We start from the raw sequence: 362,066 nt of genomic DNA, 5'->3' as shown, positions 1-362,066 counted from the left end.
CTGTGGGCGCTAAGGTCCATGGCCGAGAGGGAAATAACCCAGATTAACAGCTAAGGTCCCTAATCGTATGTTAAGTTGATCAAACGCAGTTCGAACCCTAAAACAGCCAGGATGTTGGCTTGGAAGCAGCCATTCATTTAAAGAGTGCGTAACAGCTCACTGGTCGAGGGTTCGGGCACGGAAAATAATCGGGCATCAAACATACAACCGAAGCTTTAGGATCTACTGCTATAGCAGATGATCGGTAGGGGAGCATTCTAAACTGCATCGAAGGTGTATCGCGAGATATGCTGGAGCGTTTAGAAAAGAAAATGTAGGCATAAGTAACGATAAATAAGATGAAAAATCTTATCGCCGTAAGACTAAGGGTTCCTGATCAACGCTAATCGGATCAGGGTTAGTCGGGTCCTTAGGCAAACCCGAAAGGGGTAGCTGATGGCAAACTGGTGAATATTCCAGTACCTGCTATAATTTCGATGGGGTAACGGAGGAGTGAAAGATCCGCGTAGTTACGGAATACTACGTTAAAGGGTGTAGTTATATTCCTGGTAGGCAAATCCGCCGGGGATGATGAACCTGATAGTACCACAAAGCTTCGGCCGCGTGGATAGTGATCCTAAACCGACTTCCAAGAAAAACCTCTAAGGTTAGGTTATAGCAGCCCGTACCGTAAACCGACACAGGTAGTCGAGGAGAATATCCTAAGGCGCTCGAGTGATCCATGGTAAAGGAACTAGGCAAATTGACGCTGTAACTTCGGGATAAGGCGTACCGCAGTGATGCGGTCTCAGTAAAATGGTCCAACCAACTGTTTAACAAAAACACAGGGCCCTGCAAAATCGTAAGATGACGTATAGAGCCTGATACCTGCCCGGTGCTGGAAGGTTAAGGAAGGATGTTCGGCGCAAGCCAAAGCTTCTGACTGAAGCCCCAGTAAACGGCGGCCGTAACTATAACGGTCCTAAGGTAGCGAAATTCCTTGTCGGGTAAGTTCCGACCTGCACGAATGGTCTAATGAGTTGGACACTGTCTCTACCATGAGCTCGGTGAAATTGTAGTATCGGTGAAGATGCCGGTTAATCGCAACGGGACGGAAAGACCCCGTGAACCTTCACTACAACTTAACATTGATTTTGAGTGCCAGATGTGTAGGATAGTTGGGAGACTATGAAGCAGCTTCGCTAGGAGTTGTGGAGTCATCGTTGAAATACCAACCTTCTGTTACTTAGAGTCTAATCCGGCAACGGAGACATTGTTTGGTGGGTAGTTTGACTGGGGTGGTCGCCTCCTAAAAAGTAACGGAGGCTCGCAAAGGTACCCTCAGTACGGTTGGTAATCGTACGCAGAGCGCATTAGTAAAAGGGTGCTTGACTGTGAGGCAAACAAGCCGAGCAGGAGCGAAAGCTGGCTAAAGTGATCCGGTGGTTCTGTATGGAAGGGCCATCGCTCAAAGGATAAAAGGTACTCCGGGGATAACAGGCTGATCTCCCCCAAGAGCTCATATCGACGGGGAGGTTTGGCACCTCGATGTCGGTTCGTCACATCCTGGGGCTGGAGAAGGTCCCAAGGGTTCGGCTGTTCGCCGATTAAAGTGGCACGTGAACTGGGTTCAGAACGTCGCAAGACAGTTCGGTCCCTATCTGTTGTGATCGTTAGTAAATTGCGAGGACATGACCTTAGTACGAGAGGACCGGGTCGTACGTACCGCTGGTGTATCAGTTGTGCCGCCAGGTGCAGTGCTGAGTAGCTATGTACGGACAGGATAAACGCTGAAAGCATCTAAGCGTGAAACCTACCTCAAGATGAGTTTACTTTTAAGGGCCGTCGCAGACTACGACGTTGATAGGCTATAGGTGTAAAGGTGGTAACATCAAAGCCAAGTAGTACTAATTGCCCGTAAGCTTTAATTTTATTTTATCTGAAAGTATACAACTTCCCAATATGTACCTTATTGCGCTGTGAGTCACGATGTCTGCAAAGCATCCAGCACTCCATACAAAACAGCAAAGATCTTATGGTGGTTTTGCCGAGGGTGTTCACCTCTTCCCATTCCGAACAGAGAAGTTAAGCCCCTCATGGCCGATGGTACTGCACCAAAATGCGGGAGAGTAGGTAGCCGCCGTAATTATTAAAAGCCTCGACTTTCAGTCGGGGCTTTTTCATTTTTACCCATACACAAAAAATACGGATCATCGCCCGCGCCGCCACCCCACCTCCTTATACCACTGCGCAATATTGATAGAAGCGCCCATCCCAAATGCCACCGGCTGAAAATACTCACTGATCTCATAACCACTATATTGCGCATCATTCAACAATAAAGAAAACTGCAGCTGCGCCTGGAACTTCACATACTTATATCCCACCCGCACCGTAAACGTCGGCTCAAAAAAAGGTACCAACTTATCCCCGATCTTTAAAAAATTAGCCCGCCGCTCACCACTATTTTCAAATGCCTTCCCGCCAGCATACAACTGATAAAACTGTACTAACGATACCCGGGAACTGAACGCCGTCTCCACCACAGGATGCACAAACCCTACACTGGGCTGAATAAAAAACTTGTTAAAACGACTTTTCAACAGATAATCATTACGATCCGCAGCACTCCCGCTATTATATCCCTTGGTAATAGTTTTAAAACTTCCATTACCATAACCGGCAAATACATCAAACATCATCCGCTTCTTCAGATCCATAGACGTAAAATAACCTACAGCTCCCTCTATCAACCCCCCACGGGTATTGTCATTCAGCAACAGATCATCCCCTTCGTTAGTAACACCGGGAGGATCAAAACGAAATACATACTGCCCGTTAGCCATCACAGCTACATGGTTCGATACCGCAAAAGCAGCCTGGTAATTAGTAGGAGAAAGACTTCCCTTAAACTCATGTCTCTCCTTTAATAAAGGTACATTCACCGTATTGGGAACATAAATATGCCGGTTACAGGACGCGGCACCCAGAAGAATAGATAATAACAGACAGGAAAATACTGGACGTTTCATAGAAGTTGTAGGTATGAATAGGTGCGTAAAAAGAGTGACAGCAAATTATCGCTGACACAATATACACATTCAGCCCTGGATTCCAGAACCGCCTGCCATCCCCCCCTATCTATAAAGAAATAGCTTTAAAGCGTGGAGTCCCGCTGGATCAACTCCACAGGGAAGACATAGTGTTGGGTCACTTTTACCGTCTCATCATGGTTGATCAGCTGTATTAACGTAGAAGCTGCCTTTTGACCCATATTGTAACCCGATTGTTCGATCGTCGTCAGAGAAGGACTGATAATACGCGAAGAAAGATCATTGGCATAACCAACTACCTTGATCTGCCCGGGTACGTCAATATGATTACGCCGCGCCTCTTGTATAAATGCCACAGCAGAAGTATCGTTGGCAGCAAAAAGGCCATCAGGCAATGGAGAGGACTGTAATAATTGCTGCGTGGCAGTAGTAGCAGCATCCGTCGTCAGGTTATGTACATACAACAACTGCTCGTCATATGGGATATCATACTTGGCAAGCGCCGCCTTATAGCCGGCAAGACGCTGCTGATAAAGGTTACAGGTCAGTATACCGGAAAAATGTGCAATACGTTTACAACCCTGTTGAATAAGATGTTCCGTTGCCAGGAAACCACCCCGGTAATCATCCCCCGTAATCGTATAACCAGGAAAGTCAACCGGTACCCGGTCATAAAAAACCAAAGGAATAGTATTACGGATAAAAGGACCGAAATGCTCATAGTTAGTGGTGAACATCGATGATACCGCCAGTAGCCCATCCACACGAAGCGAAAAGAAAGTATGCACCAGCTCCTTCTCCATCGCAACAGTCTCATCAGATTGACCGATCACAATACTGAATCCATACTTGTGCGCCTCATGCTGAATACCACTGATAGCCGTGCTCTGAAAATACATGGATGTACGCGGCACGATCAGCCCGATAATATTGGATCGCTTCTTCCGTAAGCTCGATGCGATCCAGTTGGGTACATACCCCATTTCTGTAGCCATCTGCTGCACCTTCTCCCGCGTATCTTCATTAATAAGGGGATTATTCTGCAACGCACGCGATACAGTAGAAGCAGACAGATCTAGTGCCTGCGCAATGTCATATATAGTAACCTTATTCGTTCGTTCTTTCACTTTTTGAGGCTTCGGTTAATGATAGAATTATAGAGCGATATTAAGCAATTTATAGAACTAATTATAATTTGTAATCTAAGCTGGTAGCGGCTATACAAAGTGTAACCGATACACATTATAGACGCCCCCGCTCAGCAGCCGGCTGAAAACAACAATGCCCACCTCATCAGCATAGAGCACTGGAGGCGGGCATTGCATATGAACAAACAAAGTGTAGATCGGCTGAGTGATCACACCATGTAGATCGATAAGTATTATTTAGGATCAAGCGCCTTGTTGATACGCTCGATCAGATCATTAAGGTGATAACGGCTCATATTATCGGATATACCGTTAACGGATACACGTATTTCATTTCTCAGGGTAGTTAGCTGTGCCCGTGCAAGACTGCTGATATCAGACTTGCTTGGGTCCGTAGTAGGACTGGAAGGACCACCTATTACAATCATAGCACCGCTGGCAGCTGGTGTATTATTGTTACCCAGTAGTTCAGCCAGCTGCGCTACATAAGCTTTCTGAAGATTCCTGCGGAAAATATCGATCGGCTTGCGCGTAGTCAACTCACTGCATATACCCTTGCGAAGATCGTTTAACAACTCAACAGCCTGATAACTTTTACCATTGGATATAGCTTCTGCATTCAACAGGTTGTTCAACGTACGTACACTGAGCAAACGCTCCAATACCGGTGCCTGCCGCTCCTGTATAATACCGGGAGCTTCCGCTCCGATCCTGGTAATGATCTCATTGTTCAATAACCATTTCGGTGTAGTGAACAGCTGCTGTTGTAAGAATTGAACAGCCTGTTGCTGTATGGATTTAGGAACAGGCTCATACACGGCGCCTGTCTGCTCCACATACTTGGGCGTTTCATAAATACCACCCACATTCTTGGCTACATGCCCCATGTATCGGCCAAACTGTCCCGTTACTTCCTTGTAGACCTCAGAAAGATTAGCATAGCCTTCATTGCTGGTGCGTGTCCAGGCAAGCAGGTTCGGAAGAATGAATTGCAGGTTCTTAATACCATAACGGCCTGCAGCCATCGCATCATCACCCAGGTCCTCATTCTGCGAGCGGGGATCATCTGCATTGTTCTCCCGGCCAAACCAGTACTTCTTCTCTTTCAGTTTCTCAATAGTCCATTTATTTAAAGTACCACTTTCTTCATCCGCATTGCTCACCCCGGGGATCATACGATACCCCCATTCAATCGCCCACTTATCATAATAGTTAATACGGGGATACAAGTCCGAACCGGTAATGCCGTCGCCCGGCTGTGCTACGTAATTGAAACGTGCATAGTCCATAATAGAAGCCGCAAACCCATGCGCTTTAGTCCATGCTTTATCCCGGAGCTTTTCCGTAGGATAAGTAGAACTGGAACCGAAGTTATGACGAAGCCCCAACGTATGTCCTACTTCATGCGAAGAAACAAAACGGATCAGTTCTCCCATTAACTCATCATCAAACTCTATCTTCCTCGCACGTGTATCATTAGGCGAAGCCTGCACGATATACCAGTTACGCAATAACTTCATCACGTTATGATACCAGTTGATATGACTCTCCAGGATCTCTCCTGAACGGGGATCATGTACGTGAGGCCCGCTGGCATTAGGAATATCAGAAGGTTTATAAACGATCGCAGAAAAACGGGCATCTTCCAGTGACCAGGTAGAATCCTCTGCGGCAGTAGGCGCCATCCGCGCTACAACAGCATTTTTGAAACCAGCTTGCTCAAAGGCTACCTGCCAGTCATTCACACCTTGTATCAGGTACTTCCGCCATTTTACAGGCGTCGCCGGATCAATATAGAAAACAATAGGTTTAATCGGTTCTACCAACTCCCCACGTTTATATTTTTCCAAATCAGCAGGTTTGGGCTCCAGTCGCCAGCGAGTGATCATTTGCAGCCGCTTTACTCCCTGCGGATCAATATCGAAATCCGTTACGGAAGTAGTAAAATAACCTATACGCGGATCATAATAACGAGGCTGCATAGGTCTGGCAGGCAATAATACCAGTGAACTATTTAATTCCAGTGTTGCATTACCGCCGCTGGTGGGTGGCATACCCGGCGCACCGCCGCCCGCACGGGAATAGGTCTTCACCGTTTTGATCTCCGTATTGATAGGATAGGATTTCACATCTACGATATAAGATTTATCCCCCTGTACCCCGCCCAGCTTAAGCATGGATTTCATACGGGCACTGAAGTTCAATACCTCGTTATCACTGTTGATGAATTCGGTCAGGTCAATGATGGAGCCTTTACCCTGCTCTGAATAAGCCTTCACATCGAATGCAGCCACTATCGGCTGTATGTTCGAATTCATCACGGCATTAAACATCGGCATAGTGGAATCCTTCGAGATCTCCGAATAAGATATGTTCTTCAGGAAGATGCGGTTGTTAGGCCCCTTCTCAAACCGTATCACATTTTCCCCAATCTGATCCCCGCCATAGCCATAGAATAAAGCACGTAATCCGGCCGCTGATTTGGATATACGGTTCACGACCAATATATCCCGTCCTAGTAAGGAATCCGGCAGTTCCAGGAAGATTTTGTCCTCCTGTTTGTAGATGTTAAATAGCCCCGAATCAGCTTTTGCCTTAGGCGTGATCAATTCGGCAAATTTCTTGACAGGAGCTTTAGGACCAGCCTGTAGATTACCCATAGGGGGTCTGGCAGTTGAGTCTTTAGGTACAGGTGAGGTCACCGGTGTGCTCTCTTTACGCTTTTTTTTCTGCGCAAAGGCCGGCATGTCTGACAATCCTAGACAGATAAGTGCTACGATGCATGTGACCCCCGTGCTCGGGAAATGCTTAATCATTTGTTAAAATTGAAGTTTGCCCCGCAATTAGGGTGGTGGTTTTTGGAAAGTAGGTTGCAAATAAACATATAATGCAGTAACTTATCAGGAAAATCCATAAGCGCCATAATTGCATTAGGAATGGATTAAAATAGCGATGAATTCGAAGCGAGGAGTCACACGATCTATTTAAAATTAGAACACCATGTATGAGTAAAATTGTTGACAGAAATCAACTTAAAGATTAGTTAATAATTACATTGATTGAGCGTGCTTATGTATGATAAACCGCTATCACAGCGGGTATGAAGGGTGTAAAGTCTGTGTTTCCAATATAGGCCTGCATCACCAAACTATGACAGTTGAAGATGTAAAGCTGATGCGGGTAGAGTCACTAAGGCAAGGGTAAAAATTCTGTTGGAACATTTAAAAATTTTCTTAAATTGTGCGTCCAACTTTGAAAAATATCAATAGATATTTAGCATTTAGGGACAGGGACATTTATACATAGGCAAGTCGTAACATAGGTTTTTTGGTAATTTAAGTGTATGCTCAATCAATAACAAGGGTGTTAAATGTCCTGTGGTAGGGCATTTGAGGGGGAGGTTAAATTTTGTGAGATTTTTTGAGCTGCACTTGTTTTTTTAAGTCAAGCGTATAACTTTGCGAATCACTGACTAGCATTAAATATTAACAAACAATAGTTTAATTTTTAACACTAAAATTCAATCAACATGGCTGAGACTAAAACAACTGTGACTGCAGCTACTGCCAAAACGGCTTCTCATCAACCTAAAAAGTCTTCCAACTTGTTTGCGGTACTGGCAGTTCCCATCTGTATCGCAATAGCCTATGTGTTCTACTACCAGGCACTGGGTAACCCAAGCAACTTCCAGGGAGGTATAGTTGGTGGTACGCCAGTAGAAGGCGGTATCGGCAAATGGTTCGCTACAGTTTATCATGGCGGTGTAATCGTACCCATTCTGATCTCTGTCCTGCTGATCTGTCTGACTTTTGTGATCGAGCGTTTCCTCTATCTGTCCAAAGCAAAAGGTAAATTCAGCGGCGCTGAGCTGGTGAGAAAAGTACAGTATCACCTGGCTAACAAGAATGTAGATGCAGCACTGGCTGAATGCGACAAACAAAAAGGTTCTGTAGGTAACGTACTGAAAGCTGGTCTGAAAAAGTACAAAGAAATGATCACCAATACCGAATTGGATACTGATCAAAAAATCCTCACTATCAGAAACGAAATCGAAGAAACTACTGCGCTCGAACTGCCTATGATGGAAAAGAACCTGGTGTTCCTCTCCACTATCGCTTCCGTAGCTACCCTGCTCGGTCTGTTCGGTACAGTATTAGGTATGATCAAAGCGTTCGCAGCAATGTCCTCTGGCGGTGCTCCGGATTCCGCTAAACTGGCATTAGGTATCTCTGAAGCATTGATCAACACTGCACTGGGTATCGGTACTTCCGCTGTTGCGATCATCATGTATAACTACTTTACCACCAACATCGATGGTATCACTTACGCTATCGATGAGTCTGGCTTTACTTTGACACAAAGCTTCGCTGCTAACCACAAATAATAGCTATTATTTGTATGGAAACCGCAAGGTTTTGAATCTCTATTAAAGTAAACCAAAAAAGGAGTAAAGATGCCTAAAGTTAAAATGCCCAGGAAGAGCACACTCGTAGACATGACGGCGATGTGTGATGTGGCCTTTCTGCTGTTAACTTTCTTCATGCTGGCTACCAAATTTAAACCGGACGAACCGGTGACCGTGGTAACTCCGTCCTCTATCAATACCCAATTGTTGCCCGATTCCGACGTGATACTTCTCACGATAGACAAAGGCGGCCGGGTGTTCTTCAGCATGGACGGTCAGAGTAAAAGAAAGAAAATGATCGAAGATCTCAACTCTCAGTTCAAACTCGGCCTCGATACCAAGGAAATGAACAACTTCATCCTCGGCGCCAGCGTAGGTACTGACCTGAAAGATCTGAAAAGCTATCTCTCTTTAAGCGCTGAAGCAAGGAAAAAATCAGGATTGGAGAAAGGTATCCCTACCGACTCTTCTAATAATGAACTGTCTTCCTGGATCGAATACGCAAGAGCTGCACAGGATAATAATCCTAAGCTGAAATACTGTATCAAAGCCGATAATGGTACACCATACCCTGTAATCAAACAGATCCTGGATACCTTTAAAGACAAAAAAATACAGAAACTGAACCTGGTTACCAACCTGGAAACACCACCTGTAGGCTCCGCCGCAGCGCTGGCACAAGAAGGTAAACCAGCTAAGTAAAAGGCAGGTACTTTTCACGAGAAAGTAGGTTGCTGATTATAAATCAAAAAAACTAAGCTACTATGGCAGAAATGGATACCAGTAGTAGTGGCGGGAAAGGCAAACACCAGGGTACGAAGTCGAAAAAACTTTCTACCCGCGTAGACATGACTCCGATGGTGGACCTTGGCTTTCTGTTGATTACCTTCTTCATGTTGACAACGACAATGTCCAAGCCCAAAACAATGGACCTGGTAATGCCGAAGGATACAGAAAGAGAAGAAGAACAGAATAAAGTAAAGGAAAGTACCGCTCTCACTATACTCTTAGGTAAAAAAGACCAGGTATATTATTACGAAGGTTTGGCCCAGGATCCTAACGCATCCGCCAATCCCGACTTCTTCAAAGCTACCAACTTCGCTAACAAAAACGGCATTCGTGACGTTATCATCAAAAAACGCGACGCAGTAGCCCAGATGAGAAATGCAAAAGGTGAACCAGAAGATGTTGTAGTAATTATAAAGGCAGATAATGATGCCACTTATAAGAACTTCGTAGACATCCTGGACGAAATGGCCATCAACCGGATCCAACGCTATGCTACCGTTGATATCAGCGATCAGGATAAGCAATGGATCAAACAAACGGAAACAGCCAACGGCGTTCAGTAATTTATGGAAAATCATTAATTTTTGCATCCATCTCTAAAACGTAAACAATGGATTCAGCTAAAATCTCAAAGTCCGATTTCCTTGATATCCTGTTCGATGGCAGGAACAAAGAATATGGGGCTTATGACCTGAGAAGGCAATATGACAAACGGGTGCGGAATGCCATCCTCGGCACCGCGTCTGTTGCTATATTGGTCCTCGGGGGCTATCTGATCAATAACTATATACGCGCTGAAGAGGCTAAAAATCCTAAAAAGCCGGTTATTGAACAGATTAAGATGGAGGATATCAAGCTTCCGGATGATCCGAAGACGCCGCCTCCACCGCCGCCTCCCCCGGCACCACCACCACCGGTAAAACCATCTGTGCAGTTCACACCTCCCGTAATCAAAAAAGATAACGAGGTACCACCAGATGAAGAACCACCAAAGATCGAAGAAATCAAAGATAAAGCGGTAAGTACCAAAACCGTAGAAGGTGATCCCAACGGTATCGACCCGGGATTATTGGAAGATAGTAAAGGTACTGGTGTGGTAGAAGCACCACCCCCGCCTCCTAAAGAAGAGATCTTTACCTTCGTAGAGCAACCTCCTACCTTCCCGGGTGGTGAAGACGCACTCGCCAAATACCTGAACAAAAACATCCGTTACCCACGGGTAGCTCAGGAAAATGGAATCTCCGGTACTGTATTCGTGCAGTTCATCGTAGACTCTGAAGGTAATATCAAAGATGTAAAGACTGTAGGCGCCGCTAAAGGTGGTGGCCTCGAGGAAGAAGCCGTACGCGTGGTGAGAACCATGCCGAAGTGGAAACCCGGTAAGCAGAACGGACGTCAGGTATCTGTACAGTTCAACCTGCCCATCCGCTTTACACTGCAAGAGTAGTACTATACTATTTGTCAATAGTAAATCCCCACCAGTACCCTGGTGGGGATTTTTTATGCCGAAAAGGTTAATATTGCTCTCTAAAATAATTTATATGCTGGGGAAATTGACAGGACATGACGATACAATAGCCGCAATAGCTACCGCACCTGGTATAGGAGCCATCGCAGTTATCAGATTAAGCGGTCCCAAAGCCATTGCCATCTGTAATAGCCTGTTCCCCTCTAAAGACCTCGAAATACAACCAGGCCATACCCTGCACTTCGGTAGCATCGTCAGTAATGGTCGTATCATCGATGAGGTCGTAGTCAGCCTCTATAAAGCCCCGAGATCTTACACCGGGGAAGAAGTAGTAGAAGTATCCTGCCATGGCTCCCCGTATATCCAACAACAATTGCTGGATGCCTTTGTGCTGGCTGGCGCCCGCCTCGCCCGCGCCGGCGAATTCACACAACGCGCATTCCTGAATGGCAAACTCGACCTCACACAGGCAGAGTCCGTAGCCGACCTCATCGCTAGCAACTCAGCAGCCAGCCATCAGACCGCTATGCAACAAATGAGAGGCGGCTTCTCCCGCGAACTGAAAACCCTCCGCGAACAACTGATCACCTTCTCCGCACTCATCGAACTCGAACTCGACTTCAGCCAGGAAGATGTAGAATTTGCCGATAGAACCCGCTTGTATGAGCTGGTCGATAACGCTACCGTCCTCGTACGTCATCTAGTGAATTCCTTCAGTATGGGTAATGTGATCAAAAATGGCGTTAACACCGCGATAGTAGGAAAACCTAATGCGGGTAAATCAACCCTCCTGAATACACTTTTAAACGAAAATAGGGCCATTGTAAGCGATATAGCAGGCACTACCCGCGATACCATCGAAGAGATACTGAATATCGATGGCATACTCTTCCGTTTGATAGACACCGCCGGTATCCGCGAAAGCACAGATACCATCGAAAGTATTGGTGTCCAAAAGACACTCGAAAAAATTCGTGAAGCCGGAGTAGTAGTATACCTCTTCGACGTAAATGAATTAACCGAAGATGAACTCCTCGGGCAGATCAATGCATTCAGCAGTCAGGGAGTGAATCACCTGCTGGTCGGCAACAAAACAGATATACAAGGAGAAGAGAACATCCGCAAAAAATTCGCAACCATTCCCGATATACTTTTTATCTCCGCTAAAAACCACGCACATATTGATCAGCTTAAACAACAACTCGTAGCCAAAGTAATAAGTGGTAGCATCCAGACAGAAGATACCATCATCACCAACGCACGACATCACAGTGCATTGCAGGAAGTATTACAATCCCTCTATGCAGTAAAAGGAGGAATGGAAAATCAATTACCGGGAGATTTACTCGCACTGGACATCCGCAGGAGTTTACACTATCTCGGCGAGATCACTGGTGAAGTGACGAATGAAGACAGACTGGATTTTATTTTCTCGAAGTTTTGTATTGGGAAGTAACCCCTTTCTTTTATTTATAGTTATTTTTCTTTGTTTACCTAACGTAATATTTATCAATATTGCATCTTGACAGGATGCTTGATTTTTCCTTTGTTTTATTTTGTTGTTGATCCATAAACGGCTAAATTAGTAATAAGATTTCCCCGCCAGGTAATACCGGCAATGTTACCATTGTATTGATTGGCGGAATAGCCAGCCACGGATATTGTAAGTATATTCCAGTATCTCCAGGTCATTGCCCAATGTTTTTTTATTCAGCTATCCCAGGGCATCATATTCATTGGTGGCAATTGTTTTTAACGGTTGATCGTTGATCAGCTTACGAATAGTAGTTAGTCTACCTGCATCATCGTAATCAAGTAAAGTGAGTATGCGCGTAGTGGTCGTTTGCGTGCTCTTGGCATTGTTGTGATGCTGATAGGTGCTCAACACTTACCGGTAAAGTCGTACAAGCTGGTAATTGCATCTTGGTTACCATTCACGTTGTCAGAGATCGCCTGTATCACCCTTTGTCATCATAATAGCTGGTAGTGGTCAGCCATTGGTCAGTGTTCAGCATCCGTACTTTGACGCCGGTTACCAGTCAACCTAATTCATAGAAGTAATACTAAGTATTGGATCAACATTATCCAAGCTCTGTTAAATGTAAATTTAAAGCCCCCAAACACAATCAGGTCATTATTGGCATAAATCAGAACTTCACAGGCCAAAACATCCTTACTGGAACTTTTTGTCCTTCACAGCTCCCTGCTTTCCACCTGGGCATAATTGATAACACACGTAATGCTTCCTTATCTAATAAAGTTAATTCCGTATTTGATTTCTTCAAAATGTGACCATCTTTTACTCTACCATTAGTATCAACGATGAACACTAAGTTGATCGAACCTTGAAAAAAATCTTGTTTTTCTGGGTACCGAAAATTAGCTTTAAAAAATCTCAAAAGGCCAATCTCTCCCTTGTCAAATTCAGGCATCCTACTTACATTGCTATATACCAGGTGCCGTAACGTAGAATCATACTCTTGACTACAATTCTGTATAGTCCCATCAACCCTATGTTGCGCATGGCAACTCCATAACATACCAAACTGAAAAACCGAAAGTATTATAAGCTTATTCATTTTTTTTCTTTTTAACATCTTCCCCAGGGGTATTAATCCAATAATTTAAATAACCCGAACTTCCTGGCGCACCAGCGCCATTAGTCTGCAGCTTAATTTCATTTAACAACATTTTAATTTGATCTTTAGTTAAATAAGATGGTGATTGCCCTGTACCCTTCCATAAATCGCCGGACTTCTTCCCATCTATATTGATCATTGGATAATTCATCACATTAAAAGGAATTTTGGAGTCTGTGGCGGGTGTGGTTGAATAATTGTTTCCTCCCTCGCTAACAAGTTTTGTATCTGCTCCTTGTGTCTTTTCAAATGGATGATCAAATCTTACCGTATGCAAAAGCTCGTGAACTGCGCTGTTAGCTACTATTTCAGGAGAACGTAAATTGCCGTTTTTATCAAAAACATTTACGCCAGAAGCTGAGAATGTAGTCATGCCACCTACTATGCTTGCCTCTCCAAAAAGACTCAAACTTGGGACAACAACCCCTAATGCATTAGGGTCGCCACCATTGTACGTTACCTCCTGTACGGCTCCAGCTATTGCCTGGTGCATAGGCTTTCATCACCCTGTTCAGCGGAGATGCTTCAAACTCGGTTTCGCCATAGTAAATCTGTTCACCTTGGTGATAGCCACCCATAAAGCCAGCTTGTTCCACAAAGGGATTCGTTTTAAACTTTCCATCACTACTTGGAGAAACGTAAGGTAGGTATTTGAATTGTTCCCGGCCGAATTGGTCATAAACCACCGGCGCTACGATGTCTTTACCATCCTTACCCATACCTTTACTGACGGTTTGCAGGGGACGGCCCAGCCCGTCGAAGTATTGGCTGTTCTGTCTTACCTGCCGGAGGTTATTGTTCGTACTTACTGCTGCCGGATCACTGATTGGGACAGACGGCTCGTAGGTGCGTATGTAATTAATGGTGGTATTGGTAAAAGGACCAGGTATGGGTTGTGCCGTAGCTCCTGGGCGCCCGCTGCCGTTCGGTTGTTGTGCGCTTACTGGTAATACACAAATTGTACAGAAAGCCGGAATAAGAAGAAATATAATTCGTTTCATAAGGTCAGATTGGAAATGGATGAAATTTATTGCTGTATAGGCGCCTGGTATTGATAATCTATTTGTTTCAGGACTTTACCATTCATATCACGAATTAATTTCAGCCGCATAAATACATCATACTCATAATAGATCGTTTTGCCAGTGGGATCTGTTTCACTAGTCAATCCAATAAGTGGGTTGAAAGTAAATGTTGTTACTAATGCTTTACCGCTTAGCCCTTCTCTGATTTTGGCAAGTTCTGTTCTTAATTCCCCTTCATTTGCTGGATTATCAAGTATCGCCTGATTGATGAATGAACGGGCTACTTGATAATTGCTACCTACTATCTTAGCAACCGGATACTGCCCTTTATATCCCCAGAGATAAACTTCGGAAGCATCTCCTGTTTTGCCCTGTTCTGTCAAATTTCCGCGATTATCGTAGTTGATATAATTAAACCTGGACTCTATAAGGCCACTGCCTTCTTGAATACTGACCTGCACAGGCTTAACAATACTCCCAGCTGTATTCAAATCGCTATAAGTTGTTAATATGCGTTTAGTTTGCTGACCGGATATGTTGTTAACAACATCTATCTGATCTGCAACCATATTCAGATCTTTCATACTAGCTATCGCCCGGTTTTCGGCGGACATTGAAGCTTTCGCATTAGCATAACATTGTTCATATTGCGTCCGGCATGACCCATATTGGTTAACCAGTGTCTGCAAAGACTGACGAAAAGATTCCTGGCAATTTTTAAAGTTCTGCTGGGCGACATCATAAGTCCTTGGTGTTACGCCGGAAAGCACAGGCTGCTCACATGCTTCTCTTTGAGTAACCAGTACAGACAAGCTGGAATTGAAGTTCCTGATACACGCCGACTCATCGCAATTGCTAGTGGTATAGTCCAATGGATATTTTGTTGTTACTACTTCAGTCCGTTTCCGGCTATCTATTTCCGATATACGTGTAGGATATACATGTTTATTACCAGCATACTCGTAATCTTTTTTCAATACAATAGGATTGCCACCATTCGTATCATAGGTGGTTGTTTGCGACGAAACAAGCAATGGCTTGACTGAATGATAGTAAAGGGGATAAATCCTCATTGTCTGATCCTTCCCAAACTCATTACATGCCAGGCAGTTCTGGAATGAGAAAAGGCCATTCGTTCCAGAACCGAAATTGCGCCCTATCTGAGTTTCACCAACAAACAATTTTACGCTATCCATACCACGAGTATCCGCATCAAAATCATTCAGATTGTTATACACGTTATTTGTTTCTTTCACCAGTACATCAACACCATTATCGTTTTTATAGACTTTTACATTTAGGAGTTGAGCTCTCAAAAACTCGCGGTCAAAACGCATATTGGGCAATGGATTAAAAACATAGTCGATAGCCTTTCTAAATGTATATACAGTTTTACCAAGGTTTCTCCCGTCTTTCGAGTATTGACTTTCTTCTACCTTCTCATAGGATACAGAATTATTAGATGCCCCACCTATAGATACAGATGGTGATTCTGAGAATATTTTTTGGCTTTTGACAAAAGGATAACTCAATGTCGGATTAATGCTTAACTCCTCTTCGATAGTTCTTGTTCCAGAACCTAGGTTAAATAAGAACCCCGTCTCCTGGGCCAACGAACTAACAATTCGATCGAACTTGCCATTGAATACATTGGAGTTATAATAGAATTCTGGATAGTTATATTTCTTTATGATCTGATTGCCAGTTCCGTCATCATGTGTAATCGTCTTTATTCTTAGCCCGCCTATTACACGCGAGATAGTATTCATAGTGGTAACCGTTTCATAATAAGATTCGTTTAAGGTAGCGTCTAGTCGGTACTTGGTAGCTTGTTCACTTTTGGTGAGCTCTCCCGGATAAGGAAAATATAATTCATAATTTACATCTTTAGACAACCCTGCCAACTGGTCCTGTGCCGTCTCAAACTCGTCATAAGTTGTACCTGTACCGGAGGTCAGACGACTAAGGGTCCAACCGTATCCAACATCACTTCTATCCGCTCGTTGCAACCTTACTTCAGGAGAGTTACTTACACATTCTCTAAGCGGCGAAGATTGTAAACAAGTGGCAGATCCTGTGAATTTTAGTCGTATATCTCCCATGACCGTGCGTGGATCTAATTTAAATATAATGCTTGTGCCTTTTTTCCCTTCTCCCGGATTCAGATACATGGTTGAAATATGATGTCCGAGTTCTCTTTTTACGGTTTTAGTCTCGGTTTCTTCGATTTGTGCTTTAGGGGCTTCAAATTCGAAGGCGGTAAAGCCGCCGGTCGGGTAGGTGATGCGTTTGAGGCTAGCTGTTTTCATCATCTCCTCATTGGCTTCCCTGTTTTCAAAAGCGTAATCAACACCATTCTCCTTGCTCTCTTGCCTGGATATCGCCGATTTTACGTATAATAAGTCACTGTTTAACTTTCCATTGTAGTATCCCCAGAAATCCTGGCTATTACTATCAAAAGTCGGCACATTATCCGTATAATAACTAAATGCATAAGGCTGCATCCTTTGTGCCTGTTGTTGTTGATCATACCCTATTTCTACAACGTTATCCAGTCTTAGCCCGTTAGGAGCTTTTATTGCATTACGAAAAAAGGATTGCCCAAATTCAAAACTTTTTACCTTTTTGTATTCGCTGGGACCAATTATAGCCAAAATGTCAATGGCCGCTAATTCACCAAAATTTTGTGCGGCATACTTGAATATGACTTTCCCATTGGCATTAACTATCTCACTAATTCGTATTTTTGTCTCTTTCCTATAAATTGATCCTTGCGACTTTTGTGGCAGACTATTACCCGAAAAAAAAGCTGTCAAGGAGGTTGTTATCCGCGAGTAGCTTTGTTCGCCAGCAGCCTCGTACTTAAAGTATACAGTATCTCCTTTATCGGCAGATATTATCCTTGTTAAATACCATGCAGAGCTGATATTACTTAAAGGAGTGTTGGTGTTACTATTTAAATTACTAGGGTTCATAATAGCGGCACCCGTCTTAGGATCATATCCTATCGGGAAGCCTCCGCCACCAGAACCTGTGCTTCCTGCATCATATTTCTCGGTTGAGTTGGCCGTCTTTCCGAATTCATATATATCACCTCTTTCATTAAGGAGCGTAAATGATTGAGGATTCACGTCATAGCGGATATTAACATTGCTAAATGGTAACAACATGATGCCCGGTTCTATGCCAGGAGCAATTTTATTCCTGAACATGAACTTTCCACTGACATCCGGAGTAGAATAGTAGAAAATATCGGGTTGTGCGTCATATTTGGGATATTGCGTAGAGTACCAATTTAACATGTAGTTGCCAAAACACTCTATGTTATAGGAACTGTTCGCACCATCATCCGGCATTAGGATGTTTTTGAAACCATAAGTATAATCATCTGGCAGATCCATCACTGTACGGCTTATCATACCGCCAGCGTTTAATGACCATCCGAGACCTACCGCCGAGGCTCTGTCTGCTACCTTAATACCTCCTGCATGGTAGCTTAGAGAAATGGGAACATTTATTTTTGACGACTTGAATTCATAAAGCGGAATATTAATATTAGGTATCCCACTGCTCAAAGAAACAGGATAGTCAATATACTTTGCCATTGCACTAGCTGTAGGCGCAGGGGGAGTAACATTAATCGCTTTCCCAGGGTTAATTTGGGCAAGCGAATAAAGGCTAAACATCAAAGAAATGCATATAGAGAAAAGTCTTCTGCTTATTATGCTGACAGAATATATCCTTCTCAGGAATTGAACATTGCTCATGAAAATTGATATTAGTATATTCAGTTGTTTCTTTTAAGAGTATAGGTCACGTAAACATACTTATGCGTTAACAGCCGCTTGTATAGTATAAGGATGCTTACATCTTGAGCATGGAAAATGGATTAAAGGCATTGACAGATATTGTACAGTCTATTCTCCTCATAGCACTATTGCTTTGAAGGATATAGGCTTTCAGAAACCAATATTGTTCCCTACCGCGTGGCACTTTGGAAAACTGATTTTCATAAGTTAATGTCGCATCCACAATCCAAGAAACAAAGGGTAAGGGAAGCTATTGTGTTACTCGCCAATAATGCGGATTATTTAAACGATTTACAAACAACAGCTCTTAGCAATCCAACAACGTACAGAAATTGGCATATACTTGACAAAGAAACCCTATTTCTGAGAAAACTACAAGAAATCTTTTCCACTAGATTTCTACGGTGTTGGTTAACTTATAATAAAATAAGATAATTTAAAAATGAATAATTTTGTGCCTTTTTAGCTATCAAATCTGCGGTGTCCAGTAATTCCCATGTATTAAAGCGGCATGGCCATGAGGCTGCAGCTATGACCTCTATTCAGTCTAGGAGAAGTTATAAGAGCGAAATGATAGTTGTTGTTGATTATCCCCATAAAGTGGAAAACTGGTATACAGCGTTTTAAATGTCTTATAGGACCGTGCTACTAGATATTATTTTAAAAACTTAGAATGTTGATAATCCATCGTGATTGCACCGGAGGAAACAGGGATGAGGGAAAAAGATGAAAAGTGAAACCATTTCTACAATATATTTCTTATCGAAGCTCGCTCCCAGTTGTGACTTAGCGGATACTTATTATATGAGAATCATGGTATTACCCTTTCTGTATTGGCAAATAAACTCGCAAGCGAGTGCAAGTACTTTAAAGTACAACAGTAACGAGCTGAAAGCCTTATTTTACCAGCTATTTATACCTGTAAATTAATACCAGTTAAACTTTCGGAGGCTTACCGTGCCACTGAGGTTGAGGTTAATGAGTAGGGGGCAGCTTTCGAGGTGTAGCTCTTTCAGCGCACGCAGCCCACGGATATGTAGCGATTTCAGGAACTCATTGTCCATCAGCCATATTTCCTCCAGCTTTTTAAAAGGGGTAAAATCCAGCGTGCTGAAGTAGTTGTTTGTGAGGTTAAGACGCCTCAGGTTAGGATGGTGGTCCAGCTTAAGTGTGTACATTTTGTTCCGCTGGAGTTCTAACACTTCGAGGTTGGGCACGTTGGAAAATGCCACATTGGAGATGGCATTATTATCGAGCCGGAGGTCTTTTAGCGCGGGCAAGCCATTTACGTCGGGCATGCGGATTTTGTTGAAGCTCAGGTAAATGTCCTGCAACTTTGTGCAGCCTTTCACATTAAACCGCTCAATCTCGTTGTTAAAGCCGTAGATGGATTTGAGATTGCTCATCCCGGAGAAATCGATGATGCGGAGCTTATTGTCATAGAACCCGAATTCCTCCAGGTTCGTGAAATTTTTGATACCGGTAAGGTCGGTAATATTGGCGTGGTCGATGTACAGCTTAGTGATTTTTTTAGCTTCTGCCATTTGGATCTCGCCGTCGCCGTTGGCATCTACACCGTTGGAAAGGAGAGCTTCCTTAAAGTTATTATCGGGGAAGCGGAGATTTTGTGCCTGAGCGCCGAGGCCGGCCAGCGTGAGTATGTAAAAGAGCATTTTTTTCATAGCTGGTTCTTATTTGCTGATCAAGATATTTACTACGTCGCTGTCTTGTTTTATTTCCACTACGCCGCCTACTTCTTCGTCTACCGAATAATGTTGCCAGAAGGAGGAATAGATAGGGGTGGTACCCCCAGGAGGGGGGGGGGGGGGGGGGGGGGGGGGGGTGCGGTGGGGGGGGGGGGGGGCGGGGGGGGGGGGGGGGGGGGGGAGGGGTGGGGGGCACACCACCCCCCCACACTATTGTGTGGGGGGTTGGGGAGGTTAAGGGGGAAAAAAAAATGGGAAAGATGTTTGTGGTGGGTTGAAGGAGAGAAAGAGAAGGGGATAGGAAGGAGAGGATTATGTGGGGTGGGGGGTGGGTTGTATTGAAAGGAGGTGGGAGAGGTAAGATTAGAAAAAGGGATTTTTGTGGGGAAGGAGTGAGTGGGTAATAGGATTTGGGGTAGTAAGGGGGGGAGAGTGGGGGAGGGGGTTGAGATTGTGGGAGTGGTGTGTAGTTTTATGTTATGATGATGGGAGAGGGAAAATAGGGGGGTAAATAAGGGGGTGGTTAGAAAGGAAGGTTGGAGGGGGGGGGGAAGGGAGAATGGGTGGAAAGAAAATAGATGATTGGGTTAGTTGATATATGGTTGGAGGATGTTGAGTTTTAGAGTGAAGTTAATGTGATTATTATTAGTGTGAAGGGGGATGTGGATGTATTGTGAGATTTGTTGTTATAGGTGATGATTTGTAAGGGGGGATGGGGTTGTGGTGATGTGTTATAATGAAAGGATGATGGGTAGGGTTTAGTTGGAGTGGGAGATGGTGGGTTAATAAGTGTGGGGGTATGGTGATTGGGGAATTGAAAAACAGGAGGGTTGTATTTTGTGAATAAGGTTTTGGTTGTGAGGAGGTTTTGTGTAGGAGGAGGGGAAGGTGGGTTTTAGTTAAGAAAGTGGGTAGTGAGGGTGAAAATGATGTGGGGGGAATGAAGTTTGGAGGGAAGAATGTATATGTGATGGGGTGTAAGATTTATATGGAGGAATAAAGAGATTAATAAGAAATTGTTGAGAAAAATATGTAATATAGTTTTTTTTAGAAGGGAGTGTGGATGAAGGTTGAAGTATTGTTTTTTTTGGGTGGGGGTGATGGGTGATGGATAGAGTGTTGGAAGGTTGGGGATGGGATTGAATGGTTGTATGGATAGGATTATAAATGAGTGAGAGTGGGTGATTTTGTTAGTAGGAGAGAGTTACCATTAAATGTGTAAAAACCGTAATCCCGTGGTCTTGTGGTGTAGCTGTGTGAGATATCACCGCCCATATTAACGCCGGCAGAGTCCAGTCCCTGGAGGTGATACATTACTTTCCCAGTAAGATATAAACGGGGATGTGGCTGATAACGGGCGATCCCTATATACTCCCTGAAGTTAGCACCGAGTGGATGTGCCAGCGGTTGCCGGTAATGGGTGAGGTTAGTGACACTGTCATAGTTGGTATAGGTATAAGGTCGTACAAAATTCGCTTCCAGTTGTAAGTCCAGGTTTTTTACCTGTAAGACATCGATATACTTCATGCCTATTTGTAAGGCTTGCTTATTGGCATAGTTCCCTCTGCTGTAATGCAGGACTTCCTTAGTTACGAATTCATTGATAAGTAATTGCCCGTAAAGTTGTACTGTCTTTGCAACATTGGCTTTAGCTTCAAACCCAACGTTAGCCTTACCAACAGAACCCAGTTGCTGTTCTATCGAACGGTAGAAGATAACAGGATTCAGATAACTCAGATGGAATCCATTTTTACCATTCTCCATAATGTTCTCATAAAAACCAAGGTTCAGCCATTTGGTGACCTGCAAGGAGAGATGGTGCATCATCATATAATTCTGCGGACGGATCTCCCGTTTCCCATCCATTCCGTAAGGAGGGAAGGGACCAATAGTCTGCGCCAAGATATTTTCATAGTCGAACTTCCAGATGCGGGTGCTGATACGCAGGTACAAATAGTTACTGCTGAAATCACTTAGAAATAGGCTGCGAAAGCCATTGCCGATGAATAATTTATCATAGGCAAACTGTATATCGAAATATTTAGCGGCATTAAATGAGATACCTCCCCGCGCATCAAAGTAATCATAGCCATTACGGTTGTAATACTTATAAAAGCCAGCGCCCGGGACTGCATCATTGCGTGCAACAAAATCCCTTACATAGCCCGGATCACGTTCCTGGTTATCCGTTAGGTAGGTATAGAAGCCCAGCTTGTTGCCGATAGTTCCTCTTAATACAACCCCTCTTGTATTTTGAAAGATGCTGCCGGTACCGTCATTAGCACTCCCATATTGCAGGTTCATAACCGGATTGATCACCAGTTTGAAGTCTGGCGTATTTACAGCATATAAAGCACCGGGATTTTTATAGAATACACCGAAGAGCGATTTTCTGGATGTGATCGGAGTATGCCCCGTCGCCCATTCCCAGTTATTAGACAATAATCGTTGAATATTGTATTTATCTGTTGAGGTTAGCACAAATGGCAATGAGCCTTTCGTAGCCATTGAATCGATCCATAATACCCGTTCCGTTATGTTTTTACGGTTGTATGGCTTCACAAAAGTGAAACCTAATATGGAATCGCCTTGTGTGCGAATATCCAATCGATCCAGTAGCTGGTACTGTTTGTTACCCAGATCAATGTAATCTGACTGGGCAGACGCAGTAGGCGTAAAAAAGAATATCAAAAACAGAAAAAATAACCAATAGGGGAAGTGTCGTTGCATATCCGATCGTTTATTGCGGGTAGCCAAAGGTAAATGATCGATCTATGGACGGAGATTATAATACGATTAGAATTATAGTCACTTTAACACGATTGCAATAAAATTTAAATGTGATAAATGGCAATGGGTGCTACAATCCGTATTATATTTTTTTTTAGTTTTGTGAATCGGTTAAATAATTGTTAAACACAGCGCTTTTCGTGTAATGTGTGCCTGTGCTACATGCAAATGAGAGTACTTATCCCTTGTAGCAACAATCTAAACTGAACCTTTTTTAATTCGTCCTTTGTAGCCCGGCCCTCGCTGGGCAACGTTGTTGGTGGTATTCCACCACACTTGCACCATTAATGGCCGGATGACTGTTCCCCTCATTATTATCGAGTATAAGTAAACAATGATATCTATGCGCGGAAATTACAGGAAACTGTTATGGCTATTCCCATGCCTGAGCTTTTCAGTACTAAGTCTTACCTCCTTTGATGCGACAGCCCAGTCTAAAGCCAAAAAACGTTGGCTATTTGGCAAAAAGGTCACCGTCGTAGTAAGCGATACGACAACCAAAAAGAAAGCTGATACCAAAGGCCTGAAACCATACAAAGACGTGATCACTGCCGATGCTGTAAGTACGGACGGCATGTTCAAAGTGCATCGCGTTAAGACAGACTATTTTTTTGAGATACCGCTTAAACTGTTAGGAAGACAATTACTGGTAGTTAATAAGATATCTAAGGTACCTGAACAGTTGAACGATGCAGGTGTCAATAAAGGAATGAACTTTGCCAACCTGGTCATATCAATAGAACAGGATACCCTGCTCAATAAACTATTCCTGCGCAAACAGAACCCCTTCCTGGATGTTCCTGCTAACAATGCTATCGCCCGGTCAGTGGCAGATAACTTTATCCCTTCCCTCATCGATCAGCTGAAGATAGAAGCATACAGTAAAGACAGCAGCGCCGTAGTAGTAAATGTATCAAAACTTTTTGATGGCTCTAATAACAGCATTAATAACGTTTTTGATGCATTGGGATTACCAGGTGCTCCTATCAGAGACCTTTCTCGCATCCGGGGTATTAAATCCTTCCAGGAAAATCTGGTCGCCAAATCAGAACTGACAGCAAAAATAACAGGTGTGGAAGTATCCCTGGAAACAACCACCAACCTGGTATTGCTGGATGAACAGCCCATGACACCACGTTTTGCTGACAGGAGAGTAGGCTTCTTTACCACCAAAAGGTGGTACTTCAATGATGCCCAACATAAACTGGAAGAAAGAGAGCTGGTGACCCGCTGGCGCCTGGAACCCAAACCGGAAGATAGACAACGCTATCTGCAGGGAGAACTGGTAGAACCTAAAAAACCAATCATATATTACATCGATGCCAGCACACCAGCACAATGGCGTCCATATATCAAAGCCGGTATCGAAGATTGGCAAAAAGCTTTTGAAGCTGCCGGATTCAAAAACGCTATTATCGCTAAAGATGCACCGGCCAACGATCCTGACTTTGATGCCGACGATGCACGATATTCTGTAGTAACCTATGCGGCCTCCGCTAAAGCCAATGCCATGGGCCCGTCTGTAATTGATCCCCGTTCCGGAGAAATACTGGAGGCCGACATCATCTGGTGGCACAACGTAATGAGTACACTGCATTCCTGGATACGTATCCAGACAGGCGCAATAGATCCCCGCGCCCGTGGCAACCTCTTCAGCGATTCACTGATGGGACATGCCATCCGCTTTGTATCCAGCCATGAAGTTGGCCATACACTGGGATTGCAACACAATATGGGTAGCTCCTTCGCTTTCGAGGTAGACTCTCTCCGCTCACCGGCATTTACCGCCAAAATGGGTGGCACCGCCCCTTCCATTATGGACTATGCCCGCTTTAATTACGTCGCACAGCCGGGAGATAACGTTAAACAGATCACACCAGCTATCGGCATCTACGATAAGTTCGCCATCGGTTGGGCATACCGGTATACCGGTAAATCACCGCATCAAGAACTGCCTGAACTGAACAAACAGCTAAGAGCACATGAAAACGACCCGCTGTATGCCTTCGGCGAACAGCAAGATGTAAGAGATGCCATCGACCCCAGAAGCCAGATCGAAGACCTGGGGAATGATGCTGTAAAGGCCAGCCGCTACGGCCTGCAAAACCTTAAAAGGATCGTACCACAGATATTGACCTGGACCAAAGAAGAAGGCAGTACCTACGATGAAGCTGGTAAACTGCTCAACAGCGCTATCGGCCAATGGAACCAATATGCCTATCATGTAATGGCCAACGTAGGAGGTATCTATGTCACCCCAACTGTCTTCGGTCAGCAACAGCCTACCTACCGGCACGTACCTAAAAAGAAACAACAGGAAGCAGTGAAATACCTCATAGAAGAAGTATTCAATACGCCCGCCTGGCTGTTTAAGAATGATATCTATACAAAAAGTTATCCTATCAAGGAAAGCCCCATCGGCAACATGGAATATGGCGCCTTGGTATACTCCAAAAGCCTGCAGTCCTATTTCTTCTACGACCTGCTGCGCGACGAACGCCTGTCACGCATGCTGGAAAATGAAGCAGCCAACGGCGCCGCAGCATATACCGTATCAGAACTGATGCGCGATATGCACCAGGGAATATTCGCTAAGACCATCAACGGACAAGCCCTGGACATCTTTGAAAGGAATAGCCAGAAAGGATTTATTGACGCTCTCATCGTCAGCATCGACAAATCAATCATACGCCCGGAAACAAAAAAGGTACAGCAGGAGATCGCTTTCACCGGCGTAGATGACTTCTGCAACTTTTCATTACAACCAACCTATAGCGCTGCCCGGGCATCCCGTAATCTGAACTATTTCTCCATTAACAGGGTCTCCGATGCCGTAAGTGCGAAGAGAGGAGAATTAAGTCGCTTACTGCAATTACTGAATACTCGTAAAAACATAGCAGATAGAGCCACCGCAGATCATTACACTGATCTGATCATTCGCATACAACAAGCCTTAAATATCAAATAATATCAATCAAAATTATCTCAAAACAGCATGAGAAAAAGTCAACTTTTAGTGAGGACCATAATACTGCTGATAGCAGTCTGTCTTTCTCCGTGGCGGCTGGAAGCACAATCCAGCCAGCGTATTGTAAAAGGGAAAGTAGTAGACGCTGTCTCCGGAAAAGCACTTCCAGGCGTATCTGTATACGCCAGCAGTAAAACCATCGGCACTACCACAAGTACCGAAAATATAATAGAAAATATCAGCATCGGCGCTATCACCGATGAAAAAGGAGAATTCTCCCTGAAACTCCCGGATTCCTTGTCCGTAAAACAACTGACAGTAGGCTTTATGGGCTATGAAACCCGCTTGCTGACACTTACCGCAAGCAATCATTACAAGATCGCCTTATCTGCTGCCGGAAAGAACCTGAACGAATTCGTATTCACCGGATACCAGACGATCAAAAGAAATAAATTAACAGGAGCTACTGATAAGGTAAGCATGGAGAAGATAGACGTAGGTGGTGTAATGAGCGTAGAACAAATGCTTCAGGGACAACTCTCCGGTGTCGCCGTTACGCCGCAGTCAGGAGCTCCCGGACAGGCCGCAAAGATCCGCATCCGTGGTACTTCCTCCCTGCAAGGTACACAAGACCCGCTCTGGGTAATCGATGGACTACCGGTAGAAGGTACCAACCTGCCCTCCCTCGACGATGCAAAAGCGATCGACCAGCTTTACACCACCTCCATCGCCGGCTACAATCCCTCAGATATTGAAAGTATCACCGTCCTCAAAGATGCAGCTGCTACCGCTATCTATGGCGCCCGCGCTGCAAATGGTGTGATAGTAATTACTACAAAATCTGGTAAAAGGAATGAAAAACTAACCGTTACTTATCGTAACAACTTTACCTTCACGCAAAAGCCCGATCTCGGTAAGCTGGACCTCATGAACAGCAACCAGAAGGTCAACCTGGAACTGGATCTTTTTACTTCCGACTTTAGCTTCGGCGCAAACAACGGAGAAGTATCCCGCATACTTCGGAAATACAACGTTTCTCCTCAGGATCTCTCTGGCGGATTTGGTAGCATTAACGCAAATGCCCGTAATGAGATCAACGCCCTCCGTAATATTAACACCAACTGGAATGACCTTATCTTCCGTAGCGCCTTTACACAAGAACATACTGTAAGCGTGTCCGGCGGCAGCGACAGGTCAACTTATTATTTCAGCGGTGGTTATTACGACGAAAAAGGAGCTACCATCGGGACTGCCGCTAATCGTTACAATATCACGCTGAAAACAGATTACGATCTCACTGATAAACTGAAGTTCTCTGCGGGCATTTTTGCTAACCAGCGTAACCAAAGCTCTTTCAATCCTAATCAGGGCGGCAACACCAGCCCGGTTAAATATTCCCGCCTGGCTAATCCCTACACACCAGTAGTGGACGCAAAAGGCAATTACGTATATGATAAGAATATCGGAGGAGATAAAAATATCATAGATTTCAACTTGCTGGAAGAACGTAACAATACCAGCAATACCCTGAAAACACAGTCTGTCAATACCAACTTCAAACTGGATTATGAAGTGATCCCCCGCTTGCATATTAGCTCGCAATTAGGCGTACAGTCAGACATCCTCACAGGCGAACAGATCGCCCTGGAGAATACTTACTACGTACGCCTGCTGGCCGATCAGAACATGCGTTTCGATCCCACATCAGGTACCCAGAAAACCATCATTCCCCGTGGTGGAGTGATTAATAATAACAGTCGGAATACCCAGCAGTACACGCTGAAAACCATGGCCGAATACAACTTTACCCTGAATAGAAAACATGATTTCAATGTCATGGTGGGTAATGAACTCAGAAGAGTAAAAGATAAATATATCACTACCACAGGATATGGATACGATCCTAAAACACTGACTACTATTCCAATCAAATTCCAGAACGATAATGATATCAAAGCACTCTATAAAGACCGTACTAACTACGCAGAGAATGCTTTCGTGTCATTTTTCGGAACAGGTAGCTATACCTTCGACAACCGCTATACACTCGGTGCTAGTATCCGCTTCGACGGATCTGACCTGTTTGGCGTAGATCCTAAATACAAATACCTGCCATTGTGGTCAGTAAGCGGATTGTGGCGCGTAATGGAAGAACCTTTCATGAAAAACATCCGCTTTATCAATACCCTGAATGTAAGAGCGTCCTACGGCCTACAGGGTAACATAGATAAAAATACCTCCCCCTTCGTAGTAGGTATCTACAATAATGTCAACATCCTCCCCGGTGATCCCGTACAGACCATCCGCGTAGATAACCCGCCCAACGCAAAACTGCGCTGGGAAAAAACGATCAGCAAAAACATCGGTGTCGACATCGGCGTGTTAAATAATAGGGTGAACATCACAGCTGATTATTACGATCGCCATGGTAAAGACCTCATTAACGTATACGCACTGCCACTGGAAACAGGATTTCAAAGCATGGCCATTAACTGGGCCGAAATGCGCAACCGTGGTGTGGAAGTTAGCTTAACTACCCGTAACATAGTAGGGAAAAACTTCCGCTGGACAACCGACTTCAACTTCGCCTATAACAAAAACACTGTACTACGGGAAACACTGCAGGATAATTCCTATTTCCCCTCGAGAGAAGGCCAGCCCGTAGGTACTATCTGGGGAATCGACTATGCCGGAATAGATAAAAACGGTATGATCATGGTGAACTACAATGGTAAAGTAGAAAGCCTCTCCGAACTACTGCAACTACAGGACGACTTCGCTGGCGATCCAGACCTGGGAGGACTCTTCCCTTACTCCAAACTGACAAACACCCAACAGCGCGATCTGCTTCGCAGTATGGGCTCCAGTGATCCATTATATACGGGCGGATTTAACAACAGCTTCTCTTACAAAAGATTCGACCTCTCAATTGGATTATTATTCAACCTGGGTCAGAAAGTACGCGTTGATCCCGCCTACAATCCCTTCTTCTATGATCGTGCCACCAACGCTCCCAAAGCGATCCTTGATCGTTGGACACCTTCAAATCCCAATGGTAAATACCCCGCCTTATTTGGCGATGGTCCTGGTACCAACGAAGAATTGAAATTGCTGGGACACTGGCTGCAGGATAAATACTACCAGTACACCTCTCTGAACCTGTGGATCAGAAATGGAGGATATATCAGGGTAAGAAATATCACCTTAGGCTATCGCTTATCAGAAGAAGTATGTAGCAGGATACGCCTGAAAGGACTCAGAATTACAGCCGAAGCACGTAACCCATTTGTATTCTCCCGCCACTACGATGGCTTCATGGATCCGGAAACAATGGGCAATATTTACGCACAGCCAATTCCTAAAACGTTCACCTTCGGTCTCAACGCCACCTTCTAAAAAATGTAATCATGCGTAAAATCATATATGCCGCAGGAATAATAGGTGCATTAACCTCCCTGGCTTCCTGCAAAAAATACCTGGATATAGTACCCGTAGGTAAAGTAGTACCTACTACTGTCGATGACTATCGTAAAGAACTGGCCACCGCATACGCAGCCAACGTATACGATAAAGGATTGGCTTCCTATCGCGGCGACGAAATCAAAATCGGGAATGATGCCCGTACAGGAGATGTAAACCTGTTACAACCCAATTATTTTTGGGAAGAGAACAACGGTACTAACATATATACCTACGATTGGCGGGCTAAATACCAGCAGATATTTTATGCTAACCATATCATCGCCGAAGTAGATAAAGCCGACGGTGGTACTACCGATGAGAAAAACCAATTACAGGGAGAAGGTTACCTGCTGCGCGCATACACCTATTTCAACCTGGTAAATCTCTATGGTAAACCCTATACGGAAGCAACGGCTGCAAGTGATAAGGCCGTACCGCTGATTACCAGTATCGACCTGGAAAAAGTATCTCCGCGCAACACCGTAAAAGAAGTGTATGATCGCCTGCGGACAGACATAGAAACGGGTTTGTCATTGGTAAATGTAGACCAGTTCGAAACAGCTTCTTCCTACCGGTTTACAAAAACAGCCGGATTGGCACTGGCGGCTCGTGTCTATTTGTATACACACGAATGGAGCAAATCCCTGGACGCTGCCAAAGCCGTATTGGAGAAAAAAGCTACACTGATAGATTTCAATAAATCACAGGACCAGCCGACACTATATAACTCCATAGAAACTATCCAGGCATTAGAACAGAACTATAATGCCATAGCGATACAGACAGCTATTGTATCAGACAAATTATATGCCTTATACAATCCCACAGAAGACCTGCGTCTGAAAGTGTTCTATAAAAAGGATAGCAAGAATAATAATATCGTAGCAAAAGTCTCAGCGGCAAATAGCTACAGGCAGTCGTTCCGCGTGGCAGAAATATACCTGATCGCAGCAGAAGCATCCGCGCAGCTGAATCAACCCGAACAGGCCAGAAACTATCTGAATCAGCTGAAGAAAAACAGGCTCACACCTGCTTACTACCAGGCTGAAGTAACACGCATCGCTGCGTTAGGTGCCAAAGAGCTGTTAAACGAGATCTATGACGAAAGATTCCGCGAACTATCCTTCGAAGGTCACCGCTGGTTTGATCTCAGAAGAACAACACAACCGCAGATCGTTCATACCATAAAAAGTAAAACGGTAACATTACAGGCCGCCGATCCCCGGTATACGATCCGGATCCCACTGGATGCCGTTGCCAATAATCCGCTATTAGCGCAATAATAATAGCTACTATAAAAAGACAATACAGCCACCGATATCCGTCGGTGGCTGTGTCCGTTTAAAAGAGTATCGCCCCCGGTCACAAAACCAGGAGCGATAAATGTATGATTGGTCGTGGTGGTTATATATGCCGTTATCAGGTATAACTGCCGGCTTCAAGTATAGCATCTGCAAATGCTTTCGGCGCTTCCTGTGGCAGATTATGCCCGATGCCGCCCGTAATAAGTTTGTGTGCATACTTACCGGAAAAGTATTTGGCATAGGAATTATCCGGTGGGTGCGGTGCGCCATTGGCATCTCCTTCCAGCGTAATACTGGGCACCGTAATGACAGGCGCCTTCGCCAGCCGGGCTTCATACTTATCATACTGCGTTTCCCCATCTGCCAATCCCAGTCTCCAACGATAATTATGTACTACTATACGCACATGATCAGGGTTCATAAACGATGCGGCACTGCGCTCAAATGTAGCATCGTCGAATTGCCATTTGGGAGATGCCAGCTGCCAGATCAACCTGGCAAAATCCGAACGGTATTGCTCATAACCAGCTCTCCCGCGCTCCGTAGCAAAATAATACTGGTACCACCATTGTAACTCTGCGGAAGGAGGCAACGGTGTGTTACCTGCTGCCCGGTTACCAATCAGGTAACCACTCACTGATACCATCGCTTTACAACGCTCCGGCCAGAGTGCAGCAAGGATATTCGCTGTTCTGGCTCCCCAGTCAAAACCACCGATAATAGCCTGATCTATCTTAAGAGCATCCATCAGATGAATGATATCAAGTGCCAGTGCCGACTGCTGACCATTACGTAACGTTTCATCAGAAAGAAATCGCGTCGTGCCATAACCTCTCAAATAAGGCACTATCACCCTGTAACCGGCAGCCGTTAGTATAGGAGCCACCTCATCAAAACTGTGAATGTCATATGGCCAGCCATGCAACAATAGTACTACCGGCCCCTTGGATGGCCCCACCTCCGCATAACCCACATTAAGTACGCCCGCCTGGACCTGCTTTAATGAATCTGATAAGGATATTGAACCCACTTGCTGGGATGTGGTGGCTGCCTCTGGCATATTTGATACGCTACCTAATGCATGCAACAGGTTAAACTGTGTGGCGGCAATGGTCATGGCAGCTATACGAAGGAAGTTGCGGCGATTTTGATTACTGGTATGCACTGTAAAGAGTTTTGTCATTTAAGATAAAAGAGACCGGGCTACTGATAACCCGGCCCCGGGCTTTGTCAGATCAGGTTGATCTCAACATCCACATTCCCTTGTATCGCTTTGGAATAAGGACAGGTCTGATGTGCCGTATCTACAAGCGTTCTGGCCACCGCCGGATCCAAACCTGGCAGACTGACATTCAAACGGGCCTGCAGGTAATAGGCGCCTTCATTAAAACACAGGTCCACTTCAGCGTCAATAGACCGGTCGCTGGGCAGACCTATCTGCAGTTGCTTTGCCGCTAATCCAATCGCTCCTTCAAAACAGGCAGACCAACCTGCAGCAAATAATTGCTCCGGATTCGTACCTGTACCCGTTGAACCAGGAGTAGATAATTTAATATCTAAACGACCGTCAGAACTTGTAGAGGCTCCCTCGCGACCACCACTGGTATGCGTTTTTGCGGTATACAATACTTTTCCTGCTATTGTCTTATTGTTTTCCATGATGATAGTTTTTTAAGTGCTTCCGACAATCGCCGGAAGTAGTAATGATAAATAAGTGGGTAAATGATTTAACGGAGTGTTTTAAAAGCAGCTCTCAATTCTTCTGCAAAGAGCTGTGGCTGTTCCCAGGCGGCAAAGTGTCCTCCTTTATCTACTTCATGGAAGTAAATAAGGTTATGATAACTACGTTCTGCCCAGGTACGGGGCGCCTGGTATATCTCACCGGGAAAAACAGTGATGGCTGCAGGCAGTGAGATATCCACCGCATTAAAGTTATTGGCATTGTTCTCCCAGTAAAGACGCGCCCCTGATGTAGCAGTTTTAGTGAGCCAGTAAAGGGTAATGTCATCCAGCATCTCATCCTGCGTTAATGCCTTTTCTGGCACTCCGCCACTATAGGTCCATTCCGCAAACTTGTCATAGAAAAACGCAGCCAACCCTGCAGGAGAGTCCTCCAGCCCATACCCCAATGTCTGAGGACGCGTCACCATCATAGCACCATAAGCCGTGTTCTTTTTGTAGAAATGATCCATTTTATGGAATGCTGCCTGCTCCTTGGGAGAAAGCCCGGCAGGTGCAGGATCGCCGTTATTAAGCGCTTTAGCCACGTCAGCAGGTATAGTAGCAGGCATATTAACGTGTATACCCAATAGTCCGGCAGGCTTTTGAATAGCCATCACATCCGCGACAACAGAACCCCAGTCTCCTCCCTGCGCAACATATTTTTTATAGCCTAACCGCTGCATCAACTCTGCCCATGCATGGCCTATATGGTCAGGATTCCATCCTGTCGCCTGCGGCTTATCAGAAAACCCATAACCTGGCATAGAAGGGATCACCACATCAAAGGCATCCTCCGCCTTACCGCCATACGCCGTCGGATCAGTAAGCGGCCCGATAACCTTTAATAACTCAAAGATAGAACCAGGCCAACCGTGAGTGATGATAATAGGAAGCGCATTCTTATGACGGGAACGTACATGAATGAAGTGAATATCCAACCCGTCTATAGTCGTTTTGAACTGAGGTAACGCATTCAGTTTCGCTTCCGCTTTACGCCAGTCATATCCACGTCCCCAATAACTGACAAGATTTTGTAGCTTGGATAACTGCACTCCTTGTGATTGATCCCCGACCGTCTCCCGGTCAGGCCAACGGGTAGACTGAATACGGTGTTTCAGATCTGCAAGCTCCGTGTTGGATACATGTACCTGAAACGGACGGATAGATGCATCAGATTGCTGTATCGTATACGGACCTTGCTGTGCATAACTGGCGGAGACCTGAATGGCTAACGTCGCCGTGATAAAAAAACTGGTGAGTATTGCTTTAGTGTTTTGCATTGTTAAAGGTTTAGTGATTGTCGTACTTGTTGAATACGGTGTAAAAGTAGACCGCATCAACAGCCTGTTCAATGACTAAACCGGGAGAGTGGACGAAGTAAACCCCGAAACGGACATTTCAAGGGGGGAGAAGGATAGGGTTACACTAAATAAGAGGGGTAAATTAGATTAATACCCCTGCCGGTATAGTCTCCGACAGGGGATGGGTTGCTACAGCCCGATTCTTCCTTCTTCTTCATTACGGACAGCCTGCTTAGCCTTATAAGTGGACTTACCAAAGTTATAACTAAGCGTTACCGCCAACCGACGGTTGCCAAACCAATGATTCAGCGTATTATCAATGATCTGCCTCTCTCGGAAAATATACCGCACCTTGTAGGTGTCAAAAATGTCGTAGTAGTTGATCTTCGTATTCAACTGACCCTTTAACCAGCTGCGTTGTAATCCTACATCTACGTTGCCGATCGGCATAGCCCTGTACAGACTATTGCCGCTTTGCGAACGATAACTATAGGTCAGATCAGCAGTAATATTATAAGGAAGCGTAAATATCTGGCTCCCGTTAATCGTAAGATCCGTAATAGGAATAGCATAGTTGGTCCCGTGATATGGATTAAGCTCCTTCTTATACAACCCCCTGATAGTATGTTGCAGTCGCCACCACCGACTAACAGTCAGGGGCAGGGTAAACTCAATAATCCCGAAATCATTGTAGGGTAAATTGGTTCCCAGATACTCCAATACATGTGTAACAGGGTCATACTCCGGATAACGGGCCATCGGATCATGCTCCCTGCCGGCAGAAACAGTAATGGAAAAAACAGGCTGGGTATAAGAAATACTCAACATCTCAGTGACGGAGGGCTGTAGGTACGGATTGCCAACCCAATAATTCAACGGACTGTTGTAAAAACGGAATGGGTTAAGCTGCGCAAAGGTCGGCCGGGTGATCCGGCGACTGTAAGATAATTGTAACTGACTCGACGGATGCAGCTCATAGTTAATATTGATAGCGGGCAACCAGGTTATATACGACCTGTTCGTACGTTGCTGAGTAGTGAGCGCATCCGCAATACTACGTGTATACTCAGCCCTTACACTGCCCGCGTATTCCCATCGCCGGTATTTCCCTTCATAAGATAAATAACCGGCACTGATATATTCATTATAGTGAAAGTTATTAGTACGCCCACTATCTAATGTAAAGAACAGGTCTTTATTCAACGTATCGTAACGCAACGCATTCCGGGTGTTACTGAATACAAATTTAGCTCCGGCCCCCAATTTTCCCGAACCCAACGGACGACTCATATCAGTCTGCAAAGTCCTGATCCGGACATCATTACGCAGATCCGTTTTCCAATAACTCAACGGTAGCCCTTTCATAACATCCTCGTTCTGAATATCCTCTTGTTGCTGATTGTTGACCTGCAGATACGTCCCTAGCACTTCCAGCTGATAGTTGCCCAAGAGCCCGCTGTAAAAAATATTACCTGCATAGTTGTCTTGTTGCGGATGGGAGAGCGTAGTAGCCGCCGAATAATAAAGCAACTCCTTGTCCGCAGCATTAGTAGTACGCAAAGTATTGAAAGCTCGTATATGCCTGTTTTGTTGATACCCGCGCAGACTGATCTCCAACCGCTGATCCTTATTGATGCGGTAATCTGCGCCTAGTTGATAGGTATAGTTCCGATGAGCCGTGATGGTGGGGGTATTGGTGCGCATAATATGGGTATTGGACAACCGCTGCAAGGCATGATAACGATACACCTTATCGCCCATAGCATATCCCAATCTGGCCGTATAGGTAATGGCGGCCGTCTTATAAGTCAGCAATAAGTTACTCTCAGTATAATGATGGGTATTTTGCTGGCTGTTTATATGCAGATTACCCTGCCAGCCCAGCGTCATGTCCCGCTTTAACTGGATGTCGATAATGCCTTTGTATTCCCCGTCATATCGGGAAGATGGATTATTGATCACCGCTATCGATGCAATCATATCCGGTGTCAGACTGGACAAATATGCCTGCTGCTCCTCCGGACTCATCGGCAAGGGCTTCCCGTCAATAAACACTGCAGGAGCAACACGTCCATTTATCTGGATCGTACCGTCTCCGGATACCTCCAAACCGGGTACCTTCCGCAGAATATCAAAAGTATTGGACGCAGCAGCGAATAATTTATTCCCCGCCACTTGCACTACCAACCGGTCTGCCATCCTCGTTAAAGTAGGGCGCTCTCCTTGTATGGTCACCCCATTCAGCAAACTGGCATCGGTTAGCAGGAAAAGAGGCCCTACATCCTGTACTCCCCGGGCACCAATCACTGCCTCTTGGTATAATGTCTTATAACCCAATGACATAACGCGAAGTAGATAATTGCCGGCAGGTATAGCAGATAGTTGGAAGGTACCCGTACTATCAGAGACCTGTCCCTTTAATAGACTGGAATCTCCCAGATGCAATAATCCGACACTGACATAACCAATTCCCTGTCGCGTTTGCTGGTCAATAACCCTCCCGCTAAGGCTGGTTTGACCATAAGAGAAAGAAAGACCTGTTGTCATAAGTAAGGCAAAAAGCAGCAAGGACCTCATCGGTATTTTTCGTTTTCAGCAAACCTAAAAACATACCGCATTGACAAGGTCCGGCTTCCCGAAAACCGGCGTACGGATTTATAAAACCGTACTCAGTAAAAATGTAAATAGTTGATTATTAGATGATTTTGGCTAAACCCTCCTTGTACAGAGAAGGGGTGGTATCCATCACTTTTTTGAAAGCAGTATAGAATGTAGACTTCGAATTATACCCTACCTCATACCCGATAGCTTCTATGGTCAGATGATCACTGCTCGTAATCAACCGGCAAGCTTCCCGGATACGATACTCATTAATGTAGGTAGAAAAACTTTTCCCAATATTATCATTCAATAGTTGAGATAACTGATGGGCAGAAATATTAATGTGTTGCGCCAGCTCATGCAACTTCAGGTTGGGGTCTTTATACAACGCCTTTTCCCCGATCACCTTCTCCAAACGGTCTATCCACAAAAGGGCATCATCCGTGGCGATCTTTTTCTTTTCCACTTTGCCTGCATTATTGTTATCAAGCCCCTTACCAAAAAACAACATCACGATATTTAAATACAGCAGGAAGGTAAGCGACACCGGCCCCATAATGTATATATCACGCATGAGAAAAATGATCGCCGCCAAATAAAAGGCAAAAATGATCGTATTCCCCGAATAGACCATTAACGCATATCGCGCTGCTCCCGTAAGCAGAGAACGGTCCGTAAAAAAGAGCTTAAGCGAAGGCCATACCGCATAACCACTAGCCACTACATAGGCAAACCATTGTACATAAATAACATATGCCATGACCTTCCATACCTTCAGATAGATCGAATAAGGCCAGATAACACCTATCAAAAAAATAAGACCTGCCTGAAGACCTAAACTCCATTTCCAAGATCTCGGCATCCGCTCCACCTTACCTAGCACAGACCTCACAAAATAATATAGCGAAGGCCCTATAAAAAAACAGGCCGTCAGCCCTATCTGTACCAGGATCTTATCAAGCTGCGGATTAAAATATATAAAAACAGATTTGATCACCCGCAGGCTAAGCGTCAGTAATAAGATACCTAGAAAAATAGTGGAAAGAGATCTTTTCTTTTTATTAAAGAAAAGATAAAGACTGAGGATAATGGCATTCACAGCTCCCAGCGCACTCAAAAGAAACAATATTTGCTGTCCAATATTCATATGTTATCCCATGATAAAGGGGTATATATTAGCAAGGGAAAAGAAAGATAAGCGAAATTTAAATACCATACAAAAAGGCCCCTATATAGATATACAAGGGCCATTTTCAGGTTTTTAGCTTGGCGAATGGTAAGCGTTAACTTTCCATCCTCCTTTTAACGTCATCGATACCTGTTTTCTTGTTCTTAGCAGCCTTTACATTTTTATTACCAAATCGGTAACTAAAGGCGATCTTGATAAATCTGGTCTCCGGCATACTGCGATTGTTAAAGTAAACCCCATAAGAGTTAACCGTATACCGGCGCTTATTCGTATGGAACAGATCTGTCACATGCAAACTCACCGTCGCTTTCTTTTGCAATACATTGGCAGAAACGCCTAATCCCATAGAAAATTGTGATTGGAAACGATAAGCACCAAAGATGATCGGACTATAGTAAAACAAATTCATTTCCGCCTGCCAGCGTGATGCAAGCTGGTATTGATTATTACTGCTTACAAATCCACCGAACGAAGCGCTGCCCAGTCCCGTGTTATCAGGTGCATTGTACTTTGCATATAGGCCGCCAATGGTGTTGCTGCTCATTAATTTATTCGACAGCAGGTATTTCGTATAGGTAAGATCGGTACTCAACTGGTTGGCACTGGCCACATTATCATATGTGCTGATAATCGTATTGTCGTCGTTACCCTTTCTGTATACTTCTGCCAGCACAGCAGTAAAATAACTATAACTAACAGCGGCCATCCACTCATTGCCATACGCCCATCCAGCCTCCAAATTATGAGAATAAGAGGGCTTGATCGCAGGATTGCCCTGATAATAAACATATTGGCTTTGGTACACCAGGAAAGGATTGACAATGTCAAATCCAAATCGCTCGATCTTTTTACGGTAAGACAAAGAAAATTGCTGCTTGTCATCTTTATTATAACCAATGCTAATGTTGGGAAATAAGTCCGTATAACGTTGTGAATCACGTTGCGCCAGCGTCAGTGAATGACCCAGGGCCGCAGTATGCTCCAACCGGATGCCTGCCTGAAGATCGATCTTTTTGATAGAAGTAGCAGCAGATGCATAAGCCGCATAAATATCCTCTTGATAAATAAAATGATTGGTTTTACCCTTATCTGGTTGCCACATCCCCTTATCTTGTATATCCCATTGTGCATTATTGTCAGTACGGGTGAATACCCCCTTGATACCCGTCTCATAACGGATCTTACCTGCTTTGAAAGTATAATCCCCAGAAAACGACTGTATACGGTTACTAGCGGGAGATTGATTTCTTAGATAATAATCAGGAGCCGTTGCCTGACCACTGGCATCACGATAGGTAGTTACAAAATCATCATTCCAACGTTTCTCATAACTGAAATAGTCCGCATTTAACGTTAACGCCGCACCTCTTCGACCGGTCAGCAACTTATAGTATAAGTTAACGGTAGGTGTCACATAAGCGGCCGAATTATCCGCGTTGACAAGAGAAATAGCATCCGGACCCCCTGCATGATAATGGGCCAGCGAATGGTTGCGGATGTCTTTATTACGCTCACTGACTACGCCTCTCACTAGTATGCCCGCACTGCTGTGTGCATTAAAAGTATAATCAAGCCCGGCTTTCAATGTATGCGCAGACGTACGGTCTACAATGTTTTGCTCATCGGTAACAGTATAGCCCTTATTGAAAAAGCGTTCAGCACTATTACGGGTAGCCGTCTGGTTATACAGATAATCATAACTACCGTATACATTGAGCTGCGCATTGCGATGATTGATGCTGACACCTCCATTATGTCGCAGGTAATTACCCAGGCCCCCACCTGCGGTCAACGTACCGTTGGTACCATAGCTTTTATTCTTGGCGAGTATGATATCGATCACGACACCGCCATTTGCTTCATATTTGGCAGAGGGCTGAGGGATCACATGTATCTGATCTACCGTATTAGCTGGCATAGAAGATAAGTATTGTTTTAACTCCTCTCCGCTGAGTCGTGTAGGCTTACCGTTGATATATACGGCCACCTGTTTGCCCCTGAACTGTAGCCCTTGCTGATCCGTCAGTGCAGGAGTGAGCAGGAGAGCTTCATAGACATTGCCGCCTGCGGTAGCAGTACGTTGAGATACATGCAGAATGATCCGGTCCGCCCGTTGAATGATGAAAGGTGCTGCTGCCGTAACAGTCACACCTTGCAGATTTTTGGCAGAGGCAGCTGTGGACGTATCCTTTGCCATAGTCGTATGGGATTGAGCAATAACAGGCATATAGGCAAGAAAAGAAAAGGCCAGGGAGTAGGTCAGTGTACGATGATGTCTCATGTCGATTGCTATGTTTTGATTGATACAGCAAAGGAACAACGATCGTCAGGAGACGGAAACCTGCTTTCTGCCAAATACCATATACAGGCTACGTAATCAACTGCCCTTGATTTTGTCGAAAGAAAATCCCATTTTGTCGAACAGCCAATAAGCGCACCGCATGTACGGTATTAGTTTTGTGTATGAGCAATCCAAGAAAACAACAATCCGGCAGCCAGATCATCTCCGTCTATGAAATACTGGTCTGGATAATATATGTCTGCCTGTATAAGTACAGCGAACTGGCAGGGGATTCCTGGCTCCCTCGCCTTCGTACCAATTTCCCTTTTCCCATACTCATCCCTTTCGCCATTGCCACCACCGCCTATGTCATCCCTTTTTACCGGCTCATAGGCCCCTGGCTCCTGAAAAAAAGACAGTATACTGCCCTCTTCTTTACCACCATAGCCTGGTTTGTATTCATACCCAAATGGGTCAACTGGTTCATGGCAGCCCTCTTCCGGTTCCTGAACCACAACCCGGTAATGACCGTGTTCTGGGAAAAACAGTTTGCCTGGTTCGACCATGCCCTGATGACCAGAGGTATGCAGGTCACCATTATCCTGACAGATATGCTGGCATTCTTCTCGGTCATGTTCATGCGGTATGCATTCTCCGCCGAAAAACAACGGCACGTCCTCGAAAAAGATAACCTGGTACTGCAACTGGAGACGCTAAAAGCACAACTGCACCCGCACTTCCTCTTCAACACCCTGAATAGTATATATGGCATGAGTATAACAGGTGCTAAAGAAACACCTGCCTTTATCTTGCGCCTATCCGATATGATGCGGTACATACTGTACGATTGCCAGCAAAACCAGGTGCCTGTCGAAAAAGATCTCGACTTCCTCGACAACTATCTCGAAATGGAGAAAAAACGCTACCCGATGGCTAATATCCATTTTCAAATAGATCGTAACAGCCTGCAAGACCTGTCAATAGCACCGCTCTTATTTATACCTTTCGTGGAAAACAGTTTTAAACATGGCGCACATCGCATCTCTGATAATGGCTTTGTAAAAGGAGCAATCACAGTAACACAAAACAGGGTTCATTTTATGATCTCCAACAGCAAAGTGCTGATCACACCCATGCAATCATCATACTATGGAGGCGTCGGATTAGAGAATGCAAAAAAGCGGCTGGCACTATACTATCCGGAACGTCATACCTTGGACATCACCACCGACAACCATACCTATACCGTACACCTTCATATACAATGTTAAGATCATGATCAAATGTTTGATAGTCGATGATGAGGTCATCGCTCACCAGATACTCGAACAATATATCCTGCAGACGGACGACCTTACACTGGCTGGCAATTGTCGCAATGCCATGGAAGCATTCGCCAAACTGGAACAACAAACGGTCGACCTCATCTTCCTGGATATCGAAATGCCATTGGTCAATGGTGTCACATTCCTCAAAACGTTACATCCAACAGCCAAAGTGGTATTTACTACCGCATACGCTGAGTACGCACTACAAGGATATGAACTGAATGTAGCAGATTACCTGCTCAAACCGTTCTCATACGAACGTTTTCTCCAGGCCATACAAAAAGTGAAAGCCCTGCTCGCCACCCCAACGGATCAACCGGCTTCCCCCTATCAGGGCCACCTGCTGGTAAAAGAAAAAGAAGGGCTGTTAAAGATCCCCTATACAGATATAATATATATCGAAGGCTCCCGGGACTATATGAAGATCGTCACAGACAACCGGACCTACCTGGTACATCTTACCATGAAAAAGCTGGAAGAAATGTTACCCCCGGATCGATTCGTACGTACACACAAATCATATATCGTATCCATCGCCAGGATTAAAGTGATAAAGCCCGGTGAAGTGACACTCACCGGGCTACAGGCAGTCCCCGTTAGTAGCAACTATAAAGACATAGTATTAAACAGCTTCAGCAAATAAACTACCTGGGCACGATAGCGATGTTATCCTGCTGGTTGCCGTCCGGGATATACGCATAAGGGTCAATAGCCACCATCGCTGGGGCCCGGTCCAATACAAGTGTCAGCATAGTGGACGCCTGATGAAAATAAGTACGTTCCAGGTAAATAGGAACAGCTGGCCGTATCCATACTTCACTTTCCTGGTCGAAAATAGCAAGAGGAATGATATCGTTAATGGCCAGCGGCTGCTCCGGCTGAGCATCCAATTGCCTGTTCTTTTGAATATCTACCCGCACCTGCAAATGATATTTGCTGCCAACCCGTTCGCAGGATAATACCTTTACTGCCAGATCGTATACGATCACTTGCCGTAGCTGCTCGTCGATCAATCGTCGCTGTGTAGTGTCAGCATACTGGTACAAGGCCTGTACCAGGTCCTCTGGTATCGCTCTCTTGAAAGGATAAACATGCGCATATACCAGCTGCCGCAGGGCCGCATTTACCTGCTTTTCACCGATGCTTTCCTTGATAGCATAAAATGCCATCGCGCCCTTCTGATAGCAAACGAAAGATTCATCTATCGTATTGACCAACGCAGGTTCATGAGCATAGCTGCCGCGTGTCATCATATACAGGGAATTATCTGCCTGCATATATTGCCGCAATCGCAGGGGGCCGACTTTCCGCTCCATCACCACCGCTTCCGTATACTTGGCCAGGGATTCCGTCAGCATCTTGTAACCGGGTCCCCCGGCAGGTACAAGGGTATGTGCCCACCACTGATGCGATACCTCGTGCAGCACAGTCGCATAAGCATAATCCAACTTGTTGGAGTCCCTGAAATCACTGAGGAAATTGTTCTGCTCCGCACTGAAGATCATCCCCGGATAGGCTGTCGCCGTACCCCTGTATTGTGGTATCTCCGCGATAGAAAGTGTCGTAAACGGATAGGGCATAAACTGCTCACTGCAATAGTCCAAGGCATCCTTCATACCCTGCATCATGCTCTCCAGGTTATGTGCATATCCTTCCTGGTAAAATATACTAAGCGATACCCCTTTGTATTGCTCCCTTTTTATAGCATATCGCGCAGAACTCAAAGCAAAGGCAAAGTTGATAGGAGCTTCCGTCTGGTAATGAAAATATCGCCTGCCGGCCTGCTGCCAGGAACGTTTTAATACCCCCGGCATACACACATACTGATCCCCCGCAGTAGAAACAGTAGCATCTATATCCACCAGATGATAGGTAGTGTCGTAGTCGTCCGTTACCTGCTCAGCCAGCCCGGCTGCCTTACGCACGATCGCATCTTCACATTGCAGACGCCCGTTGTAGCCGATAAAAGGTAAATACTTCGCAAGCTCTACATATGAACCGTTTGCCACAAGGGAATGCTCATTGTTAAAGGCAACGAATCCATTACGCACCACGTCCATCTGGAATTGTAAGGATAGCTCCTGCCCTGGCAACAATGGCGTCTTTAATAAATACCAATATTGCTCATAGAGCTTGTCGGCTTGTTGTAGGGTGGCGCCGGGCAACCACAGCTGCGCCTTCGTAACCGATGGCTCAATACCTACCCATATACGACGGATAGCGCTGTCAGTGTTGTTTTTCAACTGGTAGCTACCTTTGACGGTATACCGCCGCTCCGATGGATAAAGGTCTATCTTCGCTTTTAAGGCTGTGATATCCGGCTGTGATATCCGGGCTAATGGTGCATAAGCACGCTCATAACCGACTTGCCAGGCCTCCTGATCGGAAGGGGATTGGTATTTGCCAATGAGGTTTGTCTGATAGTAAACATAAGCACCAGCTGTCACCCAGGTCAGCAATCCTGCCAGTAACAGCATGTTACCTACCCTGCCTCGCTGCCGCCAGGCCGATTGGAAAGACGCGAGCGGTCCCCGCCTGCCACCGCCATTCCACAGGGCAATGCTGCCCAAAGCAAGTAAAAGCGCCAGCCCTCCCCAATAAAGCATATACCAGTTGAAGGCCGTAGCATAATGCCCGAAACCATTCATATAAGAATGCTCCAGTTTGGGCACACTGGCATAACGCAGCAGGTAATGGGTAATACCGATCCGCTTGCTGAATACGATCAACCCCGCTGCCATCACATTCAATAGCAAACCGGAATATTTGCTGCCGGCAAGTGTCTGTATAAACAACGCCAGTATGGCAAACAAGAACAATGGTAAGCCGCTGTAATAATACAGGCTACCATACAATGGTAATTCCAGCTGCCGGTAATTGTTACTTAGCTGTAACCCGATACCCGTACCAATATTAACAGTGATGAGGAGGAATACCAGTAAGGCAAGTGCACCACATTTGGCGCCCCACATGATCATATCCGGCACCGGTGTACTATAGAGCAACCCCTGGATATTGGCAGATCGCTCCCGCCCGCTTATCTCCGCTACATAGAAAATGATCAGCAGTAAGGCAAACTTTATATCCAGTAGCTGCGCCACGATAATACCGGTGAAAGGGTAGAAGCGCATACCATAGAACCCCATAGTCGCACTGTCTTTTAACGTTATCCACAGCAATACCGCCCATAATAATAGCATGACCCCAAAAGGAATATGTTTCAACAGTGCGCTCACCTCCAGTTTGAATTGCGAAAGAATGGCTCGCCGGTAATAACCATTGCCGTAAGGATGAACGTCAACAGGATGGTACGGCAACAATGACGTAGGCGTAGCTTGCCTGACAGGCAGACGTTTAGCCTGCATCTGCTGTTGCCGGAAAGGAAAGGTTTTATAAGTAAGCAGTAACAGGCTGCAGGATATCCCCGTCCATAACAACCGGTTAAATAGAAAGCCACCGCTTAGCGCAAATACTTGCTGGTTCTTTTGCAGGGTATTCCATAAACGGGTAACACCGAAAAACGTACTTAAACCGAAGGGGTCTACCAGCAGGGCTGACAAGGAGGGAAGCCCTGTCTTGGCAGCAGATCCGGCTATCAAAGGCGACTGACCCCATACCGATCCCGCCAGGTATAGTACGTAGATCAACACACCGCCTACATAGATCGCTTTGACATTACGGGTCAACAGGGAAATACTGAAAAGCAAACTATTTACAAATAACACATTAGGTAACCCAAACACGACTAAGGGATGTATATAGTAATACAGGTGAAATGGCCCGCTCTGATGCGCGGCAAAAACAACAGTACCTATCATAACACCCGTTACCATCAACAGTAACAATAAGAATACAGCAGTAAAGAAACCGGCAAAGCGGACAAAGAAATAATATGGCCGCGTGATCGCCGTCGTGAACAACAACGGTTCCGTCTTATAGCTGCTATCACGTATCAATACATTCCCGGCAAATATAATAGCGGGGAATAGGGTGTTCAGCGAAAGCAGGCTGGTCATCACCGCCGCCACATAAGGCGAGTTCTTGTAAATATCAGTCCCGCCAAAGTTCATCTGCACCGCCAGCATCCCCATCATAAAGAACAAAAAGGCCGCGATGAGAAAAGTCACCTGCCGGAAATGATAGGATAACTCAAATCGTAAAAGTGACCTCATCATAACCTCGCCTCCTTTCCGGAACGTTGCGTCCCAAATAATGCCGAAAAATAAACCTCCTCCAAACCTGGCGTAAAGGGCGTAAAACCTGCACCCGGACAATCAGCAGACAGCACATGCACCTGCAACTGACCGGCCTGCATACGGGTGGAGATCACATTGAGTGCTGCCTGGTAATCCGGCAGATCCGCTCTCAATATCGTCTTATGCCATACCAACCCTGTCAGCGCAGCAGTCAGCTCCGAGGGTCCACCTTGTAGTAACACCTTCCCCGAGGCCATCACCGCCATCCGCGGACAAAGATCCTTTACATCCTCTACAATGTGCGTCGACAACAAAACCACCACCTGCTCCCCGATCTCACAAAGCAGGTCGTGAAAGCGGTTCCGCTCCTGCGGATCAAGCCCCGCCGTCGGCTCGTCAGCAATCACCAGCTGAGGATTACCGAGTAATGCCTGCGCAATACCAAATCGCTGCCGCATACCGCCGGAAAAGGTACTGACTGCCTGCTTACGTACCTGGTAAAGATTCGTCTGGTGTAAAAGCGCCAATACCTGCTCCTTACGCTCCTGACGGTGAATAATACCTTTCAGCGTAGCAAAATGATCCAGCAGATCAAATGCAGAGATCTTCGGATATACACCAAAATCCTGTGGTAAATAACCCAGCTGCCGGCGTAAAAAAGAGGGTTGCAACGTAATGTCCTGCCCGTCAAACAATACCTGCCCGCTGTCAGGTGGCTGAAGCGTCGCCAACGTACGCATTAAAGTAGATTTACCAGCACCGTTAGGCCCCAGCAAACCAAACATACCATTAGGTATAGAGAGCGACACATTATCCAGCGCTTTCGTCCCGCGGACATAGCTTTTGCTAAGTTGATGGATGTGTAGTCTGTACATGAACTTCGATTTAATACCGCCAAATTATGGGCAGCCATCAGCGTGTTCAACTATACTTGAGGAAATACATCGCTTCCGTGATCAACGTACCATTTATGCCCGTAACCGGAAAGATTTACCTACATCATCAAATTCCACACTTTCATCATTAAAATTTGCTGGAAGCATAGAATCAATATTCCTTTACATCCTACAGCATGATGGAAAAATGGATATATAAACTGCATTATACCTGGATATACCTGGGCTTACTCATATGGTGCGCCATTGTTAACACCTGGGAACAGCAGGTAGATGTCTGGCATTACTACAGCACTGGCATCCTGACAATGGCCGTCGTACTAAGTCCCGTCCTGGTATTCTCCTGCTTCAGCGAACAGTGGAGAAACACCTGGCCAACATGGCGCTATGCCTTGTGCTGGCTGATTACATTCGGACTACTGTTGCCTCTTACGGCCACAATAGGTAATGGACTGGTTGGAGAAGGAGATAGCAAAGAAATGATCTTTGGAGGTGCCATATGGGCGTTCGTAATAGAAGTCGCCCTGCAACTCAGTCACTATATACGTGGCCGTGGCCGCCAACACCGGTGGCTGCAGTCATTCAACCTCGAAAAGGCAATCCTGCTCAGCATCGCCCTGATCAGTATTATATTGGGTATCTTCACTATATCCAGTATAGGCAAACCCCGATACTACAACAGCAGCGGTAACCTGTTAGTAGGAGGGGAGTTCGACCTCCACATGATCATTACCCACTTTGGCACCTTCCTGGGATTCGCCGCTCAGTATTTCCTGATGTACCTCTGTGGCTATTTTTTCTTCTACATTAACAGCCACCTGCTGGTAGCAAAAGTGCTGAAGAACAAAGGCATACTGGCATACATCCTGTGTACCCTTACCGTAATCGGCTGCTGTTATCCGCTGCTGGCCGCTTTGCTGAATGCATTGCCTATCACACAACTGCTGGGGCCCATATTCTCCGCCAACCCGTTCAAAGCAGAGAATGGATTCGCCGCCGCCACCATCGTCGCCATCAGCCTCCCCATCGTACTGGCCATACAACTCGGCAGGCAACACTCCCACATCGCATCGCTGGAAAAAGATAAAGCAGAAACAGAACTGGGACTACTAAAACAACAACTGAATCCACACTTCTTTTTTAATACCCTCAACAACCTCTACGCCCTTAGCTTGCATCAGTCCGGAAAAACACCAGAGAGCATCCTCCACCTGTCCGAACTGATGCGCTACGTTATTTACAAAGGACAGGAACCAGGTGTCTCCATACAGGAAGAAATAAAGTACATAGAAGACTATATGGAACTACAGCAGATAAGGTTGAGAAAGCCCCTGCAAGGGCAGTTTAAAAAGGATATCACCAACGTAGAACAGGTGATACCGCCCATGTTATTGATCGTACTGGTGGAAAATGCTTTTAAACATGGCATAGAACCGGCAGAAGATACAGCCACCCTCGAACTGATATTAAACTGTACCGCCACACAATTGTATTTTAGTTGCATCAACTCCTTTGAACAACCGAATGAAAAACCGCCGGGCATCGGGCTGACAAATCTGCAAAAACGCCTGTCACTCCTGTATCCGGGAAAACATACCCTGTACACCTCATCAGAAAATCATATTTTTAAAGCAACTTTGCAACTGGACCTCACATGAGTATGCGCTGCCTCATAGTAGATGATGAACCCCTCGCTCACGATATCATCCTGAAATATATCACGGATGTTCCCTTCTTGCAGGTAGTAGGACAGTGTTACAGGGCAACAGAGGCAATGGAGTTCCTCAGCAAACAACCCGTAGACCTGCTATTCCTCGACATCCGCATGCCTCGCCTCAATGGACTGGACTTCCTCAGAACATTACAACAAAAGCCATTGGTCATCATCACCTCCGCCTACCAGGAATATGCGTTGGAAAGTTTCGACCTCGACGTATGCGACTACCTGCTGAAACCCTTTCGCTTCGACCGTTTCCTCAAAGCAGCTAATCGCGCACTCGCAACTTACACCCTGAGACAACAGACCACATCGCCCGCCGCCGCACCGGCAGCTACATTACCGCCCCCAACAACACAAACAGCAGAATCCGCCCAGATATATATCAAAGCAGATAAGAAATTTATTCAACTCAAACTGGATCAGATATACTATCTCGAAAGCCTGGGTAACTATGTAAAAGTATGGGAAGAACAACGTTTCCTGCTGACAGCAAGAACACTAAGCAGCTTCGAAGAACAACTACCCGCAGATACTTTCGTACGCATCCACAAATCCTTTATTCTCAACAAACACTATGTGGACTATATAGAGGGAAATAACATATGCCTCAAAAATGGGAAAGAACTTCCCTTGGGTAAAAACTACAAACACATCATACGCGAGCTGCTATCTCCCGAACCATAAAACCTTACTGAAGCCCAGCCTCCAGGCTAAGTACAGTAGCCCCCAACTGCTCCTCAAATACCGGCTCTAACCGCTGTGGATGTACCGTGATCACAATCTCCACAGAGCCAGTCTCCACAGTCGCTCCTAACAATGGCCGCCAAAGGCCTGGAAGTTTCTATCCGTAACCATGCCGTGTGCATATAGGGATAAAATTAGCTGAAGGGATCTGCTCCTGATGGGCAAATCCCTCCAGCTGGGAAAATAGATCGGCACCCTGCAGCAATAACATTAAGTAGCCTGCTGCTGTCTTAATATACCGGCACTTCTCTTTCGATTGCCCGCACAAATACCCTGCACTGGCAATCAACAGAAATGATAATACAAGTAGTGTTCTCGCCGATAGCAGATGCACCATAGATAATGGTAGCTCTAGCGAAGTCTTGCCTAATTATCTGTATGCCATTTTTATACTAATTGATGTTGTTGTTGATGTTGTGCCGCTGCCTCACAACCGGCTTTTAAAAACACCTTCGCCAGATGCGCTTTGTAACGATCAATATCCTGACCGATCTGCGCATTTTTCTCGACGTCATGAAAATGAAGCGTGGGTAACGGTTGTAACCCCACAAAGGCGTTCATCCGGTGAAAACTAAACATCGGCCCGTCATCCACAGTGGTCTGTTTGAAAAACTCCCCTGGCAACGTGAACGCTTCCTTCGGCGCATTCCAGGACGTCGTCAGCATATATTGCCTGCCGTGCAGCATCCCCCCGGTACCATAATTCACCGTAGGGTCCTCTGCCTTACGCCCATCACTCATATAAATACCACGCGCATGACCTGCCGTAAATACCAGGTCAATATACTGCTTGAACCCGTGTGGCAACTGGAACCACCATACCGGCGTATGATAGATCACCACATCCGCCCACACAAACTTCGCTACCTCCACCTGCGGATCGTAAGGATCATTGATATTTGTCACCTGTACATTAAACCCAGCATGCTCCCGGAAAAATGCGAGCGTTATCCCCGTGATCGTCGCGTTAAAACGACCGCCTGAATGCCCGAAGACCTGCCCGCCATTGATCACAAATATGTTTTTCATGTTTGTATTTCGTTTTTGATAGCACAAAAGTACCCTAACTCAAAGTCTCATAATAATTATATAAGTAATACCTTTGCATCATAATTCTGATAGTTATGGTCAATCTGGAATGGTTCAGAACATTTAAAGCCATCTACGAAACAGGTACCCTCACCGGTGCCGCCGATACCTTATACGTATCCCAACCTGGCGTAAGCCTCCACCTCAATTCACTGGAAGCATACGTAGGATACAAACTGTTCGATCGCACCTCACGCAAAATGGTCGCTACAGAAAGAGGAAAAGTATTATACAACTATGTCGCAGAAGCATTGTTCAAACTGGAAGCCGCAGAACAGCACTTCCATAAAAGCGCAGAAAAAGATAAACCTACCATTAGCATCGGCATGTGCTTCGAAACATTCCAGTTCACCTTGGAATCATACCTGCCCAAACTGCCCTTTAACGTCATCATCAAATTCGGAGAATATCCAGAAATGCTGGCCGACCTCGACAGCGGCGTACTCGATCTCATCATCACCCCTCAGAAAGGAGAATACAAGAATATCGACTACCAGCCTTTCTCAAAAGAAATGATCGTACTGATCGCAGGCAAAAACACCGCGTCAAAACCCTTCGAGAAAATGATAAAAAATAACGACCTCGAAGCCGCCCTGGACTGGCTCAAACAACAAACCTGGTACGGTACCACCGGCGACATGGAACACCTCCGCCGATTCTGGCACCAGAACTTCGGTAAAAGACCGGATTTCAAACCCAACTTCATAGTGCCCAATATGAGCTCCATCATCCGCTGCCTCAGCGGGCAGACAGGTATCGCCATCATACCCGACTTCCTGTCCAAAAAAGAACTCGATAGCGGTAATATCAAACTACTCTGGACCGGCAACGATCCCATCGTCAATACACTCTATTTCGCCATGCGCAAAAAGACCATGTACACCGAAGAAATAAAGATCCTCCAGGATTTCTTCGTCAAAGAAATGGCCTAATGCCTACCTTGCCATAAATACCCAAAACAAATACAATGACCTCGTTAACGGATCAACCCACCAGCCAACCTGACCTGCAGGCCTATTTAGACAAAATAGGCTACAAAGGCCCACACACACCCACATTGGATACCCTGGACCAGATCCAGTACCTCCACGCCACCACCATCCCCTTCGAAAACCTCAACCCGCTCCTCGACATCCCAGTGAAACTCGATATCACTTCCCTGCACGAGAAGATGGTACAGCATAGGAGAGGGGGATACTGTTACGAACACAACCTCCTTTTCGTCAAGGCACTGGAACAAATAGGCTTCCCCGTCGTCCGCTTGGCAGCAAGAGTAGTCTGGAACCAACCGCCCGGAGCCATTACCTGGCGTACCCATATGGCCGTCCTCGTCACCATCAATGGGCAACGATACCTCGCTGATACCGGCTTCGGTGGCATGACACTCACCAAATCACTGCTCCTGCAGCCCGACCTGCACCAACAAACACCGCACGAAGCATTCCGCCTCCGGCTCGATGGAAATGTATATACCCAGGAAGTCAACATCAAAAACGAATGGAAGCCCGTCTACCATTTCACACTCGAACCACAGGAACTCGTCGATTACGAACTGTACAGCTGGTTTCTCTGTCACCATCCCAATTCACATTTTATCCGCGATCTCTTCATCGCCAAACCATTCAAAGAGGGCCGATACGGCTTGCGTAATAACGAGCTGTCCATTCATAGAAAAGAAGGCGCAACGGAAAAACATACCATCCGCTCCGCAAACGAACTGAGAACCATACTGACAGACACCTTCCAGATCGATCTTCCCGATCACCCGCGCCTGGAAGAACTATTGCAACGCATCGCCAACAAAGCATAAAACAACATAAATAACATTAAAAAAAGGCGGTACCAGCTATACTGATACCGCCCTTTTTGTCCCCATAGGAACTATCGTTTAATTGCTCTTGAACGAAACCTCCTCTACCACAACACCTAGCTTCTTCAACGCCGGGTGATCAGAACTGATCTTTTTATCCCCCGTTACCTGGTCATATAATTTCGGATCACCACTGTTCAACGCCCGGAAGATCACATGCACCCCCTTGCCATCAATCGCACCTTTCTCCCAACTGGTCACCTCTCCGCCCTTCGTCCACTCAAAAGCATTCATCCGGAAACCACGGGTGTTGATCTTAATGATCTTCTCCAAAGGATCACCCACCTTAATACCATAAGGCGACTTCCACTTGCTATGCTCATTTTTGAAGGTCAGCTGCGTACCATTATCACCGTCAAAGATCACCTGCATCTCATCATCCGTATCCGGATATACATAATATGCCTGGCCTAATTCATTGCCTTCCTTATCCGTAGCCTGACGCGCCACCACATGCTCCGCACCATAGATAGCACTCAACTGGGCCGGATCACGCAACTGGAACAATTTACGCACATCCCAGTCCAGCGTCTCCGCCGTAGCAACCACCGGCTGGGCAGCAATGCTCCCGGCTGCAGTCGCAGCCGTCGTGGCAGTAGTAGCCCTACCGTCTGCATTCGTCGTAGTAACAGTAGCCGTAGCACTGCTCGTGGTAGCACCAGCCGATGGCAACACCATCGGTGGCTTACGCTTGGTAGTGATCACAATGCTGGGCTTCTCCTCCAGCAAAGCCTTCGTATCTCCTTTATACTTGTTCACAGTATACGTCGTGATAGGATATACATTGCCAGACTGGATGTCCATCGAACGCAGGTTCGCAATCAACTTCTGACGGTTACAATCACTGAACTGGAACAGGAACTTCAACGATGCATCCAGCGCCGCAGGATCTTTTTGCAACTCCATCATCGTCTTGTCCACATCCAACCCGCCCGAACCCGTACGCGTCAGCTGCTCCGCAATGAACTCCGTAATAGGATCAGTAGGCAACTGAAAATGATGCGAAACCCTGGCCGAAAAATCCTCGATCTGCTGCTGCGTCAGTTTACTCTGGGCATGAAGCACCACCGGAATAACAAAAAGTACCAGGAATATCAACCTTTTCATATCGTTATATAGTTAATTGAACAGTCCGTAAATTATACAATATTTCCCGACCACCGACACATTTTATACCCCGCCGGCCAACCACAAAACCCGCCAATCTGCATAAGTCGCTGTTTCCTCCACAAACCACCGTAAATTGCAGCTGGCTAACAGCTTCAAACGATAGGCCAATAGCTTTTAGTATACCCGTCTAATAGAACCGTTTTGGAAAAATTTATAGAATCATTACAAATACTCCGGCAGGAAGAGGTAAAATTGATCACCCCCTTCCTCCATACCGTCCACCTCAAAAAGAACGAATATTGGATCAAGGAAGGCAAAGTAGCCTCCCAGATCGCCTTCATCCACACCGGCGTCATGCGCTCCCATTACAACCACGATGGCGAAGAAATGACCAGCTGCATCACCTTCGAAGGCGATATCATGTGCGCCTTCTCCAGCTTTATCTCACAACGCCCCACCGACGAAAACATCCAGGCCCTCACCGATACAACACTCCAGGTCGTCAGCAGAACAGACCTGCTATACCTCTATGATAAATACCCCAACTGGGGAAAACTCGGCCGCCAGGTAGCCGAAAATATGTACGTAGAAATGGAACAACGCATCGTCGCCTTCCAGAAATATTCCGCCAAAGAACGCTACGAACAGCTATTGCAAAAAGATAACCGATATATCCGGCACATCCCCCTCCAACACCTCGCATCCTTCCTCGGCATCAGCCGCGAAACGTTGAGCCGTATCCGCAGCATCAAATGATTATTTGACAAATGTCACATAAATTGATGGCCCATTCCGCCAACTTTACAGCGTGAAAAAGATACTCATCATCAACGGCCATCCCGATAAAGAAAGCTTCAACGCTGCCCTCGCAGCTGCTTACCTTCAGGGAGCTTCCGGCGCTGGCGCCGAAGTACAACAACTCATACTGGCAGACCTGCAGTTCAATCCTAACCTCCAATACGGCTACCGCAAACGGACCGAACTGGAACCAGACCTCCTCCGCGCGCAGGAACTCATCAAATGGGCCAACCACCTCGTATGGATACATCCCGTCTGGTGGGGGAGCCTCCCCGCATTACTCAAAGGATTCCTCGATCGCACATTCCTCCCGGGATACGCCTTCAAATACCGCGAAAACACGGTATGGTGGGACAAACTACTGACCGGCCGCTCCGCCAGGATCATCTATACCATCGACAGCCCCGACTGGTTCTATAAGCTATACTACCGCAAACCAGCCCTCCACCAACTTAAAAAAATGACATTGGAATTCTGTGGCATCACACCCGTGCGCACATTGGGATTAGGCCCCATAAGAGGCTCAAAGGAGAACAAACGCCAACAATGGCTGCAACAGGTCCGGAAATTAGGGACCACCGATGCCGCCAGTAAATAAAAAAAGAGCGGTCACCCTACAGGTACCGCTCCTTTATCACGCTTAAATGATGTTGCTCGTGACCAAGTATCATATACGCCAACGCACGCACACTCACCGCATGCCCACTCGCCTCTCCCTTATACAACAGCTGCTCCGGCTGCAAATGACGGAACAATGCAATACTGGACCGGCGAATAGCTGAATACTCCTCGAAGATCTCATCCAGCGTACGCTCGCTCGCATTCGACGCAGGCATATAATCATCCTGGTCAAACCCCGCCAACGGCTGCTCATCCTTTCGCGCAAAACGAAGGGCCCGGTAAGCAAAGATCCGCTCCGTATCCATCATATGCACCAGCAACTCCTTCATATTCCACTTACCGGGCGCATAACGGTAAGCCAGTTGCTCCTCCGGCAAGGACCGGAAAAAAACCTCCAACGCATCGTAATTAACCTGGAACTGCTCCAGCGGGAGCGGGTCCACCGGGATCTGGTCTACATAAGTGGATGCATAGGGCGCATATTCGCCTGCCTGTGGTCTGCTGATCGTTTGTATCATAACTAAAAAGGGGATCAAAAAACCGTAAAATAACGGAATTGATCCGCAGCACAAAAAACCATTGCAACAAGCCCCCCCCGTCCCCCTTTCCTATAGCTCTCCTGTATCATTCCTATAGCATTCGTATAGTCATTGTATAAGCTGGGCATATAGTTGCATATAGAATGCTTATACAACGCTTATACACCCTATATGCAACAAGTGTGCAATGATTTGATAATCAAAACAATAGGTGTTCAGCTGCCGCTTATCTAGTATAAGCCCTTAATGAATTGATAATCATGCTCTTCCTCCAGCCGCTTTGCCGATACCCCCGGCTCCTTCGATATTCGCAACAGCAAAAGACTGATATTCACCAGCTGCCGGATAACCGTCACAGCAAAAAATAACATGGGCACTACCAAGTAACTCATATGTTTATTGTTGAATGGATAAAATATACGCCACTACGTTCTCCAGCTCCGCTTCCTTCAGTACACCTTCAAAGGCCGGCATCTGCGGATAACCTGCCCGCTTTTTACCGGGATGTTTGATCCAACGCTTCAGACCGGGCATATCATCCCGGTAGATCGACACCATCTCCGTCATCGGCGGACCTACCAGCTTATTTTCCTTATGATGACAGGCGCCGCAATATTGCTGGAATAAGGCTTTCCCTTCCCCGCCAACAGGTTTGCCTGGTCCGCCCTCAGTGCTCCCTGCCGTCGCCGCCGTATCATTGCTCGCCGCCGCCGCCCGGGCCTCCGCAGATAACTGCTGGAAAACACGTGTCTTCGCCGCCACCTGCCGCTGGTGAAATGCCAGCGCATTAGCCCGGTACACATGCCGACCCGATCCCATAAACAAAACCGTGACACCCAAACACACCACCACCTTAAAATAACCCTTCCGGATCTCCGCCGGCGGCCCACTGATACGTTTCCACATCCACCACATCGCCGGAATAGACACCGCCGCCCCACAAATAATAATAACGATCAGGTTCATACCCACCCCCTTGGCAGGCAATGTCAGCAACACCACCGGCCCGATAATAAACTGCGCAGCAGAGGCCCCCAACGCCAGCGTATAACATTGCCGCTGCACATCATACCGCGTAAGATGCTTAAAATGAACAGCAAAAGGATACCGGCTGCGCCCCATATACCAGAACAGGAATAAACCGGTCACCGCCAGCGAAGACAACAGAAAATGCAGGTAACGCGGAAATACATTAGGCAGCGTAAGCGCACTGAGAAAACCCTTCACCACCCCCCACTTCTCCGGAAACAACATCAGGTTGATATTGGTCAGAAAAATAAAAGGAATGAACAAAAAGATCGCCAACGCCGCCCCTATAATGGAGATATGCAACGACTTATGCCCCATCATCTGCTGCCAGGTATATTTATGCAGATAAGTCAGCAGAAAAGCGATCGTCACCAGCGGCACAATAGCAATCCACATCAGCCCCGTCAACGCATTCGCCGAATAAAAATAGATCGTATACAGCGTATTGATACTAAGTAACGGCGCCACCCCCAGCACCACCGCCAGGCTCTTATTCACCGTGATCGTTTTCGCGATCTCATGCGCCAGCTCATCATATTCAGGTTCCTTCCGCCCCTTGAGCTCCGCCCACAACGTCAGGATCGTACCGCCCAGCATCAGGTTCACAAATACAATATGCGCCAGGAACGAAAGGACCAGGATAATAACCAATACCCATTCAGGCAACGGCAATGGCAATGGAATGTCATGCGGAATAGGCGTGGTCGTCGCCTGCAATAAAAAGTGTCGGAACATAAAGTCGTTTATGGATGTTGAGTGAGAGTAATAGTATCCTGCACAGGATTCACCACCACACCGGCAGTCTGCGCGCCGGGTAAGGTAGCGCCCGTCTCCTGCAAGCGCTTGATAAAGGCCGCCAGCGCCGCCAGCTCCTCCTTGTTGCCAGGAAATGGTGGCATATAGGGCCGGCCGAAATGCATGTTCGGAATATAACCGGCAATACTGGCTTCCTCAAATGGCTTACCCTCCCCATACAACCGCTCAAATACCGATACGATCGAATTCACCCCCTGCGTCGTATGACAACGGCTGCATGCCAGCATAAACACATCTTGCCCCGCTGCCAGCTTATGCTGCGGAGTGATAGTCGCCCCGCTGGCATAGGTGGCATGCCGCAATAGGCCGTCCCGCTGGTACAAAGGATAATCCTCCTCCCGCAACAGGTTGGAATACATGTACCCGCCTATCACATAGGGCTTACGCACGAACTCCCGCACCCGCTCGAAAATACCGAGGAACCCAAATGCCAGCAACATCGGTAATACCGCCATATACAACCGCACCGCCCGCGGACGCATCAACGTAAACACCGACAATACCACCGTCAGCGAGATCGCCCCGATAATGAAATATCGCAACAACGCATAGTATTGGACAAACTCCATCGTACCCACCGCCGTACTCATATTAGCCTTCATCGCCTCCGGCATCGCCTGGTAATAATAGATCGCACCCAATAAGGAAAACGGCGCCCACACCAGTATCCAGCGGGCCGCATAACGGATCGCACGCAGCCGCATCGCACTGCCGCGTTCCGTAAATAATAAAAGAAGGAAAAAAGCAAAACTACCGCCTACCACCATCGCCGTAGGCGTACGGAATACTAACTGAGGTAAATAAATAGGGTTCGTAAAACCATTCACCAAACTGTGATGCGCATTCCAGTTCCCGGGGTCCATCATAAACCCCAGGATAGAGACAATAATCGCCATCGTGATCCAGGAAAAAATACTCAGGTACCAACCAAAACGAATATGCCGCAGCTTGGAATGTAACGACCGGTTACTGCGCTTCCACGTAAGAAAATAAATCAGGATCAATACCACCTCCGTCACAAATACCGTCCACTCCGTAAACCATGCCCAGTAAAATACCCGGATCAGACTGCCTATAGAATTAGGACTGATCAGCGCCGCCGAAAACCAAATACCTACCCCCGTCATCGCCCCCGCCGTCGTCGTAATAATAAAGGCCACCCACATCAGCCGGTAAACCATATGGTCCCAGGCCATATCCGTCACCTGGTCCCCCGGACTGTTACGCACCCCACGCTGCTCCAGCCACGTTACAAAGGGCACAAATCCTACCGCCAATCCATGATTGATCAGCACATGAATAATGGCTATCATCGCTATCAAAAAACGATCATTCAGCCAGTCAAGATGAAACATCGGAAAATCCATAAGAACAAAATGCGTTGGTCAGCACACAAAGTTCTTACCCATAGTACGTTCTGCATAAAAATGACAAAGCAGGATGTTTTAAAAAACATGCCTGCTTTATACAACGAACATCGCAACGATCAGGAATTTTATCCCCGCCATTTGCTGTTTTCAATAACATAATGTCATTTTTCAATCCTGCTTCCGGAACAACTCCGGCGTAGTCAACGTCAGCTTCTTGAAAAATGTAATGAAATAACTCGGACTCTCAAATCCCAGCTTGTCAGCAATATCATTCACCGGCAACGTAGTATAATGCAACAACCGCTGCGCCTCTATCACCACCCGCTTCCGGATGATCTCGCCCGTAGTGAACCCACGCACCTCCTTACAAAGCTTGTTCAGATAGTTAGGACTCACACACAACATATCCGCATACGCCGATGGCATCTTCTGCGTCATAAAATGCTCATCTACCAGCTTCTCAAAATGTACCACCTTCTCCGCCTTGATACCTGCCTCCTGCTTCCAGCCGCCCGGATGATACAACCGCTCCATCTCAAACAACAAAATGTTCAGGTAAGAACGCAATACCTTAAAAGCCTCCTTCTTACTCTGCTGATACTCCTCGTGCATCAACCCACTCACCAACCCCGCACGCCGCTGCTGCGCATCATTATATCGCACATAAGGCGCCATCCCGTTTTTCAAGAAAGAAAACTGATGCAGCACATTATTATTATACCGCAACGAAAAGAAATCATCCGTAAAACAAATGATCTTCCCCGCCGCCTGCCGGTTAATGTCAATAGAACTGATACTGCCCGGCTTGATAATAATCGCTTTCGCCTCATCCAACCGGACCCGGACCTCATCGATCATCATCTCCCCCGACGCCTTTTCTATAAGTAATAAAGTGTAAAAATCTTGAGCATGTGGGTACTCCAGCGCAGGATATTCCTCCAGCAAACCCTTCAGGTCGCTCATCCAAAAATGCCTGATACCTTCACCAAACATGCCAATACCGCAAACTGATAATGCTACCGTTCGCATAATGGTCCTGATTTAACTGATGACAAGAAAAAAATAAGCGCAATCTTTAAGTATCAGGCGCCAACAGGAGGGTGGAATACATCCGGCAAATAAGCCGTAGCGGTACTGCCGCTATTATGAGCAGGAGGGTAATTCTCAGACGTAGTCGTCAATATCATCGGCTCCCAGTCCGCCAGCGTAGTGCAGAACAAAGAGATCTCTTTTTGCTTCAGATCCGGTAACTGCTCCTCCTTCTGTGCCTCCTTCGTCATCTGCTCGTCCAAAAAACAAATACCACGACACACCGGGATCAAATCAAAACGGTTCACACAGATATTCTCAGCAATATATTGCCGGTTCATATAAAATGCCGCCAGTATCCAGCAACGAGAAGTGCTCTGGAATAGTATGATAAGTAAGCATAATATGGCGGCCAGTCGTTTCAACATGCAATAACACAAAGTTAATTCAAAACTGCTCTTCCCGTAACCTCCGGATATCTTTTATTAATCTTTCCGTATCCCGCCGGTCCATCCCGTTATACACCCCCCGGATATGACGATGCCGGTCCACCAACAACAACCCTCCCCCGTGTATATAGCCACCGGGTGCCGTACTGTCAGCCCCCGCCGCAGAAAAATAACCCTTCTCCGCCAACCGGAAGATCGTATCCTGGTTCCCCGTCACAAAACGCCACTGCCGGCTTACCCCCAACTCCTTCGTATACGCCTTCAACCTACCCACCGTATCCCGCTTCGGATCAATCGTATGCGATAATAACATCACCGCCGTATCCCCGTCATATACCTGGTACACCTCCAGCATATTCGCCGTCATCTTCGGACAAATCGTCGGACAAGAAAGAAAAATAAAATCCGTTACATAAATACGATCCCGGAAAGTCGCATTATTCACCACTTGACTATCCTGGTCCACAAACGAAAATGCCGGCACCTCCGGATACAACGTATCCACCCTCACCGTACCGCCCGTACGCACCGTGTCGTACGAACGCTGTCCAAGTATCGGCAACTGCTTCGGCTGCCGCCCACATGCCAGCAACAATACCACACCACAACCAAGCATATAAATAAGACCAGGATGCTTCATCCGGCAAAACTAAAGCTTATTTTCAAACCACTATCCCCCATACTTGCCTTTAATCCCCCCCGCACTATCACTTATTGCTGGATTTTTCCTTATTTTGCAATGAGAACGAAGGATGCAAATTGATCCTATGAGTATCAAGCCCGGTAATGCCCCGGCCTCATATGCATCCCGCCAATTTCAATACATGGAACAGGTACAAAATGGTAAATGTGTATATATCCTGAGAACAGGAAAAAACCTCTACAAGATCGGCAGAACGCAGGACTTGCAGAAACGCCTGGCCTCTTATCATACCCACCTGCCCATCATCTTCCGCGTCATCCGCCAATACAGCGCCGAAAATATCAACGAACTCGAAGAAAGCCTGCACGTCGTTTTTCAACATAAACGCGTAAAAGGAGAATGGTTCGAACTCAGCAACGATGACCTCGTCATCTGCGATAACATCGCCCGCAACTTCGCACTCGCACCCCTCCAAAAACAAAAGAAAAATCCTCCCCTCCAGTTCACCGGCAACCCCCTCCTCCAAATCATGCAGGCCAACGAAAAATACCTGCACGACTACTCCCGCATCGCCGACGATATCCAACTGGGTCTCAACACCGACGAAATATTCGTTCTCCACGAAGGTACCGTCAGCAAAGCCGTCATCGAAACCGTACGCCGGCTCCTCAAACACAGAACACCCAACTCAGAATTCCTGAGCAAATGGGTCTACATCGTAAATGATCTGGAAACAGGAATGAGCGAAAATAGCATCGTCGCCCTCTACAAAGGACAAATCAGCCGCACCACCGTACACATGGTCAAACGAATACTCAGAAATCAACTATATTGACATTACCCGCCCATACACACAAAAGGCATGAACGGATAATGTAATGACAGCTATAGATCAGGCCAGCAATTGCCGGTCTATCGCACATTTTATCAACATCGCCGTATTGCGAACCTCCAGCTTCGCCAGCAGATTCTTACGATGACTATCCACCGTCGCCGCACTAATAAACAACTTCTCCGCAATCTCCGGGTTCGTATTCCCCTCCGATATCAATAACAATACCTCCTTCTCCCGCCGCGTCAGGTTAGGCAGATGCCCGTCACCTCCACGGCCTTCCCCCTTCAACGATTGCGCCGCCTCATGCGATAAATACGTCTTACCAGCATAAGCATCATGGATCGCTTGCACCAACTCCGCCTTATCAGCATTCTTCAACACATAACCACTCGCACCATTGTCCAGCATCCCACACACGTACTTACGGTCCTTCAGAAAACTTAAACCTAGTATCATAATACCAGGATACTTACTCTTAATGGCACCACAAAGATCTATCCCGCTGATATCAGGCAACGTAGTATCCATCAAAATGATATCAGTAGAATGTTGAGATAAAAACGCTAGACAGGACTCCCCATTCCGGGCCTGGCCTACCAGCTCAAGGTCTTTTTCAATACTTAACAGGGAACGCAACCCTTCCAATACTAAGGGGTGATCATCCAGGAAAAATACACGGATCATAGCTCTTTCAGGTTTACAAGAGACTGTTTGGCATAGTCTTTCGGGTCAAAGTGGACATTACAGGCTTTCGATCATACCATGTAATATAACGAAAAGAAGCATTTCAGACAAGGTCGATGTGAAGACCGGCAACGGCCCACCATCGCAGTATTCATGGGTTGAAATACAAACAAATATGCGTTATAACATAGGCTGTTACGCCCGCATTACCACAGGGATTTTTTTTAATGGTAGTGTGACAAGAGGTCGCTAAGATATCAATAAACTACGATCCCAGTCAGGCGCCTGCTGCGTATCCTGACTCGCAAGGATCGCCAGCCCTATACCGCTGATCCCCTCCAGTAAGTTGTAACTATTCTCATAAGAAGTAGCAGCAAAAAATTTATAGCCTGCCGCTCCATCCGTATGCGTATTCGCAATTAATGCCTCCTCCAGCCAACGCTCCGCAGCTGCCAGCATCACCGGGTCCTGCGTAAGCCGATATGCCCGGCGGAATATATGGGATACCCCCGCACTGCCATGACAAAGACATGCATCATTGATACCGCCATTCTCCGCATCCCGGTGGGCCGCAATATGCTGCAGGATACCAAGCCCCTCCGACTTATACAGATCATTATGCAGCCAATGACCAATATTCAATAACGTAATACCAATACCCAGATCTCCATAACACCATCCCAAACGACTCTCATTCGTCGCATATGCCTTCTTCTCAGGGTCTACGATCACCGGATACAAAGATTGATTCGCAGTCGCCTCCTGGTTACGCGTCGACAACAACCACCGCACCCCGCCTTCCAGCAAACGACGGGCCTCCTCCCGCGCAATACCCTTCACATATATCAACCCCAATACCATCAGTATCGCCGGCATCCCATGCGCCAACCCAAGATTATAACAAACCGCATCGCCAGACAATTGCATACTCGTCTTCGAAAACTGATCCTTCCAGCTGATGCCGTCCGCAAACTCCGTCGCCGACGCCGACAGCAATTGCACCGCCTCCGTCAGATAACGCGTAGACACCTCATCCACAGGCCGCTCCAGGAAATAAACCGCTGCCCCCAATCCCTGGTGCAGAAAATCACATTGCCCCTGCACCAACTCCTCCCGCATATAAGCTCCTAACATCTCATTCACATCCTCAAAAATATCCTCCATACCCTCCTGGTCCGCAAAACCCTGGTTGATAAAATGCTGTATCGTCCAGCAAATACCAGATATACCCGTGCAATGCGTCAGGATCATCGCATCCTCCGACATCGCCGTAATACTCCGCTCTAATAACTCAAAAGAAAAATCCTGGTACCGCTGCTCTCCCGTATACTGCGCATAATAAGCAAAAAATAAAGCCGCTCCGGTATAACCGCTGAGCAAGCCGGGCAACTCCTGTTGGTCGGTATAATGGGATACTAATACTTCGCTGATGGTTGATAATACCTGGTTCGCACTTGTCTTTGGGTCCATATTGGGTGATTCGTTCAATGAATAACGGGGATACTCCCACGGAACGTAAAATACCAAATATAAAATATAAAAGCCAATACCGCCATATTATGCCAATATGCAACTTCCACGTTTTTATATCCGTACTGCCGCCGGAAGCATCCCCGAATTGTAAATGGGAAATACTGATAAATTAGAAGTGACAAGAATCCTCACTGCATACAGGAGCCCCCTGACTGGCACAGGTAAGGAACACTGACACGCATTCCCTCGACGGACATACCACGCCGCTGATACCATTTGCCTCAAAACTGGGAACACTCAGATTCGCTATCGTGAGCTTGCTGATCACCAGCTTCTTCTGCGTCTTTTTCTTCATAACAAAACAATTTTAGATCGTAATAACCGCAGATTAGAAACGACAGGAATCCTCGCTGCATACAGGTGCTCCCTGGCTGATACAGGCGATCACAACAGACACACAGAACTTACCGCTGATACCCGCTTCATCAACAGATGACTGCGTCAACGTACCAATTTTAATCTTGCTGAGTGACAGCTTTTTTTCAATCTTCTTCTTCATAACAAATAGTTTAAAAAGTGAAAAAAATAAAAGGAATTACAGAGCGTCTCACTAATAAATTTACCGCATCTTGCAGCACCTGCCACTGCAGTAATAACAACACCCGCAAAAACAAAGGCCGGCCGCATCTCAACCGGCCGGCCCCTTTCCATCGCTGGTAATTAGCGGGTAGGAGGAGGACATTTCAGACTGCAACCAGTATAAGTAGGACGAACAGCTTCGCCCTGCTGATGGCTCAGATTGGATATCTTAACTTTACCCAGGTTCAGTTTCTTGGTTTCAATCTTTTTCATGTGGTCGATCTTTAAATGCGTGAATCAATAATGGATTAGCAACCTGCCAGGCTGATAGGAGGCGTACATTTCAGACTGCAGCCAGTATAAGTAGGACGAAAAGCTACTTCCTGGTTGGATTGACTCAGCTTAGCCACTTTGATCTTGCCCAGATTCAATTTTGATTCGGTTCTCTTTTTCATGGTTTACGATTTTAGATATTTGGAAAATGTAGAAACACAACGGTAACGGGGAAATACACATTGAAAGAATAGCATCCCCGCAATAACCACGCACACATCCATTCAGATGTGGAGGATAACAGATCGCCTTACAACTATGGAAATCTCACTTCGTAGCAACGGATAGTATTGTCTGTCTTTCGTCCCCACCCGGTTCGCTGGTCGGGAGGGCTTTTCTCATGGCAAATGGTTTATTCTTCAATTGTTCAAAGCGCTCCTAAAAGTAAGAGAAACCTCCATTCTAAAATTCATGTAAAAAGGGGATTTTTTATATTTAGACTTGGGAGGCCCGACAAGCAACTAAATATCCCCTGAAAAGGGGAGACCGCTCTTTGCGTAAAAGCCCCTATCTTCAGCAACGTTACCTTGCTAATATTGAGACTATTTAGATGAACCATGATCGCTTTTAAAGATTTTTACCTCATCCGTACACCCTATCTGCCACTCAACCTGGTCCAAAACATCAGTAACTGGCAACTGTCTGATCTCCCACAGCAGATCAACGAAATATTCAACACCCCCGACCTGCAGGAAGCCATCTATATCGCCTCCCCCGAACTCTACCAGCAATGGCAGAAATGGCAGGAAGGGCAACTCACAGACACCGCCGCCGTCAATAAACTGGCCCTGTCCCTCTTCCGGTACCTGCTCCGCATGATCAGCAGATGTACCCCCTATGGCCTCTTCGCCGGCTGCGCCACCGGGAAGCCCGCAGAGCATACCAGCATCGTACTCGCCCCCAGGGAAGAATATAAAAAACACTGCCGCCTCGATATGAACTATGTGGCCGAACTCACCAACATGATCATACGCGAACCTGCCATAAAAGAACAACTCACCTGGTTCCCCAACAACTCCATCTACAAAATGGCAGGGGCATACCGGTACGCAGCTTTCACCATTCAAAACAAATTCCGGCATTACGACCTCACCGCCGTCAATGCCTCCGAATACCTCGACGCCGTCCTCTCCAGGGCCGAAAATGGCGCTTCCATACCCGAACTGTGCGAAATACTCATCAACGACGAAATATCCCTGGAAGAAGCCCGCGAATTCATACTCGAACTGATAGATAGCCAGATACTGCTCAGCACCTTCGAACCTACCGTCACCGGAGAAGAATTCTTCCGCGTACTCCTCGGTAAATTGTCCGCCTTACAACACACCGACCCACTCCTGCATCCACTCACCCGCATCCATGAACTCCTGCAGAACCAGTCCGCCGGCGTCGACAAATACTTCGAAACACATGCACTCGTACGTGCCCTCTTACCCGAAACACAACGGAAAGACCTCGTACAAACAGACCTGTTCCTGGCTACCGATTCCAACACACTCAGCCAATCCCTCATCGCCGATATTCAACAACAAGTACAACAATTGTGGAAAATAGCCCGGCCCGCTAACAATAACGATCTCAAAAACTTCTGTAAAGCATTCGCCGAACGATACGAAGAGGGTGAAGTACCACTGGTAGCCGTACTCGATACCGATGCCGGCATCGGCTACGGCGACCATACCGGCACCGCCGCAGACCATACCCCCCTCGTAGACAAGATATTTACCGGCCAGCAGACAGAAACTACCTCCATTCCCTGGAGTAAGTTCCATACCTTCCAAACCCAGAAACTAAAGGCCTGTCTCCTCGCCGGACAACAAGAGATCGTTCTCTCCAACGACGATCTCAACGAACTACAGGATAAAAAAGAACCGGTAATACCCGACAGCCTCTATCTCATGGGTAGCATCCTCGGCGCCAGCGCTGAAGCCATCGATGCAGGCGAATACCGCTTCGAACTGGGCGTATGTACCGGCCCCTCCGCAGCTAACCTGCTGGGACGCTTCTGCCACGGCGATACCACCCTCACCGCAAAAGTGAAAGAATGCCTCCGCGAAGAAGAACAATACCGCCCCAATACCGTATTCGCCGAAGTCATCCACCTGCCCGAATCCAGAACCGGTAACATCCTCATGCGCCCCCAACTTCGCGACTATGAGATCGTATACCTCGGACAAGGCAGCGTACCAAACTCCCACCAAATACCACTGTCAGACCTCCTGGTAAGCGTACAACAGGATACCGTTATCCTGCGCTCCAAAAAACTCAACAAACAGGTCATACCCCGGCTCAGCACTGCCCACAACTTCCACGCAGGCAGCCTCCCGGCCTACAAATTCCTGTGCGACCTGCAAACACAACAACTCACACCCTTCCTGTCCTGGCAATGGAACCTGGCAGGAGAGGAGCCCTTCCTCCCTCGCGTACGCTACGGGAAGATCATCCTCAGCAGATGCACCTGGATACTCCATAAAAAAGACTTTCCTTCCCTCAATAACCTGCCTAAAAAAGGCAACCAGTCACCAGACATCGCCACCTTCAGTAAAGAACTGAAAGGCCGCCTTCAGCTACCTCGCTATGTAGTGCTGGCCGAAGGCGATAACGAACTGCTCCTCGATACCGGCAATGAATGCTGCTTACAAATACTATCCGCCACCTTGCTCAAAAAGGAAAAGGTCAACCTCCAGGAAGTCCTGAACACCGTCGACCAATGCTGGATAAAAAGTGCAGAAGGCGTATATACTAACGAAGTCATCTTCCCCTTGAAAAGTACCCGTCCGGTCCCCATCACTACAGCAGGCGCCACTGCGGATACTACAGTCATAACACCTCCGCAGCGCCGCTTCCTGCCAGGCAGCGAATGGCTCTATGTCAAAATATATGGTGGCACCGCCAGCGGCGAAAATATCCTGAAAAACATATTGCGGCCACTGGTACAGGAACTGATGGAAGAACAGATCATCGATAAATGGTTCTTCATCCGATATGCCGACCCTAACCCGCACATCCGGATCAGGTTCCATCAAACAGATGGCGGCAACTTCTGGCAACAGGTGCTCGAACGCCTGCACACCGCCATCAGCGATGCCGGCCAGGAACTCACCTATCGCATACAACTAGATACCTACGAAAGAGAAATAGAACGATATGGCTACCACACCATGGAATTCAGCGAAGACTTCTTCCACATCGATAGCGAAGCGGTCATCGAACTGCTCGACCTCCTCGATGGAGAAGAGGGAGAACAATTCCGTTGGCTACTGGCCGCCAGAGGCATAGATATGCTACTCGACGATTTCGGATACGACCTGGCAGCAAAAGCAGCCTTGCTCAAAAGAATGCAACAGGCCTTCCACACCGAATTTGGTGGCGCTAAATCCCTGCTGCAACAACTCAATGATAAATACCGCGACCATACCCCGCGCCTACATAGCCTCCTCGATCCCAACCAGGATGAAGCCAACGAAATAGAAGCCGCCATCGCCTTGTTCAACCGCCGCTCCGAACGCCTCAGAGCAGCCATCAGCGCCTTCGGCAACAACGATGGCGAACCGGCGCCGTTCATCGATAGGATGACCAGCTATATCCACATGTTCATCAACCGCATGATCCTGTCCAACCAACGCAAACACGAACTGGTCATCTATCACTACCTCGAACGCTACTACTCCTCCAGACTCGCCATTCACAAAAAACAAAGCGTATAGTGCCCCGCACTATACGCTTTGCCCGATCCCATACGCAGGACCGCCTATCTGTTCAGCGCCTGGTAAACCAGCACCTTGTATTTTAATGGCAACTCCCCGCGGGAAGTAGGCCATATATTGCGGTAAATAAGCCCGATTACGCGCTCTTTAGGGTCTGCCCAGTATGTAGTGGCAAACATGCCACCCCATTCAAATACGCCCTCCGGAAGGGGCGAAAAACTGCTGCCCTCCGGTGTCGTTACCTTGAATCCCAAACCAAACTTATTCCCCACCTCATCATAAGCCACATCCCCGATCTGATTCATCGTCATAATACGCACCGTATTACGCCCCAATATACGCTGCCCGTTATACTCCCCGCCATTCAGTAACATCTGCAGGAAAATAGCATAGTCATACATCGTAGAGGAAAGACCTCCGCCGCCGGAATAATAAGTGCCGGCCTCATTAGGATAGTCCCGCACAAAATTCCCGTTCAGGTCACGCATCGCAGGCATCAACTCCACCGTACCACTGTTCTTATCCTCCGAATACAACGATGCCAGCCGCGATTGCTTCTCCTTCGGCAGGTAGAAATAAGTGTCCTTCATCCCCAATGGCTCAAAAAGACGTTGCCGTAAGAACTGATCCAGGCTCATACCAGACAATACCTCCACCAGGTATCCCAGCACATCCGTATTCAACCCGTAGGTGAACTTCTCACCGGGTTCGTGGAATATAGGCAGTCCGCCCAGTATCTTCATTTTATCCGCCAGCAGGATCTTACCTACTCCAATGCCACCGATCACACCGGCTTTTGCATACATCGCATTCGCTTCCTTACTGCCGATCTGCGCATAGTCTATACCCGACGTATGTGTCAGCAAATGCCGGATCGTGATCTCCCGCTTCGCAGGCGCCGTCGTATACGTCGTATCCAACATATTGAACTGCGTGATCACCTTAGGATGCTTAAAGGCAGGAATATATTTGGAAATAGGATCATCCAGCAGGAACTTACCTTCTTCATACAACATCATCACTGCCACACTCGTGATCGCCTTCGTCTGCGACGCAATACGGAAGATCTCATCCGTCTTCATCGGCGTCTTCCGCGCTACATTGTCATATCCGAATGCCTTGTTGTAAACGATCTTACCGTCCTTGACGATCATCGCCGTCACACCGTTCACCCACCGCTTGTCCGCATACTCCTGCAATACTTTGTCAATACGTCCCAGTCGCTCCTCAGACATCCCCACACTGGCGGGTGATCCTGTCTGTAAAGTAATGGCTGTCTTCTGGGCAAAAACGGGAGCACTGGCTATAAGCAATAGGCCTGCGTGGAATAATAGCTTTTTCATAACAAATTTTGATACGCTGATCAAGATAGACATAATGCTTGGTAAATACCAGCACCATCTCTTCTGAAAAGCGCTTCCCCGAAAGCAAGGGGCTTTCTATTTCCGCAGTAATGCCGTAGCACACCATAATACCGGCGCCTGCCCGTGTAGATCCCCGGTAATACGTTTACGGTCCAGGTAATACTGCCGGTCATTTTTCTTATTCGTACCCTCACACACCTCCCGCACATCGTCATGAGCATCAATATAACCGATCAGCGCCAGCCAGCCCTTACGCGCAGCAGGACCATAGATTTTCGCATCCAGCCACCCGTTCTTCACACCGGTGATCATCGCAAAAGTGAACATACCCGTAGCAGAGGTCTCCGGCCACGATGCCGCATCGTCGATCAGCTGCCGCCACATACCGTCTTGCGCCTGGTATTGGAGAAGTGAGGCCATCATCTTTTTATAACCAGCCATTATACGCGCACGATGCGGATTGTCCTTCGGCAGAGATCGTAATAATTCGCTCATACCAGCCGCCATCCAACCGTCGCCACGTCCCCAGAAAAAGGGCACATCAGGAGCATGGTAAAACAACCCATTAGGCTGCTGTAAAGAATCGAGGTATACCACCATTTCCCGGGCCGCCCGGTCAATGTATTCCTTATTGCCGGTCGCCCGGTAAGCCTGCGACTGTACCATCGTGATCATGAACATGTCATCTATCCACATACGGGTCTGCCAGCTCAATCCACGGGCCTGATACCCCGCTGCCTCCGGCTTCACATGTGGCCCCTCCGGCGTTCCCCATTGCTTGTCAGCCATACGTTGCCCCAATTCCAGGAATCGTGCCTCCTTCGTCTGCTGGTACAACTCCAGCGGCACCGCTCCGAATACCGTATGATCCACGTGATCCGCCGGTGGCACCATCGACGCCTCCGTCGTGAACAATGGCTCAAAACGGGCCTTCAGGTCCGCCGCCAGCTGCCGGTCTTTACTCTCTTTCGCAAACACCAACGCCCCATACCAGGTACAGGTCTCCGGGTACGTCAGGATCTTCGGCGGCGTCGGCCGCCCGAAATTAGTATGCGGCGTCGCCACAAAATGAACCGCTATCCGCTTACCTACCTCCTCCGGAGTTGCCCCCTTCGGAAAATGTCGCAGATCCCCGCTCGCCTGCTGCGCAACAACAGGCAACACGCCAGCCGATAATAATAACATCGCCCCCATACGTACATGTTTGAATGAATATGTCCTCATAACGCGTGATATAAATCTTGGTCAGTAAAATGTGGAATGGTAGATAATATTTCAATGAAAAAATAATGGTTTTTATGGGGTATTCAAACGTTTGCACAAACAAATATTAACATAACCCAAAATCCTATTACTGTCGACCTGAACAATACGCAATACATACAACCAGGGGAATAACCGCTACACCATATTCCTCCAACCTCCGCTGGTACTGGGAATACCCGCACGGCATGGCTTTTGTGCCTCCTTCCCTGCGACCAGCAAAACCTTTATTACTGCACTTTTTCTTCACAAAAAAAAATACTATCGCTATGGCCGGAAAAAAAGACAAGAAGCCAACGCTTCGCAAATCCAATTCGGTAAATAAGCCAACCATCACCCAAAACGATAAGATCGATCAACTGCAATCACATACAGAAGATAGTGACGGGCAATTCCTGACCACCAATCAGGGCGTCCGTATCAACGATAATCAAAATACCCTCAAAGCAGGCGACAGAGGCCCGTCCCTGCTGGAAGACTTCATCTTCCGCGAAAAGATCACTCACTTCGACCATGAACGTATCCCCGAACGTATCGTTCATGCCCGCGGCACCGCCGCCCATGGATATTTTCAGGTATATAAATCCATGTCTGAATACACCCGGGCCGACTTCCTGCAGAACCCGGATATAAAAACACCGGTATTCGTCAGATTTTCTACCGTCGCTGGCTCCCGCGGCTCCACAGACCTCGCCAGAGATGTCCGCGGCTTCGCCGTCAAATTCTACACCCGCGAGGGCAACTTTGATCTCGTCGGCAACAATATCCCGGTATTCTTTATCCAGGATGCCATCAAATTCCCCGACCTGATCCACGCCGCAAAACCAGAGCCACATAACGAAATACCGCAGGCAGCAACAGCTCACAATACCTTCTGGGACTTCGTCTCCGTCATGCCCGAATCCATGCACATGATCATGTGGGCCATGTCAGACAGGGCCATCCCTCGCAGCTTGCGCATGATGGAAGGATTCGGCGTCCATACCTTCCGCTTCATCAACCATAAAGGGAAATCCACCTTCGTAAAGTTCCATTGGAAACCTCTCCTCGGCGTCCACTCCGTCGCCTGGGATGAAGCCACCAAAATATCTGGTAAAGATCCCGACTTCCATCGCCGCGACCTCTGGGAAGCCATAGAAAATGGTATATACCCCGAATGGGAATTCGGCGTCCAGCTCGTTCCCGAAGAAGATGAACACAAATTCGACTTCGACCTGCTCGACCCCACCAAGATCATCCCCGAAGAGATCATCCCCGTACAGCGTATCGGTAAGCTCACCCTCGATCGCAACCCGGACAACTTCTTCGCTGAAACAGAACAGGTAGCCTTCCACCCAGGACATATCGTACCAGGCATCGACTTCACCAACGATCCGCTACTCCAAGGCAGACTCTTCTCTTACACCGATACCCAACTCATCCGGTTAGGTGGCCCCAACTTCCACGAAATACCTATTAACAGACCCATCGCTCCCGTACACAATAACCAGCGCGATGGATACATGCGGCAGACCATCAACCGCGGAGAGACCAGCTACGAACCCAACTCCATCAGAGGGGGATGTCCCTTCCAGGCTAAATGGTCCCAGGGCGGATTCGCATCCCATACAGAAAAGATAGATGCACAGAAAATAAGAGGCCGCAGCCGCAGTTTCTTCGACCACTTCAGCCAGGCCGCCCTCTTCTTCCATAGCCAGTCCGAAGCAGAACAAACTCACATCGTCAATGCCCTGCGCTTCGAACTGGGCAAAGTGGAAATACCGGCCATCAGACAACGTGTAGTAGGACTACTCACCCAGGTCGATAAAAAACTGGCCGCCCGCGTCGCAGAAGGCCTGGGAATACCTGTACCCAAAGCCCCCGAACAACCCATCAACCGCAGCATCCCCGCCGATGGCGATCCTAAAGATTTTCAACCGCACTTCGTCCAGCAGGCCGTCGATCGCTCCGAAGCACTCAGCATGGCCAATACCATAAAAAATACCATCCGCTCCCGGCAAATAGCCATCCTCGTCGCCGACGGCGTAGACGAACAAGCACTGGAAATCGTAAAAAAAGCACTGACAGCTGGGCAAGCCCAAGTCAAACTGATTGCCCCGCATCAAGGCACCATTAAAGGCAATAAAGGGTCGGAAATACCGGTAGATCAAAGCCTGCTGATAGCAGCTTCCGTCCTGTTCGACGCCGTATACCTGCCGGGAGGAAAGAAAAGCACAGATATACTCAAAGCCTCGCCAGATGCCATTCACTTCGTGAATGAAGCATATCGGCATTGTAAAGCGATCGCGGCAGATGATGAAGGGATAAACATCCTCCTGGCATCCTATGTGGGAAATAAACTACCTGGTAACGGTTCCCCCAACGCCAGCGCAGGTCTCATCGTCAATAAAAAGAAACCGCAGCAGACAGCAAAAGAATTCCCGCAGGCCATCGCCAAACACCGGTTCTGGGAACGGGAACAAAACGATATAGTACCCGCCTGACAATACCATATCCACATACACATACATACGGTAGCCACCTCGGTGTGGCTGCCGTATGCGATTTAGAGCAATATCAATACTTGTCGTCGTTGATCTCGATCCAGTACCCGTCCGGGTCCTGCAGGTAGATCTGCTTCACCCCATCCACACGCAGGGTAGGAGCCTTCGCCGTACCCGCCCAGTTAGTATAGTCAAGCCGGTACCGATCCAGCCGCTTAATGAAAGCATCCATAGAAGGAATGCTGAAACACAGATGACTGCTCTTCTCATGAGCCGTAACAGCCGCCGCACCAGAAATAATATGCAACTGACTATGCTCCCCGATCTTAAACCACGTATGTTTCCCGTCATGAAAGGGCTCCGGAATAGTATCGATCTGCAATACATCCCGGTAAAAAGCAGTGCTCTTCTGCAAATCCACCACATATAAGGCAATATGGTTTAATACCGGGCTTTTCTTTTGTTGACTGCTGGCGCTCAAAGACAACAATATCATCGACAATGGCAGCACAAAACGGAATATCAGTCTTTTCATCTGAACAAGATACAAACTGGAACGTTGCTTGTCAATACATACTAAATTGGTAACGTAAATACAGATATCATGGCAAAAGAAATATCCTTGTATATAATGGCATTGCTCTACATCGCTGCTGGAGCCAACCATTTCATCAATCCCCGCTTCTATACCCCCATCATGCCGCCCTGGCTCCCCTGGCACCTCGAACTGATCTATATCAGCGGCATATGTGAAATAGCGTTCGGCGCCTTGCTCATCCCGCCAGGCACCCGTGTCATCGCCGCCTGGCTGATCATCGCCTTGCTCATCGCCATATTCCCGGCCAACATCCAAATGCTGCTCAACTTTCAGAAGGTACAACATAAATACCTTTGGGCCGCCTGGCTTCGGCTACCCCTGCAGGCAGTGCTCATATGGTGGGCCTGGATATTTACGCGCTAAATACAAGGGAGTGCTTATTTTTACGGTACATACTAAACCATAGCTTATGTCAGAAGAACTATTGCGCATTACAGTCGTCTCCGATTTTACCAATCTCCTGAGAGCTAAATGGCTGAATTTTATACGCCGTAGCTTTTGGCGATTGCTGTTTGCAGCCATATTTGCAACAGTAGGACTGCATATGGCCGAATATACCGCCACACCTCCTGTAAGATTGTTCATGCTCATCCTGTTAGGAGCCTTATTGCTGAGTATGATCACAATGTGGGTGTCCGCCGGCATACAAGCCCGGCAACGCGCGCAATACCCCATATACGTATCGCTATACCCCGGTTTCCTGATATGGCAGGATATGAGAACAAAAAAAGAATTGAAAGTAAAGAGAGAACAGATACAGTGGTACCGGGAATCCCCGTCAGGGGTCGTGTTCCATATCCAGTCCCGCCCCCTGTTGTCAGAATACATGATCGTAGACAAACAGAAGTTGCCGGAAAAAGAATATGATATTTTGCTGTATTGGCTGAAAACCCAGTAACCTATTCCGGTCACCCGATAGGAGGCCGCTGTATGTCATAAAGATCAAACCCCGGATGATGCCAGAACTCCTGTAACCCCATCGCCTGGTATACAGGGATCTCCTGCGAATAGATAGGGTATAGGGCCGCTATAGTGATAGGAAGCGCTTCGCCTGTATTGATAGCTGTATAATCCTCCCGCTCAAGAATACTGGGGGCAAATACTAAAAAAGCATCCATCTCTGAATCCGCTGCAATAGGCCCGCCAAACCGGATCGTCTCCCCGTAGGAGAATGCACACGCCCCTCTCAGCTCATTGGCAATATAAGCCAACGCCGTACCCCATTCCCGCTGATCCGATTTTACAGTGATCGTCAGCTCCGGACGCCCATGCTTCCAGCTGGGATGATCCACCAGCGACAAGCCATAAGTAAACGCAGTAATATACCCGGGCTCAGGCACATCCTGGTATATAATAGCAGATACCCCGGGTACCCCGGGTAACGTACTTTCATTTCGGAAAAAAGAAGGCTCCTGCTGGAAAATATTATCCAGATGCTGCATATACAGTTTTACAGGCGAAGACGGATGAGGGTCCTGCCCTCCTTGGTGGTTAGTCAGTTCCATGCATTACTTGATATATCAGGGCTCCGCAAGGCCACTTTGTTGTTATAATTGATCATACCTGGCTGCCATACGTTGCGCCAGTCGGGCAATGTCCTGCTGCCGGGCTAATTCGGCGATACATCCGGCAGGAATACTGCCATACCCATACAATAAAGCTGCCAGTCCTCCAGCTACCGCACCGGTAGTATCCGTATCACTACCCAGGTTCACCGCTTTCAATACAGCTCCCTGGTAATCATCAGTCGTCAGGATACTCCAGATCGCTGCCTCCAACGTATGCAATACATAGTCCGCTATCAGTCGCAGATCATAACGCTGCGTCAACGCCTCCGCTAGACAAAAAGTGAGAGAACTGTCATCAGACCACGTACCCGCCGGTTGTCCATGTGTACCAAAGCCGGTCATCGCCGACACCGGTTGCTGTAATAACTCAACGCGGTTGCGGAACTCTACAGGTACGCCAAGCGCATCTCCCGCCGCAACATCAAATAACACAGCTCGGATAGGAGCTATCATTGTCATATGCCAGATATGCTTATTCGCTAAGGTATAAATTGCCTCCAATCGGCAAAACAGATACTAGACGGTAGTATCCGATATTGCAATTTAAGCGTTAATGCAAATAAAATGCAATAATTCATATCATTGATAATCTTAGACTTAAGGTGATAAAAATTTTTGTAGCAGAGATCGCCAGCCCCGCTCTTACCAATTAACAACGTACCTTCGCCCCATAATCTACAGCACATTTATGATAAAGATCGGCGACTATAACTGGCTACGCGTTAAAAAACAGGCAGATTTCGGTGTATACCTCGAAGGAATTGATCAGGAAATATTACTGCCCAAACGTTTCGTACCTGCCAATACCAAAATAGGGGATGAACTGAAAGTGTTCCTTTATCATGACTCGGAAAACAGGCTCATCGCCACCACCCAAGAGCCAAAAGGTGTAGTAGGGGATATAGTCAACCTTCAGGCCGTTAGCGTCACCCCACAGGGCGCATTCCTCGACTGGGGCCTCATGAAAGACATCTTCGTCCCGCTCTCTCAACAACTCTCCCGCATGGTTCCCAAACAGGAATACCTCGTCAGGATCTATATCGACGAAATGACAGGAAGAGTAGCCGCCACCGAAAAAATAGAACAGTTCCTCAGCAACGATCCCCTCACCGTAAGCGAAAAAGAAATGGTCAACATCACCATCTATCGCCGCACAGAGATCGGATTCGTAGTCATCATCAATAACAAACATACCGGTATCCTCCACTTCGGCGACGTATTCCGTACCGTAGATATCGGCGACCAACTCCAGGGCTTCGTCAAAGCAATACGCGAAGACAATAAACTGGATGTCGTACTCGGACAACCTGGCTATAAAAAAGTAGAAGACGAAAGCGAAAAGATCATTCGCCTACTCAAAGAAAATAATAACTACCTCCCGTATCACGATAAATCCGATCCGGAAGAGATCTATGAATTCTTCGGCATGAGCAAAAAAACATTCAAAATGACAACCGGTGCCTTGTACAAACAACGCCGCATCGCCTTTACACAAACAGGCATCCAACTGATAGAAGAATAAAGCTAGCTTACCCATAAATTCATCGCGATGGAATATCACCTGCTGGGCAAATCCTCCCTCCGTATCAGCCGCGTCGGATTCGGCTGCATGTCATTAGGAAACGACGACAAAGAAAATGACCGCCTCATCGGTATCGCAGTTGATAAAGGCATCAACTTGTTTGATACCGCAGACCTATACGATCACGGACAAAACGAAATGTCCGTGGGTAAAGCCCTGAAACAAAAAAGGGGAGAGGTCGTACTGGCCACAAAGGTCGGTAACCAATGGAGACCCGATGGCAGCGGATGGGATTGGAATCCCTCCAGGGAATATATCCTCAAAGCAGTAGAAGATAGCTTACGCCGCCTGCAGACCGATTACATAGATCTCTATCAACTGCATGGTGGCACCATAGAAGATACGATCGATGATACCATCGCCGCCTTCGAAATATTGAAACAACAAGGGAAGATCAGGTATTATGGCATCTCCTCCATCCGGCCCAATGTCATCCGCGAATACGTACAACGGGCCGGCATCACCAGCGTCATGATGCAATACAGCTTGCTGGACAGACGCCCGGAAGAATCCTGCCTGCCACTCCTCCAGCAACACGAAATAGGCGTGCTGGCAAGAGGTAGCGTAGCCAAAGGCCTGCTCGCAGGTAAAGCCCCCGGCGCCTACCTCGACCACGACGCCACCGCCGTACATAGAGCAGCAGAAGCTATCAACAACCACTCCGGCAGCGAACGCCTGCCCGCACAAACCGCCATCCGCTACGCCCTCCATCACCCGGCTATTACCAGCGCCATCGTCGGCATTCGGACCCTCCAACAACTCGAAGAGGCGGCAGAACTAACTGCCACCCCTCCATTATCAGAAAAAGATATCGCTTATTTACAGGCCGCAGCACCGGCCCTCCAATACGATCAACATCGCTAACCCTTAACGGATACCTCCGCGCTGGCGATAATCGATCATACCGTTGAATGACCCGGATGGTAGAGCAGTAGACATCACCTTCCTGCTGTCCGGGTTGCTGATAACACGCTCCGTACTGGCATCCCGCTTGAAAGCGCCGGTATTGATATAACTGTATATCTGTTGCAGGTGCTCATCCTGTGCATCCCCCCAGGGCACATTCACAAAGTCAGTCGCTTGCTTGTTCACATCAATGCCAGTGAAATAACCGCCTTCCTGCCGCGCATTTTTAGTCTCAAAATTGATAGCATACAGATCTCCCATATACTTCTCCTGTCCGCTCTTATAGATCGATAAGGTGAAAGGAATGAAGCCTACCGGCTTGCCATAGGTCTTATCACCCACCAATATCACATTCATATATGGCTTCAGGTTCTGTAACGTCAGCTCACTGGCAGATGCTGTGCTGCCACTCGTAATAAAGAATACACGCGTCAGGTTCAGGCCACCCGTAGTACCGTCAAACTTTACTACCGATTCCAGTCCCGTCCTGCTCAGATTAGCCGTTAACTTGTTGTTGTAAATAAAATTATACATCACCTGCCCGCCCGCGCTGGCAGGAGCGATCGCATTGTCCAGGTATTCCGCAGTCACCACCGCACCCCCGCCATTATAACGTAGATCTACGATCAGGTCCTGTATACCAGCTGCCTTGAACTTGGCAAACAACTGATCCAACACCTGCTTCGTATTAGTCGGCGCATCATTGTCACCATAAATGCTGGAAAAAGTATAAAAAGAGAAATAACCTACCTGACGTCCACCTACATTACTGACATTGTCAAATAATATCGGGTTGATCTTAAAGCTCGTAGAAGTCAGTGGTATAGTCACAGTCGCTGTCGCCTTCGGCTTCCGAACCGTCAACGTCACCTGCTTCGAACTGTGAATAGCAGCATACACCTTCTGACTGATAGGCCCCCCGTTATCATAGGCAATATTGGCATCACCGTTAATCGCCGTGATCTCCGCACCCCTCTGTATATCTGCTGCCGATGCCGGCCCGTTCTTGTCCGTGTACAATACCATCAGGTGGCTCTTGTTACTCTGATCCAGCGCATACGTCACCTCCATACCATAACTGCCACCCTCTCCAGGTGCCGCATCCTGGCTGATGCCATTCTGCAACTTGTTCGCCAGCGATCCCGTCCTGTCCAGGAAACTATACCGGTCCGTAGGCGATACCTTGTTGATCATCGCACTTAACAGATCCTCCGCCTTCGCATAAGTCGCACTGAAAGGATCGATCGCAGGTACCTGCGTATACCAGTAGTAGGAGGGAAGGTCCGTAGTCGTACTCCGACCCCCACTCACATAAGACACCTGCATGGTCCTGTACATCAGGTACTTAAGAGAATCCTCATCCGATTTGGCAGTATTGTTCACCGGATCAGGATTGCCCGGCTGCGGATCTGACTTACTGTCCTTCTTACAGGCAGTGAATATCACCGCCGATAAAAAAAGTAGAGGGAAGATGGCAGCGCCGGAACTAGTTAGACGTTTGCGCATGAAAATAAATTTAAAGAAGTAGATCAAGAGAGATAGACCAATATTACGAAGCATTATAATGCCCACAGTTAAAAAAACGCTAAATCTGCTTTTTATGTCGCTCAAATGACAGAATTTAATAACGCCACCCCCACATTCTAAAGTATATCATCCCAATCCCACCCCTTTTTTATTGCTAAAAAAATACGGCCCTAAATGCTTGTTGCTAAAATGTTTTAGCCCCAGACAGGTACTATATTTCCTCAGTTTAGCATTTTTGCATTTTCCACTCATAAAATATTACGTTATCTTTCCATTGAACAAGTATTTTTACTGCTTTCCACGTATCAGGACCAGTGTCCCAACCAAAGATCGTAAGATAGACCTGTCATACTATCTGTAAGTCGCTTACCTGGTGGAATATAGTTGGAAACTATTGAGTTTATTTATAGCATCATGAGAAAATTATTGCTTGGTGCCCTGACACTGCTTTCCTTACAGTCGCAGGCACAGATCGTCACTTCCGTACAAGACCCGGCAGACTGGGTCAATCCCCTTATGGGAACAGCTTCCAAACATAGCCTCTCACAGGGTAACACCTATCCGGCTATCGCCCTCCCCTGGGGAATGAACTTCTGGATGCCGCAAACCGGCAAAATGGGAGATGGTTGGGCATATACCTACGACGCCGAAAAGATACGCGGCTTCAAACAAACCCACCAACCCAGCCCCTGGATCAACGATTACGGCCAGTTCGTTATCATGCCCGTAACCGGCAAACCCAAATTCCGCGAAAACGATCGCGCCAGCTGGTTCTCTCATAAATCAGAAACCGCCAGACCATACTACTACAGCGTATACCTCGCCGATCACGACGTAACCACCGAGATCACCCCCACCGAAAGAGCTGCCCGTTTCCGCTTTACCTACCCGAAAACCGACAGCGCATTCGTTATCATCGATGCCCTCGACAGAGGTTCTTTCGTAAAAGTGATCCCCGCAGAACGCAAGATCATTGGCTATACCACCCGCAACAGCGGCGGCGTACCAGCCAACTTTAAAAACTATTTCGTCATCTATTTCGATAAACCGTTCTCCTACCAGGCCACCTGGAAGGATAGCACCCTCTCTGCCGGTATCCTCGAATCCAAATCCAATCATAGTGGCGCCATCATAGGCTTCGCTACCGTAAAGGGCGAAAAAGTACAGGCCAAAGTAGCCTCCTCTTTCATCAGCCCCGAACAAGCAGAACTAAACCTCCTGCAGGAAATCGGCAACCGCAGCTTCGACGACATAAAAACACAGGCTAAAGCAACGTGGAATAAAGAACTGGGCCGCATCCTCGTAACAGGTGGCACCGTCGATCAAACACGTACTTTCTACTCCTGCCTCTATAGAGTACTCCTCTTCCCGCGCAAATTCTACGAAATGAACGAGAAGAAAGAAGTAGTACACTACAGCCCATACAACGGACAAGTACTGCCAGGGTACATGTTCACCGACAACGGCTTCTGGGATACCTTCCGCTCCGCATTCCCCTTCTTTAACCTCATGTATCCCGAAATGAACAGCCACATCATGCAGGGACTCGTGAACGCCTATAAAGAAAGTGGATGGCTTCCCGAATGGGCCAGCCCCGGACACCGCGATTGTATGATCGGCTCCAATTCCGCCTCCATCATCGCCGACGCCTACATCAAAGGCGTACGCAACTTCGATGTAAACACCGCCTTCGAAGCATTACAGAAAAATGCCGAAAATGAAGGCCCCCTCGAATCCGTAGGCCGCAGAGGCGTGAAATACTATAACGAACTGGGATACGTACCCTACGACGTGAAAATAAACGAAAACGCCGCACGTACCCTCGAATACGCCTACGATGACTTCACCATCTACCAGCTCGCAAAAGCAATCAAACGCCCGGCAGATGATATCTCAAAATATGAGAAACGTAGCCAGAACTTCCGTAACCTCTTCGATAAAGAAACCCGCCTCATGAGAGGCCGTAATAAAGATGGTAACTTCCAGTCTCCGTTCAACCCGTTCAAATGGGGAGATGCCTTCACCGAAGGAAATAGCTGGCACTACACCTGGTCCGTATTCCATGACGTAAAAGGCCTCGCCAACCTCATGGGCGGCAGGGAAATGTTCGTGAAAATGCTAGACTCCGTATTCGTAATGCCTCCCGTGTACGACGATAGCTATTATAACTTCACCATACACGAAATCCGGGAAATGCAGATCATGAACATGGGCCAGTACGCACATGGCAACCAACCCATTCAACACATGATCTACCTCTATAACTATGCAGGCGCACCCTGGAAAGCACAATACTGGCTCCGTGAAGTAATGGACCGCCTGTATACCCCCACTCCCGACGGCTATTGCGGTGACGAAGACAACGGACAAACCTCCGCATGGTACGTATTCTCTGCGTTAGGTTTCTACCCCGTTTGCCCGGGTACCACCCAATACGTAGTAGGTAGCCCCCTCTTCAAAAACGCTACCATCAAACTGGAAAATGGTAAAACACTGCAGATCAACGCGGCCGACAACGGCCCGGATAAAAGATACATACAGAAGATGGAATGGAATGGTAAAGCACTGTCGCAAAACTGGCTCGACCACTTCGAACTGATGAAAGGTGGACAACTGAACTTCCGTATGAGCGCACAACCCGAAAAGAACCGTGGTACAGCTGTCAAAGACGCACCATTCTCTTACTCAGATGCAAAATAATGTCGTGTTTTTTTTAAATGGTTGATAGAATGGTGATAACAAAAAGGCGGGTATTCACCCGCCTTTTTTCATTTGATACCGATTATGCTATTTTTGTAAATGTCCGCCAGGTATCGCATAATACCTGCACCTCCCAGAAATGGAGCAATAATTGCTATAGGTAGGACATCAAACTATCCAAAAATAGCTGGCTTATGAAACTGACTTCCTGGTATTACCCCCTCGCCGCAGCCCTCCTGCTGGTATATGGCTGCGCACGTAATCCATACGCAACCACCAATAAAGCATATCGCCAACAGACTAAAACATACGCAGCGACCATCCGCCAACAACCATTCCCCGTCCCCACAGACTCCGCCGCCCTCCCCCAATACTGGGTAGGTACCGTCAACTTTAACCTGCGCAAACCTAACTTCGTCATCATCCATCATACCGCACAAAACTCCTGCGAACAGACCCTTAAAACATTCACCAACACCGCCACCCAGGTAAGCGCTCACTATGTCATCTGCCGCAATGGTACCATTCACCATATGCTCAACGATTACCTCCGCGCCTGGCACGGCGGCGTCGCTCGCTGGGGCAGCGTCACCGATATCAACTCCTCCTCTATAGGCATTGAACTGGACAACAACGGCTTCGAACCTTTCGCCCCCGCACAGATACATAGCCTCGAAATACTGCTCGACACCCTCCGCCATAAATACAACATCCCCACCGCCAACTTCATCGGCCACGGAGATATCGCCCCGGGTAGAAAAGTAGACCCCAGCGCATGGTTCCCCTGGCAACAACTGGCTCAAAAAGGATTCGGCCTCTGGTTCAAAGATACCGCCACCATCACACTACCCCAGAACTTCAACCACCTACAGGCATTACGGATCGTCGGCTACGATATCAAAGATACCTCCGCCGCCATACTGGCCTTCAAACGCCACTTCACACCGGCCGATTCCACCTCCGGCACCCGCTTGGATACCGCCGCTGCCAAGATTATCTTTAGCCTCGCTCAACAGTCTCAATAATCATAAATCCCTGGTCATATGCACAAAAGAATGCTCACAACACTCAGCTGCCTGCTCCTATTGTCCACCTGGACACTCGCCCAGATCAAAGGAGAATGGTATACCTACACCACCGGCAATGGCCCCATCGCACAACTGACCATCAGCGAAAAAAATATATCCCTGAGCAACCAGGACATCGGATTCCGACCCTTGCGCAACTACAACGTCGCCGGCGCCCAACAGGGGAACGAAGAGAAAATCACCGTTATCAAAGACTTTAATACAAAAGGTAAAACCTACCTCGTACATGTCTCCTACGATTCCCTGTTCTTCTGCACCTCCTTCAAATACGATAAATCGAATAAAATACTGTGGATGTACTGCGCAGATGGCTCAGACAATGGCTACAAATCCCTCAACGAACTACAGGACGCTATAAAAAAAGATACCGGCTCCCACTTCGCCATCGCCCTCTATCGTAAAGATGACATGGAAAAACAACTGTCCCTCAAATCAATCAATACCATCAACAAAGAAATATTCAGCGCCGCCCTCCAATCATTCAATACCTCCATGGACCAGTTCTGGCAATACCGTGGATACGGCCGCTACGAACCCTACCACACCTGGATGAACCTCATCTTCGGCAACGCATGGGCCAACGCATTCCCCGACACCTTCAACAAACAATCCCTCACACCCAAAAACATAAATGCCCTGATCAAAAAATATGAGAAAGACCCCGACGTCCGCAAACTACTTATCGCCGCCGGTCTCCTGCAAGAATAATATTTATTAATACTAATACCCTACAGAATTTGTAGATTAATTATTATTGTGTACTTTTACGCCTGTCAACTAAACCAGGTATAATAATGCATTTTGTGTTCGTCCAATCAGCAACGGAATTTCCAACCATAGCTTTCTTACGTACTTCATGCAACGCATGGTCTGCCGTATGCGGCTGCTCCGCCGCGATATATTGTTGATCTGACATCATACACCACCTGTTATATACAAATTACTTACCGGCAGCATTGAACTGCCACCAGGCATTGCTTTGTGTATAATACACATCCGCTGTAGGTTAACTACCTGATTAAACTACAAAATTACTCATCAAACGTTTTCTCAACCATGAAATTTGCAAGACATGCCGCAGCCTTGCTCTTCGTCATCCTGTACACCCAGGCTGGCTTCGCGCAAAGTATAAAAATCGGAGGTGTGGTCACCGGTAAAACAGACGCACAGCCACTACCAGGCGTCATCATAGTCGTAAAAGGAACCAGCAATGGTACCCAATCCGATGCGGATGGAAAATACAGCATCAAAGCAAATTCCTCCGATACCCTCCGCTTCTCCTTCATCGGCTACAATACCATCGAAGTGCCGGTAGGTAAAAGCTCCCAACTCAACATTGCACTCGAATCAGCAGAAAGTAAATTGCAGGAAGTCGTAGTAACTGCCCTCGGTATCTCCCGTGAAAAAAAATCACTGGGATATGCCATGCAGGAACTGAAATCAAAAGATATTACCGAAGCCCGCGAAACCAACCTCGTCAATGCATTGTCGGGTAAGATCGCCGGCGTCAACATTACCAATAGCCAGGGTAACATGGGCTCCTCCCGTATCGTAATAAGAGGAGAGACTTCCATCTCAGGTAATAACCAACCCCTCTTCGTAGTAGATGGATTACCGGTAGATAACTCCCAGCTGGGCGTAGGCTCCGGCCGCGACTTCGCTAACGCTATCGCAGATATCAACCCTGGAGATATCGAATCCCTCAGCGTCCTCAAAGGCCCCAACGCTGCCGCATTATATGGCTCCCGTGCTGCCAATGGCGTGATCGTGATCAAAACAAAGTCCGGCCGCGGTAAACAAAAGGGCCTGGGCATCACCGTCTCCTCCAACGCCACCGTAGAAGACCTCCTCGTATTACCCTCCTTCCAGAACGTATACGGACAAGGCTCCGGAGGTCAGTTCTCCTACGTAGATGGTAAAGGGGGCGGTATCAACGATGGCGTCGACGAAAGCTGGGGACCCAAAATGGATGGCCGACTGATCAAACAGTTCTTCTCCAATGGCCAACCTGCTCCCTGGGTTCCACATCCCAATAACGTAAAAGACTTCTACGTAACAGGATATACCCTCAACAATGGCCTGTCAATCGCCGGCTCTAACGATAAACTCGATTACCGGTTCTCCTATAACAATACCAAACAAAAAGGCATCCTGCCCAATACCGGCATCAGCCGGAATAGCTTCTCCTTTAATACCACCTACCGCATCACGCCTAAACTGACGTTCAGCAGCAATGTCAATTATACCCGCAGCGTCGCAGATAACCTGCCAGGTGTCGATGGCCGCCGTGGTAACAGCGTTACCCTCCAGTTCATCTGGTTCGGCCGCCAGGTAGATGTAAACAGGCTGCGCGATTATAAAAATCCCGATGGCACCGACTATAACTGGAACCATAGCTACTACAGCAACCCCTACTGGATACAGTATGAAAATACCGTAGGACAACAACGTAACCGTATCTTCGGCAATACCCGATTGTCCTACCAGATACTCGACTGGCTGACCGCCAATGTCCGCATCGGCCTCGATTATTACAACGACCGCCGTAAATACAAAATAGCCTACGGTACCAACGGCACACCATTCGGCTCCTACACAGAAGATGCCTATGGCATCTCCGAAGTAAACACCGAGTTCACCTTGAACGCAGTGAAAAAACTAAGCCGCGACTTCAACCTCGATGTACTGGTGGGAGGTAACATCCGCAATAATCAAACAGAACAAAACTATCAACAGGCGCCCCGCCTCGCAGTGAAAGATGTATACACATTGAATAACTCACGCGACCCGGTAGTGTCCTCTAACATATTCGGTAAACGACGCATCTATAGCGGATTCGCCTCTGCACAACTGGGCTTCCGCGAATACGCATTCCTTAACCTCACCGCCCGTCGCGATCAATCCTCTACATTGCCACGAGCCAATAACGCCTACTTCTATCCATCCGCCAACGCCAGCCTCGTACTCAACGAAGCATTCCACATACAGAGCAAAGCACTCACCCTACTCAAACTGAGAGGAGGTTGGGCACAGGTAGGTAATGATACAGATCCTTATCAACTGATCAATACATACCCATTCAATCAACCATTCGGTGAATATCCGCTCCTCACCGTTTCTGACAACTTCCTGAAGAGCGACCTCAAACCTGAGATCACCTCCTCCGCAGAAATTGGCCTGGAAGCAGGGTTCTTCAATAACCGCGCCCGCATCGACGTGACCTACTATAACGCTAACAGCCGCAACCAGATACTACTGGCCGATGTTAGCGCCTCTACCGGCTACCTGAAAAAATTGCTCAACGCAGGGCAGATCAACAACAAAGGGATAGAAATATCATTAGGTGGCGCGCCCGTAAGTACCGCCTCCGGATTCCGCTGGGATGTAAACATCAACTACGCCCGCAACGTGAGCAAAGTAGTAGAACTGGACAAAGATGGTTTCCTCAACGATTACGTACTGGGTACCTCCGGCAACGTACAGGTGCTGGCCAGCAAAGGCAAACGATATGGTGCCATATATGGTAAAGCCTATCAGCGCGACGCCAGCGGACAGATACTGGTAAACCCCGATGGTACACCAGCGATCGCCAACGACAGAAAAGTATTGGGATACTATACCCCCAAATGGACCGGTAGCATCAACAACGCCTTCTCCTTCAAAGGGGTGACCCTCAGCTTCCTCATCGATACCAAACAGGGCGGATCCATCTGGTCCGGTACCAACTACACCGGCATATACACCGGCGTACTGGCAGCCAGCCTCCCTGGCCGCGATGCAGAAAATGGTGGAATCCCGTACTATTATGCAGGTAACAATACCAGCTCCACACCCGTACGCCTCCCCAACCATAACGCAGGCGCTCCCAATGGAGAAACCGTATACCATGATGGGATGATATTCGATGGCGTTACCAGCTCCGGCAAAAAGAACGACGTCATCCTGCCCGCCCAACGGTACTATAAATCAGTATATAATAGCAGCCTCAATGAAAGCAGCGTATACGACGCCTCCTTCATCAAACTGCGCGAAGTAAGAATAGGATATGCACTACCGAAAGAACTGGTAAAACGCTGGGGCTTCCAGGCCATAGATGTCACCCTCGTGGGCCGCAACCTATGGATCATCGACAAAAAAGCACCCAACATCGACCCGGAAACAGCATTCAATACCGGCAACGGACAAGGTCTGGAAACATTGCAGATCCCTACCACCCGCAGCTTCGGTCTTAACCTGAATGTATCCTTCTAATGTGTATGATTAAAGCGATAACCATGAAACGAGTAAATACCAGATATATATTGCCGGCACTGTTGATAGCAGTCACCTTGCTGGCCGCCTGCCAGAAACAGCTGGAAGACATCAACAAAAATCCTAACCAGTCAGAAAATGTACAACCGGACTACCTCCTCTCTAATGCAATCAAATCCGCAGTAGACATCTACTGGGGAGAGAACGCGACCATGGAAACATCCCTGCTGTACGTACAATACTGGGCCAAGATCCAATATACCGATCCGGATAAATACCAGCCGGCAGCCACCACCTCACAGAGCATATGGAACAATTTCTACGCGCAACCCGTGCAGGACTTTACCACCCTCATCCAGCTGGGGGATACCTTGCACAACCCGAACTACCGCGCCGTAGGCGTTATCATGCGTTCCTGGATATTCCAGAACCTTACCGACCTCTATGGCGATGTGCCCTATAGCCAGGCCGCCAACATAAAGGAATTCCTCACCCCCAGGTATGACGCGCAGAAAGATATATACACCGGCCTGCTCGCCGAACTGAAAGGTGCCGTAGCCGCCATCCAGGAAACCGCTAATCCCATCCAGGGCGACCCGGTATTCAAAGGCGATATGAAACGCTGGAAACAGTTCGCTAACTCCCTCCGCCTGCGCATCGCTATCAGGATATCCGACAGGGACGAAGCCACCGCCAAAGCAGTATTCGACGAAGTAAGTAACAATGCTGCCACAGTCCTCAGCAGCAACGCCGACAATGTAAAGCTCGACTACCTCGCTTCCCCTAACCAAAACCCCGTAGGCCGCAACCGCGAAACCAGGAACGACTACCGTATCAGCAAATCCGTAGTAGACAAACTACTCGCACTGAACGACCCGCGACTCTCCATATATGCCGCCAAACCCAAAGATGGTGGCCCCATCCTCGGCGTTACCAATGGCTTGCCCACAGACTCCGCCTCCGCATTAGGCTTTAATAAAACCTCTGATGTAGGTGCCGTCTTCACCGCCACCACCGCACCGGCTATATTGTTTAACTACGCAGAACTACTCTTCATCAAAGCAGAAGCAGCTGCCCGGGGCCTGATCTCCGCAGATGCAGAACAACTGTATAAAGATGCCATAAGAGCGTCCCTCGCCCAGTACAATATCGTCGATGCCACCGTAGTCAATAACTACCTCGCCCAACCGGCACTAGCCTACGATGTCACCAACTTCCGCCGCGCTATCGGCGAACAAAAATGGCTGGCCCTCTTCAGCGAAGGCATCGAAGGCTTCACAGAATGGAGAAGGCTGGACTATCCCCAGTTAAAGCCTGCATACCAGGGCGTGTTGCAGGGCAAAATGCCCTTGCGCCTTACCTATCCCTCCAGCGAGCAGGCATTGAATGGGATCAACTACAAAAAGGCCGTAGCCAACCAGGGACCGGATGCACTCATCACCCGCCTCTGGTTCGATGTGAGATAAAAGAAAGATAAACAGGTAGATAATAAAAAGGCTGTCGGAGCATTCCGACAGCCTTTTTCTATATAAACATAAAGTCTACTACAACTACATCACAGGGGTTTTACCACCATCTACCGCAGTACTCGTGCCGGTGATATAAGCCGCCGCCGGTGTCGCCAGGAAAGCTGCCATAGCAGCTATCTCCCCCGCCGTGCCAAACCGCCCCATCGGTATCTCCGCCAGCCGCTCCTGCGTCACCACTTCCTCCGTTACCTGCCGCTGTTTAGCCGTACTGCTGATCAACGACCGAAGCCGCGTAGTATCCGTATTACCAGGCAATACATTGTTGACCGTGATACCATAGGGCGCCAGCTCCCCAGCCAGCGTCTTAGCCCAGGAGGCTACCGCCCAACGCGTAGTATTCGATACACCCAACCCCGGAATAGGGGCCTTGACAGAAGTAGAGATAATATTGATAATACGCCCATAGCACGCCTCTCTCATCCCAGGTACCATCGCTCGTGTCAGCAAATGATTGCAGAGCAGGTGTTGCTGGAAAGCAGCGGCAAAAGCTTCCGTCGTAGCATCTTTAATAGCGCCGCCCGCAGGCCCTCCCGTATTGTTGATAAGGACATGTACCGTGCCTGTACCAGCGATCTCCTGGCTCACCCGCGCTACCTCCGCCTCCTTACTGAAGTCCGCTACATAATACCCGTGCTGCTGCCCCCGCGATATGTCCAGCTGTTGTATGGCCGCTTGCAATCGCTCCTCATTCCTCGCCAGCAATATACACGACGCACCCAGCAACGACAGCTCGATGGCTGTTGCCAACCCTATCCCTTGCGTACTGCCGCATACCAACGCTGTCCTGCCCTTTAATGAAAGCTCCATATGATCTGTTTTTAATGGTGAATGGCCCGCCTACACCCGCACATATATACGTTTTGCATCCAGCCATTTACCTACCACCCAGCATAACAACATGTACGTAAGCGCAAAAAGTAAAGAGCCTACCTTGCCGGGCGCCGGTGGCTGGAAAATATGCGTATTGATCCACTCATACCAGCTGACGGTACCAGTGCTAAAGGTATAGAGGAAAATAGCAAGTACCTCCGATAAAAGATATAAGAACAGAGGATTCTTGCCGAATACAGTGAAGAACCCCGTCCAGCCTTGAGAATGCTGGATGTCAATGATGTAAATTAACACCGACAGGATCAGCAGGTCTAGCCCCACTGTCAGCAATACATAAGAACTGGTCCATAGTTTTTTGTTGATGGGGAAAGAGAGATCCCAGGTATAAGCCAGCGCAACCAACACAATACCGGCGATCAGCATCGGATACAAACCGGATAAGGTCTTACCCCGCTGCTGTATATATAATCCAGCATAATAACCCGCGATCACATTCACAATGGCAGGGAAGGTACTGAGTATACCCTCCGGGTCAAAAGGAAATCCCTCACCCTTATACAGATGCGCATCCCCCATGATCAGTTTATCCAGGGCAAGACCCGCATTCCCCTGGATAGTATATTGCTCACCGGGGGTACCGAAAAACCATAGTACCGCCCAATAGCCGAGTAGTAACACCACAGCAGCACTGATCACTCCCTTCCGTGGAAGAAAATGGATCAGCAATGATGCCAACCCGTAACACAGCGCTATACGTTGCAATACACCCAGTATCCGGGTCTCCCCGATAGGGATCAGCTCCAACCCTCCACCTGCCGCCGGCCGGAAAAAGGGAAGCCAGTACATCAGGAATCCTAATAGGAAGATCAATGCCGTCCGCTTCAACACCTTTCCGACAACCGTCGCGTGCGGCAACGTCTCAAACTTACGCATGCTGAAACTCATCGCATTGCCGACAGCAAAAAGAAAAGATGGAAATACCAGGTCCGTAGGCGTAAACCCATGCCAGTGCGCATGCCGCAACGGCCCGAATACCTGGTCCGTACCAGGTGTATTAACGATGATCATAAAACAAACGGTCATACCACGGAACACATCCAGCGGTAGGAATCGAGCGGTATTTTGTGTCATTGATGTGGAGTATTTTGGTTGATGAGGACGTTAAATTAAGCATTACCGTTTATTTATTTGCCTTCCCCTTTTATGATATCTTTTATATTTTTAGTCTAAACAACGGTCTCCCTTGACAAAAAAAACCACAATAGCTGATCTGGCCCGCGAACTGAACCTCACCGGCGCTACTATCTCCCGGGCACTCAATAACCGCAAAGGTATCAGCGAAGAAACCCGCAAACTCGTACTCGATACCGCCGAAAGGCTCAACTACCAACGCGACAGGATCGCCTATTCCCTCCGCTCCGGCCGCACCAATATCATCGGTGTCCTCATCCCAAGCGCAGAGATCAACTTCTTCGGGTCCGTCGTACATGGCATCGAATCCATCGCCAACCAACATGGATACAGTGTCCTCATCTACCAATCCAACGAGCTGACCGAATTCGAAAAAAAAGGTATCGAAACCTTTAAAAGCACCCGCGTAGATGGCATCCTAGCCTCCATCGCCAAAGAAACATCCGACTTCGATCACTTCCTCTCCATCAAAGAAGAAGGAATACCACTCGTATTCTTCGATCGTGCCAACGATAACCTCAACATCCCGTCCGTCGTAGTAGACGACTTCAAAGGCGCCTTCACCGCCACCACCCACCTCATCGAACAGGGATACACCCGCATCGCCCACATCGCCGGACAACAACATCTTAAAATATTCAAAGACCGCCTCGAAGGGTATAAAGCCGCCCTCAAAGCCAACAACCTGCCCATCCGGGATGAACTGATCTATCATGGCAACGTATCCATCGAAGCAGGCCGTCAGGCAATCCGCCACCTCCTCAGCATCCCCAATCCCCCCGATGCCGTCTTCGCAGTAGAAGACTTCACCGCACTGGGAGCCATCAAAGAACTCAAGGAAAAAGATATCAACATCCCCGGCCAGTTCGGCGTAATGGGATTCGCCAACGAAGCCTTCGACGAACATATCACCCCCAGCTTGTCATCCGTCGACCAGCAAACCGTCCTCATGGGAAAAGAAGCCTTCAAACTCCTCTACCAACTGATCAACACCCAGGGCAAAACACCCGTACAGACCCGAACCCGCGTCGTCCTCGACGCCCTGCCCGTCTTCCGGCATTCCTCCGCCCGCCGCAAATAACCCCATCACCCGCCCATCCACGCCAAGCACAGGCCTTAACCGCATATTTGACCTCATTCGTCACTTATCTGGAACCAGGCTTTGATTATTTAAAGTAAACGATTACATTTACTACTGGATTGCATTTCAGCGATCTCATCATCCGCGTTGTGAGCACCCCTGAAAAGTTATTCCGTTTACCCGCACATTTAAAGCATATTACGTGGACTTAACAACATTTAATACGCTGAGCAAAGCATACTTTGATCGCTTACCCCTCACCGTAAAAGCTGCTGGCCGTATCAACCTGATCGGCGAACATACTGACTATAACAATGGATTCGTATTGCCTGCCGCCATCGACAAAGCAGTATACCTCTCCATCGTCCAAAGAGATGACAACCAGATCATCCTCCACGCCCTCGATCTCGACGACCACTACCAGGGGAATACCAACGATCTCACCCCCAGCGGCAAACACTGGCCCGACTACCTCCTGGGTGTCGTACAGCAACTGCAGAATCGCGGACATGCCATTACCGGCTTCGAATGTACCTTCGGTGGCAACATACCACAGGGCGCTGGCCTCTCATCCTCGGCCGCGCTCGAATGTGCCACCGCTTTCGCCCTCAACGAACTGCTCCAGCTGGATATTGATAAAATAGATCTCGTGAAATACGCCCAGGCCGCCGAAAACGAATTCGTAGGCGTACGCTGCGGCATCATGGACCAATTCGCCAGCATGTTCGGCAAGAAAAACCAATTGGTAAAACTGGACTGCGGCTCCCTCGAATATGAATACATCCCCTTCCGGTTCGACGATGTCAGCCTCGTTTTACTCGACACCCGCGTAAAGCACTCCCTGGCCTCCTCAGAATACAACACCCGCCGCGCAGAATGCGAACAGGGGGTCGCCTGGATACAACCCCACCACCCGGCAGTAAAAACCCTCCGCGACGCTTCCCTGGAAATGCTCGATACCTACGTTAAGCCTAACAGTCAGGTCGTTTACAACCGCTGCCGCTACGTAGTAGAAGAAATACAACGCCTCCGCGATGCCTGCGAAGACCTCCGCAACGATAACCTCGATGCCTTCGGCCAAAAAATGTTCGCCACCCACGAAGGCCTCGACAAACTATACAACGTAAGCTGCCCCGAACTCAACTGGCTCGTCGAACTCGTTAAAGACGACCCGGCAGTATACGGCGCCCGCATGATGGGCGGCGGATTCGGTGGCTGTACCATCAACATCGTCAAAAAAGAAGCCGTACCGGCCTTGCTCGAAAAAGCCAAAGAAGGCTACGCCAAACAATTCAATGTCGCCCTCGAAGCATATGTTACCAGCATCGAAAATGGCTGCAGCCTCGTTCAACAAGAAGCCCTCGTCGGATAGCTAAATACACACTAAAATACAAGAACCGGTGTAATGCCTTCATAATGAAGGTGATACACCGGTTCTTTCGTTTGCCTCCACAGGAGCGATTATGCTTTTTATTAAATAATTGTAACTGCTTAATTATGAATATCTCACATGCTCACGTCCACCTCTCCCTTAATTAGGGTATAGCGCTCCTATAACATTCCTATAACCGAAGCGATACCCCGGCATAATAATTCCGGTCAGGCGCCGGATTAAAATAACGCCCACCGATAGCATTCAGGTCATTACCCAAACTATAACGCTGGTTCAACAGGTTATCTACCCCGGCATAAAATGCCAGCCCGACCGCATGCCCCACAGCTGTCTCCCATCCGATCTTACCTTGCACCAGGTGATAAGCATTCGCATACACCGCATTGTCATCTACCAAGGGCAGCCGGTCCGTAAAGTTATGCTGCGCAAATACATAGAAACGTAACGGCAACTGCAACAGCAGGTTCGATACCACCGTATGGCGGGGCACTCCCGTCAGCTGCTTGCCGGAAAAGTTCTTGCCGGCACTGACATAATCGTCAAATTTGAAATCACTCAAAGTATAACTGCTGTGCATCTGTAAACCTCGTACCACCCCCTTTTGCTGCGGAGCCACCAGCCATAACATCCCTTGCAACTCCACCCCGGTCTGTTTGATGCCGCCGGCATTACGGAAAAACTCCGTCCCGTCAGCCCGCAGGTTCCGAACGATCGCATCCCGTAAACGGTAATGGAACACACTGGCATCCAACCAATACCGCTGCCGCCGGTCATTACGCCGTATACCTAACTCATAGTTCCAACCATTCTCCGCCTGCAGCGCCGTGTTGATGATATTATCAGAAGCCCGCACCTCCGCAATAGCAGGAGGGGAGTAGCCCCTGCTCACCGTCGCTCGGGCACTTAGCCCAGGTGTGATCAAATATGACAAGGCCACTCTTGGCATCAGCTGTGGCGTAAAACTACGACGCGTACGGGGCGTCTGCGCATTCCGGAAAGTATAACTAAAGTAATTCAGACTGGCAGCAGCTTCCCACACCCAACGGTCCTGCTGCAACGTAAATCGCGTAAAATAAAAATGCTGCTGGGCCACCAGCTTATCCGCCGCCTGCACCGTATCTCGCCGGCCACCTCGGTTACCGTAATTGATGATATCAGAAGAAGTACGCTGCCATTCCAGGCCGGCATACCAACTATATCGTAAAGATCCCTGGCCAATATAACGGTCATGCAACGCAAAATAAGTACGCACCGCCGCCGTATTCTCATCCCTCGCCTCATAATTGGTAATGAAAGGATTCTCAAAGTGAGTGTTAGTGCCGCTTACACTGATAACATGTTTGAGCGAAGATGTAATGTCCGCTTCATGCACCAGCCCCGCCTGGAAAGTCCGGTTGTAAATGCCGGCCTGCTGCTGTATAGCGCCGGGTAGGGTAGGAGTAGCAGGCCGCGCCGCCTTCGGATTGGCGGCCGCCTGCACCGCCGTCAGCCCGCCGGGTGTCAGGTAACCCAGGTCACTGTATAATGCCATCAGCTTAAGCCGCTGATGCGCGGCATATTGCCATTGCTGCACCGTCTGCAAATATGTACGGCGCATACGCGTATTTTGCCGGTATCCATCCGCCTGCTGATAAGCCTGCGACACCTGCAGCTGGTAAGGTCCCGAACCTTGCTGCCATTTCACCTGCTCCTGGAAAGCACCATAGGAACCTCCCTGCAATCCAAATTGTAACCGGCTGCTGTCACCCGCCATCGGATGCAGCAACACCACACCGCCCGAATTAGCGCCAAACAAACTGCCGTCAGGCCCCTTCAACACCTCTATCCCTTGCACACTACCCGCATCCAGCAGGTTCAGATAAGTATTACCACCGGCATCCGTAAGAGGCATCTCATCCATATACACCTTCACATTACGGATACCAAAAGGAGAACGTAATAAACTACCTCTGATGGATAAACGGTAACTGCCGGGAGAACGCTCTTCCATCCGCACGCCGGGAATAGTATTGAAAGCAGGTAATAAAGTAGCGACCGATTGTAACTTTATCTGGTTACTGTTCAGTACCGCTGCTGAAGAGGGCAATCTTAACAGCGTGTGATTGCCGGGATAAGCTTGTACGACGATCTCCTGCAATTGTCGCGTGCTATCTGGTCGTTGCTGTGCAGATATGGAAAGGGAATAGGTACATAGCAGTAACTGAAGTATGTAGAATTTATGCCTCATGATCTACAAAATAGGGATTATCACCACTATTTCCTAGGCCCCGCTATGGCTTGCTGGCAGATACCCGCCATATCGTATTGGCTGCATCATCCGCTACCAGCAAAGCACCGTCCCTGGCTACCGCCAGCCCTACCGGCCGGCCATATACCTCACTCTTACTACCTTCAGCCATAAATCCGGTCAGAAAATCCTCCGGCGCACCCGAGGGCCGGCCATTCGCAAAAGGCACGAATACCACCTTATAACCGCTCAACGCAGACCGGTTCCAGGAACCGTGCTGGCCTATAAAAGCGCCGTTCTGATATCGGGAAGGGAAAATGGTAGTGTTGTAAAATACCAGCCCCAAAGAGGCGGTATGAGATCCTAAAGGCACATCAGGTACCAATGTCTTGGCTACCAGGTCCGGTCGCTGCCCTTTCAACCGCGGGTCTTCATGCTGCCCGAAATATGCATAAGGCCACCCGTAAAAACCATTAGGCTTGACACCTGTCAGGTAATCTGGTACCAGCTCGTCACCTAACTCATCCCGCTCATTCACCACCGTCCACAATACATGGCTGCCGGGTGCCCAATCCATCCCCACCGGGTTACGTAGTCCGGAAGCATAAATGCGCTCCCCGCTGCCGTCAGGGCTGATCTCCAGTATATTCGCCCGCCTCAGCTCGTTCTCCATACCGTGCTCACCCACATTACTGCCCGAACCTACCGACACAAAGATCCGGCTACCGTCCTTATTACTAATGATATTACGCGTCCAGTGATTATTATAGCCGCCTGCCGGCAATGTCAGTATCTGTCGGCCTTTACCATCAATACGTGTCGCATTCACCTTATAAGGGAACACCAGTATACCGTCTGTATTGGCAACATAAAATTGGTCCTTTAACAACAACATCCCCAATGGCTGGTTAAGATTTTCCAAGAACACAGCCCGCACTTCCGGCTGCCCGTCGTTGTTCGCATCCCGCAATAGCGTAATACGGTCCGCACTCTCCCGCATATTACCGGATTGAGCCTTACCCGTTACTACTTCCTTGATCTTTTTGGGAAGATTACGTTTAGTGTTCGCTTCTGCTACCAGTACATCCCCGTTGGGCAACACATAGATCCATCTCGGATTCTGAAAACCATCTGCATATTTAGTGACCGTAAATCCCGCCGGTGCCTTCGGTGTCTTGCCATCAGACCATCCCAGCACCTTACTGAAGTTAGTGACAGATTTCGTCGCATAAGGAGCCGGTAACGAATCCGCCACACCATTATGCCCGCCGGCCGCTACAGTAGTACTATCCTCACCGGGATCCTTGTGGCCTTGGCTGTTACAAGCTACCCCGGCACACAGGGCCAGCAACACGAAAAAAGATGCATGTTTCATAAGGCTGTATGATTGATGATATCATCTCCTTATCAAATACGCTGCCATCCCATTACCTAAGCCTGTGTCGAAAAACCACGCCCCAACACCTCATGCACCTCATGGATCACCACAAAAGCATGCACATCCTCCTCCTGCACGATCTCCTTCAGCCGCATCAGCTCCTGCTTGTTGATGATCACATACAACACATGTTTAGGCGATCCCGTATACGCCCCATGCCCGTGCAGTACCGTAGCACCTCGCTGCATGTCCCAGGTGATACGCCTCGCTATCGCTTCCGTCTGCGTCGAAATGATCGTCACCGCACGTTTGGTATTGAACCCGTCCACGATATAGTCAACCACCCGCGCACCTATATATACCGCAATGAAAGTATACATCGTCTTCTCTATCCCGATAATAGTACTCGAGATACCTATCACCACAATATCAAAGATCAGCATCGACGACCCCAGGCTCCAGCCAAAGAACTTCTGGCAAAGCCGCGCCACAATAGCAGAACCTCCCGTAGTACCGCCGGCCAAAAACACCAACCCAATGCCAATACCCACCAGCAAACCGGCAAAGATCGCCGCCAGCAGCGTATTATGCGTAATAGAAGGCAACTTGTTCTCCGTGAGATACAAAAAGAGAGAACAAAAGAAAATACCGAGCAGCGTATAATAAATACTACGCCTGTCCAAATACCGGTAACCCACCGCGATCAACACAATATTGATCAACAGGTTTACAATACCAGGCGACCAGCCCAGGTAATAATAGGTCACTATCGTAATACCGATCACACCGCCCTCTGATAACTGATTTGGAATAGCCAGGTAATTAATACCCGCGGCAAAGATCAACGCCCCCAGGATAATAAGAGCTACGTTTTTAGCATGCTGCTTCATATATTCTTGTTCCTGCTGCGAAAGTAGGACTTTTCAGCCTATCACCACCAAAACTCCCACCACCAAAGCATATAATAACATACAACCAACTTTTTTTACGTTCACAACAAAAAAAATGAAGGGATTTTTGGAAATAAAAAATATCGATGTATATTTGTCTACCGATTCAGTAGACTATTAACGTAGCGACGATACATCGGATACTTTGTGCCACCAGCAAGGTTTTTCGTACAATATTATTCTTAAACTGCAAAAAACGCTGCACGATGAAACAGCATGCTTTATTGAGAAACAAAATGGTGGAACCCACTTCACATCATATCTCTTACACTACCCATTGTGGTAGCTGCTGTTCCAATCCTTAACGAAGCTTTGTTTGCTGTAAGCTATATAAAAGTAATGCCAGGTAAGGACCGCGGGGAAAGCATATTGCAAATTTATTGGTGGTAAATTTTAATGTAATGTGCCAACCCGCACCCCCGGGCATCATATCACCTCGCCTACAGCCGTGTGATACCGGAATAAAGTGCAGCCCATTAATACCGTTTTTTAATTTTGAGGGTTAAAATAACAGCTGGTTGACAGGTTGCTGTGTTAATATCAATACAGCAACTTTCAACCGCTGACACAAACAAATAACCCCCTTCGTTTCATAAAGATCTGAACCAACCAATAGATCAATTACACCAGCCATTAAATATTATTGATCCCGCTATCCGGCAGCATCTGGATAGCGATGATCTGAACTACGTAACGTGTAGCTTGTACTGTTAGTTTATCTTTCAGTTTTTTCATGATGCCTGTCTTTATTTTGGAAGGCTTCTTGCCGGTTAGCCTTTCGAAAACCATCTGTAAAGCCGTGACGCTCAGTTACGGCTTTACTATTTTAATACCCCATCCCGAATTTAATTATCAAAAACACTTTATGGAATAAAATATCCCCCGCATCTATTCACTAAAGCGTATACCATGAACACAACCAAAAACTCCCAGAAAGAATTCCTGGACATCCTGTTCAATGGGCGTAACAAAGATTATGGTGCGTATGACCTCCGGGTACGTTACGACAAACGGGTCCGGAATGCGATCGCCACAATGGCCTCCTTTGCCTTAGTGATCTTAGCAGCCTATTCTTTCAGTAGCAGATCTGTAGCCGCTACCGTAAACACAAAAGCGATCGTCAACGAAGTGATCTTAGATGACCTCAAAATGCCGGAAGCGAAGCTGGTACCGCCTCCTCCGCCGCCACCAGCCACACCGCCGCCAGCCCTGAAACCTACCATCCGTGTTACAACTCCCCGGATAGTAGAAGACCAACAAGTCGCTGAAAAGGAACAGCCACCCAGGATGGATGAAATCATCAAAACTTCCGTAAGCACCGTAAATGCTGCAGGCAACGTAAACGGCATAGATCCCGACATGATCCCCGACATAGGTAAAGGTGCAGGTACAGGTGTAGTAAGCGTTCCTACACCAGCAAAAGAAGAGAACGATCACCCCTTTACTTTTGTAGAGCAAATGCCCGCATTCCCAGGTGGGGAAGAAGCTCTTATGAAATACCTCCTTAACAACACAACGTATCCTCACATCGCAATGGAAAATGGGATAGAAGGCACTGTTTACGTAGGCTTTGTAGTAGATAGAGAGGGCAATGTCATCGACGTGCGCCTTGCCGGACAAAAGAAAGGAGGAGGCCTCGATGAAGAAGCCGTAAGAGTAATTCAGAAAATGCCTAAATGGAAACCAGGCAAACAAAATGGCCGCGCCGTAGCTGTAGTTTACAGCCTGCCCGTCAAATTCAAACTAGAACAATAACAATAACGCAAACCTGTAGATTCCTGTACCGTTATCTTTAACCTATGTACTGTCGTATGCTTCCGCCTCGTGCTGGAGGCATACGCGTTTAATCTACCCGGCAAAAAATCACTTACATATGCGCTTTCAATAAGTCAAGCATTTCCTCCTCATGCTCCTCGATTTCCTTAATATGCCAATGCGGATATTGCATCATCAGATATAGTTTTATACTGTCGATAGGTTTGTCGTTAGAATAATACTTTCTCTTATCCACAGGCAACGCATTATTAAGTTGCGCGTTCCGCTCATGGCTGATCAGGCATAAATTACCAAAAGCATGCAAATGCTTCTCTGCTATTATATCTTCGGGATGAGTAGGCTGTTGTGGATAATAATGCTCCTTCGAATGCCGGAAGGTATATTCAAAGCATCTTATCCTATTGTTGGTGTCCTTATGCTTGCTCCAGAGCAGGTAATCTAGGAAGTTAAATATTAGATTATTATTGATAACACCAAAGCGTAGTTTATCAGGGTCCAGCCTTGACGCAGCTCGCCGACTAAACACCGGCTGGTGTATCATCGTAAGATATCCGTTCTGCTTATCCGTAGCAAGATGTAGATCATATACAAATGATTTCGCAATACGCTCCAGGTAGGCAACGTAACCTTCCGCATGTACTTCCGATTGTTGAGATAAATACCACAATGCAGCATGCAGCCAACGTTTGGAAGACTGCATAGGATGAGATACATGGAACATCGATAGCAACATAAGGATACGGCGATTGTCACTGTAAACAGCACCTTCGGATTTTTCAAAAGTATTTACATAACCTACCGTTTCCTGGTTCGGCTTTGGAGAATACCAACGCAAACATTTTAAAGACCATCGGTCTTCTTCAGTACTAAACTCTCTCTTAATAACATACTTGTCAAACAGGAACCTGTATTTAAGCAGGTGGAAAATGAATGACTTGACAAATGTTATCCGCTCATCTTTTTCATCAGGCATATACGCTTGAAAAAGATCTAATAGTCGCTTGTCATCTAATGGTATTTCTACTGTTCCCACCTCCAGCTGCAACACCTGTAACAGAAAGTTCGGGAAATTGATCACCGAATGAAACCTTTCATTATCATCGTCCTGCTCAACAGGTATTAAAGACTTGTCGCTGTCACTAAGAATAGCAGATAAGGAAACCCCTGTTCCTTCAATAATACCTTCTTCCGGATGTATCGTTGACACCAGGTCATCAAAAGAAGCTATAGTCAGCTTGTTCCAGTCCCTATCTCCAAACAAATAATGCCGCTGCTGTTTCGGAAAGCTATGCTGCACATACCGGTTCATATTGGAACATGCAACCCATATCCGCGCAAAACATGCCCTGTACCTGGCTCCTTCCACATCATTATTAAATACACCCATTAGCCGGGCTTTCAATACCTCATGTTTTTCCAATTGCTCCCCTCGGCTATTCATGATCTCAAAGTAGTGGTTGAGGTCTGTATCCTGCCGTAAACCTACCCGGAAGATCACTACATGTTCATAAAAATAGTGCATGAAGGTGGCGATATCTATACGCTCCAATGTTAACTTGTCCTCCAACGCTAACTGGCAGATGTCATAAGCCGCCATAATAGTTGTGGCGTAAGCAGACCTGCCTTTAGCAATATTGCCGTTGGCAATGGCTTGCAATGTATCGTCAGATAACGGTCGGCATTGAAACCGTAATTTCATGTGCTGTTCCCTCACGGAACCATATTTTTGTCGTAATACAGCGTGTAAAATAAAAAGCGTGGTCAGACGCTGCTGCCCGTCTACCGTAATAAATGCGGAGCGAGCTTTGGATGTATCCGCTGATACCACTAAAGTGCCGATATAGTATCTTTTGTCAGGACTGGATTTTGCATAATCGATCACATCCTGTATCAACTGCTCAATTTCTGGTGCCGCCCACGCATAGTTACGCTGGTAAATAGGAATCGTATAATCCGTAAGCTCAGCCAGCAAGGCAGATATAGTGAGTGGTATTATTGGTGAGGGAGCGTTAGACATAATACTTCATTGTTTCGAATTTTGCTTTAATAGCGGGTGCTTTAGTAGTTTCATGCCGGTTAGTTAATAAGGGCAGATCCACCAGGTGAACATCTTCCATACTCACGGCCTCCTGTATCACCTTGAATAGATTGAACTCATATACTACGTAATTGTCCACCGTCGCAATGGATACGCTCGAATGCTTCAGCCGGGGCGTATAAGCCCAGATAAATATCTTTTCAATAGCCTTCGGAAGGCCCTCTCTTCCAAACCTGTCTACATAGTATAACAGCCCACAGTCAAATAACAACCTGACGTGTTGGTCACCGATGCGATGAACGCCTTCATAATTATTGATAAGGGCAATGATATCGCTCGCTGCACCTAAATAGGCATTAGGCGACCACACGATAGTATGACATAAGTCCCGGTAGTGCGAGACCATCTTAAAGAAATATTTACCGTTGATGATCGGTTGGTCCAGCTGGAAAGGGAACAAATCAGACTTATGCTGCATTAAATGCGCATCCGCCATCTGGTATATCCTGCCATATGGATGCTGTTGCGCCTTCTTAAGACGCATACCTTTGAAAACAGCAACTTCCTGCTTGGTGAATGCACGGGAAGAGTACCCTTTGATCCAGCCCCGTACACGATATAGGTATGCTGCAAACAGGGTCGACAACTCATCACTCAAAGTATGCTCCCAATCCATTACGACAGGCATTTTCTCCTCATCTTCCCCTTCCATCTCCCGAAGATGAAAGGCCTTCAGAAGATCATGCGGTGCCAGGTCCTTCCCCCGCGCATGCTGAGAATCGAAAAATTGGAAAGCTTCCGAAATATCATCCAGCACAAATACTGCCACCTCACAACGGTCCAGGAAATAATGAATGAAAGTACCGTCTATCTGTGCAGATCGGCGCTCCATCTCCCGGTAATTCCGCAATATGTTGCCTTTCGATATGTCACTGTCGGAAAGGGTAAATCGGTGCAAACATGCAATGAGTATATCATCCAGCATTGCCGCATAACTTGTCTCTGATATCGCCTTCAATAACAAGAAAAACGTAATGGTCCGCTGCTGACCATCCACTATTTCATATTGCCCGTTCTCATTCTCATAGATAACAATGGTCCCGATCCGGTAAATTACCTCCGGGGCAAACCGCTGAACGTCTTCCATCAATTGTACAACATGGTGCACCGTCCACTTATAGGGTCGCTGGAACTCGGGAATGCATAATCGATCATCACATAAAAAGGCCCGCACGGAAAGTACAGCAGGGGGAACATTCTCTTTCATAGGCTTCTTAATTATTAATACAAAAACACTACCCGGTAATTAACTGTTGAGATAACAGGAATAAAAATATAAAAAATACACATACGTCGCTCAACAGCTAAGCCTGCTATAAATATTCTCCCGAAATGCCCATCCCCGGCAATTTTTGAAGAGTGTGCCGCTTTTTTGTTTAACATTTTGTGCAAATAGTATTATTTTAACAGCCGGTTAGCTGCCTGTTATAGGGGGCATTTGTTCATTCGTTCAGTAATGCACGATTTCAGCGTACCGGTTTCAGCTTGCGTAGTGGTAGCAAAAGCGATTGTAAATCGTATTTATGGAATAGTGCGGCACAAAGGCATTATAGCGTTACATTATGCAGTTTAGTATGGAAACACCGGTGAACAACACATTGCAGTTGTTCAAAAACCTGGTAGGAACCAAGTTCCAGTTGTACAACAGCCTCTTCACTTCTTTACCATTTCACCGGGTAGAAAAAACAGGCGTCTTTCTGTCGCTATTCCTCCTCCACTGCGAAGAAGGATATAGCAAACAACAAAGCCCGACAGAAATACTCAACTCCTTTTTCTCTCAGTACACCAACTACGAAAAGGAACAGCAGAAATTTGACCTGCTATTCCGGTTCATCCAATACGCCGAAAGACAAGTGGTACTGTTCGACGCACTCGAAGATGCCGCCTTCCGCGATATCCACGATATGAGCGGCCTCGGCACCATCCGGCACCTCCAATCCGCCGTCACCGGCGACCAGGCATCCAAAAAACTGGCAGACAAACTGGAAGACTTCTCCGTCAGGATGGTCCTCACCGCCCATCCCACCCAGTTCTACCCCAGCGAAGTACTGGGCATCATCAACGACCTCGCCAGGGCCCTCAGCAACGAACACACCGCTCAGGTCAATATGTACCTGCAACAACTGGGTAAAACACCTTTCTTCAAAAAAGAAAAACCAACACCATACGACGAAGCTGTCAGCCTCATCTGGTTCCTGGAAAACGTATTCTATACCGCCGCAGGTCGTATCCTGTCGCACCTAAGAGCACATTTCCCCAACGCTATCAACGAAAAGAACCCACTCATCAAAATGGGATTCTGGCCCGGTGGCGACCGCGATGGCAACCCCTTCGTCACAGCAGAAATAACATTGAAAGTAGCCGATGCCCTCCGCAGCAGCATCATCAAATGTTATTACCAGGACGTACGCCGCCTCCGCCGCAGACTGACCTTCAAAGGGGTGGAAAATGAACTGAACCAACTGGAAGAACAACTCTACAGCAACCTGTTCATCCCCGGCCACCGTACCGCCCTCAATCGACAGGAAATACTCGATACCCTCAACGGTATCCGCGAAACCATACTGACACAACACAACGGCCTCTTCGTCAACCTCGTAGAAGGCCTAATCAGCAAAGTCGAACTCTTCGGACTCCACTTCGCCTCCCTCGACGTCAGACAGGACAGCTCCGTACATGGCCCGCTTATGGAAGCAATCGCCTCCCTCACAGCGGCGCTGCCAAAAGACTACCCCCAGCTGGACGAAGCGGGCAAAATAAATGCCTTGCTCTCCGTCAGCCAACAGGTAGCTCCCGATGCCCTCAAAGAAGACCTGCATCGCGATACCCTGCAGACTATCGACCGCATCGGCCTCATTCAACAAGCCAATGGCGAAGATGGCTGCCACCGCTATATCATCAGCCATAGCACCAGCGCCCTCAACGTCATAGAAGTATACGCCCTCTTCCTGCTGAGAGGCTGGAAAAAAGAACAACTCACCGTAGATATCGTACCGCTGTTCGAAACCATCGACGACCTCCGACAGGCCGGCAATGTCATGACACAGCTCTACGAAAATGAAGCCTATCGCACCCATATCCGCCAAAGAGGCAACAAACAAACCATCATGCTCGGATTCTCCGATGGCACCAAAGATGGCGGATACCTCATGGCCAACTGGAGCATCTATAAAGCCAAAGAAGAACTCACCCGCATCTCCAAAGACCATGGCGTCACCGTTGTCTTCTTCGATGGCAGAGGGGGACCCCCCGCCCGCGGCGGTGGCAAAACTCACCAGTTCTACGCCTCCATGGGCCGTAATATCGCTAACAAAGAAATACAACTCACCATACAGGGCCAGACCGTCAGCTCTAACTTCGGTACCGTCGATGCCGCCCAGTTCAACCTCGAACAAATGCTGCACGCCGGCATCGCCAACGAACTGTTCTCCGCCCGGCAAACCACCTTGTCTGAAGAAGAAGAAACACTCCTCCAGTCACTGGCAGACAAAAGCTACAACGTCTTCACCCAACTAAAACAACATCCGGACTTCCTCGAATACCTCGATCAGGCCAGCCCCCTCCGCTACTACGCAGAGACTAACATCGGCAGCCGCCCCAGCAAACGCAACGCAGCCGCCAAACTGAACCTGAACGACCTCCGCGCCGTCCCCTATGTAGGCGCCTGGAGCCAACTCAAACAAAACGTACCAGGATACTTCGGCGTAGGTAGCGCCCTCAAAGCACTCGATGAACAAGGCAAATGGGAACAGGTAAAACACCTCTATCAACATTCCCTCTTCTTCAAAACATTGCTCGACAACTGCGAAATGGCCATGCACAAAAGCTATTTCCCACTCACCGCCTACCTCTCCAAACATCCGAAATTCGGTACCGTCTGGAATATCATCTATAACGAGTACCTCCTCACCAGAGAATATGTACTCAAACTGTCAGGTGCAGACGAACTCATGGCAGAAAGCCCCACAGACCAGCTTTCTATCCAGATGAGAGAACGTATCATCCTGCCCCTGCTCACCATCCAGCAATACGCACTGGCCTGCATCCGCGAACAGGACGATGCCACCCTCAACGGACTCCGGACCATCTACGAAAAACTGATCGTCCGCTGCTCCTTCGGTATCATCAATGCCGGCCGTAACTCCGCCTAAAAGCGGTATAATGACATATAATACCCTCCCAGTCGCTTCCCCTGGCAGATAGACCGGCTCAACTGCCGCAAATCCCCCAGGGGACCGCGTTTGGATTTTGGGGTGCAGTTTTGGGGAAAACCCCCTAATTTTACATCTCCTTAGCACAATTTTTATGGCACAGAGCTTATTTGATTTTGGAATGATCGGCCTCGGAGTAATGGGACGCAACCTGCTACTCAATATGGCAGATCACGGTTTTTCCGTGATTGGATTTGATAAAGACGAAGAAAAAGGCCGGGCCCTCGAAGCCGCTGCCACCCCCGGTACCACCGCTAAAGGGGTTGCAACCCTCGAAGAACTCGTGCAACAACTACAACGCCCTCGCAGGATCATGATGCTCGTCCCAGCCGGCAAACCGGTAGACGACGTCATCGCCTCCCTGCAACCACTACTCGAACCGGGCGATGTCATCATCGATGGTGGTAACTCCCACTATACCGATACCCTCCGCAGAGTACAACAACTCCGCGAAAAACAACTCCATTTTATGGGCATCGGCGTATCCGGCGGCGAACAAGGCGCCCGAACAGGTCCCAGCATCATGCCCGGCGGCGACGTCGAAGCATATGAAAAAGTAAGACCCATGCTCGAAGCTATCGCAGCCAAAGTCGATAACACACCCTGCGTAGCATACCTCGGCCGCGAAGGTGCCGGCCACTACGTGAAAATGGTCCACAATGGTATCGAATATGCCATCATGCAGCTCATCAGCGAAGCTTACGCCCTCCTCAAAGCCGCCGGCCTCGATAACGACCGCCTCCACCAGGTATTCAAATCCTGGAACGAAGGCGCCCTCCAATCCTTCCTCGTAGAAATCACCGCAGACATATTCCTCCAGCAAGACGATAAAACCAACCAACGCCTGCTCGATGTGATCTCCGATAAAGCAGGATCTAAAGGAACCGGCAAATGGACCTCCCAGGACGCAATGGACCTCCCGGTTGCCGTCCCCACCATCGACAACGCAGTAGCCCTGCGCACCATCTCCGGCTACAAAGAAGAACGCGAAAAAGCAGCCGCCCTCTACAATGGCCCCGCCGCTACCATCAACACACCCGTAGATACCTGGATACAACAGGTACACGACGCCCTCTACTTCGCTACCATCATCAGCTACGCCCAGGGAATGGCCATGCTGCATAAAGCATCCGCAGAACTCGATATGCAGATACCACTACCCGAAGCCGTAAAAGTATGGAGAGGTGGCTGTATCATCCGCTCCGTACTCCTGGAAGTATTCTACCAGGCATACTCCCAGGATGCACAACTGCCCAACCTGCTCCTCAATAAAGATGTAGCCGCATTACTCGAAAACGTAAATACCAATACCCGGACAGTCATCGCACAAGCCGCCCAGGCAGGAATACCCGCCGCAGGCCTCATGTCCGCACTGTCCTACTTCGATGCCTATCGTACGGAACGTATGCCCACCAACCTGGTACAGGCACAACGGGACTACTTCGGCGCTCACACCTATCAACGCACCGATATGCCCGGTACCTTCCATACCATCTGGAATGCTAAATGACCGGCACCAATACTGAATTAAACAAAATAATCATGCAATATCACAAGCGCCCGCCTGCTTCCATCGTCTTCATTTTTGGAGGCAGCGGCGACCTGAATTACCGCAAACTCACCCCCGCCTTATACAATCTTTTCTTAGACGAGTGGATGCCAGAACAATTCGCTATCGCTGGCATAGGACGTAGTGCGTACACCGACGAAGCATATTCAAATCACCTCCTCGAAGGGATCAGCAAATTCTCCCGCCGAAAAGGAGAACAAAATGGCCACTGGAAAGACTTTAGCCAACATGTCACCTACCTGCAGATGGATGGCGAAGACGCACAGGCTTACAGCGCCATCACCGACCTCGTAAAAAAGAAAGAACAGGAATGGGGCGTACATCCCAACGTTATCTTCTACCTCGCCGTCGCTCCGCAACTCGTGCCAGGCATCGCTCAAAAACTCGGTAGCCTCAATATATGCACCGACAAAGCCAGCACCCGTATCGTGATCGAAAAACCTTTCGGCCACGACCTGCAAAGCGCACATGATCTCAATGAGCTCCTGGGCAAAATGTTCGCCGAAGAACAGATCTTCCGCATCGACCACTACCTGGGTAAAGAAACCGTACAGAATATCCTGGCTCTCCGATTCGCCAACGCCCTCTTCGAACCCATCTGGAACCGTAACTTCATCGAACACGTCCAGATAACAGCCGCAGAAAGCGTCGGCCTCGAAGGCCGTGGCGGATACTACGAAAAATCAGGCGCCCTCCGAGATATGGTACAAAATCATATCCTCCAGCTCCTGTGCATGATCGCCATGGAAGCTCCCGTATCCTTCGATGCCAACGAAATCCGTAACAAAAAAGTAGATGTCCTCAACGCCATCCGCCCCATCAGCAAGGATAAAGTACACGAATTCGCCGTAAGAGGCCAGTACGCACCCGGATGGAAAAAAGGTCAACAAGTACCAGGATACCGCCAGGAAAAAGGAGTGGACCCTAATTCCAATACCGATACATACGCTGCCGTTAAATTCTATATCGACAACTGGCGCTGGCAAGGCGTACCCTTCTACGTACGAACCGGTAAATACCTCAACCAGAAAGCCACACATATCACCCTCCAGTTCAGGGAAGCTCCGCACTTCGCGTTCCCGGCCGAATCAGCAGAAACATGGCGCTCCAACAGGCTGACCATCAGCATCCAGCCCGAAATGGATATCCGCCTCCGCTTCCAAGCCAAACGCCCGGGCCAAACCATGACCCTCGAACCCGTAGATATGATCTTTAACTACGACGCAGCCAATGGCGAACATGCCCCCGAAGCATACGAAACATTACTGCTCGATGTAATGGAAGGCGACGCCACCCTCTTCATGCGCGGCGACCAGGTAGATGCCGCCTGGAAAGTCATCATGCCCATCCTCGAAACCTGGGAATCCCGCTCACCGGAATACTTCCCTAACTACTCCCCCGACTCATGGGGACCCGAAGATGCTGATGCCCTCATCGCCCGCGATGGTCACAACTGGATCAACTTACCTAAATAATCATACGGGCCGGCTCAACACCGGCCCGTTAATTGTATAAACCGGACTATGGAACTTCATATAGCTAAAGACCCGCAACAACTGAGCGAAAACCTGGCCGCCTGGATCAGCAACTACATCCTCGAAACACTCCAGGACCAGGATCGCTTCACTTTCGTATTGTCCGGAGGTAGCACACCTAAAGCATTGTACAAACTACTGGCGAAAGAACCTTATAACAACATCATCCCCTGGGAACGTATACACTTTTTCTGGGGAGACGAACGCGCCGTACCATTCGAAGATGAAAGAAACAATGCCAAAATGGCCTTCGATACCCTGCTCGACATCGTGAACGTACCTAAAGAAAACATCCATGTCATGCGCACCGACACCACGCCGGAAGCGTCAGCAGAAGAATATACCTCCATCCTCCGTCAATATTTCCATAACGAAGAAGAAACCTCCTTCGACCTCGTACTCCTCGGCATGGGCGATGACGGACATACCTTGTCCCTATTCCCCGGCACCGCCGTAGTAAAAGAACACCATGCCTGGGTAAAAGCATTCTTCCTCCAGGCACAGGATATGTACCGCATTACCCTCACCGCTCCCATCGTCAACCGCGCCGCTTGCGTCGTATTCATGGCCACAGGTAGCAATAAGGCCCTCACACTCAAAAATGTAATCGAAGGCGTATTCAACGCAGAAGAATACCCCTCCCAACTCATCCGGCCCCAGGAAGGAGAACTCCACTGGTTCGTCGATGAAGCCGCCGCTTCCGCTCTCGAATAACAATAAATATACACTGATAGAATAAAGGCCGTGGATATACGAATATATCCACGGCCTTTTTATATCCTACTGCTATAACACCGCTCTCAGTATTGGTAAATTAAATACGAATAAAAACTACCAATATGAAAAAAGTACTGTCCCTCCAAAGCATTGCCCGTCAACAACTGGCAAACATCAAAGGCGGAGGCACCGCTGTAAGCATGCGCATTTGCCCTCCCACATCCTGTTATTCAGCTACCATTTGCGATTACTACGGCGGTATGAGCTGCAAATGCCTGTATTCATCCACCAACAAATGGACTTGCACTCCTTCATAATCCATTTACCAGCAAGAAAAACTACCGGAAAACAATAAAAGGAGCGTCAAATAGACCTTCTTTTATGCACATCCCTACCGTTTTATTCCCTGGCAAATCCATCGTTCACACTAATAGTAATTACCTGTAATAAATCCTCATCATGAAAAAGCTAATTTCTTTAGAAAGCCTTTCCCGTAATGAACTGGCAGCCATCAACGGCGGCGGTACCAACAAAAAGAACCGCGCCTGCGCAAGGGTCGTTTGTACATCCGATTTTTCCTGCGTCTTCCCAGGCAGCCCCAGCTCATCCTGCAGATGCCCGTTCCAACCCTCTCCGGGATCATTATTCAGACAATGTTTCGGCTTCTGATCACAATTGTTGAAAACAATTATTGAAAACTAAACTGTCAACTTTATGAAAGCACAATTTTCTTTCCCCCCAATGGCACGTACCCAACTCAGAAACATTAATGGCGGTGGTAACAATGTTGCTGCCCGTATTTGCACAAACGCACCTTGCAGCGCTGACACCTTATGTAAGCTATCATCAGGGCCTATGTGCAGATGCCTCGTCGGAAGATGCACCAACTAAGCAATCATTGCATAGCACGCGTCAAACGAAAAAGGAGACCTTAACGGCCTCCTTTTCGTTCGTTCAAACCATCACATGCCTCCTGTAAAGCCACAAAAGGAAACCAGCATAGTCTCCTTTTGTAGCCGATAGCCATCGTTATTACACATAACGAAAAAGGAGGCCCCCTAAGACCTCCTCCCCGATATAAAGTGAATAACGACTAATGCCAGCTGTCCGTCGAAATACCTGACATCTCCTCCCGCATATAATCCGGCATCTCCCCGTTAAGCAGGTAACCCGGTTTCGTACTGGGATAGATCTCCTCAAAAGTCCGCACCTGGTTCATAAATACCCGACGCGAAATATGACGGCGCTTCACTTGGTGCGGAGCAGCCAAACCAGCCGCCGCCGCCAACTCCACCGCACTCTCGATCGTATCCCGGTGATAATTGGCCACCCGCTGCTTCTTGTCAGATACTACCAACCCCGCACTCAACCACTTATCTTGCGTAGCTACCCCCGTAGGACATTTGTTAGTATTACAGATCAATGCCTGTATACAGCCGATCGCCATCATCATCGCTCTCGCACTGTTACAGCCGTCCGCTCCTAAAGCCATCGCTCGCAGGATATGATAGCCCGTCAGTATCTTACCGGAAGCAATCAGCTTCATCTTTTGACGGATATTGAACCCGGTCAGTGTATCATGAACGAACGCCAACCCATCCAGTAACGGCATCCCTACAGAGTTCGAAAACTCCGGTGGCGCAGCTCCGGTACCACCTTCACCACCATCTACCGTAATAAAGTCAGGATAAATATCTACCGCACACATCGCCTTGCAGATCGCATAAAACTCCCGGGGCTGACCGATACATAACTTAAATCCAACGGGCTTACCGCCACTCAGCTTACGCATACGCGCAATAAACTGTACCAGCTCCTGCGGCGTACTGAATGCCGTGTGATAAGGAGGAGAAGCAACAGTAGTATAAGGCTTCACATGACGGATCGCCGCAATCTCCGGTGTATTCTTGGCCGCTGGCAAAATACCGCCGTGACCAGGCTTCGCCCCTTGCGATATCTTCAACTCCACCATCTTCACCTGCGGTAGCTTACACTTCTCCGCAAATAATTCATCAGAAAAATTACCGGCCTCATCCCGGCACCCAAAATAACCCGTACCGATCTGCCAGATAATATCCCCGCCCTGATTCAGATGGTGAGGACTAATACCGCCCTCACCCGTATTATGCGCAAAATTACCCAGCTGCGCTCCCCCGTTCAACGCCTCTATAGCATTAGAACTAAGTGAACCATAACTCATAGCCGATACATTCAGTATACTGGCAGCATAAGGTTGCTTACATTCACTACCTCCAATCAGCACACGGGGATCTTTATCCATCGTCTCAAAACTATGAGGCGCTATAGAATGAGCCATCCATTCATAACCTTCCGCATACACATTAAACTGCGTACCAAATGGCTGCGTATTCAACTCGCGCTTCGCCCGCTGATAGATCGTAGATCGATCCACTCGGTTGATAGGACTACCATCAATATCACTCTCCACAAAATATTGATAAATCTTAGGCCGTAAAGCCTCCATCCAGTAACGCGCACGACCAAATAATGGATAGTTCCTGATGATCGCATGCTTCTTCTGCGTCATATCAATTAATCCCATGACAATAACCGGCAACACAAGCACTGATAACCACCATACCCACGGGAAGAAAAAGCCCAGTACGGCTATTGTTATTACGCTGCCGGCGGCAAATGCCAGAAAACCTTTTACCATAGCTGTATTTTGTTGTTTACGCAAAGGTAAGGAAAATGCCAGGGCCCGCCGCCTCCCGGTAGCAGTGTTAAGGTTGTGTTATAATCTATCGTTGATTAGCCGTTGGCATAGTCATAACAGGGGGAAATCTTATATTGCTGTAAATGATAGTTTATGCAAATCGAAAAGATCTCAGATGTCATCATACCATCGTATACGCGTATAGGTGATAACGGATGGGAGGAAGAAGTCGGTAACATCATCCGCGGATATGCCGATTACTACGATGTGGAAACAGAAGAACCAACTCCTGAAGCCACCCTGGTCGCTAAAGAAGTAGAATTAGGTATCAAATTCCCCATAGGCCTGCGCTTATTCTATCAAACGTTCGGCGCCGCATACCTGCAGGAAGAACTACTCGAAGTAGAAGACTTCCGCACACTATACGACTATACACCAGACCTGAAAGATAGAGGCCTCACAGAAGAAGAGCTGGCCCTGTCAAAACAACTGATCGCCTTCGGCGACTACCTCGGAAATGGTAACATGTGGTGCTGGCACATCAGCACTAACGAAATATACTACTACGATCACGATACAAAACCTTTCCTCAGCCGCCTGTTCACCACCTTCGACGATTACCTCAAAGCACTGCTCATAGTATGTCAGGGCGAAATGGGACAAGATATCGATAACCTCGAAGACAGCTGCGAAAAACTCGTAGAACAACTATACGGCGAAGACATCGTCTTCAAATGGCGCTATTGACCTTGCTCCCCATTAGTATTGTTACGGAAACCTGGTAGAAAACCCGTTACAGCCTGTATGATCCGGTGAAGCGTATCCTCATAACTCTGCTCACGCTCATTATTGATCCAGCAACGTACCGTCGCCTTGATATTACCCCCGTCAATACCCGTAAATAATACCACCGGAGTTGACTTCGCAACATCAGGCAACGCCTGCAACGCCTTGATCACCTCCCGGCTGAAATCAGCAGTGTCCATACTACCAGGTAATACTACCGGTACCTCCACACGCCGCTCCGGCGTCAACGAATGATTGATGATCGGCTTCTGGAAGATCTCCTTGTTCGGTATCATCACATGCAACCCATCATACGTCCGCAATGTCGTGGAACGCAATTGTATGTTCTCTACCGTCCCCGTAAAACCATTCGTTTCAATAATATGACCGGTCTCAAATGGCTTGCGGAAAGTAATGAAGATGCCCGATATGAAATTGGCCGTCAGATCCTGGAAAGCAAAACCCAACGCCAACCCGATAATGCCCGCACCAGCCAGCAGAGAAGATACCGTCTTCTCCAGCTTCATCACATCCAACGCAATAAATACCCCCACAAACAATAACAGGATATATAAGAGCGTGGAAAACAAAGCACTCACCGTCACCGTATCCGTCATCCGGTAAATGATCCGGTAAGCCAGCTTACGCACGATACGCGCGATCAGGATAAATAATAACAACGCCAGGAAAGCAACCACCAGGTTAGGCGTCATTTTTACAGCAGATTGCAGCCAACCATGCAGCTTGTCATAGATCAGCCTGCCCCAGGTTATATATTCCATATACATAACTACTACGTTTAAGGTAAATACTCGTTCAGATACACAAAATCCAAACCATAACCGTAGTAGCTCCCCTAAATACGCCTGGGAATAAGGGCAACACCTGGAATGTAGCACAGAAAGGATACGCTGCGGAGAAAGTTGCACACCGCCTAGGTTAATATGTTGTTCACCGGCGTAAGGGCAGGAGGGAGGTCCGTCTCATCCAGCATCTCCCGCAAATCGATCTCTATAGTCCGGCTCATAGAAGTAATAGGCACATCATTCGCACTGCCCTCGAAAGGATTCTCCGTCGCCTCACCAACACGTTCCATCGTCAGAAAAGTCCAACCCACGATCACACTGAAAGGCACCGCCAACCATACCATCCAATCCCCCAATCGCTGAAACTCATTCAGAATACCAAAAGGAAGCAGAAATGCAAACAAACGCACGAACATCTGGTTAATAGTAGCAAACTGCCTCGGATATGGAAAGTTCTTGATACGCTCACACTTCCCTTGCTGATCATACAGGTTCACTAACAGATTCTCCAGCTCTATATAATCTAACGGAGCGATCAGCCCGGCCGCCTTTAACTCTCGCAAATGTTTGGATTGAAGACTGACAACATGAGTCGCCTTGTTCTTTTTCGATAACACATACTGCAACTCCTCCTCCGGCAGAAAAGGCTGCAAAGAATCCCCTAACTTATTGACCCACTCATCTACAGTGTATAACCGGCTGTACTCTTTGTTGGAAACCAACGTTTTGATGGTCTCCCACGCCCGCGGTTCCCGCAGCTGGAATCGCATCGCCGTCAGCCAGGCAATATGGCGGTATATCAGCTGCTGATGTATCTCATGTAACTTACCAGCATCTATATCGCCACTCACAAAATCCTTTACTAGCAATCCCCACGAACGACTCGTATTAACAATGGCACCATATATCTGACGGGCCTCCCATAGACGGTTATACGTCTGCGTATTACGAAATCCGACAATAAAAGCGGCCGCTGTACCCACCAGCGCAATAGGTACCCAGGGCACCGCAATCCATTTCCAGTTAAAGATGGTAAACAATGAAGTGGTCACCAACGCCAGTACACTCAACCGGTAAATGTCCCGTCGTGTCCAGATCAGGAACTCCTTTAACGTAAATCTTCTTCCCGCGTGCATATAGTATGGATAGTTTAATGATGTGTGCCCGTTATCTTCGCTTCGTCAAAATCCAGCTGCATCTCCTGCTTACGGATCTCCTCATCACTGAATAACCGCTCCGCCCGCAACCGGTACAGCTCTTTACGTTGTACCGCACAGAGGTCCAGCACAACATGGTTATACAACGCGATCTCTTCCCGCTCCGTTTCATCACACTCCAGGGAGGCCAGCCGCTGATCCGCCAGCGCTATATCATTTTCCAGCTGATGTTGGAGAAATCCCACCAACTCATTCTCCCGCGCCGCCTCCGCATAGTTTTCGTTCAGCCGCTTCAGCGCCGCCTGCATCAAACGGAGAGTAATAGCGGTCTCCTGCTCCTCCGCAGGAGCAAAATCCTCCGTATCCTTGATCTTCACCCAACGGATCAATAGTGGTAAGGTCAACCCCTGGAACACCAGCGTCATCAGGATGACAATAAAAGTAATAAACAGGATCAGGTTACGCAATGGGAATACCGACCCATTGTCCAACACCAAAGGAATAGACAACGCCGACGCAAGCGATACCACACCTCGCATCCCCGCCCACCCCGCAATAAGCGGAAGCTTCCACGTAGGATTCACTCGGTCCATCCGCTTGCGGTTACCAAACCATATCGGGACATAAGCTATTGGAAACACCCAGAGCAACCGGATGGCAATAGTAAGCACACTGATGACCATCCCGTAACCAATAGCCTGTGAAAGAGAATAATCCCCCAGATTATCAATGATACTGGGCAGCTCCAGCCCTATAAGAATAAATACCAGCCCGTTTAATACAAAGATCACCGTCGTCCACATCCCCCAAGCCTGCAACCGCGAACTATAAGGTAGTATATCATTGGATCGCCAGGACAGGAAAAGCCCCCCGCTCACCACCGCCATAACCCCCGAAAAATGGAACTGCTCCGCTCCTATATACATAAAGTAAGGCGCCATCAACGTCAACGACGCGTCGATACTGGGCGTCGTAGGCAAAAAACGATGTACCGCATACAGAATATGTGCCATCGCTAACCCCACCACAATACCCATACCCGCTACCAGGAAAAACTGCCCCACCGCCTGACCCATCGCAAACTGCCCCGTCAGCACCGCCGCCAGCGCAAAACGGAACACAATAAGGCTCGATGCATCATTGATAAGACTTTCCCCTTCCAATACCGCCGTCAGCCGCTGCGGTACCGATACGTGCTTCAATACCGAAGTCGCTGCCACCGCATCCGGTGGCGAAATAATCCCTCCCAGTAGAAACCCCAACGCAAGCGTAAACCCGGGTATCAAAGCAGTAGAAGCAAATGCCACAATCACAGAAGTGAAAAAGACCAGGCCAAATGCCAACATAGCAATCGGCCGCCGCCACTTCCAGAAATCATTCCAGGATGTATACCACGCCGCCTCATATAACAACGGTGGCAAAAAGATCAGGAAAATAAGATCGGGCGCAATCTCCACCCGCGGAATGCCTGGCACAAAACTGATCCCCAAACCCGCCAGCACAAGAAAAATAGGATAGGAGATCTTCAACCGCTGCCCTAACATAATAAGCAGAAAAATGACAAATAACAGGACGAGGATCAAAAGCAAGTGATGATGCATGACACTAATATTTCATTCTTATTGTAAAATTGGCACGTTAGCAAATGCAATATAACCATCTATCCACCTGGTAGGCCACATATCTCCCTTATAACCACCTCAGTCGTTTCTTTACCCGTTTGTTTGTATAACAATCGTGAATGTCATATCTTAGGCAACATTCGAAACGTAGCTGACTAATGGATCGCCGGAATAAATTCCTTTGACACGTGGGAACCCGGGACCTCGCTATTTTATTGCTATCAAACCTATTATTAACATGCGCAAACAGTTTTTGTTGATCAAATTAATGATCATGGCCTGTCTCATGAACGGAATGATGCTGGGCGCCAATGCCCAGACCAAAGCCCCGGCATTCGATGCCTCCCGTCTCAAAGCTTCATGGGGCCTGGTAGAAAACAACCACCAGGGCAAAAGGCAATTCCTCTCCGCCTTCACATTCGTGAACAATGGCAAAACACCCTTGCCCGCCTCCGGCTGGCAACTCTATTTCAACTTCGTAAGATCTGTAAAACCAGGTACCACCAGCACCGGGATGAAGGCCGAACACGTAAATGGAGACTTGTACAAACTAACACCCACCGCAGATTTCAAAGGCCTCAAACCGGGAGAATCCTTCCGCGTGGAATTTGTCTGCGATGCCTGGGTAGTGAACTTCACCGATGCCCCCGGCGGACTATACCTCGTATGGGATAACCAACCCGAAAAAGGACACGCCCTCCCGGAACCTCAGGTACTCCCCTCCACCGAAGCCCGCCAGTTTGCCCGCTACGCCGGGGATAAGGTCGCCCAGGTAACCGCCGCCTCCATCTACAACGACAATAACGATATCCGCGATATCCCGGCCGCACAGCTGCCTAAAGTATTCCCCACACCAGTGAACTATAAAGAGAATGGACAAACCTTTGTACTCGATGCTTCCACACGCATTGAAACACCAGCAACCTTCAACAACGAAGCCAGCTATCTCCGCAGGGAATTACGCAGCTTCCTGGGCAAAGAACTGCCCTTGAACAGCGGCAACGGAAAAGCCATCATACTCAAAGAAAATCCCGAACTCGCAGCAGAAGCCTATACCCTGGAGGTAAATGCACAGCATATTACCATCTCCGCAAGTAGCGGATCCGGTATATTCTATGGCATACAATCCCTCCGCTCCCTCATCCCCCCGGATGCCTGGAAAGGTACACAACCCTCCATCAGCATCCCCGGTGTACAGGTCAACGACGCCCCGCGCTTCGGATACAGAGGCTTCTTCCTGGACGTTGCCCGCAACTTCCACAGCAAAGAAGAACTGCTGCGCGTCATCGACCTCATCGCTACCTACAAACTCAACTTCCTCCACCTGCACTTCAACGACGACGAAGGCTGGCGCCTCGAAATACCTGGCCTGCCAGAACTGACCAGCGTAGGCGCTTACCGTGGCCATAGCGCCGATGGCAATACCTACCTCTGGCCATCCTATGGGTCCGGACCCGATACCACCAACAAAGCAGGTAATGGCTATTACTCCCGCAAAGACTTCATCGACATATTACGCTATGCAACAGATCGCCACATCCGCGTACTGCCCGAAATAGAAAGCCCCGGCCACGCCAGAGCTGCCGTAAAATCCATGGAAGTACGCTATCACAGACTGATGAAAGAGGGAAAACAACAGGAAGCCACACAATACCTGCTCAGCGACCTGCAGGACAAGTCCGAATATCACTCCGTACAATACTGGAATGATAATATTATGAACCCGGCATTGCCTGCTGTCTACACCTTCCTCGATGCCGTGGTCGTAGCCTTACAGGATATGTACCGCGAAGCAGGCGCCCCCCTCACCACCATCCACATGGGTGGCGATGAAGTGCCCAATGGCGTATGGGAAAAATCACCGGCCATACAAGACCTCATGAAAAAAGAACCGGCAGTCAAAACGGTAGATGACGTATGGTACTACTACTATAAAAAAGTATACGACCTCGTAAAAGCAAGAAACCTCGAACTGGCCGGCTGGGAAGAAGTAGGGATGCGCAAAACAAAACTGGATGGTAAACCCCACTATGTCGCCAATCCAGATTTCGCCAACAACAACATACAACTCAACGTTTGGAATAACGTAATCGGCGGCGGCGCCGAAGACCTCGCCTATCGCCTCGCCAATGCCGGCTATAAAGTAGTCCTCTCCGGAGTAAGCAACTTCTACTTCGACATGGCATATGGCAAATCCTTCGATGAACCTGGCTTCTACTGGGGCGGATTCATCGATGTAGAAAAACCCTTCTACTTCATCCCTTTTAACTACTATAAGAACTCAAAAGTAGATGGCCAGGGCAACCCCGTTACCTCCACATTGTTCGTTGGAAAAGATAAACTCACCGACTTCGGTAAATCCAATATAGTAGGTATCCAAGGCCTGCTCTGGAGCGAAACAATCAAAAGCCCCCAACGCCTGGAATACTCCATCCTGCCAAAATTACTGGGATTGGCGGAAAGAGCGTGGGCTAAAGATCCCGAATGGGCCACCGAACCAGATAACGCAAAAAGCGAACAAATGTATAAAGAGGCCTGGTCCCTGTTCTCCAATATAGTGGGCAAGAGAGAACTCCCTCGCCTGGATTACTACAATGGTGGCTATGCTTATCGTATTCCACCCGCAGGTGCCGTCGTAGAAGGAGGAATGCTGAAAGTAAACGTACAACACCCGGGCCTGATCATCCGCTATACCACAGATGGTAAAGAACCGGGTCCTAACAGTAAAGTGTACACGCAGCCTATCCCGGCCAAAGGCAAAATAAAAGTAAGAGTGTTCGACACGCGGGGAAGAAGCGGAAGACCGGTAGAAGTGAATGGCGAACTGGTGATACTGGCCGCACCAGATGGCCCCCAGCTCAAAGATGCCCGTAAAAAACAATAGATGCCTAAATAAATGATCGCAGATGGCCCTGTAGCAAGCGCTACAGGGCCATCTGTTTTTAAGACCGCTTATCCATCAATCCTGCACTTAATGCGCCGGTTTTGTATTTTGTTGTCAAACCGAAATCACAATTACCTTGAGACGGATTCCACGTATCATATGCTTGTCTGTATGTTTCCTGACCTGGCAATGGCTGCACGCACAGCAAAAAAAGAAGAACGAAGCATGGCAACTGCATATCCGCAAAACCACTACACCCGTAGTAATAGATGGTATACCCGATGATGCCGCCTGGGCAACCGCCGACCGTACCTCCGATTTTCACATGGTGTTGCCAATGGATACCAGCCTGGCAAAAGTCCGTACAGAAGTACGTATGACTTACGACCAGCAGAACCTTTATCTGCTCGTTATTAATCATAAAGTGGGAAAAGGCCCGTACATGGTAGAATCCCTCCGCCGGGACTTCGCTTTCCTGAAAAACGATAACTTCCTCCTCTTTATGGATACCTTCGACGACCAAACCAATGGCTTCTCCTTCGGCGCCAACGCAGCCGGCGCCCAATGGGATGGCCTCATGTATGATGGTAGTAAGGTAGACCTGAGCTGGGACAATAAATGGACTTCCGTAGTGAAGAACTACGAAGACAAATGGATATTTGAAGCAGCAATCCCGTTTAAAACCATCCGGTATAAAAAAGGAATCACCCGCTGGGGAATCAACTTCGGCCGCAACGACCTTAAAACGACCGAAAAGAGCGCCTGGGCCCCCGTGCCACGACAGTTCGCCACCGCCGCACTGGCATACACCGGCACGCTCGTGTGGGATACCCCTCCTCCCGACCCGGGTACCAACATCTCCATCATCCCATACGGCCTCGGAAGGGTCACAAAAGATTATTCCAATAATACCGCTACCAAATACAAATTCGATGGCGGAGTAGATGCCAAGGTCGCCGTCACTTCCTCCCTGAACCTGGACCTTACCGTCAATCCCGACTTCTCACAGGTAGACGTGGATAAACAGGTGACCAACCTCGACCGCTTCGAATTATTCTTCCCCGAACGCAGGCAGTTCTTCCTGGAAAATGGTGACCAGTTCACCAACTTCGGTTATGCCACCCTGCGACCATTTTTCTCCCGCCGCATAGGACTCGGAGTGCCCATTCATTTCGGTGCCCGCCTTAGCGGAAAACTGAATCGTAACTGGCGCCTCGGCCTAATGAATATGCAAACAGGCGCAGATAGCAAACAAGGACTGCCGGCACAAAACTTTACCGTAGCAGCCCTCCAACGCAGAGTGTTCGCCCGCTCCAATGTCGGCTTCCTGTTCATCAACAAAGAATCACTGAACTATGACCCCGATAAAATCGTCGATAAACCCATCTATAACCGATACAACCGCAACTTCGGCCTGGAATACAACCTGGCCTCTTCCAATAACTTCTGGACAGGAAAAGCCCTCGTGCTGAAATCCTTTACACCGGGCGTCAGCAACCACGACTGGACCCACGCTGCCAACCTGCAATACACTAGTAAACAATGGAACGTGGGCTGGCAACATGAATATGTCGGCCGTAATTACAACGCCGAAGTAGGGTACGTACCGCGTAAAGGCTACATCAAAATGGCCCCGCAGATCACCCGCCTGTTCTTCCCACGCACCGGCCCTGTGCTGAGCCACGGCCCCCAGCTTACCTCCACCGCCTTCTTCAATGAGAAGATGCATCGTACAGACAACGAAACACAACTGTCATACGCTTTCGTGTTCCGCAAGCGGAATACCCTTACCCTATGGGGTGCTAACAGCTTTATCGAATTGCTCACACCATTCGATCCTACCAACACCGGTAAAGACAGCCTGTCTGCAGGTACTCGCCACAGCTGGAATACCGTCGGCGCCGACTATGTATCCATGCCACAACGATTGTTCACCTATTCCTTCTCCGGACGATATGGGGGCTACTACGCAGATGGTAAACGCCTCACCCTCGCAACAGAACTGGGATATCGCTTTCAACCTTATGTGAGCATCGCCCTGAGCGCCACATACAACGATATACAACTCCCCACACCTTGGAAACATAACTCCTTCTGGTTAGTAGGACCTCGGGTGGATGTAACAATGACGAATACACTCTTTTTTACAGGTTTTGTACAATACAATGAACAACTGAAAAATATGAACCTCAACACCCGCTTCCAGTGGCGGTATAGACCTGCTTCAGACTTGTTCGTCGTGTATACCGATAACTACCTGCCTGAACCATTTTTTGTGAAGAACAGGGCGCTCGTGGTAAAACTCGTCTATTGGCTTAACCTGTAATGTTTTATTGAGAGAATAAATAGATGTGCCTGCTTTTTTTAAAAAAAGTAGCATGAAATATTATTGATTTTCAGCTATTTTAATAGTGTTGCGATCCCCATTTTATACTTCGTTTCAACTTTTTTGAGGATAATGATGTTTTATCTGAGCAGTCCCCAAAAATACCTGCATCCCAAAAACATCTCATATGATAACCTTCTACGCTCGTGTAAAACCGCATTTACTTGTGGCGACTATCCTGACGCTCCTATTAATGTCAGGATCCCTCAAAGCTCAGCTGAAAATTGGTGACAACCCGGCTACCATTAACAAAGCCTCGATCCTCGAATTAGAGAGCCTCAGACAGGGTTTACTCCTGCCGCGTATACCGGATACGCTGGCAGCACCATTGACCACCGCCCCCAATGGTATGCTGATATTTTTTACTGGTGATGCCAGTCTCCGCGTACGCCGTAACGGCGTGTGGGCCAAATTGGCCGAACTGGGTGTCGTTACCCAAAATAACTGGTCTACTACCGGCAACACGGGTACGAACCCTACCACCAATTACATCGGTACCACCGACGCTCAAGGACTATCCATACGTACAGCCGGCACAGAGGCCATACGTGTCAATGCCGATCAAAGCATTACCTTGAAACAGGTACCCGTTAATGGTACATTGGTAAGCGTACTGGTGATAGATCCTACTACCGGTAATGTAAGTAAACGCTCCTTATCTACCGCGGCCTTCGACGACGCCATCCGCTCACTCAATGGCCTGTCGCGCAGAGGTATCACCATTCGTACTGATACCGCCAATGCCGCCCTGGGCGTTACTGCCAACGATGTAGATAGTACGATCACCGTTAACATACCTAAAGTAAACGCCACCACTCAAAAAACGGGTCTCCTCACTTACGACGACTGGCTGGCATTCAGCAGCAAACAAAGAGCCATCACCGTCGGCGCATTTGGCACCGCATCATCTCCTGCAGGACTGGTACTCGATCCCACCACCGGTGTACTCACCCTCACCCCCGCAGATGCTGCTAATCCGGGCGCCATCAGCATACTTCCTCAACAACTGAAAGGCCCCAAGACTTTCCTCGATAGCTTATATGCCAGTGGAGGTTTAGCCGCCACCGGCGCAAGGATCAGCGGCAACGCCATAGTAGGAGGGGGACTCACTTTAACCACCGCTCCCGCAGATGCCGCCACTACCGAAAACACCGTCCTCATACGCAATACCACCACCGGCAACATCGAGAAAAAAGCGTTATCCCCTTCCGCATTCGAAGGTGCCATCACCAGCGTCAATGGACAAAAAGGACCAGATATCCACCTCAAAACAGGAACCGCCGGTAACAATATCGCACTCGATAGTACCAGCGTCACCAATACCATCACACTCAATGTCCCCGATGCTGCCGTTGCCGCAAGAGGTGTCATTACCACTGGAGCACAGACACTGGCAGGCTTTAAAACATTGAGAGATACCCTGGCCGTCGGCTCAAGTGCCGTAATAGGTGCCTCCGGCAGCAACCCTAACTCTACCCTGCAGGTAACCGGCTCCGTAGCCATGAACATACGCTCCCTCACTTCCTCAGGTACCATCACAGAAACCGATTACACCGTACTGGTAAATACCTCAGGGGGCGCCGTAACCGTACAGCTACCAGCCGTTAGCGGTAAAAATGGTCGTATGTATAATATCAAAAAAATAGGCGGCGGTATTGATAACGCCCTGACCATTACACCTACCTCCGGCCAGATAGAAGGGGCTACTTCCTATATTATATACAACGATTGGACTTCCGTAACTATTCAGACAGACGGCGCTAATTGGTACGTCATCCGCAAGTAAAAGCGCATTAAATAACGTATATGGTCGTACGCAAATTAAGGCGCACAGGCGTATGCCTGTTCCTGTTGCTATGGATGTGGATGAAAGCAGATGCACAGCAGCTGAAATTAGGTGATAACCCCGCTGTAATATCAAAAACAGCACTGCTGGAATTAAGTAGTAGCAACCAGGGACTATTACTGCCTAGACTTACGGATACCGCAGCGATCAATGCATTGCTACCAGCTACCCCTACCGGCATGATGATATTCCTCACGTCGGATAATAGCTTGCGCATACGCAAAGGTGGAGTATGGGCACGGCTGGCAGAAACATCATCCCTGCCGTCCTCTTATATCCAGTCGCTCAACGGTCTCACTACTGCTGCACAGGCTTTTGCCGTGTCAAATAATACCGCATCTGCGATCGGATTTTCCAGCGCAGGCAGTACGCATACCCTCAATATCCCCGATGCCGCAGCAACGGCCAGAGGTGTCGTGAGTACAACCGCCCAGACATTCACAGGCGATAAAACCTTCAGTGGCAACGTCAGCGTAACCGGCAACGAAACCGTAGGTGGCACCCTCGCCGTTACAGGCAATACCACAATGAGTGCCAATGCAGTAGTCAATGGTACCACCCAGATCGGCAGCACAGGTACCGCCCTCACCGCGGTCAACAGGGCCACCGTCAACTACGACGTACCAGTGATAACAGGCAATGGCTCTCTCAGAGTAGCTTTCACTGTTCCCTCCGCAGTAGTAGGAGCCAGCGTCATCGTTACCCCCAGCCAATCCCTGCCAGACAATTGCGTGATCGCATACAGCTATGTTAAATCAGCAGGAGTCGTAGAGGTGATGTTCGTAAACCAAAACCAAACCACCTACGCATTCAATGGGGTAACATTGTTAGGTATCCCGCTGCTGGGCTCAGTAACAACAAATCCTGCCGCAGGGATCGATCCCCCCGCGATGAATTATTATTTCACACTTATTCGCTGAGGATAAATAACCGTACTAGTATTCATATATGCGATATCGCTACTGTTTATGGCTGATCCTGCTACTGTGCGACTGGTACAATACCAGCGCACAATCAGCCATCTATATACCTGCCGAAGGCAGAGTATACGCACATCCGCAGGATACCATCGCTATATACGGGAACATTATTAACAATGGTCGCATATTCAGCCCGGCAGGTTCCATTATCAACTTCTATGGCACCCGCTGGGCCAACGACACACAAGGTCGCATCACCGACGAAAGCAGCGATGGCATAAGCGGAACAGGAGGTTTCGTCCGGTTCATACAACCCAATCCTCTCACCGGTATCGGTACCCGCCAATGGGTAGCAGGTGGATACAACGCTACCTTGCAGTCCGGTGCTTCCTTTCCGGGCATAAAAATAGAAGGGGAGCAAGGCCTCTGGCTGGAAGATCTCAATGATCTCCGTATCAACCGTACCCTCGACCTGGTCAAAGGCCACCTGTTCCTGAACGGCTGGAACCTCGTCATCGGCCAATTCTCTCCAGGCGAAATACTACATTACTCGCCCGAACATTTCATCGTTACCGACTCCGCATTCGGTGGCGGCCGTCTCTACCGTCATCGCATCTCGGCAACAGATATGCATGTCGTATTCCCACTGGGAACAAGACCGGGTAGCTACACCCCCTTGGTAGTACGCACCGCCGACGTTCCTGCTCAATTCGGTGCCAGCGTATGGGAAGATGTCCGTAGCCTGGTAACCAGCGGCGACAGCCTCTGGGATGAAAGTGTCGCCCGCACCTGGGAGCTCGCCACCGATCGCCCCGGCGCCAGGATCTTTATGGCACTGGCACATCAGGTCGCCGACGAAGGCGCCATTTTTAGCCCGAATCGCTTCAGTGCATATATCGCCCGCTTCGTTAACGGTAGCTGGGAAAACAATGGAGACCAACATGTCCCCGAATCCCCCAACATATTTACCACCGGTACACCAGATCCGCTGGGAGCCATCAATACCAAAACAGTCGATCAGCTTCCCAATATCTCCTACTTTACAAAATTTGTCGCCCAACGCACGAACAACCCGCTCAAAACAATACTCGACTTTTTCGGTGGCTATCGCAGCGCCACCGATACTGTATTGCTGAGATGGATCACCGGTAGGGAAGTAGGCTGCGATGGATTTGAATTGCAACGCCGCCAACCGGAAGATACCGGCTTCGCCGCCATCGCCTATATACCTTCCAGGGCACGCAACGGCAATAGCACCGTTCCGCTGACCTACACCTACAAAGATGTACAAAGCATACCCGGATTCGTCTTCTATCGCCTCAAAGTCATGATGAAAGATGGCTCCTTCTTCTATAGCAATATCGTCGCCGTCAAAGGTGAAAATATCAAAGGTGAGATCATCGCCTGGCCAAATCCCGTTAGAGGAAATACATTACATATCTACTTCGGTAACGTACGCAACGCAAAAGCAATCGAATTGCTGAATATGATCGGCCGGACCGTTATCTGGCAGAATTTCCCCCAACCCAGACCTCCATTCAGCTATTTCGCACTGCCCGTCGGACGACTCGAAAAAGGTATGTATATACTTCGCATCTTCGACGACAAACAGAATACCTTGCATGTCCAAAAACTCATCTTTATGCAGGAATAATGTCCGCCTTATCCAATGTCGTATAGCCGCTTGCTGTTAATGTAACATGCAGTAATATTTCAGTATCCTGACGTGAAAACCCCTTCTTCTCGGCCGCAATTCGCTGCCATAGCCATTTTTGTGCTCCGCAAAAAAAATGAGGCCATTAACGAGCGGTTAACTTATCGCAAATTCTGCTGGCGTATTATTGCTGTACTGATTCACAATGAAAGACAATAATAGGATGTCTCATATATACTAGATATGGCTTGTACTACTACCCGATGGGTGTCGATCAGTCATAACTGGACTTCCTGAAAAAAGCTTGAGTCAAACTCGGGAATAAATGGTTTTTCGATCTGCGCCTGCGGGTATCTACCGGCAGGTTTTTTTTGACAATAAGTAAACTATTATAATAGGTACCAAAAGGGGATGGACGACTACTATATTAGAAGGAAATAAATGTTGTTATGTCGCAAAACAGTTTTTGATTGAATGAAATGCCGGCAGTATTTACTGCTGGTATTTTTATTTATAACCCGACACATGTATTACATGCCTGCTCCCGGCAGTACCCCCTTGTACATTTGATCACAAAGGCTTACTTACATTCTATTCATCGGACTAAAAAGCGTATTAATACGCTATTTTATACTAAATAATTGCCTCACTTTAGCATTTTGATTATCAACATATAAGTTACTCGGCAGGAACTAATAAAAATGCAGAAGAGGCATTGTAAAGCAATAGATGGTATGTGTGTTAGGAGGCTGCACAAAAAAGTAGGCCAATTTTACCTTAAAATATTAATCCATAGGATAGCATAATACCGTCCATATGGAAAAAGACCTGGTTCTAATATAGATTGGAAAAATGATGATGGAATACCCGGTGCCTTATTTGAGGGCGCCGGTTTTTTTTTGTCCCCCACCTCACTCCGCTTCTTCTCCCGCAATATCCCCGCTAAACCCACTACATGCAACACTTCCCAGGAAAATTAAATGGCTTAACCGCATCTTAACAAAGATGTCGGCCTACATTACGATATTAGCGATATAGGGATTAACAACAATGGTTAGAACAAAGGGCGCCTTATTCCTGGGGCGCCTCACTATCACGGCCATCTCCTTGCCAGATGCAATAAATAAAAAACGTATATCCCCTATCTGTGACAGATTATTGTTGTAAGTGTCGTATGATATCATTACCTTTCAGTAGCGATTGTGCATAATATCTATGCTGTTTTTCCCGGCACAATCAGCATAAAATAACCCAAATAATTAAGGTTCAATTGTTTAAATGTTAACGTCGCGATCAGTTGGAGCTATACCCGTGAGCTGGATAATATTATTTTAATATAAGGTTTAATACTGCAATAATAATGCATTGTAAATATTTAGCTTGCAGCACGTTGTGAATCAGTTAATAAAAAGATAAATGAACCCTCAAAAACCCTTTTTTATGCAGGATAATATGAATCATATTAATTGCAGCAAAGTTAGGCTTGTACATACTAAATAACAGGAAATATCAAGAAGCAGTAAACCCTGCATCAACCTGCCTGCAGAGAAATACTATCCATTTCTCAAACAAATAATAGGCGAACATTAAGAAGACTGAAAACCATTTAGTTCTCATAATTACTTGAATATTTTACATTTAACCGTTAAACCCCCTATGCTACATGCCTAAGCGTTATTTCGAAAGACTACAGACCATTGATTACCTGATTAGGATTAAAGGTACTGGTAAACCCTCCCAGCTGGCCAAAAGGCTGCGGATCTCTGAACGTACACTGTACGAATTCCTCAAAATGATGAAGGAATTGGGTGCCCCGATCGAATACGATCGCTACAAAGAAAGCTACTACTATGCAGAAAAAGGCGGCTTCAATATCCGCTTCGACAAGAGCATCCTGCTCGGTACGCTCCTGTTGACCATCAGTTATAGCTTCCTCCTTTGGTAAGCCGGTCACGATCAAATACAGACACAGGCCAATAGTGGCAGTAGCTGGTAGATACCGGTGTGTGTGCTATTGCGGTATCTTTGCCCCAATACCAGCAAAGACAAATGTTAATCCTGGAAAAAACCTTGTTGCCGGATCGAACTAGCTCAGCGACCCGGAATATGACATGTCCCGGAACACATATCCGTAATGGATACCGGTATCCATAACAGAACATTAACTTTTCGCTTAACTATTGATTAACTATCTGGTCTGCTATTTTCTCGAAATTGCAGAAAGAGAATTTATTGCTCTATTTGCTAATGGCAAACTCGTGTAGTTACGGTCCCACCTTCGCATACAGGAGGAACAGGCATCGCCTTATCCGTAAAATAACCACCACAATCTTTGTGGTCGTCTATTGCCGGTATGATCTGACCAACAACAGCCGATCCCCGCCAAAAATCAAACACAATGAACGATCCGGCTGACAATACCTCCCCAAACCAGAAAAGCTCCCTTGTCAAAAAAACAACGGTACAGCTAAACCCCCAGTTTGAAGAGGTCGTCAACTGGACCGTCCTTACCTGGAACTGCTGCCTGCTACGGTACTATCGTTCATCCTTAACAGATAGCCAGCTCTGTAACATCATTGTAAATACGCAATGCCCATTCAAAAAAGATACAGGTAGACAACTCGGGATAAATATCCCCCAGCGGCTCGCCATCAGCAAACTCTCATTGGCATACCCGTATCTGCCAGGTACTAATTGATATCATCACCTTTTTTCGATTCGATAAGCATTTTAAATACGCGGTTTAGATTAGAAGTTTTCTTAGAGTAAGCAGGTTTCTGTTCAGTCACCTGCCCTATTATACCTGTCGCCAATAACATAAAAGAATACACGCAATAAAATGGGGAACAGGCAATCGCCTGTAAAAAGAGACAATATGAGCTTAATTATCTTGATCGTCGGACAAGCAGCACCGGGCATGCAGCATTGGAGACATTACTTCGACCACCTGGAATTCGTTTACGTAGCCGGGCAATACGATACCCTGCAACAGGCAATGCCCCTGCTGAACAGTACTATGGTTCACGCTCTCGTCCTCGGAAAAAATATTCCCGAACTTGCTAATGATACCAATCCGGGAGAAGAGCTCAACGACCAACCCATTAATATCATCACCCTCACCTATCCTGAAAAAAGAAAACACGTATTCGAAATACTCAACGTAGATATCCTTAAAATTCCCGTAACCAAACTAACCATTACCAACATCCTTGAAAAGATCTACTACAAAGTGATGACCGAAGGAGTAGAAACCCCCATCAAAAAAAAATCCTATCACGACCACTTCTTCGTGCACTACGAAAACAAATACCACCGGGTACCAATAAATACCCTGCGCTATACCGAAGTAATAGGAAATACCTGCATCCTGCATGGAGAAAACAGGACATTCACAACCGATAGTATCGAACAGATCAACGCATACCTTCCTCCATGGCAGTTCACCCGCGTACATAAACTCTTTATCGTCAACCTCCATTTCGTGGATCAGATAACAACAGGCATCGTACGGGTAGGCGCCGTTGCCATACCCGTCAAACCAGGCTACAGTCAAGAACTACAACGACAGTATGATATCTTCCGCAAACTGAAAGAAGATAGCAGAAACCCACTCCAAAATTAACCTCACACCCAACCACACATAGCAAAACAGCACAACCCCCATGGTGAAAACCACAGGGCGTACAGGAGCTTCTATTTATTATTGAGAACGTACTTGTCGGTTTTCCAAAAAAAATAAATAGCTTAACCGATTAGAATAAAAGTGAAAATAGTCTACCGGGGTAGAGACCCCGGTAGCATTTACAATAGGAAAAAGAATCAATTTCCTGGACACAACTATTTATGAATGCTCAGAAAAAGGGAACTAGTAAAACATTAATCACTTTTGGGCATAACCTGCACAACATCCGTAACGGAAGACCATAAGCAGGTTCCCTTTATAATAGAATATCATCTTTCCAGGAAGCTACAGCATTACTGACTGTAGCTTGGCCTGCCCTATCACAAGCCGATCGCACGGCGATGCTTGGGTCACCGCCGGCATACTGGCCATGCAAGCAAATGGGACCAGCATTATATTGCATCGTGTACAGGAGTATCACAATAGCATGGAAGCAACAGGCTCACCATACCTCACAATTTCCATTTCCATAAATAATCCGCTAAAAACAATGCAACTATTTTTCAAACTATCATCTGCTTAATTCCGGGGTCACTATCAGTAAGTATTACTAACAAAATTCCATATTAATGCCGCTGTTTGGTGTATATCATACGTTTCCATAAGGACGCTGCAATATTAAAGAAGTCTTTATCAAAAAGCGTTAATCAGAAGTTAACAGAAACGATATTTGTAACAAACCCTCTTCACCCCTCCGCCTGCAACAATAAAAAACCCCTGTAGTAAATACCACAGGGGAATAAAGTACAGCTAACAACAACCGGATACATATCACCTCTCAGCGATGATCCGGCCCAAATATGACAGGTATCTCTTTTCGCTTCGCTTTTAAAGCATATTGGTTTTTAGGGGTTAAACCCCGGCAGCATGCCGCCAGGTCGAAAATATCTTTGATAGCAACAGCATAATCAACTCACTCCGCCATCGTGGCTGCAACATTACATTCATTTTATGACTGTTTTGTTAACCTGAAGTTAATGAGAAATTAAATCTTATACCTTCAACAAGGCTCCACTTTATACCCATTTTTCCCTAACTGTAATAGTATTTTGTCTTTTCTGCTATCATTGATTGCGCAAACAGGAATATATCATTACTTTTTAATCGTCGCATTAATTCCAGTTATCGTTATGAGAAAAATAGTATTGCTATTCCTGCTGTCCATAACCACCGCCCATCTCCTGCCAGCACAGGATATGAAAGACATGTGGACGAAAGAAGCAGGTAATAACCCCACCCACCCGGGCCTCAAATGGTTCCGTAACGCAAAATTTGGCCTGTTCATCCACTGGGGACTTTACGCGAAACTAGGCGGTAGATGGAAAGATAGCAGCTACTACGGCAGCGGAGAATGGATCATGAACAGAGCAAAAATACCAGCCGAGACCTATGCCCGCATCGCCGATGATTTCAACCCCACCGGCTTCAATGCCAGCGAATGGGCATCCCTGGCTAAAGATGCCGGCGTCAAATACCTGGTCATCACCGCCAAACATCACGAAGGATTCAGCATGTATGATTCCAAAGTCTCCGATTTTAATATCGTACGTGCCTCCCCGTATGCCAAAGATCCACTCAAAGCACTCGCCGAGGCTTGCAGACAAAAAGGTGTTCAATTCGGCTGCTATTACTCCCAGTTCCAGGATTGGCACGAACCAAATGGTGGCGGCAATCGCTGGGACTTCGACGACAAAAAGAAAAACTACCGGCAATATTATCAGGATAAAGCCATTCCCCAACTCAAAGAACTGCTGACTAACTACGGCCCCCTCGGCATCATCTGGTTCGATACGCCAGGAGGCCTCTCTAAAGAAGAAACAAAACAGATGATAGATAGCCTGCGCCTGCTGCAACCCAACTGCCTGTTCAGCAGTAGGGTAGGGCATGGCCTGGGTGACTATAAGGATTTCGGCGACTCCGAAGTGCCAACTGCCCCCATCACCGGAGCATGGGAGTCCATATATACACACAACGACTCCTGGGGATATATCTCGCATGATCTCAATTTCAAATCACCAACCACTATCATCCGCCTGCTGGCGAATGTCGCCTCCAAACGTGGCAACCTCATGCTGAACGTAGGACCCGATGGTAACGGTCAATGGCCCCACCAATCCCGCGAGTATTTACTGGAAACAGGTAAATGGCTGAAGAAATATGGAGAAAGCATCTATAATACAACATATGGCCTCATCCCCGCTCAACCCTGGGGCGTTACCACCAGCGGTCTCCAATGTCTTTACCTGCATGTATGGCAAATGCCCACGCATCATAAGCTGATAGTACCGTATATGCAGGCAAAAGTAACGGCCGTCAGATGGCTGGATACCAATGTTGCATTGCCTTACAGACAACGCAACGACGAATTGGAAATACAATTGCCACCAGACTTGCCGGATGCACGCAGTAGCGTAATAAAACTTGAATACAAGGGGGTACAACCCGATAGCTCCGCCGCAACTACACGCACCGTCAGCCAGCAATATAAAGCGGCAGAAATACCGGTTGTAGCGGCAGAATACAGCGGTAACACCCAAAGCAAAGTATTCACTTTCTCTCACTACTATGGAGATTGGAAACATGAACAATGTTTGGTCAATATGAAAGATAGCATGGATGCACTTTCCTTCTCCCTGCTGGTACAGGAGGCAGGCGATTATAGCGTAGTACTCGATTATGCCTGCCCTCCCGCCGCGGCAGGCCGTGAAGGTGTCGTGGAAATAGCGGGTCAACAGCTGTCTTTCCTGAGCCTGCCGACCGGCGAATACGATACGCACGCCCCTCTGCTATTCATTCAACACCGTATCGGCGTGATCCGGTTGCCAGCAAAAGGTAAATACACCCTCCGTATAAAGCCGGCAAAAACAGGCAGGAAGGAATTGTTTCGTCTACGCAGCGTAGTATTGGAACCATAAATAAAACAGACACTGAACAATGAAAAAAAGATTTTTATTAACAGGCCTTCTGCTGATAACATTACTACCATACCTCCTTGCACAGCAGCAAACAGACTGGATGATCAACCCTCGCCCGTTTAAAGCAGCGATCTCCCGTTCCGGCAATAAAATAACGATGACCAATGGCTTGCTAAAACGGAGCTTTTATATAGGAGCCAATTTAGCTTGTTTCGATTTTCAAAATCTAAGCACCGGCGAACAGCTGATCAGGGCCGTCAAACCCGAAGCCCGGTTGACGATAAATGGGAAAGACTACAATGTAGGGGGCCTCTATGGACAACCACAGCAAGCCTATCTGCTCCCTGTTTGGCTGGATAGTATGACGGCCGGAACAGAAGATTTCAGATATATATCGCACCGTATCACCGACATCACCCCTTATGTCAATTGGCGCCCCACCCGCTGGAGCGGCAACAGACAGCAGCCAACCGGAAAAGAACTGATCTTTACCTACCGTACCTCCACTCCCGCTTTGAAAGACTATACCGTAGAAGTACATTACGCGCTATATGATGGCATCCCCTTGCTATGCAAGTGGCTGAAGGTAATCAACGGCAGCAGCAGGTCGCTGGTCCTCGATCAGGTCGTGAATGAGATAATGGCCACTGTAGAAGAAGAAACAGCCGTAGTAGGTAAAGTAGACCAGATGAAACCTCCGCATGGCCTCTACATTGAAAGCAATTACGCCTTCAACAATGCCATGAAAGCAAACCTGAGCGATCAGACTACCCATTGGAAAGCAGATGCTACTTACACCGCTCAGGTCAACTATGACCTGCAGACGCCCTGTCTGCTGGAAGTACACCCTGCTATACCCGTCGGTACGAGTTTGCCTGCCGGAGAGTCATTTAGCTCCATTCGTACCTACGAACTATTACTTGACAGCTACGATCGAGAAAGAAATGGCCTGGCACAGCGGCGTATGTATCGCACCATTGCACCCTGGACAACAGAGAATCCCGTCTTCATGCACCTCATCAGTACCGACCCTGCACAGGTACGCAGCGTCATCGATCAATGTGCAGCTACAGGCTATGAAGGCGTAATACTCAGCTTCGGAAGCGGACTGAATATGGAAGACACCAGCGCTGCCAATAGGCAAAAATTTAAATCGCTGGCCGATTACGCTCATAGTAAACAGGTATTGCTGGGTGGCTATTCCCTGTTCTCCAGCCGCCGCATCAGCGATGAGGACGACGTCATTAACCCCGCCACCGGCAAACCTGGCGGCGCCTTTTTTAACAACGCCCCCTGCCTCGGCAGCAAGTGGGGACTATCATACCTGGAGAAAATAAAACATTTCATTGCCACAACAGGCTTTGACATATTTGAAAATGATGGACCCTATCCGGGAGATATATGTGCTTCGGTTACACATCCGGGACACCATGACGTAAAGGATTCTCAATGGAAACAGATGGAACTGCAAAAGGCATTTTATCGACATCTGAATGAAATGGGCGTATATGTCAATGCCCCGGATTGGTACTTCCTGGATGGAACTAACAAAATAGGACTGGGATATAGGGAAGTGAATTTCTCACTGCCGAGAGCACAACAGATCATATTAAACCGGCAAAATATCTATGATGGTACCTGGGAAAAGACGCCGGGTATGAGCTGGGGTTTTGTACCGCTCACACAATACCAGGGAGGAGGCGCTGCCGCCACATTGGAACCACTGAAAGACCACCTGCATGCTTACGAACAATTAATGATGCAGTACTATGGTGCAGGGATACAGGCTTGCTACCGTGGTCCGCGGCTCTATGACACAGACAGTACAAAGGTATTGGTAACACAGGTAATTAACTGGTATAAAATACACCGGCAAATACTCAATGAAGATGTCATCCACCTGCGCCGTGCAGATGGCCGCGACTGGGATGGCATCCTCCATGTGGCTCCCTCCGCACCGGAACGTGGCCTGGCTATGTTATACAATCCGCTTCCCGTACCCATTACCCGCAATATCAGCATCCCCTTATACTACACCGGTCTCACCGATAAAGCGACCGTGAGTATAAAAGGAGGCCCCGCAAGATCGTATCCGCTCGATCGGCAACACAACATTCATCTTACCATTTCTATCCCGGCAAACAACTATACCTGGCTGCTGATAAAATGATCGTATCAACATTGGTGAATTCAATATCAAAAATAATTGGCAGGATGATCGATCTTCGATACGAACAGTGAAGCAGGTTCCACGAATGAAAACGATCAGCTATCAACGGCATGGATAAATGACCCGCCTGTAAGGAAGTACACCACCAATTATGGCCTGTATACTATATCCTGACATAATGAATGACCATTCAATTGCAAAAAAATACGCTAATGAAAAAGAATTACTTACTATGGTTCCTGATGTTCTGCTCCATTATACACACACAGGCGCAGGAGAAAAAAATATTCAGTGAAACCCCGCAGCAAAAGGAAAAACGTATGGCTTGGTGGACGAACGATCGCTTCGGCATGTTCATACACTGGGGATTATATGCTTTACCTGCCAGGCATGAATGGGTGAAAAGCCGCGAACGCATCACCGACAGCGCCTACCAGAAATACTTTGATCAGTTCAATCCCGATCTCTATAACCCGAAAGAATGGGCCAGGATGGCAAAAGCAGCCGGTATGAAGTATGCCGTCATCACCACCAAACACCATGAAGGGTTCTGCTTGTTCGATTCTAAATATACCGACTACAAAGCCACTAACACACAGATAGGCCGCGACCTGGTCAAAGAATGGGTAGAGGCATTCCGCGCAGAAGGACTGAAAATAGGCTTTTACTACTCATTGATAGATTGGCATCATCCCGATTACACAGTCGATAACAACCATCCCCAACGCCCGGATAACAGTAACGACTACACCGCACTCAATAAAGGCCGCGACATGAATAAATATCGCCAGTACCTCCACAACCAGGTCAGAGAATTGCTGACCAACTACGGAACCATCGATATGCTCTGGCTCGACTTCTCTTTCCCTGGCAAGAATGGCAAAGACCACAACGACTGGAATGCAATAGACCTCATCAAAATGGTACGTAAACTGCAACCCAATATCCTCGTCAACGACCGGCTGGACCTCGGAGAATACGCCGATGGCGCCGACTTTATGACACCGGAACAATATAAAGTAGCCGAGTGGCCTACCCGCAATGGACAGAAATTTCCCTGGGAAACCTGCCAGACATTTTCCGGCTCCTGGGGATATTACCGCGATGAATACACCTGGAAGGATGCCAAACAATTGCTCGTACTACTGATCGAATCCGTAAGCAAAGGCGGAAACGTCCTGCTCAATGTAGGCCCGACAGCAAGAGGCGTATTCGATAGCCGCGCACAGCAGTCGCTCGAAGAAATGGGCAAATGGACCCGCTTCAACGGCCGCGCCATCTACGGCTGTACCGAAGCCCCGGCTACCTTCAAACGCCCGGATAATACCTTGCTGACCTACAACCCGCTGGCCAAACGCCTCTATATCCACCTGCTCGACTATCCATTGCAAAACTTTACCCTTCCTGGCTATAAAGGAAAAGTAAAGTATGCCCAGTTCCTGCATGATGGCTCAGAGATCCGTATCTCCGCACCTGGTGGCCATCATAAATATGGCAAAGACCTCGAAGACAATGACCTCAACCTCTCCCTGCCAGTGAGAAAACCGGATATGGAAATACCGGTCATCGAGCTGATACTGGAATAATAATGATAGCGCCATAAAAGAAGCCCCCTTTACTATACACCGGCAGGTACAGTAAAGGGGGCACTCTTTTTTAAAAAAGTATATGATATAATATTACTATGTTATATATTGTAGCCTTAACTAGCTCTTTGTCGAAATACCACTATGAAAAACAAATGGATAATCTTGAGTTGCCTTTGTGCCCTGGTTATGATAATAACCAGCTTCAAAACGGTAACGAACAGTGATAAACCCAATGTTATAGTCATCCTGATGGATGACATGGGATATGGTGACCTCGAAAGTTATGGAGGCACAGACTGGCACACACCCAATATCAACAGACTCGCCGCAGAAGGCATGCGATTCACCCGGTTCTATACCGCCCAGGCCGTATGCTCCGCTTCCCGAGCCTCGCTGCTGACAGGTTGCTACCCTAACCGGGTAGGTATCCATGGCGCCCTCAGCCCGGAAAGCCCCATCGCACTATCCCCCGACGAAGAAACGATCGCAGAACTGTTGAAGAAAAAAGGATATCGTACCGGCATGGTGGGTAAATGGCACCTGGGCTGCAAACAACCCTACCTGCCCTTGCAACAGGGTTTTGATGAATACCTCGGATTACCCTACTCCAATGATATGTGGCCCGTACATTACGATGGTAAACCCTATCCGGATACCACCACCTACCGTGGAAAATATCCGCCTTTACCACTGATCCGGGACAATACAACACAACAATACATACGCACCCTGCAAGACCAGGCACAACTGACCACCAAGTATACGGAAAGAGCTTGCCGCTTTATCAGGGAAAATAAAAAGCAACCGTTTTTCCTCTACGTGGCACATAACATGCCCCATGTACCCATCGCCGTCTCCGGTAAATTCGCAGGCAAAAGCGGGAAAGGCCTGTTCGCCGATCTCATGATGGAAATAGATTGGTCAATAGGAGAAATAATGAATACCCTCAAAAAAGAAGGACTAGACAAAAATACATTGGTCGTATTTACCAGCGATAACGGCCCCTGGCTATCCTATGGCAACCATGCCGGTAGTAGCGGCGGCCTACGCGAAGGAAAAGGGACCAGCTGGGAAGGTGGTATCCGCATACCTTGTATCATGCGCTGGCCTGGTAATATCCCCGCCGGTACCATCTGCAACAAACTGGCCGCTACCATCGATCTCCTGCCTACTATCACCGCTATATGTAAAGCACCATTACCGGCTAAAAAAATTGATGGCGTCGACATTTATGGACTGATGATAAATGATACACAGGCAAACCCAAGAGACGAACTAGCCGTATATTATGAAGTAAATAGCCTCCAGGCCATCCATAAAGGCCCCTGGAAACTCGTATTCCCGCATCGCAGTCGTACCTACAAACAAAACCTGCCAGGCTACGACGGATTCCCCGGCGCACAGCCTATGACCAACGTAGGCCTCTCCTTGTACGATATGAGACACGACCCGGGAGAAACACTCGACGTCAAAGAACAATTCCCAGACGTCGTTAAAACACTACAGGCAGCAGCAGATAAATATAGAGCAGAGCTGGGAGATGACCTCACCAGCCAGAAAGGTGCCGCCAGAAGACCCGCTGCCCAACTGAAATGAAAAAAATAATTGTAGGCAACCAAAACTAAAAAGACCTTTATAAGATACCTACCCACCGCTGCGTTATCCTGTGCAACAGGCCGATACATAGTGGGAAATGTACTTTTTACAGGTTCAATGGGCTAATATTCCAATCGTCGTGTGTAAATCGTTGTTTAATAGCCAGATACTCTAAATGAAAAGCTCATAATATCAACCTATCGCCTACGTTTTATATATTATTTTAATATAAAACAATTTGCTAATTAATATCAATAGAAAAACCATATACTTATCCGATTGACTGCTGCGGGTATTTGTTTCAAATTTGTTTCCGTATGGAGACCGTGTATTCTATGTAGTCCGGCTTTTCCCCATACTACCTTCGAGACTTGCAGATACCCGGAATAAGGTTTTCAACAGAATTATAACCCAAAAAGATATATATGAAAAAAGTGCGGCGCACTGATGCAGGTCATGCGGGAATGGTGGATGCTTTAGAGATTGCCGGTATGCGTGGGGATACCAGGCAAATAGCCAGCCAACTGGCTAAAGATATATGCAACATAGTATTCATGGACATAGACATCCCAGGCATGACAGCCATTGAAATAGCAAGTATTGTAAAGGCAGCTTATCCTGATATTAATGTCATACTACTGAGTATACATGAGGGTAAGGAAGAAGTAAAACAGGTTGTACAAGGTGGCAACACACAAAAGATACCTCCGGTATCCCTGTCAGAATTCATCTCCCAAGTGTATGAAGCGGCCGTTCAGTCAAACATGATCGCCGTAGAAAAGGTCCTCGCCTTCTTTAACCGGCGTGCCGCACACCGCCCTCCCGTAGATAGCTACGGACTCTCGTCCAGAGAACTGGAAGTACTCAGCAGGCTCGTCAGCGGAGACACCTACAAAAAGATCGCAGAACATTGTCATATCAGCGTAGGGACCGTACGGTCCCATATTATGAATATCTATCGCAAACTGGAAGTGAATACACGCTCCGCCGCCATCGTTAAAGCATTGAAAGAAAGATTGGTTCGCGGACTCTGACAAAAACATCACAGCCAACTAAAAAGATAGACGCACCACATCACCGGATCACCCGCTTTTGCACTTTGCCTAATTTCAGGTAAATTGCCCGCATGGATACGTCCGTAACAGATTGGGAGGAATTTCTGAATGGGGACATGCAAGCCTTCGGCAGAATATACGCCAGGTTTGCCCCCCTGCTGTATAACTATGGCCGTAAACAAACAGCTTCCCCCGCACTCGTAGAAGACTGCATCCAGGACATATTTGAATATATCCTCGCACACCACCGGCAACTATCACCCGTAAATAACGTCAAAGCATACCTGCTCACCGCATATCGCCGCGCCCTCCTCCAAAAACTAACCACCGAACGCAAAACAACCAACATAGACACCTCCACATCCCCACTGAGCAACTTCGAACTCGTCATATCCCCCGAAAGTCAACTGATACAATCCCAAAGCCACCTCGAACGCAGACGTAAAGTCGTACACGAACTCAATATCCTGCCCGCCCGCATGAAAGAAGTACTCTACCTGCGCTTCTACGAAAACCTCCCCTTTGAAGATATCGCCGCCATCATGCACATCGACCAGCGATCCGTCTATAAAATGGTCTATAAAGCTTTCGGTAAACTGCGGCAAAAATTAGTCGACTTCCCCCTATGGCTCCTCTCATCCGCCATCATATCCCTCTCCTGGTCCTGGTAATATCCCCCTCCGCAGCGCCCCTCAAAAAAAAATTGTAATACAAAGGGATAAAATCAATAACCCTCCCCTCTATAGCAGGTACAAACAGGCGATCGCTCATGGAATGGAAGGACTATGCAGACTTTACAGTAGAAGATTTTCTTACGGACGACTTTTTTATGGAATGGGTGCTGCACCCCGACACAGAAAATAAATTATTCTGGGAAGAATGGCAGCAACTATATCCGGAGAAAAAAGCCGTACTGCAAGAAGCTCGCAATATCATGTTATCCCTGGAATACCAGCAACACAAAATGCCGGAACAAAGCTATGATCGCATCTGGCATGCCCTGCACGAGAAAATGGACACCATGCTCCCAGAACCGGCCCCAACCTTAAATACCCGCCGGTTCAAATGGTACCGGGTTGCCTCCGCTGCCGCTATCATCGCATTGGCTTTCGCTTCCTACTGGTGGCTCCGCCCGGAAGAAAAGGTTATATACACCAGCACATTCGGCGAAAGTAAAAAAATCACCTTGCCAGACAGCACCGTCGTAATACTAGCTCCCCATTCCCAACTGCATACCTCCGTATTTCACAGCGCTGGCAAAAAAAGAGAAGTATGGCTGGACGGAGAAGCGTACTTTATAGTAAAAGAACAAACCACCGACGCAGCTGCCTTTACCGTACATGCAGGCCCCCTGAATATTGAAGTGTTAGGCACGGAATTTAATGTCAATAATTACAATGGCCGCACCAGCGTCGTACTGGAAAGCGGAAAGATCGCACTCCAGGATGTGAAACGCCAACAGGCACGCATCATCATGGAACCGGGTGAAATGGTAGCATTCCGCAAAGGCGAAAAAAACTATACAAAAGAACGGGTTAAACCAATAGAATATATCACCTGGTTACAACATGAATTAGCGTTCGATCGCGCTACCCTCGAAGAGGTCGCCATAGAACTCTACCGCCGGTTCGGTATCCGCCTGCAATTTGCTGACCCAGCACTAGAACAGGAACTATTCAGCATCAAACTAAAACAACCTGACTATAACCTCGCACTGGAAGCAATACAGGAAGCTTTCAGCCTGCAATTGAGCAAACAAGATGATAGCACATATCTGCTGAGCCGCTGACAAACCGCCGCAGATCAACGCTGTTTTTTTATTCCACAATGTGAACTATTTGAACAAAATGTCGCACACTATTCTACTGTATATATCTAAAAATTCATCGTTATGAAAATAACAGGTACTTATGCCGGGGGTGTCATGCTGGTACTTGCATTGACCACGGCCTCGCCGCTCTATGCACAGGATCTGGCCTTTCACCGGGCGCAACAACAACCAGAACAACCTATACCGCCCTCTTCTAAAGACACACCTTTATCACTAAAAAAGGTCCTCGAACAACTGGAGCAATCCTATAAGGTAAGCTTCGCCTACAATGCACGCCTCGTCTCCGGTAAAACAGTACCGGCCACAGCCCTGGGCAATCAGACGCGCCCCCTGGATGAATTGTTGTCCGTAATACTGCCTCCCCTGCAGCTGCGGTATAAACAAATAGAACAACGTGTCTATGTCATCCAGGCAGCAACCTCCACCGCGCTGCCACCCAATGCAACACCCAACACATCGGGTCACAACCTGCAGGAAACCACTGCTGTGACCGATCATGTAACACAAAATGAACCTGTCAAAGGAAAAGTAACCGACAAAGAGGGTACCGGCCTGCCGGGCGTAACCATCCGTGTCAAAGGTACCAGCGCTGGTACCACCACCGGTCCCGATGGCAGCTTCACTCTTAATGTACCTCCAGGTGCAGATGTACTACAGGTATCCTATGTAGGATATCTCGCTCAGGAAGTACCACTGGCTGGAAAAAAAGAGATCAGCATCACCCTGCAGTCCGGCGAAAGCCAACTCCAGGAACTGATAGTGGTCGGCTATGGCACCCAACGCAAAAAAGACCTGACAGGATCCATCTCCTCTGTTAAAGGAGAAGAACTGTCCAGACAACCGGTCCTAACCGCCACACAGGCCGCACAGGGTAAAATAGCTGGCGTACAGGTCATCTCCTCCGGTCAGCCCAACACACAACCGCAGATCAGGGTACGCGGTACCGGCTCCGTAATGGCTGGTGCCAACCCCCTCTACGTAGTAGATGGTGTACTCACAGATGACATCCGCAATATCAGCACCGCCGATATCCTCACCATGGACATCCTCAAAGATGCTTCCGCAGCCATATATGGTGTAAGAGCCGCCAACGGCGTTATCATCATCACCACCCGCAAAGGAAAAGCAGGCAAAACACAACTGAGGTATGATGCCAACGTAGGCTTCCGCCAACCTGCCAACCTCGTGAAAATGGCAGACCGAAATCAGTACATCGACTTCCTCAAAGAAACCGCCCCCGGAAAAGATCCTATCAACGATGGATACGTCTACGGTGGCACCACTAACTGGTATAAAGAAGTACTGCGCAACGCATTTCAGATGAATCACAACCTGTCCGTCGCAGGGGGCTCCGATAAACATACCTACTTCCTCAGCGGTGGATACATCCAGGAAGATGGTATCATTCAAACTAACAACTTCCGCCGCTTCACCTTCCGCGCCAACAACGATGTCAACCTCTCCGACAAATGGAAACTGTCCTCACAGTTGTCATACTCCCGCGCCGATGGCAGAGACGTAGAACTGAAAGATACCTATCGCAGCATCTACCGCGCCGCGCCCATCGTTAAAGCAGAAGATGGTGGCCGATATGGTAACACCTCCGGATGGGGTAATGTGACCAACCCATTACTGGCACTCAATAAAAGAAATGATACCCGCCAGGAAAGCCGCTTCCAGGGCAACCTCGGCCTGGAATTCAATCCGGTATCATTCCTGAAATTCCGATCCGCTTTCAACGCAGACATCAAATTCGGCAACGACAGAGTATACCTGTACAAGTTTGATAACGACGACAAAACTTTCCTCGCCGCAGGAGGTAACCAACGCGTTCAAAACAGCACCCTCACCCGCGAAGAATACCGCTCTCAGGGATGGGTATGGGATAATACCGTAACATTCGATAAAACATTCGGCAAACATAGCCTCACCGTACTCGCCGGCTCCGTAACAGAAGGATTCTATAGCACCTCGCTCAAAGGATCCAGGATCAACGTACCCGAAAGCAAAGACCTCTGGTACCTCGATCTCGGAAACCCCGACGTTCAGTCTACCCTCAATAACGTCGCCGATAAATATGCCCGGCAATCATTTGTAGGTAGGGTCAACTATGGCTTCGATGGTCGCTACCTCCTGAGCGCTTCCCTCCGCGCCGACGGTAGCTCCAAATTCCGTGAGAAATGGGGCTACTTCCCGACAGTAGGACTGGGATGGGTACTCTCCGAAGAAGGTTTCCTCAAGGAAAATAAAACACTTAACTTCCTGAAACTACGGGGTAGCTGGGGGATCCTCGGTAACGACAACATCCCGACCAATGCCTATATCACTACCGCCAACATCAATATCCCATATATCATTGATAACAACGTAGTATTAGGCGCCACCATCAAAGATATCAAAGACCCTAACCTCAAATGGGAAACAACCACCCAGTTCGATATCGGATTCGAATTCGCCTTACTCAACAACCGCCTCGCAGGTGAAGTAGACTACTATAACAAAAAGACCACCGATGCATTGACCATCGTCAACACACCAGCCATACTCGGAGATGCAGACAACTCCTACATCACCAACGCCGCATCTTTCAGAAACACCGGCTTCGAACTGTCCCTCAACTGGAAAGATAACATCAATAAAGATTGGGGATATAGCATAGGGGGGAACATCACCTTCAATAAAAATGAACTCACAGGTCTCAACGGCGGACAAGCCCTCCTCGGTGGTAACATCGACAATCGCTTCGTAACCCGCTCCGACAACGGTTATCCCGTAGGTAGCTTCTACATACTGAAATCCATGGGCGTATTTCAGTCCCAGGAAGAAATAAATGCCTACCGGGATAAAAATGGCAACCCCATCCAACCGGGTGCAAAACCTGGCGACCTGAAATATCAGGACACCAACGGTGATGGCGTGATCAACGATGCTGACCGCCAATACATGGGCACCTTCCAACCTAAATGTTTCTATGGATTTAACCTCGGTGTGAACTACAAAGGATTCGACCTCACCGCCGATTTCTATGGCAACGCAGGCAACAAAATTTACAATGGTAAAAAGATCTTCCGACCTCAGCCAACAGATAATATTGAAGCCGCCTACGCCGACGCCCGCTGGAAAGCAGATCGTCCTTCGTCTACCGACCCGAGAGTGATCACATTGGGAATGCCCCATTCCTCTTACTTCCTGGAAACAGGCTCCTACCTGCGGTTGAATAACCTGACAATAGGATACACCATCCCCGCTGCTCGCCTCAAAGTGATCGGCATTAATAGCTTCCGGGTATATGGTACCGCACAGAACCTGTTCACCATCACCCGATACTCCGGCTTCAGCCCCGAACTACCGGGTGGTGCCATCGATGATGCCGCCTCCACCAACAACAAAAGCGGTATCCTGGATGCAGGTATCGAACTGAGTTCCTATCCAACTACGCGCACCTTCGCCGTAGGTGTTAATGTTTCATTCTAAATAAAGAGCCATGAATAGCTTTTTCAATAAAAAAATAATGCTGCGGGGTTGCATGACCTTGATGCTGGTGGGCACATTCTCCGCTTGTAATAAATATCTCGATGTACCTCCACAAGGACAGATAGACCAGGAGGCCGCAGGTAAAGATCCCGAAGCAGCAGATAAACTGGTACTGGGAGCCTACAACACCTTGTGGGAAAGTAACGTACATGGGTTCAGCTATATCGGTATGACCAACATCGCCTCCGATGACGCCGACAAAGGCAGCAACCCCGACGATGGCAGGTTCACATTGGGCACCCTCGACGACCTCTCCATGAATAGCAACCTCTCCCAGCTCAATGAGATCTGGAAAGGATATTATATCGCCATTACCCGTACTAACCAGGCACTGGCAGCCTTAGCCACCAGCCCGCTCGATGATGCAAAGAAAAATCGCCTCATCGGCGAAGCCAGGTTCCTCCGCGCATACTGCTACTTCAACCTCGTACGTTTCTTCGGTGGCGTACCCCTGGTAGATAAAGTATTGACCCCGCAGGAATCACTGACAGAAAAATACCAGACCAAAGCCACCAAAGAACAGGTCTACGCACTCATCCAATCCGATCTGGAGTTCGCATTGGCCAACCTGCCCATAAAAGGAGGTACAGGTGCGAATGTCGGCAGAGCCAGCAAGGGCGCCGCCGCAGGCATGCTGGCCAAAGTATCACTCTACCTCCAGAACTGGCAACGGGCATTCAGCCTCTCCGATAGCATCGTTACACAGAAAGTAGGCGACTACGGCCTGCTGCCCAACTATGTGGATATATGGAGAGAAACCGGCGCCAATGGCCGGGAATCCATCTTCGAAGTAGAGACCGGCATCAACTCCCTCTGCGAAGCGGCGATCCCCAACTACGCCGAATGCCAGGCGCCACGCGCTGGTGGCAAGTTCGGATGGGCCGACCTCGGATGGGGCTTCAGCACCCCGTCGCAGTCACTGGTCGATGAATATGAAGCAGGAGACAAACGTATGAACGCCACCGTGATCTTCATCGGCGCCAAAGGCACCTTCCTCTGGGACGGATTCCGCATACCTTCCCGCGACTCCGTAGAAAATGACCGCTACAACTATAAATCCTATCACAGCCAGATCCGCGAAAAGAACTGTGGCAAACGTGACCGCCTGCCCAAAAACTTACGCATACTGAGATACGGAGAAATATTACTCATACACGCAGAAGCAGCCCTCGCATTAGGCAACAGCGGCGCCGCCGTATCCGATATCAGCGACCTCCGTGTACGCGCCGGCCTCCTCCCAGTAAGCAGCGTTACCCGCGAGTCCATCTGGCACGAACGCCGCGTCGAACTGGCCATGGAACATGATCGCTTCTTCGATATCGTCAGACAAGACCAGGTACAACCTGGCAGAGCCGCCGCCGCCTTCACCAAACATGGCAAAACTTACGTTAGGGGCAAGAACGAAGTATTCCCCATCCCCCAACAACAAATAGACTTCAGCCAGGGCAAACTGGTACAGAATAACGGGTACTAATAACCTGTCAACGATCATAACCGCAGATCCCCTAAGATTTGTGCACGGCCGGTGGGCAGGGCGCCCTCCGGCCGTTTCTTTTATAAAACGAAATCAGCGTATCATGAAACAGATGAAAGGACTGAGCTTAGTACTTTTGGTGGTCTTAATGACCGGAACACAGCTGCTGGGACAATCACAAAAAACAACACCACAACAGCTGAGCGATACCGCATTACTGACACTGGTGCAACATCGCACCTTCGACTATTTCTGGAAATTCGCACACCCCGTATCCGGTCTCGCCCCCGAACGTACCACCACCCCCGATACCGTCACCATAGGTGGCTCCGGATTCGGCGTAATGGCGCTACTCGTAGGAATAGAAAGAGGATTTATCACTCGCGAAGAAGGACTGCAACGAATGCTCAAAATAGTCAACTTCCTCGTCAGAGCCGATCACTATCACGGCATATGGCCGCATTGGATGAATGGCTCCACCGGCAAAACCATCCCATTCAGCCGTAAAGACGATGGCGGCGATCTCGTAGAATCCGCTTTCATGTTCCAAGGACTCCTCTGCGTACGCCAATACTTCGATGGCAACGACCCTAAAGAAAAAGAACTGCGCGATAAAATCGGCTGGCTCTGGAACGACGCAGAATGGAACTGGTACACCCGCGACGGACAAGATGTCCTCTACTGGCACTGGTCCCCCAACAATGGCTGGTCCATGAACCATCCCATCCGCGGCTATAATGAATGCCTCATCACCTACATACTGGCAGCTGCCTCCCCCAAATATCCCATCTCCCCCCGCGTATACCACCAGGGATGGGCACAAAGCAGCCACTTCAATAATGGAAAAGAATACTACGGCATCAAACTGCCCCTCGGATTCGACTACGGCGGCCCTCTGTTCTTTACACACTACTCCTTCCTCGGCCTCGACCCAAGAGGACTGAAAGACAGGTACGCCGATTACTGGGAACAAAACAAAAATCACGTACTCATCAATAGACAATACTGTATCGACAACCCTAAAAAATTCAAAGGGTACAGCGCCGACGCATGGGGCCTCACCGCCAGCGACAGCAAAAGTTTCTACGACGCACATTCCCCCACCAACGACCTGGGCGTCATCACACCCACCGCCGCATTATCCTCCTTCCCATATACACCTAAATACTCCATGCAGGCACTGAAGTATTTCTATTACAAACTGGGCGACAAGATTTGGAAAGAATATGGCTTCACAGATGCTTATAGCGAAACCGATCAATGGTATGATTATCAATACCTCGCCATCGACCAGGGCCCTATCGTCGTCATGATAGAAAACTATCGCACCGGCCTCCTCTGGAAACTATTCATGTCCTGCCCCGAAATACAACAGTCACTCAATACATTAGGCTTCAAAAGAGATACGCCGCCCGCTAATAAATAACAAAAAAGCCGCAGTCATCCACTGCGGCTTTTTTGTTTAATTCTATTTTAAATACTAAATTTATTAGCATAATATTGCTAATAAAATTGTCACACATGATGCCGTTACCCGTTCAGGACTACTTCGAAGAAGAAGTAGACGTTGCCAACCTGTTAGGAGTCTCCCCCCAGCAAGTATTTCGGTTCGAAATGACCGGTCCCAGTATGGAAGAAGCCAATATACCCAATGGCGCCATCCTCATCATCGATCGTACCGTCAAACCCAATCATGGCGATATCATACTGGCCACACTCAATGGCGAATATACTGTCCGCCGCCTCGTAAAGATCCATGCCGGCTGGGTACTGCATCCCGAAAACCATGCCTATACCCCACACCTCATTCGGGAAGGAGATGAATTCGAAGTATGGGGCGTCGTTAAAACAGTGGTCATCAGACTGAAGTGATCAGATGATCCATATGACCAGGCGGCATCAACAGACTGGAAGGATTGTGGCCGAAATACTGCTTGAAAGCATAAGAGAAATGCGAAAAATTCTCAAACCCCACCTCGAGATATACATCCGACGGCCGCATGCCCTTCTCCTTGATCAGGTAACGCGCCTCCTGTAACCGCCGCTGCTGCAACCACCGGCTGGGAGAGGTGTGAAAGATCTTCTCAAAATCCCGCTTAAACGTAGCCAGACTACGCCCGGTCAGATACGCAAATCGCTTCAGGTCCACATTGAAACGAAATCGCTGCTGCATAAATGCCTCCAGGTCGATCTTGCCCGGCGTCGTAAAATCAAACAGCACATCCCTCAAACGGGGCGCCGTATTGATCAGCAACAAGATCGCCTCATTCACCTTCAACGATAGTAAGCCCTCACTCCAGCCGTCAGGCTGGGCCATATAGGGCTCCAAAGACTTAATATAATGCTGTAACGCCGGCGTCGCAGGGAGGTCGATCACCTCATCCGTACCTACCCGCTGCGTAGCCGCGTAACCATACTCCATACTGAAATTCCGTAAAGCCTCCTGCCTTAAATGCACCGAGATCGACTTGAACGCACCCCCGCCCTCCGGTGGTAACTTCACAAACTTACCCAACCGGTTCCGCCTGGCAAACCGGAACTCACCTGCCCCTATATAAGACTCCTGGTCGCCGTCATTCACGCGTAACGTCCCCGATACCACATAGGTTAATACATGATCCGCAACAAATTGCTCCCCAACCCGGCTCGTGGTATAATAGCAGGAATAAGTGATCTGTTGCATAATACCTTGCTCATTAGACTTCTGCATACAATTGCGGTTATATTGTTATGACAAAAAAGAGGCAGTCTCCGGTAAAGAAGAACTGCCGTCTTTCCCTTATACAAAGGTCGGGTGAATGGAGGCTTCGCTGTTTTGCCTAAAAGTTCAATTTATTTTGCTTAAAAGCTCAATTATGGAGCGGACTGGTATATCTTAAGTCCACCTTTCCTGTATCATTCCTATAGCTAACCTATAGCCATCCTATATGCCAGAGCTTATTGCCGGGGTACCACCTTCACCAGCAAGGCATCCTTCGCAGGCACCGTCAGCTCGATAGTAGCCTGCGCTGTCCCGACAGTCCCCAGCACCTTATCTGTCATAAAGTCCCGGATCTCATATGCCCCGGCTTTCAACCCCGTCTCCTGCCGGCTGAATTGCGCGGTAAAAGGCTGGGAGAGATGGAAGTTAAATGCCGATAGCAACAGCGTATCGCCAGCCAGGAAAAATCGCAATTGCTGGTCCATCCCGTTGCCCTCCGGGAAAGAGAGGGGCGTAAACGCCCGGGGATGGCTGAAAAAGGCACTGACCGCCGGATGGTTCAGGTATTGCTGCGCCCTGCTCACCGCCAGCGGCTCCCGCAGGTCAGAACCGTCACCGAGTATACTGCCCAGCGTGATCATCGAAAATAAACGCACCTTCACCTCCATCTCACTCAGGTCCGGATGCTTTTGGAAATGTTTCATAATGGCTACATCCATATTCGTATAAGGCCATAAAGTACCCTGCACCCACCAGAGATGAGCAGCCGAGATCATAGAGGCTGCCGTACTACCATAGTGTGGAAAACCAGCCTGGTCATTCCTGAAATGAGAATACACATCCGTCGACACAAAACGCGTATGCGCATACTGATGAGGGAACATGGGAGAGATCGCCATCGTAAAAAACACATCCGGCCCCATGATAGAATCCGTCAGGTGCCGCAACAGCTTCATCCCGTAATTATAAGCCTGAATACCGGTCGTCACCTGTGGATCGTAATGTTTCACCGATTCCAGCGACCCGGCCGAAAGGAAGTCGATCTTGATAAAAGTAGCACCGATCGCCTTCGCCCGCTGTAAATGATAGATGATATACTGCCGCGTCGCCGGATGCGTAGGGTCCAGCGGAAACGCACTCCAGTCCCCCTTTTTATAGGGCACAGGCTCACCCTTGTTATCCCTTAACACCACATCGCTGAGCAGGTGATCAGAGCCTTGCAGCTTCGCCGTATACAAAGCATTCGCCCAGTTCCAATTAGCAAATGGAATAAAATAAAAACCGATCTGCTGCCCCTTCTTCCGGGCATACTGTCCAATAGAGCGTAATATGTTGGTAGTATAGATCTGCTGATCGTAAGAATCTATGCTGATCACCGGCGACGCATATTGATTGAAATGCTGCATACCCTTCCATACATCTATCACCTTCAATACACCGGCAGGCATCATCACCTTTTCATAGCCCAATACCCCCTCTACACCAAAACTGTTCCAATACACCGGCGCCGGACCAGCCCACTTCCTCGCAGGGGCTACCAGCGTATTACCTTGCCCATACTGCACCAGGCACTGACGCACATCATCGCCCGCTCCCAGAAATAGCAATGGTCCCTGTACCGAAGTACCGGATATCAACCCGTGAGGGATCACATCATGTGTACCGTCATATCCGCCCATTGAGGCGGGCAGCGATGGCTGATCAGGAGTAGAGACACCGCCATACATCACGAGCGAATCCAGCGTACCGGCCTTCACCCCGCCACTATACCGGATACCGGTCTTCCAGTTATCATGTGTGATACTGCCGGCCACCAGCCCCGCCCTCGTCTCCTGGTCGGAGATAGCGATCAGTTCATGGCTGATACCGGATAATGATCCCTTCCCCTGCGCAGGCCAGGCCTGCGTCATCACATCCACCCAGTTGTCATTGTCAAATGGAAAATCTGTCAACCGCGGCGCCCGCCCAGGCAACTGCAGCCGGCCTCCTTGCCCTTGCAATAATGCCAGCGGCGCAATATGCCGCGTCGATACCGTATGCCGGCTGCCTTCCTTCGCTTCCGCCTCCACACTGATCAATACATATGCATGCGTCTTGTACAGCGTAATATGCTGTATCAACCGCACCGGCTGCTGAGCATCCTCGTGTACCACATTCAGACAAATACCCTGTCCCATAGGGTCCTGTATATCGTCCGTTGTATAACTGTGCTCACGCATCCCCGTACTCTGTAACATCCCCAATGCCTGATCCTCAAAATAGGCAATCGTACGGTCCAGCTGTATGCCATTACGGAATTGGTAACTGATAGATCCTTGCTGCTTATCCAACACCACCGTCAAATGATCGTTCGATAACGTATAATGATCCTTGCTGTCCTGTACGGTCTGACTATACGCCGTAATACCTACGTGTAAAACTGCTCCTAACAGCAGTAGCCGCTTCAATGAAAAAAATGATGTCTGCATAATTATCAATAACCTGGGTTCTGATCTGCCGGTTTTAAAGCAGTATTCGTCTCAAATTCTTTGGCTGGTATTGGCAGTAACAGATGTTTCTGCGTCATATTGGAACTGGCTTCCGCATTATAGGCACGTGTCTGTGTCAGCAGCTGATCCGTGCGTTTCAGATCAAACCAACGCCATCCCTCAAAGCCCAGCTCCCGCATTCTCTCTTTAAGTAACTCCGCACGCAGGGTCGATTGCGCTGGCGAATGACCGGGTATGTTCTCCCAATTCACCAACCCCGCACGACTGCGGATCTTATTCAGATAGGTCAATGCCTCTGATGTATTGCCCAACTCATTCTGCGCCTCCGCGTACATCAGCAACACATCCGCATATCGCAAATAGTACAGGTTCCTGGACGACTCACCGCCATTCCGCGATACCCCGGCCGTAATGTCATACTTCTTAACATGCGGCTTACCCACATCACCCCACCAGGAATAATCTACCTCCTGCCCGTCCGCATTGAAAAACCGGCTGCGCACAGAAGCATCCTTACGCTTATCCGCAGCCGACTCAAAACTGCTATTATAATAATCTGTAGAGATCACCACATGACCACCACCTCCAGGATAAGTGTTGGGAATATGCCACCCGCCTAAAGTACTGGCAAGGTTGTTCGTATTGTTGTTCTCATTGGAACATTGTATCTCAAACAACGACTCCGCATTGTTCTCATTCTCCTCCTTAAACAGGTCGGCATAATTAGTCAACAGCCGTACTACCGTAGACGATAGGAGAGGAGATAGTGTCTGCTGCGCCAGCTGATACTCCTTACGGGTCAGGTATACCTTGCCCAGCAAGGCAATAGCAGCCTCCTTGTTAGCCCTGCCCACATTGCCGGGTCCCTTGTTGCTGAGATGTTCCGCCGCAAATTTCAGATCGGCAATGATCAATGCATACACATCTTCCGTGGCTGCCCGCGGATAACCGCCCTTGGCATCAGCTTCCGCTTTCACCTGCTCCGTATGCAAAGGCACCGGCCCGAAGAACTGTACCAGCTGAAAGTAAAATACCGCACGCAAGAACTTCGCCTCCGCAGACAGCCGGTCCTTTGCCGCCCCAGGCGCACTCGCCCCGGGAATATAACGGATGGCTATATTCGCATTGCTGATACCTTTGTACAGCGTATTCCACATGCCTTCCACCAACTGATTCTGTGGCGTAAGCAGGTTATTGTAATTGTTGATACCAGCATAGTGCGCCCAGTAACCACCCCATGTAGCCACAAATGCGGTGGTCTTCCCTTCGTCAGTACCCACTACGCCCAAAAAATAATAGTCAGATCGCTTTAGCTCCAACAGCTGACGGTACACACCGGTCAATCCGGCCGTAGCACCGGCTTCGTCCTTATACAACCGGTCCGGTGTTACAAACACCTCGGGTTTAATGTCCAGCTGCTTGCTGCAGGAAGTGAAAAAAATACCGGCACTCACTGTCAGAACAGCCGCTGCCTTATATAGTGATGTTGTGTAATTACGCATGAATAAAAGGTTTTAAGATTACAGACTGAGTTGAACACCTGCCAGGAACGTCCGGTAACGCGGGTACACATCATACTGACTCACCCCGATCTCAGGATCTATACCCTTGTACTTCGTGATCAGGAATGGCTCCATCACCTGCGCATACACCCGCAGTGAATTCACCTTGAGCTTACTCAGCATCTTCGCAGTAAAGTCATAGGAAAGTGTAATATTCCGGATACGGATGAAATCCCCTTTCTGTACAATAAAGCTGGACGTACCCGCCGGCAGCGTACGCACAGAACGGCCAAATACATTAGGCCTCGGCAGATCCGTCTGTGTGTGCTCCGGTGTCCAGTAATTCAATCCCGATTTCAGGATACGGCGACGGTTATCTGTAGAATACAGGTAATCCTGGTAAGCACGGTTACTGATATCCTGCCCGTACATATAGTTGGCAAATACCACCAGCGAGAATTGTTTGAACCGCACATAGTTCCAGATACCTCCCCATCCCTTCGGCACGGTACGGCCTACAATAGTACGGTCGAACTGGTTGATCACCCCGTTACCGTCCATATCCTTAACACGTACATCTCCGGGCCGGCCACCGGGATTTAATTTGAAATCATCCCCGGCATTGTACAACCCGTCATACACATAGTCCACGATCAGGCTGTTAGGCGCTTCGCCTACCTTCAGGTAAGGACTGAGCGAATCCCTGCCGGGCAACAACGACGTCACCTTAGAACGGTACTTCGACCAGTTGATATCCAGCTGCCAGTCAAAATTTTTGGTCTTCACCGGCGATACCTTCAGGCTCACATCCATACCGCGGGTATTCATCTCCGCTACATTGATCCATTTCGTATCGAAACCTTGCGATACCGGCAAGTCAGCCCGCAATAACAAGTTGCGTACGTTCTTGTTGTAATAATCAAAACTGACCCGGATACGGTCATTGATAATAGCCAGATCCACACCGGCATTGAATTGATGTTGGCTCTCCCATTGCAAAGCATCATTACCCAGCACACTGCCGTTTACCTGGTAACCGGTTGTCTGCGTACTGCCATTGAAAGGATAAGCTGCCGCATTCATACGGAAAAAGGTAGCATCCCAGGGAATCTCCTGGTTACCGATCACACCATAACTTACACGCAACTTCGCATCACTCAGTACCGTCTTCGTCCGGATACCGATAAAAGGTTCGTCTATTAATCGCCATGCACCACTGACAGAAGGGAACACCCCGTATTTGTTCTTCGATCCAAAACGCGAAGAGCCATCCCGGCGCACCGTACCATTCAGGATATAACGGTCCTTATACTTGTAGATCACACGCCCCAGCAAAGACTGTATCGCCCAGTTGAAATAATCACTGGAAATATTATCCCGCCGGCTGGCCAGCGACATGTTTTTATATGTCAGCTCATCAGTCGGAAAGCCCGATGCCTCCTCATAATTCCACTCCTGCCGGCGTCGCTGATAAGTGAAACCACCAAGGAAATTGAAGGAGTGGTGCTGATGAGGATTGTAATCATAGGTCAACGTATTCTCCCACAACATATCCCGGTAACCAAAATTCTGTGCCTTCGCTACCCCGTTTTTCGAGAAGCCATTACTGGTCGTCCGCGGATAATATTCGAATTGCTGGTTCTTGTAAATGTCTACGCCAAAGCTGGAACGGAACTGAAGATCCTTGATCACCTTGTATTCTACATACACATTCGCAATATAACGGTCGTCTACACGCTGTATAGGCGATTCGGTCAGCGTTACGGGGTTGTTGAATTGTATGTTGCCCGAAGAGGGGTCTATGTTCGAAGACGGTGTACCGTCATCATTGTAGATAGGAAACAAGGGGCTCATGGTCACCGCATTGTAGTAGGTCTCATTACTTACCACCTTGTTATTGATATGTGAGAAGTTAGAGTTGATACCGGCCTTTACTTTATCATTCAGCTCCGACTCTACATTCGCTTTCACAGAATAACGTGTGAAGTTGGAACCGCGGATGATACCGTCCTGGTTCAGGTAGTTGCCGCTCAGGTACAGTTTGTTCTTGCCTACACCGTTAGATACACTGAGCGTATGGCTCTGCATAGGGGCCGGCCTCGTTACTACCGATTCCCAGTCATACCACTTACGGTTAGCAATGCTCTTCAGCTCCAGCGGATGGAATAGTTTAGCATCCGCAGCAGAATCGCCGATCGGCCATGCCCGCGGATCTTCATCGCTCCACCCCAATCGGCGCAAATGCACGTAGTCGTCAATGTTGTCAATAAAATCATACCCTTTTACGATCTTCTGCACCCCGTAATAAGCGTCATAGTTGATGCTGGCCCTGCCGGTACTGGCTTTTTTGGTCGTGATGATAACCACCCCTTCCGCTGCCCTGGCGCCATAGATAGCAGCTGCAGAAGCATCCTTTAATACATCAATTGATGCTACGTCATTCGGATTGATCTCGCGCAAGTCGCCGGTAGTGATCACACCGTCCACCACATAAATAGGACCAGCGCCCTGCGTAATAGAGTTAATACCGCGTATCTTCACATTAGTACCGGCGCCGGGCTCATGTCCCGTATGCTGTACCTGCATACCGGGTATACGCGATTGTAACGCCCCGTTGATAGTCGTTACCGGCATCTGTTTGATCTCATCACCCGATATGCTCGAAATAGCACTGGTGATATCTTTCTTCTTTTGCTTACCATATCCGATCACCACCACATCCTCCAGGTCAGAGGCCTTTTTAGTGAGTAGTATTTCTACCGTAGCCTGCCCCTCACTCAATTCCACACTCTTGGAAGCATAACCTACATAACTGACCATAATGATCGCCTTACCTTCAACAGACAAACGGAACATACCGTCAGCATCTGCTCTCGATGCACCTGACTTACCCAGTATGCTCACACTGGCCCCGGCCAGCGGTAACCGGCTGCCGGCTTCTAATATTTTTCCGGTTAGTACAGATGTGATTTTCTGCTGCCCAAGCCCCCGCTGTGGATATAGGACGGGTAAAGCCGCAAGCAGCATAATGAATAGAAACAGTTTCTTCATGTGAACGTGTTTTGCGAATTTGATAGAATGATCCCCTTAAATTGATGATGGTTGATTATAATAGTATAGGCACAATACTCTAAATAGATGCTGCTGAAGTGAAATTTATTACTAACGTGAAATCATGACCTGGCAAACATATTATGCCGCCACTTACCTTGAAAAAATTACGTATACAATTACACGGTATACGCTCTCGCTATTTGTATCTCTTACGAAATTCGTAGATATCAACGTCGTTTACAATGGCGTTTATTATGAAACTGATGGATTATTATACGGTTCAGATGATAATGGACCAGCCAGTATAGATATACTGCACCTGGATTATATCAGTGTCTCACAATTGCTTCTTCTAGCTCTTCCAATGTCCTGCCTTTCGTCTCTTTCACTTTCCACCATACAAACAGCATTCCCAGCAGGCATATCACAGCATAGATATAAAATGTACTGTCTTTCAGATGAGCAAAAAGTATAGGGAAAGTAAATACCAATACAAAATAGGCCGCCCATAAGCTGATAACAGCAATAGAAGTAGCAGCACTGCGCACCTTCGTCGGGAAGATCTCCGATATCAATACCCAGGTCACCGGTGCCAGCGACATAGCATACAAACCAATAGCGGCCAGCAGGAACCATGATACACTCGCAGAATCCTCCGCCAGCATACGCACTACCAACAGGTACAGCAACGTCAGCCCCCCTGCGCCAATCAGCATCAGTGGCTTACGCCCCAGCTTATCTACCAGCAACATCGCCAGCAAAGTGAAGACCAGGTTCACCCCGCCGATGAATACCGTCTGTAACAACTGCCCGTCCTCCGGCACACCGATTATGGGGGAGAAAACGAAATGTCCAAAATAAAACAATAGAGAAAAGTGCGGCAAACGCACGACCATACTGAATTTCAGGCGATTTTAGCGTATTCTTCGTTTAAATACAAAACGTCCATTAGCATCAATTTTAGGTCAATTTTAAATACTAAACCAAACATATTTAAAAGCAGAAGGTCAATTAAACTGCTAAAACTTTAAGTTATTGATAACTAATTAACAATGATCTGATTTTTTAAATACGAAACGTCCATTTTTACTATTTTAAAAAAACTCCCGTATACGATCATTTTAAAAAATTTTAGAGTTGGACTGTCAGTTGGACTGTCAGTTGGACTGTCAAAACCTAAAGAAAAGATACAGATTCGAGAGGGGGAAATGCCCTGAAAACAGGGAAAAATGCCCTATATAGTGCGATTCGAGGGGGGAAACTGCCACTTTCCATACAAAATATAATTCTATTATCTATTTGATAATCAAGACATAGTGTTGTTTTGGGTTGCGTTTTTCAAAAAAAAACATTCATATACTTGGCTTTTGGGATTTGTGACCTGACTATTTTGATGCTTTTTATGTGTTTTTATTGAGCCAACCATGAATAAGCCACAGATTTTTAACTTTTGATTTAGGTATCTCAAATTCGTCAAACTCCGGATTTGCACTAATAAGTAAGAAGTATTCATCACTTTTTTTACTCTTCTTAATTTGCTTTAACAACCTTTTACTATCCGAAAGTACTATTCCGTAAATCTGTCCATATTCTAAATATTCTTGCCAATCTTCCTCCTTTGTACCAAACAATATTGCTCCTGGTTCGATTTGAGGCTGCATGCTCTTACCATAAGTCCTAAACGCAGTGCATCCGGCAAAATCTGGGACATCCATATAGTATGCTGGTTCAGAGTGCCTAATATCGTCATAGAAGGCTACCCCTTTTCCCGCCTCAAAATCGGTTTCATAAAATGCTATTCTTTCTTCACGGTCTGCCCGTATATGTCTCTTAAAACGGCCTTCAGGTGCTTTAATAAGCTCACCTTTTAACATTTCACCAATTCCAGTTATTAGCCAATCCGTACTAATATTCGCATTTGCGGATATTATTTTCTGGCATACATCAAATGACGGGTTCCCTTTTCTAGTACCTACAATATTCTCAATTACAGTTGGGGCAACACCGATCGCAGTTGCAAAGGCTCGTTTGTTTCCAGAATAGAGGTCGTCTATGATTTTTTTAACTCTTTGATTTACAGTCATTAGCGCAAATTATATTCTCAATTGCGAATTTTTTCGCTAAAATATTTGTTTTTATACGCAAATGCGCATAAACTTGCATTTGTAAAACATACAAAAACGTCTTCCATGAATAAAGGTAGAAAAATAAAATATGACTTCTGTAAAGCGCAGGTTATTAAATGTTTAGCGAAAGAATTTGACAAATCTGAATCTTATATAAGAATGATCCTAAACGATGCTTATAAGCCAGCATTCGCGAATGAAGTAAAGAAACGTTACGAAGAGAGATACCAAAGACTTGTTGCTGCGGCTCAATAAACCTTTTGATCACTATGGACTATTTTAATAACATATTATGTCTTAATCACTCGGAATTGGTTGGCGGAATAATCTCCGCGGACAACTATGACAGTCTGGTTAGGCGACAAAAAATTGAAATAGTTAGACGCGGATGTTATGGCACCCCTGCGCTAATAAGTTACAACAGCCTTCCTGAGCGTCTTAAAAAAGCGGTCTGTGAAAAATATGGTGATCCATATGCCGGGGCTGTTGCCTCTCCGTTTAAAAGTGCATGGATATACGACGGGGCTGCTTTTAACTTTTTTGATTCCTACCGCCTGCCAAATGGAAAGCGTCTACCGGAAGATAAGATCAACGAGTATACCGCGACTGCTTGCGCCCTGAACACAATCAACCGTGTATTGACTATGCGTAAGGCGATACGCAACACGCGAGGAGGCAGTACCGCTAACTTACTGGCTACAATCATTCCAACAGCGAGGGCATTGCAGGGAGAATACGGCTACGTACTTCCTGCCAGCGACCGGCGTTTACGGCAAAAACTGACGGATTATAAGAAAGAGGGTTATATCTCCCTGGTGAGCAAAAAGTTTTGTAATGAAAACCGCGCTGTTACCATTGAGAATGAGCAGGAAAGCCTTTTACGTGTATTATTGACGGATCACAGGAATCTCAATAGCCAGCAGGTAGCAGACCTATATAATATAGTTGCACAGCCTAAAGGCTGGAAGTGTATCACGCGATATTTGGTTGCAGAACGTCGCACAGAATGGGATTTAGACACATTTGCAGGTCGTAGGGGTAGCACTGCATTCGACAACACCAAAGCGATGCAGGTAAAACGTAAAGGGCCGTCTGCACCTATGTTGTTTTGGACGCTGGACGGTTGGGATGTGGAATTACTCTACCAAAAAACAGAGGTAGACAAGAACGGTAAAAGTGTTACCACCTATCACAACCGCCTTACGCTGGTGTTGGTGATGGATGCCTATAATAAGTATCCCATTGGCTACGCCATCGGTGACTATGAAAAGCCTGATTTGATCCGTGAAGCGGTACGTAATGCCATTAATCACACGATTGATTTATTTGGGAGCAGGTATAAGCCCGATCAACTGCAAAGTGACCGCTACCAAATAAAAAACCTGCAACCCTTTTTTAGCGGAGCGACAAAAACATACACGCCTACGCGTGTAAAGAATGCAAAAGGCAAGGTGATAGAGAAACACTTTGACCATCTTAATGAAACCTACTTCCAGCTTTTCCCCAACTGGTCAGGACACAACGTAGATGCGGCGAAGAAAAGCCAACCGAATGAAGAGTATTTAAATAAAATTCGCCACAGTTTCCCGGACAGGCAGACCTGTTTGAATGATATCAGACGGGTAATAGCCATAGAGCGCCAGAAAAAACACGTGCAGTATATGCAGGGCTGGAACAATACCCCAGCAGATAGAAAACACCTGCTAACCGATGAACAATACTTATATCACCTGTGTGAAAGCACTGAGCGTACCAGCAAATTCACGCCAGCAGGTCTAATAAAGACCGTGGACGGTGTAAGCCACACCTACGACACCTTTGATGAAACTTTCCGCAACTATACGCACATAGACTGGATCGTAAAATATGATCCCGCTGATCATAAACGTGTGCTTGTTCATAATGCGGACGGAACGCTACGTTACCTGTTAGATGAAAAGTACATACAGCCGATGGCGTTGGCCGATCGGGAGGAAGGCGACGCAGAAGAATTACAACGTATTACATCCTTCAACAAAAAAATGAAAGCCGGTATTATTGAAAACATGGCAAATGATAACCGGGTGGTTGAAAACATGTTTAATGAAACACCCTCATTAAATGAGACGCTTACCAAGTTGATGATAGTAGATTCAGCCGGACAGCATAAGGATAGAAAGAACGCAAATCGTATCGCAACCAGCGCCCAAAAGAGACTTCAGCAGCAGGAAAAAAAGTCTACTGAACTGCAAATTAAATCCATCGAGCAACAACACATGGAATACCTAGAAAGCAAAGTCGATTATTCCAAATACTTAAATCAATAAGACATGAATAACGAAATCAAATTACGCATAGCTGAAGCCCTGGAAATATTCATTCAGTATCACGGTCTATCCCTAAATGAATTATCACAGCGGGCTAAGATAAACATTGCTTACCTGTCCTCCATCCAGAAGCGTGTATTTGAAGCCAGCAGCGGTAAAGGGAAAGTAGCCACAATTGCAAATAAGTGGTTTGTAAAGATCGCAGAATTTATCGGTTTTGATATTGAAAACACCTATTGGCAACCTCGCACCACTGATCAGCTTAAACAAATATTGGCGCATCTGGAAGAGGCTAAGAACCTGGGAACAATAAAGTTACTGATTGGGGAAACGGGGAGCGGCAAGACGTTTATATCGGACCTGTTTGCCAAGAACCACCCGAGTGACTTGTTTAAGATAAAAATAGGTGCAAGTGACAATTTAGGGGACATTTTAGACAAGATATTGGAGAAACTGAATGTTACCCCCGCCAGGACTAAGAGCAAGAAAATACAGGCTATAACAGGCTATATGCGTGAATTAAAACTACAGGGTCGTAAGCCATGCCTTATTCTCGACGAGTGCGAGTACATGAAGCAAAGCACACTTAGCATGGTTAAAGAATTACTCGACGAACTGATTACATACTGCTCTATCATCTTACTTGCTACTGATCAGCTGCGGGTACAGATAGAAAAACTTGTTAGGAAAAATAAGCCTGGTATGCCGCAACTGTACCGCCGCATAAAGTTTTCGATCGTTAACCTTGCGCGTATAGATCGTCAGTACAAAGCATTTTTAGACGGCTATGCAAAGGATGTTAAAACCTTATTGATAGACCTCTGCGATAACTACGGGGAACTGCATGATATCCTAATGCCTGTTTTGCGAGAGTCAGCCCGCACCGGTGATGCTATAACAGTAGAATTAATACAGCGGGTTCATGGCTTCTTACGGCGATAGCCAGAACGTTACCACCATAACTAATGATTGAAAGATGAATGAACAGATCATAAAACTGCAACGCGCTACCTCCCCCGCAGAATTAGCACAAATGTCTATACCCACTCTCGCTTTTGATGGAACATTTTATGATGCCTTCGGAGAACCAGAATCTACGGGGATATGGTTTATCTGGGGCGATTCAGGAAGTGGTAAAACTAGCTTTATTGCACAATTTGTTAAGTACCTGACCAGATTTGACAAATTAGTATATAACGCGCTGGAAGAGGGGCGTAGCAAAGCTAATCAGAGGGCATGGGATCGTGTGAATATGAAAGAAGTTACGGGCAAAATAGGACTTGTTCAGGAGCCTATGGAACATTTAACCGTTCGCATGGACAAGCGTAAAAGCGCAGGCATAGTTGTAGTAGATAGCGCGCAATATGCCAAGCTGACTAAAGCAAAATACTTCGCTATTAAGGATAAATACGAAGGAAAGAAGCTGATAATATTTGTCAGCCATGCAGACGGGAAAGATCCACGCGGCAGCCTTGCTAAAGATATTTTGTTTGATGCCAGCTTAAAGATATGGGTAGAAGGTTATAGAGCCTTCACTAGGGGGCGCAGCATCGGACCTAAGGGATACTATGACATATGGCCGGAAGGTGCCGCAAAGTATTGGGGCGAAAATCAATAACCAAATAAACACAACCATGAAAAAGAGAGTTTTTTTCATTGACGAAGGACAAGACCTGGAATGGATGGACATCGATACTGACAGCGGAAAGATACAAAACGTCAACTCTGCATGCAGTCCATCCTTAGCGAACTGCTACATTGGTAACTATGTAGCCATCGACACCATAGCGGTTGGTCTGCAACTAGACTATTTGGACTTAAACAACGGCGGCAAGAGATGCCGGACACGATACATGATTTCTGAAATTGATGACCAATAAACGTATTGTATGAAACTTTCCCAAACCCTCCGAAGAAAATTAGCCGCCATCGCCACCCGCGAAAGAATACTATCACTGCTGTCTATAGATGAAGTCGAATACTTTTCGATGCAGTTTGAAACAGGCTTACTTTATCTCTCTCTCATCATAAAAGATGCAACAATCAGGCAATACATAGGGACTAGTCCACAGTACTGGAAGTGGTGGAATAATCAGTGGTTGTTACGCGATGAGCAGCTAGTACATCGGGCGGAGTTTAGCAATTACGTAATAGATGATGCCGGGAATTTGTGCTATGAGCAATGCTATTACAGTCACTATCATGATGCGCATAGGTTGGCAAATGAAATATTCCCCAACAGCATTGTACTAAATGACTCCTATGCGGCAATGGTACAATTTCTTATTGACGATAAATGATAAAGCTATGAAACAGGCATCTAACAAAGCCATAATAAACAGGATTTTACGTTTTGCTGAAAGGGAGATTTATAACAAAACAGGCGGAAAGAAAAAAGTAATTGCCGTTGATATTGTACAGAAAGGCCAATTATTAAAGACCGCAGAAAACATCGCCTTTGTCTTAGGCTTTAAGATGGAGCATCTCAAATCCGCGTCACGAAGCGCAGCATTAGCAGAAGCCAGACATGTTATAGGTTATATATGTGCCAAGTATTTCAACGAAGTACCTGACCACACCATATCACACCTATTTAACAGAGAAAGGACATTTGTGTACAGTTCCTGCAAAGTGGTTAACAAGCTACTTTCCATAAATGATAAAAGAATGTGCGCAGCAGTAGCAAAAGCTGAAAATGTAATAAAAACCATTAGACATGAAGCTGAAATTATCCAAAAGTGACTATAGTTTCTTTTATGATGTTATAGATAAGATCAGCCGTAATCCCACTACGAACAACCTTGAGTCTCTTAAATCGGCTTTCATACTGGTAAAACTATCTGACAGGTTAAAACCGCCTCACCGCGTAGATAACAGAAAGGTAAACGTTTCTCTAAATGGATATGAGGCTATTACTGTCTATCAACTGTTTAAATCCATACGATTCGAGGCAGACAAATGCATTTGGGAATTTCGCTTATGCTCTCAGATCATATCTGAGATACACCAGTCTATCATTTCAAATTACCTATAAAAAAACGAAACATGGTAAAGAAGGCAAAGAAAAAAAAGTTACAGGACATTACGCACGAACAAGCACAGGCAGCTAGTGCGGAGTATGCAGCATGCAAAAATGAATTGGAAGAGTTGGAAGTCAAAATGAATGGGAAAATTAATAAAGTCAAAGACGATTACGCAGAAGCCATTATAGTACTGAGTGAGAAATGTACAGACAGTGCAGCGGTTTTGGAGCAGTATGCCAAAGAACAGCGTGCCAGCTGGGGCAAACGTAAATCGCTAGAGATGCTACATACTTTCCTCCGATTTCGTACTGCGCCACCGTCTGTCGGCAAATCCAAAAAATTCACCTGGGAAGCAGTTGTAGAGTTGCTAAAGAAAAACAATTCCTTATCACAATTCTTACGTACAAAAGAAGAGGTAGACAAGACGGCTATACTGGCGACAAAGGATGCTGAAATACTGGCCAGTCTTAAAGAGTGTTTTATAACAATTAGCAGCAAGGAAGAATTTTACATAGACATTAAGAAAGAAGAGGTAGCCACAGTTTAAAAAAGCTACTCATTGGGATGGTTAAAAACCGGCGATATTTCTATGCTGCTGGGAACCTTTTAAAAACCATTTAAACACTTCATATGACGCATTACATTTTAACATCACCAAGATTTAGCGGGCAAGTAGAATTAAAGTATAACGAGGTTGGCATGCTTACATTGTACAGCAATGAATCGGAGATGAACCAGGAGCAACACAATTGGATCGTTACCCACCTTCCTGTACTATCCTCAATGCTTGCTGAATTCACGAAAAGAATTACCGGTGATCTCCGGGAGGTGCCACCAGACCTGACGTATGAAACTGCGTACAAACTGTATGGATTCCCCCGCAATAGTTATAAGGCCAAACCGCTTTGGGCGAAGATGTCTGACCCTGACAGGATGCAGTGTATATTAAGTTTCAAAGAGTATCACAAGTACTTGCGTCGGTCAGGACATGGACAGATGATTTTCGATAGGTATTTAAGAGAAAAGCACTTTGAAACGACATGGGATAAAGTACAAAGCCAAAGGTAGTAAGACTATGAAAGGCATTGTACAACGGCGTGCCGCACGAAAATACCACCTACATAGACAGTTAAAAAGGTTCTGCGCGTTATCTGTTCAATTTAGGACTATAAATATTACCCTCTCCGATTACGAATCACTTAGCAAAAGACAAAAGGGTTGGTTGCAGGAAATACAACTTACTTACGGATACGCCATACAATTTTCAATCTCCACAAAATGAGACAGTCCACAATTTCATCCGCACAATTAAGGTGCATAAATGTAATGTTTAAAAAGCTGAACATAGGCAGCGAAGAGCGAGCGGTTATCGTGTTAGGATTCTGTAAAGGCCGTGACAGCAGTTGCACCATGCTATACATGGAAGAAGCAAGGTTATTGATACGGCACCTTAAAAGCCGCGATCCTGAAGAAAAGAAAGCTGAAGTAATGCGCCGTAAGATTATAAGTATGGCGCATGAAATGGGATGGGAACTACCGGGAGGAAAGGCGGATATGCGGCGTATTGACGGGTGGTGCCTTCAGCAAATGGGATTAGGGAAAAAGCTGAATCAATTCAACTATAATGAATTGCCAAAATTGGTATCCATTTTTCAGAAGGTGTACCTACAATTTTTTAAAGCCATTTAAAACGCATTTATGAATCTTTCATTTAAGAGCCAGTTTGTAGAGCCGATACTGACAGGAAAAAAAATCCATACGATAAGAGGCGTTAAAAGTGAAAATAGGTGGATGCCGGAAAAGCGTATACACTTCTGTACAGGAATGCGGACTAAAAAATACAAATGCTTTCATCTTGGCTCCTGTTCAGGGTTACAATCAATATTTATGACCTACTTACGGGGGTGCATCGAAATATCAGTAGACGAAAGGTATTTGTATAGAAATGAAATTGATCAGTTAATCGTCAATGATGGATTAACATATGATGAATTCATAGCTTGGTTTTTTAAAGACACGGATGAATTTTCAGGATACATTATTCACTGGACAGATTTTAGATATTAAACCAAAAAACATGAACAAGACATTAGCCGCGCATGGGCGCAAACTCATTAAAGAAGCGTTGCAGGGTTGCAGTAAAGAACAGCAAGATTTGTTTAAACGCCTATACGGGCGTTGGACAGAATTGGAAATAGTGGAGGTGGTTGATAATATGGATGAAACAAAAATTGACTACGCGCTTACGCAATGCGAAAAAATGTATAAGATCAACAAACTACAAACAGATTTGAAAGAGGCAGTTGAGGACCTGCAAAAATCTCACCTGTCTAATTAATTCAATCAGAGCAGTTAGTGCGAAGGCTTAGTAAACTGCATTTTTACAAACACAATAATAAGTTTATGACAGAAGATGAATTAAATGTTTTGAATCTTTTATGCGAGACATGGAACCAGTATGTGAAATTACCCATACTGCATCCAGGATATGTTAGCGGGACGCGACATGCGACGGGTAAGACTTAATGCTACAAAGAAGGGGTGAGCCGCCGCTGTTTTCCACTTTGAATGCGCAAATCTTTTCTGCATATCAGTTGATAGATTTATTAATTTTGCCATATCACACGGAAAAAATTACACTATGGCATACACAGACAAAAACAAACAGCGTATAATAGCGGAGGTGCGCAAACTTTTTTACGAGCACAAGCGGGATGGCGTGAGTACAAAATATGTGTTTGATAATTTCATCTACCCCCGGTTTTTTATAACGATGCCGACGTTTTACAGATATATGAGTCCCAACCGTGAAAAGAACAAGCCTCCCAACATACAATTGCCGCTTATAATGGCGTAATGGCGACAGTGCCCAGTCTTACGGACTGGGCTTTTTTATGCCCGGTGGTGTCCTTTATTTGCACAGAGAATGTAATTTGGTATTCCTGGATGCTGTCATCTCGGCGGACCCTTCGGGTGGTTAACCTGGTTAAAGGCCCCAGCTGATCCCCCGCTGACCAACCATGCAGGTTTTTGTGAATACTTTCAGTGTGATCAAATATTTCAAAAGCCTTTTCCTTTTGATTTGCCGGGGCACCTCCGCTGGTATTGCCTAATTTCATGTTGCCAATACGCAGTAAGACGGTTGCGATTCCCAGCTGCGCGCCATTACCTTCACCCGACCATTGTACCTCTGTGATATCGATTAGCACAAAAGGGAAATTAACGGGCGGATTTGTGCTGTAATAGTCGATCTGGCCCCAATCCTCATCTACATATTTAAATGCCGGGATTTCGCTTAAAATGCGGTTTTGAATGCCTTTTAGTAATTCTTTCATCTTACTTGAATTTTTGGTTTAGTTTTTTTAGTATGTCCTGGACACGTATGTCCAGTTCTTTTGCGTGGATATCAAGCACATGCCCCACCGCTCTGTCTACGTGTGGGTGCTGGCCAATAAACCGGCGCTGCGGTACTTTTATCTTTTCGCCTACCTTCATCAGCGCTAGGGCTTTCCAAAACTCCCCTTCAGCAGTCAGTTTGCGGTTGCGCTGGCTGTTAGTGCGCTTGCGGTCGCTAACCCGGTAGCTAACAGCACCCTCGGCTTTGTAGTACATCGCCCAGAAAAAACGTTTCATCCGGGTGGTGATCTTAATTACGCCCCCTTCATTGTGAATGGAAGCGTAAGGCAAAGACGACTGGAAGCCTATACTATCTCCACTGATCCGGGCCTGGATGGAGCGGCGTAAAGCACCGGTTCTGACCATCAGCGATCCTTTTGTCTCATGTCTGGCACCCGGCCAAGGCTCATTAAAGAACGCCTTTCGTTCGAAGTTTTTATCAAACTCGTCGGCTAGTTCTACTTTTAAGTCGTTTAAAATGTCTTTAAAGATTTGTCTATTCACTTTTCAACATTTGAAATTTGATCTATAACGCTCGTTGCTTCCTTACCTTCGGCACGGTAGGGATGATTGGGTGGGAATATCACCTGTTGCTTACCCGGATTGAACCGGAACATTTCGGCGGTGTTATTGCCGTTTTTATCTAAAGCAGTGGTAGCCTGCTCTCCTAGCTGCGATGATTTGTTACTGTCGCTAACTTCATACTTGCCTTTGCGTACCTGTACTACACGGCACCGGCAGCGCCAACCGAGCGGCGTGTAATAGTAATCCCAAAACGAATCGTTTATATCCAGGGTGATAAGGTTTAGTATTGCATGTGCGGGACGCACCAGACTATCACCAGCTGTACGATATTGTAAATTATATCGGTCACCGTCCTTTTCATATTCAGCCCAATTTGCCGCCTCCTGGGCAGAAGAGGTTGCAAAAATGTATTCGCTTTCCAAGTAGTCTTTATTGTATCTGCTGTTTATCTTCTCTACATCAGTTCTAAAGCGCTCAAAAGTTTTGACTTTGTTCTGTTCATCTAGTATTAAGCTGCTGGCTTCCTTTAGCGATACATAGGTTTTAAATCCGCTAAATACAAAGACATCGTTTTTTAGGCTTTCGATCATCCTGGTAGGCGGAGTATTGTCTGAAATACCGAAATCAACTGCATCACTTAACAGTCGCGCTGTTTCTTTTATGAGTGCCTTAACTTGTTTAGATTTTAGCATTTCAGGACGCATGTGTCCTTTATCCAGCACCAGTTTAACAGCTGCTTCCCAGGTCTTGCCGTTAAATTTCGTTACCGCCTTTTTTGCTCCTGTATCTAATTGTGCGCATCGGCTACAGCTGCAACCTTTGTCGTATACGGTCATCAGTTTTTTATGTAGCCCCGTGAAGTTTGCGGGGCTTACTGAAAAAAATGCAGGTCATTTTTTTTTGCTGGTGCGCGCTTGCCGGTTACCTCAATGCCAAATTTATTCTTTATCCACTCTGGATCGATATCCATGTGTGGCAGCAAATCAATTATCATTTTCCAGAGTTTCTCTATATCCTCTTCGGCTACGTATTCGAGTTGCAACCCTTCGGGTAGTACTCCAATAAGGAAAAGCGAAGGAAGAACGGTTTCATTCCATAGCGTTTCGCACATCCTTTTATCGGCAGCTACCAGTTTGTCTAGTATCTTTATGCTGCTGTTCTCCTTGCTTTCATTGCCATGTTTTGTATCCTGACCAATCACAGCGCCAGAGAACAACAGGGACATTTCATTGTTACAAACCCGGATCAGGTTGTTGTATACATCCCCCGTAGTCGTTACTCCTTGTGCAAATTCGAATTCTTCTTCTTCGTCAATTATGAACCACGCAGCGGCGCCCATATCCTGCATCATTTGTTCCGCACGCTGTAACATGGCGGGGTCTTGCGTGTTGGTTTTCATCACCCGGGGTGGGATACCATAAATTTCACAGAGCTCCGACCAACAGGAGATTGAAAAACGTTTCATCAGCACATGTGGTACTGCCTTATTGAGTAGTCCTAAGTCGTCGGGGCTTCCTAGTTCTACCAGCCAATTGCCATATTCTTTCATTTCGCGATACTCTATGTAGTTCGAGTTGTCGCTGTCCGGATACCACCTGCCCTGATCAGGCACCACATTCTCCCGGTTAAGCAAATCTACTTTTAGCTTGCCGTTTTTGTCTATTGAAAATTCAAGGAGTGAATTACCACAGGCAATAGTGTCCCACATGTGCCCAGCAATATCCTGTTGCCATTTGGATTTCATTACCTGTAAGGTGGTATCCAAATCAATTTTTCCGTTGCTGTCTTTTATTACAAACGGTGCGCCTACTGTTTGTAATCTTCGGTTTGATATCTGAGAGGTCAGATGCGCATCTTTCAGGATGTCTTTAAAAAGGCGGTGCAACCGTGTACGCTTGGGCATCTGCACGTTATAGGCTGCCTGTTCGGCAGCCTTCCAGGTAGCAATATCTTGGCGGGTAATGGATATCGACTTTTTTACCAAAGTAGGTGCATATTGCGGATCGCGTTGTTTGAGTTTTTTTGCCCCAGCAGTCGCCGCCAATTGCTTATTGTTTACAGTTTTGCTTTTCATATTTTTGATGACTTTACTCGTGATTAAATTTTGGACGACTGCCAGCCCTGAAAGTTTTCTTAATGCTTTCGGGATTGTTAGGATCGACTTTTACTAAAGGCAGATCAGGGGTTATGCTGGGCTTTCCGGCGTATTTGCCAGTACTGGATACTTTTTCCAGCCAGTCTATTGCGCGGTCATAACGTGCCTTAATATCATCATTTATGATATCCACATTGGCAATACGGCATATGTACCAGACCGCCATAGATTTGCAAAGTTCCAGGATCAGTGCGTTGCGGTCTGCGCCGGTGGCAGAAAAAATCGCCTTTACATCATAACGTGGCCTTCCGTCATCAAACCGTTTCTGATTACTTGGATTTAAATAAGATTTCATCTCTTCGATTGCCGCATTGATGCCTAGTTGTGAGATATCCGGTTTTGATTCGGTAATGGCGTTTAACTGATACTCATATATGGCGGTCGAAAGTTCATCTACATTAAGAAACATAAGGATTAGTATTTGCGTGAATTAATACGGCCAACCCTATATTGGCCTTTCTTATTTCTGCCCCTTTTATGCAGTTTTGATAATGCTCCGTTAAATGCATCGGGGCCATCTATTGGGGCCTCGTTGCCCTTTTCAAATGAAAGGAATTGTTCAACTAATTCAATCTGATCGGGGTTGTAACGTTCTGCTTCGTTTAACCACACGTCGCGCCTTTCAAAATATGGTTGATCGGCCTCTATACGTTCGTACTTATCACCCTTAGGGCTTTTATCTGCGGTGATGGGTATGATATACTTTCGTTGCTTGCCAACATTATCAAAGTCCTCAATAAAATCATCCATTGAAAAAAAACCTTCCAGTCGGTAGCGGATAAATGGGAATCTGTGCAGTTCGTAACGTTCATAGAGATCATACAACCATTCAGCGATAACCGTCCTTTTGGATTGCCGTAAGAAAACGTGCAGCACATGTATTTCCTTTCCTGTCAATCCTAATGCTACTATGGATTTGAAACAAGCCGCCTTTTTATACGACAGGTCACCATAAAATTCAATAGCATCATATTCATTGTATCTTAGAATAGGTTTCCATTGCATATCTTCCATAGCGAATACAGTTCCGTCCTGTATGTGTATGTGCATGTATTCCCGCTGAAAGGAACGGGAGGGAGTATTGCGGTATTTATTACGCCAGTACTGCGAAGATGTTTTTTCCGGCCATTCAGGTTCAAAGGTGATAAGGTCTTTAACCGCCTTTACTTTTAATATCTTATGTACCGGCTCTACGCCGTCGTCAGCAGATCGTTGTATAAGCGTCTTAAACTGTTGTTCCAGCCGGTTAGTAATCGAATTTTTATGAAAGTTATTGTTACAATAAACAAAACGTTTAACGCTGTTCTCTGCTTCATCAAAGCAACCCCATACGTCCTCCATGATCCATTCTACACCGGCCTTCATCAACTCATTGTTGTTGACATGACGTTTGTTGTCAATATCATCAATTGCAATGTAGTCCGGCCTGTCGGCTCCTTCACTTAATCCGCGCACGTTCTGCCCGTAACCAACTGCAATGAATCGACCACCAAAAGCGGTCATAAAATCGCCCTCTGCCCAATCTCCGCTTTTTATTTGGTGGCCATAGTCATTAATGATTCGCGGATTGCGGGCAAGCTGCGCCTGTAGTCCGGATAGCAAACGGTTTGCTTTGCTTTGTGTTTCACCAATCAGCAGCATCATTTTTAGCCTGCCAGTTAAATGCAGAAACAGCGGTACGCCAACAACGGCATGGACAGATTTAGCACCAGACCGGTATATCTCTAACATTTGAAATATCTCCGTATTGTCAATAATGGCGTTTGCAAACTCCTTATGAAACCAAGCGCATTTGTTCTTTGCATAAACTTTTAAATAGTATTCAAACCACTTTATATAGTCGCTCTCTAAGTCTTCAATGCGTGCCTGCTTTTGCTCAGGGGTTTCGTCTATGTCTATGGCTGCTGATTTCTCAATCCTAATGCAATGCTCTTCATAGTTTTTAAGATGCTTTATCAGTTTAACATTTATGTCTAGTGTTTCCATGCTAACTATTTATTTGATTCAATTTTTGCCCGGTGTAGGATGAATTTTTTATGCCATTCGAGGAACGATATGGCGGTTTGATGATCCTGCATGCGCATCCAGTTGTCGAACTCTTTAAATACGCTTATCACCACATTTAGCATGACGGTTCCGTCCATTGTGGTAATTACCTTGGACACCTGCGACAATGCGTTTGTATCCACTTTGGGCTTGTTGCCTGCCGCAATGCTGGATAGTTCCTTCAGTAGTATAGATCGTATCTTGTGCGGAGCGGCTAAGTTTTCTTCTCGCCGTTTGTCCCACTCCATTTTACCACGCCATACCGATAATGTTCTTTCGGGAATGTCAATTGTTTCAGAAATGGCTTTACAGCTGTCCATCTCTTCTATGAACATGTATTCTGCCGTATCATACAATTTGTGTTTAGGCTTCTTGGTCATTTTCTAACTATGTTTTTGCTGATGCAAAAATGTAATTGTTACCAGAGATTAAAAACTAACTATACTTATCTATTAGGTAAACATTAAACAGTTTTACATAACTCCTGTAACCTAATACAGCGGCTTGTTTGATATGTTTTTAGTGCTGATGTTTGCACTACAAAAAAACTGATATGGCATTCGTATTCAATGATGAAAATGTTGTGAATAGTTATGGGTTCATACTGGTAAATGCAGGGGGTGATTTTAGCCGGTTTAAAACCAATCCGGTGATGTTCTACAACCACGATATTGATGAAGTAATAGGCAGGTGGGGGGGCTTAAAATATGTCGGTTCGCAGATTATAGCAGACGAAGAGTTTGACGAGGCAGACCCCACCGGTGCAAAGGTAAAGGGTAAGGTAGATCGCGGATATCTAAAGGGCTGTAGCATGGGTGTAATCATCAAAGGGGGCGAATACCGACAAACTCCGAGCGGTGATATGGTACTACACATCACCGAATGGGAGTGGTTGGAAACCAGTATCACCGGCAATCCGTCTAATTCCGGGACTTTACGGTTATATACGTTGGACGGTAAGCAGATTATGGGACAGGATAACATACAGCTAAACATAAATTCTTTAATAAAAAATAAACACCAAATAGAAATGGAAACAACAACAATAGTGCTAAGTGCTGACGCCTTAGTGGTGTTAAGCCTGGAAAGGACTGCAACCGGCAAAGACATATCTGCTGCTGTGATGGAGTTGTCCGCAAAGCTGACCAAATCAGAAACGCGGTTAAACCAGATTCTGAAAAAGCGTGCGGAGGATTTAGTTAACCCAGCCATTGGCAGCGGACAGTTAACAGCAGACAAAAAGGAGGCACTTATCAAATTGGCGGTCGATGATTATGATGAAGCAGTCGCACTGATTGCGCTGTATCCCACTAAAAAAAGCCTCGCCGCCACTGAGGTGAAAAACGCCAGTGGACCAAGCGGCCGTGATGATTGGGGGTATATGAAATGGCTTAAAGAAGACCCCAAAGGTTTGCAGGAGATGGAAGCAAAAGACCCACAACAGTTTGCCGCCTTAAAGGCAGGTTACAAAAGACGTTAATAGCGAACTCAGACATTGTTTAAATAGGTTTTGAAACAAAAAAAAATAGGATGAAAAAGCAATTATCAGTAAATAATCTTCTCTACAATATTGTAGCTGCTGTACTACTGTGTGCGGTGGCGGGCTTCCCCCTGGTGTTCGGCGTCTTCGTTGCGATCGTGGCTGGCACAATACTAAGTTATGTTAAACTCCCCAATGGTGCATTATTTGAGGGGGTGCAGAAAGAAATATGGACAGATATCCTGTTAGAAAAATTCTATCCGGATACCAGTTTTATGAACGAAGCACGCAACCTGGACTCACTGGTGGAATACAACACCATTAACTTAGCGGATGCAGGCGCTGATCCGGATGTACTGGTAGATAATAGTTCCTACCCAATTTCCACTAGTTCCCGAACAGATGCCCCTATTCAGTTGCCACTGCGCACCCTGGATACTACCAGCACTGTACACCGCAACATAGAAAAGAAGGAAAGTTCCTACGACAAAATGTCTTCTATTATTTACGGGCATAGGATGGCCTTACAAACAAAGGCCGGTCAGCTGGCAGCATGGAACTATGCACCGGCGAAAGATACCAAATTCACCCCGGTGTTGAAGACTACTGGCAAACCTCGCAATGGATTTGCTACCTGTAGTTTCGATGATATTTTTGACCTGGAGGCGCGGCAAAATGAAGTCGACGCGCCGCAGGATGGCCGTATCCTGGTGCTGACACCAACGCATCAAAGGGATTTAAAAAGCGAGGATTCCAGAATGTTTAAAGAGATGATTTCAAGCGGAAGGATCGGCACGTTTAAATTATACTCCTTCTCTTCTACGCCGAAATACGATGCTACTACCGGGTTAAAATTACCATTTGGCGCAGCGGCTGGCGCAAATGATACCGTAGCTTCTTTCGCATTTCACAAGGATGAAGTTATGCGCGCGATGGGAACAGTAGAGATGTTTGCCAAATACTCCGATCCGGACCAGAAGGGAGACGTGATGAACTTCCAGATGCGCTTTGTAGCCCTGGCGTTAAGAAACAAAACCATATCTGCCATATACTCCGCGAAAGCCTAAGTAAAAAAAACCGTGTGATACTAGTAAGGCCGGACAATACAATCCGGTATTGTCCGGCTCTTTCAATTTAAACAATATGGGAAAATTAAGTATAGCCACCTTGGCGCTAGCAGTAAAACAGATCGGTGTAGCAGAGGTGCCGCGCGGTTCCAACAGCGGGCCAGAAGTAAATATATACCTAAAGTCGGTGGGTTTAAGTCCTGGCTACGCGTGGTGTATGGCTTTTGTGTACTACTGTGTAGACACAGCCGCCAAATCCTTATCTATTGCTAATCCCCTGGTAAAAACCGGCGGCGTGTTACGACAATGGAATGAAAACCGAAAACTAAAAACTTTACCCGCCACGATCGCGGGCCTACAACAAGTTCAAGCCGGTGACATTTTCATAATGGACTTTGGCGGAGGCAATGGTCATACTGGCTTTGTAGAAAGTGTTGATGTCGCGTCCAGGTGCATTAACACGATTGAGGGCAACAGTAATGCTGCTGGAAGCAGGGAGGGATATAAGGTGATCCGTCGCAGTAGGCAGCTAACATCGATAAAAGGTTTCTTACAACTAACAACCATATGAATGAATTTATATATTCTACGATCTCCGCTGTCATTGCCGCTTTTACGGCCTGGGTACTGGCCTATAAAAAAAATAGAACCGAGGTAGAACGGTCTGAGATTGACAACCTGGAAAAAGTATCTGAGGTCTGGCAACGCAATGCAGACGGGATGAAACTTCTTATTAGCGACCTGCTTAACGCTACGGCTGAACTGCGAAAAGAAAACCTGTCACTAAAAGAAACGGTTTACAAGCTGGAAATGGAGGTTTCGCAACTGAAGGCACAAAACACAAAACTTTATAACAAGCTAAACGAAATTAAATCGTATGCGGATACAAATGGGAATAGCACTGCTGTTCATATCGATAACGACAACACAGTGCGTAAGCAGTCGGAAGATAGTGCCGCCGTTAGCTGATACGGCGCGTGTAGATGTTGCCATCGAAAAAACAGAAACCTTACGTGACACCGTGATCGTGCGTGATGCAGATAGTTCGCTGATAGCGGCACTGATCGCCTGTGATAGTATGGGCAACGCTTACTTTAAGCAAATTTTAGACTATCAATCCGGTAAACTCCTGTTGCCTCCGGACTTGCAATTGTCGGGCGGTAAGCTAACGGTAAAGGCAAAATCAAAAAATGATAGTACACGGGTGTCTGTAAAGGACACTTACAAAACAAAGTATGTTACTGTCACCAAGACGTTGCCGCCTGTTGTTACCAATAAACTAACGTGGTGGCAACAAACACAGATCGTACTTTCTCGCCTGTTGTTAGCTGCGATCGGTGCCTATTTCCTAATAAAAAAATTATTCTGACATGCAAAAAAAAGATACTGAGCAGGTAGTGCAACTGCCTGGGACCGCTACCGAACCTGTTACTGGACAGCAAACAGACACGAAAGAAAATGTTGTGCAGCCTTCCGGTAGCGAGTCGCAAAGCACCGAAACTGCTGAAGAGCAAAGCGATTATGAAGCATTGTTACGAATGCAGCTGTTACACGGAAGGCTTGTCGAGTTATTTGCTCGTCACGCTAATGATATGATTTACGCGACAGCAGATGCGCAATTGTTCTTTAATCTGAGCGATGCCAATATGCATGCAGCATCATTAACGGATAATCAAGTGCTGCCGATTAACAGAAGTGATATCGAAGATTGATCACCGACAATAAAGCAAACATGTTACCAAGGATTAAAATAATATATGAAAATGGCGCAATAGGCGCAGCCGTGCCCAGCCCTGATGGGCTGTTAGGTATTGTCTGTACGGCGGTGGCGGTGCCTGATAAATTCAGTCTGGTCACCCCTTATTTACTCCGGTCTTTTGATGGCCTGTCACTGCTGGGTATAACGGTTGCTAACAATCCAGCTTTGCATAAGCTGCTACGGGAGTTTTACGCAGAAGCAGGAGACGGTACCGAAGTGTGGATATATGGTGTGCCCAACACGGTGAACATGACAGACATGTTAGACGTGACCAAAGCAAATGCCCGGGCACTGATGGAGGCGGCACGCGGTAATCTGCGCGGATTAATTGTCTCTTACTTACCGGCAGAGGGTTATACGCCGGTTATTGTAGATGGGTTGGACGGGGATGTTTACACCGCGATGGCCAAGGGACAGGAGTTGGCTAAATGGTCGGCAGAAACCAAATACGCGCCCGTCTTTGTCATCATTGAAGGTCGCGGTTACAGCGGCAGTGTTATTGCCTTAAAAGACCTGTCAACAGCCGCTAATAATTCGGTAGGTATCTTGATCGGTGACACGGTTAAAAACTCCGGTGGCGCAGCTATGGGTTTGCTTGCCGGGCGTATTGCCAAAGTGCCGGTACATAGAAATATTGGCCGGGTAAGAGATGGAGCCATCGCTACTACTACTGCCTTTATTAAAGATACCATTGTAGAACTGGCAGACATAGAAAGCATCCATAATAAAGGCTATATCACCCTGCGATCTTATGCCGGTCGTTCGGGCTACTTTTTTACCGATGACCCACTCGCTACAGGCCCGACCGATGACTACAAGTACTTAGCACGCAGGCGTACAATAGACAAGGCTTATCGCATTGCATACGATACATTGTTGGAGGAACTGTTATCAGAAATTCCTGTTACGGATAGTGGACAGTTACAACCGATAATTGTTAAAACGTGGCAGGGCCGCGTCGAACGCGCAATAGCTACGGCGATGACAGCTAATGGGGAACTGAGCGCCGATGTAACTGATCCTAACGACCGGGGCGTAATATGCGTGATCGATGAACAACAAAACGTAGTGTCCACCTCCCGTATCGTTGTGCAACTGCGCGTACGACCATTTGGATATGCCCGGTATGTGGATGTGTTGTTAGGATTTACTACTACTAACGTTTAAAAATAATGTAGCATGGAAAAAACATTTGATTCCAGGGAGTATGAATGGGCTGATCTGACGCTGATGCTTGGCACCCGTGACGTGACCGGCTTTCGGGGCATCACTTACACTGAAAAAGTAGAGCGTGAATTAATCTACGGCAAAGGAGCCTACCCGCATTCTATCCAGTCCGGCAACATCTCCTATGAAGGAGAGTTAACACTATTACAAAGCGAATATGAAGCCCTTGTTAAAGCGGGTAAGGGATCGGTTATGTCTTTGACACTGGACGCTAACCTATCCTACGGAAACCCCGTAAAGGGCGACCCTATGACAACTGATAGAATCGTTGGCCTGCGCTTTACCGAAAGCAAAAAGGAATTCAAGCAGGGAGATAAGTATATGGAGATATCACTGCCATTTATATTCCTTAGACTCAGTGGTCAGGTGAGATAGTTTTTAAACAATTTTTAACCGTTTTCAAAACAATTTACAAGATGACAAATATAGATCAAGCACAAATTGACGCATGGAAGGCCGAGTATGAGGAAGTCTGGCGACTCACCGTAGCAGGTAAAGTAGGCTTTCTGAAAATGCCTACCAGGAAGATACTTAGCTATGCTTATGTAGCCGCGAAAACAGATCCTTTTAAGTTTCCCGAAACGATCATAAATGAGTGTTGGATAGCAGGGGATGAAGAGTTGAAAACAAATGACAAACTGCTCATGTCTGCATCTGCTCATGTAGAAAAGATGGTCCAGATGGAGGAGGCTGAACTGGTAAAGTTGTAGAGGCTGCGGAAGTCGATCCCGGTGATTTTATCAGGATCGGTAGCGCCATGATACGGTACTACTTGCACCTGGACCCCGACAGCCTCACCGACATCGAATGGGCGATGCGCCTACAGGAATTAAAATACATCAGGACACAGACTACTAAACCGAAATAAAGTGGGAAACACTTTTAACTACATACTTAACTTTCTTTTTAAGGATAACAAAGTATTCGCTTCGATAGAAAAGATCGAACAGCAGATTAATGCTGCGGGTAAATCTGCCTTTAAATTCGGCAAAACTATCCATGATGTATTTAACGGCTTGCGCAATCAGATCAATACCATACATACCAGTGCGATACTGGATCAGCTGGACCGGGTGGCAGACGGTCTAGCTAATTTATCTACTCCGGGTTTGGAATTTACCACCTCGATGGCCGATTTGCAGGCTATTACAGGACTGACGGGAGATAAGTTAAAACAGATAGGAGACAATGCCCGTGCGGCTGGTATTGAATTCGGCGGTGGTGCGGCCCAAGGTGTAGAGGCATATAAACTAATCCTGTCTAAACTAGGGCCTGATATTGCCAATACTCCCGCCGCCTTGGACAAAATGGGTAACTCTGTTAATGTTTTAAGTAAGACTATGGGAGGCGATGCTGTCGCCGCAACAGAGACGCTTACAACGGCGATGAATCAGTTTCAGGTATCGACAGATGATCCTATGAAAGCAGCGGCTGAAATGGCCAATATGATGAATATCATGGCCGCTGCTGCGAAAGAAGGTTCCGCCGAACTGCCACAGATTAAACAAGCGTTGGAGCAGTCCGGACTTTCGGCAAAGATGGCGGGGGTGTCTTTTGCCGAAGTTAACAGTGCTATACAGGTGTTGGACAAGGCAGGCAAGCAAGGCGCAGAAGGCGGTGTAGCGATCCGTAACGTCCTGGCAGTGCTATCTGAAGGGAGGTTTTTGCCCAAGCAAACCAGGGAAGCACTAGAGGGGGTTGGCATAGACATAAACAAACTGGCAGATAAATCCCTCACCTTTTCGGATCGTCTTAAAATACTTAAACCGGTAATGGGCGATACGGCGCTGATCACAAAACTGTTTGGAAAGGAAAACAGTAATGCAGCGCTGGCATTACTAAGCGGTACTGATGTAATCGATCAGTATACCAAAGCGATTACGGGCACCAATACCGCATACGAACAGGCAGCTATCGTAATGGATAGCCCCGCAGAAAAAATGAAGCGGATGCAGGCCCGTATCGATGATATGAAGATCGGCATGTTTGAGTTAACAGGTGGATACATGGCCTATGCAACAGTGGCAGGACAGACCGCCCGTGATATTGGTGGCCTTATACCGCTGTTCTCTGCGCTTACCGGTGTTATCACTACGCTAACATCCGCAGAAAAACTAAAAGCGTTTTGGGACGGCGTGGTGACTAATACTACGGCGGCGTGGACGGTAGCACAAAATATATTGAATGCTGCATTTTGGGCTAACCCTATCACCTGGATTGTAGCCGGGATTATCGCACTGATCGCAACAATCGCCATCGCAGTGAACAAGGTGGAAGGCTGGGGGCAGGCATGGCAAAAATTTATGGAATTAATGAAATATCAATTTGCCGGTGCAAAGGCATTTCTTACGCTGGCATGGCTGGGATACCAGGAGATTTTTTTACAGGGTATTGAATTGTTGGAAAAGGCATGGTATCGGTTGTCCGCCCTGTGGGATAAAGACAGTGCAAGGGCAGGGCTTGAAAAAATAGCGAGTGCGCAGAACGAGCGGGCAGCAGCCATCGCCAAAGCCCGCAATGATGTTATAGACAACGGTAACAAATCGCTGGAAGCCGTTAGGGCTATCGGCAAGTCCCTAAAATGGAAAACGGGCAAAGATGCCGGAGCCAGTGAAAAAGGCACAGGTATTACCTTGCCTAAAATACCCGGCATGTCACCAGCGTCCGCAAGTTCAGGCGGTGCCGGTGTCTCCGGGTCAAGTGCAAAAGGCAAAGGCAAATCTGTAAATGATGCCATCGCTACCGGTGGGACAAAAACCACCAATGTTACCCTAAATATTGGTAAGCTGATAGAAAGCGTATACTTCAACAAGGGCGACAACCAGGCTAACACATCCGCCATGCAGGAGGAAATTATACAAGGGGTAATCAGGGCTTTGAACATGGCACAATCACAAGCAAGCGACTAAGATGCAAACCAATCGTTTTATACTGGAAAATTTATTGCTGAATCGCGCCGGGCTACCGGTGCTACCTCCTTACAAACCGGGCACGGTGGCCCAGCCTAATAACGGACAGGCTTACCAGTACGGAGAGATTGCGGCCATGTCTGACCAGCAGTTACAGCAGGCCATAGTCGCCAACGCTAACGGCATACCGATGTTTATGCCACTGTCTATAAAGTTGGCCAGTGAACCGGATAGTAGCTACTGGACTTTCCCGTGTGAACCTATTATTAGTCTGAATGGGAAAAACGTAGTAGTTAGGCGTAGCGTGGCAAAATCAGAAAAGCGAGGCACTGTAAAAGAGCGTTGGTCGCACGATGATTACACCATCAGTATTCAGGGTGTGATCATTAATTACAAAAATGAAAAGGTCTACCCACGTGAAGAGGTAAACAGGTTACGCATGTATATGGAGGCAAGGGAAGCCATTAGTGTAAAATGTGAATTGTTAGAAATATTTGGTATCAATCAGATGGCCATCGAAACATTTGATATTCCTTTTACCAAAGGCGAATATGTACAGGGCTACAGTATAACTGCTTATAGTGATGATGCCCCGCAGCTGCTTATAAAATTGGATAACTATGTATAGAATGAACTGGAAGGTGGTAGTAGGCAGTTTCAAATTGGGATTGGTCGCCAGCATTGAAATACATAAATCTGTCGATCTGCTTGCAGATACCGCACAAATTGTACTGCCGGGCACCGCCTATAACCGTGTACTTTCTGAATTAGAAAATACTTTTCGCAGGGGCCAACCTGTTAGCATCTACTTAGGGTACGATGATCAGCTCAGGCAGGAGTTTTCCGGATATGTGCAGAGTATTGCTACAGACGACGGCAGTATTAAATTGAACTTGGAAGATGAAATATACGTCACCCGTGTGGCGGTGGCAGACAAGGAGTTTAAGAATGTGTATATAAAACAGGTGTTGGAATATCTTACCGATAGTATAAAAACGAGTTTGGGAATAGATATACAAATTAACTGTACACATACGCTACGCTATGACAAATTTGTAATCTCCAAGGCCACCGCCTTTGATGTGTTAAAGAAGTTGCAGGAGGAAGCCAAGGCCAATGTGTACATGAAAGGTAACGTACTGCATTTTCATCTTCCTTATGAGGAACTTTTTGGTAAACAATACTATGATTTCGCTCACAATATTGAGAAGGCGGAACTATCCTTTAAACAGGCAGCAGACCGGCGTTTTGAAGTAGAGGTAGAAGGCATAACGCGTAACGGAAAAAATGTAAAGGTGATCGTAGGGACAACAGGTGGCGACAAAAGGAGTATAAAGATATACGGCGTGAGTGATCCCGATACCCTACGTAAACGTGGTGAGGCAGAACTCAAAACGCTGGTATATGACGGCTATGAAGGAAGTATCACAACATGGCTTCTACCTTATGTAGAACCGGCGTGGGCGGCCTCTATTCACGACAGTGATTATGAGTACAAAACGGGGTGGTATTATGTGACCGCTGTTACTACTACCTTTTCTGAAGCTGGGGCGGTAAGGGCTGTACAGCTTGGGATTAAACTAAGCGAAACTAAACTACGGCAAAATGGATAAGTACGCCAGACTGGCTAATCTGCTAAAAAGCAACCAGCAGACAGGCACTAACATCTTTACAGCGGCAGTAATAAGTGTACAGGGAGAAAGCTGCACGGTCGATGTTTCGGGCACTGTGGTATCTGATGTAAGATTGAAAGCCACTGTGAACGAAGCGGCCAACAGGCTGTTGATAGTTCCCGTAGTAGGCAGTTATGTATTGGTAGCCTCCCTTAGCGGCGATATGCGTGATCTGGCGGTAATTAGTGTCGATGAGGTGGAGCAGATTAATTTTACCGGTAAAAATATAAATATTGAGATCAACGACACTACTGGAAAGATTGACCTACATAATAAATCCGTGGGGCTTACTGGATTAATAGATAGCCTGTTTGACCTGTTGAAACAAAACTATCGGTTAGCGACCAGCACCGGCCCAACGGGTACACCATTGCCGGATAGCATTACTGCACTAAATAAACTGCAAACAGATTTTAAAAGGATTTTAAAATAGCCAGTATGCCACTTGACAAACTTGCATTGCGCAATACGATCGCCAAATTATTAACCGATATGTTAAGCAGATCGGAAACATCTATCGACGAATTTGCAGACCGTTTAGGTGATGCTGTAGATGTGTATGTTAAGAGTGCAGAGATAGAGTATGTCGGGGGACTGACGGCACCAAACGGCCCAGTAACAGGAAAGTTTAACGGAAAACTAAAGTAATGAAATCAATTGGTATCCAACTTAACGAACATGATTTGACGCTAAAATTATCCCCCATCCGCGACAGTGAAGGTATTATTATTAGAGGGCTGACGGTAGGCGATGTTACCCGGCAGAACATTGGGTTACTGCTGATCTGTCATCCTGGTGAACTAGAAAACCCATTTGCCGGGATTGGATTGTCTGACATCGCTTTAGACATCGATCTGTTAGCGTGGCGGCATAAGATACGAGAACAGTTACAAGCGGAAGGGCTAACAGTGGGATCACTTGCATTTGCTAACAACAATGAATTATTTATAGATGCAGAGTATCGTTAAAAATAATCAATGTTTGCTTGATATTGCCTTGCAGACTATTGGCAGCAAGGAGCAGGTAATGCAAATCGCTGTCCAAAATGAAAACAGCATTACAGACGATCTTTTTATAGGGCAAAAGATTGAACACGGCCAAGTAAACCTAAACAACCGTGTGATTGCACATTTTATTAAAAACGGAATATCGCCCGCTACCGGTAATACTACCGCAGATGATCAGGAAGGGATTGGTGTTTGGAACATTCAAATTGACTTTAAAGTTTCTTAAACAAACATGGCACGTACAGTAACAGCAATTAAAGAGCAATTAACCGGTGTGTTTATCAGTAACGATACTGTTAAACAACTATATGGGCTTGCCGATGGCAAAACATTTTCCGAGCAGTTTTCTATACTCTCCCTGGAGAGTATTATTTTTTATGCGATCGCCTTTGCTATCTCGGTGCTGGAAAACATCATGGATGGCCTTGTCGTTGATGTGAATAACACGATCGCCGAACAAAAACCGCATACTACCAGATGGTACGCACTGAAAGCAAAAGCGTATCAGCATGGATTCGATCTACTGCCTGACAGCGATAAGTACAACAATACCGGTAAGACTGGTGAACAGATAGAAGCAAGCAAAGTAGTAAAGTACAGCGCAGTAATCGAGACTACCACTAACAGTGGAGTAATTGGTTTGCGTATAAAGCTGGCTGCAAGTAATAGCAGGGATTTGTTTCCACTGTCCCCGGAGCAGCTGACAGGGGTACGAGAATATTTTAAGCGGGTTAAAGATGCCGGGGTAATTGTAAAAGTCGATAGTCTGCCCCCTGACCTCCTTACAATGAGTTGGACCGTGTACTATGATCCGCTTATTTTAAATGCCCAGGGTGGCCGCCTGGATGGCTTGGATAGCGAACCGGTACAAAAAGCCATCCGTGAATACTTACAATCCCTACCTTTTAACGGCATATTTGTACTACAATACATCGCCGACGCGGTTGAAGCATTGCCGGGCGTCGTCATATGCAAAATCAACGCCGCTACCGCTACCTATGGTGGGCTAATCGCTACCAATATTGATACGATGTACCTTCCAGATGCCGGATATCTCAGATTTGCAAACGCCACTGACTTAACCATAAAATTCATCCCACAAAGTGTTATCAAGTAATAAAAAACCTGATCAGGTCGACTGGCGTAAACTTATGCGCCTGCTCACGCCTATTGCCCTTCGAGGTAAGGAACTATTTGCTTTCCTGTATGCTGGGGTTTCAGGTATTGCAGCCGCCCATAGCAGGTACTTATACTTTCGTAAAGAAGTGGCCTACAGGCTGGCCATTACTCCACAAGTTTGCTATCTGGAAAAGGCGATTAATGACCGATATGATACCGTGGCACGCAGGATAAAAATTACAGATGGCGTCTCATATCTGCCTGTACCTTTTTTCCTGAAAGCAGAGTTCAAGCCCAGACAGTTTTATACCAAAGCAGAAGCAAAGCAAATCGTATTGTACACGAAAGCAGAAACAGCACTCTTTACGGTAGACTTTATTGTCCTGGTTCCCATCGACGTAACATTTGATCTGCCGGAAATGACCGCCTTTATCACCGCCTACAAACTGGCAGGTAAAACATTTAGGATATACAAAAAGTAAAGACATGGATAGAATAGACTTTTCGCAGCCAGGAGGAATGTATGTCTATCAAGACACACTACAGTTTATGCAGGCTTCCTATGCCACAGTCATAGGCGCTATTACAACCAGCATCGGTAACAACGTTATCATCTCGGGGTGTGAGGACACCGGCAGTAATATTACTGATGGCTGGATCATTTACAACGGTGTTTTATTGCCATTTATAGGCGGTTTAAAGGCACCTTTTATAAGCGCGGACCAACAGGTGACCCCTGAGCAGTTTGACGACAATACACAGAAGCCAGTGTATTACCGGCAGTATCTCCGACTGACTAATACCGGCGATGTAACTTTTGCCAGCCTTGTGAGACTTTCCGGACAACTCGATAATCAGCTTACATTGGTTGCGGTAAGTAAACGAATCAGCGCCATAGAGAAAATGTTGATGCCACTGGTGGGCTATGAAGTCCAGGGACAGAAAGTATATGGCAGTTGGTTATTTTGGGGAAGACCTTCAGGTGAGATACCCGAAGGGTGGGAGCCGGTACCCGATCAGGAATGGAAAGGCCGGGTGCCGGTGGTGCTGGATCAGTCCCAATACGAGTTTAACGAGGTAGGAAAGACCGGCGGTGAAAAATATACTACCCTTAGTGTACTTCAGCTGCCACCACACAGACACTTTATAGAGACGGCGGGGGATGACAGGGTGGATAACAATCCTAACGGATTTATACATGGTAGAAACAACGACGATCCTGGTACCCGCGAAAAAAGACATACCACAGAAGCGGCGGGACAAGGGGAACCACATAACAACCTGCAACCTTACAAAGTCGTTATGTTTATCCGATTCAAAGAAAAATTTAATTAAAAGCAATGGCAAAGCAGACTTTAAACACCTTAAAAAATTGGTTTGTAACATACGCTAAACCTGTACAATCGCAGTTCTGGGATTGGTTGGATAGCTTTCGCCATAAAGACGACAAAATTACCGTCTCTGATCTTAGCAACGAAGTAGTTACCATTCTCAACAACCTTCCATCAACAGAAAGTATTAACCAACTAAACCAGGAAGTACAGAACCATATAAAAAACAAGAACAACCCCCATGAGGTTACCAAGGCTCATCTACAACTGGACAATGTGGATAATACGGCAGACCTTCAAAAACCACTAAGTAATCCTGTCCGCGACCTGTTAACCCAAAAGGCGGATTTGATAGACGGTAAGGTTGCCATTAGCCAACTACCTGCCATCGCGATAACAGATACTTTCGTCGTGGACAGTGAGGCGGATATGCTGGCACTTCCTGCACAACGCGGCGATGTGGCAATTAGAAGTGATCTAAATGCCAGTTTTATACTGGCGGCAGACGATCCGACACAATTAACAAACTGGAAAAGACTCGTGAGTAACGCTGGGGGAACGCCAGGGCTACAAGCAGTTCTTTTATCTGGCAACATCGCAACCTTGCCAATAATAATTAATGGCATAGGAGATTTGTTAACCAGCATCCAACAAGGGTTAGCCTTCGGCTATCTGAAAGAAACAGAAACAGCCATGTTTTTTTCCCGTTCTGTTTCCGGTGCTTTGGCTGGCATGACATTCGTTGCCAAACAGATTGAACTAAATGGTGATGTATATATCAACGGCGTGAATGATCCAACACCCGGAGAAAAATATCTTACTCTCAGTCGCACTGATAGTAAGTTGGTTTTAAAAGAGATGAGTTTACAGGCAGTAACAGCAGCGGGCAACAAGACCAACAAAAAAATTGAAATTGAAGATTTAGACCAAAAGACGGGTAGCGCACCTACTGGCTTGGATATTGCCTCTAACATAAATGCTGGTATTGAAATATCCAATACCCTGAACGGTGATACTGCTAAACTAAATGTAACTGCCGGTACTGCTTATCTGCACTTGCTTTCTCAAAACGCGCATATTGTCAGAGAAGGCGCCCTAAAATTTAATGTGCCTACCGGCGTTGTTACGAACATTCTATATGCAGACGGTCGGATGACAGGCAAAGAAGCCGATAGCGCTACTTGTTTTGCTACACTGTCCCAGGTGGGTGCAATTACTGACAAAGGGATAAAATTATCAGTGCGTGTTATAGTTGGCAGTTATACATTCACCGCTGATGACTACACAGTAATCAATCGCTCAACAACGGGCAATCCTATACTTACTCTACCTGATCCTAAAGACCCGGCGATAAAAGGTAGGATATTTGTTTTAGTGGAAGATGCCGACAATGCTACAAGTAATGCAATGTCCTGGACACCAGCAGTAAAATACAAGGGGGGCAATTACAGTAATTTCAATAACGCGGCCTTATCAGCATTCAAATCTATACAGGTACAAAGCGATGGGGATGTTTACATGGTAATAGGTCTAGCATAGAAAAGGCGGGTAATTACCCGCCTTTTGTTTATGTTGGTTATTTTAGACTTATGAAAGTCCCGAATCTATTCCGGGGTCAATGCTTTTATTACTTCAATTCTCTTGTTTGTAGGCTGTGTTCGGCATTTGATATTATCACTTTCACTGTGCTTGCAATTCCTGCCGTACCGGTATCTTCGTCTGCGTAGTAGTTACGTCGTAAATCCACATTAAAGCCACTCGGTAAATCCCAGAAAAGCATATCAAAGTCCCGAGATTTTAATTCTTCCTCTGAAACATTTAAAGGCTTGCCCAAACCACCGGTTACAGCATCCAGTTTCGCGTCGTCTATCTCGAAAATAATATAAAGAGAGGTTCTACCATTATTGTGTTCAAAGGCGAAAATTTCCTTTATTGGTACACCGAATAGCGACCTATCAGGCTTCAGCAATCCACGGTTAATATGGTAATTAACCAATGGGTGTTGCAAATCATCAATTTCAGTGTGCTTTGGCATACCTGTAACAAACTCCTTAATTTTCCCAGAAAGAATCACATCCTTTAGGTCGTTACGGCTTTGTGCTTGCAATGTTCCCATCAATAAGAGTAATAAAAGTGTTTTCATAATCTAATTACAATTCCTGGAACCGAAGAAGGATCTAACCTCATCTTTAAATCGGATATTTGGGCTTTTTGACCCTGATTGACCACAAGTCCCGCCAATCTTCGCCATTTCTTCATGTACAAGGGTTCTAAAAGCCTCTATTACAATGGCGTCAGCGGGCAGGTATGGTTCGTGGGCGAATTTACGAAAGATTGCGGACTTTGCCTTATCCAGAGCCTCTGCACTCATCACCGCGGCCATTGCCGGTGTAATAACTTTCCCATTGCCATAGGCTGTAGGAAGCCCAAATACAAAGTTGTCAGGGTAAAATTCCTTATCCAAAGTGCCGTACATGCCATAAAACACCCATCTTACCTTAACATTGTGCACGCCAGCCTCCTGCCAAAGAGGGGTAGTAGCAACAAAGTCGAAGCTGGCGCAATCTGTACCTGTACCCTCCGGTTCAGCGGGTTGGTTGGGCTGGTTTGTGCCGCCGCCAGAACCCCCGCCTGGATTAGGATAGTTTCCTGGGTCTGGGTTGTTGCCAGGAATATCCCCGCCGCCGCCGCTATCTCCGCCGCCGCCATAGCAAATATTAGTCTGCACTCCATACTCGCAATACTGCCCCAGCATATCCGCGAGGGGAAAACAAACTGTAGAGGAAGTCTGGAAACACACCCCTTCTTTTTCCGTGGCGGCTGACCGGCCTATGGTGGTGGTTGCTGCATCATAACTGCCGTTTTTGTAAATAAAGCTGCGTAGTATCTTGCCAGACCAGTCGCGCACTATTGTGGCACCATTAAAGGTAGCAACGCCTTCGTGAGCAGTTGCGGGTATGACAGTTACGATTTCGTGTCGCAGGTTACCGTATTTGGTTTTATACACCAGCAAATAGTTATCGCCTTGCACCTCTACGCTTCCCGTTTTGTGGTAACTTTTCATTTTCAGTGGGGCTGCGATAGCGTCACCGATGTTCAGTTTTTTATCATAAGCACTATCCCAATTCGGCTCGCCTATAGGCAGCTTGTTGGCATCTTCCGTTCTTACTCCACCTTTTTTTACCTGGGTTTCAAAGAAGGTGCGGGCGCTTGCCACACTAAGTTTAGAAAGATTTGGCTGGGGGGCTTGGTCTTGTTTTTTACAGCTATGTACAGAGATAGCTAAACTGGCAGCGGCCAGCAGTACGAGCATTTGTCGCATTTAGTAGTTGTTTTTATGGGTTTTAAATTGGGGCTCTATAGTTTTGGGCGTGGTTATGAAGTTGCGAAGATATTAGGAAGTGTCAAAACAAATGTGTGGGCACATAGAATTGCGTATTTATACGTATTGAAAGCAACAGGAACTCCTATTGGATTTTGCGCCTGATGTATTTTATTAACTTAAAAAGCCCCCAGATCATAAGCACAGCCAACGTGAGATTTAATAATATCCACCCTGGTATAGACGCCTTAAAAAGGAAATCGTACATAGTTATGTATGTTTAATGTGAAAGGCGGTAGAAACCGCCTTTCGGTGTTAACACTTGTTTGGCTTTATAGTATTGTAACCCCCAATACCATTTGGCCTAATTGTTAGGACGCCACCGGTGCAAACCGGTGGCCTATGGTTATATTCTTATTGTCTTGATCTGCCAAAGGTGGCCCTATTTAACCATCCTATATAGAATTCAACCGCCTCTGTTATGGCTGGCTCCACAGGCATATTTTTAAGCATCAGCCGTTGTCTACATATGCTTATCCCCTCCTTTATGCTTTCCTTATCTACGCCAGCCTTTGTCAGGGCGTACGTCAGTTCAAACTCTATCTCTTTTCTGGTCAAATACTTGGTAAGCCTTGCGGGCTCAGGTCTTTTTGTTCCCATAGAGGCAAAACTATGGTTAATGGCGTTGGGAAAAAACCTGTATCGGGAGGGGAAAAAAACTCTTTAAAAAGGGGGAAAATCCTGTATCAGAAGTGGAGAAATTTGCTTATAGAGAGGCGCAACGCTTGCCCTAAACTGGGGAAGTAGGGTGTGTTCCCTACAGAGTGTGGTTAGAATGGCATATTTTTAATACGTAACTAAAAGATGCCTAAAATTGGACATTTCGTTTTTAAAATTGGGACATTTCGTTTCCCCGATTATACGATGCTTTTGAAGATCATAGGCGTATAGTTGAATACCACATTGATACCGCATAACTGCTGAAATATAGCCAGCCCGATACCTACCAGCACCGCCGGAAATATTGCCCTCTCCAGCAGCATACCGTAATTCACTTTGGCAGGTGCACCAGCCATCGAACGTTGTATGTCCTGCAACGACTGCTGCGCAAATCGCTCGTCGCCGATCTTCTGCAATACCTGCAACGCTACACCAGGATAACCGTTGACAATCAGCCAACGTGGACTCTCCGGCAACCACCACGCCCCGGCAAAGAATAACAGGGAAGGGATCGCCCCCAATCCAAACATCCATCGCCAGGCATCGTCACCACCATCACGCAGCGCATAGTTCACCAGGTTCGTCACCAGTATACCCGTCACGACGGTGAACTGGTTGATAGCTACCATCCGCCCCCGCAAATGCGCCGGCGAGATCTCCGCGATATACATCGGTGATAACATCGATGCCATACCCACACCGATACCTGCCATAAAACGCGCACCAATAAACAGGTCACGGGTAGGAGAGAAGGACATCGCCAACGACGAAAGACCAAAAATAGTAGCCGCTACCAACAACCCCTGCCGCCGGCCATATCGCTCCGACACATGACCTGCCAACACACACCCGAGAATAGCTCCGAGTGCCAGACTGCCAGTGGCAAAACCCTCCCAGTAAGCATTCAGCCCAAACTGACGCTGCAGGAACGGCAATGCCCCGGATATCACGGCAAAGTCAAAACCAAAAAGATATCCCCCCAAAGCAGATACAAAAGAAATACGGGTGATATAGCTGTTATTATAAACTGTCGAAGACATATAGATCGTTTTAAATAGCCAACAGCTATTATCATTTTAAACCAAATACAAAAACAGTGGTAGATTCGTAAGTAACACCAGGCCTTAATATCGTATCAGGAAAATGTTCGTGATTAGGGCTGTCGGGGAAATACTGCGTCTCCAACGCCACCGCACCGTGCTGCTCATAAGGCTTCCCTTGCTGCCCGCACAACGTACCATCCCACCAGTTAGCAGTATACACCTGCATACCCGGACAACTCGTATACACCGTCAGCTGCCTGCCCGACACACTATCATACAACTCCGCTGCCGCCGATTCCATATGGACAACAGCTGGTTCCAACACAAAGTTGTGATCCAGCCCCCTGTCAGCAGGAAAATCATCCAATACCGCAGACAACAGCCGGGGCGTCCTGAAGTCCAGCGAAGTATCCGCCACCGGCAACACCCGGCCCGTAGGCAGGTTCCGGTCATTCTTTTCTGTATAATGACCGGCACACACATACAACGAATGATCCGTTACCTGCGCCCGCTCAAAACCACTTAAATTAAAATAACTGTGATTCGTCAGGTTGATAGGCGTCCGCTTATCACTGCTCGCTCGATAACGGATCACTAACTCATGCCGCTGATTTAAAGTGTATTGCACCTGTACCCGCACCATACCTGGATACCCTTCCTCCCCGTCCGCACTCACATACTCAAATATCACCCCCGTCTCATCCGACTGCTGGATAAGGCCCCGCAGCATCCATACCTGCTGGTGAAATCCGTGTACCCCACCGTGCAAATGATTGATGCCGTCATTCACCGGCAACTGGTAATGCACCCCATTGATCTGGAACTGCCCCGCACCGATACGGTTCGCATAACGGCCCACCACAGTCCCGAAATAATAAGGATTGTCCTGGTATTGCAGCGGATGTTCAAACCCGGCTACTATGTTCCTGTGCTGCCCCTCCCGGTCAGGCAGATAGATCGCCGTAATAGCACAGCCAAGATTGGTGATGCCGATCCGCATCATCTCATTATGCATAGTAATGTCATATACATCCTTACCGCCCGCTTGACCGCATAACTGCGCCTGGGTAAATAAAGAGGTGTCATTATTGGTAATAGTGGCCATATCGTGATAAGTACAGGTGAATAAATGAACACTAAGCAGTAGCAAGCGCCTGCTCAAAAAAAGGTACCATCTGCTGATGCTCCGCCGCTCCCTGGTGATGTACATCCATCTTCAGCACATCCGATAAATATTGTAATCCCTTCGCTGTATCCCCGAGTCCCAGGTAACCCAATCCACATAAATACTTACAGTGGATCACATTACGCTGGTTGATATCCTGGTCAAATACCAGCATATCCGGCAACGATACGGCAAAGTAATCGATCGTTACTTCATCCTGCAGATGCGCCTCCCCGAATTGTATGAAACGTTTGAATATCGCTTGCGCCCGCTCCACAGCACCTAGTTTCATCCATGCCAGTGCCTGGTAAATAATCTTGTCAGGTTGCGGATCATTATAGTAAATGGCCTGTGCTGGCTCACTGTTGCCGGTAGTCGCCTGGCGGAAATAAGCAGTCGCAGCATCCGCATCTCCCAAGCCCTCATACACACAACCCAACAGATAATAACGGTCATTCTCCGGAGTACCATACAACTTGCCTTCGCCCAGGTGATGCGGATAATGTTCCGTCGCAGATAAATAGACCAGCGCATCCTCATAGGCACCTCGCTGTATCGCCTGTTTGGCAAGCGCCGTATGACAAAGCAGGTATTGCCTGGTCACCTTCCCTTCACCTCCTTCCCAGGGATGGAACTGCCGGCCGGCAAGTAATATCCGCGCATGTTCATATTGACCGAGTTGATTATATAGCGTGATTTGTTCCAGGTAAAGATCATCCCGCTCCTGCACCAACGCAGGGTGCTGCTGTAATAAAGATAATCGCTCCGCCACCGGACGACCGAGTATCTTGTACAACTGATCCAGCTCCATCAATACACGCGCATCCTGTGAGTCAAGCGTAAAAGCTCGCTCCATATGCCGTACCGCCGCTTCCGGCTGCCGCAACTTGTTAAAGCTGGCCAATGCGAGGTTACGGAATACAGTAGGGAAAGTATCACAGAGCGCCGCAGATCGCTCCCAACATTGGATCGCTTCCGGATACTGCCGCTTGTCGTACCAGCAGTTACCAAGCAGGTAATACGCCTGCGCATCAGTAGCACACAAAGCAATAGCCGCCTGAAGGATAAGGATCTCCTCGATCTTATTCGGAAACCAGGTGCCGGCAGCAATCCTGGCAGCTTCCTCGAAATAAATGATAGCCGTATCCTTCGCACCGCGCTGCTGCGCAAACCAGCCACGATAATAACGGGTAGCCGCATGCGCAGGATACGTGGTATCATATACCGCCAGCAACTGATCCGCCTCCTCCCATTGTCCCGCATGCGCATAATCCAGCGACAATTCCAGGTAGTTGTTGACAGCCCCGCGTAAAGTAGTTTTAACAGCGGATAATAAATCATCCGCACCGGCATCATGCGCGGCTACAGCAGATAAATATTGCTCAAACAAACAGCCGGCATTAAAAGGGTCCAACTCCAGCGAAGCATGGATAAATGGCTGACTGTCCCCTGATCGTCCCACCTTGCGCAACAGCATCGCTTTCAGATGACGTACCGTATGACTATGATAATTTTTGATCAAAGCTCGCTCTGCCAAACCCAGCGCGTCCTCCCACTGCCGCTGCCCACAGGCGATCCTCGCTAGCGAAAGAAACCCGTTATGCTGCCAGGCATCATTCCAGGTAGCTTTGTAAAAGGCGTCATAAGCAGCAATATCCTGCCCTTGCAGTCGAAGACACCATCCGAGGTTGTAATAGGGCTCCCCGTCATAAGGATTCGGATTACGCTGCGTCAGCGTCGCAATAGCTGCCCGGAAATAAGGCTCCGCTTGCGCAAACTGCCCCCTGCGCAATAACCATAGCCCCATCGCATTGTTACATCTCACATCACCGGCACTGCGGCGCAACCCTTCCTGGTAATAGTCCGTCGCCGAATAGGTCGCATGACGGTACTGCTCCAGGTGCAACCCGTTCAGAAATAACTCCTCTACAGTAGCTACCTCCGCTGGCAGCAACGCCGGCGTCGCCGCCGCTGGAATGTCCGTAGGCAATGCCTCCTCCGGCTGATATGCAACCAGTAGCTTGCCACTGGCTGTATGTACCGTTACCTTCCAGTCTGAAGTATCACCGCCGGCCTGCGCATAAGTAGTGGTAAACACGCGCGCCGGAGACAGGTCATATTGATAAGCCTGCATGGCCTGGTCATCATGCCATACCCGTATCACCGCCTGCGGATAGTCAGCGGTAACATATACTTTGATATGTAACTGCTCCTGATCCCATTCCATATTCAACATCGCCTGCTTCGTCGCATTCTTGACCACGCCGATCTCCGCATATGGCATGAAGTATTGCACAAATTGTTTCTCTTCATTAGGCTGTAACCAGGAAAAATCAGGCTGGTTATCCGTAAACATACCCGTCATTAACTCGATATAAGGCCCGTCCTCATCCGTCAGATTACGATCCCAGGCTTGCCCGAAATCACTGTTACCCCACGTCCACTGTTTCTTACCGGGCGACTGATGATGATCGGCCACATGCAGCATCCCCGCCTGCGTATCATGCTCGTAACAACCAATAAAGTCATATTTCGAACGGATCGCCATATACGAAGTAGGCACCGGGATATTCGCATACCGCGAAATATCAGTGCCTGGCGCATAATTAACCTTGTAATAAGTGCCGGTAGCAATTGGGAAATCAGATACATCCCGCTTCCCGTGATCAAATACCGCATACACATCCGGTGGGAATACTGATTGATAATGATCATTCACCTTCACCGCCGGGTTCGCCCACCACAAAAACGTCTGTGGAAAAGGTGTACGGTTGAACAATCGCCCGCTGATCTCCAGGTATGCCTTATCAGGATACAGGGTAAATCCAGCCATACCCTTGGTCCGCGTCATGATCTCAATCTCGTTCATCCACACCGTCTTACTACCGTCCGCATTCTCCCGTATCGTACAGTCTACCGGCTCAAACGTCGATGGCCGGTGATGCTGCGGCCAGTTGAATTCTATCCCGCCCGATATCCACGGCCCCGTCAACCCCACCAATGCAGGCTTGATCACCTGGTTATAATAGATGAAATCACGCTGACGTACCTTGTCATACGCCCGCTGAACACGCCCGCCCAATTCTGGCAACAGCATGATCTGTAAATAATCATTCTCCAGGTACACCGCAGTATACTCCTGCATCGTCTGCTCATCCGCTATCTTCTCGATCACAGGATGCGGATACACCACACCACTGCTCCCCTGGTATACCCGCTTCTCAAGAAACATAGGATTCAACTCCGGACTACCGGCCTTGTAAGTAGGAATGGATACTTTCGTCATCCAGGCTTTTACTTCCATCATGTTACATTTAATGATTTATATACACCACGGCCCCCCGCCGCAGACATAGACCGACTTATAAATGGGAATGGTATGGGTGATCATTCTTCATTCAGTGGAATTCGGAAAATATAGCTCAAATCTCGTACTTGAAAGGGGGATAAAGAATAGGTTATCTTATTGTCAAGATGGACTATTTTATGCTTTTTTCATATTTTGTGATAGCTATCACTCCCGTATGAAAAATAAAACACTGCGAAAAAGAGAAGGCTTTGAAGGACAGCAACTGATCGTACTGCCCAGGAAGGTCATCAACGACTTCCTCGTCCGGGATGCCCTTACCAGGCAATTGTACATTACTGATATAGGCTATTATCCCAAAGCATGGGGACACTACGTCGAACGCCCCGCAGGCATCGGCCAGCATATCCTCATCTATTGCGTAGAAGGCAGAGGCTGGATACATGTAGATAAAAAGAAAACAGAAATAACCCCCTCGCAATGCATCGTCCTGCCCGCAAATACCCCACATCGCTATTCCGCAGAAGAGAACGGACCATGGACAATTTACTGGATACACTTTAAAGGAGACCTCTCCGCACATATCGTCTCCCTGCTACTCGAACAGGCCCGGAATTATAAACTACAACTCACCTACAACGACAAACGCATCAGCCTCTTCGATGAGATCTATACCAATCTCGAAAAAGGATATAGCCTCGATAACCTCCGATATGTTAATATGAGTTTCTATCACTTCCTGTCCTCCTTACGCTATGAAGACAAATTCAATTACGCCGCTACCCGCCATACAGAAAAAGATATCATCGCAGATACCATCGACTTCATGCAGCAACACATGCACACCGTCGTTACATTACAAGAATTCGCGCGCGCTGCAGACCTCTCCGTATCGCATTTTTCATCTGTATTTCATAAACGCACCGGCTACTCACCCATAGAGTATTTTAATCACCTCAAAATACAGAAGGCCTGCCAATACCTCCTGTTCTCCGCCAACACAATTAAAGACATCGCCGCCAGCCTGGGCATAGAAGACCAATATTACTTCTCCCGTATGTTCTCCAAACTAATGGGCGTCTCCCCCAATGAATACAGAAAACGAAATCAGACGGGCGTATCCTGACGCAGGTACCTTTTGAGGAACCGCCCCGTCAGCGAGGTCTTATGCCGTAATAACGCCGAAGGAGTACCCTCAAATACCACCTGCCCCCCATCACGCCCCGCACCTGGCCCCATATCAATGATCCAGTCCGCCTGGCTGATCACATCAAGATTATGTTCTATCACGATCACACTGCTGCCATTATCCACCAGCCGGTTCATCAGGCCGGTAAGCCGCGCTACATCCGACATATGCAATCCTGTAGTCGGCTCATCCAAGACATAGATTTGCCCCGTATTTTCTAACTCATTGGCCAGCTTGATACGCTGCCGCTCACCACCCGACAAGGTATGCAGTGGTTGCCCTAACGTCAGGTAATCCAACCCTACCGCACCCAATCGCTGTAAGGTAGGCTGCATCAACACCTCCGTGAAAAACTCCCTGGCAGCGCCTATACTCATCTCCAATACTTCGCTGATATCCTTCCCGCGCAGGCGATGTTTTAATACCGCTGGTGTAAACCGCCGCCCGTTACACACCTCGCAAGTCGTAACGATCGGGTCCATAAAAGCCAGGTCCGTATAGGTCAATCCCAACCCCTTACATGCCGGACACGCCCCTTCTGAATTAGCACTGAACAACGACGCACTCACCTTGTTGGCCTTGGCAAACAAATCCCGGATAGGGTCCAGCAACCCCGTATAGGTAGCCGGGTTAGATCGTTTCGAACCACGTATCGCACTTTGATCAATGAATATCGTATCGGGATAAAGCTCCGGCAACATCCCGTTGATCAGCGAACTTTTACCGGACCCCGCAACCCCTGTCACCACCGTCATCACACCGGCAGGAATACTAACCGTCACATCCCGCAGATTATGCAGAGTAGCATGAGCTATCACTATACTCCCCTGAGGAGTACGGACCTGCCCTTTTAATACTGGCCGCTGCCGTAGGTGTCTCCCCGTTAGTGTATCCGAGGCTTTCAACCCCTCCAGGTCTCCCTGGTATACAATCGTGCCTCCGTTCACCCCCGCCCCTGGACCCATGTCTATCACATGATCCGCAATGGTAAATACATCCGGGTCATGCTCCACCACCAACACCGTATTCCCCTTGTCCCGTAATCGTACCATCAACTCGTTCAATTGATGCACATCGCTGGGATGCAGTCCCACACTGGGCTCGTCAAAGATGTAGGAAATGTCGGTCAGGCTACTGCCCAGGTGCCGGACCATCTTCACCCGTTGCGACTCCCCGCCCGAAAGGGTAGAGGTCTCCCGGTCCAGGCTCAGATAACCCAACCCTATCCCGATCAGGTGCTCCAGCCGCTCCGTAATAGCCAATACCATCGTCTCCGCTACAGGCACATCAATATCGCGTATAAAAGTAACCAGATCACTCACCTGCATACGGCTGCAGTCTGCAATGTTTTTACCGTTGATCTTACATCCCAACACATCCTGGTTATGCCGCGCTCCCTGGCACAACGGACAAGCACCCCGCGCCGCAATACGGTCCAGCGCCTCCTTGTAATTCCCCTTGACCTCACTGACGTCCTTACTGAGAAAACTCCGCTCCAGCCGCGTAATAACCCCCTCATACTTGGAGGTCTTCGGCCACTCCGCCGTCGGATGAATAATAGGTACATCATCCCCATACAATAGCATATCCCATTCCTCCTGGGTGTAATCAGCTAGCTTCTTATCATTGTCAAACAACCCGGTGGCAGTATATCGCTTCCACCGCCATCCGCCTACCTCAAAACTGGGAAACCGGATCGCCCCTTCATTCAACGATTTACCGCGGTCCAGCAACTTCCGCTCATTGATAGATGCCACCGTACCCAACCCCTCGCATTGCGGACACATCCCCTTAGGATCATTAAATGAAAAGACATTAGAATACCCCACAAATGGTTTCCCTATCCGGGAATATAATAACCGCAAAGAAGCGTGTATATCCGTGATCGTACCCACCGTCGAGCGTGCATTGCCGCCAATCCGCTTCTGATCTATCACTATCGCCACAGACAAATGCTCCAAAGCATCCGCATGCGGCTGCCCGTAATGCGGCAACCGGTGCCGCACAAAACTGTTAAAGGTCTCGTTCAACTGCCGCTGTGACTCCGCCGCAATCGTATCAAATACTAACGACGACTTCCCCGAACCGGATACCCCCGTAAACAACACGATCCGCTTCTTAGGGATCATCACATCGACATTCTTCAGATTATTTTCCCGCGCGCCGGATACACGTATCATATCCAACCCCTCCGCAGGGACATGGTTCCGCGTGACTGTACGTTTTTTCATAGCATGGTTTTTCAATGGTCAGACCAGAAAATGTGACACTGGGTAACACCCAACCAATACCACAAAAAAGAGGCCATGCCGTTCCTAAACATTTTAATACCGTTACAGAACTGTTTTAGGCCACTTCCACAACACCACCCTACTTTAGCATACCGGCCGGTAAAAACAGTTGACCCAAACGCCCCGGACACTATGAAACAAAAGAATTATTGCAATAACCATCCTACCTCGCAGGAGCCTCCCAAACCCAATTTATTTAACCCTTTTCCCAGTAATATTGTATGAAACTGTTCTACAAACCACTATTGCTTTCATTCCTTACATTACTGCTGGGCTTGCAGTACGCCTCCGCCCAGACACCTGTAGATACCGTTCCCGATGACGGAACCCCCTTCGAATTCTCCGATCCCAAAGAACTACTGTATAAGTTCGATTCCTGCCTCGCTCCTGTGGTAAATCGCATCTCCGTCGTACGCTTCGATGGCTACGCCAACGCATTCGTAGATCTGCCCAACGCTAAAAAACAACAACAGTTCACCATCATCAGCGCAGATGGAAAAACCTATAACAAAAAGTTCGCTGCAGATACCGGCTTCTTCGCTGTCAACCTGCCCCTGCATATGGAATTCACCGTATCCAGCACTAACTCCTGCGGCAAAGAAGTAAAGGTGGGCACATTCAGCACAGAGACAGACGTGAAAGAACAACTGAGCGTCTCTCCAAAATTGTTCAATAAAGTATCCGATTATTATTACAAGCCAGGACAGGAAAATGTGTACCAGCTAATCGTCGGTGCACAGGATATATCCTATTATGAAAAACTCTCTTTCGTACAGGAATACCTGTGGGATGGCCAACCCTTCCCGGCTAATATCGATTTCGTCAGAGGAGGGAAAGTGATCTACTATGTGACAGATGCCGCTTTCTTTATCGATATCAAAAAACTGCTGGAATATTGGGACAAGATCTATAAATCCAAATGTAACTGTAAGGTTATTAACGTGGACGCAACCGTCAGCCCCAATGCCGGATATGTACAGCCGAATGGTACTGTATATCCTGGCTATCAAAGCTATATAGAATATAACAATAGCAATAGCTACAAAGCATGGGCCGGCTATTCCCGCCTCGGAGCCGCCCGCTACGAACAAGCATGGCAGGAAGGTAAAAACAGTGGTGGTAAACAATTGATATTCGGTGGAGACCCCAGTTACGCCGTTACACCATACTACGGCAGAATATGGTACAACTGGATATGTACTAATGCCAGTGGATATCCCAGCAGCGTTTGCGCCTGCCCGCCCAAAGATATTCATATCACCTACCGCTACGATACAGAACTGCGCTCTAACCTGAGCAATATGCCTTGGGGCTTGCAAAGCAAAGGAGCGAATGCACATGTGGAAGACTGGGCTATATTGACCAGCGTAGATGGTGCAGGAAATCTTACCGTATTGGGGGCAAACAAGGCGTCTGTCGATCAAAGCTACAATACCTCCATCAACGGAGCCTTTGTAAAAGGGGTATTGGATATCGTCGTTGCCATCGTAAGCGCCTACGTGACCCAGGGTGCGTCCATTGCCACCAGTATACCTAGCATCGTCAACGGCATCAATACCCTCATCACCACCCCGCTGAATAATACCCAAGGCGATCAGGGCGACCTCGCACAGTGGTATACCTTACTCGATGGACAAAAGAAACTCCAGCTTACCGTTAATAACCCCATGCGTATCAACCTCTACAGCTCCGGCGCCATCCGCCTGTCAGGATTCACCAAATGGCACAACACCGGCCGCATCGTAAGTGGTTACAACCTCGCCGCATTTGTATATTGTGGCAAACCGGATAACGCTCCAAGCTATTGCTCCTCTAATGGTGGCGCCGCCTGGGTAATGGGTACATTAGTACCGGCTAACCTCGGAGGCCTCAAAGCAGATGTAAATACCTTCTATAATCAGCTGGGATACTACGAATATCCATATACAGAAGCAGGTGCGAAGAAAGTGAACTGCGGCCAACGCCTGTCAGGCCTCTCTATGGAACGCACACCGTCCGCACCGTCTCATATCACTACCACCGCAGAAAAACTGTCAGCTGGCCCATACACCTACGAAATTTATAGCCTCGATGGCCGTAAAATAGGCAATGGCGTCTCAGCAGGTAAAGCACTGGAACTGCCAGTGATTAACCGGGGCTTTACAGCACCCGACGGTATTTATATCCTGCAACTAAAAGACATAACCGGCCAAAAGAGCATAATCAAATTCTTCCACTCCAGGTAAAGATTTGATGAGAGCACGAGAAATCGATGCATATTGAGCACGCGCCCCGCTTTGCGGGGCGTTTTTTTTATCGCCAGAAACCAGCACTCTTGATCTGGCTGCCACTCACCCGCATATCTTTTAAGGCTACACGTACATCCTTCACCAGGCTATTCCGCCCGGCCACAAAATAAGTCGTATAAGGCATGTCAACACCCGCCGCCTGCAGCTGCATCCGCACACTGGCCAGCGAATCCCGCTGGTAAGAAAACCGGTCCAGCTCCATCCCCCACAACGATGACGGCAAGAAGGCATCCTCACTGTGAATGATACAATGGAACTCCTGCTGCACATCCTTCCGCAGGTACAGCGACATAAAATGACCAATAGCACTCATATCCCCGATACATACCAGCTGCGGAGATGTGCCGGGCTGATGCATACCACCCCCAGGCCCCGCATAATAAAGTATGTCGCCTACCTGCAAACGACGAATATAGTCACTCCCCGCACCATCATGGCTGACATCTATCAGCAAAGTTCCCGTCTGCCTCTGCTCATCCCAGCGGGCAAGGGTATAATCACGAAAAGTATAAGGTGCCACCATACATTTAAGATGCTGGGTACTGGCCCAACGTCCTTTCAACTGAGGTAAATGTGCAGATATAGCGATTAAGGATGGTGTAATATGGCTAATGGCTGTGATCCCGGCATGCGCACCTATGCGCGACATAAGGAAAGCGGCAGCCCTGTCTTTAATAGCGGGCATATGCAATAAGTATTTGATGAATAATTATTGCGCAAAACTACCGACAGACCACCCCGAATATGGTGCACTATTGAGGGGAATGATTGTACAATTCACGGGCTTGTACCCGGAACGCCTGCGGTGTCATCCCCGTATGCATCCGGAAAAAGCGGTTGAAATAAGATAATTCGTTGAATCCCAAATGGTAAGCAATCTCTTTGATCTGCTGCTCCTGGTAAAGTAATAACCGCTTAGCCTCCAGCAACCGCCGCTCCGCCAGCAACGCAGATGCCGTCTGACCACTATGCTGCTTCACAATGTCATTCAGATGCCCCCTCGATACATGCAGCTGCTGCGCATACTGCTGCGTACTCGTCCATTCCAGGAAATGCGCCTCCACCAACAAACGATATTGCTGCAATAACGCCGCCGGCCTCGACAACGAGGGCTCATCAACAGCCGCAACACTACGGTCCAATAACGTTAACATAGTCGCCAGTAAATGTCGTAACACCGTCAGGTAATTTTTGTCCTTCTGCAGCAACTCCAGCTCCATCTCCGCCGCCAACGCCAGCAAACGTGTAAATATCTCCGGCGATGGCTGTAACAACGGCGGCGCCCCCGCCACAAATATGGGAACACCCGGCAACAAAAAATCCGACGTGAAAGCAAGCATAAAACCATCACTATGCGCAAAAGATTGCGGTAAGTGCACCTGGCCGGGTGTAATACACAGTACTTGTCCAGTTTGTAATTTAACAGGTTGAAAATCAACTAGGTGATTGCTATACCCCTGATTGGGCAAAGCGATCGTATAAAACTCATGCCGGTGCGCATCTAATAAATGCGACTCATCAGATGGTATATCCCTCGCCCGGTGGATATCAAAGGGAAGATCCGGCCGCGATGTGATCGCTGATATCTGGTAAGAGGTAACTTTCTGCTGCTGTTTGCTACGTGCCATACCAATCTCGATAATTATCCGCTAAAGGTACGCAAATGTTGACCCCGGCTCATCGATATTAATATAGTTCTCCTGTATCATTCCTATATCTCTCGTCCACCTTTCCTATAGTTCTCCTGTATCATTCCTATATCTCTCGTCCACCTTTCCTATAGTTCTCCTGTATCATTTCTATATCTCTCGTCCACCTTTCCTATAGTTCTCCTGTATCATTCCTATATCTCTCGTCCACCTTTCCTATAGTTCTCCTGTATCATTCCTATATCTTTCGTCCACCTCTCCTATAGTTCTCCGCCCACACTTTTTTATCGCCAAATCCCCTTCTGCTCAAATTATATGCGTATATGAGAAAATTGATGTAATATTATGCAATCGATTGCCTATTTTAGCACACTATTCGGCCAATACTAACTTTTCAATTAAGACTTAAGGGGGGACAGAACAATAATCGCCGAAAGTTGCGTATTTTATGCAACCGTTTGCATTTTACAGGCAGGAACACTCATTCGCTAACCAAAAAAACTGATACACTAAAACATAGACAGCGAACTAATCAAACCACGTAAGAACCAATAACAGGATCTTTTATCAGCCAAAACACCTGTATCATGGAGATAGGGAGAAACGCCTTTATGCCACCACTCCCAACTCCGGAGCACTTTTACTTTTTCACGTTATCAACCTTATATCTTATGGTTAATTTTCTTCTACACCTTAAGAGGTTATCCCTTACATTGCTACTCGTCAGTGGGGGAATAACATTCGCATACGGCCAACAAAAGACCGTATCCGGCATCGTCACACTGTCACCTCGCAACGAACCCTATCCGGGAGTAACCGTACGGGTGAAAGGAACCAACCAGGGAGCCACCACAGATCAAAATGGTAAATACGCCCTGAAGAATGTCGCCAACAACGCAACACTCGTCTTCTCTGCCGTAGGCCTCCTGCCGCAGGAACACAAGATCACAGCCACCGACAACACCCTCAATGTAGAAATGCTGGAAGACCAACGTCAGCTTCAGGAAGTAGTCGTACAGGTAGGATATGGCTCCCAGAAAAAACGGGATGTCACAGGGGCCATCTCCTCCGTCAACGCACAACAAATCCAGCAACGCCAGGCTATCGATGTATACGACGCCCTCCAGGGCCAGATCCCCGGCATGCAGATCGCCCAGGAATCAGGCCGGCCTGGCGCTGGCAACTCCGTACGCATCCGCGGTATCGGTACCCTCGAAGGAGGTGCCGACCCCCTATATGTAGTCGATGGCGTACAAGGTGTTAACATAGATGGTATCAACCCGCAGGATATCGAATCCATCGAAGTACTCCGTGATGCTGCCTCCGCCGCCATATACGGTGCTCGCTCCGCCAACGGGGTGATCATCATCACCACCAAAAAAGGAAAGGCAGGTAAACCTCGCATCAATCTCAACTACCTCCAGAGCTTCAGCTCCCTCGCCCGCAAACTGCCACAGGCAAACGCCCGCGAACGCCGCCTCTACGAGGCCAAAATGAAAGGCAGCACAGACCCGGCAGGAGCCCCCACCGACTCCCTCAACCCGTCCACCAACGCCGATAACGACTACCAGGATCTGCTCACCCGTACCGCCATCCGCCGGCAAGTCGACCTCAGCCTCGGCGGCGGATCCGAAAACATGAACTACTACGCCAGCGTCGGATATCTCAAAGACCAGGGGATCATCATCAACAGCTTCGCCGATATCCTCCGCGCTCGCTTCAACCTCGATTATAAAGCGTCCAAACGCCTCACATACAGCAATCGGGTACAGTTCTCCTACTCCGATGAAAACCGCATCAGCGAAGGAAACACCCTCAACCAGGCCTTACAACGCCCGCCCAACTTCCGCGTATACCTGCCCGATGGCAGCCTCGCCGGTAACCTCGGCGGCCGCAAAAACCCAATCGCAGAAGCCTTGCTCCGTAAGAACTTCTATAAAGTATACAACGCCAGCTTCTTCAATCGAATCGCCTACAAAGTCATCGATGGCCTCGTTTTCACCACCGATGTCAACCTCGTAGCTAACTATGCACACCACCTCGAATTCTCCCCAAAACTGCTGAGCAACAACAACGATGTCAGCACCGGAGGCGAAGACAACGCTTTCCGCACCTACTGGCAAATACAGACGTATCTCAACTACGAAAAAACACTGAATAAAAAACATACCCTGGGCGCACTACTCGGATTCAGTGCCGACAGAGACAGCAGGAGAGGAGCCAATATAGAAGGACAATACTACGTAAGCGAAGAGATCAACACCCTCAACGCCGCCCAGGAACTCAACTTGCGTAATACCAACACCGACGCCTCCAGGAACAGCTCCGCTTCCGTATTCGGTAGATTAAGCTATAACTTCAAAAGCAAATACTTGCTCAACTTCAACGTAAGAGCAGATGGCTCCTCCAGGTTCGGTACCGCCAACAAATGGGGCTACTTCCCGTCCATATCCGCCGGATGGCGCCTGTCCGACGAATCCTTCATGGCCTGGTCCCGAAAAGTCCTCTACGATGCCAAAGTACGCGTCAGCTACGGTATCACCGGCAACGACCAGATCGATAACAACGCCAGCCGCCAACGCTACGTATTCGGTAGCAACTACTACAACGACATATCCGGCGTAGTACCGGCATCCCTCTTCGGCAACAACACCGTCGGATGGGAAAGCCTCAAACAATTCAACCTCGGCCTCGACCTCCTCTTCTACGATGGCCGCCTCAGCGTCACCGCAGACTATTATAATAAGATCACCAACGACCTGCTCTACCGCGCCCTCCTGCCTAACGAATCCGGATACACCGAACGTTACGCCAACTTCGGCAGCATCCAGAATAGAGGGATCGAGATCGCCGTAAGCGGATATCCGATCAAAAACAAAGACTTCGACTGGAACCTCGGCTTCAACTTCTCCATCAATAACAACACCGTGAAAAAACTGCTGGGCGCCAGTACCATGCTGGTAGCACGTAGCGGTGGCTCCGAAGTGATCTGGAGAATCAGGGAGGGGGGCCGCCTGGGCGATTTCTATGGCTATAAATACGAGGGCATATACTCCTACAAAGCCTCCAACGCCTACACCGATGATGGCCTCTGGCAACGACTCTCTCCCGTGATCGGTGCCGATGGTAAACCTACCGGCGCCTACACCCTCAACGGCGCTAAATACACCGGTAACGTAAGAACATTGTCCTCCAATGGCGACGTATTCACCGGCGGCGATGTCATCTGGCAAAACACCGTAAAAGATGGCGTGATCGATGATGCCGACCGCGTCGTATTAGGAAACGCCCAACCCAAATGGACCGGTGGCGTATTCAACTCTTTCAACTACAAAAACTTCTCCTTGTCGTTCAATGTATACATCAGCTGGGGCGGTACGATCTACAACCGCCAACGCCAACAGCTAAACGCTGCCGCTATCAACAACGTAACACCAGAACCCGACTTCATCTACAACAGCTGGGTAAAAGAGGGCGACAATGCCGTCTATCAACGCCCAGACAAAGCCGCCGTTAACAACGCCCGCGAACTGTCCAGCCTCTACCTCGAAGATGCATCCTTTATCCGCCTCCGTAACCTAAAAGTAGGATACTCCCTCACACCCGAACTGAGAAGAAGATGGAACCTCCCGGCAGTAAATGTCTATGTATATGGCAATAACCTGCTCAACTGGTCCAACTATCGCGGCTATGATCCGGAAATAGCCTTCAACTCCCCATTACGTATGGGCGTAGACGAAGGTCGCTATCCGCGCAAAAAAGAAGTGGGTTTCGGTATCAATGTAAATTTCTAAATGAAGCGTTATGAAAAGTAAAATATACGGTAGCTTACTACTCCTCATCATATGTTCCTCAGTAGCTTGTAAAAAGTTCCTCGACGAACCCTCCCGCACAGACCTCCCGGCAGAGAAGTTCTGGCGCAATCCCGATGATGCAAAATTAGGCGTCGCCGCCATCTACGATGGCGTACAGAAAACCCTCAGCGGCAACTACACCGACTGGGGAGATGCCCGCTCCGACAACTTCACCTGGGGCGGTACCGGCGAAAACCAAATCAATATCACCCTCAATGGACTCAATCCCACAATGGGCGTAGCCGACTGGACATCCCTCTATCGCACCGTCTCCTATTGCAACCTGGCCATCAAATACCTGCCGACAATAGAATTGCTGCCAGCCACCGAACGGGATAACTACCTGGCACAGGCATACGCCATCAGAGGCCTCATGTACTTCTATGCCGTACGCCTCTGGGGCAACGTACCTGTCAGAACAATCCCCTATGAAGATATCAACCAGGACCCGCGCATCGCTCAGTCCACCGCCGATGATGTAATGAATAATGTCATCCTGCCCGATCTTAACAAAGCATACGAACTGTCCGACAAACGCATCACCAGCCCCGTATGGTACGTCAACTCCGGCGCCATCCTGGCCATGCTCACCGACGCATACCTCTGGAAAAAAGACTACGCCAAAGTACTCGAAAACAGTACCAAACTGATGGCACTCAACCGATATGCACTGGAAGCAACCGAAAACTGGAAAAAGATGTTCGTCGAACCCGCTTCCTATCCCAAAGAAAACATCTGGAGCTTGCAATGGAACGCCCTCAAAGATGGTGGCAATGGCATCTCCAAGATCGGCAGCGGTAGCAACACCTCCAACTATCACATCGACAGCACCGTATTCCTCCGCTTCGAAGCAGATACCAACGACATCCGCAGAGGATACACCTACGATACCCTCGTTCCCGAAAGAGGCGAACGCGTTACACAGATCGCTAAATTCTACGCCTACGGTCCCAATGGTAACGTCCTCTATCCTAACAATAACGAGAACGAAGCTAAACTGCCCATGTATCGCTTCGCAGATGTACTGCTCATGCGCGCCGAAGCACTTAACATGACAGGAGATAAAGGGGGCGCCATCGCCCTCGTCAACCAGGTAAGAAGAAGAGCCCGCGCTAAACAACTCAACGCCGCCGATTACAACTCCCCTAAAGAGGTGGAAAAAGTAATACTCGACGAACGCCAGCTCGAACTCTTCGCAGAAGGTAAACGCTGGTTCGACCTCCGCCGCACCGACCGCGTAGTAGAAGTAATGGACCCCATCCTCCGCTACCGCCAGTCACAACAAGGCATGGAAGCTGTCGGATTCGGCGATATCCGTAAAGTGCTATTCCCCATCTCCAGAAGCGCACTTACCAACAACACCTTACTGGTACAAAACAAACCTTACTCAGAGTAAAAACCAGGACCATGAACACAAACACTAAACATATATACCAACTCGCCGGCGTATGCATCATCACCATGATCTTCGCCGGATGCTCCATCTTCGGACTCGACCTACAAAAGAACGACAAACACGATACCTCCACCCTCGATCCGCATATCTACAAACCTGCCTTGCAATACCTGCGCGAACGTGCTACCGGACCAGTGAAAAATGACTCTATCTTCAACCTCATGTGGCAGGCCATCAAATACGCAGAACTCGATACCAACGAATACGCAAAAACAGGCAGGACATTCCTGTTTTTACACAACGATGCCATACTCCGCATTAGCAACAACAAACCAACAACAGATTGTTACTTCGGTAGATACCCTGTCAACAATAAACCCGCCACCAAATGGGAAGACTATCCCAAACAACAGGTAAAGAACTTCCTGTTATATTTGATAGCGCAGGGAGAATATAGCTTCAACAACGTTCAGGGCAATAACGTCGAAACAAAGACCTTACTGCCCGAAGGAGCCGATCCGCTGAATCCTAAAAGCCTGATCTACTTCCGCGCCGTCAACGACCGTAACTCTAAATTCAGGATCAACGACTTCCCCGGCACCGCCCGCGTTACAGAAGTACGTACCTCCAATATCCTGAGCACCAATGGGCCCATCCATGTCGTTGACAGAGTAGTGGAATATGGCGTTAAATAATAAATAATATGATGACTCGTAAATACACGACGCTCTCCGCTTTGTACCTCCTGCTGTGCTCCGCCGTCGCAACAGCACAACAGCCACTGGCACAAGCAGGTAATAATGGCAAACTGCTATACAACACCTACGCCAACGAAGGAGAATCCAATGCCGTCAATCGCATACCCGACTTCTCTTTCGCTGGTTATAAAGGCGGAGGCGTCCGCTTGCCCGTCGTCGCCGTAAAACAAACACTACAGCCCTCCCCCGGCGACAACCGCGAAAAGATACAGGCCGCCATCGACGCCGTATCCGCATTGACACCCAATGCCGCCGGCCAAAGGGGAGCCATACTGCTACGCAAAGGATCCTATGAAGTAAGTGGCCCGCTATATATCCGTAAAGATGGTGTCGTACTGAGAGGAGAGGGACAAGCCCTCAATGGTACCGTCCTTAAAGCCACCCAACAGGCACAACATACACTCATCATCATCACCGGAGAGGGAAAGGGATACCAGTTCGATAAAAACGCAGTGGTCAATATCACCGCACCTTATATACCGGTAGGCGCCGTACAGATAGAAGTCGCCAACGCCGCCGCCTTCTCCGTCGGAGACGATATAGTAGTAGAACGTACCCCCAACCAAACCTGGATAGATGACCTACAGATGGCCCAGTATGGCTGGAAGGCAGCCGACTATCACGTACGCTTCGAACGCCGTATCACCGCCATAAAAGGAAATACCCTCACCATCAACGTACCCATGGTGGATGTACTACAGGCTCGTTACGGTAGCGGACAGGTATATAAAGCCACCGCCGTAGGCCGCATACAACAGTGCGGCGTAGAACAGATCCGCCTGGAATCCACCTACAGCAGCGATACCGCCGAAGACCACGCCTGGAAAGGTGTCATGCTGCAAAGAGCCACGAACTGCTGGGTAAAACAAGTCACCGCCCGCTACTTCGGATATGCCTGCGTATCCATCGAAGGCGAATCAGTATACAACACCGTAGAAGAATGTGCCATGACCGCCCCCGTGTCCATCACCACCGGCGGCCGTAAATACTCCTTCAACATCGGACAGGGCGCCGCTTTCAACCTCTTCACGCGCTGCTACACTCAGGGTGGCCGCCACGATTTCGTAACTTCCTCCCGCGTACCAGGACCTAACGTATTCCTGGACTGCTACGCCACCGATACACATGCCGATATCGGCCCTCACCATCGCTGGGCCACCGGCCTGCTGTTCGATAATGTATATGGTGGACAAATACGCGTACGCAATCGCAAAGCCAGCGGCACCGGCCATGGCTGGTCAGGCGCACAGACACTCTTCTGGAACTGCTGCTCCTATAAAGAAGATCTCATGGTAGATAGCCCCAAAGGTGCCCGCAACTGGGGCATCGGCAACAGCGCCAAAAAATTCAATGGCGATGGCTACTGGGAAAACAAAGACAAAACAGTCACACCACGCAGCCTCTATATACAACAACTGCAGGACCGACTAGGCACCGCCGCCGTTAATAATGTCATCCCACCAACACAACGCAGGGACAACATATGGAAACAGCTCGAACAATGGAAAGGAGAAAGTACACTAAAGCTGTAGATATATTCAGACAACAAGAAATGGCGCATATGATCATGAGACAACTAAAACAAAAAACCTGCATCGCATGGATGATCCTGCTGACAGGTTGGAGCATCGCCACTCAGGCACAGCAATCCCAACGGATATCACAGTCCTGGGAATTCCTGCGTCAGGACCTCGGTTCCCCCTGGGAAACCGTCCGCCCTGCCGCAGAAGGTAGCCCCGAATCAGTCCCCCTCTGGGAAAAGGTCACCCTGCCGCATTGCTTCAACGCCAAAGATGCCGTAGATCCCGATGTCAATTTCTACCAGGGCCCCGGATGGTACCGCACCCAACTCAATATCCGCAACCCTTACGACAAAGGCCGCACCTTGCTGCACTTTGAAGGTGCCGGACAAAAAACGACCGTATACGTATACACTACCCGCGTAACGCAACACACCGGCGGATACGACGAATGGAACGCCGATATCACCGACGCCGTACAACAGTTCCTGGCATCACCGGCAGCAAAGAACTTCAAAGGAAAAATACCGGTATCCATCCGCTGCGATAATACCCGCGACGTCGAAATGATACCTTCCAGCATGTCAGATTTTAATGTCTATGGCGGAATATATCGCTACCTCAACCTCGTATACACACCAGCCATAGCCATCAACAACATACAGATCACACCACAGACAGATGCCGCTGGCAAAACAGGTAAAGTAGACCTCTCCCTCTCATTGTCAAATAACGAACCGCTCAAAGAAGGAACCGTAGATATCCAAATCGTCGATCCCTCCGGTAAAGCCGTGAAACAATGGAGCCAGGCACTCACCACCAGTACAACAACAATATCACTCAATAGCTTCGAACTGAAAAAGCCGTCCCTTTGGTCCCCAACACAACCACAGCTATATACCCTCAAGGCAGTATTGAAAAGCCCGGCCGGCAACGCTGAATGGGCCGGACACTTCGGCTTCCGGCATTTCGAATTTGCCAACCATGGACCCTTCCTGCTCAATGGCCAGCGACTCCTCCTCAAAGGGACCCATCGCCATGAAGACCATGCCGGTGTTGCCGCCGCCATGACAGAAGACATGATCCGAAAAGAAATGCTGCTGATAAAATCCATGGGCGCCAATTTCATCCGCCTCGGACACTACCAGCAATCACGCATCGTACTCAACCTCTGCGATAGCCTCGGCATCCTCGTATGGGAAGAAATACCTTGGTGCCGCGGTGGACTGGGTGGCCCCGTCTACCAGGAACAAGGCCGCCGCATGCTCACCAACATGATCCGGCAGCACTACAACCACCCGGCCGTTATACTCTGGGGCCTCGGTAACGAAAACGACTGGCCCGGCGACTTCCCCGAATTCGACAAACAAAAGATCCGTGACTACATGTCCGCACTCAACCAACTGGCGCACCAGCTGGATAATACCCGCAAAACCACCATCCGCCGCTGCGACTTCTGCAAAGACATCGTCGACGTCTACTCCCCGTCAATATGGGCCGGATGGTACCGCGGCATATACACCGAATACAAGACCGAAACACTCAAAGCCATCGCAGATGTACCGCACTTCTTCCATGCCGAATGGGGCGCCGATAGCCACCAGGGCCGCCATGCAGAAGAGCCTGAACGCTTCCTGGGCAACATCGCCACCGGTAAAGGCGCCGACGAAAGAACCGGCGACTTCGCCCGCACCGGCGGCAACGCCAGAGCCTCCCGCGATGGCGACTGGTCAGAAACATATGCCTGCAACCTCATCGACTGGCACCTCAAAGAACAGGAAACAATGCCTACCCTCACCGGTAGCGCCTACTGGATATTCAAAGACTTCTCCACACCACTGCGCCCCGATAATCCCGTGCCTTATGTCAACCAGAAAGGTGTCGTAGGTAGAGACCTCCTGCCCAAAGAAAGCTTTTATGTATTCCAGTCCTACTGGGCCGAACAACCAATGGCACACATCTACGGCCACACCTGGCCCGTACGGTGGGGCAAAGCTGGCGAAACAAAAAAGATACTCGTATACTCCAACTGCCCCGAAGCAGAACTCTTCGTCAATGGCAACAGCATGGGCACCAAAAAACGCAACAGCCAGGACTTCCCGGCTGCAGGTCTCCGTTGGGAAATACCCTTGCAGGAAGGAAAATATGAGGTGAAAGTGGTCGCACGCAAAGGAAAAACAACCGTACAAGATCAAATACAGTTCAACTATCAAACCGCCACCTGGCAAAAACCAACTACCCTCATAGTAGAAAAACATCAGGAAGCAACAGATATCACCCTCATCAATGTAAAAGCAGTAGATAAAAATAACGTGCTGTGCCTCGATGCTAAAAATTATATCACCTTCTCTATCGCAGGCGATGGCTACCTGCTGGATGACCTCGGCACCGCTGCCGGCTCCCGTAAAGTACAATTGGCCAACGGACAGGCACAGATCCGCGTAAAAACAAACAGCCGTAACGTCGTAAGCGCAGTAGGAGAGGGCCTTACCGCTGGCTTCGTAGAACTATAAAAAAAGTGAACAAATGAAACGATCAATACTGACAGCAGCTTGGGTAATGGGTACCTTTGCTGCACAAGCCCTGACACCGCCAGATTCATTACTGCGCCTGTGGTACCGGCAACCGGCAGCGCAGTGGGTAGAAGCCCTCCCCCTGGGTAATGGTCGTATAGGCGCCATGGTATATGGCTCCGTCAAACGTGAACAACTGCAGCTCAACGAAGCCTACCTCTGGTCAGGTGGCCCACGCGATGGTAACAACCCCGTTGCCAAATCGTCCCTGCCTCTCATCCGCCAGCTGTTAGCCGAGGAGAAATACATGGAGGCAGATAAACTGGCGCGTAAGATGATGGGCCCCTACAGCGCCCGGTATCTCACCCTGGGCAGCTTATTGATCGATAACGATATACCTGGTTCAGCTACCGGCTACCACCGGCAGCTGGACCTCAATAACGCCGTCTCCACCGTACAATTCAAAGTAGATGGCGTCAATTACAAAAGAGAAACCTTCATCAGCTATCCCGACCAGCTACTCGTCATGCGCATCAGCACAGACAAAAAAGGGGCGCTCAACCTCCGTACCCGCTTCGACAACCCAATGCCTCATACCACCAGGCCTGTCAATAACAAACAGATCGTACTACAGGGCAAATGCCCCGAATATGTGGCCAACAGAGACTACGAACCTAAACAGATCGTATACGCCGACAGCAAAAATGGTGAGGGCATCAACTATGAAGTACACCTCGAAGCCCGCACCAAAGATGGTACACTCACCACCGATACCGCAGGCATCAAAGTACAGCAGGCTTCCGAAGTAGTATTCCTCCTCTCCATAGGTACCAGCTACAACGGACCGGAAAAATCAGCGGCCAAAGCGGGAAAAGATCCCGCCGTAGCCGCCCAGCAACACCTCCGGGCCGCCGCCGGCAAAGACTATAATACCTTACTGCAAAGACACCTGCAAGACTACACGAAACTGTTTCAGAAAGTCGCCCTCGATCTGGGACAGGATGCCGATGCGCCCAAACCTACCGACATACGCCTGAAAGAATATACGGCCGCAGGTGGAAGAAAAGATCCACAGCTTACGACCTTACTCTATCAGTACGGCCGCTACCTCCTTATAGCTGCCTCCCGCAAAGGTGGCCCCGCCGCCACCTTGCAAGGATTGTGGAACAACTCCATGCAGCCGCCATGGGGCTCCAACTATACCATCAACATCAACACCCAGATGAACTACTGGCCGGCAGAAACAGCCAACCTGTCGGACTGCGCCTCCCCTTTGTTCGACTTCATCGGACACCTGGCTAAAAAAGGTACCCGCACCGCCGCCGTCAACTATGGCGCCCGCGGCTGGACCGCCCACCACAACGCCGACATCTGGGCCATGACATATCCCGCCGGTGGCGTCGATTGGAACGATCCCAAAGGCAACCCCCGCTGGGCAATATGGCCAATGGGCGGCGCCTGGTTCACCCGACACCTCTGGGAACATTACCTCTTCACCGGCGATAATACCTTCCTGCGCACCACCGCATACCCGCTCATGCGCGATGCCGCCAGGTTCATACACGACTGGCTCATAAAAGATAAAAATGGATACCTCGTTACCAGCCCGTCCACCTCGCCGGAAAATAACTTCCTCGTCAATGGCAAACGCGAAGGCTCCGTCAGCATCGCCAGCACCATGGACCTGTCTATCATCACCGATCTGTATAACAATACCTTGCAGGCAGCACAACTACTGCAACAGGATAAAACATTCCGAGATACACTACTCGCCGATCTCGAATACCTGTATCCCTTCCACGCCGGCCAACATGGCCAGCTACAGGAATGGTACAAAGACTGGGACGATCCCGAAGATCATCACCGTCACCTCTCTCACCTATACGGATTGTTCCCGGGATATTTTATATCCCCCAGGAATAATCCCGATATGTCCGCCGCCGCCAAACGCAGCCTCCTCATGAGAGGCGATGGCGGCACCGGGTGGTCCAAAGCCTGGAAGATAAACTGGTGGGCACGCCTCGAAGATGGCGACCACGCCCACACCATGCTCAACAAACAACTGTTCCTCGCCAGCGATACCACCGTCAGCACCAGCGACAACAGCGGCGGATCATATCCCAACCTCTTCGACGCACATCCGCCATTCCAGATAGATGGCAACTTCGGTGTCACCTCAGGGATCACCGAGATGCTGATACAAAGCCATGATGGTGTATTATACCTGCTACCCGCCCTCCCTTCCATATGGCCCGAAGGTAACGTCACCGGCCTCAAAGCCAGAGGCGGATTCGAAGTAGACCTCTCCTGGAAAAACGGACAGCTTACCAAGGCTACCATCCGGTCCACATTGGGTGGTAACTGCCGCATTCGTACCCGCATCCCCGTTAAGGCTGCCGGCGCCGCCCTCAAACCTGCGGGCGGAGAAAATCCGAATAAATACTACCAGACCACACTGCCGGTGAAATTTGAAATAAAAGATCGTAGCAAACTACCAACGCTTACCCTGAAGAAAACATTTGACTACGATATAGCAACTAATACCAATACCGTGATCCGCCTGGAAGCCGCCTTGGTCACTGACACACTGATGGCTTCCGCCCAGCACAACAGCGCCAAAGGAGACGATGAAGGCATCCTGTCCCAGCAGGCAGCCGAAAGAGACCAGGCCGCCATCGACAACGCCCTCAGTAGCTGGTGGACCGCCTCCATGAAAACGCACGATGCCCGCATCGCCTGGTGGCAACAAGCCCGCCTCGGCTGCTTCATACATTGGGGCGTCTACTCCGTACCGGGAGGCGCCTGGAAAGGAAAAGAAGTAGGTGGCTACGCCGAACACCTCATGCGCAAAGCCACCATCCCCGTCGCTACTTACAAACAGGAACTGCTGACACCCTTTAACCCAACCGGCTTCAACGCCGATACCTGGGTACGTACCATCAGAGATGCTGGTATGCGCTATCTCATCATCACCGCCAAACACCACGATGGCGTCGCCATGTATCCGTCCGCTGTCAGCGACCTCGATATCAGCGCCTCCGCCTTCAAACGCGATCCCATACAGGAACTGGCCGCTGCCTGTAAACGATATGGTATCAAATTCGGCTGCTACTATTCCCATGCCTTCGATTGGGAACACCCCGATGCCCCGGGCAACGATTGGAATTATGATAATCCCGGAGGCGACAAAGGCCTGCATGGCGGCGCACGCTGGTATGACGCGCATCCCGAACGCCTGCCCAAAGCCGTTAAATATGTCAACGAAAAAGCCATCCCACAGATCAAAGAACTGATCCGTAAATACCACCCGGATATCCTTTGGTTCGATACACCCCATAAACTGCCTCTGAGCGAAAATATCCGCATCCTGCAAGCCATCCGTGAGATCGATAACAAAGTAGTCATCAACGGCCGGCTCGCACGCAGTGCCAACATCTCCTTCGGAGATTATAAGAATACTGCCGACCGGCCGGCAGAATTTTATCCGGTCACCGGCGACTGGGAAGCCATCCCCACCACCAACGAATCCTATGGCTACTCCCGCTACGATAGCAGCCATAAGCCCGTAACATTTTTTATTCACCTGATAGCCAAAGCCGCCGCCAGAGGAGGCAACTTGCTGATGAACATCGGCCCCATGGGAAATGGTATCATCGACCCCCGCGACACCGTTATATTACATGGTATAGGTACTTGGATGAAAACAAATGGAGAAAGCATCTATGGTACCTCCGCCACACCACTGCCCATACAGCCCTGGGGAGAAAGTACCCGCAAAGGCAATCGCCTCTACCTGCAGGTATTCAACTGGCCACAACAGACACCCCTATACGTCGGTGGATTGAAAAGTGAAGTCAAAAAAGCCTGGCTCCTGGCAGACAAGAACAAACGCCCGCTCCGGCTAAATCGCATCAACGACAAAGATATCGCCATCATACTGCCCGCACAGGCGCCCGATAGCAGCAATAGCGTCATAGTACTCGACATGCAGGACATAAGTACCGATACCGTTCGCGTGCTGGATACCAAAACGCTGACCAACGTACTGCGGGCATTCGATGCCGACCTGCAGGGCAAAGGCTTGCAATATGGCGATGGCAAATCCGCTAAATACTATGTATATGGCTGGAATAAACCCGAACAACAACTTAGCTGGATGGTGAGAGTGAATACGCCGGCCCGTTTCAGAGTAGGCATTAAATACGCTGCCGACGCACAGACGGGTCAGAATAGCTACCGCATCAAAGCGGGTAAAAGCCAGTTGACAAGCGTCACCGCCAACCTCACCGTAAAAGGTGAACGTATCCTCACCAGCCCCCTGGGAGAAATACAATTGCCCGCAGGCACCCACCAGATCATCATCCAGCCCGACCAGATCAATGGGGCAGAACTGATGAAACTGTTCGAACTCACCTTAACACCCGTCGAAGAGTAAGTATAAAACCCTGTAAAAAAAGAACACAATATGAAACTTGCAAAGATCTTGGCTATCACCATCGCAATGTGTGCCGTCATACACACCACACAAGCCGGCGATAGCAACACTTTTATCACTCGCCTTAAACGATCCGCTGCCAGCATCACCCTGGCAGATGGCACCCCCGCACCTGCCACCATCCGCATCACCCGCCGCTGGGAAGGCGACTTCTGCCAGACGACCATAGAAAATACAGGCACCTCCGCCGTCAGGTTAAAAGAAATAATACTGGCCACCGTCGGTAAAGTACTGCCGCCAACCACACCCTTTTATGCAGAGGGCTTCCAGATGCTGAGTCAAAACAGCGGCACCCTCGCCAAGCCAATAGACCTCGGCAACTACACCGATGCCGGACATTATAAGATACCGCAACCGGCAGGATACCTGGCCGTATACAACCTCCTGCGGCTATTCCCCGCCGGCGATGAGCAACTACTGCTGGCATTTACCTCCAGCCGCCGCTTCGTCAGCAAATTCTACCTCTCCGCAGATACCATCAAAGTCGCCGCCGACCTCGAAAACCTCGAACTGCTGCCTGGCAAACAATTCCAGCTGGAAGAACTGACAGCCATGACCGGCACCGATGGCAACCAACTGCTGGACAAACTGGCCGCCAGGATCAACCAACACCATCCCCGCCTGCAGTTCAAACAACCTCCCGCCGGATGGTGCTCCTGGTACTGCTTCGGACCTCGCGTCACCGCCACCAACATCTACGACAACCTCGACTACATAAAAACACACACACCCGCCCTGCAATACATCCAGGTCGATGATGGCTATCAACCCAACATGGGCGACTGGCTATCCGTAGGGAAATCATTCGGCGGCAACGTTCAGGAAGTACTACACACCATCAGCAATAAAGGCTTCCAACCCGCCATCTGGGTAGCACCCTTCATCTGCGATAGCAACTCCGTCATCTTTAAAGACCACAAAGACTGGCTGGTAAAAGGTCCCGATGGCAAACCCCTGCGCAGCGACCTCGTTACCTTCGGTGGCTGGCGCCTCAAACCTTGGTATGTTCTCGATGGCACACATCCCGAAGTACAACAACACTTCGAAAAACTATTCCGTACCATGCGCACCGAATGGGGTTGCACCTACTTTAAACTAGATGCTAACTTCTGGGGAACCATACATGGCGGCACATTCTACGATAAGAATGCCACCCGCGTAGAAGCCTATCGCCGCGGTATGGAAGCCATCCTGAAAGGTACCGGCGATGCCTTCATACTGGGATGTAATCACCCCATATGGCCCTCGCTGGGACTGGTACATGGCTCCCGCAGCTCCATGGACATCAAACGTAAATGGAGCGTATTCGAACGCTCCGGCCGCGAAAACCTCTACCGCGCCTGGCAGAATGGCCGCCTCTGGTGGAACGACCCCGACTGCCTCGTCCTCACCGGCGATATGCCCGATAACGAATTCAAATTCCATGCAGCCCTCCTGTACGCCACCGGCGGTATGATGTTGAGCGGCGACGACCTCACACAGATAACGCCCGCACGCCTGGAAATGCTGAAAAAATCAGTACCTTCCACCGCTACCGCCGCTGCCTTCGAAAACACAAAGTTTGAGATCGGCAGAGTAAACCACCAGGGCCTCCACCAGCTCATCCTGCTCAACTGGGAAGAAAAACCGAAAACATTCAAAGTAAAACTCGACCAGCCCGCCGAGATCGTTGACCACTGGACCGGCCAATCCCTGGGCAAATTCAAAGGAACATTCTCCTGCGAACTCAAAGAACACGATGGCCGCGTACTGGATATCCGCTAATATGAAAATGCAAGACCGATGAAGAAGTATATCGTATGGTGCCTCTATTTGTTAATAGCCGCACAGAGTACCTTGATGGCGCAGTCAACAGCATGGACAAAACGTGTGATAAAAGATCAACGCGATAACATATTGAAACAAGCCTCCTGGGCATTACAACAAAAACCAGAAACAGTCACCGCCGCCAAATGCGAACGGAGCGCCGGTGGCCTCCATGACTTCTACTCAGAAGGCGACTACTGGTGGCCGGATCCCCGCAGCGCCGACAGCCCCTACATACAGCGCGATGGACAGTCCAACCCGGACAACTTCGTCGCCCACCGCCAGGCCATGATACGCTTCAGCCGCGTCATGGGCACACTGGCTGCTGCATACCTGGTGAAAAAGGATAAAACCTATCTCCAACATGCCCTCATACATGTCAAAGCCTGGTTCATCAATCAAGATACCCGCATGAACCCCAACCTCCAATATGCCCAGGCCATCAAAGGCAGGGCCACCGGCAGAGGCATTGGGATCATCGATACCATCCACTTCCTGGAAGTCGTACAGGCCATCAGGATCATGGAACAAACAGGCACCATCCCCCCCGCCGACCTGAAAGCAGTCAAACAGTGGTTCACCGAATACCTGCAATGGATGACCACCCACCCATACGGCATCGCCGAAAGAGACGCCACTAACAACCATGGCACCTGCTGGGTCATGCAGGTAGCCGCATTCGCCAAACTCCTGGACGACCAGGAAAAGATGGACTACTGCATCCGCCGCTATAAAGAAGTATTACTTCCCAACCAGATGGCCCCAGATGGTAGCTATCCCCGCGAACTAGCCAGGACTAAACCATACGGCTATATGCTGTTCAACCTCGACGCAATGGCAACCATCTGCCAGATACTCAGCAACCGCAAAGAGAACCTCTGGCAATACACCGTCTCCAATAACCGCAATATGGGAAAAGCAATATTGTTCATGTATCCCTATATCAACAACAAACAACAATGGCCATATCCCAAAGACATCATGTACTGGGATAACTGGCCCGTCGCACAACCAGCCTTGCTATTCGGTGCCGCAGCACTCGGAAAACAGGAATACTATGACTTGTGGAATAAACTGGACCACAACCCCCAGGTGGAAGAGGTACTACGTAACCTCCCCATTCGCAATCCATTGATCTGGTTGTAAATCAAACCGCTCCAAAAAATAATCCCGGGAATTTCCCGGGATTATCCTTCCGTTAAGGTTGCCAGACTGCACTTATATCTCTGTTGGAAAGAAGTAGCTTCAGGGTAGATTAAAAATGCCAACAAAACATTTCAAATTGATAATATTATTAATATATTTATAGTGTTATTATAAAACCTACCCTATATGAGTTGGATAAATGACCTGTATGTCATTTACCAGAAGCTGGAAGCGACTGGTTGTGAAGATATCAGGAAAGACCTATTGAAAGCCCAGGTAACAGGCTGCAGCGGCGGCGAAATTTACTACCTCGTTTTGCAACAGTTAATGATCATCAAGAAGGATAAAGTACAGGTGTACGAAATGATTAAAGGAGAAGTGGAAAATATCATCCACTGCAGCAAAAGCATGATACATCTCAACTGATTAGCCGGGAATTATTACAGATATAAAGGCGCTACCGCCTGACCAGGTGAATAAACCCCGGTTCAGGCAGTAGTAGCATAACTGAATGCTTGCTGATTGGCATAGAACTGCCCGCTGATAATGTTTTTAATGTGATCGATATAAGCAGCTACCTGCTCATCGTAAGGCTCGAAATCAGGCAATACGGTACGCAGCGTGGCAAATTCATTTAGATCCGCTTCATGCATACTCACCAGCTTACGGCTCGCAGCCTTGCGGGCCAACTGGAATTGATGCTGAAGGATAGGAATGATATTCATCACATCATTCTCCGCACTCTCTTTTTCAATCGCATAATAATCCTGACACCAGGCGATCAACCGATGGGATAACACCAGCAAACGTTGTATAACTGGATGCTCATAAATACTGTTGGGCAATACAAAACCCGCAGCTATCTCCGCCAGCATGTTCAATACATGCTGACCCGCAGCCTTTTCCCGGATCAGTAAATAATCCTTTAAAGCAGGCAGCTGCTTGGCTTGCCGGTAAGGTGCCTCCAGCGACCGCCCTTCCAGGTAATCACTGATCGCCTCAATAAACCGCTCCCGCCAACCCACAGACAACTCCTCTATGATACCGGCTGCCCGGAAATCAGCCAATACATGCGCAGCAGCATTATCATCAGCGTGCAACGGCGCCCCCCGCCATATAGCATGATAACGCTCCTTGATGAACAGGATCGACGGCCCATCACTATCTTCCGTCAGATCCTCACAAAGCGTTTTCCATAACAGGAATTTGCTGAAAAGTAATAGTTGCTCCTCCGTCGCCAAAGGAAAATAACGGGCCGCCGTTTGTGCAAAGCCCTGCTGCGCATATTTCGCCTTCAAAACAGCAGGCAACAGTGCAGTGGCATCCATGTAATCAAGTAGTCGTGTCTCCGTGATACCCGCATGAGGGCTGATATGCTCCGGAAAAGGAATCGACAAGGCAGGGGCATGTTGAATATCCATAGTATTGCGTTGGGTATGTAATAAAAAAATTACCAGTTAGTCATAATTAGCAATAAGGTCAGCCTGGCGGTTGAATGGATCGGATAACGGTGTAGTTGATGGTGGAACCGTAAATGATGATGAAACCTCGTGCAAAATATTGCTTTGCACCGCGAGCGGACTTCAATCTGGTAATTTCCGGATTATTGGATTTCCTGTACCAATTTCGTGGCTTTTACATAGTTAGGGGCACTCTCAGGGATCTTGTAAAGCCATTCCAGGCACCGCTGCTTGTCATTGTTCTTAAGGTAACTCAGCCCCAGGTAGAATGCAGCATCATAACGGTAAGTCGACTTACTGCCGTATACCCGCTGCAGATCCTGACGGGCCGCATTGAATTGATCGTTCTCCAGTAAGCAGATACCGCGGTAATAACGCGCATACATATTCATAGTATCCCGGCGTATCGCCTGCGTCAGCAAACCAATCGCCTGGTTAAAACGTCGCTTGTTAAAATGAGTAGAGGCCGCATGCATGATCTGTCCCGTATCATCCTGCCCGATAGTGTCATGTACCATCTCCGTAGGAGCAAACTGACGGTACACATCCTTCCTCCAAGGACTGATATAAAGCAAAGTAGCCAGTATCGCCGCTATAATGGCAATACCAATAACGTATAACTGTGCCTGCGATTCCTGCCGGTCCTTCGTCGGAAACCATTGCTGCCGCTGATCAGCCAGCGTATGCACCAGCTCCTTCAACGTATGGTCCGGCGTCAGCACCAGCTTCAACCATTGCGTAGCTTCCCGGTAACTCTTTAATGCCAGCTGCAATGGTGGCTGAGAGGGAAGCTTCGCCTCAAAAGCAGCCTTTTCTTCCTCACTCATCCGCTGTATATAATCCATCACCATCAGCACATCCTGCTTGGATATCGTATGCTGCATATCATGATGACGCGTTAGCAAAGCCGCCATACAAGCCGCATAACCGTCCTGCGAAATATTTTTATTAGCCGGGTTCTCTAACACCCCTTCCGCATGCGGCAACAACGTTCCCATCACCTGATGCCGACAACCCTCCTCCTGCTCCTGGAACAACTGCATCCAATGCCGGCGCTGTTCCCCTTGCATAACAATCTCCTGCACATACTTCAGATGCGTATTGTCCAGTATCGCCTTCTCCGGCACACCGCGCTCACCAGAAGACACCTGCCCCCGCTGCGCCAGCGTATTCCGCCACTTGACCTTACAGATCAACATGAAAAATGGCTCAAAACGATTCGTTAATACCAGCTTATACTGACAAGCATAACGGTAGATATCCAGCAACGTCTCCTCAAATATATGGGCAGCATCCTTCATAGATCCCCCATAACTGTGTATAAAAGACTTCACCTTCTTGGCAAAATGCCGGTATATAGATTCGATGATCGCAGGAGAATTATCCAGCAAACCATCTATATATTCATCTTCGTTATATAATACGCGTGTCGCAGTCATAACCTAATACTCGTTAAATGTATCAAAATCCGGGCAATTAGAATGCCATTAAATATCCTCTCCTCCCGTCAAAAAAAAACAACATCTTTTATGCCAATACCATTTTCCCGTTTTTTTATACAAAATGATCATTCTGATAATCAGCCAGTTTGATGATTTACGTTTATTTTTTGCAGTACCCATAGTACCTGTTATGTGTTTCAACGACTACTATCTGACACGTTGTAATTCTAATCGTTCACCCATTAGCAAACAGATCGACAGCAGGAATAAAAACACCAAAATAACCAAGCAAAAGACCAAAATCAGACACACGTTTAATATCGTCACATCAGAAGAGCCAGAGAACCATTCAGGCGAGTCCCTTATTGATTAACCAACAAATTGACCTCCGTTATGAAAACCAATTCTATCGAGTCGATGCCTGTCCGGCGTCTTTGCCAGTTGTTGATATGCTGGTGTTTTCTTTTGATCTACGGCAGCAGCCAAGCACAGGTAAGCCCGTCTGTGCCTGCTACCACCGCTAATCACAACAAACAGGTGATTGGTTACATTACACAATGGGATGCTTGGAAAAATATAGCCGGCATCGTTCCCCAAGGTGGCTACAACCACCTCAACGTCGACTATTCCCAGTACACCATCCTCAACTTCTCCTTTTTTGGCGTAGCCAAAGATGGATCCCTCCACAGCGGCGACTACCGCAACAAAAACATCTGGCAGAAAGGTGCCGTTCAGGAACCCGCACCCCTGCTCTATGAAGACATCTACAGCAGCTGGGATAAATATCTCATCTACGGCGAGCTGGATATCCTCTACAACATCGTAGATAACAGCTACGCCTACCAGCTGGGATATCGCAACGACGGCGCTGGCTGGAAAAACATCAACACCGGCAAAACCGGTTCATTCCCCCTCGCTGCCCCTAAACAAGGCGGCGCCCCCGGCCTGCTCGATCTCGCCCATCAGAAAGGTGTAAAAGTACTGGCGTCCATCGGCGGATGGAGCATGTGTAAACACTATCCCGAAATGGCCGCCGACCCCGTTAAAAGAGCCCGCTTCCTAGCCGGCTGTAAAGAACTGATCGACATGGGATTCGATGGTATCGACTTCGACTGGGAATATCCCAACGACCCCGGTATGAATATCGAACACTATGGTACTGCCGACTACGCTAACTTCGCCGCCCTCGCCGAAGCCGTACGCACACAGATTGGCCCCAACAAATTATTGACCACCTGCTTCTCCGCTTCCGCTACCAAACTCACAGGCTTCGACTGGGCCCGCCTCAACAGGTCCTTCGATTACTTCAACATGATGACCTATGACTTCAACGGAGGCTGGTCTAACAAAGCTGGTCACAACTCACCCCTGTACGACGTACCTGGTCAGGAATACCCTAACTTCTCCATCAATTCCCTCTACCAGTCTATCAAACAACTGCCTGGTATGAACCTCAGCAAAGTGAACATGGGTGCTCCTTTCTATGGCCGCGGCGTAATCACCACCGGCCCCGCACAACTCCATGGCGGTACCACCAAAAGACCCGAAACCGTTCAGCCCGATGGTCCCATCAGCACCTGTGCTGACTATACCAACTGGACAAAAGACGTATTCGATGGCACCCCATACTATAGCTACATCCTCAGCGTAACCGGCGCTAACTCAGGTTGGACCGAATACTGGGATGATGTAGCAAAAGTGCCCTACAAAACAAAGGGTAACTACTTCCTCAGTTATGACAACGAACGCTCTATCGGCGAAAAAGCCAAATTCGTAAAAGACAACAACCTGGCCGGTATCATCGTTTGGCAGGTATATGGCGACATGGTCAACATGACCAGCAGCACCGTTCCAAAAGGGAAACTCATCTACTGCCCCAATACCCGCCATCCACTCGTTAATAAAATCAACGAAGTATTCGCTGGCGGTAGCACCGGCAACAAACCTCCGGTAGTAAATATTACCGCTCCGGCTAACAACGCTACCTTCACCGCCCCGGCTAATATCAACATCACCGCTACCGCTACCGATAGCGATGGTACTATCGCCTACGTGGAATTCTATAACGGCGCCACCCGCCTGGCTACAGATAGCACCGCTCCTTACAGCTTTGCTTGGAACAACGTAGCAGCCGGCACCTATAGCATCACCGCAAAAGCAACCGACAACCAGGGCGCCAGCGCCACCTCCGCAGCTATCAGCCTTACCGTAAATGGCACCGGTGGCAACACCCCTCCAACCGTAAGCATCACCGCTCCGGCTAACAACGCTACCTTCTCTGCACCTGCCACCGTTAACATCACTGCCAACGCAGCCGATGCCAATGGCAGAGTAGTAAGGGTAGAGTTCTACAATGGTACCACCCGCCTGGCTACCGACAGCACCGCTCCTTACAGCTATACCTGGAGCAATGTAGCTGCCGGTACCTACAGCATCACCGCCAAAGCGACCGACAACGATAACGCTACCACCACCTCCGCTGCCGTTAGCATCACCGTAAACGGTACCAGCGGCGGTAACTGCGCAGGCATCGCCGCATACCAGCCTTACCCCAAGATCTACAATCAGGGCGAAAAGGTAACCTACAATAACAACCTGTACGAATGCCTGGTAAATAATCTTTATAACGTCACTCCGGGTTCCGCCGACTGGTGGTGGAAACCACTGGGCCCCTGCTCCGGCACAGCTGCCAGAGCAACACAAGCCGGCGATACAAATGGTAAACTGATCGTAGGATACTGGCACAACTGGGGCAACACCACACAAGTGCCTAAATACATCCGCCTCCGCGATGTAAATGCCAAATACAATGTGATCAACGTAGCATTCCCGACCAGCGGCCCGGACTTCGCTACCATGCTCTTCACACCGGAAAATATCACCGAAGCGGAATTCAAATCAGATATCGCATTCCTCCAGTCCCAGGGCAAAAAGGTATTGCTGTCTCTCGGTGGTCAGAACGGTACCGTTACACTCAACACCGCCGCTCAGAAAACCGCTTTCGTTAACTCTATGAAAGGCCTCCTCGATCAATACAATTTCGATGGCTTCGATATAGACCTCGAAGGTGGCGCCTCCCTCCAACTCGATAATAACGACAAAAACTTCATGGCACCCACCACTCCTAAAGTAGTGAACATGATCGCCGCCGTGAAAGAACTGCTCGCCTATCGTAAAGGACAAGGCAAAAACGGATGGCTGACCATGGCGCCTGAAACATACTACGTACACACCGCCTATGGTGCCACCTATGCACCTCTGGTAGGCGCCTACCTGCCACTGATATACGGCCTGCGCAACGAACTGACCGTAATCTACCCGCAATACTATAACACCGGCTCCGTAACAGGCCTCGATAACAAAAATTACAACCAGGGTACCTCCGACTTCATCGTCGCAATGACCGACATGCTGTTGCAAGGGTTCCCCGTTGCCGGTACCAACCAGACTTTCCCGGCCTTACGGGAAGATCAGGTAGCATTCGGCTTACCTGCTACACAAGGTGCTGCAGGCGGTGGATACACAGCCCCGGCTAACGTAACCAAAGCCCTCAACTACCTGGTGAAAGGTATCTCTTATGGTGGCGCCTACACCTTGCGCAAAGCAGGTGGGTACCCCGGCCTCAGAGGTATCATGACCTGGTCCGTGAACTGGGATATCAGCAATAACAACGAGTTCGCTAACAACGCATACGAATTCTTCTACGGTGGTGGCAGCACCGGCAACCCGCCTGCTGTAAACATCACCGCTCCGGCTAACAATGCCGCCTTCAACGCTCCGGCTAACATCAACATCACAGCAAATGCTTCCGATAGCGATGGCTCCGTAACCAAAGTGGAATTCTTCAACGGTGGCAGCAAACTGGGTGAAGACCCAACCGCGCCTTACAGCTTCGCCTGGAACAGCGTAGCCGCTGGATCTTATACCATCACCGCCAGAGCTACCGACAACCAGGGCAATGTAACCACCTCCGCTCCGGTGACCATCAGCGTAAATGGCAGCGGCAGCGCACCGGTAGTGAACATCACCGCCCCGGCTAATAACGCCAGCTTCACCGCCCCGGCCAACATCAATATCACAGCAAATGCTTCCGATAGCGATGGCTCCGTAACTAAAGTGGAATTCTTCAACGGTAGCGCCAAACTGGGTGAAGACCCAACCGCTCCGTATAGCTTCGCCTGGAACAACGTAGGTGCCGGTACCTACAGCATCACCGCTAAAGCTACCGACAACCAGGGCAATACTACCACCTCCGCCGCCGTAAGCATCACCGTAAACGGCACCGGCGGTAGCAACTGCGCTGGCATACCCGCTTACCAGCCGTATCCGAAGATCTACAACCAGGGCGATAAAGTAGTATACAACAACAACCTGTATGAAAGCCAGTCCAACAACCTGTACAACGTAACACCAGGTACAGCAGACTGGTGGTGGAAACCTCTCGGACCTTGCTCCGGTAGCTTCGCCCGCACAGACAGCCGCCCAACAGTAGGCGAAGAAGAAAATACAAATGATCAACTCAACGTCTATCCGAACCCCGTTACCGGCACAGAAGTACGCCTGCAGGTGAAGGCCCGCCCCGGCGAACAACTCGTACTGGAACTGACCGACCTCAAAGGTGGCAGACTGCAACAACGTCAGGTGCAGACCGCAACCGTAAAAGGCGAACAACCAGTTAGACTCGATGTGAGCAAACTCCCCGCAGGTACCTGGATCATCAAGGTAACCGGCGATAAGAACAGAAAAGTAGGTACTGCCAAGATCATCAAACTCTGATCCGAAACAGCCACCTGAAGGGTATTTAACCCCATAAACAAAGAAGGCTGTCTCCATACTGGAGACAGCCTTTCTTATAAAAAAGATAAATGAAACTCAGACGTTATTGAACTCCGGGTAAATTTCCGCCAGCAACTTGGTCAGGATATTCTTCAACGTCTCCGTATCAGCCTCCCCGATCACCGCCGTATAAGTAGATTGTATCTCCTGTATACACTCCGTAGCTGCCACAAACAATTGTTTGCCCTTGTCACTCAAAAAAATAACAGTCGCCCTGTTATCCGTTTCATGCTTCCTCGTAAGTATGTAACCCGATGCCTCCAGGTTCTTAACCACCTTACTCATCGCCTGCTTAGTAATGCGAGCCTTCTTCGCTAGCTCATTATTGATCGTTCCCTCCGGAAGTATATTGGCAATCAATACCATATCCCCCATCTTGAAATCGTGATAGCCGCGTTGCTGCAATCGCTCCGTCAGCTTCCAATCCATATCCTTTTTTAATATACTAAGCATCCTTATCAGGCTCCTCGAACGGCCAGACAAACACATCCGGACCGCTTGGTCTAATTGGCTATTCATGCTTCCTTTTTCCTTTTTTTATTGTATGCAAAATACTAATAACGTTACTTCCCGTAACGATTTGTTAGATCCCCCCTCATAATAATGGGAAAATCTCCACAAAATGCAAAATTAAAATATTATTAAAAGATAGTCAACTCATTTGTCTTTTTGGTAAACTAGGTTTACCTTTGTGTCCTCAATATACACACACGTCGAAAAATGGAAACAGCAACACAAACACCGGCTAAATCCGGTAAAAGCAAAATCATCATCAGGATCGTATTCGTATTGATCCTGGTATTGGGTGCCATCTTCGGCTTTACCCAATGGAATTATGCCCGCCATCATGAAACGACGGACAATGCTCAGGTAGAGGGCTTCAGCGCTCCCGTCATTGCCCGCGTGGCCGGCTACGTAAAAGACCTGTATATCCAGGACTATGGCCAGGTCAAAAAAGGGGATACCCTCGTTAAAGTAGATGAAGAGGAATACCGCATCGCCGTGCAACAGGCCGAAGCAGATTATCAACAGGCCGTAGCCGACCTGCAGACGGCCCAGGCTAATCAGCTCAACGCCGGTGCCAACCTCCGCGTCGTACAAGCGAATGCGCAGGTCGCTCAGGTGAAAAAAGATAAGGCAGATGCCGACCTCCGCAGAGACCAAAGCCTCTTCAACGACCAGGCGATTACCAATCGCCAGCTGGACGACACCAAGGCCGCCAGCCTCACCAATAGCAAACAATACCAGGCTTCGGTAGACCAGATCAACCTGGCACAAACCAGCATACAGGTAGCAGCTACCAACGTTAAAAAAGCAGAAGCCATCGTCGCCAGCAAAAAAGCCTTACTTGAACAGGCGCACCTCAAACTCACCTACACCGATATCATGGCCAACATTACCGGCCGTATCGGCAAAAAGAATGTTGAACCCGGCCAGTATGTACAGGCAGGTCAAACACTCTTTACCATCGTAGATGACAAAGGATTTTACATCGTAGCCAACTTTAAAGAAACACAGCTCAATCACATCAAAGTAGGACAGGAAGCTGAAATCGAAGTAGATAGCTACGGCGATCTCAAACTGACAGGACACGTGACCGATATCTCCCTGGCTACAGGTGCTAAATTCTCCCTGTTACCTCCCGATAACGCCACCGGCAACTTCGTAAAGATCGTACAACGCGTTCCCGTAAAGATCGCCATCGACAACGGTGCTCAATACATGGATAAATTACGCTCCGGCCTTAGTGTAAACGTGGCCTTAAAATACTAATCATGGCAGCAGCTAAAGGATTCACAAAATATATCATTGTCGCAACAGTGATATCTGCTACTATGCTGGAACTCATCGATACCACCATCGTAAATGTGGCCTTGTCACAAATCAGTGGTAACCTGGGTGCCACCATAGAGGACGCCTCCTGGATTGTGACCGCATATGCCATCGCCAACGTGATCGTAATACCGATGACAGGCTTCCTCGCCTCTTACTTCGGACGAAAGAACTATTATCTCGCCTCCATTCTCATATTTACCTTCGCTTCCTTCATGTGTGGCAACGCCCATTCATTATGGGAACTGGTAGCCTGGAGGTTCCTGCAGGGGATAGGTGGTGGCGCCTTATTATCCACCTCCCAGTCCATCCTGTTCGATACTTATGAACCGTCTGAAAGACCCATCGCCGCAGCCGTATTCGGTATGGGTGTCATCATCGGCCCTACAATAGGACCCACGCTCGGTGGTATCATCGTAGACAACTTCCACTGGTCACTGATATTCGACATCAACGTACCAATAGGTATCATCGCCGCTTTCCTGGTATACACCTATATCGATAAGCAACCCAACGAATACAACATCAACCGGAAAGCGATCCGGATTGACTACCTGGGTATACTCTTCCTCATCGCATGGGTAGGATCCCTGCAATACATACTCGAAAGAGGACAGACCGAAGACTGGTTCGCAGCAACACATATCATAGTACTTACCATAATAGCCGTCGTGTCATTGGTAGGGTTTGTCTGGTGGGAACTCACCACAGACCACCCGGCCGTGAATCTAAGCGTGCTGAAAAACAGAACACTGGCGATCACCACCGTACTGACCTTCATCATGGGCTTAGGTATCTACTGCTCCATGTTCGTATACCCGGTATGGATGCAGCGCGTAATGAGCTATACACCTACCCTCACCGGTGAATCATTATTCCCGGGTGCGATCACCGCCGCATTTATGATGCCCATAGTAGGTAAAGCCATACAACGTGGCGTACCTCCTAAATACCTCATCACCAGCGGCTTCGTGATATTCGCATTCTTTTGTTTCTGGATGTCATCCGCCAGCTCTGACGCAGGTACTTCGTTTTTCTTCATGCCATTGCTGTTGAGAGGCGTAGGAGCTTCCTTGCTCAGCGTGCCGCTGACCAACCAGGCAGTATCAGGGCTCATGCCGCAGGAAATGCCACAGGGTATCGCTATCAACAACATGTTACGCCAGCTGGGTGGCTCCTTCGGCATCGCATTTATGAACACCTACGTAGCCCGGCAATACCAGGAACATAGGATACAGTTGCTGAATTATGTGAATGGAGACAATACAATAGCAACACAACGACTGCAGCAATACAGTCAGGGGCTGGCTTCCAAAGGATTGACGCTCGAACAGGCGCAACGTGCCGGCCTGAATGTGATGGAAGGACTGGTGAACAAACATGCGTATATACTCACCTACCTGGATGCCTTCCGCATAGTAGGTCTGTTCTTCCTGTGCGTACTGCCGCTCATGTTCTTCGTGAAGAAGAAAAGTATCAGCGCCTCCGCCATGAAAGAAGCAGCAGAACATGCTCACTAACAGCATTCAGGTAATGCAACTCTAACTTAGACACACCATGAAAAATATAATAAGAACAATCATCATTTGCAGTGCACTGGGAACACACACACTGCATGCACAGGATGTGCATGCACCGGTCCCGGCTACATTGCAGCAACTGGTGCTGCAGTCATTCAATAACTACACCAGGATAAAGGCCCTGCAAACGCAACAGCAGATCGCCGCAGACAGAACCCAGATCAGCAAAGCCAGCAGACTGCCGGATATATCAGGTACCGCTTCCTATAGCCATATCTCCCCGGTAGCCAAAATACAACTGCCCGGCAGCGACCTGGTTTTCCAACCAATACCAGCCGATAACTATAACGTAGGCGTCAACGGCCGGCAGTTATTACTGGACTTCGGCAAATCAGGTAGCGCCATCCGCAAATCTGCCGCCGAACAAGACCTGCTCAGCATGCAGACCGATGAAGCGAAAGAACAACTGGCCTACCAGGTAGCAACCGTATACCTGAATATCGCCTACGTCAATAGAAATATCGCTGTACAGGATGCCAACATCAAACTGCTGGAAGATACCGAACGCATCGTAGAGAATAAACTCAAACATGGCGATGCCATCGATCTCGACCTCATCAACACACGTGTGAAACTGGAAGGTTACCGCAACAGGAAAACAGAATTCCAGAACCAATTCAAAAAACAAATAGCCTTGTTGCAATACCTGACAGGTATACAACAACAGGATTCGATCAATACCTCGTTCAACTGGCCGCAGACAATAACCGCCGGTAACGACGCCTTCGCCAGCAACATGGCAATAAAAACCTCCCAGGAGAAAGAAAAAGTAGCAACAATAGAAGTAGAAAGCGCCAAAGCAACACATACACCTTCCCTGTTTCTCGATGCCGGTACCGGCTTTAAGAACGGATACCTGCCCGAAATACAGAAGTTCAGGTACAACTGGAATGCAGGTGTTACGCTGGCAGTGCCCATCTACAATGGGAAAAAAGATAAGCTGAAAGAGATGATCGCCGCCAAAGAACTGGCAGTAGCTAAACTAAACACACAAGACGCAGTAGATAACCTGCAAAAAGATATCGCACAGACGAACGCCGATATTGAGGCCAACCAGGCTAAACTGCTCACCGCAGCAACATTATTGCAACAGGCAGAAAGAGCATTGCAACTGGCACAGTCCCGTTACAATAATGGCGTAATCACTTATCTCGATCTGCAAAATGCACAGACTTCCAACTTGGAAGCACAATTATCAAAAGTGCAGTATGAATATCAATTGTCAATTTCCAACCTGGAATTACTGCACCTCGCAGGTAACCAGTTCTGGAAATAACAAATGGATGAAGAGCAAGTAGTAGTAAAAAAGGAAGATGCTGTTATATAGTGTGGCTTTATTACGTTAGAATGGCCCTACACAGAACGGAAGGTTTTTTCTTTGTTTTCGTAGTGTGTTTCCCCGGTATGTTGCGTGCCGGGGATTTTTTTATTCCGTTACGGGCTGCCCTTGTCAAAGGCAGCCCGTAACTTATCAGCTTGTGATCGTCTCCGGTAAGATCACATAAAATGTCGATCCGCTATCCTTCGCCGCTGTCGCATAAATATCCCCGTGATGATTCAACACGATCTTTTTACACAATGCCAACCCTATCCCGTTTCCATCATATTGCTGACGGTCGTTCAATCGCTGGAAGATCGTAAATATCCGGTCTGCATACACCTGATCAAATCCAATACAGTTGTCCTGGAACGACAACTTAAAATAATGAAGCCCCGGATGTAACGAAGGACGTGACTTCAACTCTGCTGACGATAACGTCTCATACCGGATCTGGATTACCGGAGGTACTCCTTCCCGGCAGAATTTGAGCGAGTTGTTCAGGAGATTATAAAAAAGCTGTTTGATCTGCAACGGAATACCCTGTATCACAGGCAATGGCCCTGCCTCGATTGTCGCATGTTTCTCCTGTATAGGGAGTTCAAGGTCATTACGGACCTGCGCCAGTATATCCTCTAAATGCACCGGTTCATAGATCTCTCCTGATTGCGATAGCCGCGAAAATTGCAGCAACTCCCGTATCATCGCCATCATACGCCGGGAAGAATCGGATATCTTACCGAGGTAATATTTGGCTTGATCAGAAATCTCGAGCCGGTCTTCCAGTATTTCTGCATAGGTCTGTATCTTCCGCAACGGCTCCTGTAGATCATGACTGGATACATAGGCAAACTGTTCCAGTTCGCTGTTAGACCTGGCTAGTTCGCGGTTAGCCCGTCGCAGGTCCTTGATCCGGTCCCGTACCTCCTGCTCCAGTAAGCCGGTAGCATGATCCTGCTGGGTTACATCCTGCAGGATACCGATATACCCTACGAACTTACCGTTACTATTATAACGGGGATTACCGCTGCCGGTTACAGTAGCATAACCCTGGTCTGCAGTGAGAAAGCGGAATTTTAAATAGAACCGTTGCTGTACCGGCACGGTACGCATCCATTTATTATAGACGCCAGTACGATCATCCGGATGCACCAGTTGCTGCCACTCACTCCCAAAGGCAGCATGGGGCGGAAGCCCTGTAAATGACGACCAACTGGTATTAACATAGGTTACCTGCCCGTTTTCGTCTGTCATCCATATCATCACGGGCGCCTGGTCGGCCATCGTTCTGAAACGTTCTTCACTTTCCTTCAAAGCAGATGTTACCTGCTTCAGATCGGTGATATCAACCAGCATGTTGATTATTTCTATAATCTCGCCAGATGGTCCCATAACGGGGCGGGGATGTGGTAACACATGCCGGCGTACACCGTCAGGCCGCTCTATGATGATCTCTGCATCATATATTGGCCGCCCTTCCCTTAAAGAGATCGCCATCGGGCATTCATTCAGGGGGAGTGGTTGTCCTGCCGTATCATAGATGCGCCAGGAACCACATAAACGCTCTTCACCCAATACCGGCTTCCTACCCCATAACTGTGCCGCTGCATCATTATAATGAATGATGTAGCCATCTTTATCACAAACATAAAATGCAGCGGGAATCGCTTGTATCAGTTGGAGATAACGATGGGTGATCTCTGCTAATGAATTATTCCTGTCCATGGGCTTAAGTTTTAAAGTAAAGCCCGGGCATGCAAAAGGCATCCCGTCTTAACAGACGGATACCTGGGCTTTTCAAAAAAAGATATTTCTATGGTTAATTAGTCACGCTTCAATAAAGTGTAAAAACCATGCCACACCTCAGGTTGCTAGTAGTAGTGTAGTATGTAATCCATTGAACAGCAGCATGTAAGGAAATGTTAAAGTGAAAGGGCTAGGAAATAAAAACGCCATCCTGCAGGAGGATGGCGTAATAATATGTGGATAACAGTGTGCTGAACTTTCCCCTGTCAGAAGGGTCCTAATTACGTACCAAATGATGGCAACCGATACGGATACCGTGTTCGATCATACGTAATTTCTGTGTCCTTCATTTCGGTGCGGGCATAGAGCGGGCAATACCCAACTCAAGCCCCCTCAGCTCTGCAAGGCCACGTAAACGGCCTATGGCACTATAACCGGGATTTGTTTTCTTATGCAGATCATCCAACATCTGATGACCATGATCAGGACGCATCGGAATAGAAACATTACGGCGTTGCATAACCGTAACGATATTTTTTACCACGGCATACATATCCACATCCCCTTCCAGGTGATTCGCTTCATGGAAATTACCCTGGCTGTCACGCTGTGTACTGCGCAGATGTATAAAGTGAATATGATCCCCCAGTCTTTCTACCATGCCTGGCAGGTCATTATCAGCACGTACACCGTAAGAACCTGTACAGAAACACAGCCCGTTCGAAGCATACGGAGCGGCTGCCAGCAATTCCCGTGCATCCTGCTCTGTACTTACTACTCGCGGTAGCCCCAGTATCGGAAACGGAGGATCGTCCGGATGTATCGCCAGCTTAACGCCAACCTCTTCCGCCACCGGCGCGATCTGCTGCAGGAAGTAGAAAAGATGCAGCTTCAGCTGTGTGGCATCCACATTTTTGTATTTATCCAGGGCAGCTTGGAATAATGCAAGCGTAAAGCTCTCCTCCGATCCGGGCAGCCCAGCAATAATGTTCTTTTGCAAGGTCTCCTTTTCCGCATCGGTCATGCTGTCGAAGTGTTCCTTCGCGTGAGCGATGTCGGCGGGATCATAGTCATTCTCTGCACCAGGACGCTGCAGCATGAAAAGATCAAATGCCATAAAAGCCGCTTTCTCAAAGCGTAAAGCCTTTGATCCATCTTCCACCGTATAGGCCAGGTCCGTACGGGTCCAGTCCAGTACCGGCATGAAGTTATATGTAACAGTATGAATGCCGCAGGCAGCCACGTTACGGATACTCTGCTGATAATTGCGGATATATTCCTTGAAACGTCCGCTCTGCGTTTTGATATCTTCATGTACAGGGATACTTTCCACTACAGACCATACCAGGCCGGCCGCTTCTATCTCTGCTTTGCGTTGTAATATATCTTCTTTTGACCATACCACCCCGTTGGGGATATGATGTAATGCCGTTACTATACCGGTGGCTCCGGCCTGCCGGATGTCCTGTAAACTTACAGGGTCATTCGGACCGAACCAGCGCCATGTCTGTTCCATTCTCAGCATATTCATATTAGTTAGTTAGAAATTTTGTTAAGCTGTTACTTTACTCCCAAACCCCAAAAATAGAATCTCTCTTAACATATACAAATTTTAAACCTTGATTTTAGTTCGTATTATCCGCTGAAAAGGCATACCTGGTTGCCAGTGATACTATTTTGTCTGCAGACTGATATTAGTGTGGGATTAACACCAGCATCAGGTCCATCACATTGGTTTGTGTCGGACCGGTTTTAATAAGGCCGCCCGCTTTGTCGAAAAAATGGTAAGCATCATTATCTGCCAGGTAAGCTGCCGCATCCAGTCCCTGTTGTGCTGCATTTTCCATCAGTGCGGCATGGACCAGCGCTCCGGCGGCATCCGTAGGACCATCTGTACCATCTGTACCGGCACTGAGCACCACAAAAGAAGCGCCTGCAGGAAGTGCGATGCCTGCTGCCAATGCCAGTTGCTGATTGCGTCCTCCCATACCCTCGCCTTTAACCTGTACTGTGCTCTCTCCACCCATCAGCAGGCAGGCGGGCAATGGCCCCTGGTAAGAGGTGGCTGTCTGTACCAGCTGTTTTGCCAGTACATGTGCATCGCCGGTAGCGGTACTGCTGAGTACTTCCGTGTGATAGCCCATCGACCTGGCTTTTGCAGCGGCAGCTGTTAAAGCGACCTGGTTACTGCCGGCCAGCACGTTATAGACATGTACAAATCGCTCATCTCCTGGCTTAGGTGTTTCAGGAATGGCTCCGCTTATGCCACGTTCCAGATAGGTAATTATGGGAGCTGGCGTATGGTGTAAAATGCCATATCGTGCTAGCAGCATAATTGCTTCCGCAAAAGTGGAAGGGTCGGGAACGGTAGGGCCGGAGCCGATTACTGCCAGGTCATCCCCCACCACATCGCTGAGAATGATACTGCATATGGGAGCCGGATAGGCCGCTAGAGCCAGCTGTCCTCCTTTTACTCTGGACAGGTGTTTGCGTACCACATTCATTTCCTGTATGTCCGCCCCGCTTTTTAACAATAACTGGGACAACTGCTGCATGTCGGCTAGGCTACTTCCTTCCGGCAGATCCGTCAGCAGGGCAGAGGCTCCTCCTGATAGCAGGAATAGCACGAGATCCTGCTCTGTAGCACTGCTGATCAGCTGTAGTAACGCTTGCGTGGCAGCGAGACCATTTTCATCCGGTACCGGATGCCCGGCTTCTACTACCCGTACCCGCGATAATGGCAGTGAATGATTATACTTGGTAATAACCATCCCTTCGCAGGCATGTGCTGGCAACAGCGTCTCAACAGCCTGGGCCATCGCTGCTGCCGCTTTGCCGGCGCCGGCGATGATCAGCCTGCCGGTACGGGATAAGGAAAAATGTCGCTTTCCTACCCATAATCCGTCTTCGGCGGGCCTGATATATTCCCTGATAAGCGATGCCGGCTGAACAGCCGCTACACCTGCTTTGAAGATCGTAATGGCATGATCCGTTCCTGTAAACATAACTATCGGGTAAAAAAAACGGCGGTTTTACCCGCCGACATGTGAATAATATGTTTGAAATGCTGAGAGGATCAATTTTGCTGACGGGCCTGCCGCTTCTGTTGCTTCTTATCCATTTTGGCTTCCAACCGCTCTTTCTTCTTCATTTCCCAATTGTTCCATTTTTTATATTGTGCCGGCGTCAGTACTGTCTTGAACCGCTGTCCCCGTTCCTCATTCAACGCTTTCATCTGCTGCATCTTTTCCTTCTTGGGAAGCGTATGATTATGTTTTACGGCATCCATTCGCCGGGTGATATCTTCGTTGATTACATGTATCTGCTTATCCTGGTCGCGGTTAAAGTGTAGTTCCCTGTCCAGCTTATCACTGAATTTATCCGCCCGGTCCTCCGCACTCCATCGTTGCCGGCGATGTGTCGTGTCATTTGCCTGTGCCATGGCGGTAATAGTGGCACCCAATAGCAAACCTGCCAGCAGGGTAGTGGTAAAAATGATCCGTTTTTGCATAAAAAGGGGATTAAGTCGCTCCCTATTCAAATATATCTATTTAGGACAAGTTTACTACCATTCATATAAAATATCGTAAAATATAATCCAGGGCATCAATGATTTATTAATTTAACCGCCTATAGCTATGGGAATACCAAATCAACCAAGGATATTATACATTTTTCACCAGCTAAATTCAACGGCTAAACCAAAAAACGATTACATGAGAAAAACCTTGTCTCTTCTCCAAGGTCCGATCTTTTCGAGAGATCGTCTTACGCAATTGGCTGCCGGATGGCATCAGCGACGCACTACTGCGCTGGCCATACTGTCAGTACTATTTGCCAGCAGTGACGCAATGGCGCAGGCTACTTTCCCCGTAAATGGTGTATCCAGCCCCAAAGAGGGTTGCTTTGCCTTTACACATGCCACCCTTATAAAAGATGGTGCCAACACCGTCAGCAATGCCACACTAGTTATCCGCGACGGACGTATCGTCGCTGCCGCAGCAGGAGCTGCTATTCCTAAAGATGCAGTGGTAATAGATTGTGCAGGTAAATATATCTACCCTTCTTTCGTAGACCTCTATAGTGACTACGGTATACCGGAAGTTAAAAAAACCTTCGGTGGCTTTAATGCTGCTCCGCAATACCTGTCCAACACCAAAGGCGCCTATGGCTGGAACCAGGCGATCAAAAGTGAAGTGAATGCTGCCACCTTATTCAGCGTAGATGATGCGAAAGCCAGATCGCTGCGTGAAGCAGGATTTGGTACTGTATTGACTCACCAGCAGGATGGTATCGCACGTGGCGCCGGTACCCTGGTCACCTTATCCGGTGAACGTGAAAATAAAGTCATCCTCAGAGAAAAAGCAGCTGCTTATTTCTCTTTCGATAAAGGAAGCTCCACACAAAGTTATCCGAGTTCCCTCATGGGGTCTATCGCCCTGCTCCGGCAGACCAGCCTCGACGCCCAGTGGTATAAATCACGCCCGGCCAAAGAAGGGATCAACCTGAGCCTGCAGGCTTGGAACGACAACCTCTCCCTCCCGCAGATATTCGAAGTCAATGATAAATGGGATGCCTTGCGTGCCGACAAAGTAGGAGATGAAAGTGGCATACAATACATTATCAAAGCAGGGGGTAACGAATACCAACGCATTCCCGAGATCGCTGCTACAAAAGCCGCTTTTATACTCCCGGTCAACTTCCCGTTGCCAATGGATGTAGAAGATCCGAATGATGCCCGCTTCGTGGCGTTGAGTGATATGAAACATTGGGAGCTGGCTCCGACACAGCCTGCTGCTTTTGAAAAGGCCAATATACCGTTCTGCCTTACCGCCGCCGGTACCAAAGATATTAAGCAGTTCCTCGCTGCCGTACGTAAAGCGATCAGTTACGGACTGAGTGAGAAAAAAGCACTGGAAGCACTCACTACTGCGCCGGCTACATTGCTCAAAATGAATGACCAGCTGGGATCCCTGGAGACCGGCAAGCTGGCTAACTTCCTCATTACCTCAGGGCCTATCTTCCGTGAAGAGACCACCGTATTCCAGAACTGGATACAGGGGGAACGCTATACCATCAAAGAAGAGGGTTGGAAAGACCCGCGTGGTACCTATACCGTTACCCTCAGCCCCGCTAATACTACTTATACCGTATTGATAAAAGGTACCGCCACTGCTCCTGCATTGGTTGTATTGCAACAAGACTCCCTGCAGGGTACCTTGTCTATAGATGGCAGGCTGACCAAACTCGTATGGCCGGCAGCAAAAGGCAGCAGCCGCAGTATCCGGTTGAGTGGGGTGATCGGACAGGAAGAATGGAATGGTACCGGCCTGGATACTACCGGCCAACTGGTAAGCTGGAAAGCCGTGCTGAGCAAACCATATGTACCTGCTCCGGAAAAAGAAAAGAAAACAGAGCAGCTATCGCTTGGTACAGTTTACTATCCCTTTAATGGTTATGGATGGGAAACCTTACCTAAACAGGAAGACCTGCTGATCCGGAATGCCACTGTCTGGACCAATGAAAAAGATGGACGTCTGGAAAATACAGATGTACTGGTTCGCAATGGTAAGATCACGCAGATAGGTAAGAACCTGGCTGCTGGTAATGCCAGGGTGATCGATGGCACGGGCAAACACCTCACTGCGGGTATCATCGACGAACACTCACATATTGCGATATCCAAAGGGGTGAATGAAGGCTCCCAGTCCGTTACCGCTGAAGTACGCATCGCGGATGTGGTAAACCCCGATGATGTAAATATCTATCGCCAGCTGAGCGGAGGCGTTATTGCTTCCCACCTGCTGCATGGCTCCGCCAATACTATCGGTGGTCAGAGCCAGCTGGTAAAATTACGTTGGGGCGCTAACGCTGAAGAGATGAAAGTAGCGGGGGCAGACCCCTTCATTAAATTTGCACTGGGCGAAAACGTGAAACAGTCGAACTGGGGCGAACGCCAGACCACCCGCTTCCCGCAGACCCGTATGGGAGTGGAGCAGGTGCTGGAAGATGCTTTTACCCGTGCACGTGAATACGAAAAAAAGGGAGCCGGCAAACGCCGCGACCTCGAACTGGATGCCCTGTCCGAAATACTACAGAAGAAACGTTTCATCACCTGTCACTCCTACGTACAAAGTGAGATCAATATGCTGATGAAGGTGGCGGAACGTTTTAATTTCCGGGTAGCTACTTTCACACATATCCTGGAAGGATATAAAGTGGCAGACAAGATGAAACAACATGGCGCCGGCGCTTCTACCTTTGCCGACTGGTGGGCTTATAAAATGGAAGTACAGGATGCTATCCCCTATAATGCCAATATCATGCAACGTGTAGGGCTAACAGTGGCTATTAACTCCGATGATGCGGAGATGGCCAGACGCCTGAACCAGGAAGCCGCTAAAAACATTACCTATGGTAATATGGAAGAAGAGGCTGCGCTAAAACTTGTTACCCTGAACCCTGCTAAGCTGCTACATGTAGGAGATCGTACCGGTAGTATCAAAACCGGTAAGGATGCCGATCTCGTACTTTGGTCCGATCATCCGCTAAGCATCTATGCCAAAGCAGAAAAAACCATCGTAGATGGTATTGTATACTTTGACCGGGATAAAGACCTGGAGCTGCGTAAACGTATCACAGCAGAACGTGCCCGCCTTATCCAGAAGATGCTGGGCGAGAAGAAAAAAGGCGGTCCTACACAGAAGGCAAGTCCTACCCGTGAAGAGATGTACCATTGCGAAGATCTGCATGCCGGCCATCAGCAGCGGATATTCGATGATGTACAGGAACAGCAGTAATGACTGAAAATATCTGATTGAAGTATCCTTTTAAGCAAATGATTATGAAAAAAATATTGATATATCTGTCGTTTCTGCCAGTGGCATTCAGTGCCCGGGCACAGGAAACGATGTATCCGGCAAAGGTGCAGCAACAGTCGATCGTGCTGACCAATGCTACCTTACACCTGGGCAACGGCAAGGTGATAGAAAAAGGCACGCTGACCTTCTCCAATGGAAAGATAACGGCAGTAGGTACCAGCGCTGGTACGACGGCCAATGCACAGGTGATCGACCTGAAAGGCCAGCATGTATATCCCGGGTTGATCGCGCCTGTGAGCACCCTGGGATTAACAGAAGTGGAAAGTGTGAGAGCGACCAACGACTTTAAAGAGGTAGGCGAAATCAATCCTTCCGTACGTTCGCTGGTAGCATATAACGCAGATTCCAAAGTGATCAACACCCTGCGCTCCAATGGTATACTCCTGGCACAGGTAACACCGGAAGGGGGCCTGTTATCCGGTTCATCCTCCGTAGTACAGCTGGATGCGTGGAACTGGGAAGATGCGGCCTATCGCACCGATGGGGCTATGCACTTCTATATGCCCAAATTACTGCCGACCGGTAATCCGTTTTTCGCCAGCCCCGTATCCATTACCAGCGATAAGGTAAAGATGGCCATGGAAAAGATCGAAAAGGTGCATTCCTTCCTGAAAGAAGCACAGGCATATAACAAAGACGAAAAACATACTACGGCCAACCTGCAGTTTGAAGCCTTGCGTAAACTGTTCGATCGTCAGCAAAAGCTGTTCATTCACTGCGACCTGGTCAAGGAAATACTGATCGCTATCGGATTCGCCAAAGAATTTAATATAGATGTGGTGATCGTAGGTGGTGCAGATGCCTGGATGCTGGCCGGCGAATTAAAACAAAACAATATCGCCGTTGTCTTAGCACAGCCTCACAGCCTGCCGGTGATGCAGGACGATGATGTGGATCAGCCCTATAAAACAGCCGCTCAGCTGCAAAAGGCCGGTGTGCTGTTTTGCCTGAGCAATGAGGGCTTCTGGCAGCAGCGTAACCTGCCTTTTAATGCCGGCACTGCCGCCACTTACGGGCTTACCAAAGAAGAAGCACTGAGTGCGATCACCCTGAATGCCGCCAGGATACTGGGTATTGACAACCTTACGGGATCACTGGAAGTAGGAAAAGATGCTAATATTGCCATCAGCTCCGGTGATATACTGGATATGAGATCCCATCACATCACGCAGGCATTCATCCAGGGCAGAGAGATCAACCTGGATAATAAACACAAACAACTCTACAAACGTTACGAATACAAGTATGGCCTGGCAGACCAATAATCCATAGGATACGGATCTGATCCCGCCGCGCTGATAGGTATGCTCACTTCACTCACCTAAGGTGATGAAGTGAGTATATTGCTTTTAAGACCTGTATATACTGCTATGCACCTTCATTCATCAAATCAGGTTTTTATTTTTCCTAATCCTTAATACCTTTGCACCTTCATTTAGCGGACCTGCTTAAGAAATAACGCTGACCTATATAGGTAGTTTAACCCGGTACAGCATTCAGGAAGCCTGTAATTGTCACTCTCTTATTCATCATTATTAAAAATGTAGCAATGCGCAAAACAAGTACGCTGTTATTGCTGCTGTTGGCTGGCTTTTTGAGCCATTCGTATGCCCAGCAGGACACCACAACAAAGAAAAAACACCGTGAAAATGGACGGGAACTGGTAAAAGGTACCTGGGCCGTCGGCGCCACCTTATCACTGAAGTCTAATGACATGTCCAATACGGACTATGTGTTAGTAAACCTGATCAACTTTAAACAGAATGCTTTTGTCATCCGCGCAGAGGGCGGTTATTTCTTCCGGGATAACCTCAGTGCGGGACTGGGCGTGGAATATGGCCAACACCTGTTCGACGTGAAAGGCAATATCTATAACAACGATGACGTGAAAGGCTTCCGGAATTTTAACCGAAGTATCGCTTTTACTCCCTATATCAAGAACTTTATTCCGATGTCGAAGAACAATACCTTCTTTGTAACCAACCAAACGGAATTGAGATTCCTTTATAAGCAAGGTACCTCTGAGAATTTCCAGAATGGTGAATTGAACCGCTCCCACCTGAACCGGTATGAGTACGGCATCGGTATCCGGCCGGGCATTATGGTCTTCTTCACCAAAAACCTGGCGTTCGAGACCAATATAGGCGTATTGGGGCTGACGCACTACGAAGAAACATCCACACATACCAACAAGGAGGACAGTAAACGTAACAGTACCAATATCGATCTGAAGTTCGATATACTGAAACTGGGATTTGGCTTCTCTTATTATTTCAACAAAAAGTAATACAGCTATGAAAAATATACTACACTATATCATCCTGTCTATCCTTATCGTGCTGGCGGCATGTGTGAAAAAAGATCATTTCGGGCCTACTGATATGAAAGAGATTAAAGCCTTCACGCTGGAAGAACAGGTGGGTACGACCATCATAGACAATGTGCGGCGGGAAATAAAGATCACAGTGGCACAAGATGCCTACCTACAGCAGCTGAAGACGGCAAAAATAGAGCTGGCTTCTTTCGCTAGTATCAAACCGGCATTGGGGGAGGCACAGGATTTTACACAGCCGGTGACCTATACCGTTATCGCGGAAGACGGCAGCACACTGGCCTATAAGGTGATCGTGACAAGGGAAGGTGGCAACCCACAGGTATTTAATGCTGATTTCAATAAATGGTATGAGGCGGAGACGTTTGGCAACAAATACACTGACATTGGGGAGAGCGATAAAGATCTGACCTGGGGTACTGGTAATAAAGGTGCCGCTTTGTTAGGACAAACACCGACCCGGCCGTTGCCCAACGGTGTGGGTAATTTCGCGGCGGAAATGACCACTACCGATATGGGTTCCCTGGCGGCTTTCCTGGGTAAGAGAACTGCGGCAGGCAGCCTCTTTACCGGTTACCTCGATGCCAGTAGTATCGTGAATGCGGCCCCGGTATTTGGTATCCCTTTCCGCGCTACGCCGGACAGTTTCCGTGTCAGGTATAGCTATGCTCCCGGTGCACCGGTAATGGATGGCAAAGGTAAGACGGTAGCCGGGCTGAAGGACTCATGTGATATCTATGTGCTGCTGGAGAACAGGGTATACAACCCCGGTGATACGGTGGTGAAGAGACTGGGCACTGCCTGGTTCCGCAGCGGAGATGTGCAGGCGGACTGGAAGACGTTACAGTTACCTATCCGCTATGGGCAGCTGCCGGCCGGAACGCCTGCCTATATGTTGCCACAAGGACGCAACGAACGGTGGGGTGATCCTGCGAAGGATAAGGTGACGCATGTTACGGTGGTATTTACCTCCAGTGCACGTGGCAATGATTATATTGGCGCCTGGGGTAGTCAGCTGATTGTGGATGATTTCCAGTTGTTGTACTAGCAGGTATCGATGGATGATATTGATAAGGGCCGCGCCGGATTACCGGTGCGGCCCTTTTATGTGGTGCAGACTGTAATGTCTGTCCACCGGAAATTGCTTTCCGGCTATTATAATGAGTTCAGGTTATTGATCAGCGCCAATAATTGCGCTTGGGTTACCGGCTGCAGGTTGAAGCTGAAAGCTACATAGTTTTGTCCTGCTGGCGGCGCCGGAATGGTCACACTGCGCAGTTCAGCGTAGTAATTACCGTTAAGGGCGGAGATAGCAAGGAAAGTACCTGACTGGCCGATAGGCACTGCGTTCTGATAGCTCATGAAGCCCTGGAAGCCCACAGGGGCAACCAATATCGGCGTGAAGAACTTGATCACAGCATTCAGATTAGCAGGTTTGTAAAACAACATGGTGGGTTCCATCCCGCCAAAGCTGTTATCTGCAGCGGCATTGTAGAAGTTAGTAAAGTATCCCAGTACGGTGGTCTTGGAACCAGGCATATGCAACAGCGCGTCGCAGTTAGCCCAACGGAACAGGTTATCGATCCGGAAAGTAGCGGTCTGGTTAACAGGGTCTACAGCAGCCACGTTACCATTGGCTTTCCATTCTATGCCTCTGTTAGCACTGTAAGGTACCACTACAGAGTCTACCTGGTTAAGGTAATTATAACCTTTTAAAACGGCGAGAGTAGTAGTATCTCCATCCCACATGGGTATCTGGCGGAGGTTGTCCACCTTTATGGCAGGTATGGTAGCCGTTACGGCAGTGCCGGGACGCAACCGTAGTTGCTGGCTACCTTGTGCGGCACCAATAAAGAATTCACCATAGGAAACCAGTTGTTCGCCCGCAATGGTACCGGTGGGTTTGCTATCCAATACCATATCAGATGGCCGGCTGATACGTCTGATATAAACGACAGCAGCACCGGTAGCGGGGGCTCCTGAAGGAAGGAGCAGGCTGTTCTGCGGGAAAGTGAACACTGCACCGTCTTTAGTTTTTATCTGGCCACCTTCGGCTTTGATATCATAAACTTCCCATTTGGGCGCCTGGCTTTTGAGGAAGGTATGCAGTTCTTTACCATCTCTGTCGTTAGCAACAGGAGCTGCCTTACTGTTCAGGGTATTTACAGGGTCTTGTCCGGGTTGTTCTTGCAGATTTTTACTACATGCATGTAAAAGGAACAGCGCGATGGCTACGCCAGCTGCCTTCATCAGTTGTTTTTTCATGGAAGGGTGTTTTTGAGTAATGAATAAGGGATAACAGATCGCGGACAAACAACGTCCGGTGGCTCTCAATGACATTTTAAACAAGGAGTATCAACAATAAAAGTAAAGTTAAATCGGGCGACTGTGATGTGCTTACAATTGGCAGGGTTTATTTTATAATATTCACTGCGGTAAGATGCCGTTAACGTACAGGAAATTTAGTTTGTTTATTTTCACTTGAATTAAGCAACATCCATGGAATCCCTACATCCCACCCTGATCCTGTTTCAAAATTGGCTGCGGCAGTTATCTTTTCCAGCCGCGCCTGCCAACCTCTATGATGCGATCACCCATTTCCTGGCGGGAGGGGGAAAGCGGCTGCACCCTTTGTTTTGCCTGTTGGGAAATGAACTCTTCGGTGATGTGCAGCCCGACGCTTTTCATGCCGCGACGGCGATAGCGCTGTATCATCACAGCGTACAGGTCCATGATGATCTCAGTGCGGAGGCTGTTCAACGCCAGGGAAGATCCGGCTTACCTACCCGGTATAACGGCAGCACGGCGTTGCTGGCAGGAGATGTACTGCTGATCCATGCATTTTCGCATATCAACAAGATCCGGCATAAGCGGGTAAAGAGCATCAGCGCCTTGTTCAGCCACGCGGCAATGTCGGTATGTGAAGGCTTACAGCTGGAGATAGCACAGATGCAGGCGGCGTTAGGAGATGTCCGTTATGCGGATTACCTGGCGATGATAGACAAAAAGCAGGCGGCTTTGCTGGCAGCCAGCATCGGGATAGGCGCGATCATAGGCGGCGGTGTGCCGGCCCAACAGGTGGAGCTAGCTGATTTCGGGCGCCAGATGGGCATGGCTTTCCGGTTACACGAGGATTACCTGGATGCATTTGGAATGCCCGACCGGCAGGTAATACAAGCAGACATGAATATATATGCGAACAGGAAGACAGCATTGCTGATCCGGGCCATGGAGCTGTGTAGCGAAGAGGGTAGGCACCGGATAGAGCGGGCCTGGCAAGAGAAGGGAGAAGACAGGGAGGCGGCATTACAGGATATATACCGGGCATATGAACTGGACAAATGGCTCATAGGAGAGATGGACCGGTATACGGTACGGGCATTTGAGTGCCTGGAGAGGGTCGATGTACCTGCCGGCCGTAAAGAAAAACTGACCACGCTGGCGGACATGTTGCTGGTAAGGCAACATTAAGAGTATATGGCACATAAAAAAACAGGAGGTACATAACGTACCTCCTGTTTTTTTATGTGCAAAGGGAGCGTTATGCCACCTTAACGAGGTGATAATTTTTTTTCCCTTTCTGGATGAGGATATATTTTTCTTTCAGCAGGAGGGAGGCGTCTATTATCTGTGCGATATTATCCACTTTTTGCTTATTGATGCTGATAGCGCCAGCCTGTACGGACTTGCGGGCTTCTCCTTTGCTGGGGAAAATACCGGTTTCAGCCAGGAAGGTAACGATGTCTTTACCGGCTTCCAGGTCAGCAGGTGAAACATTAACCTGCGGAACGCCATCCAGTACATCCAGGAGTTGTTCTTCTGTTAAGGATTGCAGTACGTCGGCAGTATCGTTACGGAAGAGCAGTTCCGATGCCTGCAGGGCAAACTCGTATTCTTTTTCACCATGTATATAAGTGGTGATTTCTTTGGCCAGGCGTTTTTGCAGCACGCGTTGGCCAGGATCCTGCTGGTGTTGTGTGATGAGGGATACTATTTCTTCCTGCGGCAGGAAGGTGAATATTTTGATATAGTTCTCTACATCCGCATCGGCTACCTTTAGCCAGAACTGGTAGAACAGGTAGGGGGAAGTGCGTTTGGGATCCAGCCATACGGCACCGGCTTCTGTTTTACCGAATTTGGTACCATCTGCTTTTTTTATCAGTGGGCAGGTGAAAGCGAAGGCTTCGCCCCCGGCTTTACGGCGGATCATTTCGGTGCCGGTTACAATGTTACCCCACTGGTCGGAGCCACCCATTTGCAACTTACATTGTTTGGCGGTATATAAATGGTAGAAGTCGTATCCCTGTATCAGCTGATAGGTGAATTCGGTGAAGGACATCCCATTATCTCCTTCCAGGCGTTTCTTTACAGAATCTTTGGACATCATGTAGTTGACGGTGATGTGTTTCCCTACATCGCGGATGAAGTCCAGGAAGCTGAAGTTGCGGAACCAGTCGATGTTGTTCACCATTTCCGCGGCGTTGGGTTTGGAGGTGTCAAAGTCGAGGAAGCGAGTCAGTTGGGCTTTCATGCCATCCAGGTTGTGCTGGATGGTGTCGAGGTCTAGCATTCTGCGTTCTTCGGCTTTGAAGGAGGGGTCACCGACCATGCCGGTGGCGCCGCCTACCAGCGCGAGCGGTTTATGCCCTGCTTTTTGCAGGTGCACCAGCAGTAATACCGGCACCAGGTGGCCTATATGTAGCGAATCTGCCGTCGGGTCAAAGCCCACGTATGCAGTCGTCATTTCTTTCTGCAACTGTTCTTCTGTGCCAGGCATTATATCCTGAACCATGCCACGCCAGCGTAATTCTTCTATCAGATTCATGATCTTAAAATGGAAATTTCTGCAAACCTAAGAAATAGTTGGCAGTACTCCGCCCTTCCGGCGCAGATTTGTAGCCGGATAAGGGATGAAACGAAGTGCCGGCGGGGCAGATACAGGTAAAGTCAGTGCTATTGCGCTACAGCGGCTACCTCAGCGGGTTGCAGGTATTGTACGCATCTTTTCAGGCTATCTCTCCAGTACGGGATGTTGATACCTAAAGTGGATTTGATCTTTTGTTTATTGAGCACGCTGTATGGCGGGCGGGTAGCTGGGGTTAGGTACTGATCGGTGGTGACAGGGCGAACATCGCAGGAGGAGTTGATGAGTTCTTTGATTGCCATGGCGAAGTCGTACCAGCTGGCGACCCCTTCATTGCTGTAGTGATAGATACCGCCCAGGTTAATTTCCGGTGCTGCAAATTTCTGTTGCAGGGTTTTCAGGATGGCATGGGCGAGGTCGACTGCGTAGGTGGGGGTGCCTGCCTGGTCAAATACGACGTTGAGGGTGGGTCTTTCATTCATCAGTTCCTGCATGCGTTTGAGGAAGTTGATACCGAACTGAGAATATAGCCAGGCGGTGCGTATGACGATGGTCTGGTCGTTGTGTCCGATAGCTGCTTGTTCTCCCTGTATTTTGGAGCTGCCGTATACGCCTCTGCCGAAGGGTTTATCTTCTTCTTTGTAGGGGCGATAGTTGCGGCCATCGAATACATAATCTGTCGAGATATGTATCAGTTGGGCGCCATATTTTTTGCATACTTCAGCCAGGTAGAGTGTGGCGTCGAGATTGAGGCGGTAGGCGCGTTCTTCATCGGATTCGGCTTTGTCTGCCAATACGTAGGCGGCACAGTTCACCAGGCCGTGGATATCGCCGTTGTAGGTTGCGAACCATTCGAAGAGTGACTCCCTGTTGGTGATATCCAGGTCTTCTACGTCGGTGACAATGAAATTAAAGTCGGGATAATCGGCGGCTATGAACTGAATAGCCTGTCCAAGTTGGCCTTTGCCACCTGTCACGAGGATGTTTTTCATTTTGAGGTGATTTTAGAGTGAACACATCTGGTTATGATTGAATTGGGGTAAAACGCTTTAGCCCGGATAGCAGGATCCGGGAGACTAGGGGTAGGGGTGCAAAGTGCCCCGCCTCAGTAGCGGTGTTTGAATGACCGCTACTGAGGCATATCATTGGCTGAGGCTGTAATATGGAATATATGGAGATCGGGTTATCTGGTCAGTCCCATTAAAGCGGATGAGCAGTTAAGTGCGACCATTTGGTTCGTAGGTGTGGGGCAGATAAAAGTTATGACTGATCAGGCATTCTGCAGTTGCCGCAGACATTGCTGAAGGCTATCTCTCCAGTAGGGGACAGACACGCCGAAAGTGGACTTTATCTTTTGTTTGTTTAATACGCTGTATGGTGGTCTTTCGGCTGGTGTTGGATATTCTGCAGAGGTGATCGGCAGTATCTCACACGATGAGCCGGTAATTTCTTTGATGGCAACGGCAAAGTCGTACCAGCTGGTTACGCCTTCGTTGCTGTAGTGATAGACGCCTCCGAAGGATGTTTCGGGGTTGGCAAAGCGTTGGCCGAGGATATCGAGGATGACAGCGGCGAGATCTACGGCATAGGTAGGTGTGCCTACCTGGTCGAATACTACGTTAAGGGAGGGCCGTTCCTGCATCAGTTCTTTCATGCGTTTTACGAAGTTGACGCCGAATTCAGAATAGAGCCAGGAGGTGCGGAGGATGATAGCGGTGGGATTACTACCCAGTACGGCGCCTTCTCCCCGTACTTTGGAGCTGCCATAGATGCCTTGTCCGGCAGTTTCGTCCTCTTCTTTGTAAGGGCGGTAGTGTTTACCATCAAATACGTAGTCTGTAGAGATGTGTACCAGCTGTATATTACGCTGACTGCAGGCATCTGCCAGATAGAGGGCCGCTTCAAAATTTAGTTTAAAAGCCAGTTCTTCTTCTGATTCTGCTTTATCTACCGCTGTATATGCGGCACAGTTGATACAGGCATCGATGGGGGTTGACTGCGCATCGAACCAGGCTGTGACTGCATCAGGGTTAGTGATATCCAGCTCTTCATAGTCTGTAACGGTGAATGTAAAATCAGGATACCGGCTGGCAATAGATTGGATGGATTGTCCTAGTTGTCCTTTACCGCCGGTAAGGAGAATGTGCTTCATGCTGAGATGGATTTAAGTATTATCCGGTGGCTGTCTGTTTAAGCAGGCAGCCACCGGTGCATGAGTGTTTTATTTTGAATTGTAAACGAAATTGTGTTGTGCATCTGCCAGTTTAGGCAATACCAGGTCTTTCTCGGATACCAGTGCATCTTTGATATCGATGCCCCAGTCGATCTCGAGGTCCGGATCGCTGAACAGGATGCCGCCTTCGCTGGCTTTATTGTAGAGGTTATCGCATTTATAGACTACTTCTGCGGTATCGCTTAGTACGGAGTAGCCATGTGCGAATCCTTTCGGAACGAGTAGCTGGCGTTTGTTTTCGGCGGATAATTCGACGCTGTATACTTTTCCGTAGGTGGGAGAGCCGACGCGCATATCTACGACTACATCCAGGATACGGCCTTCCAGGGCGCGGATCAATTTGGTCTGCGCATACGGTTCCAGCTGGTAGTGTAAACCTCTGAGTACGCCGTATGTGGAGCGGGCCTGGTTATCTTGTACAAACGCCATTCCATGGCCGGCATCGCGGAAGGTCTGTTCGTTGTAGCTTTCAAAGAAATAACCCCTGTTGTCTGCAAAAACCCTGGGTTCGAAAATTACCAGGTCTGGAAAACCAGTTTCGATAAAAGGCATTGATTTGTCTTTTTTTGATTACCGCTGTTGGTATTGTTCCGTATAGTATTGCTGATAGGTACCACTGGTCACATGTTCCAGCCACTCTTCGTTAGCCAGGTACCAGTCTACTGTTTTTTCCAGTCCTTCCTCAAATTGCAGGGAAGGTTCCCAGCCGAGTTCCTTATTCAGTTTGGTAGCATCGATCGCATATCGTTGATCGTGGCCTGCGCGGTCTTTCACGAAGGTGATCAGCTGTGCGGAGGTACCGGCTTCCCTGCCGAGTTTTTTATCCATAATACTGCAAAGCAGTTGGATGAGGTCGATGTTTTTCCACTCATTGAAGCCGCCGATATTGTATTTACCGCCAGGTTGTCCTTGATGGAAGATGGTATCGATCGCACGGGCATGGTCTTCTACGAAGAGCCAGTCGCGTACGTTCTCTCCTGTACCATATACGGGTACTGGTTTACTGTTTTTGATATTGTGGATAGCTAAAGGGATCAGCTTTTCCGGGAAGTGGTGGGAGCCGTAGTTATTGGAGCAGTTGGACATGATCACCGGCAGGTGATAGGTGTGATGGTATGCCATCACGAAGTGGTCCGAACTGGCTTTGGAGGCTGAATAGGGGGAGCGGGGATCGTAGGAGGTATCTTCTGTAAAGAAACCTTCTTCGCCCAGCGAGCCGTATACTTCATCGGTGGATACATGATAGAACAGTTTGCCATTCATATCATCTTTCCAGCATTTGCGGGCGGCGTTTAGCAGTACGGCGGTACCCAGGACGTTAGTACGAATGAATGCCAGAGGGTCCATGATAGAGCGATCTACATGGCTTTCAGCGGCCAGGTGGATAACGCCATTGAAACCATGGGTTTCGAACAGGTCATTTATGAATGCTTCATCGGTAATGTCTCCTTTGATGAAGGTGTAGTTTTTACTATCGCGGATGTCGGCAAGATTTTCCAGGTTGCCGGCATAGGTCAGCGCGTCCAGGTTGAATATCTGGTAGTCCGGATATTTATTCACAAAGAGCCTTACTACATGAGAACCAATAAATCCAGCGCCCCCTGTTATTAAGATCTTACGCATGTACGTGAGTGTTGGTTATAATTTAAAAATCAGTGATGGAACAAATGATAATATGGGCATCACGTCGTTAATGCTGACGCACATAAGCCGTATGTTCACATTCATTATTAAGGTAGCAGTTATTACGGAACCAGCGATGTATCGGCGAAGCCTACGCCTTGCGGTTTTCTGCCCACAATGGGGGCAGAAAAAAGACATTACCAAGGCTAAAATCAGGAACCTGGAGAGCAGGTAATGTCTTATCCGATATATTGTGTAGCAATTCCTGATTTCAGAGGCACAATATAGTCGCTGTAACTGCTGTGCACTTGCAGCTTTATGGCATCAAAAATAAGGAATTGCTAATAATATTATCTATGCAATGCCTGCTTAAAGTATTCGTAAGTGATCTTTAATCCATCTTTCCTATTGACTTTTGGTTCCCAGCCGAGTATTTCCTTTGCTTTGGTGATATCCGGTTTTCTTTGTTTCGGATCGTCTTTAGGCAGCGGATGGTATACTATTTTCTGTTGAGTACCTGTGAGGGCGATGATCTCTTCGGCAAATTCGTTGAGGGTGATTTCTGCCGGGTTGCCGATATTGACCGGCAGGTGATAATCGCTGTGTAGCAGGCGGTAGATACCTTCTACGAGGTCGTCTACATAACAGAAGGAGCGTGTCTGGGAGCCGTCGCCGAATACGGTAAGGTCCTGGCCGGTGAGTGCCTGGCTCATGAAAGCGGGCAAGGCACGTCCGTCGTCGAGGCGCATGCGGGGGCCGTAGGTATTGAAAATACGGATGATACGGGTATCTACGCCATGAAAGTTGTGATAGGCCATGGTGATAGATTCCATAAATCGTTTGGCCTCGTCGTAAACGCCTCTGGGTCCTACGGGGTTTACGTTACCCCAGTATTCTTCCGGTTGCGGGTGTATAGTGGGATCACCATATACTTCGGAGGTGGAGGCTACCAGTATGCGGGCTTTTTTCTCTTTAGCCAGACCGAGCAGGTTATGTGTACCCAGGGAGCCGACTTTCAATGTCTGGATAGGCATTTTCAGGTAGTCGATCGGGCTGGCAGGAGAAGCAAAATGCAGTATATAGTCTATCTTACCCGGTACGTGTACGAACTTGGTGACATCGTGATGATAGTACTCAAATTCGGGGAGCGGGAAGAGGTGTTCGATATTTTTGATATTACCGGTAAGCAGGTTATCCATTCCTACGACGAGGTACCCTTCTTTGATAAAGCGGTCGCACAGGTGAGAACCCAGGAAGCCGGCAGCACCGGTGATCAGTATACGTTTTTTTTCCATGTTCAGGAGCAGGTTTATGGTTTAACAGCGATACGGCCTACGCTTTCGTAGTAGAAGCCCAGTTCCTGCATACGTTGTACGTCGAACAGGTTGCGGCCGTCGAAGATCATTTTGTGTTTCAGGGTGCCGGAGATTTTTTCGAAATCCGGTGTTCTGAATACACTCCATTCCGTTGCGATGATCAGCGCATCTGCATTGTCCAGGCAGGTGTACTGATTATCTGCATATTGTACTTTATCGCCGATTTGTTTTTTGACATGTTCCATCGCTTCCGGATCAAAAACGGTCACGGTAGCGCCTTCATTAACGAGGGCGTCGATGATATATAATGCGGGAGCTTCGCGGATATCGTCGGTGTTGGGTTTGAACGACAGTCCCCAGAGTGCGAAATGTTTTCCGCTGAGGTCATTGAAAGCCGCTTTTATTTTAGGCAGCAGGAAGAGTTTTTGTTTTTCGTTGACATCCATTACTGCGTTGAGGATCTTGAATTCGTAGGCTACTTCGTTGGAAGACTGTACGAGGGCTTGTACGTCTTTGGGGAAGCAGCTGCCACCGTATCCGATACCGGGAAACAGGAATCGTTTGCCAATGCGGTCGTCGCTGCCGATACCTCTGCGCACCATATCTACGTCGGCACCCAGTTTTTCACACAGGATGGCGATCTCGTTCATGAAGGAGATTTTGGTAGCGAGGAAGGAATTGGCGGCGTATTTGGTCAGCTCTGCCGATTTCTCGTCCATGAAGAGGACGGGGTTACCCTGGCGTACGAAAGGACCATAGAGATCGCCCATGATCTTACGGGCTTTCTCGGAGTTAGTACCGATCACTACGCGGTCCGGCTTCATGAAATCATCTACAGCTACGCCTTCCCGGAGGAATTCGGGGTTGGATACTACATCAAATTCGTGTTGGGCATTGGCTGCGATGGCGGTATGTACTTTTTCGGCGGTGCCTACGGGTACGGTGCTTTTATCTACGATCACTTTGTAACCGTTCAGTAATTTTCCCAGATCGTCTGCTACTTTCAATACGAAGGAGAGATCTGCGGAGCCATCGGCGCCGGGAGGGGTGGGGAGGGCGAGGAATACTACCTGCGCGTCTCTGATACCCTCTTCCAGGTTAGTAGTAAAATGAAGGCGACCTTCTTTGAGGTTGCGTTCAAATAATTTTTCCAGTCCCGGCTCATAGATCGTAATCTGGCCGGCAGACAGTTTGTTAACTTTGTTTACATCAATGTCCACGCAGGTGACATCATTGCCTGTTTCTGCAAAACAGGTACCGGTAACGAGACCTACGTAACCAGTACCAACGACTGCAATCTTCATGTGAGATTAGTTTAAAAACGATTTAACTGACTTGATTATGTATGCTAATTGATCCTGATCCATTTCGGTGTGTATCGGTAAGGATATCACTTTGGTGGTCAGTGAGTCAGTCACAGGAAGGTTAAAATCAGCGCCGCCGAAACTGGCAAACATTTTCTGGCGATGACCAGGTACCGGATAATAGATCATAGACGGTACCTGTTGCTGCTGCAGGTATTGTTGCAGCTCATTACGGTCTGCGCCGTTAAGCTGCAGCGTGTATTGATGGAAAACGTGGTGGCTGTAAGGAGCACGATAGGGAGTAGTGATATGTGGAATACCGGCGAATCCGGTGTCATAGGCGTCGGCTACTGCACGACGGGCCGCGATATATTCGTCCAGCAGCTGCAGTTTGGTACTTAATACCACCGCCTGCAGGGTGTCGAGACGGGAATTCACGCCGACTACGTCATGATAATAGCGGGCTGATTGTCCATGGTTGGCTACCATTCTTAATTTGGCAGCGATAGCGTCATCATCGGTAAAGATAGCGCCGCCATCTCCAAAGCAACCCAGGTTTTTGGAAGGGAAAAATGATGTGCATCCGATATGGCCGATGGTACCTGATTTTTTCACGGTACCATCTTTAAAGGTGTAATTGCCGCCAATTGCCTGTGCATTATCTTCTATTACGTACAGGCCATGTTTATTGGCGACTTCCATCAAGGGTTCCATATCTGATGTATGGCCGTACAAATGTACGGGGACAATGGCTTTGGTCTTGGGGGTAATGGCCTTTTCTATTTGTGCTACGTCGATACAATAGGTTTGCGGGTCAACGTCTACAAATACGGGTTTTAATTTCAGGAGGGCCATTACTTCCGCGGTAGCGATAAAGCTGAATGAAGGGGTGATCACTTCATCGCCCGGTTGAAGGTCGAGGGCCATCATAGCGATCTGAAGGGCATCTGTGCCGTTGGCACAGGGGATCACATGTTTGCTGCCCAGGTATGTTTGTAATTCTTGTGCAAATTGTTGTACAGGCGCCCCGTTTATGAAAGCCGCACTTTCCAGTACTCCCTGCATTGCAGTATCCACCTGCGATTTGATCTTAGCATATTGGCGTTTCAGATCCACCATTTGAATAGGCACCATGTATAAGAAGAATTTTTATTTTGTTTTAAAGTGTGCAAATTTACAAATTTTGACGTTGGGGAGGGATTATCTTTGTGAAACATATAAATTTCAGTACAAATACGTTTGGGCATGATGGCAACGTGGGTTTATAGTGCCGGCATTGGCTTATACCGGGTGGGCGTCTGGATAGCGGCAGTGTTGGGAAAGGAGAAGGCCCGGTTATGGTTAGCGGGGCGCAGGAGTTGGGAGCAGCGGTTGGGGCAGGCGATAAGTGCCGGCGACCGGGTAGTATGGGTACATGCCGCCTCGCTGGGAGAATTTGAGCAGGGCAGGCCGGTGTTGGAAGCTATCCGGCAGCAATATCCCTCCTATAAGATATTACTTACTTTTTTTTCTCCTTCGGGATATGAGGTCCGCAAGGACTATAAGGGGGCGGATTATACCTGTTATCTGCCACTGGATACGCCGGCGAATGCCCGGCATTTCCTGGCGATAGCGCGGCCACAGCTGGCTATTTTCATCAAATATGAATTCTGGTACCATTTCCTGACCGCTTTATACCGGCAGCAGGTACCCACTTTGCTGGTATCGGGTGTATTCCGGCCTGGGCAGGTCTTTTTCCGAGGGTATGGGGGGATGTTCCGGCGGTTGTTACGGCAGCTGACGCACATTTTTGTGCAAAACAATGCTTCGCTGGCTTGTCTGCAACCACTTGGGCTATCCCAGGTATCGGTGGCGGGAGATACCCGGTTCGACCGGGTATGGGCTTTACGGGAGGAAGCGCAGGTATTGCCATTGGTTGCTGGCTATTGTGGAGACAGGAAGACACTGATTGCCGGCAGTACCTGGGAGGCAGATGAGGTGTTATTGTCGCGGTGGTGGAGCCGGCAGCAGGATGATCTGCAGCTGGTCATTGCACCGCATGAGATACAGGAAAGTCATATTCAGGCGCTATTGCAGCTGTTCCCGGACGCGGTGCGCTATACGGCCTTGAAGGCGGGGGCTGTCGTGGCGCCCGGCAAGGTATTAATAATAGATAATGTAGGTATGCTGGCGGCGATGTACCGCTATGCGCATATTGCCTATGTGGGAGGTGGATTTGGTAAGGAGGGTATCCATAATATCCTGGAGCCGGCGGCTTATGGCAAGCCGGTGTTGTTCGGGCCTATCTACGATAAGTTTCCCGAGGCGGAGGAATTGTTACAATTGGGGGGGGCTTTGGTCGTGCAAGATATGGACGACCTGTTACGGCATACGAAACATTTGCTGCACAGCGATAACACGTACCGGTTTGTGAGCGGCGTTGCGGCACAGTACGTAGCGGACCACCAGGGGGCTACGGGCCGGGTATTAGATTATATTCAGGAGAAACGTTTTTTGACCAGGGAATAGAAGTGATGTACGGCGGGCATATCTTCCTGCCAGCCCTGTCGTATCTTCAGCTCTCTTTCGATCCAGTATTCGGCTTCCTGCAGGGATTGACATTCGTTGATCGTTTTAATAGACCGTTCGTACACATCTACATCTCCGCGGAACAGTTCCTGGATGAACAGGAATTTGTCGTTGATACCGATGGCCTGACGCAGGTCTTTGACGGGGGCGTCAGCGAAGCGGGCACCCAGTTCCTGGCGGCTTTGCCGGAGTTTGTCATTGAGGGAGAGGTTGGTTTGGGCGGCCAGTTCGTGTAGTTCTTTGCGTAAGTTGGTATCGGTAGCCGGTACGGGTTCGGGCGCTGGTGGCGGCGTAACCGTAACGGGGATGGGTTGTTTGGTTTCGTATACAGGCGTAGTCGCCGGCGGTGGCGTGACGGTGGTGGCCGGGTGGTAACCTACTACCGGCGCGGGGCGTTGCGGTTCGACGGGGCGAGGTTCGGGAGCTGGAGCCGGTTCCGGCGGTGTAACGATCACCTGTGGTGTCTCTACGATGGGCGGTGCCGGTTGGTGTTGGTGAACGGTGGCCGCAGTTTCGACGGTAATGCTGGCAGTAGATACGGGGGTATCCACATGAGTGGCACCGTTGGTCGTATGTGCGGTATTGTTGCCATTATGGTGTGCAATGGCCGTGTCTGCTATAGGATGCCCAGGCATGATCACGGCAATATGTCGTTGCTGTTGGGCTTGTTGCTGCTGCAGGGTTCGTGCTTGCAGGATCTCCGCTTGCAGCAATTGTGTATAATAAGACAGGCTTTGCAGATCAGCGCCCGTATTTTTTAATTCCTGTAATTTGTCGATGATTGCATTTATCTTTTCCATAGCTACTGAATAATTTGAAGCAAAACGCCATCTACACTAACGCTATGTGGAGAAATTTATTTATTTGCATAAAGTTATGATATTTTAAACAATTGCTAATCAAAATACTATAATATGTTTATTGAACCTTCTCTTGCAGGGGGACGGCGGGGCTGGATAGAGGTCATTTGCGGGTCTATGTTCTCCGGTAAAACAGAAGAGCTGATACGCCGGCTGAAGCGCGCCAGAATTGCAAATCTGAAAGTCGAGATATTTAAACCAGGGATTGATACCCGGTATGATGAGCAGAATATAGTATCGCACGACGAAAATAAAATATTGTCTACGCCGCTGGAGAATTCACAGCAGATATTATTGCTGGCCCAGGATGTGGATGTGATCGGGATAGACGAAGCGCAGTTTTTTGATGGGGAGTTGCCATATGTGTGTGACCAGCTGGCTTTGAGGGGTATCCGGGTGATCATAGCCGGGCTGGATATGGATTACCAGGGGCGTCCGTTTGGGCAGATGCCTTATCTGCTTGCCAAGGCGGATTATATTACCAAGTTACACGCGATCTGCGTACAGTGTGGGAATATTGCGAACTATTCTTACCGGAAGACGGCTCAGGCCGGCCAGGTGGTACTGGGGGAGAAGGATATTTACGAACCCAGGTGCCGTCATTGTTACTATCAACCCTCGTGATCAGATATTCTACTAACTATCAATTGATTATAGCAGTGTTGTATAAGCATCCTATAAGTGTTGTATAAGCGTTCTATACTCATTCTATAGCGGTTGTATATCCAAGGTATACCCGTTGTATATTGTTTATATAAGGTTGGATAGGCTTTGCTTATACAAATGATATACGAATGTTATAGGAATGATACAGGAATATTATAGCCAGGTACAGGAAAGGTGACTTTGGTAGATAAGTATAAAAAAGACAGGCGGTCTTGGGAGAGGCCGCCTGTCTTTTTTTATATGGGTAGAGGAGCGTTTGATCAGCTCTGTTTGATCTTGAAGGTAAATTTCTTCTGGGTGAGGTAGCTGAAGCACACTACCAGGAAGGTGGTGAATATCTTACCTACTGTTGGGTAGAAGTGGAGTTGATCTACGAACAGTTTGAGGAAGATATAGTTCAGCAATATGCAGATGCCTACCAGGATGAAGTATCGTACGAGTTGCACGCGTCCTCTCAGGTTTGAATCGGGGAAGACGATGAATTTGCTGAGCAGGAATCCGGAAGGGAAGGTAACTGCCATGGCCATGAAGAGGGCAGCGATATGGGGGCTGAGGGTGATGAAACCCAGCGACACCATCTGTTTTTGCAGGATGAAGTTATAGCTGATAAAATAGAGGATGATGTCCAGCAAGGTATTGCTGCCCCCGCAAGCCAGGTAGCGAAAGGTTTGCAAGGGCATGAGCTTTGCAAACGGCTGGTAGAAGAAGTCAATAATTTGCAGTATAAATCTCCGCATTCTCTCTGAAATAAAATGTCCGCAAAGTTAGCAGAATTTGCTGCTTTTTGGTCCCGGCGGACATTATCTTAACATTTTTCTTGCTTTTTTCCAGGCGGAGGGGTCGGCGGAAGCGGCTGTGGTGACTTGTGCCTGCTGCTGGCTTTGTTGTTGCCAGAGGTGGGCGGCCAGTATGGCGGCGGCGCGTGCGGCCTGTTCATCGGGGGCCACCAGTGATTGTGGGGTGAAGTATTTACCGATGAAGTTGGTATCGAACTGGCCGGAGATAAAGGCAGGATGTTGCAGGGCCCAGGTTCCGAAGGAGAGGGTGGTGCGGATGCCTTTGATCTGGTATTCGTCGATGGCGCGGATGAGTCTTTCGCGGGCTTCTTCGCGGGTGGCGCCCCAGGCGATCAGTTTGGCGATCATGGGATCGTAGTAGATGGGGATATCCATGCCTTGTTCGTAGCCATCGTCGACGCGGACGCCGTATCCTTGCGGGCGGATATAGGTCTGCAGGGAGCCGGTATCCGGGAGGAAGTTGTTGGTAGGATCTTCGGCGCAGATGCGTAGTTCGATGGCATGGCCATTGATCTGCAGGGATTGCTGGGAGAAGGAGAGCAGTTCGCCACGTGCGATGCGGATCTGTTCTTTGACCAGGTCGAGGCCGGTGATCATTTCTGTGACGGGGTGTTCTACCTGGAGGCGGGTGTTCATTTCCAGGAAATAGAATTGGAGTTGTTCGTCTACCAGGAATTCGACGGTACCGGCGCCGTAGTAGTTACAGGCGCGTACGACGTCGAGGGCGCGTTGTCCCATGGCATCGCGGATAGCTGGTGTGAGGCAGGAGGAGGGTGCTTCTTCGACCAGTTTCTGGTGGCGGCGCTGGATGGAGCATTCGCGTTCGAAGAGGTAGACGGCATTGCCGAATTTGTCGGCGAGTACTTGTATTTCGATGTGGCGGGGTGCGCCTACATATTTTTCGATGAATACGGCATCATCGCCGAAGGCGTTCATGGCTTCGCTTTTGGCCATACGGATCTGTTCTTCCAGTTCGGAGGCTTCGTTGACGATGCGCATGCCTTTACCGCCGCCGCCTGCGGAGGCTTTGATAAGGATGGGGAATCCGGTCCTTTTCACTACTTCCTGTGCTTCTTCGAGGCTGCGCAGGGGTGTTTCGGTACCGGGTACCATGGGTACGCCGAATTTTTGAGCGGCTTGTTTGGCGGCCAGTTTGCTACCCATCATTTCGATGGCGGCGGGGGAGGGGCCGATGAAGGTGATACCGGCATCTTCTACTGCCTGTGCGAAGCGGGCATTTTCGCTCAGGAATCCGTATCCGGGGTGGATAGCGTCGGCGCCGGTCTGCTTGGCTACGGCAATGATCTTATCGCCCAGCAGGTAAGACTGGTTGGAAGGGGCGGGGCCTATACATACAGCCTCGTCGGCATACTGTACGAAAGGCATGGTACGGTCTGCTTCGGAGTATACGGCCACGGTGGCTATTCCCATTTCACGCGCGGAGCGCATTACTCTCAGGGCGATCTCGCCCCTGTTGGCTACCAGAATTTTTTTCATCCTAACGAAATGATTTAATCCAGCTAATATATGAAAAGTTGCACAGGCGGATGTGTGGTAAGCAGAAAAAGGCAGGGGGAGGGAATTGGAATGGGGGGATGAAAGGTTATCTTTGCAGCCTCGATGATCAAACAAACACTTGCGCTGGTAAAGAAGGATCTGCTGCTGGAGATGCGGCAGAAGTATGCATTTTACGGGATACTGCTGTATATCGTATCCACGGTATTTGTCATCAATATGATGATGGAGAAGCCGGAGGAGAAGACCTGGAATGCGATGTTCTGGGTGATACAATTATTTGTATCGGTGAATGCGATTGCGAAAAGTTTTATGCAGGAGAGCCGGGGGCGGTTGTTATATTTTTATTCGTTGGTGCATCCGCGGAGTTTTGTGGCGGCGAAGCTGATCTATAATGTGCTGTTGATGTCGCTGATGAGTGTGTTGGCATTAATATGCTGTATGGTGTTCCTGGGGAATCCGATCATTAATATTGCTTATTTCTTTGGGGTGGTGATATTGGGCGGGGTGAGCCTTTCCTTGTTGTTTACGATGCTAGCGGCGATTGCTGCGCAGGCCAACCAGAATGCGGCATTGATGGCGATCATGGGGTTTCCGTTGATTATGCCGGTATTGATGTTGCTGGCCAATGTGGCACGGTCTGCCTTTGTGTCGGTGTACCAACCGGGGTTAGCGAAGATGTTCCTGTTATTAGGGGGAATGGATGTGTTGGTGGTGGCATTGGCGATGATCCTGTTCCCGTTCTTGTGGAAAGACTGAGCCGGTCGTTCTTAAATATCAAACGAAACTTGCTGTTCCATAAAGGATTTTCAATGATAAGTGAGCATTTTGAATAAAGTAAAAATCCCTAAAAATCTTTGTGATTAGTGATAAAACGTGTAGGTTTGCCCCCAATATAGCTGCATGAAAATGGCAAAACATTGGTGGAAAATATTGGCGGTATTATTGCTTTTTTATGTTATTACGGCCGGATTTTGGGTGAAGGTACCAGCCATTGAGAATAATGAACAGACGACCCGCAATTTGTTCTTCCATGTACCGATGTGGATCAGTATGTATACGCTTTTCGGCATATCTGTGGTCTATTCCTTATTATTTCTTTCTAAATATGATCTGAAGCGTGATATTGTGGCGAGCAGTGCAGCCAATGTAGGTGTATTGTTCGGATTGATGGGTTTTGTGACGGGTTCTTTATGGGCCACCTATACCTGGGGCGGTACTATTACCAATGATCCCAAGCAGATTTCTACTGCTGTAGCGTTGCTGATCTACCTGGCCTATCTTGTACTGCGGATGTCTATTAATGATATCGACAAGCGTGCAAGGGTTTCGGCTATCTATAATGTTTTCGCCTTTGCCTTGCTGATCCCTTTAACGTACATTCTGCCTCGTATGGTGGACTCGCTGCATCCCGGCAGTGTATCCAGTCCGGGCTTTAAATCCAGTGATACGGATGGTACACTGATGCGTGTATTTTACCCGGCTATGCTGGCCTGGACCTTACTTGGGTTGTGGATATTCAACCTGAGAGTACGTTATAAAAAACTGGAGCTTAAAAACATTTTTAAATGATCAACAGAGCGTCTTACTTCTTATTAACGCTGGTATTTACTTTATGCTCATTGCTGGTGCAGGCGCAACAGCAGAATACGGAGACTGGCCCTGTGAACGAAATGTTCCGCAGTAATGGCAAGATCTATGTGGTAGTGGCAGTATTGCTTATCATCTTTATCGGTATTATTATCTACTTGGTACAATTGGACCGTAAGATCAGCAAGCTGGAGAAACGCAGTCAACACTGATAGAAAAACTCAAAATAAGTATATCCAAAACAATTATTTATGTCGCAAGAACAGCATTATAGCTTCTTTCAGAGTGTTGAAAGAAGTTTTGATAAAGCAGCACAGTTCACAAAATGGGAGAAAGGTATCCTGGAGCAGATCAAAGCTTGTAACTCGGTATACCGTATAAAGTTTCCAGTAAGAGTAGGTGAAAATATTGAAGTGATCGAGGCTTACCGTGTACAGCACTCTCATCATAAGTTGCCATGTAAAGGTGGTATCCGCTTTAGCGATGAAGTGAACCAGGACGAAGTGATGGCGCTGGCTGCCTTGATGACTTATAAGTGTGCGATCGTAAACGTACCTTTCGGCGGCGCCAAAGGTGGAATCAAAATCAATCCCCGTCAGTATACTCCATTTCAATTAGAAGCTATCACCCGTCGTTATACTGCGGAGCTGGTAAAGAAAAACTTTATCGGACCTGGTGTAGACGTTCCAGCTCCTGACTATGGTACCGGTGAGAGAGAGATGAGCTGGATACTGGATACCTACATGAGCCTTCGTCCCGGAGAAGTAGATGGTCTGGGTTGTGTAACCGGAAAACCTGTATCTCAGGGTGGTGTGCGTGGCCGTACCGAAGCTACTGGTCTGGGTGTGTTCTATGGTCTGCGCGAGCTTTGCAATATTAAGGAAGATATGGCCAGGCTGGGTCTGGAACCAGGTCTGGAAGGCAAACGTGTAATCGTACAGGGTATGGGTAACGTAGGTTACCATGCTGCCAAATACTTCCATGAAGCAGGTGCTAAAGTAGTATGTCTGATCGAGTGGGATGGCGCTATCTACAACGAGAACGGTATGGACCCTATCGCTGTATTCCAGCACAAAAAAGAAACCGGTTCTATCGTTAACTTCCCTGGTGCGGTGAACCTGGCTAAAAATACGGACGGCCTGGAGCAGGAGTGCGATATCCTGATCCCTGCTGCCCTGGAGAATGTAATCGACAAAGACAACGCACCCCGTATCAAAGCCAAGATCATCGGTGAAGCGGCTAACGGTCCGTTGACGCCTGAAGCGGATGAGATCCTGGCTCAGAAAGGAGTGATCGTAGTACCTGATATGTTCCTGAATGCCGGCGGTGTGACCGTGTCCTACTTCGAGTGGCTGAAGAACCTGAGCCACGTGCGTTATGGCCGTCTGGGCAAACGCTTTGACGAAAACATGAACCTGCACATCCTGAGCGTGATCGAAGACCTGACCGGTCGTAAAGTATCTGAGCAGGAGCGTCGTTTCATCGGTCACGGTGCGGATGAGGTGGATCTGGTATATTCCGGTCTGGAAGAAACCATGCATGCTGCCCTGCACGAAGTGAGAGATGTGATGATGGCGAACAGCGAGATCAAAGATATGCGTACGGCTGCTTATGTGTGCGCGATCAACAAAGTAGGTGCTGCTTACGAGCAACTGGGTATCTTCCCTTGATCTGATCTTTGTAAAGATATCATACATATAGGAAAGCCGTGGAGATCATCCACGGCTTTCTGCTTTATTACTATCGGGTAATGACTATTGGTAGGCCGGGAGCTGCTGGAGGAACTGCCATTGCTGTTGTGCATTGACACAGCTGCAGCAGAAGGTATGCTGCCCGTTGGTGATGACCAGGTAAGCGCTGGGCAACACCATATGATAACGGTTTACCTGTTCCAGGGTGAGCTGGGTGAGGGGGACGTTCATCTCTTTGCATTCCACGATCATCCAGGGTTGCATAGCCCGGTTGTATACGATGATGTCGTAGCGCTTTTTCAGGGTACCCAGCCGGATCTCTTTTTCTATGCCTATCAGGGCGGCGGGATATGCCATTGTTTTGACCAGGTATCCCAGGAAGTTTTGCCTGACCCATTCTTCAGGTGTCAGTGTGACAAATCTTTTGCGATAGGGATCGAAGATCAGGTCTTTTCTACCCTCCCGGATGATCCTGAAGTCCGGTTCGGGAAATACGATGGGAATCATCCTGCAAAGATAATGTAACGGCGCGGGAGCGGGAGGGAGATACGGTTTCGGGGCCGGCATTCGGAAAAAAGCCTTATATTTGCGTGTCAAAAGGCTATGAAGACAAAAGAAGAAATTGTAGCTAATTGGCTGCCCCGCTACACAGGAGAAAAATTAGAGAACTTCGGCTCACACATCCTCCTCACTAATTTCAGCAACTATCTAACCTCCTTTGCTGAATGGAATAATGTAAACATCATTGGCGCCGGTAAACCCATGCAATGCGCTACTGCAGGAGAGATCACCATTATCAACTTTGGTATGGGAAGTCCTAGTGCGGCCACTGTGATGGACCTGCTCAGCGCGATCGACCCACAGGCGGTATTATTCCTGGGGAAATGTGGTGGATTGAAGAAAAAGAACAGCATCGGCGATCTGATACTGCCTATCGCTGCCATCCGCGGAGAAGGTACCTCCAATGACTATTTCCCCCCTGAAGTACCTGCATTGCCGGCATTTGCCCTGCAAAAGGCGATCTCCACGACCATCCGTGAGTATGAATGTGACTACTGGACAGGTACCTGCTACAGCACCAACAGAAGGGTATGGGAGCATGACCTGGAGTTCAAACGCTACCTGGAACGTATCCGCGCTATGGCAGTAGATATGGAAACGGCCACTATCTTTTCTGTAGGCTTCTATAACAAGATACCTACCGGAGCCTTGCTGCTGGTATCGGATCAGCCGATGGTACCGGAAGGGGTGAAGACGGAAGAAAGTGATAAGAAGGTGACGACCCAGTATGTAGACCGTCATCTGCGGATCGGTATCGATTCCCTGAAAAATCTGATCAATAGCCACCAGACGGTAAAACATCTACGGTTCTAACGTTTATTTTCCCTATCATTGTAGTATACCCTGCTGATCGGGAATTGTCAACGTACATCTGAAACCGTAATCGTCCGATGTTATTATCCATCCGGGATCTTACCGTTACTTTTGCTGCTGGACAGGAGGCTGTCACGGCAGTAAAAGGTATTTCACTGGAGGTGAACAAAGGCGAGATATTAGGCATAGTAGGAGAGTCGGGGTCCGGTAAGTCGGTCACCTCTCTCGCTATCATGCGGTTGTTACAATCGCCGGGCCGTATCAGTAACGGCAGCATTGTATACCACCAGGGTACGAAGGCTACTTCCCTGTTGACCCTTTCTCCTGAAGAGATGCGTACTTACAGAGGTAATGAGATCGCGATGATCTTCCAGGAGCCTATGACGTCTCTCAACCCCCTGTTGACCTGCGGTGCGCAGGTAACAGAAGTTATCCGTTTACATAAAAAGATATCTGCGGCTGCTGCCAGGGCCCGTGCGCTGGAGTTGTTCCGGCAGGTGCGTCTGCCCGATCCGGAACGATTATTGGACCGCTATCCGCACGAATTGTCCGGTGGACAAAAGCAGCGGGTGATGATCGCCATGGCTATCAGCTGTGCTCCTAAACTGCTGATCGCCGATGAGCCTACTACTGCCTTGGATGTTACGGTACAGCGAACGATCCTGGAGCTGATCCGGGAGTTGCAGCAGCAGCTGGATATGAGTGTTATCTTCATTACACACGATCTGGGAGTGATTGCAGACATTGCCGACCGGGTATTGGTGATGTACAAAGGCGATATTGTAGAACAGGGTACGGTCGATCAGGTATTCCGGCATCCCCGGCATCCCTATACGAAAGGGTTGCTGGCTTGCCGGCCGCCGCTGGACCGGCAACTGCGCCGGCTACCGGTGACCGCCGACTTTATGGAGGTGGATGCCGCGGGGCAGATACGGGAGAAACCTTATGTGATCCGTGAATTGATAGACAGCCTGGTGGTCCCGGCCGGGCAGATAGCAACCCGGGCGGCTACTTTAGCGCAAAGGCCGCCGTTGCTGGAAGTGAAAGGATTGAAGACCTGGTTTCCAGGCAGGCGTAACCTGCTGGGCAAAGTGCAGCACTGGATCAAAGCGGTAGATGATGTGAGTTTTCATGTGCAGGATGGTGAGACGCTGGGGCTGGTAGGAGAGTCAGGATGTGGAAAGACGACCCTGGGCAGAAGTTTACTCCGGCTGGTGCCACCTACCGCGGGTAGTATATTATATAAAGGACAGGAACTGATGGACCTGTCTGCTGGCGGCATGCGGGAACTGCGGAAAGATATGCAGCTGATATTTCAGGACCCGTATTCTTCGCTGCAGCCGCGGATGCCCATTGGGCAGGCGATACTGGAGCCGATGCAGGTGCATGGCTTGTATCAGCATGACCGGGAGCGGAAGGAAAAAGTGATGGAGCTGCTGGAGAAAGTGCAGCTATTGCCCGCTCACTATCATCGTTATCCACATGAGTTTTCGGGTGGGCAGCGGCAACGGGTGGTGATAGCCCGGGCATTGGCAGTACATCCTTCCTTCATCATCTGTGACGAGTCAGTGTCTGCCCTGGATGTAAGTATACAGGCGCAGGTGCTGAACCTGCTGATGCAGTTGCGGGAAGAGTTTGGATTTACTTACATCTTCATCTCACATGACCTTTCGGTAGTCCGGTTTATCAGTGACCGGATGATGGTGATGAACAAGGGGAAGATCGAAGAGCTAGGGCCTGCGGGCGAGGTGTATGCGCATCCGCGAAGTAGTTATACACAGCAACTGATCGCGGCGATACCGAAGGGGATAAATATCTAAATAATTGATAAGCAGGTACTAGTATTCATTTTTGATGGAGTGGATAATTATATGTACCTTCGCCACCTTTAAATTTATTCATACCGTAATATGAAACTATCACAGTTCAAATTCGACCTCCCTTTAAATCTGATCGCACAACATCCTTCCAAAACCAGAGACGAATCTCGTCTGATGGTGGTGAACCGTGCTACCGGCAAAATCGAACACAAGATCTTTAAGGATATCCTGGGTTATTTCAATGACAAGGATGTGATGATGGTGAACAACACCAAGGTGTTCCCTGCCCGTCTGTATGGCCGTAAGGAAAAGACCGGTGCTAAGATCGAGGTATTTTTGCTGCGTGAACTGAACAAGCAGAACCGCCTGTGGGATGTGATCGTTGATCCTGCGCGTAAGATCAGGGTGGGTAATAAATTGTATTTTGGCGACGATGAGTCATTGGTAGCAGAGGTAATAGATAATACTACTTCCCGCGGACGTACCATCCGTTTCCTCTTCGAAGGAAATGACGACGAGTTCAAACAAGTATTGGATAGTCTGGGTGAGACGCCATTACCTAAATACATCAAACGTAAGCCTGAGGATGACGATAAAGAGCGTTACCAGACTGTATACGCCAAGTATGAAGGTGCGGTGGCTGCCCCTACTGCAGGGCTGCACTTTAGCCGGGAGCTGATCAAGCGTCTGGAGATCAAAGGTGTGAAATTTGCTGAGGTGACGCTGCATACCGGTTTGGGTACTTTCCGTCCTATCGAAGTGGAAGATCTGAGCAAACACAAAATGGATGCGGAATATTTCCACATCGATGAGTATGCTGTGAAGATCGTAAACAAAGCAAAAGAAGAGAACCGTAAGATCTGCGCGATCGGTACTACTACCGTACGTGCGGTGGAATCTTCCGTGACTGCACAGAACCACCTGAAGGCAGCAGAAGGATGGACGAACATGTTCATTCACCCGCCTTACGATTTTGCTATCCCTAATGCATTGGTTACTAACTTCCATCTGCCTAAGACGAGCCTGTTGATCATGACTTGTGCTTTTGCCGGTTATGAGTTGATCATGGAAGCTTACCAGCAGGCGATCAAAGAGAAATACCGTTTCTTCAGCTATGGCGATGCCATGCTGATTCTTTAAGATAGTATTCACTGATAGAAAAGTCCCGCCTGCTGGTGGGACTTTTTTTATAGCAGACATAAGCGTTCTCCCTTTATGCAGCAGAGAAAGAAAATAGCGATCATCGTAGCGGGCGGTAGTGGTGTGAGGATGGGCAGCAGCATCCCCAAACAGTTCCTGGAGCTGGAAGGGCGGCCTGTGCTGTATCATACCATTCATGCTTTCTTACAGGCTTACCCGGATATGGAAGTGATATTGGTGGTACCGGCTGAACATTTCAGCTATGTAGCAGGCATATTGCAACATTTTCCCGGAGCGCCTATACAGGTGATAGCAGGTGGGGAGACGCGTTTTCACTCTGTAAAAAATGGCCTGGCGCAGGTAAGGGAGCCGGCTGTCGTATTTATCCAGGACGGTGTACGGCCTTTATTATCTTCTGCGTTGATACATCGTTGTTATGAAGCAGCGCTGGCATATGGTAATGCCATCCCGGTGCTGGAGATGAAGGACAGTGTCAGGCAGGTAGATACTAGGGGCAACAGGGCGGTAGACCGGCAGCAGTTCCGGATCATACAGACGCCGCAGACCTTTCTTTCTGAGCTGATATTAGCAGCATTTGCATTACCCTATGATCCGTTGTTTACGGATGAAGCCACCGTAATAGAGCGGTTAGGGCACCAGGTACACCTGGTTGAGGGGGAAGAAGCGAACATTAAGATCACGCGTCCACAGGATCTTTTAGTGGCTGCCGCTTTGCTGAAAGGCAGCCGTTAATCATTTCATCTTATTATTTGCCGGCGGCGGGAGAAGCCTGACCTTTGCCGATCTTTTGCAGGATCTGGTGAGCGACTTCCAGTGCCTGGAAGCCATCGATCACATTCACATGTACAGGCTTGTTCTGCAGGATGCTGTCGCGGAACAGTTCCAGTTCCATACGGATGGCATTGACCTGTTTGATCTCGGGATTGTCGATGGCGATGGTCTTTTTACCGCTATTGGTATCTATGTCGAGTGTGAATAGGCCTTCGTCTTGTGGTGTTTTCAGTTTGATGATCTCCGTTTTTTTGTCCAGGAAGTCGATACCGATATAGGCATCTTTCTGGAAGAGGCGCATTTTGCGCATTTTTTTGAGGGAGATGCGGCTAGAGGTCAGGTTGGCGACGCAGCCGTTATGGAATTCGATACGTACGTTGGCAATGTCGGGGGTATCGCTCATTACGGCTACGCCACTGGCGGAGATACGGCTGATACTGGATTTGACGATGCTGAGTACGATATCTATATCATGGATCATGAGATCGAGTATCACGCTGACGTCGGTACCTCTGGGGTTGAACTCGGCCAGGCGGTGTACTTCGATGAACATGGGTTTGAGGTCGTATCCTTTTAGGGCGAGGAATGCCGGGTTGAAACGTTCTACATGGCCTACCTGGAATTTGATGTTGGCTTCTTCCACCAGCTTAACCAGTGTTTTAGCCTCTTCCATGGTATTGGTCATGGGTTTTTCCACAAAGATGTGTTTACCATTGCGTAATGCCAGCTCACATAAATTGAAGTGGGTGGTGGTAGGAGATACAATATCGATAGCATCGACCTGCTGTATCAACTCTTCCGCCATGGTGAAGCGTGGAATATTGTATTGCTCGTTGACGCCGGCAGCATTGGCATTGCTGGGGTCATAAAAACCTACAACTTCAACATCTTTCATGGTCACTAGTTGGGAAAGATGGATCTTACCTAAATGTCCTACACCGAAGATTCCTATTTTGAGCATATACGCACAGTGGAATTGATAAAAAAAAATATCTGCGAAAGTAATGAAAATCATTTTCATTATATCACGAAGTTATGTCATCTGACAGTGAGGGGGCGGATGTGGTGGCTCAGAAGATAATCCCTTCTTCTACCATGCTACAGTATCCGGCTTCTGATACGATGATATGGTCCAATACGTCGATATCGAATAGTTTGCCTGCTTCTTTCAGTTTGTGGGTGAGGTTGATATCGGCGCTGCTGGGGCGGAGGCTGCCGGAGGGGTGGTTATGGCAGAGCAGTAGCCTGCTGGCGCCCAGTTCGAGGGCCTCCCGGAAGATGAGTTTAGGATCGACGACGGTGCTGGATGTTCCGCCGGTACTGATACAACGGTACCGGATGACGCGGCAGGCGCTGTTCAGATAGAGGGTATAGAAGGCTTCGAAGGGGCTGTCGCTGAGGATGGGTTTGAAATAGAGGGCGGCATCCCGGCCACCCTGGATGGTCTTTTTTTCACGCATATAACCTGCCTGCCGGCGGCGGGCCAGTTCCATAGCGGCGATGATGGAGAGGGCTTTGACTTCACCGACGCCCTTGATCTTTTTCAATTGTGCGATGCTCAGGCGGCCCAGCTCTCCTAAGTTATTGTCGGCTGCGAGCAGTATTTCGCGGGCCAGGTCAAGGGCAGATTTTTCGCGATAGCCGCTATTGAGCAGGATCGCTAATAGCTCTACTTCGCTGAGGCCAGCGGGACCATTTTGAAGGAGTTTTTCCCTAGGTTTGTCATCTTCCGCCAGTTGACGGATCGCGAAGTGGGTGGGGGTTACATTCACGGGGTATCTTAGATTATACTACAAGATAGGATTTCCGGGGCAAATGTGGCGGGTTGGAGGAAGAAATATAGTCGGGTGTGATATACAAAATGATATGAAAATTATTAGACATTAATGTGTTGATTATAAATAATTTTAGTATTATTAATTTAGTATACATGTATAAAAATGCTAGTAGTGATTGAAAAAAATATGGCAGATACTTTCAAAAAACCATAGTTTTGCACCTTCTTTTCTTTCATCATGCAACCATCAGTTAAAATCTTTACAGGCAATAGTAACCCCGCGTTGGCAGAGAAGATCGCCAAGCGATATGGTAATCCCTTGGGGAAACTTACTATTCAAAAGTTCAGCGACGGCGAGTTTCAGCCGGTTTATCTGGAAAGTATCCGTGGAGACTATGTTTTCCTGGTACAGGGTACGAATGCCCCAGCAGACAACCTGATGGAGCTGTTATTGATGATTGACGCCGCCAAGCGGGCATCTGCGGGTTATATTACTGCGGTGATCCCTTATTTTGGTTTTGCGCGTCAGGATCGTAAGGATAAACCCAGGGTGGCGATCGGTTCGAAGCTGGTAGCGAACCTGCTGACCTCAGCGGGAGCTAACAGGGTGATCACCATGGACTTGCACGCTCCACAGATCCAGGGATTCTTTGATATTCCGGTGGATCACCTGGATAGCTCGGCTATTTTCATTCCTTATATAGAGAATTTGAAGCTGGAAAACCTTACCTTTGCGTCCCCTGATGTGGGCAGCACTAACCGGGTAAGGGAAGTGGCTTCTTACTTCAACGCAGAGATGGTGATCTGTGATAAGCACCGTAAACGTGCTAACGAGATTGCTTCGATGGTGGTGATAGGGGATGTAAAGGACCGCGATATTGTATTGATAGATGATATCTGTGATACAGCGGGTACTTTAAGTAAGGCAGCTAACCTGCTGAAAGAAAAGGGAGCGAGGAGCGTACGTGCTTTCTGTACACACCCGGTCTTCAGTGGTAAGGCATATGAGAACATCGAAAATTCCATACTGGAGGAAATGGTAGTATGTGATACTATTCCCATCCGCCAGGAGAGCAACAAGATCAAAGTGATCAGCACTGCCGAACTGTTTGCCGTAGCGATACGCAACATGTATGAGAATAAATCTATCACTAGCTTATTTGTACACAGTCAGCGCAGGGATAGATAAGGTGTTATAAAGACGGTATTTTATTTACACATATAAATTGTTTAAACAATGAAAACAATAACCATCGAAGGACAACTCAGGAGCGAACACGGCAAAAAAGCCACCCGCCAAATTCGTTCTGAGGGACAAGTGCCTTGTGTTATTTACGGGGGTGCTGAGACCGTGAGCTTTTCTGCTCCGGCTGCGTCTTTCAAAAATCTGGTATATACACCTGATTTTCAGGTAGCAGAAGTGAAACTAGGCGCTAAGACGTACAAATGTGTACTGAAAGACCTGCAGTTTGACACTGTAACGGATGAACTGGCTCACATCGATTTCATGGAGCTGGTAGATGACAAAAAGGTACAGGTGACCTTGCCGCTGAAATTTGTAGGACTGGCTGCCGGTGTTAAAGCTGGTGGTAAGCTGGTTACTAAAATGAAAGCGCTGAAAGTAAAGGCCCTGCCTAAAGATCTTCGCGAGAACATCGAAGTAAACATCGAAACACTGGAGCTGAACGCTAACGTACGCGTAGAAGATGTGCAGCTGGAAGGTATCGAGATCGTTAACTCTCCGCGTATTCCTATCGCTTCTGTGGTAATGACCCGTCAGTTGCGTCAGGAAGAAGCTGCGGCTGAGAAAGACGCTAAGAAGAAATAAACTTTTAGCCTTTTTTATAAAAGCCTCCCGTTTTTCCCGGGGGGCTTTTTATTTTTGAGGCCGGATTGTAGATACATCGTTGTATACCAGGTCCTTCAAAGTAACTAGTATGAAATATCTGATAGTAGGGTTGGGGAATATAGGCGCTGAATATCACCATACCCGTCATAATATTGGCTTTGACGTAGCAGATGCTTTCGCGGCCAAACATGGCGCTACTTTTCGCAGCGACAGGCTGGCAGACGTAGCGGAATGTAAATGGAAAGGACGTGTATTCATCGTTATCAAACCCACCACTTATATGAACCTGAGCGGTAAAGCGCTGAAATACTGGATGGATAAAGAGAAGATCCCCCTGGAGAATATCATGGTGATCGTAGACGAACTGGCCTTACCCCTGGAAACCCTCCGCCTCCGCCCCGGAGGTAGTGATGCCGGCCATAACGGCCTTAAAAATATCCACGAGCTGATAGGTACCGTGGACTATCCCCGCCTGCGTTTCGGTATAGGTAATAACTATCCTAAAGGCAGACAGGTAGAGTTTGTGCTGGGCAAATGGGAACCGGCGGAATGGAAGATCGTGGAAGAGAAAATAGAGAAATGTGTGGAGATCATTGAAAGTTTTGCTGCTGTTGGCATCCAACGTACGATGAATTCCTATAATAAACTTACTTTTCCAGCTGTAAAGTAACGTTGAAAAACCCTAAACGATCCGTTTTTTTAACCATAAAATTGTGCGCTCCATGAAGATTATTTGCGTAGGAAGGAACTATGTAGATCATGCTAAAGAACTAAAGAATGAGGTACCCGAAGAGCCAGTGCTATTCATGAAACCCAAAAATGCATTGCTCCAGAATAACCATCCCTTTTACTATCCGGATTTTACCAAAAATCTCCACTATGAGTGTGAGCTGGTATTGCGCGTGTGCAAGAACGGTAAACACATACAGGAGAAATTTGCTGATAAATATTACGATCAGATCTCGGTAGGTATCGACTTCACCGCCCGTGACTTGCAGGAAAAGCAAAAAACGAAAGGACTGCCCTGGGAGATCGCCAAGTCATTCGATAACTCCGCAGTAGTGGGTAACTTCATCCCGGTGACGCCGGAAATGGACAAAAAGGATATCAATTTCTGCCTCTACAAGAATAAGACGATCGTACAACAGGGAAACACCAAAGACCTGTTATTTTCTTTTGATTTTCTGGTGTCGTATATCTCCAAGTATTTCACCCTTAATATAGGAGACCTGATCTACACTGGTACACCCGCTGGTGTGGGGCCGGTAGAAATAGGGGATACCCTCGAAGCCTTTATTGAGAACGACAGCCTGCTGGAGTTCGTAATAAAATAATAAAATCATCGGTATGCAGCTGTTTATGACAGCTGCATACTAGCTTTATGACATATTCACATAGATAGTATCCAGGATACGGGTCAATTCCTCGTAATCCCTTTCTGTTAGTCCCTTCCATCCTTTCTTACGCATATCCAATACGATAGGTCTTACCTCTTTGTACTTTTCGTTGCCCTTCTCTGTCAGCTGCAAAAAGACCTTTCTGCGGTCGGTCACGGCGCCTTCCCGGATCACCAGCTCCTTTCTTACCATCAGCTCGATGATACGGGATACCGTGGTGATGTCTTTAGACGTCAGCCGGGCCAGTTCGTTGTGCGTGATTTTCTTGTGTTTGTGAAGATTTTCCAGCAATAGCCACTGGTCTACGGTGATATCCTTTTCGAGGTCATCAAAGGTTTTCTGCCAGTAATTACGCAGTTTTTTTAGTGTCGCATCTAGTTTAAAAAAAGAAGGATTACTTACAAAAGTATCGGGCATATTAATTAATTTGCAGTAGCAATAGTTGTAGTAGCAACTATTTTGTGTTATACCTCACCAAAACGATATTACGTGTTTAAAGATAGTATAAGCGCTCCAACTTTAAAAGGCACGGTTAATGATCATCGTCACGATATGACGCAGACAGCACTACTGGAAGAGGCCTACCGCCTGATGTACCAGGCGAAGGAGATGGCTGCTATTTATGAAGCCAACAGGCCCATATGTAAATATGTACATTCTACTTCGCGGGGACATGAAGCGATACAGATCGCCACGGGCATGCAGATGCTGCCCTGCGATTTTGTAAGTCCTTACTACCGGGACGACAGCATGATGATGGCCATGGGATTTTCCCCCCAGGAGCTGATGCTGCAGTTGCTGGCCAAAGGAGCAGATCCCTTTTCCGGCGGACGATCTTACTACTGTCATCCCAGTAGCAGAAGACCGGACCGGCCTACTATCCCACACCAGAGCAGCGCCACCGGTATGCAGGTAATACCCGCCACGGGCATGGCACAGGGTATCAAATACCTGGAAAGCATCACCTCGCCGCTACTCCGGAAAGGTCCGGGAGGAGAGTTGCCTGTAGTACTTTGTTCGCTGGGAGATGGCAGCGTGACAGAGGGAGAGGTGAGCGAAGCATTACAATGTGCAGTGTTGTGGAACCTTCCTATCATCTACCTCGTACAGGACAATGATTGGGGCATCTCCGTAAGCGCCGACGAAGCGCGCGTAATGGATGCCTACGAATATGCCGCCGGATTTAAAGGCCTGAAGCGTATGCGGATAGATGGTAGCCATTTCGAAGAGAGCTATAAAGGGATGCGTACTGCTATAGACTATGTCCGTACTTCCCGTCAACCTATATTAGTACATGCTAAAGTACCGTTGCTCGGGCACCATACTTCCGGTGTACGTAAAGAATGGTACAGGACGCCGGCAGACCTCGAAAAACACACACAGCGCGATCCCATACCTTTGTTAGCACAACAGCTGCAGACAGCGGGCATATCAGCAGACACATTGACGGAGATCGAAACAGCAGCAGCTGACACTATCCGTATCGCCTTCGAAGCAGCCCGGACAGCACCGGAACCTGATCCGCAGGAAGTGATGTCGCATGTATTTGCGCCCACCCCCGTTACGGCAGAAACAGGCACCCGTACCCCCACTACCGGCAGTAAGGTGGTGATGGTCGATGCAGCCCTACATGCTATCGAAGAGCTTATGCGTCAATACCCTGAAGCAATCTTCTATGGCCAGGACGTAGGACGCCGTCTGGGAGGCGTATTCCGCGAAGCAGCTACCCTGGCAGACAAGTTCGGCGACCACCGCGTATATAATACCGCCATACAGGAAGCCTACATCATCGGTGCAACAGCAGGGCTCTCCGCTGTAGGTGTAAAGCCAGTAGTAGAGGTACAGTTCGCCGATTACATCTATCCTGGCTTCAACCAGCTGGTAACAGAGATATCCAAATCCTGCTACCTCAGCAAAGGCAAATACCCTGTACAGACTCTGATCCGCGTGCCCATAGGGGCTTACGGCGGTGGCGGACCCTATCACTCCGGTAGTGTAGAGTCCACCTTGCTGACCATCAAAGGCATCAAAGTAGTCTACCCTTCCAACGTAGCCGATATGAAAGGACTGATGAAAGCAGCCTTCCTGGACCCCAACCCCGTAGTCATACTCGAACACAAAGGGCTCTACTGGAGTAAAGTACCGGGTACCCTGGATGCCATGATGATAGAGCCTTCAGAAGACTATATATTACCATTGGGCAAAGGACGGATAGTGACCGCTGCACATCCCCGTGATATACAAAACGGCAATACCCTTTGTATCATCACCTACGGCATGGGCGTCTATTGGGCCAAAGCTGCTGCTGCACAGTTTCCCGGCCAAATCGAGATCATCGACCTGCGTACCCTCTTCCCCTTGGATGAAGAACTGGTATATAACACCGTTAAAAAGCACGGCAAATGCCTGGTACTCACAGAAGAACAGCTCAATAACTCCTTCGCCGAAGCGCTGACAGGTCGTATTCAGAAGGCCTGTTTCCGGCAGCTGGATGCCCCGGTATTTACACTGGGCGCCCTTAATCTGCCCGCCATACCCATGAATATGGGGCTGGAAGCGGCTGTTTTACCCACCCCGGACAAGGTAGTAGCGGCTATACAGGAGTTATTAGCATATTAAATTGAAAACTTTTTTGTTTACAGCTTGGGATTTAACATTTTCCCCATTATCTTTGCACTCCCGTTTTGGGAATACGGCGAGGTAGCTCAGGCGGTTAGAGCGCAGGATTCATAACCCTGAGGTCGCGAGTTCAACTCTCGCTCTCGCTACAGAACGGGAATTTTCAAGAAAATCTTGGAAGTTCCCGTTTTCTTTTTCAGGCGAAACCCGCGCCAGAAAAGAGGATGCGCGAACGAACTCGTTTAATTTATAGGTTAAACACTGGTGATTTTCCGCATCATAATAGAAGCCATCGGGAAAGATTGTTCTTAGTATCGTTCTTTTTTCTTCTAAATCACTGGAAGCCCACACCAGCCGCAGGCTCTGCAATTTTTCCAGCGATTGCGTGAGCAATTTATCGAGGTTCAACACCCTAGGAATCTCGTTGTCCAATTCCTTCTTTATTGCCTGGATTTTTTCGTTTAAATGGTCGGTTGCCAGATCATAGGCTTCTTTGTCAATCTCATTGAGAGCATGACGAATTTTCAGGCTTTTCACCTGCTTTCCCAATGCCGCCAATTGCTCTTTCAAATTATCATCGTCACCGTTGTTTTGATTGAAATGATCGAAGAGCTTCGTCAATTGCAATTTGACCAGCGGAACGACGGAAGGCGAAATACTGAAATTATCCAGGAAATCAAGAAAGAGATCATTCAATCCTTTGCGCTTCGCTTGTTTGGTCGTGTGCGCATTGATGTTAAGTCCCTTGCAGTGTCTACAGCGATAATAATGGAGGTTCTTGTTTTTATTGAAATATCCAAGCATATAATGCTTGCAATTGACGCATTTTACATGCCGATTTAAAGGGCGCATGTCTTCGGCCTTTTTATGCTGATAGCCCGCCGGATTGCCTTCCAGGATATGTTGCACCTTCATAAAATCGGCTTGGCTGATAAGCGCGGGCCAATTACCTTGTACCGGTTCGTCGATCATTTTATTGATGTTGATGCCGCAATAAAAAGGATTGCGCCAAATCTTCGAGAGTTTTTGAGGGGTCAGCTTTAAGCCTCTCGCTTCCAGTTTGCCGAGAATTTGCGCATCGCTGAAGCGTTGCGACATTTTCCACGCCCAAGCTTCTTTTAAAAGTTCACCGTCTTTATTGATTTCGATGCGCTGATGTTTGGCAATAAATTTTTCATTTTGAACCCGTGGGCCGTAATGGTCATAGCCGACCGGACAAGTGCCGAAGCGCTTACCGTTTCTTAAATGCGCCTGCATGAACGGAACGATGATTTCCAAACGTTCCAGGTTTTCTTTCCTGGCATGTGACAGGCTATCAATAATAGCCATCTGCCCACGGGGCGTTAAAGTTGAAATGCCAGTGGAGACCTCAATGAGATGCACACCAAGATCTTTTACAAGGCTATCAACAAGGCCGATGGCACTAGCGCCAGTGCGGGAAAAACGCGACATCTTGAATACCAGGATAGCAAAAGGCTTTTCACGACTGGCGTCTACCTTATCAATAAGACGTTTAAATTCAGGTCGGAAGTCATCAGTCTTGGCACTTTCATAGGTCCCACCGAATTCCTCCGTAATCTCGAATTTATTTAATCGTGCATAGCGGCGATTGGCTTCAATCTGATTTTCGATGCTGGAATTTTTATCAAACTGTTCTTTTGAACTGACACGGGTATACGACCAGACGGTGAAATTCTTTTCCGTTTGGTCGTCCTTCTTCGGCATAAAGCGCTTGAAATACTCCATGTCATTCATGCTTTTCTCCATAGATTTTATAAAGGGCGATAGAAATTTCGTAGACGAGGGCGATCAATTCCTCTTTGCGATCCGGTGGCAAATTTTTGAAACATGCGTATCGGTCGATGTCGTCAATAGTCAGGCGCGGATTTCGTTTCATACGTTGTGATGTTGAATGGTGATGGCATTCACGACGGGCGTGTCCTGTTGCGCGGTAGCGTTGTAACGCGCATCCATGCACACGATTTGCCGGGGCAATTGGAGCATGAAATCATAGTAAAGCGGTTCCAAACGAATGCCCGTCAACGTGACGGTGTGGGTTGTCCACAGCAGAACGATTTTGTTTGATGACGGGAGATAATCCCCGGCGATCAAATAGCCGTAATTCAAAAAAGTGCGGTTGCTATCCAGCAAGACAAAACAAACATTGCGGACATGCGAAGCCGCGCCGTAAAACTCACCTTCAGGCGAAGTGGAAATTTTACGGGCGGGATCGTTTTCATTCAGTTCATCCAGGCGCAGCTTAAAGTTCAAGCTCATAATCAATAATGCTTTTCCGACGTGATGGATTTTGCGGCACTCTTGTCTTGTTCCGGCTTGGCGTAGGCGTTGCGCTCCTGAAGCAGGACGTATTCGATATGCGGATCTTTGGCTGATAAAAGCTCCAGAGCGGATTGGCGGTCGCCCATTTCGGACGCATGTTCCAAAAGGGTCGCTTTGTCATCCGTGTAAACGGTGACGGCTTCGCGGCCACGGGACACGGACACATAGAATTGTTTTAAATCCGTGGCGGGAAAGGTGGCGGCATTTTGCGCAATGAATACGCGATCAACGGTGCACCCTTGCGATCCGTGGGACGTACTGCAATGCGCATGTTCGATATGCCCGAATTCTTTTCCCAGCTTGTATTGCGTTTTCCCGTCAGCATGGCGCAGGATCATATCGCCCCTATCGCTGACAGAAACCACATGCAGCACCGTGCCGTTGTCCAGCCGCTTATCGCGTTTATCAAAACTGTTATGTGTGATGCGAACGACGTCGCCTTTGGATAGTGCAAGATCGTTTTTCTGAAACACGGCGAAATGGTTTGCCCGGTCACAGGGCAGGGACAACGCTTTGCCGCCGGCGTTTTCAATAGTGACATCCTTCTCTCCTATCGCTTTGACGGTCCATTGCGAGCCTTTCCTGGCACCGGGCACATTCTGCGAAAACTGAATGACCTGGCCTTCTTTGTAATTGCGCCAGTCGCTCTTCGCCGCTTCCGTGAAATTGAGATTAGAGAACCGAGTAACGGCAATATCACGCTTGCCGAGCATTCCGGCCGCGCGCAGCGCCACACGGATTGCCGTCGTCACCTTTTCGCCTTCCTGGCGGGTGGGCGAAATCACCAAGCCGGACTTGCCCGCTTTCAATGCCGCAACATAGTCTTTCGCCAACTCCACATGCGGGGCTAAAGGATCGACATCCTTAATCGCGCCCATGTTGTCCAACTTATCAAAGCCTTCTTTAGCTTTGCCCTGCGAAAGAAATTCCACCGCAGCGCGATAGTTACCGTTTTTCTGGCGGTAAATTTTCGATACTTCGGCGGTCTGAATGCCGCCCACGGTGTTGAGGATGCGCAACGCATCCCCGCGCGTAACGGCGCTATGCTGGCGCGTATCACCGACGAAAATAACTTGCGCGTTTTGTTCGGTGGCGATTTCCAGCAAACGCAAGGCTTGCCCGGTGCCGAGCAACCCGGCTTCATCGACGATCAACACCTGATCCGACAATTTTGCCTGCATATCCTTATCAGTCAAAAGCCGCGATACGGTGTCAGCCTCTTTAAAGCCTTGTTCCCGCAGCGTTCCTCGCGACGCATTGGCCGACGGCGCGACCGTTGTGACATGCTTACCCTTTTTTTCGATGGAAGGAACCAATGCCGATAGAAGCGTGGTTTTTCCGGCCCCGGCAACGCCGCGAATAATCGTCACGCGGTCGGCCGTCGTCAGAGCATGGGAAGCAGCCGTCAGAGCTTGGCCGTCCAGCGCCAGGGCAGGCGCTTCCTGATAAAGCGGCGCAAGCTGTCCTACCCCGGCGCGGGCCAATGTCACCATACGCCGCTCTTCCTGCAAAACCTCTTGGGTCGTGCAGACCATGCGCCCGCGATCTTCCACATGAATAATTTGATCATCCTTTTTAAAATGATCCGTTATCTGATCTAAGGACGTTGCATTGTTGCCGATGGCGTGATGATAAGCGGTCGCCAGCAAACGGCGTTCCGGCATCACGGACACTCTTTCAAAATGATGATGCAGGGCATAGCGCACGCTTTGCTTGGCTACGGTCGTTTGTGTTTCCTTCGCCCGCGCAAAGCGTAGCGGCTTGCCCTGATTGCCGCCTATAACGGTACTGATGTCTTGCATCTCCGCTTTCCAAACGGCTTTCAGTTCATCCATGCTCAATCCGGTTTGCTTGGCGGCACGGGTACGAGCGCCCAGCGCGTCCAACGCTTTGGCATCCGTAATCCCTTTTTCTTTGGCAATGCGCCCGATCTCGTCGGTGCGTTTGGAAAAATACGCAATGATTTCTTTCGGCACGCCGTCAATCTCAAAGGCTTTATCCGTCTTTTTCACGTCATAGCCTAAATCCTGGAGCTTATCGGCCAGCCGCTTATGAAAGCGTGCCTGATAGTACGGCATATCACGTTGTATCTCGCGGAATTGGCAAGCCTTGACGCGCTTTTCAACATCATCCCACGTCGCATTGATAACGAAGCAATGCGCGTGAAGATGTGGATCGGGAAGGGAGCCGTCCACGGGCCGCGCCGTCAAATGGGTAAAGGAAGCCCAGAGTAATTCACCCGTTTTCCGATCCGTATCGGCACCGCCAATGCGGACGCGCGTTTGCGCACCATCCGCTTCCATTTCTTGCATGGTTTTCAAAACGGATTTTTCAAAGGCTTTTAATATATGATCGTCCTTTGCTAAAGCGTGCAGGATGGAAACGGATTTAGGACAATGAAAATTGATGTCATAGCCAATGGTTCGCTCATCCTTTGTCACAGGCGTAAGCGCTGTACCATTGAGCGGGTTTCTATTTTCCGTCAGCGCGAAAAACGCCTCTTTCGTCACGTCCCCGGTAATACCCAAACGATCCGCCAGCTTTCCCGTGAATTGTCCGGGAAGCTCTTGATCGTTGGTGTAATAATCGGAAGGTGACAGCGAAGACGTGTAATAGGCTTGGGCATGAGCGGCGCTCGTGCTTTGGATCATGCGAATCATCGAAAACGTTTTATCAGAGATTGAAATCCGAGCGGGAAAAAATCGGCAGGTTGTAACGGCCGTATACAACAAATAAACAGTGCGAGAAAAAGCGGAGCAGTGCGCGAGAAATGACCGGGACTCACAGCTTTGAAGGATCAGACATCTTCCCGCTGCACTGCTGCGGCTTTAAAAAACATCCTCGACATCATCGGCGGGACGGCGCGCGGGTACGGTGGGTTGTGGAAGGTCAATATTTACGGGATTAAGACCGTTCATAACCTCTCGCCCTAATTCCTGGCCATCAATGATGATGTCGCGACGGTCAGAAATCTCCGTATTTCTCAGGTAGTGGCTGATAATCGAATAGATGGAATAACCGATACTCGCGATCATCAGCAAACCGCCCAGGCGCTGCCCCACCTTCGAGAGCAAAAAGCCCGCGATCATAAACGCACCAGGTTCGCATAAGACCTCAATCGTCCACAGGGAGAGGCGCCGGCCGCCGAGTTTCAGCCGATCAAAAACAGGATGCAGATCGCCCGCATAGCGTGTGGACCGGTTCATTGTTTGCTTTATTTCCAGTTTGCGCCATAGGCTGAACGACAAGAACAGAATAAGGAATGCGTACCAGGAGCCATAGCGCCACCAGAAAAGCCCATCCGGCATTGAGGCAATGGCATCCAGTTCGTTCAAATGCCAAAGCCTGATGAATAACCGTTCTTTTACAACAGAGGGCCAACAGGCCAGGGCAACGAGCATAAGCAGTGCTTTGCTCAACGAGAAATAACGCTTTCCGAAATTTCGCCGAATGAAAACTTCCAGCAAAAGGCGCGGGTAAGCGCAATAATGATAAATCGTATCTACATGGCGGTGCCATGACTTACGGTTGTCCGTAAGCCTTCCGGCATTGTTTTGTTTCATGGTAAAAAGTTTAGAGTGAAGGTTTTTGTCTGAAGCGGACTTTTTTGAAGTTAAGCCCGTTGGAAAAGGGAGAGCCTTGACGGTGGATATAGGCTTCTACGATATAGTTGTTTTTCTTGCCGCCTGTTTTGAGGGACACGAATTGTTCCGGACGTACACGCTTATACAGTTTCTCGCTTTCGGAATAAGATTGCGAAAAATCACGCCCGACCTGCACGCCGCGCTGATGGTCCGTTTGGTATTCCTCCCCGAAAAGATCCGAAGCCCATCGGTTGGTATCCATACAGGTGTTGGCGTGGAAGATCTTCGTCGAGAGAAGGCCGAGCAGGGACTTCACTTTATATTCCGATTTGTTTCCGCCCATACTAGCGTAATACCCGACGATAGATTGGGAGAGATAAACGGTTGCAATCATGCTGGATCGCGCCGTGGACAGGAAATGCGCATCATGCGGATGCAGGAATAAATGCGCTTCGTCGCACCACAGGAACGGAATATGTTCACCCGGCAAAACGCCGCGCCTTTCCCACGCCCGTTGAAAAGCGTACTTAATGGCGATTTGGATTTGTTGGCCCGTTTGCTGATAAATTTTGACGGGCAAATTGAGAATGATGATCTTGCCTTTTGTGATGCAATCTTCGGGTGTAAAGGTAGACGGGCCGTTGCAAAACAGCGAATAAAACGGTTCTTGCAAAAGCTGAAACAAAAAACCGATGAAGCTGAACTCCACAATGCTGCGGGTTTTGCTATGCAGTTTGCGATAGGATACGGCGAAGAATTGGTCAATCTGTAGCAGCATTCGATAATCGGACACATTCTGAATGACCCAGCCTTCAAGGCGCTTTTCTTTTTCCATCTTCTTGTGCTCCTCGGGCGCAAGCGTTTCCAGGAAGGCTTCAACCTGTAACATTACGTTTTCTCGCGCCACCTCATACATAACCTGGAAAGCGCTTTCTTTTTCGTCCTCTTTTTTCGTACCGCGCTCTTCATCTCCTTTCGGTGCTGATAAGGCGACGTCATACATGGCTTGAACGGAAATATCTCCGGCGAGTAAACAAAGGGATGCAACGGAAGTAATCAACATTGTTTGCGCGGATGCCCAAAAGGAATCATTCACTTGTCCGCTGCTTTTTTCCCGTCCGCTTTCAATTACCGTTTCAATCAGCGATACGATGTTTTGCGTAACGGACACATTGCCGTCGTTTTTCGAAACCTCATAATCAAGCAGGGAAAAGCGATGTGGGCCGCCCGGCTCTACGACGATTAAATCGTCGATCCGGTTCGTTTGCTCGCAATAGCGCCGCCATAAATCCACTTCATCCGGTTTAGCTGTCAGAACCAACCCGCCGAAACCGTGCGATAAAAAGCTATGTGCCCAACAGGTGCCGCTTCCATGCGTTTTTCCCGATCCGGTGCTTCCTAAAATACCGGTACCGCCTTCAACCGCATCACCGATCGTAAACACCGCACCGCCGGAAAACCGTAATAGAACCGTATTCAGAAGGTTCATTTTTTCAGTATTCATTGAAAAGATTATTTGTTAAATGAAAGGCGGAACGGCGAACATGCCGCCGTTCCTTTAGAAAAGGGGCGTTATTGTCCCCACTTGGAAACCTTATCCGTTACCGATTTAATCCCATGGCATGTCGTGCCGTTCACGTTATACGTGTTGCTTCCGGTTTTCTTCACGGAATCGCCGCGATCATTGACAAGCTTATCGCTGTCAACGGAAGAGGGGCGTAACTTCAAATGGGACGGAACATTGTTTTGATTGTTCATGATACATTGGTTTTTGATTGTTTAAAAAAAGAGGATCGTCGTTGCGTCCGGGCATGGCGCGGCCGTCACCCGCCGAAAGCAAGCGTTTTATGGTTGGAAAAAAAAAGCGGAGTGAAAGGGTTGCCCCTCACAGGGACAACCCGGCTTCCGGCGGTTAGCTGCTAACCCTCAGCGTCACCGGAAGAATTGGAGGCCTTACCGTTCCGGTAAAGGCTTGCAGGAAAAAAAGCGTCGGGATCATCCTCTCGGTTGATTAACCGTGTGTGTTTGACACGTCGCCCGTCAGATACCGATAGGCATTTGAAAGGCATGCTTGTGAGAATGGAGATTGTTTTCATGGTGGAAGGTGGTTTTTGATTTTGACAGTACAAATCTCCGGGGATTAACTTTTTCGGACAAATCGAGCTATTAATAATTTCAAAATAAAGGGTATTTATAGCGCGCAAATGCCTGTCCGTATTGACTTTCATAAAAATTAATGTTATATGGTAATTACTTTAGAGGAGACATGAAATGGATTTTAAATATGAGTTTGATAAAAAACATAAACCATTGGAAATAGCAACGACTTCCTATTATATAGGGTCATTTATAGCTCTTCGTGATAATCCGCTCCCGTATGGTCATGAAGCCATGCAGGGTTATTTAGATGGAACGATAGATGTCACCAATGAATTAAAACGCTTCATGAAAAAATTTCCGGAACTTCCGGAACCGTATAGAAGAAATCTTTTAGATCTCATTGAAAATCGTGATAAATATGTGGAAGAACTAAATGCTCGGTGGGACCATGAGAATCCTGGATCGGGTTACAAAGGGTTTAATCCTGAAGGCTAAATCTGATTTTAAGCCATAAATCCAAAGTTTCGAAATTTTGTTTTTTTTATTTTAAGTAAAGAAAAGATAAAGCCATAGTTGCAGCAGAGTAGCTGCAATTATATAAAAGTTCTAAATATCTACGCAGAAACTAGATTTTGATACTTTTAAAATAATAATAAATGGGTAAGGCCAAACCTCTTAAAGAAGGGTATATTGCAACTGAACTTAATGATAATACGCTTAATCTATATAAAGATATAGTAACCTTTGTTTATGATATAAAAAAGATTAGAGGCTATGCTTGGTTCCAAAAATATTCCCCAGCAATAGCAAGAGTTAAAATCGTCAGCCAATTGTTGAAATGCTCAATGAGCAGTGCACAAAATTATAGTTCCGTCCGACTTAGAGCTTTAACCCTTCAAGGGATAGCGATAGAAAAGTTTAATAGTAGTGTTGAAAGCTTTTTAAAGCAGGTCCCCTCATTACAGGAAAAATATTTAGCAGGCCAAAAAAAGAAGGGAATAAAGAATAATAAACCCAATGCTCAAATGTTAACAGACTTGGCGAAGTTTAAGGAGCTTCCTATAGTTAGAAAAAAGTTCACAGAATGGAAGAAATCTATTCAGCCAATATATCATAAACGAAAGAGTATATCGGAAAAAATAGTCAATAGAAAGGATAAGAGTATTGAAGATCCTCTCTTGTCTTTTAGCTTCACAGACTGGACTATCGTTTGTTCTAACGAAGAAGATGAAGAAAGACAGATGAACGACGCTGGAAATTTTGAAGCCGACAGTGATCACCATAAGGCAGTACCCTCAGAAAAAAGATATACACTTACTTTTTATCATATCTCATCAACTAAAACGATTAAATGTAGTTTATGCGATCATGAGAATGGTCAGATCGCAAGAGGCTATGGATACATGGGTCGTAACAGAAAATTGATAATAGTTTCTCCTTATGCAACTAAGGAGTTTCGTTATGGATTAATATTAGATACCAACACTTTTATTGATGTATTTTCCAAAAACAGAATAGGAATAGCAACTGCAATTACAACGTATGGAGATGAAAAAGCATATAAGGGGAGTGCATTGGTCCACCAAAATTTAGGGTCTAGTATAGAAACAATGTTAATGGAAGTATTTCATTTGCAAAAGAATGAAGCAACGATTGACAAAACAATTGATGTACAAAAGGTAATAGCGAAAGTTTTCAAGTGGGATTTAAACCACAGATTTGGAAAAAGCTACGTACTTGCAAAATTTAATGGGTTCGGTAAACGTCTCTTAGAAAGTAGGTATTTTGGCCAAACAATAAACCCCTGGAAAAATTCGCAACCGAAAACAGGACAGTCACAATATAACAGATAATCCACGTTCCCCTGATAGAGATGATATTGAATTAGACCGATAGCAAACGCCCTCTTTAATCAGCGCATTCTTATATTGCAAACAAATTTCTAAAAAAAATTTGTTCATGTCTGAAGGAAGGCCCATGTATGGATAAAAACCGTCCAATATTTTTCATTTTCACATCTTTAAAACATTTCATATCAATTGGTTTTATTTAAACCATTATTGAATCCTTATGCTTATGAGTGCAAAATAAATCTTGGTTCACACATGGAAAGGAAGCAGCGACGCACGCCATGCGCCAAGCAGTTGCCTACTATAGAGAATCCACCCAGCGTCAGGAAGAAAGCGGCCTCGGGACAGCCGCGCAGCATTCCGACGTTGATGATCTGCAACGCACAAGTGGTTTATTTGTCGTCCGAGAATATTACGAAACTGAAAGCGCGAAGAAAAATAACCGGCCCGTACTATTAAAAGCGATTAAATACTGCATTAAAACAGGCATGACACTCATCATTGCCAAATGCGATCGCTTGACTCGAAAAGCCTTGTTTGGCGCACGGATACTCGACAGCAAGCTAAATTTAATTGCGGCTGATAGGCCAACTGCTACGAAATTGGATTTACTGCAAGAATTCATTTATGCGGAAAGAGAGGGTATCACAATAAGCAAACGTACAAGCGCGGCTTTACAAGCTGCCAAACGGCACGGCGTAAAGCTGGGTACTGCATGCAAAGAGCTTGCCCGTAAAAATAAGCAGGCGGCAGAAACCTATGCCCGTAAAATGTCCCCCATTATTCAAGATTTGCGAGGCCATGGATTTACAACGATAAATGCTTTGGTCACTGAATTAAATCGGCTTCGTATTCCCCCGCCTAGCAGTATTCGTGCAAAAAGAGGCGGTTATGCTTTGATCCTCGATGACCATTCAGAAAAATGGCGGCGTGTAGAAATCGTAGAAAAAAACAAAGCTAAGTGGCATCGCACATCAGTGTGGACACTTGAACACCGCATCGACGCGCTTAATCTCTCACCTCAATAATCATTCACTATGAACAGAATTATTCCGCAACTGGCCTTTGTATGCGCCGCCAGCCTCTTTTGTTTTGGTATGTGTTCCAAAGACGACAAAGCGCAACCAGCGCCCGCAACAATCGACAAAGCCAAAGTGATTGGCACCTGGTCAATTACCAAAGGATTATTTAATTACTACGACGGCAATGAAAAGCTGATCCGGCAAAACGGTATCGAGAAAAACGGCCTAAACGGTGATCTATGGGATCATTCCACATTAGAGGCGAAAGACAGCACCTTCACACAGACCGGCATTGTTGCCCAGGATCATCTTCCCCGCAAAGGGAAATGGCAGATCGTCGATGAAGGGCGAACACTCCGCACAATTGACGGAGGCAACAGCCAGCGGACCACGGATTGGGAAGTCGTATCCTATGCCGGATCGGTCCTGACCATCCGCCTTCGCGAAGCTAGAAACAATGGCGAGGAAAAAATCGCCGAAGCCTTGCTTGAACTGACTAAAGAGTAATTTTTAATAACCGAGAAGACCCTATTTTTTATGATTGCACCTAATATTTTGGCCAATCTCTACTCCGGTATGAAAAATATACGAGAACTTTTCCGAGAGGCCATGGAAAACGAATGCAAGTGGAGCACACCGACCTTTTATCGCCGCATCCTAAATCCGCAGAACAACAGCACAGCCGAGAAAGAAATGATGATTAAAGTCGCCCGTGCTCGAATTGTAGAGTTATTGGAATTAATTGATCGTGAGGATCAAAATTTAAAAAACTATCAATCTCTAAATTAATGACACCGCTTTGTGACGTCTTGCGGCTTATTGAATATACGTTCAAAATTAATGGGCATCCTATCTATACTGCATTAGGTATCAATCAAAAAAACTACAGCGCGTGGAGAACAGGTAGACGGAAAAAGGCTTCCATCGAAACCTATGAGAAGTTCAGAGAAAAGCTAGGGATCGACCTTTATCAATCCCAACAAAAAGGGGAAATCGTGATTGTCAACCGACAGGCATATGAGTCATGTGGTGAAAACTTCCAGTTGCTTCCGAAAAAACGGAATAAATCCCGAAGCATCCCCTAAATATGTTTTTCCGAGTTGGCGAGCGGATAACGAGGACCGCTCGCTAGATAGGACCGCCGCCTTCGCTTTATGCGGGGCGGCTTTCTAAATATTAACCCGATTGGATGACATCAGATTTGCGGCACCGATGCGGCATTGGCTATAAAGAGCCTGACATGCTATATAAATAAGTCATTGAAATAATTGGTTGCGGGGGCAGGATTTGAACCTGCGGCCTTCAGGTTATGAGCCTAGGGCCAGTATTATAAATTGAATATAGCGCTGATAATTCTTCTATAATAAATCAAAGATTTATTCCTTTTCCTTTCTTCTTTCTTTTATACTTTTTTCAATGCAGGTTGCGGCACTGATGCGGCACCAGGAATTTTATTTGTGATACCCTATATCTCTAGCTAATTGAGAATGAGTCAGTGTACCGCTGAGTGCCGCATTAGAGGAGATTTTAATGTTAGAAAACCGAACGATCAACTTCACCAAACAAAATATTGAACAACTTCCAACGCCCAGCAAAGGAAAATCATATTACAAAGACAGTAGGGAGAAGGGGCTTAGTCTTTACGTTACATCTTATGGTGTAAAAACGTTCTTCATAAGGAAACGCATAAAGGGAAGAGACGAGCGAATAATAATTGGCCCCGCAGATATTATTCCGGTGGAAAAAGCCAGAAAGGAAGCGCGAATACTTAAAGGACAAATTGCTGAAGGATTAGACCCTGTAGCGGAAAAGAAAAAGGAGCTATCTAATAAGCTAACATTCGGGGAGCAGTTCAAGGAATATATAGAGGTCTATAGCAAACCTCATAAAAAATCTTGGCAGTATGATGTAAGGGAAGTTCCTAAGTACTTATCGCACTGGTTTAAGAAAAGAATGATTGATATTACTCGTTATGATGTTCAAAAAATTCAGAAGGATGTCTTTGAAAACCATGGCGTATATCAAGCAAACCGCATAGTTGAGCGTATTAGTTCTATCTACAACAAAGCTATTGAATGGGGATGGGAAGGGATAAATCCCGCCTCTCGCGTTAAAAAATATAAAGAGAAAAGCAGAGATCGTTTCATCTTGCCAGCAGAGATGCCGTGTTTAATTCGGGCGCTTAATGAAGAAATGAATGAAACAGCAAGACATTTTATATGGATGCTATTGCTCGCGGGCGCTCGTAAAACAAATACACTTCAAATGCGCTGGGAACAAATTAATTGGGAACATAAGACATGGCGAATTCCAGATAGCAAAAATGGAGAGGTTTTACTGTTACCATTGGTTGATCATGCGATGGATATTTTGAGAAAGCGCAAGGAAATTTCCGTCAGTGATTGGGTATTCCCCTCAGATCTTGATCCCCGTTCGCATTTTGTAAATGTTAAACGGGCCTGGAAACGTGTTAAACAGAAGGCAACTATATATTTCTGGTCTTCGGATGAAAAATTAAAATTGCTGGTTGAGCAATGCCGGGATGAAATCGACAACGAGTATTTCGTGAGCTTATGGATAAAGCTTATCATTAAAGTAGCAAAAGATGATGGTATAACCTTGCCTGTGGGCCTCATGGATGTTCGACTGCATGATGTTCGCCGCACATTTGGCAGTTATCAGGCAATCGGAGGTTCCAGTCTAACGATTATCGGTAAGAGCTTAGGGCATAGATCAGTAAAATCGACGGAAGTGTATGCACGTTTAAATCTAGATCCAGTACGCTCTTCAATTGAGAAGGCAACAAATGCAATGCTCAGTTTTTAAGTTATTATAGAGGAGTATATATCTATTAACCTACAAATGTATTCTTTTTATCTTGCCAATATTATTCGAGATTAACGGCATCTTAAATCGTATTGACTCTGTGTAAAAAAGTTCTTATTCACCCCGCGCCAATGAGGATTCCTCTCATTGGATATTTTATTTATAGAAGGATATTTAATGAAACCAGGTGATCCAGAAGACTATCTTGTTGACCGTAAATTCGCCGCAAAGTTCCTAGGCGGCACAAAACCATATTCAGCAGGCACTCTAGCAGTATGGGACTGTACAAAACGATACGATCTTCGGCCTGTCAAAATGGGAAGAGATGTTCGTTATTGGTATTCACATCTTTTGAGGGTGCGAAAAGAAGGCCTGAAGCCAGCATATTTTTAAATGATCTAATGGCGACTGTTTAAACCGAGGAAGGGGCTAACGCCGTCCCTTCCTCCTTCTCCTACCCGGCGGGGTTCCAAACAATTTTGATGAATAATTAAATTGTCGTGAAATATAAATTATTTATATTTTAGATTGTTAAACAAATTTACATGTTTGATGTTGTTATGGTAATTTGGATGCGCTAAATAAGTGACAAATAGATTAAACTGTTTATTTTTAGATAAATAGACATTTGTAATTACATTTATGAGTTGTATATTCAGATTACTTAGTACATTTATTTTATTTATAACCCTTACCAGGAAAGCTGTATGACATTTGACAATCAGACCCTTACCATCATTGCAGGCGTTGTTGTTGCGTTATTTACGGGCGGAGCAATTTTTTCTTACAAAGCCTCAAAGAAAAAAACTGTAAATCAGAATAATAATACTATCGGTGGCAACGGCGATATTGTCGGCGGCGATAAGACTACTGTGAATTAATCATGATCCCGACTACTACTCAATCCAATAATCACATTGGGGGAGATGGTGAAATTATTGGTCGCGATAAAAACGTTACCATTAATAATCCGGTTAGAAGGACACGCTTATCAATCCTCTTTGATAAATTAGAAAAAGCTTTCAATGAAAATAGTCACGTAACCGAGGTGTCAGCAGATCTTCAGAGATACGCTAATCTTCGCGATACGATTGGATTAGAGCAAAAACTTAAAGATGGAGGACGAGAAGATCTGTACGAAGATGCGTTATGGTTGAAGGAAGAATATCACAAGAAGCTTACAAAATTTCAATTTTTTGAGCCTGCACAAGAAATTCACTCTTTTCTGTTAGCGTTGGTTTTGTCTAAATTTAGAAATATTATTTTTCCATTGATATGCGCAAGCAAATCAGAACAGGAAGTTTCATTAGCAATTGAAAATGAAATTGTCGCTCCAATCGTATCTATTATCCAAGAAGAAGGATGTAGTGACGTAATGGGTCTAAGTTCAGTTGATATTGAAGGAATGATTTATTATTTAACAGGCCAGTGCCATATTAAATGGTGTAAGAAATGATTATTTATCACCAGGCATTCGATCTTTATCATTCAGTCTATAGGATGTTACAAATACTCACCTACTATAAAAGAAAAGAGTACGTTGAGACTGATAGACTGAGAATATGGGACTTTTATTTATTGTTTCCCTCTGAAGTTCATAAAATAAAGATCTTTAGAGAAGAAGAAGATTTAAAAAAACTAATCAGATCTTATATCTATAAACAAGAAAATCCTTATGAGGAAATATTAGACGGTCGTAAAATGTTTGAAAAGATAAAGTCTTATCAATTGCATGCAATCAAATGTTTGGCGTCTTATGATATTATCGATAAGGATCATTTGAATGAAAATAGAGTTACTATAATTTCAAAAACCTTGCTCGAAAAATACAGTGCAAAATTTGAGCCTTTAAGTGTGTCGGAAATAAACACGATAAAGCTTATGACTTCCGAATTTGCTCAAATATCAATGTATGGACCCAAAGGACTTAAAGCAAGAACAAAGCTATTAGAGAGTAGATATGATACGGAATAATTTGTTTCTAAATCGACTAGCCGTCTATACACAAAAAAATGAAATCGCTTATGATGAAAAATTCCATAAGGGAATTAATATCATTCGCGGAGATAACAGTAGTGGTAAATCGACAATAACACAGTTTATTTTCTATGCGCTTGGCGGTTCCTTTAATGATTGGGTGAAAGAAGCAAAATTTTGTTCGCTTGTTATTGCAGAAGTAGAAATGAACGGAGCGATATTAGTTTTAAAAAGAGAAATAAATATTAGTGAACATACTAACAAAGCAAATCCAATAGAGCCTATTTATATCTATTGGGGTAGCTTTGAGGATAGTCAAAAAGCGGCGTCTAACGAATGGAATAAATTTGGATATAACACTACCTTAGAGAAAAAAAGCTTCTCAAACGTTTTTTTTGAAAATTTAGACATCCCTATTGTAAAAGGGGAAAACAATATCACATTCCACCAAATTCTTCGTCTGTTATATGTAGATCAAGATTCACCGACGAGTTCGTTGTTTTTTTATGAGCAATTCGATACTCAATTGACACGAGAAACTGTAGCAGATTTATTACTCGGTGCTTATAGTCAAACATTATATGAAAGTAGACAAAGAATATTAGAGGTCAGAGACGAAATTGATGATATACGCAAAGAAGTAAAAGTAATTAAGCAGTATATACCCAATGAGCTAGACTTATATCCGGCACATATAATTACCAAAATTGAAAATAAAGAAAAAGAAATTGCATCTTTCGAAGATGAACTTCTTCGATATAAAGATGAAAATAAAACTGTAAGATACACAAAGACAGCAAAATTAGAATTTGAGAAATTAAATGAAGAGTCTCTTGTGCAACGAGAGCGAGTTAATTCTCTGGAAAACTCTATACAACTTTTAAAGAATGAAATAGATGACTCTAAATATTTTATTTCTGTCTTAGAGGACAAAATAAAAGCTATTAGAAACTCCATATTAACAAGGGAGTTTTTAGAAGAATATCCTTTAGAGTATTGCCCTGAATGTTTGACCAAGCTTCATAAAATTGAAAGTGAAGGTAAATGTAAACTCTGTAAAGAAGTTGTTGATAGTAGCACCGGAATTACACAGGCAAGAAAAATTGAGCAAGAGCTATCTTTTCAGATTAAAGAATCAAAATCTCTAATGGTTTTAAGAGAAAGAAAGCTATTAGAGGCAAATAGTAGTTACGAAGCTGAGAAATTAAAATTAACTGCATTGCAGTCCAGGGTTAATGCAGCACTTAAAGATGTAAAGTCATATAGAGAAGAGCGAATTGATTCTTTGTATGTTGAAAAAGGTTTTGCTGAAGGCGAGATGCTGCAATTAAATACATTATTAGAGCGAGCCCAATTATTTCAATCTTTGTTATCAAGACAACGTGAATTAGAAGATGAAGAAAAACGGCTTCAAGTCCTTATTGATGGATTGACGTCAACTCAAGAAGCAAAGAAGAAAGAGACAAATCAAACAATAGAAAAGAAAGCTTTGTATCTCTTAAATAACGATTTAAGAAGGCAAGAAGACTTCATTGCAGCAAAGGAATTCAACATTGATTATCGTAATAACATTGCATTTATTTCAGATAAAGATGCCAAGTACTCTGCGAGTTCTAACTTCTATTTGAAAACAACGGCACGATTCGCTATATTTCTAGCATCATTAGAAAATAATCAGATGCGTTATCCAAGATTTATTCTCTGTGATAATATGGAAGATAAGGGAATAGAAGAAAAACGAGCTCAGAACTTCCAAAGAATTGTGGTGACTGAGGCCGAAAAACATTCCTCAAATACTTATCAGATGATTTTCACAACATCATTTATTGCTCCAGAGTTAAATAACGAGAAATATGTAGTTGGTGAATATTATTCAAAAGATAAGCCGAGTTTAAAAAACGTATAATACTAGTATGCCGTAGATTGTATGGTAGATATAAATGGAGCTCTAAATGATTGTAAATTGTTAGGATTCCTGTATATTAACAACTTGTAATATCTAAACTAATGGCAAAAAGATCTAAGACAAAGGATGAACCTGTGAAATCTAATGATGATTACCCCTTTGACAAAAGTCTAATGGAGGAAGAGGAAGATCTATCTTCTCAAGATGATTCAGCGGAGGTGCCTCCAACTGACATTGTTGCCTATAATGAGCTCCGATCCTGTGCAGATTTAGTCAGAATGTACAAAAATGGTCAATTAGATATTCAGCCGGATTTTCAAAGAGACTTTGTTTGGAAAAGAAATGAGCAATCACGGTTTATAGACTCTTTGATTAAACAATTGCCAATTCCAAGTATGTGCGTAAGTTTTGACTTCAATACGAACGAGCGCCAAGTCATAGACGGCTTACAACGAATTTCTACGATCATAAATTTTCTTACTAATAATGATTTTCAAATTTCCGATCTTGATGATATAGATCCGAAAATATCAGGAAAGACTGTATCGGTAATAAAGTCGAAAAATCGTACTTTATATGAGCGAGTGGAAAATCTCACAATTCCTATAACAGTTCTTCGGTGCGATTATTCCAAGCAATCGCATATGGACTATTTGTTCACTATTTTCCACAGATTGAATTCAGGAGGATCGAAGCTAAACAACCAAGAGATTAGAAATTGTATTTACAGTGGATCTTTAAACACTTTGTTGAAGGAAACTGTCAAATATCCAAATTATAAAAAATTAATGGATATTGAAGAAGACAAAACATATCGTTTTGCATTTGAAGAGTTGAATCTACGCTTTTTTGCATTTTCTGATTGGTTAAATAAGTACAATGGAAGATTGGCGAGATTTCTAAATACATATATGTTTGATCACAAGAAGTCTCCTTCAAAAGAAATAGAGAAGAGGAGGAAGTACTTTATTCGGACAATTGATCTTGCTTATACAAAAGTGTTTGATGGCAAGCCAGTTGATAAACTAAGTAAAACTGCTTTGGAAGCAGTTTTAGTCGGTATCGGAAGCAATCTCGACTACATAGATTCAATAACGAAAAAAGAAGCAACAGCGCTATTAGCTAAATTTCGTATCGCCCCAGAATTTTCAGCAGATAGTCTAAAAGAGGGTTTGTCGGCTAAAGCTAGAGTAATTAGCCGTATTAAACGATCCATTGAGATTTTTTCCGGTAAATAAGTTGGTTGTAAAAAAATACATACTAAAAACGATTTCCGCTTTGGATGGGCACTACAACGCTGCTTCGGTCGGTGATGCCGTATATTATTCAAAACTGGCAATCATTGAGCTTTGTGGTTGGATAGAATCCTCTATGGATGATATTGTGCAACATTTTGCTGATCGTAAGTTAAAAACTGCCTCATATCAAAGAATTTTCAGAAAGGAAATAAAGGGGAAAAATTATGGTTTTGAGTATGAAACAAATTTTCGGAAAATGATGCACCAGACAATTGGTCTTCATAATATGGAATCCATTGAGGTAAAACTAGATCGTAGTGGTCAAATCGCTATTCTCTTGGCGGAATTAAATGCATTGAAGTTGTTGCGAAATGATGCCGCTCATACGCACATTGATGCAACTAAGACCTATCAAGCTCCATCTGTAACCAAAGCTCAGTTACTACGCATATATCCAATTCTTAAAGAAATAGATCGAGAAGTTAAAGCTATAAGATAGGTTATTGTAATATCACTATAAACCGAAAAACACTCTGCCTCTGCGACGTTTCTCCTTCTCCATTCCTGCCGGCTTCTAGATCAAGGAGAGATGTCATGATTATTGTTCTTTAAATATCTCAAAATCTAAATTGAATCCTTTTTGAGTAGGCCAATTATCCTTTAAGATTGTTATTTTATTATTTCCATCTAATATGGAAATGTTATACCCATTCAGAATACCGTTCTCAATTTCAGACGGCAGAAGTCTTTGAAGCGCTTCTTTGTATAGACATTTTACTATTTGCGCCAATTTTACTTGAGCCGATACTGACTGCTTCGGAGCATTGACGGAAAGGCACAACTTAAGGCTCATCGCTATATACTGATTTCCTGAGACGTAGTATGCGATCCTGTTGGGTATAATTTCATCGTCTTTCAAGTCCAGATAATCGGAACTTGCTCCCCATTCATCCTCATAATGATGAATATAAAACCTCGTACTTAGTCCCTCACTTATTAGAAAATCTTTTGCTTTATAGGGAGACCAACCAAGTGCAGAATCAACCGCAGGAGGATTGCGTTCGACCTCATTTAATTTTTTCAATTGTCTAAGTGAATCTATTAATTCTGACTTTGTGGTGACGGGATGAAGGAATAGGGAGTTTTTCCATCTGTTAAATTCTGTCGCTCGAAACTTAAATTGTAATATAGCTTTTCTTTTCGCAAAGCCGATAAGTTCAGGATTAGCTCTCAATGCAGTAGTTAGGCCAATGAAACCTGTTTCGTATGCCATGTATACCGAAAGGAAATATAAGAACGGTAAAAAAAGTAAGGTTAAAAATGACGATACAATAGTGTCCATAAAAGTACTTACGGCAGCAAAGTCTTTGAAATGAGTAACAACCCAATAGATGGAAAAACCTATTATTGTTAAACCTATTAGAGCGAGTAGATTATTGAATAAGCTTTTTACCCTTGCATATTCTGCTTTCTTTCCGGCAAAAGCAACGCAACCGACTAAGAGAGTTACAAAGAGGAGAATAAGCATTTCTACCCAATAACTGAACGTATGAAAGCCTACTATGATTTCTATAGCTACAGTAAAAGTCAAAAGATCTTTTGCGGCATCTTTAAAATAGGCTTTGCTTTGCTGTATTTTATTAATGCTAAACAGTGCAACAAAAGCATAAGAGATTGTCCAAAGCAGTGTGGTTTTTAATTGTGCCCAAGTCCAAATATGTGCTTTCGCTAAAATATAAGCTGACAAAGCAATCCAGGAAAACATGAACAAATAAACAATCATCAAATTTTTAACAAAAGCATTCTTGAATACCCTTTTTAAAGATTTCCTAAATGTTTTTTTCGACAAAACCCATAAAACGATAATAAACAGCCAACTGAATAGGGCGAGCTCTCTTGTGTTGAATATCTCTAGCATGCAAAGGATGATTGGTTAGAAATGTTGAATGACAATTATTACTTTTTTCGGATAGTCTTTAATTCTTCAATTGTGTAAGGCGGATTTCTTCTATGAACCATAGCATGACAATTGGGACATAAAGGGATTAAATCTGTAATTGGGTTAATCTCATATTGTCCGCCTCGTGTGGATATAGGCGTTGTATGATGAACATGAATGAATCCATGTCCAATATCTCCATACATTTGAAAAAAATCAAAAGAACAAACTTGACATGATGCGCCATAATGTTCGATGCATAATTTGCGGGCTATCGGATTTCTTTCATATTCAGTTTCTTCTACCTCTAAAATTTGTCCTTCAAATAGGGGGGGCGCTGAAAGTGCTGGTTGTATAAGGTCTTGTTCAATCTCACCTTCAATATTTCCATGCTGTCTGTAGTTAAATTCTCCATCTTCTTTGTTTTCTAAAGTAATTGACCACACCCCATATTCACCTAGAGTAAGTGAAGATTTAGGAGGAAATACGTGTGATAATTTCTGTATATAACCTCTTTCGTCATCTTTTGAAGGAACCAATTCAAAAGATGAGCTTTGTCTTTTATGAAGATACCAAGCAGGCCATTCGCCAATTTGCCCCATCCAAGACTCGCCAGCAGCAAAGCATTGATTTGCAATCTCCAAAGCTTGTTCTTTATTGGGGATTTTTATTTTTATAGAGAAAGGTTGAATAGGTTGGTCAGCGGGCGGTGTGAAGTATGCGTAATTTTTAGCCTTCTTTATCAGTTGCCAGCCCCTTCTTGGTAATATAACCCCAAGTGTCATAGCAGCTGAAAAGCGATAGACATTGCCTCCATATTTTTTGGGTGCTTTCCCAGAAGGTTTAAGTATAACTGTTACTTCCTTCCATTCTTTTGAATTGTATTCCATGTTCATAAGATTAGCCTCATATGAGGTCTGTAAAAGCATCTTTAAATCAGCAGGTTAATGTTGGGGTTGCCAAACACAATTTACTTATTTTCAGCATTTTAATATAAAATATTCAGCTGTAAATCACTAAACTTCTTCAAATCTCTCACAAACTGGTTCGCTAATTGTCCCGTCCTGGGTACGGAAGTAATAGTCATTTGAGAGCTTTTATCTATCACTTATACGGATGATACTTATATATTTATATGCATCTGATAAGCATTGCTTTTGAGTTTTGCTGTTAAACCGAGAAAGGCGCTGCGGCCGCGCCATTCCTCCTTCTCTATCCCGGCCGGGTTCCAAACAATGGGAAAAATATTTTCCTAAAAGATAACTATTTAAACTCCACAAAAACCGTCCATAATAGTTCTCCTTCTTCTCTTGCAAATTTTATTTTTCCGTTATGTGATTGTGCCAATAGCAGCGCTTGCTCAGTCGATTGAAGAACCAAAGGAGTTAATTGTTCGGCTACTAATATTGTCTCTGCTGAAGGAACAGGGGTCATAAAACCCATATTAGAGGCGTGGTCATCTTTAATTTTTAGCTCATCTGAACTTGATTTAAAACAGAAAGATGTTCTTGATAAAATTGTGTCAAAAATTCTTTGATAATCATCCTTAATTAATTCAATCATTGTCTTTAATGTTGCTAGGTTTAATATATTATTTTGAGTAACAGATCGAAAAATATGCCATTTGCTACATTTCATCATTAAACAATAATTATCTTATCTTGCAGCCCCGATTAATGTGTTCGGTTTTGCTTTGAAGTCGAGCCGAACGCATTATAAGAGAACGAATTAGACACTTTGGCAGTCAAGGTGTCGGGGCTTTCAGGCCAGCAAAAGCCGTTAAATCATGTACGAATTGGTTAGACAAACTGACTTTTTCGGCTACGAATTTTAAAAGGCTTTCAGGCAGATGCTTGGAAGCCTTTTTTATTTTTATAATCCAGGCCATTATGAATGAACCTAAACCCAGGTGTGTTACTGATATAGCCATCCAAACACTGGCAACAGAACTTGATTACCCTTTCCATGCCAATATGCAAGACTGGCAATATGAAGTAGCTAAGTTTGATGATATCGAGAAATATCTTGCTAAATATGGCTCTACTGACGATGATGATATACGTTTTCTTCTCATGGAAATGATTATAGAAACAAGTCATGAGGGATGGAGTCACAATTGGATTCTAAACGTTTGGCCTAGGGTAGAGTGTCTGCTAAGAAAAAACTTTTTATTGCATGAGTATACAGTTTATTACTGGTGTTGCTTCGATAACGAAAATATTGAAGATTGCTTTCACATTACTATTTCAATGAGAATGTTATGGAATGAACAATCGGGAAAACACTAATAAGTCTTGTGTAAAAAGGTTAAATAATTCTCCCTTTCTCGCTACACTGGTAAAAAGGCTTAGAAATCATTTCTAAGCCTTTTGTCATTACGGGGATATGAGCAAATTTTATTAATTTTATTATAAATGCTGAATGATGATACTCGAAAAAAACTTGAAAATATCATTGGAGGAATCGTCCTCGAGGGGCAAGAAGATTATTGCATAGCAACCAGAAATTTCTTATGCCAACGCTTTGGCACAAGTACAACTGTTAAGAAAAACTTCGAAGGTCTCTCAGCAATTAAAGAAGAACAAATCATCCTTTTAAAGGAATATGCCACCCAAACTTCAGGATGGGCGCAGAATATACCAGATGAAAATCTTTTTTTAGCAAGAGGAGGTGAGTCGCAAGTCTACTTGGATAAAGACAGGCGTCATGTGATCAAATTAAACGATGGCAATTATTACGCAACCTGGTTAGAGTTTTTTAACAGTATCCTTATACACAACTTGCTTTTTTAAGATACAGCGTACAGATTTATTGGGTTTGTTGAGAAAGATAATCAATTGATGGCAGTTCTCAAACAGTCTTTCGTAACTGCAGATGGTATTGTAGATTTATCAGATATTAAAGCATTCCTTACATACAATGGCTTCACAAATACTCGAAATAACGATTATTATAGTAAGGAGTTAGGACTGATTCTAGAAGATTTGCATGATGAGAATGTAATTTATCGGTCTAATAAATTGTTTTTTATTGATACGGTTATTTACATTGATTTGTAATATAAAAGTGATCTAGAAATAAAATATTTCGCTGTAACTATACACCTTGGTAATTTATTCCCTTAATTTTAGAGTACCACGTGAAAATAACCCCATCCAATAAAATTTTGATTATGGTGCACATAGATAGCTCCTCATGTGAAAAAAGCAAAAAAGGGATGCCAAGCAGATCAAAAATCGCCTACTATTGGAGGAAGACATCCTATCAATATTTTAATTACGACATGGATTGGGGAGAGCCATCTTGTTGGGCATGTTGGAATGTGGATTGGATCATTAAATATTGACTTAAGTAATTTAGAAGGTTTTGAAATTTTTAAAGCCTGGGAAAATCAAAATTATTTACAAAGATGTCATATTGTTCCAAAAGTATTTGGAGGATGTAACTGTGAAGCAAATCTTATTATGTTATGCTGAAGGTGTACAGAAAAACAGAAAGGCTTCACAATTTGTGAAGCCTTTCTGTTTTAATTATATTAACCTACTTATGGAACTTAAAGGAAGATATGTCACGAAAGCTGCAGTTACATTCCTTGCCAATAAGCTCAATTACCCCAGTGAAGATTGGATGCAGGATTGGGAATATCTCGTTGCTGAATACAAGGATATCAGCCGGTATTTCGAATTATATGCAGCCGAAGCTGATGATAACATTCGTTTCACTCTCATGGAGATGATGATCGAAACAAGTAACCGGGGTTGGGATGCGGACTGGATAACTGAAATCTGGCCCAAGGTGAAGCAGATGCTCGCGGATAATTTTCATCTACATGAATATACTGTTTACCACTGGTGTTATGCTTTTAGTGATGATATCGAGTACATGTTTTTGATCAGTCCTTGTATGAGGAAGTTATGGAAGGAACTGACAGGGTATAATTTCATCAGTACGCCTTCATACACTTCTAAGCCTACCAAAAGATCTGATTTTCCCCATTGCAAATGCCGTATTTACGGCAAAGTACCTCAACAGAAAGACCTATGTTCATTCATGGAAAATTGATACCTTATAGCATGAAAAAAATCACGCTGATCTTTTTTTTTATAGCAGTGGCTATATCCCTGAATGCGCAGCAGCAGACTTATAAAAACCCGCTGGCTGTTGATTTGGGTGATCCTTATGTATTACACGTCGAAGGTGATAGGTATTACATGTATGGAACAGGAGGAGCCACAAATGGTTTTGCTGCCTATTCTTCTACCGATCTGGTCAATTGGAAAAATGAAGGCCAGGTATATTTTCATGATAACAAAAATGGCTGGAGCGATCCTAAAGCCGCCTGGGAGGGAGCTTATTGGGCGCCGGAAGTATATGCGGTAAATGGGAAATATTATATGTTTTATAGTGCTCAATGGAAAGACAATCCTACCAAAGAACTTGAAAATTTCCGTATTGGCGTTGCCGTTGCCGATAAACCGACGGGGCCATTTATCGATATTAATAACCAGCCTATTTTTGATCCTGGGTACCCTATCATTGATGCAAATGTGCTATTTGACCCGAATGGGAAAGTATATCTCTACTATTCCCGTTGCTGCTACAAACATCCGGTACAAAGTCAAATAGCTGATTGGGCAAAAAGTAAGGGCTGGTTCAATGAGATCGAAGAAAGCTGGGTGTATGGCGTAGAATTAAAACCAGACCTGAGTGGTGTAATCGGTGAACCAGTTTTACTATTACGTCCGCCGGTGAGCAGGAAAGATAAACAAGCGGAATGGGAGAGCCGTTCGGTGACATCCAAAGAAGTAAATCGCCGTTGGACGGAAGGCTCCGCTATCTTCAAAAAGGGTGATATCTATTATATGATGTATTCTGCTAATTACTTTGGCGGTAAAAATTATGCAGTAGGTTATGCTACAGCTAAAAGCCCTTTGGGACCTTTTAAAAAGGCAGCCAATAATCCCGTGTTACAACAGAACGCTAAGCAAGGTGGTGTGGTAACGGGCACAGGACATAACAGTATCACATACTCACCCGATGGTAAAGAAATGTTCTGTGTATATCATGGTCGTACATCTGAAACAGGAGAGAAGCGGGTGGTTTTCATAGACCGAATGAATATATTGTCAGGTGGAAAATTGGTAGTGCAAGGTCCGACAACAATGCCGCAGCCGTTTCCCAGTGGCGCTAAATAGGTGGTTCTTCGACCTGCACGTGGGGGTTTACAAATGGCCAAAAGGTAGGTGATATAAATCGTAGAACGGGTCGATATCAAATAAATAAAAAAGTGTGCGGATTTAACCGCACACCGTCAGGAATCTTTTATAGTAGAGGGATAGTAACTATTGCGTTTTAGGTCTTTTAAACAGACGCATTACTTCAAGTTGTGCATCACCAGGCGTAACAAAATAAGTACGTACCAGTCCTTTTTCTTCCCCCTTGGGGAAGGTTAAACCGAACTCGTCCACCTTACTTTTTGCCTCACTATCTTCAAAATACCAGCTATCTGTAGCACCGGTTTGTGTAAAGTACAACGTATAGCTTTTGCTTTTGTCTTTAAAGCCTTCTTGCGGTAAGTAATTGGCATATATCCAGGATCCCGGCTTTACGTTCCGGGCGATATATACCATTTGTCCGGCATCGTTCTTCAGGAAAATATCAAGCGGAGCATCACTTTGTGGATAATGAATATAGAAACCCAGTTTATTGGTAGTTAAGTCGGCAGTTGCTGGTTCTACTTTCAGTACGTTCCCATTAATGAGTACAAAAGGAAAAAATAGTTCCAGTTCGCTGGTTTCCAAGTTTATCTGTTGACGGTAGAGCGCTGCGCCTGATATTTTGTTTTTTATCGTTACGGATACTTCTTTTTTGGCGGAAGGATAGGTATATACTTTGCTGAAAGTAACAGGTTTATTAGGCAGCGTGATGAAGTTGCGGTAAACGGTGGTATCTATCGAAGTCTCCAGTATTGCGTCGCCAACATTATAACCCCATACTTCAATATTGATAGCTTTTGTCTGCGCTGTTTCCTTACTGCAGGCGTTAAATATTATTAAAAGGACAAACAGGCCGAGTAATTTAATATTTGACATGATGTGGTTTGTTTTTAGTAATCTAAACGAGTGAAAAATCGCATGATATTCCCACTTGGAGCTTCTGAGAAAATATAAAGTTTAGAAGAAGCGGTAGATGCAGCTGGTTTGGGAGCGGTGCTGGAAAGATCGTTCCAGGTGTACGCACTACCATCCAGATAAGGAATGCTGGTACCTGCCTTACATATCTTCACCTGAAAAGTAACCGAAGTCATAACGCCGTTATATTCCTGCCTGCCGGTGGAGAACGTGGAGATTGTTGCGGAAGAGCTGAACTCATTCGGTTTAGCGTTCCTGATGCGTGTGATTTCCTCAAATACTTTAGGCGTTACGAAGTATTTACCAATAACGAAATCTACCGGCTCGCTATAATTGGTAATATTAGGAACAAACATATAGATAAGGCTGATCTTATCATTCTCCACAGCTGGCCTATCCGGCATGTCACTTACCTTGCCATCCATATATAGGAAATTTAAAGAGGCAGTACCTTCCTCTTTTTTTAGTTCCTTCTCCAGTACTAATTTTCCTGTATTTTTTTCGCTGATATGTAGCTTTACTGCATGTTGGTCTCCTTTAAAAGTAAAGGCCTCAAATTGTTCAAATGATGATTCAGACCTAAGTGTTCGTATTGATTTAATGGTATCTACTTTTACCGTAAGCTCTTCCTTCGCAGCATTATACCCTTTGATAATGATGGGCAATATCTGTTCATTGTAAAGGAAATTGTTGTTGTCTTTATTACAGGCAGTTAGTACAGAGGCTACCATACCTATTAAAAGACAGCTTGTTTTATTTATTTTCATTTGTTCTGTTTGATGCTGTTAAAAATTGTAAGATATAGTCAGACTGAAGGATGCGCCCACTTTTCGGATAAACGTACTTGTATCGCCTATACGGACTTTTCCTTTCCCATCCGGTCTGTCCTCATAGTATCCTTCCTCGTATTTTTGAGAGAAGCCATATTTCCATTCATATACATCTGACCATTCGTTCATGGTCATGTTATCGGCACCCGGTTTAATTTTATAGGTATTCTGTCCATTGATGAAAAAGCGATACGGACTGTTGGTAAGATTGCTCACATTCAATCGTGCCTGTAACTGCTTGCTCTTTAAAAATTTGTAGCTCAATTGAATATCTACTTGATCGCGTGGCCGTTCCATTTCTGAATAATGGGGTTGCATACCTACTGTAAAGGTCTTGTAACCGGAGTGGTTCATGGCGATGTTGGCGCCTAGTCGTTCCCCTGCATATTGGAGACCTATATTATACAGCACAGGTACCTGCCCGTACAAAGGACGTTTTTCTTTCAGGTATGTTTTCCTGCGATAGGCATAGGTGATACCATTGACGTCAGCACCAGATCCCATGGTTTCGTAACGTAAAGCGCTGGCTTGCACTTCGGAATGCTGTAGGGTCAGGTTACCACTGAAATACAAGTTGCCCAGGAATTTTGCTCCCTTGTAGATAAATCCGAGGCTTTTGCGAAGGTCCAGTTCCCAGCCTGTTACATTGGCATAGTCAGAGTTGGCAGTAAGCAAGTCGATAGCACCACTGGTATTGGTAATGTCCAGGTACATTTCTACCGGGTTCCTGAAATGTTTTTTAAAGTAACCAGCCGAAATTACCTCTCCGGGAGCGGGGTACCATTCTAATCGCAGGTCGTAATGCGTGATCAATGTAGAAACAACTCCCGTATTGCGCTGTATGCGCCCGTAGAGGTAATTGAAACGGGCAAAACTGGAATTCTCTATCAACGCCGGGCGAATGGCAGATTGGGCATAAGATGCCCTGATGTTGAAATTAGAAAACGGCGTAATGGTAAGACTGGCGGAAGGAAGGTACTGCCATTTCTTATCTTCTGCACTGGCGTCGAGGGTAGCGTGCACCAGGTTACCGGTTTCCGGATCTACATACCGATGCTTGTCTGAGTTATCCAAGTTAGCTTGTGATACTTTATCTGCCGCCTCATCCTTTATCTTCTCATATTTATAATATTCTCCCCTGATACCCCATACCAGCCGCAACCAGCTGGTAAATCGGTTATCCATCATCAGATAACCAGCCTGGTTGTTATTTCTGCCTGTATAGTTGTTATTGTTGAAGGCAGCCGGATAATAAAATGCGTCTGTCAGAGGATCGGTAAAGTCCAGGTTCCATTGATGTATCGGCTTGTATGCATCTTTGAAATTCTTAGCCACCCCAATTGGCAATACATTCCAGTCATAGTGCCCTTTTTTATCCAGATATTGATAGCCGGCCTTTAACACCTGCGATAGTTTTCCAATATTAAATCGATAACTCAAGGCAGCATCAGCCATCCAGTTGGTTTCTACATATCTGTAAGACGAACGGCTTAGAAGGCCAGGGTTAGCTGTAATGCCAGGTTGAGGTGAATAGTTGTATACCGCTCCGTTCAGGGTTGAAATAGGACTTAGATTGGCGTCTACAGCATCCTGTTCATGATTGGTTACCTCATTACGGGCTATACTCCAGTCAATCTTAAAACGGTCAATGTTATGCTCTCCATTTAACCTGTTCTGTATAAGATCGATAAACTTGGGTCTGTCGTATTCATTGATGGCGGGATGATCTCCAAATCCCAGGTCTTCACCCCAGCCAGCTACACGGAAAAACTGGTTGGCAAATACCCTGGAGTAAAAGTTACGGGAAGCGATCTGGTGGTGTTTACCCTGCCATCCTGCATTCAGCAAAGCTCCCCAGCTGGTCGTGAAATTATATTGTTGTGCCTTGGACTCATTGATCTCTTCATGGGTTTTTGAATGATATAGGTTGTTACCCAATTTGCTGAAGGCCCCGCGCTCGAAATGTAGTATATCATCGGTAGCCTGCTCATTACGGTAGCTCAGCGATCCTACTAACCCGATACGGCTGTTCTTCAGGTTGTAACTGCGACCCAGGCTAAATTGATAGTTTTGTCCGGGAGCAGCTTTATAGGTGCGTGTTCCCAATCTCTCCAGGCGGCCTATCTTTTTGTTTTGTGTCGCGATCATTGCCGGGGTGATCTTTTCTATACCGGGAGCGGGGACATGGTTATTGGGATTTTGAGGGTCGTAATTACCCGTTGTCAGTGTAAGGATCTCTTTTGGAAAGTGATCCCTGCCACCGTCGTCAAACCCCAGGTAGTCGTTTTTGCCACGTTGAAAGCCCAGGAACGCTTTGCCGGTACTGCCATTGATATATTTGCTGCCGAAGCTGATAGCGGTAAATTTACTGTCGGAAATAGCCATTGTATTGATCTGTACCATCCCGCCACCAAAGCCAAACCCCATATCCGGTGTGGCCGTTTTAGATACGATAACATTATCTACCAGGTTGCTGGGAACGATATCGAATTCGAAGTCACGTACCTGTACGTCAGTACTAGGCAGCGTAGCACCATCCATCATAGCAATGTTGTATCGTTCGGCGATACCTCTTACCACTACCCGTCTGTTGTCAGTCGTACTCACACCTGAAATGCGTTTCAACGTTTCCCCGATATTTTTATCGGGTAATACAGCAATCTGCTCACGGCTGATGCCATTGGAGATGCCAGCTTCGTTTTTCTGACGACTGTATAGTGAGGCAATGCTCTCTTTACGGACAGAAGATTTAACAACTACCATGGCCAGATTTCCTTTCTGCCTTTTAAGCGTAGCGTTTAAGGTAAATGTTTCATCATCATTGATAATAATGTCACTCACCTCTTTAGCGCCATACCCCATGGAAGTGATCATAACCGTGTAGCTTCCTTCAGGTAGGGGTAATGAAAAGTTACCTGCATCATCGGTAACAGATCCCACTTCACCAATACGAATGGTAGCCCCAATCACAGGCTCTCCGTTTTCTTCGTCTATAATCTTGCCGGTAATACGTCCCTTTTCTTTTTTAACGGGAGGAGTAACTTTCTCTTTCTCGAATAATACGATACCTCCTGCTACTTCTCTGTACCCGACATCCGCCTTTTGCAATAAATATTGCAGGATGTCGGATAAGTCAGCCTGCTTAAATTCTTTGGGAGAGATACGCCATTGTGTAAGCCCTAACTTACTTGCATCGTATGCTATATTTACCGGGCAGACCTCCTTCACCTGCCGCATAGCAACATCCAAGGTTACATTTGCAAATCGAATAGACAGTTTTACGGTTGCTGGCGACTGTGCCTTTAATCCCAATGTACCCAGCATCAGGATACACAGTGTCAACATAAGCCTTAGCCTGGTTAGGACCAGCGCCCCTTTTTCTTTTTTTTCCATACCTTTATGATTGCTTTTTTTAGATGGTAATGTTGCTTTCGTCAAAAAATAGCATTACCAAAATGTTTGGCAAGTCCCGTTACCAGCGGGATTTGCTTTTAATGAAGTGTGATAGTGTCCCCTTTTATTTTGTATTGTATACGATGAACGGCCGCTAGTGTGGCGATGATGTCTTTTACTGAAGTCTTATGTATGAAGAATTTGGCATCATAATGCTGATTGCGGATATCGGCACTGCTGGTAGTTAATGCTACACCATATATTTCCTTTAGCTCAAAAGCGACTTCCGAAAAGGTAGCGGACTCCAACAATAAAACACCTTGCTGCCAGGCTAATGCCTGCTTCCAGTCCAGACTATCGATTTGGAAATGACCGTCGGCACGATCCCATTGCAATCTATTTCCTTTAGAGAGCTCAGTTATCACCCGCATACTATCACTTACCTGTACACGCCCATGTTGTACCCATACCTGTATGGAGGGCTGATCGCTGTACGCCTGTATGTTGAAGGCGGTACCCAGTACTTTGGTTCGCAGGTTATCTGTCCTCACAATAAATGGTCTGGAGTCGTCTTCCTGCACCGAAAAAAATGCTTCTCCGGTCAGTTCCAATTGCCTGTCTTGTTTTCCGTATTTAGAGCTGTATTGTAGAGTAGTGCCGGATTTAAGCCATACCTCCGTACTGTCTGGTAACAATATTTGTTTGATCTCGCCCAGCGGTGCAGTGACAGTAAAATAGGTGATAGGATCTTTGAGTTGATTAGCCAGGAAAAGCCAGGAACCACCGATCACCAATACTGCAATACAGGCCGCTATTTGAAGCTTACTCCGCAGCGGCACCGCCTTCCAGCCGGTTGTATTATGATTATCGATCTGTTCCAGGATTTGCAGTTGAATACCTCCTTTGATAGCATTCTTTTTCCCTTCTTCCTGCCAAAGGTCGATCGGCCTCGTATCGTCTACGGTATGATACCAGTTCTCAATCATTCTGCGCTGATCTTCATTCGTCTTCCCGAGTAAATAATGTCGAAGTAGTTTTAGCCGGTTGCGTAGTTGCTTCATATAACAGTCCTCCTGTTATCTACATACCGGTTTGATCAGGGAGTACTATAATTTCAATGTTACCGAATTGTAAATTCCTGAAACCGATACTGTTTACAGGACGAAAGGAAGGAAGATGGCTTGGCTTTGCAAGCGGCAACGAAGCCGTTTGAGGGCATTATGTAATTGATTCTTAACTGTTTGCTCAGAAATAGATAGTTGTAGCGCTATCTCCCTGATAGATAGTTCCTTTTCATAACTCAGTGTAAAGACTTCCCGCATTTTATCGGGCATAGCGGCAATTTCCGATTGAACTTTATCCTTCAACTTGTCAAATTCATAATGATCCTGCTTTTTTTGCTCCGTTTCGTCAGGCAGACTGTAAATGGATAATGGCAGGTCCGTAGTACCCTGCTTCGCCTCCCGGTAAATATGACGGATAACACTATATTTTAAGGCCGTAAATAAGTAAGGGCTTAACTTATCTTCAACAGTGATCTGCTGCCGGTTTTCCCAGGTATGGATAAAAATATTCTGTACAAAATCTTTGGCGGTCGCCTCATCAGCCAATCTACGGTAAGCCATCGAAAACATCTCATCCCAATACCGTTCAAACAAACAGGTAAACGATGCTGTATCACCCCGCTTTACCTGTGCCCATAATACGGCATCACTAAAAGTGTTTTTATCCATGACAATTACCTTGCGGGCGCAAAGATATAGTTACAGTTTTATTAAAACGTTACGCTGAAGTATATAAAGATGTGATAAACGACGATTTAGATAATAGTGCAACCCTTTTAAAACGATCTCCTGTCGTATAGCCGTCTGATGAAGCCCTCAATGGCACTATGTCTTAGCGTAAAAGGATTTTGGCGGATATTATCTTATTATTAATTATACCGCTGATACAAAAGCGTATTCGTTATAAAACCGAATTCCGCTGTTTATGTCCCCAACTCCTGAGTTGGTTCAAAATAGGTATCAACTCCTTCGCCAGTGCTGTCATCTCGTATTCTACTCTCGGAGGAGTCTCAGCATATGCAGTGCGTTTGACCAGACCATCCTGCTCCATTGCCTTCAATTGTAAACTAAGCATACGTTCCGATATGTAGGAAAATTCTTTTTTTAGCTCGGTAAACCTGAGTTTCTTATTCTCCAATTTGTCCAACAACAATAACTTCCATCTGCCCCCGATTTTCTGAACAGCATAGGTCAGATCGCAATCTATAATACATTGCTCGTTTCGGGTATAGGTAGAGTTTTTCTTTCTGGTTGTCATTACTTACATGTTTGTTAGTGCCTTACAATTGGTTGTATGTATGATGAAGTTAGTAACAACTAACTAGGTTTGCAAAGAAAAATATACTATATGGATCTTTACTTAAAAGGAAAAACTGCAATAGTCACCGGCGCAAGCCAGGGCCTGGGACGAGCCATCGCAAAAGAACTGGCATTGGAAGGCGTAAAGGTATTTGCAATCGCAAGAAATCTTAACAAACTTAATAACTTCAGGGATGAAGTAATCAGTGCAGGTGGCATAGAACCGGTAATATTTGTACAGGACATCATGGACCCGCACAGTCCTCATAATATCGCTACTGCTGCGTTATCCGCATTGGGGCAAATAGACATTCTCATTAACAATGCCGGTAGAAGCCGGCCGGTAAGCGTAACAAGCCCGGAAGAACCGTGGGTGGAATCAATGACCCTGGACTTTGACAGACCCCGCCAACTCACACAACAACTATTGCCACATATGATAGAACGTAAACAAGGAGTCATCCTGAATCTTACCAGCACATATGAGCTACGGTTTATCAATGTTTCGGCAGTTGCTAAATCAAGTGTGGTAGCCTGGTCAAAGGCATTGGCAGGAGAATTGGGACGATATAATATCAGGGTAAATTGTTTGCAACCAGGTCTTTTAGATACACAAAATGTCCGTAATAACTTTTCCGAAGATGAACGAAAGGTATTCGCTGAACGGGAAATTCCGCTGGGTGACTTTGGCGAACCACAGGATGCCGCCAACATGGCGACTTTTCTGGTCTCTCCCCGTGCAAAATACATTACAGGTATCGTTGCTGCTGTCGATGGTGGGTTGAGACGTTATGCATTCTGATTCAATACGTACACAAACAAAAGGTCTTTCAGAGATTTGCGCCGAAAGACCTTTACTGTTTTTGTGTAAGCCGACTCCGCAATAGAAAGCCTGGAGAAATGGAGATATAGCATACGTTATATTTTGTAACTTTGTTGCAAATTGTACTTATTACGTATGGATAACGAAACCGGTAAACCAGAATTTTGGGAAACAGCCTTCACAGAGAAACAGGAGATGTGGGGTTTCGAACCCTCAAAATCAGCCATATTTACAAATGAGTTTTTCGTTAAAGAAGATGTGAAAAATTTACTTATTCCTGGAATAGGGTATGGGCGTAACGCACAGATATTCAGAAACAATGGTATCACCGTAACAGGTATCGAAATATCTAAAACGGCGATCGAAATGGCCAAAAAACATTATGGCCCGGATATGTGCATTCATCACGGATCTGTAACTGATATGCCGTTTGATAATAATAAGTATGATGGTATATTCTGCTATGCATTAATCCATTTGCTAGATAGTGAAGAAAGAGAGAAGCTGATCCGCGATTGCTATGATCAATTGTCAGATAATGGTTATATGGTTTTTACGGTTATAACGAAGGAAGCACCCACTTATGGCCAGGGCCAGTTAATAAGTAAAGATCGTTACGAAATGTTCGGCGGAGTGAAGATGTTTTTTTATGATAAAGACACGGTTCAGGCTGAATTTGGTCAGGCAGGGTTATTTGAAATAACAGACATAACGGAGAACTATCCCTTCTTCCTGATCAAATGTAAAAAAGAGACGAACAAATAATCAGGGAAGAATAAAAATTGAAGCCATTCAAGTGTATACCTGAATGGCTTTTATATGTAAATATTCAGATGGCTCCCTTTTAATAAACCACTTTCTTGTGTACTGTTCCCTTCTCATCATAAAATAGTATCTCCGGCTCATTTTTCTCATTTACGATCATCTCCAACCGTATCCTGCCCTTATCATCCCTTACAAAAATGCCAGTACGCTGCCCCTGCTGCCCTGCAAACATACGGGTGTACCCAAAACGGCCGGCAGCTTTCAGTTGCTCAATAGCTTGCTGCTGCACCTTCGGATCTTTGATATTTGCACGGATTGAATCAAGTGAAACAGATGCTTGGTCTATAGGAATATCCGGCCTTTCAAAAACAGTAAGTCCTTTGGTATCATTACCTCCTTCCCGTTGAATAGAAGATAGTTGCACCATTTGATCCTGCTTGTATTTATCGAATGTGATGCTGAGCTCGTTTTGCCCTTTGCCATTTTGCCCCCTCCCGGAATATACCAGACCGCCACACTCTTCTCCTTCTTCATTATAAAACATCAGGCCCGATTCACCTCCGCCAGAGCGTGTTAACTTTTTCCCGTTAATAACCACAGGTGGTAAGTTATCCTTATTAAAAAGGGACAGTTTGACAGTACCATCCGGTTCTACAATTTCGATCTTCTCAGCCCTTAGGCTTTTGAGAATGTCATCCTGTGCAGACTTACGAAAGCCGTAAGCAATAAAGGCAAATAAAAGAACGGATGTGATGATTGCATATAAGCGGAAATGGTGCATCTGGCGACGTAGTCGCATGATCTCGTTTTGTACGTCTTGCATGGTTTCTGTTTAGATTTGGTGACAGGATGATTACAACTGTAAGGAAAGATATTGAAAAGGATTCGAACACACAATAGCTCCAATAATCAGTTCGCTTATTATGATACCTTTTGCTGCTCATGCCATTGATACATGATCCGCTCCAGCAATATGGTGAAAGCAATACCCAATGTATAACATATAATATCTACCCAAGTAAAATAGTTACCGATAACAATATTAGCTATCCTGGAATGGGCAAGCCCGATCAGTTTTACTACATTGAAATATTGTAATGTCTCTATGAGGTAGGAAAAAGCCAATACGGCCAGTGCTACTGGTATAAGGGGAGCCTGGAGAAAGCTGCGCACAAAACAATATAGTAGTATCACTACGAGGAAATCCCCCATATAAGGACGTACAAAATCATCATGTACATATACGGCAATCAATACTTCCGTGACTAACAACAATATAGTAAGGGAAAGGTATAAGAAGCTAAAGCGAAATTTCATGGTGCTCAGTTAATTGAACCCAATATAGCAAAATGATGATGTAATACACTAATGGAAGAATACTTTTAAAGTATATAGAAATACAAAGAGCTACCCTTTCGGGCAGCTCTTGACAAACAGGTAATAAGCTATCTGGTTAATAACAGAAACCACAAGGCTTCTCGTGACCGGATCTTCTGGTATCTTCTATAGTTACCACCTCGATTTCGTGAGTGCAGGCCTTTAGTCCGCGACATAGCTTACGGTGATATGCATAACTTGTTCTGGAACGGCAGATGTATACTGGTCAAAGGCTGGAGCGATCAGTATTGATACCAATAGCAAGAAAATGATCTTGTACATGTTGACTTTTTTTGGGGCCAAGAGGAAATGTTACAACTGCACAATACCGTGTCTAACTGCATAGAGTGCCAATGTGACTCTTGTTTTTACATTGAGCCTGGCGAATAGCGCTTCCCTGTAACCGTCGATCGTTTTCGGACTTAAGTGCATCTCTTCGGCTATCTGATGATATGTTAGCTCGGTAGTCGCGAGTTGTAAGAATTTCCTTTCGTTTTCTGATAGATAGATTGCGCTGGTGTTCATCTTCCCGGTACCATTTAGATTATGATTCAGGATCTCAGTGGCCAGATCCGAATAGTAGAAACCATTGCTCGCAATGGCTTCGAGTGCCCTGTGCATGTCATCCACTTCGATATCCTTGGATAGGTAGCCTTTGACACCCAGGCGGAGCATACGAAGAATCGCTTCTTCGGTCTCCAACATAGAAACCACCAATATCTTACAGGAAGGATGTGTTCGCTGCAGCCACTCGACGGCTTCAAAACCATCCATGTCAGGCATGTCAATATCCATCAGGATAATATCAGGGAAGGGTGGTTGGATCATTTTTTCCTTCAGATCATTGCCATTCTCCGCTTCAAAGAGAATATGATAATTAGTCTTGGTGTTTAAGAGGTTAATTAGTTTAATGAGACCTTTCCGGAATAGATTATGATCATCTACTAGTGCCAGATTTAGGGCGGGGGTAAGGGGTTTCATATAGTAGCTAGTTTATGTTGCTCTGGATGAGGAATATGGATGCTTACAGTAGTGCCTTTCTGAAGTTCACTGCGGATATCGAAAGCCGCCTTTATGTGAGTCGCGCGCTTCCGCATATTGATCAAACCCGTACTTTGTTTTTCTCCACTTTGGTTTAATGCCTCTTCTACGTTAAACCCAATGCCATTGTCGGCAATGGTCAATGCAAATTGATCCGCAGAAAAATGAAAAGTAGTCGAAACTTCCGTAGCTTTTGAATATTTCACTACATTGTTCAATACTTCCTGGCAAAGGCGGAAAAGAATAAACTCATGCTCTGCCAACATCCGGTATTCCTCTCCATTTTTAATAATATTGATCTTATATTTTTTTGTCTTTGATACTCTGTTCAGTTCATTCTCCAATGCTTTTACGAAACCGATATGTTTGATGTGATCAGTATTCAAACTTGCACTCAATGCTTTCAGCTCTGCCATCAGCTGTTTAGCCAGCGATTTGGTTTCAATAATGCTCTCCCGCTGGCTCTCCGGGCTTTGTGGCAATATCTCTGATAGGTTAATGTTGATCAGTGATACCAGGTGACTGACATTGGCGTGTAATTCCTTTGAGATTTGATCGAGCATCTGCTCCTGGATAGCTAATTGAGATTCATGTAGGGTCTTATGGTATTCTTCCCGCATCGCCATTAACTCCTGTTGATGTCGGAATCTTTTCCGCTGATACAGGAATAGGAAATAGATAATAGCGAGGCTAAGGGATAGAACAATAAACGTAGAAATGATTATTGTTAGGGAAGTAGCGTCTGTTGTGGCTTGCATAAAAAGCTGATTAAGTAAAAGGAGCACAATAATAGATTAAGCGTATCATTGATAGGCAAGTACAATAAAGATAAATTCGAATGTTGCATGTTTAAAAAACCTAGCATGATCAGGAATGGGAGAGACGCTGCATGGTATATGAAGGTCCCCAATGTCATCCAGACCAATGGCTCTTTATGTAATGCAATAATGCTGGTTTCCTCCAATAACTGTTTGAAATAAGAAAGGCATAGTATGATAATGGGAATATGTGCAAAAATGACACTGTATGTATTGTACTGATAGATACCTTGAATGTACAGGTAATTCAATATCCCAAACACTACCAATAATGGGCCTGTATAAGCGATGGCTCTTTTAACCCAGCGAGAATGAAGGATATGGTGGAAAATAATCAATAGTAAACCAAGTCGGGCAGTTATAAATATATTATAGATCCAAAAGTTATTCTTTGAATAATCCCACGTGAGCATTTTATGCAGATACCATTTCCATGAGATCGCCAGCAACTCCGTAAAAAGTGTCAGAATCACCAAACATGCGAATAATTGATATGGCTTAGGCCATTTCTGCCGGAACGTCTTCAGGCTGAAAATGGCGCTAAGCAATAAGGGAAATAGATATAGATATTCATATTTCAAGACACGCAACATTCATTTAAGTTACTTAATCTTGCCGAAAGGATCACCATCACAACGGGGAGGGCAGGGAGAACCCAGGTTGAAATCCCTGTCATCTCCTGTACCATTATCACCAGGGAACAGGATAATTTCTCTCTTAAGAGAAGAACGCTGTGGGAAATCTTCCTCTTCCTCCAGTATTACATTAACATGGCCGGAGGATCGTCCGTTGGGATCAGTACGGGTGGTGATGAACAGCAGGCAGGTTTGTCCGGCATATTGATGCCCTTCCTCATAAGTGCCAAAATGCACACAAATGCCATCGCCGTTCGCATATTCGATCTCCTCCAGCAGTTTTACAAAGTGCTCTTTAGAGTACCATACGGATTTAGTATCAGGTTTGCCAATAACCTTGCTTAGTAAAGGGTGTTTCTGATCCTGGAAACGCTGAATACGGTCAGTAGTGATTTGTTGACCCACGTAGAAATAAGGTAAAGGTTTTACAGTAGTTTGTTGTTCCATGAGTTTTTATTTAATTGAGTGAAGAAAAATGGGGTGTAAACTGTTTACACTGCGAAACTAGCCCACTACTTACTCAAAAAAAACAGCCCACATCAAATACCGGAAAAATCCTCTCCCACACTAGGGGATTATCCGGTCGGCATTAAAAAAGGGGATTTTTCCCCTCCCACACAGGTTTTTTCCGTCACAATACTGTGCAACCTTTGAAGTGTAATTACGAAACCCTTATATCTACCCCCATCAAACTAACTAACAAATGAGAAAAGCACTTGTTGTAGGAATTAATGAATACCCGGGCCATGCCCGCCTGAGAGGTTGTGTGAATGATGCCATAAGCGTCGCCGGATTACTCAATACGAATGCAGATGGCTCCCCCAATTTTGACGTCATGCTCAGTAAAGACGTCAAAACCAAAGCGTCCCTTAAATCATTGATATTCGATGCTTTCAAAGGTGAGGACGAAGTAAGCCTCTTTTATTTTTCTGGACATGGCTGCATAACTGATGCCGGTGGCTATATCATGACACCCGATTTTAACCGCTATGATGAAGGCATCTCAATGGACGAAATACTGAAAATAGTAAGCCTCTCTCCGGCGAGACATAAAGTTGTTATCCTCGACTGTTGCCATGCCGGCGCAATGGGAACACCTGCAATAGCTACTAATACCGCTGCCTTCCTGGAAAAAGGTGTCATTATCCTAGCCTCCAGCCAGCAAACAGAAACGTCTATGGAGGTTGGTGGACAGGGAGTATTTACCAAATTACTGATAGAAGCGCTGAACGGGGGCGCCGCAGACATAGCCGGCGAAGTAACCGCTGCCAATATGTACAGCTACATAGACAAAGCATTAGGTGCCTGGAAACAACGTCCCGTATTTAAAGCCAATATCGTACGGGCCATCAGCCTGCGGAAGACAACACCAATAGTACCTCCCCTGGAACTAAGGAAACTATCTACCTTCTTCCCTAAACCAGAAAACGAGTTCTTACTGGACCCCAGCTATGAATACACCACCGAACAACCAAATGAAGAAAATATCAACAAATTCAAAATATTACGCAGGATGCAACTAGTAGGTCTCGTAGAACCGGTAGGAGAAGAGTATATGTACTGGGCAGCAATGAAAAGCAAAAGTTGCCGCCTGACGACACTGGGGGCTTATTACTGGAAGCTGATCCAGAGCAACAGATTGTGAACCAATAATGCCAACAGACCATGATAGGCCGATACAAATACGATGTAGCGATATCAGTGGCAGAAGAAGATTGTCAGGTGGCAGACCTGGTTGCGCCAGCGTTGAGAAAGGAAAATTTAAGCGTTTACTATTACAGAGATGAAGACAATGCCGGCCAAAACATTATGGGTATCACAATGGAGGTCTACGGAAAGCAATCTCGTAGTGTGTTGGTTGTAACAAGTAAGCGCTCTGTCAAAAAGTATTGGGCGAAAGTAGAGCTACAAATGGTACTTAATCGCGCAAAAGAGGAAGGAACTCCTATAGTGCAGCTTAAGCTGGACAATACTCCTATAGATGGAATTTCCAACCACACCTTGCACTATAATTGGGAAAATAACCCTGAACAAATAGCTGTCGGAATAAAAGAGAAAATAAAAAAATACAAGCGGACAGAGAGAGTACGTGCCATCAGCCGTATTGCCCCTGTCTTGTTATTGGCACTGGCACTAATATGGTCATTGAGCTATCAGCGATCGATTGATAAACAGAAACACATACAACCATTGATGCAAACAGCTTTCGCGAGCCCGGTAGGTAAGAAGATGGCCATCGTACCCAACGGTATCAGCGCTAATATCAATCCCTTTTTTATCAGCGCTACCGAGGTGACAATAACTGAATATCGGGAATTCTGCCAGGAACAGAAAATGGATATGCCCCCGCAAGACCCCCTGTCAGATGGAAATACGCCAGTCACAAATATCACCTGGTCCGAAGCCTTGGCCTATTGTAAATGGAAAAAAGGCCGCCTGCCTACCGAAACCGAATGGGAATACGCAGCAAGCGCAGGCCAAACCGCTAAATACAGTGGTGGTAATAATGCGGCTAAAGTCGCTGTCTACAGGCAAGACCACCCGGAACAGGTAGCAACAAAAGTAGCGAATGACTTCGGCCTCTTTGATATGACCGGTAATGTCGCAGAATGGTGTAATGATTGGATCGATGCCGCCGAAACCTGGAAGGCAGTAAGAGGGGGCGCCTATATAGACAGGATCAGCCCCCTCAACGAACTGGCGGTTAGCTTCCGCTCCAAAGAACATCCCGACACCAGGTCCCCCTATATTGGTTTCCGGGTCGCCTGGGACGAATAATCAAATCCCTTATAATATGAGTAATCCTCAATTTGAATTGCTGAAAAGTACAGCAAACGGACAATACTACTTTCGCCTGAAAGCAGGAAATGGAGAAATCATCCTCCGTAGCGAAATGTATGTACAAAGACAATCCGCTATCAACGGAATAGCATCTGTTAAAGAAAATGCCCCCTTCGACGTACGCTACGAGCGTAAAGACAACACCGGGCATTACACATTTAACCTCAAGGCCGCAAATGGCCAGATCATCGGTAGCAGCGAAAGCTATAACACCCGGGAAGCACGCGAAAATGGCATCGCTTCCGTAAAAAAAAATGCACCCGTTGCCCCTGTCGATGACAGAACCTGATTAAAGTAGCAGGAGAAGCCAATACGCCACCTCCTGCTACTCTCCGCCTTATCCCCCAATCACACATTGATCACTACAAAAAATAGCGTATGTCATTAACACAGGAATTAAAAGATCACTTCCTTCACCTCTATCATATGGCTCTTTCCGATGCCCAGGTAGATGTGAAAGAACTTGAAATGTTGTACCGGATCGGCGAGACCAGAGGAGTAAGCCGCTCCGATATGGATAAGCTGCTGATCGATTCAGACCAGCCCCGGAACACAATACCGCAGACTATTCTCGAAAAAGTAGATTGCCTCTATGACCTCAGCCTGATCGCCTGGGCCGATGGATGTATCGAACCGGAAGAAAGAAAAGCCCTGGAACTATTCTGCGCCCGCCTGGGCTTTAAAGAGGAAAATATCCCACAGATATGCGAATACCTGTTGGACGAAGCCTTTAAGAATACTCCCAAAGAACAAATATTATCCACCGTATCCCAAAACATCTAAATCATGGAACTAAAAATTAAAGGACTATTCGCGGTAAAAGAGATTATAACAACGCCCGCACCACCTCCGCCTGTCGTAGATAAGGTCAATTATCAGGATTATGGTCATCACCAGGCGTACTTGTTAGGTGGTAGCATCCCTGGCCTAAGAGTATGTCTGCAGAAAGTCTATTTCAATTTTAAAGAGAAAATGAAAGACGATCTCGGAAAACAGGAGGAGCTGAAAAAGCCGACCAGAATAGCGCTGGAAGAACATAAAGGACATATCAACAGGTGGGAAAATAAAATAAAGAAATTCAGAGAAGAAGATATACCGGCGATCAAACAGAAAATAGAGTCTCTGAAAGAAGAAAAAGGACATATCAGAAGCAATCCCCAGGAAATAGTAGGCGACCTTACCGCAAAGCCCAGCTTTTATATCGGTATGATCATCCTCATTTTCCTGACCGTATACCTGTTCGTTTTCTATAGCTCCGCATCTTACTCGGCCTTTTTTAAAGAGTTTACCCTAAACCAGATCGGTGTAGCGAACTCCATTTTTGACGCCCAAGCCATCTCCAGAGCCCTCAATGATGGCGTCACAGAACTAGTGCTCATCCTCACCATTCCCTTTGTATTCCTGGGACTGGGATACCTGATACACAAGATGAACGAAGCAAAGGGATATATGAAATTCGTGAGGATCGGATTCCTGGTAGTGATCACCTTCCTGTTCGATGCTATTATGGCTTATGACATCACCGAAAAAATATACAATATTAAAAGTGAAGGGGCCTTCACTGACATGCCGGAATTCTCAATCCCTCTGGCTGCAAAGTCTGTCAATTTCTGGATCATCATTTTCGCAGGATTCATCGTATACCTTATATGGGGATTTGTATTCGACTTCGTATTGGATGCTTATAACAAGATAGACAAGCTCAAAGTGGCACTCCGGCAGAAAGATATAGAGATCCGGAATGAACATGCTAAGCTACATGAGATCAACGAAGCCATTGAAAAAATGACCCATCACATAGATAGTACCAAAACGCAAATCAATAAACTAAACGAAGTGTTGGACAATGGTGGTGCTTTACCTTCCGATTTCAAGGAAGAAATATTCAGTTTCCTGGCCGGCTGGCTGGCCTGGATGAAAGGTAGCGGAAAAAGCCACGTAGACCTGGAAGCAGCAGAGACCATCGTACACGAATTCGTTAACGTAACCATATACACCACTCCTCAAATCACTAACGCATGAAATACTTGTTGATAATAGCCATCATATTAGGCGGATGCACTTCCGCAGATACAAAGAAGGATGCTCCTGCACAACAGACCAGCACCCAGGCAACAAAAGGGAAGAAACAGATCAACCTCACCATACTGTTGGACCTGTCAGACCGGATCGATCCTAGAAGTAATCCCAGCCAGCCACAACATTTCGAAAGAGATAGCACACTGATCAGCTACCTGACAGATTACTTCCTCCGCCAAATGACAGTGGAAAACGCCTATGCTACGAAAGGAAAAATAAGAGTGATATTCCACCCGAATCCTCCCGATCCGGGTATCAATCTCGCTGCAAAAAAGCTGAATATTGACCTGTCGGACATGGAGCCTAAAGAAAAGAAAACAGTGTATAAGACACTGGCAGCTACTGTAGCAGAGAATATCGGAAACATATACAAGACTACCATCAGCCAGGCACAATGGCCAGGATCTGATATCTGGCGTTTCTTTAAGAACGATGTAAAAGACGTGGCTGTCGACAGTGATACCACCTATCGTAATATATTGGTAGTCTTCACCGATGGATATATATATCACCAGGATTCAAAGGATAACGATGCCAATCGCTACGCCTACATATTACCAGGTTTATTCGATAAGTATAATCTCCGGAAAGATAAAAAGTGGTCCGAAACCATCGATAAACTTGACTTCGGCCTGATCAGCAAACGGGATGATCTTAACCAGCTGGAGGTACTCGTACTCGAAGTAGCACCCTCTCCCGAAAATAGGAACGATGAAGATATTATCCGCAAAGTGCTGGACAAATGGTTCTCGGAAATGAAAGTGAAAAGATGGAAAATTATCAACAGCGACCTACCGGAATCTACCCAAAAAAAGATACACAGTTTCCTCGAAAGCTAACTCGCTTTACATAATATCAGTGCTGCCAGTACCGGATCTGCCGGCGGTACGAATGGGTCACCAGTTGCTCCGCAGCTACCCATAGCTCGTTATGCAGGTTATCGCCCACATTTTGCACAGCATAGGTTTGTACATGGGCTTCGTCTACTTCAAAAGAAGTGACAATACCACAGTATCCCGAAAATTCGTCATGTATGTTCCATTCAAAAGCAATTTGCTCGGCATAAGCCTGATTCAGTACAGGATAAAATATAGGCTGCCAGGACAATCGGGGAGGAAAGGCTTTAAATCCGCTGTCTGCAATCAGTAACAACTCCTGCAATCCCGTAGGCCGGTAAAGGGTAATAGTCTTCACACGTATTGATGATTTTCCGATAACAATGCCTCTGCATAGTCCAGTGTACCAGACTTGCTTAGTTGCTCCAGTCTACGTTTCACCGGCATGTAGTCAAGTGCCGCCGGTACATGTATAACAAAATAATTGTTGTTCACAACTGCACTGGAACAACCCATCAGCTTGAATAACTGCCGGATCGCCTCCACATCTTTGGAAGAGCTCATCATAATGACCTGTATCGTAGAACTCCCAGAGGGTAGAATAGTATCCTGGTATACAAGAGTTGGCTCGTTCACTTCATAGGTAGCAAAGACAATATCACCTTTAGTCACAATCGGTGCATACAAAGGAATGCTGTCAATTTCATAATGCCCCTTGGCTTTGTCGATCGGGATCGCCCACAGGCTCTCGGCAGTCAGCTCCTCCAGTATACTGCTATGGTAGCGGAATAGTATCTTAACAAATTCGTGCATCGGCGGTCTGTTGATAAAAGCAGGGCGGAAGATAGGGAATATTTCTACATCATGAATGCAAACGCCCCGAAGAAATTGCTCCGGGGCGCTTATCAGCATAAAATAGAGATAACGTTATTCCGCTGGTATCGTTTCATCCGATTCTCCGAATACATATTTATTGAACCACAGCCAATTGTGCCACACCGCAGCCAGTCGCTCCTTGGGCTTGCTGATGCCATGCCCGAATCCCTTGTAGATGATCAGCTGGCTGGGCACATGCCTGTCCTGTAATCCCCGGTATAATTCATACGCATTGGGAACCGGCACACGCTTGTCGAACTCACCGTGCTGGATCAACGTTGGTGTACTCGCATTGTTGATATTTGTCATAGGCGAAGTCTTCAGGTAAATGTTCATATCACTCCAGGGCGTCGCCTTCAAATACTGTCTCGTAAATGGCGTGATATCTGTGTTCACATAATAGGTCACCCAGTTAGAGATACCCGCACCTACGGAAATAGCCTTAAACAGATGCGTGTTGGTAGTCAGGAAGGCAGAAATATAACCGCCCTGGCTCCAACCCATACAGCCCATTTTTGAAGTGTCTATCATCCCCTTTTGCTGAAGATACTCAACGCCACTTACCACATCCCACATGTCACCCACACCAAGATTACCCACATTCAGCGAACGAAACTTTTCACCATAACCCGTACTGCCCCGGTAGTTCACCCGCAATACCAGCGCCCCTTTCTCGATCCATTGCATCGCCGGGTATACATATGTCGGCGTCGGATCAGGAAGATCGATAGCCGTAGGCCCGCCATGGATCAGTACCAACAAAGGGTATTTCTTATTCGCATCATAATCCCGTGGCTTCAGCAATACACCTTCTATAGTAGCGCCGTCTTTACTCTTCCAACTGATGAGCTCATTGACCGGCGTATTCCATCCTGCTATCTGCTGTGTACTGTTAGTGATCTTTTTCAATGGCTGTTGCAGGTTGTCAGCAGTATATATTTCTTGTAAGTCCGCATAGTTCCTGCCGGAGATAGCCACCTTGTTCGTGTTCTTGCTAAAGGCAACACCGTTTACAAGATCTAGGGAGATAGGAATGACCTTGCTGTTACCACCCTTTGCATCTATACTATACAGCTTTATCTTATTCTTGTCGAATGCCCGTACAAATATGCCTTGTTGGTGCCACTCCGCTGCCATTTTGGATTCGTCGATATCAGTAGCGATCTCTTTGCTCCGACGGCTACCAATTTCGTAAATGAACAACCGGTTGTTTTTATAAAAATTGGTGGTAGAGTCGTCTACCGCACTATAATAGAGAAAAGCTCTCCCATCTGGTTGCCAGCTGGAAAAAAAGTCTCCGGTAGGATGCTGCACCAATGTATCCATTTTCTTGCTGGACACATCTACCCATACTATGTCTGAACTGATATCTGAAAGTATCAGCGGATTGATCTGCTGATTGAAAATGATCTTTTTACCATCAGGACTCCAGTCAAATCCGTTCACCGAAAAATCACCTTGTGTCAGCCGTTGCCCTACAGGCAGTTTAGTACAGGGGATCGTCGGCTTGCCGCCGCTGGAATCCTTTTTCGTATAACAAGGATACTGTCCGGCCAACAGGATAGAGTCCATATGAAAGTTGGCAACCCACAAATGATTCTGCTTATATTCTTGCCCTTCAATACTGAATCCGCCAAAACGCTCCTTAGTCGCTTTCTCCTTCGGACTATCACCAGCCGTTTTTATAAAAGCAACCTGCTTGCCGTCAGGACTCCACCGGTAGTCATTCACACCTTCCTCTTCTTGCGTCACCTGCAACGCCTCTCCGCCATATATCGAGATGATATATAACTGGTTCTTGTTGCCCCTGTCGGCGAGGAAACTCACATACTTACTGTCAGGGGTGAACCTGGCTGCATTGCTCGTACCCTTGGCCGTACGGGTGAGCTGTATGGGCATATCGCCTTCCCGCTTCATCCAGATCTCCCAGTCATAGCTGTTATTGGCCCAGTCAGTAGTATTGACAGAATAGATCACCGTCTTGCCATCCGGAGAAATAACCGGCGCAAAGGAAGATTGCAGGCTGATCCACTTTTCAAAAGGAATAGAAGCATTTTTTTGCGCATAAACAGTAGTGTGCACAAAAAGTAATAATAACAGTATATATCGCATAGGCAGTGTTTAGCAGCATTAAATGTACAAAAGCAATCCCCTTATCCTCCTTAAATGCCGGAAACAAGCACCTTAAGTAGTCACATGAACTAAGTGTAATCCTTTGTAGACCATTTGTTTATAAATGGAAGAGCAGCGGGGCGTTTTCTTTGTACAAGATGGGTATCTTCTTATCCAGCGAATGATCTATGATGTCTTTACTTCGCAGTGAGCGACCTCCTGCTTCGAATAATCCATACCCCATTGCTCCATCTGTGTAATAACAGGTATCAGCCGTTCTCCCCATTCCGTTAAATAATATTCCACCTTGGGAGGTACTTGCGGATAGATCTTTTTGTAAACAATATTCAGCTCTTCCAGCTCCTTCAGCTGCAGATTTAGCACGCGAAGGGTCGCCTCCGGAATGCTCCGGAGTAATTCACTTGGTCGGCGTATCCCGGCGTGAATACTTTCCAGCAGACAGGGCTTCCACTTACCTTTAAGCACATTCATCGTCGTAGTCACCCCATAATATTCCGGCTGTTCCGGTAGCTTCTTCACATACATAAAAAAGAATTTTCAGTCCCTTCAAAGATATTCTTTTCCCTAAACAGGCCACCAGCACATGTGGTCAAATTTTTCCATATAGGAATCTTTATTCCCCGATTGACTGCCTTTTAATTAATAGGGAAATTTGTACCGCAAAAATAAATCAATATACGGAGCGGCCGCCCGGTTAACTGCTAATAGTATCTTACAATGTTTAAAAAGATCATAGACCGTCCTGTGTCGGCCACAGTCGTCGCTGTCATCATATTTTTACTGGGCTTGCTCGCTCTGAAAAGTCTCCCCATGGAAACTTTCCCCGATATAGCCCCTCCCGCAGTAGCCGTTACCGCACGCTACCCAGGCGCCAATGCCGAAACAATGGCACGCGCCGTCGCCACCCCATTGGAACAGGTCATTAACGGGGTGGAAAACATGACCTACATGTCCTCCACCTCCTCCAACGATGGAACCCTCACCATCACCGTATTTTTCAAACAAGGCACCAACCCGGACCAGGCGGCCGTCAACGTACAGAACCGCGTAGCACAAGCCTCCAACCAACTGCCTAAAGAAGTCCTCCAGGCGGGCGTTATCACCGCCAAACAACAGAATGGCATGATCATGTTCATCGACATTTATTCCGATGACAGATACGATGGAGAATTCGTGAATAACTATACATTGATTAATCTCATCCCTCAGATACAACGTATACAGGGTGTCGGTAAAGCCGCCCTTTTCGGTAGTAAAGACTATGCCATGCGCATATGGCTCAACCCCGCCCAGCTTACCGCCTATCGCATCAGCCCCCAGGAAGTCATTGAAGCCATCAACAACCAAAACCTGGAAGCAGCACCCGGTAGATTAGGAGAAGGTAGCAACGTCGCATACGAATATGCTATCCGATACAAAGGCAAACTAAACCAGGAACCCGACTATGAAAACCTGCTCATACGGGCAGATGAAAATGGAAAAATACTCCGCCTCAAAGATATAGCACGTATCGAACTGGGCTCCCTCGATCATGCCTACGCCGCCGCCGTCTCCAGCAGAGGACGCCCCGATGCCGGCATCTTCGTCTTCCAGGTACCAGGCTCCAATGCCAACGATATCCAGACCGCCATATTCAACCTACTCAAAAAAGCGAAGAAGTCCTTTCCCGCAGGCCTGGACTATACAGTGAGTTACAGCACCAAAACATTCCTGGACGAAGCAATAGACCAGGTAAAACATACTTTCATAGAAGCTTTTATCCTCGTGTTCATCGTGGTGTTTATCTTCCTGCAGGATCTTCGCTCTACTATCATACCGGCTATCACCGTACTCGTGTCCATCGTAGGTACCTTTTTCTTCATGAAACTACTGGGCCTTACCATCAATATGCTCACTCTCTTCGCGCTGGTACTGGCAATCGGTATTGTCGTCGACGACGCAATAGTCGTCGTTGAAGCCGTCCACACAAAATTAGGCCACAACGTACCACCGCGTAATGCCACCGTCAGCGCCATGAGCGAGATCACCGGCGTGATCATTTCGATCACCCTGGTGATGGCTGCCGTATTCCTCCCCGTTAGCCTCATAGATGGCCCGGTAGGCATGTTCTACCGCCAGTTTGCTTTTACCCTGGCCATCGCCATCATCCTCTCCGCCATCAACGCCCTTACCCTCAGCCCCGCCTTATGTGCCATCCTGCTGAAAGCGGGCCACACAAACGATCAAAAAGGGATACGTCGCATATTCCACTTGTTCAACCTTGGCTTCGATGCCGCTACCGCTAAATACATCCGTGCCGCTCAGGTACTGATTCGTCACAAAGGGTGGACAATGGGTGGACTGGTAGTGATCGTAATCGCTACCGTCATATTGGCGCAAAAAGTACCTAAAGCATTCATCCCCACAGAAGACCAGAGCACGCTGATATCTACTGTCAATCTGGCCCCCGGCGCCGGATACACCCGCACCAAAAAGCTGCTCGATAGCGTAGAACACCTGGTCAGCAAAATAGATGGAGTAGACTTTACCTCCATCGTAGTAGGCGAAAATCTAATGTCCGCAAGCGTATCCCCGTCATTCGGCTCCATGTATACCGCCCTCAAACCAAAAAAAGATAGAGGAAAATTCGCAGACATCAACGCCATCGCTGACTCAGTCAACAAAATATTCTACGGCCTCCCCGAAGGCAACTCTTATACCTTTAACCTGCCTACCGTACAGGGTTTCGGTACCATAGATGGATTGGATGTAGTATTGAAAGATAATACCGGCGCTCCCATCACAAAACTCGCAGACCAGGCCAATAAGTTCATAGCAGCATTGCTGAAACAAAAAGAGATAGGTACCGCCTATACCTCCTTTAATGCCAACTACCCACAGTACCAGCTGGATGTCGACGACGTCAGGGCCAAACAATTCGGGCTGGAAGTAAGTGACGTACTGTCCACCATGCAGGCATATTACGGCAGCATCTACGCCTCCGACTTCAACCGATTTGGTAAATATTATCGTGTAGTCGTACAGGCAGACATCCCCTTCCGGGTAGATGAACAAAGCCTGCAATATATACAGGTGAAGAATAAACAGGGAGAAATGGTTCCTATGACCGCCGTCGCCCAACTGAAGCGGGTATTCGGTCCCGAAGTGATCAACCACCTCAATCAGTCCAATGCCATCACCATCAGCGTACAGGCCGCAAAAGGATATTCCTCCGACGATGCGATGAAGACGATCGACCAGGTCGCATCGCAACTACCCCATGGATATGCGCATGAATATATAGGTATGGCAAGAGAAGAACAGGCAGCCGGCTCCCAGACCGTCTTCGTGTTCGGATTGTGTGTGATATTTGTATACCTCCTGCTCTCCTCACAGTACGAAAGTTATGTACTGCCACTGGCAGTGATGCTCACACTACCCACCGGCATACTGGGCGTCTTTACCTTTATCTGGTGGATGGGTGTCTCCAATAACATCTACGTGCAGATCACCTTGATCATGCTTATCGGCCTGCTGGCCAAAAACGCTATCCTGATCGTTGAATTCGCCGTACAAAGAAGAAGAGCCGGACACCCACTGGTAGAAGCCGCACTCGAAGCTGCCAGGCTCCGCCTCAGACCTATTCTGATGACCTCCCTAGCCTTTATAGCAGGAATGCTGCCATTACTGTTTGCAAAAGGAGCTACAGAACAAGGAAATGTGGCCATCGCCTCCGGCGCCATCGGCGGAATGTTGTTCGGCGTCGTATTAGGAGTGTTCATCACTCCCGTGCTATTCATCATCTTTCAGGCACTACAGGAAAAAATATTCGGTAATAAACATAGACTACCCGCATTGGCAATAGCAAAATTGTGATAAGACCAAATACCTCCTGTGCTGACATTGTCAGCACAGGAAGTATTATTATTTGCGCCCGGGAAGCCTGGCGCCCCTGGTAAGATCCCATTGCTGATGATAGGTCTTTCCCGACAAAGCCGTCACCCATATCAACCCCAACTCCTGCCGCGTATCTTTGATAAGCGGCAATATCGCATTACCCCAGTCACGTATCGGGTCCTGCAACTTCCACCAGCCAGTCGCATGATGGCCGTCCATCCCATCCTCATCAGCCGGATAACCGATCTGAAATGCACAGGCAGTAGGCGCAAAACGATTCGCCCACGCAGCAAATCCCGCATTGAGGTCAGTAATAGCGCCTTCCGACGCATCATTGATAAATAACAAATCTCCCTTTCCACGATATTGAGGGGGCATATATTCCGCCTGGTAGTGACGGAGAAATAAACGATAGGAGGGATGATGGACTTTTATTTTCTCATCCCAGGACTGCGCCATAGAATCCGTCGCCTTCCCCAAATATTCAAGGTCTATACCCATACCAACGATACAGGGATGATGTTTGAACTTACCCAGCCATTGGTCGATCATACCTGGTATATCGCTGGCCACCCGCCCCTTACCGGCATGTGCCTTAAAAGGAAAGATTTCCAGGAACACCGCAACGCCAAGACTGTCCATATGCCGGAGATAATTGTCATGATCCCGTTCGGAAAGCCCGGCATAAGATGGCGTCAGCTGCGTCAGATCCCCCACCGCCCAGGTAGCCCAGGGCCGGGATGCCGGAAAACGATTCTGCACATTAAATATCACCTGCGCCAGCGCACCTTGACCTGGTAAGGTGATAAACTGACCTATCTTGATATCCAATGCCGTAATACCATCACCGGCACTCTTACGCACAGGCTGCCACGCACCCGCCCACTTGTAATGCGCCGTCTGCGCATAAGTAGAGAAGGGATAACCTAAAAGAAAGACAAATGAAAAACAATAGAAAAGCAAATAGGGGAGGGATCGCATACAGGGAAGATTAAATGAACGATAATAGACAATATACCCTTTTTATGCCTTATTACCTACCATAGCAATAACAGCGCTATCGCTGCTCCCATCCCCAACACACCACCGATCACACTGGCCACCGCATCCATTACATCATAATGCCCCATACCAGTGATCAGCGAAAACAACTCAAAGCCATAACTGATAGCTATAACAACTCCCAGCGCAGCAAGTGTAGCCGTCAGCGGTGCTAAGGGGAATAGATACCATGATATACCCTGTAATACAGCTCCCATAACGATGCCTACATAAAAATGTTTCCACTTATCCGGCGCGATCTTTTTAAACATATTCATCATGACTATTATACTAAAGATGTATTCGCTTTCTTATTACCACTTACATAAGGATTCCCCTTTATCGCAAAACGGTACGGCAACAACGCATCGGCGCCCGCGTAATCCACGCCTATCCGCGCCGTAGTAGCAATATCCTTGGCGGTCACCACATAACCGTCATCCGCAATATACAGCTCCTCCCCAAGAAGACTTACACCCGTATGGCCCGTAGCAATGCCAAGCGCCTTGGATACATTCCCGGGACCACGGCCCAGCGAATGATCCGCTACCGGCTTACGGCTACGTTGTAACATCAGCGGAATACCCGCTACCGGCGCAATCCCCCGCACCAGTATCGCATGAGGTGTGCCCGCTTCATTCGTGACAATGTTAAATAAGTGATGTATACCATAACACAGGTACACATACGCATGCCCCGCAGCAGCATACATGATAGCCGTACGGGCTGTATGCCTGCCACCATACGCATGACTGGCCTTGTCCCCCACACCCGCATAGGCCTCCACCTCCACAATACGACCCGCAGTAAACTGCCCGTCAAACCGGCTCACCACCACCTTACCTAGCAACTCCCGCGCTATCTGTAATACATCCGCCCGGTTATAAAAATCATATGTTAGTTTTTCCATAAACGATCAGCTGCTTATATCGGCAAATACCTGTTTTAAACACAATACGGACTGCTCCAGCTGCTCCTCCGTAAATCCTGTAAACCCCAGCAACAACCCCGGCCGCTGCGGAAACTGTACAACAAACTCCGTCACCGGAAATACAATCAGTCGCCGCGCCGCCGCAGCCCGCACCACCACCATATCCGGGATATCACGCAATAACCACACCACCAGGTGCATACCCGCATCCGCCGCCGCAATCGTTACCTCATGCGATAAATGTTGCTGCAGCAACCGGATCAGCGTATCCTGCTGCTTTTTATATAATACCCGCATCCGGCGCATATGCCGCTCAAAATGCCCTCCCGTAATAAAAGTAGATAATACCCGCTGCTCGATCAACGGACTATGACGGTCCGCCACAGCCTTCGCAATCTTAAAATGCCGGGCTACCTCCTGCGTAGGCAACACCAGGTAAGCCAGCCGCAATGCCGGAAACAATACCTTACTGAAAGTCCCCACATAGATCACATTACCGTTTGTGTCCAAACCCTGTAACGCCGGGATCGGCCGCCCGTTATAACGGAACTCACTGTCGTAATCATCCTCTATGATCCACATCCGGTTAGTCGATGCCCATTGTAATAATCGCAACCGCTCACTCAAGGGTATAGTACCCCCCAACGGATATTGATGCGAGGGAGTTACATACGCCAGCTTCGCATTCGGATAACGCGTACTGGCATACGTAATGTCAATACCCTGCGTAGTCACCGGCACCGGACATAATTTCGCTCCTCGCTGCATAATAGCCGTCTTCACCGCATTATATCCGGGATCTTCCATCCAACACTCATCGCCTGGCGACAACAACACCTGCATCGCCAACTGCAACGCCTGCCTCGATCCGTTCACGATCACAATCTGCTCGGCCGTACAACGGATAGACCGGTTGATACGCAGATAATCCACCAGCGCCTCCCGCAACGGCAGATACCCCTGGGCATCATTATACCCCAGGTGCAACAACTGGATATCCCGGTACGTAGCTGAGCTGATCTTCGACCAGGTAGCAAACGGAAAAGCATCCAGAGAGGGTACACATAACTGGAATGGCAGAAACGTCTCTGTCTCACTGTCCCGCTCCATTACATCCCCCGGCAACCAATACGCTGTCCTGATCTCAGGCGGAGGCAACACCTGCGCCGGTAACACCTCCTCCTCACCCACCTCAGCCGCCGGACGTTTAGGCAGCTCCGGTAGCTGCTTACAAACATACGTCCCATCACCAGCCCGCCCCTCCAGGAACCCCTCCAGCAACAACTGATCAAAAGCCTGCATCACACAGTTCCGGGATACCGACAATTCCTCCGCCCATGTCCGCGTCGATGGCATCCGCTCACCTTGCTTCAACATCCCACTGAAAATACTGTTCCGGATACCCTCGTACAACTGCCGGTACAAAGGCGCCGGCAACGTACGATCCAGTGAAATAAAAGGTAATGGTATCTCCGGTGATATCTTGCTCATATCTATAATGGTACCATTAATATTTGTAAAAATGGCTCTTTTTATAGAGCCAATATACGACTAATTTTGTCGGGTCAACCGTAATATGTGAACCAAAAATCAGGAGGACCAACATGAAAATAGCCTACATCTGCTACGAAATACAGGAACGTTATGTGGTAGAATCCATCCCCGATGAAGATAGCCGCCTCTTAACTTTCCTCCAGGAAAAAGGATTGGATATCACCCGGGAAATATGGACAGATACCAACGTAACCTGGACCAGTTACGACCTGGTCTTGCTCAAATCCCCCTGGGACTATTTCGATCGCATCCAAGAATTCTATGCCTGGCTGAAACAACTGAAAGATGCCGGTATAACCATGCTCAATACCTATGATACCGTTAAATGGAATAGCGATAAACACTACCTCAGTGATATGATAACCGCAGGTTTCCCCGTTATTCCCTCCCAATACCTGGAACAGGGAACCCAACCTGATCTGGCGGGATTTTTTGACGCATTCAATACCGACAAATTGATCGTTAAACCCTGCATCAGCGGTGGTGCTAAAAATACCATCGTCATTACCCGGGATAAAATAGCAACCCAATCCTCACATGTAACCGAACTGCTGCAAACAGAGGCTTTCATGGTGCAACCTTTTATTAAGGAGATCAAAGAAGGGGAGTGGTCACTGCTATTCTTTAACGGATCATTCAGTCACGCGGTACTGAAAGTTCCCAAACCGGAAGACTTCCGTGTACAGCATTACCATGGCGGTATAGTAGAAGCACGGGTACCTGACACCTCGTTGGTAGCAGCCGCCCGCGCTTTCCTCACCCGCTTTGCACCAGACAGCCTCTACGCTCGCGTAGATGGTATCGTGATCAATGACCAATTTACCTTGATGGAACTGGAACTCATCGAGCCACTGCTATTCCTCGATAGCGATCCGTCCAGCTACGAACGCTACTATCAGGCATTGGTACATCGCTGCGGACAACTACAACAGCCCAAACAATTACATACGATAGAATAAGTATACATCGGGGTCGGTCAGGAAACCATGCTAATACCTGGGCCGGCCCCTTCCTTTTCCGCTATCACAAGTCCACCTCTCGCTTAATTCTCCTATAACATTCCTATACCTCCGGTCCACCTCTCGCTTAATTCTCCTATAACATTCCTATATCCTAGGTCCCCTTTCGGGGAATAAAAAACGCCGGTCAGAAAGACCGGCGCTGAATTAAACATCCCTAGAACTTAGAGGATATACTAACGGTTTAATGGTTGCTGATGTAAAACGCCATCTATCACCCACCAATGATACGATTGACCTCCCTGGGCACGCCGCATGTCAAATCCTTTTACCGGAAATCGGCCATTCCCTTGCTCACTCCCGGCGATCTCATATACCTGCAAGGCGCCCTGCTGACGATCCCAGGTCAATGGCTGACCCGGCGTACACTTTTCCGGCCCGGCTCCACGGGAAGAAGCAATGAAATAAGCCTTGCTTAATCCGATAACAGTGCCGATACCTTGGTCGTCAATGCAGACAGCTGTACGCTCATCCACTGCGATGCCCTTGGGATACAAGCCCCAGTCATGAACGATCCTGCTCATAAAGGCCACATGCCGACCTTCCCGCTTACGTGCCAGGTAATGTTGATCCGTGATAACACCTTGCAAATAAGGAGCTTGTAAAAAATCGTTGTTATACACCTTTACCAACGGATAAAAAGGATTAGCCAGCGCTTCATCAGAAACAGCACTGCCGTCTTCTCCACTGTAATACAAGCTGCCCAATATCGCACAACCGGCACTCGTGCCTCCCACCGGTGCCTTCTTCACCTTCAGCAGGTAGTTGATGGCCGCCGCTGTCTTCGTACCCCTCCAATAACGCATGTAGTTGGACTGGTCACCGCCGGCAATAAACAACATCTCCGCATTCCGGATCGTATTCGCTACCGTGTCATTATCCGCTAGCTCCCGGCTATTGATATTTAAAGTTTCTACCGAATTGATTCCCCCCAGGCTATCTATATAAGCGTTGTACACATCATAGTTGGTAGCCCGTATCACGACTACATCTCCACCACCGCTGCGCGCTATCAACCACTTGAAAATAGCATCCACCTGGTCGCCGCCACCGATAAGCGCCACTCCTCCCTTTACAGGTGTTTTCACATCCGCAGGATCACCGAGCAATCCCAAAGAAGCCGGCCGCCGCTCCTCTTTAACCTCCCGCGCCACTGGCGAGAAAAATACAGCTGCCATACTGGCTAATAGCCCTAAAGTTATTCCGTTTAACATCTCTCTGTCGATTTATACAACTTAATAATGTGGATTCTGTATCATGTGTTTATTAGCCCTTATCTCCGCATCCGGTATAGGATACACATATTGCGCATCCGTCGGGTTCAGCAGCTTGGCGCCGATAGCATTCGCCGCATCATCGGCATCCCGGGTTATCGGCAGGTTCCGACGCCGCAGATCAAAAAAACGATGCCCCTCAAAAGCCAGCTCCTTAAATCGCTCTTCGTAAATAGCCGTGATCAACGCATCCTTACCGCTGAAAGTCTGGTTAGTGTAACCAGTGATACGCGCCGCCCGTAAAGTATTTAAGGCCGTCGCTCCCGCATCTGTTCTGCCTTGCTCGGCCAACGCCTCCGCCAGTATCAGGTACATCTCTCCCGTACGGAAAGGGATCATATCCGCCAGGTTAGGCGTCACATTCATATTACCCTGGTATTTGCTTACTATAAAAGGTGCCTTGTAAGGCGCTCCTTCATCCCGCCGCTTGATATAAGCCGCAAATCGAACATCGTTCGCCTCATCCAGCGTACGGATCAACTCAAAAGAAGGTGCATACAACAGTATCTGACGGGTATCATAATAGATGCTCCCTGCCAGCCCATCCCCATCCTGCGCCTGCTCATCACCTGGCTCCGCCAGGATACGCCAGAATACCTCCGCATCATTCCGCCGCTGACTACGTGCCCACATCGCCTTAAAATCTGCCGGACTAGCCAATGGCAACTGATCGATCGCTGCTTGTGCATACGTCGCCGCCTGTACCCAGTCCTTCGCATACAAGGCCGTCCTCGCCTGTATCGCACTCACCGCCGGCAATGTCAGCTTCGAACGGTCCTGCAAAGATGCCGGCAATAACGTCTTCGCCTGCTCCAGGTCCGCATGGATCATCCGGATCACCGTCCCGAAATCATTCCGCTCCGGATAACTCAACACAGAGGCAGTCATATATGGAATACCCATCGCACCGGCCTCATATTTCTCCGCAAACTGACGCAACAACTCCAGGTGACAATAAGCTCGCAATGCCAGCAACTCCCCCTTATATTGTTTACGTAATGGCTCCTTACCCGCCGGCACCGTAATCTGGTCCGCCGCCGCCAACACACGGTTCAATCGGTCGATAGTAACATACAAATAGCGCCACGCATCCGTAATAGTAGTACTGCTGGGATCATACTGCCAGCGAAAACTAGCCACATACTTCCCGGTAGAATTATCATCGGGAAGCATACACTCGTCCGACGTCAACGACACATTCCGGATCGTATTATTAGTAAGCGATGCATATGCACCGGTCAACCCGGCATTCAGATCCTCTATCGTCCGGTAAGCCTTACCGGCATCTATCGTATCGGTAGGAGAGAGGCCCAGTTTCTTGTTGCAACTGCCCAAACCTAATGCCAGCAAAGGCAGACAGATCATCAGTTTATTCAAAATATATCTGGAGGTCATATTGTACTGTTTAATTGCTTGCCAGCGTTAAAAATTAATGTTCAATCCTGCTGTATACGTCCGCGCACTGGGATAGTCAAACATGGCTTCCCCATTATCATCCTCAGGGTCGAAACCCTTCCACTTCGTCCATGTCAGTAGGTTCTGCGCCTGTACAAATACATGTATCCCCTTCACATATTTTAACTTGCTGAGCAACACCGCCGGCACATTATACCCCAGGTTCACATTACGTAACCGGATATAAGATGCATCCTGTATATCCCGGGAAGAAAAACTCCGCCTGGCACTGAACTTCGGCAAAATGGCATTATCACCAGGCTGCTTCCACCGGTCGTACAACATCCGCGTAGATTGATTGCTGCTGTAAAAGCTGGGATTCTCATTGTAGTAATCCTCGTTGTTATAACGGTAGGTCTTGGCAGCAAAAGAGAAAAGTGCATTCAGGTAAATACCTTTCCAGTTCACACCCGTACTGAAACCGCCGGTCAATGGCGGAATGTAAGTGCCAAATTCCGCCACACTCAACGCAGAGAAATTATAATTAGTCGTCTTTTTACCGTCGCGGGTATAATACAGGGGATCTCCCGTCGCAGGATCTACACCCGCCCACTTAGGAGCATAGTGCGTACCATAAGGCATGCCCACACGCACAATACCTGTCGTACCTTGCTCAAACTCACCTGCCGTACCCAGGTCCGTGATCGTATTCTTATTATACGCGAAATTCAACCCGGCATTCCAGGTGAAGTTTTTATGCTTGATCAGATCCCCTTGTATATCCACCTCTATACCACGGTTACGCATACTACCCGTATTCAGTAACTGAGAAGTGAATCCAGATGTCAGCGATAAAGGCTGCTCCAGAAACAGGTTAGTGGTCTGCTTATTATAGATATCCGCGATCAGCCGCAACCTGCTGTTAAGCACCGCCAGGTCAAAACCGGCATTGAATTCCTTGGCATATTCCCAGTCGTAAGCATCATAACCAGGTTTGATAGGTCGGATACCACTCACCCCACTATAAGAGGTCAGCCCGAAAGTCGCCGAATAACCAAAGGCAGCATCAAAAGGACTGGCAGTAGTACCATAACTCACACGGAAACGCAGGTCATTGATCCCTTTCACATTAGCCAGGAAAGATTCCTGCTTCGCCTCCCAGCTCAAACCCACAGAATAAAAGCCATGCCAGCGGTTAGTCGCCGGTACAGTAGATGATCCATCCCGGCGATAGCTGGCATTCAACGTATACCGGTTCATAAAGGTATAGCGTCCTACCGCTATCCAGGAAGCCAACCCGCGTTGCTCACGGCGGCCACCCAACGTAGGAATAAACCCGTTATCTGGCGATCCCGGTGTAACACCCGCCGGCGTCTCCGGCAACTTACCGTTGATGCCATATCCCTCATAATTAAAAGCACGCAATTGATTCGTATTGTATTCGTAAAAACCAGACACCTCTATATCATGCATATCGCCGATCTGTTTCGCATACGTCAATCCCGAAGTAGTGATAAGGCCAAAGTTCCGGTTCACACCTTCCCCGAATGCACCCTTTTGCCCGTTATCCACCCGGCCACCAGAATAAGAATCCGGATTGATATAACGTTGGTTCGTATTCTCCCTGAAGTCAATACCTACCCGCGTTTTTACAGTAAAACCAGTACCCAGACTATAGTTCAGCGATCCGCTCAGGATACCCTTGATCTGGTTGGTCTTGTTCGAAGTATTTTGCATCCCCTCCAACGCCACCGCACCTTCCTGGTCACCCCAGGCATTGTATTGACTGGCATTGTTAGGCAGTATCATCGTGCCGTCCGCAGCATATGGATATTCATAGGGCAATGCATACATCGTAGCCGCCAGTGGGTTGGCAATCTTACTGCTGCCCTCCCGCTCTATAAAGCTGGATGCCGCATAACCGAGCGACAGGTTCAGATTACCGGTCAGCCGGCCGGCATTGATATCCAGGTTGTTCTTCAGCGTCAACCGCTCCAGCCCCGAACGCATCACAATACCGTCCTGCTTGAAATAATTGAGAGAGGTATAAAACCGAACTTGCTCATTACCGCCGCTGGCACTCAGCTGCTGCTCCATAAAGCGACCCGTACGCAATAATAGATCACGCCAGTTCGCATTCACATGACCAATACTGTCCAGCATAAAATCATAACGTCGCTGCGTAGTCACAGGCAATGCAGCATACCCCGGGTTATCCTTCGAGTAGGCCCAACCTGGTCCTATAGTCCTGCCCGTTTCCTGCCCGATCTCCTTCTCGAACTGCAACCGCTCTTGCGTGTTCATCATCGTAGTACGCGAAGTAGTCATCTTCGAAAAACCATATTGCGACCGGTACTCCAACGCCAACTTACCCGCCGTACCCTTCTTGGTGGTGATCAACATCACCCCGTTAGATCCCCTCGAACCATACTGCGCCTTAGAGGACGCATCTTTTAAGATCGTCACACTCGCAATGTCCGCAGGATTGATCGCCTGCAGATAGTTCGGCTCTACCGGCACCCCGTCTAGGATATATAAAAGAGATGAATTACCGTTGATAGTACCCACGCCGCGTAATACCACCTTGGCGGCAGTACCAGGCTGTCCCGAACCAGACGACACATTCAGCCCCGCTACCCGTCCCTGCAACACCTGGTCCACCGTCGCCATCGGCACCTGGTTGATCTTGTCCGAACCTACCACCGCCGCCGCACTGGCCGAACGGTTACGGGTATAACTGGCATAACTGGTCACCGTCACACTGTTGAGCGTGCGCACATCCAGCTGCAACGATACATTGATCACCTGCCGCTTCTCAATAGCGATCTGCTGCTTTACATAACCCACCAGCGAAAACTCCAGCATAGTCGCCCCCGCAGGCAATGACAGATTATATCGCCCGTTACCGTCCGTCGTCGTACCCGCCTGGGTACCACTCACCCGGATAGTCACCCCGGGCAACGCCTCATTCTCCGCACCCGTCACCACACCACTGAGGGGCACCGCCTGCTGCACCGCCATCCCGTTGGCATGGATCACCACCAACCCGTCATCTTTCACCGTGTACGATAAGCCCGTACCCTGGAAAACCTGGTTCAGCACCTGCTCCAACGTAGCATCCGTAACAGAGATACTCACCTTGCGGTGCACCGGCAACGTCTCATTGTGAAAAACAAATCGGTAATTACTTTGCTGCTCTACCGCCTTCAACACCTGGCGTAAACTACCTTCCCGCAGCTGCAATCGCAGCTTCTCCTGCGCAAAGCTCTTGCCGTAGCCTGGCAGACAGGTAAGTAAGATCAGTAATAAGGATAATTTCATGGCAAGCAGCCGCAGGCTGATGTAATGGCCCCCAGGTATAGGCGCCTTGAAAACTGTTGTGTGCTTCATTCTTTTGGTTGAGTACTGTTTCTGATACTATATAGAAGGCATGTCAGCTCTATAGTTAGCTGTTAGACAATAGCTACTGACGTATGGTAATGATGTTGTCCTTTACGCTGAATTGGAAAGGATAGGAGAGTTGCAGCGCTTCCAGCACGCTTAATACATTCTCGCTCTCAAAAATGCCCGAATAACGATACTGCTTTACACGATCATCCGCAAACCGAACCGTGATACCATACCACTGCTCCAGCTTCTGCGCGATCTCCTCCAGTGGCTCATTCTCGATCTCCAGCCGCTTGTGCAGCCATTGCAACTCCACCGGCACCGCCGCCCGCTGCTCACTCAATGGCAATACCTTCACCGGCCCCCCTACCTGCTGCCCACTGTCGGCAATAACCGCATCCTTCGATATCACCAGCTTTTGATGAGGCGCCAGTATAATGTTATCCCCCGAACGTCCCGCCAACCGGATCGCTACCTTCCCCCTGAATAATGCTGCCGCATTATAACTACTGTCAGCATAGGCACTCACATTAAATGCCGTACCCAATACCGTAATGTCAAATGATTCCGTATGTACTAGAAAGGGACGTTGATCGTCCTGATGTACATCAAAAAATGCCTCCCCCTTTAAAGTGATCTCCCGGGATGATTGATTAAAAGATTCGTTCAACTGTATAGAACTATGCGCCCGTAACGTAATAACACTCCCGTCAGGCAACACAAAGGTCTGCCTCGGCGTATGGCTGGTCTTGTAGATAACAGGAAAAACCGTCGTAACGGCAGAGGGAGAAATAGGACGAAACCAAAGCCAGGTGCCCAGCAGTACTACGGCGATCGCTGCCGCCCCGGCAAAATACCTGAATATAGGCCGATGATAAAAACGTGTGACAGTTACCAAGGATCGCCGCTCAGGCAACGACAACTGCGCTTGCAAAAAGCCCGATTGTCGAACCCCTTCTCTCAGTTTTTTTAACTCCTGCAGCCGGTTGCCTTGGTGGCCGCTCAGCATAGCCACCAGGCGCCTGGCTTCTTGTATTTCCCCCCGTTGCTCAGGATGCTCAGATATCCATCGCTCCCAAAAAATAATATCAGTAGTACGACTCCCCAGACAATAAGCCTGGAAACCCTCATCACACACAAAATCTTCTATGTCGTAATCTCTTATATCCATAGACAAGTCATCCTGCCCTTTTTATACTGACAGAAGAAAACAAACTTTTTCCTAAGAAATACCGGGATTTTTTAATAATTTTTTTAACACCTTGATCGCATCGTAAATGGTGTTATACGCAGTCTTGATACTTTGGGATGTCTGCTGCGCAATCTGCTCATAACTAAGACCTTCGAAAAATTTAAGCTGTATCAGCTCCCGCTGACGGGGTGTAAGCTGTGCCATCGCCCCATGCAACCGCCGCTTTACCTCCTCATCCTGCTGCACACTAATAATAATCTCCTCATAAGATAACTCACTGGGAGCAACCCCATCCGAATACCGGTGTATCGCATCATCCATCTTCGACCGGTAAGCCTGCTCATCAAACAACTGATGCCGCAAAGCCGTAAACAAATACGCCCGCACCTGCACCACCGCCGACAACCGCTGCCGCTTCTCCCACAACTGCAAAAACAACTGGTTGATACAGTCCTTTACCATCTCATCATCACCACACAACTGCAACCCGAATCGCATCAAATGGAAATAGGTATTACTATGCAAAGCAAACAAGGCCTGCTCATCTCCCTGACGGATATGCTCCCAATGAACCCTGTTTTCTTCCTCGATGGACATACGCCCTAAATTATATAATCTCACCGGATTTCACAATTTACCGGCAAGTCCCTCCCCAAACTCCCAATACCGGTAGCACCCGCCACCGGTATCAGAGCAACCAAACAATAATAAAAAGGACCGGAACATCGCCAACACAGAAAACAGGCCAATGGACGAAAAATAAGCACAGGGAGATAAATAGTGACAGATCCATTAAGCAATTGGCATCTTATAACTAATGTAATAGCAGATAACAACCCCGCCAAAAACAGTTTACCAACGGTACCATATTGTTTACGATCGCTTCCGGCAGATGCAATCCGCCCCGCAATAGGGAATATCACTCATATAAGCCTTGAAATCCAACGTGTTGAAAAGCAACTGCCGCCCCAGCGATTGCATCTTGTCCGATCGGTTCGCAAAGAAAAAAAGGATATCCTTCAATACCAGGTTCGCTAATATGTTGATATTGAAAGAAACAGAAGGGTGCGTCGTATACTTCTCATACAACTTCTCATGATGTTCAAAACCTTTCTCCCCCCCATAGGTATGCTTTAACTGGCGATTGATGCCTTGCTCACAACTCGTCATCCCCGGCAGGATAAATGGCCCCACCTTCAAATACTCATAAGCATAGGCCATACTCACAAAAGGGATACCATATCGTACACACACATCATTCAGATGCAGCCGGAAAGAAAGCTGCGGATCCGCCGCCTTGATCACCAACGCCGGCAATACATCGCTCACCAGCGAATCTATCCCCTCATAAGTCGTCGTAACCTTCACCCGGGTCCGTATCGCCTTGTCAAAATTCGTCCCGATGATCTCCTTCAATGCATCTACCTTCCGCTGCCCTATATTCTCCGTCCTATACACCATCGTCCGCTCCACATCAGAAAAAGAAACCTTGTCATCATCCACAACCGTAATGTTCTTAAACCCGAATTGCGACAGCAGATATACAATACTGGCCCCACCGGCGCCCGCCCCAAATACCAATATAGGTTTGGCAAATACCTGCTCATTGTAAGGCATGCCGATGTAGTCAAAGAATAATAAATTACTGGTGCTCGCCGGCAGATCCGTAATCTCTATCATCCCCTTCTCCGCCAACTGCCGGTAAGAATCCGTCGCATCAATCTCATTCTCCGCCACCCCATTCCCTTGTATCAAACGGTCTATCTCCGATGTAATAGCCGGCGTAGCCAGGGGGGGGGGGGGGGGGGGGGGGGGGGGGGGGGGGGGGGGGGGGGGGGGGAATGGGGGAGAATAGAAGTGGGCCTATAGGGGGGTAAAATAATATTGGGTGTTTATGGGGGGGTGTGGGGGGAGGGGAAGTGATTTGTTTGTTGGGGGGAAAGTGGAATTGTATTGTAGGGTAAGGTGGAATATATTGTTGTGGGAGTTGGAGAGATGGATGAGGTGGTTATAGGGGGGGGGTTATAGTGGGATAAGAGAAAGGTATGTGGTGTGTGTGTGGGGGAGATATGGTGTTAAGTATGTAATGAAAGATATGTGAAATGGTTGGAATTATTTAAATGAGATGTTGTTGGGGGGGGGTGATTTATTTGTTGGGGAGTGTATGAAGGGGTGAAGGGGTAAGGTGGGGAGAGAAGTTTGATGTATAAAAAAATGATTATAAGGGGGGGTGGTAGGGAATGTTAGGGGTTTTTGGGGTGGGGGATAAGGTTAGAAGGAGGGTGTTGAGTTTGGTTATGGTGATGGAGGTATAGTTGGGTTTGAATAAAAATATTGTAATTTTTTAATGGGATGATTAGGGGTTAGGTAGGGGGGGGGTTAGGGTAATAGTTGGATGTTGTGAATAAAAAGGAGTGGTTTGTGTTAAGAAAGAGGATGTGTAATGAGGGGGGTTAAGAATATTGAAGAATGGGTAAGAGAAAATGAGGGGGGAAGGTTGGAAAGAATTAGATTTAGGTATGAGTGATGGATATTAAGATTAGGGAGATTAAAGGAGAGTGTGGGGAATAGATTTTTAGTGAAGGTGGGTTGGAATGGGGTAGAGGTGGAAGTGTAAATTGTATGTTGAAAGTAAGGAGTGTATATTGAAAGGAGATGTATATTTGTAAATATGGTGGGAAAGGTAAGAAGAATGATTAAAGGGGAGTTGTAATGGAGAGTAATTGGGAGATAATATTTGGGAAATGATATAGTGAATTGGAATAAGGAGATGATTGAGATTGTAGTTGGATTAATAGATAGGTTGAGATTAGAGAATAGGATGTGTTGGTAGATAATTTTTGGGGGGAGTGAGTAAGGAGGATTTTAGTGAATGAGGAAGGATGAGTTGTGGATGTGGAGAAGGGGTGATGGGGGTTTTTTTGTAATGAGATGGAGAGGAAAAAGTGTGAAGAGGGGTTATGCAAGGGATGTTGAGGCATAGTTGAATATAAAGTGCGGATTCATCAACGCATTCAATGCCTTATACTCCGATCGCATGAACTTGATCTCCGTCGCATGCGCCCGCTCCCGCTTACGTATCAAATAGCGGATACGGTAACGTACCCCCACCCACACCAGCGAAATCACCACCGCCGCCACCGCAGTAATAAACCACCACGATGCCCAGAACGGCTTCGCAATCGACAACAACAATACCGCCGGCACACTATAATCACTCGATAAGCTCTTACCCCTTATCTTGATCTGGTAATCCCCATAACCGGGCGACAACAGGTTAATCTCTTCCCCCTTTACCAACTGCCAGTCATCATGCTCATCCCTGGAGATACTATACTCATACCGCACATCCTTACTACTGAGCGATAACGCAGAAAAGCCAATACTGATGTTCCGCCGCTCCTCATAAGGGATCAACATCCGCCCCGGCAAAGTATTGTAAATACTATCCGTCGTCTTGATATAGGTAAAGACCGGCGCAGGAGGAGCCGGCCGTTGCAACAACCCCGCAATCCCCACAGCCGTCACCGCCCCTCCCTTGAAAAAATAACATTGCTCCCCGTCAGCCGTAATATATTCCGCCTGCGTAGGGATATAAGGGTCCTCTACTGCAGCAATATCATAAGCCGGCGTATCCGGCGATGGCCGTAACGTAACAATACGGTACTGCTTGTTACTGCTGAATAACATATGGGACGGATCCAGCCGGTAACCCCGGTTCCAAATACAGTCATGATCCAGCACCGTATCCGCCCGCATCTGCCCGTTAATATTATTACAGATGATCAACTTGTTATCATGTGTAATGCCAATCAGGTAACTCCCCGAAATATAGAACCGCTTAAATGTCATACCGGCAAACTGCCGCTGCTGCACCGCCTTCCCGTTACTGATCTTAAAAATGCTCTTACGCGTACTATACCAGATAGCATCCGATGCGTCCTCCGCCATAGAAATGATCCGATCATTACCTTGGTTGATATCACTGCCCTCAAAATAAGTCTCCCCACCTGCCAATGCCCGCGCCCGGTCAATAAAAATGATCTTATGCCCCGTCTGCATCAACGATATCCGCCGGGGAGAAAAAAAGATAGACTTAATACTGCTCCCTTCCGTCTTCACATCCGAATTCCGCACATCCGCCTCATCCGTTAATATCTTGTTACGCCGGATCCTCGGATGCACCGCATGTAACTGATCCAGTATAAAATGATCCTTACCATAAAAACTATGATACTCCCCGTTCTCTTCCAGAAAGCCAGGTTCCATAATTATCTTGAACTGTTTACCCCGGTACCGGGAATAATCAAAAAGATTGCTGACCACCCCATCCTGGTACCGGTACAGGTTGTTATTGGCAGTGGTAAAGAATAAAGTACCCTCGTCCGTAAATGCAAATTTGATATCCCCCTCGTATACATTCTTGATAGTCTTCGTCTGCAAAAAATCTTTACCAAACGTATACACACCGTTGGTAAGCGTACTCACCCAATAGTTGCCTGCCGGGTCCTGTGTCACCCCCGTAATCTTACAGTCCTGCAGTATATGCTGTATGCCATTGATCACCAACCCCTGATCATGCGTGCCGGCAAATGTATTGTGCTGATCATAATACAGGTTCTTAATAGCCGTCCACTTAGGACTGTCCACCGCCGTCAATGCCAGCAAAGGCCGGCCCTCCAGTGTATAAATACCGGTCGGAGCCGACAGGTAACCAGTCCGCTCACTCCTCACATAAGATAATGGCCCCTCAACAGACAAAGGCGTCACCACCAGCCGGCGGTAGTTACTGTCTATCCTGATCCGCTGCCCGTTTCTGATCAGCTCATACTGATTCACGCCCAGCTTCCGTACATGGATGAACGAAACACTGTCACCCGCCACAGCAGGAGGGGAGAAGCGCTGACAATGCATACCGTCCACATTCATGAAAGTACCCAGCTCCGGAAACGCAATCGTCATACTGCCGTCCTGCTCCACCGCCAGCCGCGGAATACCTTGCAACTTCGCCGCCCACTCCAGCATCGGCGTATTTTTAGCAGTATGAAACACCCCGTTCTCATAATAACAAACACCTCCCGTATACGTACAGATCCATAGCCGCCCGTACCTATCCTCCTGGATAAATAATATCTCGTTGTCAGGTAAACCGTCAAAAGTAGTCAGCGTCTCAAAGCGGATACCGTTGTACCGCGAAATACCCTTGTCAGTACCAAACCATAAATAGCCGGCATGATCCCGGAGCAACGAATACACTATATTAGCGGGCAAACCCGTCTCCGTACTATAATGAAGAATAGTAAAATCCTGCCCCCTAACAGGCCCCGTGGAAGTAAGCCCCAGCAGACATAGGATAAGGATGTGCCAGTATCTACGCAACAGAAAACTCATTGTTCTTAAGATATGTCATCAACGCCGCATATCGCCGCCTGCCCACCGGCAACTTCGTATCACCAACCATCACCTGCGGATTATCCTCCCTAATGATCTGCCGCACATACATACAGTTCACCAGGTAAGATTTGTGAATACGGAAAAACAACTCCGGCGGCAATAACTCCTCATATTCAGCAATCGAATGACTCAAGATAATATCCTTCACCACATTCCCCTTCTGGAAATATATCCGCGAATAACTACCATTGGCAGCCACATAGATCAGGTGCTTAAAATCTACGATCTCTATACAGTTGTTATCTTTTAAAGTGATCTGCTGCGGCTTCGCCTTCCCATTGATCTGCTTAGATAACTTACCATACGTATTATCCACATCCCAGTGCAAGTGTTTGTAACGCAACTTTTCCTCCACCTTCCGCACCGCATTCACCAACTCCGGAATGTCAATCGGCTTTAATAAATAATCTACCGCATTCAGTTTGAACGCCTTGATAGCGTACTCGTCATAAGCCGTCACAAACACGATCTCAAAAGAAAAAGGATAGATCCGCTCCAGAAAACCAAAAGCATTCTCCCCGGGCATCTCAATATCAAGAAATAACGCGTCCGGCTGTAAAAGAGTGATCTGCTGCACCGCTTCCTCCGTAGTATGAGCAATACCAGCAATGTGAATATCAGGATCCACATACGTATATAATAGGTTCTTCAGGTTCTTGCAGGCCTCCTTCTCATCATCGACAATTAGAAAGCTGACCTTCTTGTCAGTTACATAGGACATCAGATCTGCGGGGATTTTTTTATGGTAAAATGGGTTCTTTTTTCCTCATTGGTTGATAAGCGCTAGCACATCTTCCGGCACCAGCATGCAGCTACAGCAAGTTAACAAATAAATGCGGATACTCGCTCCCATAGGGATATAATGCTGGTATGCGTATAATAGGAATGTCTAAATAATATAATAATCAACACTTTAAGTGTTTTGTAGACGTTTGCTAACACCCCCAGTAGATGGTTTGTAGATGCGTGTTTTATGGGCAGGTACACCCTCCCCGATATCTTTGCCTCCTATTCACTCACTCTCAAAAACCTCGTATAATGAACAACAAAACATTAGCTATCATCGCCTACCTCACCATCATCGGCTGGATTATCGCATACTTCCAATTCAAAGATAAACCCGGGCGTAACCCATTGGTAAGGTACCACCTCGAACAGGCACTGGGCGTATTTATCTTTGGAATACTCCTTAGCATCGCCATCACCATCATCGCCTACTTGGTCCCCGCTATCGCCGCTATCCTCTCCTTCGTTTCTTTCGTACCCCTGATCCTGATGATCTTCGGAATGATAGCTGCCGCTAACGAAGCCCGCAGCCCGGTCCCCGTCATCGGAAAACTCTTTGAACACAAATTTGGTTTTCTGGGCTAACTTCAGGTACGGTACAATAATTGATAATAATAGCGCCAGTAACAGAAAAACCAGGAATCAAAGGGAAAAACCACTCTTAATCAATTATCTCTATAAAATCTAAAGTCATGAGAATGAAAAAACATGCCCCATTGGTCGCTGTAGTGATGATCGCAGCATCACTGTTAGCATTGCCCGCATGTAAGAACAAAACTTCCGAAAACAAAGCCACCGCCGAGATCCAGGAGATCGTCGACAAAGCTCCCGGCATTAACGCCGGTACCGGTACCTTCCAGATCACCCCGCCGGCCAACTGGGAGAAAATAGATACCACCGTAGGCGGACTAAAAATCACCTACCTCTTCGAACCCCTCAAACCTGGTATGACTTTCCGTACCAACGTAGTAGTGGTTACCGAAGCTATGAATAGCAGCACCATGGACGAATACTTTAACCGTAACCGCCAGACCATGAGCCGCATGATGCAGGGCTTCAAGGAAAAAGGAGTCGGTAAAGAAGAGATCAACGGCCAGGAAGTCAACTGGATGGAATACTCTCACAACCCCTCCGACCAGGAAGTAGACGTAAAAGTATACGTCTTCGCTAAAAACAAGATCGCGTACGTGGTCACCTGCACCTCCCCAAAAGGAGAACAAGGCAAGTATGAAAAAGAATTTAAAGAGGCACTGACCTCCATGAAGATCTGATAAAAAGAACAGGTGCTGACAAATCACCGTCAGCACCTGCTCCGTAAAGCTGACAAACGAACGTCAGCACCGCTTGCGCAAAGCAGACAGACCACCGTCAGCAACTGCTCCGCAAATAAACTGTCATAACTTGTTGCCAGCTAAATTTATCAATATGGATATTCAAGCGTATAAAGAGAAATACCAGGAAGAAGGCGCGCCGGGATGGGACGCCATCGACGCCGCACTACTACCCATATACGGCGAACAACAACCCCTTACACATTGGGGCACCATCCTCAAACATATGTTGGGAGGAGAAGACCCCATCGATGGTATCAGCGTATATGCTTCCGAAGCAGGCGGCAGCCCACATTGGCATTTCATCACCTACGGATTCTCATCACTCTATTATGATGAAGAAAGCCTGGGCAAAGACTTCAGCAAGTTCGGCTTCGAACTCACCTTCCGCCTCAAACCACGTAATGGCTGGGAGGTAGAAACCGACTCCAAATGGGCCGTATCACTACTGCAAAATATCGCTAAGTACGTATTCTCCTCCGGCAACTGGTTCGAACCCTTTCACTGGATGCCCGCTAATGGACCCATCAAACTCAACGATGATACCCTCATCCACGGACTGATCTTTATCGTAGATCCACAACTGCCAGAAATAATGACACCACACGGAAGAGTCCAGTTCCTCCAATTGGTAGGTGTCACCGAAAAAGAAATAAATATGATACGTGATAAACAGATCGATGCCGCCACCATAATAGACCGGCTAAAACAAAATAACCCACTCCTTATTTGTGACCTCGATAGGCAAATAAGTGTCGTATAAAACCATGATCAATTGGAAAACCTATAACTACCGGACCCCAAAACCACCGGTGCCTGCCCTGCTTGCCGTAGGGCTGCTTTTCGCTGCCGGCGCCCTCTATCCGGGCCTTAGCGGCTGGGGCTTCGGCATCGCCGGACATCGGTTCCCAACCTGGGGCAACTACCTCTTCCTGAGCATATTTTTCCTGTTCGGACTACTAATGATCACCAACGCCCTCATCAGCAAAAGCAAATTCGTCGATAAAGTCCGCATCATCCGGATCGATGAACAGGATATCCAACTGCCAGAAGGCATCGGCGAAGAGGTCGTCCTCCTCCGATGGAAAGATATCAGCAAAACCCAAATGACAGTATACAACAAAATGCGCTCCCTCCTCATCTCCCACCACGAAGGAAAAATCAGACTACAGGAAATTGCTTTCGAATCCCCCGCTCATTTCGAAGATTTTCTTTTTAACTTTCAGCAATTCCAGCAATTGTCACCGAAATGAAGTTACCCATCGTAGTACATCGTAGCCATAATTTGTTATACAGCGCCCTCGCTATCACCGCCCTCGTCCCCCTGCTGATCACCATATTATGGACCACCATACTACACCACTCACTACCTGCCGCCATACTGATAGGACTCCTTTTTCTGCTTGGTACAATAATAGTTCTGCTACCACTCAATTTTCGCTACTACTGGCAAACCCCTTCCAGGATCGAACTATCAGAACATACCCTCTTCTTCATGAAAGGAAACCGGCACGGACAAATATCCCTGTCCCAGGTCACAGAAGTCGTCTATTACCCCGGTACAGTAAACCTCAGTACAATATCCCTGTTTAATGTGTTCCGGCTATATAATTATTGCACATTTCATATGTATAATGGGGCAAAATATGGCTTTAGCCTCGTCGGTATAAACCGGGAAGACCGTAACAAACTACTCGATGCATTACTAAATACCTGCATCCGCCAGAAAATTCCCTTCCGGGACGTGTAAAAAACAATCAATCCACCACCTCAATATGAGAAGACCTGCTGAAACTCTCCTCCAGCGAAATCAATGTCTCCGTACGCTCTATACCTTCAATATGCTGCAACTTATCCTGCAGAATATTCCGTAACTCCGTAATATCCTTACATACGATCTCCGCAAACATACTGTAACTACCTGTCGTATAGTTCAATCGCACGATCTCCGGTATCTTACGCAGCTTCTTCGCAACATGCTCAAATAAACTGCTCTTCTCTAAATAAATACCAATAAAGGCATTTACATCATAACCCAGCATTTTGAGGTCTACATGCAACTTAGTACCAATAACAATACCCAGCTCATGCAATTTTTTAATACGAACGTGAATGGTCCCGGCAGATACAAATAACTTTTTACCCAATTCGGCATAGGAGATTTCGGCGTTTTCAGACATGGTGGCAATGATCTGACGGTCTAATTTGTCAATGTTCAAATTTTTGGTCATTATTTGGCCGTGTTTTGGTGTTTGTTCAAAAATAGGTAATATTTTTGAATGAAATCAAATTATTATAGGGTCGCTGCACATATTTAACTCGCTCAATGAGCGCAAATTAGGAAGAACAAATAAAATAAACTCGGCCTGAAGTACAACTGCATAAAAAAACCGGGCACCAATAGAAACTGGCAGCCCGGTGCTATATATGTTGATAGTGGTAAAATTAGTTGGTAGCATAACCACCCCTTGCCGCCACCTTCTTGCGAAAATGTTTCCGGCAAAAAATAAATAGCCTGATTACAAGGAGTGTGATAAGCATACTATTAGCGTTAAGAGATCGTAGGTTTAGGTCAGCGGTGCCGCACCATCAGGTCCGGCACCGCACCGGTATCTTATCTGTGTAATGTATAACCAACAGTTACACCAAAAGAAGTATTACGGAACTTACCACCGTCTACCTTGCTCAAATTCAGCAATCCCAGCTCTGCATTCAGCCCCAGGGTCAGACCACTCTTCAGCTCATAACCCACCTGGAAATGAGCACCCGCATCAAAACGTTTCATCTTGTTATCACCCTTGAACAAGTTAACATCAGCTGCATCCTTTACACCCTTCAACTTACCGGATAATGCATAACCCAGGTATGGACCTGCTCCCAGTACCAAACGGCCACTGCCTACCTCTGGCTTGAATACCAGGTCTACCGGCAATGTCAGGTAATTTAGTCTGTATTTGGAATCAGAATTTTTGATCTTTCCACCTTTACTCTCATACATAAGACCAGGTTGTATGAACAGGTCATTCCCTAACTTGAAATCAGCATATACACCAATCTGCATACCTGCCTGTAATTTGGTAGTCTCCGTTTTTCCACCACCAGTCGCTCGCACACTGGCGAAATTAGGACCAGCTTTAATTCCTATACTGGATTGGGCATAGCTAGCCAGGGACAACAGCATAGCCGCTGTTGCAAAAATGATTTGCTTCTTCATGTTTTGTGTCGTTTAAAAAATGTTTAGTAAGATGTCGTTGTGTATATTCTTTATTATAATTGGCTTGTTTTGCTACAACGATATAACGTCTGTGAAAAGTAATACCCCTACGGCCTGCGGATATTTTTTGTTTTTTTTATGATTTACTCACTGGTAGCATGAAAACGAAATAACAACTGTATCAGCAATATTATAGCCAATAGTATCCACAGTACTAACAGTGATGATAGTACGATAAGTAGTGATAACATAAGTTGAAGATTATAATTTGTGTTTCCACCGGCGATGTGTCCATAGCCAGTATTGAGGGGCTTTACTAATGGTAGCTTCCAGTTCCCGCGCAAATAAAGCGGTGATCTCCCCGGAAGAAGTTTGAGAAGGGGCATCAGATAGTAAAGAAAAACGTACATCCCAATATCCATCACCACTCGGCATCAACTCCGTATATATAACTACAGCATCCGTAGCCTTGGAAAGTTTCTCCGCTCCATCAAACATCAACGATTCCTGGTTCATAAAATCCAACTGGCACTTCGCCTCCGGAGCAGGAGATTGATCCGCAATAAAAATATACATCGTCGGCTCATCTTTACGCTGCAGCATATATCTCGCCGCTTGCTGCATCGGCAACATCTGCATACCAAAACGACTCCTGAAATGTTTGATAAGCCGGTCAAATACTCCACTCGAAAGTGGCTTATATACCGCCATCATCGGCGCCTTAAAATGTTTGGGCAAAATGTTCATACACTCCCAGTTACCATAATGACCCATCATCAGGATAATACTACGCCCCTGCGATTCATAATGCGCCGGCAACTCCGGATTAACGACCCGCACCCTGCGCATCATCTCCCCCTCAGAAATAGATCCCATCTTGATGATCTCCGCCAGCAACCGGCTGAAGTGTCTGTAAAACCGCTTAACGATCGAATCGATCTCCGCATAGGTCATGTCAGGCAATGACCTTGACAGGTTCTGCATCACTACACTATAACGATATTTTAACAAATGGAACGCAAGAAAATACACCATCGTCGATATCGCATAAAGTACCCGCAGTGGTAACAAGCTCATCGTATAAGCTCCCCAGAATATCAACTGGTAACCAACGAACTGAAACAACTGTTGTATGAAACTTTTGATATTGATCCATATCCTTGACCCCGCAGGAGCCTGTATCGCTATATTCCTCATGTGTCTTCTTTTTGCTAATGACACGGCATTTGTAATACCTGTCACAGGCGGCATTAAAATACAAACTGCACGCCACCAGATGCACCAATGTAAGTGCCCTCAAAATGCCCGTTTCTCATCTTGGTACGAATGTAGTTACTCACAAGGTCCTTGCCAAGATCATCTGTAATAAACAGATAGTTAAATGTCGGACCTGCGTATATTTCGAAGCGTTTTCCAAAACGATATGCGGCATAGATGCGCCCGGCTGCTTTATTATAGCTGCCTTTCTTGAAATCTTCCAACACAATGTTGGCAATCTCAAAATTCATACGGAACCCACCAGCTACAGGCAAACGGTACCCAACTCCCGCCTCAAACGCGTATAATGTTTGCTTACTTTTGAAATTGTATCCGGCACCAAATATACCATACAAACGCCGTCCGCCGGAACGAAAAGTAACAAGCCCCGTAGCCGTTTCATCTATACTCAAACCAATGGACTTCTCCCCATTTTTCACAATATTAATAAGACCTATTGAATACTCACTGCTGTCAGCTATATTGATCAAACCAATCTGCACTCCTTTTACCTTCTTCGCCCTATTCAATATCCCCCCGATCTGTACATGTACCTGCGAAGCATAATTCGCAATACCCGCGATCTGCAACCCCGCTTCTCCTTTGGGAGCACTATTGAAAATGCCGCTCAGCTGCGTGCCATTCGTACTGTCGGCAAGGTTAGTAATACCGGCCATCTGAATACCTTCCATCGTTTTACTGGCATTCGCAACACCCGCTATCTGAGCACCTTTCATATCATTACGTACACCATTGTAAATACCTGCCAGCAATACCCCTTTCGCATGATTACCCACCAGGTTCGTAATACCAGAAATCGCGGTACCACGTACACTATCCTTCACAATAGTAGCAATACCCGATCCCGCAAAACCCTTCTCTGCATAAGATAAACCAGATAAAAGATGAAGGGAAGTCTTATTGGTATACTGAGCTGCTGCCGAGCCATTACTACTTATCGGATATACAAAACCTATATGGAGATTACTGCTCTTCTGTTGTGCCATTGCTCCCGTTGCTAAAGAGAGCAGCATAAGTGTCTTTATATATTTTCGGTTCATATGCTGTTATTTGGAATTAAGACACCCCGAAAAATATTTACCCCTATAAGGTCCTCATTTTTTTATGCATAAAAAAAATGCCAGCCGGAAATGGCTGACATCAATTGCTTATATCCAATTTATACGGTAGATCAGAACAACGAAATACCTACTCTCCATCCTACCCAGGCGCGGATACTTCCGATCTGGAAGGCACTATAACTACCGGGAAACTCCGCCTGGTAACCAGCTTTGGCAGGTATCTCTTTAGGCTCATAAATAGAGAAAGCTGGCCCACCGAATAAGGTAACCCGCTTGCTCAAACGGTAATGTATATCCGCCTGCAAACGCGTAATAGTGGGCGGATTCTCCCAATCGCCCATATATACCGTCTGCGAACTGAACTCTCCCGAAAGCGCCAGCGATTTCGCCAACTGGAACTCTTTGCCTATACCATAACCAAAAGTAAACGCCTTTTGAGAAAAATCTACATTCGCACCAACAAAAAGAATGCTGTACAAACGACGCGTTCCCGTCTTATATGCAACATTCACATGTGTGATCTCATTCGAATAAACCGATACCTGGTGCAACCCCTTACGTACAATGTTGAAAATACCAATACTATAACCACTGGAAGTATCCGATACATTGATCAATCCCACCTGCACACCATGCTGTCCCTTGGCAGAATTAAACAATCCTATCTGCACCCCTTTGAGATCACCTTTCGAAATATTAGCCAGCGCTGATATCTGCGTACCGTGTGCATTACCCGCGTAGTTGAACAACGACCCTATCTGCACCCCCTTGGTGGTTTCTTCACTGATGTTACCACCACCCGCTATCTGTACACCATTAAAATCATTGCTCTTCATTACATTCAATAGGCCACCCAGCTGCGCACCATCCGCACTGCCATCCGCACGATTGTAAGCGCCGGCTATCTGCACTCCATTCAGTTTACCTTTCAGCATGTTACTCAGACCCCCGATCTGCGCCCCACTCAAAGAATCCAGCACGTTATTATGCATCCCTGCCACCTGTACTCCAAGCACCTTACCTCCGACTACGTTAAACAACCCGGCAAACTGTGCATACTTCACATCCTTTTTGACAATGTTAAAGACACCAGCCAGCTCAAAACCATTGACACCGGCAGTATAACCGCCAATAAGATTGATAGATACCTTATTGATCACCTGCGTACTCAATTTCCCATGACTGCCCAACCCAGGCGCAATAGAAAATTGATAAGGCTGCTTGGCAAAGAATTTAGAAATGTTCAGACCTTGTACCATCTGCTTCGGCGAGAGGAACATCCTACTCAGGAAGTTCTTTTCCACCCCGGGCTTTATAACCACCGGTTTCAACAAATGTGTCACCTGCGTGATCTGCACCGTCAGCTCCTGGTCCTGACCAGGTGTCACCTTCAGCAGCGTATCCGCATACAATTCCTTACTGATACTAAGCGTAGGCGCAGGATAGCGATCCCGCAGGCGTAATTTGAAATAACCTTGCTCATTGGTAAGGGTAGATATCAACTGCTGTCGTTCATACACACTGGCATTTACAATGCGTATCCCCGTCTTCCCATCCACCACATAACCACTCACCAGATAACCGGAATTTAAGGCTACGGTCTTCGGTTGCAGAATGATATATCCCCCCGTCTCCTTATACTGACAACGGCCGTCCAGTAACTGGTCCAATACCTGCCGTACAGACTTCTTGGTCACACTCACAGTCACCAGGCTATCCGCCGGCAGAATATTACTACGGTAAGAAAAAGTGAAATTGCCTAAACGGCCTATGGTCTGAAGCACGTTAGCCAGCGGTTGCCGGCTAACATTCATCGTTATGGTCTTGTTAAGAAGTTGCTGCCCCTGGCTATTATGCCACATCAAAACGGTAAGGGTAATAAAAACGATGGCTTTAAAAAAAGATCGGTGGTGCATGTAGGCTTGAAGAGCTTATTTTAAAATGATTTGCTGACCCCTGCGCTCGATCTGCACATTCTCTTCACCGAGCGTCTGACGAATGATCATCAGCACAGTGTCCAGAGACTGATTGTGAAAGGTCGTTGTCAAAGGTAAATCATTTATTTGGCTGTTGCCTATTACAATATTGGCATGATAAGCTTCATTTAAAGTAGCCACCAACTTCCAGAGAGGCGTCTCATTACATACAAATGTTTTCGTACGGTAGTAGTTGTACAACTCGTCTATGTTCTCCTGCTTCACCGGTGCCGCCTGATCTTTATATACAGTAGCCTTCTCTTTCACCTTCAACTGCACACTATGTGTTTCCTTGCTCACCTCTACCATGCCCGTCTCCACGATCACTTCCGTTTGCTCCTTTCCGCTCTTCACATTAAAAGAAGTGCCGAGCACCTTTACCGTCACATCATTGGCATGAATGATGAAAGGTTTGTTCTCGTCCTTGGCAATGCTGAAAAACGCTTCCCCTTCCAATGTTACCGCCCGTACTTCCCCTTTGAAGGTCTTTTCATAGGAGATGGCAGACTGCCTGTTCAACGTTACAATAGAACCGTCAGAAAGCGTATCCGTTAATACATTGTCCTGTGTACGCAATGCCATCATCTCACTGCCTTGCATACCCCTGCCCGTAAAGTGATATACCAGCCATCCCGCTACCGCCAATACCGCTACCGTCGCCGCAATACGCAGCCATTTACGGTAAGGACGCGAAGGTTGTAACTGTATGATACGCGGACGGGTCGCATTATCCTGTATACGCTGCTGGAACCGGTTCCAGGCATCATTAGGATGCACCTCCCTGGTAGACCCCAACTGCTTACTCTGATCCCAGATCAGCTGGAAATGATGAAAGTAATTAGCTTGCTCGTCGCCACTGGCCACCCATTCCTGGACCGCCTGCTGCTCGGCGGCATTGGCTTCCCCTAACAGGTACTTTGCCAGCAGATCATCGTCGATATGTGTAGAATGCTTGTTCACAGTGTAAGTTTACAGATTGAGCAATAACAATAGTAGGGCAGGTAAAAAATCGATTAGGTTCAGCCGCAATAATCGCAATGCCTTCCCCATCTGGTTCTCAACTGTCTTGATGGAAATATTCAGCCGGTCAGCGATCTCCTGGTACTTTAACTCGTCAAACCGGCTCATCTGGAATACCGTTCGACATTTCTCCGGAAGATCCTGCAACGCCTTGTCCAACCGCTCCTCCAAGTCCCGCATCATCACCTTCTTAGATGCGTTCTCCGTAATCTGGTTCCCATGGTGTTTGGTATAAGACTGGTGAGCGGCCTTCACCTTCTCATGCCGGAGATAATTGATACTCTCATGATAAACCGCCTTATACAAATAAGCCGTTATCGATTGCTGTATCTGGATCTTCCCCGTCTTCTCCCATAACTTGCAGAAAACATTCTGTACCATCTCCTCCGCCATAATATCATCCTTCACTATGGTATAAGCATAAGAGTGCAGGCTCTTAAAATGACTTTTAAAAACTTCTTCAAATGCCATCTCCCCGGCGCCGTCCAGAGATGCCTGTATATGACCCGAATCGTTTACTTCCATTCGTGCTGCTTGATATCTTAGATCAAATATAATTCCTTCTCTCATCTCAAAAGGCGCATTTAATGTAAGACACACCATGGCCTCTTTACCCCCACGCTACCGCCTGCAAATAATATAAAATCAAGCAGATTATTACAGATCACTTTATTAATTATGTCCAAAAAATAAAATATATAGCATCGGCTGACCCTTTTCCTTGTTTTGGCATAGCTCCCATACCTGCCATCAATAAAGCCTGTAAAATAATCAAACGACAAGCGGAAGGCCCTGAATATCAGTTGTATATAATAAATTTTAAATTCCAAGTAATTGACATATAGTTATTTATAACTCACGTCCACCTCTCCCGTATCATTCGTATAACATTCGTATATCATTTCTATAGCCATCGCATATCTTTCCGTTGATTTTCTTACCTTTGCCCCATCATGAAGTAATCGTACTCACATATCTATAGGCTGCCCAGCCACTTCGCAATCCGCGAGACCCATTCTCATTATATTATTTATTCTAACTAACTAACACCGCAGGGACCCTGCCGTATTGCAAAGCTTGGCACATATCCAGCCTTCAAACCTGTCATTTCATTTTTTCACCATAAAATCATGTCAATCATGCGGAACAATTCTTCCACCACCCAGACCATCATGCGCTCAGCCGCCATTTTCTCACGCTCCAATCCCGTTTTTTATGTTATTGACAGTACAAGATCTCAGCTTCATACTTCCCTCCGGAAAACCTTTGTTTCAACACCTGCACTTTAGTATAGGCAAAGGAGGGATCACCGGGCTCGTTGGAGATAATGGCACCGGCAAATCCACCTTGCTTAAAATACTCGCAGGAGAACTACCACCGGCAGATGGCGCCGTGCTGCACGAAGGCCAGGTCTATTATGTACCACAACACTTCGGCCAGTATAATGACCTCACCGTAGCAGAAGCCTTAGGCATCGCCTCCCGGCTCGATGCCCTCCAGGCCATACTCGAAGGCAACACGGATGCCCGCTATTTTGAAGAACTGCAGGATGACTGGGACCTCGAAGAACGCTGCCGGCAGGCATTCTCCGATTGGGGACTGCAAGATATCGGGCTGCTCCACTGCTTCAGCTCACTTAGTGGAGGAGAAAAGACCAGGACCTTCCTCGCAGGCATCGATATCTGGCAACCAGATCTCGTCCTCATGGACGAACCCACCAACCACCTCGATACCTCCACCCGCGAACGGCTATACGATTGGGTCACCACCAACAAAACACAGGTATGGCTCGCCAGCCACGATCGCCAACTCCTGCAGTATTGCGATCATATCTGCGAACTCACCTCCGCAGGTCTCAAAATGTATGGCGGTGGCTTCGATTTCTACCTGGAGAAAAAAGCGGAAGAAGAAGCGGCCTTCCAGCAACGCCTCTCCGATGCTGAAAAATCCGTCCGCGTTGCCAAACGCAAACAACAGGAGACATTCGAACAGCAACAAAATGATACCAACCGCGGCGTCAAAAAAACACAGACCAACAACATTCCCAAAGGGTTGATCAATACCCTCCGCAACCGGGCAGAATTGTCTTCGGCCAAACTAAAATCAGTACACGAAAAAAAACTGACTGGCCTGAGAGAAGAACTGGATAAACTGCGGGAACAGGAACTCCTGCAGGGAAACATGCGCACCGACTTCGGCGACGCCAGGTTGCACGCCGGCAAAATATTGGTCAAAGCCGATCACATCAATGTCTCCTTCCGGGAAAATAGCACACTCTGGTCACAACCACTGTCCTTCCAGATCAACAGCGGCGACAGAGTAGCCATTACCGGAGACAACGGTAGCGGCAAATCCACTTTGATAAGTCTCATCATGGGCAACCGACCCCCTGCACAGGGTGAACTCTACCTGGCCGACTGCCAGCGGGTACTGCTCGACCAGGAATATTCCCTCGTCGATCGCAACAAAACCGTTCTGCAACAGCTGGAAAGTTTCAACGATGGCGGCCTCCTCGATCATGAACTCAAAGTGCGCCTCAACCGCTTCCTCTTCGATCAGCATACCTGGCACAAACCCTGCAGCGTACTCAGTGGCGGCGAAACACTACGCCTCGCCCTCTGCTGTATCATGGTCAGGAACAATACACCAGATATGATCATCCTAGATGAACCGGCCAACAACCTCGACTTGCGCAACCTCAGTATCCTCACCAGGGCCATGGCTGCCTACAACGGCACCCTCGTAATCATCTCCCACGATATCGTCTTCCTGGAAGAAGTCGGTATCACACAAGAGATTCACCTCCAATAGTCCTATATTATGAGATAGGTGTTTAAACACGTATCTTTATACAGCAGTCCGGCGTCCGGGCTGCTGTATGTTTAAATGTAAGTATATGACTGTCAATAAAGTAGATTCCATTTATGTAGAAGAAGCCATGGATTATCAGCAGTATAGAACGCTGATCGATGGATTATTGAAAGAAGGAAAGACAACCGGTACGATCTATTCCGGTCCCGAAATACTCGAATACGCCAAACTCAACGCCGCCCGCATGAGCCGGCTGGAAAAAACAGTAACGCTCACACCTGCCATGCAGGATGCCCTGTCTAAATTGACCGCTCACCAAACCTGGCTTGTACTCACCGAAGGATGGTGTGGCGATGCCGCACAGTCCGTTCCCATCTTTAACGCCATCGCCAACGCGACCGACAAGATCACACTCCGGCTGCTGCTACGCGACGAAAATCCCGACCTGATGCAGCAATATCTCTACGAAGGAAAAAGCAAAAGCATCCCCCGCCTGATCGCCGTAAATGATGAAATGGAAGAGCGCTTCGTATGGGGGCCCCGCCCCGTTGAATTGCAGGCACAGTTCGTAGAGATGCAGGAAAAGAAAATGCACTACACACAGATAGCAGAAGTGTTACATGCCTGGTACGCAAAAGATAGGACCATCTCCGTCCAAAGCGAACTGGCAGCACTACTCCGGGTATAAGATGACCTTGCGCCTGGCCTGATACTTGTGGCATATATTGTAAATGTTTTGCTGTATGAACACCCAAACCATTACAGTCATCATAGACGATAAACCACAGCAACTGGCAGTCGAGAAAGACACTTATAATGACAAGCCGGTGTATTACCTGGTAGATGAAGACATTGAAACCCGGTTAAACGGCGTCCTGCCTAATAACCTGGTACTGACAGACACGTCGGATGGCGTGAGATGCTCTCCGCGTGTTATCACCATCGAAGGGCAACAGGCCATACAATCTATTTGGGCAGCTATCAAAGAACAGTTCACTGATACCCCGCAGCCCTTCGGCCCGGGATTAGGTTAAATAAAAAAACCTCGCTGACACCTACAATAGTGTCAGCGAGGTAAATATATCAGTACAATATCAGGCCATTGCCTCCCGCAACATCGCCACACTCTTACGTACACCAGACTCTGGCGCTTCCTTCCCTTCAAATTCTATAGCTATATAGCCTTTATAATTCGCACGCCGTAGTATACCGACGATGCGCTTATAATCCAGGTCCAGCGTATACCATTCACCACCACCATAATAAGTTTTCGCCTGTACAAAACTGGCATATGGCACCACCTTTTCCAGCTTGTCATACGGGTGCTCCAGGAAATTGCCGGTATCCATCAGCACACCCAGCCAGGGCGAATCGATCGCTTGCCGTATCCGCAACAGTCCTTCCGGTGTAGAGGTAAGCCCCCAATGGTTTTCCAGAGTCAGTAACACTCCGCATTCCTGCGCTTTTGGCAAGCACTTTTCAATACAGTCGATACACCACTTAAAGGCATCATCTTCTGTATAACCCGGAATAGCGGGCTCTACACCTCGCTTGGCCATCAGCTCATCGAAAGATTTGATCGTTCCCCAACGTCCGCTGTTCAACCGGATGGCAGGAATACCCATCTTATATGCCAGCTCTATACAGCGTAAAGTGTGATCAATATCCTTCTGGCGCTCTGCGGCATCCGGCGATACAAAGTCCTGGTGTATGGACAGGGAAATAAGATCTACGCCATGCAGGAAAGCATGCCGTTTCAGCTTTTGCAGGTAGGCATTATCCTCGCTCTCCATCTGCCGGTGAAGGATATCGACCCCCTCTACACTAAGCGCCATCGCCTCATCAATCACTTTCTCGATAGGATACTTCGGTGTCTTGAAATGCCAGTAGGAATAGGTGGACAGAGCCAGCTTAAAGGGAGTGTGTTCCGCAGGCTTAGCAGGAGCCGCAGCAACAGCCGCAGGTAAGAAGGCCGGTAGCGGGCTGGCAAGTAATGCCGCACTCGCCAGGCCCTTTTGTACAAAAGATCGCCGGGAAAGAGTCATAAAGTGGAATTTGGTTGAATAGAAAAATACAATATTTTCCGCCTAACTGAAAGCGCTAAAAAGAAAGGATTGCCAATATCGGCAACCCTTCTCTGCAAAAATACCTTGTCGGTATCTGGTAGCTCGAATCATATAAAAACGATTCGGCTAGCGGAAGCACTTGAAAGTAGTACCTATACTCAGGCATATTAATCCTTGACAACAAGGGATAACATTACAAGGCGATTGACCTTCATTAAGACATTCAACCCGCCTCGGATGACTGGTGCCGCCACCGGTTATTGATTTTAATTGTGACCGGTTTAAAACGGCTGAATGTTTGGTTGACATAATTTGCTTTTTCATGGCATATCTATTTGGTGAGAAATACAGGGAATAACGTGGTAGAATCATTACTTTTAGGCTGCTGCCAGAGATATACTAAGTACGTATAAACTGGTGACGATATGGCGCAGTGTTTGCTTTGGGCTAAAGGACGTATTAAACATCAACACCACCAATATGGCAATATATCAAACAGAAGTCTTAATAGCTCGCTTTAATGAAACTATCGATCAATGGGCCATCGCCCTGAATGACTACACGTTGGAAATGTTGCTGCAAAAGCCCAAAATTGGTTCATGGTCATTAGGGCAAGTGTATGTCCACATCACAGATGATACTAAATATTTTGTTGAACGAATGAAGTCTGCGCTGTCGGGCGATGTCCACAGCGACAAACAAATGCATGAAGATGCGAAAGGGCTATTCGAGCGCAACGGCTTCCCCGATACGATGATTGAAGGTCCCGCCACAGATGATAGTGTAAGACAACCCGCCAATAAAGAAGAACTGTTAACAAGTCTGTTGTTCATAAAGGACGAAGTGAACAATCTGTCTATGGCATTCAACCGCTCCGGATCAAAAGGAAAAGCAGAACATCCCGGCTTACATTACTTTACTGCTGTGGAATGGTTACAGTTCGCAGAAATGCACATGCGACACCATTTCAGACAGAAGAAGAGAATCGACGATCAATTATTCTCCTCCTGATAATATTAGTAATCAGGTATCGCTATATTCCTAATTTGTAACATATTCTATACTCAGTACATTTTATTTTGTAATCGAAAAATCATATCGATAATAGTCGGAATGAATTATTGAGGTAATCATACTAGCTGTTTTATAACGTGGTTTTGGGTGTTCAATAGTGCATTATTTAATAGGCCTGTAGTGAG

297 protein-coding genes, 1 tRNA gene, 2 rRNA genes and 2 pseudogenes (1 of these 302 only partly in view) are annotated in these 362,066 nt (G+C 47.2%); 163 read left to right on the top strand and 139 right to left on the bottom strand.

The window, feature by feature from the left end; translation table 11 throughout:
* Together KTO58_RS20480 and rrf are read left to right on the top strand one after the other, a co-directional pair.
* Nucleotides 1–1,910 (top strand): 23S ribosomal RNA (locus tag KTO58_RS20480) (it extends 975 nt beyond the left edge of the window).
* 103 nt (nt 1,911–2,013) lie between these two features.
* Nucleotides 2,014–2,125, top strand: a 5S ribosomal RNA gene (gene rrf, locus KTO58_RS20475).
* Nucleotides 2,126–2,189: 64 nt separating this feature from the next.
* Here rrf and KTO58_RS20470 read toward each other — a convergent pair.
* The 3 genes from KTO58_RS20470 to KTO58_RS20460 all read right to left on the bottom strand — a co-directional run bounded on the left by KTO58_RS20470 (nt 2,190) and on the right by KTO58_RS20460 (nt 6,996).
* A complete protein-coding gene (locus tag KTO58_RS20470; RefSeq protein ID WP_095837597.1) occupies nt 2,190–3,011 on the bottom strand; it encodes a hypothetical protein in 822 nt (273 codons plus the stop codon).
* A 125-nt stretch (nt 3,012–3,136) separates the two neighbouring features.
* Nucleotides 3,137–4,159, bottom strand: a complete 1,023-nt coding sequence (locus tag KTO58_RS20465; RefSeq protein ID WP_095837598.1) for a LacI family DNA-binding transcriptional regulator — start codon at nt 4,157–4,159, stop codon at nt 3,137–3,139.
* 254 nt (nt 4,160–4,413) lie between these two features.
* A complete protein-coding gene (locus KTO58_RS20460; RefSeq protein ID WP_095837599.1) occupies nt 4,414–6,996 on the bottom strand; it encodes a zinc-dependent metalloprotease in 2,583 nt (860 codons plus the stop codon).
* Nucleotides 6,997–7,709: 713 nt separating this feature from the next.
* Between KTO58_RS20460 and KTO58_RS20455 the strand changes: the two genes are divergently transcribed.
* From KTO58_RS20455 to mnmE, 5 genes are all read left to right on the top strand, one after another.
* On the top strand, nt 7,710–8,564 hold the full coding sequence (locus KTO58_RS20455) for a MotA/TolQ/ExbB proton channel family protein (protein ID WP_095837600.1): 855 nt from the start codon (nt 7,710–7,712) through the stop codon (nt 8,562–8,564).
* A 69-nt stretch (nt 8,565–8,633) separates the two neighbouring features.
* The gene (locus tag KTO58_RS20450) at nt 8,634–9,287 is read left to right on the top strand and encodes an ExbD/TolR family protein (protein WP_095837601.1); all 654 of its coding nucleotides are present in this window, start codon (nt 8,634–8,636) and stop codon (nt 9,285–9,287) included.
* Between the two features lie 62 nt (nt 9,288–9,349).
* Complete coding sequence (locus tag KTO58_RS20445; protein WP_095837602.1) at nt 9,350–9,937, top strand: ExbD/TolR family protein; 588 nt, start codon at nt 9,350–9,352, stop codon at nt 9,935–9,937.
* Nucleotides 9,938–9,984: 47 nt separating this feature from the next.
* Nucleotides 9,985–10,821 (top strand): energy transducer TonB, encoded by an 837-nt coding sequence (locus tag KTO58_RS20440; protein ID WP_095837603.1) that lies wholly within the window; start codon nt 9,985–9,987, stop codon nt 10,819–10,821.
* Between the two features lie 94 nt (nt 10,822–10,915).
* A complete protein-coding gene (mnmE, locus tag KTO58_RS20435) occupies nt 10,916–12,298 on the top strand; it encodes a tRNA uridine-5-carboxymethylaminomethyl(34) synthesis GTPase MnmE (protein WP_095837604.1) in 1,383 nt (460 codons plus the stop codon).
* 258 nt (nt 12,299–12,556) lie between these two features.
* On the opposite strand, the gene KTO58_RS20430 is transcribed toward mnmE, so the two are convergent.
* The 7 genes from KTO58_RS20430 to KTO58_RS20400 all read right to left on the bottom strand — a co-directional run bounded on the left by KTO58_RS20430 (nt 12,557) and on the right by KTO58_RS20400 (nt 22,751).
* The gene (locus KTO58_RS20430) at nt 12,557–12,727 is read right to left on the bottom strand and encodes a hypothetical protein (RefSeq protein WP_157752821.1); all 171 of its coding nucleotides are present in this window, start codon (nt 12,725–12,727) and stop codon (nt 12,557–12,559) included.
* A 262-nt stretch (nt 12,728–12,989) separates the two neighbouring features.
* On the bottom strand, nt 12,990–13,274 hold the full coding sequence (locus KTO58_RS20425) for an energy transducer TonB (RefSeq protein ID WP_157752822.1): 285 nt from the start codon (nt 13,272–13,274) through the stop codon (nt 12,990–12,992).
* A gap of 139 nt (nt 13,275–13,413) precedes the next feature.
* The gene (locus tag KTO58_RS20420) at nt 13,414–13,854 is read right to left on the bottom strand and encodes a hypothetical protein (RefSeq protein WP_095837606.1); all 441 of its coding nucleotides are present in this window, start codon (nt 13,852–13,854) and stop codon (nt 13,414–13,416) included.
* Between the two features lie 61 nt (nt 13,855–13,915).
* A complete protein-coding gene (locus KTO58_RS20415) occupies nt 13,916–14,482 on the bottom strand; it encodes a DUF6443 domain-containing protein (RefSeq protein ID WP_095837607.1) in 567 nt (188 codons plus the stop codon).
* A gap of 26 nt (nt 14,483–14,508) precedes the next feature.
* Nucleotides 14,509–18,273 carry a hypothetical protein gene (locus tag KTO58_RS20410; protein ID WP_157752824.1) on the bottom strand — a complete coding sequence of 1,255 codons (3,765 nt, stop codon included), beginning with the start codon at nt 18,271–18,273 and terminating at the stop codon, nt 14,509–14,511.
* Nucleotides 18,274–19,241: 968 nt separating this feature from the next.
* Nucleotides 19,242–19,997 carry a leucine-rich repeat domain-containing protein gene (locus tag KTO58_RS20405; protein ID WP_095837609.1) on the bottom strand — a complete coding sequence of 252 codons (756 nt, stop codon included), beginning with the start codon at nt 19,995–19,997 and terminating at the stop codon, nt 19,242–19,244.
* 1,185 nt (nt 19,998–21,182) lie between these two features.
* Nucleotides 21,183–22,751 carry a hypothetical protein gene (locus KTO58_RS20400; RefSeq protein WP_225859852.1) on the bottom strand — a complete coding sequence of 523 codons (1,569 nt, stop codon included), beginning with the start codon at nt 22,749–22,751 and terminating at the stop codon, nt 21,183–21,185.
* A 403-nt stretch (nt 22,752–23,154) separates the two neighbouring features.
* On the opposite strand from KTO58_RS20400, the gene KTO58_RS20395 reads away from it, so the two are divergent.
* From KTO58_RS20395 to KTO58_RS20385, 3 genes are read left to right on the top strand one after another with little or no spacing between them, the layout of a single operon-like run.
* Complete coding sequence (locus tag KTO58_RS20395; RefSeq protein ID WP_198315174.1) at nt 23,155–25,779, top strand: zinc-dependent metalloprotease; 2,625 nt, start codon at nt 23,155–23,157, stop codon at nt 25,777–25,779.
* Between the two features lie 27 nt (nt 25,780–25,806).
* Nucleotides 25,807–29,175 (top strand): SusC/RagA family TonB-linked outer membrane protein, encoded by a 3,369-nt coding sequence (locus tag KTO58_RS20390; protein WP_095837612.1) that lies wholly within the window; start codon nt 25,807–25,809, stop codon nt 29,173–29,175.
* Nucleotides 29,176–29,186: 11 nt separating this feature from the next.
* A complete protein-coding gene (locus KTO58_RS20385) occupies nt 29,187–30,524 on the top strand; it encodes a RagB/SusD family nutrient uptake outer membrane protein (protein WP_095837613.1) in 1,338 nt (445 codons plus the stop codon).
* A 136-nt stretch (nt 30,525–30,660) separates the two neighbouring features.
* Here the strand turns inward: KTO58_RS20385 and KTO58_RS20380 are convergent, their stop codons facing one another.
* From KTO58_RS20380 to KTO58_RS20355, 6 genes are all read right to left on the bottom strand, one after another.
* Nucleotides 30,661–31,710 carry an alpha/beta fold hydrolase gene (locus KTO58_RS20380; RefSeq protein ID WP_225859851.1) on the bottom strand — a complete coding sequence of 350 codons (1,050 nt, stop codon included), beginning with the start codon at nt 31,708–31,710 and terminating at the stop codon, nt 30,661–30,663.
* Nucleotides 31,711–31,775: 65 nt separating this feature from the next.
* Nucleotides 31,776–32,204 (bottom strand): organic hydroperoxide resistance protein, encoded by a 429-nt coding sequence (locus tag KTO58_RS20375; RefSeq protein WP_095837614.1) that lies wholly within the window; start codon nt 32,202–32,204, stop codon nt 31,776–31,778.
* Nucleotides 32,205–32,272: 68 nt separating this feature from the next.
* A complete protein-coding gene (locus tag KTO58_RS20370) occupies nt 32,273–33,547 on the bottom strand; it encodes an epoxide hydrolase family protein (RefSeq protein ID WP_095837615.1) in 1,275 nt (424 codons plus the stop codon).
* Between the two features lie 210 nt (nt 33,548–33,757).
* Nucleotides 33,758–36,115: a TonB-dependent receptor gene (locus KTO58_RS20365; RefSeq protein ID WP_198315175.1), complete on the bottom strand. Its 2,358-nt coding sequence runs from the start codon at nt 36,113–36,115 to the stop codon at nt 33,758–33,760.
* A 148-nt stretch (nt 36,116–36,263) separates the two neighbouring features.
* Nucleotides 36,264–37,316: a helix-turn-helix domain-containing protein gene (locus tag KTO58_RS20360; RefSeq protein WP_095837617.1), complete on the bottom strand. Its 1,053-nt coding sequence runs from the start codon at nt 37,314–37,316 to the stop codon at nt 36,264–36,266.
* Between the two features lie 136 nt (nt 37,317–37,452).
* A complete protein-coding gene (locus KTO58_RS20355) occupies nt 37,453–39,639 on the bottom strand; it encodes an outer membrane beta-barrel family protein (RefSeq protein WP_095837618.1) in 2,187 nt (728 codons plus the stop codon).
* 182 nt (nt 39,640–39,821) lie between these two features.
* On the opposite strand from KTO58_RS20355, the gene KTO58_RS20350 reads away from it, so the two are divergent.
* Together KTO58_RS20350 and KTO58_RS20345 are read left to right on the top strand one after the other, a co-directional pair.
* Nucleotides 39,822–40,910 carry a sensor histidine kinase gene (locus KTO58_RS20350; RefSeq protein WP_095837619.1) on the top strand — a complete coding sequence of 363 codons (1,089 nt, stop codon included), beginning with the start codon at nt 39,822–39,824 and terminating at the stop codon, nt 40,908–40,910.
* 4 nt (nt 40,911–40,914) lie between these two features.
* The gene (locus tag KTO58_RS20345; RefSeq protein WP_198315176.1) at nt 40,915–41,610 is read left to right on the top strand and encodes a LytR/AlgR family response regulator transcription factor; all 696 of its coding nucleotides are present in this window, start codon (nt 40,915–40,917) and stop codon (nt 41,608–41,610) included.
* A 1-nt stretch (nt 41,611) separates the two neighbouring features.
* Here KTO58_RS20345 and KTO58_RS20340 read toward each other — a convergent pair whose 3' ends face one another.
* On the bottom strand, nt 41,612–45,142 hold the full coding sequence (locus KTO58_RS20340; protein WP_095837621.1) for a M1 family aminopeptidase: 3,531 nt from the start codon (nt 45,140–45,142) through the stop codon (nt 41,612–41,614).
* Nucleotides 45,139–46,038, bottom strand: coding sequence for an ABC transporter ATP-binding protein (locus KTO58_RS20335; RefSeq protein ID WP_095837622.1), 900 nt, complete (start codon nt 46,036–46,038; stop codon nt 45,139–45,141). Before KTO58_RS20335 ends, KTO58_RS20340 begins: the two co-directional genes overlap by 4 nt.
* Nucleotides 46,039–46,235: 197 nt before the next feature.
* On the opposite strand from KTO58_RS20335, the gene KTO58_RS20330 reads away from it, so the two are divergent.
* Nucleotides 46,236–47,717, top strand: a complete 1,482-nt coding sequence (locus tag KTO58_RS20330; RefSeq protein WP_095837623.1) for a sensor histidine kinase — start codon at nt 46,236–46,238, stop codon at nt 47,715–47,717.
* Entirely contained in the window at nt 47,714–48,463 is a 750-nt protein-coding gene (locus tag KTO58_RS20325; protein ID WP_095837624.1) for a LytR/AlgR family response regulator transcription factor, read from the top strand. Before KTO58_RS20330 ends, KTO58_RS20325 begins: the two co-directional genes overlap by 4 nt.
* A 447-nt stretch (nt 48,464–48,910) precedes the next feature.
* Here the strand turns inward: KTO58_RS20325 and KTO58_RS20320 are convergent, their stop codons facing one another.
* Nucleotides 48,911–49,552 (bottom strand): NAD(P)H-dependent oxidoreductase, encoded by a 642-nt coding sequence (locus KTO58_RS20320; protein ID WP_225859850.1) that lies wholly within the window; start codon nt 49,550–49,552, stop codon nt 48,911–48,913.
* A 95-nt stretch (nt 49,553–49,647) separates the two neighbouring features.
* Here KTO58_RS20320 and KTO58_RS20315 point away from each other — a divergent pair, with 95 nt between their 5' ends.
* Both KTO58_RS20315 and KTO58_RS20310 read left to right on the top strand, forming a co-directional pair.
* A complete protein-coding gene (locus tag KTO58_RS20315; protein ID WP_095837627.1) occupies nt 49,648–50,544 on the top strand; it encodes a LysR family transcriptional regulator in 897 nt (298 codons plus the stop codon).
* 35 nt (nt 50,545–50,579) lie between these two features.
* The gene (locus KTO58_RS20310; RefSeq protein ID WP_095837628.1) at nt 50,580–51,422 is read left to right on the top strand and encodes an arylamine N-acetyltransferase family protein; all 843 of its coding nucleotides are present in this window, start codon (nt 50,580–50,582) and stop codon (nt 51,420–51,422) included.
* A gap of 78 nt (nt 51,423–51,500) precedes the next feature.
* Here KTO58_RS20310 and KTO58_RS20305 read toward each other — a convergent pair whose 3' ends face one another.
* On the bottom strand, nt 51,501–52,589 hold the full coding sequence (locus KTO58_RS20305; protein ID WP_095837629.1) for a hypothetical protein: 1,089 nt from the start codon (nt 52,587–52,589) through the stop codon (nt 51,501–51,503).
* A gap of 204 nt (nt 52,590–52,793) precedes the next feature.
* Here KTO58_RS20305 and KTO58_RS20300 point away from each other — a divergent pair, with 204 nt between their 5' ends.
* Both KTO58_RS20300 and KTO58_RS20295 read left to right on the top strand, forming a co-directional pair.
* Nucleotides 52,794–53,348, top strand: coding sequence for a Crp/Fnr family transcriptional regulator (locus KTO58_RS20300; RefSeq protein WP_095837630.1), 555 nt, complete (start codon nt 52,794–52,796; stop codon nt 53,346–53,348).
* A gap of 52 nt (nt 53,349–53,400) precedes the next feature.
* Nucleotides 53,401–53,988 carry an NAD(P)H-dependent oxidoreductase gene (locus KTO58_RS20295; RefSeq protein WP_095837631.1) on the top strand — a complete coding sequence of 196 codons (588 nt, stop codon included), beginning with the start codon at nt 53,401–53,403 and terminating at the stop codon, nt 53,986–53,988.
* Nucleotides 53,989–54,004: 16 nt separating this feature from the next.
* On the opposite strand, the gene KTO58_RS20290 is transcribed toward KTO58_RS20295, so the two are convergent.
* The 7 genes from KTO58_RS20290 to KTO58_RS20260 all read right to left on the bottom strand — a co-directional run bounded on the left by KTO58_RS20290 (nt 54,005) and on the right by KTO58_RS20260 (nt 59,883).
* Complete coding sequence (locus KTO58_RS20290) at nt 54,005–54,529, bottom strand: DinB family protein (protein ID WP_095837632.1); 525 nt, start codon at nt 54,527–54,529, stop codon at nt 54,005–54,007.
* A 251-nt stretch (nt 54,530–54,780) separates the two neighbouring features.
* On the bottom strand, nt 54,781–54,942 hold the full coding sequence (locus tag KTO58_RS20285; protein ID WP_157752826.1) for a hypothetical protein: 162 nt from the start codon (nt 54,940–54,942) through the stop codon (nt 54,781–54,783).
* A 4-nt stretch (nt 54,943–54,946) separates the two neighbouring features.
* On the bottom strand, nt 54,947–56,314 hold the full coding sequence (locus tag KTO58_RS20280) for a c-type cytochrome (RefSeq protein ID WP_095837633.1): 1,368 nt from the start codon (nt 56,312–56,314) through the stop codon (nt 54,947–54,949).
* Nucleotides 56,315–56,322: 8 nt separating this feature from the next.
* Entirely contained in the window at nt 56,323–57,762 is a 1,440-nt protein-coding gene (locus KTO58_RS20275) for a c-type cytochrome (RefSeq protein WP_095837634.1), read from the bottom strand.
* Between the two features lie 171 nt (nt 57,763–57,933).
* Nucleotides 57,934–58,794, bottom strand: a complete 861-nt coding sequence (locus KTO58_RS20270; protein WP_095837635.1) for a helix-turn-helix domain-containing protein — start codon at nt 58,792–58,794, stop codon at nt 57,934–57,936.
* Between the two features lie 53 nt (nt 58,795–58,847).
* A complete protein-coding gene (locus KTO58_RS20265) occupies nt 58,848–59,222 on the bottom strand; it encodes a hypothetical protein (protein ID WP_095837636.1) in 375 nt (124 codons plus the stop codon).
* Between the two features lie 19 nt (nt 59,223–59,241).
* Nucleotides 59,242–59,883, bottom strand: coding sequence for an SCO family protein (locus KTO58_RS20260; protein ID WP_095837637.1), 642 nt, complete (start codon nt 59,881–59,883; stop codon nt 59,242–59,244).
* 127 nt (nt 59,884–60,010) lie between these two features.
* Here KTO58_RS20260 and KTO58_RS20255 point away from each other — a divergent pair, with 127 nt between their 5' ends.
* Nucleotides 60,011–60,721, top strand: a complete 711-nt coding sequence (locus KTO58_RS20255; RefSeq protein WP_225859849.1) for a GIY-YIG nuclease family protein — start codon at nt 60,011–60,013, stop codon at nt 60,719–60,721.
* A 57-nt stretch (nt 60,722–60,778) separates the two neighbouring features.
* Here the strand turns inward: KTO58_RS20255 and KTO58_RS20250 are convergent, their stop codons facing one another.
* The 6 genes from KTO58_RS20250 to KTO58_RS20225 all read right to left on the bottom strand — a co-directional run bounded on the left by KTO58_RS20250 (nt 60,779) and on the right by KTO58_RS20225 (nt 63,912).
* Nucleotides 60,779–61,405, bottom strand: a complete 627-nt coding sequence (locus KTO58_RS20250) for a response regulator (protein ID WP_095837638.1) — start codon at nt 61,403–61,405, stop codon at nt 60,779–60,781.
* A gap of 249 nt (nt 61,406–61,654) precedes the next feature.
* The gene (locus tag KTO58_RS20245) at nt 61,655–62,875 is read right to left on the bottom strand and encodes a lanthionine synthetase C family protein (RefSeq protein ID WP_095837639.1); all 1,221 of its coding nucleotides are present in this window, start codon (nt 62,873–62,875) and stop codon (nt 61,655–61,657) included.
* Nucleotides 62,876–63,047: 172 nt separating this feature from the next.
* The gene (locus KTO58_RS20240) at nt 63,048–63,233 is read right to left on the bottom strand and encodes a hypothetical protein (RefSeq protein ID WP_157752827.1); all 186 of its coding nucleotides are present in this window, start codon (nt 63,231–63,233) and stop codon (nt 63,048–63,050) included.
* 33 nt (nt 63,234–63,266) lie between these two features.
* Nucleotides 63,267–63,437: a hypothetical protein gene (locus KTO58_RS20235; protein WP_157752828.1), complete on the bottom strand. Its 171-nt coding sequence runs from the start codon at nt 63,435–63,437 to the stop codon at nt 63,267–63,269.
* Between the two features lie 161 nt (nt 63,438–63,598).
* Nucleotides 63,599–63,730, bottom strand: coding sequence for a class I lanthipeptide (locus tag KTO58_RS20230; RefSeq protein ID WP_198315177.1), 132 nt, complete (start codon nt 63,728–63,730; stop codon nt 63,599–63,601).
* Between the two features lie 35 nt (nt 63,731–63,765).
* Nucleotides 63,766–63,912, bottom strand: a complete 147-nt coding sequence (locus KTO58_RS20225) for a hypothetical protein (RefSeq protein ID WP_157752829.1) — start codon at nt 63,910–63,912, stop codon at nt 63,766–63,768.
* A gap of 435 nt (nt 63,913–64,347) precedes the next feature.
* On the opposite strand from KTO58_RS20225, the gene KTO58_RS20220 reads away from it, so the two are divergent.
* A complete protein-coding gene (locus KTO58_RS20220; RefSeq protein ID WP_095837640.1) occupies nt 64,348–67,497 on the top strand; it encodes a lantibiotic dehydratase in 3,150 nt (1,049 codons plus the stop codon).
* Nucleotides 67,498–67,541: 44 nt separating this feature from the next.
* On the opposite strand, the gene KTO58_RS20215 is transcribed toward KTO58_RS20220, so the two are convergent.
* Together KTO58_RS20215 and KTO58_RS20210 are read right to left on the bottom strand one after the other, a co-directional pair.
* The gene (locus KTO58_RS20215; protein ID WP_095841473.1) at nt 67,542–68,840 is read right to left on the bottom strand and encodes a serine hydrolase domain-containing protein; all 1,299 of its coding nucleotides are present in this window, start codon (nt 68,838–68,840) and stop codon (nt 67,542–67,544) included.
* Between the two features lie 96 nt (nt 68,841–68,936).
* Nucleotides 68,937–70,085 (bottom strand): glycoside hydrolase family 88/105 protein, encoded by a 1,149-nt coding sequence (locus tag KTO58_RS20210; protein ID WP_095837641.1) that lies wholly within the window; start codon nt 70,083–70,085, stop codon nt 68,937–68,939.
* 308 nt (nt 70,086–70,393) lie between these two features.
* Between KTO58_RS20210 and KTO58_RS20205 the strand changes: the two genes are divergently transcribed.
* Nucleotides 70,394–72,607 carry a catalase gene (locus tag KTO58_RS20205; protein ID WP_095837642.1) on the top strand — a complete coding sequence of 738 codons (2,214 nt, stop codon included), beginning with the start codon at nt 70,394–70,396 and terminating at the stop codon, nt 72,605–72,607.
* Between the two features lie 73 nt (nt 72,608–72,680).
* Here KTO58_RS20205 and KTO58_RS20200 read toward each other — a convergent pair whose 3' ends face one another.
* The gene (locus tag KTO58_RS20200) at nt 72,681–73,142 is read right to left on the bottom strand and encodes a VOC family protein (RefSeq protein WP_225859848.1); all 462 of its coding nucleotides are present in this window, start codon (nt 73,140–73,142) and stop codon (nt 72,681–72,683) included.
* Between the two features lie 69 nt (nt 73,143–73,211).
* Here KTO58_RS20200 and KTO58_RS20195 point away from each other — a divergent pair, with 69 nt between their 5' ends.
* Nucleotides 73,212–73,568: a DoxX family protein gene (locus tag KTO58_RS20195; protein ID WP_095837643.1), complete on the top strand. Its 357-nt coding sequence runs from the start codon at nt 73,212–73,214 to the stop codon at nt 73,566–73,568.
* Nucleotides 73,569–73,614: 46 nt separating this feature from the next.
* Complete coding sequence (locus KTO58_RS20190; RefSeq protein ID WP_095837644.1) at nt 73,615–74,103, top strand: hypothetical protein; 489 nt, start codon at nt 73,615–73,617, stop codon at nt 74,101–74,103.
* Between the two features lie 10 nt (nt 74,104–74,113).
* Here KTO58_RS20190 and KTO58_RS20185 read toward each other — a convergent pair whose 3' ends face one another.
* Both KTO58_RS20185 and KTO58_RS20180 read right to left on the bottom strand, forming a co-directional pair.
* Nucleotides 74,114–74,710 carry a suppressor of fused domain protein gene (locus tag KTO58_RS20185; protein WP_198315178.1) on the bottom strand — a complete coding sequence of 199 codons (597 nt, stop codon included), beginning with the start codon at nt 74,708–74,710 and terminating at the stop codon, nt 74,114–74,116.
* Nucleotides 74,711–74,752: 42 nt separating this feature from the next.
* Nucleotides 74,753–75,232: an ADP-ribosylglycohydrolase family protein gene (locus tag KTO58_RS20180; RefSeq protein ID WP_225859847.1), complete on the bottom strand. Its 480-nt coding sequence runs from the start codon at nt 75,230–75,232 to the stop codon at nt 74,753–74,755.
* A gap of 229 nt (nt 75,233–75,461) precedes the next feature.
* On the opposite strand from KTO58_RS20180, the gene KTO58_RS20175 reads away from it, so the two are divergent.
* Both KTO58_RS20175 and KTO58_RS20170 read left to right on the top strand, forming a co-directional pair.
* Nucleotides 75,462–76,295, top strand: a complete 834-nt coding sequence (locus KTO58_RS20175; RefSeq protein ID WP_095837646.1) for a CvfB family protein — start codon at nt 75,462–75,464, stop codon at nt 76,293–76,295.
* 27 nt (nt 76,296–76,322) lie between these two features.
* Nucleotides 76,323–77,219, top strand: a complete 897-nt coding sequence (locus KTO58_RS20170) for an aldo/keto reductase (RefSeq protein ID WP_095837647.1) — start codon at nt 76,323–76,325, stop codon at nt 77,217–77,219.
* A gap of 3 nt (nt 77,220–77,222) precedes the next feature.
* On the opposite strand, the gene KTO58_RS20165 is transcribed toward KTO58_RS20170, so the two are convergent.
* On the bottom strand, nt 77,223–78,767 hold the full coding sequence (locus KTO58_RS20165; protein ID WP_157752830.1) for a S41 family peptidase: 1,545 nt from the start codon (nt 78,765–78,767) through the stop codon (nt 77,223–77,225).
* A 435-nt stretch (nt 78,768–79,202) separates the two neighbouring features.
* Between KTO58_RS20165 and KTO58_RS20160 the strand changes: the two genes are divergently transcribed.
* From KTO58_RS20160 to KTO58_RS20140, 5 genes are all read left to right on the top strand, one after another.
* Entirely contained in the window at nt 79,203–81,488 is a 2,286-nt protein-coding gene (locus tag KTO58_RS20160) for a GH92 family glycosyl hydrolase (protein WP_095837649.1), read from the top strand.
* A 194-nt stretch (nt 81,489–81,682) separates the two neighbouring features.
* Complete coding sequence (locus KTO58_RS20155; RefSeq protein WP_095837650.1) at nt 81,683–82,513, top strand: N-acetylmuramoyl-L-alanine amidase; 831 nt, start codon at nt 81,683–81,685, stop codon at nt 82,511–82,513.
* Nucleotides 82,514–82,531: 18 nt separating this feature from the next.
* The gene (locus tag KTO58_RS20150; RefSeq protein WP_157752831.1) at nt 82,532–83,284 is read left to right on the top strand and encodes a hypothetical protein; all 753 of its coding nucleotides are present in this window, start codon (nt 82,532–82,534) and stop codon (nt 83,282–83,284) included.
* Nucleotides 83,285–83,632: 348 nt separating this feature from the next.
* Complete coding sequence (locus KTO58_RS20145) at nt 83,633–86,827, top strand: SusC/RagA family TonB-linked outer membrane protein (protein ID WP_095837652.1); 3,195 nt, start codon at nt 83,633–83,635, stop codon at nt 86,825–86,827.
* 23 nt (nt 86,828–86,850) lie between these two features.
* Nucleotides 86,851–88,293 (top strand): SusD/RagB family nutrient-binding outer membrane lipoprotein, encoded by a 1,443-nt coding sequence (locus tag KTO58_RS20140; RefSeq protein ID WP_095841476.1) that lies wholly within the window; start codon nt 86,851–86,853, stop codon nt 88,291–88,293.
* Nucleotides 88,294–88,377: 84 nt separating this feature from the next.
* Here KTO58_RS20140 and KTO58_RS20135 read toward each other — a convergent pair whose 3' ends face one another.
* Nucleotides 88,378–89,163, bottom strand: coding sequence for an SDR family oxidoreductase (locus KTO58_RS20135; protein WP_095837653.1), 786 nt, complete (start codon nt 89,161–89,163; stop codon nt 88,378–88,380).
* A gap of 30 nt (nt 89,164–89,193) precedes the next feature.
* On the bottom strand, nt 89,194–90,318 hold the full coding sequence (locus KTO58_RS20130; RefSeq protein WP_095837654.1) for an acyltransferase family protein: 1,125 nt from the start codon (nt 90,316–90,318) through the stop codon (nt 89,194–89,196).
* Nucleotides 90,319–90,430: 112 nt separating this feature from the next.
* Between KTO58_RS20130 and KTO58_RS20125 the strand changes: the two genes are divergently transcribed.
* Nucleotides 90,431–91,459 carry a LacI family DNA-binding transcriptional regulator gene (locus KTO58_RS20125; protein ID WP_095837655.1) on the top strand — a complete coding sequence of 343 codons (1,029 nt, stop codon included), beginning with the start codon at nt 90,431–90,433 and terminating at the stop codon, nt 91,457–91,459.
* A gap of 202 nt (nt 91,460–91,661) precedes the next feature.
* Nucleotides 91,662–92,831 carry a galactokinase gene (gene galK, locus KTO58_RS20120; protein WP_095837656.1) on the top strand — a complete coding sequence of 390 codons (1,170 nt, stop codon included), beginning with the start codon at nt 91,662–91,664 and terminating at the stop codon, nt 92,829–92,831.
* 190 nt (nt 92,832–93,021) lie between these two features.
* Here the strand turns inward: galK and KTO58_RS20115 are convergent, their stop codons facing one another.
* From KTO58_RS20115 to KTO58_RS20105, 3 genes are read right to left on the bottom strand one after another with little or no spacing between them, the layout of a single operon-like run.
* Nucleotides 93,022–95,079, bottom strand: coding sequence for a TonB-dependent receptor (locus KTO58_RS20115; protein WP_095837657.1), 2,058 nt, complete (start codon nt 95,077–95,079; stop codon nt 93,022–93,024).
* A 43-nt stretch (nt 95,080–95,122) separates the two neighbouring features.
* On the bottom strand, nt 95,123–96,454 hold the full coding sequence (locus KTO58_RS20110; RefSeq protein ID WP_095837658.1) for a PQQ-dependent sugar dehydrogenase: 1,332 nt from the start codon (nt 96,452–96,454) through the stop codon (nt 95,123–95,125).
* A gap of 56 nt (nt 96,455–96,510) precedes the next feature.
* The gene (locus tag KTO58_RS20105) at nt 96,511–97,347 is read right to left on the bottom strand and encodes a YitT family protein (protein WP_095837659.1); all 837 of its coding nucleotides are present in this window, start codon (nt 97,345–97,347) and stop codon (nt 96,511–96,513) included.
* 969 nt (nt 97,348–98,316) lie between these two features.
* On the opposite strand from KTO58_RS20105, the gene KTO58_RS20100 reads away from it, so the two are divergent.
* Complete coding sequence (locus tag KTO58_RS20100; RefSeq protein ID WP_095837660.1) at nt 98,317–99,162, top strand: energy transducer TonB; 846 nt, start codon at nt 98,317–98,319, stop codon at nt 99,160–99,162.
* A gap of 112 nt (nt 99,163–99,274) precedes the next feature.
* On the opposite strand, the gene KTO58_RS20095 is transcribed toward KTO58_RS20100, so the two are convergent.
* Both KTO58_RS20095 and KTO58_RS20090 read right to left on the bottom strand, forming a co-directional pair.
* Nucleotides 99,275–101,200, bottom strand: coding sequence for a GmrSD restriction endonuclease domain-containing protein (locus KTO58_RS20095; protein WP_095837661.1), 1,926 nt, complete (start codon nt 101,198–101,200; stop codon nt 99,275–99,277).
* The gene (locus tag KTO58_RS20090) at nt 101,193–102,488 is read right to left on the bottom strand and encodes a DUF262 domain-containing protein (protein WP_095837662.1); all 1,296 of its coding nucleotides are present in this window, start codon (nt 102,486–102,488) and stop codon (nt 101,193–101,195) included. The genes KTO58_RS20095 and KTO58_RS20090 overlap by 8 nt, the downstream gene beginning before the upstream one ends.
* A 355-nt stretch (nt 102,489–102,843) precedes the next feature.
* Between KTO58_RS20090 and KTO58_RS20085 the strand changes: the two genes are divergently transcribed.
* From KTO58_RS20085 to KTO58_RS20060, 6 genes are all read left to right on the top strand, one after another.
* Nucleotides 102,844–105,432 carry a phosphoenolpyruvate carboxylase gene (locus KTO58_RS20085; protein WP_225859846.1) on the top strand — a complete coding sequence of 863 codons (2,589 nt, stop codon included), beginning with the start codon at nt 102,844–102,846 and terminating at the stop codon, nt 105,430–105,432.
* Between the two features lie 154 nt (nt 105,433–105,586).
* Nucleotides 105,587–107,002, top strand: a complete 1,416-nt coding sequence (gnd, locus tag KTO58_RS20080; RefSeq protein WP_095837663.1) for an NADP-dependent phosphogluconate dehydrogenase — start codon at nt 105,587–105,589, stop codon at nt 107,000–107,002.
* Nucleotides 107,003–107,034: 32 nt separating this feature from the next.
* Nucleotides 107,035–108,537, top strand: a complete 1,503-nt coding sequence (gene zwf / locus KTO58_RS20075; protein WP_095841478.1) for a glucose-6-phosphate dehydrogenase — start codon at nt 107,035–107,037, stop codon at nt 108,535–108,537.
* A 48-nt stretch (nt 108,538–108,585) separates the two neighbouring features.
* On the top strand, nt 108,586–109,311 hold the full coding sequence (pgl, locus tag KTO58_RS20070) for a 6-phosphogluconolactonase (protein WP_095837664.1): 726 nt from the start codon (nt 108,586–108,588) through the stop codon (nt 109,309–109,311).
* Between the two features lie 125 nt (nt 109,312–109,436).
* Entirely contained in the window at nt 109,437–109,631 is a 195-nt protein-coding gene (locus tag KTO58_RS20065; RefSeq protein ID WP_157752832.1) for a hypothetical protein, read from the top strand.
* Between the two features lie 142 nt (nt 109,632–109,773).
* Nucleotides 109,774–109,983, top strand: coding sequence for a hypothetical protein (locus KTO58_RS20060; protein WP_157752833.1), 210 nt, complete (start codon nt 109,774–109,776; stop codon nt 109,981–109,983).
* 424 nt (nt 109,984–110,407) lie between these two features.
* On the opposite strand, the gene KTO58_RS20055 is transcribed toward KTO58_RS20060, so the two are convergent.
* Nucleotides 110,408–111,991, bottom strand: coding sequence for an FMN-binding glutamate synthase family protein (locus KTO58_RS20055; protein WP_095837665.1), 1,584 nt, complete (start codon nt 111,989–111,991; stop codon nt 110,408–110,410).
* A 153-nt stretch (nt 111,992–112,144) separates the two neighbouring features.
* On the opposite strand from KTO58_RS20055, the gene KTO58_RS20050 reads away from it, so the two are divergent.
* Nucleotides 112,145–112,738: an SMI1/KNR4 family protein gene (locus KTO58_RS20050; protein ID WP_095837666.1), complete on the top strand. Its 594-nt coding sequence runs from the start codon at nt 112,145–112,147 to the stop codon at nt 112,736–112,738.
* On the opposite strand, the gene KTO58_RS20045 is transcribed toward KTO58_RS20050, so the two are convergent.
* The 3 genes from KTO58_RS20045 to KTO58_RS20035 all read right to left on the bottom strand — a co-directional run bounded on the left by KTO58_RS20045 (nt 112,732) and on the right by KTO58_RS20035 (nt 116,341).
* Entirely contained in the window at nt 112,732–113,559 is an 828-nt protein-coding gene (locus KTO58_RS20045; protein WP_225859845.1) for a mechanosensitive ion channel family protein, read from the bottom strand. The two genes, KTO58_RS20050 and KTO58_RS20045, sit on opposite strands and share 7 nt — an antisense overlap.
* Before the next feature lie 152 nt (nt 113,560–113,711).
* Nucleotides 113,712–114,719 carry a bestrophin family protein gene (locus KTO58_RS20040; protein ID WP_095837668.1) on the bottom strand — a complete coding sequence of 336 codons (1,008 nt, stop codon included), beginning with the start codon at nt 114,717–114,719 and terminating at the stop codon, nt 113,712–113,714.
* 14 nt (nt 114,720–114,733) lie between these two features.
* A complete protein-coding gene (locus tag KTO58_RS20035) occupies nt 114,734–116,341 on the bottom strand; it encodes a Na+/H+ antiporter (protein WP_095837669.1) in 1,608 nt (535 codons plus the stop codon).
* Between the two features lie 259 nt (nt 116,342–116,600).
* Between KTO58_RS20035 and KTO58_RS20030 the strand changes: the two genes are divergently transcribed.
* The 19 genes from KTO58_RS20030 (at nt 116,601) to KTO58_RS19940 (ending at nt 147,770) form a co-directional block, all read left to right on the top strand.
* A complete protein-coding gene (locus tag KTO58_RS20030; protein WP_225859844.1) occupies nt 116,601–119,246 on the top strand; it encodes a beta-N-acetylhexosaminidase in 2,646 nt (881 codons plus the stop codon).
* Between the two features lie 136 nt (nt 119,247–119,382).
* Entirely contained in the window at nt 119,383–121,572 is a 2,190-nt protein-coding gene (locus KTO58_RS20025; RefSeq protein ID WP_225859843.1) for a carbohydrate binding family 9 domain-containing protein, read from the top strand.
* 187 nt (nt 121,573–121,759) lie between these two features.
* On the top strand, nt 121,760–123,418 hold the full coding sequence (locus KTO58_RS20020) for a hypothetical protein (protein WP_157752835.1): 1,659 nt from the start codon (nt 121,760–121,762) through the stop codon (nt 123,416–123,418).
* A gap of 20 nt (nt 123,419–123,438) precedes the next feature.
* Complete coding sequence (locus KTO58_RS20015; protein ID WP_095837674.1) at nt 123,439–124,398, top strand: phage tail-like protein; 960 nt, start codon at nt 123,439–123,441, stop codon at nt 124,396–124,398.
* Nucleotides 124,399–124,426: 28 nt separating this feature from the next.
* On the top strand, nt 124,427–126,052 hold the full coding sequence (locus KTO58_RS20010) for a T9SS type A sorting domain-containing protein (RefSeq protein ID WP_095837675.1): 1,626 nt from the start codon (nt 124,427–124,429) through the stop codon (nt 126,050–126,052).
* A gap of 1,663 nt (nt 126,053–127,715) precedes the next feature.
* A complete protein-coding gene (locus KTO58_RS20005; RefSeq protein ID WP_095837676.1) occupies nt 127,716–127,997 on the top strand; it encodes an HTH domain-containing protein in 282 nt (93 codons plus the stop codon).
* Nucleotides 127,998–128,450: 453 nt separating this feature from the next.
* Complete coding sequence (locus tag KTO58_RS20000; protein ID WP_095837677.1) at nt 128,451–128,750, top strand: hypothetical protein; 300 nt, start codon at nt 128,451–128,453, stop codon at nt 128,748–128,750.
* 177 nt (nt 128,751–128,927) lie between these two features.
* Nucleotides 128,928–129,674, top strand: a complete 747-nt coding sequence (locus KTO58_RS19995; RefSeq protein WP_157752836.1) for a LytR/AlgR family response regulator transcription factor — start codon at nt 128,928–128,930, stop codon at nt 129,672–129,674.
* A 1,190-nt stretch (nt 129,675–130,864) separates the two neighbouring features.
* A complete protein-coding gene (locus tag KTO58_RS19990) occupies nt 130,865–132,649 on the top strand; it encodes an alpha-L-fucosidase (RefSeq protein ID WP_095837679.1) in 1,785 nt (594 codons plus the stop codon).
* 19 nt (nt 132,650–132,668) lie between these two features.
* Nucleotides 132,669–134,819, top strand: coding sequence for an alpha-galactosidase (locus KTO58_RS19985; RefSeq protein WP_095837680.1), 2,151 nt, complete (start codon nt 132,669–132,671; stop codon nt 134,817–134,819).
* A gap of 212 nt (nt 134,820–135,031) precedes the next feature.
* Nucleotides 135,032–136,405, top strand: a complete 1,374-nt coding sequence (locus tag KTO58_RS19980) for an alpha-L-fucosidase (protein ID WP_095841480.1) — start codon at nt 135,032–135,034, stop codon at nt 136,403–136,405.
* A gap of 189 nt (nt 136,406–136,594) precedes the next feature.
* Nucleotides 136,595–138,004 (top strand): sulfatase family protein, encoded by a 1,410-nt coding sequence (locus tag KTO58_RS19975; RefSeq protein WP_225859842.1) that lies wholly within the window; start codon nt 136,595–136,597, stop codon nt 138,002–138,004.
* Between the two features lie 425 nt (nt 138,005–138,429).
* Nucleotides 138,430–139,038: a response regulator transcription factor gene (locus KTO58_RS19970; protein ID WP_095837682.1), complete on the top strand. Its 609-nt coding sequence runs from the start codon at nt 138,430–138,432 to the stop codon at nt 139,036–139,038.
* 92 nt (nt 139,039–139,130) lie between these two features.
* On the top strand, nt 139,131–139,730 hold the full coding sequence (locus KTO58_RS19965) for an RNA polymerase sigma factor (RefSeq protein WP_095837683.1): 600 nt from the start codon (nt 139,131–139,133) through the stop codon (nt 139,728–139,730).
* Between the two features lie 98 nt (nt 139,731–139,828).
* Entirely contained in the window at nt 139,829–140,848 is a 1,020-nt protein-coding gene (locus KTO58_RS19960; protein ID WP_095837684.1) for a FecR family protein, read from the top strand.
* A gap of 102 nt (nt 140,849–140,950) precedes the next feature.
* Nucleotides 140,951–144,364 carry a SusC/RagA family TonB-linked outer membrane protein gene (locus KTO58_RS19955; protein ID WP_225859841.1) on the top strand — a complete coding sequence of 1,138 codons (3,414 nt, stop codon included), beginning with the start codon at nt 140,951–140,953 and terminating at the stop codon, nt 144,362–144,364.
* A 10-nt stretch (nt 144,365–144,374) separates the two neighbouring features.
* A complete protein-coding gene (locus KTO58_RS19950) occupies nt 144,375–145,898 on the top strand; it encodes a RagB/SusD family nutrient uptake outer membrane protein (RefSeq protein WP_095837685.1) in 1,524 nt (507 codons plus the stop codon).
* Nucleotides 145,899–146,001: 103 nt separating this feature from the next.
* Nucleotides 146,002–147,324, top strand: a complete 1,323-nt coding sequence (locus KTO58_RS19945) for a glucoamylase family protein (RefSeq protein WP_225859840.1) — start codon at nt 146,002–146,004, stop codon at nt 147,322–147,324.
* 95 nt (nt 147,325–147,419) lie between these two features.
* Entirely contained in the window at nt 147,420–147,770 is a 351-nt protein-coding gene (locus tag KTO58_RS19940; RefSeq protein ID WP_095837686.1) for a LexA family protein, read from the top strand.
* On the opposite strand, the gene KTO58_RS19935 is transcribed toward KTO58_RS19940, so the two are convergent.
* The 6 genes from KTO58_RS19935 to KTO58_RS19910 form a co-directional block, all read right to left on the bottom strand.
* On the bottom strand, nt 147,757–148,608 hold the full coding sequence (locus tag KTO58_RS19935) for a helix-turn-helix domain-containing protein (RefSeq protein ID WP_095837687.1): 852 nt from the start codon (nt 148,606–148,608) through the stop codon (nt 147,757–147,759). The genes KTO58_RS19940 and KTO58_RS19935 overlap by 14 nt on opposite strands.
* A 227-nt stretch (nt 148,609–148,835) precedes the next feature.
* Entirely contained in the window at nt 148,836–151,067 is a 2,232-nt protein-coding gene (locus tag KTO58_RS19930) for an alpha-amylase family protein (RefSeq protein WP_095837688.1), read from the bottom strand.
* Between the two features lie 5 nt (nt 151,068–151,072).
* On the bottom strand, nt 151,073–152,590 hold the full coding sequence (locus KTO58_RS19925; RefSeq protein WP_095837689.1) for a RagB/SusD family nutrient uptake outer membrane protein: 1,518 nt from the start codon (nt 152,588–152,590) through the stop codon (nt 151,073–151,075).
* A gap of 18 nt (nt 152,591–152,608) precedes the next feature.
* Nucleotides 152,609–155,641 carry a SusC/RagA family TonB-linked outer membrane protein gene (locus tag KTO58_RS19920; RefSeq protein ID WP_095837690.1) on the bottom strand — a complete coding sequence of 1,011 codons (3,033 nt, stop codon included), beginning with the start codon at nt 155,639–155,641 and terminating at the stop codon, nt 152,609–152,611.
* A gap of 332 nt (nt 155,642–155,973) precedes the next feature.
* Nucleotides 155,974–156,540, bottom strand: a complete 567-nt coding sequence (locus tag KTO58_RS19915; RefSeq protein WP_095837691.1) for an MFS transporter — start codon at nt 156,538–156,540, stop codon at nt 155,974–155,976.
* Between the two features lie 504 nt (nt 156,541–157,044).
* Entirely contained in the window at nt 157,045–157,728 is a 684-nt protein-coding gene (locus tag KTO58_RS19910; protein ID WP_095837692.1) for a S24 family peptidase, read from the bottom strand.
* Nucleotides 157,729–157,833: 105 nt separating this feature from the next.
* On the opposite strand from KTO58_RS19910, the gene KTO58_RS19905 reads away from it, so the two are divergent.
* The 11 genes from KTO58_RS19905 to KTO58_RS19855 all read left to right on the top strand — a co-directional run bounded on the left by KTO58_RS19905 (nt 157,834) and on the right by KTO58_RS19855 (nt 165,437).
* Nucleotides 157,834–158,025 carry a hypothetical protein gene (locus KTO58_RS19905; RefSeq protein ID WP_095837693.1) on the top strand — a complete coding sequence of 64 codons (192 nt, stop codon included), beginning with the start codon at nt 157,834–157,836 and terminating at the stop codon, nt 158,023–158,025.
* Nucleotides 158,026–158,039: 14 nt separating this feature from the next.
* The gene (locus KTO58_RS19900; RefSeq protein WP_095837694.1) at nt 158,040–160,076 is read left to right on the top strand and encodes a hypothetical protein; all 2,037 of its coding nucleotides are present in this window, start codon (nt 158,040–158,042) and stop codon (nt 160,074–160,076) included.
* Between the two features lie 3 nt (nt 160,077–160,079).
* Entirely contained in the window at nt 160,080–161,018 is a 939-nt protein-coding gene (locus KTO58_RS19895) for an ATP-binding protein (RefSeq protein WP_095837695.1), read from the top strand.
* A gap of 34 nt (nt 161,019–161,052) precedes the next feature.
* On the top strand, nt 161,053–161,694 hold the full coding sequence (locus KTO58_RS19890) for a GTPase domain-containing protein (RefSeq protein WP_095837696.1): 642 nt from the start codon (nt 161,053–161,055) through the stop codon (nt 161,692–161,694).
* 16 nt (nt 161,695–161,710) lie between these two features.
* Nucleotides 161,711–161,956 carry a hypothetical protein gene (locus KTO58_RS19885; protein WP_095837697.1) on the top strand — a complete coding sequence of 82 codons (246 nt, stop codon included), beginning with the start codon at nt 161,711–161,713 and terminating at the stop codon, nt 161,954–161,956.
* Between the two features lie 9 nt (nt 161,957–161,965).
* Complete coding sequence (locus KTO58_RS19880; protein WP_095837698.1) at nt 161,966–162,376, top strand: hypothetical protein; 411 nt, start codon at nt 161,966–161,968, stop codon at nt 162,374–162,376.
* Between the two features lie 7 nt (nt 162,377–162,383).
* On the top strand, nt 162,384–162,818 hold the full coding sequence (locus KTO58_RS19875) for a helix-turn-helix domain-containing protein (protein WP_157752837.1): 435 nt from the start codon (nt 162,384–162,386) through the stop codon (nt 162,816–162,818).
* Between the two features lie 303 nt (nt 162,819–163,121).
* Nucleotides 163,122–163,646 carry a host-nuclease inhibitor Gam family protein gene (locus KTO58_RS19870; protein WP_095837700.1) on the top strand — a complete coding sequence of 175 codons (525 nt, stop codon included), beginning with the start codon at nt 163,122–163,124 and terminating at the stop codon, nt 163,644–163,646.
* A gap of 779 nt (nt 163,647–164,425) precedes the next feature.
* Nucleotides 164,426–164,788, top strand: coding sequence for a hypothetical protein (locus KTO58_RS19865; RefSeq protein WP_095837702.1), 363 nt, complete (start codon nt 164,426–164,428; stop codon nt 164,786–164,788).
* 9 nt (nt 164,789–164,797) lie between these two features.
* Complete coding sequence (locus KTO58_RS19860) at nt 164,798–165,166, top strand: hypothetical protein (protein ID WP_157752838.1); 369 nt, start codon at nt 164,798–164,800, stop codon at nt 165,164–165,166.
* Nucleotides 165,167–165,176: 10 nt separating this feature from the next.
* A complete protein-coding gene (locus tag KTO58_RS19855) occupies nt 165,177–165,437 on the top strand; it encodes a hypothetical protein (protein WP_157752839.1) in 261 nt (86 codons plus the stop codon).
* A 128-nt stretch (nt 165,438–165,565) separates the two neighbouring features.
* Here the strand turns inward: KTO58_RS19855 and KTO58_RS28815 are convergent, their stop codons facing one another.
* The 8 genes from KTO58_RS28815 to KTO58_RS19820 form a co-directional block, all read right to left on the bottom strand.
* On the bottom strand, nt 165,566–165,688 hold the full coding sequence (locus KTO58_RS28815) for a hypothetical protein (protein WP_255408044.1): 123 nt from the start codon (nt 165,686–165,688) through the stop codon (nt 165,566–165,568).
* 254 nt (nt 165,689–165,942) lie between these two features.
* The gene (locus KTO58_RS19850) at nt 165,943–166,434 is read right to left on the bottom strand and encodes a hypothetical protein (RefSeq protein ID WP_095837705.1); all 492 of its coding nucleotides are present in this window, start codon (nt 166,432–166,434) and stop codon (nt 165,943–165,945) included.
* Nucleotide 166,435: 1 nt separating this feature from the next.
* Entirely contained in the window at nt 166,436–166,999 is a 564-nt protein-coding gene (locus tag KTO58_RS19845) for a phage virion morphogenesis protein (RefSeq protein ID WP_095837706.1), read from the bottom strand.
* Entirely contained in the window at nt 166,996–167,856 is an 861-nt protein-coding gene (locus tag KTO58_RS19840; protein WP_095837707.1) for a phage head morphogenesis protein, read from the bottom strand. The genes KTO58_RS19845 and KTO58_RS19840 overlap by 4 nt, the downstream gene beginning before the upstream one ends.
* A gap of 35 nt (nt 167,857–167,891) precedes the next feature.
* Nucleotides 167,892–169,094, bottom strand: a complete 1,203-nt coding sequence (locus KTO58_RS19835) for a phage portal protein family protein (protein ID WP_095837708.1) — start codon at nt 169,092–169,094, stop codon at nt 167,892–167,894.
* Nucleotides 169,095–169,107: 13 nt separating this feature from the next.
* Nucleotides 169,108–169,584: a phage protein Gp36 family protein gene (locus KTO58_RS19830; protein WP_095837709.1), complete on the bottom strand. Its 477-nt coding sequence runs from the start codon at nt 169,582–169,584 to the stop codon at nt 169,108–169,110.
* A 5-nt stretch (nt 169,585–169,589) separates the two neighbouring features.
* Nucleotides 169,590–171,161 carry a hypothetical protein gene (locus tag KTO58_RS19825; RefSeq protein ID WP_095837710.1) on the bottom strand — a complete coding sequence of 524 codons (1,572 nt, stop codon included), beginning with the start codon at nt 171,159–171,161 and terminating at the stop codon, nt 169,590–169,592.
* A 5-nt stretch (nt 171,162–171,166) separates the two neighbouring features.
* Nucleotides 171,167–171,601, bottom strand: a complete 435-nt coding sequence (locus KTO58_RS19820) for a hypothetical protein (protein ID WP_095837711.1) — start codon at nt 171,599–171,601, stop codon at nt 171,167–171,169.
* 173 nt (nt 171,602–171,774) lie between these two features.
* Here KTO58_RS19820 and KTO58_RS19815 point away from each other — a divergent pair, with 173 nt between their 5' ends.
* The 20 genes from KTO58_RS19815 (at nt 171,775) to KTO58_RS19720 (ending at nt 186,332) form a co-directional block, all read left to right on the top strand.
* A complete protein-coding gene (locus KTO58_RS19815; protein ID WP_095837712.1) occupies nt 171,775–172,701 on the top strand; it encodes an HK97 family phage prohead protease in 927 nt (308 codons plus the stop codon).
* Nucleotides 172,702–172,751: 50 nt separating this feature from the next.
* Complete coding sequence (locus KTO58_RS19810) at nt 172,752–173,768, top strand: hypothetical protein (RefSeq protein ID WP_095837713.1); 1,017 nt, start codon at nt 172,752–172,754, stop codon at nt 173,766–173,768.
* Between the two features lie 76 nt (nt 173,769–173,844).
* Nucleotides 173,845–174,339 (top strand): CHAP domain-containing protein, encoded by a 495-nt coding sequence (locus tag KTO58_RS19805; RefSeq protein ID WP_095837714.1) that lies wholly within the window; start codon nt 173,845–173,847, stop codon nt 174,337–174,339.
* Nucleotides 174,336–174,737, top strand: coding sequence for a hypothetical protein (locus tag KTO58_RS19800; protein WP_095837715.1), 402 nt, complete (start codon nt 174,336–174,338; stop codon nt 174,735–174,737). The genes KTO58_RS19805 and KTO58_RS19800 overlap by 4 nt, the downstream gene beginning before the upstream one ends.
* The gene (locus KTO58_RS19795; RefSeq protein ID WP_095837716.1) at nt 174,721–175,137 is read left to right on the top strand and encodes a hypothetical protein; all 417 of its coding nucleotides are present in this window, start codon (nt 174,721–174,723) and stop codon (nt 175,135–175,137) included. Before KTO58_RS19800 ends, KTO58_RS19795 begins: the two co-directional genes overlap by 17 nt.
* A gap of 1 nt (nt 175,138) precedes the next feature.
* Nucleotides 175,139–175,480, top strand: a complete 342-nt coding sequence (locus tag KTO58_RS19790; RefSeq protein WP_095837717.1) for a hypothetical protein — start codon at nt 175,139–175,141, stop codon at nt 175,478–175,480.
* A gap of 20 nt (nt 175,481–175,500) precedes the next feature.
* Nucleotides 175,501–176,694: a DUF2586 family protein gene (locus KTO58_RS19785; RefSeq protein ID WP_095841483.1), complete on the top strand. Its 1,194-nt coding sequence runs from the start codon at nt 175,501–175,503 to the stop codon at nt 176,692–176,694.
* A 12-nt stretch (nt 176,695–176,706) separates the two neighbouring features.
* Entirely contained in the window at nt 176,707–177,129 is a 423-nt protein-coding gene (locus KTO58_RS19780; protein ID WP_095837718.1) for a hypothetical protein, read from the top strand.
* A gap of 41 nt (nt 177,130–177,170) precedes the next feature.
* Nucleotides 177,171–177,464: a hypothetical protein gene (locus KTO58_RS19775; protein WP_095837719.1), complete on the top strand. Its 294-nt coding sequence runs from the start codon at nt 177,171–177,173 to the stop codon at nt 177,462–177,464.
* Nucleotides 177,465–177,623: 159 nt separating this feature from the next.
* Nucleotides 177,624–179,663 (top strand): phage tail tape measure protein, encoded by a 2,040-nt coding sequence (locus KTO58_RS19770; RefSeq protein WP_095837720.1) that lies wholly within the window; start codon nt 177,624–177,626, stop codon nt 179,661–179,663.
* Between the two features lies 1 nt (nt 179,664).
* Nucleotides 179,665–180,291, top strand: coding sequence for a DUF6046 domain-containing protein (locus KTO58_RS19765; RefSeq protein WP_095837721.1), 627 nt, complete (start codon nt 179,665–179,667; stop codon nt 180,289–180,291).
* A complete protein-coding gene (locus KTO58_RS19760) occupies nt 180,284–181,276 on the top strand; it encodes a hypothetical protein (protein ID WP_095837722.1) in 993 nt (330 codons plus the stop codon). Before KTO58_RS19765 ends, KTO58_RS19760 begins: the two co-directional genes overlap by 8 nt.
* Nucleotides 181,269–181,769, top strand: a complete 501-nt coding sequence (locus KTO58_RS19755; RefSeq protein ID WP_095837723.1) for a hypothetical protein — start codon at nt 181,269–181,271, stop codon at nt 181,767–181,769. The genes KTO58_RS19760 and KTO58_RS19755 overlap by 8 nt, the downstream gene beginning before the upstream one ends.
* Before the next feature lie 5 nt (nt 181,770–181,774).
* Nucleotides 181,775–181,984, top strand: a complete 210-nt coding sequence (locus KTO58_RS19750; protein WP_095837724.1) for a hypothetical protein — start codon at nt 181,775–181,777, stop codon at nt 181,982–181,984.
* Complete coding sequence (locus tag KTO58_RS19745; RefSeq protein ID WP_095837725.1) at nt 181,984–182,304, top strand: hypothetical protein; 321 nt, start codon at nt 181,984–181,986, stop codon at nt 182,302–182,304. Before KTO58_RS19750 ends, KTO58_RS19745 begins: the two co-directional genes overlap by 1 nt.
* Nucleotides 182,288–182,569 (top strand): hypothetical protein, encoded by a 282-nt coding sequence (locus KTO58_RS19740; protein ID WP_095837726.1) that lies wholly within the window; start codon nt 182,288–182,290, stop codon nt 182,567–182,569. The genes KTO58_RS19745 and KTO58_RS19740 overlap by 17 nt, the downstream gene beginning before the upstream one ends.
* Nucleotides 182,570–182,575: 6 nt before the next feature.
* Nucleotides 182,576–183,460 (top strand): hypothetical protein, encoded by an 885-nt coding sequence (locus tag KTO58_RS19735; protein ID WP_095837727.1) that lies wholly within the window; start codon nt 182,576–182,578, stop codon nt 183,458–183,460.
* Nucleotides 183,447–183,944, top strand: coding sequence for a hypothetical protein (locus tag KTO58_RS19730; RefSeq protein WP_095837728.1), 498 nt, complete (start codon nt 183,447–183,449; stop codon nt 183,942–183,944). Before KTO58_RS19735 ends, KTO58_RS19730 begins: the two co-directional genes overlap by 14 nt.
* Before the next feature lie 4 nt (nt 183,945–183,948).
* Nucleotides 183,949–184,797, top strand: a complete 849-nt coding sequence (locus KTO58_RS19725; RefSeq protein ID WP_157752841.1) for a phage baseplate protein — start codon at nt 183,949–183,951, stop codon at nt 184,795–184,797.
* A gap of 5 nt (nt 184,798–184,802) precedes the next feature.
* Nucleotides 184,803–186,332 (top strand): hypothetical protein, encoded by a 1,530-nt coding sequence (locus KTO58_RS19720; RefSeq protein WP_095837730.1) that lies wholly within the window; start codon nt 184,803–184,805, stop codon nt 186,330–186,332.
* An 88-nt stretch (nt 186,333–186,420) separates the two neighbouring features.
* On the opposite strand, the gene KTO58_RS19715 is transcribed toward KTO58_RS19720, so the two are convergent.
* The 6 genes from KTO58_RS19715 to KTO58_RS19690 form a co-directional block, all read right to left on the bottom strand.
* On the bottom strand, nt 186,421–186,936 hold the full coding sequence (locus KTO58_RS19715; protein WP_095837731.1) for a hypothetical protein: 516 nt from the start codon (nt 186,934–186,936) through the stop codon (nt 186,421–186,423).
* A 3-nt stretch (nt 186,937–186,939) separates the two neighbouring features.
* Complete coding sequence (locus KTO58_RS19710) at nt 186,940–188,115, bottom strand: hypothetical protein (protein WP_157752842.1); 1,176 nt, start codon at nt 188,113–188,115, stop codon at nt 186,940–186,942.
* Nucleotides 188,116–188,529: 414 nt separating this feature from the next.
* Complete coding sequence (locus tag KTO58_RS19705; RefSeq protein ID WP_095837733.1) at nt 188,530–188,775, bottom strand: hypothetical protein; 246 nt, start codon at nt 188,773–188,775, stop codon at nt 188,530–188,532.
* Between the two features lie 257 nt (nt 188,776–189,032).
* Nucleotides 189,033–189,875 (bottom strand): MFS transporter, encoded by an 843-nt coding sequence (locus tag KTO58_RS19700; protein WP_095837734.1) that lies wholly within the window; start codon nt 189,873–189,875, stop codon nt 189,033–189,035.
* 31 nt (nt 189,876–189,906) lie between these two features.
* Nucleotides 189,907–190,983 carry an aldose epimerase family protein gene (locus KTO58_RS19695; RefSeq protein ID WP_095837735.1) on the bottom strand — a complete coding sequence of 359 codons (1,077 nt, stop codon included), beginning with the start codon at nt 190,981–190,983 and terminating at the stop codon, nt 189,907–189,909.
* Between the two features lie 31 nt (nt 190,984–191,014).
* Complete coding sequence (locus tag KTO58_RS19690) at nt 191,015–194,350, bottom strand: DUF5107 domain-containing protein (RefSeq protein ID WP_225859839.1); 3,336 nt, start codon at nt 194,348–194,350, stop codon at nt 191,015–191,017.
* 217 nt (nt 194,351–194,567) lie between these two features.
* On the opposite strand from KTO58_RS19690, the gene KTO58_RS19685 reads away from it, so the two are divergent.
* The gene (locus tag KTO58_RS19685; protein WP_095837736.1) at nt 194,568–195,476 is read left to right on the top strand and encodes an AraC family transcriptional regulator; all 909 of its coding nucleotides are present in this window, start codon (nt 194,568–194,570) and stop codon (nt 195,474–195,476) included.
* On the opposite strand, the gene KTO58_RS19680 is transcribed toward KTO58_RS19685, so the two are convergent.
* Nucleotides 195,458–197,770, bottom strand: a complete 2,313-nt coding sequence (locus tag KTO58_RS19680; RefSeq protein ID WP_095837737.1) for an ATP-binding cassette domain-containing protein — start codon at nt 197,768–197,770, stop codon at nt 195,458–195,460. The two genes, KTO58_RS19685 and KTO58_RS19680, sit on opposite strands and share 19 nt — an antisense overlap.
* Before the next feature lie 281 nt (nt 197,771–198,051).
* Here KTO58_RS19680 and KTO58_RS19675 point away from each other — a divergent pair, with 281 nt between their 5' ends.
* On the top strand, nt 198,052–200,055 hold the full coding sequence (locus tag KTO58_RS19675; RefSeq protein ID WP_095837738.1) for a hypothetical protein: 2,004 nt from the start codon (nt 198,052–198,054) through the stop codon (nt 200,053–200,055).
* A gap of 67 nt (nt 200,056–200,122) precedes the next feature.
* Here the strand turns inward: KTO58_RS19675 and KTO58_RS19670 are convergent, their stop codons facing one another.
* Both KTO58_RS19670 and KTO58_RS19665 read right to left on the bottom strand, forming a co-directional pair.
* Nucleotides 200,123–200,803 (bottom strand): siderophore-interacting protein, encoded by a 681-nt coding sequence (locus tag KTO58_RS19670; RefSeq protein WP_095837739.1) that lies wholly within the window; start codon nt 200,801–200,803, stop codon nt 200,123–200,125.
* A 67-nt stretch (nt 200,804–200,870) separates the two neighbouring features.
* The gene (locus KTO58_RS19665) at nt 200,871–201,746 is read right to left on the bottom strand and encodes a helix-turn-helix domain-containing protein (RefSeq protein WP_095837740.1); all 876 of its coding nucleotides are present in this window, start codon (nt 201,744–201,746) and stop codon (nt 200,871–200,873) included.
* Between the two features lie 692 nt (nt 201,747–202,438).
* On the opposite strand from KTO58_RS19665, the gene KTO58_RS19660 reads away from it, so the two are divergent.
* The 9 genes from KTO58_RS19660 (at nt 202,439) to KTO58_RS19620 (ending at nt 219,681) form a co-directional block, all read left to right on the top strand.
* The gene (locus KTO58_RS19660; RefSeq protein ID WP_157752843.1) at nt 202,439–205,561 is read left to right on the top strand and encodes a SusC/RagA family TonB-linked outer membrane protein; all 3,123 of its coding nucleotides are present in this window, start codon (nt 202,439–202,441) and stop codon (nt 205,559–205,561) included.
* 10 nt (nt 205,562–205,571) lie between these two features.
* Nucleotides 205,572–207,017 (top strand): RagB/SusD family nutrient uptake outer membrane protein, encoded by a 1,446-nt coding sequence (locus tag KTO58_RS19655; RefSeq protein WP_095837742.1) that lies wholly within the window; start codon nt 205,572–205,574, stop codon nt 207,015–207,017.
* Nucleotides 207,018–207,028: 11 nt separating this feature from the next.
* Nucleotides 207,029–207,712, top strand: a complete 684-nt coding sequence (locus tag KTO58_RS19650; protein WP_095837743.1) for a fasciclin domain-containing protein — start codon at nt 207,029–207,031, stop codon at nt 207,710–207,712.
* Nucleotides 207,713–207,720: 8 nt separating this feature from the next.
* On the top strand, nt 207,721–209,307 hold the full coding sequence (locus KTO58_RS19645; RefSeq protein ID WP_157752844.1) for a pectate lyase family protein: 1,587 nt from the start codon (nt 207,721–207,723) through the stop codon (nt 209,305–209,307).
* Entirely contained in the window at nt 209,277–211,808 is a 2,532-nt protein-coding gene (locus KTO58_RS19640) for a glycoside hydrolase family 2 protein (RefSeq protein ID WP_225859838.1), read from the top strand. Before KTO58_RS19645 ends, KTO58_RS19640 begins: the two co-directional genes overlap by 31 nt.
* Before the next feature lie 13 nt (nt 211,809–211,821).
* A complete protein-coding gene (locus KTO58_RS19635; RefSeq protein ID WP_095837745.1) occupies nt 211,822–216,243 on the top strand; it encodes a glycosyl hydrolase family 95 catalytic domain-containing protein in 4,422 nt (1,473 codons plus the stop codon).
* Between the two features lie 30 nt (nt 216,244–216,273).
* The gene (locus KTO58_RS19630; protein ID WP_095837746.1) at nt 216,274–218,067 is read left to right on the top strand and encodes a glycoside hydrolase family 36 protein; all 1,794 of its coding nucleotides are present in this window, start codon (nt 216,274–216,276) and stop codon (nt 218,065–218,067) included.
* Between the two features lie 18 nt (nt 218,068–218,085).
* Nucleotides 218,086–219,255, top strand: coding sequence for an alginate lyase family protein (locus KTO58_RS19625; RefSeq protein ID WP_095837747.1), 1,170 nt, complete (start codon nt 218,086–218,088; stop codon nt 219,253–219,255).
* 186 nt (nt 219,256–219,441) lie between these two features.
* Nucleotides 219,442–219,681 (top strand): hypothetical protein, encoded by a 240-nt coding sequence (locus KTO58_RS19620; protein ID WP_095837748.1) that lies wholly within the window; start codon nt 219,442–219,444, stop codon nt 219,679–219,681.
* A gap of 62 nt (nt 219,682–219,743) precedes the next feature.
* Here KTO58_RS19620 and KTO58_RS19615 read toward each other — a convergent pair whose 3' ends face one another.
* Nucleotides 219,744–220,676 carry a terpene synthase family protein gene (locus KTO58_RS19615; RefSeq protein ID WP_095837749.1) on the bottom strand — a complete coding sequence of 311 codons (933 nt, stop codon included), beginning with the start codon at nt 220,674–220,676 and terminating at the stop codon, nt 219,744–219,746.
* 182 nt (nt 220,677–220,858) lie between these two features.
* On the bottom strand, nt 220,859–222,154 hold the full coding sequence (locus KTO58_RS19610) for a tetratricopeptide repeat protein (RefSeq protein WP_095837750.1): 1,296 nt from the start codon (nt 222,152–222,154) through the stop codon (nt 220,859–220,861).
* Nucleotides 222,155–222,550: 396 nt separating this feature from the next.
* Between KTO58_RS19610 and KTO58_RS19605 the strand changes: the two genes are divergently transcribed.
* Entirely contained in the window at nt 222,551–226,933 is a 4,383-nt protein-coding gene (locus KTO58_RS19605; protein WP_225859837.1) for an Ig-like domain-containing protein, read from the top strand.
* A gap of 96 nt (nt 226,934–227,029) precedes the next feature.
* Here the strand turns inward: KTO58_RS19605 and KTO58_RS19600 are convergent, their stop codons facing one another.
* A complete protein-coding gene (locus KTO58_RS19600; protein WP_157752845.1) occupies nt 227,030–227,422 on the bottom strand; it encodes a MarR family winged helix-turn-helix transcriptional regulator in 393 nt (130 codons plus the stop codon).
* Nucleotides 227,423–227,713: 291 nt separating this feature from the next.
* Here KTO58_RS19600 and KTO58_RS19595 point away from each other — a divergent pair, with 291 nt between their 5' ends.
* The 3 genes from KTO58_RS19595 to KTO58_RS19585 are packed head-to-tail and all read left to right on the top strand — an operon-like array spanning nt 227,714 to nt 231,682.
* A complete protein-coding gene (locus KTO58_RS19595) occupies nt 227,714–228,766 on the top strand; it encodes an HlyD family secretion protein (RefSeq protein WP_095837754.1) in 1,053 nt (350 codons plus the stop codon).
* A gap of 2 nt (nt 228,767–228,768) precedes the next feature.
* Complete coding sequence (locus KTO58_RS19590; protein ID WP_095837755.1) at nt 228,769–230,346, top strand: DHA2 family efflux MFS transporter permease subunit; 1,578 nt, start codon at nt 228,769–228,771, stop codon at nt 230,344–230,346.
* 37 nt (nt 230,347–230,383) lie between these two features.
* Nucleotides 230,384–231,682, top strand: coding sequence for a TolC family protein (locus KTO58_RS19585; RefSeq protein ID WP_095837756.1), 1,299 nt, complete (start codon nt 230,384–230,386; stop codon nt 231,680–231,682).
* Nucleotides 231,683–231,877: 195 nt separating this feature from the next.
* Here KTO58_RS19585 and KTO58_RS19580 read toward each other — a convergent pair whose 3' ends face one another.
* The 4 genes from KTO58_RS19580 to KTO58_RS19565 form a co-directional block, all read right to left on the bottom strand.
* Nucleotides 231,878–233,449: a PAS domain S-box protein gene (locus KTO58_RS19580; RefSeq protein ID WP_198315180.1), complete on the bottom strand. Its 1,572-nt coding sequence runs from the start codon at nt 233,447–233,449 to the stop codon at nt 231,878–231,880.
* 367 nt (nt 233,450–233,816) lie between these two features.
* On the bottom strand, nt 233,817–235,001 hold the full coding sequence (gene uxuA, locus KTO58_RS19575) for a mannonate dehydratase (protein WP_198315181.1): 1,185 nt from the start codon (nt 234,999–235,001) through the stop codon (nt 233,817–233,819).
* 163 nt (nt 235,002–235,164) lie between these two features.
* Nucleotides 235,165–236,475, bottom strand: coding sequence for a glycerate kinase type-2 family protein (locus KTO58_RS19570; RefSeq protein ID WP_095837758.1), 1,311 nt, complete (start codon nt 236,473–236,475; stop codon nt 235,165–235,167).
* Nucleotides 236,476–236,546: 71 nt separating this feature from the next.
* Nucleotides 236,547–236,981, bottom strand: a complete 435-nt coding sequence (locus KTO58_RS19565; RefSeq protein ID WP_225859836.1) for a DUF4890 domain-containing protein — start codon at nt 236,979–236,981, stop codon at nt 236,547–236,549.
* A 205-nt stretch (nt 236,982–237,186) separates the two neighbouring features.
* On the opposite strand from KTO58_RS19565, the gene KTO58_RS19560 reads away from it, so the two are divergent.
* The 4 genes from KTO58_RS19560 to KTO58_RS19545 all read left to right on the top strand — a co-directional run bounded on the left by KTO58_RS19560 (nt 237,187) and on the right by KTO58_RS19545 (nt 243,731).
* Nucleotides 237,187–240,270 carry an amidohydrolase family protein gene (locus tag KTO58_RS19560; protein WP_225859835.1) on the top strand — a complete coding sequence of 1,028 codons (3,084 nt, stop codon included), beginning with the start codon at nt 237,187–237,189 and terminating at the stop codon, nt 240,268–240,270.
* A gap of 44 nt (nt 240,271–240,314) precedes the next feature.
* Nucleotides 240,315–241,616: an amidohydrolase family protein gene (locus KTO58_RS19555; protein WP_198315182.1), complete on the top strand. Its 1,302-nt coding sequence runs from the start codon at nt 240,315–240,317 to the stop codon at nt 241,614–241,616.
* Between the two features lie 284 nt (nt 241,617–241,900).
* On the top strand, nt 241,901–242,638 hold the full coding sequence (locus tag KTO58_RS19550; RefSeq protein WP_095837761.1) for a hypothetical protein: 738 nt from the start codon (nt 241,901–241,903) through the stop codon (nt 242,636–242,638).
* A 7-nt stretch (nt 242,639–242,645) separates the two neighbouring features.
* Complete coding sequence (locus tag KTO58_RS19545) at nt 242,646–243,731, top strand: PCMD domain-containing protein (protein WP_095837762.1); 1,086 nt, start codon at nt 242,646–242,648, stop codon at nt 243,729–243,731.
* A gap of 107 nt (nt 243,732–243,838) precedes the next feature.
* Here the strand turns inward: KTO58_RS19545 and KTO58_RS19540 are convergent, their stop codons facing one another.
* Nucleotides 243,839–244,948: a hypothetical protein gene (locus tag KTO58_RS19540; protein ID WP_095837763.1), complete on the bottom strand. Its 1,110-nt coding sequence runs from the start codon at nt 244,946–244,948 to the stop codon at nt 243,839–243,841.
* Nucleotides 244,949–245,182: 234 nt separating this feature from the next.
* Between KTO58_RS19540 and KTO58_RS19535 the strand changes: the two genes are divergently transcribed.
* Nucleotides 245,183–246,154 carry a polyprenyl synthetase family protein gene (locus KTO58_RS19535; protein ID WP_095837764.1) on the top strand — a complete coding sequence of 324 codons (972 nt, stop codon included), beginning with the start codon at nt 245,183–245,185 and terminating at the stop codon, nt 246,152–246,154.
* A gap of 70 nt (nt 246,155–246,224) precedes the next feature.
* Here the strand turns inward: KTO58_RS19535 and tyrS are convergent, their stop codons facing one another.
* The 8 genes from tyrS to KTO58_RS19495 form a co-directional block, all read right to left on the bottom strand.
* A complete protein-coding gene (tyrS, locus tag KTO58_RS19530) occupies nt 246,225–247,508 on the bottom strand; it encodes a tyrosine--tRNA ligase (RefSeq protein ID WP_095837765.1) in 1,284 nt (427 codons plus the stop codon).
* A 128-nt stretch (nt 247,509–247,636) separates the two neighbouring features.
* On the bottom strand, nt 247,637–248,539 hold the full coding sequence (gene rfbD, locus KTO58_RS19525) for a dTDP-4-dehydrorhamnose reductase (RefSeq protein ID WP_095837766.1): 903 nt from the start codon (nt 248,537–248,539) through the stop codon (nt 247,637–247,639).
* A 278-nt stretch (nt 248,540–248,817) separates the two neighbouring features.
* Nucleotides 248,818–249,699, bottom strand: a complete 882-nt coding sequence (rfbD, locus tag KTO58_RS19520) for a dTDP-4-dehydrorhamnose reductase (protein WP_095837767.1) — start codon at nt 249,697–249,699, stop codon at nt 248,818–248,820.
* A gap of 69 nt (nt 249,700–249,768) precedes the next feature.
* Nucleotides 249,769–250,332, bottom strand: a complete 564-nt coding sequence (gene rfbC, locus KTO58_RS19515; RefSeq protein ID WP_095837768.1) for a dTDP-4-dehydrorhamnose 3,5-epimerase — start codon at nt 250,330–250,332, stop codon at nt 249,769–249,771.
* Between the two features lie 18 nt (nt 250,333–250,350).
* A complete protein-coding gene (gene rfbB / locus KTO58_RS19510) occupies nt 250,351–251,403 on the bottom strand; it encodes a dTDP-glucose 4,6-dehydratase (RefSeq protein WP_095837769.1) in 1,053 nt (350 codons plus the stop codon).
* A 350-nt stretch (nt 251,404–251,753) separates the two neighbouring features.
* On the bottom strand, nt 251,754–252,698 hold the full coding sequence (locus KTO58_RS19505; protein ID WP_095837771.1) for a UDP-glucuronic acid decarboxylase family protein: 945 nt from the start codon (nt 252,696–252,698) through the stop codon (nt 251,754–251,756).
* 14 nt (nt 252,699–252,712) lie between these two features.
* Nucleotides 252,713–254,023: a UDP-glucose dehydrogenase family protein gene (locus KTO58_RS19500; RefSeq protein WP_095837772.1), complete on the bottom strand. Its 1,311-nt coding sequence runs from the start codon at nt 254,021–254,023 to the stop codon at nt 252,713–252,715.
* Between the two features lie 6 nt (nt 254,024–254,029).
* Nucleotides 254,030–255,157 carry a DegT/DnrJ/EryC1/StrS family aminotransferase gene (locus KTO58_RS19495; RefSeq protein WP_095837773.1) on the bottom strand — a complete coding sequence of 376 codons (1,128 nt, stop codon included), beginning with the start codon at nt 255,155–255,157 and terminating at the stop codon, nt 254,030–254,032.
* A gap of 111 nt (nt 255,158–255,268) precedes the next feature.
* Between KTO58_RS19495 and KTO58_RS19490 the strand changes: the two genes are divergently transcribed.
* Complete coding sequence (locus tag KTO58_RS19490; protein ID WP_095837774.1) at nt 255,269–256,531, top strand: 3-deoxy-D-manno-octulosonic acid transferase; 1,263 nt, start codon at nt 255,269–255,271, stop codon at nt 256,529–256,531.
* On the opposite strand, the gene KTO58_RS19485 is transcribed toward KTO58_RS19490, so the two are convergent.
* Nucleotides 256,501–257,391, bottom strand: coding sequence for a DUF8457 domain-containing protein (locus KTO58_RS19485; protein ID WP_095837775.1), 891 nt, complete (start codon nt 257,389–257,391; stop codon nt 256,501–256,503). The genes KTO58_RS19490 and KTO58_RS19485 overlap by 31 nt on opposite strands.
* A 114-nt stretch (nt 257,392–257,505) precedes the next feature.
* Between KTO58_RS19485 and KTO58_RS19480 the strand changes: the two genes are divergently transcribed.
* The gene (locus KTO58_RS19480) at nt 257,506–258,075 is read left to right on the top strand and encodes a thymidine kinase (protein WP_095837776.1); all 570 of its coding nucleotides are present in this window, start codon (nt 257,506–257,508) and stop codon (nt 258,073–258,075) included.
* A 302-nt stretch (nt 258,076–258,377) separates the two neighbouring features.
* On the opposite strand, the gene KTO58_RS19475 is transcribed toward KTO58_RS19480, so the two are convergent.
* Together KTO58_RS19475 and accC are read right to left on the bottom strand one after the other, a co-directional pair.
* Nucleotides 258,378–258,854, bottom strand: coding sequence for a GtrA family protein (locus KTO58_RS19475; RefSeq protein ID WP_095837777.1), 477 nt, complete (start codon nt 258,852–258,854; stop codon nt 258,378–258,380).
* A gap of 63 nt (nt 258,855–258,917) precedes the next feature.
* Nucleotides 258,918–260,411, bottom strand: a complete 1,494-nt coding sequence (gene accC, locus KTO58_RS19470; protein WP_095837778.1) for an acetyl-CoA carboxylase biotin carboxylase subunit — start codon at nt 260,409–260,411, stop codon at nt 258,918–258,920.
* A 123-nt stretch (nt 260,412–260,534) separates the two neighbouring features.
* Here accC and KTO58_RS19465 point away from each other — a divergent pair, with 123 nt between their 5' ends.
* From KTO58_RS19465 to KTO58_RS19450, 4 genes are all read left to right on the top strand, one after another.
* Nucleotides 260,535–261,188: a heme exporter protein CcmB gene (locus KTO58_RS19465; RefSeq protein ID WP_095837779.1), complete on the top strand. Its 654-nt coding sequence runs from the start codon at nt 260,535–260,537 to the stop codon at nt 261,186–261,188.
* Nucleotides 261,189–261,332: 144 nt separating this feature from the next.
* The gene (ccsA, locus tag KTO58_RS19460) at nt 261,333–262,001 is read left to right on the top strand and encodes a cytochrome c biogenesis protein CcsA (protein ID WP_225859834.1); all 669 of its coding nucleotides are present in this window, start codon (nt 261,333–261,335) and stop codon (nt 261,999–262,001) included.
* Nucleotides 261,998–262,231 carry a CcmD family protein gene (locus KTO58_RS19455; protein ID WP_095837781.1) on the top strand — a complete coding sequence of 78 codons (234 nt, stop codon included), beginning with the start codon at nt 261,998–262,000 and terminating at the stop codon, nt 262,229–262,231. The genes ccsA and KTO58_RS19455 overlap by 4 nt, the downstream gene beginning before the upstream one ends.
* A gap of 39 nt (nt 262,232–262,270) precedes the next feature.
* Nucleotides 262,271–263,689 (top strand): Glu/Leu/Phe/Val family dehydrogenase, encoded by a 1,419-nt coding sequence (locus tag KTO58_RS19450; protein WP_095837782.1) that lies wholly within the window; start codon nt 262,271–262,273, stop codon nt 263,687–263,689.
* A gap of 84 nt (nt 263,690–263,773) precedes the next feature.
* On the opposite strand, the gene KTO58_RS19445 is transcribed toward KTO58_RS19450, so the two are convergent.
* Complete coding sequence (locus KTO58_RS19445; RefSeq protein ID WP_095837783.1) at nt 263,774–264,217, bottom strand: type I restriction enzyme HsdR N-terminal domain-containing protein; 444 nt, start codon at nt 264,215–264,217, stop codon at nt 263,774–263,776.
* 96 nt (nt 264,218–264,313) lie between these two features.
* Between KTO58_RS19445 and KTO58_RS19440 the strand changes: the two genes are divergently transcribed.
* From KTO58_RS19440 to KTO58_RS19425, 4 genes are all read left to right on the top strand, one after another.
* Nucleotides 264,314–265,084 (top strand): AMP nucleosidase, encoded by a 771-nt coding sequence (locus KTO58_RS19440; RefSeq protein ID WP_095837784.1) that lies wholly within the window; start codon nt 264,314–264,316, stop codon nt 265,082–265,084.
* Nucleotides 265,085–265,161: 77 nt separating this feature from the next.
* Entirely contained in the window at nt 265,162–266,904 is a 1,743-nt protein-coding gene (locus KTO58_RS19435; RefSeq protein WP_095837785.1) for an ABC transporter ATP-binding protein, read from the top strand.
* Between the two features lie 90 nt (nt 266,905–266,994).
* Nucleotides 266,995–268,044: a tRNA preQ1(34) S-adenosylmethionine ribosyltransferase-isomerase QueA gene (gene queA, locus KTO58_RS19430; protein ID WP_095837786.1), complete on the top strand. Its 1,050-nt coding sequence runs from the start codon at nt 266,995–266,997 to the stop codon at nt 268,042–268,044.
* A gap of 75 nt (nt 268,045–268,119) precedes the next feature.
* The gene (locus KTO58_RS19425; protein WP_095837787.1) at nt 268,120–268,797 is read left to right on the top strand and encodes a 2-C-methyl-D-erythritol 4-phosphate cytidylyltransferase; all 678 of its coding nucleotides are present in this window, start codon (nt 268,120–268,122) and stop codon (nt 268,795–268,797) included.
* A gap of 13 nt (nt 268,798–268,810) precedes the next feature.
* On the opposite strand, the gene KTO58_RS19420 is transcribed toward KTO58_RS19425, so the two are convergent.
* Together KTO58_RS19420 and radC are read right to left on the bottom strand one after the other, a co-directional pair.
* Nucleotides 268,811–269,797 carry a Gfo/Idh/MocA family protein gene (locus tag KTO58_RS19420; protein ID WP_095837788.1) on the bottom strand — a complete coding sequence of 329 codons (987 nt, stop codon included), beginning with the start codon at nt 269,795–269,797 and terminating at the stop codon, nt 268,811–268,813.
* A 109-nt stretch (nt 269,798–269,906) separates the two neighbouring features.
* A complete protein-coding gene (gene radC / locus KTO58_RS19415; protein ID WP_095837789.1) occupies nt 269,907–270,608 on the bottom strand; it encodes a RadC family protein in 702 nt (233 codons plus the stop codon).
* Between the two features lie 243 nt (nt 270,609–270,851).
* Between radC and KTO58_RS19410 the strand changes: the two genes are divergently transcribed.
* The 4 genes from KTO58_RS19410 to KTO58_RS19395 all read left to right on the top strand — a co-directional run bounded on the left by KTO58_RS19410 (nt 270,852) and on the right by KTO58_RS19395 (nt 273,796).
* Nucleotides 270,852–271,802, top strand: coding sequence for a ribose-phosphate pyrophosphokinase (locus KTO58_RS19410; RefSeq protein WP_095837790.1), 951 nt, complete (start codon nt 270,852–270,854; stop codon nt 271,800–271,802).
* A 48-nt stretch (nt 271,803–271,850) separates the two neighbouring features.
* Nucleotides 271,851–272,441, top strand: a complete 591-nt coding sequence (locus KTO58_RS19405) for a 50S ribosomal protein L25 (protein WP_095837791.1) — start codon at nt 271,851–271,853, stop codon at nt 272,439–272,441.
* A gap of 109 nt (nt 272,442–272,550) precedes the next feature.
* Nucleotides 272,551–273,132: an aminoacyl-tRNA hydrolase gene (gene pth, locus KTO58_RS19400; RefSeq protein ID WP_095841488.1), complete on the top strand. Its 582-nt coding sequence runs from the start codon at nt 272,551–272,553 to the stop codon at nt 273,130–273,132.
* A 52-nt stretch (nt 273,133–273,184) separates the two neighbouring features.
* Nucleotides 273,185–273,796, top strand: a complete 612-nt coding sequence (locus KTO58_RS19395) for a fumarylacetoacetate hydrolase family protein (RefSeq protein ID WP_095837792.1) — start codon at nt 273,185–273,187, stop codon at nt 273,794–273,796.
* Nucleotides 273,797–273,841: 45 nt separating this feature from the next.
* On the opposite strand, the gene KTO58_RS19390 is transcribed toward KTO58_RS19395, so the two are convergent.
* Nucleotides 273,842–274,276: a MarR family winged helix-turn-helix transcriptional regulator gene (locus tag KTO58_RS19390; RefSeq protein WP_095837793.1), complete on the bottom strand. Its 435-nt coding sequence runs from the start codon at nt 274,274–274,276 to the stop codon at nt 273,842–273,844.
* A gap of 135 nt (nt 274,277–274,411) precedes the next feature.
* Between KTO58_RS19390 and KTO58_RS19385 the strand changes: the two genes are divergently transcribed.
* The 3 genes from KTO58_RS19385 (at nt 274,412) to KTO58_RS19375 (ending at nt 277,321) form a co-directional block, all read left to right on the top strand.
* Nucleotides 274,412–276,478 (top strand): alpha-ketoacid dehydrogenase subunit alpha/beta, encoded by a 2,067-nt coding sequence (locus tag KTO58_RS19385; protein WP_095837794.1) that lies wholly within the window; start codon nt 274,412–274,414, stop codon nt 276,476–276,478.
* Between the two features lie 75 nt (nt 276,479–276,553).
* Nucleotides 276,554–276,627: transfer RNA gene (locus tag KTO58_RS19380), tRNA-Met, on the top strand.
* Nucleotides 276,628–276,991: 364 nt separating this feature from the next.
* Nucleotides 276,992–277,321, top strand: coding sequence for a hypothetical protein (locus KTO58_RS19375; protein WP_157752846.1), 330 nt, complete (start codon nt 276,992–276,994; stop codon nt 277,319–277,321).
* A gap of 54 nt (nt 277,322–277,375) precedes the next feature.
* Here KTO58_RS19375 and KTO58_RS28940 read toward each other — a convergent pair.
* The 5 genes and pseudogenes from KTO58_RS28940 to KTO58_RS19350 all read right to left on the bottom strand — a co-directional run.
* Nucleotides 277,376–278,203: pseudogene (locus tag KTO58_RS28940) on the bottom strand (recombinase family protein); the annotation flags it as partial.
* Nucleotides 278,204–278,371: 168 nt separating this feature from the next.
* Nucleotides 278,372–278,755 carry a hypothetical protein gene (locus KTO58_RS19365; protein WP_095837795.1) on the bottom strand — a complete coding sequence of 128 codons (384 nt, stop codon included), beginning with the start codon at nt 278,753–278,755 and terminating at the stop codon, nt 278,372–278,374.
* Between the two features lie 2 nt (nt 278,756–278,757).
* On the bottom strand, nt 278,758–281,478 hold the full coding sequence (mobF, locus tag KTO58_RS19360) for a MobF family relaxase (RefSeq protein WP_225859833.1): 2,721 nt from the start codon (nt 281,476–281,478) through the stop codon (nt 278,758–278,760).
* A gap of 168 nt (nt 281,479–281,646) precedes the next feature.
* Nucleotides 281,647–282,381, bottom strand: coding sequence for a hypothetical protein (locus KTO58_RS19355; RefSeq protein ID WP_095837797.1), 735 nt, complete (start codon nt 282,379–282,381; stop codon nt 281,647–281,649).
* A 10-nt stretch (nt 282,382–282,391) separates the two neighbouring features.
* The gene (locus KTO58_RS19350) at nt 282,392–283,906 is read right to left on the bottom strand and encodes a type IV secretory system conjugative DNA transfer family protein (RefSeq protein WP_095837798.1); all 1,515 of its coding nucleotides are present in this window, start codon (nt 283,904–283,906) and stop codon (nt 282,392–282,394) included.
* Between the two features lie 806 nt (nt 283,907–284,712).
* Here KTO58_RS19350 and KTO58_RS19345 point away from each other — a divergent pair.
* From KTO58_RS19345 to KTO58_RS19290, 12 genes are all read left to right on the top strand, one after another.
* Entirely contained in the window at nt 284,713–284,997 is a 285-nt protein-coding gene (locus KTO58_RS19345; protein ID WP_157752847.1) for a hypothetical protein, read from the top strand.
* A gap of 161 nt (nt 284,998–285,158) precedes the next feature.
* Complete coding sequence (locus KTO58_RS19340) at nt 285,159–286,355, top strand: hypothetical protein (RefSeq protein ID WP_095837800.1); 1,197 nt, start codon at nt 285,159–285,161, stop codon at nt 286,353–286,355.
* A gap of 227 nt (nt 286,356–286,582) precedes the next feature.
* Nucleotides 286,583–287,380: a recombinase family protein gene (locus KTO58_RS19335; protein ID WP_095837801.1), complete on the top strand. Its 798-nt coding sequence runs from the start codon at nt 286,583–286,585 to the stop codon at nt 287,378–287,380.
* 9 nt (nt 287,381–287,389) lie between these two features.
* The gene (locus tag KTO58_RS19330; RefSeq protein ID WP_157752848.1) at nt 287,390–287,881 is read left to right on the top strand and encodes a hypothetical protein; all 492 of its coding nucleotides are present in this window, start codon (nt 287,390–287,392) and stop codon (nt 287,879–287,881) included.
* 30 nt (nt 287,882–287,911) lie between these two features.
* Nucleotides 287,912–288,163, top strand: a complete 252-nt coding sequence (locus KTO58_RS19325) for a hypothetical protein (protein WP_095837803.1) — start codon at nt 287,912–287,914, stop codon at nt 288,161–288,163.
* A gap of 741 nt (nt 288,164–288,904) precedes the next feature.
* A complete protein-coding gene (locus KTO58_RS19320; RefSeq protein ID WP_095837805.1) occupies nt 288,905–290,200 on the top strand; it encodes a tyrosine-type recombinase/integrase in 1,296 nt (431 codons plus the stop codon).
* Nucleotides 290,201–290,907: 707 nt separating this feature from the next.
* Entirely contained in the window at nt 290,908–291,081 is a 174-nt protein-coding gene (locus tag KTO58_RS19315) for a hypothetical protein (RefSeq protein WP_157752849.1), read from the top strand.
* Nucleotides 291,082–291,083: 2 nt separating this feature from the next.
* A complete protein-coding gene (locus tag KTO58_RS19310; protein WP_095837807.1) occupies nt 291,084–291,656 on the top strand; it encodes an ABC-three component system protein in 573 nt (190 codons plus the stop codon).
* Between the two features lie 44 nt (nt 291,657–291,700).
* Nucleotides 291,701–292,174: an ABC-three component system middle component 5 gene (locus tag KTO58_RS19305; protein ID WP_198315183.1), complete on the top strand. Its 474-nt coding sequence runs from the start codon at nt 291,701–291,703 to the stop codon at nt 292,172–292,174.
* On the top strand, nt 292,161–294,083 hold the full coding sequence (locus KTO58_RS19300; protein ID WP_095837809.1) for an SMC family protein: 1,923 nt from the start codon (nt 292,161–292,163) through the stop codon (nt 294,081–294,083). The genes KTO58_RS19305 and KTO58_RS19300 overlap by 14 nt, the downstream gene beginning before the upstream one ends.
* A 101-nt stretch (nt 294,084–294,184) precedes the next feature.
* A complete protein-coding gene (locus KTO58_RS19295) occupies nt 294,185–295,321 on the top strand; it encodes a DUF262 domain-containing protein (protein ID WP_095837810.1) in 1,137 nt (378 codons plus the stop codon).
* Nucleotides 295,299–295,820, top strand: coding sequence for a HEPN domain-containing protein (locus tag KTO58_RS19290; RefSeq protein ID WP_157752850.1), 522 nt, complete (start codon nt 295,299–295,301; stop codon nt 295,818–295,820). The genes KTO58_RS19295 and KTO58_RS19290 overlap by 23 nt, the downstream gene beginning before the upstream one ends.
* A 99-nt stretch (nt 295,821–295,919) precedes the next feature.
* On the opposite strand, the gene KTO58_RS19285 is transcribed toward KTO58_RS19290, so the two are convergent.
* The 3 genes from KTO58_RS19285 to KTO58_RS19275 form a co-directional block, all read right to left on the bottom strand.
* Nucleotides 295,920–297,239: a hypothetical protein gene (locus tag KTO58_RS19285; protein ID WP_095837812.1), complete on the bottom strand. Its 1,320-nt coding sequence runs from the start codon at nt 297,237–297,239 to the stop codon at nt 295,920–295,922.
* A 38-nt stretch (nt 297,240–297,277) separates the two neighbouring features.
* On the bottom strand, nt 297,278–298,150 hold the full coding sequence (locus KTO58_RS19280; protein ID WP_225859832.1) for an HNH endonuclease: 873 nt from the start codon (nt 298,148–298,150) through the stop codon (nt 297,278–297,280).
* A gap of 373 nt (nt 298,151–298,523) precedes the next feature.
* Nucleotides 298,524–298,901, bottom strand: a complete 378-nt coding sequence (locus KTO58_RS19275; RefSeq protein ID WP_095837813.1) for a hypothetical protein — start codon at nt 298,899–298,901, stop codon at nt 298,524–298,526.
* Between the two features lie 248 nt (nt 298,902–299,149).
* Here KTO58_RS19275 and KTO58_RS19270 point away from each other — a divergent pair, with 248 nt between their 5' ends.
* The 5 genes and pseudogenes from KTO58_RS19270 (at nt 299,150) to KTO58_RS19250 (ending at nt 302,455) form a co-directional block, all read left to right on the top strand.
* The gene (locus KTO58_RS19270; protein ID WP_095837814.1) at nt 299,150–299,548 is read left to right on the top strand and encodes a hypothetical protein; all 399 of its coding nucleotides are present in this window, start codon (nt 299,150–299,152) and stop codon (nt 299,546–299,548) included.
* 126 nt (nt 299,549–299,674) lie between these two features.
* Nucleotides 299,675–300,319: pseudogene (locus KTO58_RS19265) on the top strand (putative polyvalent protein kinase domain-containing protein).
* 138 nt (nt 300,320–300,457) lie between these two features.
* The gene (locus tag KTO58_RS19260) at nt 300,458–300,736 is read left to right on the top strand and encodes a hypothetical protein (protein ID WP_157752851.1); all 279 of its coding nucleotides are present in this window, start codon (nt 300,458–300,460) and stop codon (nt 300,734–300,736) included.
* A gap of 70 nt (nt 300,737–300,806) precedes the next feature.
* Nucleotides 300,807–301,322: a hypothetical protein gene (locus KTO58_RS19255; RefSeq protein ID WP_157752852.1), complete on the top strand. Its 516-nt coding sequence runs from the start codon at nt 300,807–300,809 to the stop codon at nt 301,320–301,322.
* An 11-nt stretch (nt 301,323–301,333) separates the two neighbouring features.
* Nucleotides 301,334–302,455, top strand: coding sequence for a glycoside hydrolase family 43 protein (locus KTO58_RS19250; RefSeq protein ID WP_095841491.1), 1,122 nt, complete (start codon nt 301,334–301,336; stop codon nt 302,453–302,455).
* 147 nt (nt 302,456–302,602) lie between these two features.
* On the opposite strand, the gene KTO58_RS19245 is transcribed toward KTO58_RS19250, so the two are convergent.
* From KTO58_RS19245 to KTO58_RS19220, 6 genes are all read right to left on the bottom strand, one after another.
* Nucleotides 302,603–303,352 (bottom strand): hypothetical protein, encoded by a 750-nt coding sequence (locus tag KTO58_RS19245; RefSeq protein ID WP_095837818.1) that lies wholly within the window; start codon nt 303,350–303,352, stop codon nt 302,603–302,605.
* A gap of 14 nt (nt 303,353–303,366) precedes the next feature.
* A complete protein-coding gene (locus tag KTO58_RS19240; RefSeq protein ID WP_095837819.1) occupies nt 303,367–304,158 on the bottom strand; it encodes a hypothetical protein in 792 nt (263 codons plus the stop codon).
* Nucleotides 304,159–304,176: 18 nt separating this feature from the next.
* The gene (locus tag KTO58_RS19235) at nt 304,177–307,614 is read right to left on the bottom strand and encodes a TonB-dependent receptor (RefSeq protein WP_095837820.1); all 3,438 of its coding nucleotides are present in this window, start codon (nt 307,612–307,614) and stop codon (nt 304,177–304,179) included.
* A gap of 98 nt (nt 307,615–307,712) precedes the next feature.
* A complete protein-coding gene (locus tag KTO58_RS19230; RefSeq protein ID WP_095837821.1) occupies nt 307,713–308,675 on the bottom strand; it encodes a FecR family protein in 963 nt (320 codons plus the stop codon).
* Between the two features lie 93 nt (nt 308,676–308,768).
* Nucleotides 308,769–309,347, bottom strand: a complete 579-nt coding sequence (locus tag KTO58_RS19225) for an RNA polymerase sigma factor (RefSeq protein WP_095837822.1) — start codon at nt 309,345–309,347, stop codon at nt 308,769–308,771.
* A gap of 232 nt (nt 309,348–309,579) precedes the next feature.
* Entirely contained in the window at nt 309,580–309,936 is a 357-nt protein-coding gene (locus KTO58_RS19220) for a winged helix-turn-helix transcriptional regulator (protein ID WP_095837823.1), read from the bottom strand.
* A gap of 90 nt (nt 309,937–310,026) precedes the next feature.
* Between KTO58_RS19220 and KTO58_RS19215 the strand changes: the two genes are divergently transcribed.
* Both KTO58_RS19215 and KTO58_RS19210 read left to right on the top strand, forming a co-directional pair.
* Complete coding sequence (locus KTO58_RS19215; RefSeq protein ID WP_095837824.1) at nt 310,027–310,779, top strand: SDR family NAD(P)-dependent oxidoreductase; 753 nt, start codon at nt 310,027–310,029, stop codon at nt 310,777–310,779.
* Nucleotides 310,780–310,935: 156 nt separating this feature from the next.
* Complete coding sequence (locus KTO58_RS19210) at nt 310,936–311,565, top strand: class I SAM-dependent methyltransferase (protein ID WP_095837825.1); 630 nt, start codon at nt 310,936–310,938, stop codon at nt 311,563–311,565.
* Nucleotides 311,566–311,644: 79 nt separating this feature from the next.
* On the opposite strand, the gene KTO58_RS19205 is transcribed toward KTO58_RS19210, so the two are convergent.
* The 5 genes from KTO58_RS19205 to KTO58_RS19185 all read right to left on the bottom strand — a co-directional run bounded on the left by KTO58_RS19205 (nt 311,645) and on the right by KTO58_RS19185 (nt 315,883).
* Complete coding sequence (locus KTO58_RS19205) at nt 311,645–312,388, bottom strand: hypothetical protein (RefSeq protein ID WP_095837826.1); 744 nt, start codon at nt 312,386–312,388, stop codon at nt 311,645–311,647.
* A 98-nt stretch (nt 312,389–312,486) separates the two neighbouring features.
* On the bottom strand, nt 312,487–312,882 hold the full coding sequence (locus KTO58_RS19200) for a ribosomal maturation YjgA family protein (RefSeq protein ID WP_095837827.1): 396 nt from the start codon (nt 312,880–312,882) through the stop codon (nt 312,487–312,489).
* A gap of 372 nt (nt 312,883–313,254) precedes the next feature.
* Nucleotides 313,255–313,923 (bottom strand): response regulator transcription factor, encoded by a 669-nt coding sequence (locus KTO58_RS19195; protein WP_095837828.1) that lies wholly within the window; start codon nt 313,921–313,923, stop codon nt 313,255–313,257.
* Nucleotides 313,920–314,741 carry a sensor histidine kinase gene (locus KTO58_RS19190; RefSeq protein WP_095837829.1) on the bottom strand — a complete coding sequence of 274 codons (822 nt, stop codon included), beginning with the start codon at nt 314,739–314,741 and terminating at the stop codon, nt 313,920–313,922. The genes KTO58_RS19195 and KTO58_RS19190 overlap by 4 nt, the downstream gene beginning before the upstream one ends.
* 662 nt (nt 314,742–315,403) lie before the next feature.
* Nucleotides 315,404–315,883 (bottom strand): hypothetical protein, encoded by a 480-nt coding sequence (locus tag KTO58_RS19185; RefSeq protein WP_095837831.1) that lies wholly within the window; start codon nt 315,881–315,883, stop codon nt 315,404–315,406.
* A gap of 256 nt (nt 315,884–316,139) precedes the next feature.
* On the opposite strand from KTO58_RS19185, the gene KTO58_RS19180 reads away from it, so the two are divergent.
* The 6 genes from KTO58_RS19180 (at nt 316,140) to KTO58_RS19155 (ending at nt 321,195) form a co-directional block, all read left to right on the top strand.
* Nucleotides 316,140–317,081 (top strand): caspase family protein, encoded by a 942-nt coding sequence (locus KTO58_RS19180; RefSeq protein ID WP_095837832.1) that lies wholly within the window; start codon nt 316,140–316,142, stop codon nt 317,079–317,081.
* A 20-nt stretch (nt 317,082–317,101) separates the two neighbouring features.
* Nucleotides 317,102–318,214, top strand: coding sequence for an SUMF1/EgtB/PvdO family nonheme iron enzyme (locus KTO58_RS19175; RefSeq protein WP_095837833.1), 1,113 nt, complete (start codon nt 317,102–317,104; stop codon nt 318,212–318,214).
* Nucleotides 318,215–318,230: 16 nt separating this feature from the next.
* Complete coding sequence (locus tag KTO58_RS19170; protein ID WP_095837834.1) at nt 318,231–318,566, top strand: YegP family protein; 336 nt, start codon at nt 318,231–318,233, stop codon at nt 318,564–318,566.
* Between the two features lie 89 nt (nt 318,567–318,655).
* Nucleotides 318,656–319,060: a tellurite resistance TerB family protein gene (locus KTO58_RS19165; protein ID WP_095837835.1), complete on the top strand. Its 405-nt coding sequence runs from the start codon at nt 318,656–318,658 to the stop codon at nt 319,058–319,060.
* Between the two features lie 3 nt (nt 319,061–319,063).
* The gene (locus tag KTO58_RS19160; protein ID WP_095837836.1) at nt 319,064–320,299 is read left to right on the top strand and encodes a hypothetical protein; all 1,236 of its coding nucleotides are present in this window, start codon (nt 319,064–319,066) and stop codon (nt 320,297–320,299) included.
* Nucleotides 320,296–321,195, top strand: a complete 900-nt coding sequence (locus KTO58_RS19155) for a hypothetical protein (protein ID WP_095837837.1) — start codon at nt 320,296–320,298, stop codon at nt 321,193–321,195. Before KTO58_RS19160 ends, KTO58_RS19155 begins: the two co-directional genes overlap by 4 nt.
* 16 nt (nt 321,196–321,211) lie before the next feature.
* On the opposite strand, the gene KTO58_RS19150 is transcribed toward KTO58_RS19155, so the two are convergent.
* The 4 genes from KTO58_RS19150 to KTO58_RS19135 all read right to left on the bottom strand — a co-directional run bounded on the left by KTO58_RS19150 (nt 321,212) and on the right by KTO58_RS19135 (nt 324,726).
* Complete coding sequence (locus tag KTO58_RS19150) at nt 321,212–321,550, bottom strand: ADP-ribosylation/crystallin J1 (RefSeq protein WP_095837838.1); 339 nt, start codon at nt 321,548–321,550, stop codon at nt 321,212–321,214.
* A complete protein-coding gene (locus tag KTO58_RS19145; RefSeq protein WP_095837839.1) occupies nt 321,547–322,104 on the bottom strand; it encodes a DUF4265 domain-containing protein in 558 nt (185 codons plus the stop codon). Before KTO58_RS19145 ends, KTO58_RS19150 begins: the two co-directional genes overlap by 4 nt.
* A gap of 15 nt (nt 322,105–322,119) precedes the next feature.
* Nucleotides 322,120–324,180 (bottom strand): S9 family peptidase, encoded by a 2,061-nt coding sequence (locus KTO58_RS19140; protein ID WP_095837840.1) that lies wholly within the window; start codon nt 324,178–324,180, stop codon nt 322,120–322,122.
* A gap of 186 nt (nt 324,181–324,366) precedes the next feature.
* Nucleotides 324,367–324,726, bottom strand: coding sequence for a winged helix-turn-helix transcriptional regulator (locus KTO58_RS19135; RefSeq protein WP_095837841.1), 360 nt, complete (start codon nt 324,724–324,726; stop codon nt 324,367–324,369).
* Between the two features lie 192 nt (nt 324,727–324,918).
* On the opposite strand from KTO58_RS19135, the gene KTO58_RS19130 reads away from it, so the two are divergent.
* On the top strand, nt 324,919–328,056 hold the full coding sequence (locus KTO58_RS19130; RefSeq protein WP_095837842.1) for an efflux RND transporter permease subunit: 3,138 nt from the start codon (nt 324,919–324,921) through the stop codon (nt 328,054–328,056).
* A 48-nt stretch (nt 328,057–328,104) separates the two neighbouring features.
* Here KTO58_RS19130 and KTO58_RS19125 read toward each other — a convergent pair whose 3' ends face one another.
* The 4 genes from KTO58_RS19125 to pdxR are packed head-to-tail and all read right to left on the bottom strand — an operon-like array spanning nt 328,105 to nt 331,540.
* The gene (locus tag KTO58_RS19125) at nt 328,105–329,058 is read right to left on the bottom strand and encodes a hypothetical protein (RefSeq protein WP_157752853.1); all 954 of its coding nucleotides are present in this window, start codon (nt 329,056–329,058) and stop codon (nt 328,105–328,107) included.
* A 56-nt stretch (nt 329,059–329,114) separates the two neighbouring features.
* Nucleotides 329,115–329,390 carry a hypothetical protein gene (locus KTO58_RS19120; protein WP_157752854.1) on the bottom strand — a complete coding sequence of 92 codons (276 nt, stop codon included), beginning with the start codon at nt 329,388–329,390 and terminating at the stop codon, nt 329,115–329,117.
* Between the two features lie 14 nt (nt 329,391–329,404).
* Nucleotides 329,405–330,028 carry a DNA-3-methyladenine glycosylase gene (locus KTO58_RS19115; RefSeq protein WP_095837845.1) on the bottom strand — a complete coding sequence of 208 codons (624 nt, stop codon included), beginning with the start codon at nt 330,026–330,028 and terminating at the stop codon, nt 329,405–329,407.
* Between the two features lie 6 nt (nt 330,029–330,034).
* Nucleotides 330,035–331,540: a MocR-like pyridoxine biosynthesis transcription factor PdxR gene (gene pdxR, locus KTO58_RS19110; protein ID WP_225859831.1), complete on the bottom strand. Its 1,506-nt coding sequence runs from the start codon at nt 331,538–331,540 to the stop codon at nt 330,035–330,037.
* A gap of 113 nt (nt 331,541–331,653) precedes the next feature.
* Between pdxR and KTO58_RS19105 the strand changes: the two genes are divergently transcribed.
* Complete coding sequence (locus KTO58_RS19105; RefSeq protein ID WP_095837847.1) at nt 331,654–332,562, top strand: ATP-grasp domain-containing protein; 909 nt, start codon at nt 331,654–331,656, stop codon at nt 332,560–332,562.
* A gap of 236 nt (nt 332,563–332,798) precedes the next feature.
* Here KTO58_RS19105 and KTO58_RS19100 read toward each other — a convergent pair whose 3' ends face one another.
* The 8 genes from KTO58_RS19100 to KTO58_RS19065 all read right to left on the bottom strand — a co-directional run bounded on the left by KTO58_RS19100 (nt 332,799) and on the right by KTO58_RS19065 (nt 346,045).
* Nucleotides 332,799–333,800 carry a cyanophycinase gene (locus KTO58_RS19100; RefSeq protein WP_225859830.1) on the bottom strand — a complete coding sequence of 334 codons (1,002 nt, stop codon included), beginning with the start codon at nt 333,798–333,800 and terminating at the stop codon, nt 332,799–332,801.
* Nucleotides 333,801–333,857: 57 nt separating this feature from the next.
* Nucleotides 333,858–335,291, bottom strand: coding sequence for a RagB/SusD family nutrient uptake outer membrane protein (locus tag KTO58_RS19095; protein WP_198315185.1), 1,434 nt, complete (start codon nt 335,289–335,291; stop codon nt 333,858–333,860).
* Between the two features lie 27 nt (nt 335,292–335,318).
* Nucleotides 335,319–338,681, bottom strand: a complete 3,363-nt coding sequence (locus KTO58_RS19090; RefSeq protein WP_198315186.1) for a SusC/RagA family TonB-linked outer membrane protein — start codon at nt 338,679–338,681, stop codon at nt 335,319–335,321.
* A gap of 73 nt (nt 338,682–338,754) precedes the next feature.
* Nucleotides 338,755–339,849, bottom strand: a complete 1,095-nt coding sequence (locus tag KTO58_RS19085) for a FecR family protein (RefSeq protein ID WP_095837850.1) — start codon at nt 339,847–339,849, stop codon at nt 338,755–338,757.
* A gap of 51 nt (nt 339,850–339,900) precedes the next feature.
* On the bottom strand, nt 339,901–340,467 hold the full coding sequence (locus KTO58_RS19080) for an RNA polymerase sigma factor (protein ID WP_095837851.1): 567 nt from the start codon (nt 340,465–340,467) through the stop codon (nt 339,901–339,903).
* A 276-nt stretch (nt 340,468–340,743) separates the two neighbouring features.
* Nucleotides 340,744–341,625 carry a HesA/MoeB/ThiF family protein gene (locus KTO58_RS19075; RefSeq protein WP_225859829.1) on the bottom strand — a complete coding sequence of 294 codons (882 nt, stop codon included), beginning with the start codon at nt 341,623–341,625 and terminating at the stop codon, nt 340,744–340,746.
* Between the two features lie 1,203 nt (nt 341,626–342,828).
* Nucleotides 342,829–345,261, bottom strand: a complete 2,433-nt coding sequence (locus KTO58_RS19070) for a two-component regulator propeller domain-containing protein (RefSeq protein WP_225859828.1) — start codon at nt 345,259–345,261, stop codon at nt 342,829–342,831.
* Nucleotides 345,242–346,045, bottom strand: a complete 804-nt coding sequence (locus KTO58_RS19065; RefSeq protein ID WP_095837855.1) for a LytR/AlgR family response regulator transcription factor — start codon at nt 346,043–346,045, stop codon at nt 345,242–345,244. Before KTO58_RS19065 ends, KTO58_RS19070 begins: the two co-directional genes overlap by 20 nt.
* A 317-nt stretch (nt 346,046–346,362) precedes the next feature.
* Between KTO58_RS19065 and KTO58_RS19060 the strand changes: the two genes are divergently transcribed.
* From KTO58_RS19060 to KTO58_RS19040, 5 genes are all read left to right on the top strand, one after another.
* The gene (locus tag KTO58_RS19060; RefSeq protein WP_095837856.1) at nt 346,363–346,695 is read left to right on the top strand and encodes a magnetosome magnetite crystal formation protein family; all 333 of its coding nucleotides are present in this window, start codon (nt 346,363–346,365) and stop codon (nt 346,693–346,695) included.
* 113 nt (nt 346,696–346,808) lie between these two features.
* Nucleotides 346,809–347,381 carry a DcrB/PsbP domain-containing protein gene (locus tag KTO58_RS19055; RefSeq protein WP_095837857.1) on the top strand — a complete coding sequence of 191 codons (573 nt, stop codon included), beginning with the start codon at nt 346,809–346,811 and terminating at the stop codon, nt 347,379–347,381.
* A 154-nt stretch (nt 347,382–347,535) separates the two neighbouring features.
* Nucleotides 347,536–348,204 carry a suppressor of fused domain protein gene (locus KTO58_RS19050; RefSeq protein ID WP_095837858.1) on the top strand — a complete coding sequence of 223 codons (669 nt, stop codon included), beginning with the start codon at nt 347,536–347,538 and terminating at the stop codon, nt 348,202–348,204.
* A 4-nt stretch (nt 348,205–348,208) separates the two neighbouring features.
* The gene (locus KTO58_RS19045; protein WP_095837859.1) at nt 348,209–348,694 is read left to right on the top strand and encodes a hypothetical protein; all 486 of its coding nucleotides are present in this window, start codon (nt 348,209–348,211) and stop codon (nt 348,692–348,694) included.
* Nucleotides 348,691–349,191 (top strand): hypothetical protein, encoded by a 501-nt coding sequence (locus KTO58_RS19040; protein WP_095837860.1) that lies wholly within the window; start codon nt 348,691–348,693, stop codon nt 349,189–349,191. Before KTO58_RS19045 ends, KTO58_RS19040 begins: the two co-directional genes overlap by 4 nt.
* 7 nt (nt 349,192–349,198) lie before the next feature.
* Here the strand turns inward: KTO58_RS19040 and KTO58_RS19035 are convergent, their stop codons facing one another.
* The 7 genes from KTO58_RS19035 to KTO58_RS19005 all read right to left on the bottom strand — a co-directional run bounded on the left by KTO58_RS19035 (nt 349,199) and on the right by KTO58_RS19005 (nt 356,515).
* The gene (locus KTO58_RS19035; protein WP_095837861.1) at nt 349,199–349,672 is read right to left on the bottom strand and encodes an Lrp/AsnC ligand binding domain-containing protein; all 474 of its coding nucleotides are present in this window, start codon (nt 349,670–349,672) and stop codon (nt 349,199–349,201) included.
* Between the two features lie 383 nt (nt 349,673–350,055).
* A complete protein-coding gene (locus KTO58_RS19030) occupies nt 350,056–350,655 on the bottom strand; it encodes a porin family protein (RefSeq protein ID WP_095837862.1) in 600 nt (199 codons plus the stop codon).
* A gap of 261 nt (nt 350,656–350,916) precedes the next feature.
* Complete coding sequence (locus KTO58_RS19025) at nt 350,917–351,852, bottom strand: lysophospholipid acyltransferase family protein (RefSeq protein WP_157752855.1); 936 nt, start codon at nt 351,850–351,852, stop codon at nt 350,917–350,919.
* A 53-nt stretch (nt 351,853–351,905) separates the two neighbouring features.
* Nucleotides 351,906–352,973: a hypothetical protein gene (locus KTO58_RS19020; RefSeq protein ID WP_095837864.1), complete on the bottom strand. Its 1,068-nt coding sequence runs from the start codon at nt 352,971–352,973 to the stop codon at nt 351,906–351,908.
* A 131-nt stretch (nt 352,974–353,104) separates the two neighbouring features.
* Nucleotides 353,105–354,856 (bottom strand): STN and carboxypeptidase regulatory-like domain-containing protein, encoded by a 1,752-nt coding sequence (locus tag KTO58_RS19015; protein ID WP_095837865.1) that lies wholly within the window; start codon nt 354,854–354,856, stop codon nt 353,105–353,107.
* 69 nt (nt 354,857–354,925) lie between these two features.
* On the bottom strand, nt 354,926–355,930 hold the full coding sequence (locus KTO58_RS19010) for a FecR domain-containing protein (RefSeq protein ID WP_095837866.1): 1,005 nt from the start codon (nt 355,928–355,930) through the stop codon (nt 354,926–354,928).
* Between the two features lie 9 nt (nt 355,931–355,939).
* Nucleotides 355,940–356,515, bottom strand: coding sequence for an RNA polymerase sigma-70 factor (locus KTO58_RS19005; protein WP_095841493.1), 576 nt, complete (start codon nt 356,513–356,515; stop codon nt 355,940–355,942).
* 690 nt (nt 356,516–357,205) lie between these two features.
* On the opposite strand from KTO58_RS19005, the gene KTO58_RS19000 reads away from it, so the two are divergent.
* From KTO58_RS19000 to KTO58_RS18990, 3 genes are all read left to right on the top strand, one after another.
* Nucleotides 357,206–358,801: an ABC-F family ATP-binding cassette domain-containing protein gene (locus KTO58_RS19000; RefSeq protein ID WP_095837867.1), complete on the top strand. Its 1,596-nt coding sequence runs from the start codon at nt 357,206–357,208 to the stop codon at nt 358,799–358,801.
* A gap of 85 nt (nt 358,802–358,886) precedes the next feature.
* Complete coding sequence (locus tag KTO58_RS18995) at nt 358,887–359,489, top strand: thioredoxin family protein (protein ID WP_157752857.1); 603 nt, start codon at nt 358,887–358,889, stop codon at nt 359,487–359,489.
* A 55-nt stretch (nt 359,490–359,544) separates the two neighbouring features.
* The gene (locus KTO58_RS18990; RefSeq protein ID WP_225859827.1) at nt 359,545–359,835 is read left to right on the top strand and encodes a hypothetical protein; all 291 of its coding nucleotides are present in this window, start codon (nt 359,545–359,547) and stop codon (nt 359,833–359,835) included.
* 60 nt (nt 359,836–359,895) lie between these two features.
* On the opposite strand, the gene KTO58_RS18985 is transcribed toward KTO58_RS18990, so the two are convergent.
* Nucleotides 359,896–360,846 (bottom strand): sugar phosphate isomerase/epimerase family protein, encoded by a 951-nt coding sequence (locus tag KTO58_RS18985; protein ID WP_095837870.1) that lies wholly within the window; start codon nt 360,844–360,846, stop codon nt 359,896–359,898.
* A 501-nt stretch (nt 360,847–361,347) separates the two neighbouring features.
* Here KTO58_RS18985 and KTO58_RS18980 point away from each other — a divergent pair.
* On the top strand, nt 361,348–361,878 hold the full coding sequence (locus tag KTO58_RS18980) for a DinB family protein (protein ID WP_095837871.1): 531 nt from the start codon (nt 361,348–361,350) through the stop codon (nt 361,876–361,878).
* The last annotated feature ends 188 nt before the right edge of the window (nt 361,879–362,066 follow it).

It is taken from the genome of Chitinophaga pendula (genome assembly GCF_020386615.1).
GTDB classification, from domain to species: domain Bacteria; phylum Bacteroidota; class Bacteroidia; order Chitinophagales; family Chitinophagaceae; genus Chitinophaga; species Chitinophaga pendula.
This window is presented reverse-complemented; position numbering and strand designations above follow the sequence as displayed.

Coding starts and splice junctions, on each gene's coding strand:
- KTO58_RS20470 (WP_095837597.1), bottom strand. CDS start 3,011: ATGAAACGTCCAGTATTTTCCTGTCTGTTATTATCTATTCTTCTGGGT.
- KTO58_RS20460 (WP_095837599.1), bottom strand. CDS start 6,996: ATGATTAAGCATTTCCCGAGCACGGGGGTCACATGCATCGTAGCACTT.
- KTO58_RS20455 (WP_095837600.1), top strand. CDS start 7,710: ATGGCTGAGACTAAAACAACTGTGACTGCAGCTACTGCCAAAACGGCT.
- KTO58_RS20450 (WP_095837601.1), top strand. CDS start 8,634: ATGCCTAAAGTTAAAATGCCCAGGAAGAGCACACTCGTAGACATGACG.
- KTO58_RS20445 (WP_095837602.1), top strand. CDS start 9,350: ATGGCAGAAATGGATACCAGTAGTAGTGGCGGGAAAGGCAAACACCAG.
- KTO58_RS20440 (WP_095837603.1), top strand. CDS start 9,985: ATGGATTCAGCTAAAATCTCAAAGTCCGATTTCCTTGATATCCTGTTC.
- mnmE (WP_095837604.1), top strand. CDS start 10,916: ATGCTGGGGAAATTGACAGGACATGACGATACAATAGCCGCAATAGCT.
- KTO58_RS20425 (WP_157752822.1), bottom strand. CDS start 13,274: ATGCCTGAATTTGACAAGGGAGAGATTGGCCTTTTGAGATTTTTTAAA.
- KTO58_RS20420 (WP_095837606.1), bottom strand. CDS start 13,854: ATGACTACATTCTCAGCTTCTGGCGTAAATGTTTTTGATAAAAACGGC.
- KTO58_RS20415 (WP_095837607.1), bottom strand. CDS start 14,482: ATGAAACGAATTATATTTCTTCTTATTCCGGCTTTCTGTACAATTTGT.
- KTO58_RS20410 (WP_157752824.1), bottom strand. CDS start 18,273: ATGAGCAATGTTCAATTCCTGAGAAGGATATATTCTGTCAGCATAATA.
- KTO58_RS20405 (WP_095837609.1), bottom strand. CDS start 19,997: ATGAAAAAAATGCTCTTTTACATACTCACGCTGGCCGGCCTCGGCGCT.
- KTO58_RS20400 (WP_225859852.1), bottom strand. CDS start 22,751: ATGCAACGACACTTCCCCTATTGGTTATTTTTTCTGTTTTTGATATTC.
- KTO58_RS20395 (WP_198315174.1), top strand. CDS start 23,155: ATGCGCGGAAATTACAGGAAACTGTTATGGCTATTCCCATGCCTGAGC.
- KTO58_RS20390 (WP_095837612.1), top strand. CDS start 25,807: ATGAGAAAAAGTCAACTTTTAGTGAGGACCATAATACTGCTGATAGCA.
- KTO58_RS20385 (WP_095837613.1), top strand. CDS start 29,187: ATGCGTAAAATCATATATGCCGCAGGAATAATAGGTGCATTAACCTCC.
- KTO58_RS20375 (WP_095837614.1), bottom strand. CDS start 32,204: ATGGAAAACAATAAGACAATAGCAGGAAAAGTATTGTATACCGCAAAA.
- KTO58_RS20370 (WP_095837615.1), bottom strand. CDS start 33,547: ATGCAAAACACTAAAGCAATACTCACCAGTTTTTTTATCACGGCGACG.
- KTO58_RS20365 (WP_198315175.1), bottom strand. CDS start 36,115: ATGACAACAGGTCTTTCTTTCTCTTATGGTCAAACCAGCCTTAGCGGG.
- KTO58_RS20360 (WP_095837617.1), bottom strand. CDS start 37,316: ATGAATATTGGACAGCAAATATTGTTTCTTTTGAGTGCGCTGGGAGCT.
- KTO58_RS20355 (WP_095837618.1), bottom strand. CDS start 39,639: ATGAGACATCATCGTACACTGACCTACTCCCTGGCCTTTTCTTTTCTT.
- KTO58_RS20350 (WP_095837619.1), top strand. CDS start 39,822: ATGAGCAATCCAAGAAAACAACAATCCGGCAGCCAGATCATCTCCGTC.
- KTO58_RS20345 (WP_198315176.1), top strand. CDS start 40,915: ATGATCAAATGTTTGATAGTCGATGATGAGGTCATCGCTCACCAGATA.
- KTO58_RS20340 (WP_095837621.1), bottom strand. CDS start 45,142: ATGATGAGGTCACTTTTACGATTTGAGTTATCCTATCATTTCCGGCAG.
- KTO58_RS20335 (WP_095837622.1), bottom strand. CDS start 46,038: ATGTACAGACTACACATCCATCAACTTAGCAAAAGCTATGTCCGCGGG.
- KTO58_RS20330 (WP_095837623.1), top strand. CDS start 46,236: ATGATGGAAAAATGGATATATAAACTGCATTATACCTGGATATACCTG.
- KTO58_RS20325 (WP_095837624.1), top strand. CDS start 47,714: ATGAGTATGCGCTGCCTCATAGTAGATGATGAACCCCTCGCTCACGAT.
- KTO58_RS20320 (WP_225859850.1), bottom strand. CDS start 49,552: ATGAAAAACATATTTGTGATCAATGGCGGGCAGGTCTTCGGGCATTCA.
- KTO58_RS20315 (WP_095837627.1), top strand. CDS start 49,648: ATGGTCAATCTGGAATGGTTCAGAACATTTAAAGCCATCTACGAAACA.
- KTO58_RS20310 (WP_095837628.1), top strand. CDS start 50,580: ATGACCTCGTTAACGGATCAACCCACCAGCCAACCTGACCTGCAGGCC.
- KTO58_RS20305 (WP_095837629.1), bottom strand. CDS start 52,589: ATGAAAAGGTTGATATTCCTGGTACTTTTTGTTATTCCGGTGGTGCTT.
- KTO58_RS20290 (WP_095837632.1), bottom strand. CDS start 54,529: ATGATACAAACGATCAGCAGACCACAGGCAGGCGAATATGCGCCCTAT.
- KTO58_RS20285 (WP_157752826.1), bottom strand. CDS start 54,942: ATGAGTTACTTGGTAGTGCCCATGTTATTTTTTGCTGTGACGGTTATC.
- KTO58_RS20280 (WP_095837633.1), bottom strand. CDS start 56,314: ATGTTCCGACACTTTTTATTGCAGGCGACGACCACGCCTATTCCGCAT.
- KTO58_RS20275 (WP_095837634.1), bottom strand. CDS start 57,762: ATGGATTTTCCGATGTTTCATCTTGACTGGCTGAATGATCGTTTTTTG.
- KTO58_RS20270 (WP_095837635.1), bottom strand. CDS start 58,794: ATGCGAACGGTAGCATTATCAGTTTGCGGTATTGGCATGTTTGGTGAA.
- KTO58_RS20265 (WP_095837636.1), bottom strand. CDS start 59,222: ATGTTGAAACGACTGGCCGCCATATTATGCTTACTTATCATACTATTC.
- KTO58_RS20260 (WP_095837637.1), bottom strand. CDS start 59,883: ATGAAGCATCCTGGTCTTATTTATATGCTTGGTTGTGGTGTGGTATTG.
- KTO58_RS20255 (WP_225859849.1), top strand. CDS start 60,011: ATGAGTATCAAGCCCGGTAATGCCCCGGCCTCATATGCATCCCGCCAA.
- KTO58_RS20250 (WP_095837638.1), bottom strand. CDS start 61,405: ATGATCCGTGTATTTTTCCTGGATGATCACCCCTTAGTATTGGAAGGG.
- KTO58_RS20245 (WP_095837639.1), bottom strand. CDS start 62,875: ATGGACCCAAAGACAAGTGCGAACCAGGTATTATCAACCATCAGCGAA.
- KTO58_RS20240 (WP_157752827.1), bottom strand. CDS start 63,233: ATGAAGAAAAAGACGCAGAAGAAGCTGGTGATCAGCAAGCTCACGATA.
- KTO58_RS20235 (WP_157752828.1), bottom strand. CDS start 63,437: ATGAAGAAGAAGATTGAAAAAAAGCTGTCACTCAGCAAGATTAAAATT.
- KTO58_RS20230 (WP_198315177.1), bottom strand. CDS start 63,730: ATGAAAAAGATTGAAACCAAGAAACTGAACCTGGGTAAAGTTAAGATA.
- KTO58_RS20225 (WP_157752829.1), bottom strand. CDS start 63,912: ATGAAAAAGAGAACCGAATCAAAATTGAATCTGGGCAAGATCAAAGTG.
- KTO58_RS20220 (WP_095837640.1), top strand. CDS start 64,348: ATGATCGCTTTTAAAGATTTTTACCTCATCCGTACACCCTATCTGCCA.
- KTO58_RS20215 (WP_095841473.1), bottom strand. CDS start 68,840: ATGAAAAAGCTATTATTCCACGCAGGCCTATTGCTTATAGCCAGTGCT.
- KTO58_RS20210 (WP_095837641.1), bottom strand. CDS start 70,085: ATGAGGACATATTCATTCAAACATGTACGTATGGGGGCGATGTTATTA.
- KTO58_RS20205 (WP_095837642.1), top strand. CDS start 70,394: ATGGCCGGAAAAAAAGACAAGAAGCCAACGCTTCGCAAATCCAATTCG.
- KTO58_RS20200 (WP_225859848.1), bottom strand. CDS start 73,142: ATGAAAAGACTGATATTCCGTTTTGTGCTGCCATTGTCGATGATATTG.
- KTO58_RS20195 (WP_095837643.1), top strand. CDS start 73,212: ATGGCAAAAGAAATATCCTTGTATATAATGGCATTGCTCTACATCGCT.
- KTO58_RS20190 (WP_095837644.1), top strand. CDS start 73,615: ATGTCAGAAGAACTATTGCGCATTACAGTCGTCTCCGATTTTACCAAT.
- KTO58_RS20185 (WP_198315178.1), bottom strand. CDS start 74,710: ATGGAACTGACTAACCACCAAGGAGGGCAGGACCCTCATCCGTCTTCG.
- KTO58_RS20180 (WP_225859847.1), bottom strand. CDS start 75,232: ATGACAATGATAGCTCCTATCCGAGCTGTGTTATTTGATGTTGCGGCG.
- KTO58_RS20175 (WP_095837646.1), top strand. CDS start 75,462: ATGATAAAGATCGGCGACTATAACTGGCTACGCGTTAAAAAACAGGCA.
- KTO58_RS20170 (WP_095837647.1), top strand. CDS start 76,323: ATGGAATATCACCTGCTGGGCAAATCCTCCCTCCGTATCAGCCGCGTC.
- KTO58_RS20165 (WP_157752830.1), bottom strand. CDS start 78,767: ATGCGCAAACGTCTAACTAGTTCCGGCGCTGCCATCTTCCCTCTACTT.
- KTO58_RS20160 (WP_095837649.1), top strand. CDS start 79,203: ATGAGAAAATTATTGCTTGGTGCCCTGACACTGCTTTCCTTACAGTCG.
- KTO58_RS20155 (WP_095837650.1), top strand. CDS start 81,683: ATGAAACTGACTTCCTGGTATTACCCCCTCGCCGCAGCCCTCCTGCTG.
- KTO58_RS20150 (WP_157752831.1), top strand. CDS start 82,532: ATGCACAAAAGAATGCTCACAACACTCAGCTGCCTGCTCCTATTGTCC.
- KTO58_RS20145 (WP_095837652.1), top strand. CDS start 83,633: ATGAAATTTGCAAGACATGCCGCAGCCTTGCTCTTCGTCATCCTGTAC.
- KTO58_RS20140 (WP_095841476.1), top strand. CDS start 86,851: ATGAAACGAGTAAATACCAGATATATATTGCCGGCACTGTTGATAGCA.
- KTO58_RS20135 (WP_095837653.1), bottom strand. CDS start 89,163: ATGGAGCTTTCATTAAAGGGCAGGACAGCGTTGGTATGCGGCAGTACG.
- KTO58_RS20130 (WP_095837654.1), bottom strand. CDS start 90,318: ATGACACAAAATACCGCTCGATTCCTACCGCTGGATGTGTTCCGTGGT.
- KTO58_RS20115 (WP_095837657.1), bottom strand. CDS start 95,079: ATGAGGCATAAATTCTACATACTTCAGTTACTGCTATGTACCTATTCC.
- KTO58_RS20110 (WP_095837658.1), bottom strand. CDS start 96,454: ATGAAACATGCATCTTTTTTCGTGTTGCTGGCCCTGTGTGCCGGGGTA.
- KTO58_RS20105 (WP_095837659.1), bottom strand. CDS start 97,347: ATGAAGCAGCATGCTAAAAACGTAGCTCTTATTATCCTGGGGGCGTTG.
- KTO58_RS20100 (WP_095837660.1), top strand. CDS start 98,317: ATGAACACAACCAAAAACTCCCAGAAAGAATTCCTGGACATCCTGTTC.
- KTO58_RS20095 (WP_095837661.1), bottom strand. CDS start 101,200: ATGTCTAACGCTCCCTCACCAATAATACCACTCACTATATCTGCCTTG.
- KTO58_RS20090 (WP_095837662.1), bottom strand. CDS start 102,488: ATGAAAGAGAATGTTCCCCCTGCTGTACTTTCCGTGCGGGCCTTTTTA.
- KTO58_RS20085 (WP_225859846.1), top strand. CDS start 102,844: ATGCAGTTTAGTATGGAAACACCGGTGAACAACACATTGCAGTTGTTC.
- gnd (WP_095837663.1), top strand. CDS start 105,587: ATGGCACAGAGCTTATTTGATTTTGGAATGATCGGCCTCGGAGTAATG.
- zwf (WP_095841478.1), top strand. CDS start 107,035: ATGCAATATCACAAGCGCCCGCCTGCTTCCATCGTCTTCATTTTTGGA.
- pgl (WP_095837664.1), top strand. CDS start 108,586: ATGGAACTTCATATAGCTAAAGACCCGCAACAACTGAGCGAAAACCTG.
- KTO58_RS20065 (WP_157752832.1), top strand. CDS start 109,437: ATGAAAAAAGTACTGTCCCTCCAAAGCATTGCCCGTCAACAACTGGCA.
- KTO58_RS20060 (WP_157752833.1), top strand. CDS start 109,774: ATGAAAAAGCTAATTTCTTTAGAAAGCCTTTCCCGTAATGAACTGGCA.
- KTO58_RS20055 (WP_095837665.1), bottom strand. CDS start 111,991: ATGGTAAAAGGTTTTCTGGCATTTGCCGCCGGCAGCGTAATAACAATA.
- KTO58_RS20050 (WP_095837666.1), top strand. CDS start 112,145: ATGCAAATCGAAAAGATCTCAGATGTCATCATACCATCGTATACGCGT.
- KTO58_RS20045 (WP_225859845.1), bottom strand. CDS start 113,559: ATGGAATATATAACCTGGGGCAGGCTGATCTATGACAAGCTGCATGGT.
- KTO58_RS20040 (WP_095837668.1), bottom strand. CDS start 114,719: ATGCACGCGGGAAGAAGATTTACGTTAAAGGAGTTCCTGATCTGGACA.
- KTO58_RS20035 (WP_095837669.1), bottom strand. CDS start 116,341: ATGCATCATCACTTGCTTTTGATCCTCGTCCTGTTATTTGTCATTTTT.
- KTO58_RS20030 (WP_225859844.1), top strand. CDS start 116,601: ATGCGCAAACAGTTTTTGTTGATCAAATTAATGATCATGGCCTGTCTC.
- KTO58_RS20020 (WP_157752835.1), top strand. CDS start 121,760: ATGATAACCTTCTACGCTCGTGTAAAACCGCATTTACTTGTGGCGACT.
- KTO58_RS20015 (WP_095837674.1), top strand. CDS start 123,439: ATGGTCGTACGCAAATTAAGGCGCACAGGCGTATGCCTGTTCCTGTTG.
- KTO58_RS20010 (WP_095837675.1), top strand. CDS start 124,427: ATGCGATATCGCTACTGTTTATGGCTGATCCTGCTACTGTGCGACTGG.
- KTO58_RS20005 (WP_095837676.1), top strand. CDS start 127,716: ATGCCTAAGCGTTATTTCGAAAGACTACAGACCATTGATTACCTGATT.
- KTO58_RS20000 (WP_095837677.1), top strand. CDS start 128,451: ATGAACGATCCGGCTGACAATACCTCCCCAAACCAGAAAAGCTCCCTT.
- KTO58_RS19995 (WP_157752836.1), top strand. CDS start 128,928: ATGAGCTTAATTATCTTGATCGTCGGACAAGCAGCACCGGGCATGCAG.
- KTO58_RS19990 (WP_095837679.1), top strand. CDS start 130,865: ATGAGAAAAATAGTATTGCTATTCCTGCTGTCCATAACCACCGCCCAT.
- KTO58_RS19985 (WP_095837680.1), top strand. CDS start 132,669: ATGAAAAAAAGATTTTTATTAACAGGCCTTCTGCTGATAACATTACTA.
- KTO58_RS19980 (WP_095841480.1), top strand. CDS start 135,032: ATGAAAAAGAATTACTTACTATGGTTCCTGATGTTCTGCTCCATTATA.
- KTO58_RS19975 (WP_225859842.1), top strand. CDS start 136,595: ATGATAATAACCAGCTTCAAAACGGTAACGAACAGTGATAAACCCAAT.
- KTO58_RS19970 (WP_095837682.1), top strand. CDS start 138,430: ATGAAAAAAGTGCGGCGCACTGATGCAGGTCATGCGGGAATGGTGGAT.
- KTO58_RS19965 (WP_095837683.1), top strand. CDS start 139,131: ATGGATACGTCCGTAACAGATTGGGAGGAATTTCTGAATGGGGACATG.
- KTO58_RS19960 (WP_095837684.1), top strand. CDS start 139,829: ATGGAATGGAAGGACTATGCAGACTTTACAGTAGAAGATTTTCTTACG.
- KTO58_RS19955 (WP_225859841.1), top strand. CDS start 140,951: ATGAAAATAACAGGTACTTATGCCGGGGGTGTCATGCTGGTACTTGCA.
- KTO58_RS19950 (WP_095837685.1), top strand. CDS start 144,375: ATGAATAGCTTTTTCAATAAAAAAATAATGCTGCGGGGTTGCATGACC.
- KTO58_RS19945 (WP_225859840.1), top strand. CDS start 146,002: ATGAAACAGATGAAAGGACTGAGCTTAGTACTTTTGGTGGTCTTAATG.
- KTO58_RS19940 (WP_095837686.1), top strand. CDS start 147,420: ATGATGCCGTTACCCGTTCAGGACTACTTCGAAGAAGAAGTAGACGTT.
- KTO58_RS19935 (WP_095837687.1), bottom strand. CDS start 148,608: ATGCAGAAGTCTAATGAGCAAGGTATTATGCAACAGATCACTTATTCC.
- KTO58_RS19930 (WP_095837688.1), bottom strand. CDS start 151,067: ATGCAGACATCATTTTTTTCATTGAAGCGGCTACTGCTGTTAGGAGCA.
- KTO58_RS19925 (WP_095837689.1), bottom strand. CDS start 152,590: ATGCGTAATTACACAACATCACTATATAAGGCAGCGGCTGTTCTGACA.
- KTO58_RS19920 (WP_095837690.1), bottom strand. CDS start 155,641: ATGAAGAAACTGTTTCTATTCATTATGCTGCTTGCGGCTTTACCCGTC.
- KTO58_RS19915 (WP_095837691.1), bottom strand. CDS start 156,540: ATGGTCGTGCGTTTGCCGCACTTTTCTCTATTGTTTTATTTTGGACAT.
- KTO58_RS19910 (WP_095837692.1), bottom strand. CDS start 157,728: ATGACTGTAAATCAAAGAGTTAAAAAAATCATAGACGACCTCTATTCT.
- KTO58_RS19905 (WP_095837693.1), top strand. CDS start 157,834: ATGAATAAAGGTAGAAAAATAAAATATGACTTCTGTAAAGCGCAGGTT.
- KTO58_RS19900 (WP_095837694.1), top strand. CDS start 158,040: ATGGACTATTTTAATAACATATTATGTCTTAATCACTCGGAATTGGTT.
- KTO58_RS19895 (WP_095837695.1), top strand. CDS start 160,080: ATGAATAACGAAATCAAATTACGCATAGCTGAAGCCCTGGAAATATTC.
- KTO58_RS19890 (WP_095837696.1), top strand. CDS start 161,053: ATGAATGAACAGATCATAAAACTGCAACGCGCTACCTCCCCCGCAGAA.
- KTO58_RS19885 (WP_095837697.1), top strand. CDS start 161,711: ATGAAAAAGAGAGTTTTTTTCATTGACGAAGGACAAGACCTGGAATGG.
- KTO58_RS19880 (WP_095837698.1), top strand. CDS start 161,966: ATGAAACTTTCCCAAACCCTCCGAAGAAAATTAGCCGCCATCGCCACC.
- KTO58_RS19875 (WP_157752837.1), top strand. CDS start 162,384: ATGAAACAGGCATCTAACAAAGCCATAATAAACAGGATTTTACGTTTT.
- KTO58_RS19870 (WP_095837700.1), top strand. CDS start 163,122: ATGGTAAAGAAGGCAAAGAAAAAAAAGTTACAGGACATTACGCACGAA.
- KTO58_RS19865 (WP_095837702.1), top strand. CDS start 164,426: ATGTTTAAAAAGCTGAACATAGGCAGCGAAGAGCGAGCGGTTATCGTG.
- KTO58_RS19860 (WP_157752838.1), top strand. CDS start 164,798: ATGAATCTTTCATTTAAGAGCCAGTTTGTAGAGCCGATACTGACAGGA.
- KTO58_RS19855 (WP_157752839.1), top strand. CDS start 165,177: ATGAACAAGACATTAGCCGCGCATGGGCGCAAACTCATTAAAGAAGCG.
- KTO58_RS28815 (WP_255408044.1), bottom strand. CDS start 165,688: ATGCAGAAAAGATTTGCGCATTCAAAGTGGAAAACAGCGGCGGCTCAC.
- KTO58_RS19850 (WP_095837705.1), bottom strand. CDS start 166,434: ATGAAAGAATTACTAAAAGGCATTCAAAACCGCATTTTAAGCGAAATC.
- KTO58_RS19840 (WP_095837707.1), bottom strand. CDS start 167,856: ATGACCGTATACGACAAAGGTTGCAGCTGTAGCCGATGCGCACAATTA.
- KTO58_RS19835 (WP_095837708.1), bottom strand. CDS start 169,094: ATGAAAAGCAAAACTGTAAACAATAAGCAATTGGCGGCGACTGCTGGG.
- KTO58_RS19830 (WP_095837709.1), bottom strand. CDS start 169,584: ATGTTTCTTAATGTAGATGAACTTTCGACCGCCATATATGAGTATCAG.
- KTO58_RS19825 (WP_095837710.1), bottom strand. CDS start 171,161: ATGGAAACACTAGACATAAATGTTAAACTGATAAAGCATCTTAAAAAC.
- KTO58_RS19820 (WP_095837711.1), bottom strand. CDS start 171,601: ATGACCAAGAAGCCTAAACACAAATTGTATGATACGGCAGAATACATG.
- KTO58_RS19815 (WP_095837712.1), top strand. CDS start 171,775: ATGGCATTCGTATTCAATGATGAAAATGTTGTGAATAGTTATGGGTTC.
- KTO58_RS19810 (WP_095837713.1), top strand. CDS start 172,752: ATGAAAAAGCAATTATCAGTAAATAATCTTCTCTACAATATTGTAGCT.
- KTO58_RS19805 (WP_095837714.1), top strand. CDS start 173,845: ATGGGAAAATTAAGTATAGCCACCTTGGCGCTAGCAGTAAAACAGATC.
- KTO58_RS19800 (WP_095837715.1), top strand. CDS start 174,336: ATGAATGAATTTATATATTCTACGATCTCCGCTGTCATTGCCGCTTTT.
- KTO58_RS19790 (WP_095837717.1), top strand. CDS start 175,139: ATGCAAAAAAAAGATACTGAGCAGGTAGTGCAACTGCCTGGGACCGCT.
- KTO58_RS19785 (WP_095841483.1), top strand. CDS start 175,501: ATGTTACCAAGGATTAAAATAATATATGAAAATGGCGCAATAGGCGCA.
- KTO58_RS19780 (WP_095837718.1), top strand. CDS start 176,707: ATGGAAAAAACATTTGATTCCAGGGAGTATGAATGGGCTGATCTGACG.
- KTO58_RS19775 (WP_095837719.1), top strand. CDS start 177,171: ATGACAAATATAGATCAAGCACAAATTGACGCATGGAAGGCCGAGTAT.
- KTO58_RS19765 (WP_095837721.1), top strand. CDS start 179,665: ATGCAAACCAATCGTTTTATACTGGAAAATTTATTGCTGAATCGCGCC.
- KTO58_RS19760 (WP_095837722.1), top strand. CDS start 180,284: ATGTATAGAATGAACTGGAAGGTGGTAGTAGGCAGTTTCAAATTGGGA.
- KTO58_RS19755 (WP_095837723.1), top strand. CDS start 181,269: ATGGATAAGTACGCCAGACTGGCTAATCTGCTAAAAAGCAACCAGCAG.
- KTO58_RS19750 (WP_095837724.1), top strand. CDS start 181,775: ATGCCACTTGACAAACTTGCATTGCGCAATACGATCGCCAAATTATTA.
- KTO58_RS19745 (WP_095837725.1), top strand. CDS start 181,984: ATGAAATCAATTGGTATCCAACTTAACGAACATGATTTGACGCTAAAA.
- KTO58_RS19740 (WP_095837726.1), top strand. CDS start 182,288: ATGCAGAGTATCGTTAAAAATAATCAATGTTTGCTTGATATTGCCTTG.
- KTO58_RS19735 (WP_095837727.1), top strand. CDS start 182,576: ATGGCACGTACAGTAACAGCAATTAAAGAGCAATTAACCGGTGTGTTT.
- KTO58_RS19725 (WP_157752841.1), top strand. CDS start 183,949: ATGGATAGAATAGACTTTTCGCAGCCAGGAGGAATGTATGTCTATCAA.
- KTO58_RS19720 (WP_095837730.1), top strand. CDS start 184,803: ATGGCAAAGCAGACTTTAAACACCTTAAAAAATTGGTTTGTAACATAC.
- KTO58_RS19715 (WP_095837731.1), bottom strand. CDS start 186,936: ATGAAAACACTTTTATTACTCTTATTGATGGGAACATTGCAAGCACAA.
- KTO58_RS19710 (WP_157752842.1), bottom strand. CDS start 188,115: ATGCGACAAATGCTCGTACTGCTGGCCGCTGCCAGTTTAGCTATCTCT.
- KTO58_RS19705 (WP_095837733.1), bottom strand. CDS start 188,775: ATGGGAACAAAAAGACCTGAGCCCGCAAGGCTTACCAAGTATTTGACC.
- KTO58_RS19700 (WP_095837734.1), bottom strand. CDS start 189,875: ATGTCTTCGACAGTTTATAATAACAGCTATATCACCCGTATTTCTTTT.
- KTO58_RS19695 (WP_095837735.1), bottom strand. CDS start 190,983: ATGGCCACTATTACCAATAATGACACCTCTTTATTTACCCAGGCGCAG.
- KTO58_RS19690 (WP_225859839.1), bottom strand. CDS start 194,350: ATGATGGAAGTAAAAGCCTGGATGACGAAAGTATCCATTCCTACTTAC.
- KTO58_RS19685 (WP_095837736.1), top strand. CDS start 194,568: ATGAAAAATAAAACACTGCGAAAAAGAGAAGGCTTTGAAGGACAGCAA.
- KTO58_RS19680 (WP_095837737.1), bottom strand. CDS start 197,770: ATGAAAAAACGTACAGTCACGCGGAACCATGTCCCTGCGGAGGGGTTG.
- KTO58_RS19675 (WP_095837738.1), top strand. CDS start 198,052: ATGAAACTGTTCTACAAACCACTATTGCTTTCATTCCTTACATTACTG.
- KTO58_RS19670 (WP_095837739.1), bottom strand. CDS start 200,803: ATGCCCGCTATTAAAGACAGGGCTGCCGCTTTCCTTATGTCGCGCATA.
- KTO58_RS19665 (WP_095837740.1), bottom strand. CDS start 201,746: ATGGCACGTAGCAAACAGCAGCAGAAAGTTACCTCTTACCAGATATCA.
- KTO58_RS19660 (WP_157752843.1), top strand. CDS start 202,439: ATGGTTAATTTTCTTCTACACCTTAAGAGGTTATCCCTTACATTGCTA.
- KTO58_RS19655 (WP_095837742.1), top strand. CDS start 205,572: ATGAAAAGTAAAATATACGGTAGCTTACTACTCCTCATCATATGTTCC.
- KTO58_RS19650 (WP_095837743.1), top strand. CDS start 207,029: ATGAACACAAACACTAAACATATATACCAACTCGCCGGCGTATGCATC.
- KTO58_RS19645 (WP_157752844.1), top strand. CDS start 207,721: ATGATGACTCGTAAATACACGACGCTCTCCGCTTTGTACCTCCTGCTG.
- KTO58_RS19640 (WP_225859838.1), top strand. CDS start 209,277: ATGGAAAGGAGAAAGTACACTAAAGCTGTAGATATATTCAGACAACAA.
- KTO58_RS19635 (WP_095837745.1), top strand. CDS start 211,822: ATGAAACGATCAATACTGACAGCAGCTTGGGTAATGGGTACCTTTGCT.
- KTO58_RS19630 (WP_095837746.1), top strand. CDS start 216,274: ATGAAACTTGCAAAGATCTTGGCTATCACCATCGCAATGTGTGCCGTC.
- KTO58_RS19625 (WP_095837747.1), top strand. CDS start 218,086: ATGAAGAAGTATATCGTATGGTGCCTCTATTTGTTAATAGCCGCACAG.
- KTO58_RS19620 (WP_095837748.1), top strand. CDS start 219,442: ATGAGTTGGATAAATGACCTGTATGTCATTTACCAGAAGCTGGAAGCG.
- KTO58_RS19615 (WP_095837749.1), bottom strand. CDS start 220,676: ATGGATATTCAACATGCCCCTGCCTTGTCGATTCCTTTTCCGGAGCAT.
- KTO58_RS19610 (WP_095837750.1), bottom strand. CDS start 222,154: ATGACTGCGACACGCGTATTATATAACGAAGATGAATATATAGATGGT.
- KTO58_RS19605 (WP_225859837.1), top strand. CDS start 222,551: ATGAAAACCAATTCTATCGAGTCGATGCCTGTCCGGCGTCTTTGCCAG.
- KTO58_RS19600 (WP_157752845.1), bottom strand. CDS start 227,422: ATGGATTGGAAGCTGACGGAGCGATTGCAGCAACGCGGCTATCACGAT.
- KTO58_RS19595 (WP_095837754.1), top strand. CDS start 227,714: ATGGAAACAGCAACACAAACACCGGCTAAATCCGGTAAAAGCAAAATC.
- KTO58_RS19590 (WP_095837755.1), top strand. CDS start 228,769: ATGGCAGCAGCTAAAGGATTCACAAAATATATCATTGTCGCAACAGTG.
- KTO58_RS19585 (WP_095837756.1), top strand. CDS start 230,384: ATGAAAAATATAATAAGAACAATCATCATTTGCAGTGCACTGGGAACA.
- KTO58_RS19580 (WP_198315180.1), bottom strand. CDS start 233,449: ATGGACAGGAATAATTCATTAGCAGAGATCACCCATCGTTATCTCCAA.
- uxuA (WP_198315181.1), bottom strand. CDS start 235,001: ATGAATATGCTGAGAATGGAACAGACATGGCGCTGGTTCGGTCCGAAT.
- KTO58_RS19570 (WP_095837758.1), bottom strand. CDS start 236,475: ATGTTTACAGGAACGGATCATGCCATTACGATCTTCAAAGCAGGTGTA.
- KTO58_RS19565 (WP_225859836.1), bottom strand. CDS start 236,981: ATGCAAAAACGGATCATTTTTACCACTACCCTGCTGGCAGGTTTGCTA.
- KTO58_RS19560 (WP_225859835.1), top strand. CDS start 237,187: ATGAGAAAAACCTTGTCTCTTCTCCAAGGTCCGATCTTTTCGAGAGAT.
- KTO58_RS19555 (WP_198315182.1), top strand. CDS start 240,315: ATGAAAAAAATATTGATATATCTGTCGTTTCTGCCAGTGGCATTCAGT.
- KTO58_RS19550 (WP_095837761.1), top strand. CDS start 241,901: ATGCGCAAAACAAGTACGCTGTTATTGCTGCTGTTGGCTGGCTTTTTG.
- KTO58_RS19545 (WP_095837762.1), top strand. CDS start 242,646: ATGAAAAATATACTACACTATATCATCCTGTCTATCCTTATCGTGCTG.
- KTO58_RS19540 (WP_095837763.1), bottom strand. CDS start 244,948: ATGAAAAAACAACTGATGAAGGCAGCTGGCGTAGCCATCGCGCTGTTC.
- KTO58_RS19535 (WP_095837764.1), top strand. CDS start 245,183: ATGGAATCCCTACATCCCACCCTGATCCTGTTTCAAAATTGGCTGCGG.
- tyrS (WP_095837765.1), bottom strand. CDS start 247,508: ATGAATCTGATAGAAGAATTACGCTGGCGTGGCATGGTTCAGGATATA.
- rfbD (WP_095837766.1), bottom strand. CDS start 248,539: ATGAAAAACATCCTCGTGACAGGTGGCAAAGGCCAACTTGGACAGGCT.
- rfbD (WP_095837767.1), bottom strand. CDS start 249,699: ATGAAGCACATTCTCCTTACCGGCGGTAAAGGACAACTAGGACAATCC.
- rfbC (WP_095837768.1), bottom strand. CDS start 250,332: ATGCCTTTTATCGAAACTGGTTTTCCAGACCTGGTAATTTTCGAACCC.
- rfbB (WP_095837769.1), bottom strand. CDS start 251,403: ATGCGTAAGATCTTAATAACAGGGGGCGCTGGATTTATTGGTTCTCAT.
- KTO58_RS19505 (WP_095837771.1), bottom strand. CDS start 252,698: ATGGAAAAAAAACGTATACTGATCACCGGTGCTGCCGGCTTCCTGGGT.
- KTO58_RS19500 (WP_095837772.1), bottom strand. CDS start 254,023: ATGAAGATTGCAGTCGTTGGTACTGGTTACGTAGGTCTCGTTACCGGT.
- KTO58_RS19495 (WP_095837773.1), bottom strand. CDS start 255,157: ATGGTGCCTATTCAAATGGTGGATCTGAAACGCCAATATGCTAAGATC.
- KTO58_RS19490 (WP_095837774.1), top strand. CDS start 255,269: ATGATGGCAACGTGGGTTTATAGTGCCGGCATTGGCTTATACCGGGTG.
- KTO58_RS19485 (WP_095837775.1), bottom strand. CDS start 257,391: ATGGAAAAGATAAATGCAATCATCGACAAATTACAGGAATTAAAAAAT.
- KTO58_RS19480 (WP_095837776.1), top strand. CDS start 257,506: ATGTTTATTGAACCTTCTCTTGCAGGGGGACGGCGGGGCTGGATAGAG.
- KTO58_RS19475 (WP_095837777.1), bottom strand. CDS start 258,854: ATGCGGAGATTTATACTGCAAATTATTGACTTCTTCTACCAGCCGTTT.
- accC (WP_095837778.1), bottom strand. CDS start 260,411: ATGAAAAAAATTCTGGTAGCCAACAGGGGCGAGATCGCCCTGAGAGTA.
- KTO58_RS19465 (WP_095837779.1), top strand. CDS start 260,535: ATGATCAAACAAACACTTGCGCTGGTAAAGAAGGATCTGCTGCTGGAG.
- ccsA (WP_225859834.1), top strand. CDS start 261,333: ATGAAAATGGCAAAACATTGGTGGAAAATATTGGCGGTATTATTGCTT.
- KTO58_RS19455 (WP_095837781.1), top strand. CDS start 261,998: ATGATCAACAGAGCGTCTTACTTCTTATTAACGCTGGTATTTACTTTA.
- KTO58_RS19450 (WP_095837782.1), top strand. CDS start 262,271: ATGTCGCAAGAACAGCATTATAGCTTCTTTCAGAGTGTTGAAAGAAGT.
- KTO58_RS19445 (WP_095837783.1), bottom strand. CDS start 264,217: ATGATTCCCATCGTATTTCCCGAACCGGACTTCAGGATCATCCGGGAG.
- KTO58_RS19440 (WP_095837784.1), top strand. CDS start 264,314: ATGAAGACAAAAGAAGAAATTGTAGCTAATTGGCTGCCCCGCTACACA.
- KTO58_RS19435 (WP_095837785.1), top strand. CDS start 265,162: ATGTTATTATCCATCCGGGATCTTACCGTTACTTTTGCTGCTGGACAG.
- queA (WP_095837786.1), top strand. CDS start 266,995: ATGAAACTATCACAGTTCAAATTCGACCTCCCTTTAAATCTGATCGCA.
- KTO58_RS19425 (WP_095837787.1), top strand. CDS start 268,120: ATGCAGCAGAGAAAGAAAATAGCGATCATCGTAGCGGGCGGTAGTGGT.
- KTO58_RS19420 (WP_095837788.1), bottom strand. CDS start 269,797: ATGCTCAAAATAGGAATCTTCGGTGTAGGACATTTAGGTAAGATCCAT.
- KTO58_RS19410 (WP_095837790.1), top strand. CDS start 270,852: ATGCAACCATCAGTTAAAATCTTTACAGGCAATAGTAACCCCGCGTTG.
- KTO58_RS19405 (WP_095837791.1), top strand. CDS start 271,851: ATGAAAACAATAACCATCGAAGGACAACTCAGGAGCGAACACGGCAAA.
- pth (WP_095841488.1), top strand. CDS start 272,551: ATGAAATATCTGATAGTAGGGTTGGGGAATATAGGCGCTGAATATCAC.
- KTO58_RS19395 (WP_095837792.1), top strand. CDS start 273,185: ATGAAGATTATTTGCGTAGGAAGGAACTATGTAGATCATGCTAAAGAA.
- KTO58_RS19390 (WP_095837793.1), bottom strand. CDS start 274,276: ATGCCCGATACTTTTGTAAGTAATCCTTCTTTTTTTAAACTAGATGCG.
- KTO58_RS19385 (WP_095837794.1), top strand. CDS start 274,412: ATGACGCAGACAGCACTACTGGAAGAGGCCTACCGCCTGATGTACCAG.
- KTO58_RS19375 (WP_157752846.1), top strand. CDS start 276,992: ATGACGAATTTTCAGGCTTTTCACCTGCTTTCCCAATGCCGCCAATTG.
- KTO58_RS19365 (WP_095837795.1), bottom strand. CDS start 278,755: ATGAGCTTGAACTTTAAGCTGCGCCTGGATGAACTGAATGAAAACGAT.
- mobF (WP_225859833.1), bottom strand. CDS start 281,478: ATGATTCGCATGATCCAAAGCACGAGCGCCGCTCATGCCCAAGCCTAT.
- KTO58_RS19355 (WP_095837797.1), bottom strand. CDS start 282,381: ATGAAACAAAACAATGCCGGAAGGCTTACGGACAACCGTAAGTCATGG.
- KTO58_RS19350 (WP_095837798.1), bottom strand. CDS start 283,906: ATGAATACTGAAAAAATGAACCTTCTGAATACGGTTCTATTACGGTTT.
- KTO58_RS19340 (WP_095837800.1), top strand. CDS start 285,159: ATGGGTAAGGCCAAACCTCTTAAAGAAGGGTATATTGCAACTGAACTT.
- KTO58_RS19330 (WP_157752848.1), top strand. CDS start 287,390: ATGAACAGAATTATTCCGCAACTGGCCTTTGTATGCGCCGCCAGCCTC.
- KTO58_RS19325 (WP_095837803.1), top strand. CDS start 287,912: ATGATTGCACCTAATATTTTGGCCAATCTCTACTCCGGTATGAAAAAT.
- KTO58_RS19320 (WP_095837805.1), top strand. CDS start 288,905: ATGTTAGAAAACCGAACGATCAACTTCACCAAACAAAATATTGAACAA.
- KTO58_RS19315 (WP_157752849.1), top strand. CDS start 290,908: ATGACATTTGACAATCAGACCCTTACCATCATTGCAGGCGTTGTTGTT.
- KTO58_RS19310 (WP_095837807.1), top strand. CDS start 291,084: ATGATCCCGACTACTACTCAATCCAATAATCACATTGGGGGAGATGGT.
- KTO58_RS19305 (WP_198315183.1), top strand. CDS start 291,701: ATGTTACAAATACTCACCTACTATAAAAGAAAAGAGTACGTTGAGACT.
- KTO58_RS19300 (WP_095837809.1), top strand. CDS start 292,161: ATGATACGGAATAATTTGTTTCTAAATCGACTAGCCGTCTATACACAA.
- KTO58_RS19295 (WP_095837810.1), top strand. CDS start 294,185: ATGGCAAAAAGATCTAAGACAAAGGATGAACCTGTGAAATCTAATGAT.
- KTO58_RS19285 (WP_095837812.1), bottom strand. CDS start 297,239: ATGCTAGAGATATTCAACACAAGAGAGCTCGCCCTATTCAGTTGGCTG.
- KTO58_RS19280 (WP_225859832.1), bottom strand. CDS start 298,150: ATGGAATACAATTCAAAAGAATGGAAGGAAGTAACAGTTATACTTAAA.
- KTO58_RS19275 (WP_095837813.1), bottom strand. CDS start 298,901: ATGATGAAATGTAGCAAATGGCATATTTTTCGATCTGTTACTCAAAAT.
- KTO58_RS19270 (WP_095837814.1), top strand. CDS start 299,150: ATGAATGAACCTAAACCCAGGTGTGTTACTGATATAGCCATCCAAACA.
- KTO58_RS19255 (WP_157752852.1), top strand. CDS start 300,807: ATGGAACTTAAAGGAAGATATGTCACGAAAGCTGCAGTTACATTCCTT.
- KTO58_RS19250 (WP_095841491.1), top strand. CDS start 301,334: ATGAAAAAAATCACGCTGATCTTTTTTTTTATAGCAGTGGCTATATCC.
- KTO58_RS19245 (WP_095837818.1), bottom strand. CDS start 303,352: ATGTCAAATATTAAATTACTCGGCCTGTTTGTCCTTTTAATAATATTT.
- KTO58_RS19240 (WP_095837819.1), bottom strand. CDS start 304,158: ATGAAAATAAATAAAACAAGCTGTCTTTTAATAGGTATGGTAGCCTCT.
- KTO58_RS19235 (WP_095837820.1), bottom strand. CDS start 307,614: ATGGAAAAAAAAGAAAAAGGGGCGCTGGTCCTAACCAGGCTAAGGCTT.
- KTO58_RS19230 (WP_095837821.1), bottom strand. CDS start 308,675: ATGAAGCAACTACGCAACCGGCTAAAACTACTTCGACATTATTTACTC.
- KTO58_RS19225 (WP_095837822.1), bottom strand. CDS start 309,347: ATGGATAAAAACACTTTTAGTGATGCCGTATTATGGGCACAGGTAAAG.
- KTO58_RS19220 (WP_095837823.1), bottom strand. CDS start 309,936: ATGACAACCAGAAAGAAAAACTCTACCTATACCCGAAACGAGCAATGT.
- KTO58_RS19215 (WP_095837824.1), top strand. CDS start 310,027: ATGGATCTTTACTTAAAAGGAAAAACTGCAATAGTCACCGGCGCAAGC.
- KTO58_RS19210 (WP_095837825.1), top strand. CDS start 310,936: ATGGATAACGAAACCGGTAAACCAGAATTTTGGGAAACAGCCTTCACA.
- KTO58_RS19205 (WP_095837826.1), bottom strand. CDS start 312,388: ATGCAAGACGTACAAAACGAGATCATGCGACTACGTCGCCAGATGCAC.
- KTO58_RS19200 (WP_095837827.1), bottom strand. CDS start 312,882: ATGAAATTTCGCTTTAGCTTCTTATACCTTTCCCTTACTATATTGTTG.
- KTO58_RS19195 (WP_095837828.1), bottom strand. CDS start 313,923: ATGAAACCCCTTACCCCCGCCCTAAATCTGGCACTAGTAGATGATCAT.
- KTO58_RS19190 (WP_095837829.1), bottom strand. CDS start 314,741: ATGCAAGCCACAACAGACGCTACTTCCCTAACAATAATCATTTCTACG.
- KTO58_RS19185 (WP_095837831.1), bottom strand. CDS start 315,883: ATGGAACAACAAACTACTGTAAAACCTTTACCTTATTTCTACGTGGGT.
- KTO58_RS19180 (WP_095837832.1), top strand. CDS start 316,140: ATGAGAAAAGCACTTGTTGTAGGAATTAATGAATACCCGGGCCATGCC.
- KTO58_RS19175 (WP_095837833.1), top strand. CDS start 317,102: ATGATAGGCCGATACAAATACGATGTAGCGATATCAGTGGCAGAAGAA.
- KTO58_RS19170 (WP_095837834.1), top strand. CDS start 318,231: ATGAGTAATCCTCAATTTGAATTGCTGAAAAGTACAGCAAACGGACAA.
- KTO58_RS19165 (WP_095837835.1), top strand. CDS start 318,656: ATGTCATTAACACAGGAATTAAAAGATCACTTCCTTCACCTCTATCAT.
- KTO58_RS19160 (WP_095837836.1), top strand. CDS start 319,064: ATGGAACTAAAAATTAAAGGACTATTCGCGGTAAAAGAGATTATAACA.
- KTO58_RS19155 (WP_095837837.1), top strand. CDS start 320,296: ATGAAATACTTGTTGATAATAGCCATCATATTAGGCGGATGCACTTCC.
- KTO58_RS19145 (WP_095837839.1), bottom strand. CDS start 322,104: ATGCTGATAAGCGCCCCGGAGCAATTTCTTCGGGGCGTTTGCATTCAT.
- KTO58_RS19140 (WP_095837840.1), bottom strand. CDS start 324,180: ATGCGATATATACTGTTATTATTACTTTTTGTGCACACTACTGTTTAT.
- KTO58_RS19135 (WP_095837841.1), bottom strand. CDS start 324,726: ATGTATGTGAAGAAGCTACCGGAACAGCCGGAATATTATGGGGTGACT.
- KTO58_RS19130 (WP_095837842.1), top strand. CDS start 324,919: ATGTTTAAAAAGATCATAGACCGTCCTGTGTCGGCCACAGTCGTCGCT.
- KTO58_RS19125 (WP_157752853.1), bottom strand. CDS start 329,058: ATGCGATCCCTCCCCTATTTGCTTTTCTATTGTTTTTCATTTGTCTTT.
- KTO58_RS19120 (WP_157752854.1), bottom strand. CDS start 329,390: ATGTTTAAAAAGATCGCGCCGGATAAGTGGAAACATTTTTATGTAGGC.
- KTO58_RS19115 (WP_095837845.1), bottom strand. CDS start 330,028: ATGGAAAAACTAACATATGATTTTTATAACCGGGCGGATGTATTACAG.
- pdxR (WP_225859831.1), bottom strand. CDS start 331,540: ATGAGCAAGATATCACCGGAGATACCATTACCTTTTATTTCACTGGAT.
- KTO58_RS19105 (WP_095837847.1), top strand. CDS start 331,654: ATGAAAATAGCCTACATCTGCTACGAAATACAGGAACGTTATGTGGTA.
- KTO58_RS19100 (WP_225859830.1), bottom strand. CDS start 333,800: ATGGCAGCTGTATTTTTCTCGCCAGTGGCGCGGGAGGTTAAAGAGGAG.
- KTO58_RS19095 (WP_198315185.1), bottom strand. CDS start 335,291: ATGACCTCCAGATATATTTTGAATAAACTGATGATCTGTCTGCCTTTG.
- KTO58_RS19090 (WP_198315186.1), bottom strand. CDS start 338,681: ATGAAGCACACAACAGTTTTCAAGGCGCCTATACCTGGGGGCCATTAC.
- KTO58_RS19085 (WP_095837850.1), bottom strand. CDS start 339,849: ATGGATATAAGAGATTACGACATAGAAGATTTTGTGTGTGATGAGGGT.
- KTO58_RS19080 (WP_095837851.1), bottom strand. CDS start 340,467: ATGTCCATCGAGGAAGAAAACAGGGTTCATTGGGAGCATATCCGTCAG.
- KTO58_RS19070 (WP_225859828.1), bottom strand. CDS start 345,261: ATGAGTTTTCTGTTGCGTAGATACTGGCACATCCTTATCCTATGTCTG.
- KTO58_RS19065 (WP_095837855.1), bottom strand. CDS start 346,045: ATGTCCTATGTAACTGACAAGAAGGTCAGCTTTCTAATTGTCGATGAT.
- KTO58_RS19060 (WP_095837856.1), top strand. CDS start 346,363: ATGAACAACAAAACATTAGCTATCATCGCCTACCTCACCATCATCGGC.
- KTO58_RS19055 (WP_095837857.1), top strand. CDS start 346,809: ATGAAAAAACATGCCCCATTGGTCGCTGTAGTGATGATCGCAGCATCA.
- KTO58_RS19050 (WP_095837858.1), top strand. CDS start 347,536: ATGGATATTCAAGCGTATAAAGAGAAATACCAGGAAGAAGGCGCGCCG.
- KTO58_RS19045 (WP_095837859.1), top strand. CDS start 348,209: ATGATCAATTGGAAAACCTATAACTACCGGACCCCAAAACCACCGGTG.
- KTO58_RS19040 (WP_095837860.1), top strand. CDS start 348,691: ATGAAGTTACCCATCGTAGTACATCGTAGCCATAATTTGTTATACAGC.
- KTO58_RS19035 (WP_095837861.1), bottom strand. CDS start 349,672: ATGACCAAAAATTTGAACATTGACAAATTAGACCGTCAGATCATTGCC.
- KTO58_RS19030 (WP_095837862.1), bottom strand. CDS start 350,655: ATGAAGAAGCAAATCATTTTTGCAACAGCGGCTATGCTGTTGTCCCTG.
- KTO58_RS19025 (WP_157752855.1), bottom strand. CDS start 351,852: ATGAGGAATATAGCGATACAGGCTCCTGCGGGGTCAAGGATATGGATC.
- KTO58_RS19020 (WP_095837864.1), bottom strand. CDS start 352,973: ATGAACCGAAAATATATAAAGACACTTATGCTGCTCTCTTTAGCAACG.
- KTO58_RS19015 (WP_095837865.1), bottom strand. CDS start 354,856: ATGTGGCATAATAGCCAGGGGCAGCAACTTCTTAACAAGACCATAACG.
- KTO58_RS19005 (WP_095841493.1), bottom strand. CDS start 356,515: ATGGAAGTAAACGATTCGGGTCATATACAGGCATCTCTGGACGGCGCC.
- KTO58_RS19000 (WP_095837867.1), top strand. CDS start 357,206: ATGTTATTGACAGTACAAGATCTCAGCTTCATACTTCCCTCCGGAAAA.
- KTO58_RS18995 (WP_157752857.1), top strand. CDS start 358,887: ATGACTGTCAATAAAGTAGATTCCATTTATGTAGAAGAAGCCATGGAT.
- KTO58_RS18990 (WP_225859827.1), top strand. CDS start 359,545: ATGAACACCCAAACCATTACAGTCATCATAGACGATAAACCACAGCAA.
- KTO58_RS18985 (WP_095837870.1), bottom strand. CDS start 360,846: ATGACTCTTTCCCGGCGATCTTTTGTACAAAAGGGCCTGGCGAGTGCG.
- KTO58_RS18980 (WP_095837871.1), top strand. CDS start 361,348: ATGGCAATATATCAAACAGAAGTCTTAATAGCTCGCTTTAATGAAACT.